415 protein-coding genes and 8 pseudogenes (2 of these 423 running past the window's edge) are annotated in these 455,685 nt (G+C 72.7%); 160 read left to right on the forward strand and 263 right to left on the reverse strand.

The features are described 5' to 3' along the window. Positions 1–467: the 3' portion of a peptidylprolyl isomerase gene (locus tag LTT61_RS06380; protein ID WP_233019006.1), read on the forward strand. The gene continues 229 nt to the left of window position 1, outside the view; only the last 467 of its 696 coding nucleotides appear in the window; its start codon lies beyond the left edge, outside the window; it ends in the stop codon at positions 465–467. A gap of 89 nt (positions 468–556) precedes the next feature. Here LTT61_RS06380 and arc read toward each other — a convergent pair whose 3' ends face one another. Beyond that, complete coding sequence (gene arc / locus LTT61_RS06385; RefSeq protein ID WP_233019007.1) at positions 557–2,317, reverse strand: proteasome ATPase; 1,761 nt, start codon at positions 2,315–2,317, stop codon at positions 557–559. A 209-nt stretch (positions 2,318–2,526) separates the two neighbouring features. Here arc and LTT61_RS06390 point away from each other — a divergent pair, with 209 nt between their 5' ends. Continuing rightward, on the forward strand, positions 2,527–3,030 hold the full coding sequence (locus tag LTT61_RS06390; RefSeq protein ID WP_420094742.1) for a hypothetical protein: 504 nt from the start codon (positions 2,527–2,529) through the stop codon (positions 3,028–3,030). A gap of 130 nt (positions 3,031–3,160) precedes the next feature. On the opposite strand, the gene LTT61_RS06395 is transcribed toward LTT61_RS06390, so the two are convergent. Next, on the reverse strand, positions 3,161–3,994 hold the full coding sequence (locus tag LTT61_RS06395; protein WP_233019009.1) for a tRNA (adenine-N1)-methyltransferase: 834 nt from the start codon (positions 3,992–3,994) through the stop codon (positions 3,161–3,163). A gap of 92 nt (positions 3,995–4,086) precedes the next feature. Here LTT61_RS06395 and LTT61_RS06400 point away from each other — a divergent pair, with 92 nt between their 5' ends. Continuing rightward, positions 4,087–4,974 (forward strand): RecB family exonuclease, encoded by an 888-nt coding sequence (locus LTT61_RS06400; RefSeq protein ID WP_420094793.1) that lies wholly within the window; start codon positions 4,087–4,089, stop codon positions 4,972–4,974. Here LTT61_RS06400 and LTT61_RS06405 read toward each other — a convergent pair. The 10 genes from LTT61_RS06405 to metH form a co-directional block, all read right to left on the reverse strand. Continuing rightward, complete coding sequence (locus LTT61_RS06405) at positions 4,942–6,114, reverse strand: YeiH family protein (RefSeq protein WP_233019011.1); 1,173 nt, start codon at positions 6,112–6,114, stop codon at positions 4,942–4,944. The two genes, LTT61_RS06400 and LTT61_RS06405, sit on opposite strands and share 33 nt — an antisense overlap. Further along, positions 6,114–6,245 carry a hypothetical protein gene (locus LTT61_RS32625; RefSeq protein WP_269821857.1) on the reverse strand — a complete coding sequence of 44 codons (132 nt, stop codon included), beginning with the start codon at positions 6,243–6,245 and terminating at the stop codon, positions 6,114–6,116. The genes LTT61_RS06405 and LTT61_RS32625 overlap by 1 nt, the downstream gene beginning before the upstream one ends. Positions 6,246–6,347: 102 nt before the next feature. Further along, positions 6,348–7,199 carry an ATP phosphoribosyltransferase gene (hisG, locus tag LTT61_RS06410; protein ID WP_233019012.1) on the reverse strand — a complete coding sequence of 284 codons (852 nt, stop codon included), beginning with the start codon at positions 7,197–7,199 and terminating at the stop codon, positions 6,348–6,350. Between the two features lie 64 nt (positions 7,200–7,263). Next, positions 7,264–7,527 carry a phosphoribosyl-ATP diphosphatase gene (locus LTT61_RS06415; RefSeq protein WP_067659283.1) on the reverse strand — a complete coding sequence of 88 codons (264 nt, stop codon included), beginning with the start codon at positions 7,525–7,527 and terminating at the stop codon, positions 7,264–7,266. Between the two features lie 81 nt (positions 7,528–7,608). After that, positions 7,609–9,429 carry a choline/carnitine O-acyltransferase gene (locus tag LTT61_RS06420; RefSeq protein ID WP_233019013.1) on the reverse strand — a complete coding sequence of 607 codons (1,821 nt, stop codon included), beginning with the start codon at positions 9,427–9,429 and terminating at the stop codon, positions 7,609–7,611. Then, positions 9,426–10,253 carry a class I SAM-dependent methyltransferase gene (locus LTT61_RS06425; RefSeq protein WP_233019014.1) on the reverse strand — a complete coding sequence of 276 codons (828 nt, stop codon included), beginning with the start codon at positions 10,251–10,253 and terminating at the stop codon, positions 9,426–9,428. The genes LTT61_RS06420 and LTT61_RS06425 overlap by 4 nt, the downstream gene beginning before the upstream one ends. Before the next feature lie 28 nt (positions 10,254–10,281). After that, positions 10,282–11,145, reverse strand: a complete 864-nt coding sequence (locus LTT61_RS06430; RefSeq protein WP_233019015.1) for an arpA protein — start codon at positions 11,143–11,145, stop codon at positions 10,282–10,284. A 114-nt stretch (positions 11,146–11,259) separates the two neighbouring features. Then, positions 11,260–11,949 carry an HAD family hydrolase gene (locus LTT61_RS06435; RefSeq protein ID WP_233019016.1) on the reverse strand — a complete coding sequence of 230 codons (690 nt, stop codon included), beginning with the start codon at positions 11,947–11,949 and terminating at the stop codon, positions 11,260–11,262. A gap of 62 nt (positions 11,950–12,011) precedes the next feature. Continuing rightward, complete coding sequence (locus LTT61_RS06440) at positions 12,012–14,390, reverse strand: serine/threonine-protein kinase (RefSeq protein WP_233019017.1); 2,379 nt, start codon at positions 14,388–14,390, stop codon at positions 12,012–12,014. Positions 14,391–14,756: 366 nt separating this feature from the next. Next, on the reverse strand, positions 14,757–18,344 hold the full coding sequence (gene metH / locus LTT61_RS06445) for a methionine synthase (protein ID WP_233019018.1): 3,588 nt from the start codon (positions 18,342–18,344) through the stop codon (positions 14,757–14,759). A gap of 100 nt (positions 18,345–18,444) precedes the next feature. Between metH and LTT61_RS06450 the strand changes: the two genes are divergently transcribed. After that, complete coding sequence (locus LTT61_RS06450) at positions 18,445–19,329, forward strand: PAC2 family protein (RefSeq protein WP_233019019.1); 885 nt, start codon at positions 18,445–18,447, stop codon at positions 19,327–19,329. A 49-nt stretch (positions 19,330–19,378) separates the two neighbouring features. On the opposite strand, the gene LTT61_RS06455 is transcribed toward LTT61_RS06450, so the two are convergent. Then, positions 19,379–19,684 (reverse strand): hypothetical protein, encoded by a 306-nt coding sequence (locus LTT61_RS06455; RefSeq protein WP_233019020.1) that lies wholly within the window; start codon positions 19,682–19,684, stop codon positions 19,379–19,381. Positions 19,685–20,036: 352 nt separating this feature from the next. Here LTT61_RS06455 and LTT61_RS06460 point away from each other — a divergent pair, with 352 nt between their 5' ends. Next, positions 20,037–21,176, forward strand: a complete 1,140-nt coding sequence (locus LTT61_RS06460) for an XRE family transcriptional regulator (protein WP_233019021.1) — start codon at positions 20,037–20,039, stop codon at positions 21,174–21,176. Positions 21,177–21,250: 74 nt separating this feature from the next. On the opposite strand, the gene LTT61_RS32800 is transcribed toward LTT61_RS06460, so the two are convergent. Continuing rightward, a complete protein-coding gene (locus tag LTT61_RS32800; RefSeq protein WP_420094794.1) occupies positions 21,251–21,664 on the reverse strand; it encodes a M15 family metallopeptidase in 414 nt (137 codons plus the stop codon). A 223-nt stretch (positions 21,665–21,887) separates the two neighbouring features. Then, on the reverse strand, positions 21,888–23,564 hold the full coding sequence (locus LTT61_RS06470) for a fumarate hydratase (RefSeq protein ID WP_233019022.1): 1,677 nt from the start codon (positions 23,562–23,564) through the stop codon (positions 21,888–21,890). Between the two features lie 165 nt (positions 23,565–23,729). Here LTT61_RS06470 and LTT61_RS06475 point away from each other — a divergent pair, with 165 nt between their 5' ends. Next, complete coding sequence (locus tag LTT61_RS06475) at positions 23,730–24,194, forward strand: MarR family winged helix-turn-helix transcriptional regulator (RefSeq protein WP_233019023.1); 465 nt, start codon at positions 23,730–23,732, stop codon at positions 24,192–24,194. Between the two features lie 52 nt (positions 24,195–24,246). On the opposite strand, the gene LTT61_RS06480 is transcribed toward LTT61_RS06475, so the two are convergent. Beyond that, positions 24,247–24,618 (reverse strand): VOC family protein, encoded by a 372-nt coding sequence (locus LTT61_RS06480; RefSeq protein WP_233019024.1) that lies wholly within the window; start codon positions 24,616–24,618, stop codon positions 24,247–24,249. A gap of 54 nt (positions 24,619–24,672) precedes the next feature. On the opposite strand from LTT61_RS06480, the gene LTT61_RS06485 reads away from it, so the two are divergent. The 3 genes from LTT61_RS06485 to LTT61_RS06495 all read left to right on the forward strand — a co-directional run bounded on the left by LTT61_RS06485 (position 24,673) and on the right by LTT61_RS06495 (position 28,017). Continuing rightward, entirely contained in the window at positions 24,673–25,422 is a 750-nt protein-coding gene (locus LTT61_RS06485; RefSeq protein ID WP_233019025.1) for a helix-turn-helix domain-containing protein, read from the forward strand. 232 nt (positions 25,423–25,654) lie between these two features. Further along, positions 25,655–26,767, forward strand: coding sequence for a ferredoxin reductase (locus LTT61_RS06490; RefSeq protein ID WP_233019026.1), 1,113 nt, complete (start codon positions 25,655–25,657; stop codon positions 26,765–26,767). 8 nt (positions 26,768–26,775) lie between these two features. Next, positions 26,776–28,017 carry a fatty acid desaturase family protein gene (locus tag LTT61_RS06495; RefSeq protein WP_233019027.1) on the forward strand — a complete coding sequence of 414 codons (1,242 nt, stop codon included), beginning with the start codon at positions 26,776–26,778 and terminating at the stop codon, positions 28,015–28,017. Here the strand turns inward: LTT61_RS06495 and mftD are convergent, their stop codons facing one another. Together mftD and mftE are read right to left on the reverse strand one after the other, a co-directional pair. Then, the gene (gene mftD / locus LTT61_RS06500) at positions 28,018–29,229 is read right to left on the reverse strand and encodes a pre-mycofactocin synthase MftD (RefSeq protein ID WP_233019028.1); all 1,212 of its coding nucleotides are present in this window, start codon (positions 29,227–29,229) and stop codon (positions 28,018–28,020) included. Further along, entirely contained in the window at positions 29,226–29,960 is a 735-nt protein-coding gene (mftE, locus tag LTT61_RS06505; RefSeq protein ID WP_420094743.1) for a mycofactocin biosynthesis peptidyl-dipeptidase MftE, read from the reverse strand. The genes mftD and mftE overlap by 4 nt, the downstream gene beginning before the upstream one ends. A gap of 54 nt (positions 29,961–30,014) precedes the next feature. Between mftE and mftR the strand changes: the two genes are divergently transcribed. The 6 genes from mftR to LTT61_RS06535 all read left to right on the forward strand — a co-directional run bounded on the left by mftR (position 30,015) and on the right by LTT61_RS06535 (position 35,389). Next, the gene (gene mftR / locus LTT61_RS06510; RefSeq protein WP_233019029.1) at positions 30,015–30,668 is read left to right on the forward strand and encodes a mycofactocin system transcriptional regulator; all 654 of its coding nucleotides are present in this window, start codon (positions 30,015–30,017) and stop codon (positions 30,666–30,668) included. A 72-nt stretch (positions 30,669–30,740) separates the two neighbouring features. Beyond that, entirely contained in the window at positions 30,741–31,646 is a 906-nt protein-coding gene (locus LTT61_RS06515) for an STAS domain-containing protein (RefSeq protein WP_233019030.1), read from the forward strand. 16 nt (positions 31,647–31,662) lie between these two features. Then, a complete protein-coding gene (locus LTT61_RS06520) occupies positions 31,663–32,049 on the forward strand; it encodes an STAS domain-containing protein (protein ID WP_067659193.1) in 387 nt (128 codons plus the stop codon). Beyond that, positions 32,039–32,452: an ATP-binding protein gene (locus LTT61_RS06525; RefSeq protein WP_233020893.1), complete on the forward strand. Its 414-nt coding sequence runs from the start codon at positions 32,039–32,041 to the stop codon at positions 32,450–32,452. Before LTT61_RS06520 ends, LTT61_RS06525 begins: the two co-directional genes overlap by 11 nt. After that, on the forward strand, positions 32,445–33,077 hold the full coding sequence (locus LTT61_RS06530) for a SpoIIE family protein phosphatase (RefSeq protein WP_233019031.1): 633 nt from the start codon (positions 32,445–32,447) through the stop codon (positions 33,075–33,077). The genes LTT61_RS06525 and LTT61_RS06530 overlap by 8 nt, the downstream gene beginning before the upstream one ends. Further along, entirely contained in the window at positions 33,074–35,389 is a 2,316-nt protein-coding gene (locus tag LTT61_RS06535; RefSeq protein WP_233019032.1) for a SpoIIE family protein phosphatase, read from the forward strand. The genes LTT61_RS06530 and LTT61_RS06535 overlap by 4 nt, the downstream gene beginning before the upstream one ends. Here the strand turns inward: LTT61_RS06535 and LTT61_RS06540 are convergent. From LTT61_RS06540 to LTT61_RS06555, 4 genes are all read right to left on the reverse strand, one after another. Next, positions 35,377–36,198 (reverse strand): TIGR03619 family F420-dependent LLM class oxidoreductase, encoded by an 822-nt coding sequence (locus LTT61_RS06540; RefSeq protein WP_233019033.1) that lies wholly within the window; start codon positions 36,196–36,198, stop codon positions 35,377–35,379. The genes LTT61_RS06535 and LTT61_RS06540 overlap by 13 nt on opposite strands. A 69-nt stretch (positions 36,199–36,267) precedes the next feature. Then, positions 36,268–36,414, reverse strand: coding sequence for a hypothetical protein (locus LTT61_RS06545; protein WP_233019034.1), 147 nt, complete (start codon positions 36,412–36,414; stop codon positions 36,268–36,270). Between the two features lie 103 nt (positions 36,415–36,517). Continuing rightward, entirely contained in the window at positions 36,518–37,336 is an 819-nt protein-coding gene (locus tag LTT61_RS06550; protein WP_233019035.1) for a mycofactocin-coupled SDR family oxidoreductase, read from the reverse strand. 11 nt (positions 37,337–37,347) lie between these two features. Further along, positions 37,348–38,007: a TetR/AcrR family transcriptional regulator gene (locus LTT61_RS06555; RefSeq protein ID WP_233019036.1), complete on the reverse strand. Its 660-nt coding sequence runs from the start codon at positions 38,005–38,007 to the stop codon at positions 37,348–37,350. A 119-nt stretch (positions 38,008–38,126) separates the two neighbouring features. Here LTT61_RS06555 and LTT61_RS06560 point away from each other — a divergent pair, with 119 nt between their 5' ends. The 6 genes from LTT61_RS06560 (at position 38,127) to LTT61_RS06585 (ending at position 54,670) form a co-directional block, all read left to right on the forward strand. After that, on the forward strand, positions 38,127–38,546 hold the full coding sequence (locus LTT61_RS06560) for a DoxX family protein (protein WP_233019037.1): 420 nt from the start codon (positions 38,127–38,129) through the stop codon (positions 38,544–38,546). A 170-nt stretch (positions 38,547–38,716) separates the two neighbouring features. Further along, entirely contained in the window at positions 38,717–39,118 is a 402-nt protein-coding gene (locus LTT61_RS06565) for an AMP-binding protein (protein WP_233019038.1), read from the forward strand. Between the two features lie 42 nt (positions 39,119–39,160). Then, positions 39,161–52,084 (forward strand): non-ribosomal peptide synthetase, encoded by a 12,924-nt coding sequence (locus LTT61_RS06570; protein WP_233019039.1) that lies wholly within the window; start codon positions 39,161–39,163, stop codon positions 52,082–52,084. Further along, a complete protein-coding gene (locus LTT61_RS06575; RefSeq protein ID WP_233019040.1) occupies positions 52,081–53,040 on the forward strand; it encodes an ATP-binding cassette domain-containing protein in 960 nt (319 codons plus the stop codon). Before LTT61_RS06570 ends, LTT61_RS06575 begins: the two co-directional genes overlap by 4 nt. Further along, positions 53,037–53,864 (forward strand): ABC transporter permease, encoded by an 828-nt coding sequence (locus tag LTT61_RS06580; RefSeq protein WP_233019041.1) that lies wholly within the window; start codon positions 53,037–53,039, stop codon positions 53,862–53,864. The genes LTT61_RS06575 and LTT61_RS06580 overlap by 4 nt, the downstream gene beginning before the upstream one ends. Continuing rightward, entirely contained in the window at positions 53,864–54,670 is an 807-nt protein-coding gene (locus LTT61_RS06585) for an ABC transporter permease (protein ID WP_233019042.1), read from the forward strand. Before LTT61_RS06580 ends, LTT61_RS06585 begins: the two co-directional genes overlap by 1 nt. On the opposite strand, the gene LTT61_RS32915 is transcribed toward LTT61_RS06585, so the two are convergent. From LTT61_RS32915 to LTT61_RS06595, 3 genes are all read right to left on the reverse strand, one after another. Next, the gene (locus tag LTT61_RS32915; RefSeq protein ID WP_420094795.1) at positions 54,582–54,908 is read right to left on the reverse strand and encodes a phosphotransferase; all 327 of its coding nucleotides are present in this window, start codon (positions 54,906–54,908) and stop codon (positions 54,582–54,584) included. The two genes, LTT61_RS06585 and LTT61_RS32915, sit on opposite strands and share 89 nt — an antisense overlap. Before the next feature lie 209 nt (positions 54,909–55,117). Next, positions 55,118–55,642 (reverse strand): LppA family lipoprotein, encoded by a 525-nt coding sequence (locus LTT61_RS06590; RefSeq protein ID WP_233019043.1) that lies wholly within the window; start codon positions 55,640–55,642, stop codon positions 55,118–55,120. A gap of 58 nt (positions 55,643–55,700) precedes the next feature. Next, complete coding sequence (locus LTT61_RS06595) at positions 55,701–57,293, reverse strand: alkaline phosphatase D family protein (protein WP_233020894.1); 1,593 nt, start codon at positions 57,291–57,293, stop codon at positions 55,701–55,703. Positions 57,294–57,554: 261 nt separating this feature from the next. Here LTT61_RS06595 and LTT61_RS06600 point away from each other — a divergent pair, with 261 nt between their 5' ends. The 3 genes from LTT61_RS06600 (at position 57,555) to LTT61_RS06610 (ending at position 59,568) form a co-directional block, all read left to right on the forward strand. Beyond that, positions 57,555–58,052 carry a tellurite resistance TerB family protein gene (locus LTT61_RS06600; RefSeq protein ID WP_233019044.1) on the forward strand — a complete coding sequence of 166 codons (498 nt, stop codon included), beginning with the start codon at positions 57,555–57,557 and terminating at the stop codon, positions 58,050–58,052. 116 nt (positions 58,053–58,168) lie between these two features. After that, complete coding sequence (locus tag LTT61_RS06605; protein WP_233019045.1) at positions 58,169–58,993, forward strand: alpha/beta fold hydrolase; 825 nt, start codon at positions 58,169–58,171, stop codon at positions 58,991–58,993. A gap of 170 nt (positions 58,994–59,163) precedes the next feature. Beyond that, a complete protein-coding gene (locus LTT61_RS06610) occupies positions 59,164–59,568 on the forward strand; it encodes a hypothetical protein (protein WP_233019046.1) in 405 nt (134 codons plus the stop codon). Positions 59,569–59,575: 7 nt separating this feature from the next. Here LTT61_RS06610 and LTT61_RS06615 read toward each other — a convergent pair whose 3' ends face one another. From LTT61_RS06615 to LTT61_RS32630, 6 genes are all read right to left on the reverse strand, one after another. Next, on the reverse strand, positions 59,576–59,872 hold the full coding sequence (locus LTT61_RS06615) for an antibiotic biosynthesis monooxygenase family protein (protein WP_233019047.1): 297 nt from the start codon (positions 59,870–59,872) through the stop codon (positions 59,576–59,578). Positions 59,873–59,916: 44 nt separating this feature from the next. Beyond that, entirely contained in the window at positions 59,917–61,167 is a 1,251-nt protein-coding gene (gene efeB, locus LTT61_RS06620) for an iron uptake transporter deferrochelatase/peroxidase subunit (RefSeq protein WP_233019048.1), read from the reverse strand. Next, on the reverse strand, positions 61,151–62,281 hold the full coding sequence (gene efeO / locus LTT61_RS06625; protein ID WP_233019049.1) for an iron uptake system protein EfeO: 1,131 nt from the start codon (positions 62,279–62,281) through the stop codon (positions 61,151–61,153). The genes efeB and efeO overlap by 17 nt, the downstream gene beginning before the upstream one ends. A 17-nt stretch (positions 62,282–62,298) precedes the next feature. After that, on the reverse strand, positions 62,299–63,198 hold the full coding sequence (gene efeU / locus LTT61_RS06630; RefSeq protein ID WP_233019050.1) for an iron uptake transporter permease EfeU: 900 nt from the start codon (positions 63,196–63,198) through the stop codon (positions 62,299–62,301). Positions 63,199–63,338: 140 nt separating this feature from the next. After that, on the reverse strand, positions 63,339–64,202 hold the full coding sequence (locus tag LTT61_RS06635; protein WP_233019051.1) for a DUF5995 family protein: 864 nt from the start codon (positions 64,200–64,202) through the stop codon (positions 63,339–63,341). A 30-nt stretch (positions 64,203–64,232) separates the two neighbouring features. Then, positions 64,233–65,132, reverse strand: coding sequence for an alpha/beta hydrolase family protein (locus tag LTT61_RS32630; protein ID WP_269821858.1), 900 nt, complete (start codon positions 65,130–65,132; stop codon positions 64,233–64,235). Positions 65,133–65,192: 60 nt separating this feature from the next. Here LTT61_RS32630 and LTT61_RS06645 point away from each other — a divergent pair, with 60 nt between their 5' ends. The 6 genes from LTT61_RS06645 to LTT61_RS06670 all read left to right on the forward strand — a co-directional run bounded on the left by LTT61_RS06645 (position 65,193) and on the right by LTT61_RS06670 (position 71,895). Further along, positions 65,193–65,738, forward strand: a complete 546-nt coding sequence (locus tag LTT61_RS06645; protein WP_233019052.1) for a TetR/AcrR family transcriptional regulator — start codon at positions 65,193–65,195, stop codon at positions 65,736–65,738. Between the two features lie 16 nt (positions 65,739–65,754). Next, positions 65,755–66,342, forward strand: coding sequence for a hypothetical protein (locus tag LTT61_RS06650; RefSeq protein ID WP_233019053.1), 588 nt, complete (start codon positions 65,755–65,757; stop codon positions 66,340–66,342). 52 nt (positions 66,343–66,394) lie between these two features. Beyond that, entirely contained in the window at positions 66,395–67,144 is a 750-nt protein-coding gene (locus LTT61_RS06655) for an enoyl-CoA hydratase-related protein (protein WP_233019054.1), read from the forward strand. 124 nt (positions 67,145–67,268) lie between these two features. Continuing rightward, the gene (locus tag LTT61_RS06660; protein ID WP_233019055.1) at positions 67,269–68,504 is read left to right on the forward strand and encodes an ABC transporter substrate-binding protein; all 1,236 of its coding nucleotides are present in this window, start codon (positions 67,269–67,271) and stop codon (positions 68,502–68,504) included. Next, the gene (locus tag LTT61_RS06665; protein ID WP_233019056.1) at positions 68,501–71,197 is read left to right on the forward strand and encodes a branched-chain amino acid ABC transporter permease/ATP-binding protein; all 2,697 of its coding nucleotides are present in this window, start codon (positions 68,501–68,503) and stop codon (positions 71,195–71,197) included. Before LTT61_RS06660 ends, LTT61_RS06665 begins: the two co-directional genes overlap by 4 nt. Next, on the forward strand, positions 71,194–71,895 hold the full coding sequence (locus tag LTT61_RS06670) for an ABC transporter ATP-binding protein (protein ID WP_233019057.1): 702 nt from the start codon (positions 71,194–71,196) through the stop codon (positions 71,893–71,895). Before LTT61_RS06665 ends, LTT61_RS06670 begins: the two co-directional genes overlap by 4 nt. Here the strand turns inward: LTT61_RS06670 and LTT61_RS06675 are convergent. From LTT61_RS06675 to LTT61_RS06685, 3 genes are all read right to left on the reverse strand, one after another. Next, entirely contained in the window at positions 71,877–72,881 is a 1,005-nt protein-coding gene (locus tag LTT61_RS06675; protein ID WP_233019058.1) for an NAD-dependent epimerase/dehydratase family protein, read from the reverse strand. The two genes, LTT61_RS06670 and LTT61_RS06675, sit on opposite strands and share 19 nt — an antisense overlap. A gap of 39 nt (positions 72,882–72,920) precedes the next feature. Further along, positions 72,921–73,493, reverse strand: coding sequence for a TetR/AcrR family transcriptional regulator (locus LTT61_RS06680; RefSeq protein WP_233019059.1), 573 nt, complete (start codon positions 73,491–73,493; stop codon positions 72,921–72,923). Between the two features lie 121 nt (positions 73,494–73,614). Further along, on the reverse strand, positions 73,615–74,457 hold the full coding sequence (locus LTT61_RS06685; protein WP_233019060.1) for an alpha/beta fold hydrolase: 843 nt from the start codon (positions 74,455–74,457) through the stop codon (positions 73,615–73,617). 106 nt (positions 74,458–74,563) lie between these two features. Here LTT61_RS06685 and LTT61_RS06690 point away from each other — a divergent pair, with 106 nt between their 5' ends. Beyond that, a complete protein-coding gene (locus LTT61_RS06690; RefSeq protein WP_233019061.1) occupies positions 74,564–75,736 on the forward strand; it encodes a thiolase family protein in 1,173 nt (390 codons plus the stop codon). A gap of 220 nt (positions 75,737–75,956) precedes the next feature. Here LTT61_RS06690 and LTT61_RS06695 read toward each other — a convergent pair whose 3' ends face one another. Beyond that, positions 75,957–77,042 (reverse strand): dihydrodipicolinate reductase, encoded by a 1,086-nt coding sequence (locus tag LTT61_RS06695; RefSeq protein WP_233019062.1) that lies wholly within the window; start codon positions 77,040–77,042, stop codon positions 75,957–75,959. Beyond that, complete coding sequence (locus LTT61_RS06700) at positions 77,039–78,043, reverse strand: Rieske 2Fe-2S domain-containing protein (RefSeq protein ID WP_233019063.1); 1,005 nt, start codon at positions 78,041–78,043, stop codon at positions 77,039–77,041. Before LTT61_RS06700 ends, LTT61_RS06695 begins: the two co-directional genes overlap by 4 nt. 117 nt (positions 78,044–78,160) lie before the next feature. Here LTT61_RS06700 and LTT61_RS06705 point away from each other — a divergent pair, with 117 nt between their 5' ends. Then, entirely contained in the window at positions 78,161–78,778 is a 618-nt protein-coding gene (locus tag LTT61_RS06705; RefSeq protein WP_233019064.1) for a TetR/AcrR family transcriptional regulator, read from the forward strand. Between the two features lie 30 nt (positions 78,779–78,808). Here LTT61_RS06705 and LTT61_RS06710 read toward each other — a convergent pair whose 3' ends face one another. After that, positions 78,809–79,312, reverse strand: a complete 504-nt coding sequence (locus LTT61_RS06710) for a flavin reductase family protein (protein WP_233019065.1) — start codon at positions 79,310–79,312, stop codon at positions 78,809–78,811. A gap of 125 nt (positions 79,313–79,437) precedes the next feature. On the opposite strand from LTT61_RS06710, the gene LTT61_RS06715 reads away from it, so the two are divergent. Both LTT61_RS06715 and LTT61_RS06720 read left to right on the forward strand, forming a co-directional pair. Next, positions 79,438–81,765 carry an acetyl-CoA acetyltransferase gene (locus LTT61_RS06715; RefSeq protein WP_233019066.1) on the forward strand — a complete coding sequence of 776 codons (2,328 nt, stop codon included), beginning with the start codon at positions 79,438–79,440 and terminating at the stop codon, positions 81,763–81,765. Positions 81,766–81,857: 92 nt separating this feature from the next. Beyond that, entirely contained in the window at positions 81,858–82,262 is a 405-nt protein-coding gene (locus LTT61_RS06720; RefSeq protein WP_420094744.1) for a DUF3052 domain-containing protein, read from the forward strand. A gap of 5 nt (positions 82,263–82,267) precedes the next feature. On the opposite strand, the gene LTT61_RS06725 is transcribed toward LTT61_RS06720, so the two are convergent. The 7 genes from LTT61_RS06725 to LTT61_RS06755 all read right to left on the reverse strand — a co-directional run bounded on the left by LTT61_RS06725 (position 82,268) and on the right by LTT61_RS06755 (position 87,916). Next, the gene (locus LTT61_RS06725; protein WP_233019067.1) at positions 82,268–83,497 is read right to left on the reverse strand and encodes an NAD(P)-binding domain-containing protein; all 1,230 of its coding nucleotides are present in this window, start codon (positions 83,495–83,497) and stop codon (positions 82,268–82,270) included. Then, positions 83,497–84,063 carry an OsmC family protein gene (locus tag LTT61_RS06730; RefSeq protein ID WP_233019068.1) on the reverse strand — a complete coding sequence of 189 codons (567 nt, stop codon included), beginning with the start codon at positions 84,061–84,063 and terminating at the stop codon, positions 83,497–83,499. Before LTT61_RS06730 ends, LTT61_RS06725 begins: the two co-directional genes overlap by 1 nt. Positions 84,064–84,089: 26 nt before the next feature. Continuing rightward, the gene (locus LTT61_RS06735) at positions 84,090–84,665 is read right to left on the reverse strand and encodes a CoA-binding protein (protein WP_233019069.1); all 576 of its coding nucleotides are present in this window, start codon (positions 84,663–84,665) and stop codon (positions 84,090–84,092) included. Then, complete coding sequence (locus LTT61_RS06740) at positions 84,662–85,960, reverse strand: O-acetylhomoserine aminocarboxypropyltransferase/cysteine synthase family protein (protein ID WP_233019070.1); 1,299 nt, start codon at positions 85,958–85,960, stop codon at positions 84,662–84,664. The genes LTT61_RS06735 and LTT61_RS06740 overlap by 4 nt, the downstream gene beginning before the upstream one ends. A 44-nt stretch (positions 85,961–86,004) precedes the next feature. Further along, positions 86,005–86,520, reverse strand: coding sequence for an OsmC family protein (locus LTT61_RS06745; protein WP_233019071.1), 516 nt, complete (start codon positions 86,518–86,520; stop codon positions 86,005–86,007). A 133-nt stretch (positions 86,521–86,653) separates the two neighbouring features. Further along, the gene (locus tag LTT61_RS06750; protein WP_233019072.1) at positions 86,654–87,292 is read right to left on the reverse strand and encodes a carboxymuconolactone decarboxylase family protein; all 639 of its coding nucleotides are present in this window, start codon (positions 87,290–87,292) and stop codon (positions 86,654–86,656) included. A 27-nt stretch (positions 87,293–87,319) separates the two neighbouring features. Further along, entirely contained in the window at positions 87,320–87,916 is a 597-nt protein-coding gene (locus tag LTT61_RS06755; RefSeq protein WP_420094745.1) for a VOC family protein, read from the reverse strand. Positions 87,917–87,940: 24 nt separating this feature from the next. Between LTT61_RS06755 and LTT61_RS06760 the strand changes: the two genes are divergently transcribed. Together LTT61_RS06760 and LTT61_RS06765 are read left to right on the forward strand one after the other, a co-directional pair. Then, positions 87,941–88,567, forward strand: coding sequence for a TetR/AcrR family transcriptional regulator (locus LTT61_RS06760; RefSeq protein WP_233019073.1), 627 nt, complete (start codon positions 87,941–87,943; stop codon positions 88,565–88,567). Further along, on the forward strand, positions 88,564–89,787 hold the full coding sequence (locus LTT61_RS06765; RefSeq protein WP_233019074.1) for a CaiB/BaiF CoA transferase family protein: 1,224 nt from the start codon (positions 88,564–88,566) through the stop codon (positions 89,785–89,787). Before LTT61_RS06760 ends, LTT61_RS06765 begins: the two co-directional genes overlap by 4 nt. A gap of 101 nt (positions 89,788–89,888) precedes the next feature. Here LTT61_RS06765 and LTT61_RS06770 read toward each other — a convergent pair whose 3' ends face one another. From LTT61_RS06770 to LTT61_RS06800, 7 genes are all read right to left on the reverse strand, one after another. Next, positions 89,889–90,722, reverse strand: coding sequence for an ADP-ribosylglycohydrolase family protein (locus LTT61_RS06770; protein WP_233019075.1), 834 nt, complete (start codon positions 90,720–90,722; stop codon positions 89,889–89,891). Positions 90,723–90,746: 24 nt separating this feature from the next. Beyond that, a complete protein-coding gene (locus LTT61_RS06775) occupies positions 90,747–91,910 on the reverse strand; it encodes a SpoIIE family protein phosphatase (RefSeq protein ID WP_233020897.1) in 1,164 nt (387 codons plus the stop codon). 128 nt (positions 91,911–92,038) lie between these two features. Further along, on the reverse strand, positions 92,039–92,176 hold the full coding sequence (locus LTT61_RS06780; RefSeq protein WP_233019076.1) for a hypothetical protein: 138 nt from the start codon (positions 92,174–92,176) through the stop codon (positions 92,039–92,041). A gap of 9 nt (positions 92,177–92,185) precedes the next feature. Next, positions 92,186–92,704: a metallophosphoesterase family protein gene (locus LTT61_RS06785; protein WP_233019077.1), complete on the reverse strand. Its 519-nt coding sequence runs from the start codon at positions 92,702–92,704 to the stop codon at positions 92,186–92,188. A 155-nt stretch (positions 92,705–92,859) separates the two neighbouring features. Then, positions 92,860–93,822, reverse strand: coding sequence for an ABC transporter ATP-binding protein (locus tag LTT61_RS06790; RefSeq protein WP_233019078.1), 963 nt, complete (start codon positions 93,820–93,822; stop codon positions 92,860–92,862). After that, positions 93,822–94,643, reverse strand: coding sequence for an ABC transporter permease (locus LTT61_RS06795; RefSeq protein ID WP_233019079.1), 822 nt, complete (start codon positions 94,641–94,643; stop codon positions 93,822–93,824). Before LTT61_RS06795 ends, LTT61_RS06790 begins: the two co-directional genes overlap by 1 nt. After that, positions 94,636–95,466 (reverse strand): ABC transporter permease, encoded by an 831-nt coding sequence (locus LTT61_RS06800; protein ID WP_233019080.1) that lies wholly within the window; start codon positions 95,464–95,466, stop codon positions 94,636–94,638. The genes LTT61_RS06795 and LTT61_RS06800 overlap by 8 nt, the downstream gene beginning before the upstream one ends. A 271-nt stretch (positions 95,467–95,737) precedes the next feature. On the opposite strand from LTT61_RS06800, the gene LTT61_RS06805 reads away from it, so the two are divergent. Both LTT61_RS06805 and LTT61_RS06810 read left to right on the forward strand, forming a co-directional pair. Further along, positions 95,738–96,373, forward strand: a complete 636-nt coding sequence (locus tag LTT61_RS06805; protein WP_233019081.1) for a TetR/AcrR family transcriptional regulator — start codon at positions 95,738–95,740, stop codon at positions 96,371–96,373. A gap of 181 nt (positions 96,374–96,554) precedes the next feature. Then, the gene (locus LTT61_RS06810) at positions 96,555–97,745 is read left to right on the forward strand and encodes a PucR family transcriptional regulator (protein ID WP_233019082.1); all 1,191 of its coding nucleotides are present in this window, start codon (positions 96,555–96,557) and stop codon (positions 97,743–97,745) included. On the opposite strand, the gene LTT61_RS06815 is transcribed toward LTT61_RS06810, so the two are convergent. Next, a complete protein-coding gene (locus LTT61_RS06815; protein WP_233019083.1) occupies positions 97,730–99,109 on the reverse strand; it encodes an ABC1 kinase family protein in 1,380 nt (459 codons plus the stop codon). The two genes, LTT61_RS06810 and LTT61_RS06815, sit on opposite strands and share 16 nt — an antisense overlap. Before the next feature lie 264 nt (positions 99,110–99,373). On the opposite strand from LTT61_RS06815, the gene LTT61_RS06820 reads away from it, so the two are divergent. Continuing rightward, entirely contained in the window at positions 99,374–100,189 is an 816-nt protein-coding gene (locus LTT61_RS06820) for an RNA polymerase sigma factor SigF (protein ID WP_233019084.1), read from the forward strand. A 1-nt stretch (position 100,190) separates the two neighbouring features. Here the strand turns inward: LTT61_RS06820 and LTT61_RS06825 are convergent, their stop codons facing one another. Beyond that, positions 100,191–100,892, reverse strand: coding sequence for an SDR family NAD(P)-dependent oxidoreductase (locus tag LTT61_RS06825; RefSeq protein WP_233019085.1), 702 nt, complete (start codon positions 100,890–100,892; stop codon positions 100,191–100,193). Between the two features lie 13 nt (positions 100,893–100,905). On the opposite strand from LTT61_RS06825, the gene LTT61_RS06830 reads away from it, so the two are divergent. Further along, a complete protein-coding gene (locus LTT61_RS06830) occupies positions 100,906–101,175 on the forward strand; it encodes a winged helix-turn-helix transcriptional regulator (protein ID WP_233019086.1) in 270 nt (89 codons plus the stop codon). Here the strand turns inward: LTT61_RS06830 and LTT61_RS06835 are convergent. Together LTT61_RS06835 and LTT61_RS06840 are read right to left on the reverse strand one after the other, a co-directional pair. Next, positions 101,168–101,428 (reverse strand): hypothetical protein, encoded by a 261-nt coding sequence (locus tag LTT61_RS06835; RefSeq protein ID WP_233019087.1) that lies wholly within the window; start codon positions 101,426–101,428, stop codon positions 101,168–101,170. The two genes, LTT61_RS06830 and LTT61_RS06835, sit on opposite strands and share 8 nt — an antisense overlap. Positions 101,429–101,639: 211 nt before the next feature. Further along, entirely contained in the window at positions 101,640–102,341 is a 702-nt protein-coding gene (locus LTT61_RS06840) for a TetR/AcrR family transcriptional regulator (RefSeq protein WP_233019088.1), read from the reverse strand. Between the two features lie 93 nt (positions 102,342–102,434). On the opposite strand from LTT61_RS06840, the gene LTT61_RS06845 reads away from it, so the two are divergent. Continuing rightward, a complete protein-coding gene (locus LTT61_RS06845) occupies positions 102,435–103,613 on the forward strand; it encodes an FAD-dependent monooxygenase (RefSeq protein WP_233020898.1) in 1,179 nt (392 codons plus the stop codon). Here the strand turns inward: LTT61_RS06845 and LTT61_RS06850 are convergent. After that, positions 103,586–104,479 carry an alpha/beta fold hydrolase gene (locus LTT61_RS06850; RefSeq protein WP_233019089.1) on the reverse strand — a complete coding sequence of 298 codons (894 nt, stop codon included), beginning with the start codon at positions 104,477–104,479 and terminating at the stop codon, positions 103,586–103,588. The genes LTT61_RS06845 and LTT61_RS06850 overlap by 28 nt on opposite strands. Before the next feature lie 56 nt (positions 104,480–104,535). Between LTT61_RS06850 and LTT61_RS32920 the strand changes: the two are divergent. Continuing rightward, positions 104,536–105,339: pseudogene (locus LTT61_RS32920) on the forward strand (AfsR/SARP family transcriptional regulator); the annotation flags it as partial. A 739-nt stretch (positions 105,340–106,078) separates the two neighbouring features. Further along, positions 106,079–106,600 carry a hypothetical protein gene (locus LTT61_RS06860; RefSeq protein ID WP_233019091.1) on the forward strand — a complete coding sequence of 174 codons (522 nt, stop codon included), beginning with the start codon at positions 106,079–106,081 and terminating at the stop codon, positions 106,598–106,600. On the opposite strand, the gene LTT61_RS06865 is transcribed toward LTT61_RS06860, so the two are convergent. Both LTT61_RS06865 and LTT61_RS06870 read right to left on the reverse strand, forming a co-directional pair. After that, a complete protein-coding gene (locus LTT61_RS06865) occupies positions 106,584–106,808 on the reverse strand; it encodes a hypothetical protein (RefSeq protein ID WP_233019092.1) in 225 nt (74 codons plus the stop codon). The genes LTT61_RS06860 and LTT61_RS06865 overlap by 17 nt on opposite strands. Positions 106,809–106,995: 187 nt before the next feature. After that, complete coding sequence (locus LTT61_RS06870) at positions 106,996–107,526, reverse strand: DinB family protein (RefSeq protein ID WP_233019093.1); 531 nt, start codon at positions 107,524–107,526, stop codon at positions 106,996–106,998. Positions 107,527–107,621: 95 nt separating this feature from the next. Here LTT61_RS06870 and LTT61_RS06875 point away from each other — a divergent pair, with 95 nt between their 5' ends. Continuing rightward, positions 107,622–108,572, forward strand: a complete 951-nt coding sequence (locus LTT61_RS06875) for a helix-turn-helix transcriptional regulator (protein ID WP_233019094.1) — start codon at positions 107,622–107,624, stop codon at positions 108,570–108,572. Positions 108,573–108,575: 3 nt separating this feature from the next. Here the strand turns inward: LTT61_RS06875 and LTT61_RS06880 are convergent, their stop codons facing one another. From LTT61_RS06880 to LTT61_RS06890, 3 genes are all read right to left on the reverse strand, one after another. Beyond that, entirely contained in the window at positions 108,576–109,766 is a 1,191-nt protein-coding gene (locus LTT61_RS06880; protein WP_233019095.1) for a cytochrome P450, read from the reverse strand. Positions 109,767–109,903: 137 nt separating this feature from the next. Next, positions 109,904–111,130, reverse strand: coding sequence for a hypothetical protein (locus tag LTT61_RS06885; protein WP_233019096.1), 1,227 nt, complete (start codon positions 111,128–111,130; stop codon positions 109,904–109,906). Between the two features lie 211 nt (positions 111,131–111,341). Further along, a complete protein-coding gene (locus LTT61_RS06890) occupies positions 111,342–111,836 on the reverse strand; it encodes a hypothetical protein (protein WP_233019097.1) in 495 nt (164 codons plus the stop codon). Between the two features lie 493 nt (positions 111,837–112,329). Between LTT61_RS06890 and LTT61_RS06895 the strand changes: the two genes are divergently transcribed. Next, on the forward strand, positions 112,330–112,623 hold the full coding sequence (locus LTT61_RS06895; protein WP_233019098.1) for a hypothetical protein: 294 nt from the start codon (positions 112,330–112,332) through the stop codon (positions 112,621–112,623). A 44-nt stretch (positions 112,624–112,667) separates the two neighbouring features. Here LTT61_RS06895 and rho read toward each other — a convergent pair. The 3 genes and pseudogenes from rho to LTT61_RS06910 all read right to left on the reverse strand — a co-directional run. Next, positions 112,668–113,762 (reverse strand): annotated as a pseudogene (rho, locus tag LTT61_RS06900) (transcription termination factor Rho); the annotation flags it as partial. Between the two features lie 256 nt (positions 113,763–114,018). Further along, positions 114,019–115,026, reverse strand: a complete 1,008-nt coding sequence (locus LTT61_RS06905; protein WP_233019099.1) for a DUF3349 domain-containing protein — start codon at positions 115,024–115,026, stop codon at positions 114,019–114,021. Positions 115,027–115,083: 57 nt separating this feature from the next. After that, on the reverse strand, positions 115,084–116,589 hold the full coding sequence (locus LTT61_RS06910) for a phytoene desaturase family protein (RefSeq protein WP_233019100.1): 1,506 nt from the start codon (positions 116,587–116,589) through the stop codon (positions 115,084–115,086). Between the two features lie 70 nt (positions 116,590–116,659). Between LTT61_RS06910 and LTT61_RS06915 the strand changes: the two genes are divergently transcribed. Next, the gene (locus tag LTT61_RS06915) at positions 116,660–117,133 is read left to right on the forward strand and encodes a nitroreductase family deazaflavin-dependent oxidoreductase (protein ID WP_233019101.1); all 474 of its coding nucleotides are present in this window, start codon (positions 116,660–116,662) and stop codon (positions 117,131–117,133) included. Positions 117,134–117,137: 4 nt separating this feature from the next. On the opposite strand, the gene LTT61_RS06920 is transcribed toward LTT61_RS06915, so the two are convergent. From LTT61_RS06920 to LTT61_RS06935, 4 genes and pseudogenes are all read right to left on the reverse strand, one after another. Next, positions 117,138–117,791, reverse strand: coding sequence for a transcriptional regulator (locus LTT61_RS06920; protein ID WP_233019102.1), 654 nt, complete (start codon positions 117,789–117,791; stop codon positions 117,138–117,140). A gap of 28 nt (positions 117,792–117,819) precedes the next feature. Next, positions 117,820–118,632, reverse strand: a complete 813-nt coding sequence (locus tag LTT61_RS06925) for a hypothetical protein (protein ID WP_233019103.1) — start codon at positions 118,630–118,632, stop codon at positions 117,820–117,822. Positions 118,633–118,759: 127 nt separating this feature from the next. After that, on the reverse strand, positions 118,760–121,303 hold the full coding sequence (locus LTT61_RS06930) for a tetratricopeptide repeat protein (protein WP_233019104.1): 2,544 nt from the start codon (positions 121,301–121,303) through the stop codon (positions 118,760–118,762). Between the two features lie 394 nt (positions 121,304–121,697). Further along, positions 121,698–121,833 (reverse strand): annotated as a pseudogene (locus tag LTT61_RS06935) (transcriptional regulator); the annotation flags it as partial. A 99-nt stretch (positions 121,834–121,932) separates the two neighbouring features. On the opposite strand from LTT61_RS06935, the pseudogene LTT61_RS06940 reads away from it, so the two are divergent. Then, positions 121,933–122,954 (forward strand): annotated as a pseudogene (locus LTT61_RS06940) (aldo/keto reductase). Here the strand turns inward: LTT61_RS06940 and LTT61_RS06945 are convergent. The 3 genes and pseudogenes from LTT61_RS06945 to LTT61_RS06955 all read right to left on the reverse strand — a co-directional run. After that, positions 122,941–123,192, reverse strand: coding sequence for a hypothetical protein (locus LTT61_RS06945; RefSeq protein WP_233019105.1), 252 nt, complete (start codon positions 123,190–123,192; stop codon positions 122,941–122,943). The pseudogene LTT61_RS06940 and the gene LTT61_RS06945 sit on opposite strands and share 14 nt — an antisense overlap. Before the next feature lie 41 nt (positions 123,193–123,233). Next, on the reverse strand, positions 123,234–124,550 hold the full coding sequence (locus LTT61_RS06950) for a hypothetical protein (protein WP_233019106.1): 1,317 nt from the start codon (positions 124,548–124,550) through the stop codon (positions 123,234–123,236). 146 nt (positions 124,551–124,696) lie between these two features. Continuing rightward, positions 124,697–125,528, reverse strand: a pseudogene (locus LTT61_RS06955) (MFS transporter); the annotation flags it as partial. 118 nt (positions 125,529–125,646) lie between these two features. Here LTT61_RS06955 and LTT61_RS06960 point away from each other — a divergent pair. Next, the gene (locus LTT61_RS06960; protein WP_233019107.1) at positions 125,647–125,790 is read left to right on the forward strand and encodes a hypothetical protein; all 144 of its coding nucleotides are present in this window, start codon (positions 125,647–125,649) and stop codon (positions 125,788–125,790) included. A gap of 503 nt (positions 125,791–126,293) precedes the next feature. Then, on the forward strand, positions 126,294–126,470 hold the full coding sequence (locus tag LTT61_RS06965; protein ID WP_233019108.1) for a hypothetical protein: 177 nt from the start codon (positions 126,294–126,296) through the stop codon (positions 126,468–126,470). 3 nt (positions 126,471–126,473) lie between these two features. Here the strand turns inward: LTT61_RS06965 and LTT61_RS06970 are convergent, their stop codons facing one another. Then, positions 126,474–127,718: a beta-lactamase family protein gene (locus tag LTT61_RS06970; RefSeq protein WP_233019109.1), complete on the reverse strand. Its 1,245-nt coding sequence runs from the start codon at positions 127,716–127,718 to the stop codon at positions 126,474–126,476. 111 nt (positions 127,719–127,829) lie between these two features. Here LTT61_RS06970 and LTT61_RS06975 point away from each other — a divergent pair, with 111 nt between their 5' ends. Beyond that, positions 127,830–129,743 (forward strand): hypothetical protein, encoded by a 1,914-nt coding sequence (locus LTT61_RS06975; protein WP_233019110.1) that lies wholly within the window; start codon positions 127,830–127,832, stop codon positions 129,741–129,743. Here LTT61_RS06975 and LTT61_RS06980 read toward each other — a convergent pair. From LTT61_RS06980 to LTT61_RS06990, 3 genes are read right to left on the reverse strand one after another with little or no spacing between them, the layout of a single operon-like run. Beyond that, positions 129,740–131,287 (reverse strand): acyl-CoA synthetase, encoded by a 1,548-nt coding sequence (locus LTT61_RS06980; RefSeq protein WP_233019111.1) that lies wholly within the window; start codon positions 131,285–131,287, stop codon positions 129,740–129,742. The genes LTT61_RS06975 and LTT61_RS06980 overlap by 4 nt on opposite strands. Further along, entirely contained in the window at positions 131,287–132,420 is a 1,134-nt protein-coding gene (locus LTT61_RS06985) for a DUF5938 domain-containing protein (protein WP_233019112.1), read from the reverse strand. The genes LTT61_RS06980 and LTT61_RS06985 overlap by 1 nt, the downstream gene beginning before the upstream one ends. Before the next feature lie 26 nt (positions 132,421–132,446). Next, complete coding sequence (locus tag LTT61_RS06990; RefSeq protein WP_233019113.1) at positions 132,447–133,241, reverse strand: SDR family NAD(P)-dependent oxidoreductase; 795 nt, start codon at positions 133,239–133,241, stop codon at positions 132,447–132,449. A 128-nt stretch (positions 133,242–133,369) separates the two neighbouring features. Between LTT61_RS06990 and LTT61_RS06995 the strand changes: the two genes are divergently transcribed. Then, complete coding sequence (locus LTT61_RS06995; RefSeq protein ID WP_233019114.1) at positions 133,370–133,975, forward strand: TetR/AcrR family transcriptional regulator; 606 nt, start codon at positions 133,370–133,372, stop codon at positions 133,973–133,975. Between the two features lie 33 nt (positions 133,976–134,008). On the opposite strand, the gene LTT61_RS07000 is transcribed toward LTT61_RS06995, so the two are convergent. The 3 genes from LTT61_RS07000 to LTT61_RS07010 all read right to left on the reverse strand — a co-directional run bounded on the left by LTT61_RS07000 (position 134,009) and on the right by LTT61_RS07010 (position 135,715). Further along, a complete protein-coding gene (locus tag LTT61_RS07000) occupies positions 134,009–134,563 on the reverse strand; it encodes a hypothetical protein (RefSeq protein ID WP_233019115.1) in 555 nt (184 codons plus the stop codon). A 372-nt stretch (positions 134,564–134,935) separates the two neighbouring features. Then, positions 134,936–135,292: a rhodanese-like domain-containing protein gene (locus LTT61_RS07005; protein ID WP_233019116.1), complete on the reverse strand. Its 357-nt coding sequence runs from the start codon at positions 135,290–135,292 to the stop codon at positions 134,936–134,938. Positions 135,293–135,301: 9 nt separating this feature from the next. Then, positions 135,302–135,715 (reverse strand): MarR family winged helix-turn-helix transcriptional regulator, encoded by a 414-nt coding sequence (locus LTT61_RS07010; RefSeq protein WP_233019117.1) that lies wholly within the window; start codon positions 135,713–135,715, stop codon positions 135,302–135,304. A 74-nt stretch (positions 135,716–135,789) separates the two neighbouring features. Between LTT61_RS07010 and LTT61_RS07015 the strand changes: the two genes are divergently transcribed. After that, positions 135,790–136,215: an alpha/beta hydrolase gene (locus LTT61_RS07015; protein WP_233019118.1), complete on the forward strand. Its 426-nt coding sequence runs from the start codon at positions 135,790–135,792 to the stop codon at positions 136,213–136,215. 65 nt (positions 136,216–136,280) lie between these two features. After that, on the forward strand, positions 136,281–137,345 hold the full coding sequence (locus LTT61_RS07020) for a serine hydrolase domain-containing protein (protein WP_233019119.1): 1,065 nt from the start codon (positions 136,281–136,283) through the stop codon (positions 137,343–137,345). Between the two features lie 193 nt (positions 137,346–137,538). Here the strand turns inward: LTT61_RS07020 and LTT61_RS07025 are convergent, their stop codons facing one another. From LTT61_RS07025 to LTT61_RS07035, 3 genes are read right to left on the reverse strand one after another with little or no spacing between them, the layout of a single operon-like run. Next, complete coding sequence (locus LTT61_RS07025) at positions 137,539–138,486, reverse strand: endonuclease/exonuclease/phosphatase family protein (protein ID WP_233019120.1); 948 nt, start codon at positions 138,484–138,486, stop codon at positions 137,539–137,541. Beyond that, positions 138,483–138,764, reverse strand: a complete 282-nt coding sequence (locus tag LTT61_RS07030; RefSeq protein WP_233019121.1) for a hypothetical protein — start codon at positions 138,762–138,764, stop codon at positions 138,483–138,485. Before LTT61_RS07030 ends, LTT61_RS07025 begins: the two co-directional genes overlap by 4 nt. After that, complete coding sequence (locus LTT61_RS07035) at positions 138,761–139,261, reverse strand: nuclear transport factor 2 family protein (protein WP_233019122.1); 501 nt, start codon at positions 139,259–139,261, stop codon at positions 138,761–138,763. Before LTT61_RS07035 ends, LTT61_RS07030 begins: the two co-directional genes overlap by 4 nt. Positions 139,262–139,341: 80 nt before the next feature. Between LTT61_RS07035 and LTT61_RS07040 the strand changes: the two genes are divergently transcribed. Both LTT61_RS07040 and LTT61_RS07045 read left to right on the forward strand, forming a co-directional pair. Next, a complete protein-coding gene (locus LTT61_RS07040) occupies positions 139,342–140,577 on the forward strand; it encodes a cytochrome P450 (RefSeq protein WP_233019123.1) in 1,236 nt (411 codons plus the stop codon). Between the two features lie 13 nt (positions 140,578–140,590). Beyond that, positions 140,591–141,307, forward strand: coding sequence for an NADPH-dependent F420 reductase (locus tag LTT61_RS07045; RefSeq protein ID WP_269821896.1), 717 nt, complete (start codon positions 140,591–140,593; stop codon positions 141,305–141,307). Positions 141,308–141,367: 60 nt separating this feature from the next. Here the strand turns inward: LTT61_RS07045 and LTT61_RS07050 are convergent, their stop codons facing one another. Further along, positions 141,368–142,816: an aldehyde dehydrogenase family protein gene (locus LTT61_RS07050; RefSeq protein ID WP_233019125.1), complete on the reverse strand. Its 1,449-nt coding sequence runs from the start codon at positions 142,814–142,816 to the stop codon at positions 141,368–141,370. A gap of 104 nt (positions 142,817–142,920) precedes the next feature. On the opposite strand from LTT61_RS07050, the gene LTT61_RS07055 reads away from it, so the two are divergent. After that, positions 142,921–143,841, forward strand: a complete 921-nt coding sequence (locus LTT61_RS07055; protein ID WP_233019126.1) for an MBL fold metallo-hydrolase — start codon at positions 142,921–142,923, stop codon at positions 143,839–143,841. A 145-nt stretch (positions 143,842–143,986) separates the two neighbouring features. Here the strand turns inward: LTT61_RS07055 and LTT61_RS07060 are convergent, their stop codons facing one another. Then, a complete protein-coding gene (locus LTT61_RS07060) occupies positions 143,987–144,445 on the reverse strand; it encodes a VOC family protein (protein ID WP_269821859.1) in 459 nt (152 codons plus the stop codon). Positions 144,446–144,516: 71 nt separating this feature from the next. Here LTT61_RS07060 and LTT61_RS07065 point away from each other — a divergent pair, with 71 nt between their 5' ends. Beyond that, entirely contained in the window at positions 144,517–145,176 is a 660-nt protein-coding gene (locus tag LTT61_RS07065; protein ID WP_233019127.1) for a TetR/AcrR family transcriptional regulator, read from the forward strand. Here LTT61_RS07065 and LTT61_RS07070 read toward each other — a convergent pair. Further along, positions 145,173–146,228, reverse strand: coding sequence for a YihY/virulence factor BrkB family protein (locus LTT61_RS07070; RefSeq protein WP_233019128.1), 1,056 nt, complete (start codon positions 146,226–146,228; stop codon positions 145,173–145,175). The genes LTT61_RS07065 and LTT61_RS07070 overlap by 4 nt on opposite strands. 197 nt (positions 146,229–146,425) lie before the next feature. Between LTT61_RS07070 and LTT61_RS07075 the strand changes: the two genes are divergently transcribed. Together LTT61_RS07075 and LTT61_RS07080 are read left to right on the forward strand one after the other, a co-directional pair. Continuing rightward, on the forward strand, positions 146,426–148,573 hold the full coding sequence (locus LTT61_RS07075) for an MMPL family transporter (RefSeq protein WP_233019129.1): 2,148 nt from the start codon (positions 146,426–146,428) through the stop codon (positions 148,571–148,573). Between the two features lie 163 nt (positions 148,574–148,736). After that, positions 148,737–149,648 carry a hypothetical protein gene (locus LTT61_RS07080; protein WP_233019130.1) on the forward strand — a complete coding sequence of 304 codons (912 nt, stop codon included), beginning with the start codon at positions 148,737–148,739 and terminating at the stop codon, positions 149,646–149,648. On the opposite strand, the gene LTT61_RS07085 is transcribed toward LTT61_RS07080, so the two are convergent. Beyond that, positions 149,632–151,053, reverse strand: coding sequence for a phosphatase PAP2 family protein (locus LTT61_RS07085; RefSeq protein WP_233019131.1), 1,422 nt, complete (start codon positions 151,051–151,053; stop codon positions 149,632–149,634). The two genes, LTT61_RS07080 and LTT61_RS07085, sit on opposite strands and share 17 nt — an antisense overlap. Positions 151,054–151,217: 164 nt before the next feature. Between LTT61_RS07085 and LTT61_RS07090 the strand changes: the two genes are divergently transcribed. Next, positions 151,218–151,769, forward strand: coding sequence for an AAA family ATPase (locus LTT61_RS07090; RefSeq protein ID WP_233019132.1), 552 nt, complete (start codon positions 151,218–151,220; stop codon positions 151,767–151,769). Positions 151,770–151,862: 93 nt separating this feature from the next. On the opposite strand, the pseudogene LTT61_RS07095 reads toward LTT61_RS07090, so the two are convergent. Further along, a pseudogene (locus LTT61_RS07095) lies at positions 151,863–152,060 on the reverse strand (aldo/keto reductase); the annotation flags it as partial. Positions 152,061–152,196: 136 nt separating this feature from the next. On the opposite strand from LTT61_RS07095, the gene LTT61_RS07100 reads away from it, so the two are divergent. The 10 genes from LTT61_RS07100 to LTT61_RS07145 are packed head-to-tail and all read left to right on the forward strand — an operon-like array spanning position 152,197 to position 163,602. Then, positions 152,197–153,489 carry an ATP-grasp domain-containing protein gene (locus LTT61_RS07100; protein WP_233019133.1) on the forward strand — a complete coding sequence of 431 codons (1,293 nt, stop codon included), beginning with the start codon at positions 152,197–152,199 and terminating at the stop codon, positions 153,487–153,489. Further along, positions 153,486–154,295, forward strand: coding sequence for a Rossmann-like domain-containing protein (locus LTT61_RS07105; protein ID WP_233019134.1), 810 nt, complete (start codon positions 153,486–153,488; stop codon positions 154,293–154,295). The genes LTT61_RS07100 and LTT61_RS07105 overlap by 4 nt, the downstream gene beginning before the upstream one ends. Next, on the forward strand, positions 154,292–155,425 hold the full coding sequence (locus LTT61_RS07110) for a PLP-dependent cysteine synthase family protein (protein ID WP_332909230.1): 1,134 nt from the start codon (positions 154,292–154,294) through the stop codon (positions 155,423–155,425). The genes LTT61_RS07105 and LTT61_RS07110 overlap by 4 nt, the downstream gene beginning before the upstream one ends. Further along, a complete protein-coding gene (locus tag LTT61_RS07115; protein ID WP_233019135.1) occupies positions 155,422–156,477 on the forward strand; it encodes an enolase C-terminal domain-like protein in 1,056 nt (351 codons plus the stop codon). Before LTT61_RS07110 ends, LTT61_RS07115 begins: the two co-directional genes overlap by 4 nt. Next, complete coding sequence (locus tag LTT61_RS07120; RefSeq protein ID WP_233019136.1) at positions 156,474–157,700, forward strand: MFS transporter; 1,227 nt, start codon at positions 156,474–156,476, stop codon at positions 157,698–157,700. Before LTT61_RS07115 ends, LTT61_RS07120 begins: the two co-directional genes overlap by 4 nt. Positions 157,701–157,747: 47 nt before the next feature. Beyond that, complete coding sequence (locus LTT61_RS07125; protein WP_233019137.1) at positions 157,748–158,641, forward strand: class I SAM-dependent methyltransferase; 894 nt, start codon at positions 157,748–157,750, stop codon at positions 158,639–158,641. Further along, positions 158,641–160,179, forward strand: a complete 1,539-nt coding sequence (locus LTT61_RS07130) for an ABC transporter substrate-binding protein (protein ID WP_233019138.1) — start codon at positions 158,641–158,643, stop codon at positions 160,177–160,179. The genes LTT61_RS07125 and LTT61_RS07130 overlap by 1 nt, the downstream gene beginning before the upstream one ends. Then, positions 160,176–161,120 (forward strand): ABC transporter permease, encoded by a 945-nt coding sequence (locus tag LTT61_RS07135; protein ID WP_233019139.1) that lies wholly within the window; start codon positions 160,176–160,178, stop codon positions 161,118–161,120. Before LTT61_RS07130 ends, LTT61_RS07135 begins: the two co-directional genes overlap by 4 nt. Then, complete coding sequence (locus LTT61_RS07140) at positions 161,117–162,115, forward strand: ABC transporter permease (protein WP_233019140.1); 999 nt, start codon at positions 161,117–161,119, stop codon at positions 162,113–162,115. Before LTT61_RS07135 ends, LTT61_RS07140 begins: the two co-directional genes overlap by 4 nt. Continuing rightward, entirely contained in the window at positions 162,112–163,602 is a 1,491-nt protein-coding gene (locus tag LTT61_RS07145) for an ABC transporter ATP-binding protein (RefSeq protein ID WP_233019141.1), read from the forward strand. Before LTT61_RS07140 ends, LTT61_RS07145 begins: the two co-directional genes overlap by 4 nt. Positions 163,603–163,637: 35 nt before the next feature. Here the strand turns inward: LTT61_RS07145 and LTT61_RS07150 are convergent, their stop codons facing one another. From LTT61_RS07150 to LTT61_RS07165, 4 genes are all read right to left on the reverse strand, one after another. After that, the gene (locus LTT61_RS07150; protein WP_233019142.1) at positions 163,638–164,333 is read right to left on the reverse strand and encodes a hypothetical protein; all 696 of its coding nucleotides are present in this window, start codon (positions 164,331–164,333) and stop codon (positions 163,638–163,640) included. Between the two features lie 80 nt (positions 164,334–164,413). Continuing rightward, positions 164,414–165,463 carry a 4-hydroxy-2-oxovalerate aldolase gene (dmpG, locus tag LTT61_RS07155; RefSeq protein WP_233019143.1) on the reverse strand — a complete coding sequence of 350 codons (1,050 nt, stop codon included), beginning with the start codon at positions 165,461–165,463 and terminating at the stop codon, positions 164,414–164,416. Next, positions 165,460–166,407 carry an acetaldehyde dehydrogenase (acetylating) gene (locus LTT61_RS07160; protein ID WP_233019144.1) on the reverse strand — a complete coding sequence of 316 codons (948 nt, stop codon included), beginning with the start codon at positions 166,405–166,407 and terminating at the stop codon, positions 165,460–165,462. Before LTT61_RS07160 ends, dmpG begins: the two co-directional genes overlap by 4 nt. Further along, positions 166,404–167,213, reverse strand: a complete 810-nt coding sequence (locus LTT61_RS07165) for a 2-keto-4-pentenoate hydratase (RefSeq protein WP_233019145.1) — start codon at positions 167,211–167,213, stop codon at positions 166,404–166,406. The genes LTT61_RS07160 and LTT61_RS07165 overlap by 4 nt, the downstream gene beginning before the upstream one ends. 47 nt (positions 167,214–167,260) lie before the next feature. On the opposite strand from LTT61_RS07165, the gene LTT61_RS07170 reads away from it, so the two are divergent. Further along, positions 167,261–168,013 (forward strand): IclR family transcriptional regulator, encoded by a 753-nt coding sequence (locus LTT61_RS07170; protein WP_233019146.1) that lies wholly within the window; start codon positions 167,261–167,263, stop codon positions 168,011–168,013. 189 nt (positions 168,014–168,202) lie between these two features. Then, on the forward strand, positions 168,203–169,465 hold the full coding sequence (gene nhaA / locus LTT61_RS07175; RefSeq protein WP_233019147.1) for a Na+/H+ antiporter NhaA: 1,263 nt from the start codon (positions 168,203–168,205) through the stop codon (positions 169,463–169,465). 1 nt (position 169,466) lies between these two features. Here nhaA and LTT61_RS07180 read toward each other — a convergent pair whose 3' ends face one another. Next, complete coding sequence (locus LTT61_RS07180; protein WP_233019148.1) at positions 169,467–170,411, reverse strand: DUF389 domain-containing protein; 945 nt, start codon at positions 170,409–170,411, stop codon at positions 169,467–169,469. A gap of 145 nt (positions 170,412–170,556) precedes the next feature. Here LTT61_RS07180 and LTT61_RS07185 point away from each other — a divergent pair, with 145 nt between their 5' ends. Both LTT61_RS07185 and LTT61_RS07190 read left to right on the forward strand, forming a co-directional pair. Further along, complete coding sequence (locus LTT61_RS07185) at positions 170,557–171,135, forward strand: hypothetical protein (protein WP_233019149.1); 579 nt, start codon at positions 170,557–170,559, stop codon at positions 171,133–171,135. A gap of 84 nt (positions 171,136–171,219) precedes the next feature. Then, the gene (locus LTT61_RS07190; protein WP_233019150.1) at positions 171,220–173,142 is read left to right on the forward strand and encodes a nitrate- and nitrite sensing domain-containing protein; all 1,923 of its coding nucleotides are present in this window, start codon (positions 171,220–171,222) and stop codon (positions 173,140–173,142) included. 6 nt (positions 173,143–173,148) lie between these two features. On the opposite strand, the gene ligA is transcribed toward LTT61_RS07190, so the two are convergent. Beyond that, positions 173,149–175,092: an NAD-dependent DNA ligase LigA gene (ligA, locus tag LTT61_RS07195; protein WP_233019151.1), complete on the reverse strand. Its 1,944-nt coding sequence runs from the start codon at positions 175,090–175,092 to the stop codon at positions 173,149–173,151. 114 nt (positions 175,093–175,206) lie between these two features. Here ligA and LTT61_RS07200 point away from each other — a divergent pair, with 114 nt between their 5' ends. After that, positions 175,207–176,334, forward strand: coding sequence for an SGNH/GDSL hydrolase family protein (locus tag LTT61_RS07200; protein WP_233019152.1), 1,128 nt, complete (start codon positions 175,207–175,209; stop codon positions 176,332–176,334). Here LTT61_RS07200 and LTT61_RS07205 read toward each other — a convergent pair whose 3' ends face one another. From LTT61_RS07205 to LTT61_RS07220, 4 genes are all read right to left on the reverse strand, one after another. Next, on the reverse strand, positions 176,335–176,652 hold the full coding sequence (locus tag LTT61_RS07205; RefSeq protein ID WP_233019153.1) for a hypothetical protein: 318 nt from the start codon (positions 176,650–176,652) through the stop codon (positions 176,335–176,337). Further along, entirely contained in the window at positions 176,649–177,311 is a 663-nt protein-coding gene (locus LTT61_RS07210) for a helix-turn-helix domain-containing protein (RefSeq protein ID WP_233019154.1), read from the reverse strand. The genes LTT61_RS07205 and LTT61_RS07210 overlap by 4 nt, the downstream gene beginning before the upstream one ends. A gap of 14 nt (positions 177,312–177,325) precedes the next feature. Continuing rightward, positions 177,326–177,691: a DUF4345 family protein gene (locus LTT61_RS07215; protein WP_233019155.1), complete on the reverse strand. Its 366-nt coding sequence runs from the start codon at positions 177,689–177,691 to the stop codon at positions 177,326–177,328. Positions 177,692–177,775: 84 nt separating this feature from the next. Beyond that, positions 177,776–178,063, reverse strand: coding sequence for a hypothetical protein (locus LTT61_RS07220; RefSeq protein WP_233019156.1), 288 nt, complete (start codon positions 178,061–178,063; stop codon positions 177,776–177,778). Between the two features lie 87 nt (positions 178,064–178,150). Between LTT61_RS07220 and LTT61_RS07225 the strand changes: the two genes are divergently transcribed. Further along, positions 178,151–178,774: a TMEM175 family protein gene (locus tag LTT61_RS07225; protein WP_233019157.1), complete on the forward strand. Its 624-nt coding sequence runs from the start codon at positions 178,151–178,153 to the stop codon at positions 178,772–178,774. A 24-nt stretch (positions 178,775–178,798) separates the two neighbouring features. Here LTT61_RS07225 and LTT61_RS07230 read toward each other — a convergent pair whose 3' ends face one another. The 6 genes from LTT61_RS07230 to LTT61_RS07255 all read right to left on the reverse strand — a co-directional run bounded on the left by LTT61_RS07230 (position 178,799) and on the right by LTT61_RS07255 (position 186,291). Beyond that, entirely contained in the window at positions 178,799–179,257 is a 459-nt protein-coding gene (locus LTT61_RS07230) for a thioredoxin family protein (RefSeq protein WP_332909232.1), read from the reverse strand. 39 nt (positions 179,258–179,296) lie between these two features. Beyond that, positions 179,297–180,637 carry a dipeptidase gene (locus LTT61_RS07235; RefSeq protein ID WP_420094746.1) on the reverse strand — a complete coding sequence of 447 codons (1,341 nt, stop codon included), beginning with the start codon at positions 180,635–180,637 and terminating at the stop codon, positions 179,297–179,299. Between the two features lie 11 nt (positions 180,638–180,648). After that, on the reverse strand, positions 180,649–181,755 hold the full coding sequence (locus LTT61_RS07240; RefSeq protein WP_233020901.1) for a cytochrome P450: 1,107 nt from the start codon (positions 181,753–181,755) through the stop codon (positions 180,649–180,651). 416 nt (positions 181,756–182,171) lie between these two features. Then, on the reverse strand, positions 182,172–183,941 hold the full coding sequence (locus tag LTT61_RS07245; protein WP_233019158.1) for an acyl-CoA dehydrogenase: 1,770 nt from the start codon (positions 183,939–183,941) through the stop codon (positions 182,172–182,174). A gap of 589 nt (positions 183,942–184,530) precedes the next feature. Then, positions 184,531–185,436: an SGNH/GDSL hydrolase family protein gene (locus tag LTT61_RS07250; RefSeq protein WP_233019159.1), complete on the reverse strand. Its 906-nt coding sequence runs from the start codon at positions 185,434–185,436 to the stop codon at positions 184,531–184,533. 327 nt (positions 185,437–185,763) lie between these two features. After that, the gene (locus LTT61_RS07255) at positions 185,764–186,291 is read right to left on the reverse strand and encodes a GNAT family N-acetyltransferase (RefSeq protein WP_233019160.1); all 528 of its coding nucleotides are present in this window, start codon (positions 186,289–186,291) and stop codon (positions 185,764–185,766) included. 290 nt (positions 186,292–186,581) lie between these two features. On the opposite strand from LTT61_RS07255, the gene LTT61_RS07260 reads away from it, so the two are divergent. The 3 genes from LTT61_RS07260 to LTT61_RS07270 all read left to right on the forward strand — a co-directional run bounded on the left by LTT61_RS07260 (position 186,582) and on the right by LTT61_RS07270 (position 188,430). Then, positions 186,582–187,379 carry a pyrimidine reductase family protein gene (locus LTT61_RS07260; RefSeq protein WP_233019161.1) on the forward strand — a complete coding sequence of 266 codons (798 nt, stop codon included), beginning with the start codon at positions 186,582–186,584 and terminating at the stop codon, positions 187,377–187,379. A gap of 10 nt (positions 187,380–187,389) precedes the next feature. After that, positions 187,390–187,953: a hypothetical protein gene (locus LTT61_RS07265; RefSeq protein ID WP_233019162.1), complete on the forward strand. Its 564-nt coding sequence runs from the start codon at positions 187,390–187,392 to the stop codon at positions 187,951–187,953. 144 nt (positions 187,954–188,097) lie between these two features. Beyond that, positions 188,098–188,430, forward strand: coding sequence for an STAS domain-containing protein (locus LTT61_RS07270; protein WP_233019163.1), 333 nt, complete (start codon positions 188,098–188,100; stop codon positions 188,428–188,430). Between the two features lie 51 nt (positions 188,431–188,481). Here the strand turns inward: LTT61_RS07270 and LTT61_RS07275 are convergent, their stop codons facing one another. Continuing rightward, positions 188,482–189,630, reverse strand: a complete 1,149-nt coding sequence (locus tag LTT61_RS07275) for an LLM class F420-dependent oxidoreductase (RefSeq protein ID WP_269821897.1) — start codon at positions 189,628–189,630, stop codon at positions 188,482–188,484. Between LTT61_RS07275 and LTT61_RS07280 the strand changes: the two genes are divergently transcribed. From LTT61_RS07280 to LTT61_RS07295, 4 genes are all read left to right on the forward strand, one after another. Further along, positions 189,622–190,299 (forward strand): cyclodeaminase/cyclohydrolase family protein, encoded by a 678-nt coding sequence (locus LTT61_RS07280; protein ID WP_233019165.1) that lies wholly within the window; start codon positions 189,622–189,624, stop codon positions 190,297–190,299. The two genes, LTT61_RS07275 and LTT61_RS07280, sit on opposite strands and share 9 nt — an antisense overlap. Positions 190,300–190,419: 120 nt before the next feature. Continuing rightward, complete coding sequence (locus LTT61_RS07285; RefSeq protein WP_233019166.1) at positions 190,420–191,172, forward strand: L,D-transpeptidase; 753 nt, start codon at positions 190,420–190,422, stop codon at positions 191,170–191,172. A 70-nt stretch (positions 191,173–191,242) separates the two neighbouring features. After that, positions 191,243–192,205, forward strand: coding sequence for a TIGR03557 family F420-dependent LLM class oxidoreductase (locus LTT61_RS07290; RefSeq protein WP_233019167.1), 963 nt, complete (start codon positions 191,243–191,245; stop codon positions 192,203–192,205). Between the two features lie 109 nt (positions 192,206–192,314). After that, on the forward strand, positions 192,315–193,502 hold the full coding sequence (locus LTT61_RS07295) for a cation:proton antiporter (protein ID WP_233020902.1): 1,188 nt from the start codon (positions 192,315–192,317) through the stop codon (positions 193,500–193,502). Between the two features lie 4 nt (positions 193,503–193,506). Here the strand turns inward: LTT61_RS07295 and LTT61_RS07300 are convergent, their stop codons facing one another. Continuing rightward, positions 193,507–194,358 carry a bifunctional 5,10-methylenetetrahydrofolate dehydrogenase/5,10-methenyltetrahydrofolate cyclohydrolase gene (locus LTT61_RS07300; RefSeq protein WP_233019168.1) on the reverse strand — a complete coding sequence of 284 codons (852 nt, stop codon included), beginning with the start codon at positions 194,356–194,358 and terminating at the stop codon, positions 193,507–193,509. A gap of 164 nt (positions 194,359–194,522) precedes the next feature. Here LTT61_RS07300 and LTT61_RS07305 point away from each other — a divergent pair, with 164 nt between their 5' ends. Next, the gene (locus LTT61_RS07305; protein ID WP_332909234.1) at positions 194,523–195,392 is read left to right on the forward strand and encodes a YdcF family protein; all 870 of its coding nucleotides are present in this window, start codon (positions 194,523–194,525) and stop codon (positions 195,390–195,392) included. A gap of 41 nt (positions 195,393–195,433) precedes the next feature. Continuing rightward, entirely contained in the window at positions 195,434–196,297 is an 864-nt protein-coding gene (locus LTT61_RS07310) for a putative protein N(5)-glutamine methyltransferase (RefSeq protein WP_233019169.1), read from the forward strand. On the opposite strand, the gene LTT61_RS07315 is transcribed toward LTT61_RS07310, so the two are convergent. After that, the gene (locus tag LTT61_RS07315) at positions 196,275–197,108 is read right to left on the reverse strand and encodes an SDR family NAD(P)-dependent oxidoreductase (RefSeq protein ID WP_233019170.1); all 834 of its coding nucleotides are present in this window, start codon (positions 197,106–197,108) and stop codon (positions 196,275–196,277) included. The genes LTT61_RS07310 and LTT61_RS07315 overlap by 23 nt on opposite strands. 11 nt (positions 197,109–197,119) lie before the next feature. After that, a pseudogene (locus LTT61_RS07320) lies at positions 197,120–198,673 on the reverse strand (succinic semialdehyde dehydrogenase); the annotation flags it as partial. 133 nt (positions 198,674–198,806) lie between these two features. Between LTT61_RS07320 and LTT61_RS07325 the strand changes: the two are divergent. After that, positions 198,807–199,499 (forward strand): TetR/AcrR family transcriptional regulator, encoded by a 693-nt coding sequence (locus LTT61_RS07325; RefSeq protein WP_233019172.1) that lies wholly within the window; start codon positions 198,807–198,809, stop codon positions 199,497–199,499. On the opposite strand, the gene recD is transcribed toward LTT61_RS07325, so the two are convergent. From recD to recC, 3 genes are read right to left on the reverse strand one after another with little or no spacing between them, the layout of a single operon-like run. Next, positions 199,496–201,400 carry an exodeoxyribonuclease V subunit alpha gene (recD, locus tag LTT61_RS07330; RefSeq protein ID WP_233019173.1) on the reverse strand — a complete coding sequence of 635 codons (1,905 nt, stop codon included), beginning with the start codon at positions 201,398–201,400 and terminating at the stop codon, positions 199,496–199,498. The genes LTT61_RS07325 and recD overlap by 4 nt on opposite strands. Further along, on the reverse strand, positions 201,397–204,738 hold the full coding sequence (locus LTT61_RS07335) for a UvrD-helicase domain-containing protein (protein ID WP_233019174.1): 3,342 nt from the start codon (positions 204,736–204,738) through the stop codon (positions 201,397–201,399). The genes recD and LTT61_RS07335 overlap by 4 nt, the downstream gene beginning before the upstream one ends. After that, on the reverse strand, positions 204,735–208,085 hold the full coding sequence (recC, locus tag LTT61_RS07340; protein WP_233019175.1) for an exodeoxyribonuclease V subunit gamma: 3,351 nt from the start codon (positions 208,083–208,085) through the stop codon (positions 204,735–204,737). The genes LTT61_RS07335 and recC overlap by 4 nt, the downstream gene beginning before the upstream one ends. 248 nt (positions 208,086–208,333) lie before the next feature. On the opposite strand from recC, the gene LTT61_RS07345 reads away from it, so the two are divergent. From LTT61_RS07345 to LTT61_RS07360, 4 genes are all read left to right on the forward strand, one after another. Next, positions 208,334–208,540, forward strand: coding sequence for a hypothetical protein (locus tag LTT61_RS07345; RefSeq protein WP_233019176.1), 207 nt, complete (start codon positions 208,334–208,336; stop codon positions 208,538–208,540). A 131-nt stretch (positions 208,541–208,671) separates the two neighbouring features. Further along, positions 208,672–209,523, forward strand: coding sequence for a tat pathway signal sequence (locus LTT61_RS07350; RefSeq protein ID WP_233019177.1), 852 nt, complete (start codon positions 208,672–208,674; stop codon positions 209,521–209,523). 166 nt (positions 209,524–209,689) lie between these two features. Next, positions 209,690–211,222, forward strand: a complete 1,533-nt coding sequence (locus tag LTT61_RS07355; protein WP_233019178.1) for an NAD(P)/FAD-dependent oxidoreductase — start codon at positions 209,690–209,692, stop codon at positions 211,220–211,222. A gap of 142 nt (positions 211,223–211,364) precedes the next feature. Further along, positions 211,365–212,144 carry a hypothetical protein gene (locus LTT61_RS07360; protein WP_233019179.1) on the forward strand — a complete coding sequence of 260 codons (780 nt, stop codon included), beginning with the start codon at positions 211,365–211,367 and terminating at the stop codon, positions 212,142–212,144. Positions 212,145–212,318: 174 nt separating this feature from the next. Here the strand turns inward: LTT61_RS07360 and LTT61_RS07365 are convergent, their stop codons facing one another. From LTT61_RS07365 to LTT61_RS07380, 4 genes are read right to left on the reverse strand one after another with little or no spacing between them, the layout of a single operon-like run. Continuing rightward, positions 212,319–213,017, reverse strand: a complete 699-nt coding sequence (locus tag LTT61_RS07365) for an urease accessory protein UreD (protein ID WP_420094747.1) — start codon at positions 213,015–213,017, stop codon at positions 212,319–212,321. Position 213,018: 1 nt separating this feature from the next. Continuing rightward, complete coding sequence (gene ureG, locus LTT61_RS07370; RefSeq protein WP_233019181.1) at positions 213,019–213,729, reverse strand: urease accessory protein UreG; 711 nt, start codon at positions 213,727–213,729, stop codon at positions 213,019–213,021. Positions 213,730–213,741: 12 nt separating this feature from the next. After that, on the reverse strand, positions 213,742–214,371 hold the full coding sequence (locus LTT61_RS07375; RefSeq protein WP_233019182.1) for an urease accessory protein UreF: 630 nt from the start codon (positions 214,369–214,371) through the stop codon (positions 213,742–213,744). A gap of 58 nt (positions 214,372–214,429) precedes the next feature. After that, a complete protein-coding gene (locus LTT61_RS07380) occupies positions 214,430–214,978 on the reverse strand; it encodes a hypothetical protein (RefSeq protein WP_233019183.1) in 549 nt (182 codons plus the stop codon). Positions 214,979–215,138: 160 nt separating this feature from the next. Here LTT61_RS07380 and LTT61_RS07385 point away from each other — a divergent pair, with 160 nt between their 5' ends. Beyond that, on the forward strand, positions 215,139–216,395 hold the full coding sequence (locus LTT61_RS07385; RefSeq protein ID WP_233019184.1) for a helix-turn-helix domain-containing protein: 1,257 nt from the start codon (positions 215,139–215,141) through the stop codon (positions 216,393–216,395). On the opposite strand, the gene LTT61_RS07390 is transcribed toward LTT61_RS07385, so the two are convergent. Then, positions 216,392–217,099: a 2'-5' RNA ligase family protein gene (locus LTT61_RS07390; RefSeq protein ID WP_233019185.1), complete on the reverse strand. Its 708-nt coding sequence runs from the start codon at positions 217,097–217,099 to the stop codon at positions 216,392–216,394. The genes LTT61_RS07385 and LTT61_RS07390 overlap by 4 nt on opposite strands. A gap of 21 nt (positions 217,100–217,120) precedes the next feature. After that, positions 217,121–218,815: an MFS transporter gene (locus LTT61_RS07395; protein ID WP_233019186.1), complete on the reverse strand. Its 1,695-nt coding sequence runs from the start codon at positions 218,813–218,815 to the stop codon at positions 217,121–217,123. Positions 218,816–218,893: 78 nt separating this feature from the next. Here LTT61_RS07395 and LTT61_RS07400 point away from each other — a divergent pair, with 78 nt between their 5' ends. Beyond that, complete coding sequence (locus tag LTT61_RS07400) at positions 218,894–219,565, forward strand: TetR/AcrR family transcriptional regulator (RefSeq protein WP_233019187.1); 672 nt, start codon at positions 218,894–218,896, stop codon at positions 219,563–219,565. A gap of 62 nt (positions 219,566–219,627) precedes the next feature. Continuing rightward, positions 219,628–220,692, forward strand: a complete 1,065-nt coding sequence (locus LTT61_RS07405) for a zinc-binding dehydrogenase (protein ID WP_233019188.1) — start codon at positions 219,628–219,630, stop codon at positions 220,690–220,692. Between the two features lie 99 nt (positions 220,693–220,791). On the opposite strand, the gene LTT61_RS07410 is transcribed toward LTT61_RS07405, so the two are convergent. The 16 genes from LTT61_RS07410 to LTT61_RS07485 form a co-directional block, all read right to left on the reverse strand. Beyond that, positions 220,792–221,460 (reverse strand): O-methyltransferase, encoded by a 669-nt coding sequence (locus LTT61_RS07410; RefSeq protein WP_233019189.1) that lies wholly within the window; start codon positions 221,458–221,460, stop codon positions 220,792–220,794. 23 nt (positions 221,461–221,483) lie between these two features. After that, complete coding sequence (locus tag LTT61_RS07415; RefSeq protein WP_233019190.1) at positions 221,484–223,205, reverse strand: urease subunit alpha; 1,722 nt, start codon at positions 223,203–223,205, stop codon at positions 221,484–221,486. Further along, positions 223,202–223,519, reverse strand: coding sequence for an urease subunit beta (locus LTT61_RS07420; RefSeq protein ID WP_233020904.1), 318 nt, complete (start codon positions 223,517–223,519; stop codon positions 223,202–223,204). The genes LTT61_RS07415 and LTT61_RS07420 overlap by 4 nt, the downstream gene beginning before the upstream one ends. Before the next feature lie 5 nt (positions 223,520–223,524). Further along, a complete protein-coding gene (locus tag LTT61_RS07425) occupies positions 223,525–223,827 on the reverse strand; it encodes an urease subunit gamma (RefSeq protein ID WP_233019191.1) in 303 nt (100 codons plus the stop codon). Positions 223,828–223,897: 70 nt separating this feature from the next. Continuing rightward, positions 223,898–224,281 carry a PaaI family thioesterase gene (locus tag LTT61_RS07430; RefSeq protein ID WP_233020905.1) on the reverse strand — a complete coding sequence of 128 codons (384 nt, stop codon included), beginning with the start codon at positions 224,279–224,281 and terminating at the stop codon, positions 223,898–223,900. Between the two features lie 336 nt (positions 224,282–224,617). After that, complete coding sequence (locus tag LTT61_RS07435; RefSeq protein WP_233019192.1) at positions 224,618–225,655, reverse strand: aldo/keto reductase; 1,038 nt, start codon at positions 225,653–225,655, stop codon at positions 224,618–224,620. Continuing rightward, on the reverse strand, positions 225,652–226,701 hold the full coding sequence (locus LTT61_RS07440) for an aldo/keto reductase (protein WP_233019193.1): 1,050 nt from the start codon (positions 226,699–226,701) through the stop codon (positions 225,652–225,654). Before LTT61_RS07440 ends, LTT61_RS07435 begins: the two co-directional genes overlap by 4 nt. A 3-nt stretch (positions 226,702–226,704) precedes the next feature. Then, positions 226,705–228,042 (reverse strand): NtaA/DmoA family FMN-dependent monooxygenase, encoded by a 1,338-nt coding sequence (locus LTT61_RS07445; protein WP_233019194.1) that lies wholly within the window; start codon positions 228,040–228,042, stop codon positions 226,705–226,707. Positions 228,043–228,044: 2 nt separating this feature from the next. Next, on the reverse strand, positions 228,045–229,403 hold the full coding sequence (locus LTT61_RS07450; protein ID WP_233019195.1) for an LLM class flavin-dependent oxidoreductase: 1,359 nt from the start codon (positions 229,401–229,403) through the stop codon (positions 228,045–228,047). Further along, positions 229,400–230,584 carry an acyl-CoA dehydrogenase family protein gene (locus LTT61_RS07455; protein ID WP_233019196.1) on the reverse strand — a complete coding sequence of 395 codons (1,185 nt, stop codon included), beginning with the start codon at positions 230,582–230,584 and terminating at the stop codon, positions 229,400–229,402. The genes LTT61_RS07450 and LTT61_RS07455 overlap by 4 nt, the downstream gene beginning before the upstream one ends. A 1-nt stretch (position 230,585) precedes the next feature. Then, complete coding sequence (locus LTT61_RS07460; protein WP_233019197.1) at positions 230,586–231,902, reverse strand: NtaA/DmoA family FMN-dependent monooxygenase; 1,317 nt, start codon at positions 231,900–231,902, stop codon at positions 230,586–230,588. Positions 231,903–232,077: 175 nt separating this feature from the next. Further along, entirely contained in the window at positions 232,078–232,983 is a 906-nt protein-coding gene (locus tag LTT61_RS07465; RefSeq protein WP_233019198.1) for a LysR substrate-binding domain-containing protein, read from the reverse strand. 100 nt (positions 232,984–233,083) lie between these two features. Then, complete coding sequence (locus tag LTT61_RS07470; protein ID WP_233019199.1) at positions 233,084–234,847, reverse strand: dipeptide ABC transporter ATP-binding protein; 1,764 nt, start codon at positions 234,845–234,847, stop codon at positions 233,084–233,086. Next, positions 234,844–235,713, reverse strand: coding sequence for an ABC transporter permease (locus LTT61_RS07475; protein WP_233019200.1), 870 nt, complete (start codon positions 235,711–235,713; stop codon positions 234,844–234,846). Before LTT61_RS07475 ends, LTT61_RS07470 begins: the two co-directional genes overlap by 4 nt. A 3-nt stretch (positions 235,714–235,716) precedes the next feature. Further along, a complete protein-coding gene (locus LTT61_RS07480) occupies positions 235,717–236,712 on the reverse strand; it encodes an ABC transporter permease (RefSeq protein WP_233019201.1) in 996 nt (331 codons plus the stop codon). Next, the gene (locus LTT61_RS07485) at positions 236,712–238,367 is read right to left on the reverse strand and encodes an ABC transporter substrate-binding protein (RefSeq protein ID WP_233019202.1); all 1,656 of its coding nucleotides are present in this window, start codon (positions 238,365–238,367) and stop codon (positions 236,712–236,714) included. The genes LTT61_RS07480 and LTT61_RS07485 overlap by 1 nt, the downstream gene beginning before the upstream one ends. A gap of 148 nt (positions 238,368–238,515) precedes the next feature. Between LTT61_RS07485 and LTT61_RS07490 the strand changes: the two genes are divergently transcribed. Beyond that, complete coding sequence (locus LTT61_RS07490) at positions 238,516–239,340, forward strand: NADPH-dependent oxidoreductase (protein WP_233019203.1); 825 nt, start codon at positions 238,516–238,518, stop codon at positions 239,338–239,340. Between the two features lie 145 nt (positions 239,341–239,485). Here LTT61_RS07490 and LTT61_RS07495 read toward each other — a convergent pair whose 3' ends face one another. Beyond that, a complete protein-coding gene (locus tag LTT61_RS07495; protein WP_233019204.1) occupies positions 239,486–240,271 on the reverse strand; it encodes a hypothetical protein in 786 nt (261 codons plus the stop codon). 126 nt (positions 240,272–240,397) lie between these two features. On the opposite strand from LTT61_RS07495, the gene LTT61_RS07500 reads away from it, so the two are divergent. From LTT61_RS07500 to LTT61_RS07550, 11 genes are all read left to right on the forward strand, one after another. Then, positions 240,398–241,438, forward strand: a complete 1,041-nt coding sequence (locus LTT61_RS07500) for a FecCD family ABC transporter permease (RefSeq protein WP_233019205.1) — start codon at positions 240,398–240,400, stop codon at positions 241,436–241,438. Then, positions 241,435–242,553, forward strand: coding sequence for a FecCD family ABC transporter permease (locus LTT61_RS07505; RefSeq protein WP_332909235.1), 1,119 nt, complete (start codon positions 241,435–241,437; stop codon positions 242,551–242,553). The genes LTT61_RS07500 and LTT61_RS07505 overlap by 4 nt, the downstream gene beginning before the upstream one ends. Continuing rightward, positions 242,550–243,401, forward strand: a complete 852-nt coding sequence (locus LTT61_RS07510) for an ABC transporter ATP-binding protein (RefSeq protein ID WP_233019206.1) — start codon at positions 242,550–242,552, stop codon at positions 243,399–243,401. Before LTT61_RS07505 ends, LTT61_RS07510 begins: the two co-directional genes overlap by 4 nt. Positions 243,402–243,479: 78 nt before the next feature. After that, a complete protein-coding gene (locus LTT61_RS07515) occupies positions 243,480–243,896 on the forward strand; it encodes a BlaI/MecI/CopY family transcriptional regulator (RefSeq protein ID WP_233019207.1) in 417 nt (138 codons plus the stop codon). 62 nt (positions 243,897–243,958) lie between these two features. Further along, positions 243,959–244,897 carry a M56 family metallopeptidase gene (locus LTT61_RS07520; RefSeq protein WP_233019208.1) on the forward strand — a complete coding sequence of 313 codons (939 nt, stop codon included), beginning with the start codon at positions 243,959–243,961 and terminating at the stop codon, positions 244,895–244,897. Between the two features lie 261 nt (positions 244,898–245,158). Next, positions 245,159–246,730, forward strand: a complete 1,572-nt coding sequence (locus tag LTT61_RS07525; protein ID WP_233019209.1) for a DEAD/DEAH box helicase — start codon at positions 245,159–245,161, stop codon at positions 246,728–246,730. Positions 246,731–246,884: 154 nt separating this feature from the next. Further along, the gene (locus tag LTT61_RS07530; protein ID WP_233019210.1) at positions 246,885–247,748 is read left to right on the forward strand and encodes a DMT family transporter; all 864 of its coding nucleotides are present in this window, start codon (positions 246,885–246,887) and stop codon (positions 247,746–247,748) included. Between the two features lie 19 nt (positions 247,749–247,767). Beyond that, positions 247,768–249,204, forward strand: coding sequence for a GuaB1 family IMP dehydrogenase-related protein (locus LTT61_RS07535; protein WP_233019211.1), 1,437 nt, complete (start codon positions 247,768–247,770; stop codon positions 249,202–249,204). Positions 249,205–249,509: 305 nt separating this feature from the next. Beyond that, complete coding sequence (locus LTT61_RS07540; RefSeq protein WP_233019212.1) at positions 249,510–250,895, forward strand: hemolysin family protein; 1,386 nt, start codon at positions 249,510–249,512, stop codon at positions 250,893–250,895. Further along, positions 250,888–251,952 carry a hemolysin family protein gene (locus LTT61_RS07545; protein WP_233019213.1) on the forward strand — a complete coding sequence of 355 codons (1,065 nt, stop codon included), beginning with the start codon at positions 250,888–250,890 and terminating at the stop codon, positions 251,950–251,952. The genes LTT61_RS07540 and LTT61_RS07545 overlap by 8 nt, the downstream gene beginning before the upstream one ends. 152 nt (positions 251,953–252,104) lie before the next feature. After that, positions 252,105–252,956: a 3-methyladenine DNA glycosylase gene (locus LTT61_RS07550; RefSeq protein ID WP_233020907.1), complete on the forward strand. Its 852-nt coding sequence runs from the start codon at positions 252,105–252,107 to the stop codon at positions 252,954–252,956. Between the two features lie 5 nt (positions 252,957–252,961). Here the strand turns inward: LTT61_RS07550 and LTT61_RS07555 are convergent, their stop codons facing one another. From LTT61_RS07555 to LTT61_RS07570, 4 genes are read right to left on the reverse strand one after another with little or no spacing between them, the layout of a single operon-like run. Next, on the reverse strand, positions 252,962–253,360 hold the full coding sequence (locus LTT61_RS07555; protein WP_233019214.1) for a HEAT repeat domain-containing protein: 399 nt from the start codon (positions 253,358–253,360) through the stop codon (positions 252,962–252,964). Between the two features lie 23 nt (positions 253,361–253,383). After that, on the reverse strand, positions 253,384–254,658 hold the full coding sequence (locus LTT61_RS07560; protein ID WP_233019215.1) for a polymorphic toxin type 24 domain-containing protein: 1,275 nt from the start codon (positions 254,656–254,658) through the stop codon (positions 253,384–253,386). A 9-nt stretch (positions 254,659–254,667) separates the two neighbouring features. After that, positions 254,668–254,967, reverse strand: coding sequence for a WXG100 family type VII secretion target (locus LTT61_RS07565; protein ID WP_233019216.1), 300 nt, complete (start codon positions 254,965–254,967; stop codon positions 254,668–254,670). Next, positions 254,967–255,269 (reverse strand): WXG100 family type VII secretion target, encoded by a 303-nt coding sequence (locus LTT61_RS07570; protein WP_233019217.1) that lies wholly within the window; start codon positions 255,267–255,269, stop codon positions 254,967–254,969. The genes LTT61_RS07565 and LTT61_RS07570 overlap by 1 nt, the downstream gene beginning before the upstream one ends. 304 nt (positions 255,270–255,573) lie before the next feature. Here LTT61_RS07570 and LTT61_RS07575 point away from each other — a divergent pair, with 304 nt between their 5' ends. Continuing rightward, on the forward strand, positions 255,574–257,118 hold the full coding sequence (locus LTT61_RS07575; protein WP_233019218.1) for an LVIVD repeat-containing protein: 1,545 nt from the start codon (positions 255,574–255,576) through the stop codon (positions 257,116–257,118). Positions 257,119–257,125: 7 nt separating this feature from the next. Here the strand turns inward: LTT61_RS07575 and LTT61_RS07580 are convergent, their stop codons facing one another. The 3 genes from LTT61_RS07580 to LTT61_RS07590 form a co-directional block, all read right to left on the reverse strand. Then, entirely contained in the window at positions 257,126–257,698 is a 573-nt protein-coding gene (locus LTT61_RS07580) for a hypothetical protein (protein ID WP_233019219.1), read from the reverse strand. Between the two features lie 265 nt (positions 257,699–257,963). Beyond that, on the reverse strand, positions 257,964–258,725 hold the full coding sequence (locus tag LTT61_RS07585; RefSeq protein WP_233019220.1) for an NAD(P)H-dependent oxidoreductase: 762 nt from the start codon (positions 258,723–258,725) through the stop codon (positions 257,964–257,966). Between the two features lie 57 nt (positions 258,726–258,782). Beyond that, the gene (locus tag LTT61_RS07590; protein ID WP_233019221.1) at positions 258,783–260,972 is read right to left on the reverse strand and encodes a malate synthase G; all 2,190 of its coding nucleotides are present in this window, start codon (positions 260,970–260,972) and stop codon (positions 258,783–258,785) included. Between the two features lie 149 nt (positions 260,973–261,121). Between LTT61_RS07590 and LTT61_RS07595 the strand changes: the two genes are divergently transcribed. The 4 genes from LTT61_RS07595 to LTT61_RS07610 are packed head-to-tail and all read left to right on the forward strand — an operon-like array spanning position 261,122 to position 264,511. Next, positions 261,122–261,862 carry an SDR family NAD(P)-dependent oxidoreductase gene (locus tag LTT61_RS07595; RefSeq protein ID WP_233019222.1) on the forward strand — a complete coding sequence of 247 codons (741 nt, stop codon included), beginning with the start codon at positions 261,122–261,124 and terminating at the stop codon, positions 261,860–261,862. 50 nt (positions 261,863–261,912) lie between these two features. Then, complete coding sequence (locus tag LTT61_RS07600) at positions 261,913–262,536, forward strand: TetR/AcrR family transcriptional regulator (RefSeq protein ID WP_233019223.1); 624 nt, start codon at positions 261,913–261,915, stop codon at positions 262,534–262,536. Positions 262,537–262,538: 2 nt separating this feature from the next. After that, positions 262,539–263,828, forward strand: a complete 1,290-nt coding sequence (locus LTT61_RS07605) for an acyl-CoA dehydrogenase family protein (protein WP_233019224.1) — start codon at positions 262,539–262,541, stop codon at positions 263,826–263,828. Between the two features lie 2 nt (positions 263,829–263,830). After that, complete coding sequence (locus tag LTT61_RS07610) at positions 263,831–264,511, forward strand: hypothetical protein (RefSeq protein WP_233019225.1); 681 nt, start codon at positions 263,831–263,833, stop codon at positions 264,509–264,511. Position 264,512: 1 nt separating this feature from the next. Here the strand turns inward: LTT61_RS07610 and LTT61_RS07615 are convergent, their stop codons facing one another. Then, on the reverse strand, positions 264,513–266,372 hold the full coding sequence (locus tag LTT61_RS07615) for a tetratricopeptide repeat protein (protein WP_233019226.1): 1,860 nt from the start codon (positions 266,370–266,372) through the stop codon (positions 264,513–264,515). A 234-nt stretch (positions 266,373–266,606) separates the two neighbouring features. Between LTT61_RS07615 and LTT61_RS07620 the strand changes: the two genes are divergently transcribed. Continuing rightward, entirely contained in the window at positions 266,607–268,148 is a 1,542-nt protein-coding gene (locus LTT61_RS07620) for an acyl-CoA synthetase (RefSeq protein WP_233019227.1), read from the forward strand. A 53-nt stretch (positions 268,149–268,201) separates the two neighbouring features. Beyond that, complete coding sequence (locus tag LTT61_RS07625; RefSeq protein ID WP_233019228.1) at positions 268,202–268,816, forward strand: dihydrofolate reductase family protein; 615 nt, start codon at positions 268,202–268,204, stop codon at positions 268,814–268,816. Here the strand turns inward: LTT61_RS07625 and LTT61_RS07630 are convergent. From LTT61_RS07630 to LTT61_RS07645, 4 genes are all read right to left on the reverse strand, one after another. Continuing rightward, positions 268,791–269,507 carry a siderophore-interacting protein gene (locus LTT61_RS07630; RefSeq protein ID WP_233019229.1) on the reverse strand — a complete coding sequence of 239 codons (717 nt, stop codon included), beginning with the start codon at positions 269,505–269,507 and terminating at the stop codon, positions 268,791–268,793. The two genes, LTT61_RS07625 and LTT61_RS07630, sit on opposite strands and share 26 nt — an antisense overlap. 121 nt (positions 269,508–269,628) lie before the next feature. Continuing rightward, positions 269,629–269,970 carry a hypothetical protein gene (locus tag LTT61_RS07635; RefSeq protein WP_233019230.1) on the reverse strand — a complete coding sequence of 114 codons (342 nt, stop codon included), beginning with the start codon at positions 269,968–269,970 and terminating at the stop codon, positions 269,629–269,631. Then, positions 269,967–271,388 (reverse strand): M48 family metalloprotease, encoded by a 1,422-nt coding sequence (locus LTT61_RS07640; protein ID WP_233019231.1) that lies wholly within the window; start codon positions 271,386–271,388, stop codon positions 269,967–269,969. Before LTT61_RS07640 ends, LTT61_RS07635 begins: the two co-directional genes overlap by 4 nt. A 120-nt stretch (positions 271,389–271,508) precedes the next feature. Further along, positions 271,509–272,066, reverse strand: coding sequence for a TetR/AcrR family transcriptional regulator (locus LTT61_RS07645; RefSeq protein WP_233019232.1), 558 nt, complete (start codon positions 272,064–272,066; stop codon positions 271,509–271,511). Positions 272,067–272,151: 85 nt separating this feature from the next. On the opposite strand from LTT61_RS07645, the gene LTT61_RS07650 reads away from it, so the two are divergent. After that, positions 272,152–273,522, forward strand: coding sequence for an FAD-dependent monooxygenase (locus LTT61_RS07650; protein ID WP_233019233.1), 1,371 nt, complete (start codon positions 272,152–272,154; stop codon positions 273,520–273,522). Between the two features lie 112 nt (positions 273,523–273,634). On the opposite strand, the gene LTT61_RS07655 is transcribed toward LTT61_RS07650, so the two are convergent. The 9 genes from LTT61_RS07655 to LTT61_RS07695 form a co-directional block, all read right to left on the reverse strand. Then, a complete protein-coding gene (locus tag LTT61_RS07655) occupies positions 273,635–274,135 on the reverse strand; it encodes a GNAT family N-acetyltransferase (RefSeq protein ID WP_233019234.1) in 501 nt (166 codons plus the stop codon). 63 nt (positions 274,136–274,198) lie between these two features. Further along, on the reverse strand, positions 274,199–274,639 hold the full coding sequence (locus LTT61_RS07660; protein WP_233019235.1) for a DUF4189 domain-containing protein: 441 nt from the start codon (positions 274,637–274,639) through the stop codon (positions 274,199–274,201). Positions 274,640–274,749: 110 nt separating this feature from the next. Beyond that, positions 274,750–275,115 carry a metal-sulfur cluster assembly factor gene (locus tag LTT61_RS07665; RefSeq protein WP_233019236.1) on the reverse strand — a complete coding sequence of 122 codons (366 nt, stop codon included), beginning with the start codon at positions 275,113–275,115 and terminating at the stop codon, positions 274,750–274,752. Continuing rightward, positions 275,112–275,573: a Fe-S cluster assembly sulfur transfer protein SufU gene (gene sufU / locus LTT61_RS07670; RefSeq protein WP_233019237.1), complete on the reverse strand. Its 462-nt coding sequence runs from the start codon at positions 275,571–275,573 to the stop codon at positions 275,112–275,114. The genes LTT61_RS07665 and sufU overlap by 4 nt, the downstream gene beginning before the upstream one ends. 3 nt (positions 275,574–275,576) lie before the next feature. Beyond that, positions 275,577–276,833, reverse strand: a complete 1,257-nt coding sequence (locus tag LTT61_RS07675) for a cysteine desulfurase (RefSeq protein WP_233019238.1) — start codon at positions 276,831–276,833, stop codon at positions 275,577–275,579. A 1-nt stretch (position 276,834) separates the two neighbouring features. Next, the gene (gene sufC, locus LTT61_RS07680) at positions 276,835–277,605 is read right to left on the reverse strand and encodes a Fe-S cluster assembly ATPase SufC (protein WP_233019239.1); all 771 of its coding nucleotides are present in this window, start codon (positions 277,603–277,605) and stop codon (positions 276,835–276,837) included. A gap of 31 nt (positions 277,606–277,636) precedes the next feature. Beyond that, positions 277,637–278,815 carry a Fe-S cluster assembly protein SufD gene (gene sufD / locus LTT61_RS07685; protein ID WP_233019240.1) on the reverse strand — a complete coding sequence of 393 codons (1,179 nt, stop codon included), beginning with the start codon at positions 278,813–278,815 and terminating at the stop codon, positions 277,637–277,639. Beyond that, complete coding sequence (gene sufB, locus LTT61_RS07690) at positions 278,815–280,251, reverse strand: Fe-S cluster assembly protein SufB (protein ID WP_233019241.1); 1,437 nt, start codon at positions 280,249–280,251, stop codon at positions 278,815–278,817. The genes sufD and sufB overlap by 1 nt, the downstream gene beginning before the upstream one ends. Next, positions 280,248–281,027, reverse strand: coding sequence for a helix-turn-helix transcriptional regulator (locus LTT61_RS07695; RefSeq protein WP_420094796.1), 780 nt, complete (start codon positions 281,025–281,027; stop codon positions 280,248–280,250). The genes sufB and LTT61_RS07695 overlap by 4 nt, the downstream gene beginning before the upstream one ends. Positions 281,028–281,279: 252 nt before the next feature. Between LTT61_RS07695 and LTT61_RS07700 the strand changes: the two genes are divergently transcribed. From LTT61_RS07700 to LTT61_RS07730, 7 genes are all read left to right on the forward strand, one after another. After that, entirely contained in the window at positions 281,280–281,702 is a 423-nt protein-coding gene (locus LTT61_RS07700; RefSeq protein WP_233019242.1) for a YciI family protein, read from the forward strand. Beyond that, positions 281,702–282,958 (forward strand): RNA polymerase sigma factor, encoded by a 1,257-nt coding sequence (locus LTT61_RS07705; protein ID WP_233019243.1) that lies wholly within the window; start codon positions 281,702–281,704, stop codon positions 282,956–282,958. The genes LTT61_RS07700 and LTT61_RS07705 overlap by 1 nt, the downstream gene beginning before the upstream one ends. A 49-nt stretch (positions 282,959–283,007) precedes the next feature. After that, complete coding sequence (mptB, locus tag LTT61_RS07710; protein ID WP_420094797.1) at positions 283,008–284,735, forward strand: polyprenol phosphomannose-dependent alpha 1,6 mannosyltransferase MptB; 1,728 nt, start codon at positions 283,008–283,010, stop codon at positions 284,733–284,735. Continuing rightward, positions 284,732–285,664, forward strand: a complete 933-nt coding sequence (locus LTT61_RS07715; RefSeq protein ID WP_233019245.1) for an ABC transporter ATP-binding protein — start codon at positions 284,732–284,734, stop codon at positions 285,662–285,664. Before mptB ends, LTT61_RS07715 begins: the two co-directional genes overlap by 4 nt. Next, complete coding sequence (locus tag LTT61_RS07720) at positions 285,661–286,446, forward strand: ABC transporter permease (RefSeq protein ID WP_233019246.1); 786 nt, start codon at positions 285,661–285,663, stop codon at positions 286,444–286,446. Before LTT61_RS07715 ends, LTT61_RS07720 begins: the two co-directional genes overlap by 4 nt. Positions 286,447–286,487: 41 nt before the next feature. Beyond that, the gene (locus LTT61_RS07725) at positions 286,488–287,456 is read left to right on the forward strand and encodes a COX15/CtaA family protein (protein WP_233019247.1); all 969 of its coding nucleotides are present in this window, start codon (positions 286,488–286,490) and stop codon (positions 287,454–287,456) included. 202 nt (positions 287,457–287,658) lie between these two features. Further along, positions 287,659–288,540 carry a universal stress protein gene (locus tag LTT61_RS07730; RefSeq protein ID WP_233019248.1) on the forward strand — a complete coding sequence of 294 codons (882 nt, stop codon included), beginning with the start codon at positions 287,659–287,661 and terminating at the stop codon, positions 288,538–288,540. Positions 288,541–288,604: 64 nt separating this feature from the next. Here the strand turns inward: LTT61_RS07730 and LTT61_RS07735 are convergent, their stop codons facing one another. Continuing rightward, positions 288,605–288,955: a hypothetical protein gene (locus tag LTT61_RS07735; protein ID WP_233019249.1), complete on the reverse strand. Its 351-nt coding sequence runs from the start codon at positions 288,953–288,955 to the stop codon at positions 288,605–288,607. A gap of 62 nt (positions 288,956–289,017) precedes the next feature. On the opposite strand from LTT61_RS07735, the gene LTT61_RS07740 reads away from it, so the two are divergent. After that, a complete protein-coding gene (locus LTT61_RS07740) occupies positions 289,018–289,983 on the forward strand; it encodes a quinone oxidoreductase family protein (RefSeq protein ID WP_233019250.1) in 966 nt (321 codons plus the stop codon). On the opposite strand, the gene LTT61_RS07745 is transcribed toward LTT61_RS07740, so the two are convergent. Next, the gene (locus tag LTT61_RS07745; RefSeq protein WP_233020909.1) at positions 289,980–290,867 is read right to left on the reverse strand and encodes a heme o synthase; all 888 of its coding nucleotides are present in this window, start codon (positions 290,865–290,867) and stop codon (positions 289,980–289,982) included. The two genes, LTT61_RS07740 and LTT61_RS07745, sit on opposite strands and share 4 nt — an antisense overlap. 261 nt (positions 290,868–291,128) lie before the next feature. On the opposite strand from LTT61_RS07745, the gene tkt reads away from it, so the two are divergent. The 7 genes from tkt to LTT61_RS07780 all read left to right on the forward strand — a co-directional run bounded on the left by tkt (position 291,129) and on the right by LTT61_RS07780 (position 300,533). Next, positions 291,129–293,270 carry a transketolase gene (tkt, locus tag LTT61_RS07750; protein ID WP_233019251.1) on the forward strand — a complete coding sequence of 714 codons (2,142 nt, stop codon included), beginning with the start codon at positions 291,129–291,131 and terminating at the stop codon, positions 293,268–293,270. Between the two features lie 5 nt (positions 293,271–293,275). Further along, entirely contained in the window at positions 293,276–294,412 is a 1,137-nt protein-coding gene (gene tal / locus LTT61_RS07755; protein ID WP_233019252.1) for a transaldolase, read from the forward strand. Between the two features lie 4 nt (positions 294,413–294,416). After that, positions 294,417–295,973 (forward strand): glucose-6-phosphate dehydrogenase, encoded by a 1,557-nt coding sequence (zwf, locus tag LTT61_RS07760; protein WP_233019253.1) that lies wholly within the window; start codon positions 294,417–294,419, stop codon positions 295,971–295,973. After that, positions 295,970–296,881, forward strand: a complete 912-nt coding sequence (gene opcA / locus LTT61_RS07765; protein ID WP_233020910.1) for a glucose-6-phosphate dehydrogenase assembly protein OpcA — start codon at positions 295,970–295,972, stop codon at positions 296,879–296,881. Before zwf ends, opcA begins: the two co-directional genes overlap by 4 nt. Further along, positions 296,871–297,599: a 6-phosphogluconolactonase gene (pgl, locus tag LTT61_RS07770; protein ID WP_233019254.1), complete on the forward strand. Its 729-nt coding sequence runs from the start codon at positions 296,871–296,873 to the stop codon at positions 297,597–297,599. The genes opcA and pgl overlap by 11 nt, the downstream gene beginning before the upstream one ends. 284 nt (positions 297,600–297,883) lie before the next feature. Then, positions 297,884–299,953 (forward strand): thiamine pyrophosphate-dependent enzyme, encoded by a 2,070-nt coding sequence (locus LTT61_RS07775; protein WP_233020911.1) that lies wholly within the window; start codon positions 297,884–297,886, stop codon positions 299,951–299,953. A 97-nt stretch (positions 299,954–300,050) separates the two neighbouring features. Continuing rightward, positions 300,051–300,533, forward strand: coding sequence for a hypothetical protein (locus LTT61_RS07780; protein WP_233019255.1), 483 nt, complete (start codon positions 300,051–300,053; stop codon positions 300,531–300,533). Here the strand turns inward: LTT61_RS07780 and LTT61_RS07785 are convergent. Next, complete coding sequence (locus tag LTT61_RS07785) at positions 300,530–301,486, reverse strand: alpha/beta fold hydrolase (RefSeq protein WP_420094748.1); 957 nt, start codon at positions 301,484–301,486, stop codon at positions 300,530–300,532. The genes LTT61_RS07780 and LTT61_RS07785 overlap by 4 nt on opposite strands. Positions 301,487–301,541: 55 nt before the next feature. On the opposite strand from LTT61_RS07785, the gene LTT61_RS07790 reads away from it, so the two are divergent. Next, the gene (locus tag LTT61_RS07790) at positions 301,542–302,378 is read left to right on the forward strand and encodes an SDR family NAD(P)-dependent oxidoreductase (RefSeq protein ID WP_233019256.1); all 837 of its coding nucleotides are present in this window, start codon (positions 301,542–301,544) and stop codon (positions 302,376–302,378) included. A 6-nt stretch (positions 302,379–302,384) separates the two neighbouring features. Here the strand turns inward: LTT61_RS07790 and secG are convergent, their stop codons facing one another. Together secG and LTT61_RS07800 are read right to left on the reverse strand one after the other, a co-directional pair. Continuing rightward, positions 302,385–302,618, reverse strand: coding sequence for a preprotein translocase subunit SecG (gene secG, locus LTT61_RS07795; RefSeq protein ID WP_067657074.1), 234 nt, complete (start codon positions 302,616–302,618; stop codon positions 302,385–302,387). A gap of 42 nt (positions 302,619–302,660) precedes the next feature. After that, the gene (locus tag LTT61_RS07800) at positions 302,661–304,259 is read right to left on the reverse strand and encodes an MFS transporter (protein ID WP_233019257.1); all 1,599 of its coding nucleotides are present in this window, start codon (positions 304,257–304,259) and stop codon (positions 302,661–302,663) included. 80 nt (positions 304,260–304,339) lie between these two features. Between LTT61_RS07800 and LTT61_RS07805 the strand changes: the two genes are divergently transcribed. Continuing rightward, positions 304,340–305,125: an META domain-containing protein gene (locus tag LTT61_RS07805; protein ID WP_233019258.1), complete on the forward strand. Its 786-nt coding sequence runs from the start codon at positions 304,340–304,342 to the stop codon at positions 305,123–305,125. Positions 305,126–305,176: 51 nt separating this feature from the next. Here LTT61_RS07805 and tpiA read toward each other — a convergent pair whose 3' ends face one another. The 8 genes from tpiA to LTT61_RS07845 form a co-directional block, all read right to left on the reverse strand. Next, a complete protein-coding gene (tpiA, locus tag LTT61_RS07810) occupies positions 305,177–305,962 on the reverse strand; it encodes a triose-phosphate isomerase (protein ID WP_233019259.1) in 786 nt (261 codons plus the stop codon). 1 nt (position 305,963) lies between these two features. Next, positions 305,964–307,217, reverse strand: a complete 1,254-nt coding sequence (locus LTT61_RS07815) for a phosphoglycerate kinase (protein ID WP_233019260.1) — start codon at positions 307,215–307,217, stop codon at positions 305,964–305,966. A gap of 5 nt (positions 307,218–307,222) precedes the next feature. Further along, positions 307,223–308,242: a type I glyceraldehyde-3-phosphate dehydrogenase gene (gene gap / locus LTT61_RS07820; protein ID WP_233019261.1), complete on the reverse strand. Its 1,020-nt coding sequence runs from the start codon at positions 308,240–308,242 to the stop codon at positions 307,223–307,225. 119 nt (positions 308,243–308,361) lie between these two features. Next, entirely contained in the window at positions 308,362–309,345 is a 984-nt protein-coding gene (gene whiA, locus LTT61_RS07825; RefSeq protein ID WP_233019262.1) for a DNA-binding protein WhiA, read from the reverse strand. After that, positions 309,336–310,406, reverse strand: coding sequence for a gluconeogenesis factor YvcK family protein (locus LTT61_RS07830; RefSeq protein WP_269821862.1), 1,071 nt, complete (start codon positions 310,404–310,406; stop codon positions 309,336–309,338). Before LTT61_RS07830 ends, whiA begins: the two co-directional genes overlap by 10 nt. Next, a complete protein-coding gene (rapZ, locus tag LTT61_RS07835; RefSeq protein WP_233019263.1) occupies positions 310,403–311,353 on the reverse strand; it encodes an RNase adapter RapZ in 951 nt (316 codons plus the stop codon). The genes LTT61_RS07830 and rapZ overlap by 4 nt, the downstream gene beginning before the upstream one ends. Before the next feature lie 143 nt (positions 311,354–311,496). Next, a complete protein-coding gene (gene uvrC, locus LTT61_RS07840; protein ID WP_233019264.1) occupies positions 311,497–313,542 on the reverse strand; it encodes an excinuclease ABC subunit UvrC in 2,046 nt (681 codons plus the stop codon). Between the two features lie 48 nt (positions 313,543–313,590). Beyond that, positions 313,591–314,268: an HAD family hydrolase gene (locus LTT61_RS07845; RefSeq protein WP_233020914.1), complete on the reverse strand. Its 678-nt coding sequence runs from the start codon at positions 314,266–314,268 to the stop codon at positions 313,591–313,593. 72 nt (positions 314,269–314,340) lie between these two features. Here LTT61_RS07845 and LTT61_RS07850 point away from each other — a divergent pair, with 72 nt between their 5' ends. Continuing rightward, complete coding sequence (locus LTT61_RS07850; RefSeq protein WP_233019265.1) at positions 314,341–314,760, forward strand: TIGR03618 family F420-dependent PPOX class oxidoreductase; 420 nt, start codon at positions 314,341–314,343, stop codon at positions 314,758–314,760. Positions 314,761–314,830: 70 nt separating this feature from the next. Then, positions 314,831–316,771 carry a gamma-glutamyltransferase gene (gene ggt, locus LTT61_RS07855; protein ID WP_420094749.1) on the forward strand — a complete coding sequence of 647 codons (1,941 nt, stop codon included), beginning with the start codon at positions 314,831–314,833 and terminating at the stop codon, positions 316,769–316,771. Between the two features lie 111 nt (positions 316,772–316,882). Here ggt and LTT61_RS07860 read toward each other — a convergent pair whose 3' ends face one another. The 5 genes from LTT61_RS07860 to rpe form a co-directional block, all read right to left on the reverse strand. After that, complete coding sequence (locus LTT61_RS07860) at positions 316,883–317,359, reverse strand: PH domain-containing protein (protein ID WP_420094750.1); 477 nt, start codon at positions 317,357–317,359, stop codon at positions 316,883–316,885. Between the two features lie 11 nt (positions 317,360–317,370). Continuing rightward, positions 317,371–317,850: a 6,7-dimethyl-8-ribityllumazine synthase gene (gene ribH / locus LTT61_RS07865; protein WP_233019267.1), complete on the reverse strand. Its 480-nt coding sequence runs from the start codon at positions 317,848–317,850 to the stop codon at positions 317,371–317,373. Positions 317,851–317,867: 17 nt separating this feature from the next. Then, on the reverse strand, positions 317,868–319,112 hold the full coding sequence (locus LTT61_RS07870) for a bifunctional 3,4-dihydroxy-2-butanone-4-phosphate synthase/GTP cyclohydrolase II (RefSeq protein ID WP_233019268.1): 1,245 nt from the start codon (positions 319,110–319,112) through the stop codon (positions 317,868–317,870). Positions 319,113–319,202: 90 nt separating this feature from the next. Next, complete coding sequence (locus LTT61_RS07875) at positions 319,203–319,814, reverse strand: riboflavin synthase (RefSeq protein ID WP_233019269.1); 612 nt, start codon at positions 319,812–319,814, stop codon at positions 319,203–319,205. Positions 319,815–319,874: 60 nt separating this feature from the next. After that, entirely contained in the window at positions 319,875–320,540 is a 666-nt protein-coding gene (gene rpe, locus LTT61_RS07880; protein WP_233020916.1) for a ribulose-phosphate 3-epimerase, read from the reverse strand. A gap of 111 nt (positions 320,541–320,651) precedes the next feature. Between rpe and LTT61_RS07885 the strand changes: the two genes are divergently transcribed. After that, positions 320,652–321,074, forward strand: coding sequence for an ATP-binding protein (locus LTT61_RS07885; RefSeq protein WP_233019270.1), 423 nt, complete (start codon positions 320,652–320,654; stop codon positions 321,072–321,074). Between the two features lie 14 nt (positions 321,075–321,088). After that, a complete protein-coding gene (locus LTT61_RS07890) occupies positions 321,089–322,024 on the forward strand; it encodes an RNA polymerase sigma factor SigF (protein WP_233019271.1) in 936 nt (311 codons plus the stop codon). Here the strand turns inward: LTT61_RS07890 and LTT61_RS07895 are convergent, their stop codons facing one another. The 19 genes from LTT61_RS07895 to pyrR all read right to left on the reverse strand — a co-directional run bounded on the left by LTT61_RS07895 (position 322,025) and on the right by pyrR (position 342,825). After that, positions 322,025–322,366: an MmcQ/YjbR family DNA-binding protein gene (locus LTT61_RS07895; RefSeq protein WP_233019272.1), complete on the reverse strand. Its 342-nt coding sequence runs from the start codon at positions 322,364–322,366 to the stop codon at positions 322,025–322,027. 63 nt (positions 322,367–322,429) lie between these two features. After that, entirely contained in the window at positions 322,430–324,007 is a 1,578-nt protein-coding gene (locus LTT61_RS07900; RefSeq protein WP_233019273.1) for an RsmB/NOP family class I SAM-dependent RNA methyltransferase, read from the reverse strand. After that, positions 324,004–324,927 (reverse strand): methionyl-tRNA formyltransferase, encoded by a 924-nt coding sequence (gene fmt, locus LTT61_RS07905; RefSeq protein ID WP_233019274.1) that lies wholly within the window; start codon positions 324,925–324,927, stop codon positions 324,004–324,006. The genes LTT61_RS07900 and fmt overlap by 4 nt, the downstream gene beginning before the upstream one ends. Further along, a complete protein-coding gene (def, locus tag LTT61_RS07910) occupies positions 324,927–325,472 on the reverse strand; it encodes a peptide deformylase (RefSeq protein WP_233019275.1) in 546 nt (181 codons plus the stop codon). The genes fmt and def overlap by 1 nt, the downstream gene beginning before the upstream one ends. 60 nt (positions 325,473–325,532) lie before the next feature. After that, positions 325,533–326,561 (reverse strand): esterase/lipase family protein, encoded by a 1,029-nt coding sequence (locus LTT61_RS07915; RefSeq protein WP_233019276.1) that lies wholly within the window; start codon positions 326,559–326,561, stop codon positions 325,533–325,535. A gap of 198 nt (positions 326,562–326,759) precedes the next feature. Continuing rightward, the gene (locus LTT61_RS07920; RefSeq protein WP_233019277.1) at positions 326,760–327,434 is read right to left on the reverse strand and encodes a PadR family transcriptional regulator; all 675 of its coding nucleotides are present in this window, start codon (positions 327,432–327,434) and stop codon (positions 326,760–326,762) included. A gap of 107 nt (positions 327,435–327,541) precedes the next feature. Further along, entirely contained in the window at positions 327,542–329,605 is a 2,064-nt protein-coding gene (locus tag LTT61_RS07925; RefSeq protein WP_420094751.1) for a primosomal protein N', read from the reverse strand. Between the two features lie 14 nt (positions 329,606–329,619). Next, entirely contained in the window at positions 329,620–330,840 is a 1,221-nt protein-coding gene (metK, locus tag LTT61_RS07930) for a methionine adenosyltransferase (protein ID WP_233019278.1), read from the reverse strand. 210 nt (positions 330,841–331,050) lie between these two features. Further along, positions 331,051–332,268, reverse strand: a complete 1,218-nt coding sequence (gene coaBC / locus LTT61_RS07935) for a bifunctional phosphopantothenoylcysteine decarboxylase/phosphopantothenate--cysteine ligase CoaBC (protein ID WP_233019279.1) — start codon at positions 332,266–332,268, stop codon at positions 331,051–331,053. A 22-nt stretch (positions 332,269–332,290) separates the two neighbouring features. Beyond that, positions 332,291–332,566, reverse strand: coding sequence for a DNA-directed RNA polymerase subunit omega (gene rpoZ, locus LTT61_RS07940; RefSeq protein ID WP_233019280.1), 276 nt, complete (start codon positions 332,564–332,566; stop codon positions 332,291–332,293). A gap of 135 nt (positions 332,567–332,701) precedes the next feature. Beyond that, positions 332,702–333,286: a guanylate kinase gene (gene gmk / locus LTT61_RS07945; protein WP_233019281.1), complete on the reverse strand. Its 585-nt coding sequence runs from the start codon at positions 333,284–333,286 to the stop codon at positions 332,702–332,704. Between the two features lie 8 nt (positions 333,287–333,294). Continuing rightward, positions 333,295–333,615 carry an integration host factor, actinobacterial type gene (gene mihF, locus LTT61_RS07950; protein WP_067657004.1) on the reverse strand — a complete coding sequence of 107 codons (321 nt, stop codon included), beginning with the start codon at positions 333,613–333,615 and terminating at the stop codon, positions 333,295–333,297. A 452-nt stretch (positions 333,616–334,067) separates the two neighbouring features. Further along, positions 334,068–334,886 carry an orotidine-5'-phosphate decarboxylase gene (gene pyrF, locus LTT61_RS07955; RefSeq protein WP_233019282.1) on the reverse strand — a complete coding sequence of 273 codons (819 nt, stop codon included), beginning with the start codon at positions 334,884–334,886 and terminating at the stop codon, positions 334,068–334,070. Continuing rightward, complete coding sequence (carB, locus tag LTT61_RS07960) at positions 334,883–338,251, reverse strand: carbamoyl-phosphate synthase large subunit (RefSeq protein WP_233019283.1); 3,369 nt, start codon at positions 338,249–338,251, stop codon at positions 334,883–334,885. Before carB ends, pyrF begins: the two co-directional genes overlap by 4 nt. Position 338,252: 1 nt before the next feature. Further along, positions 338,253–339,368 carry a glutamine-hydrolyzing carbamoyl-phosphate synthase small subunit gene (carA, locus tag LTT61_RS07965; protein WP_233019284.1) on the reverse strand — a complete coding sequence of 372 codons (1,116 nt, stop codon included), beginning with the start codon at positions 339,366–339,368 and terminating at the stop codon, positions 338,253–338,255. Then, positions 339,365–339,874 (reverse strand): transporter, encoded by a 510-nt coding sequence (locus LTT61_RS07970; RefSeq protein WP_233019285.1) that lies wholly within the window; start codon positions 339,872–339,874, stop codon positions 339,365–339,367. The genes carA and LTT61_RS07970 overlap by 4 nt, the downstream gene beginning before the upstream one ends. Then, positions 339,874–341,178, reverse strand: coding sequence for a dihydroorotase (locus LTT61_RS07975; RefSeq protein WP_233019286.1), 1,305 nt, complete (start codon positions 341,176–341,178; stop codon positions 339,874–339,876). The genes LTT61_RS07970 and LTT61_RS07975 overlap by 1 nt, the downstream gene beginning before the upstream one ends. A 76-nt stretch (positions 341,179–341,254) precedes the next feature. Beyond that, the gene (locus tag LTT61_RS07980) at positions 341,255–342,217 is read right to left on the reverse strand and encodes an aspartate carbamoyltransferase catalytic subunit (protein WP_233019287.1); all 963 of its coding nucleotides are present in this window, start codon (positions 342,215–342,217) and stop codon (positions 341,255–341,257) included. Then, on the reverse strand, positions 342,217–342,825 hold the full coding sequence (pyrR, locus tag LTT61_RS07985; protein WP_233019288.1) for a bifunctional pyr operon transcriptional regulator/uracil phosphoribosyltransferase PyrR: 609 nt from the start codon (positions 342,823–342,825) through the stop codon (positions 342,217–342,219). The genes LTT61_RS07980 and pyrR overlap by 1 nt, the downstream gene beginning before the upstream one ends. Before the next feature lie 169 nt (positions 342,826–342,994). Here pyrR and LTT61_RS07990 point away from each other — a divergent pair, with 169 nt between their 5' ends. Then, complete coding sequence (locus tag LTT61_RS07990) at positions 342,995–343,618, forward strand: alpha-ketoglutarate-dependent dioxygenase AlkB (RefSeq protein ID WP_233019289.1); 624 nt, start codon at positions 342,995–342,997, stop codon at positions 343,616–343,618. Between the two features lie 47 nt (positions 343,619–343,665). After that, positions 343,666–344,409, forward strand: coding sequence for an HD domain-containing protein (locus tag LTT61_RS07995; RefSeq protein ID WP_233019290.1), 744 nt, complete (start codon positions 343,666–343,668; stop codon positions 344,407–344,409). Positions 344,410–344,460: 51 nt separating this feature from the next. Here LTT61_RS07995 and LTT61_RS08000 read toward each other — a convergent pair whose 3' ends face one another. Further along, the gene (locus tag LTT61_RS08000; protein WP_233019291.1) at positions 344,461–345,018 is read right to left on the reverse strand and encodes a DUF4334 domain-containing protein; all 558 of its coding nucleotides are present in this window, start codon (positions 345,016–345,018) and stop codon (positions 344,461–344,463) included. 66 nt (positions 345,019–345,084) lie between these two features. Further along, positions 345,085–350,772: a TIR domain-containing protein gene (locus LTT61_RS08010; RefSeq protein WP_269821863.1), complete on the reverse strand. Its 5,688-nt coding sequence runs from the start codon at positions 350,770–350,772 to the stop codon at positions 345,085–345,087. Between the two features lie 62 nt (positions 350,773–350,834). On the opposite strand from LTT61_RS08010, the gene LTT61_RS08015 reads away from it, so the two are divergent. Further along, a complete protein-coding gene (locus tag LTT61_RS08015) occupies positions 350,835–352,052 on the forward strand; it encodes an SLC13 family permease (RefSeq protein ID WP_233019292.1) in 1,218 nt (405 codons plus the stop codon). 112 nt (positions 352,053–352,164) lie between these two features. On the opposite strand, the gene LTT61_RS08020 is transcribed toward LTT61_RS08015, so the two are convergent. The 6 genes from LTT61_RS08020 to LTT61_RS08045 all read right to left on the reverse strand — a co-directional run bounded on the left by LTT61_RS08020 (position 352,165) and on the right by LTT61_RS08045 (position 357,206). Beyond that, complete coding sequence (locus tag LTT61_RS08020; RefSeq protein ID WP_233019293.1) at positions 352,165–353,073, reverse strand: inositol monophosphatase family protein; 909 nt, start codon at positions 353,071–353,073, stop codon at positions 352,165–352,167. Positions 353,074–353,123: 50 nt separating this feature from the next. After that, positions 353,124–353,816, reverse strand: coding sequence for a hypothetical protein (locus tag LTT61_RS08025; RefSeq protein WP_233019294.1), 693 nt, complete (start codon positions 353,814–353,816; stop codon positions 353,124–353,126). A gap of 29 nt (positions 353,817–353,845) precedes the next feature. Further along, positions 353,846–354,736 (reverse strand): hypothetical protein, encoded by an 891-nt coding sequence (locus LTT61_RS08030; protein ID WP_233019295.1) that lies wholly within the window; start codon positions 354,734–354,736, stop codon positions 353,846–353,848. Positions 354,737–354,901: 165 nt separating this feature from the next. Further along, positions 354,902–355,414, reverse strand: a complete 513-nt coding sequence (nusB, locus tag LTT61_RS08035) for a transcription antitermination factor NusB (RefSeq protein WP_233019296.1) — start codon at positions 355,412–355,414, stop codon at positions 354,902–354,904. Between the two features lie 20 nt (positions 355,415–355,434). Then, a complete protein-coding gene (efp, locus tag LTT61_RS08040; protein WP_233019297.1) occupies positions 355,435–355,998 on the reverse strand; it encodes an elongation factor P in 564 nt (187 codons plus the stop codon). A 50-nt stretch (positions 355,999–356,048) separates the two neighbouring features. After that, positions 356,049–357,206 (reverse strand): M24 family metallopeptidase, encoded by a 1,158-nt coding sequence (locus tag LTT61_RS08045; protein ID WP_233019298.1) that lies wholly within the window; start codon positions 357,204–357,206, stop codon positions 356,049–356,051. A 129-nt stretch (positions 357,207–357,335) separates the two neighbouring features. Between LTT61_RS08045 and LTT61_RS08050 the strand changes: the two genes are divergently transcribed. From LTT61_RS08050 to aroB, 4 genes and pseudogenes are all read left to right on the forward strand, one after another. After that, positions 357,336–357,809 (forward strand): prepilin peptidase, encoded by a 474-nt coding sequence (locus LTT61_RS08050; RefSeq protein WP_233019299.1) that lies wholly within the window; start codon positions 357,336–357,338, stop codon positions 357,807–357,809. Between the two features lie 55 nt (positions 357,810–357,864). Then, positions 357,865–359,073: a chorismate synthase gene (gene aroC / locus LTT61_RS08055; protein ID WP_233019300.1), complete on the forward strand. Its 1,209-nt coding sequence runs from the start codon at positions 357,865–357,867 to the stop codon at positions 359,071–359,073. After that, positions 359,070–359,588, forward strand: a pseudogene (locus tag LTT61_RS08060) (shikimate kinase); the annotation flags it as partial. The gene aroC and the pseudogene LTT61_RS08060, both read left to right, overlap by 4 nt. Positions 359,589–360,187: 599 nt before the next feature. Next, entirely contained in the window at positions 360,188–361,306 is a 1,119-nt protein-coding gene (gene aroB / locus LTT61_RS08065) for a 3-dehydroquinate synthase (protein WP_233019301.1), read from the forward strand. 168 nt (positions 361,307–361,474) lie between these two features. Here the strand turns inward: aroB and LTT61_RS08070 are convergent, their stop codons facing one another. From LTT61_RS08070 to LTT61_RS08100, 7 genes are all read right to left on the reverse strand, one after another. Beyond that, a complete protein-coding gene (locus LTT61_RS08070; RefSeq protein ID WP_233019302.1) occupies positions 361,475–361,930 on the reverse strand; it encodes a B-4DMT family transporter in 456 nt (151 codons plus the stop codon). A gap of 104 nt (positions 361,931–362,034) precedes the next feature. Continuing rightward, positions 362,035–362,886 (reverse strand): shikimate dehydrogenase, encoded by an 852-nt coding sequence (locus LTT61_RS08075; RefSeq protein ID WP_420094752.1) that lies wholly within the window; start codon positions 362,884–362,886, stop codon positions 362,035–362,037. Beyond that, complete coding sequence (locus tag LTT61_RS08080; protein ID WP_233019303.1) at positions 362,876–364,423, reverse strand: endolytic transglycosylase MltG; 1,548 nt, start codon at positions 364,421–364,423, stop codon at positions 362,876–362,878. Before LTT61_RS08080 ends, LTT61_RS08075 begins: the two co-directional genes overlap by 11 nt. Before the next feature lie 29 nt (positions 364,424–364,452). Next, positions 364,453–365,028, reverse strand: a complete 576-nt coding sequence (gene ruvX / locus LTT61_RS08085) for a Holliday junction resolvase RuvX (RefSeq protein WP_233019304.1) — start codon at positions 365,026–365,028, stop codon at positions 364,453–364,455. Continuing rightward, complete coding sequence (alaS, locus tag LTT61_RS08090) at positions 365,028–367,694, reverse strand: alanine--tRNA ligase (RefSeq protein WP_233019305.1); 2,667 nt, start codon at positions 367,692–367,694, stop codon at positions 365,028–365,030. Before alaS ends, ruvX begins: the two co-directional genes overlap by 1 nt. An 11-nt stretch (positions 367,695–367,705) precedes the next feature. After that, positions 367,706–369,097 (reverse strand): replication-associated recombination protein A, encoded by a 1,392-nt coding sequence (locus LTT61_RS08095; protein ID WP_233019306.1) that lies wholly within the window; start codon positions 369,095–369,097, stop codon positions 367,706–367,708. A gap of 49 nt (positions 369,098–369,146) precedes the next feature. Further along, entirely contained in the window at positions 369,147–370,316 is a 1,170-nt protein-coding gene (locus LTT61_RS08100; protein WP_233019307.1) for a phosphotransferase family protein, read from the reverse strand. A 253-nt stretch (positions 370,317–370,569) separates the two neighbouring features. Here LTT61_RS08100 and LTT61_RS08105 point away from each other — a divergent pair, with 253 nt between their 5' ends. Next, positions 370,570–371,427 carry a hypothetical protein gene (locus LTT61_RS08105; protein ID WP_233019308.1) on the forward strand — a complete coding sequence of 286 codons (858 nt, stop codon included), beginning with the start codon at positions 370,570–370,572 and terminating at the stop codon, positions 371,425–371,427. A gap of 45 nt (positions 371,428–371,472) precedes the next feature. Here LTT61_RS08105 and aspS read toward each other — a convergent pair whose 3' ends face one another. Further along, positions 371,473–373,281, reverse strand: coding sequence for an aspartate--tRNA ligase (gene aspS / locus LTT61_RS08110; RefSeq protein ID WP_233019309.1), 1,809 nt, complete (start codon positions 373,279–373,281; stop codon positions 371,473–371,475). Between the two features lie 166 nt (positions 373,282–373,447). Here aspS and LTT61_RS08115 point away from each other — a divergent pair, with 166 nt between their 5' ends. Next, complete coding sequence (locus tag LTT61_RS08115) at positions 373,448–374,368, forward strand: neutral zinc metallopeptidase (RefSeq protein WP_233019310.1); 921 nt, start codon at positions 373,448–373,450, stop codon at positions 374,366–374,368. Positions 374,369–374,422: 54 nt separating this feature from the next. Next, positions 374,423–374,950, forward strand: a complete 528-nt coding sequence (locus LTT61_RS08120) for a hypothetical protein (RefSeq protein WP_233019311.1) — start codon at positions 374,423–374,425, stop codon at positions 374,948–374,950. A 58-nt stretch (positions 374,951–375,008) separates the two neighbouring features. Here LTT61_RS08120 and LTT61_RS08125 read toward each other — a convergent pair whose 3' ends face one another. Together LTT61_RS08125 and LTT61_RS08130 are read right to left on the reverse strand one after the other, a co-directional pair. Next, complete coding sequence (locus LTT61_RS08125) at positions 375,009–376,658, reverse strand: hypothetical protein (RefSeq protein WP_233019312.1); 1,650 nt, start codon at positions 376,656–376,658, stop codon at positions 375,009–375,011. Then, positions 376,655–376,972 (reverse strand): type VII secretion target, encoded by a 318-nt coding sequence (locus tag LTT61_RS08130; RefSeq protein ID WP_233019313.1) that lies wholly within the window; start codon positions 376,970–376,972, stop codon positions 376,655–376,657. Before LTT61_RS08130 ends, LTT61_RS08125 begins: the two co-directional genes overlap by 4 nt. 137 nt (positions 376,973–377,109) lie before the next feature. Between LTT61_RS08130 and LTT61_RS08135 the strand changes: the two genes are divergently transcribed. From LTT61_RS08135 to LTT61_RS08150, 4 genes are all read left to right on the forward strand, one after another. After that, on the forward strand, positions 377,110–378,123 hold the full coding sequence (locus LTT61_RS08135; RefSeq protein WP_233019314.1) for an NAD-dependent epimerase/dehydratase family protein: 1,014 nt from the start codon (positions 377,110–377,112) through the stop codon (positions 378,121–378,123). 21 nt (positions 378,124–378,144) lie between these two features. Beyond that, on the forward strand, positions 378,145–379,158 hold the full coding sequence (locus LTT61_RS08140; RefSeq protein WP_233019315.1) for an Rv2578c family radical SAM protein: 1,014 nt from the start codon (positions 378,145–378,147) through the stop codon (positions 379,156–379,158). Positions 379,159–379,257: 99 nt separating this feature from the next. Further along, positions 379,258–381,195 carry a 2-oxoacid:acceptor oxidoreductase subunit alpha gene (locus LTT61_RS08145; protein ID WP_233019316.1) on the forward strand — a complete coding sequence of 646 codons (1,938 nt, stop codon included), beginning with the start codon at positions 379,258–379,260 and terminating at the stop codon, positions 381,193–381,195. Further along, positions 381,192–382,244 carry a 2-oxoacid:ferredoxin oxidoreductase subunit beta gene (locus LTT61_RS08150; RefSeq protein WP_233019317.1) on the forward strand — a complete coding sequence of 351 codons (1,053 nt, stop codon included), beginning with the start codon at positions 381,192–381,194 and terminating at the stop codon, positions 382,242–382,244. Before LTT61_RS08145 ends, LTT61_RS08150 begins: the two co-directional genes overlap by 4 nt. Positions 382,245–382,272: 28 nt before the next feature. Here the strand turns inward: LTT61_RS08150 and LTT61_RS08155 are convergent, their stop codons facing one another. The 3 genes from LTT61_RS08155 to hisS all read right to left on the reverse strand — a co-directional run bounded on the left by LTT61_RS08155 (position 382,273) and on the right by hisS (position 385,378). Then, complete coding sequence (locus LTT61_RS08155; protein ID WP_233019318.1) at positions 382,273–383,283, reverse strand: malate dehydrogenase; 1,011 nt, start codon at positions 383,281–383,283, stop codon at positions 382,273–382,275. 92 nt (positions 383,284–383,375) lie between these two features. Further along, positions 383,376–384,086 (reverse strand): hypothetical protein, encoded by a 711-nt coding sequence (locus tag LTT61_RS08160; protein WP_233019319.1) that lies wholly within the window; start codon positions 384,084–384,086, stop codon positions 383,376–383,378. Positions 384,087–384,109: 23 nt separating this feature from the next. Next, complete coding sequence (hisS, locus tag LTT61_RS08165) at positions 384,110–385,378, reverse strand: histidine--tRNA ligase (RefSeq protein ID WP_233019320.1); 1,269 nt, start codon at positions 385,376–385,378, stop codon at positions 384,110–384,112. Positions 385,379–385,500: 122 nt separating this feature from the next. Here hisS and LTT61_RS08170 point away from each other — a divergent pair, with 122 nt between their 5' ends. Beyond that, a complete protein-coding gene (locus tag LTT61_RS08170; protein WP_233019321.1) occupies positions 385,501–386,373 on the forward strand; it encodes a peptidylprolyl isomerase in 873 nt (290 codons plus the stop codon). A gap of 232 nt (positions 386,374–386,605) precedes the next feature. Beyond that, a complete protein-coding gene (locus LTT61_RS08175) occupies positions 386,606–387,163 on the forward strand; it encodes a hypothetical protein (RefSeq protein ID WP_233019322.1) in 558 nt (185 codons plus the stop codon). Between the two features lie 37 nt (positions 387,164–387,200). On the opposite strand, the gene LTT61_RS08180 is transcribed toward LTT61_RS08175, so the two are convergent. From LTT61_RS08180 to LTT61_RS08310, 27 genes are all read right to left on the reverse strand, one after another. After that, positions 387,201–387,587, reverse strand: a complete 387-nt coding sequence (locus LTT61_RS08180; protein ID WP_067656873.1) for a DUF4913 domain-containing protein — start codon at positions 387,585–387,587, stop codon at positions 387,201–387,203. Next, positions 387,587–389,431 (reverse strand): type IV secretory system conjugative DNA transfer family protein, encoded by a 1,845-nt coding sequence (locus tag LTT61_RS08185; protein WP_233019323.1) that lies wholly within the window; start codon positions 389,429–389,431, stop codon positions 387,587–387,589. Before LTT61_RS08185 ends, LTT61_RS08180 begins: the two co-directional genes overlap by 1 nt. A 32-nt stretch (positions 389,432–389,463) precedes the next feature. Continuing rightward, positions 389,464–390,060, reverse strand: coding sequence for a hypothetical protein (locus LTT61_RS08190; protein WP_233019324.1), 597 nt, complete (start codon positions 390,058–390,060; stop codon positions 389,464–389,466). After that, entirely contained in the window at positions 390,057–391,745 is a 1,689-nt protein-coding gene (locus LTT61_RS08195) for a peptidoglycan DD-metalloendopeptidase family protein (protein ID WP_233019325.1), read from the reverse strand. The genes LTT61_RS08190 and LTT61_RS08195 overlap by 4 nt, the downstream gene beginning before the upstream one ends. Positions 391,746–391,752: 7 nt before the next feature. Beyond that, the gene (locus tag LTT61_RS08200) at positions 391,753–392,061 is read right to left on the reverse strand and encodes a transposase (RefSeq protein ID WP_233019326.1); all 309 of its coding nucleotides are present in this window, start codon (positions 392,059–392,061) and stop codon (positions 391,753–391,755) included. Between the two features lie 28 nt (positions 392,062–392,089). Beyond that, positions 392,090–394,714 (reverse strand): hypothetical protein, encoded by a 2,625-nt coding sequence (locus LTT61_RS08205; RefSeq protein ID WP_233019327.1) that lies wholly within the window; start codon positions 394,712–394,714, stop codon positions 392,090–392,092. A gap of 7 nt (positions 394,715–394,721) precedes the next feature. Beyond that, the gene (locus LTT61_RS08210) at positions 394,722–396,212 is read right to left on the reverse strand and encodes an SCO6880 family protein (RefSeq protein WP_233019328.1); all 1,491 of its coding nucleotides are present in this window, start codon (positions 396,210–396,212) and stop codon (positions 394,722–394,724) included. Continuing rightward, positions 396,209–397,690, reverse strand: coding sequence for a hypothetical protein (locus LTT61_RS08215; RefSeq protein ID WP_233019329.1), 1,482 nt, complete (start codon positions 397,688–397,690; stop codon positions 396,209–396,211). Before LTT61_RS08215 ends, LTT61_RS08210 begins: the two co-directional genes overlap by 4 nt. Before the next feature lie 28 nt (positions 397,691–397,718). Continuing rightward, a complete protein-coding gene (locus LTT61_RS08220) occupies positions 397,719–398,537 on the reverse strand; it encodes a hypothetical protein (RefSeq protein WP_233019330.1) in 819 nt (272 codons plus the stop codon). A 19-nt stretch (positions 398,538–398,556) separates the two neighbouring features. Beyond that, complete coding sequence (locus LTT61_RS08225; protein ID WP_233019331.1) at positions 398,557–399,180, reverse strand: hypothetical protein; 624 nt, start codon at positions 399,178–399,180, stop codon at positions 398,557–398,559. Between the two features lie 29 nt (positions 399,181–399,209). Next, on the reverse strand, positions 399,210–399,467 hold the full coding sequence (locus tag LTT61_RS08230) for a hypothetical protein (RefSeq protein ID WP_378612749.1): 258 nt from the start codon (positions 399,465–399,467) through the stop codon (positions 399,210–399,212). Next, entirely contained in the window at positions 399,464–399,757 is a 294-nt protein-coding gene (locus LTT61_RS08235) for a hypothetical protein (protein WP_233019332.1), read from the reverse strand. The genes LTT61_RS08230 and LTT61_RS08235 overlap by 4 nt, the downstream gene beginning before the upstream one ends. A 46-nt stretch (positions 399,758–399,803) precedes the next feature. After that, positions 399,804–400,277, reverse strand: coding sequence for a hypothetical protein (locus tag LTT61_RS08240; RefSeq protein ID WP_233019333.1), 474 nt, complete (start codon positions 400,275–400,277; stop codon positions 399,804–399,806). Between the two features lie 179 nt (positions 400,278–400,456). Next, positions 400,457–401,230 (reverse strand): hypothetical protein, encoded by a 774-nt coding sequence (locus LTT61_RS08245; RefSeq protein WP_233019334.1) that lies wholly within the window; start codon positions 401,228–401,230, stop codon positions 400,457–400,459. A 15-nt stretch (positions 401,231–401,245) separates the two neighbouring features. Continuing rightward, a complete protein-coding gene (locus LTT61_RS08250; protein WP_233019335.1) occupies positions 401,246–402,604 on the reverse strand; it encodes a hypothetical protein in 1,359 nt (452 codons plus the stop codon). Between the two features lie 58 nt (positions 402,605–402,662). Further along, a complete protein-coding gene (locus LTT61_RS08255) occupies positions 402,663–404,267 on the reverse strand; it encodes a cutinase family protein (protein ID WP_233019336.1) in 1,605 nt (534 codons plus the stop codon). A 359-nt stretch (positions 404,268–404,626) separates the two neighbouring features. Further along, positions 404,627–407,008 carry a RelA/SpoT family protein gene (locus tag LTT61_RS08260; protein ID WP_233019337.1) on the reverse strand — a complete coding sequence of 794 codons (2,382 nt, stop codon included), beginning with the start codon at positions 407,006–407,008 and terminating at the stop codon, positions 404,627–404,629. A gap of 116 nt (positions 407,009–407,124) precedes the next feature. Continuing rightward, positions 407,125–407,742 carry an NUDIX hydrolase gene (locus LTT61_RS08265; protein WP_233019338.1) on the reverse strand — a complete coding sequence of 206 codons (618 nt, stop codon included), beginning with the start codon at positions 407,740–407,742 and terminating at the stop codon, positions 407,125–407,127. Positions 407,743–407,766: 24 nt separating this feature from the next. Then, complete coding sequence (locus tag LTT61_RS08270) at positions 407,767–409,041, reverse strand: adenylosuccinate synthetase (RefSeq protein WP_233019339.1); 1,275 nt, start codon at positions 409,039–409,041, stop codon at positions 407,767–407,769. Further along, positions 409,038–409,973, reverse strand: coding sequence for a hypothetical protein (locus tag LTT61_RS08275; protein WP_233019340.1), 936 nt, complete (start codon positions 409,971–409,973; stop codon positions 409,038–409,040). Before LTT61_RS08275 ends, LTT61_RS08270 begins: the two co-directional genes overlap by 4 nt. 86 nt (positions 409,974–410,059) lie before the next feature. Continuing rightward, positions 410,060–411,661: an ATP-binding cassette domain-containing protein gene (locus tag LTT61_RS08280; protein ID WP_233019341.1), complete on the reverse strand. Its 1,602-nt coding sequence runs from the start codon at positions 411,659–411,661 to the stop codon at positions 410,060–410,062. A gap of 149 nt (positions 411,662–411,810) precedes the next feature. Next, positions 411,811–412,344 carry an adenine phosphoribosyltransferase gene (locus LTT61_RS08285; protein WP_233019342.1) on the reverse strand — a complete coding sequence of 178 codons (534 nt, stop codon included), beginning with the start codon at positions 412,342–412,344 and terminating at the stop codon, positions 411,811–411,813. A 20-nt stretch (positions 412,345–412,364) separates the two neighbouring features. Next, the gene (locus LTT61_RS08290) at positions 412,365–414,068 is read right to left on the reverse strand and encodes an ABC transporter substrate-binding protein (protein WP_420094753.1); all 1,704 of its coding nucleotides are present in this window, start codon (positions 414,066–414,068) and stop codon (positions 412,365–412,367) included. Between the two features lie 61 nt (positions 414,069–414,129). Next, complete coding sequence (gene secF, locus LTT61_RS08295; protein WP_420094798.1) at positions 414,130–415,374, reverse strand: protein translocase subunit SecF; 1,245 nt, start codon at positions 415,372–415,374, stop codon at positions 414,130–414,132. 5 nt (positions 415,375–415,379) lie between these two features. Next, positions 415,380–417,131, reverse strand: a complete 1,752-nt coding sequence (gene secD / locus LTT61_RS08300; protein WP_233019343.1) for a protein translocase subunit SecD — start codon at positions 417,129–417,131, stop codon at positions 415,380–415,382. A 111-nt stretch (positions 417,132–417,242) separates the two neighbouring features. Further along, positions 417,243–417,638 carry a preprotein translocase subunit YajC gene (gene yajC / locus LTT61_RS08305; RefSeq protein WP_233019344.1) on the reverse strand — a complete coding sequence of 132 codons (396 nt, stop codon included), beginning with the start codon at positions 417,636–417,638 and terminating at the stop codon, positions 417,243–417,245. A gap of 80 nt (positions 417,639–417,718) precedes the next feature. Then, positions 417,719–419,206 carry a flavin-containing monooxygenase gene (locus tag LTT61_RS08310; RefSeq protein WP_233019345.1) on the reverse strand — a complete coding sequence of 496 codons (1,488 nt, stop codon included), beginning with the start codon at positions 419,204–419,206 and terminating at the stop codon, positions 417,719–417,721. Positions 419,207–419,284: 78 nt separating this feature from the next. On the opposite strand from LTT61_RS08310, the gene LTT61_RS08315 reads away from it, so the two are divergent. After that, complete coding sequence (locus LTT61_RS08315) at positions 419,285–419,923, forward strand: TetR/AcrR family transcriptional regulator (RefSeq protein WP_233019346.1); 639 nt, start codon at positions 419,285–419,287, stop codon at positions 419,921–419,923. Positions 419,924–420,029: 106 nt separating this feature from the next. Further along, positions 420,030–420,626: a DivIVA domain-containing protein gene (locus tag LTT61_RS32635; RefSeq protein WP_269821864.1), complete on the forward strand. Its 597-nt coding sequence runs from the start codon at positions 420,030–420,032 to the stop codon at positions 420,624–420,626. On the opposite strand, the gene LTT61_RS08335 is transcribed toward LTT61_RS32635, so the two are convergent. Genes LTT61_RS08335 through ruvC form a run of 4 tightly spaced genes read right to left on the reverse strand, consistent with a single transcriptional unit; the run spans position 420,623 to position 423,424 of the window. Next, on the reverse strand, positions 420,623–421,138 hold the full coding sequence (locus LTT61_RS08335; RefSeq protein WP_233019347.1) for a GtrA family protein: 516 nt from the start codon (positions 421,136–421,138) through the stop codon (positions 420,623–420,625). The two genes, LTT61_RS32635 and LTT61_RS08335, sit on opposite strands and share 4 nt — an antisense overlap. A gap of 34 nt (positions 421,139–421,172) precedes the next feature. Next, entirely contained in the window at positions 421,173–422,258 is a 1,086-nt protein-coding gene (ruvB, locus tag LTT61_RS08340; protein ID WP_233019348.1) for a Holliday junction branch migration DNA helicase RuvB, read from the reverse strand. A gap of 3 nt (positions 422,259–422,261) precedes the next feature. After that, on the reverse strand, positions 422,262–422,858 hold the full coding sequence (gene ruvA, locus LTT61_RS08345; RefSeq protein ID WP_233019349.1) for a Holliday junction branch migration protein RuvA: 597 nt from the start codon (positions 422,856–422,858) through the stop codon (positions 422,262–422,264). Beyond that, entirely contained in the window at positions 422,855–423,424 is a 570-nt protein-coding gene (ruvC, locus tag LTT61_RS08350) for a crossover junction endodeoxyribonuclease RuvC (protein WP_233020922.1), read from the reverse strand. Before ruvC ends, ruvA begins: the two co-directional genes overlap by 4 nt. A 188-nt stretch (positions 423,425–423,612) precedes the next feature. Here ruvC and LTT61_RS08355 point away from each other — a divergent pair, with 188 nt between their 5' ends. Beyond that, complete coding sequence (locus LTT61_RS08355; RefSeq protein WP_233019350.1) at positions 423,613–424,098, forward strand: SRPBCC family protein; 486 nt, start codon at positions 423,613–423,615, stop codon at positions 424,096–424,098. Between the two features lie 3 nt (positions 424,099–424,101). Here LTT61_RS08355 and LTT61_RS08360 read toward each other — a convergent pair whose 3' ends face one another. The 3 genes from LTT61_RS08360 to LTT61_RS08370 are packed head-to-tail and all read right to left on the reverse strand — an operon-like array spanning position 424,102 to position 426,360. Further along, a complete protein-coding gene (locus LTT61_RS08360; RefSeq protein WP_233019351.1) occupies positions 424,102–424,854 on the reverse strand; it encodes a YebC/PmpR family DNA-binding transcriptional regulator in 753 nt (250 codons plus the stop codon). A gap of 43 nt (positions 424,855–424,897) precedes the next feature. After that, the gene (gene pdxT, locus LTT61_RS08365; RefSeq protein WP_233019352.1) at positions 424,898–425,539 is read right to left on the reverse strand and encodes a pyridoxal 5'-phosphate synthase glutaminase subunit PdxT; all 642 of its coding nucleotides are present in this window, start codon (positions 425,537–425,539) and stop codon (positions 424,898–424,900) included. After that, positions 425,536–426,360, reverse strand: a complete 825-nt coding sequence (locus LTT61_RS08370) for an acyl-CoA thioesterase (RefSeq protein WP_233019353.1) — start codon at positions 426,358–426,360, stop codon at positions 425,536–425,538. The genes pdxT and LTT61_RS08370 overlap by 4 nt, the downstream gene beginning before the upstream one ends. Positions 426,361–426,441: 81 nt before the next feature. Here LTT61_RS08370 and LTT61_RS08375 point away from each other — a divergent pair, with 81 nt between their 5' ends. Together LTT61_RS08375 and LTT61_RS08380 are read left to right on the forward strand one after the other, a co-directional pair. Then, positions 426,442–427,056 (forward strand): hypothetical protein, encoded by a 615-nt coding sequence (locus LTT61_RS08375; protein WP_233019354.1) that lies wholly within the window; start codon positions 426,442–426,444, stop codon positions 427,054–427,056. Between the two features lie 30 nt (positions 427,057–427,086). Next, on the forward strand, positions 427,087–427,443 hold the full coding sequence (locus LTT61_RS08380) for a prevent-host-death protein (protein ID WP_233019355.1): 357 nt from the start codon (positions 427,087–427,089) through the stop codon (positions 427,441–427,443). Positions 427,444–427,495: 52 nt separating this feature from the next. On the opposite strand, the gene LTT61_RS08385 is transcribed toward LTT61_RS08380, so the two are convergent. Genes LTT61_RS08385 through LTT61_RS08395 form a run of 3 tightly spaced genes read right to left on the reverse strand, consistent with a single transcriptional unit; the run spans position 427,496 to position 430,144 of the window. Beyond that, positions 427,496–428,509 carry a hypothetical protein gene (locus LTT61_RS08385; protein WP_233019356.1) on the reverse strand — a complete coding sequence of 338 codons (1,014 nt, stop codon included), beginning with the start codon at positions 428,507–428,509 and terminating at the stop codon, positions 427,496–427,498. Positions 428,510–428,555: 46 nt separating this feature from the next. Continuing rightward, entirely contained in the window at positions 428,556–428,879 is a 324-nt protein-coding gene (locus tag LTT61_RS08390) for a 4a-hydroxytetrahydrobiopterin dehydratase (RefSeq protein ID WP_233019357.1), read from the reverse strand. Beyond that, on the reverse strand, positions 428,876–430,144 hold the full coding sequence (locus tag LTT61_RS08395) for a helix-turn-helix domain-containing protein (protein ID WP_233019358.1): 1,269 nt from the start codon (positions 430,142–430,144) through the stop codon (positions 428,876–428,878). The genes LTT61_RS08390 and LTT61_RS08395 overlap by 4 nt, the downstream gene beginning before the upstream one ends. A gap of 442 nt (positions 430,145–430,586) precedes the next feature. On the opposite strand from LTT61_RS08395, the gene LTT61_RS08400 reads away from it, so the two are divergent. Further along, the gene (locus tag LTT61_RS08400; protein ID WP_233019359.1) at positions 430,587–430,772 is read left to right on the forward strand and encodes a hypothetical protein; all 186 of its coding nucleotides are present in this window, start codon (positions 430,587–430,589) and stop codon (positions 430,770–430,772) included. A gap of 63 nt (positions 430,773–430,835) precedes the next feature. On the opposite strand, the gene pdxS is transcribed toward LTT61_RS08400, so the two are convergent. The 10 genes from pdxS to LTT61_RS08450 form a co-directional block, all read right to left on the reverse strand. Then, positions 430,836–431,738, reverse strand: coding sequence for a pyridoxal 5'-phosphate synthase lyase subunit PdxS (pdxS, locus tag LTT61_RS08405; RefSeq protein ID WP_269821865.1), 903 nt, complete (start codon positions 431,736–431,738; stop codon positions 430,836–430,838). 357 nt (positions 431,739–432,095) lie between these two features. Beyond that, positions 432,096–433,139, reverse strand: coding sequence for an NUDIX hydrolase (locus tag LTT61_RS08410; protein ID WP_233020923.1), 1,044 nt, complete (start codon positions 433,137–433,139; stop codon positions 432,096–432,098). After that, the gene (locus LTT61_RS08415; RefSeq protein ID WP_233019361.1) at positions 433,139–434,263 is read right to left on the reverse strand and encodes a glycosyltransferase family 4 protein; all 1,125 of its coding nucleotides are present in this window, start codon (positions 434,261–434,263) and stop codon (positions 433,139–433,141) included. Before LTT61_RS08415 ends, LTT61_RS08410 begins: the two co-directional genes overlap by 1 nt. Further along, a complete protein-coding gene (locus LTT61_RS08420) occupies positions 434,260–435,210 on the reverse strand; it encodes a phosphatidylinositol mannoside acyltransferase (RefSeq protein WP_233019362.1) in 951 nt (316 codons plus the stop codon). Before LTT61_RS08420 ends, LTT61_RS08415 begins: the two co-directional genes overlap by 4 nt. Positions 435,211–435,268: 58 nt before the next feature. Continuing rightward, positions 435,269–435,934 (reverse strand): phosphatidylinositol phosphate synthase, encoded by a 666-nt coding sequence (pgsA, locus tag LTT61_RS08425; RefSeq protein WP_269821866.1) that lies wholly within the window; start codon positions 435,932–435,934, stop codon positions 435,269–435,271. Between the two features lies 1 nt (position 435,935). Next, positions 435,936–436,505 carry an HIT family protein gene (locus tag LTT61_RS08430; RefSeq protein WP_233019364.1) on the reverse strand — a complete coding sequence of 190 codons (570 nt, stop codon included), beginning with the start codon at positions 436,503–436,505 and terminating at the stop codon, positions 435,936–435,938. Between the two features lie 71 nt (positions 436,506–436,576). Then, positions 436,577–438,631: a threonine--tRNA ligase gene (thrS, locus tag LTT61_RS08435; RefSeq protein ID WP_233019365.1), complete on the reverse strand. Its 2,055-nt coding sequence runs from the start codon at positions 438,629–438,631 to the stop codon at positions 436,577–436,579. 158 nt (positions 438,632–438,789) lie between these two features. Further along, on the reverse strand, positions 438,790–439,410 hold the full coding sequence (locus LTT61_RS08440) for a (2Fe-2S)-binding protein (RefSeq protein ID WP_233019366.1): 621 nt from the start codon (positions 439,408–439,410) through the stop codon (positions 438,790–438,792). Next, entirely contained in the window at positions 439,407–439,769 is a 363-nt protein-coding gene (locus tag LTT61_RS08445) for a TIGR02611 family protein (protein WP_233020924.1), read from the reverse strand. The genes LTT61_RS08440 and LTT61_RS08445 overlap by 4 nt, the downstream gene beginning before the upstream one ends. Before the next feature lie 331 nt (positions 439,770–440,100). Further along, positions 440,101–442,308, reverse strand: coding sequence for a solute carrier family 23 protein (locus LTT61_RS08450; protein ID WP_233019367.1), 2,208 nt, complete (start codon positions 442,306–442,308; stop codon positions 440,101–440,103). A 587-nt stretch (positions 442,309–442,895) separates the two neighbouring features. Here LTT61_RS08450 and LTT61_RS08455 point away from each other — a divergent pair. Then, complete coding sequence (locus LTT61_RS08455; protein WP_233019368.1) at positions 442,896–443,243, forward strand: hypothetical protein; 348 nt, start codon at positions 442,896–442,898, stop codon at positions 443,241–443,243. A 10-nt stretch (positions 443,244–443,253) separates the two neighbouring features. Here the strand turns inward: LTT61_RS08455 and LTT61_RS08460 are convergent, their stop codons facing one another. Then, positions 443,254–443,988, reverse strand: a complete 735-nt coding sequence (locus LTT61_RS08460; protein WP_269821867.1) for a MerR family transcriptional regulator — start codon at positions 443,986–443,988, stop codon at positions 443,254–443,256. 300 nt (positions 443,989–444,288) lie between these two features. Here LTT61_RS08460 and LTT61_RS08465 point away from each other — a divergent pair, with 300 nt between their 5' ends. Both LTT61_RS08465 and LTT61_RS08470 read left to right on the forward strand, forming a co-directional pair. Further along, positions 444,289–444,792 (forward strand): hypothetical protein, encoded by a 504-nt coding sequence (locus LTT61_RS08465; protein WP_233019370.1) that lies wholly within the window; start codon positions 444,289–444,291, stop codon positions 444,790–444,792. Between the two features lie 8 nt (positions 444,793–444,800). Further along, the gene (locus LTT61_RS08470) at positions 444,801–445,157 is read left to right on the forward strand and encodes a DUF1707 SHOCT-like domain-containing protein (protein ID WP_233019371.1); all 357 of its coding nucleotides are present in this window, start codon (positions 444,801–444,803) and stop codon (positions 445,155–445,157) included. A gap of 31 nt (positions 445,158–445,188) precedes the next feature. Here LTT61_RS08470 and LTT61_RS08475 read toward each other — a convergent pair whose 3' ends face one another. Then, positions 445,189–447,606 carry a serine/threonine-protein kinase gene (locus tag LTT61_RS08475; RefSeq protein ID WP_233019372.1) on the reverse strand — a complete coding sequence of 806 codons (2,418 nt, stop codon included), beginning with the start codon at positions 447,604–447,606 and terminating at the stop codon, positions 445,189–445,191. Between the two features lie 133 nt (positions 447,607–447,739). Next, a complete protein-coding gene (locus LTT61_RS08480) occupies positions 447,740–449,287 on the reverse strand; it encodes an amino acid permease (RefSeq protein ID WP_233019373.1) in 1,548 nt (515 codons plus the stop codon). Positions 449,288–449,422: 135 nt separating this feature from the next. On the opposite strand from LTT61_RS08480, the gene LTT61_RS08485 reads away from it, so the two are divergent. After that, on the forward strand, positions 449,423–450,460 hold the full coding sequence (locus LTT61_RS08485) for an SPFH domain-containing protein (RefSeq protein WP_233019374.1): 1,038 nt from the start codon (positions 449,423–449,425) through the stop codon (positions 450,458–450,460). Between the two features lie 138 nt (positions 450,461–450,598). Here the strand turns inward: LTT61_RS08485 and LTT61_RS08490 are convergent, their stop codons facing one another. Beyond that, the gene (locus LTT61_RS08490; protein WP_233019375.1) at positions 450,599–455,485 is read right to left on the reverse strand and encodes an NAD-glutamate dehydrogenase; all 4,887 of its coding nucleotides are present in this window, start codon (positions 455,483–455,485) and stop codon (positions 450,599–450,601) included. Between the two features lie 124 nt (positions 455,486–455,609). After that, positions 455,610–455,685 carry the final stretch of a hypothetical protein gene (locus LTT61_RS08495; protein ID WP_233019376.1) on the reverse strand. Its footprint extends 611 nt past the window's final position, so 76 of the gene's 687 nt are visible here — the last part of the coding sequence; the start codon falls outside the window, past its right edge; the stop codon is at positions 455,610–455,612.

Genomic DNA, 455,685 nt, shown 5'->3' on the forward strand with positions numbered 1-455,685 from the left:
CCGCGACGCTGAACACGACCTGCGGCCCACTCACCCTCGAGCTGGACGCCGCCGCCGCGCCGCGCACGGTGAATTCCTTCGCCTTCCTCGCCGCGCAGCAGTACTTCGACCACACCGCCTGCCACCGGCTCACCACCGATGGCATCTTCGTGCTGCAGTGCGGTGACCCGACCGCCTCCGGCACCGGCGGCCCCGGCTACAAGTTCCCGGACGAGAACCTGGCAGGCGCCGTCTACCCGGCGGGCACCGTGGCCATGGCGAATGCCGGGCCCGGCACCAACGGGAGCCAGTTCTTCCTGGTCTACCGCGACTCCCAGCTGCCGCCGAGCTACACCCCGTTCGGCCGCGTCACCGCCGGGCTCGATCTGCTGAACGGCATCGCCGCGGCGGGCGTCATCGGCGGCGGTGGCGACGGTGCCCCCGCCGTCCCGGTCGTGCTGGACAGCGTCACGGTCGCCAAGGTCTGAGCGGCGCGCCGCAGGCGATTCCGCCCCGAACCACGAACGGGCCGCGGCTCCCCCCTTCGGGGAACCGCGGCCCGCTCTGTGACCGGGATCTACAGGTACTGCCCGGTGTTCGACTCGGTGTCGATGGCCCGGCTGGCACTGGCGTTCTTGCCGGTGACGAGCGTGCGGATGTACACGATCCGCTCACCCTTCTTGCCGGAGATCCGCGCCCAGTCGTCCGGATTCGTGGTGTTGGGCAGGTCCTCGTTCTCGGAGAACTCGTCCACGATCGAATCGTAGAGGTGCTGGATGCGCAGCCCGGGGTTGCCGGTGTCGAGCACCGCCTTGATGGCGTACTTCTTGGCGCGGTCGACGATGTTCTGGATCATGGCGCCGGAGTTGAAGTCCTTGAAGTACAGGACCTCCTTGTCCCCGTTGGCGTAGGTGACCTCCAGGAAGCGGTTGTCCTCGCTCTCCGCGTACATCCGGTCGACGACCCGCTCGATCATGGTGCGGATGCAGAGCGTCTTGTCGCCGCCGAACTCGGCGACGTCGTCGGCGTGCAGCGGCAGCGTGTCGGTCAGGTACTTGGAGAAGATGTCCTGCGCGGACTCCGCGTCCGGCCGCTCGATCTTGATCTTCACGTCGAGCCGGCCCGGCCGCAGGATGGCGGGGTCGATCATGTCCTCGCGGTTGGAGGCGCCGATCACGATGACGTTCTCCAGCCCCTCCACGCCGTCGATCTCGCTGAGCAGCTGCGGGACCACGGTGGTCTCCACGTCCGAGGAGACGCCGGAGCCGCGGGTGCGGAAGATCGAGTCCATCTCGTCGAAGAACACGATCACCGGGGTGCCCTCGGATGCCTTCTCGCGCGCCCGCTGGAAGATGATCCGGATGTGCCGCTCGGTCTCGCCGACGAACTTGTTCAGCAGCTCCGGGCCCTTGATGTTGAGGAAGAAGGACCTGGCCTCCTTGGCGTCCTCGCCGCGGGCCTCGGCGATCTTCTTGGCCAGCGAGTTCGCCACCGCCTTGGCGATCAGCGTCTTGCCGCAGCCGGGCGGGCCGTAGAGCAGCACGCCCTTGGGCGGGCGCAGCGCGTACTCGCGGAACAGGTCCTTGTGCAGGAAGGGCAGCTCGACCGCGTCCCTGATCTGCTCGATCTGCCTGCCGAGGCCGCCGATGTCGGTGTAGTCGACGTCCGGCACCTCCTCCAGCACGAGATCCTCGACCTCGGCCTTGGGGACGCGCTCGAAGGCGAACCCGGCCTTGGTGTCGACGAGCAGCGAGTCGCCGGGGCGCAACCTGCGGATCGGGGAGTCCGGGTCGTCCAGGTCGTCGGCCTCGGAGAGCTTGCTGAGCGGGCCGGAGAGCCACACCACCCGCTCCTCGTCGGCGTGCCCGACGACGAGGGCGCGGCGGCCGTCGTCCAGGATCTCGCGGAGCGTGCCGATCTCGCCGATGGCGTCGAAGTTGCCCGCCTCGACGACCGTGAGCGCCTCGTTGAGCCGGACCGTCTGGCCGTACTCGAGCGTGTCGGTGTCGATATTCGGCGAGCAGGTCAGCCGCATCTTCCGGCCGGAGGTGAAGACGTCGACCGTCTGGTCCTCGTAGGCGCCGATCAGGATGCCGTAGCCGCTCGGCGGCTGACCGAGCCGGTCGACCTCCTCGCGGAGCGCGATCAGCTGCTGGCGTGCCTCCTTGAGGGTGTCCATCAGCTTGGTGTTGCGAATCGTGAGCGAATCGATGCGGGCCTCGAACTCGCGCCCGCGCTCCGGCGAATCGGCGAGTTGCCTGCGGAGTGCAGCCGCCTCGGCCCGAACCGCCTCGAGCTCTCTCCAGGCCGCCGAATCCGAATTCTCGATGGGGCTCATGTGCTGCTCCTCCCAGTCCCGGTCTATCAACGCTACCGGGCGCGAACCGTTCTCGCTGTCCGACATGGTTTCGTCGTGATCACATCTCTGCTGCGACCGGCCGCCGATCCACCATGTTAGCCTGCCCTAACAAACCCCGGCGGGTCCTCTCGCCGATAAACCGAAAGGTTGCCGAGATGCTCCTTCCTTCCCGTGCACTGCGTGTGTCCGTGGGTACCGTCGCCGCGGCGGTCGCCGTTACGCTCGGCCTCGTCGGCTGCGGTTCGGACGACTCGTCCGACACCGCCGCATCGAGCACCAGTGCCGTCGCGAGCAGCGCCGCCGCCTCGTCCTCGACGGCGGCCGCGTCCAGCTCGCAGGCGGCGGGCGACACCGCCCAGCCGACCCCGGCGCAGCTCCAGGCCACCCTGGACAAGTTGGCCGATCCGGCCACGCCGACCGCCGACAAGACCGCGGTGGTGGTGGACGGCGAGAAGCGCGCCGCTGCCATCGAGCAGCTGACCCAGGCGCTCGCCGGGTACGGCAAGCTCACCTTCACGGTGTCCGATGTCACTGTGGCCGGCAACACGGCGACCGCGCCGACCGTGATCACCTCGCCCAACGGCGCCGCCCCCGCCATCCCGCTCACCTGGGAGAACGTCGGCGGAAGCTGGAAGCTGTCGGATGCGACGGCGTGCACGCTGCTCGGCTTCGCGCAGATCCCCTGCGCCTGATCCCCGCGCGGGTGCCGGGTACCGGGCTCCGAGCCCGTACCCGGCACCACCCGCACCGCGACCCTGCGTTTCCACGCTGCCATTGTTCCCCGGCAGTCGGCTTCCGACACCGGAATCTCACGGATGCGATTCAGCCCTTCGACGGCCGGCGCTGCGGTTTGGGCGCCACCTGGCCCTCCGCGAGCCTGCGCGCGCTGACCAGGAACGCGGTGTGCCCCTGCATCCGGTGCTCCGGCCGCACCGCGAGCCCGACCACGTGCCAGGGCCGCACCAGCGACTCCCAGGAGCGCGGCTCGGTCCAGCACTGCTGCTCGCGCAGCGCCTCGACCACCTTGGAGAGCTGGGTGACGGTCGCCACATACACGATCAGCACCCCGCCCGGCACGAGCGCGCCGGAGACCGCGGGCAGCGCGTCCCACGGCGCGAGCATGTCCAGCACCACCCGGTCCACCGGTTCGCCGTCGTAGGCCGCCACGTCGGCGATGGTGAGCGACCAGTTCGCCGGCCGTTCGCCGAAGAATCGCTCGACATTGCGCACCGCGTGCTCGGCGTGGTCGTCGCGGATCTCGTAGGAGATCACCTCGCCCTCCGGCCCGACCGCGCGCAGCAGCGAGCAGGTGAGCGCGCCGGAGCCGGCCCCGGCCTCCAGCACCCGCGCGCCGGGGAAGACATCGCCCTCGTGCACGATCTGCGCCGCGTCCTTGGGGTAGATGACGGCGGCGCCGCGCGGCATGGAGAGTACGTAGTCGACCAGCAGCGGGCGCAGGGCCAGGTAGGGGGTGCCGTTGGTGGAGTTCACCACGCTGCCCTCGGGCGCGCCGATCAGGTCGTCGTGGCTGATCGCGCCGCGGTGGGTGTGGAACTCCTTCCCCGGTTCCAGGATCACCGTGTGCAGCCTGCCCTTGGCGTCGGTCAGCTGCACCCGGTCCCCGATGGTGAATGGCCCGGTCCGTCTGGCCGTCATGGATCTCCGTTCGCTGGTCGTTGTCCGGTACCGCCGCACGACCGGTGACGGTCGGCGTGTCGGTACCGCCGGATAGCCTGCCAGGTATGTCGCTGCCCGTGTCCACGCCCCCTGCCGGTCCGCCGCCGGGGCCGCCCGGCCCCGGCCCGGCCGCGCCGAGCGGGCTCGCGCTCTCCCCCTCGCGCGCCGCGGATTTCAAGCAGTGCCCGCTGAAGTACCGCTTCCGCGCGGTGGATCGGCTGCCGGAGGCGCCGTCGCGGCAGGCGGTGCGCGGCACCGTCGTGCACGCGGTGCTGGAGCGGCTCTTCGAACTGCCTGCCGCACAGCGTGTTCCGGATGCGGCCGAGGCGCTGCTGCCCGCGGCGTGGGAGCGGGTGCGCGCCGAGCGGCCGGAGGCGGGCGAGCTGATCTCGGACGCGGAGTTCCCGGTCTTCGCCGAGGAGGTGACGGCGCTGCTGACGAGCTACTACCGGCTGGAGGATCCGACGGCGTTCGACCCGGAATCCTGTGAGCTGCGACTGGAGACCGAGTCGGCGGACGGGGTGCCGCTGCGCGGCTTCGTCGACCGGATCGACGCCGGACCGGACGGCGCGCTGCGGGTGGTGGACTACAAGACCGGCAAGGCGCCGGGGGTCACCCAGGAGACCAGGGCGCTGTTCCAGCTGAAGTTCTACGCGCTCATGATGTTGCGCACCCGCGGCGTCGTCCCGGCCGAGCTGCGGCTGATCTACCTGGCCGACGAGCAGGTGCTCACCTACACCCCCGACGCGGCCGAGCTGGAGCGCTTCGAGCGCACCCTCGCCGCGCTCTGGCGCGCGGTCGCCGAGGCAGTGCGGAGCGGCGATTTCCGGCCGAGCACCGGATGGCTCTGCGCCTACTGCGATTTCAAGCCGCTCTGCCCCGCCTACGGCGGCACCCCGCCGCCGTACCCGGGGCCTCCCGCGGCGTCAGACCTCGAAATCGTGGAACAGCAGGATTGACAGCCCGAGTCCGACAGCGAGATTCACGAGCACGGCGGAGCCGAAGACCAGGACCGGGCGGCGCCCCGCCGCGCGCAGTCCGCGCACCGAGAACTCCAGCCCGATGGAGACGAAGGCGAGGATCAGGAAGTCGGTGCGCAGGTCGTTGACGAGGGTGATCTGCTCCTTGCCGGTCGCCGCGGAGACCTGCTGCAGGTAGATCGTACCGATCACCGAGGCGGCGACGAAGCCGAGCACGAACTTCGGGAACCGCGCCCAGAACTCGCCGAGCGTCGGCCGGGCCGCGCCCTCGGTGCGCTCGATCCGGAGCGTGAAGTAGGCGGTGAGCGCGATCGCGACCAGCCCGATCAGCGCGTTCTGCGTGGTCTTCACGATGGTCGCGATCTGCAGCGCCTCCTCGCCAGCCAGCGCGCCGGAGGCGGCGACCGCGGCGGTGGTGTCGATGTTGCCGCCGATCCAGGCGCCCGCGACCGCGTCGGAGAGCCCGAACACATCGGCCAGCCAGGGCAGCAGGAAGATCGATGGCAGCGCGAAGAGGATGACCAGCGAGGCGGCGTAGGCGATCTGCTCGCGCCTGGCCTGCACCGCGCCCGCCGCCGCGATGGCGGCGCTCACCCCGCAGATGGAGACGGCGGAGGCGAGCAGTGCGCGCAGTTTGTCGTCGATGCCGAGCCGCCCGGCGAACCACCAGGTGAAGCCGAAGACGATGGTGATCAGCAGCAGCGCCTGCAGGATCGCCGGCCCGGCCGCGGTGACGAGGAGCTTCAGGTTGACCGATGCCCCGAGCAGCACCACGCCGGTCTTGATGAAGAACTCGGTGCGGAACCCGGCGGCGAGCCGGTCGCGCAGCCCGAGGCCGCTCAGCACCACATTGCCGAGCAGCCCGAGCGCGATGGCGTACACCGGGAACTCGACCGCCTTGGCGACCCGGGAGAAGGTCCCCTCGGCCGCCCATTTCGGCACGGAGATCTCCAGGTACCTGGTGAGGCCGCCGAGCACCAGCACCACCGCGAGCCCGAGCAGCACGTCCCGCGCCCGCCCCGGCCGCTCCGCACCGGCTATCGCATCCGTCTCGGTTCCCGGCGCGCGCTCCGGCGCCTCGGTTCCGGCCGCGGGGGCCCGCTTCTCCGGATCGCTCATCAGGGCACCAGCCATCCGGGGACGACGCCTGCCAGGATCAGGACGAGCAGGACCAGCCCGACGATGGTGGCGAGCCAGTCCTCGTTCAGCGGGAATCGGCGCTCGGGCTGCTGCGGTGCTGGTGACGACACGGCGGGTCTCCTCGTGCTGGCGGGCAGAGCGCACCGTAGCAACGCCCCGCCCGCCCGCACACCGATTGCCTTTCCGCAGAACGCAATCCTTGACGACCGCGCTCAGAAGGCTCGGCAGGACCTGATGTCGGTCGCGAGGATCGCCTTCGCACCCAGCTCGGCCAGCCGGTCCATGAGGTCGTTGCCCTGCTTGCGCGGCACCAGCGCGCGCACCGCCACCCAGTCGGCGTCGGCCAGCGGGGAGACCGTCGGCGACTCCAGCCCCGGGGTGATCAGCACCGCCTGGTCCAGCAGCTTCTTGGGGCAGTCGTAGTCCAGCATGAGGTACTGCTGTGCGAAGACCACGCCCTGGATCCGGGCGACCAGCTGGTTGCGGGCCCGGTCACCGGTGCCGGAGTCGGCCTGCTCGACCAGCACGCCCTCGGAATCGCAGAGCGACTCGCCGAACGCCACCAGATTGTGCTGGCGCAGCGTCCGGCCGGAGCCGACCACGTCGGCGATCGCGTCGGCGACGCCGAGCTGGATGGAGATCTCCACCGCGCCGTCCAGCCGGATGACCTCGGCGGTCAGCCCGCGTGCGGCCAGGTCGGCCCGGACCAGCTTCGGGTAGGAGGTTGCGATCCGCTTGCCCGCCAGTTGCTCGACCGACCACGGCTGCCCCTGCGGCGCGGCGTAGCGGAAGCTGGAGCGGCCGAAGCCGAGCGCGAGCCGCTCCTTCACCGGCGCGCCGGAGTCCAGGGCGAGGTCGCGGCCGGTGATGCCGAGGTCGAGCTCGCCGGAGCCGACGTAGATGGCGATGTCCTTGGGGCGGAGGAAGAAGAACTCGACCTGGTTGGCCGGGTCCAGCACGGTCAGGTCGCGGGAATCGGTCCGGGTGCGGTATCCGGCCTCGGCGAGGATGGAGGAGGCGGATTCGGACAGCGAGCCCTTGTTGGGTACGGCGACGCGCAGCACGATGGGGTCCTTTCGGGGTGGGGTGAGTGCTCTCGACGGTCGACGGGGTGTCGGCGCGGTGCCGTCACAGATGTCGGTACACGTCGTCCAGCGTCAGCCCGCGGCCCACCATCAGCACCTGTACCCAGTACAGGAGCTGGGAGATCTCCTCGGCGAGGGCGTCGTCGCTCTCGTGCTCGGCGGCGATCCAGACCTCGCCCGCCTCCTCGAGCACCTTCTTGCCCTGGGTGTGCACCCCCGCGTCCAGCGCGGCCACGGTTCCCGAACCCTCGGGGCGGGTGGCGGCGCGGTCCTGCAGCTCGGCGAACAGGGCCTCGAAGTTCTTCACGCGGGTCATTCTTTCAGACCCGGGTGCTCCCCCTCCGTTCCGGTGCCGCGACGGGGAGGCCCGCCGCGGCACCGGCCGAGCTCAGCCCGCGTCGGTCGCCAGCAGTTCGCGCAGGTCCGCGACGGCGGTGCGGAGGTGCTCCGCGAAGGCGTGCATCTCCCCTGCCACCGGCTGCGGGGTGGCGAGGTAGAGCTTCCACCGGTCCGGCAGCAGCACGTAGGCGACGCCGATGCAGCTCGGGCTGGTGGAGCCGAAACCGAACTGGCGGATGTGCACCGACGGCGCCGAGCTGGTGCTCAGGTAGTCGTCGCGCAGGATCCGCCAGCCCGGGCTGGTGTACAGCGGCAGCGGCTCGGTGACCCCGAGCTCGGCGCCCCGGCGGCGCTGGATCCACTCCAGCTCCCACAGGTGCTGCTCGGGCGCGGCCCCGGCCTGGCACTGCCTGGCCCGCTCCACGTGCGCCGCCGCGGCGGCCCGCGCGGCGGCCAGCTTGGCCTCGGTGGAGGCGCCCGCGTCCTCGAAGGCGTCCACGAAGGCGATGATCTCCGGGGTGATCACCCGCATGGCCTCGGTGCGGCCGTTGCGCCACTGCCTGGTCGCGATCGACTCGTAGGTGGCGCCGGTGAAGCCCTTGCTGCGCCGGTGCGCGATCTGGTAGCTGAGCTGCGCGAACGCGTCCGGGCTTATCTTCAGCGCCTTGGCGGCCTCGGTGCCGAAGTCGTCGAAGGAGACGACCTGGGTCGCGTTCGCCGCGGCGTAGTCGGCGAAATCGGCGGCGGCCGCGGCGATGTCGGCGCGCTGCGCGGCGGTCAGGGTGAACTCGATCGGCTCGACCGGCGGCAGCCCCTGCCCGCGCGCCCCCGAGCGCTCCGCGTGCTCGGCGAGCGGGGTGCCGAGCAGGGTGTCGACGAAGGAGAGGACGGTGGTGCCGTCCAGCCCGCAGTGCTCGACGTTGATCCCGGCCTGGCCGTCGGCGAAGACGACGAAGGTGACGGCCTTGTCGAAGTACCGGTTGCCGCTGTCGCCGTGCAGCAGCTGGTCGCTGGCCTGCTGCTCGTCCTGCGGCGCGAAATCCTCCAGCGCGACCACGAACAGCGCCGACTCGATGGTCTCGATGGCCGCGGCGTTGCCCGGGTCGGCCAGCAGCTCGGCCCGGCTCGCGGCCCACTCCGCGCGGGCCTTGGTGGTCAGGTGCCCGATCGCGGTGTCGGTGGCGGCGGCCTTCGCCCCCGCCTTGAGCACCGCGCGCAGCCCGTCGGTGATGTCCTCGGCCGAGTAGGGCGCGCCGTCCGGGCCGACCACGTCGAGCCGGAAGGCGTTGCCGCGGTGGAAGACCAGGATGTGCCGCGCGGTGGCGGGGCCGGGGTACTCCTCGGAGTAGGGCACCCGCACCGAGTCCTGCTCCGCGCCCGGGATCCTGGTCTCGGCGAAGAGGTACTTGTTCTGCCACATGGAGAGCTGCTTGCCGCGCTGGGTGACCGGCGGGATCTCCTCGGCGTCGAGCGCGAGCTTGTAGTCGACGGCGGCGAGCGTGATGGCGGCGGCCCGCTCGGCCTGGTCGGCCGAGGTCGCGGCGGCGAGCGGGGTGTCGTCGCGGAACAGGAAGAAGAAGTTCGCGTTCAGCGCGATCCGGTCGCGGCGGCCCAGGTAGCGGGAGGGCCAGAACAGGTCGAGCCAGCTGCCGACGCCGGGAGTGGCGTCGTACTCGGCGAGCGCGGCGTGCAGGGTGCGGCCGGGGCCGTCCGGGCGCAGCAGGTCGGCCACGGCGGCCTCGGTCGCTGCGCGCTCGTCGTCGGTGAGGAGCGGGGCGCTCCACTCCAGGAACCGGGCGGCGCTGTCGTCCAGGGTCGGCAGCGGCACCCTCGGCAGCTGGTCCTCGGCGGCGAAGGTTCGTGGGCTCACGAGTTGTCCTCGGGGTCGGCGGAGTGTTCCGGTAGCGGTCGGGAGAGGTGAAGGGTCGCATACAGCGACCCGTCGGCCTCGTACCCGGTGGTATCGATGCCCTTGTCCGCCAACGCCTTCAACACCTGCGCCTGCTCGTCGGCGGAGGCGAAGCGCCGCTGTGCGTGGAGTCCGGGCACCTGCTCGGTGCGGTACCCGAGCGCCGCGAGCTCCGCGGCGACGGGACCGTAGTCGAACATGCGCAGCACGAAGTGTGCCATCCACGGCCTGCGGCGCGGATGCGCGGTGGCCACCCGCACCAGCGTCTTCTCGGTGACATAACCGATGCACCCGGTGGAGATCACCAGGTCGGCGCGGGCCAGCACCTCACGCTGGTCCTCGTCCGGATCGGCCGACTCCAGGTCGGCGTGCACCACCTCGTCCAGCAGCCCGGCCTCGGCCGCGTACTCCAGAGCCGGGCGCGACGCGTCGATCCCGAGGAAGCGGGCGTCAACGCCAGGCACCTCGGCCCTCCCCTTGTCGAGCGCGAGCGCGGAATCCCGGTCGGTGGTGCCCGCGTAGCTCTCGGCGAGCTCGGCGAGGCTGGTGCCGAAGCGCAGCAGCGCCGCGTTCACCCCGTAGGAGCAGCCGATGTCGAGCACCGTCGGCACCGCGACCCGGGCCGAGGCCCGATACTCGCGGAGCTGCTGCTGGAAGAAGGGTGCCGCCGAATCGGGGATCGAATAGCCCAGCTCCGACATCCGCCGGTAGTACTCACGGGGATCGGGGCGATCGTAGATGTGGTCGAAGGAGGCTTTCCCGGTCGTGTGCAAGGGTACCGGCACTGTGCGTTCCTCTCGGTCGAGCCAGAAATCAATCGAGTAATCGGTCACCGCGGACGGCGGAGGCCGCCGCGGCGACATGGTCCGGCAGCACCCGGCCGAAAAGCTGCCTGGTCCGTTCCACGGTGCCGATCACACCGGGCCGGTCGGTGTAGGCGAAGATCGCCGAATGCCGCTGCACCGCGCCGGAAACCGGGGAGACGCGGTGCAGGGAGAAGCGCCCCTGGAAGAGCTGCAGATCGCCGGGGCGCAGGTCGAGCCGCTGCACCGGGTACGAGCCGGTGCCGGTGAGCACGGCGCGGACGTCGTCCAGGTTCTCCGCATCGGTGCTGCGGATGTTCGGGCAGAACTCGAAGACGCCGCCCGCCTCGGCGGGCTGGGTGAGCATGCTGACGGTGAACTCGTTGGTGTCGAAGTGCCACGGGTGCGACATGCCGGGCGCCACCACGTTGAGGCAGAGCCCGGCCAGCGGGTCGGCGAACTCGTGCAGCCCGGGCAGCCCGAAGCAGTCGGCGACGAAGCGCTGGAAGACCTCGCTCACGTACAGCCGGTGGATCAGCGCGTCGGCGGGGATCAGATCCCGCGGCACGAAGGCATTGCCGCGCTCGAGCACGATGGCACCCGGATGATCCGGTGGCAGTTCGGAATCGAGCGGGATGTTGTAGGCGTTGACCCGCTCCACCTTGTAGTAGGCGTCCGGCGCGATGGCGGCGCCCTGCGCGCGCAGCGTCTCGACCAGCTCCGGCCGGACGAACTCGCGCAGGACGTGGCAGCCGGTGGCGGCCAGCTCGGTTCTGGCGGCGCCGACCGCGGCGCGCCACCCCTCCCCCCCGGGATCTGCCAGCGAATACCGTGCGGTATCGACGATTTCGTCGAGGACCCCCATCACCGTCATGGCGATATTGTGAGGCAGCGCGCCAGAAACACGCCCGGGATTCGCCGAGCTGGCCGGTGACTACTGTCACACGTCCGACGTGCGGATATTCCTGTTGCCACGCAGTAACTCTCGCTACGGGCGGGCGGCGGGCTCACGTTCGCCGGAGGTGAGCGCGGCGCTCAGATCGGCCATCGAGAGCCCGGTAAGCGATTCCCGGAAAACGAGTCCGGGCGCGGCGGGAACGGCGATCTCGCAGGGCACGACCAGGACCGCGCAGCCTGCGGCGGCGGCCGCGGCGGAACCGGTCGGCGAGTCCTCGATCGCGACGCAGTCGCCGGGGTCGGCGCCGAGGAGTTCGGCGGCGCGCAGGTAGACGTCCGGCTCCGGTTTGCCGTGCGGCACCTCGTCGCCGCAGACGGTGACCGCGAAATTGTCCCGGCCGAGCGTATTCAAGGCGAGTTCGGTCAGTGACCGCTTGGTGTTGGTGACCAGCGCGGCGGGCACCCCGGCCGCGGCGATCATCGCCAGCGCCTCGACCGCGCCCGGCCGCCACGGGATCGGGCCGGTCATGAGCGCGGTGACGCGGCGCTCCAGGAACTCGCCCGCCGCCACCAGCGCAGCGCGGGTCGGCTCGATGCCGAGGCCGGTGAACATGATGCGCAGCGCGTTCGGCCCGGAGGCGCCGATCAGGGCGTGCCTGATCTCGTCGGTCATCTCGCGACCGTGCTCCCTGGCCAGCTCGCGCACCGCGACATCCCACAGCTTCTCGGAGTCGAGCAGGGTGCCGTCCATGTCCCAGAGCACACCCGCCGGTCGGGTCATCGTGGTCCGCCTCTCTCGTGCCGCCGCCGGTCAGCCTATCGGGACGGCCGTACCGGTGCCGGTCAGAGCCCGGAGCCCGCGAGCAGGAAGCGGCCGCCCTCGTTGGCCACCCGGAACCAGCGGCTCTCCGAGCTGGTGCCGCCGCCGGCCAGGGTGTAGGTGAGCGAGGCCACCACGGTGTCCGGGCCGGTCGGGGTGATCGAGCCGACCCGCACCCCGCGGATCGTCGACCAGAACTGCGAGTACGCGCCGAAGCCGCCGGTCTGCGCCTGGTACCCCGGGGAGAGCTGCGCCCACGCGCCGTTGATGTCGCCCGGCAGCATGCCGTAGTAGCCCTGCACGAACTGGGCCTGCTGCTCCGTGGTCGGCGGGCCGTTCTGCGGGGCCGGGGCGTTCGAGGTGGCCGGGGCCGGAGCCTCCGTGGTGGGGGCCGGAGCCTGCGTGGTCACGGCCGATGGGCTCGGGGGCGGGGGCGCCGCCTGCTGGTCGTCGTCGCCGGTGCCGCGGGCGATCAGGGCGATGAGCACGCCCGCCAGGAGGATCACCGCGAGGGCGATCGCGCCCAGCGCGGTCAGCTGCAGCCGCTTGCCCGCCGCCGGGTCGCGGCGGGGCGGGGTGTACTCGAGCGGGGTGACGGGGGTCGGGCGCGCGGCGGCCGCGAAGGCGGCGTAGTCGGGGGTGTAGGGCGAATCGTTCGCTGCTGGTGGGAGCGCGGTGGTGGGGTCGGGGTTCGGGCCGGAGTCGGATGCCGTCCCGGAAGCCGAGGGACCGCTCCCGGCCGCACCCGGTGCGGCCGCACTCGGGCCGGTCCCACTCGGGCCGGTCCCACTCGGGCCAGCCGCACCCGGGCCACCCGCACTCGGGGCGGCTGCGCCCGCGTCGGCGGAGACACCGTCGGACGCAGCGCCAACTGCCGCTGCGGAGCCCGCGAGTACATCGCCGGGCGTGGAGGAGTCGTCGGCGGCACCGGCGCCCGAGGCTGCATCGCCTGCGGACTTTCCCGCCGCACCGGAACCCGAGGCACCGCCCTCGGCGGGGCCCGCTGTCGCGCCGGAATCCGAAGCGGCGCTCACCGCATCGGAATTCGGAGCGGCGCTCCCGGCCGCGCTCGACGCGGCGCTGCTCGCGTCATCGCTCGGCGAGGCGGAGCCGGCCACGCCGGAATCCTCGGCCGCACCTTCACCGTCACCGGAGTTCGGCGCGACGGCGGCACTCGCCACACCGGCCGCGACCGAGCCGTCCCGCTTGCGCAACTCGACCCGCTCGCCGGAGCCCGGCGCGGGCGCGCTCTCCGCCCCCGGCGCACCCCTGGCACCGGCTACCGAACCGCCGGTCGGCCCACTCGGCGGCCCCTGCGGCACCCGGGCAGGCCCGGACCCCGGAGCGACCGGCCCGCTCCCCGGCGTCCCCGGCCCGTACACCCCGGGCGCACCGGCCCTCGGCCCGTAGGCGGGCCGAAACGCGTTCACCCGCGGCCCCGGCGGCGGAGCACTGCGCGGATCGTTCGGCGGCGGCCCCCCGAACCGCCCGGGATCGGGCAGAACGGTGGTCCCACTCGGCCCGGCCAGGACTGCCGTCCGCGGATATCCGCCGGGCGGCAGCACCGAGGTCGGCCCGGCGGGCCGCCCGACGGCGACCCCCTCGAGCACCCCGGCCGCCTCCTGCATGGTCGGCCGCGCCTCGGGCGTCGGCGCGAGCAGATGCATCAGCACCGGCCCGAGTGCCCCGGCGTGCTGCGGCGGCTGCACATGCCCCCGCGCCACGGCGTGCAGCACCGCGAGCGGATTGTCCCCCTCGCCGAACGGCGGGCTCCCGGTCACCGCGGCGTACAGCGTCGACCCGAGCGCGAACACGTCGGAGGCGGGCTCCCCGTCTTCCCCGCGCGCCACCTCGGGTGCCAGGTACGCGGGAGTCCCCGCGAGAAATCCGGTCGCGGTGACGGTCACATCCCCGACCGCCCGCGAGATCCCGAAGTCGGTGATCTTGACCGTGCCGTCATCCCCGACCAGCAGATTCCCCGGCTTCACATCCCGATGCAGAATCCCGGCCCGGTGCGCGGCGGCCAGCGCGGCGGCGGCCTGCGCCCCGATCCGCGCCACCTCCATCGGCGGCAGCGTGCGCCCCCCGGAGATCCGCGCGGCCAGACTCGGCGCGTCCATGAACTCCATGACGAGCCACGGCCGCCCGTCCTCCTCGGCCACGTCGAAGACGGTGATGGCGTTCGGATGGTGCAGCCGGGCGGCGATCCGCCCCTCGCGCATGGCCCGCGCCCGCGCCTCGACCCGCTGCGACGGGGTGAGCTGCGGATCCAGCCGCAGCTGCTTGACCGCGACGGTCCGCTGCAACCGGACGTCGGTCGCCTTCCACACGACGCCCATGGCGCCGGTGCCGATCGGATCGGAGAGCCGATACCGTCCCGCGATCAACCGGTCCGACGTCATCTGATCGTGCTCCTTCCCGCCGAGCAGTACCGCAACTCGGCGCACGCGCTCCGGAGCCCGGCGAAAATCCTACGCCCCGAGCCGCTTCGACTCCGGGCGGGCCGCACGCCACCCGGTGCGGCATACGACGAGCGCTCCGGTGCGCGACGTCCGACAGTGGCATACCCGGAACGGGCCGTTCCATCGGCCGACCTCAGCACGGTACGCCACCGGCGCGCGGGCTCCGCGTCGAGCGCGCGCCGGGCAGCTCCGGGCGCCGCGACGATTCCGTTCCCCGGCACCCGGTTTCACGGGCAGCCGTGCCCGCGCCATGATCCGGTACGAACGCCGGCGCCGTGGTCCGTTTCCGCCGTGAAACCGCTCACACTAGGCGTTGAAGTACTTGGCCTCCGGGTGCAGCAGCACGAACGCGTCGGTGGACTGCTCCGGGTGCAGCTGTAGCTCCTCGGAGAGCCGGACCCCGATCCGCTCCGCCGCGAGCAGGTCGACCAGCTTGGCCCGGTCCTCCAGCTCCGGGCAGGCGCCGTAGCCGAAGGAGAAGCGCGCGCCGCGGTACCCGAGCTTGAAGTACTCCTGCACGTCGTCCGGGTCGGACTCGGCGACCGCGTGCCCCTCCAGCACCAGCTCCTCGCGGACCCGCCGGTGCCAGTACTCGGCCAGCGCCTCGGTGAGCTGCACGCCGATGCCGTGCACCTCGAGGTAGTCGCGGTAGTTGTCGCCGGCGAAGAGCTGGTTGGCGAAGTCGGCGATCGGCTGCCCCATCGTCACCAGCTGGAAGGGGAACACGTCCACCTGCCCGGTCCGCTCCGCGTGCTCGCGGGAGCGGATGAAATCCGCGATGCAGAGGAAGCGGTCGCGCTGCTGGCGCGGGAAGGTGAAGCGGTAGCGCTCGGGGGCGTCCGGGCGCGGCTCGGTCAGCACGATCACGTCGTCGCCGTCGGAGACCGCGGGGAAGTAGCCGTAGACGACCGCCGCGTGCTGCAGCACGCCCTCGGTGCTGAGCCGCTCCAGCCAGGCGCGCAGCCGCGGCCTTCCCTCCGACTCCACCAGCTCCTCGTAGCTCGGCCCCTCGCCGCCGCGCTGGCCGCGCAGCCCCCACTGGCCGAGGAAGAGCGCGCGCTCGTCCAGCAGCCCGGAGTACTCGTGCAGCGCGAGCCCCTTGATCACCCTGGTCCCCCAGAACGGCGGCACCGGCACCGGCAGCTCGGCGGCCACGTCGGAGCGGGCGGGCACCTCGACCGGCACCTCCTTGGCCTTGCGCTCCTCGGCGATCCGCCGGGAGCGCTCGTGCCGCGCCCTGCGCTCGGCCGCCTTCTCGCGTTCGGCGATCGCCTCCGGGCTGTCCGGGTCGGGGCCGCCGCCGCGCTTGCGGGTCATGATGGTGTCCATCAGCCGCAGCCCCTCGAAGGCGTCCCTGGCGTAGTGCACGTCGCCCCGGTAGACGGCGGTGAGGTCGTTCTCCACGTAGGAGCGGGTGAGCGCGGCGCCGCCGAGCAGGACCGGGAACTGGTCGGCCACACCCCTGGTGTTGAGCTCCTCCAGGTTCTCCTTCATGATCACCGTCGACTTCACCAGCAGCCCGGACATCCCGATGACGTCGGCCTTCTTGTCCACGGCGGCGTCGAGGATGGTCGCGATCGGCTGCTTGATGCCGAGGTTGACCACCTCGTAGCCGTTGTTGGAGAGGATGATGTCGACCAGGTTCTTGCCGATGTCGTGCACGTCGCCCTTGACCGTGGCGAGCACGATCCGGCCCTTGCCGCTGTCGTCGGTGGCCTCCATGTGCGGCTCCAGGTAGGCGACCGCGGTCTTCATCACCTCGGCCGACTGCAGCACGAACGGCAGCTGCATCTGCCCGGAGCCGAACAGCTCGCCGACGGTCTTCATCCCGGACAGCAGCGTCTCGTTGACGATCTGCAGCGGCGGCACCTCGCGCATGGCCTCGTCCAGATCCGGCTCCAGGCCGTTCCGGTCGCCGTCCACGATCCGCCGCGCCAGCCGCTCGAAGAGCGGCAGCGCCGCCATCTCCTCCGCCCGCGAGGCGCGCGAGGACGCGGTGGAGACGCCCTCGAACAGCTCCATCAGCGTCTGCAGCGGGTCGTACCCCTCGCGCCGCCGGTCGTAGACCAGGTCGAGCGCGGCCTGGCGCTGATCCTCCTGGATCCGCGCGATGGGCAGGATCTTGGAGGCGTGCACGATCGCCGAATCCAGCCCGGCCTGGACGCACTCGTGCATGAAGACCGAGTTCAGCACCTGCCTGGCGGCGGGGTTGAGCCCGAAGGAGATGTTCGACAGGCCGAGCGTGGTCTGCACCGCGGGGTGCCTGCGCTTGAGCTCGCGGATCGCCTCGATGGTCTCCAGGCCGTCCCTGCGCGACTCCTCCTGCCCGGTGCCGAGGGTGAAGGTCAGGGTGTCGACGATGATGTCGGACTCGTGCAGCCCCCAGTTGGTGGTGATGTCGGTGATCAGCCGCTCGGCGATCTCCACCTTCTTGGCGGCGGTGCGGGCCTGGCCCTCCTCGTCGATGGTCAGCGCGACCACCGCGGCGCCGTGCTCGGCGACCAGCGCCATGGTCTGCTGGAACCGCGACTCCGGCCCGGCGCCGTCCTCGTAGTTCACCGAGTTGACCGCGCAGCGCCCGCCCAGGTGCTCCAGCCCGGCGCGCAGCACCGGGGTCTCGGTGGAGTCGAGCATGATCGGCAGCGTCGAGGCGGTGGCGAGCCTGCCCGCCAGTTCGTTCATGTCGGCGGCGCCGTCCCGGCCGACGTAGTCGACGCAGAGGTCGAGCATGTGCGCGCCGTCGCGGGTCTGGTCCTTGGCGATCTCCAGGCACCGCTGCCAGTCGCCCGCCAGCATGGCGTCGCGGAAGGCCTTGGAGCCGTTGGCATTGGTGCGCTCGCCGATCATCAGGACGCTGGCGTCCTGCTCGAACGGGACCGCGGTGTACATGCTGGAGACGCTCGGCTCCGGCTCCGGGTGCCTGCGCTCCGCGATCGGCGGCAGCGCCCGCTCGACCTCGCGCACCGCCGCGCTCACCTGCCGGATGTGCTCCGGCGTCGTCCCGCAGCAGCCGCCGACCAGCGCCAGCCCGAACTCGCTGACGAAATCGCGCAGCGCGATCGCCAGCTCCTCCGGGGAGAGCGGGTACTCGGCGCCGTGCTTGCCGAGGACCGGGAGCCCGGCGTTCGGCATGACCGAGACCGGCAGCCGCGCGTGCCGGGAGAGGTGCCGCAGGTGCTCGCTCATCTCGGCCGGGCCGGTGGCGCAGTTCAGCCCGATCATGTCGACGCCGAGCGGCTCGATCGCCGTCAGCGCGGCGCCGATCTCGCTGCCGACCAGCATGGTGCCGGTGGTCTCGACGGTGACGTGGGTGATGATCGGGATCCGGCGGCCCGCGCTCGTCATGGCGTGCCTGCTGCCCACCACCGCCGCCTTGACCTGCAGCAGGTCCTGGCAGGTTTCGATGAGGATGGCGTCGGCGCCGCCGTCCAGCATGCCGAGCGCGGCCTCGGTGTAGGCGTCGCGCAGCGCGGCGTAGGGGGCGTGGCCGAGGGTGGGCAGCTTGGTGCCCGGCCCCATCGAGCCGAGCACGTAGCGCGGCGTGCCGTCGGCGCCCGGCCCCATCTCGTCGGCGACCTCGCGGGCCAGCCTGGTGCCGCGCTCGGAGAGATCGCGGATCCGGTCGGCGATGTCGTAGTCGGCGAGGTTGGACAGGTTGCAGCCGAAGGTGTTGGTCTCGACCGCGTCGGCGCCCGCCTCGAAGTAGGCCCGGTGGATGTGGCGCAACACGTCCGGTCTGGTCTCGTTCAGGATCTCGTTACAGCCCTCCAGACCGCGGAAGTCGTCGAGGGTGAGCTCCGCGGCCTGCAGCATGGTGCCCATCGCCCCGTCGCCGATCACGACGCGGCGCGCGAGGGTATCCAGCAGGGTGGTGTCGAACCGGGACGCAGACATGAGACCAGGGTAGTGGGCTGGTCCGACGCCATCGGCCGGACCTCCGGACGCGCCATCACCGGAGGCCGCGTCCCGGCGGGCCACGTCGTAGGCTGACCGGGTGAACCGCAGTGAAACTCCCGATTCGGAACTGCCGACGTTGCGGGATCCGGTGCTCGTCGCGGCCTTCGAGGGCTGGAACGACGCGGGCGATGCCGCCAGCGGCGCGGTGGAGCACCTGGAACTGATCTGGGACGCCGAACCGCTCGCCGAGCTCGACTCCGAGGACTACTACGACTACCAGGTCAACCGGCCGACGGTGCGTCAGGTGGACGGCGTCACCCGGGAGATCCAGTGGCCGTCGACCTCGCTGTCGGTGTGCTCGCCGCCCGGCAGCGACAAGGACATCGTGCTGCTGCGCGGCATCGAGCCGAACATGCGCTGGCGCAGCTTCTGCGCCGATCTGCTGGAGTTCATCGAGCAGCTCGGGGTGCAGACCGTGGTGATTCTCGGCGCGCTGCTCGCCGACACCCCGCACACCAGGCCGGTCCCGGTCACCGGCTCGGCCTACAGCCCCGAGGCCGCCGAGCGCTTCGCCCTGGAGCAGACCCGCTACGAGGGCCCCACCGGCATCACCGGCGTCCTGCAGGACCAGTGCGTGCGGGCGGGCGTCCCCGCCGTCTCGTTCTGGGCCGCGGTCCCGCACTACATCTCGCAGCCGCCCAACCCCAAGGCCACCATCGCCCTGCTGCACCGGGTCGAGGAGGTGCTCGACATCGAGGTGCCGCTCGGCGAGCTGCCCAAGCAGGCCGAGGAGTGGGAGGAGACGGTCAACGAGATGACCGAGGGCGACGAGGAGATCAGCGAGTACGTGCGCTCGCTGGAGGAGCGCGGCGACGCCGCGGTCGACCTCAACGAGGCCATCTCCAAGATCGACGGCGACGCCATCGCGGCCGAGTTCGAGAAGTACCTGCGGCGCCGGGGGCCGGGGAACTTCGGGCTGTGAGGCGCGCCGGCCCCGCCGGGGATGGAGGCGGGGCCGGGCGCCGGGCCGCTCACCCGTCCAGGGTGAGCACGAGTGCGGCGGCATCGCGGGCCAGCCGGGCGATCAGGATCTCGCGCGGGATGGTCTGGCCGCCCAGGTGGTCAAGCGATGGCGTCAGCACGTGGTGCGCGTCGGCGCGCTTGAGCTCGTGGGTGAGCTCCGCGAGCGCCGTGCCGTCGCCGTCACAGGACTCGTGGAAGGTCGCGGCGAAACAGAGGCCGCGGGACCGGGCCAGGTCACGCAGCGCGTGCTCCAGCTCCTCCCCCCGTCCGTCGGCCAGATCGTCCCGCACGTATCCGTAGGTCAACGCTTGCACCGAAACCTCCATTGGACTCGGTATGTCTTCGCGTCCTGCGATCCCCGAGAGCGCCTCCAGGGACCACCCGCCGGTTCCACCCCTGCGCACGTGTATCGGTTGCGGATGCACGTCCATCTGCACTTACAGGAACCTTTGGGCAAACTTCTCGCTCCCCTACAGGATGCCGAACGACATAGTGCGAATGCAGATGTCAACCCGGTGACATCCGGTTGCCCTATCGAGGACGCCGAAGGTTAACTGGTGCGATACTGGCGGCGTGGCCATAGCCGACGATCGACCCGTCTGGGCAGTCCGCATGCGCTCCGAACGCGACGCGAGGGGGTGGTCCCAAGCCGACGCGATCCGGGTGATGCGTGCCAAGTCCGCGCACAATCTGCCGACCGACAGCACGCTGCTGCGCAATTGGCGCAGGTGGGAGGCGGGTGAGTCGAAGCCGGACGACTTCTACGCCCCCATCATCGCAGCGGCCTTCGACTCCGCGGCGGCCTCGTTCTTCCCGAAGGCCAGGCCGAACCGGGACGACGAGCTGCTCTCCGCGACCGGCATGGACACCCTCGAATTCGTCGGCAGGCTGCGGATATCGGATGTCTCCGGCTCCACGCTGGACGCGGTGCGGATCACCGCGGAGCGGCTTTGCTGCGAGTACGCCTACGCCGACCCGATCGAGCTGCACAGCGAGGGCACCGCCTGGCTGCGACGGATCGCCGCCCTGCTCGACGGCAGGCTCACCCTCGCCCAGCACCGGGAAATCCTCTCCCTGGCGGGCTGGGTGGCACTGCTGGTCGGCTGCGTGGAGTACGACCTCGGCAAGCGGGCCTCCGCAGAATCCACCCGGCAAGCGGCGCTGTCGCTCGGCACCGAGTCGGAGAACCCGGAGATCATGGGCTGGGCGGCCGAGATGGCGTCGTGGTTCGCGCTCACCCAGGGCAACTACCGCGGCGCGATCGAGGCCGCGGAGCCGCTCATGGACGCGTGCCGCGGCTACGGGGTCGGGGTGCAGCTGGCCGCGCAGCAGGCCAAGGGCTGGGCCCGGCTCGGCGACCGGGCCAGGGTGGAGACGGCGCTGGAGCGCGGCCGCGCGATCCTCGACCAGCTCGAGCACCCCGCCGACCTGGACAACCACTTCGTGGTCGACCCGCAGAAGTTCGACTTCTACGCCATGGACTGCAGCCGGGTGGTCGGCGACGACCGCGCCGCGCGGGCCTACGCCAAGGAGGTCATCCGGGATTCGTTCCGGGTGGACGGCACCGTCCGCAACCCCATGCGCGCCGCCGAAGCGCACCTGACCCTGGCCGTGCTCGCCGCCCGCGAGCGCGACCTGGAGCGCGCGCTGGCCGAGGCCGAGCTGGCATTCGGGCACGATCGGCGCTCGCTGCCCTCGCTCGGCTGGATCGCCGGGGAGCTGGCGCGCGAGATCACTGATCGTTTTCCCGGGGATCCACGCGGCCAGGACTATCTGGACCAGCTCCGGGCGCTGGCCCGGGTGTAGGGCGGGTCCGGATCTGGAGCCGCGCGGGGTTCAGCGGACGGGCGGCTCCGGCTACGGGGCCGCCGGTGGCGGATTCAGTTCCTGGCGCTCGCGTCCGGGATACGCGCCGGGCACGCCGTACCCGGCGCGGTGGCGAGCTCGAAGTGCCACCACTCGTTGTCGAAGGTGCGGCAGAGCCCCCAGCGGTAGCCGTCGGCCTCCAGCCACTGCGCGCCCTGCTGCGGCCCGACGTCGATCGCGTCCCCGCTGACGTGCGTGGATTCGTCGGGCGGCAGCACCCAGCGCCGCGCCTCCCCCTGGCTGCCGTAGGTGGCTAGGCCGTCGTCCCAGAGCGCCTGCTGCTCGGCCGGGCTGCGGTACCCGGAGGTGATCGAGAGCGGTACGCCCTCGGCGTGCGCCTCGCCCTCGGCCAGCGTGTAGGCCAGGGCGAGCGCCGGGCTCAGCCCCTCGGTGCCGGTGGCCGAGCCGATCCCCTCGCGCTGATCGATCGCCTCCGCCCCGGTGGCCGGTGCGCCGCCCGCGAGCCCCCCGGCGGGAAGCTCCGAGGCAGGGAGCCCCGCGGCGGGAAGCTCCGGCGCGGCGTGGGCAACCGGCGCGGCCAGCGCGAGCCCGGCGGCGAGCAGCGCCGCCGCACCGCTCCTGCGCAGCCCGATTCGAACCCCGGCACCCACCCCGTGCTCCGCTTCGATCATGCCGCGATCGTAGGCGCGCTCAGACCCGCTCGGCGGACCGGGTCCGCACCCGCAGCGCGATCGGCTTCTGCGTCTCCGCGAAGAAGTCGTTCCCCTTGTCGTCGACGACGATGAAGGCCGGGAAGTCCTCGACCTCGATCTTCCACACCGCCTCCATGCCGAGCTCCTGATACTCCAGCACCTCGACCGACTTGATGCAGTCCAGCGCCAGCCGAGCCGCGGGCCCGCCGATCGACCCCAGGTAGAACCCGCCGTGCTCCTTGCACGCCCTGGTCACCTGCGCCGAACGATTCCCCTTGGCCAGCATGACGTGCGAGCCGCCCGCCGCCTGGAACTGGTCCACGTAGGAATCCATCCGGCCCGCGGTGGTCGGCCCGAAGGACCCGGAGGCGTACCCGTCCGGCGTCTTGGCCGGCCCGGCGTAGTACACGGCCATATCCCGCAGGTACTGCGGCATCGGCTCGCCCGCGTCCAGCCGATCCTTGATCTTCGCGTGCGCGATGTCCCGCGCCACCACCAGCGGCCCGCTCAGCGAGAGCCGCGTCTTCACCGGGTACTTCGACAGCTCCGCGCGAATATCCGCCATCGGCCGGTTCAGGTCGATGCGCACCACGTCGCCGCCGAGAATCTCGTCGGTCTGCTCCGGCAGGTACTGCGCGGGCTCCCGCTCGAGCTGCTCCAGGAACACACCCTCCGCGGTGATCTTCGCCAGCGCCTGCCGGTCGGCGGAGCACGACACCGCGAGCGCCACCGGGCAACTCGCCCCGTGCCGCGGCAACCGCACCACCCGCACGTCGTGGCAGAAGTACTTGCCGCCGAACTGCGCCCCGATCCCGAACGACTGGGTGAGCTTGAAGACCTCTTCTTCCAGCTCCAGATCACGGAAGGCGTGCCCGGCCGGCGAGCCCTCGGTCGGCAGCGAGTCCAGGTAGTGCGCGGAGGCGTACTTCGCGGTCTTGAGCGCGAACTCCGCACTGGTGCCGCCGATCACCACGGCCAGGTGATAGGGCGGGCACGCCGCGGTGCCGAGCGACCGGATCTTCTCGTCCAGGAACTCCAGCATCCGCGCGGGGTTCAGCACCGCCTTGGTCTCCTGGTACAGGAAGGACTTGTTCGCCGAGCCACCGCCCTTCGCCATGAACAGGAACTTGTAGGCCGGGTTCGCCGGATCACCCGGCGCCGAGTACAGCTCCACCTGCGCGGGCAGGTTCGACCCGGTGTTCTTCTCGTCCCACATGGTGATCGGCGCCAGCTGCGAGTACCGCAGGTTCAGCTTCGTGTAGGCGTCGAACACACCCCGGCTGATCCACTCGGCATCGTCCGCGCCGGTCAGCACACCCTCGGACTTCTTGCCCATCACGATGGCGGTGCCGGTGTCCTGGCACATGGGCAGAATCCCGCCCGCCGAGATGTTCACGTTCTTGAGCAGATCCAGCGCGACGAACCGGTCGTTGCCGCTCGCCTCCGGATCGTCGATGATCCGCCGCAGTTGCCGCAGATGCGCCGGGCGCAGGTAGTGGCTGATGTCGTGCATCGCCTCCGCGGTCAGCAGCCGCAGCGCCTCGGGCTCGACCTGCAGGAAGGTGCGGCCACCGGCCTCGACGGTGGAGACACCCTCGGTGGTGAGCAACCGGTACGGCGTCTCGTCGGCGCCGATCGGCAGCAGATCGGAATAGCGGAACTCGGGCGCGGTCACGGAACGCACTCCTTCGGGCGAGCTGACTTCGAAGCACCCGGAGCGTAACGACCGCGTTTCGGCCGACCGTTGCTTAGGCTCCCCTATGCAAGCCACCCAACGCCCAGGTTGTACCTTCAACCAGAGCGCGACGACAGCAGACCGGCGAGGATGGGAACACAGGCGGTGACCGACCCACAGTGGCTCGACGACCTGGAGATGCGGGCGTGGCTCGGGTACGTGCGCACCCGGGATCTGGTCGCCGCGGCGGTCGGGCGGGACTCGACCCGGGACTCGAACCTGACCTTCGCCGAGTACTCGGTCATGGCCTATCTCTCGCTCAGCGGGGAGTCGCTGACCTTCGCCGAGCTGGCGGCGAAGCTGGAGTGGTCGCAGAGCCGGCTGTCGCACCAGATCACCCGCATGGAGCGGCGCGGGCTGGTCGCCCGTGAGCCGCTCCCCGACGATGCGCGCCGCACCGCCGCCCGGCTCACCCCCGACGGAATACTGGCCCTGGGTGACGCGGCGCCGATGCACGTCGGGAGCGTGCGGCGGAACATGATCGACGTCCTGGACCGGGATCAGCTGTCCGCCCTCGCCGACATCTACGACACCCTCCTCGCCCATCACCGCCGCTCCGCGAATCCCTGACCCTCCGCACCGGTCCGCGCCGGGAGCAGCAGCCTGCCCGGCGCGACCGACCTCAGCTCGCGCCCGGGTCGAACTGCATGGCGCCGATGGCATTGCCGTTCGGGTCGGCGAAGAAGATCAGATGGCCGACGCCTGCGATGGTGAAGCGCTCCAGGACGATGGTGCCGCCCGCCGCCAGGACGGCGCGGGCGGTGGCGTCCACGTCGTCCACCGCGAAGGTGCACTCCACCCCGCCGGGCTGCCCCTCGATCAGCGAACGGCGCTGCTGTAGCGCGCCGTCGATACCGCCGGCTCCCGTGCGGATCTTGTAGAAGCCGGGCGGGCCCCAGGCGTCGAACTGCCAGCCGAGCACCTTCTCGTAGAAGGTCTTGGTGGCGGGGATGTCGTCCGCGTTGAGCGCGAAATGCGCGAGGTTCGCTGTCATGCGCCGATCGTCGCATCGCCCACCGGCGTCGGACCACGTAATCTTTGCCAGGAAATGTCGGAGAAACGACACGCGGACGAACCGCTGCTGCGCGGGTACGCCGTCACCCACCCCGCCGGCCGCACCGCCCTGCCGGTGCACCCCGGCTGGGATCGGCTGGTCTATACCGCCGCGGGCACGCTCTCGGTGCGGGCGGGCGCGCGGCTGTGGACCGTGCCGCCGCACCGCGCGCTCTGGCTGCCGGACGGGGTCGCCGCCGGCATGCACAATCGCTACCCGGCGGCCGTGCGCGTGCTCTACTTCGCCGTCCGGCTCGGCGCCGCCCGGACCGAGCCGGGCGTCCTCGCGCTCACCGGGTTTCCGCGCGAGCTGCTGCTGCACGTGGTCCGGGTCTGCCCGCTCGACGATGCCGACCGGGGCCGCGCCGCCCTGCTCACCGTGCTGCTCGACCAGTTGCGCGCACTGCCCGCCGCCGACCTCGACCTGGCCGTGCCGCACGACCCGGACACCGGCCGCGCCGCCGACCTGCTGCGCGCCGAGCCGGGGATCGCCGTCGGCGCCGTCGCCAGGACGGTCGGGCTCAGCGTCCGGACGCTGGAGCGCCGCTTCCGCGCCGAGACCGGCATGACGCTCGGCGCCTGGCGGCGCCGTGCGCGCATCCTGGACACCCTGGAGCCGCTGGCCGCCGGGGTGTCGGTGACCAGGGCCGGGGCGGACGCCGGGTACTCGACGCCCTCCGCCTTCGTCGCGGCCTTCACCCGCGAACTGGGCGCACCGCCCAGAGGTTTCCTGCGGAGCGGTTGATCGAAGAAGACTGCACCGAGTGCGGGGTATTCCGCGGGGTACCCCGCCCCGGAGCGACATCCTCGGGATTCCCCGGCCAGAACAAGTCAGCGTACGCATGTACACTGAAAGATGAATATTGGGGCGGCGCATGCGTTCCCGCCCACGGTGGTATACATCAGCCGACTGGACGATTTCCGCACCGCCCGAACAGCTCGGGTGTACGGTCGTACACAGAAGTGAGGGACTACCGATGGACCTGCTGAAGTGGAGTAAACGGCCGGCCGCGGACGTCGACGCGACGAGACCGCCGGTCAATATCGTGCGCGGGCTGGTGGCGCGGGCCACCACGCCGCTGCTCCCCGACGACTACCTGCGCCTGATCAACCCGCTCTGGACCGCGCGCGAACTGCGCGGCAAGGTGGTCGATGTCGTGCGGGAGACCGCCGACTCGGCCACCGTCGTGATCCGGCCGGGCTGGGGTTTCCCGGCGACCTATCGGCCGGGGCAGTACGTCGGCATCGGGTTGCAGATCGGGGGCCGCCTGCACTGGCGCTCCTACTCGCTCACCTCGATCGGCGACACCGGGGACAGGACGCTGTCGATCACGGTCAAGGCGAATCCCGACGGGTTCCTCTCGACCCACCTGGTCGACGGCGTCGAACCCGGCACGATCATCCGGCTGGCCGCGCCGAAGGGCGACTTCCACCTGCCCGAACCGGTGCCGGGGAAGATCCTGTTCGTGACCGCGGGCAGCGGGATCACCCCGGTGATGGCGATGCTCCGGTCGCTCACGGCCCACGGCCAGGCACCCGACATCCGGCACATCCACTCCGCGCCGACCCGCGACGACGTCATCTTCCTGGACGAGATGCAGTCCCGCGCGGACGAGACCGACGGCTACGACCTGACCCTGCAGCTCACCCGCGAGATGGGCAATTTCGACGCCGCGCGGCTCGAGGAGTGGGTGCCGGACTGGCGGGAGCGGGACTGCTGGGCGTGCGGGCCGCCCGCGCTGCTCGACGCCATGGAGGCGGAGTACGAGGCGGGCGGGCTGCGCAACCGCCTGCACACCGAGCGGTTCACGATCGCCCGGACCGACCACGGGGGCGAGGGCGGGACTGTGCACTTCGCCGTCTCCGGCAAGAAGGCCGAGATCGACGGCGCGACAACGCTGCTCGAGGCCGGGGAGAACCTGGGCGTCGCCCTTCCGTTCGGCTGCCGGATGGGCATCTGCCAGACCTGCGTCGTCCCGCTGGCGGGGGGATATGCCCGCGACCTCCGCTCCGGCGAGGAGCGGCGCGAAGGGGAACGAATTCAGACCTGCATCAGCACCGTGTCCGGAGAATGCACGCTCGACCTGTAGGAGGTTCGGTGGCCATCACCGATATCGACGTCTACGCGCACCTGACCGCCGAGGACATCGAGGCGCTCGGCGCCGAACTCGACGCCATCCGCCGCGATATCGAGGAGTCCCGCGGCGAGCGCGACTCCCGGTACATCCACCGCACGATCGCGTTCCAGCGGGCGCTGGCCGCCGGTGGGCGCGCGACGCTCATGTTCAGCAATCGCAGGGCCGCGTGGCTGGCGGGCACCGCCATGCTCTCGGCCGCGAAGATCATCGAGAACATGGAGCTCGGGCACAACGTCATGCACGGGCAGTGGGACTGGATGAACGATCCGGAGATCCACTCCTCGTCCTGGGAGTGGGACACCACCTGCCCCAGCGTGCAGTGGAAGCATTCGCACAATTTCGTGCACCACAAGTACACCAATATCGTCGGAATGGACGACGATGTGGGCTACGGGATCCTGCGCATCACCCGCGACCAGCGGTGGCTGTGGTGGAACGTCGGCAATCCTGTCTACAACTTCCTGCTGGCGACCTTCTTCGAGTGGGGTGTCGCGCTGCACCACCTCGAGGTCGAGAAGATCCGGAAGAAGGAGAAGAGCTGGGGGCAGGTCTTCCGTGACCTGCGCGTCATCGGCACCAAGGTCGGCAAGCAGGCCGCCAAGGACTACCTGATCTTCCCCGCGCTGGCCGGGAAGAACTGGAAGACGACGCTCACCGCCGATGCCACCGCCAATATCGTCCGGAACTACTGGGCGTACATGGTGATCTTCTGCGGCCATTTCCCGGACGGTGCCGAGAAGTTCACGAAGCAGGAATTCGCCGATGAGGACCAGCCGCGCTGGTACCTGCGCCAGATGCTCGGCTCCGCCAACTTCCACGCGGGTCCGCTCATGCGTTTCATGAGTGGCAACCTCAGCCATCAGATCGAGCACCACCTCTTCCCCGATCTCCCCAGCAATCGGTACGAGGAGATCGCGGTGCGGGTGCGCGCCCTCTGCGACAAGTACGACCTCCCCTATACGACCGGGTCGATCGGCCACCAGTACCTGCAGACCTTCCGCACCATCGCCAAACTCTCGGTGCCGAACGGCCTGCTGGCCGCCACCGCCGACGACGCGCCGGAGACGGCCTCCGAACTCCGCTTCGCCATCCGGGAGGGGCTGTCGGACCACTTCGGGGTCGACCCCGACACCGGCCGGCGCCGGGGCCTGCGCACCGCGTTGCGCGAGCTGAACCAGGCCCCGGTCCGGTCGGGAGGGTGATCAGGCCGAGGTAGCGGCGTCCAGGGTGCGGGTGGGGGCGACCGGTGCGCCGAGGTCGCGGACGAAGCCCTGGGGGACGACGATGTCGTCCCGGTCGAGGTCGTGGATGCTGGTCTTGCGCAGCCCGAGCAGGGCGGAGTCGATGCCGCCCTTCAGGATGTCCAGCACGTTCTCGACCCCGGCCTGGCCGTTCGCGGCCAGGCCCCACAGGTAGGCGCGGCCGATCAGCACCGCGCGGGCACCGAGCGCGACGGCTTTGACCACGTCACTGCCGCGGCGGATGCCGCCGTCGAGCAGCACCTCGACGTCGTGCCCGACCGCGTCCGCGATGGCGGGCAGGGCGCGGATGGCGGCGGGGGTGCCGTCCAGGTTGTTGCCGCCGTGGTTGGAGACGGAGATGCCCGCGACCCCGGCATCGACCGCGCGCTGTGCGTCGTCGACCCGGATGACGCCCTTGAGCAGCACCGGCCCGTCCCAGCTCTCGACCACCCAGCGCACGTCCGACCAGTCCGGCGGCGGGGTGCCCATCCACTCGCCGTAGGCGGCGAAGAAGCCGGGGGCCTTGGCGTCGCCGGTGACCAGGTTCGGCACGGTGAGATCGGGCAGGGTGCGCGACTTCAGGTAGGTGGTGAGCCAGCGCGGCTTGACAATGGTGGCGGGGGCGAACTTGAGCATGGTGCGGAAGTCGAGACCCTGCGGGATCTCCGGGCTTCCCCAGTCGCGGCCGTGCGAGAAGGACCAGTCCAGGGTGAGGATCAACCCGACCGCACCGGCCGCCTTCGCCCGCGCCATCCGCAGCAGGATGTCGTCCTTGGACCCGCTCCAGTACAGCTGGAAGAAGGTCGCGGGGTTGGCCGCGATCACCTCTTCGACAGGCTTGCTCGCGAACGAGCTGAGCCCCATCGCGACCCCCCGGGCGGCGGCGGCGCGGGCGACCGCGACCTCGCCGTCGGGGTGCACGGCCTGGACGCCGGTGGGCGAGATCAGCACGGGCATGGAGACGCTCTGCCCGAGCACCGTCGTGGCCTGCGAGCGCTCGCCGATCGGCCCGGCGACGTGCGGGGCGAAGCCGAGTTCGGTGAACGCCTTCTGGTTGTCCTCGATGGTCTGCCCCCGCTCGGAGCCGGCGATCAGCGCGCCGTACACCGGCTTGGGCAACCGCTTCTTCGCTCGCCGCTGGGCCTCGGCCACGGTCTCGAACCAGGGATTCATCGTCGGATCCTTTCCGGGGAGGACACCGGCCACCACTGGCCGGTGCGCTCGATCAGGTCTGTGCCGAGGCGGTCGAGGAGGACCGTTCCCTCGTCGGCGGTGGCGCCGGTCGGGTCGCCGAGTACGCCGTTGGCGCTGACGGCGGCGACGCCGCCCGCCCGCAGCGCGGGGAGCAGGTCGCGCAGTGGCCCGGTCGCCCCCGGCTCGGCGCGGTCGAGCCGCACCCGCGCGGGGTCGAGCGCGAGCTGCAGCGCCGTCTCGCTGCGCCCGGCGTGTGCGTCGCCGGGGTACTGCGGCAGGAAGAACCGCACGTCGCGGCCCTCGCCGCGCAACAGCGCAGCGGCCCGCCGCAGCGGCTCGGCATTGCCGCCGTGCCCGCTGACCAGCAGCACCCGGTCGAGGAAGTCGGTGGCCGAGCGGCACAGCTCGACCAGCACCTGCTCCAGGGCGGCCTGCCCGATGGAGAGCGTGCCGGGGAACCCGGCGTGCTCCCCACTGGACCCGTACGGCAGCGCGGGCGCCACCAGTACATCCGGCCGGGCACTCGCCAGCCGCGTACAGAGAGAAACAGCGAGGTCGGTGTCGGTCGAGAGCGGCAGGTGCGGCCCGTGCTGCTCGGTCGCCCCCAGTGGAACCACGAGGATCGCCGAGCGGCCGGATGCAGCCACGTCAGGCCAGGTGAGCGCGGCCACTTCGGCGCCCGCGCGACCCTGCGATGTGAGTTCGGCCACGACGAGAACATTAACGTCACCGACTGACAAAATCAAGCCTGCGATAATCGCCCGGTGACCGAGCAGGCGAACACCCGCAGCCGCGGCAGGCCGCGCGGCACCAGCCGCCGCCAGCTCGAGCTCATCGCGCTCGAGCTGTTCACCGAGCGCGGCTTCGAGGACACCACGGTGGACCAGATCGCGGCAGCCGCCGGGATCAGCGAGCGCACCTTCTTCCGCTACTTCCCGAGCAAGGGCGAGCTGCTCTGGTACCAGTTCGACGACGAGGTGGCGACGCTGCGCGGCCTCTTCGCGACCGTCGCCGACGACGTCCCGATGATGACGGCGGTGCGCCGGGTGGTGGTCGCGGCCAATGCCTATCGCGCCGAGGACGTCCCGGAGCTGCGCACCAGGATGCATCTGCTGGCAACGGTTCCGGGGCTGGCGGCCACCGCGGGCGCGCACTACGACGCCTGGGAGCGGGCGGTCAGCGAATTCGCGGCACGCAGGCTGGGCGGTGCCCCCGACGAGCTCGTCCCGCTGGCGATCGGGCGGGCGACCCTGGCGACCGCGCGCGCTGCCTTCGACGCCTGGCTCGGCCGCGCCGACGACGACCTCACGGTCTACCTGGATCGGGCGCTGGCGGCGCTCGCCGCCGGCTTCGCGGTGCCCGCCTCGGCTGCCGCCGAGCTACCCGCAGGTTTGGGGGGCGGTCCCGCCGGGGTATGAGTAGGCTCGGTGCCGACCTGTCCGACCGGCAGAACTACCCCGTCCAACCGATGAGAAGGGGCCTGGAATTCCATGTCCGAGGTGTCCATGAGCCTTTCGGCGGATCCGCTCGTAGCGGGGCCGGTCGACAACCTGCTGCCCCAGCTCGTGGAGCACCTGCGGCAGAATCGCACCGCGCTGCGCGAGGAGTGGGCGCGCCGCATCACCGACGCGCAGCTGCTGACCGCGATGACCCCGGAGGAGATCTTCTCCGAAATCACCTCGGTCTACGACAATTACGTGGCCGTGCTGGAGACCGGCAGCGTCGAGGCGCTGCAGGCCTACGCCCGCGACCTGTCCGAGCGCATCATCCCGCGCGGCGTCGAGACCGACGAGGTGCTCGGCATCGTGCTGCTGCTGCGAGATGTGCTGGCCCGCTCGCTGTTCGAGAAGTACCAGTCGGACTTCAACCTGCTCAACCACGTGCTCGACGCCTACGAGCCGGCCGCGAACCGGATCGCGAGCACGGTCGCCATCTCCTTCGTGCAGGAGCGCGAGCGCGTCATCCGGCAGCAGCAGGAGGCGATCCGCGAGCTCTCCACCCCGGTGCTGCAGGTGCGCGAGCAGCTGCTCATCCTGCCGATCATCGGCGTGCTGGACAGCCAGCGCGCGCGCCAGCTCACCGAGCAGCTGCTGCGCGCGATCCGGGCCAATCGCGCCAAGGTGGTGGTCATCGACATCACCGGTGTGCCGAACATCGACTCGACGGTCGCCAACCACCTGGTGCAGACGGTCGACGCCTCCGGGCTGATGGGCGCGAACGTGATCATCACCGGGCTCTCGTCCGATATCGCGCTCACCCTGGTCACCATCGGTCTCGACCTGTCCAAGATGAACGCGGTCGGCGACCTGCAGGGCGGCATCGAGGAGGCGGAGCGGCTGCTCGGCTACGAGGTCACCCGGGTCACGGACCGGCTCATCGAGCGCGACGGCCGCTGAACGGGCTGGCGAGCAGATGCCGGTTCCGATTCTCAAGCAGGGCACCTATCTGATCGCGTCGGTGCAGTCCGCGCTCACCGACGCCGACACCGAACGGCTGCAGGACGACCTGATGCGGCAGGTCAGCAAATACCGCGCGAACGGCATCATCGTCGACGTCACGGCGATCGACATCATGGATTCGTTCGCCGCACGGTCGCTGCGTACCATCGCGCACATGACGCAGCTGCGGGGGGCGGAGACGGTGATCGTCGGGCTGCAACCCGAGGTCGCGTTCGCCATGGTGCAGCTCGGGCTGACCTTCGAGGACATGCACACCGCGCTCGACCTCGAAGAGGGCCTGGCCTGGCTGAACGCCAAGACCTCCCGACGCCACCGAGACGGCCGTGACAGTGGCCGCTGAGAGCCACGTGATCCTGGTCAAGGTGTCGGGTGACATCGTGATCGCGCGTCAGGCAGGCCGCGAGCTCGCGGCCGAGCTCGGCTTCTCGCTCACCGACCGCACGATGATCTCCACCGCCATCTCCGAGATCGCCCGCAACATCACCAGTTACGCGGGCACCGGCGAGATCCGGCTGCTCGTCGACGAGCGCGAGGGCAGGCGCGCGCTCATCGTGCAGGCCGAGGACCAGGGGCCAGGCATCCGCGACATCACCAGGGCGCTGGAGGACGGCTACTCCACCGGCCGCGGCCTCGGGCTCGGGCTGCCCGGCGCGCGCAGGCTCATGGACCGGCTCACGGTCGACTCGGATCCCGGGCAGGGCACCCTCATCGAGATGTGGAAGTGGGTGCCGGAGAATGTTTGACCACGGTTTCGTCGACCGGGTCGAGTGGGCGGTCGCCGGCCGGCCCTACCCCGGCCACGAGACCTCCGGTGACCGCGGCGTCGTGCTCGACGCGGGCGGCGGCCGGGTGCTCTTCGGGGTGCTGGACGGGCTCGGGCACGGCAGCGGCGCCGCCGAGGCGGCGGACCGGGCGGCGCGGGTGCTCGCGGAGAACCGCTCGGAGCCGCTGGACGTGCTGCTGGTGCTGTGCCACCGGGCCATGGCCGACACCAGGGGCGCTGCGGTCTCGCTCGCCTCGTTCGGCGCCGACGAGACGGTGCACTGGCTCGGCGTCGGCAATGTGGAGTCGCGGGTGCTGACCGCGGGCCCGGCCGGGATCGCGGTACGCGCCACCATGCTGCTCACCGCGGGGATCGTCGGCTACCGGCTGCCGCCGACGCTGCAGCCGCAGAGCATTCCGGTGCGCCCGGGCGACCTGCTGCTCATGTACACCGACGGCATCCTCGCCGACTCCGACGGCGCCGTCGACCTGGCCCGCTCCACCGCCGACATCACCGCCGCGATCCTGGAGACCTACGCCAAGGCCACCGACGACGCCCTCGTCCTCGCGGCGCGGCACCGCGGCGCCACCGACCCGGTGGCATGACGATGGACGCCGGGGAGCGCGGCGACGACGCCGGTGCGGTGCTCACCGCCTTCCTCGACGACTACGCGGCGGTGCTGCGCAGGCACCTGGCCGCGCCGGAGCAGGGCGGGCTCGGCGAGGGGTACGAACTCGGCAGGCGCGCCCTGGTCGAGCGGATCAGCCTGCTCGACCTCACCGAGAACCACTTCCGGGTGGCGCAGGCCGCGCAGCGCTCACCGGCGGCGCCGGACCAGCGGATCGCGGAGAACGCGCTGGAGTTCCTGCTGCAGACGCTGGCCGCGCTGGACATCGCCACCCGCGGCTACCTGGACGGCACCAAGGCCTACGAGCAGCAGCGCACCCGCGCCGACGACCTCGCCGGGCGCGACGCTTTCCGCACCGCGCTGGTGGAGTCGCTGCAGGACGGCTTCTTCGTGGCCGAGGCGGACGGCACCGTCGTCGAGGTGAACTCGGCGTTCGGCGCGCTCACCGGCTACGGCCCCGGCGACGTCCCGTTCGCGCTGCCGCACCCGTGGTCGCCGCCGGCCGCACCGCGCTACCCCGACCTCGGCAGCGAGTCGCTGCGCTGGGTGATGCCGATCCAGCACCGGGACGGCCGCAAGGTCTGGCTCGCGGTGAGCACCAGCACGCTGGTGAAGCCGGAGAACGACGAGCGCATCGTCGTCGGCACCATCCGCGACGTCACCGCCGAGCACGACGCGCAGGCCCGCGACCAGGCCGCCTCCCGGCTGGCGACCGCGGTCGGCGCGGCCACCAGCGTGGCCGAGGTGCTCGCCGTCGGGCTGGACGAGCTGCGCCGCACCGCGGGCGCGGCCGAGGCCGTCGTCGCGGTCTGGCCCGCGCGCACCGCGGAGCCGGAGATCTACACCTCCGGCCCGGACCGCCCGGACGAGGACGAGTTCGCCGACGTCCCGGCGCGCGCGGTCCCGGACGGGCCGGACCGGGAGACCAGGGCGCTGCTGGAGCGCGCGCGGCGCCGCGCGCCGCGCTCGCTGCAGGTGCTGCCGGACGGAACGGACAGCGCCGCGGGCATCGTCGCCCCGCTCGGCGAGACCGGGGACGCCGCGCTCTGGCTGCGCTTCGCCGCACCGCGCGCGGTGGCCGCCGCCGACCGCACGCTCTTCTCGCTGCTCATCGGGCACCTGAGCCTGGCGATGCAGCGGGCCCGCAACTTCGACCAGGCCCGCGCCACCTCGCTCACGCTGCAGCGGGCCATGCTCGGCCCGATCGAGCTGCCGCCGCGCTTCTCGGTGCACTACGAGCCGGCGCTGCCGCCGCTGGAGATCGGCGGCGACTGGTACGACGTGGTGCCGCTGCGCGACGGCACCATCGGCGTCGTGGTCGGCGACTGCGTCGGCCGCGGGCTCTCCGCCGCGGTGGTGATGGGCCAGCTGCGCACGGCCGCGCGGGCGCTGCTGCTGCGCGGGGCCGGTCCGGCGCAGCTGCTGGCCGAGCTGGACGCGGTGGCGGCGCGGATCCCCGGCGCCATGTGCACGACGGTCTGCGCGGCGGTGCTCGACCCGGTGCGCGGCGTCGTCCGGTACAGCAGCGCCGGGCACATGCCGCCGATCCTGGCCGACGTCGGCGAGGTCGGGCGGCTGCTCGAGGGCGGGCGCGCGGTGCCGCTGGCCACCTTCGACACGCCGCGCAGGCCGGAGGCGAGCACCGCGCTTCCGCCCGGCGCCACGCTGGTGCTCTTCACCGACGGGCTGGTGGAGCGCAGGGGCGTCGACATCGACGACAGCTTCGCGCAGATCGCCGACGTGCTGGCCGGGACGCCGGGGCGGCTGCCGCGCGAGGTCGCGGACGCGGTGCTGAGCAGGCTGCGCCCGGCCGCCGGGTACGACGACGACGTCGCCATGGTGGTCTACCGGCAGCCGCCCGCGCCGCTGCTGCTCGACGTGCCCGCCGCCGCCGAGCAGCTCACCGTGCTGCGCCGCACGCTCAAGGCGTGGTTCGCCGCCGCCGCGGTGCCGCACGACCTGGCCGCCGACCTGGTGGCCGCCGCCAACGAGGCATGCAGCAACAGCGTCGAGCACGCCTACCTGCACAAGCGCCCGGGCCGGGTGGTGCTGGCGGCCGAGTGCGACACCGAGACCGTCGTCATCGTGGTCCGCGACGACGGCGACTGGAAGCCGCGCGCGGCGGACCCCGGCTACCGCGGCCGCGGCATCGAGATGATGAAGGCGCTCACCGAGGACGTGGAGATCGAGCACACCGGGGAGGGGACGCGGGTGCGCATGTGGGTCACGCTGCCCGCCATCACCTTCCCCACCGCGAACCCGATCCGCAGCGCCGGTCAGCCCGGGTAGCGGGCGGCGAGCTTCGCGAGATCGTCCAGCACGCGCAGCGTCTCGTCCGCGGGCAGGGTCTCCAGCTTCAGGGTCGCGCGGACCGCGCCCGCCTCGGCGTAGGCGTCGAGCACCGCCGGGTCGGCCGGGGCCGGGGTGACCGCGATCGGCAGCCCGCTGTCCAGGAACGGCGCGAGCTGCGCGGCCACCGCCGCCGGGCTGCCGACGCCGTTCGGGATCCAGCCGAAGCCGAGCCGCCGGGCGCGTTTCGCCGCCGCCTCCGCGCCGCCGACGAAGATCGGCGGGTGCGGCCGCTGCACCGGCTTGGGCCACGCCTGGAACGGCGCGAAGTCGAGGTGCTCGCCGTGGAACTCGACCGTCTCCTCGGTCCAGACCCTGGTGAGCACCTGCAGCTGCTCGTCGAGCAGCGTGCCCCGCGTGCGCGGATCGGTGCCGTGGTCGGCCATCTCCTCGCGGTTCCAGCCGACGCCGACGCCGAACACCACCCGGCCGTTCGAGATCCGGTCGAGCGTCGCGACCTCCTTGGCGGTGTGCAGCACATCGCGCTGGATCAGCAGCGTGACCCCGGTGCCGAGCAGCAGCCGCTCGGTGACCGCCGCGATCCCCGCGAAGGCCACGAACGGGTCGAGCGTCCGGTAGTAGACCCGGGGCAGCTCACCGCCGGCCGGGTAGGCCGTCTCCCGGCTCAGCGGGATGTGCGAATGCTCCGCGAGGAACAGCGATTCGAAGCCGCGCTCCTCGAGTGCCTGCCCCAGTTCCAGCGGGCCGATCCCCTCGTCGGTCAGGAAGGTGTTGATTCCGATCCTCATACCGATGCGGAACGGCCGGCCGCGCGGGGAAATTCCGTTTCGCGCGCGCTGCGCGAGACCCTTGCCCGGCTACCGCCCGGGCCGCCCGTCCTCACGGGCGACGGTGCGCTCACCGCTGCTGAAAACCGGCAGCGGGACGGCGGTCTCGGGGGCGGTGCCGGTGGCGACCGCGGCCTCGAGATGACTGAAGAGCGGGGCCTGATCGATATTGCTCACGACGGACTCCTTCGGGCGAAACAAGGCGATCGGGCACAGCATTACCCAACCCGCCGACACTATTCTCCCCGAAAAAGAGGTTTCGTGGTGACGGATTCGCCGGTCAGTAGTGCGCGGCCCCGCCGTCGATGGCGAGCGGGATCGAGGTGATGTACTTCGATTCGTCGCTGACCAGGAAGAGCACGGCGTCGGCGATCTCCTCGGCGGTGGCGGCCCAGCGCGGCAGGAACGGGGTTCCCATGTTCCCGAGCAGCGGATTCGTCTCGCCCGCGGCGGCGATGGCGGCCTGCATGTTGCCCGAGCCCATCGGCGTGTTCACCCCGCCCGGGTGTACCGAGTTGACCCGGATCTCGTGCTTGCCGAGCTCGGCGGCGAAGGCGCGCGCCATGCCGGTGACGGCGTGCTTGCTCGCGGTGTAGTGCACCATGAACGGCTGCATCTTGACCCCGGCGTAGGAGCTGATGAGCGCGATCGAGCCGCCGCGGCCGCCCGCGATCAGGTGCGGGGCGGTGACGGTGACGGTGTTCCAGACGCCGATCACGTTGGTGTCGATGACGTCGCGGAACTCCTGCGGGCTGATGGCGTCCCAGGCGTTCGGGATGCAGATGCCGGCGTTGGCGATCACGATGTCGAGCCTGCCCAGCTCGGCGACCCCGGCGTCGGCGGCGGCGCGCATGGCCTCGATGTCGCGGACGTCGGCGATGCTCGCGACGATCCGCCCGCCCGCCTTCTCGACCAGGCGGACGGTCTCGTCCAGGTCGTCGGGGGTCGGCGAGTCGTAGGGCACGCCGGGCAGCGGGCCCGCGAGGTCGACGGCGATGATGCCCGCCCCCTCCTCGGCGAGGCGCACGGCGTGCGCCCGGCCCTGTCCGCGCGCCGCGCCGGTGATCAGCGCGACCTTGCCTGCTACACGTCCGGTCATGGGTAATCCTCTCAGAGATGGATGAGCGTGGGGTCAGGGGCGAAGCCGCCGGGAGCGGTGACGGGGGCGGCGAGCATGCCCGCCGCGGCGTCGGTGAGGAAGCAGCCGAGCGCACCCCAGTCGGGCTCACGCTCGCCCGCCGCGACCTCGGCCTCGTAGGCGGCGCAGACCTCGAAGACCATGCCGGTGAGCATCCAGCCGCGGCCGTTCAGCACCGGCTGGTCGACGTGGCGCAGCTGCTCCCCGGTGGCGGCCATGATGGCGGCGGTGGCGGTCTTCCCGGCGACCGGGCGCTCCAGCAGCGCGGCGGTGGACGGCGTGGCGCGCACCTGGTTCAGGAAGCGGGCCCGCCAGCAGGGCGCCGGCCGGTCGAGCAGGCCGCGGACGGCGGGCAGCACCAGGCAGCGCAGCAGCTCGACCAGCGTGGGGCCGGGGCCGAGCGCGGCCAGCAGCTCGGCGCGCAGCGGCTCGGACTGCTCGGTGTAGCGGTCCAGCATGGCGGTGATCAGGCCGTCCCGGTCGCCGAAGTGGTAGGCGACCGCGGAGTGGTTGGCATTGCCCGCGCGCTCGGCGATGCGCCGGTTCGACACCTGGTCGATGCCGTCCCGGCCGTAGAGCTCCTCGGCGGCGTCCATGAGCGCGCCGCGGGCCACCGCGCTGTGCCGTGCCATCTCGCTCCGATCGTTCGTCCGCGAGATTAAGTCAGCTGGCGTAATTTGTCGACCATCGCCGTGCGAGCCTCGGCGCGATATTGTCATGCCGAGTGGCTATCAGCGACGGAAGGACCGACATGTACGGCTCACGCGACGCGGCGCTCTTCCTGGCCCGCCTGATCCTCGGCTTCATCTTCGTCATGCACGGCTGGCAGAAGCTGCACACGAACGGAATCTCCAACGTGGAGAAGGGGTTCGATGCCATGGGGATCCCCGCGCCGGGGATCGCCGCGCAATACTCCACCTGGGTCGAGTTCCTCGGCGGGATCTTCCTCATCATCGGCCTGCTGCTGCCGATCGTCTCGCTGCTGCTCATCCTGAACATGCTCGGCGCCATCTGGTACGCGCACCGGGACAGCGGCTTCTGGAACAGCGACGGGGGCTACGAGCTCCCGCTCGCCCTGATCGCCGGGCTGCTCGCGGTCGGGCTCTCGCACGCGGGCCGGGCCGCCGCCGACCACTACATCACCCGCAGGCGCGGGGTCAGGGCCGACTGAGGCGCGGCGGTGGCCGTTCGACGGGCGGCCACCGCCGGATCGCCTCACCAAGGGTGGGGATTCGCAACCCCTCGGAGGTGCGCACACACTCGCTGGGGTCATATCGGGATGGCCGCCGGGGGCGGAGTATTTGAGGTACCCCTCGTACGCTCTATCCGAAGGACCCCCTCATGCCTTCCACCGCACCCAGGCACCCCGCCGACCGGAACACCGTCGTCGTCTCCGGCCCCGACACCGACCTGACCGCCGAAGAGCTGCACCGCTGGTCGAACCGGCTGGCGCGGATGCTGCTCGGGATGGGCGCCAAGGCGGGTGCGGTGATCGCCATCGCGATCGACTCCCCGGTCGAGGCCGCCGTGGCCGAGCGCGCGATCGCCAAGGTGCGCGGGATTCCGCTTCCGGTCGGGGACGGGGCGCTGCCCGCGGGCACCGCGCTCGGGATCACCCATCGGGCGCGCCGGACGCGGCTGACCGACGACGTGCGCTGGCTGATCCTGGACGAGCCCGCCACGCTGCGCCGCTACCTGGTCGGGTCGGACTCCACGATCACCGTGGCCGACCGCTCCGCCTGACCCCGATCGCCGTCCCGCGGTCGCGGGTAGAAGGACGTCTCCATGCAGCAGCTCACTCCCCCGGTCACCCCTGCCCCCGACGGCTCGTTCGAGCTCTCCGCGGCGCAGCTCGGGATCTGGTTCGCGCAGCACATCGCCGGCGCGACGCCCATCTCCATCGCGCAGTACGTCGAGCTCAGCGGCGCCGTCGACGTCGCCGAGCTGGAGCGCGCGGCGCGGCGGGCGGGCCGCGAGTTCGGCACCGGTTACCTGCGCATCGGGGAGGCCGACGGCAGGCCCTACCAGCTGGTCGACCCGACCCTGGACGACAGCCTCGAGCTGCTCGACCTGCGCGCCGAGCCGGATCCGGAGGCGGCGGCGCAGGCATGGATGCGGGCCGAGTACCGGGCGCCGCTCGACCCCGCCACCGACCGGCTGGTGCACGTGGCGGTGCTGCGGCTCGCGGAGGACCGCTGGTACTGGTACTCGCGCATCCACCACCTGGTGCTGGACGGCATGGGCGCGCTGGCCATGGTGCAGCGCACCGGCGAGCTGTACAACGCGGCGGTCGACGGCGTCGAGCCGCCCGCCGCCAAGGCCGACGACCTGCGCACCATCGTCGCCGCGGACCGCGCCTACCGCGAGTCCGGCCGCTTCGCGACCGACCGCGAGTACTGGCTGGAGCACCTGGCCGGGATGGCCGACCCGGTGAGCCTGGCCGGGCGGGTCGCCGCGGTCGACGGCCACCCGGCGCTCGTCTCCGGCGCGCTGCCGGAATCCACCGCCGCGCTGCTGGACTCGGTGGCGGCCGCGGTGAACTCCGGCGTCGCCCCGACCGTGGTCGCCGCCTTCGGCGCCTACCTGGCCGCCATGACCGGCGCGCCGGAGGTGGTGCTCTCGCTGCCGGTCTCGGCGCGCACGACGGCGAGCCTGCGCCGCTCCGGCGGGATGATCGCCAACGTGGTCCCGCTGCGGCTCGCGGTGGGCCCGGCGACCACGGTCGGTGCCCTGATCCGGGCCGCGCAGGGCGAGCTGACCGGCGCGCTGCGCCGCCAGCGCTACCGCCAGGAGGACATCTTCCGCGACCAGGGCCGCGCCATGGACGAGGCGGTCTCCTTCGGCCCGTCGGTGAACCTCATGATGGTGGACACCAGGATCCGGCTCGGCGCCGTGACCGGGCGGCTGCACGTGCTCACCTCCGGGCTGATCGACGACCTCTTCGTGAACCTCTACCCCGGCGTCGGCGGCGAGAGCACGCACATCGACTTCCAGGGCAACGCCAACCTCTACAGCGAAGCCGAGCTGGCCGCGCAGCACCGCCGCTTCCTGCTCTTCCTGCACCGCTTCCTGGCCGCCGGGCCGGATTCTCCGCTCGCCGGGCTCACCGTGCTCACCGATGCCGAGCGCGCGGAGCTGGCGCCGCGACACGGCGCTGCGGGCCCCGCCGTGCGGGCGCTGCCCGAGATCATCGCCGCCGGCATCGATCTCGACCGGAGTGCCGTCGCGCTCACCGGGGACGGGGCCGCGCTCACCTACGCCGAGCTGGATGCCCGCACCGCGCAGCTGGCCCGCGAGCTCGTCGCCCGCGGTGCCGGGCCGGAACGCGCCGTCGCGGTCTCGATCCCGCGCTCGGTCGACTCCGTCCTCGCCACCCTGGCGGTGGCGCGCACGGGTGCCGCCTTCGTCCCGATCGACCCCACCTACCCCGCCGACCGGATCGAGCACATGCTCTCCGACAGCGGCGTGGTCACCGGCGTGACGGTCGCCGCCGGGCTGCCGGGCCGGATCGACTGGCTGGTGCTGGACGATCCCGCCACCGCGGCCCGGATCGCCGGGCAGAGCACCGAGCCGCCCGCCGTCCGGGTGCATCCGGACCAGGCCGCCTACGTGATCTACACGTCGGGTTCGACGGGGCTGCCCAAGGGGGTCGTCGTAACGCACCGCGGCCTGGCCGGGCTGGTCACCGGCTCCGGCGACGGCTTCGGCGTCACCGGTGATTCCGTTGTCGCGCACGCGGTCTCGCCGAGCTTCGACATCTCGGTGGAGGAGATCCTGGTGACGCTGGCGCGCGGCGCCACGCTCGCCGTCGTCCCGCCGTCGGCCTACGCCGGTGCGGAGCTGGCCGCGGTGCTGCGCGGCCACGGCGTGACGCACCTGAACGTCACCCCGACCGTGGTCGGCTCGCTCGACCCCGCCGCGCTGCCCGCGCTGCGCACCGTCGTGGTCGGCGGCGACGCCTGCCCGCCGGAGCTGGTGACCCGCTGGGCCGGCCGCACCCTGCTGAACGGCTACGGCCCCACCGAGACCACGGTCACCGCGACGCTCACCGGGCCGCTCGACCCGGACGCCCCGGTCACCATCGGCACCCCGCAGCCCGGGGTGGCCGCGGTGGTGCTCGACCCCTGGCTGCGCCCGGTGCCCGCGGGCACCACCGGCGAGCTGTACCTGGCCGGGCCGGGGCTGGCGCGCGGCTACCACCGCCGCACCGGGCTCACCGCCGCCCGCTTCGTGGCGAACCCGCACGCCGCGGGCGAGCGCATGTACCGCACCGGCGACCTGGTGCGCTGGACCGACCGCTTCGAGCTGGAGTACCTGGGCCGCAGCGACTTCCAGGTGAAGGTGCGCGGCTTCCGGATCGAGCTGGGCGAGATCGACGCCGCGCTGCACCGGCACCCGGAGGTCGAGTTCGCGCTCACCGTCGGGGCCGAGACCCCGTCCGGGGCGACCGCGCTGGTCTCCTACGTGCTGCCGCGGCCGGGTACCGCGCCGCACCCGGAGGCGCTGAAGGCGGCCGCCGGGGAGTCGCTGCCCTCGTACATGGTGCCGTCGGTGGTGCTGCTGCTGGACCGCGTCCCGCTGACCCCGCTCGGCAAGGTGGACCGGAAGGCGCTGCCCGCACCCGATTTCGGCGCCCGCGCGAGCACCGGCCGGACGCCGTCGACCCCGCGCGAGGAGCTGCTGGCGCGGCTCTTCGCCGAGGTGCTCGGGCTGGAGTCGGTCGGGGTGGACGAGAGCTTCTTCGCGCTCGGCGGCGACAGCATCGTCTCCATCCAGCTGGTGTCGCGGGCCAAGGCCGCCGGGCTCGGCTTCGGCGCCCGCGACGTGTTCGAGCGCAAGACGGTGGCCGCGCTGGCCGCCGTCGCCACCGACGTCACCGCGGTCGCGGTGCGCGAACTGCCCGGCGGCGGAACGGGTCCGGTCGAGCCGACCCCGATCGTGCACGCCATGCTGGACGGCGGCCACTGGCGGCGCTTCGGCCAGGCCGTGCTGATCGGGCTGCCCGCCGGCACCGACCTGGCCCCCGCGCTGCAGACCCTGCTCGACCACCACGACCTGCTGCGCTCGACGCTGCGCCGCGACCCGGACACCGACGGCTGGACCTGGGATGTGGCCGCTCCCGGCGCGGTCGACGCGGGCGACCTGATCGAGACCGTGCCCGGCGGGACCGATCTCGACGCCGCGCTGGACGCCGCCGCCGACCGGCTGGACCCGGAGCACGGCGTCGTTGTCCGGGTGGTCGTCGTCGAGCGGGACGAGCCGCTGGCCTGGCTGGTGCTGCACCACCTGGTCACCGACGGCGTCTCCTGGCGCATCCTGTTCCCCGACCTCGCCACCGCCGCGCTCGGCGGCACGCTCGCCCCGGTCGGCACCTCGTTCCGGCGCTGGGCGCACGGCCAGCGCGAGCACGCCGCCACCAGGGCGGCCGAGCTGCCGGTCTGGCAGCGCATCGCCGCCACCGACGACCCGCCGATCGGCTCCGCGCCCTTCGACCCCGCGCTCGACGTGGTGGGCACGATGGCGCAGGAGCACACCGTCATCGCGCCCGAACTGGCCGACGCCACGCTCGGCGCCACCGCCGAGCGGTTCCACTGCGGCCCCGACGACGTGCTGCTCGCCGCGCTCGCCCTGGCCATCACGCGCTGGCGGGACCGCCGCACGGCGGTCTTCACGCTGGAGGGCCACGGCCGCGCCGAATCGGTCCTGCCCGGCGCCGACATCGCCCGCACGGTCGGCTGGTTCACCACCGTGCACCCGGCCGCCGTCGACCTCACCGGCATCGACCTCGCCGACCCGGGCGCGGCGCTCAAGGCCGTCAAGGAGCAGCTGCGCGCGGTGCCGGACAAGGGCATCGGCTACGGCATGCTGCGCTACCTGAACCCGGAGACCGCGCCCGCGCTCACCGGGCACCCCGAGCCGCAGATCAGCCTGAACTACCTGGGCCGGGCCGAGACCGACGGCAGCGGCCCCTGGCTGCCGCGCCGGTTCGCCGCCACCCAGGACGACCGCGCGCCGCTGGCCGCCGCGCTCGACATCAACGCGGTGCGCACCGCGGCCGGGCTCGAGGTCACCTGGGCCTACGCCGCCCGGCTGCTCACCGCCGCCGAGGTCACCGAGCTGGCCGCGCACTGGGAGTCGGCGCTGCGCGCGCTCGCCGCCGCGGAGACCGGGGGCCGGACGCCGTCCGACTTCCCGCTGCTCGCGCTGGAGCAGCCGCAGATCGAGAGCTGGGAGCGCGAGTACCCGGCGCTCACCGACGCGTGGCCGCTCTCGCCGCTGCAGTACGGGCTGCTCTTCCACGCCGTCTACGACACCGACACCGCCGACGGCTACACCGTGCAGTCGCTGCTCACCCTGGCGGGCACGGTCGACGCGGCCCGGCTGCGCGCCGCCGCGCAGGCGGTGATCGACCGGCACGAGAACCTGCGGGTCGCCTTCGTGGAGACCGCGGACGGGCCGCGGCAGCTCGTCGTCGCCGCCGCCGAGGTGGGCTGGCGCGAGCTGGACCTGCGCGCGGTGGCCGACCCCGAGGCCAGGCAGCGCGAGCTGGATCGGATCGTCGCCGTCGACGCCCGCACCCGCTTCGAGCTGACCCGCCCGCCGCTGGTCCGCTTCACCCTGGTCCGGCTGCCCGGCGACACCTGCCGGCTGATCCTCACCAACCACCACCTGGTGCTCGACGGCTGGTCGACGCCGCTGCTGGTCCGTGAGCTGCTCACCCTCTACGTCACCGCGGGCGACGCCGCCGCGCTCCCGCCCGCGCACTCCTACCGCGAGTTCCTGGCCTGGCTGGCCGAGCGCGACGACGCCGCCTCGCTCGCCGCCTGGACCGCGTCGCTGGCGGGCATCGACACCCCCACCCGGGCGCTGCCGAGCCTGGCCGGGATCGAGACCACCGAGACCGGCGCGGTCACGCTGGAGTTGCCGCGCGCGACCGTCGCCCGCTGGGAGAGTACGGCCCGCGCCGCCGGCGCCACGGTGAACACCCTGGTGCAGGCGGGCTGGGCGCTGCTGCTCGCCATGCTGACCGGCCGCACCGACGTGGTCTTCGGCGGCACCGTCTCCGGGCGCCCGCCGGAGCTGCCCGGAGTCGAGGAGATGATCGGGCTCTTCATCAACACGCTGCCGGTGCGGGTCCGGCTGGACCCGGCGGAGAGCGCGGCCGCGCTGCTGGCCCGGGTGCAGGCCGAGCAGGCGCGGCTGCTGGATCACCAGCACGTCGGGCTGGCCGCCATCCACGAGGCGGTCGGGCTGGCCGAGCTCTTCGACACGCTCACCGTCTTCGAGTCCTACCCGATCGACCGGGCGGCGCTCTCCCAGGCGCTGGACATCGCCGGGATGCGGGTGCTGGACGTGGCGGGCACCGACGCCACCCCCTACCCGCTGAACCTCATGGTGATCCCGCAGCGCGGCGACGACGGCGACACCCTCGAGGTCACGCTCAAGTACCTGACCGGGCACCTCGCCCCCGACGCCGCGCGGCCGCTGCTGGAGCGCTTCGTCCGGCTCACCGACCAGCTCGCCGCCCGCCCGGAGGCCCCGCTCGCCCACCTGCGCACCTGCGCCGACGCCGAACTGGCCGCGCTGGCCCCGGTGCGCGGCCCCGCGGGGGTCCCCCCGCGCACCCTGCCCGAGCTGCTCACCGCGGGCGCCGCGCTCGACCCCGACGCGATCGCGGTGCGCGCGGGCGACCTGAGCATGACCTACCGCGAGCTCGACACCTGGTCCAACCGGTTCGCGCGGATGCTGCTGCGCCGCGGCATCGGCCGCGAGGTGTTCGTGATCCTGGCGCTGACCCGCTCGCTGGAGTCGGTGGTCGCGGTCTGGGCGCTGGCCAAGACCGGTGCCGCCTTCGCCCCGCTGGACCCGAACCACCCGGTGGAGCGGATCGAGCACATGCTCACCGATTCGAAGGCCCCGATCGGCGTCACCGTCACCGCGACCGGCGAGACGCTGCCGAGCACCATCGACTGGCTGCTGCTCGACGACCTGAACACGATCCGCCGGGTCATGACGGTCTCCGCCGACCCGATCACCGACGCCGAGCGCGGCGGCCCGATCTTCCCGGACCAGACCGCCTACCTGATCTACACCTCCGGCTCCACCGGCAAGCCGAAGGCGGTGCTGCTCAGCCACCGCGGCATCGCGAACATCGTCGCGGACCAGCGGGAAAGGCTCGGCCACGACTCCGCGACCAGCGCGCTGCAGGTGGCCTCGCCGAGCTTCGACGCCTCGGTGTACGAGCTGCTCAGCGCGCACGCCTCCGGCGGGCGGCTGGTGGTGGCGCCGCCGGAGGTCTACGGCGGCGCCGCGCTGGCCGAGCTGCTCCGCACCGAGCGGGTGACGCACGCGGTGATCACCCCGTCCGCGCTGGCCACCATGGAGCCGGCCGGGCTGGACGAGCTGCGGGTGCTCGTCGTCGCGGGCGAGGCCGCGACCCCCGAGCTGCTGGAGCGCTGGGCGCCGGGCAGGCGCATGGTGAACGAGTACGGCCCCACCGAGTTCAGCATCTGGGCCACCGGCCCGGCCGAGCTGGTCGCGGGTGAGCGGATCACCATCGGCGGGCCGATCCGCGGTGCCGCGGCGGTGGTGCTCGACAGCTGGCTGCGCCCGGTCCCGGTCGGCGTGCCCGGCGAGCTGTACCTGGCCGGGCCCGCGCTGGCCCGCGGCTACTTCAACCGGTTCGGCATGACCGCGGCGCGGTTCGTCGCCGACCCGTACGGCGCGCCGGGCAGCCGCATGTACCGCACCGGCGACATGGTCCGCTGGACCGAGCGGCACAAGCTGGAGTACCTGGGCCGCAGCGACTTCCAGGTGAAGATCCGCGGGCTGCGGATCGAGCTGGGCGAGATCGACGCGGTGCTCTCCCGCGACGAGCAGGTGGAGTACGCGGTCACCATCGGCCGCGCCGGGCCGGCCGGCGCGACCGTGCTGGTGTCGTACGTGCTGCCCGTCGCTGGCGTCCCGCTCGACGTCGAGCTGCTGCGCGAGCGGGTGGCCGCGGTGCTGCCCGGGTACATGGTGCCCGCGTACGTGGTGGTGCTGGACGCGATCCCGCTCACCCCGGTCGGCAAGCTGGACCGGGCCGCGCTGCCGATCCCGGACTTCACCGACGCCGCCCGCCCGTACCTGGCGCCGCGCACCCCGGTCGAGGAGGCGGTGGCCGCCGTCTTCGCCGAGGTGCTCGAGGCCGAGCGGGTCAGCGCCGACCAGTCCTTCTTCGAGCTGGGCGGCAACTCGCTGAGCGCCACCAAGGTGGTGGCGCGGGTGAACGCGGCGCTCGGCGCGCGGATCGCGCTGCGCGACCTCTTCGACGCCCCGACCGTCGCGCAGCTCGCGGCGCGGGTGGTGCCCGCGCTCGACGCGGGCGGCGGGCGCGCGCTCGCCGCGCGGGTCCGGCCGGACCGGATCCCGCTCTCCCCCGCACAGCAGCGCATGTGGGTGCTGAACCGGATGGATCCGGGCTCGCCCGGCTACAACATCGCGGTCGCGCTGCGGCTCACCGGCGCGCTGGACACCGGCGCGCTGCGCGCCGCCTTCGGTACCGTCGCCGCCAGGCACGAGAGCCTGCGCACCGTCTACCCGCAGGACGCCGACGGCGCCCGCCAGGTGGTGCTCGACGCCGCCGACGCCACCCCCGATGTCGCCGTGCGCGACGTGGCGCCCGCCGCGCTGCGCGCCGAGATCACCGCCGCGGCGGCCGTCGGCTTCGACCTGGTCGAGCAGGTACCGCTGCGCGCCACCGTCTTCCGGCTCGCCCCGCAGACGCACGTGGTGCTGCTGGTCGTGCACCACATCAGCGCCGACGGCGCCTCCATGGCCCCGCTCGCGACCGACCTGGTCACCGCCTACGCCCGGCACACCGCGGGGAGCACCGAGGCGGCGCCGCCGCTGCCGGTGCAGTACGCGGACTTCGCGCTGTGGCACCGGGAGCTGCTCGGCACCGAGTCCGACCCGGATTCGGTGGCGGCGCGGCAGCTCCGGTTCTGGACCGACGCGCTGACCGGCGCACCGGACGTGGTCGAGCTCCCCGCCGACCGCCCGCGACCGGCGGTGCAGTCGCTGCGCAGCGCCGACCTGGAGTTCAGCCTGGACCCGGCGCTGGCGGGGGCGCTGCGCGCCCTGGCGAACGAGCACGGCGCGAGCCTGTTCATGGTGGTGCACGCGGCGCTCGCGGTGCTCACCGCGCGGCTCAGCGGCACCGGCGACGTCGTGATCGGCACCCCGGTGGCCGGCCGCGGCGACCGCGCCCTCGACGACCTGGTCGGCATGTTCGTGAACACCCTCGCCCTGCGCACCCCCGTCGATCCGGCCGCCACCTTCGGCGAGTTCCTCGCCACCGTGCGCGGCGCCGACCTGGATGCCTTCGCGCACGCCGACGTCCCCTTCGAGCGGCTGGTGCAGGTGCTCGACCCGGCCCGCTCGACCGCGCACCACCCGCTCTTCCAGGTCACGCTGAGCCTGCAGAACTACGTGGCGCCGGTGCTGGAGCTGCCCGGCCTCCGGGTCGAGGTCGAGGACTTCGACCGCGGCTCCTCGCAGTTCGACCTCACCGTCGACCTGCGCGAACACGCGGACGGGCTGACCGGCGTGCTCACCTACGCCACCGACCTCTTCGACGAGCCGAGCGCCCGCGCGCTGATCCGGCGCTGGCAGCGCATCCTGAGCGCCGTCACCGCCGCGCCCGGCGTCCGGATCGGCGACATCGACCTGCTCGACGCGGCCGAGCGCAGCGAGCTGGCCACCGTCGCCGGGCCGGAGACCGCGGGAACGGCAACGCTTCCCGCGCTCCTCTCCGGCACCGCCGACCGCTACCCGGACCGCACGGCCGTGATCGCCGACGGCGTGACGCTCAGCTACCGCGAGCTGGCCGAGCGCGGCACCCGGCTGGCCCGGCTGCTGCGCGGCGCGGACACCGACTCGGTGGTGGCGCTCGGGCTGCCGCGCGGCGCCGCGCTGCTCACCGGGGTGTGGGCGGCCGCGCTGGCGGGCGCCGCCTTCCTGCCGGTGGATCCGAAGCACCCCGCCGAGCGGATCGAGCACATGCTCACCGACTCCGGCGCCCGCACCGGCATCACCCTCGCCGCGTACCGGGACCGCCTGCCGGACACCGTCGACTGGCTCGTCCTCGACGACCTCGGTGACCGGCCGAAGGCCGCGCTGCCCGCCGTGCACCCGGACGACCTCGCCTGGCTGATCTACACCTCCGGCTCCACCGGCACCCCCAAGGGCGTCGCGGTCGCGCACCGCGGCATCGCCGACCTGGTCGCCGCGCAGCGCGAGCTGCTCACCCTGGACGAGACCGCCCGGGTGCTGCAGGTGGCCTCGCCGAGCTTCGACGCCTCGATCTTCGAGGCGCTCATGGCCTTCGGCCACGGCGGCGCCGCGGTGGTGTCGCCGCCGGAGGTCTTCGGCGGCGCCGCGCTGGCCGAGCTGATCGCCGCCGAGGCGGTGACTCACCTGGTGATCACGCCGTCGGCGCTGGCCACCATCGACCCGGATACGGTGCCCGGCGTGCGGGTGCTCGCCGTCGCGGGCGAGGCCGTCGGGCCGGAGCTGGTGGCGCGCTGGGCGACCGGGCGCGACCTGGTGAACCTGTACGGCCCGACCGAGAGCACGATCTGGGCGACGGCCTCCGCGCCGCTGGCCGCCGACGAGCCGGTGACCATCGGCTCCCCGATCCGCGGGGCGTCGGTGCTGGTCCTGGACGACCGGCTGCGTCCGGTGCCGGTCGGCGTCGCGGGCGAGCTGTACCTGGCGGGCCCGGCGCTGGCGCGCGGCTACCACGGCCGCCCCGGGCTCAGCGCCGCCCGCTTCGTGGCGCACCCGTTCGCGCCGGGGCAGCGCGCGTACCGCACCGGTGACCTGGTGCGCTGGACCCGCGCCGGAGCCACGCTGCGGCTGGAGTACATCGGCCGCACCGACTTCCAGGTCAAGGTGCGCGGCCAGCGCATCGAGCTCGGTGAGATCGACGCCGTGCTCGGCCGGGTCGACGGCGTGCGGCAGGCGGTGACGCTCGGCGTGCCCGGCCCCGGCGGCACCGCGCTCGCCGCCTACCTCGTGCGCGCCCCCGGCGCCGAGCTGGACACCGCACTGGTGCGCGCCGCCGCGGCGGAGACGCTGCCCGGCTACATGGTGCCCGCGGCCTTCGTCGTCCTCGACGAGCTGCCGCTCACCGCCGTCGGCAAACTGGACCGGAACGCGCTGCCCGCGCCGGAGTTCAGCACCGAGCGCGCGGGGTATCGGGAACCCGCGACGCCGACCGAGCAGATCCTGGCCGAGGTCTACGCCGAGCTGCTCGGGCTGGATCGGGCCGGGGCCGACGACTCGTTCTTCGCGCTCGGCGGCGACAGCATCCTCGCCATCCAGCTGGTGTCGCGGGCCAAGCAGCACGGCGTCACCTGCACGCCGCTGCAGGTCTTCGAGCACCGCACGGTGGCCGCGCTGGCCGCCGCCGCGGACGCGAGCGGCCCCGCGGTGGTGCTGGAGGAGCTGCCCGGCGGCGGGGTCGGCGAGTTCCCGCTGCCGCCGATCGGCCACTACATGCTCGAGCGCGGCGGCGACCACCGCCGCTTCGCGCAGACGGCCGTGCTCGACCTGCCCGCCGGAATCGACCGGGCGGGCATCGTGGCCACGCTCGCCGCGGTGCTCGACCGGCACGACATGCTGCGCGCCCGCCTTGTCACGCACGGCGAGCCGCGGGTGCTGGTCGCCGAGCCCGGCTCGGTTGCGGTGGACGGGCTGCTGCACCGGGTGCGGCACAGCACCACCGACCCGATCGAGCTGCGCGAGCACGCGGCGAGCGAGCTGGACGCGGCGCTGGACCGGCTCGATCCGGCGAACGGCACCGTGCTGCAGTTCGTCTGGCTGGACCCGGAGTCCGGCACCGGCCGGTTGATCATCGTCGCGCACCACCTGGTGATCGACGGCGTCTCCTGGCGCATCCTGATCCCGGACCTGATCGGCGCCTGGGCGCAGGTCTCGGCGGGCGCCACCCCGGTGCTCGCCGAGACCGGCACCTCGGTGCGGCGCTGGGCCACCGCGCTCACCGAGGAGGCGCACAGCGCGCACCGCACCGCCGAGCTCGGGCACTGGCAGGCGGTCGCCGCCACCCCGGACCCGCTGCTCGCCGGCCGCCCGCTCGACCCCGCGATCGACACCACCCGCACCCTGCGGCTGCTCGACCGCGAGGCGACCGCCGAGGTCACCGCCGCGCTGCTCACCACGCTGCCCGGCATCTTCGGCGGTGGCGTGGAGGACGCGCTGCTCGCCACGCTCGCGCTCACCCTGCTGCGGCTGCGCGGCGGCACCGACCCGGTGCTGCTCCGGCTGGAGGGGCACGGCAGGCAGGAGGAGGTGATCCCGGGCGCCGAGCTCTCCCGCACCGTCGGCTGGTTCACCAGCCTCTACCCGGCGCGGCTCGACCTCACCGGGATCGACCTCGCCGATGCGCTCGCCGGCGGCCCGGCCATGGGCGCCGCCATCCGCGCCACCGCGCGGCAGCTGCGTGCCATTCCGGACAAGGGCATCGGTTTCGGGCTGCTGCGCTACCTGAACGCCGAGACCGCCGCGCAGCTCCCGGCCGGGCTGCCCGGCCAGGTCAGCGTCAACTACCTGGGCCGCTACGCCGCGGGCGACATCCCGGCCGGGCTGGACGGGCTCGGCTGGCTGCCCACCGACGCGCTCGGCGAGCTGCCCGCCGGCGAGCACCCGGATGTGCCGCTGCAGTCCGTGATCGACATCAACGCCCTCGTCGTCCGCGACCGGCTGCAGATCACCGTCGGCTACCCCGGCGAGCTGCTGGACGAGCCCTTCGCGGCCCGGCTGGCCGAGCTCTGGCTGGACACCCTGGCCGCGGCCGCCCGCTTCGCCGGCTCCGACGCGGCCCGCGCCTTCACCGAAACCGCATCGGCCCCGGCCGGTTCCGGACTCGGCCTGGACGTGGTGCTGCCCATCCGGACCGGCGGAGCCGAGCCCGCGCTGTTCTGCGTGCACCCCTCCTCCGGCATGGCCTGGACCTACCTCGGCCTCGCCGACCTGCTCGAGCCCGGCCGCCCGATCTACGGGCTGCAGGCGCCGGACCTGAGCGGGCGCGAGCCGTCGGTGCGCTCCATCGAGGAGTTCGCCGACCGCTACGTCCGGGAGATCCGCGCGCTGCAGCCGGAGGGGCCCTACCACCTGCTCGGCTGGTCGTTCGGCGGGCTCATCGCGCACCACGTCGCGACGAAGCTGCGCGCGCAGGGCGCCGAGCTCGGCGTGGTCGCGCTGCTCGACGCCGACACCGCCGATCTCGACGGCGACAGCTTCGAACCGCTCACCCCCGGCGCGTTCGTGAACGCCTTCGGCTCGGTCTTCGGCATCGAGGACGTCCCCGCCGACGCCACCGCGGAGCGGGCCGCCGAGCACATCAGGGAGCGGCTCGGCATCGCGCTGATCGACGCCGGAACGCTGGAGCGGCTGGCCGGCTCGCACAACGCCTCCGCGCACACCAGGACCGGCTACCGGCGCCCGGTGTTCGACGGCGACATCGTCTACGTCTCCGCCACCGTCGACAGCTCGGAGATCTTCGGCGCCGAGAACTGGCGGCCCTACGTCACCGGCGCCATCACCAACCACGACGTCGCGGTCACCCACGACGAACTCACCGCACCGCACGCGCTGGCCATCGTGGCGCGCGTGCTCGATCACCACCTGGGAGGCCAGCGATGACCCACGGCGTCGTCGTCAGCGGAATCGAGAAGTCGTTCGGTTCCGTACGAGCACTGCGCGGCATCGACTTCCACGCCGACCCCGGCGAGGTGCTCGGCATCCTCGGGCCGAACGGCGCGGGCAAGACCACCACCGTCAACATCCTCTCCACCCTGGTCGAGCCGGACCGCGGCCGCGCGCTGGTGGCCGGGCACGACGTGGTCGCCGACCCCGCCGCGGTGCGCCGCTCGATCATGCTCACCGGCCAGTACGCCGCGCTGGACGACATGCTCAGCGGACATCAGAACCTCGTCATGTTCGGCCGGCTCATGGGGCTGCGCAAGCGCGCGGCGCGGCTGCGCGCGGACGAGCTGATCGGCGAGTTCGGCCTCGAGCGCGCCGCCGGTCGGCCGGTCGGCACCTACTCCGGCGGCATGCGCAGGCGGATCGACATCGCCTGCGGGCTGGTGGTGCGGCCGGAGGTGGTGTTCCTGGACGAGCCGACCACCGGGCTCGACCCGCGCAGCAGGCAGGGGGTGTGGGACCTGGTCGCCGGCTTCAAGAAGGCCGGGATCACCACCCTGCTCACCACCCAGTACCTGGAGGAGGCGGACGCGCTCAGCGACCGCATCATCGTCATCGACCAGGGCCGGGTGATCGCCGAGGGCACCGCGGACCAGCTCAAGTCGCGCACCGGCGGCAGCTACTGCGAGATCGTCCCGCTGAGCACCGCCGACCTGCCCGCGATCGCCCGCGCGCTCGGCACGCTGCTGCCCGAGGACCGCTACCCCGGCCCGGACGCCGACCGGATCGCCATCCCGGCCCCGGACGGCGCCAAGACGCTGGCCGAGGCGCTGCGCAGACTGGACGGCGCCGGGGTCGAGCTGGTCGACATCGCGCTCCGCCGCCCCTCGCTCGACGATGTCTTCCTGCAGCTCACCGGCCACCTCGCCACCTCCATCGAGGTGACACCGTGACCGCGGCGACCGGCGCAGCCTGGCTGGCGCGGGCGGGCGCCACGCCGCGCCGCGCACAGCAGTGGTGGGTGCTCACCTCCAGGCTGGTCGCTCCGGCGCTGCGCTCCGGCGAGGTGATCACCTCGGTGCTGGCCCCGGTGACCTTCACCGCAAGCTTCTACATCCCGCTGAAGACCATCATGACCTTCGCGGGCACCGGTTTCAGCAGCTACGCGCAGTACCTGATGCCGCTGGTGATCCTGCAGGCGGCCGCGTTCACCGCGGTCTCGGCGGCCTTCCGGGCCGCCTCCGACGCCGTCTCCGGGCTGAACCGGCGCTGGGGCTCGATGCCGGTTGGCCCGCTGGTGCCCGCGGCGGCGCGCCTGTCCGGCAATGTGTTCCGGCTGGTGGTGGCGATGCTCACCGCGGTGGTGTGCGGGCACGTGATCGGCTTCCGCTTCTACAACGGCGCGGCCGACACCGCCGGTTTCCTGTTGTTCTCGCTGCTCATCGGGGTCGCGCTGTGCCTGGGCGCGGATGTCATCGGCACCGCGTCGCGCAGCCCGGAGGCGACCGCGCAGGCGCTGGTACTGCCCCCGCTGATCTTCGGCATGCTCTCCACCGGACTCGCCCCCGCGGCGCAGTTCCCCGGCTGGGTGCAGCCCTTCGTGCGCAACCAGCCGGTCTCGCAGTGGGCGGCCGCGCTGCGCGCGCTGGCAGGCGACTCGCTGCCGAACGCGGGCGCCGTCACCTGGTCGCTGCTCGCTCCCCCGCTGGCCTGGGCGCTCGGCATCGTGGCGCTCTGCATCCCCCTTTCCGTCCGGCTGAGCCGCAGGAGGGCCTGATGATTCCCACCGCAACCCCGCCGCCCGCCGCCGAGCACTCGCTGCTCGCGTTCGGCGCGCACACCCTGATCCAGACCCAGCGGCTGCTGATGCGCTGGGTCCGCAACCCGGTGTCGCTGCTGGAGACGCTGATCGTCCCGTGCCTGCTGCTGGTCATGCTGGACACCGTGATCGGCGGGCAGATCCGCCGGTTCACCGGCAGCGAGGCGCTGTTCGGCTCGGTGCCGCTGGTCGCCGTCGTCGGCGCGCTCTCCGGCGCGGTGGCGGGCGGCATCCTGCTCGGCCGGGAGCGCGACGCCGGGCTGCTGGCCCGGTTCTGGGTGCTCCCGGTGCATCGCGGCTCCGGGATCGCCTCCCGGATCCTGGCCGAGGGCTGCCGCATCCTGGCGGGCACGGTGGCGATCGTCGCGGTCGGGTACCTGCTCGGCTTCCGGTTCCAGCGCGGGCTGCTGCCTGCGCTGGCCTTCTTCGGCATCCCGGTGCTCTTCGGCCTCGCCTTCGCCACCCTGGTGACCGCGGTCGCGGTCTTCACCGCGAAATCGACGCTGGTGGAGGGGATCACCATCGTCACGTCGCTGATGATGTTCTTCAGCACCGGCTTCGTCCCGCTGGCCGCGTACCCGCAGTGGATCCAGCCGGTGGTGCGCAACCAGCCGCTCTCCACGGCGGTGGACACCATGCGCGCGCTCGCCGAGGGTGGTGCGCTGGCCCGGCCGCTCACGCTGACCGTGGCGTGGTCGCTCGGCGCGATCGTGGTCTTCTCGGTTCCGGCGGCGATCGGGTACCGGCGGGCGAGCAGGCGCTGAGCCTGGGAGGCCGCACGAAGCCCACCCCGCCCGAGTCGGTCCCGGTCACTATGTCGCCCTGGCCGGACATCCGGCCATTGACGATGAGTTCGGCGAGGTCGTAGCCGAACGGGGCCAAAGTCAAGTCGTCGAAGTCGAGGATGGCGACTTGGTCGTCGGCGAGGATGAAGTTGCGGATATCGCTGTCTTTGTACAGGGCGACGGGATGTCGGGCGATGGCGGTCGTCGGGTCAGCAATGCGTTAGCTCAGACTCCCGCAAGGGCCAGACGCTGAGCCGGCAAGGTGGCCGAGGGGATCGGCCCGACGTGCACGGTGCACGAGCGCGCAGAGCAGCCGTCGGCCGCAGCACTGATCCTGGTGCGGGGTTCGAGTCCTGATGCGACCACCGCTCGACGGAGGTCGGGACCTCGAGAGACCAGCGAGGTTAGGACGATGCAACGTCACTCTCACGGCAGTCTGCACCCGGTGTGCGCCGTGATCGTCACAGATCCCGCGTCGGCGTACACCGAGATGCCGGGCCCGCTCTCCCGCGCGCTCTCGAAGGTGACGCTGTAGTTCGGCGGCGTGCCGGTGCCGGGCCGCATGTCGTCGGCGCCGATCGCGGCGGCGAGGTCGCGGGCCTGCTGCTGGAAGCCGAGCCAGCGGTCGGCCGGGATCGTGCCCGCAGCGACGTAGTGCGCCAGCCCGACGTTCAAGCCACCGGTAGGGCCGTACACCCCCGTGCAGCCGCCCTCGACGCGCGGCCGCTCCGGATCCCGGCGCCACTCGAGCCCACCCGCCGCGGCGGTGATCCGCTCGACGGCGTCGAGAAGTGCCCGCTCGGACTCACCGGAGCGCGGCAGCGCCGCGACCTCGGCGGCGGCCGCGTCGAACTCGGCCGGGCCCGGTGGGTCCGCCGGGTAGCCGAGCAGGGTGGCGCACCCGCTCACCGACCACGCCGCCGCGAGCAGGGCGACAAGACGAACCGACATGTTTCCTCCCCGGAACAGTTCACCCGGGTTTTCGCCGATCCGGCACGCGGCGTTTCGCTCAGCCGACCGGCCCCGGCCGCAGCTCGATCCGGCCGGTCGCGCCGACCGCGAGCGAGATGCCGTGCCGGACGCCGGAATTCGGGTCGGCGACGTCGAGCAGGTAGAACCAGTCCAGCTGCGCCTGCCCGGCGTCCACGTGCAGCACGCCGTACCCGTGCGAGGTCAGCTCCAGGTGGCGCAGGTGCCGGTTCACCTCGCACACCGCGTGCTCCGCGGCGACGATGCCACCGCGCGCCGCGGCCCCGGCGATATCGCCCGGGCTCTGCGAGGTCACCGACGGCACGACGAACTCCGCGCCCGCCACCGGCCCGGCCGGGTAGGCCGCCGCGTCGAGCGGGAGGTCGGCGGCCCAGGAGCTGTGGATGTCGCCGGTGAGGAAGAGCACCCCGCCGACCCCGCCGTCGTGCACCGCGCGGAACAGCCGGTTCCGGTCGGCGGTGTAGCCGTCCCACTGGTCGGCGTTGAACGGGATGCCGCCCGCCGGGATCCCGATCGTCCGGGCCAGCCCCTCGGTCACGGCGGGCTCGAGCGGCGGGAAGAGCACCGGCGCGATCATCACCGGGTTGCCGACCAGCTTCCACCGGACCGGTGCGGACTCCAGCCCGCCGATCAGCCAGTCCAGCTGCTCCCGGCCGGTGATGCTGCGCTCGGGTGCGTCGACCTCGCGCCAGCCCGCGCCGGGGCGCACCTGCCGGTCGCGGTAGCTGCGCAGGTCCAGCATCGAGAGCTCGGCCAGCGTGCCGAAGCGCAGCCGCCGGTAGAGCCTGCCGTCGGCGGTGTCGCGGACCGGCATCCACTCCCGGTACGCCTGCCGCGCCGCCGCGCGCCTGGCCGCCCAGTCGCCCTCGGTGGCCGGGTCGTGGTTCTGCGCGCCGCCGGACCAGGCGTCGTTGGCGGTCTCGTGGTCGTCCCAGGTGGCGATGAAGGGCACCGAGCCGTGCAGCAGCGCCAGGTCGGGGTCGGTCTTGTACTGGCCGTGCCGGATCCGGTAGTCGGCGAGCGTGATGATCTCGTGCTCCGGGTCGTGCGCGCGCACCGCGCCGCCGCGGCCGCCGAACTCGCCGCGCTCGTACTCGTACAGGTAGTCGCCGAGGTGCACAACGGCGTCCAGGTCGCCGCGGGCCGCCAGGTGCCGGTAGGCGCCGAAGTACCCGGCCTCCCAGTTCGAGCAGGAGACCACGCCGAAGCGGAGCCGCTCGGGGGTGTCGGCGGCGGCGGGGGCGGTCCTGGTGCGGCCGGTCGGCGACGTGCCGCCGAGCGCGGTGAAGCGGTAGCGGTAGTCGGTGCCGGGGGCGAGGCCGGATGCGTCGATCTTCACGGTGTGGTCGGAAGCCGCTGTCGCCCTCGCGGTTCCGGTGGCGACGATGCTGCCGAAGGAGTCGTCGCGTGCGACCTCCCAGCGGACGGTGACGTCCGGGCCGCGGTTCGAGCCGGGGGTCGCCTCCGGGACCGGGGTCACCCGGGTCCAGAGGAGCACGCCGGTCGGCAGCGGGTCGCCGGAGGCGACGCCGTGCGCGAAGACCTGGGTCTGCGCGGCGGCGCGCGCGGTCCCCGCGAACGCGGCCGCCGCCGCGACCGCACCGCCCTTCATCACGGTCCGGCGGCCGACCGGCGGCCCCTCGATCGGTGCTCCCACGGTTCGCCATCCTCGACGGTCCGGCGTCGAAACGCCACCGGCGTCGGCCCCGGCACCCGCTGTTCACCGAGGCTTCAGCCGGACACCGCGCGTGGGTCCGGTCGCCGGCAGCGAGGGGGCGCCGGGATCGCGGGCGGCGCACCTGCGGATCTGCTACCTTCCGAGTGTTCGCCGGGGCGGGTCGTCGCGCGCCGGCCCCTGTCGCGGGAGTCCGTCATGTCGTTCCTGAACAAGCTGCTGAACAGCGGGTACACCGTCACCCGGCTGATGGACCTGGCGGATAAGGCCCCGCAGTGGCGGTCCCAGCTCATGTCGAAGAAGAACGAGTTCACCAGCGGCGCCTTCCGGGACGCGGCGATGGGGATGTGCGCGCTGGTCGCCGCCGCCGACGGCACCGTCACCGCCGAGGAGCGGGCGCAGGTCGCCGGGCTCATCACCGGGGACTCGGTGCTCGACAACTTCCCGGCCGAGCAGCTGCGCACCCTGTTCGACGGCAACTGCGACCGGCTGGTCCAGGACCCCGCCTTCGGCCGGGCGCACGTGCTGCAGCAGATCACCAAGGTGGCGGGCAAGCCGGAGCAGGCGCGCGCGGTGGTGCAGATCGGCATCCTGATCGCGAACGCCGACGGCACGCTCTCCCCCGCCGAGGTGCACGCCGTGCGCGACGCCTGCGCCGCGCTCGGCATCCCGCCCATGCTAGAGCTGCCCCGCTAGGACCCGATCCGGACTCTCCGCAAACCGCGGGCACACGCGTGGCGAATCTCCGGTATGGCACGCTCGGAGCGGTCCGCGCCCGGTGTCGTGCGCCCCGACGATCGACGGAGGAATCCATGAACGCCCGCCGAACCGCCCGCTTCCGCCGCCGCGCCGCGGGCACCGCCGTCGCCGCGGCGCTTGCCATCGGCCTCGCCGCCGCCCCCGCGCAGGCCGACCCCGCGCCGACGGTGGTGCTGGTGCACGGCGCCTTCGCCGACTCGTCCGGCTGGTCCGACGTGGCCGACCGGCTCACCGCCGAGGGCATCGCCGTGCGCACCTTCGACACCCCGCTACGCGGCATCGCCAACGACTCCGCGAAGCTCACCGAGTTCCTGGCCGGGATCGAGGGCCCGATCGTGCTGGTCGGCCACTCCTACGGCGGCGCCGTCATCACCAATACGCACGACCCGGACGTCACGGCCAATGTTTTCGTCGCCGCCTACGCGCCGCAGCGGAACCAGCTGCTCGCCGAGCTGGTGAACCCGATCGCGCACCCGGGCAGCCTGCTGCTCCCGCCCGCGCTGCTGGTGAAGCCGGTCGCCGACCCGGCGGGGCCCGCCGGGGTGAACCTGGACGCCTTCGTCACCGAGCCGTTCTTCCGCGAGGTCTTCGCCCAGGACGTCACGCCGGCGAAGGCCGCGGAGATGTACCGCAACCAGCGCACCCTCGCCGCCACCGCCAACCTGGAGCGCACCGGCGACCCGTCCTGGGCCGACACCCCGAGCTGGTACCTGGTCTCCAGCGAGGACCGGGTGATCCCGCCCGCACTGCAGCGCGAGACCGCGCAGCAGGTCGCGCCCGGCCGGACCCGCGAGGTCGCCGCCTCGCACGCCTCCTACGTCTCGCAGCCGGACGCGGTCGCCGGCATCGTGCGCGAAGCCGTGCTCGCGGCGGGCTGACCCGGAATTTCCGTCGCCCACGCCCGTGCCCGGGGTGGGACGGCGCGCCTTCGGTCGCTGGGCCCGGCGAGCCGTCGGCCACCTTGTGGTACCACTCGGACTCACACCTCCGTGCACGCTGGTAGCGTGGACGGCCGCGCCGTGCGGCGCGACGAGAGGATGACGAGTTCGTGGAAGCCGTTTCGGCGCCGTGGTCCGAGCCGGGGCTGCCCCGGCGCCGGATCGAGGGGCTGCCGGTCCCGTGGATCACCCCGGTCTGGTGGGGCGCCGCCGACTGGAAGTGCGTCGACACCGACCGCCTGCGCCGCTGCCAGGCCGAGTGGCTCTGCCAGGTCTGCGGCGACCCGCTGCCGGAGCGCGCCTGGGTGGTCGTCGAGGCAGGCGACTGGGTGCTCGGCGACGCGGCCCTGCACCAGACCTGCCTGCGCATCGCCCGCCGCTGGTGCCCGCACCTGGACGGCCTCGGCTGCCCACTGGTCCAGGTCGACCGCACCGGCATCCTGGCCGGGGGCAGGCGGCTGAGCGAGATCGCCGACTACGGCGACGAGGAGCTCCGCTGGACCCTGGCGTCCTGAGCGGAGTTCAGTCCCCCAGCACCGGGCGGAAGTGCTCGACCACCGGGAACGGGTCGTAGAAGTGGTGCAGCAGCGCCTTCCACTCCGCGTACTCCGGCGACCCGCGGAACCCATCGGTGTGCTGCTCGATCGAATCCCACCGCACCAGCAGCAGATACGTGTTCGGCGTCTCCGCGGAGCGGGCCAGTGTCAGCCCGCGGAAGCCGGGGCTGCCCGCGATGAGCGGGCGGGCCCGGGCGAAGGCCGCCTCGAACTCCGCCTCGCGGCCGGGGCGGACGGGCAGCAGGGCATGTTCGGTGATCACCGGTCAACGGTGTCATGTGCTCCCGCTTCCGGGCAGGTCGCGCCTCAGCCCTCGAAGAGCGTCGAGCCCCAGTACCCGTCGGCGCCCGGCCCGGGCGGGCAGGCGAAGACCGCCGAGCCGACGTGCTGGATGTACTCGTTGAGCGCGTCCCGGCGGGCCAGGTTCGCCTGCATCGGTACGAACTGGGCCTGCGGGTCGCGGCAGTAGGCGAGGAAGAACAGCCCGGCGTCCAGGTGCCCGAAGCCGTCCGAGCCGTCGGTGAAGTTGTAGCCGCGGCGCAGGAGCTGGATGCCGCCGAGCTCTTCGGGCGAGGCCAGCCGCACGTGCGCGTCGCGGTCGATGAAGGGGCCGTCGGGGCCTGCCGACTGCAGGTCGAGTTCGTCGAACTCGGCCGAGCGGCCCAGCGGCGCGCCGGTGCCCTTGGTCCGCCCGATCACCCGCTCCTGCTCGTGCAGGCCGGTGCGGTCCCACGGCTCGATCAGCATCCGGATCCGCCTGCTCACCAGGTACGAGCCGCCCGCCAGCCACGGCTGGTCGTCCGCGGGGCCGACCCAGACGAAGCGGTCGACCGCCGCGGTGTCCTCGGCCTTGATGTTGCGGGTCCCGTCCTTGAAGCCGAGCAGATTGCGCGGGGTGGCCTGGCTCGTCGAGGTGGTCGAGGTGCGGCCGAACCCCAGCTGCGACCAGCGCACGCTCACCGCGCCGAACCCGGCCCGCGCCAGGTTGCGCACCGCGTGCACGGCCACCTGTGGATCGTCCGAGCAGGCCTGCACGGCGATGTCGCCGCCGCTGCGCGCGGGGTCGAGCGCGTCGCCGGTGAACTTGGGCAGCTGGGCCAGCGCCGCCGGTTTCCGCGCGCCGAGCCCGAACCGGTCGCGCTCGAAGAGCGAGGGCCCGAACCCGATCGTCAGGGTCAGCCGGGAGGCAGGGAGGCCGAGCGCCTCGCCGGTGTCGGTGGGCGGGGCGTACTCCCCCGCGCCGACCGCGCCGTCCGGGAACGCCTCCCGGCCCGCGGTCATCCGCTCGGCCATGGCGGTCCAGCCGCGCAGCAGCTCGACCAGCTCGGCGCGCGAGGAGGTGTGCACGTCGAAGGCGGCGAAGTGCAGCCGGTCCTGCACCGGGGTCACGATCCCGGCCTGGTGCGGGCCGCGGAACGGCACCGTGTCCGCAACGCCGTCCGAGACCGCCGACACCCGCCCGACGAGCGCACCCGCCCCGGCCGCGGCCACGCCGATCCCGGCGCCGCCGATCAGGCCGCGCCGGGAGAGCCCGCGCCGGTCACTGCCCGGCGACAACGCCTTGCACCTGACTGACCTCGGCCGAGAGCGCGTCGATCCGGCGGGACAGCTCGCCGCGCGCCTGCTCGGAGACCGTCTCGTAGCCGGCGAAGCCGTCGCCCGCGCGGTACTTCGCCAGTTCGGCGTCGAGCTCGGCGAACCGGCGATCCAGCCGGGTGCCGAGCTCGGCGTCGCGCGCGTCGAGCACCGGGCGCACGCTGGCGACCGCCGCCTGCGAGCCGTCCACATTGGCCTGGAAGTCCCAGAGGTCGGTGTGCGAGAAGATGTCCTCCTCACCGGTGATCTTGGTCCGCGCGACCTCGTCGAGCAGCCCCTGCGCCCCGCCGGCCACCTGGATCGGATCCACCGTGAAATCGTTCGCGGTGACCCCGGCGACCAATTCGTCGATATCGGCCAGCAATTGATCGGCGATCTTGTTCGTGTCGGGCTGCGGCCCCTGCGCCCACAGATCCTTCTCCAGCCGGTGGAAACCGGTCCAGGTGTCGCCCGCCGCGAGATCGGCCTCGCGCAGATCGATCCGCGGGTCCAGGTCGTCCGGGAAGCTCTCGGCCACCGGTTCGATCCGCTCGTAGTAGGTGCGGGTCACCGGATACAGCGCCTTCGCCGCAGCGACATCACCCGATTTCACCGCGGCGACGAAGGTCTTCGTGGTCTCCTGCAGCGCTGTGACCTGGCTGACCAGGTACCGCTTGTACCCGGCGGCGGCCTCGGCGAGTTCGCCGGACTCGTCGCGCTGCTGCGCCTCGCCGGTCACGGTGAAGTCGTGCCGGATGCCGTCGCCGACCATGCCCGGCTTGCACGCCGTCTGGTAGGTGCCCGGGTCCGGGACCGCCACGATCAGCTGCCTGGTCAGCCCGGGCCCGATGTTCTCGATCTCACCGATCACCCGGTCACCGGTGCCGTAGACGTAGAACTCGGTGGTCTTGGTTCCGCTGTTGGTGATCCGGAAGCTGACCGTGCCGGTGCTCGCCGAATCGCTCGCCACGGCGCAGCTAGAGTCGTCGGCGGTGACGGCGATCTCGCCCGCCGCGGAGTCGGATTTGGCGGTGCACGCGGTCAGCAGCAGCGGCACCGCCGCCGCGGCGGCGACGGTGATCAGGGAGAGTCGCACGGGGACTTGCCTTTCGGTCACGACGCTGGCGTCGTCTCGGTCGATGGTCGCGGGCGCGCCGGTTCGGCGGGCGCGAGCGGTTTCAGGAACAGCCACAGCACCACGGCCAGGTACGCCAGCCAGGCGATGACCTGCAGCCAGGTGGGGTCGGCGCGGAAGTTGACCAGGCCGGCCGCGACGGTGCCGTACCAGCTCGACATGTCGAACCACGAGGAGATGTCGAAGGCGCGCCGGGCGAGCCCGGGCAGCCAGCCTGCCGTCTGCAGCGCGCGCACGCCGTAGGCCAGGATGCCGGCGGCCACCACGATCAGCAGCACCCCGGTGTAGCGGAAGAACCGGGCCAGGTCGATCCGGACCGCGCCGAGGTAGAGGACAACGGTGAGCACGGCGGCGGCCAGGATGCCGAGCAGCAGCCCGACCAGCGGCCACTGGCTGCCCGCGGCGTTCTCCGCGTACCCCACCATGAGCAGCGCCGTCTCCACGCCCTCCCGGCCGACCGCGAGGAACGCCAGGCTCACCACCGCCGCGGGGCCGACGGCGAGCGCGCGCGTCATCCCCGCGCGCAGCTCGCCGGAGAGCGAGCGCGACGCGGTGCGCATCCAGAGCACCATCCAGGTCACGATCACCACCGCGACCAGCGAGGCGAGCCCGGCGATGAGCTCGGCGGCGAGCCCGCTGACGGTCGAGGTGCCGTAGTGGATCCCGGCGAAGACCGCGGCCACCATCAGCACCGCGGCGCCGACCCCGGCCGCGACCCACTTCAGCGCCTCGCGCCGCCCGGATTTCACCAGGAACGCCACCAGGATCATGATCACGATCCCGGTCTCCAGCCCCTCGCGCAGGCCGATCAGGCCGCTGCCGAACAGCTGGGCGGCCACGGACGGCGCGCCCGCCGCCAGAACACCCTCCACCGCCACTCCCGAAGACTGAACTAAGGCTTACCAAACTCGGCTCAGTGTTGCACATTTCCGGAGTGCCGCAGTGTTGCTACCCAAATTGTCTGAATTCGGCGGGGCAATTCAGCGGCAAATTGGGATTTATCCGGCAATACCGGCTTTCAGAGCCCGCCCAGCCGGGTCAGCACCTCGAAGGCGGCGTCGTCGGCACGCCAGAGCGCATCGATCTCGGCGCGCGCCGCCGGGGCGGTGGCCGGGTCCTGCAGCGCGAGGCCGTTGCCGAAGATCAGGACATTGGCGCCTGCGTCCGCGGCGCGCAGCAGCGCGCCGCTGCCGACACCGGCGCCGAGCACGCGGTCCAGCCCCTCGCCGGCGAAGTAGAAGCGCCAGAGCGGGCCGAGGTCGCCGCCGTAGACCTCGCGCGTGCCGTCCACGATGAGCGAGCCGTGCCGCGCGATGGCGTCCACGATCAGGAAGTGGTCACCGGCGTTCGCCGGGGTCGCGCCGGTGGCGGCGACGGCGTAGGCGAGGTCGACCGCGAGGTGCGCGTTGTACCCGGCCATGGCGACCCGGGCGGCGGAGAGCTCGCACTGCCTGGTCAGCGCGAAGTAGTGCGCCCACTGCGGGTCGACCGGCCCGCCGGTGAGCTCGCCGTGCAGGTTGTCCAGGAAGCGGGAGAGCAGGTCGAGGCTGATCCGGTGCGCCCAGTCCGGGTCGGCGAAGGCGGTCGGGTCGCGCTGCAGCGGCATCACCGCGTGCTGCTCGACGGCGTCCAGCCCGAGCGTGAAGACACCGCGCCGATCCCGGTGCCGCACCAGCGTTTCGCTGATCCGACGATGCCGCTCGACCGCCGTCTCCAGCCGCTCCAGCGGCGACCCCGCCAGCGTCGCGGTGTCCGACCAGGCCACCAGGTCGGCGTGCTCGCCCGCGTCGAACGCCGTGCCGCACACCGCCTCCGGCGCGGCCGCCGCCACCGGCGCGGTGAGGATCGTCGCGCAGAGCGCGGAGAGCACGAGCAGAAGCATCCGGCCGATCATGACAGCGACGCTACCGCCTCACTTGATCGCGAGCGCGCCGAGCGCCGGGTCGGCGAAGGCCGTGCGCGCCCGGTCCCACTCCGGATCGCCCGGGTAGAGGGCGTTGCGCAGGAAGGCGGTGCCGAGGGTCTGGATGGCGCGCACCCGGGCCGGGTCGGCGTCGGTGGTCTCGGCGGCGTCGTAGCCGGGGATGCCGCCGAGGGAGTGCTCGGCGCCGCGCAGCGTGAGCAGGGCGCGGGCGCCGGGGCTGAGGTGGTAGGGGTCGGTGAGCCACTCCGGGCCGCGGGTGCTGAGCGGGCTGGAGTCGGCGTCGCCCGCGACGACCAGGGTGGGTGTGGTCAGGTGGGTGAAGTCCGGGTTGAGCCACGGAAACTTCGCCGCGGCCGCGGGATTCAGGTCGGCGCCGCCGCGGCCCGCGGTGGCGAGGAGCACGCCTGCCCGGACCCGCTCATCGGCCAGGTCCGCCCCCTCGCCGGTAACCGGGTCGAGGACGCGGAGGCCGAGCAGGATGCCCGCTGTCTGGCCGCCGAAGGAGTGCCCGGCGGCGGCGATGCGGGCCGGGTCGAGCCGGCCGGCGAGGCCGGGGACAGCGGCGGCGATGGGCTCGAGATTGTCGAGGATGCGCAGCATGTCCTCGACCCGGTAGCGCCAGAGCAGCGGATCGTCCGGAATCGGGCCGAGGGTGCGTGAATCGCGGAACGTGGGTTGCAGCACCGCGAAACCGGCGGCGGCCCAGTGGTCGGCGAGCGGCCCGTAGGCCCGCCCGGACGACCCGAACCCGTGCGCGAACAGGATGATCGGCAGCGCCGCGCCGTGCGCGGGCGCCGACACCCGGACCCGCAGCGCCGCCCCGCGCCCCGGCGCGGGCAGCAGCACCGGATCCACCGACACCACCGGCGTCGTCTCCACTGCAAGCATCGTTGACCTCCCACGGTTACAATTCCTAGAACGACTGTACAAGGAATTCGAGGAGGCGGCATGGCCGGGCGGCCGATCGACCACCGGCGGCGCGCGGAGCTGCTCGACGCGGCGGTGGACCACGCCGCCGACCGCGGCTTCGCCGAGCTCTCGCTGCGCCCGATGGCCGCCGCGCTCGGCGTCTCCCCCACCACGCTGGTGCACCACTTCGGCAGCAGGGAGCAGCTGCTCGCCGCCGTTCTGGGGCGGCTGCGCGAGCGCGTCGCGCTCACCCCGGGTTCGTACCCGGATCTCGCGACGGCCGCCCGCGCGGTCTGGGAGCACAGCTCGGACCCGGAGCAGCGCAGCGTCTTCCGGCTCTTCTTCGCCGTCTACGGCAGCGCGGTGCAGGCCCCCGGCGCCTACGCCGAGTTCCTCGCGCAGGCGGGCACCGAGCTCACCGCCGCACTGTGCGCGGCCCAGGGTCCGGAGGTCGACCCGGCGGCAGCGGCCCGGCGCGCGACCCTGGTGATCGCGACCCTGCGCGGCCTGCTCCTCGACCTGCTCGGCGGCGGCGATCCGGCCCGGATCCACTCCGCCGCCGCCGATTACCTGGCCGGACTGTGACCGCTACGCTCCGCCGGTGGCGACAACTCGGGAAGACCTCGTCGGCTACATCCAGCGGGACCTCGATGCCGATCTCGCGCGCTGGTTCGGCGACCGGCCGCGCGCCGAACTCGACGAAGCGCAGGTGCGGCCGATCGAGCCGTTCCTGACCCGGCTCGCACCGCGCGACGCCGCCGCGCTGGCCGCCTACGACCGGCGGGCGCGCGCGGGCGCGCTCCCGGACATCCTCGACATCGCCGACTGGTCCTACGGCTTCGACTTCGCGGCCAACGACTGCGGCGTGCTGGACAGCGACCACCGCACCGCGGTGCCCTCCGACGAGGTCTACACCGTCGGCGCGGACGGCGGCGGCAACTACTACACCGTGCTCACCAACGGCCAGGTGGCGGTCTGGTTCCACGAGGAGGAGGTGCTGGAGGGCGGCACCCGCTTCGACGACCTGGACACCTTCGTCTGGTCGCTGGTCCGCTACCACGCGGTCCGCGAAGGGGCGCTCGATCCGGCGGAGGTGATCGCCGACTTCCACGCACTCGGGCAGGACGGCGCGGTGGCACCCGAGGTCGGGCTGCTCGCCTCCATGCGCCCGCGCGCCGGTCGGAGCTGACGGAGCGACGCGGGGCGGACTACTGTCCAGCCTTATGTCCGAGGAAGCGCAGATGACGGTCGAGAGCACCAAGCGGGGCCGGGTCACCGTCATCACGCTGCGCCGCGAGGCCAAGCGCAATGCCATCGACGCGAGCATCACCGAGGGAATCGACAACGCGCTCAACGAGTTCGAGGACGACCCCGGGCAGTGGTGCGCCATCCTCACCGGCGGCGACCGCTTCTTCTCGGCCGGCGCCGACCTCGCCGCCGGCCCCGGCGAGCCGACCCCGCGCGGCGGAATCGCCGGAATCATCACCAGGGAGCGCGGCAAACCGCTGATCGCCGCGGTCGAGGGCTTCGCGCTCGGCGGCGGGCTGGAGCTGGTGCTCTGCTGCGACCTGGTGGTCGCCGCCACCGACGCCAGGTTCGGGCTGCCCGAACCCAAGCGCGGCCTGATGCCCGATTTCGGCGGCGCCTTCCGCATCACCGGGGCGCTGCCGCCCAATGTCGCCAGGGAGCTGCTGCTCACCGGCGACGACATCGACGCCGCCCGCGCCGAGCGCCTCGGCTTCGTCAACCGGCTCACCGAGCCGGGCGCCGCCCTGGCCGGGGCGCTCGAGCTGGCCGAGCGGATCTGCGCCAACGCGCCGCTCGCCGTGCGCGGCGCCCTCCGGATCGCCAACACCGCCGTCGCGGGCGACGAATCCGCACTCTGGGAGCTCTCGCACGCCACCCACGCGGAGCTGCTGCGCTCGGCGGATCTGGGCGAGGGGCTCACCGCCTTCTTCGAGAAGCGCACACCGCGCTGGTCGGGCGAATAATAGCTATTCGACATCACTAGCGGCGACGTAACAGCGGTGCGTCGCGGCCATTGTCGCGGACATGTGACCGTGCTAACGTCCAGACACCTGTCTAGATGTTTGTACAGTCTGCGAGGAACGCCTGATGAACACCGCGATCACCGCCCGCCACCGAACCCGGCACGCACTCCCCGTCCTGCTGATCGCGGCGGGGCTCACCCTGACGGCCTGCGCCGCCGACACCGGCGAATCCGCGCCGAGCGCGCAGCTCGGCAGCACCACCACGCTGCCGGAGAAGCCCGCCTCCGGCGCCCCGATCAAGATCGGGTTCGTGAGCCCGGAGGGCGGCCCGCTCGGCCAGCTCCCGGACGCCAGGATCGCCGCGGAGGCCGCGACGAAGTACGTGAACAGCAATCTCGGCGGGGTCGCGGGCCGCCCGATCGACCTGGTGGTCTGCAAGGAGAAGGAGGATCCGGCCAGCGCCCGCGACTGCGCCAACCAGCTGGCGGGCGCCGGGGTGGTCGCGGTGGTCGCGCCGGTGACCGGGCAGGGCGACGCGCTGGTCCCGGTGATCACCGGCGCTGGCATCCCGTACGTCACCTCGGTCGGGCCGAGCGGCGCGGAGATGACGACGCCGAACTCCTTCGTGCTCACCGGCGGCGTACCCGCGGCCTTCGCGGCGGCGGCCAAGTACTCCGGGTCGCGCGGGTACAAGAAGGTCGTGATCCTGGTGAACGACGCGGGCTCGGTGGTGGCGAGCGTGAAGTCGCTGGCCGAGCCGTCCTTCGGCGGCGCCGGGGTCGGGCTGGAGACGGTGGGCGTCCCGATGGGAACGCCGGACACGACGCCGCAGGTCAGCGCGGCGCTCGGGCAAGACCCGGACGCCATCTTCATCGTCGGCGAGAGCACCCTGTGTACCGCGGTGCTGCGCTCGCTGGACACCCTCGGCTCCGCGGTCGACAAGCTCACCACCTCGACCTGCCTGGACAGGGACGTCGCCGAGGCCACCGGCCCGGCTGTGGAGGGCGCGCGGGTGATCTCCTCGGCCGAGGTGAGCTCGGACGACCCGGACACCGTCACCTTCCGCACGGTGATGGCGCAGTACGCGCCGGGAACCGACATCTACGGCTTCGCCTTCTCCGGCTACCAGGCGCTGCTCGGGCTGGTGCGGGCCATCGAGACCGTGCCGGGCGAGTTCACCCCGGCGGCGGTGAGCGAGGCGCTGCGCACCGCGAAGGCCGTCCCGGTGCCGATCGGCGGCGGGCTGACCTTCACCTGCGACGGGCAGCAGGTATTCGTGCTGAGCTCGGTCTGCGGCCGCGGCGCGATCGTCTCCACCGTGCGCGACGGCAAGCCGAGCGACCCGCAAGTCATCGAGTGAGCGAGCACCTCGCCTTCCTGGCGCTCGGGCTCGGCAACGGCGCGGTCTACGCCGCGCTCGGCATCGCCCTGGTGCTGACCTTCCGCTCCTCCGGCGTGGTCAACTTCGGCACCGGCGCCATCGCGCTCTACATCGCCTACACCTTCGCCTACCTGCGCAAGGGTGAACTGCTGCTGCCGATCCCGGGGCTGCCGAGCTCGGTCTCGCTGGGCGGGCCGCTCGGCGTCGCCCCCGCCGTCGCGATCGCGCTGGTGATCGCGGCGGCGCTGGGCGCGCTGCTCTACGCGCTGGTGTTCCGGCCGCTGCGGCACGCATCGGCGGTGGCGAAAGCGGTTGCCTCACTCGGGGTGATGCTGGTCGTGCAGGATGTGCTGGCGCAGCGGGTCGGCACCAGCCCGGTGGTGGTGAAACCGATCTTCGCGACCGGCAGCATCACGATCGGCGCGTCCCGGGTCCCCACCGACCGGCTGCTGCTGGCCGCGGTGATCGTCGGTATCGCGGTGGCGCTCGGGCTGATCTACCGGTTCACCCGCTTCGGGCTGGCCACCAGGGCGGCAGCCGAGACCGAGCGCGGCGCGGTGCTCGCCGGGCTCTCCCCGGACCGGATCGCGCTCGGCAACTGGGCGATCAGCACCGTGGTCGCCGGGGTCGGCGGGATTCTCATCGCGCCGATCGTTCCGCTGATCCCGCTCTCCTACACGCTGTTCATCGTGGCTGCGCTGGCGGTGGCGTTCGCCGGGAACTTCTCCTCGCTCACCGTCACCGTGCTGGCCGGGCTCGCGGTCGGCGCGCTGCAGGGCGAGGTCACCAATCTCCAGGTCAGCCTGGACTGGTTCCCGAAAACCGGGATGAGCGAGCTGATTCCGCTGGTCCTGGTGCTCGCGGTGCTGCTGCTGCGCGGCACGCCGCTGCCCGGCCGCGGCGCGCTGGTGTACCGCTCGCTGGGGCGCTCGCCGCGGCCACGGCGGGTCGGGCTCGCCGCCGTCGCCTGGGGTGCGGTCGGGGTGCTCGCGGTGTTCACGACGTCGGGGAGCCTGCGCGCGGCGCTCATCGTGAGCTTCGTGCTGGCGATCATCGCGCTCTCCCAGGTGGTGGTCACCGGGCTCGCCGGGCAGGTGTCGCTGGCCCAGCTCACCCTCGCCGGCGTCGCGGCCTTCCTGCTCAGCCGCTTCGCGCACGACCTCGGCATCCCCTTCCCGCTCGCCCCGCTGGCCGCGGCGCTGGTGACCGCCGCGATCGGGGTGCTGTTCGGGCTGCCCGCGCTGCGCACCCGCGGCTTGCCCCTGATGGTGGCCACGCTGACCCTCGCGGTGTTCCTCGATGCCTTCTGGTTCCAGAACTCCGCGGTCAACGGCGGGCTCACCGGGGCGCCGGTCCTCGCGCCCGAGCTCTTCGGGCTGGACCTGGGAATCGGTGCGGGGCAGAGCTATCCGCGCGCCGCCTTCGCCCTGCTCTGCCTCGGCGTGCTGCTCGCGGTCGCCGTCGGCGTGGCGCTGCTGCGGCGCAGCGGGCTCGGCGCCGCCATGCTCGCGGTGCGCGCCAACGAGCGCGCCGCCGCGGCGGCCGGGGTCGACGTGCGCCGCACCAAGCTCACCGCCTTCGGGCTCGGCGCCTTCATCGCCGGGCTCGGTGGCGCCCTGCTCGCCTACCAGCAGACCCTGGCCACCGCGCCGACCTACTCGGTCTTCGCCGGGCTCGGGCTCTTCGCCATCGCCTACGTCACCGGCATCACCTCGGTGACCGGCGCGGTGCTGGCCGGGCTGCTCGGCGCGGGCGGTTTCGCCTTCACCCTGCTCGGCGAGCACCTGGAACTCGGCGCCTACTACGCCTCGATCAGCGGGCTGCTGCTCATCCTGGTGCTGATCTGGTACCCGGAGGGGCTCGCCGGCCGGGTGCACACTCTCGCCGACCGGCTTCCGGCACCACGGCGTCGTGTGCGGACCGCGGTACCGGCGGAGATCGCGCCACGGGATGGACAGCCGCTCACCGCGAGCGGGGTGCGGGTGCGGTACGGCGGGGTGGTCGCGGTGGACGACGTCGCGCTGACCGTGCGCCCGGGCGAGATCGTCGGGCTGATCGGGCCGAACGGCGCGGGCAAGACCACGCTCATCGACGCGCTCAGCGGCTTCGCCGACGCCGCGGGCACGATCGCGCTCGGCGACACCTCGCTGGAGCGGCTCGCCCCGCACCGGCGCAGCCGCACCGGGCTCGGCCGCTCCTTCCAGGGCATCGAGCTCTACGACGACCTGACGGTCAGGGAGAACGTCGCCGTCGGGCTGGCCGCCGCCCGCCGCGGCGACAAGGCGACGCCGGACCCGGTCTTCGCGCTGCTCGGGCTCACCGAGGTGGCCGAGCGGCCGGTGCGCGAGCTGTCGCAGGGGCAACGCCAGCTCGTCGGGGTGGCCCGGGTGCTCGCCGGAGCGCCCGCCGTCGCGCTCCTGGACGAACCCGCCGCCGGCCTCGACACCGAGGAGAGCCGCAGGCTGGGCGACCAGCTGCGCACGGTGCGCGACGCGGGCACCGCGCTGCTGCTCGTCGACCACGACATGGAGCTGGTCTGGACCATCAGCGACCGGGTCCTCGTCCTCGACCTCGGCCGGGTGATCGCCGAGGGCACCCCCGCCGAGGTCCGCGCCGACCCGCGCGTCATCGAGGCCTACCTGGGCCGCCCGACCACGGAGGCGATCTCGTGACCGCCCTGCGCCTGGATACCGTCGCCGCGGGCCACCTCCCCGGCCACCCCTGCGTGCGCGGGATCGACCTGGAGATCGCCGCCGGCGAGGTGGTCGCGCTGCTCGGCCCCAACGGAGCGGGCAAGACCACGCTGCTCGGCGCGCTCGCCGGGCTGCTCCCGCACCGCACCGGCGCCGTCACGCTCGGCGACACCGCGCTGCGGGCCGGGCGGGCCAGGGCGGCGGCCAAGCGCGGACTTGTGCTCGTCCCGGACGACCGCGCCCTGTTCACCGGGCTCACCACCGAACAGAACCTCACCCTGGTCGCCCGGGAGAAGGCGGACGTAGCGCGGATTCTCGGCTACTTCCCCGCCCTCACCGCCCGGCTGCGGGTGCGGGCGGGCCAGCTCTCCGGCGGCGAGCAGCAGATGCTGGCGCTGGGCCGGGCCCTGGTCACCCGGCCGCGGGCGCTGCTCGTCGACGAGCTCTCGATGGGGCTGGCCCCGGCCGTCGCCAAGACGATCCTGCCCACCATCCGGCGGGTGGCGGCGGACGAGGGCATCGCCGTGCTGCTGGTCGAACAGCACCTCGAGCTCGCGCTCGGCGCCTCGGACCGCACCGTCGTCCTGGTGCACGGCCGCACCGCGCTGATCCGCGAATCCGCCGCGCTGCGCGCCGATCCGGCCGCGATCGAGCGGGCCTACCTCGGCGTCGCCTGACGCCGCGGCCGGGTGAAGAAGCGCGCCGCGTCGGCGACGGTCTCCTCGATCGGGCGCGGGGCCCAGCCGAGCTCGCGCACGGCCTTCCCGTGGTCGAGCGGGGTCATGGTGTGCATGAGCCGCATGCTGACCCTGGTCACCCGGACGTCCTTCCCGGTGACGAGGGCGGCGAGCTCGCCGAGCAGCCCGGCGAGCGGGAGCACCGCGCGCGGGACGCCGTAGCGGGCGGGCGGGGCGCCGGTGCAGCTCGCGGCGAGGTCGTGCAGGTCGCGGGTGGCTCGCCAGCCTGCCGAGACGATGTAGCGCTCGCCCGGTTCGCCGCGCTCGGCGGCGCGGACGAGGGCGTCGGCGGCGTCCCGGATGTCGACCACCTCGGCGCCTGCACCGCGCACGTACAGCGGCAGTCTCCCGCGCGCGGCCATGGCGACGAAGCCGCCGTGCGGGGTCGGCAGGTAGTCGCCGGGGCCGTAGGTGTTGGCGACGCACATGGCCACAGCGGGCAGACCGCGCTCGCGGGCGAATTCGAGCACGAGTTCCTCGGCCAGCACCCGGGATCGGACGTAGTCCCCGCCCCGGCGCTGCCAGTTGTGCGGGCCGCTCTCCTCATCGATCGGGGTGCTGCCGATGGGCAGCGTGGCGATGCTCGAGGTGAAGACGAAGCGGCGCGGTCCGGCTGCCGCGGCGACCTCGAGCACGGTGCGCAGCGCTTCGACATTGGTGCGGTACAGGGGTGCGGGGTCGCGCAGCCAGGGGCGGGCGTCGACCACGCAGTAGTACACGACGGCGCAGCCTGCCATCGCCGTGCGCAGCGACTCCGGGTCGGTGATGTCGCCGTGCACGATCTCGGCGTCGACGCCTGCCAGGCCGCGCAGCGAACTCGTCGGGCGGACCAGCGCCCTGACCCGCTCGCCGCGCTCGGCGAGCAGGCGGGTGACGTGCGAGCCGAGGAAACCGCTGGCGCCGACGACGAGGCTCGTGCTGCTCATGCCCTGAAAGTAGACGACTGTCCAGACACCCGTCAATGGTCAGCGGAAGAGCCGGGGCACCGCCGCTTCCAGCTGGTCGGCGACCTCCGGGTAGGAGGCCCCGCCGATGCCGGCGCGCATGATGCCGCCGGTGTAGAGCAGTTCGAGCAGGAAGACGATCTGCGCGTCGCCGTCGGTGCCGACCGCGGCGGCGATCAGGCGGTGGATGTGCCGGCCGATCTCGGTGCGCAGCAGTTCGACGTCGGGGTCGGAGCTGTGCAGGGCGGCGGAGACGGCGTGCCCGAAGGCAGGTTCGTCGGCGGCGACGAGGGCCAGGTAGCGCAGCACTCCGACCACCCGGACCAGCACGTCCGGGGAGTCCGCTCCCTCCGGACCGCCCGCGGTGAGCCTGCGCCAGTAGACCTCGGCGATGAGGTGCTCGCGGGAGGAGAAGTAGGTGTAGGCGGTCGCCCGCGCCACCCCGGCCTCGGCGGCGACCATCGGCAGGGTGAGGTCCGGGTAGCGCACGGTGCGCAGCGTCGCGACGGCGGCGCTCGCCAGCCGCTGCACGGTCTCGGCCCGCTTGCCGGAGAGGCGGCGGCGGGCCGATTCGGCCGGAGCGGGGTCGGACACGCTGTCGAAGGCTACAGCGAGCGCTCCGCTCCCGTTCCCGCCGGGTGGGGCCGGTGCGGCCGCGAACACGCGGCGGGCCGGTCCGGTCCAGCCGCGGGCGGGCGGTAGCGCCGGTGCCGCATCAGCCACCGGGCGGAGGGGCGATGCGTCCCAGGATCGCGGCGGTGACCTCGGCGGGCACCTCCTCGGGGAGCCAGTGGCCGCGGCCGTCGAGGACGAGGAGATCGAGCCCGCCCGGCACGTGCTCCCGGCTCAGCTCGACGCCGGCCCGGGCGACGGCGATGTCCTCGGTGCCCCAGATCAGGGTCGCGGGGACGGTCACCGGGGGAACCGCCGCCCAGTCGGTGCCGATGGCCCGGTACCAGTTCAGCGCGGATTTCATGGCCTCCGGCTGCAACAGCCGCGCGATGTACCGGTCGGCGACCCCCTCCGGCACCGCCGTCCCGAAGCCGAGCCGCAGCCCGGCGGCCCCGTCGGCGGCGAGCACGTCCTCGGAGCCGGGCGCGATCAGGTACTCCAGGTAGCTCGACTTCTCGCGCTGCACCGGGTCGTCCGCGATCGCCGCGGCGAAGGCGGCGGGGTGCGGCACGGAGAGCGCGGTCACCGAGGTCACCCGCTCGGGGTGCTGAGCGGCGACCGCCCAGGCGACGACGGCGCCCCAGTCGTGCCCGACCAGGTGCACGGCCGGGAGCCCGACGGCGTCGCAGAGCGCGACCACGTCGGCGACCAGCTGGCGCAGCCGATACGCCTCGACCCCCGCCGGGCGCGCACCCGGCGAGTACCCGCGCTGGTTCAGGGCCCAGCTGCGCACCCCGTGCCCGGCGAGCGCGTCGCCGATCACGTCCCAGGAGGCCGAGCTCTGCGGGAATCCGTGCAGCAGCACCACCGCCTGCTCCCCGGCGGCGGCGCGCACGTCGACCTCGAACTCGAACCCGCGCAGCCGCAGCCGCTCCGTCGACACCATCAGCGCAGGATAACCGCCCGGATGGACATCAGTATGGACAACCGTCCACACAAGTCCGGAACTTGTTCTATTTTGGGGTCGTCGCCGAGATCGGGAGATGAGAGTGATGGCCGAACCAGTGCTGGTCGGAGCGGTGCGCACCGCGATCGGGCGTGCCTACAAAGGCACCCTGACGGAGACGCCACCGGAGGCGCTCGCGGCGGCGGTGCTGCCCGAGGTGCTGCGCCGCGCCGGGCTCGACCCGGCCGCGGTGGACGACGTCATCCTGGCCGAATCGCACTACGGCGGCGGCGATCTCGCCCGCTACGCCGCGGTCGCCGCCGGGCTGACGGCCGCACCCGGCCAGTCGGTGAACCGGCACTGCGCGGGCAGCCTGACCGCGATCGCCAACGGCGCCGCGCACATCGGCACCGGCATGGAGCGGGTGATCGTCGCGGGCGGCGTGCAGTCGCTGTCGCTGAATCCGGCCATGCGGGTGCGGATCCCGGGCACCGGGGAGTTCCGCGAGGGCTGGCTGCCGCCCTCGCACCCGGAGACCCCGGACGCCCCCGCGCTCGACATGTCGATCACGGTCGGCTGGAACACCGCCCGCAAGGTCGGGATCTCCCGGGCCGAGATGGATGCCTGGGCCGCGCGCTCGCACCACCGGGCCGTCGCGGCCATCGACGACGGCCGGTTCGCCGAGGAGATCGTGGTACTCAAGGTCGAGCGCCCGGACGGCTCGGTGCTCGACTTCGCGGTGGACGAGCACCCGCGCCGCGACACCACCGTGGAGCGGCTCGCCCAGCTGAAGGTGCTGCACCCGGAGATCGAGGGCTTCTCCATCACCGCGGGCAACAGCAGCGGCATCAACGACGCCGCCGCGGCCGTCGCGCTCACCGCCCGCGACTACGCCGAGGCCGAGAACCTGACCGTGCTGGCCCGGGTCCGGGCCTGGGCGAACGCCGCCGTGCCACCGGCCGACACCGGGCTCGGCGCGGTCGCGGTGATCGGCAAGGTGCTCGACCGGGCCGGATTGAAGCCCGCGGATGTCGCGCTGTGGGAGATCAACGAGGCCTTCGCCTCGGTCCCGATCGCCGCCGTCCGCGAGCACGGGCTGGACGAGGAGCTGGTCAACTTCTCCGGCAGCGGATGCAGCCTCGGCCACCCGATCGCCGCCTCCGGCGCCCGGATGATCACCACGCTGATCCACGAACTGCGCCGCCGCGGCGGCGGCATCGGGGTCGCGGCCATGTGCGCGGGCGGCGGCCAGGGTGGCGCCGTCGTGGTCGAGGTCTGAGCCGTGCCGGAGACCCCGATCATCGACGTCGTCCGCGCGATCGAGCGCGAACTCACCTCCCCCGGCGCCCCCTCCGAGACCATCGAGGTCGAGGTCGGCGGGCACCCGGTGCGGACCTATCGGCACGGGGCGAGCGGTCTCGCCGAGCTCCTCGGGGCTGCAGCTCGACGCCGAGCAGGTGCGCGAGCGCGAGCTGCGGCGGCGCTACGCGGCGCGCTGATCAGCTTCGGAAGCGGCCGGCGAAGCCGCGCAGCGGCAGGTCGGCGCTGGTGATGATGCCGGGCCGGGCGGCGACCACCGAGCGGATGGCGTTCAGCGCGGGCAGCCCGGTGACCGTCATCCCGATCTTCGCGAAGGAGGCCGGGTCGGCGAGGTCGACGCCGGGCTTGGGGAAGATCATGTGCTTGCTGTAGATGCTCGGGTCGCCGGTGACCTGGGTGATGTAGCAGCCCTTGATGTCCCAGGACGGGTCGGTGTGCGGGGTCATCTGCCACTCCAGGTGCGACTCCACCCGCGGCACACCGCCCACCAGCCCCCGGTACTTGATGTAGCTGCCGCCGAGCGAGCCCTTCGGCAGCCGGTACCAGCCCAGGTCGACGTCCTTGGTGCAGACCCCGAGCTCGTAGGAGAAGGTCACCTCGTCGAGCTCCAGGTCGAAGGCGTCGGCCATCAGGTACACCGAGTCGGCGAAGACCGCGGTGTACTTGTACAGCGAATCCGGGATGGACGGGTCGTCGGCGGGCAGGCCGTACCCCACCGCCTTCCAGGTGTCCACCGAGTGGTGGCAGGAGACGTCGACCGATTCGGTGACCGTCACGTTCTCGATCTCGGCGACGTCGGCGCTGTGCACGATGCCGAGGATCTGACACAGCCCCGGATTCATGCCGGTGCCGTAGAAGGTGGAGCCGCCGCGCTCGCAGGCGGCCTGGATGACCTCGCTGACCTTCCGGCCGGAGGGGTGCGGGTGGTTCCGGTCGCGGTGGAAGCCGGTGATCCAGTCGGCGGTGGTGACCACGTCGATGCCCGCCTCCAGCACCCGGACGTAGAGCTCCTCGTCCGGGAAGACGCCGTGGAAGGTGAGCACATCGGGTTTCGCGGCGATGATCTCCTCGACCGTGCCGGTGGCGAGCACCCCGATCGGGCCGATGCCGACGATCTCGCCCGCGTCCCGGCCGACCTTCTCCGGCGAATAGCAGTGCAGCCCGACCAATTCCAGGTCGGGGTGCTCGCGGATGCGCCCGATCAGCTCGGTGCCGAGATTGCCGGTGGCGACCTGGAAGACCCGGACCTGGTCGGTGCTGCTCATGGCTGGCCTTTCGAGAGGGATGCGGCGGGGTAGAACTGCTGCGCCCACGCGCGCAGCGCGGTGAAACCGGCGTACTCCTTGCGCGAGAGCGCGGGCGGATCGGAGTAGCGCTGGTGCGCCCAGATCCGCACGTCGGCGGCGAACTGCTCGATCACGAAGTCCGCCATGGTTTTTCCGTAGCGGGAGAGTTCGGGGCGGTCGTCGCCGGGTTTGCGGCCGATCCAGACGGTGAAGCGGACGTCGGAGGTCGATTCGTCCACCGGGGTGACGGCGGGCATGGTGCGGTTGTCCACCATGCCCCAGCTCTTGGTGATCGAGCAGCCGAGCCCGGCGTTGATGGATTCGACCCCGCTGTTCGCGTCGCCGGCGCCGGCATCGGGGTCGAAATCGATGGTGAAGTCGACGTAGGAGACCGGGCCGGAGAAATCGTGCCTGGTGAATTCTGGGACGAACGGCGTCTTGTGCACGAACTTGAAGTGCGCGAAGTCGACTCCGTTCTCCATGATGTACTGCGGGTGCAGCTCCAGCCCCTGCCGGAAGAGCGTCGCGCCGGGCACCGGCGGGTAGTAGTCCGCCGCGGTCTTGCCGTCGCCGAACGCGGTGAAGATGTCGGGGACCTCGAAATGCGGTGCGCGGCCCTCGGTGTCGTACCAGATCCAGACCGCCTCGTTGCGCTCCACGACCGGGTAGCTGCGGATTCGGCGGCCCTTGTTCGGGTGGCTCTCGTAGGGGATGCAGACATTGCGGCCCTCGCGGCTCCACTCCCAGCCGTGGAACGGGCACACCAGGTTCTCGCCGTCGACGTGGCCGCCGTACCCGAGGTGCGCGCCGAGGTGCTCGCAGTAGGCGTCGAAGACGGCGACCCGCCCGGACGCCGAGCGCCAGGCGACCAGTTCACGGCCGAAGTACTTCATCGTGTGCACCGCGCCGACCGCGATCTCGGTGCACCAGGCGACCTGGAACCAGCCCGTCGGCTCCATCGACAGGGGTGGCTTCGCCATCTGGTCCTCCGCGTCCTCGGTGGCTGTGCTGCTCCGATCGTAGAAGTCTCTGCGAAATTATTCAAGAGGGTTCTACGAAACTGGATTTCGCAGGTCAACGGGGGTAATCTCGGAAATATGACCGAAGCGGCGACGGCGGGGCGACGCGCCAACCGGCGCGGCCTCCGCTCCAGGGAGAGCATGCTGGAGGCGGCGATCAGCTCGCTGGCCACCGGCGATCCGGCGGCGGTCTCCGGCAATCGGATCGCCAGGGACATCGGCGCCACCTGGGGCGTGGTCAAGTACCAGTTCGGCGGGATCGACGGGCTCTGGGCGGCGGTGCTGCGGCACACCGCCGATCAGCGCGGCGATCTGCCCGCCGGGCTGGAGCCGGGCGGCACGCTCCGCGATCGGGTGGCCGCCATGATCAACGCGCTCGTCACCGGGTTGCGCAGGCCGGAGTCGCTGGCCATCGAGACGCTGCGCGCCGCGCTCCCCCGCGACCACGCCGAACTCGAGCGCGACTACCCGCTGACCGCCGCCGAACTGGCCTCCTGGAAGCCGAATTGGGAGCGCGCCTGCCAGAACGCCTTCGCCGACCTCGGGCTCGACCCGGTCCGGGTGCGCCGGGTGGCCGCGCTCATCCCGGCGGCCATGCGCGGCATCACCTCCGAGCGCACGCTCGGCACCTACGGCGACCTGGACGACGCGGTGGAGGCGCTGATCGGCGGGATCGTCGCGTACCTGGAGCGGTGAGGTGGGCCTACCCGGAGCGGCGAGGTGGGCTCAGACCGGCTCGGTGCGCAGCTGCCGGAACCGGCTGCCGTGGAAGATGAGCGGCTCCGCGCCGTCTTGGGTGGCGATCCGCTCGATCCGGACCAGCGCGACCTCGTGATCGCCCGCGGGTACCACCGTCTCCAGCGTGCCCTCGATCCAGGCGGCCGAGCCGTCGACGAAGACCGCGCCCGCCTCGCCGCGGTGCACGGTGACGCCCTGGAAGCGGTCACCGGCGCGGGTGCCGAGGCTGCGGGCGGCGGCGCGCTGCTCGGTGCCGAGCAGGCTGAGACCGAGCTTGCCCGAGCTGCGCAGCACCGGCCAGGTGGCCGAGCCGAGCTGGACGCAGAACGAGACGAGCGGCGGGTCGAGCGAGACCGGGACGAAGCTGCTCACCGCCAATCCCACCGGGACGCCGTCGATTTCGGCGCAGACCGCGACCACGCCACTGGGGAAGGCCCCGAAGGCACGGCGCAGGCCGTCCGCGTCGGCCGGGGCACGGAACTGCTGCTGCATGGCCTAAATCTAACATCTGATATATCAGAAGCCAACCCATCGAGCGAAACGGACGCCCGGTCCGCTCCGCTCCGAGCGCGCGAGCGATAATCGGCGTGATCATCTCGCGCAGGAAGGGCAGGGTCGTGCCGGAGAGCCTCCACGAAGCGGTGCCGCCGCGCACCCCCGTGATCGTCGGCGTGGGTCAGGCCGCGGAGCGGCTCGGCGCCGACGGCTACCGCGCGCTCTCCGCCGCCGACCTCGCCGCCGAGGCGGTGCGCGCGGCGCTCACCGACGCCGCCGTGCCCGCGTCCGGCATCGACACCATCGCCGCGGTGCGCGCCTTCGACGTGGCCAGCCCGTACGCCGTGGCCGCGCTCGGCGCCCCGGACAACGTGCCGCGCGCCGTCGCCGCCCGGGTCGGCGCCGACCCGGCGCGCGCCATCCTCGGCCCGACCGGCGGGCAGAGCCCGCAGCAGCTCCTCACCGAGCTGTGCCGGGACATCGCGGCGGGCCGCGGCGAGACCGCGCTGCTCTTCGGCGCGGAGACCATCTCCACCGTGCGGCACCTGGCCGGGCTCCCCCGCGACCAGCACCCCGACTACTCGGAGCGGCACCCGGGCAGCCTGGCGGACCGCGGCTACCGGATCACCGGCCTCACCGCCGCCTGCGCCGCGCAGCACGGGCTGGTGGAGCCGACCGTCGTGTACTCGGCCATGGAGAACGCCAGGCGCACCCGGCTCGGCGCCTCCCGGGCGGCGTACGCCCGCGCCATCGGCGAGCTCTTCGCTCCCTTCACCGCGGTCGCCGCGGCCAACCCGTACGCGGCCGCCCCGGTCGAGCGGGGCGCCGCCGAGCTGGTCACCGTCGACGCGCGCAACCGCGCGATCACCGACGTCTACACCCGCTTCGTGGTGGCGCGGGACCAGGTCAACCAGGCCGCGGCGGTGCTAGTCACCACCACCGAGCACGCCGACCGGCTCGGCATCCCGGCGGAGCAGCGGGTCTACCTGCACGGCTGGGCGGATCTGTCCGAGCGCGGACTGCTGGAGCGCCCGGCGCTGGACCGCAGCCCGGCCGCGGTGGCGGCGGTGCGGCACGCGCTGGACACGGCCGGGATCGGGCTGGACGACGTGGCCGCGCTCGACCTCTACAGCTGCTTCCCGATCGCGGTCTTCAACCTCTGCGACGGGCTCGGGCTGGCCCCGGACAACCCACGCGGGCTCACCGTCACCGGCGGGCTCCCCTTCTTCGGCGGCGCGGGCAACAACTACAGCGCGCACGGCATCGCGGAGATCGTCGCGCGGCTGCGCCGCACACCCGGCGGGTACGGGCTGGTCGCGGCGAACGGCGGCGTGCTCAGCAAGCACTCGGTCGGCGTCTACTCGACCACGCCCGCGCCCTTCCCGGAAGACGGCGCGGCCGGGCTCCAGGCCGAGCTGGACGCCGTGCCCACCGTGCCGGTGGCGCACCGCGCCGACGGCTGGGGCACCGTCGAATCCTGGGTGGTGAGCTACGACAGGGACGGCAGCCCGCGCGGCATCGTGATCGGCCGGCTGGACGACGGCCGCCGCTTCCTCGCGAATACCGCCGACGCGGCCGCCACCGCCCTGCTCACCGATGCCGAGCACCCCGCCGGAGAGCGGGTCTACGTGCGCGCCACCGATGCGGGCAACCGCGTCACCCTGAGCCGCCCCGAGCCGAAACCGGCGGCACCGCCGCGCGATTCGGCGCACCTCACGGTCACCACCGCCGGACACGTCCTGGAGATCGCGCTGAACCGGCCCGAGCTGGACGCCGAGGTGCTGCGCGACCTCGAGCACGCCCTCGCGGCGTACCAGCGCGACCCCGAGCTGTGGGTTGCCATCGTCACCGGCGGTGAGAACTTCGCGCTCGGCGTCGATCCCGCCGCCGCCGGATCGCCGCTGCTCCTGCTGCTGCGGTCGCACCGGGTCTGGACCGGCCGCCCGGCATCGCACGGCGCCAAACCGGTCGTCGCCGCCGTCACCGGCCGCGCCGACGGCGCCGGGCTCGCGCTCGCGCTCGCCTGCGACCTGGTGGTCGCCGACGAGGCCGCGAGCTTCGCCGTCACCGACCCCGCGGTGGGGCTCCCGCCCGCGCTCGGCGTGCTGGAGGCGCTGCCCCGGCTGGCCGGCCCCGCGCTCGCCCGCGACCTGATCCTCACCGGCCGCCGCCTCACCGCCCCCGAGGCGCTGGCCGCCGGGCTGATCGCGCGCACGGCCCCGCACGGCAAGGCGCTCGACGCCGCCCGCGAGGTGGCCGCCGACATCGTCGCCCGCTCCCCCGTCGCGCTGCGCGCCGCGCTCACCTTCCTGCGCGCGGCCGACGAATACCCCGGCGAGACCGATCGGCACGCGGCGGCGCTCGCCGACGTGGTCCTCGCCGCGCACGACCCGTCCGAGGGGTTCGCGGCGTACCGCCAAGGGCGCCAGCCGAACTGGCGCCTCGAATGACCCCGACACTCCGGTGTGACCGGAATCGGGCGGGAACGACCATCGACGGTCTACGGTTCGGATCGACTCCGGAATGAAAGGAACCAAACATCGTGGCGGAGGTTTCCACCAGTCCGGCGGACCGGCTCGGGTTCGAAGCGGGCCAGGTCGTCCTGGAGATCGGGTACGACGACGACGTCGATGACGACCTGCGCCAGGCGATCGAGGCCCTGATCGGGCAGGAGCTGGTCGACGAGGACTACGAGGAACTCGCCGACGGGGTCGTGCTCTGGTACCGCGACGACGACGGCGACCTGACCGACATCCTGGTCGACGCCAACGGCTCGCTCGGCAGCGGCGGCACCCTGTGGCTGCTCACCCCCAAGACCGGGCGCGAAGGCTACGTCCAGCCGAGCGACATCGCCGACGCCGCGCACACGGCGGGCCTGGCCCAGACCAGCTCGGCGACGGTCGCGCCGGAGTGGTCCGGGGCCAAGCTGGTCGCCCCGAAGCGCTAGCAGCGCTAGGACGCCTCGACCGGTCGCGGGTGCGGGTCCGCGCCGCCGAGGTGCTCCGCGAGGTGCGCGGTGAGCTCGGCGGCGTCGGCGTCCGACCCGTCGATGTAGGTGGAGCGCCTGCGCCGCAGCACCGGCAGCCCGGTGACGTAGAGCCCGGGCCAGTCCACCACGCCGCCGTGGTGCCGCAGCCGCCCGCGCGGGTCGAAGGCGGGCACCTCCAGCCAGGAGTGGTCCGGCTTGATGCCGGTCGCCCACACCACCGAGCGGATCTCGCCGCTGGTCAGGTCGAGCAGCAGCGGGGAGTCCGGGACCCTGGTCGGGTCCGGGCGCTCGCCGGTGCCGCCCGCGTGCGCGTCGATGCTGTCCAGTAGGCGGTTCAGCTTCAGGTCGGCCAGCGTCACCACATTGCGCAGGGAACCGGAGAACTGCGCCTTCCCGTCCCTGATCCCGGCCAGCTTGCCGACCAGCCGGATGCCCTGCTCCTGCAGCGCGTTGAAGTCGACCGTGCGGCCGCCGCCGACCAGCTGGAACGAGGCCAGGTTGCGGGCGCGCACGATGTCGTCGATGCGGTCCCAGCGCTCGTCGAGCAGCCCGATCTCGTCCAGCCACCAGAGGATGTCGCGGTCCCGATAGCGCCGCGGCACCCGGACGTGCTCGCCGGTGGCGAGCGTGACCGGGCGGCCGGAGCGGTGGATCTCCTCGGCGATCTGCACGCCGCTGGCGGCGCCGCCGACCACGAGCACACCGCCATCGGGCAACTGTCCCGGGTTCCGGTAGTGCAGTGCGGCAATCGATTCGATGCCGTCCGGGAGCGCGGCGGCGAGCGCGGGCACCGGGGAGACCGTGGCGCCGGAGGCGAGTACGACGCTGCGCGCCGACCAGTCACCCCGGTCGGTGGCGACGGTGAAGCCGGCGTCGGTGGCGCGCACCGCGGTCACCGTGGTCTCGGGCCGAACCGGAGCGGCCGAGGCCGCGGCGTAGCCGGTGACGAAGTCCGCCACCTCGGCGGCGCTCAGGTAGCCGTCGGGGTCGTCGCCGTCGTAGGCGTGGCCGGGCAGCCGGGTCATCCAGTTGGGCGTGAGCAGACGCAGCGAATCCCAGCGCTGGGTGCGCCAGGAGTGCGCCACCCGGCCGCGCTCGAGGACAACGTGGTCGATCGAGCGGGCGGCCAGGTGGCGGCTGATTGCCAGGCCGTTGTGTCCGGCCCCGACCACGACGGTGGTCGTGGCCGGCATCAGGACGCGTTGACCTTGACCTCGACGTTGGTCGGGTTGGTCAGCGCGTCGTAGACCGCCGAGCGCTTCTGCGACTGCGCGACCAGCGCCTGGATGTCGGCGGGCGAGGCATCGGCGTCGATGTTGTAGTCGACGGTGATGTTCGAGAAGCCGTTGCGCACCTCGGGGTCGGCGCCCAGGATGCCGTGCAGGTCGAAGTCGGCGCGCACGGTGGCGACCACCGAGTTCAGCTTGATCTGGCGCTGCTGGGCGACCGAGGCGATGCCCGCGGTCAGGCAGGAGCCGAGCGCTACCAGCACGTACTCGGCCGGGGTGATGCCGTTGTCCTCGGCGGCGAACTGCGGCGGGTGGTCGGCGTCGAAGGTGAACTTCCTGGTGTGCGCCTGCTCGCCGCCGAGGCCGTAGAAGGTCTCCACCTCGGTCTGGCTGTGCGTGCCGCGCACCCAGCTCACCGTCGAGCGCCACTCGAACTTCGCGATCTCCGGCGAGTCGGCCAGCGCGGCGCGGGCGCCGAGCAGGTGCTCGACGTTGACGCCGTTGTCGACGGCGGGGGCGGTTCCGGTCATGGGCGATACCTCCTGAATCGTGCGGACTAGCGAACGGTCTTGCGGGCGGTGATCTGGCCGGTGTCGAAGCCGAGCAGGTGCAGCCCGCCGTGGAAGCGGGCGTGCTCGATCTTCAGGCAGCGGTCCATCACGACGGTCAGCCCGCGAGTTTCGGCGTCGCGGGCGGCGTCCTCGTTCCAGATGCCGAGCTGCACCCAGAGCACCGGGGCCGGGGTGAGCGCGGCGACGTCGTCGACCACGGACGGGATATCGCTCGCCTTCCGGAAAACGCAGACGACATCCGGGGTCTCCGGCAGGTCGGCGAGCGAGCCGAAGATCTCGTGGCCGAGCACGCTGCGCCCGGCCGCGTTCGGGTTGATGAAGTACACCGTGTAGTCGGTGGACTGCACCAGGTAGGTGCCGACGAAGTAGCTCGCCCGTGCCGGGTTCGTGGAGAACCCGACCACCGCGATGCTCTTCGCCCGGCGCAGGATTTTCAGCCGCTCCTTGGCCGAGGGGCCCAGCCAGGTGCGCTCGCTGTGCAGTTGCTTGGCCCGTGGCGAGTCCGCGGGCAGGGAGAGGGTGAGCCCGTTCACCAGATGGGTTTCGACGCTATCGCTCACGCTGTCTTCTCCTTCGCCGCGGCGTGCAGTGCCTGGTCCAGGTCGTGCAGGATATCGTCCACATCTTCCAGCCCGACACTGATCCGCACCAGCCCCGGCGCGACGCCCGCCTCCACCAGCTGCTGCTCGGTGAGCTGCGCGTGCGTGGTCGACGCCGGGTGGATCACCAGCGTCTTGGTGTCACCGATATTCGCCAGATGGCTTGCCAGATCCAAGGATTCGATGAAGGTCCGCCCCGCCTCCCGGCCACCCTCGACGCCGAAGCCGAACACGCTGCCCGGCCCGAGCGGCAGGTACTTGGCGGCACGCTCGTGGTGCGGGTGCCCCGGCAGCCCGGCCCAGTTCACGAAGTCGACCCGGGAGTCCGCTTCCAGCCACTCCGCCACCGCGCGGGCGTTCTCCACGTGGTTCTGCATGCGCAGCGGCAGCGTCTCGACGCCGAGCGCCAGCTGCCAGGCGGCTTGCGGCCCGAGCGAGGGCCCGATGTCGCGCAGCTGCTCGGCGCGCAGCCGGGTGAGGAAGGCGTACTCGCCGAAGTTGCCGTTCCAGGTGAGCCCGCCGTAGTGCGGCACGACCTCGTCGAAGAGCGGGAAGCGCGGATTGTGCCAGTCGAACCGGCCGGACTCCACCACGACGCCGCCGAGCGTGGTGCCGTGCCCGCCGAGGAACTTGGTGGCCGAGTGGATGACGATGTCGGCGCCCCACTCCAGCGGCCGGTTCAGGTACGGCGTGGGAATGGTCGAGTCGACGATCAGCGGCACCCCGGCCGCGTGCGCCACGTCGGCCAGCCTCTCCAGGTCGGCGATGCCACCGGACGGGTTCGCCACCGTCTCGACGAAGATCAGCTTGGTCCGGTCGGTGATCGCGGCGGCATAAGCCGCTGGATCGTCCGAGGCGACGAAGGTGGTCTCGACGCCGAAGCGGCGCAGCGTGTTGTCCAGCTGGGTCAGCGTGCCGCCGTAGAGCTGCGCGCCCGCCACGATGTGGTCGCCCGCGCCGGCCAGCGCGGCGAAGGTGATGAACTCCGCGCCCATCCCGCTCGCGGTGGCGACGGCGCCGAGCCCGCCCTCCAGGCTGGCGATCCGCTCCTCGAAGCTGGCGACCGTCGGGTTCGCCAGCCGGGAGTAGACGTTGCCGTACTTCTGCAGGGCGAACCGGGCGGCCGCGTCGGCGGTGTCGTCGAAGACGAACGCCGCCGACTGGTAGATCGGCAGCGCCCGCGCGCCGCTCACCGCGTCCGGGATGTTCCCCGCGTGAATCGCCCTGGTCCGGAACCCGTATTCACGATCAGCCATGGGCGGCGACCCTACAGCAGCCCGCGGCGCCCTCGGCGTCCTTCTCAGCCAAGCCGCACCTCGAGCGGCACCGAGTTGCGCAGGGTGTGCCCGACCGGCGAACTGGCCTGCACCCTGGCGTGCAGCTCGGCGAGCTGCTCCGGCGTGGCGTCGGCATCGATGGTCACCGTCGCGGTGATCGAATCGAACCCCGCGTGGCCGTCGGCGAGCCCGAGGAAGACGTGCAGGTCGAGATCGCCCCGCAGGTCGATCTTCACATCCCTGAGCTCGATGCCTGCCACCGTCGCATTGGCCGCGTACCCCACCGCCAGGCAGTTGCCGAGCGCCCCGAGCAGCTGCTCCACCGGGTTCGCCGCGGTGTCACCACCGCCGAGCGCGGCGGGCTCGTCCGAGGGGGCGGGCGCGAACTGCCGCACCTTCGACTCCGAGGCGAACGCGCCCTTCCACGCCACGTGCGCAGCCCAGGTTGTCTGCGCCTTCGCCGGATCCTGCTGAATCGCCCGCACGAGGCCGCCGACGGCCTCGATATCGACGTTGTTGAGCACGGTGTTCGCGGTCATCGTCCACTCCCTCGATAGCCAGGCCGTTGCGGTACTTCGCAGTGTCCCGAGGTCGAGGCGGGGATTGAACCCATTGACGCAGCCTGAGCGAAACCTTGACGCGCCCGCGCCGTCTCGGGCAGGCGGCGCTCCGCTACTCCGCCGAGAGATCGGCGGAGAGGTCGCGCGGCTCGACGCCCGCCGGCACCTGATACTCCTCGATCGGCTCCGGCCGGTCGTCGAACTCCAGCCGCAGCGCGCGGCAGATGGTGGCGTGCATGTCGTACATGGCGGTGATGTAGGTGAGCTGCAGGATCTCCGGGTCGCCCAGGTGCTCCCGCAGCACCTCGAATACCCCGTCCGGCACCCGGCCGCCGTCGAGGACCAGCCCGTCGGTGTAGGCGAGCACCGCGCGCTCCAGGGCGGAGTAGGCGGTGCTGACCTGCCAGTGCGGGATCGCGGCGATCTTCTCCTCCGGCATGCCGAGCGCGCGCATCTGCTTGCAGTGCTGGGAGAAGACGAACTGGCTACCCCTGGCGAAGCCGGCCCGGCTCTGGCCCAGCTCGCGCAGCAGCGGGTCGAGCGCGGCGGTGCGGTAGAGCGCGAAGCCGCGCACGGCGTGCCGGAAGACCTCGGGCGACTGGGCGAAGACGGTCCACCAGTCGCCGGGGGTGGCGTGGATGGTGCCGTGGTCGACGGCGGGATCCTTCTCGGGGCCGAACAGGCGGTCGTAGAAGAACAGGATCTTCTCGTCGGTGACTTCGGCGCGGGGCACCTCACGCAGACGGGGCACGGCGATTCCTCTCGGGGGCGGCGGGGGTCAGGACGGGGCCCGGGTGCGGCGGTCGGCGGCGGTGCGCGGCTCGTGCGTCACATCGTCCGCGGTGAAGGTCCTGGTCCAGCAGGCGAATTCGAGCAGCACGCCGTCCGGGTCCTGGAAGTAGAAGGAGCGGACGAAGGTGCCGGGGTGTACGTCGCGGGAGACGCCGCGGGTGCTGTCGTCGTGGTTCAGGATCCGGCTGACCCGGACGCCATCGGCGGGCAGGCGCCGGAAGTACTCGTCGAACCGCTCCGGCGGGACCGCGAAGGCGACGTGGTTCATCGAGCCGACGGCGCTGAGCAGCTCGCCCTCGTCCGGCAGCCCCTTCGGCGCGGCCAGCCCCGGCGCGGCGTCCGGCGCGTCGGCCAGCCAGAAGAAGGCGAGGGTGTTGCCGCCGCCGCAGTCGAAGAAAAAGTGCTGCCCCAGCTCGCCGGGGAGCTCGATGGTCTTGACCAGCGGCATGCCGAGCACGCCGGAGTAGAAGTCGATGGTGCGCCGCATGTCCGCGCAGACCAGGGCGAGGTGGTTGATCCCGCGCAGCTCGTACTTGGCATCGACCGAGGCCATGGCGGTCCCTCCGGTTGACTTGACAGTCATGTCATCTCTGCGGACAGTGTGGGTGTGCCCCAGACGTCTGTCAACACCGCCGAGACGCTGACCCCCCGCGGCCGCCGGACCAGGGACGCGCTGCTCGCCGCCGCCCGCACGGTCTTCGAGACGGTCGGCTTCCCGGAGTGCCGGGTCGAGCTGATCACCACCGAGGCCGAGGTCTCCTACGGCACCTTCTACCGCTATTTCGAGTCCAAGGAGCACATCTTCACGGAGCTCAGCACCCAGCTCTTCGAGGACGTGCACCGCCGCGAGCCCGTCGATCCCGGCCGCTCCCCCGCCGAGCGGCTGATCGCCTCGAACCGCTCCTACTACCGGGCGTACCGGCGCAACGCGAAGATGATGGCGATCGTCGAGCAGGTCGCCACCTTCAACGAGGAGTTCCGCGCGCTGCGGCACGAGCACCGCGGGCAGCTCATCGACCGCTCCGCGCGCGCCATCGCACGCTGGCAGCGGGCGGGGCTGGCCGCGCCGGGGCTGGACCCGGTGCTCGCGGCCCGCGCCATGGCCGCCATGGTCGACCACACCCTCTACCTCTGGCTCGTCCAGGGCGACGACGCCGACGAGGCGGCGCTGCTCGACACCCTCGACCGGATGTGCCTCGGCGCGCTCGGCCTCACCGCGGGTGCCGGGGAGTGAGCGGCGCGCTGGACGGCGTCCGGGTGCTCGAGCTGGGCACGCTGATCGCCGGGCCGTACTGCGGCAGGCTGCTCGGCGACATGGGCGCCGACGTGGTCAAGGTCGAGGCGCCGGACCGCCCCGACCCGCTGCGCGACTGGGGGCAGGCCGCCGGTGGGCACCAGTACTTCTGGTCCGTGCACGCCCGCAACAAGCGCTGCGTGAGCCTCGATCCGCGCACCCCCGCCGGGCGCGAGGTCTTCCTGGAGCTGGTCGGGACCGCCGACGTGGTGGTCGAGAGCTTCCGCCCCGGCACGCTGGAGCGCTGGGGGCTGGGCTGGGACGTGCTGAGCGCGGCCGCACCCGGACTGGTGCTGGCCCGGGTCTCCGGCTACGGCCAGACCGGGCCGTACGCCGCACGTCCGGGGTATGCCTCGGTGGCCGAGGGCATCAGCGGGCTGCGCCACCTGAACGGCTTCCCCGGGCAGCCGCCGCCGCGGCCCGCGCTCTCGCTCGGCGACACCCTCGCCGGGATGTTCGCCTTCCAGGGCGTGCTCGCGGCGCTCTTCGCCCGGACCCGCACCGGGCGCGGGCAGGTCGTCGACGCCGCGCTCACCGAGGCGGCGCTGGCCGTCCAGGAGTCGACGGTGCCGGATTACCACAAGACCGGCCACGTGCGGCAGCCCTCTGGTACCCGGCTGGACCGGATCGCGCCCTCGAACATCTACCGCAGCGCGGACGGGCTCTGGGTGATCATCGCCGCCAACCAGGACACCATCTTCGCCCGGCTGGCCGGCGCGATGGGCCGCCCCGAGCTGGCCGCCGACCCGCGCTACGCCACGCACACCGCGCGCGGCGACCACCAGGACGAGCTCGACGCGCTGATCGCCGCCTGGGCCGGGACGTTTCCCGCCGCCGAGCTGATCGCGCTGCTCACCGAGCACCAGGTGGTCGTCGGGCCGGTCAACACCGTCGCCGAGGTCATGGCCGATCCGCAGTTCGCCGCGCGCGGGCTCTTCGTCGACCACGTCGACCCCTCGGTGCGGCCGGGCGAGCCCGGTTACGACCCGGAGCCGGTCAAGGGCGTCGGGGTGATCCCCCGGCTCAGCGAGACGGCGGGCGGGGTGCGCTGGGGCGGCGCGAGCAGGCCGGGCACGCACACCGACGAGGTGCTCACCGAGCTGCTCGGCTACGACGCCGCCCGGCTCGCCGCGCTGCGCGCCGGGGGCACGATCGCCTGACCGTCGAGATCCGCGAGCTCGGCGCGCGCGATTCCGCGATGCGGCACTCCAGGACCGCGTTCCAGGCCGGGCCGGGGAGGCCGCAACCTCGCCCTGGCGGCTCAGCCGAGCAGCCGGGCGTTCAGCTCGGCGAGGTAGTCGCGGCCGTAGCGGCCGTTCTCCAGCGTCTCGACCAGCACCGGGGGCAGGTCGGGGGTGACCCGGGCCGAGCGGGCGGCGGCGGCCAGCGCGATGGTCGCCACGGTGTCGACGTCGCCGGTGAAGGCGACGCAGCGGCGCAGCAGCTCGCTCGCGGAGGTGCTGCCCGCGAGCGCGGTGAGCGCGGCGGCCACGCTCATCCGCCCCTTGCTGCCGACCTTGCCGCGGTACGGCCGCGCCCAGTCGCCGGGGACGTGCCCGGCGATCCAGGCGCCGATCTCCGGCAGCGGGCCGAGGTCGTTGTGGGTGTAGTGCACGGCGAGCGCGGCGGCCTGCGCGGCGGCGATGCCGTCGGGGGTGTCGTGCGTGACGGCGGCCTGCACGCGGGCGTGGTGCAGCACGTCGGCGACGGTGGGCAGCAGCCCGATCGGGGCGGCGCGCATGGCCGCGCCGCTCTTGTCGCTCTCCGGGCGGATCCGGCGCAGGAAGTCGGCGCCGTCGGCGACGGTGAGCAGGAAGTCGTGGAAGCGGCCCGCGTACCCCTCGCGCGGATCGCGCTGGAAGACGGTGACGAACCGGTCGGCGAGGTTCGCCGGGGTCCACGGCTCGCCCGCGACCATGAGTTCGGCGACGGCCAGCGTCATCTGGGTGTCGTCGGTGTAGGCGCCGGGGCGGATCCCGAGGTGCGTCGGGTGCTGCACGTAGCCGCGCACCGTGTTGTGCGCGGTGACGAACTCCGGCGGGGCGTACTCGAACCCGGCGCCGTACGCATCCCCCACCGCCAGCTCGATCAGCACCGGATCATGGTGGCAGACAACCGGTTATCCGTCGACCGGTTTCCCCGGCAGGTGCAGGGCGAGCAGGGCGGTGTCGTCGGTGACGCCGGCACCGAGCGATTCCAGCAGCCCGACGAGGTCGGCGACGAGCGCGGTCGCGGCGCGCGGGGCGCGGGCAGCGGCGAACTCGAGCAGCGCCTCCTCGCCGAAGAGGCCGGTGCCGGTGCGGGCCTCGATCAGCCCGTCGGTGTAGAGCAGCAGGGTGTCGCCGGGGTGCAGGACCACCCGCGCGGTGCCGACCTCGGCGTCCGGGAGCAGCCCGACCAGCTGGCCGCCGGGGGTGCGCAGGTACTCGGCGGCGCCGCAGGCGCGCAGCAGCAGCGCGGGCGGGTGGCCGCCCGCCGCGAGCGTGACCTCCGCGCGGCCGTCGCGCAGCACGAGGCCGCCGTAGAGCACCGTGCAGAAGCGCGGGTCGCCGGGCTGGTGTGAGTCGAGCAGCACCCGGTTCAGCTTGGTCAGCACCGAGCCGGGGTCCGGGTCGTAGACCGCGGCGGCGCGCAGCGCGTACCTGACCCGCGAGGTCAGCGTGGCGGCGAGCGCGCCCTTGCCGCAGACGTCGCCGAGGAAGAAGCCCCAGCGCGCGTCGGCCAGCGGGAACAGGTCGTAGAAGTCGCCGCCGACCTGGTCGAGCGAGGCGATGTGGTAGTGCGCGGCCACGTCCAGCCCCGGCACCGGCTCCAGCGCCGACGGCAGCAGCGTGCGCTGCAGGATGGCGTTCAGCCGCTGCAGCCGTTCGCGCTCCTGCTCGGCGGCGCGCCGGGCGCGCAGCAGCTCGGCCTCGTAGGCGCGGCGCGAGCTCGCGTCGAAGAGCGTGGTGCGGATGAGCAGCGGCGCGCCGTCCACGCCGGACTTGATCACCGAGGTGGCCAGTACCGGCAGCCGCGCGCCGTCCGCGGCGACCAGCTCCAGCGCGATGCCGCTGACCTCGCCGCGCATCCGGAGCAGCGGCGCGACGTGCGTCTCGTGGTAGAGCCGCCCGCCGACGGTGAGCAGGTCGCCGAAGGCGCGCTTGCCGACCAGCTCGGCGCCGCTGTAGCCGAGCCAGCCGAGCAGGGTGGCGTTGACCTTGGCGATCTGGCCGTCGAGCAGGGTGGAGAGGTAGCCGCACGGCGCGTTCTCGTACAGATCCTCGGCACTGTCCTCGAGCAGGGCGGAGAACTCGCCGGTGCCGTCGTGCTCGTCCCGGCCGACCGCGTCGGCGGCGCGGGTCACGGGTGCCCGGTCCCGGTGCTCATCGGCGCATCCGGTCCGGCCGGGGCCGGACACCGGAGGCGGATTCAGTCCCGCCGCTCTTCCGGATTGTCCGGATCCTGGTTCGGCGGAACCGAGTAGCCGGTCACCTCGACCTCCGGGGTGTCCAGCGTGGTCTGCTCGGTGGGATCGGCGTCGAGTGGGGGGTTCTCCGGTGTACTCACCGCGGCGTACTACCCCGGATTCCGGTCCGTACTCCTCGGTATGGCGTGCAGGGTCACATCACGGAGCGCGCCCGCGCGGATCTCGGCCGTCAGGTAGGTGTGCTCGGGCTGCCGCCTGCGGTCGGTGGGCGAGCCGGGGTTGAGCAGCCGCAGGCCGGTGCTCGCGGTGCTGTCCCAGGGGATGTGGCTGTGGCCGAAGATCAGCACGTCGGTGTCGGGGAAGGCGCGGGCGCAGCGCTTCTCGCGGCCGGTGGCGGCGCCGGTCTCGTGCACGACGGCCAGGCGCAGGCCGTCGAGCTCCGCCCTGGCGATCTCCGGGAGGCGGGCGCGCAGCTCGGGGCCGTCGTTGTTGCCGTACACCGCGATCAGCCGGGCGCTGCGGGCCGCGAGCTCGTCCAGCAGCGCGGCCTCGACCCAGTCGCCCGCGTGCACGACCACGTCGGCGGCCTCGACCGCGCGCCAGAGCACCGGCGGCAGGCCGCGGGCCCGCTTCGGGACGTGCGTGTCGGCCATCGCGAGCAGGCGCATCACCGCACCGTAACGAATCGCGCGGGTGCCGCGCCAGGGCGAGCCGGACCGGCGGCCGTCCTGCCGTCGCCGCGCAGCCGGGATCTCACCGCTCGCCCGCGCCGAGCACATCGGCGCCACGGACACCGTCGGCGACGACGACCGTGCGCTCCCCGTCAGCGCGCGGAGCGGTAGAGCCGCCGCACCACGTCCTCGATCTCCGGCTCCTCGATGGCCAGGTCGCGCACCTCGGCGCGCGCGGAGACGGCGGTGAGCAGCTGCGCCGCGGTGGTCCGCTCGGCGTCGAAGGCGAGCCGCTGACGCATCCCGCCCGCCTCGGTGGCGACCAGGGTGGCGCCGGGGATGTCGGTGAAGTCCGGGGTCGGCGCGGTGAGGTCGACGACCAGCACCCGGCGGGCGCCGACGGTCGCGGCGAGCCCGGTGAGCGTGCCGTCGTAGGCGAGCCTGCCGCGGTCGACGACGAGCACCCGGTCGCAGAGCCGCTCGATATCGCCCATGTCGTGCGTGGTGAGCAGCAGCGTGGTGCCGCGCTCGGCCCGCTCGGCGCGCAGGAACTCGCGCAGCCGCTGCTTGGAGAGCACGTCGAGGCCGATGGTCGGCTCGTCCAGGATGATCAGCTCCGGGGAGTGCAGCAGCGCGGCGGCCACCTCGGCGCGCATCCGCTCGCCCAGCGAGAGCTGGCGCACCGGCGTCGCCAGCGTGTCCGCCATCTCCAGCTGCTCGACCAGGGTGTGCGTGCGCTTGCGGGCGGCGTCCGGGTCGAGCCGGTGCACCGCGGCCAGGATCGAGAACGATTCGCGCAGCGGCAGATCCCACCAGAGCTGGGAGCGCTGCCCGAAGACCACCCCGATCCGGCTCGCCAGCTGCCGCCTGCGCCGCACCGGCTCCAGGCCGCAGGTGCGGACCGTGCCCGAGGTCGGCACCAGGATGCCGGTGAGCATCTTGATGGTGGTGGACTTGCCCGCCCCGTTGGCGCCGATGTAGCCGACCGCGGCGCCGCGCTCGACCCGGAAGCTCATGGCGTGCACCGCGGTCAGCGTCTCGCGCCCGCGCAGCCGGCCGCGGCGCAGCACGAACTGCCTGGTCAGCTCGCTGGTTTCGATGATCGGGGTGTCCATCAGCCGCCGCCTCCCTGGTAGTGCCGAGTTCCGGTGCGCCACAGCGCCAGTCCGAGCAGCCAGGCCCAGAGCGCGGCCCCCGGCGTCAGCCAGCCCAGCCAGGACGGCAGCAGCGCGGGGCCGGGCTCGCCGAGCAGCGCGAGGGTGGGCAGGTAGGCGGTGAAGGCCACCGGGATCGCGAACCCGAACAGCAGCTTCAGCCCGGTCGGGAAGACCGAGGCGGGCAGGGTCGCGGCGTAGGAGCCGCCGTAGGTGAAGCTGTTGGTCAGCTCGGCGCCGTCGATCAGGAAGAACTGGCAGCCCGCCGCGGCGACGAAGAGCCCGGCGAACAGCGCGGTCCCGGAGACGACGGCGAGCAGCAGCAGCGCGACCGCGCTCGCTGACCAGTCGATGTCGTTGCGCAGCAGCCCGATTCCGAGCACGGTGAGCGCGACGGTGGCCCTGGCGAAGCGGCGCAGCGAGATGTCGCCGGTGATCAGCTGGAGCAGCAGTGGCTGCGGGCGCAGGTGGTAGATGTCGAGTTTGCCGAGCCGGATCAGCGTCGGCAGCGTGTCCAGGTGCCCGAAGAGCACCTGGGCCAGCGCGAAGGCGGTGTTGCTCAGCCCGAACAGCAGCAGCGCGGCGTCCAGGTCGAGCCCGCCGAGCACCCGCACGGTGTGGAAGACCACCCAGACCTCGGCGAACTCGGCCAGCCCGACCACGAGCGAGCCGAACAGCTCGCTGGCGAAGGAGAGCCGGTACGAGCGCTGCGCCCGCAGTCGCGAACCCAGCACGGCGACGTAGGGCCTGCTCCAGTGCCCCGCAGGCGCGGCCTCAGCCACCCTGCACCTCCAGCTTGCGCCTGCCCGCCGCCAGCAGCGCCTGCCCGAGCGCCGCCATCGCGAGCACCCAGAACAGCTGCACACCGACGACCGCGAGCGCCGCGGTGCCGGTGACCCGGCCGGAGAGCACGTCGACCGGCGCCTGCAGCACCGAGGGGAAGGGGGTCGCCGCGGCGAGCGCGCCGAGCCAGCCGGGGAAGAGGTGCACCGGGACGAAGAGCCCGGCGAGGAAGGAGCCGAGCACCTGGTGCAGCGTGCGGAGCCCGCGGGTCTCCACCACCCAGAAGCCGATCATGGCGGTGCCGAAGAGCGCCAGCGACGAAATAGCCGTGCCGAGCAGCACACTCACGATTCCGAGCAGGTACGGGGCCGGGGTGTTCGGCAGGTCGAGCCCGCCGTAGACCAGCGCCCCGACCGCGAGGGTGGGCAGCCCGCGCGGCAGCAGGGTGCAGGTGGCCCGGCCGAGGTCGCCGGCGAGGGTGGCGAGCTGGAGGTCGACCGGGCGCAGGAAGTCGACCGCGATGTCGCCGCTGCGCACCCGCTCGCCCAGCTCCAGGCCGGAGTCGGTGAAGAGCACCGCGCCGAGCAGCGCCTGCGACAGCCACACGTAGGCACTGATACTGCCCGCGTCGTACCCGCCGAACGAGCCGGCCGAGCCGATCGCGGCCAGCATGACCGCGCCGCGCAGCAGCCCGAACACGCTGTTGGTGAACATGCCGGCGAAGAGCGCCAGCTTGTACTGCCACTGCCTGCGGAAACCGGCCACCGCGAGCCGCCGGTAGACCATGGCGCCGCCGAGTCCGGGCAGCGCGCGCACAGCCATCGCCCCACCCCTCCCCGACCCGGACACGAAGGAGGCACATTACCCCCGAAACCGGGCCGCGAAAAGGGATTTACGCGGTGACCGAGCGGCTCGCGCGCGCCGTCCGAAGTGGTGGTCGAAGCCGAACCGGCCGGTGCCGATCCCGCGCTCGCCGGAGCTCGGAGCGCACCCGGCGCATGACCGATCCGGCCACCGGACCGGCGAAGGCCGCTCCGCCGCGCCCCGCCCTCGGTAAGATGAGCGACGCTCACTTTCCGGCCGGCGGGAGACGATGGTGCCGACGAAGACGGCCGCGCAGCGGCGACGCCCCACCCAGGACCGGGCCAAGGCGACCAGGGAGCACATCCTGGACACCGCCGCCCGGCTCTTCGGCGAGCGCGGGATCGCGGGCACCTCGACGAACCGGATCGCGGCGGAGGCCGGGGTCAGCATCGGCACCGTCTACCGCTACTTCGCCGACCGCTCGGTGCTGGTCGAGGAGTTGCTGGCGCGGCTGCTGGAGTCGGTGGAGAAGCGCTTTACGCAGCGCATGTTCGACCTCTCCGGGAAGGGCCCCACCGAGGTCTGGGTCGACATCCTGACCGTCATCACCGACGAGCTGGTCGCCCGTGCCGCGCTGGTCCGCGCGCTGGTGGCCGGCGTGCAGTTCTACAGCAGCGGCATCCCGGAGTTCGAGCCGCGGCTGCGGCTGCTGGTGAAGGTGATGCTCATCCAGCTGCTCGGCCCCGGCGACGACCACCGCTACGACGTGATGACGTTCGTGCTGATCAACACCGGTTTCGCGGCGGCGCTGCGGAGCTCGGCGCTGGAGGTGGAGAGCACGGCGCGGCGCGAGGCGATCGACATGACCGGCCGGATGATCGGCGCCTTCCTCGAGTCGGAGAGCGACGCCGTCGGGCAAAAGTGAGCACCTCCCCACTTTTCGGCAGCGCCGATTCCCGCGAGGCTCGCGCCGCGGCCCGTTCCAACTGGTCAGCCCGGGTGCCGGGAGTCCCGCACGGTTATCTGTAAAGCGGAGTAGCAGGTGAGTCGGCGGGCGTCCTACCGTGTTCCACACCACACCCGGTCCGCGACGAGGAGGTCACCCCGTGCCGATCGAGAGCATCGCTCGTCCCGCCCTCGAACGAGATCCGCAGGTCCTGGCGAGGAAGGTCACCGCGCGGCTGCTGGAGAGCGGGGCGCTCGCCGCGGCCGCGGAGAGCACGGAGACCACCACCGTGGTCCGCATGTGTCTCAAATGGGCCATCCAGCGGCTGGAGGGGCTGCCCTCCCCGGAGCGCACCGACCGGCTGGCGACCGCCGCCGCGGGCTGGGCACGGGCGGGCGTGCCGATCGCGACGGTGCTGCACGCGGTGCACGTCGGCTTCGAGTACGGGCTCGACCTGCTCTTCGGCGGGCAGGGCTCGGCCGAGCGCGCGGACATCGTCGCGGGCGCCTTCGTCAGCCTGGAGCTGCTCGGCGTGATCACCGCGACGGTCAGCAAGGCCTACGTCCGGGAGTGCAGGGCGGCCGCGCTGGAGGACCGGACCGCCGCGCACACCCTGACCTCGATGCTGCTCGGCGGCCACCCGACCTCGGCCATGGCGCGGGCCGGCGGTATCCGGCTGGCCGAGCACTACGCGGTGCTCGCGCTCGCCATTCCGCCGCACCCGGACGAGAGCAGGCCGCAGCTGGACGGCCGGGTGGTCGCCAGGCGCACGCTGCGCAGGCTGCAGTCCGGGCTCGCCGATCGCTTCGGCACCGCCGCGCTCTCGCTGCTCTCGGTGGACGGCGGCACCGTGCTGCTCCCCGCCGACCACCCCGCCGCCGCCGAGCTGGACGAGGTGCTGCGCGCGCTGGCACGGGCCGCGCGGGTGCCGCTCACCGCGACGGTGGTCGAATCACCGCCGGACCTGGTCTCCGCCGCGGTGCACGACGCGCACGAGCTGCTCGACATCGTCGAGCAGTCCGGCCGCGGCCCCGGGCTGCACCGCTTCCCCGACCTGGCGCTGCAGTACCAGCTGACCAGGCCCGGGGTGGGCAGGGAGCTGCTCGGCACCCGGCTGCGGCCGCTGCTGGAGTACCCCGACCTGCTGGCGACGCTCCGCGTCCACATCGGCAACGACCTGAGCAGGCGGCGCACCGCGGAGCAGCTGCACATCCACCCGAACACCCTCGACCACCGGCTGCGCCGGGTCGGCGAGATCACCGGGCTCGACCCGTCGGACCCGCGCCAGCTGTGGTACCTGCGCTCGGCGCTCGTGATCTGCGCGGGCGGCCGGGGTCAGCGCCCCGCCTGACCCGCCCGCCAGCGCGCGATCGCGCGGCCGATCTCGGTGGCAGGCGGCTCGTCGTAGAGCCACTCCCTGGCCAGCGTGTGCCAGTTGGCGGTGACGCCGAGCTGGCCGAGCAGCGCGAAGGTGAAGAGGTCGGCGCGCCGGGAGAAGACGTGTTCGGGCGGCAGCAGCTGGTGCCGCATACCGCGGAACTCCGTCGCGCGCGGGTCGATCGCGAGGATCACCGCCCCGGTGGCGATCTCCGGGGTGATGGCGATCGGCTCGTCCACCAGGTGCCAGCCCGCCGCGGCCCAGACGTACTCCAGGCACTCCGCCGCGGTGACCCCGGCCGCCGGGTCGATGATGCCGCGCCCGACCCAGGCCGCGTACAGGTCGGCGGCGCGCTGCTCCCCCGCCGCGCGCAGGCAGGAGCGCTCGAAATCGACGTGCACCGGGTCCATCCGGTCGTAGAGCCCGTAGTCGACGAAGGCCACCCTGCCGTCCTTCGCCAGCAGCACGTTGCCGGGGTGCGGGTCGCCGCAGAACTCGAAGTCGTGGAAGAGCGAGCTGATGTAGAAGCGGTAGATCAGCTCGCCGTACCGGTTCCGCTCCGCGGCAGGCAGCGTGCGCAGATGCTCGAAGGAGTGGCCGTCGACGAGCTCGGTCACCAGCACCCGGGCGGTGCAGTACTCGAGCAGCGCGTCCGGGACGAAGACGAACGGGTGGCCGCGGTAGCGGGTGGCGACCCGGTGCTGGGTGCGCGCCTCGCGCGGGTAGTCGAGTTCGTTGCCGATGCTGCGGGCGACCTCGGCGAGCACGTCGGTGTCGGCGGCGCTCGGCAGCGCCGAACGCCACAGCGCGGAGAACACCTCGAGGTTGCGCAGATCGGCCCGGATCGCCTCCTCGACCCCCGGGTACTGCACCTTCACCGCGACCGCGCGGCCGTCGAGCAGCCTGGCCCGGTAGACCTGGCCGATCGAGGCCGCCGCGATCGGCTCCGCGTCGAACTCGGCGAAGACCCGTGCGAGCGGCCCCAGCTCGTCCTCGAGCACCTCCCGCATGCCGGCGAAGGGCACCGCGGGCACCCGGTCGCGCAGCTCGGCGAGTTTGGTCCGGAAGAGCTCGCGGTGCGACTCCGGCACCAGCTCCAGGTCGAGCACCGAGAGCATCTGGCCCAGCTTCATGGCCGCGCCCTTCAGCCCGCCGAGCACCGTCACCAGCTGCTGCGCCGAGGCCAGCGCGGACCGCTCGGCGAGCACCCGCCGCGCCTGTTCGGTGCGGCCGATCATGGCCAGCCGCACCCCGGCCCCGCGCACGGCCTGCCCGGCGGCCAGCCTGCCCAGCCTGCCGCCCCGGCCCAACCGTGTTCTCGGCACCCGATCGGCCACCGCGGTCACCTCCTCGTGTCCGCCGCCCGAGTTCGGGCGTCCCGGTATTCTCCGCAGCCCGGCCCTCGCTTGTCGACCGGCCACCGACCGGAGCTGCCAGCGCATTCCTATCCGCCGAGCGAAACATCGCGCGCGGCCCGATCCGCGGAGCGAAAAGCGGGTTCGGGGGGCGGTTGACCGCCCGGCCGGGCGGTAGCCGACGGGATGTCGCCACTCTCTACCCGCGAGCCCGCCGGGTGGAGGCAATCGGAAGCGAGGATCTCGATGACACTCGTCGCAGCTCACGAAGGCTCCGCCGCGCGCCGCACCCAGCGGGGCACCGACAGCTACGACGGGATCGAGCCGCTGCTGGAACAGCTCGCCGCCATGGCCGACGACGACCCGGGCCGCCGGGCGCTGCGCGAGCGGATCCTGCGCCGCTGCCTGCCGCTCGCCGACCACATCGCGCGCCGCTTCACCGGCCGCGGCGAGACCTACGACGACCTGCACCAGAGCGCGTCGATCGGGCTGATCCTCGCGGTCGACCGCTTCGACCCCGCCCGCGGCGCCTCGTTCCTCGCCTTCGCGGTGCCGACCATCATGGGCGAGGTGCGCAGGCATTTCCGCGACCGGACCTGGGCGGTCCGGGTGCCGCGGCGGGTCAAGGAGACCCAGCTGGCGCTCGGGCCGGTCATCGAGCGGCTGTGCCAGAAGCACGGCCGGATGCCGACCGCCATCGAGATCGCCGTGGAGATGAACGTCGACCTGCTCGAGGTCACCCAGGCGCTGATGGCCGGTAATGCCTACCGCACCAACTCGCTGGACACCGGCGCGGACGGCGAGGAGGGCTCGGTCGCCGCGCAGATCACCGAGACGCTCGGTGATGTCGACCCCGCGTACGACCTCACCGAGGACGCGCTCGCCGTCGCGCCGCTGCTGCGTGAGCTCTCCGAGCGCGACCGGCGCATCCTGCACCTGCGCTTCTTCGAGAACCGCACGCAGTCCCAGATCGCCAGGGAGCTCGGCGTCTCGCAGATGCACATCTCGCGCATCCTGGCGCGCACCCTCGCCACCCTGCGCGATCGCGCGCTCCGGGACTGAATCAGGCGCCGGGGTGGCGGCCCGGTTCGGCCGGGTAAAACCGCTCGACCTCGTCGCGCTCGGTGTACATGGCCCCGTAGTGCTCGGCGAGTTCGTCCGGGTCGACCACGAATTCGGCGGGCGGCGCGGCCGATTCGGCGATCGCGCTGCCCGCGATGTACCCGGCGACGGCCAGCGTGCCCGCGTACACCCCGGCCCCGGCCAGCTCGCCGTGCAGCGCGTACAGCCAGTTGCGGGCCGCCGCCATCACCGGCCCGACCCCGCTCAGCCCCGGCAGCGGCTCGACGGCGGAGTATCCGTGCGTGAGCAGGAAGGCGCCGTCGCCGCGGGCCCGCCACTCCGGCAGCACCGCGCGCACCACCTCGACCGGGGTGAGCAGCAGCAGCGGAATCAGCGCGGCCAGCGTGCCTGCGTCGAGTTCGGCGGCGGGCGTGAAGCTCTGCCCGCCGCCGATCGGCCCGTACTCGACCACGTCGATCCGGCCGAACCGCGCCCGGACGGCGGCGATCAGCTCCGGCACCGCGGCCGGGTCGGCCAGGTCGGCCGGGAACGGCACCGCCTCGATCGCCCGTGCGGCCAGTTCGTCCGCCAGCGCGGCCAGCGGCTCCGGCCGCCGCGCCACCAGCGCGACCCGGAAACCCGCGCGCCCGAACCGCCGCGCCACCGCGGTACCGAGCCCGCTGCCCGCCCGGGTCGGCGACACCTGGAGCCTGCTGGTGATCGCGGTTCTGGCGGACGGGCCGCGCAGACACTCGGAGCTGCTCTTGGCCGTGACCGGCATCTCGCAGCGCATGCTGACGCGCACGCTGCGCCGGCTGCGCGAGGACGGGCTGCTCACCAGGACCTCGCACCCGGAGGTGCCGCCCCGGGTCGTCTACGAGCTGACCCCGCTCGGCCACGACCTGCTCGGCATCGTCTCGGCGCTGGTCGGCTGGGCGGCCGAGCACCACGCGGAAATCGACCGGAACCGGAGCGCGCTCAGTTGAGCGTGGCCTGCGCCCGGCGCAGGTAGGCGGTGTCGCGGCGCTGCTCCTCGGTGTCCGCGTCGCGCAGCGTGCGGCGGCGGTGCTCGCAGGCGACGGCGCGGAGCAGGGTGTCGAGCTGACGGTGGGTGCGGCCGTGCGGGCAGTGGCCGTCGATGTCGTGCCAGCGATGCCAGGGGTGCTGCCACTGCATCGGCGCGACCACGTACTTGACCGGCAGGTCGCCGATCGAGGGGCCGGGATGTGTGGGGCTCATTCACTCCACCGTAGACCGTGGGTGTGACAGGTAATGCCGGACGACCGCGGATTGAGGTTTGCCGCACTATTGCCCGCCAGCCCGTGCGGTAGCGGTGCGGCGGACTTATGGTCGAGTGCGGCAGGGTTCGGCGGTAACTCCGGACTTGCTATCTCGGATACCGGTTCCGTCGCGAGCCCCGCCATCGGCGGGGGTCGCGGCGGCATCCGCATCAGTGGCCGCGCTGGTCCACCAGGACCGCGAGCCCGTCCAGGATCCGGTCGATCCCGAAGGCGAGCGCGCCGTCTCCGCCCGCGGCCGCGCCCTCCTCGGCGAACGCGGCGACGGTGGCCGGGTAGCGCTCGGCCACGGTCGGCAGCATGGCGGTGAACTGCTCGGCGAGGTCGCGCTCGAACCGCTCGGGGTCGACGCCGACGGTCTGCTGCCCCAGGCTGCGCGCGTGCCCGGTGAGCAGGACGATGCTGTCCAGGCGCTCGGCGGTGGTCAGCCCGGTGCCGGGCAGCGCGGTGAGCGCCGCCTCCATCCAGGCCATCTCGTTAGGCCCGACCGGCCGCGACCCGACCGACACCTCCAGCGCCCACGGATGCGCCCGGAACCGCTCGTAGAGCGTTTCGCACCAGCGGCGCAGCGCGGCCCGCCAGTCGTCGGCGGGCAGCTCCGGCGGCGCGCCGATCCCGGCGTCCAGCATGAGCGCGACCAGCTCGGCCTTGCCGGGGACGTATCGGTACAGCGACATCTTGGTGAAGCCGAGCCGCTCGGCCAGCCGCTGCATGGAGAGCGTGGCCAGGCCGTCGGCATCGGCGAGCGCGATCGCCTCGGCCACGATCCGCTCCGGTGTCAGTGCGGGTTTCGGGCCGCGCGTCGGGCGGCGCTCGACGCCCCAGAGCAGTTCCAGGGCGGTCGGTGCCGGCATGCGCGCTCCCTTGTTGACGGATAACTGTGTCTACCATACGCTGATTCGCGTCCGCCGGATACAGTATCCATGGGACGCAGAATGGAGACCATCATGCGCACCACCACCGTCCTCATCTCGGGTGCGGGCATCGCCGGGCCCGCACTCGCCTACTGGCTGGACCGCTTCGGCTTCCGGGTCACCGTCGTCGAGCGGGCGCCCGCGCTGCGCTCCGGCGGCCAGGCCGTCGACTTCAAGGGCCGCACGCACCGCACCGTGCTGGAGCGGATGGGCGTGTGGGACGAGATCACGCGGGCGCGGACCGGCACCACGGACACCGTCTTCGTGGACGGCACCGGCCGCGAGTTGGCGACGATGCCCGGCGAGTTCACCGGCGGCGACGTCGAGATCCTGCGCGGTGATCTGTCACGGATCCTGTACCGCCGCACCGCCGATCGCTGCGACTACCGCTTCGGCGACGCCGTCTCCGCGCTCACCGAGACCGCCGCCGGGGTGCGCGTGGAGTTCGAGCGCGCCCCCGCCGAGCGCTTCGACCTGGTCCTCGGCGCCGACGGCATCCACTCCCGGGTGCGCGCGCTGGCCTTCGGCCCGGAGGCGGAGTACGTCGAGCACCTCGGCTACTGCTACGCCGTCGCCGGGGCGAGCCCGTGGACCGGCGGTACCGGCGAGCCGGAGCGCATGCGCGCCACCGGCCACAACGCGCCGGGCAGGCTCGCGGTGAGCGGCGGCCCGAAGGCCGAGCAGCTGTACCTCTTCGCCGGGCCCGCACCGGACCACGGGGCCGAACCCGCGGCGCAGCGGCGACTGGTCGCCGACGCCTTCGCCGGGCTCGGCTGGGAGGTGCCGCGCATGCTGGCCGAGCTGCCCGGCTTCGACGACTTCCACCTGGACGCCATCGCCCGGGTCCGGATGCCCGCCGTCGTTCGGGGCCGGGTCGCGCTGGTCGGCGACGCCGGGTACGGCAACACCCTCGGCGGCTTCGGCACCGGCCTCGCCGTCGTCGGCGCCGCCGTGCTCGCCGGCGAGCTGGCCGTCGCCGACGGCGACCACACCGTCGCCCTCCCCCGCTACGACGCGCTGATGAAGCGGTACGCGAAGATCGCGGGCAACAGCAATGCCGGGCGCTTCCTCGCCCCCCGCACCGCGACCGGCATCCGGCTGCGCAACGGGTTCCTCCGCTCCCCGGCGTTCGGGCTCATGACGAAGTACGCGAGCTCCGCCGCCGAGGAGATCGAGCTGCGCGACTACCCCGCCGCGCTCCCCACCCCCTGATCCGCGCCGCGGCGCAGCAGCGCTCTGAGCTCGGCGGCGACCATGGCGGGTTCCTCCTCGGCGATGAAGTGCCCGCAGGAGACGGTGCGGTGGTGCAGGTCCGGTGCCCAGGCACGCCAGAGCGCGGCGGCGTCGTAGCCGAGCTGCGCGCCCCAGTCCTGCTGCAGCACGGTGACCGGCATGGCGAGGGTGCGGCCTGCCGCGAGATCCGCACGATCGTGCTCGACGTCGACGGTGGCCGAGGCTCGGTAGTCGGCGACGATCGAGGGGACGGCGGCGCGGCTCGCTGCCAGGTACTCGGCCCTGACCTCGGCGGGCAGCGCCTCCGGGCGCAGTGTCCAGGCGTCGAGGAAGTGGCCGAAGAAGGCGTCGGCGCTCGCCGCGATCATCGCCTCCGGCAGCCCCTCCCGCTGCGCCATCAGGTACAGGTGGAAGCCGACCGCGCCCGCGGCGCCGCGCAGCGCGTCCCACATGTCGAGGGTGGGCAGCACGTCCAGGCAGGCGAGGTGGGTGACGGTGTCGGGGTGGTCCAGCCCGGCGCGGAAGGCGACGAGGGCGCCGCGGTCGTGGCCGGCCAACGCGAAGCGCGGGTGACCGAGCCGTCTCGCCAGCTCGACGATGTCCGCGGCCATGGTGCGCTTGGCGTAGCCGGTGCGCGGCTTGTCGCTGGCGCCGTAGCCGCGCAGGTCGGGGCAGATCACGGTGTGCTCGGCGGCCAGCTCGGCGGCGACGTGCCGCCACATGAGCCTGGTCTGCGGGAAGCCGTGCAGCAGCACGATCGGGCTGCCGGTGCCGCCGATGGCGGTGGAGAGACACACGCCGTCGGCGACATCGACGTCGTGCGTGCTGAATCCGGAGAAGGTCATGGGACCACCCTGTGGGGTGCGGATGAGCAACCGATGAGCGCCGCTAGGGTGCGGTGATGGAGATCAGCGTGCTCGGTGCGGTGCGCGCGCAGTCCGGCGCAGGTGCCCCGGTAACGCTGGGCGGGCCGCGGCAGCGCGCCCTGCTGGCGCGGCTCGTCATCGCGCATCGTCGGGTGGTGCCGGTCCCGACGCTGATCGAATCGCTCTGGCCCGAGCCTCCCGCGCGTTCCGGCAATGCCATCGCCGCGCCCCCTGGCTTCGCGGCCGATGCGCCGCCACCGCGGCTGCCGGAGAACGGCACCGGTCGGCGCGCGGTGCGACGGAGTACCGGTGACGCGGCGTGGCCCGAGCCGCCCACCGACACCGTCGGCACCGTACGCACCTTCGTCGCCGCGCTGCGGCGCGCGCTTGAGCCTGACCGAGTGCCGCGCACGCCGCCGCGATTGCTTGTCACCGAGGGTCCCGGTTACGCTCTGCGGCTACCGGATTCCGCCGTCGATGCCTGGCGCTTCGCCGCCGCCGTCGACACGCTCGGCGACGCACCGCCCGCCCACATCGCCGCCACCCTCACCGAGGCGCTCGGCTGGTGGCGGGGCCCCGCCTACGCCGAGGCCGGGCAGGCGCCGTGGGCCGTCGCCCCGCGCACCAGCCTCACCGAACTCCGGCTGCACGCGATCGAACGCCTGGCCGAAGCGCGGATCGCACTCGGCGACACCGGCTCCGCCGCGGCCGAACTCGATGCGCACGTCCTGGAGCACCCGTGGCGCGAGGAGGGCTGGCGGCTCCTGGCGCTCGCCCTGTATCGCTCCGGCCGGCAGGCCGACGCGCTCGGCACCGTGCGCCGCGCCCGCACCGTCCTGCGCGACCGGCTCGGCATCGACCCCGGCCCGCGGCTCGCCCGGCTGGAACGGGAGGTGCTGAACCAGGCCGAGCACCTCGACCCGGCCGGTGGCGCGGCCCGCGTCTGGGCCGAGACCACGGCCGCCTACGCGGGTACCGTCTCCGACCGCACCCGCCTCACCTCCACGGTCGGCCTGCTGCGCGACCTCGCCCTCACCGGCGGCCACGGCCTCGAAGCCGCCCAGCGGCACCGCTCCGACGCCGTGGCCGCCGCCGAGGAGCTCGGCGACCCCGAGCTCACCGCCCGGGTGATCGGCGGCTACGACGTCCCCGCGCTCTGGCCCCGCGCGGACGACCCGCCCCGGGCGAGGGCCCTCGTCCGCGCCGCCGAACGCAACCTCGCCGCGTTCCCCGCGGCGCCCGCCCTCCGCTGCCGCCTGCTCGCCACCATCGCGGTGGAGTCCCGCGGCGGCGATGCCACCCCGCGCGCTGCGCACGCGGCACGGGAAGCCGAGCGGCTGGCCCGCGAGCTCAGCGACGCCACCCTGCTCGCGCACGCCTTGAACGGCCGATACATGCAGAGCTTCACCCGCACCGGCCTCGCCTCCGAGCGCGCCGAACTCGGCACCGAACTGCTCGCGCTCGCCGACCGCAACGGCCTGGTCCGCCCCGCCGTCCTCGGCCACCTCATCCGCCTGCAATCCGCCTGCGCTGGACGATCTCGACACCGCGGACCGGCACGCCACCGCCGTCGACACCGTGGCCACCACGCACGACATCCCCCTGGTCACCGTCTTCACCACCTGGTACCGCGCCCTGCGCACCGCCCGCACCGAGCCCTTCGACCGAGCCCGCGCCGCCTACCTCCGAGCCGCCGAGACGCTTCCCGGCTCCGGCATGCCCGGCCTCACCGCCGGCCTGCTCCCCCTCGCTCTCGCCGCCCTGCACCTCCAGCACGACCGCCCCATCGACGACACCGGCCACGGCCCCGCCCAACCCTGGCTCCGCCCCCTCCTGCTCGCCGAATCCGGCGACCACCGAGCTGCCCGAACCGCCCTGCGCACCGTCCCCCCTCCCCCGCCCGACCCGCACGCCGAAGTCCTCTGGTGCGCAACGGCCCGAGCCGCTCTACTGACCTCCGACCTCGCCGCCATCACCAGAGCCCACACCGCCCTCACCTCCGCCGCCGCCGAAATAGCGGGTGCCGCAGGCGGTCTCCTCACCGCAGGCCCGGTCGCCACCTACCTTGCCGTGCTGGAAAGCGCTACTCCCAGGGATTGATCACGGGCACGCCGGTAGCCCGGAACGCCGAATCCCGCGTGGCTACGCTCTTCCCCGCTGCCTTCGCGGTGGCGATGTGGCCGTCGGAGCGGCCGATGGCGTCCCCTCGGCGGCGGGCATTCGCCATGAGCTCGGCATACACCTCGGCGAGGGGAAGCACCCGGGCGGCGAACGGTGGGCGGACCCGCGTCTCGAACCGCTCCCGCATGCGGTCGCGCTCCGCCGGGCGTGGTAGCCGGGCCACAGCGCATCTCGGCCACCGCGATAGATGAAACGAACGGTGTGCGAAACGGACCGGCGTCCACCCGGGCAATCACCCGCGCGTCCGGCGCCTTGCGCACGGCCTTCGAGATGACGGTGGCGTCCAGGACACCGATGTCGAGAACAGCTCGCGCTCAGCCCATGGTCTTCTGACCGTCCAGCGACTCCCGGATGATGTCGGCGTGCCCGGAGTGCTGGTTGGTCTCGGCGACGATGTGCATGAGCACGCGGCGCGCGGACCAGGTGGACTCCTGGAACCAGGGGGCGGCGGGGAGGGGGAGCCGGGCGTTCAGGTCGGCGGTGGCGACGAGGGCGTCGGTGCGGTCGGCGATCTGCTGGTAGGTCGCGAGCGCGTCGGCCAGGGTCTCGTCCGGGAGCAGGCGGAAGTCGGTGTCGCGCTGGGCGAAGTCGGCCTCGGTCATGGCGTCCATGTTCTTCATCGAGGACGGGTCGACGAGGAAGTCGGCCCAGCCGCGCTCGGTGGCGGCGACGTGCTTGATCAGCCCGCCGAGGGTGAGCTCGCTGGCGGTCGGGCGCTCCCGTGCCTGCTCGTCGGTGAGGTTCCGCACGGTGAAGCGCAGGAAGAAGCGGGCCTTGCCGAGCATGGCGAGCAGATCCTCGCGCTCGGCGTCGAGGACGGCGGGGGTGGCGGTGGAGGTGGTCATGTCGGGCCTTTCGGTCGAGTGGTTCCGGCTTCGAGAACTACGGTAGAACCCATTGCGGCCACTTTCCGGCCGCAATTCCGCGCAGAATCGAGAACATGGCCAATACCAGCACCCGAACCCTGCGCTTGCTGTCACTTCTGCAAACGCACCGGTACTGGCCGGGCACCGAGCTGGCCGACCGGCTCGGCGTCTCGCCGCGCACCCTGCGCCGTGATGTCGAGCGGCTGCGCGAACTCGGCTACCCGGTGCAGGCGAACCGCGGCGTCGACGGCGGCTACCAGCTCGCGCCCGGCGCCGCGCTTCCCCCGCTCATGATCGACGACGAGGAGGCGGTCGCCCTGGTCATCGGGTTGCAGACGGCCGCGCACGGCGGCGTGGCGGGCGTCGCCGAGCCTTCGATCCGGGCGCTGGCGAAGGTGATCCAGGTGCTCCCGCCGCGGCTGCGCAAGCGGGTCGACGCGCTGCGCGCCATGACCGTCCCGGCCACCTGGGACGCGGTGGCCGCGGGCCCGGACCCCACCGTGCTCACCGCCCTGGCTGCCGCCTGCCGCGACACCGAACGGCTACGCTTCGGCTACACCGCCGCCGACGGCCGCAGCGCCGACCGGCACACCGAGCCGCACCGCCTGGTCGCGCTGGGCAGGCGCTGGTACCTGGTCGCCTACGACCTGCACCGGCACGACTGGCGCAGCTTCCGGGTGGACCGGCTCACCGAGCCGCGCGGCGACGGCTCCCGCTTCCGCCCGCGCGAGCTGCCCGCCGCCGATGCCGCCGCCTTCGTCCGCGCCGCCGTCGAGAACGTGCCGCGGCCGTACCGGATCGAAGCGCTCGTGCAGACCTCGGCCGAGCAGGTCAGGGCCAGGATCGGCCGCTGGTGCACCGCCGAGGAGATCGACGCGGGCAGCTGCCGGGTGCGGATGACCGCCGACTCGCTGGAGTGGCCGATCATGGGCCTCGGCTCGCTGGACGCGGACTTCACGGTGGTCGAGCCCGCGGAGCTGCGCGACCGGCTACACGCCTGGGGCGAGCGCTTCGGCCGGGTCTGACCGCTACCCGACGACCAGTGGCAGCCGCTCCCAGCCGCGCACGGTGGAGGTGGGCGAGAGCTCGAGCCCGTCCCACTCCACGTCCCAGCTCGGGAAGCGCGCCAGCAGCTCCTCCAGCGCCACCCTCGCCTCCAGCCTGGCCAGCGAGGCGCCGAGGCAGAAGTGCGTGCCGAGGCCGAAGGTGCGCAGGTTGCTGACCTTCCGATGGATGTCGAAGCGGTCCGGCTCGTCCCAGCGCTCGGCGTCCCGGTTGGCCGAGGCGACCAGGATCATCATGGCGCTGCCCGCGGGCACGACCTGCCCGTGCAGCTCGACGTCGGCGGTGACGTAGCGGGCGATGGCGTGCCCGGTCGGCTCGAAGCGCAGCGTCTCCTCGATGGCGTTCGGGATGAGCCGCGGATCGGCGGCGAGCGCGGCGCGCTGCTCCGGGTACCTGGCCAGCAGCGAGCCGAGCCAGCCGAGCAGCCGTGCCGTCGTCTCGTTGCCCGCGCCCGCCACCACCGAGATGTAGGTCACGATCTCCTGCCTGGTCAGCGTGCGGGTGACGCCGGCGGTGTCGACGAACTCGGCCTGCAGCAGCTCGGTCATCAGGTCGTCCGACGGGTGCTCGGCACGCCAGTCGATGTACTCGGCGAAGTGGTCGGCGTTCGGGATCGCCCGCTCGGAGACCTGCATGCGCTGCCCCGGCTCGGTGCGCAGGTTGGCGTCGGCCCGGTCCCGGACCGCCTGCTGGTCCGCCTCCGGGATGCCGAGCAGCATCCCGATGACCCGCATCGGAACCTCGTTCGCGTAGGCGGCCATGAGGTCGAACCGGTCGAGCCCGGCGAGCCGGTCGAGCGCGCGCACGCACATCTCCCGGATCCGCGGCTCCAGCGAGAGGATCCGGCGCGGGGTGAAGACCCGGGCCAGCAGCCCGCGGTGGATGTCGTGCGCGGGCGGGTCCTCCATGAGCAGCGTGCCCGGCGGAATCTCGATGCCCGCCTTGATGATCTCCAGGATCGGCCCGCGGGCGGAGGAGAAGGTCCGCCAGTCCAGCAGCGCCCGGTCCACGTCGTCGTAGCGGCTCACCGCCCAGAAGTCGTGGGTGGCGTTGTAGTACAGCGGCGCCTCGGCGCGCAGCCGCGCGTAGACCGGGTACGGGTCGCGCGCGATGTCGCGGTCGAACGGGTCCCAGTAGACGGGTTCGGTGACCATGGGGGCCGCCTTCGAGTCGAGCGAACCTACGGAAGAATCAAATTACCACTCCGTAAGTACGTCGATCCGTATAACGAGAACAAGATTCTTGCGAACGGCCACCCGCCGCGGGCTGCGACGGGTGGCCGGGATCGCGGTCAGATCCGGTCGAGCAACCAGCCGCACAGCTCCTCGGTGATCTGCGTGTGCGGTTCGCTGGCCGAGGCGAGCACGAAGTCGTCGAAGGCGCTCTCCTCCGGAACCAGCTCGTCGATCGGGGTGTAGAGCTCCGCGTGCGTGTCCAGGTTCCGCACGTCGACCGCGCTCACCGCCGGGACGAAGCAGTGCTCCGGGATCGGGTTCTCCACGCCGAGGCCGAAGATCTTGTTCAGTCCATCGGCGAGGATCCCGAAGCCGGCCAGGGTGCCGCCCGGCGCGCCGTCGATATCCGGCAGGTCGGGGGTGTGCACCTCGTTCTTCTGCACGGTGACCACGCGAAGCGCCGCGGCGAGGTCGTCGCCGCCGGTCGGCGTGGTGCGCAGGTCGGTGCCGAAGATCCCGATGCCCTTGCCGCGCACCGCGGTCCGCCCGGCGCCGATGCCGTTGCCGACGCCGGTGCCGGGGCCGTTGGCGAGCCCGAGCAGCCGCGGCCGGCGCGGCCAGTCGCCGACCCGGCGCAGCTCCTCGAGGAACTGCACGCGCAGCTCGCTCATCACCGGCTTGTCCGACCAGTCCGCGATGTGCCGCCACAGCAGCTGCTGCGCCGCCGGGCTGTTCATCTGGTCCGAGAACCGGCTGTCCAGATCCCGGATGTAGTGCGCGAAGCTCTGCAGCGAGATCGGGATGTTGGCGCCCCGGTGCGGGCTGTCGTAGGAGAAGTAGGTCGCCGTCTGGTGGTCGATCCCCTGCGTCTCCAGCGCGGCCAGCGCGTGCCTGGTGACCAGCCCGCCCATGCTGAACCCGCCCACCACCAGCGGTTCATCGCCCGCCCGCTGGGCGATGGCCCGCATGATCGCGGCCCGCGCGGCGTGGCTGTTGTCCAGGATGGAGGCGCTGCGCTCGGTGAAACCGAGCAGGATCACGTCCCGGCCCCGCTTGCGCAACTCGGAGATCAGCGGGTACCGGCCGTTCTGCTCCAAGCCGGAGTAGCTGAACTTCAGCGTGCTCGGCCCGCTGTTGAAGCCGTCGGCCAGGATCACCGGACGGGTCAGCCCCGCGTGGCCGCGGTCGCCGTAGTAGACCCAGGCGATGCCGTTGGGCAGCTCCCAGGTCTCATCCGGGTCCGGCGGCTCGACGGCGGGGGCCGCCACCGGCCCCGATCCCAGCAGAATGGGGGACGCTGCCCGCAGGGCGGCGGCGACATCACGTTCGTTCGGTTCGCTCAACTTGGCTCCCTCACGTCGCTCTACGGCCGCGCCGACGGCGCGGCCGGGTCGAGTATGGAGCGCACGCGCGGCCGTCCGGCGAGATAACCGCAGATCATCGGGGGTTCACCGGCTCGCCGTCGGCGATGGCCGCTATCCGGAAAACGAAGGTACCGATCGGGGGGCGATCCGCGCGGCGCCCCCGTATTTCCGACCGGAAACAATGCGGAGGTCAGTGAATGATCGGGAAGTCGCTCTCGTGCACCGAGACCACCACCGCCAGATCGGCGAAGGGCGCGGAGCCGCGGGCCATCCGGTGCCCCCACCTGGCCAGGGAGCCGCGCACGCCGTACTTGATCCGGATCCCCTCGCGCACGGTGTTCAGCACCGAGCCCTCGCCGAAGATCAGCGCCTCACCCTGCTGTTCACGTGAGCCGAGCGCCCGCACCCCGCGCCAGTCGCCGGACTGGACGATGACCCGCGGATCGCGAACCAGCTGCTCGACCTCGGGCGACCACGACGACACCCGGAACGCGAGCCTGCCGTCGCCCGCGGGCACCACCAGCCGCTTCCGCGTCTCCCAGCGGCCCGGCAGCACCTCGTGGGTGACCAGGACGGTGCCCGCATCCCACCAGTAGGAACCGGGGTGCCAATCGGCCGGACGGCCGAAGGCCCGCTCCGGCAGGTTCTCCTTTTCCACGCTATCGGCCTCGATCGTCGTCGTCATGGATCCCACCTGCCCCTTGAGTCACACCGGTTTCACCGCGGAACTACCCCGCGAAACTTCCTCGAACCCGGCCACGTTTACCCGCACGGCCGGTGGCTACATCGTCATCGACACCAGACCCCCTGCCGGGGCGAAACCACCGCGGACCGCGCCGAGCGACTCGACACGACCGACCGTTCCGTTCCACCCGCGCCGGCAGGGGTCAGACGGCCGGGGCGCCACCAAGCCTACCCGTGGTGATCGCGCGGCCACCGCCTCCACCCGAGGCGAGTGAGCCCGGTCACCTCACCGGCGCCCCGGCCGCTCCGCCCCGCAGGGGGCGAACCCGCGATCACCCGGCATTTCCCTGCCGTTCATGGTCCAGGCACCGCCCGGACGCCGTTCTTCGGGGCGGCATATTGACGTAACGCGCCATCGGGGGGTCACGATTGAGAGCGTAACAACATTGGTTGACGCGTCTTCGACAGGGGAGAATCTCGTGGAACCGTGGACTGTGACCAGTCCAACCGACGGCGTACTTCGCTTCACCAACGCCACCCATTCCCGCGCGGCGATGATCGCCGTCGAGCCGGTCGGTGACGTCCAGCTCGGGCCGATCGACCCGGGCGACCCCTACACGAGCTTCGTCTCGGAGGGGCGCGCGCCGGGCGAGTACTTCGAGCGCCGGGTGACCAGGCGCACCGGCTCCGGCCCCGCGGGGATCCGGGTGCGCTGGATGATCGCCGGGATCGGCCCGCGCACCTGGGTGCACAGCCTCACCGACCTGCGGGCGCGCACCGTCGGCTGACGGCGCTCGGCTCGGCCGACGGCACTCGGCTCGGCCGACGGCGCTCAGCGCTGCGCGGCGCTGACCCCGGCGAGGAACTCGGCGTTGGTGCCGACCTGGCGCAGCCCGGTCAGCAGCAGCTCCAGCGGTTTGCCGCCCGCGGCCGCGGCGAGTGTGCGGCGCAGTAGCGCGTCGGCGGCGAGCTCACCGGGGGTGAGCAGCAGCTCCTCCCTCCGGGTGCCGGAGCGCGGCAGATCGACGGCGGGGAAGGTGCGCCGCTCGGCGGCGGCGCGGTCGAGCACGAGTTCGGCGTTGCCGGTGCTCTTGCACTCCTCGAAGATCACGGTGTCGGCCAGCGAGCCGGTGTCGACCAGCGTGGTGGCGACGATGGTGAGCGAGCCGCCGTTCTCGATATTGCGGGCAGCGCCGAGGAAGCGTTTCGGCGGCAGCAGGGCGGCGGAGTCGACGCCGCCGGAGAGGATCCGTCCGGAGGCGGGTGCGGCCAGGTTGTAGGCGCGGGCCAGCCGGGTGAGCGAGTCGAGCAGCACGACGACGTCGCGGCCCGCCTCGACCAGCCGCTTGGCCCGCTCGATCGCCAGCTCCGCCATGCCGACCTGCTCGGCCGGGGTGCGGTCGAAGGTCGCGGCGGCGATATCGCCGGGCACCGAGCGGGTGAAGTCGGTGACCTCCTCCGGCCGTTCGCCGACCAGGACGAGCACCAGTTCGCACTCGGGGTGGTTCTTGGCGATGCCGTGCGCGACGGCGCGCAGCACCGAGGTCTTGCCCGCCTTCGGCGGGGCGACGATCAGCGCGCGCTGGCCCTTGCCGATCGGCATGGCCAGGTCGACGACGCGGCCGGTGAGCTCGTGCGGCTCGGTCTCCAGCCGCAGCCGCTGGTCCGGGTGCAGCGGCGTGAGCTCCGCGAAGGCGGGCCGCGCCTTCGCCCGCGCCGGGTCGAGGCCGTTGACGGTCGTCACCCGCAGCAGCGGGTCGCGCTTGCCGCGGGCGCCGGGGCCCGCCACGCCGGTGACGAAATCGCCACGGCGCAGGCCGTTTTCGCGTAGCAGGCGGGGTGCGAGGTAGAGGTCGCCGTCGTCCGGGAGGTAGCCGCGCACCCGCAGGGTGGCGGTACCGCCGGTGATGTCGAGGATGCCGGTGACGGCACGTTCTTCGGTTGTCATGGGAATGTCCTTGCGAGAGTGGGGGTTTCGGAGACGTCCGGGCAAGCGGCCGCAGACGTGCGCAGAACACAGAAGCTGCGCGGAGGCGAGAGGGATTCTCGGAATCTCGGTGCGGGAGCAGTGCTACATCCGCCGGGGAGAAGACGCGGCCAGAGTACGTCCGGCGGCGCTGCCCGGTCAAGGGCCGAACTCGCTGACCCGTGCAACAGCGCCGGTCAGCGCGGTATTCCCGGTTTCAGCGCCGGGTTTCGCCCGGGCGCGCGCCGACCGGAACCCCGGTCACCATGAAGACGGTGCGCCTGCCGACCTCGACGGCATTGTCGGCGAAGCGCTCGTAGTACCGGCCGATCAGCGTGAGGTCGACGGCGGCGGCGACGCCGTGGTCCCACATCGGGCCGAGCACCGTGGCGAGCAGCTCCTCGTGCAGGTCGTCCATGGTGTCGTCCTGGTCGGCGAGCCCGGCCGCGACCTCGGCGTCCCCGGATTCCAGCACCTCGGCGGCGGTGGCGGCGATCGCCGCGGCGGCCGCCCCCATGCGGGCGACGAGCGGGCGCACTGGTTCGGGGACCACGTGCTCCGGGTGCCTGCGCCTGGCCGCGGCCGCGATGTGCGCGGCGAGCGCGGCCATCCGGCGCAGGTGGGTACCGAGCTGGAGGGCGGTGACCACCTGCCGCAGCTCGCCCGCGACCGGGGATTGCAGGGCCAGCAACCTGGCGGCCTCGCGCTCGATCTCCGCGCGCAGCGCGCCCGCCTCGGCGGCGAGGTCGATGGCGGTCTCGGCGCTGCTCAGCTCGGCCTCGACCAGCGCGGTGGTGGCCAGCGCGACGACCGCGCCCGCCCGCAGGCACAGGCCGTGCAGCAGCTCGGCCAGGCCGCGCAGATCGTCGTGGTAGCCGACCCTGGCGTTGTGCTCGGAGGGGCCGCCGGGCAGCACCGGCGGCCGCCAGGTGCCCTCGACCGGCCAGTCCACCGCGTTCAGCCGCTCCCTGACCCGGGCGAGGTCGGATTCCCGCGGCAGCTCCTGGGTGAGCCGGGTGATGGCGACGCCGGCCTCGACCCGGTCGGCGGGCAGCGTGCCCTGCGCGACCAGCCCGGCGACCACCTGCTCCACCTCGTCGTCGCTCAGGCGGCGGCCGAGCAGCGCGAGCAGCGGCACCCGGTCCTGCTCGGGCACGCCGTCCGGATAGCCGGCCCGCAGCCAGTCGACGATCCGGCCGAGCAGCTGCGACCATTCGAAACTCACGCCATCACGCTCCCTGTACTCGCCGCCGCGATGCCCACTCGGGGCGACATCGAAACCCTATCCGCTGTCGCCCGCCCGCGCCGGGCCGACCAGTCCGGCGACGATCCGCGCGGAGAGCAGCACCAGCGGCAGCCCGCCGCCGGGGTGCGCCGAGCCGCCGACCAGGTACAACCCGGGCACCGGCGCGGTGTTGGCCGGGCGGAGGAAGGCCGCGCGCGGGCCGTTGGAGGAGGAGCCGTAGATGCAGCCGCCCGGGGTCGCGGTGCGGCGCTCCAGCTCGGCCGGGTGGATGATCGCCCGGTGCCGGATCTTCCCGCGCACGTCGACGCCGCGCTCGGCCATGAGGTCGAGGATCCGGTCGGCGTAGCGGCCGGCGAGTCCCGGTGTGTCCCAGTCCATGTCGTGCTCCGGGGCGTGCCTGGGCGCGTTCACGAGCACGAACCAGGCGCCGGTGCCCGGCTCGGGCACGATCTCCCGGTCGTCGGGGGCGCTGATGTAGACGGTGGGGCTGCGGACCGGGCGCAGCGGGCCGTTCCTGCCGAAGACCGAGTCGAACTCGTCGTCGTAGTCCTCGGCGAAGAGCACGCAGTGGTGCGCCAGCGGTGGCGGGTCGTCCAGCGCGAGCAGCAGCGCGAAGCCGGAGAGCGACGGGGTCGCGCGGCGCAGCCGGGCTCTCGCGCGCTGAGCTTGCCTGGTGCGCACCAACGTTCCGTACACCTGTCCGGCATCGGCATTGGCGACCACCAGGTCGGCCGCGCGGCTGGTGCCGTCGGCAAGTCGGGCGCCGGTGACCCGGCCGCTCGGGTCGGTGACCAGTTCGGTGACCTCGGTCCCGGTCTCCAGCACGCCGCCCAGCTCGAGCAGGCGGTCCCGCAGCGCCGTGGCGATCCGGCCGAGTCCACCGCTGACATACCAGGAGCCGAAGGCCTGCTCGCTCCACGGCACCGAGGCGAGCGCGGCGGGCGCGCGGCGCGGGTCGGAGCCGGTGTAGGTGGCGTAGCGGTCGAGCAGGAAGCGCAGCCGCGGGTCGTCCAGGTAGCGGCGGCCGAGGCCGCGCAGCGTCTGCCAGGGGGCCACCGTGCGCACCTGGTCCGGGGTGGCGATGCCGCCGATCATGGTGCGCAGCCCCATCGGCGACTCCAGGAACGGCTCGTGCGTGACATCCCAGATCTTCTCGGCGCGCCCGAGTAGTGCCGACCACTGCGCGCCGCGGCCGGGGCCGAGCGCGGCGTCCAGCGCGGCGGGGATGTCGGCGAGTTCGCCCGGCATGTCCAGCTCGGTGCCGTCCGGGAAGCGGTAGCGGGCCGCGATCGGCAGTTTTCGCAGCTCCAGCACGTCGTGCACCGAGCTGCCTGCCGCGGCGAAGGTCTCCTCCAGCACGTGCGGCAGGGTCAGCAGCGAGGGCCCGGTGTCGAAGCGGAACCCGTCCAGCTCCAGCACCCCGAGCTTGCCGCCGATCTCCGCCGACTGCTCCAGCACGGTCACCTCGTGTCCGAGCGCCCGCAGCCGCAGCGCCGCCGCCAGCCCGCCGACGCCCGCGCCGACGACCAGAACCCGGCTCATCCCGCTCCTTCCGACGTACCCGACTCTACGGCGCGCCGTTTCACCCCCGCGCCGGCGGGAAAGCCGGAACATGCCCGTCAACCCGCTCTCGCCGCTTGCCCGCCGGCTCGGACAGCAGCCGTGGGTCATGCGCGCCGCCCCCCTGATCCTGCCCACCGAGCGATTCCTGCGCCGGGTCAGCGGCAACCGGTTCGGCGTGCTCGACCTCGCCGGGCTGCCCACCCTGCGGCTCACCGTGGCCGGCCGCAAGAGCGGGAAGCCGCGCGAGACCTCGCTGCTCTACGTCCCGCACGGCGCGAACTTCCTGATCATCGGCTCCAACTGGGGCAATGCCGAGCACCCGGTGTGGTCGGCCAACCTGCGCGCCGCCGACACCGCGCAGGTGCGGCTGCACGGGCGGAACTTCCCGGTGACCGTCACCGAGCTCGAGGGCGCGGAGCGTGCGCGGGCCTGGGCGGCGGCGCTCGCCTTCTGGCCCGGATACCGGATGGAGGAGCGGCTGGCCGCCGGGCGGCGGTTCCGGATCTTCGAACTGCGGCGCTGATCGTTCAGCCCATCACCTGATCCCCCACCACCGCGAGCAGCCGCAACTGCTCCAGCGCCGCCGACCCGGCAGGTGGGGTCAGCACCACCAGGTGCTGCGCATCGGCGGCCGCCGGCACCTCGCAATCCAGCTTGCGCTGCCTCCGCCGCACCGCCACCTCGTGCCGCGCCCAGAGCTCGGCGAACTCCGGGCTCCGCGCCGGCAACCCGTCGACCAGCTCCCGCATATCGGCGTCGTTCCGCCGGCGCGCCCATGCGGCCCGCAGATCCGCCACCCGGATCCGGCTGTGCTCGTCGCGCTCCCCCGGCGGCACCGGATCACGTGCGCGCGGATCGGTGAACCAGCGCCAGATCCCGCTGGCGGGCAGCCCGGTCAACCCGTCCAGGTCGCCCATGAGCAACCCGGCCAGGTGGTTGCGTGCCAGCACCACCTCGGTGTCGGTGCAGACGGACGCCGCCGCGTCGTGCAGCCGATCCAGGACGTACAGCAGAGCGGGCCGCACATGGCCGGCGACCCCGCCGCGATCCGGCACCGCGTGCCCCGCCAGCCGATAGAGATGATCGGTTTCGTCCTCGGTGAGCCGCAGCGCCCGCACCATCTGCGGCGACGGTTGCGGCCCCCGAGCCTGCTCCAGCCGCCCGTAGTAGTCGACCGACATCCCGGCCGGGGTAGGCCGCTACCTACTCCTATCCGTGTGGTTCTGGGTCGAGGCCGCCTAACCCCCGCCGCCCGATTCGACTCAGAATAAGTGTCACGTAATCAACAACAGCTTGTGTCAGCAATTTGTATTGATCTGCCGTTAGTTCCACAGCGTCACCTATCGAGTACCCGAGATATGGACATTGACTCATGAAATGTCCATCGACTACCCCCGCATTGTGCGCCCATACGTTTCTTATCTGATGCGCACTCTGTAGATCTTTTTTCAATTTCTCGTCGATAGGGCCACCCAGGCCAACTTTATTCAAGGCGTCTTCAAGTTTGCCGATGTGGCCGCTTCCGGGGGGCAGCACACGCTGGTAAATAGTAGAATACAGCTCGTCACCACCTGCGGCTATAACACTGACGGGAAGTGATACCTTCTCGAATGCTTTGCCCTCCAGAACTTCAGGTCGGTACTTCAACGTAGCCTTAAACAAGTCGCCGACGAAGGTCTCAAGAGCTCCCCATATACCTATCAAATGCGTTGCGTGCAGGAGCGGCAACCCTTCCGGCGGCAGGTCCAGCCAGTGTGACTTTTCTTCGATATCGGCAACTAGAGCGTCACAGTGCTCACGGAGAATTTCAGTTACCTCAAGATACTCCTTAGGAGCATCCGAAATATATCCCAGAGTCTTCGACGTCATCTCAGCTAAGACTTTCGCTTTGCTTCCGAGAGCAATCGCATAATACGTTCGATTAAGCATGTCCGCTGAGTTTGTTATGAAATTAATGACATTCTGCCCGAGGTTAGTCAGGTGTTCTATCTCGACTACTCGTTCGGACTTATTAGCTCTCATCTGCTCATTGTGCACCGAAGTAGCTGTCGACTCTCGCAGCGCCACGGCATGCCCTGAACCGCGGGCCGGACCGGATCAGTGTGTAGTGTAGTGCGGTCGGTCGTACGTTTGCTATAGCCTGCCTCCCTCATGGTTCGTCAGGTCTGATGCTCCCGCGATCTGCGGTCCCCCGATCACGCAACCACGTGAGATCTCTGCGGGAGATCAGAGTGTCGGGGTGGTCAGGTCCAAGAATCCGTTCTCGATCAGCGAGTATCTGCTCGTACAGGGAGATTGCCTTGTCGAGTTGTCCGGCGGCTCCTCGTGTGTAGGCGACTCCGTGCGCGTGCGCGAAGTTGTTTCGGTAGAGCAAGGTGTTGGGATGGTCAGGTCCGACGATCCGTTCACAATCCGCGCTTATCCGTTCCCACAGGGTGATCGCGACATCTACTTCTCCGGCTGATTCGCATACGATGGCGATGTTGTTAACCGAAGCGAGGGTATCTGGGTGGTCGCGTCCCATAATCCGTATACGGTCGGTGAGGATCTGTTCGTGAAGGAGAATCACCTTATCGGATTGTCCGGCAACTTCGTACGCGACCGCGACATTGTTACGGTGCGACAAGGTGTCGGGATGGTCAGATCCCAGGATTCTTTCGCTCTCTGCGGCGGTCTGCTCGTACAGCATAATTGCCGCGTCGAGTAGCCCGGCGACTCTGTACGTTTGGCCGAGGTTTCCTCGGGCCGACAGGGTGTTGGGGTGGTCGGAGCCGAGGATGCGCTCAAGATCGGCGAGATTCTGCTCTAACAGTGGAATTGTCTTGTCGAGTTGTCCGGCGGATCGGGTCGTTACCGCCAGATTGTTTCGGGTGATCAGTGTGTGGGGATGATCGGGTCCTTGGATACGTTCGGTATCGGCCAAGTTCTGCTCGAGCAGGGGGATCGCCTTGTCGATTTGGCCAGCGGATTCGTATGCGCTGGCGAGGTTGTTGCGCGAGGTCAGTGTGTAGGGGTGGTCAGGCCCCAGGATCTGCTCACAGTCGAAAAGGGTCTGAACACCGACAGCGACGGCCCTGGTAACACTTGCGGTGTCGATCAGGTGATTCACGGCCCAAAATCGGGCGCGAACAGCGCGCTCATGTGGGCTGATCTGAGCCCGCGCGGGGAGACCGCCGGACCAGACCGCCTCGATCTGATCGACCAAGTCTGCTCCCTGGGCGCGATGTTGCCATGCCTCCTCGGGACCGAACAAATGCGGGCTCAACAAATCCAGTGCGTCGGTGAGGATTTCATCACCGACACCAGCGTCGCGGGCACGTTCAAGCAGGACGCGGGCGGTGAGTCTGTGCGCAAGCACATTGGTTTCGTCGGTCGACCAGGACAGCAAGCTGTACCGCACGCAGTGATCGATCGCGTCATCGACGAGCATCTCAAGGTCCGGATCGGGGTGGTGGAGTAACTCCCGGCGCACCCCAGAGGGGGCCAGCACCGCAAATATCCCTAGTAACCAGCGAACTACGGCGTCGAGCTGGGGATCGCCTGTGGCGGATTCTGCGGCGTTGACTGACAGCATGATGGCTTGATCAGTGGATTGGGGGTGGTCGGCATCCGCTCGCCGGCGCAATGCGGTCGGCAACGGCTGGGACCGCAGCCGCTGTACGTACGCCCAGTAGGACAACGATGGACGAGCTGCGGTGATCGTGGCCGCAGCCGCGGCCAATGCGAGCGGCAGATACCCCAACTCAAGCGCCAGGGTCTTCTCGCCGTCGGGGTCGTCTGCGTTGGCGGTTGCGGCACGCAGGAATTCGTAGGCTTGCTCGGGTGTGTAGCCGGATCCGGTTTCGACGACTACATCTGCCAGCCGCCGCAAGGCGTTGTCGGCGGTGGTGATCACGACGCGCGACCCGCCCCGGGTGGGAGTGACCGTGCGGACCAGATCAGGGTCAGTGGCGTTGTCCAAAATCAGGAGATGCGGGTCAGGATGGTTGTTGAGGTAGTCGCGCAACCGGTGCGCGGACTTGACGGGATCTCCATCTGGGGCGGCAACGCCGAGGTGATCGGCGATCTCAGCCAATCCCGCGTACATGGTCCCGGCCGTCTCGGCGTTCACCCAACCGACTAGATCTGTTCCGTGGTCGAGGACTTCGCGGGCATATGCGGCGGCTAGCTGAGTCTTGCCCGCCCCTCGCATCCCAGTCACCACGACTGCCACTTGGCCCCGTGCCAATCCGTCGCCGAGGGCGGTGAGCTGCTCGCGGTGAATGAAGTGGCCTGGCTCCCGAGGAACCAAACCCACAACCGTCGCCGATCTGTACTGGTTTGCCAGGTTCGATCCGCAGACAGCAGACCGAAGGCTAGCCAGCTCTTCCTCGGCAGGAGGATCGTCCGTCGATCCGATCCGTTTCCAGCCTGAGTACCATGCGTCGAGGTCGAAACGAGCTGGATCCAAGCCGCGATCGGCCCTATCGGCGTATATACGGCACGCGGTCACGAACTGGAATACTGTCGCGGGCTTGGGCACTGCCGCACTAGCTGCGGTAGCGTCCCGGAGTGTGGTCGCGCTCACCGCGCCCGGATGCTCCTTCGCCAGTATCGACGCTAGTTGACGGAAACTCGGTCCACCGACCTGGGTGCGCAGTTCTGTGAGATCGGCGGCCAAGGCTGCACGGGCGCCGGGATCGCTGTGAGTCATCACTACCATCTTCCTTCACAAGCCCCTCATCAGCGTGCCGATCACCGCCCGTTCACCCACATCAGCACGGCCGCTGCGGTAGTCAGAACCAATACGCATACGACGAACCGGCCCAGTGCCGGCCATCCGTCCATTGCCTTGCGTATCGTCTTACCGATCTCGGTCCACATCACTGGTCTCCGTTCGCTTGAAAGGAACGAAACCAGTCCAGCATCGGCAGGCCAGAAGGTCAGCAGGTCTGATCGACACCGATCCGTACCGTGCAGAACCGATCACAGCCGACCGACTACACGCGGTTGCGATGTGGTCAGAGATTGATCGATAGAGGGGAGAGGTGACGTTGTCGTCTCTCGGCCGCGTACGGCTGTTCGAGGAGTGTGTAACCGACATCTCACTCCGGTCGACTGCGCGACCTCCTCGCGCCGCAACCCGCTGGTCCGCCGGCGCGCACCGACCGGGAGCCCGACCTCCTCCGGTTGGATGGCGTCCCGGCGGCGCCGCAGGAATTCGGCGAGCGCAGCACGGTCCATGAAGACAGTCTGGCTCAGCCCGGCCGAGGCGGGGAGGGACCGCGAGTCCCTGTTACCCGCGTCCTGCCACCGCCGCGGCACCCGACGCAGGCTGACCGCATGGACACCAAGACCCTCGGGACTCTGACCACCTCTGCCCTCGGCCTCGGCTGCATGGGCGTGTCCGGCGCGTACGGCGCGGCCGACCGGGGCGAGAGCATCGCCACCGTGCACGCCGCGCTGGATGCCGGGATCACACTGCTCGACACCGGCGACTTCTACGGCACCGGGCACAACGAGTGCTGATCGCCGAGGCGCTGCGCGGGCTGCCGCGCGAGCGGTATCAGCTGAGCGTGAAGTTCGGCCCGTAGGTCGGGCCGGACGGTGCCTTCCTCGGCATCGATACCCGGCCGAACGCGGTCAAGGCGGCGGTCGCGTACTCGCTGCGGCGGCTCGGTACCGATCACATCGACGTCTACCGGCCGGCGCGGCTCGATCCGGCCGTTCCGATCGAGGAGACGGTCGGGGCCGTCGGCGAGTTGGTCGATGCCGGATATGTCCGGCATATCGGGCTCTCCGAGGTCAGGTCGGCGACCATTCGCCGGGCGGCGGCGGTCCGGCCCCTCGCTGATCTGCAGATCGAGTACTCGCTGGCGACGCGGGGTGTCGAGCGCGACATCCTCGCCACCTGCCGGGAGTTCGGCATCGGCGTCACCGCCTACGGCGTGCTGGCCCGGGGACTGATCGGCGGGCACTGGCGGCCGGATTCCGGCGGAAACGGCGATTTCCGCACGCACAGCCCCCGTTTCGGCGCCGAGCACCTGACCCGCAATCTCGCCCTGGTCGAGGCGCTGCGGGCGGTGGCCGACGGGCTCGGCGCCACCGTCGCGCAGAGCGCTATCGCCTGGGTCGCCGCGCGCGGCGGCGATATCGTGCCGCTCATCGGCGCGCGCACCAGGGAGCGGCTCGCCGAGGCGCTGGGGGCGGTGGAGCTGGAACTCGGCGACGAGCAGCTGGCCGCGGTCGAGGCGGCGATTCCGGCCGGGGAGGTGGCCGGGGAGGTGGCCGGGGAGGTGGCCGGGGAGCGGTACCCGGCCCAACACATGGCGGCGCTGGATTCCGAGCACGTCACAGCCGGGTGACGTCGAGCCGGTGCTCGCCTCCTGGCTCCACGAAATAGGCGCCACCGTCACTGTTCTCCGCGAACGCACCGGCGAATGTCGTACCGAGGTAGAGCAGTCCGACCCCCTCGTCGGTGGCGTACCCGGGCGGCAGGGTCCGGTCGTAGCCGCGCAGTTGCGCTGCGGCGTAGAGGTCCGGGTTGGTGCCCTGCGCCGTGGCGAGGAAGCCGGTGAAAGTCCTCTGCTGTCCGGCGGTCATCAGCATCCCATCGATGGAGAGCATCGTAAGTGGACGACCCGTCAGCAACCCGGCTGGAACGGGTAGCAGGTCGGGGTCTGCGGTGCGGGGGCCGGTGCCGGGACCGGCTCGGGGCGGTCGGCCACGGTCTGGACGGGGAGCGGGGTGCTCTCCCGCGGTGCGGCGTCGTCCGCGGCGGCGCATTGGCTGAAGAGCCAGAGGCCGGTGCCGAAGGCGATCAGGGCGAGGATCGCCAGCAGGATCGAGGTGAGCGGGGTGCGCTTGCGGGCTACGGAGTGCAGGGGGGAGCCGGGCGACGGGGGTGGTGGGTCCGCCGGGGAGGGGGCCTGTGGTGTTCCGTCCGGTGAGGGGGAATGCGGCGCGAACGCCGGGCCGGCGTGCGTGTTCGGCGGTGGTTCGGCCGCTGTCGCCACGCTCGGCGCGGGGCCGGTTCCGACGGCCGACGCCGTCGGGGCGGGGTGCGGCGGCATGCCCGGTACCGAAGTATCCGGCGGCGCAGCCGCTGTTCCGAGCGGAGTAGGCACTGCGGTTCGCGATGCGGGAACGGCACCGACGGGCGGCGGCCCCCCGGTTCCCGACGCGGGAACGGCTCCGACGGGCGGCGGCCCCGCGGTTCCCGGCGCGGGAGCGGCTCCCGGCACCGCAGCGGTGCCAGGCGGCGGCCCTGCCGCGGCGGGCACTTGCCCGGGCGCCGGACCAGCGGGAGCGGTATCGGTGTTCCGCGTGAGCACCACGCCGGACGGGGCCCCGGAATTTGTTCCGGCACCGGGGAACCCCATCGCGACGAGTTGCTCGCCGGTGAGCCCGTGCTGCTCCCCCACCAGCACATCGAGCGCCCCGCGAACCCGCTCCGCGGTCCACACCACCGACCGCACCTGCTCGACCGCCGCCAGCCGCTCGTACAGCTGATGCGGATCCTCCGCGAGCAAGACATCGGTCCCCGCGGGCAACCCCTCCCGATCGAGGTTCATCGTGATCGGCACCCCGGCGAACGGCACCACGACGAGCAACCCGAGCACCTCGACCGGCGAATCCTCCCCGCCGAGAACAGCTCCCACCGCCTCGATGGTCTCGGTGAGCCGATCCAGCGGGTTGGTGTCCCGCAACCGCACCTCGATCGGATCGCCGGAGATTCCCGCCATCCGCCACGGCTCCGCGGCCGGGCACTGCATGTCCCCGGTCATCGGCGCGGTCGGCATCTCGATGTCGATCACCAGGCAGGCGCGCGGCGTGAACACCACCAGATCCGCGTCCAGGCCGGTGCCGAGCACCTTCCGGAGCCCGCCCGGCGCGGGTAACCGGCAGCCGGAGACGGCGATCCCGGGTTGTTCCCCGGCCTGCAGCCAGTCGATGATCAATTGCTCTGTGTCGGAGGCATCTCCGCGGCTTCCACGTACGACGAACACCGCAGACCACTCCTTTTCCCACTGCACCGGCCGCTATCCCGCACGACGGCCCGGCTTGCCGGAGCGTTACCCCGGATTCGCCCGGCGAACCGGTCGGGCTACCGCCGCCGGGGCAGCGGGACATCGATCCCCTCCGCCGCCATCCGCGACCGCGTCTTGCGCCGCGTGATCAGCACCCCCGTCACGGCGACGATCCAGATCGGGTACTGCGCGGTCCAGGCGAGCCGGAAGGCGTCGAAGCCGTACCCGCCCGCGTGCTGCAGGACGATGCCCATGGTCTCGACGACGAGCAGGGTGGCGAGGAAGCCGCCGATATTGACGATGCCCTGGGCGGTGCCGAGGCTGCGGTCGGGGTTGAACATGCGGGCGTGGTCGAAGCCGATCATGGAGCCGGGGCCGCCGACCGAGATCACCACCACGAGCAGGGCGAGCAGCCAGAGCGGGGCGGGGCCGGGCAGCGCGAGCACGGCGGTCCAGACGGTGATGTTGGCGCGGATGATGACCAGCACCAGCCGGGAGCGGCGGAACGGGTGCCTGGCGCTGAGCACGCCGAGGATCGGGCCCGCGGACGGCGACGAGCGCCAGCACCGCGAGCAGCACGCCGACGGCGGCGGCGGAGAGGTAGGCGGTGGTCCAGCCTGCGGCGTTCAACACGGCCAGGAACGGGATGGCGGAGAGCACCTGGCCGAGCTGGCCGAGCATGCCGGTGAGCTGGGAGAGCACCGGCACCCGGCGGGCCGGGAACCAGCGCGGCACGAGCCGGAGCACGGAGATGAAGGTGAAGGCGTCGCCCATGCCGACCAGCACCCGTCCGGCAACCGCGAGCGGGAGCAGGTCGGTGAGCGCGAGCAGCCCCTGCCCAGCCGCCATGAGCACTGCCCCCGCGGCGATCATCACGCGCGAGCCGACCCGGTCGAGCAGCAGCCCGGCCCTCCTCGGCTGCCTGCGCGCCCACCGCCGCACCCTGCCGCTGGAGCATCAAGGGGGCTGACCCGGTTGTCCCGCGGGATCGCGTTTGCGCACAGGCGAGAGCGGGATTCCAGCCAGTATGACGAACCCCTTCGACGACCCCAACGAACCCGAGCTCTTCGCCCCGATCGACGCCGACGACAACATCGAGGCGCTGACCGAGGCGATCGTGTTCGACGACGACAACTGGATCCGCAACCTCGGCGTGCCCGGCTCCGGATAAACCGCCCGGAAATGGATTGCGCCGCGGCGCGATTCCGTGTCACCCTTGTTCTCATGATCACGAATACCGGGAAGGCGGTCGCCGCCGCCCTCGGGTGAGCGCCTCGACCCCGTCACGCGCCGCCCCTGGGTGCGGCACCGGTTTTCCACTCCCCGCTCCGGCAATTCCTCCGCTGTGCGTGCTCGGCGCGCCGATTCCGATTCGAGGTGATCCCCCATGGCTCGTAGTCTCTTCGCACTCGCCCGTCGCTCGCGCATGCCGGTGACCGATCACCTCGGACAGCCGTATCGCGAACGGTAGTTCCCCCGAACCTTCCCGATTTCGGCGCGTGACCACCGCGGCCGCCCCTCCGACCTGCGTCCGGACTCTCCGAACGTGGTGCGTGACCAGCGGCGCGAAGCGGACTGCAGGCTGGCCCGCGCCCGGAACCCCCTTGCCCCGTCACGCGGCGGCGGCGCATGATCGGACGGGTCAACCGTCCACACCATCAGCGAGGAACGATCATGCTCAGAACCGTCACCAGGGCAGCCGCCGTCACCGCGATCGCACTGGCCGCCGGGGCGCTCGCCGCGCCTGCCGCGCTCGCGGACGCCCCGCGGGCCGAGCCGGTCGCCGGCTCGGTCTCCGTCTGCATCAACATCCCGGTGCCGCCGCCGGTCAGCATCAATATCTGCCTCTGACCCTCAGAGGTCGAAGATCCGCTCCCCGGCGGGGAGCGGGGCGAAGCGCGCGGAGATCTGCGCGACCAGCCGCCACGGACGGTCCGTGTCGGTCGTGGCCTTGCCATTGGTCAGGACCGCACCGGACAGTCCGCGGGCGGGGTCGCCCCAGCCGTACTGGGTGGTGAGCCCGCTGCGCCCGAAGTGCGTTTCGGTGTGCCGCCCGAACTTGGAGCGGCGCGCCCCCAGCTCGAAACCGGCCCGGCTCACCCGGCCCGCCGCGCCCGGTAGCCACGGTGCGGGTGCTACCGCCGCCCGCACGGTATCCGGCTCCATTATCCGCACGCCGTCGAGTTCGCCTCCGCGCGTGAGGATCTCGTAGAAGCGCGAGAGTTCCTCCGCCGTGGTCACCAGGTTGCCCGACGGCAATTCCGCGGTGAGGAAGCTGCGCACCGCATCCGCGGAGACGGCACCGCTCATTCCCCCGCCGAGCGCTCTCCGCGCCAGGTAGGCCGATGTCCTCGACGGGCGCGGGCCGGTCTTCACGCTCGGCACCACGGCGTCGACCCGCTCCTCCGGCACGCCGAAATTGGTCCAGTGGAAACCGAGCGGGGTCAGCACCCGCTCCGCCAGATGGTCGCGGATGCGCTTGCCGGTGGCGGCGCGCACCACGGCGCGCTGGATCAACCCGCCGGTGAGGGCGTGGTAGACGCGGAAGCGGCGGCGCGGCCACGCCGGTTTCAGGTCGGCGAGCGCGCGCAGTGCGAGCTCCTCGTCCAGCACCAGCTCGGAGCCGCGGTAGGGCGGGGTGATGAACGGGATTCCGGCGGAATGGTTCAGCACGTCGCCGATGGTGATGGCGCCCTTGCCGTTGGCGGCGAAGCCGGGCAGGTACTCGGCGACCGGGTCGTCGGCGGCGAAGGCGCCCTGCTCCATGAGCATGGCGGTGACGGCGGCGGCGACGCCCTTGGCGGTGGAGAAACCGCAGAACGGGGTGCCGGTGGTGAGCAGTACCCGCTCGGCGTCGGGGGCGTCCCGCGGGGCGTTGCCCCAGCCGTGGCCGATGCCGCGGTTCAGCACGACGTGGCCGTTGCGGCGCAGGCAGAGCTGGATGGCGGGGGTGGTGCCGAGGCGGTACCAGTCGCGGACCGACTCCCAGACGGCGTCGATGTCGGCGCGGGTCAGGCCGGCGTCGGCCGGGTCGGCCTCGGGGCCGACGGTGGTCACCGAGTCGAGGTCTCCGGTCACCCGGATCAGCGCGGCAGTCACCCGGCCCAGCCTAGTCACCGTTCCGGCCGATCATCCGGGGGCGGATCGGGTGCGGGGGTGCGGCCGTGCCACGATCGGAGCCGTGCTGCCGCCCGCGTCAGGTCCCGCTCCATGGCTGTGATCGTCGCCGACGCGGCGGCGGGTACCGGCGCCGCCGAGCGGGGCCGCCGGCTGCCGCCGGTGCTGGTGGTCGCGTTGCTGCTGGTCGCCGTGCAGCTCGTGGTGCGGGCGGCGGTGGTCGGGCGGGGGTATTTCTACTGGGACGATCTGATCCTGATCGGGCGGTCCGGGACGTATCCGCTGCTCTCCGGTGAGTTCATCGGGTACGACCACGACGGGCACCTGATGCCGGGCGCCTTCGCCGTCGCGCACGTGCTCACCGATCTCTTTCCGCTGCGGTGGTGGCCCGCCGCGTTGTCGCTGGTGGTGGGCCAGGCGGTGGCGTCGCTGGCTGTTCTGCGCGTGCTGTGGGTGCTGCTGCCGCGCCGGGTGGTGCTCGGACCGCTGATTCTCTACCTGTTCACGCCGCTCACGCTGCCCGCTTTCGCCTGGTGGGCGGCCGGGTTGAACTCGCTGCCGATGCAGGCGGCGCTGGCCTGGGTGGCGGGGGACGCGGTGCGGTTGGTGCGCACCGGGGAGCGGCGGTACGCGGTCTCCGGCGTCGCGGTGACCGCGCTGGGGTTGCTGTTCTTCGAGAAGGCGGTGCTGGTGCCGTTCGTGGCGCTGGTGACGGTGGTGCTGCTACTTCGATCCGAAGGGGTCGGCGGCCGACAACCGCCGGTTCGCGCCGAGGGCGCCTGGCGTGCCGCGCTGCGCGGGGGTGCGCCGCTGTGGCAGGGGTCGGCGGTGGTGCTCGCGGTGTGGGCGGTGGCGTACGTGGTGCTCGTGCGCGATCGGTTCGCCGTGCCGCGCGCGGACATGGTGGTTGAGCTGGCGAACCACGGGGTGTCGTGGGGTCTGCTGCCGACGCTGCTCGGCGGGCCGTGGCGGTGGGAGCGGTGGAACCCGAGCCCACCGTGGGCCGATCCGCCGCTCGCGCTGGTGGTCCTCGCGTGGGTGGCGGTGGCGGCCGCGCTGGTGTGGTCGCTGCGCACGCGGTACCGGACGGGTTGGGTGTGGGTGGCCGCGGCGGGGTACGTGGCGGCGTCGACCGCGGCCATGATCGTCACCCGCTCCGGGGACGAGACGGCCTACGAACTCGCCCGGACGCTCCGGTACCACACCGATTCCGCCGTCGTGATCGCGATCGCCGCGGCCCTGGTGCTTGCCGCGCCCCGCCGACCCGGGGCAACACCGGCCCCCACCGCTTCGCGCACACCGGCAACAACTCCGCCCGCCGGCGACGGCTCGAGCCCACCGGCCAGCACGCCCGGCGAGGCCGTGCGATATCGCATCCTCGCCACCCTGGCTGCCGCGCTCCTCATCGCCGGATCGCTCTGGTCCACCGCCACCTTCACCCGCGCCTGGACCGACAACCCCACCCGCGCCTACCTCACGAACGCCGAAGCCGCGCTCACCGCCCGCCCCGCGGTCCCCCTGCTCGACCAGGCCGTCTCGGTATGGATCCTGCTCCCGGTCGCGCACCCGCACAACATGACCGGCCACGTCTTCGCCGCCCTCCCCGGCCGCGTCGAGATCGGCTCCAGCACAACCGAGCCGAAAATCCTCGACGACTCCGGCCACCTGATCCCGGCCGACCTGTTCGCCGTCCGCTACGCGCTGCCCGGCCCGATCCCCGGCTGCGGCGCCCTGATCACCGAGCGCGCCTTCACCCCGCTCCCCGCCGACGGCCCGCTCATCCCCGCCGAGTGGACGGTCCAGCTCAACTACTTCGCCTCGGGCCGGGGCGCAATCGACATCCGCTTTCCCGGAGCCGATGTCGTCACGGTTCCGGTGGCCGAGGGCCCGGGAACGGTGTACGCGCGGGTGCCGGGCGGCGGCGACGGGCTGGAGGCCCGCTCGACCACCCCCGGCACGACCGTCTGCGTCGGCGGCAGCCCGATCGGCGGCGTCGTCCCGCGCTAACCGGCGCCGGACTCCAGTAGCTGCTGCTTGATCTCGGTCTTCAACACCTTCCCGATCTTGGAGCGCGGCAGATCCGCCCACACCTCCAGCTGCTTGGGCGCCTTCACACTGCCGAGCCGCTCCTTGACGAACGCCGTCAGTTCGGCGGCGGAGACGGTGCTGCCGGGCCGGATGGTGAGCACGGCGGTGACCCGCTCGCCCCACTTGTCGTCCGGCAGCCCGACCACCGCGCAGTCGGCGACCGCGGGGTGCGCCATGAGCGCCTGCTCCACCTCGGTGGAGTAGACGTTGAAGCCGCCGGTGATGACCATGTCCTTGGCCCGGTCGACGATGTAGAGGAAGCCGTCGGCGTCCAGGTAGCCGATGTCGCCGGTGTGGTGCCAGCCGTGCGCCGACGCCTCGGCGGTGGCCTCGGGGTTCTTGTAGTAGCCGCGCATGACGAGCGAGCCGCGGACCACGATCTCGCCGCGTTCGCCGCGCGGGAGCAGGCGGCCGGCCTCGCCCATGATGGCGACGGTGACCAGCGGGGACGGGCGTCCGGCCGAGGAGAGCCGGGCACGGGCGATGGAGCCGCTGCCGTCGAAGTGGTCGTGCGGGGCCATGGTGGAGACCATCATGGGCGCCTCGGTCTGGCCGAAGAGCTGGGCCATGACCGGGCCGATCCGGCGCAGCGCCTCCTCCAGCCGCGCGGTCGACATCGGCGCGGCGCCGTACCAGAAGCACTGCAGCGAGGAGAGGTCCCTGTGCACCAGCGAGGGATGGTCGAGGACCAGGTAGATGAGGGTCGGTGGCAGGAAGGTGTGCGTGATCCGGTGCCGCTCGAGGTGGTCGAGGAACCCGGTGACGTCCGGCGCGCGCATGACCACGATCGAGCCGCCGTGGCAGAGCACCGGGAAGCAGAGCACCCCGGCGGCGTGCGTGAGCGGGGCCAGCGCCAGGTAGCGGGGGCGGGCGCCGTCCACCGGCCAGGGGTAGCTCATGAGCGTGACGGCGGTCATGGCCTCCAGGTTCGCGCCGGTGAGCAGCACCCCCTTCGGCTTGCCGGTGGTGCCGCCGGTGCCCGCGATCATGGCGATGTCGTCGGGGGCGTGCCGGTCGACGGGTTCGCCCGCCGCCGCCAGGAATTCGTCCCAGCCGAGGGTGTCCGGCACGGTGTCGTCCAGGCACACCAGGGTGTGCAGGGCGGGCAGAGCCGACCGGATCTCGGCGACCAGCGGGGCGAAGGAGCCCTGGAAGATCAGCACCGAGCAGTCGGTGAGCGCGAGGAAGTCCCGGTTCTCCGCGGCGGCGTTGCGCGGGTTGATCGGGCACCACACCGCCCCGGCCCGGCTGATGCCGAAGACGCAGGTGAACGCCGTTGGGTCGTTGGCGGAGAGGATGGCGACCTTGTCACCGGGGGCGACCCCGCGCGCCACCAGCGACGCCGCGACCCCGGCGCTGAGGTCGAGCACCTCGGCGTAGGTCGCGGTGGTGCCGTCGCAGACCAGGCAGGGGGCGCCCGGGTCGAGCGACGCCCCCTTGTCCAGGAAGTCGACGAGCCGCATCAGTTCGCCTGGTAGGTCAGCACCGGCTCGGCGACCAGGCCGAAGGCGCGCAGCTGGCCGAGCAGCTCGCGGTGCCCGAACGCCTTGCAGCCGGAGCCGAAACCGGTCCGCTTCGGCGGCTGCTGCAACAGGTAGGAGGCGGCGAACGCCTGGAGCAGCCCGGTCTGCTTGTAGTTCTGGTTGCCGTGGATGACGCAGTGCGCGCGGCCGAGCGGCCCGGATGCGTAGACCGAGTCCAGCGACTTGTTCAGCCGCGGATTCTCCCGTGGCGGCATCACGTTCATCACCTGGGCGGCGGTCGCGGTCAGCACCTCGTCCCTGGCCTCGGGGTCCATGTCCTTGGTGGCCTCCAGCGCCTGCGCGACGATCTGCGGCACGCCGTGCATCAGCGCCGCGTTGAAGACGCCGCCCTGCGCCTTGCAGTTCGCCACCCGGGGATCGTGTTTGTACCAGACCGGGTGCGAGGTGCCGCCCCACGGCAGCGACATGGCCAGCTCGTGCTGCCCGGGCACGACCAGCGGCACCAGCCCCTGGTTCGGGTCGAACTCCACGTAGCTGTTCTGTTGCAGATAGTGCGCCCGCGAGGTGGCGGCGTTCACCAGAATGGTGCGGGTGGAGGCGATGGTCGGGGAGCCGCCCCAGAACACCGCGATGTCGAGCGAGTCGAGACCGGGCTTCTCCAGACACAATTCGGCCGCGATCTCGCCGGTGGTGTACATGTGCGCCAGCCCGGGGGCGAGCAGCAGCCCGGCGGCGGCGAAATCGGCGCCGTACTTCTCGTCACAGGTGATCAGCCAGTCCTGCTCGCCGGTGGTGTCCAGGTAGTGCGTGCCCGCGGCCAGGCAGGCCTCGACCACCTCGGGGCCGAACGAGCTGAACGGGCCGACGGTGTTGCACACCACCGAGGCGCCGCGGAAGAGCTCGGTCAGCGCGGCGACGTCGTGGCTCACCTCGGCGATCTCGTAGTCGGCGGTCTCGATCCCGGCCACATTGGTGTCCAGGGAGCTCTTCAGCTTGCCGCTGTCCCTGCCCGCGGCGAGAAACGGAATCCCGTACTCGCGCAGGTACTCACAGACGAGGCGGCCGGTGTAGCCGGAGGCGCCGTAGACGACGACGGGCTTGGTACTGGTCATGATGGTCTCTCTTCCTGGTCGGGGGGTCACATACCCATGCCGCCGTCGACCGGCAGGCCGGCGCCGTTGACGAAGGCGGCGGAGTCGGAGGCGAGGAAGACCACGGCGTTCGCGATGTCCTCGGTGGCGGCCAGCCGTCCGGACGGGGTCAGCTCGACGACCGCGCCGACCGCCTCCTCCGGCGAGCCGAACAGCCCGAGCCGCGCCACGTCGTTCGCCAGCCCGGCGCCCATCTCGTTGGGTACCAGCCCCGGGTACAGACAGTTCACCCGGACCCCGTAGCCGAGCTTGCCGCTCTCCATGGCCGCGACCCGGGTGAGCCGGTCCACCGCGGACTTGGTCGCGGAGTAGAGCGCGATCGCCGGGAAGGCGATGGTCGCCGCCACCGAGGCGATATTGATGACCGACCCGCCGTTGCCCGCCGCGCCGCCGGGCCGCATGGTGCGGAAGGCGTGCTTGATGCCGAGCGCGGTGCCGAGGACGTTGACCTCGAGCATCTTCCGCACGCCGTCCGGCTCCAGATCGACGAGCAGGCTGCTGACCTCGACCCCGGCATTGTTGACCAGGATGTCCAGCCCGCCGAGCTGCTCGACCGCGGCGGCCGCGGCCGCCTCCCAGGAGGCGTCGTCGGTGACGTCCAGATGCACGAAACCGTGGCCGGTGCCGAGGGTTTCGGCGAGTTTCGCGCCGCGATCGTCCTGGATGTCGGCGATCACGACTCGCGCCCCGGCCTGGGCCAGCGCGTGCGCCATCCCCTCGCCGAGTCCTTGCGCGCCGCCGGTGACGAGGGCGGAACGGCCGGTCAGGTCCATGTGGGTCATCTGCGCTCCTTGATCGGGGTGATGCGGGTCACACGGTTCCACCTTTTCATGACAGTTGTCAAGACTTTCTCGGACAGCCGTCAAGATTCTGCTGGTCGATCGTCAAGAAAGTCGGTTAAACTCACGCCATGCCGCGTGCCAACCCGATCGACAAGCACGACCTGCGCCGCCGCGCGCTCGCGGACTCCGCGCTGCGCACGCTCGGCGAGCTCGGCTATGCCCGGTCGTCGCTGCGCGAGATCGCGAACAACTCGGAGTTCTCGCACGGCGTGGTGCACTACTACTTCCACGACAAGCTGCAGCTCATCGTCTACTGCGTCATGCAGTACAAGCAGACCTGCGTCACCCGCTACGACGGCGTCATCGCCGACGCGACCACGCCCGAGGGGCTGGTCGCCGCCTTCGCCGACAAGCTCGCCGAGACCATCGTGGACGAGGCACCCATGCACCGGCTCTGGTACGACCTGCGCTCGCAGAGCATGTTCGAGGAGAGCCTGCGCGAGGCGGTCGGGCAGATCGACCGGCTGCTGGAGGAGATGATCTGGCACGTCGTCACCCGGTACTCCGCGCTCTCCGGGGTCGCGCCCGCGATGTCGCCGAACACCGCGTACGGGATGCTGGACGGGCTGTTCCAGCAGGCGCTGCTCGGCTACCTGAGCGGGCGGGCGGAGGCGCTGGAGGCGCTGCGGGAGCAGGTCCGCCGGGTCATGCCGCTGGTACTCGCGGCCGCCTGAACGCCGCGAAGCCGGCGCAGGCGGTCGCGATGGTCAGCGCACCAGGCGTAGGCAGGCCCTGGTCCCGCCGGCCAGGCTGTCCAGCCACTGCTGCGCGCCGTCCCAGCCGTCGGCGCGGGCGCACTGCAGCAGCAGCCGCAGGGCGGTGAGGGTGAACTGGCGTTCCCGCGGGCCGAGCGACAGCAACCCGCTCGCACGCTGCTGCCAAAGCGGCGCGCCGTGGTCCGGGTAGGCGATCTGCTCGGCCGCCATCTGCGCGACGACGGCCTCGTGCAGCCCGGCCCGGCGCGGGTCCTCGTCCAGCCAGCGCAGCGCGCCGACGGCCCGGCCCCAGGAGGTCAGCCGGTGCTCGTAGCAGAGCGGGATACTCCGCGAGGCCGGCCGGAGCGGCTCGAAATCGGTTAGCAGCTCGCGCATTCCGGTGGTGGTGACCCCGTCCCACCAGCGCACCGTCATGGTGTCGACGGCACCGCCCCCGTTCGCCGGGCCGGTGCGCATCAGGTGCACCCGGCAGCCGGCCAGCTCGGCCAGCCGCGCGGAGGCCCGCACCAGCTCACCGTCGACGACATCGGCGCATTCCGATCCCACCCGCGTCTCCCTCCACGCATACGGCAAATATGCCGCAACGATACGGTCCGCCGGCCGGGCGCGGTCCCGTTACCGCGGAAATGGCCCCGCCCCCGCCCGGAGAATCCGGGCGGGGGCGGGGGTGGTTATGCGGTCGAGCGCTCAGGAAGAGCCGGTGGAGCCGAAGAGCAGGTCACTCAGTCCGCCGACGACATCGAGCAGCAGTTCCACAAGACCCATGATCTTTCTCCCCATTCTCTTTCGAACGCGACCGGGGTCCTTCCCCGACGCACCCGCGACGTTAATGGGGCTGGGCAGGAGAATCGAGCGAAGTTACAGGTCAGAGGGATTACCGCCGAGAGCCCGCACCGGACCGGGAGGGGCCGGGCAGGTTTACTCCGCCGATTCCTGGCCCCGCCCGGTCAGCGCCCCGCCCGCGGCCCGCCACTGGATCAGCCCGCCGCTCATGTTGACCGCGTCGAAGCCGTTCTCCACCAGCAGGTTGGCCGCGCCCGCCGAGCGCAGCCCGCCGGTGCAGAAGGTGATGAGCAGCCGCTCCTCCGGCAGCTCGGGGCAGCGGTCGAGCAGCACCTCGAGCGGCAGGTGCACCGCGCCGGGGATGTGCGTGCGGCTCCACTCGAACTCGCGCCGGACATCGATGATCAGCGCGCCATCGGCCACCAGTCGCAGCGCCTCCGCCGCGCTCACCGCCGGTGGCCTGCGCAGGTAGTGCCGCAGCCTGGTACTCATTCCTTCAGTCTAACTGAAGGTCATCCGGGCGAGCTCGGCCCGCAGCCCCGCGGTCAGCTCCGGGTGCCGCGCGGCGAACTCGGCATCCAGCCGGGCGACGACCACGGCCGCCCGACCGAGCAGCTCCTCCCCCGCCGCCGTCACCCGCAGCGTCGACGCGGCCCCCGGCTGCGCCGTCCCGTCGTCCACCAGCCCGCTCGCCACGAACCCGCGCACCGCCGTGTGCGCGCTCTGCACGGTGATCCGCGAGCGCCGCGCCAGCTCACTGAACGAGATCCCCGGCGTTCCGCGCACGTGCCCGAGCAGCCCGTACCTGCGGGTGGTCAAGCCGAGCGGTCGCAGCGCCTCGGCGTAGGCCGCGTCGACCACCCTGGCCACGGTCAGCAGGGTGATGGTGGGGCTGAAGGGCGGGCGCTCGGACATGGGAGCAGGGTACCGATCCGCCGACCGCCCGAGCGCGGTGCTCAGCGGCGTTCGCGCCGGAGCGGGGGCAGCGCATGCTGGAGCTGCTGAACCCGATCCCGTACCCGGGCAGCCTGCTGCTTCCGCCCGCGCTGCCGGCCGGGCCGGTGCCCGATCCGACCAGCCCGGCCGGGGTGAACCTGGACGCCTTCGTCACCGAGCCGTTCTTCCGCGAGGTCTTCTGCCAGGACGTCCCGCCCGCGAAGGCGGCGGAGCTGTTCCGGCACCAGAAACCCGCCGCCGTGGTGACCAACCTGGAGCCGACCGACGACCCCTCGTGGGCGACGGTCCCCAGCTGGTACCTGGTCGCCGGGCAGGACCGGGTGCTGCCGCCCGCGCTGCAGCGCGACACCGCGGCGCGGGTGGCGCCCGGCCGCACCCGCGAGGTCGCCGCCTCGCACGCCGCCTACGTCGCGCAGCCGGGCGCGGTCGCCGACATCGTCCGGGCCGCGGCGGGCTGACCCTCCAGGTAAGCAGCCGGAAAACACGGGGCGCAACCAGTTTTGCGGGGTCTAGCGTCCCTGCGATGACCGAGATCCATGGTTCCTGGGACGCCCGCTTCGCCGGGGTCGCCGATGCGCTCGGCGCCGCACTCCGCGCGGACGGGGCGGGCGCCTCGGCCGCCGTCTTCGTCGACGGGGAGCCGGTGCTCGACGCCTGGGGCGGTTTCCGGGACGCGGCGCACACGCTGCCGTGGGAGCGCGACACCATCGTGAACGTCTGGTCCACCACCAAGACCATGGTGGCGCTCTGCGCGCTGATCCTCGCCGACCGCGGCGAACTGGAGCTGGACGCCCCGGTCGCGCGGTACTGGCCGGAGTTCGCCGCGGCGGGCAAGGCCGAGGTCAGGGTGCGGCACCTGCTCGGCCACACCGCCGGGCTGCCGGAGTGGACCGAGCCGGTGACCGCCGCCGAGCTCTACGACGGCCCCGCGGTCACCGCGGCGCTGGCCGCGCAGCCACCCGCCTGGCCGCCGGGCACAGCGGCCGGGTACCACGCCGTCACCTTCGGTTTTTTGGTCGGCGAGGTGATCGCGCGGGTCAGCGGGCGCGGCGTCGGGCAGTTCTTCGCCGAGGAGGTGGCCGGGCCGCTCGGCGCCGACTTCCACATCGGGCTGGCCGCCGAGCACGACCACCGGGTCGCCGAGCTCCTCGCGGACCCGGCCGGAGACCGCCCGGACGGCTTCCCGGTCGGCGTCTCGGACGCGAACACCGCCGCCTGGCGGCGCGCGCAGATCCCGGCGATCGACGGCCACGGCAATGCCCGCTCGATCGCGCTGGTGCAGTCGGCGCTGGCCTGCGGCGGCAGCGTCGGCGGGGTCCGGCTGCTCTCCGAAGCCGGGGCCGAGCGGGTCTTCGAGGAGCAGTTCGCCGGCACCGACCTGGTGCTCGGGCAGCCGATCCGCTGGGGTCTGGGCTACCGGCTGGAGAACCGCACCTGCTCGTGGGGCGGCTGGGGCGGCTCGGTGGTGCTCGCCGACGCCGAGCAGCGGATGACGGTGGCGTACACGATGAATCAGGTGCTCTGGCAGGACGGCTACGACCGCGGGCTGGACGTGGTGTTCGCCGCCTACGCCGGGCTCGCCTCCTGACGAGAACGGCGCCCCGGCCGCTGTGGCCGGGGCGCCGTCCGGGCGCGTTACGCCGCGCTGAGGCTGCTCAGCACGATATTGAGCGTCGCGAGAAGGAGATTCAACACTGTCCGGCTTCTTCCTCGTTCGTTCGGCACGCCGTCTTCGGCGGCCACCGAGAAGCTAACAGAATCGAGTTCGAAATGCGGTCGTTTCAGGAGCTCGGCCGCACCCGCGCGACCAGCGCGCGGTGATCGGCGCCGGGCAGCGCCACCACCGCAACCCCGTGCGCCCGGCCGCCCGCGAGCAGGATGTGGTCGATGCCGATCAGCGGCGGGTACCGGCGGTCGGCCGGGTAGGTGCGCAGGAGTCCGGCGCCGGACTGCTCGGCGGCGTCCCGGAAGCGGCCGGTGAGCCAGCGCCGGAACTGCGCGTGGTCGTGGGTGGCGTTGAAGTCGCCGCCCACCACGGCCGGGCGATCGGCGGGCGCGCGCTCGACGATCGCGCGCAGCCGCTCCAGCTCGTCGGCCCAGACGTCGACGCCGTACACGGGCGGCACGGGGTGCAGGGCGAAGACGCTCACCGGGCCGGCGCCGGGGATCTCGGCGGTCGCCCCGAGCTGGTTGAGCACGAAACCGTCGAACTCGACGGCGCCGGTCAGCGGGTAGCGGCTCCAGATGCCGGTGCCCGTCGCGGTGCGCCCCGGCGAGACGTGGCGGTGCGGCAGCAGCGCGTCCAGTTCGGCGGCGGCGAGGCCGTCGAGCGCGGCGGGGGTGAGCTCGTTCACGGTGAGCAGGTCGACCTCGCGCTCGCGCATCGCGTCGACGAAGGCGGCGGGGTCGGCGCCGTCGAAGAGCAGGTTGGCCTGCGCGACGGTGAACTCGGGGCCGGACCCCGCGACGGATTCGCCGAGGAACAGCGGCGCCTGGATCCAGACCGCCACCCCGGCCACCAGGACGCCGGCCAGCGCACCGATCCAGCTGCGCAGCCCGGCGAAGAGCAGTACGGCGAGCACCGCGCCGAGCAGCAGGTACGGCACCAGCGCGGCCGCCAGCACCGACAGCCGCGCGTCGAACGGGCTGAAGTGCAGCGCCACCCCGGCCGCACCCGCCAGCACCGCCGCCCAGCCCGCCACTTCGGCGCCGATCCGGAGCGCGCTCACGGCCTCGGCACCTCGGTCGCCCAGCGCGCCATGCGCTCGGCGTCGGACTGCTCCCACCACGGCGTGCCGCGCTCGCCGAGCGCCACCTTCGCCGCCTGCACGCCGTCGCGGGCCGCGCGGGCGCCCTCGGTGCGGCGCACCTCGCGCCGCCACGCCATCAGGATCGACTGCAGCTCGGCGCGGCGCTCGTCCGGGATGAGCGGGTCGGTGGCGCGCCAGCGGCGGCCGTCGACCACGATGTAGCGGCCGTCGGGGGTGTGCTCGACCTCCCGGCTCACCCGAAGGCGCCCGGGGTGAGGGTGGCGTCCGGGGCGAGCGGGCGGCGCAGCCGCCACCGCTCGGTGAGGGTGCTCGCCGACATCCGCCAGCCGCCGTCCTCGATCCGGTACTCGTCGGCGTACTCGCCGGTCATCAGCGTCTCGGTGCGATCGAGCAGGTTGATCTGCCGGAACTGCAGCGTCCATCGGCCGGTCGCGGTGGTCGCCGAGGTGAGCGTGATGTCCGGGTGCACGGCGTGGTGCATGTCGAAGATGACGAACTCGCCGTCGACCGTGTGCCCGGCCACCCGCCCGAAGATCGCCGCCATCGGCTCGGCGTCGTCGTAGACGCCGAGCGGGCCGTAGTCGATGCGCGCGCCGGAGCGGACGAAGCAGCCACGGAAGGCCGTGGCGTCCTTGGCGTCGCAGGCCCGCAGGTACCGGTACTCGAGCTGCTTGATCGCCTCGACCCGGTCGAGGTCGCCGAGGCGCCGGGCCAGGTCGTCGGGTGAGGTCATCCCTGCACGGTAGGCGGCCGCCCGGCCACCGCGAAACGGGTTCGTGCGTTAGGGTCCTGGCGACCGGACGCGCGGCAGCGATGCCGCGAATCCCCCTGCGCCTCCCGGAGATCGGCTTGTCGACGACGCCAACGGATTTCGACCGCACCGACGAGCAGCGGGTACCGCTGTGGGCCGACCCGGAGCCCGATTTCGCGCGGCTGCGCGAGAAGTACGGGGCACTGGTCCCGGTCGAGCTCGCGCCCGGCGTCCCGGCGACCCTGGTGATCGGCTACCGGGTCGCGCTCTCCATCCTGAACGATCCCGAGCGCTTCCCGGCCGACCCGCGCGCCTGGGAGCCGACGGTGCCGCCGGAGTGCCCGGTGCTGCCGCAGCTGCGTTGGCAGCCCAATGCCATGCGCAACGCGGGCTTCGAGCACGCCAGGCTGCGCGGAGTACTGGTCGCCGCGCTGGACGAGGTGGATCTGCACGCGGTGCACACCGTGGTCGAGCGCACCGCCGTGCCGCTGATCAACGGCTTCTGCGGCGACGGCGCCGCGGACCTGGTCGCCGGGTACGCGGGGCCGCTGGTCTTCGCGGTGATCAACGCGCTGCTCGGCTGCCCGCCGGAGATCAGCGCCAGGGCCGCCGCCGGGCTGGCGGAGCTGCTCGGCGGCGCCGAGGCCGAGCACGGCTGGCAGGCCTTCCGGGCGGCGCTGGACGACCTGGTGCGGGCCAAGCGCGAGCGGGCGGGCACCGACGTCACCTCGGCGTTGCTCCGGCACGGCAACGCGCTGGACGACGAGGAGCTGCTGCAGCAGATCTACCTGATCTTCGGCGTCGGCACCGAGCCGGTGCAGGCGCTGATCGTCAACGCGCTGCGCCTCGTCCTGACCGATGCCCGCTTCGACGCCACGCTCGGCGGCTCACTCTCCACCCGGGACGCCCTGGACCAGGTGCTCTTCCACGACCCGCCGCCGCCGAACAAGATCTTCAGCTATCCGCGGCAGCCGGTGCTGATCGGCAATACCTGGCTGGCCGCGAACCGGCCCGTCGTGATCAGCCTCACCGGCTGCAACCGGGACCCGGAGATCGCGGGCGACCGCACCGGCAACCGCGCGCACCTGGCGTGGAGCGCGGGCCCGCACGCCTGCCCGGCCCGCTCCCTGGCCTACCTGATCGCGCAGACCGCCGTCGACCAGCTGCTCGACGCGCTGCCCGAGCTCGAGCTCGCGGTGCCGGAGGACGAGCTGCGCAGCCAGACCGGGCCGCTCTACCGGGCGCTCGCCGAGCTCCCGGTCACCTTCCCGCCCGCGGCCCCGCTCCCCCCGCGCTGAACCGCAGGGGAACATTCGGCGCACCCGCCCGGTTGCCCACTCTCGATACCGCACGATCGAGAGGAAACCCATGAAGATCGGCATCATCGGAGCGGGCGCCATCGGCGGCACGCTCACCCGCAGGCTCACCGCGCTCGGGCACGAGGTCGCGGTCGCGAACTCCCGCGATCCGGAGACGCTGGCCGAGCTGGCCGCCGAGACCGGGGCCACCGCGGTCTGGGCGAAGGACGCCGCCGCCGACGCGGAGCTGGTGATCGTCTCGATCCCGCAGAAGGCCGTGCCCGACCTGGCGCCGGGCATCGTCGCGGCGCGCCGCGAGGGCGCCCCGGTCATCGAGACCAACAACTACTACCCGCAGCAGCGCGACGGCCTGATCGAGCGGATCGAGCAGGGCACGACGGAGAGCGACTGGGTGGCCGAGCAGCTGGGCGCGCCGGTGGTCAAGGTCTTCAACACCATCTGGTGGAAGCGGCTGCTGGAGAACGGCGTCCCCGCGGGCACAGCGGGCCGGATCGCGCTGCCGATCGCCGGTGACGACGAGGCGGCCAAGCGGATCGTGAGCGCGCTGGTCGACGAGCTCGGCTTCGACCCGGTCGACGCGGGCACGCTCGCCGAATCCTGGCGCCAGCACCCGGGAACCCCGGTGTACGGCAAGGACTTCGACGCCGAGCAGACGAAGGCCGCGCTCGCGGAGGCGACCGCCGAGCGGAGCGCGGAGTGGCGCGCCTGAACCGGGGCGGCACCCGGGGCCGGACCGGCGTCGAGCGCCCGTCCGGCCCGGGTCAGGTGCTCAGTGGCCGATGTAGACCGACTTGATGTTGAAGTAGGACTCCAGCCCCTTCTTGCCGCGCTCTCCGCCCCAACCGGACTGCTTGTGCCCGCAGATCGGCATGGACGGGTCGGAGGCGAGCGCCGAGTTCACCCAGACCTGGCCCGCGCGCAGCTCGTTCACCACGCGGTGCGCGCGCCCCAGGTTCTCGGTCCAGATGGAGCCCGCCAGCCCGTAGTGGGTGTCGTTCGCGGCGGCGATCACCTCGTCCTCGTCGTCGAACGGGATCACCGAGCCGACCGGGCCGAAGATCTCCTCGCGGATGAGCCGCATGTCCGGGGTGGTGCCGGTGACGATCGTGGCCTCGTAGAAGTAGCCGCGGCGGTCGAGCGGCTTGCCGCCGGTGATCACCTCGGCGCCGCCCGCGACGCCCTCCTTCACGATGGAGTCGACCCGGGTGCGCTGCTTCTCGCTGATCAGCGGCCCGAGCACCGAGTTCGGGTCGTCGCTGCCGCCCATCGGGAGCATCTGCGCGAAGCCGGCCAGCCCCTCGACCACCCGGTCGAAGATGCCGCGCTGCACGTACATGCGCGAGGTGCAGGAGCAGTTCTGCCCGGAGCCGGCCAGCAGCCCCATGGCCGCGCCCATGATCGCCTTGTCCAGGTTCGCGTCGTCGAACATGATCAGCGGTGACTTGCCGCCGAGCTCGAGCGTGAGCCGCTTGAGGTTGCCCGCGGCGGCCTTGACGATCAGCTTGCCGACCTCGGTGGAGCCGGTGAAGGCGATCTTGTCCACGTCCGGGTGCGCGGTCAGCGCGGCGCCGGTGGTCTCGCCGTAGCCGGTGATGACGTTCAGCACGCCGTCCGGCAGCCCGGCCTCGCGGAAGATCTCCTCCAGCTTCAGCGCGCTGAGCGGGGTCTCCTCGGCGGGCTTGAGCACGGCGCTGCACCCCGCGGCCAGCGCGGGCGCGACCTTCAGCATGGCGATGAAGAACGGGCCGTTCCACGGGATGATCAGCCCGACCACGCCGACCGGCTCCAGCTGGGTGAAGGTGTGGTAGTTCTCGAAGGTGCCGAGCAGGCCGTCGGAGACCAGGTTGGCCGACTCGCCGTGGATCTTGCCGACCCAGCCCGCGTAGTACACCAGCATCTCCTGCGAGACCTTGATGATGTGCCGCGCCGCGGTGGCGTTCATGCCGTTGTCCTGCGCCTCCAGCTCGGCGAGCTCGTCGGTGCGGGCCTTGATGATCTCGGCGGCGCGGAACAGCACGTCGGCGCGGTGCGCGGCGGGCAGCTTGCGCCAGACGCCCGATTCGAAGGTCTCCCGCGCCCGCGCCACCGCTTCGTCGACGGCGCGCTGATCCGAATCGGCGACCTCGGCGATCTGCTGCTCGGTGGACGGGTTGTAGACCGGGATGATCCCCGAGCTCGGGCTCTCGACCACGGGTTCGACGTCGACGGTGCTGCTCACAGTTGCTCATCCTCCGCATTGCTGGTTCTGCGCGACTACCGAGGAGAATATCACTCTCACTGGACGGAAATGAAGCTCTTGTCCGACGGCGCTACGGTGACCCGATGCGCGCGAAACTCGGCAGGCCGGAGCTGCGCGGGTACGCCGCCCGCTTCGACGTCCCCGCGGCGGACCCCGGCGCACCGCTCACGGTGACCTGGCTCGGCGTGACCACGCTGCTGATCGACGACGGCGCGGGCGCGCTGCTCACCGACGGTTTCTTCTCCCGGCCGTCGCTGGCGGCGGTGGCGCTGCGCCGCATCGCGCCCGACCCCGGCCGGATCGCGGCCTGCCTGGAGCGGGCCGGGATCCGCGAGCTGGCGGCGGTGCTGCCGGTGCACACCCACTTCGACCACGCGCTGGATTCGGCGGCGGTGGCGGCACGCACCGGGGCGGTGCTGGCCGGCGGCGGCTCGGTGGCCGAGATCGGCCGCGGCGGCGGCCTTCCCGCGGCGCGGATCGTGCTCGCCACCAGCGGCGAGCCGCTGACCTTCGGCGACTTCGACGTGCTCCCGATCGAGTCCGAGCACTGCCCGCCGGACCGCTTCCCCGGCCCGATCACCGCGCCGGTGGTGCCGCCGGTCCGGCTCTCGGCCTACCGCTGCGGCGAGGCGTGGTCGACCTTCGTGCAGCACCGGCCCAGCGGGCGGCGGCTGCTGGTGCAGGGCAGCGCCGGGTTCGTACCGGGGGCGCTGGCCGGCCAGCGCGCGGAGGTGGTCTACCTCGGTGTCGGGCAGCTCGGGCTGCACTCCGAGCGCTACATCACCGAGTACTGGACCGAGACCGTGCGCGCCGTCGGCGCCCGCCGCGTCGTCCTGACCCACTGGGACGACTTCTTCCGCCCGCTCGACCGCCCGCTGCGCGCGCTCCCCTACACCGGCGACGACCTGGACGTCAGCATGCGCGTCCTCACCGGGCTCGCCGCGCGCGACGGCATCCCGCTGCACCTGCCGACGCTGTGGGAGCGCGCCGACCCCTGGGCCTGACCGACGCGAGCGACGGCAGGCCGAGCCGGGCGACGCCGGAGAAGTAGACGATGAGCCGATGCCGGAGGCTCCCGGCCATCCCGCCGGACCGGCACCGGCCTGCAGAGGAACCAGCGCCACCCGCTGATGCTCCGCGCCACGCCGTTCATCGCCGCGCCTGCGCCGTCTCGCGCGGGTTCTCCACCCGCAGCGGCGCGTCGGCGGGCACCTCGGTGTGGTGCTCCCCGGTGTAGAAGCGCACCTCGTGGCCGTCCGGATCGTGCAGCAGCGGCAGGATCCAGCCGATGGTGGCGGGGTGCACCCCGGCGTGCTCCTCCCCCAGCGCGGTCAGCCGCGCGGCGAGTTCCGCGAGCGCGTCCCGATCCGGGACGCCGAGCGCGAAGTAGTCGAAACCGGCCGCCGCGGCGGCTCTTTCGGGATCCCGGCGGAGCGCGAGCATCGGCCCGCCCGCCGGGTGCGCCATGGCGACGCCGGCGAGCGCGCCGCCTTCGACGAACTCCACCGCGACCCGGTAGCCGAGCCGGGATCGGTACCAGGCGATGGAGCGCTCCAGGTCACGGACCGGAAGCTTGAGGTGATGCACGCCGGCGAGGCGAGGCGTCATGGGAACCACTCCTTACAGTGCCGGTGCAATCATGCAGTATGACTGCATTCAGTACAGTTAGACTGCATCTTGTGAGCGGAACAGTCAAGCGGTCCTCACCGCTGCGCGAAGCGCGCAAGGCCGATACCGAGCAGCGCATCATCGAGGCGGCGACCACGCGCTTCCTGGCCGACGGGTACGCGGGCACCACGCTCGCCGCCGTCGCGGCCGAGGCCGGGGTCGGGGAGCGCACCGTGTACGTCCGGTTCGGCAACAAGGCGGAGCTGCTGAAGCGGGTGGTCGACGTGGCCGTCGTCGGCGACACCGAGGCGCGCCCGCTGGCGGGGCGCGCCTGGTACCAGCGGGTCATGGCGGCGCCGACGCTGGCGGAGCGGGTCGCCGCCTACGCCGACGGCGCTGCCGCCATGATGCGGCGGCTCGGACCGGCGGTCGCGGTGGCCCAGCAGGCCGAGCACACCGAACCGCTCATCGCGGACGCCGCCGCGGCGGGCCGTGCGGGCAGCCACGCCGAGGTCGCGGCGGTCTGGACCGCGATGCACGCCGACGGCCTACTGCACCCGGACGCCGACCTCGCGTGGATCATCACCACGGTCGCCACCCTGACCGCCGCCGACACCTACGTGCTCATGACCACGATGCTCGGCACCACCCCGGAGACTTACCGGGACTGGATGTACGACACCTGGATGCACTTCGCGACCAACCCCCGCCCGGCGGCAGAGCCCCGCTAGGAGCGGTGCCGCGACGCCTCCTCGGCCGCCGTGCGCTCGTTGTCGGGAAGCTTGCGGGTGTCCCGCGGCTCGGCGAAGGGCCGCACGTCCTCGGGCAGCCCGCCCGCGATGGCCTTGCCGTGGTCGAGCTCGGCGTTGATCTCCGCGCCGAGCAGCAGCGCGATATTGGTCAGCCAGAGCCAGACCAGGAAGATCACCACGCCGGCCAGCGAGCCGTAGGTCTTGTCGTAGGAGGAGAAGTTGGCGATGTAGAGCGCGAAGGCCACCGAGATGAGGAGCCAGATGAGCACCGCGATCACCCCGCCCGGGCTGACCCACCTGATGCCGCCCTGGCGTGCGTTCGGGCTGGCCCAGAACAGGATCGCCAGCAGCACCGACACCAGCACGAACAGCACCGGCCACTTGGCGATGCTCCACACCGTCACCGCGGTGTCGCCGAGCTTCAGGAACTCGCCGATCTGCGCGGCGACCGGCCCGCTGGCGACCACGATCGCGGTGCACACCACCAGCAGGATCACCGCGACCACGGTGACGCCGAGCCGGATCGGGACGGTCTTCCAGATCGGGCGCCCCTCGCCGATCCCGTAGATCACGTTCGAGGCGCGCATGAAGGCCGCGACGTAGCCCGACGCCGACCACAGCGCCACCGCGAGGCCGAGGATCGCGCCGAGCCCGGCGCTCTGCTTGTTGCTCTGCGCCTGCTCGATCAGGGTGCGCACGAAGTCGGCGCTGGAGCCGGGCGCGAGCTGCTGGGCCTGGTTCACCAGCTCGTCGGCGGCGGCCGGGCCGAGCAGGCCGAGCAGCGAGACCAGGACGATCAGCCCCGGCACGATGGAGAGCACCGCGTAGTAGGTGAGCGCGGCGGCCAGATCGGACAGATTGTCACGCTGGAATTCCTTCGCCGCTCGCTTGACCACCGCGAGCAGCGACGGCTTCGACAGCGCCGCCGGGCTGCGCGGTTCGTCCGGGTCCAGGTCCGGCCGCGCGCCGGTCTCGGTCGCCTGTCCTGCTTCGTTCCGCTGCCGGTCCGGCCCGCCGTGCTCGGTGCTCATACCGGGTCGGTGCCCCGGGCGCACGGCGGTAAACCCGCCGCCGCCCGATATTCGATCGCGCCCCGCCCCCCGGTCTGCCAGCATGGCATCGCCCGTCGTACCCCGCGGCGTCGTAGAGTTGCCACGTCCGCGCGCTCCGCACGAGCGAATCGCGCTCCCGCTCAGCTATTTCCGGATCCGAAAGGGGATCGAGGCCCATGTTCGCACGGCTCGGATCGGTGGTCGTCCACCATCCGCTGAAGGTGATCGGCCTGTGGATACTGCTGGCGGTCGCGGTGGTGACCGCGGCCCCGGCACTGGAATCGACCACCGACCAATCCGCCTTCCTGCCCGCGCATTACGAGTCCATCCGGGCGATGCAGACGCAGCAGGAGGCGTTCCCGGACAGCTCGGCGCCCGCGGCGATCATCGTCTTCGCCAGGCAGGACGGCGCGCCGCTGACCGAGCCGGACGCGGCGGCGGTACTCCGCGTCGGCACCGAACTGCAGGGTGCGAAGATCCCGGACGTCGTCGCCCTCACGCCGGTGCCGCCGTCGGAGAACCGGCTGATCCAGATCATCGCGGTGCAGATGACGAAGGTGACCGACCCGAGCGACCCGACGCAGACCGACGCGGTGCAGGCGCTGCGCGACGCGCTGCGCGAGCGGGTGACCGGCACCGAGCTGCGCGCGGGCATCACCGGCCAGGCCGCGCAGCTCCTTGACCAGCAGGAATCCAGCGAGCGGGGGCTGGCCATCGTCGGCATCGCCACCATCGTGCTGATCCTGGTGCTGCTGCTGGTCATCTTCCGCAGCCCGGTGATCGCGCTGCTCCCGGTGCTCGTGATCGGCGCCGTCTCCAGCATGGTGAACGGGCTGATCGGCGCGGTGGCGAAAGCCTTCGACCTGCAGATCGACGCCTCGATCAGCGCGATCCTGCTGGTCGTGCTCTTCGGCGTCGGCACCGACTACATCCTGTTCCTGATGTTCCGCTACCGCGAGCAGCTGCGTGCGGGCGACGACCCGAAGACCGCCATGGTCAACGCCGTCGCCCGGGTGGGCGAGGCGATCACCTCGGCCGCGGGCGCGGTGATCATCGCCTTCCTCGCGCTGCTGCTCTCCACGCTCGGCATGTTCCGGGCGATGGGGCCCGCGCTGGCGATCGCGGTCGCGGTGGCGCTGGCCGCCGGGCTGACGCTGGTGCCCGCGGTGGTCTCGCTGCTCGGCACCAGGGTGTTCTGGCCGTCGAAGAGCTGGCAGCACGAGCCGACCGGGACCCGGTTCCGCGCGGCCGGCGCCGCGCTCGGTGCCAGGCCCGCGCTCTTCGCCGCGGTCTCCGGCGGGCTGCTGGTGGTGCTCGGCGTCTTCGCGCTCGGCTTCCACCCGACCTTCGACCTCAGCTCCGGCTCCACCTCGGCGGAGTCCGAATCCGTCGTCTACAGCCGGGAATTGGTGAAGGGCATGCCCGCGGGCGTCACCCAGCCCTCGGATGTGCTGCTGCGCTCCGGCGGGGGCGCGCTCACCGCCGAGCAGCTCGGCGCCTACCGCAGCGCGCTGGCCGGGGTGCCAGGGGTCGGGCAGGTGGCCGAGCCGAAGCTCTCCGCCGACCGGTCGATCGCCGACTTCTCGGTCACGCTCTCCGACGCGCCCGAATCCGATGCCGCGCTCGCCACCGTCGAAGGGCCGCTGCGGGAGACCGCGCACGCCGCCGCTCCCCCCGGCGCCACCGCCGCGGTGGGCGGGCTGACCTCGATCTTCGTCGACTTCCAGGACGCCATGGCGCGCGACTACTCGATCGTGTTCCCGGTGGCGGCGGTGCTGATCATGATCGTGCTCGGGCTGCTGCTGCGCAGCCTGGTCGCGCCGTGGTACCTGATGGTCTCGGTGTTCCTCGGCTTCGCGGCGACGCTCGGCGCGACGGTGCTGGTCTTCCAGCACGCGCAGGGCGAGTCCGGGCTGATCTTCACGCTGCCGTTGATCATGTACCTGTTCGTCGTCGCGCTCGGCACCGACTACAACATCCTCATGGTGGCGCGGCTGCGCGAGGAGGCGCGGGCGGGCATCGAGCCGAAACAGGCCGCGGCGCTCGCTGTCCGGCACACCGGGCCGACCATCGCGGCGGCCGGGGTGATCCTCGCGGGCACCTTCGCCTCGATGCTGCTGGCGGGCAATACCGTGCTCGCCCAGATGGGGTTCGCCATCTCGGTCGGGATCGGCATCGCCGCCTTCGTCATGGCGATGTTCTTCACCCCCGCGCTCACCGCGCTCATCGGGCACGCCGCGTGGTGGCCGGGGCACGCTGATCGCGGGCCCGAGGCGAAGCCGGAGGCCACGGCTCCCGAACCCGCGACGCGGCCCGCGGACTGACCCGGACCGGCCGGTGTCGCATGCTGCGATACCGGCCGGTCGTGTCCCCCGTCCGGCCGACATACCCGCGTGGCGCGGCGAAACCCGAGTCGCCGGGAGTTCGCCACGGCTACGCTTCAGCCCCTGGCCGAGCGGGGGCTCGGGAGCGAAGGGGAGGTCTGCCATGAGTACACCGGTGACACTGGAGATTCCGACCGCGTCGCGGGAGGTGGTCACCCCGGAGAAGCTGGCGCCCGACGACCGGGCCGCGTTCGAACAGGGCAAATCGGTTCGCTCGCTGGTCATCATCCGGTTCGTGGCCGGGCTGGTCGGGGTGCTGCTCCCGCTGGCGTTGATCGGGGTCGACTTCGTCTTCCTCGGCGAGAGCTGCGTGCGGGTGCGCGGCTCGCTGAGCGCCTACTACCACTCCGGCGCGCGGGACATCTTCGTGCTCGGGCTGGGGATCGTCGGCTTCCTGCTGGCCGCCTACAAGATCACCCGCGCCACGCTCGGCAATGTGTTCAGCCTGACCGCCGGGCTCGCCATCATCGGAGTGGCGACGCTGCCGACCGGGCGGCCGGGCCCGGTCCCGGCGGGCGAGTGCGGCAGCGGGGGTGCCGAAGCGGCGCTCACCCCGCTGCAGCAGCGCTTCGAGGAGGACGTGGTGGCGACCTGGCACGGCTGCTGCGCCGTGATCGCGTTCCTCGCCTTCGCCGCCATCTGCTTCTACACCGCCTTCCGGGACCGGAAGTACCCCATGCTCCGGCCCGCGCAGGTGCGGGCTCGGCCGCGGTGGCGCAGGCTGGAGGGCGTCTTCGCGGCACTGGACAACCGGATCGGCTGGCAGTTCCATCTGGTGTGCGGGGTGCTCATCCTCGCCGCCATCGGCTTCTTCGCGATCACCGCCGTCGCGGGCATCGACGAACTCCCCGGCGGGTTCGGCCCGACCTGGGTGGTCGAGGTCGCCGGGATCACGATCTTCTCCGCCTCCTGGTTCGCCAAGGGGCTCGACGACTACTTCTGGCGCCGGGAACCCATCTCCCCCTGCGTCACCCGCACGGTGGAGGAGGCCGTCGTCGCTACCGCCGCGCGGTGACCGGCCGGACCACCCACCAGGCCACGCCGAGCCACACCGTGGCGAGCAGCACCGAGCCGAGGACGTCGGCGGGGTGGTGCGCGCCCGCGTAGAGCCGCTGCGCGGCGACGAGTACCGGAACCAGCAGCAGCGCGCCGCCGAGCAGGCGGTACCGCCGGTCGCGGGTCGAAACCCGGACCAGCAGGGCGATCCCGCCGTAGAGCGTGAGCGCGGCGGCGACATGCCCGGAGGGGAAGCTCGCGGTGGGCGGCAGGTCCGGGTTCAGGTGCTCGACCTCCGGCCGCGGCCGGTCGACCACGGCGGCGGTGGTCAGGAAGAGCGTGATCTCGCCGAGCAGCGCGACGGTGAGGAACAGCGCGGGCCGCCACGTGCGGAAGACCGCGACCGACAGCACCGCGACGATCAGGGCCACCGCGATGATGGCGATGGTGTTGCCGACCTCGCCGAAGACGTCGAGCACGGTGGTCACCGCGGCGGTGCGATGCTCGGCCAGCAGCGCGACGATGCCGTGCTCGCCGGTGCTGTCCGCGCCGAGCTCGCGCACCAGCAGCCCGAGCCCGATCAGCGGGGCGAGCAGCAGCACCCAGGCCACCGCGAGCTCGCCGAGCCCGCGCCACGGGTGCGGCAGCGTCGGCGCGTGCCGGGCGGGGACCGGGCGCAGCTCGTCGGCGTCGCCGGGCGGGACGTCGCCGGGCAGCGGGCCGGCATCCGGCTCGCCGGACTCCACCCGCCAGCGGTGGAAGGCGAGCGAGGCGGCGGTCAGCCACAGCACGCCGAGCAGCCAGCCCCCGAGGACGTCGGTCAGGTAGTGCACGCCGAGCCCGATCCTGGTGAGCCCCACCGCGATGACGACGGTCAGCACCGAGGCGATCAGGACGCGGCGGGCGAGCGGGGCGAGGACGGGCGCGAAGACCAGCAGCAGCACGCCGTAGCAGACGGTCGAGCTCATGGCGTGGCCGCTCGGGAAGCTCCAGCCGTCGGTGCGGTAGACCGGCGTCTCCACCACCGGCCGCACCCGGCCGACCAGCGCCTTCACCACCGGATTCAGGATCAGCCCGCCCACGCCGGTCACAACGACGAAGGCAGCGAGCCGCGGCTGCTTGCGCAGCAGCAGCCAGAGCACGCCGACGGCGAGCAGCGCCACCAGCGTGACGGTGGCGCCGAGATCGGTGGCGGCGCTGAGCACCTCGTAGAGCAGGCGGTGCTCGGCCACCTGCGCCACGACGGCGTCGCTGACGCGGCGGTCGGCGTCGAGCAGCGGCTCCCACCCGGCGCCGACCAGCGTGGTGAGCACCGCGAACCCGGCGCCCGCCGCCGCCACCGCGGGCAGCGCGACGGCGCTGCGCAGTGCGTACCGCCCGGTCGCCGCCCGCGTCGTCTCCTCGTCGAGCCGGTCGACGGTCACTGCGGTACCTCCTCGTGCCGAAGCGGCGCGCTTCGTCGTGATCGCATTCCCGGAATTCGCCCGGGCAATCTCCGACCGTAACCGGGGCGTCCCGCTCCCGTTCCCGGCCTCCGGTACCGGCCCGCCTCCACGGCATCGGTGCGCGCCGGGGGCATGATGACCGTATGACGGAGCTGTTGGTGCTGGTGAACGGCCTTCCCGGGTCGGGGAAGTCGACGGTGGGGCGCGCGCTGGCCGCGGAGCTCGGCGCGCAGTTCCTCGCGAAGGACGTCGTCAAGGAGGCGCTCGCCGACTGCGTCGACGACGCGGCCGGGGTGGCCGCGCTCGGCGGGGTCGCGATGGAGGCGGTGTGGGCGCTGGCCCGCGCGGTCCCCGGCACGGTGGTGGTCGACTCGTGGTGGTTCCGCCCGCGCGACCTGCACTTCGCCCGCGCCGGGCTGGATCGCTGCGCCGCCGACCGCGCGGTCGAGGTCTGGTGCGACGTGCCCGCCGAGACGGCGCGCCACCGCTACGCCACCCGCCGCCGCCCCGCCTTCTACCAGGACGAGCAGCGGCTGGCCGAGCACTGGGACACCTGGGCCGCGCACGCCGCGCCGCTCGCCCTCACCCCCACCGTGTGGGTCGACACCGGCGGGCCGGTGGACAGCGTGCGGCTCGCCGAACGGGTGCTCACCGCCGCCGGCCGCACCCCCGCCGGAGCCTTCCCGCCGCGCTGAGGCGGGCGCCTGCCGCGCCGTCGGCGGCCTGCTCGCCGGGGTCCCCGATCACCTGCTGCCGGGCGGTGCGCGGACGCGCCGGGGAGTGCGGCGTCAGGAGGCGTCCAGCCTGCGGGCGCCCGGGTTGGTTTCGCGGTCGATGGCGTTGCCGAACCTGGTGGCGATCACCAGGTCGTCGCGGCGGCCCGCGACGACCCGGCCGAGCAGCAGTTCGCTGTGCTCGGGGCCGTAGACGTCGGCGGTGTCGAAGAAGGTGATGCCCGCGTCGATCATGGCGTCCGCCACCGCCCGTGACCGCTGCTCCTCCCCCCGCGATCTTGCCGGTCCCCGGGGCGCGCAGGTGCGCTCGGAACCGGACTGTGCTAAACATTGTGCGCTTCATGAAAATGATTGTCATTTGCTAAAGGCTTGCGGGAGGACGGTCGGCGTGGGACATCTGCTGGTGATCGAGAGCTGGGTGGGGGCGATGAGCTCGCTGCTGCCGCGGGCGATCCGGGAGTCGGGGCACCGATTCAGCTTCCTGACCCGCGATCTGGGCCACTATCTGCGCAGGACCCCGCCCGGGTACGCCGTGCACCCGCTGCTCGCGGCGGAGAACCTGCTCACCGCCGAGACCAACGACCTCGCCGCGCTCCCCGGCCGGGTCGCCGCGCTGCACGCCGCGCTCGGTTTCGACGGCGTCGTCTCCTCCTGTGACTACTACCTGCCCGCGGTGGCCGCGGTCGCCGAGCACCTCGGGCTGCCCGGCGCCGGGGCCGAGGCCACCGCGCGCGCCTGCCGCAAGGATCTCGCGCGAGCGGCGCTCGCGGCGGCGGGCGTGCCGGGCCCGCGCTTCGCCGTCACCACCGGCTGGCCGGAGACGGCGGCAGCCGCTGCCGGGCTCGGGTATCCGCTGGTGCTCAAACCGGTCGACCTGTGCGCCGGGATGTTCGTGCGCCTGGTCGCGACCGAGGCCGAGCTGCGCGCCGCGCACACGGCCGCCACCGCGGCCGCCGGCAATGCCAGGCAGCAGCCCCGGGTGCGGGCGGTCCTGCTGGAGGAGCTGCTGACCGGGCCGGAGGTGAGCGTGGAGACGGTGACCTCCGGCGCGGGCACCGCGGTGGTCGGGGTGACCGACAAGAGCCTCACCGGTGCGCCGTTCTTCGTCGAGTCCGGGCACATGTTCCCGGCCACGCTGCCGGAGCCGGAGCGGGCGGCCGCCGCCGGGATCGCGGTCGCCGGGGTGGCGGCGCTCGGGCTGCGGCTCGGGGTCGCCCACACCGAGGTCAGGCTGACGCCCGGCGGGCCGCGGCTGGTCGAGGTGAATCCGCGGCCCGCCGGGAACCGGATCACCGAGCTCGTGCGCCGGGTCACCGGGATCGACCTGCCCATGGCACACGCCCGGCTGGCGCTCGGCGAGGAGCCGGAACTCGAACCGGTGGACACCGGCGCGCGGAGCGCCGCGATCGGGCTCATCGTGCCGCCGCGGGCGGGACGGCTCGGTGCGGTCGGGCTGCGCGGTGGCGGTGCGGCTGCCGAGCTGGGCGCGCTCCCGGACGTGGTCGAGGCGGTGCTGCCGGAGCCGGGGACCGTCGCGGGCGAACCGACCAGCAACAACGCCTACCTCGGGCATCTGATGGTGGTGGACCGGGCGGGTGCGGGGGCGCGGCGGCGGGCCGAGGAGCTGCTGGACCGGCTGGAGCTGCGGTACGACGAGTTCACCGGGGCGGTGGCGCCGTGATCCCGGAGAGCCTCTGTCGCATCACCGACCTCACCGAACTCGCCGGACGGGTCCGGGCGGCGGCGCCCGCGGCCGCCGCCGAGCCGGTGACCGTCGCCTTCACCACGCACCAGGGCGCCAGGCACGCGGGGCGGCGCACCGGGTACCGGAACCACGTACTCAGCCTGCGGGTCGGTGCGGCGGTCGGCTCCGCGGCGGTGGCGCCGGGCAGCGTCGCCGACGACGCCGTGCACGCCTGCGTGGGCAGGCAGGCGGGGGCGCTGTTCGAGCACCCGCTGCTTCCGGTGCGGGTGGCCGCGCTGGATGCCGTGCTCGCGGCGGCCTGGCCGCACGCCGGGGAGCCGGTGAGGGTGCCCGGCGGAGATTCGCGGACCAAGTCCGAGGCGCGGGCGGCGGCGGTGGTCGAGCTGCTCGGCGCCGGGGTGCGGACGGTTCTCGTCGTCGGCGTGGTGAATTCGCTGCTGCGCGGGCTGCGGTCGCGGGGTATCGGGTACCGGGCGTGCGACCACACCGGCGGGCACACCGAGTGGGGCGAGCCGATCGGCACCGACGCCGAGGCGGCGCTGCCCGGCTGCGACGCCCTGCTGGTCTCCGGGATGACGCTGGCCAACGGCACCCTCGAGCCGCTGCGCCTGCACGCCGCGGCGCGCGGGCTGCCGCTGGTGGTGTTCGCGCAGACCGGGGCCGCGGTGCTGCGCTGCTTCGTCGGTGCCGGGGTGACCGCGCTCTCCGCCGAGCCGTACCCGTTTTTCTGGCTCGACGGTGGCCCCAGCGTGCTGCACCGCTACCGGCAGGAGGCGGCGTGAGCGAATCAGACCCGATGGTGGAGCGCGACCACACAGGGCCCTCACACAGCGTGAGCATGCCGCCGCGCGAGGTCCCGGTGGCCAATCCGGCGCTGCGGGATCTGCTCGGCGCCACCCCGCTCGCCCGGATCACCACCCCGCTGCCGCACGAGCACCGGGGGTTCTGGGCCAAGCTCGAGTACCTGCGGCCGGGCGGAATGAAGGCGCGCGCCGCCGTCTCCATGCTCACCGCGGCCAGGGCCCGCGGCGAGCTGCTGGCGGGCGCGCCGGTCGTCGAATCGACCAGTGGCACGATGGGATTGGGACTGCTGTACGCCGGGCAGCTGCTCGGCCACCCGGTGGTGCTCGTGGTCGACGACGAGCTGGAGCCCGCCATGCGGGCCCTGCTCACCGCGCACGGCGCCCGGCTGGAGATCGTCACCGCACCGCATCCGGCCGGCGGCTGGCAGCGAGCCAGGCTGGAACGGGTGCACAACGTCCTCGCCACGCTGCCCGGCGCCTGGTACCCGGCGCAGTACGACAACCCGGACAACCCGGCCGGGTACGCGGCGCTCGCCGGCGAGCTGCTCGCCGAGCTGGACGACATCGATGTGCTGGTGTGCAGCGTCGGCACCGGCGGGCACAGCGCGGGGGTGGTGCGCGAACTGCGCAACCACCGGCCCGGAATCCGGCTGGTCGGGGTGGATTCGGTGGGCTCCACGCTCTTCGGGCGGCCGGACCGGCCGCGGCTCATGCGCGGGCTCGGCAGCAGCATCCACCCGCGCAATGTCGACTACGACGCCTTCGACGAGGTGCACTGGCTCGGCCCGGCCGAGGCGGTGGACGCCTGCCGCAGGCTGGCCAGGCACAGCTTCGTCACCGGCGGCTGGAGTACCGGCGCGGTCGCCGCCGTGGCGGCCTGGCTGGCCCGGGTGGACGATCCGGTGTCGGTGGTCGCGGTCTTCCCGGACGGGCCGCACCGGTACCTCGGGACCATCTTCGACGACGAGTTCTGTGCCCGCGCGGGGCTTTTCGCGCCGCGCAGGCCGTACCCGGTCGAGGTGGCCGATCCCGGCTGCGTCGCCGTCTCCGGCTGGACCCGGTGCCGGAATGTCGTCGACCCGCTGGCCGCGAAGCAGGTGCCCGCGTGAGGGTTTCGTGGCGGGTGACCGCGCTCGCGCTCACCACGCCGCTGCGGATCGCGCGCGGGAGTATGGGGGCGCGGGAGGCGGTGGAGGTGTCCCTCACCGATGCCGATGGGGTGCGGGGGTACGGGGAAGTGGTCACCAGCGTGCGGCTGGGGCTGGATGTCGCCGGGATCGCGCGGGCGCTGGAGGATTCCCGGCCCGCGCTGGCCGCGGCCGGGGACGGGGAGCAGGTGCTGGCGGTGCTGGCCGCCGCTCCCCTGCCCGCCGGGGTCAGGGCCGCGCTCGATGCCGCTGCGCACGATCTACTCGGGGTTCGGGCGGGGTGTCCGGTGTACGCCCTGCCTCGGAGCACCTCGGGTGCGGCAGGCGACGCGCCCGATCGCCCGGCGAACACCCTCGCGCCGGTCGCGACCGCGCGCACGATCGGGATCGGCGACCCGCGGGACGCCGCCGATCAGGCGAGACAACTCTGCGAGAACGGATTCCGGGTGCTGAAGGTCAAGGCCGGGGACGCGGCCGACATCGAGCGGCTCACGGCGGTGCGCACCGCCGCGCCGGACTCCACCGTCATCGCCGACGCCAACGGCGCCTGGACCGCCGACCGCGCGGTCCGAATCCTGAATTACCTCCCGTGGCTCGACGCCGTGGAACAACCGGTGGCACCGGGCGCACCGGAGACCCTCGCCTGGGTGAGCGAGCGCAGCTCGGTCCCGGTGATCGCCGACGAGGACGCGGCCACCGCCGCCGACGTGCGCGGCCTGGCGGGCGCGGTCGCCGGCGTGAACGTCAAACTCGCCGAGTGCGGCGGCCTCGATCCCGCCCGCGCCATGCTCGCCGCGGCACGGCACTGCGGGCTGGAGATCATGCTCGGCTGCCTGGTCGCGAGCTCGCTCGGCATCGCCCCCGCCGTACACCTGACCCGGCACGCCCGCTGGGTCGACCTGGACGGCCACCTACTGCTGGCACACGACCCGTGGACCGGCATCGGCGGCCACGACGGCCTCCTGCGCCCGGACCACACCCCCGGCCTCGGCGTACGGCGGGTGGCCCCGTGAGCGGAACCCTGACCTCGTTCCGGACCTTCCCGCTCGCGGTCCGGCTGCTGCTGATCAACCAGTTCGGCGTCAATCTCGGCTTCTACCTGCTGATCCCGTACCTGGCGACCTACCTGACCGACGACATCGGGCTCTCCCTCGCGGTGGTCGGGGTGATTCTCGGCGTGCGCAACCTGGCCCAGCAGGGGCTCTTCCTGCTCGGCGGCACCGCGGCCGACCGGCTCGGCGCGCGCGGCGTGATCATCGCCGGGTGCGGGCTGCGGACCGTCGGGTTCGGGCTCTTCGCGCTCGGCGAGTCGATGCCGGTGCTGCTGGCGGCCGCGGTGCTCAGCGGGCTGGCCGGCGCGCTGTTCAATCCTGCGGTGCGCGCCTACATCGCGGTCGCCACCGACCGCCGCGCCGAGGCATTCGCGCTGTTCAACGTGTTCGCGCAGGCCGGGGCGCTGGCCGGGCCCGCGCTCGGGGCGGTGCTCGTCTTCGTCGACTTCCGGGTGTCGGCGCTGGTCGCGGCGGGCATCTTCGCGCTGCTCACGCTGGCACAGGCCGCGGTGCTGCCGGGCCGCGCGGTGCCGCCGCAGCAGCGCTCGGTGCCCGCGCAGTGGTCAGCGTGCCTGCGCGACCGCCGCTTCCTCGCCTTCACGCTGGCGCTGAGCGGGATGTTCGCGCTGCAGAACCAGCTGTACCTGGTGCTCGCGGTGGCGGCGCAGCGCGCGACCGGGTGGGCGAGCGCGGTGGCGGCGCTGTTCGCGGTCTCCACGGCGGTGACCTTCGCCGGACAGGTGCCGATCACCAGGCGCCTCGGCGCACGCCCCGAGCGGGGCCCGGCGCTCGCGCTCGGCATGGTCGTCATGGGGGCCGGGTTCGCGCTGCTCGGGGCCGCGCCGCTGCTGGGGCTGGTGCCGCCGCTCGCGCTGATTCCGGTGCTGGTGACGACGGTGTTCCTCGCCGTCGGGGTCATGATCGCGCAGCCGTTCGTGTACGAGCTCATTCCCGCCTTCACCACCGAGAGCGACACCGGGACCTACTTCGGCATGTTCTACCTGGTGTCCGGGGTGGTCGCGGCGGTGAGCACCGCCGCCGTCGGTGCGCTCGGCGAGCTCGGGGGCAGACCGACGGGGTGGGTCGCGGCGCTGGTCTGCGCCGGGATCGGCTTCGGCTGCGCCGCCGCGGTGCTGCTGCTGCACCGGTTCGGTGCGCTGCCGCGCGCGGAGGTCACCGCATGAGCCGGCCGGGCCCGGGCCGCGGCCGTGGTGCGCCGGCCGGACCGACGGTGACCGGGTCGGGTCCGCAGCGCGGCACCGGCGGCACGCAGGCGGGAGCGGATCGCGGTGACGGAGCACTTCCCCGCACGCCGGGCGGAGCTGAGGCACGCAACTTCCTCACCGACAATCCGGCGCTCTACGAGGCGAAGTTCCCGGATCACGGCCACCTGGCCGCGCGGTTCGTGCACGAGACCGTGGAACGGTTCGGGGGCGGGCGTGGACTGCTCGACCTCGGCTGCGGGACCGGTCGGGACGCCGGATACCTGGCCGGAATCGGCTACACGGTGACCGGGCTCGACTCCTCCGACGCCATGCTCCGCCACGCCCGGAAAGCGCATCCCGCAGCCACTTTCGTGCACGGCGACCTGCGCGAGTTCCAGCTCGGCGCCCGATTCGACATCATCACCTGCCTGGACAGCGCCCTGCTCTACTGCCACACCAATGCCGAGCTCGCCGGCTTCCTGCGGCACTGCGCCGGGCACCTGGCCCCGAACGGCCTGCTGATCGCCGAGATGCGCAACGGCGCCTTCTTCCTCGGCAGCACCGAACTGCTCGACACCACCAGCACTCGCGCACTCACCCGGGACGGCGCCACCTACCACTCGCACACCACCCTGCGCATCGACCACTCCGCGCAACTCCTGCGCCGCAGCCGAACCTGGACCCTCCCGGACGGCGCCGCGCTGCACCAGGAATCGGCCTGGCGCCTCCTCTTCCCGCAGGAGCTGCGGTACTTCCTCGACGTCGCCGGATTCGACGTCCTCGCCCTCTTCGACGGCCCCGGCCCCCGCACCGACCCGGTGTGGGAACCCGGCGCGGCGCCGTCCGCCGACGCCGCCTCCGGCGATCGGCTGCACCTGGTCGCCCGGCTCCGGGCGGCCGCCCCCGAAGGAGAAGCCTGATGCAGCACCCCACCCTCGACCGGCGCCGGTTCCTCGGAATCGCCGCGGGAACCGGCGCCGTCGCGCTCGCCGCCGCCTGCGGCACCGGTCCCGATCCCGCCGCCGCCCCGCGTGCGGGCGGGCGGCTGCGGGCGGTCTTCGCCGGCGGCGGGGCCCGCGAGGTGCTCGACCCGCACCGGGCCAATCTGTTCGTCGAGGCCGCGCGGGCGAAGGCGCTCTACGACAAGCTCGCCGACCTCGGCTCCGACGTGGCCCCACAGCCGCGGCTGGCCGAACGCTGGGAGCCGGACTCCTCGCTGACCCGCTGGCGGATCACGCTGCGGCAGGCGGTGTTCCACGACGGCCGCCCGCTGCGCGCGGCCGACGTGCTGGCCAGCTACGCCCGCATCCTCGACCCCGCGCAGGCGCTGCGCGCCCGCTCCAGCCTCGCGGTCATCGACCTGGCCGCCAGCCGCGCGGTGGACGACCGCACGGTGGAGTTCGCGCTGCGCCGCCCGTTCGTCGAGTTCCCCAACGTGCTCGCCGCCTTCGGCGCGTACATCGTGCCCGAGGGGCACACCGACTTCGACCGCCCGAACGGCACCGGCCCGTTCGCCTTCCGCGCCTTCGAGCCGGGCCGCAGCACCCTGCTCGCCCGCTTCCCCGACCACTGGGACGGCGCCCCGCACCTGGACGAGCTGGAGTTCCTGCTCGCCAACGAAGAGTCCGCCCGGATCAACGCGCTGCTCGGCGGCCAGGTCGAGTACGCACACGACCTCTCCGCCACCACCGCGCGCAGCCACGAAGCCGGCGGCCGGGTCGCCGTGGTGCGCTCGGCGAACAGCCTGGCGCACGGCTTCGCCATGAAGGTGGACCGGCCGCCGTTCGACCGCCGCGAGCTGCGCGAGGCGCTCTTCCTGCTCGCCGACCGGCAGCAACTGGTGGACAGCGTGCTCTCCGGCGCCGGGCAGGTGGGCAACGACCTGTTCGGCCGCGGCTACCAGTACTACGACGGGGCCATCCCGCAGCGGACCGTCGACATCGATCGGGCACGCGCGCTGGTCAAGGCCGCCGGCGCCGATGGCGCGCGGATCGACCTGCTCACCTCCACCGCCTCCGCGGGCATGGTGGAGGCGGCCACCGTGCTCGCCGACCAGGCCCGCGCGGCCGGGCTCGCGCTGAACGTAGTGCAGGGCAACAAGGACACCTACTGGGCCGACACGCTGAACACCGGCGTGCTCACCAGCTTCCGCTCCGGCACCATGCCGATCGAGACGCACATCGCGCAGCGGCTGCTCGGCGGCGCGAGCAACAATGTGACCAAGTGGAACCGGCCGGAGTTCGACACGCTGTACGACACCGCCGTCGCCACCGCCGACCCGGCCGCCCGCACCGAGGTGTACGCGCGGATGCAGCGGCTGCTGCACAGCGACGGCGGCTACCTGTGGTGGGGGTTCGGGGAGAGCATCGTCGCCACCGCGCGCTCGGTCTCCGGCGTGGCGGCGGCACCCGCCAACACGCTGGACTGGGCGCGCTTCGACAAGGTCTGGATGGCGTGAGCTTCGGCCGGTACGTGGCGCGGCGGCTCGCGCTCGGCGCCACGCAGGTGCTCGCCGTCGTCATCCTGGTGTTCCTGCTGGTGGAGGCGCTGCCGGGGGATGCGGCGGTGACGCTCGCCGGGGACAACCCCGAGCCGGAGCGGATCGCGCGCATCCGCGCCGCCATGGGGCTGGACCGGCCCGCGCCGGAGCGGTACCTGGATTGGCTGGCCGGGCTGCCCCGCGGCGACCTCGGCACCTCGCTCGCCGCCGACCGGCCGGTGCGCGAGTTCCTCGCCGCGGCGGTGCCGCCGACGCTGCTGCTCGCCGGGCTCACCCTGGCGGTGCTGGTCCCGCTGGCGGTGTGGCTCGGGGTGCTCTCCGGGAGCCGGGAGGGCGGGGTCACCGACCGGGTGGTGAGCGGGGTGAGCATCGGGCTGCACGCGGTGCCGGAGTTCGCGCTGGCGCTGCTGCTGGTCGCGGTGTTCGGGGTCGGACTCGGGTGGTTGCCGCCGACCGCCGTCGGGATCGACCCGTTCACCGAGCCGGCCGTCCTCGTCCTGCCCCTGCTGGTCCTGGCCGCGCGGCCGATCTGCTCGGTCGCGCGGTTGGTGCGCGCCGGGACCATCGAGGCGCTGGAGTCCGGGTACGTCCGCCAGCTGGTCCGAATCGGACTGCCCGGGTGGCGAATACGCTACCTGCACGCCCTCCCGAACGCCGTGGCGCCCGCCGTGCAGCAGCTCGCGCGCACCGTCGACTGGCTGCTGGGCGGTGTGATCGTGGTCGAGGCGGTCTTCGTGATCCCCGGCCTCGGAACCGAGCTCATGGACGCGGTCGCCGCGCGAGACCTGCCGGTCGTCCAGGGCCTCGCGGTCCTCTTCGCGACCACGACGGTGCTGGTCAACCTCGTCGCCGACGTGATCGCGTTCCGCTCGGCCCCGCGAACGGCAGGGCTCCGATGAACGCGAACCTCGAATTCCCCGCCGGTAGTCCGGCACCGCTCCCCAGCCCGCCGACCGGCTCCCGCACCGAGCTGCGCGCGCCGGCCCGGCCGCCGACTCCGACCACTGCGCGGACCCCGCCCCAACCGCGCGATCCGGTCGAGCCGGCGAAGCCGAAGCGAGACCGGAACGCACCCCACGCGCGTCGCGCTTCCTGGGCGCGCAGCCTCGCCCCCGTCGCGCGGTACGGCGTCGGTATCGCGCTGCTGGGGGTTCCGCTGCTGCTGGCACTGACCGGCCCCTGGTTTGTCCCGGACGAGCTCACCAGGGGCATCCCGTTCGCGGGCGGCGCCGAGCACCCCCTCGGCACCGACTTCGTCGGCCGCGACGTGTGGCACCAGGTCCTGCTCGGCGGCCGCAGCGTCGTGCTGATCGCGCTCACCGCCACCGCGCTCGCCTACCTGGCCGGCATCCCGATGGCGCTCGCGGCCGCCACCACCCGGCACCGGTGGGTGGACGAGGCACTCATGCGCCCGCTCGACCTGCTGCTCGCAGTCCCCTCCCTGCTCCTGCTCATCCTGGTAGCCGGAATCGCCGACGCCGGAACCGGCATCGTGATCCTCGCGGTAGCACTGGTGAACCTTCCCGACGTGGTTCGGGTGGTCCGCGCCGCAGCGCTGGAGATAGCGGGCCGCCCCGCGGTCGAGGCCCTCCGCCTCCAGGGCGAGAGCCGAACCTACATCGCCGTCCGCTACATCGGCCGCTCGCTGCTGCGCACCCTCGCCGCCGACGTCGGCATCCGGCTCACCGCGGCGCTCTACCTCGTGGCCTCGGCCTCGTTCCTCGGCATCGGAGTCTCCCCGGACGCCGCCGACTGGGCCGTCATGGTCGACCGCAACCGCGCCGGCCTGTTCCTGCAACCCTGGGGAGTCGTCGTGCCCGCCCTGCTCATCGTCGCGCTCACCGTCGGCCTCAACCTGATCTTCGACAACGCGACCGATCGGCGGCACCGATGAACCCGGTCGCCGAGATCACGGCCCTGTCGGTCACGGTCGGTGACCGGGTCCTGCTCGCAGAGGTCGACCTGCGGGTCGGCGCGGGCGAGATCGTCGCGCTGGTCGGCGGCTCCGGCAGCGGCAAGACCACGACCGCGCTCGCCCTGTTCGGCGAGTTCCCACCCGGAGCCGAGCTGCGCGGTTCGGCGCGGGTCGCGGGCCGGGCCGCCTTCGTTCCACAGCATCCGGCGACCGCACTGGATCCGGTGCGCCGCATCGGCTCCGCGCTGCGCGAACTCGCCGGGCACCACGGCAGCAGCGACGCCGCGACCGCGCTGCGCCGCGCACACCTCCCCGGCGACCGTCCTTTCCTGCGCCGCTTCCCACACCAGCTCTCCGGCGGGCAGCAGCAGCGACTGCTCATCGCCCAGGCACTGCTCGGCAACCCGGTGCTGGTGGTGGCCGACGAACCGACCACCGGACAGGACCCGGTGACCAGAGCGGGCATCGTCGACGCACTGCGCGCACTACGCGACGCCGGAATCGCCGTCCTGGTCCTCTGCCACGATCTCGACGTCGTGCGGGCCCTTGCCGACCGGGTGATCGTGCTCGATCAGGGCCGGGTGGTCGAAGAGGGGCCCGTGGCGGCGGTCTTCAGCGCACCGGCGGCGGCGTACACCCGCGCCCTGGTGGCGGCGCAGGACGCACCACCCCCGCGCTCGAAAGTCTCCGGACTCGGTGCGACAACCTCGATCCGGCCCGATCGAGCGCGGCGGGGTGCCGCCCCCGGCCCGTCCGCTCGGGCGCAAGGCTCCTTCGAAGGCGCCTGGCTCGAGATCACCGACCTCGCCGCCCGGCACCACCGCGACACCGTACTGTCCGGCATCATCCTCACCGTGGAGCCGGGCACCTGCCTCGGAGTAGTCGGCCGCTCCGGCAGCGGCAAGACCACCCTTGCCCGCTGCCTGGCCGGTCTGCACACACCCGCCACCGGCGAGATTCGCCTGAACGGCACCCCGCTCCCCCGCACCATCGATGCCCGCGGCCGCACCGGCATCGCCGACGTGCAGTACGTCTTCCAGGACGCGGCGGGCTCCTTCGACCAGCATCGCCCGATCCTGGAGCAGATCGCCAGAACCGCGATCCGCCTGCGCGGCCTGCGCGCGAACGAGGCCCGCGCGGCCGCCGCCGAGCTGCTCGAGCGCCTCGGGCTACCAGCAAGCACCACCGCCCGCCGACCCGCCCACCTCTCCGGTGGCGAACTGCAGCGCGCCGCCCTGGCCCGCGCTCTCCTTGCCCGGCCCCGGCTACTGATCGCCGACGAGATCACCACGGCCCTCGACACCGTCACCAGAGCCGCGATCCTGGACGTGCTGGCAGCGCTCGGCACCACCCGCGTGGTGATCGCCCACGACCTCGCCGTGATCGCCCGCATCGCCGACACCGTCGCGGTCCTGCACGACGGCCGCCTGGTCGAACACGGCCCCGCGGCAGCGGTTCTCGCCTGACCGGGGCCGGCCCGCACGGGACCGGCCCCGCCCCGCTACTTCGCGGGGTACGGCGCGTTGATCGTGCTGAAGTACTGGATCGCCGCACCGATGGCGGCGGGCGCCGTCACCAGGATCTGCCCCGCGACCGTGCCGAGCGCACCGATCGCGAGCACCCCGCCGATGCAGCCGATCGCGGCCGCGGGGACGAACGGCCCGAAGAGCCCGACGATGGTCGCCGAGGCGACCGTCGCCCCGGCGATCCCGCCGAGCACGCAGCCCGCCGCGGCGCCGGTGAGCCCGCCGACCAGGGTGCCGATGGTGGCGCCCATGCCGATGGTGCTGGTCATCCGCGACCACGCCGCCTGTTCCCGGTCGTACTCGCTCTTCCAGGGCGCCCTGTCCTCGTACGGCAGCGCGACCGGCCTGTACACCGCGCGCTCCGGCTCGAGCTGCGGCGTGAGCACCGCGGTCCGGCCGGAGATCTCGGCGGCGATCGGGAACTCGAAATCGTCCAGCCGGAAGGTGAGCGGCGCACCGGCCACCGTGGCGCCCTCCGGCGAGACGATCGTCAGGACGCCGTCCACCACCTCCAGTGCGCCCGAGCCGATCTCGATGATCGAGGCGGTCTCGGTGGCACGGGCCTCGAACGTGACGGCCCCGCCCTGCCCGGGCTCGGCGCCTGCTGTGCCGGGCAGGGCACCGAGCACGGCGAGCGCCAGCGCGGGAGCGGCAAAGGTCCTTCGCAACATGATTCATCCTCATCGATCGAGCGGTACGAGCCCGCTCAGATTATCGACAACGATTATCATTAGGCAATCGGCCCCCGAGATCACCCGTTCCGCTGCGCCGCCAGCAGATCGAGCGCGATATCGGTGATCAGATCCTCCTGGCCGCCGACCAGGCGGCGCTCACCGACGGCGAGCAGGATCTGGCGGGTGTCGAGGCCGTACTGCTTCGCGGCGGCCTCGGCGTGCCGCAGGAAGCTGGAGTAGACCCCGGCGTAGCCGAGCGTCAGGGTCTCCCGGTCGACCTGGACCGGGCGGTCCTGCAGCGGGCGCACGATGTCGTCGGCGGCGTCCTGCAGCGCGAACAGGTCGCAGCCGTGCTTCCAGCCGGAGTGGTCGGCGACCGCGACGAAGGGCTCGATCGGGCAGTTGCCCGCGCCCGCGCCGTGCCCGGCCAGCGAGGCGTCCACCCGGATGACGCCCTCCTCGACCGCGACCACCGAGTTCGCCACCGAGAGCGAGAGGTTCTGGTGCGCGTGGATGCCGATCTGGGTGCCCGGATCCAGGATGTCGCGGTAGGCGCGCACCCGGTCGCGGACCCCGTTCATGGTGAGCCGCCCGCCGGAGTCGGTGACGTAGACGCAGTGCGCGCCGTAGGACTCCATGAGCTTGGCCTGCTTCGCCAGCGCCTCCGGCTCGGCCAGGTGCGACATCATCAGGAAGCCGCTGACGTCCATGCCGAGCTCGCGGGCGGTGCCGATGTGCTGGGCGGAGACGTCGGCCTCGGTGCAGTGCGTCGCCACCCGCACCGAGGTGACGCCCATGGCGAAGGCGCGCTTCAGCTCGGCGACCGTGCCGACGCCGGGCAGCAGCAGGGTGGTCAGCTTCGCCCGGTGCACCACCGCGGCGGCGGCCTCGATCCACTCCCAGTCGGTGTTGCTGCCGGGGCCGTAGGTGAGGCTGTGCCCGGCCAGGCCGTCGCCGTGGGTGACCTCGATGGCGTCGACGCCCGCGGCGTCCAGCGCGGCGGCGACCCGGCCGACGTTCTCCGGGGTGATCCGGTGCCGCATGGCGTGCATGCCGTCGCGCAGCGTGACGTCCTGGATGTAGAGCGCGGCGCCGTCGACGGCGCTGGGGCGGGTGGTCTCGGTCATCGGACTGCCTCCGAAAGCAGGGTGTCGGCGATCTGCTCCGCGACCTGCAGGGCGGCGGAGGTCATGATGTCGAGGTTGCCGGCGTAGGCGGGCAGGTAGTGCGCGGCGCCCTCGACCTCGAGGAAGACCGCGACCTTCCACAGCCCGGGCCCCCGGTCGACGCCGCCGGTCAGCGTGGTGACCGGCTCGGCGTCGTCCAACCGGGTGAACTGCACCTCCTGCTTGAGCCGGTACCCGGGGACGTACTTCGCGACGGCGGCGACGGTGTTCCGCACCGACTCGCGGATCGCGTCCTGGTCGGGGTTCGTCACCAGGGTGAGCACGGTGTCACGCATGATCAGCGGCGGCTCGGCCGGGTTGAGCACGATGATCGCCTTGCCGTGCGCGGCGCCGCCGACCTTCACGATCGCCTCCGAGGTGGTCTCGGTGAACTCGTCGATATTGGCGCGGGTGCCGGGCCCGGCCGACTTCGAGGCGATGGAGGCGACGATCTCGGCGTAGTGCACCTCGGTCACCGCGGCGACGGCGGCAACGATCGGGATGGTGGCCTGCCCGCCGCAGGTCACCATGTTCACGATCGGGGCATCGATGTGCTCGTCCAGGTTCACCGTCGGCACCACGAACGGGCCGACCGCGGCCGGGGTCAGGTCGATGATGCGCTTGCCGTAGGGGCGCAGCGCCTCGACATTGGCCAGGTGCGCCTTGGCCGAGGTGGAGTCGAAGACGATCTGGATCTCGTCGAAGAGCGGGTGCTCGATCAACCCCTGCACGCCGCTGTCCACGGTGGCGACGCCGAGCCTGCGGGCGCGGGCGAGGCCGTCGGACTCGGGGTCGATGCCGACCAGCACGGCGATCTCGACGTGCTCGGCGACGCGGAGCAGTTTGATCATCAGGTCGGTGCCGATATTGCCCGACCCGATGACCGCGGCTTTGATCCGGCTCATGCTTTCCTGCTTTCGGGATTGGTGAAAGTGGCGGTGACGCTGCCGATTCCGGAGAGCTCGGCCCGGTAGGTCGCCCCCGGCGCGACCGGCGCCAGCGGGCCGAGCGCGCCGGAGAGCACGATCTCACCCGCGCGCAGCGGGGAGCCGAACTCGCGGGCGGTGTTCGCCAGCCAGGCCAGCGCCGCCCACGGACTGCCGAGGCAGTCGGTGCCGCGCCCCGCGGAGATCTGCTCGCCGCCGGAGGTCAGCACCATGGTGACCTGCTCCAGGTCGGGGGCGTCGGCGACCGGCAGCGACGCGCCGAGCACGTAGAGCCCGGAGGAGGCGTTGTCGGCGACGGTGTCGGCGAACGCGATATCCCAGTTCGCGACCCGGCTGTCCACGATCTCCAGCGCGGCGTGCACCGTCCGGACGTAGCCGGGGGCCTCGGCGGCGGTGATCGGGCCGGTGATGTCGGCGGCGAGGGTGAAGCCGATCTCGGCCTCGATGCGCGGCTGCAGCAGCCTGCCGAAGTCCACCTCGGCATCGCCGGAGCAGTCGAAGTCGTCGAGCAGCACCCCGAAGTCGGGCTGCTCCACGCCGAGCTGGCGCTGCACCGCGGGCGAGGTCAGCCCGATCTTGCGGCCGACGACGGTGCGGCCGCCCGCGAGCAGCGCCGCGAGGTTGCGCTGCTGGATGGCGTAGGCCGAGGCCAGGTCGTCCGAGGCGATCAGGTCGCGGATGGGGGCGCAGGGAATACCGGTCGCCGCGGCGGCGGCGAGCCGTGCGGCCGCCGCCTCGATCGTCTGGGGTTGCACCGTTGTCATGGTTCGTACGGTAGGCCCGCCGCGCGGCCGTGAATAGGATCTGTCCCATGAAACGGGACAACCTGTCGCTGCTGCAGCGCTCGGCGCTGGTGCTCGACGCCTTCCCCGGCGGCACCGCGCTCTCCCTCGCCGAGGTGGCGGCGCGCACCGGGCTGCCCCGCTCGACCACGCACCGGGTGCTGACCGGGCTGGTCGAGCTGGGCTGGCTGGCCCGCACCGGCGGCGGCTTCGAACTCGGGCTCGGGCTGTTCGAGCTGGGCGAGCGGGTCGGGCTCAAGTACCGGCTGCGCTCGGCGGCGCTGCCGTTCATGCAGGATCTCTACGCGGTGACCGGGCAGACGGTGCACCTGGCGATCCGGGACGGGCTGGACGCGGTGTATGTGGAGAAGATCCACGGCCACGCCGCGCTGCCGCTGCCCTCGCAGATCGGCGGCAGGCTCCCGCTCACCTGCACCGCGGTCGGCAAGGCGCTGCTGGCTCCGGAGCGGCCGGAGGTGCGGGCCGCCGCGCTGGCCGCACCCGCGCGCAGCTACACCGGCAACTCGATCACCGACCCGGCGCGGCTGGCACGGGAGCTGGACGCGGTGCGGCGCACCGGCGTCGCCGTCGAGCGCGAGGAGTCCACGCTCGGCTGCTGCTGCCTGGCCGCGCCGGTGCTGCAGGCCGGGCAGCCGGTGGCCGCGCTCTCGGTCTCGGTGCCGACCGGCGACTTCGCCCCCGAGCTGCTCGCCCCCGCGGTCCGCACCGCCGCGCTCGCGCTCGGCCGGGTGCTCTCCAAGGGGGCCGCGACCGAGCTCTGAGCTCCGCCCGCCGGAGCCGACCGCCGCGCTCGTCCGAAGGCTCGGCACTCCGGCGGCTGCCCGCCGGGCCGGGAGAGCCCGCATTTGCCCGCGGTCAGCCGGTCCGGCAGAGTAACCACCGGTGCGCCGGGAAGTCTGGTCGGCACCCGGCCCGGCTGTGGGCCGGGTTCTTCGTCGAAGGGACCCGTCATGCCGAGCCTGCTCCGCCCCGGTTCCTGGGCCGAGGCCCAGCGGCTGGCCGCGATCCTGCGCACCGAGACCGCGGGCGGGCTGCTGCTGATCGGGGCCGCGCTCGTCGGCCTGGTCTGGGCGAACAGCCCGTGGTGGCACGGGTACGAATCGCTGCGCGACCTCCAGGTCGGCCCGGCGGCGCTGCACCTCGACCTGAGCCTGCACGCCTGGGCCGCCGACGGCCTGCTCGCGATCTTCTTCTTCGTGGTCGGGCTCGAACTGAAGCGCGAGTTCGTCGCCGGTGACCTGCGCGATCCGCGCCGGGCGGCGCTGCCCATCCTCGCCGCGGTCGGCGGGATGATCGTGCCGGCGCTGATCTTCGTAGCGGTCACCGTCCGCACCGGCGGCGACGCGCTCGCGGGCTGGGCGGTGCCGACCGCCACCGACATCGCCTTCGCCCTCGCGGTGCTCGCCCTGCTCGGCGCCCACCTGCCCGCCGCGCTGCGCACCTTCCTGCTCACCCTCGCGGTGGTCGACGACCTGCTCGCCGTCACCGTGATCGCCGTCTTCTACACCGACGACCTGCGGCTCGGCTACCTCGCCGCCGCCGCGGTCCCGCTGGCGGTGTTCCTGGTCGCGGCCAGGCGGCGCCTGCCGGGATGGCTGCTGCCGGTACCCGCCGTGCTCACCTGGTGGCTGGTGCACCAGTCCGGCGTGCATGCCACGGTGGCCGGGGTGCTGCTCGGACTGGCGGTGCCGGTGCTCGCCGCGAACTCCGACGGCCCCGGCCCGGCCGAGCGGCTCGAGCACCGCGTCCGCCCGCTCTCGGCCGGCTTCGCCGTCCCGGTGTTCGCGTTCTTCGCCGCGGGCGTGCACCTGGGCGGCGCGAGCGCCTTCGGCGCGGCGCTGCGCGACCCGATCACCGTCGGGGTGGTCGCCGGGCTGGTGCTCGGCAAGGTGGTCGGCATCGTGCTGACCAGCTACCTGCTCGCCACCTTCACCCGCTCCCGCCTCGACGACGACCTCGCCTGGGTGGACGTGCTCGGCGTCGGGCTGCTGGCGGGCATCGGCTTCACCGTCTCCCTGCTCATCGCCGACCTCGCCTACGACGATCCGCTCGCCACCGACCACGCCAGCATCGGGGTCTTCCTCGCCACCGGCACCGCCGCGATCCTGGCCGCCCTCGTGCTGACCGCCCGCAACCGCGCCTACCGCCGGATCGCCGAACGCGAGCGGCGCGACGACGACAACGACGGCATCCCGGACATCTACCAGCCCTGAGTCAGCGTCCGGGCAGCAGCCGGGACAGCCGCCAGCGCCCATCCCCCTCCTGCGGCCCCAGGTAGAGCACCGCGACCCCGGCCACCACGATCCCGGCCAGGTTGAGTGCCAGCTGCCCGATCGACATGAGCGCCGCGTGCCACTCGCCGATCGTGCTCGCGACCACCGCGAACCCGGCCGCGGGCACCGTCGTCACCGAGATGAAGACGCCGACCAGCGCCGCCGACTTCGCGGTGCAGAGCGCCAGCATCCCGGCCGCGCCCGCGAGCACCGCGACCACCAGCGAGAACGGCCCGACCCGGTAGATGAAGTCGACGTTCTGCGACGCCTCGAATCCGGTCAGCGTGATCCAGCCGAACTGCTCCCAGCACAGCGTCGCCGCCAGCGTGATCGCCATCGCCAGCGGGAAACCGGCCAGCAGCGCCAGCGCCGAGCGCCGCACCAGCGCCCGATCCCGGCGCACGACGCCGACCGCGAACGCGGCGAGCGGGCCGAACTCGGGGCCGACCACCATGGCGCCGACGATGGTGACCGACGAATCGGTGGCGACCCCGACCGCCGCCAGCAGGCAGGCGATGGTCAGGAAGGCGAGGAACGAGGCGCTCAGCGTCGACTCCTCGTGCGTGCGGGCCAGCAGCTCCTCCCACACCACCGCGTCGGTCGGCTCACCGGGCGCCGCCTCGCCCGCGCGATCGGCGGCGTCGGAGAGCACCGTCTCGATCGGCTCCAGCGTGATGGCGCCGGCCTCCGCCAGCCCGAGCCGCTCGAGTCCGGCGAGCACGGTGTTCGCCGCCTCGCGCGCCACGTCGGCCTGGATCAGATCGCCCTCCGGCGCCAGCGCGGCGCCGGGCAGCAGCGACAGGTGGGTGACGCCGGGATCGGCGCGCAGCGCCGCCAGCACGTCGGGGGTCGAGCCGGGCGGACTGATGATGCGCAGGTGCAGCACGACGGGGCTCCCTCCGGTTCCGCCCCACGTGGGCTCCGCAGAATCTACCGGTGTGCCGCCCCGGCCGCACCCGCCGTAACGTGCCGCGCGCCACACGCGACATGTTTGCCGAGAGTGTGCTGAATCGGGCCGGGCGAGCGGAGGCATGGTGGACGGCGACGGTGCCGGACGGACGGGCGATCCACCCGCGGCACGCTGGGCCGAGCGGCTCGCGGAGTTCGCCTGCTGCCGGGTCCGCACCCGTCGGGACGGCCCGCACGACGGCAGCGGCGCGATCACGGTGACCACGCTGGTCTGGTCCGACGGCCCGACCGTCACCCAGATGCGCGCGCTGATCGCCGAATTCGGCGCGCTGGAGCCACGGCTCACCGGCACCGCGCTCGGCTTCGAGCACCGGCACACCGCCCGCGGCCGCGCGCTCGGCGTCCTGGCCTGGCTCGACCGCGACCCGGCGCGGGTGCGGCTGCCCGCGGCGATCGTCGCCCAGCTGGCCGCCGAGCAGATCGGCTACCCGGAGGCGGCGGCCGCGCTCTGGCAGGTTCGTGCCACGGGTTTGCTCGACCTCGGTTCGCCGGTCGGCGAGTTCACCCTGCCCGCACTGCGGCTGCTCCAGCAGTCCGCCCGGGCCGACGGCTGGCCCGCCGCGCTGCACTGGCTGGACGGGCAGGCCGAGGAGCCGGGCACCCGGCACACCGTGGTGCACCGACCGCACCGGAGGTGGTAACTCCACTTTCGCTGGCGAAAATCGTTGTGGCAGAACAGAAGAATCACCGTTCCATAACGCGGAATTCTGGTTAGGCTGCGGTCCGTGAAAATACCGAGACTCGGTGTCCGCGCCCGAGTCCTCGCCGTCGCGCTGGTTCCGAGCGTGGCGGTGCTGCTCGTCGGGAGCGGCACCGTGGCCTCCCTGGTGTCCGAGGCCGATTTCGCCGCCGAGTGGGCGACGCAGATGCAGCAGACGCTGCCGCAGACGGTGGAGGTGATCGGCGCGATCCAGGGCGAGCGGCTGGTCACCATGGCGCACCTCGCCGGCGACCGGGCCGCGACCACCCGGCTGGCCGCGGCGCGCGCCGCGATGGACACCGCCATCCGCAAGGCCTTCGAGGTGCAGGCGGCGATCGACACCATCGACCGGGACGCCATGATGCAGAACGACGCCTTCGACCAGCTCACCGGGGTGCTGGTGACGGTGCGGGCGGGCGCGGACGCGGGCGCGCTCCCGCTCGAGGACGCCTACCGCTTCTACAACGGCATCCTGGACACCATCCTCGACGGCACCGCCAACGCCCGCAACGCCACCCCGGACGCCGAGGTCGCGGTGCAGATCGCCGACGGCATCCGGCTGCTGCAGGCCGCCGAGAGCATGTCCCGCGGCAACGCCCTCGGCTACGCGCTGGACACCGCCGCCACCGCGAACACCGCGAACGCGGCCGAGCTCACCAGGCGGACCGGGTACTACCGCACCGAACTCGCCGCCTTCACCCACGATATCGACGAGCGCGACCGGACCAGGACCACCGAGCTCATGGCGACCCCGGCCTGGCAGGTGCTGGAGGCCACCGAGCGGGCCGTGCTCACCCGCGCCGCGCTGCGCGCCACCGAGGCGGGCAGCCTGCCCGCGCTGCCGGTGACCCCGCAGGAGTGGCAGGTCGCCGCCGCGGAGGTGAGCGAGCGCATCCTGAACCTCTGGGTCGAGCAGAGCCACGACACGCAGGCGCTCGCCACCGAGAACGCCGATGCCACCGAGCGCAATTCGCAGCTCGCCGCGGCGGCGATGCTCACCGTCTCGCTGCTCGCGCTCGGCGTCTCGCTGCTGCTCGCGAACCGGATCCTGCGCAGGTTGCGGCGGCTGCGCGCGGAGACCCTGGAGCTGGCCGACCACCGGCTGCCCGAGGTCATGCAGCAGCTCGGCGCCGACCGCACCGTCGACCCGGCGACGGTGGCCCCCCGGCTGGATTTCGGCACCGACGAGATCGGCCAGGTCGCCTCGGCCTTCGAGCGCGCCGCCGCCGCGGCCATGCGGGCGGCGGTGGCCGAGCGCCGCACCCGCGAGGGCGTGCGCACGGTCTTCCTGCACATGGCGCGGCGCAGCCAGGTGGTGGTGCACCGGCAGCTGGAGCTGCTCGACGAGGCCGAGCGCGCGCAGGAGGACCCGGAGCTGCTCGGCACCCTGTTCAAGCTGGACCACCTCGCCACCAGGGAGCGCCGCAACGCGGAGAACCTGATCGTGCTCGGCGGCGGGCAGGTCGGGCGGCGCTGGCGGCACGCGGTGGCGCTGATCGACCTGGTGCGCTCGGCGGTCGGCGAGACGCTGGACTACTCCCGGGTCCGGGTGACCCGGCTGCCCGAGCTGCACATCATCGGCGGCGCGGTCGCCGACCTGGTGCACCTGCTCGCCGAGCTGACCGACAACGCCGTGACCTTCTCCCCGCCGCAATCGCGGGTGGAGATCTCCGGCACCGCGGACAGCCGCGGCGTGCTGCTGGTGATCGAGGACCAGGGCACCGGCATGATGCCCGCCGACATCGTCCGGGTGAACGCCACCCTGGCGAACCCGCCGGACTTCGGCACCGCGGGCGATTCCCGGCTCGGGCTCTTCGTGGTGGCCCGGCTCGCCGCCAGGCACGACATCGAGATCGAGCTGGGCGAATCGGTCTACGGCGGCATCCGCGCCACCGTGCTGCTCCCGGCCCGGCTCGCCGTCTCGGAGCCGGTCCCGATGCGGGGCTGACCCGGGTCAGACCACCTTGGCCGCGATCAGCAGGTCCCAGATCGCACCCTGGTCGACCACCTCGACGCCGAGCTTCTCGGCCTTGGCCAGCTTGCTGTCGCCGACCCCGGCGCCGGTGATGAGCATGTCGGTGCTCGCCGAGACCGAGGAGGCGGCGGTCGCTCCGGCCTTCTCGCAGAGCCGCTGGAAGGTCGGGCGGGCCACCTTCTCCCCCGAGCGCGGGTCGGCGATGGCGCCGGTGACGACCACGGTCTTGCCCGCCAGCGGCGCGCCCGCGGCGACCACCGGCGGCAGATCCTCGGACCGCACATCCAGATTCACGCCCCGCTCGCGGAGCCGTTCGAGCTCGGGGCGCAGCCGGGTCAGGTGCTCGACCAGCGAGGCGGCCACCTTCGGGCCGATGTCCTCCACCGCGACCAGCCGCTCCTCGCCCGCGTCGGCGACCTCCTCCAGCGACCCGAACCCCGAGCGGGCCAGCCGGGCCGCGGTGCCGTCCGAGGCCATCGGAATGGCGAGCCCGATCAGCGCCCGGCGCAACCCGACCTGGCGGCTGCGGTCGATCGACTCGATCATCCGGGTCGCGGAGACCTCACCCACCCGGTCGAATTCGAGCAGCCGCTCCTTCGTGAGCGTGTAGAAGTCCGACGGGTTCTCCAGGATCCCCGCCTCGGCCAGCCGCTCGATCCACTTCTGCCCGATGGCATCGATATCGGCCGACGCGCGCGAGGCCCAGTGGATCAACCGGCGCACCGTCTGCGCCGGGCAGGCGGCATTGGTACAGAACAGCTCCCGGCTGTTGCCCTGCTCGACCACCGGCTGCGCACACGAGGGGCAGACGGTCGGAACCTCGATGTCAATCTCCTCGCCGGTCCGCTTGGATGCGTCCAGAACCCCGGCCACGAACGGGATCACGTCCCCGGCACGACGAACCAGCACGGTGTCGCCGACCTTGATGTCACGGGCCCGGATCACCTCCTGGTTGGCCAGCGTCGCCTTGGTCACCGTGGTCCCGCCGACGAACACCGGCTCCAGCCACGCCACCGGGACGATCTTGCCGGTCTTGCCGACATCCCAGATCACCTCGTTGAGCAGCGTCGTCTTCTCCTCGGCGGCGAACTTGAACGCCAGCGCGCCGCGCGGGGAGTTCGACCGGGTCCCGGCGGCGGCGTAGGCGGCGCGATCGGCCAGCCGCAGCACGGCCCCGTCCAGGTCGTAGTCGAGGTCGTTGCGGCGCTGCTCGATCGCGGTGATCGCCGCCTGCGCGGCATCGGCGTCGTCACACAGCCGCATGGCCGCGCCGGCCACGCCGATCGCGGCGAGCCCCTCCCCCAGGTCGGAGGCGGCCCCGCCCTCGGAGGTGTCGAGGTCGAACCCGAAGAACTGCAGCCTGCGCTCGGCCACCGTGGCCGGATCCTTGGCGCGCAGCGTGCCCGCGGCGGCATTGCGCGGATTGATCAGGGGTTTGTCCGGGTGCGCGGTGTTGTAGGCGAGGAACGTGGAGCGCAGCATGACCGCCTCCCCGCGCACCTCGACCAGCCCCGGCACCTCGATCCGCTCCGGCACCCCGTCCACCAGCGCCCGGACCAGCGGCGTCACATCGTCACCGGTCGTGCCGTCGCCGCGGGTGACCGCGCGCAGCAGCGCGCCGTCGGAGTAGACCAGCGCCAGCGAGAGCCCGTCCAGCTTGGGCATCACCGCCACCGGCTGGCCGGGGAAGCGGTCGAAGAAGGCCGCGACCTGCTCGGGCTTGGTCGCCTTCTCCAGCGAGAGCATCGGCCGCGAGTGCCGGACCGGGGCGTGCAGCACCGCGGGCGCGCCGACCTGCTCCAGCGGGTTCGGCTCCGGCGCCAGCTCCGGATGCTCGGCGATCAGCGCGCGCAGCTCGTCCTCGACGACGTCGTACTCGGCGTCGGCGACCAGCGGCGAGCCCCGATAGTAGGCATCGCGCATCGCGACGATGCGATCGGCGAGCTCTTGGATACGTTCCCCGGCTTCCACGCCCCCGAACCTACCCAGCGGCACCGACAAAAGATGCCCCGACCACGCCGGGCAGAATGCGACGGCGTGCGACCCACTCCGATCACCGCCGACCTCGTGCGCGGCGCCGCCGAACTGGAATCGACCCCGCGCGGGCTCCGGCCGCACCGGCTGCCCGGCTGGGCCCGCCGCCAGTTTCCCGACCCCTACCTGGGGCAGATGCAGGCGCAGACCGCCGGGGTGCGGCTGCTCCTCCGGACCGCGGCCACCGCGCTCACGCTCACCACGCACCCGTCCCGGCTCTCCTACCGGGGACTACCCCGCCCGCGCGGCCGGATCGACGTGGTCGTCGACGGCGCGGTGCTGCTGCGCGACGAGCTGACCGGCGGCGACCACACCGAGCTCGACCCCGCGACCGGAGCCGCGACCCCGCATCGGGGCCCGTCGCACACCACCGCGGTGACCGGGCTGCCCGGCCGGGCGGCGACGGTGGAGATCTGGCTCCCGCACAACGAGTCGGTCGAGCTGGTCGCCCTGCACGCCGACGCGCCGATCACCGCGGACCCCGAGCCGGGCAGGCGCTGGATCCACTACGGCAGCTCGATCAGCCAGGGCTCGAACGCCTCCGGGCCGACCGATGTCTGGACGGCGATCGCCGCGCGGGCGGCCGGGGTGCAGCTGCGCAACCTCGGCTTCGGCGGGAACGCGCTCGTCGACCCGTTCGTCGCCCGCACCGTCCGGGACGCACCCGCCGAGCTGATCAGCGTGAAACTCGGCATCAACGTGGTGAACGCGGACGCCATGCGGCTGCGCGCCTTCGTGCCCGCCGTGCACGGCTTCCTCGACACCGTCCGGGACGGGCACCCCGGCACCCCGCTGCTGCTGATCTCCCCGCTGTACTGCGGGATCCACGAGAACACGCCCGGACCCGGCGCCTTCGACCCGGCGAGCATCGCCACCGGGACGCCGCGCTTCATCGCCACCGGCGACCCGGACGACGTCCCGCGCGGCCGGCTCACCCTGACCGTGGTCCGCGCGGCGCTGGCCGAGATCGCCGCGCAGCGCGCCGACCCGAATCTGCACCACCTCGACGGCACCGCCCTCTACGGCCCCGCGGACGCCGAAACCCATCCGCTGCCGGACGGGCTGCACCCCGACACCGCCGCGCACCGGATCATCGGCACCCGCTTCGCGGAGTACCTCGGCCGGTTCTGATCAGGAGGGGTTGATCCAGGAGCCGATCGGGGTCGGCGGCAGCGCGCGCACGGCGCCCATGAGCGGGCCACACCAGAAGCTGGACGACATGCAGACGAAGGCTCCCGTCTTGTCGTAGTTCCAGGCGTCGCCGTGCCAGCCCCAGGTGAGGCCGTCCTGCGACGGACTCATCGGACACTCCTGCGGCGCCGCCCCGACGCACGGCCCCTCGACGTTCCAGGGACCGACCGGGTAGGCCGACGCCGCGGGCGCCAGCAACGCACCGGCACACGCGATACCCGCGCCGGCGACCAGGGTGGCGAGAATGGGACGTTTCATGCTGGGCTCCCTCTGAGCGGCGATGTGACCGGTTCCGCCCAGTGCGTCGGGGTAACGCTTCGCATCGTTACCGCCGGTCGCTCGCCGACGATCACGATTTGGGTGCCCGCCGCGAGCAGCGTGGAGGCGGTGAGCCCGAACAGCACACGGAAACTGTCGCTGAAATGGCTGGGTGAGGCGAAGCCCGCATCCGCCGCGGCCCGGGTCAGGTCGTTGCCCACCGCGAGGCCGCGCCCGGCCCGCAGCATTCGCGCCCAGAGCCGGTAGCGGCGGAAACTGGTGCCGGTCTGCGCGGCGAAGAGGTGCAGGAAGCGCGAGGTCGAGAGCCCGGCCGCGGCCGCGAATCCTGCCGCGCCCGGGCTCTCCGAGGGGTCGGCGAGCAATGCCAGCAACACTTCGGCGATCCTCGGGTCGCCGGGCGTGCCCGCGATCCGGTAGTCGAAGAACATCCGCCCCGCCCCCGCCTCGATCCGGTGCACCGTGCGGGGCGGGATGCGGGCCCCGCGCACCCGGCGCCGGACCCCGGCCACGGTCAGATGAAAGGGCGCGTCCACCCCGACGGCGTAGCAGGGGACGGCGGTGCTGTGCGCGTCCAACCGCAGCGCGGGGCCGAGGTAGGCCGCCCGCCCCGGCCACAGCCAGATCGTGGACGCCGTCATCCCGCCATCATCGCCTACGCGACCGCGCACAGGGCGGCACCGGACACCAGCTCGACCAGCAGGTAGAAGTACACCGGGTAGAACGACACCCCCGGGTCGAGCAGCCGGGAGAGCAGTCGCCCGCCCGCCATCCCGAGCAGCGCGATCCCGGCCGCGAGCACTGCCCCGGTGTGCGCTCCCCCGGCCCCGGTGGCGGCCCACGCCAGCACCCCGGCCAGCGCGATGCCGAAGCCGCCGTAGACGGCGCGCACCTCCGACGCGGCCGCCGGGGTGGTGGCACGCATGCCGAACGGCGCGACGATCCGGTCCGGCGCGGCGAGCGCGGCCAGCCCCATCAGCACGAAACCCGTTGCCGCCAGGGCCAGTACGGAGATTCTCATAACGCCGGTCCCGGCGGGTGATGTGTCGTCACCCGGCCATCGTCGCGGGCGAGCAGCGCCGCCGCTTCCGGAAACGTGCCGCGCTCAGCTGCTGCCGAACCAGCCGGGGCCGAAGTAGTCGCTCGGGGTCGGCCGGTTCGGCTCGTACCGCGGCTGCTCCTGCGGCCGGTCGCGCCGCTCGTGCGGATAGCACCTCTCCCCGGGCAGCGTTGGACCGTCCCAGACGTGGCAGTCGAAGGGCGCGCCGACCTCCACCCGCCGATCGGGGGCGGCAACCGCGGGCGCGGCGAGGGCGACGAGCGGGATCGCGGCGCAGACGCCTGCGAGCGCGAGGCGGGCGAGCAAGGGACGGTTCTCGGTTCGGCCGGGCACGGTGGATCCTTTCACTGCGGGGTGAAGCACCCTCCACCCTGCTCCCTGCGGCGCCCGAAAGCCAGGCCGCCGGGCTAGAGTCCGATCGTGGCGGAACCGGCAGGGCAGCGTCGTACCGAGCGCGGCCTCGAGCGGCTGATCTTCTTCAGCGACGCGGTGGTGGCCATCGCGATCACCCTGATCGTGCTACCGCTGGTGGACAGCGCCCGCGACGTGGGCGAGGGCAGCACCGCGGAGTTCCTCTCCGACAACAGCTACGCCCTGTGGGCGGCGGGCATCAGCTTCGTGGTGATCAGCTCCTTCTGGCGCGACCACCACAGCCTCTACGAACGGGCCACCGGCTACACCCCGATCCTGGTCCGGGTGAACCTGATGTGGCTGGCGGGGATCGTGTTCCTGCCGGTGGTCACCGTGCTCGACGTCTACTCCCACACCCGCGACCGGACCACCCTCGGCCTCTACGTCGGCACGATCGTCGTGGTCATGGCGCTGCTGCGCTGCCAGGAGCTGATCCTGCACCGCGCCGGGCTGCTCGCCGACGACGGCGGGCCGACCGCCCCGGCCGCGCAGTGGGCAGCGGTCGGCGCCGGGCTCGCAGCGCTGGCCCTGGTCCTGGCATTTCCGGTCGTCGGGCTGTGGTCGCTTCTCCTGCTCCTCCTCGCGATCCCGGTCCGCCGCTGGTCGCACCGGCACGACGATCGCTCGGCATGATCGGTGCCCGGACGATCCCGTGAGCTACCTGGCGCGCAGCCCGGGCCAGCCGTAGGGGGTCGGCCCGGCGGCGAGGCCGGCCAGCTTGGCGGCGACGGGCGCCGCGGGAACGACCGCCTGAAACGGTTCGGCGATGCCCATTTCCCGCCGGAAAGCATCCATGTCCAGCCACATCACCCGCTGCACCACGTCTTCGAGCTGGGCGGCGGTGTGGAAGCCAGGGTTCGCGTAGACCAGCAGCCCCTCCCGGTAGGCGTGCAGCGTCGGCAACCCGGTGACCTGCGCGGCGGCGGCCAGCCCGGATTCGGCCTCGGTGTCGACGGTGGCGTGCACGATGTCGCGGTGCAGGTTCGACGATTCCTCGAAGACCGGCGCGAACCGGGTGCACCAACCGCACCAGGACGCCCAGTAGTCGACCAGGACGATGCCTCCGCCGGACACCGCCCGCTCGAAACTCCGCTGTGTGAAAGCCTGCGTGGGCATACCGGAAATCCTGCCACGGATTCCGGGCGGGGAACGCGCTCAGGCGAAGCCGGTCAGGAAGAGCGCCTCGGCGAGCGCGGTGCGGCGCAGCTCCTCCGGGTCGACGCTCTCGTCCACGGCGTGGATCCGGCACAGCGGCTCCTCGACGCCGAGCAGCGCGATCTCGGCGCGCGGCACCACCTCGGCCAGCACCGTGCAGAGCGGGATCGAGCCGCCCTGCCCGGAGTGCACCACCTCGGCGCCGTAGGCGGTGCGCAGCGCGGCGGTGAGGGCGCGGTAGCCGGGGCCGTCGGTGGCGGCGGCGAAGGGCGCGCCGATCGCCTGCGCCTCGACCGCCACCTCGACCTGCCAGGGGATGTGCGCGCGCAGGTGGGCGGCGAGCGCGTCGTAAGTGCCGCGCGGGTCGAGCCCGGGCGGGACCCGCAGGTTCAGCAGCGCGGCCGCCTCCGGGATCACCGCGGCCACGGCGTCGGCGGTGCCGGGGGCGTCGATGCCGATCACGGTGACCGCCGGGCGCGCCCACACCATGTCGGCGGGGGTGCCGGTGCCGAGCAGCTCGGTGCCGGGCAGCGCGGTGGCGTCGGCGCGGAAGACCTCCCGCGGGTAGGGCGCACCGGTCCAGCGCTGGTCGGCGGGGACGCCGTCGATGGTGGTGTCGCCCGCGGCGTCGCGCAGCGAGGCCAGTCCGTGCAGCAGCGCGGCCATGGCGTCCGGCGCCGCGCCGCCGAACTGCCCGGAGTGCACCGCCGAGCCGAGCGCCCGCACGGTGACCTTCGCGTTCACCACGCCGCGCAGGCTGGTGGTGAGCGTCGGGGTGCCGACGGCGACGTTGCCGGTGTCGCCGATGACGATCATGTCGGCATCGAAGAGCTCGGGGCGCTGCCTGGCGAGGTCGTCCAGCCCGGCGCCGCCCGCCTCCTCCGACCCCTCGACCACGATCCGCACCGCGCAGCCGGTGGCCCCGGCGGCGCGCAGCGCGGTCAGGTGCGCGACCAGGTTGCCCTTGCAGTCCGCCGCGCCGCGGCCGTACCAGCGGCCTGCCCGCTCGGTGAGCTCGAACGGCGGCGAACTCCAGCGCTGGACCGGCCCGGCGGGCTGCACGTCGTGGTGGCTGTACAGCAGCACCGTGCGCGCGCCGGGGGTGGCGCCGGGGCGGTACCCGACCACCGCCCGGCTGCCGTCCGAGGTCTCGACCACCTCGACCTCGAAGCCGAGCTCGGCGCAGGCCGTCGCGCTCCACTCGGCCGCGGCCCGGCACGCCGCCGCGCTGCCCGGCTCGAGGTGCACCGAGCGGTGCGCCACGAGTTCGGCCAGATCGGCACGGGCCCGCGTCATCAGTGCGGCGACGCGGGCGCTCAGCTGGGTATCCACGGCCTCCACCGTAGGCGCTGCTACAGCACGGGCAGCGGATGCGAGGGCGGGAAGACCACCGGCAGCGCGGCCAGCGCGCGGTGGAACGGGCCGGGGCGCCAGACCAGCTCGCCCGGCGGCACGGCCAGCTCCACCTCGGGCAGCGTGTCGAGGAGCTGATCGATGACGTCCTGCGCGAGCAGCAGCCCGTACGGCCGCGCCTGCGCGGGGCAGGCGTGGTCGCCGCTGCTGAAGGCCAGGTTCCAGCCGTTGCCCTCGAACTCGCCGGTGTTCATCTCCGGGTCGGTGTTGCAGGCGGCCATGCTGATGATCACCGGCTCGTTGGCCTGCAGCCAGACGCCCTCGACCTGGATCGGCTGGCGCGGGTAGGTGATGCAGTAGTTCGCCATCGGCGGGTCGGTGGCGAGCCGCTCCTCGAGCGCGGCCCTGGTGGAGAGCGGAACCCGGCCGTCGGAGCTGGTGAAGCGCGGGTCGGTGAGCATGAGCAGCAGGGTGTTGGCGATCAGGTTCACCGGCGGCTCGACGCCGGCGGCGAAGAACAGCACCAGCTGGTGCACCATCTCCTCGTCGGTGAGCCCGGCGGGGTGCTGGAGCAGCCGCGTGGTGATGTCGTCGCCCGGGTGCGCGCGCTTGAGCGCGGTCAGGTCGAGCAGCGCGTTGCCCATGATGGTGTTCACCGTCTCGGTGTCGACGCCGTCGAACATGGCGGCGCTGGCGCTGGCCACCTGCTCGCCGATCTCCGGCGGGCAGCCGAGCATCTGGCACAGCACCGAGAAGACCAGCGGCAGCGCGTACTGGTTCAGCAGATCGGCGCTGCCCTCCTTGCAGAAGGTGTTGACGATCGGGACGGCGGAGGTCTCCACGATCGAGCGCAGCGAGTTCAGGTCGATCCCGGCCAGCGCGACGTTGATGGCATCGCGGTAGCGGGCGTGCTCGGCGCCGCTGGTGCGGATGGCGTTCGGCCGGTACTCGATCATCGGCATGATCGGGATGTCCTGCGGCGCGGTCTTCTGCCAGACGCTCGGGTCGGCCGGAAAATGGTGTGCGTCACCGAGAATGCGCACCGCGGTGCTATACTTGATCACCAGGGTGGCGGGCACGCCGGGCCACATCTCGACCGGCACCAGTGGTCCATAATTGTTTCTGCGCATCTGGCGATACGCCTCATGGGGGTCGGCCGCGAATTCCTGGGTGTAGATCGGGATCCGGGGGCCGATGGACTCGATCGACCGCTTCGGGCTGATGGTTGTAGCGGTGGCACCCTGGAGCGGGTGATGCGGATGCACGTAATCTCCTCGATCTCGGGTTGCGACAGGGTAGCATCGGCGGCGCCGATCGGCGCCGCGAAGCTGTCCCGCGGCATGACCCAGACTCTAAGTGCGCGTTGAACTTTGCGCAGCACACTGTAGACGGCGGCCGCACCGGGGAATGCCGCGGCGGTGCGCGGAATCCCCCGGCGGGCGTGACCGTATCCGTCCGGAGTCACGGGTGTCGCACCCGGGACCGTCCGCCCGGGCGCCCTACGGCACCCGGGCCGGGGGGATCACCCCCGGTTCGGGTCGGTGCAGCGCTCGTCCCAGGCGGCGGGCAGATCATCGGACAGCACCGGAGCACCGAGGATCGCGTCGTCGAAGCCGAAGGCGTCGAGCAGCGCGGGCAGGTGGCCGGCGAGTTCGTCGATGGCCCTTGCCAGCTCGCGCTTGGTCACCGCCGCCGCGGCGGGGTCGAGCAGCCCGCGGGTCAGGTACCAGGCGGCGTGCCGGTCCAGGTAATCGAGCGCGAAGACGTCCCGCACGGCCACGATCTCCGGGTGCGTGGCGTGGCCGTGCAGCAGCCCCAGTGCCTCCTCGGCGCAGTACGCCTCGGCCAGGTCGAGTGCCTGCGGGATCACCGCGAGCCGATCGGCCAGCGCCGGGGTCGACAGGTGCTCCTGCGCCTCCGCCACGATCGTCAGGGTGCGCGCGTTCAGTGCCCGCTCCCGGTCGGCGGCGTCCGCCGGGTCGTAGAGCACCGGCTCCGGCGGCGTCTTGCCCGCCAGCTGCCTGGCCAGCACCCGCCCCGCCACCGAGCCGAGCACGGCGCAGTCGCCCTCGCCGGTGATCGCGGCGTGGCAGACCCCGAGGTAGTCGGCGACCCGGTTGGCGCTGAACATGCCCTGCGCGCCCATCTTGATCCGCGCGTGCGTCACCGTCTCCAGCGCGTGCAGCTGGATGAACGGCTTGGCCAGCATGACCGAGACCACGGTGTCCCGGTGCGTCAGATCGCTGTCGGCGAGCGAGGTCTTGACCGCGTTGCCGTAGATGGTCCGGACCACGGTGCCCGCCAGGTCGGTGAGCAGCGTGTCCCGCACGTGCGGGATGTCGATCATCAGCGGGACGTCCTGCGGGGTCAGCGGGACCAGCCGCTTGCCCGCGTAGCTCAGCGCGATGTAGAGCGCGGAGCGGGCCGAGGCGTTCAGGCAGGACGAGAGCGCCAGCCTGCCGACGGTCAGCTGGCTGATCGCGGAGGGGAAGCCGCGCTTGCGGCTGGTCTCGTCGCGCCAGGTGAGCACGCCCGCGTCGTCGATCGTGGCGAGGTCGTTGCTCAGCCAGGCGCTGCGGTCGACCCGGAGGCCGTCGAAGCTGATCACCGAGTTGTCCATGATCACCAGCGGCTGGTGGTCGAGCTGGGTGATCGTGACGCCGGGCGCCGGGTCGCCGTTGGCGTCGCGCAGCCGCGCGGCGAACAGGTGCACGCCCTGGTCGACGCCTGCCGCGTCGATGAAGCGCGCGCCGACCACGCAGACCCGGGACACCGGGATCCCCACGCTCGGCATGAACTTCCGGTCCCGCGGCGTCGGGGTGTTGATGACGAAGCCGTCGCCGTCCCACGTGGCGGTGGTCTGCATGAACCCGATGTTCGAGCCGCAGCCGTACTCGGTCAGCAGCATCACGCCGATCGCCGAGGCATCGTCGAGATCCTGCAGGTACGGCGCCGCCGTCTCCGCGTCGGTCAGCGTCGCGAGGCTGCCCGAGGCCAGGTTGTAATGCCCCGAGATCAGCGGGATCAGATCGGTCGCCAGTACTGCCGCCCAATCGAATACCGCGAACAGCTCGGGCAGCTCGGTCGCCACCGCCTTGGTGCTGCCGATCTCCTTGACCAGGTAGCGCAGCTGGGCGTACGCGTTCTCGCGCCGCTGCTCCTGGCTCTGCTTGTCCGTGACCAGATAGTCCGGACTGCTCAGAATCTCCTGTAACCGCCGATGGAATTCCGGACTTCCGTGCCGGAGAAAATCGGACAGCGTTCCACGCTCATCAGACCCCTGCTCAACCATTGACTTGCTCCTACCCTTTTCCGACCCCCGGCCCCACCGCCGGAGTGACGTTCAGGCCATCGCCGCCGCCTCACGGCTCGACGAGGCCGACCGGTGCCGCAACAGCGCACCGGAGGAGCGAAAGATGGTTCTCCCGGACGATTTCGCGGGATCACACACCTTCCCCCCGGAACCGCCCGCGCGCATCGAGAAGAGTCGCGGGCGTGTAGCAGAGGATTCCCCGGGCCACGGCGGAAAAGCTGGGCGGCAATGCCCCCCGCTCCGCTCGGTTCGGGCCGGTGGCGCCGTTCTCGATTGACCGAACCGGTCTTCGAGCGCGCCTACCTGGGGAGTCGCCGGTGCTGCAACGTTCGATTTGAGCGACCGGGACACATGACCAATTGTGCCACAGCAACTCTCGCCCGTCAGCGCGAACCGATGGCTGTGCCGTAGCTACCGATTAGCCCCGGGCCCGGTCACGGCGCTGTACCCCGTATTGTTTCCGAATGGTAGCCACGCAGCCGATGCTGTGCCCCGCCCGCTCCCCCTGTTGCCGAGCGGTCGCCTCGGCCGACATCGAATCGTAAAAGATCTTCGGCGGAGCGCGAAATCAGCGCCCGTAGCGCTCGTGCAGCGCGGAGGCGAGCACCGCGTCGCCGTGCGCGGAGGGGTGGAACGGGAGCCCGACCGGGTCGGCCCGCGGATCGAGCACGCCGTTCAGCCACGGCTCGGCCGAGCACAGCCCGTGTTCGGCGGTGAGCGCCCGGGTGTCGAGGAAGTCGATACCGAGCTGCTCGGCGGCCGCCCGCTGCGCGGCGTCGATCCGGTCCAGGTACTCGATCAGCCCGCCGCCGCGCGGCTGGACGAAGGCCCCCGCGCCGAGGATGTTCAGGCACACCGCGTCCTGGCCGGGCGGGAAGAGCTCCGGGTACCCGACCAGCACGATCCGGGCGTTCGGCGCGTAGTAGCGCAGGTACCGCACGACGTCGGCGATCCGGGCCGCGTAGGCCGGGCCGGTGACCGCGCGGAAGTCGGTGATCCGGCCCGCGGCCGCGGCATCCCGGTCGCAGCCGTCGGCCAGGTTGAAGACGCACGGGATGAGCGAGGTCCAGAGTGTGGCCGGGTGCTCGGTGCCCCAGTCGTCGTTGAGCCCGAACTGGATCGCCACCATGCGGGTGCGCGGGCCGAAGCCGCCCGCCCGGTCGGCGTCGAGCGTCTCGCGCACCAGCGAGTAGCCGCGGTCCGATTCGATGGCCGCGCCGGAGCAGGAGCGGTCGACGAAGTCCGGAGTGTTCGCCGTGCCCGTCAGCCGGCTCAGCTGGTTGGGCCAGGAGGTCTCGCCGCGCAGGCACTCCTTCGCGTCGGCTTCCCAGCGGAAGCCGTTGGCGGCGAACGAGTCACCGAGCACCACCAGCGCGCTGCCGTCACCGCCCGCCGCGGCCACCGGCGCCGCCGGGACGAGCGCGGCGACAGCCAGCGCCAGCGCTCCCGCCCAGCGAGCCGCTCTCCCGATCACGCTCGGTACCCGGCTCGCGGCTCGATCGGTGTGCGCAGCGCCTGCCCGGCCGCGCTCCCGGCGGGCACCGTCGCCCCGCAGGCGACGACCGCGAAACCCATCCGCATCGGTTCTCCGTTCCTCCGCCGTGCGCACGAGCCACACGAACCGATGCCACCCTGTCGCACGGCGCGACGATCGCCGAGACCCCAATTTTCTGGGAGCGGAACGGGTTCGGGCGCGGTCGGCCGGGCGCGGTCATGGCAGGCAGCTCGGCCCCGGCCCGCGCGAACTCCGCGGCGTTCGGGTACGGGCCGGGCGACCGCGGGCCCCTCGGCGACGTTCGCGCTAACAACTCGGTCGAGGTGCTGCAAGACCCTCATCGAGGTGCAGGGCCATCAGCACGGCGTCCCAGAGCGCGCCGTCGCGGCGGCGGTAGTGGCGGCGCAGCCGCCCCTCCACCTCGAATCCGGCGCGCCGGTACAGCGCGATCGCGGGCTCGTTGTGCGGCCACACCTGCAGCGTCACCTTGTGCGCGCCTTGCTCGCGAGCCCAGGCGACGACCCGGTCGAGCAGCGCGGCGCCGATGCCGTACCCGCGGTGCCCGGCGGCGACCATCATCCCGAAGGTGGTGACGCCCGGCGTGCTCACGTACGTGAAGGCCGTGCCCGCGAGGACGCCGTCGGCGTCGGCGACGAACACGCCCTTGCCCTCCGCGATCGCCGCCCGGGTGGCCGCGGCCGCCGCGACCTCGTCCACCGGCGGTTCGGCGCCGATCCAGCGCCCCTCGGCCGCGACCGCGGCGCGCAGTGCCGCCATCGCCTCGGCGTCGGCCGGAGTGGCGGGGCGCACCGCCCCGTGCCGCGACGTACTCACCCGGCGATCCGTGCGGCCGAGCCGTCGAGCACGGTCGCGCGGTACATCGCGGTGGCCGCGATGTCGAGGCGTTCGCCGATGCTGCGCATGTTCAGCCCGTCCAGCCCCTCGTCGAGCAGCGCGATGGTCGCGCGGATGATCTGGTCGCGCCCGAGGGTATCCCGTCATCGCCGCCGTCGACCTCGCCGCAGCGGCAGCCTTCGAGCATCCGATCGGGCGGCACTGCTGTGGCGCAACCGCCTCGGCCGCGCCCGAAACCTCGCCTTCGCCGAGACCCGTAGGCTCGGGAGATGGCTGTGCGGCGCCTGGAATACCCGGCTCTCGACCCCGTCCTCGACGACCGCGCGCTGCGCGAGCTCTACACCTATCCCCCGGCGCTCACCCGGCCGTACGTCCGGGTGAACTTCGTGAGCAGCATCGACGGCGCGGTGACCGACGGCGGCACCGTCGCCACCCTGACCACCCCCGCCGACAAGGCGCTCTTCTTCGCGCTGCGCGCCGTCGCGGACGCGGTGCTGGTCGGCGCGGGCACCGTGCGCGCGGAGAACTACGGCCCGGCCGGTGGTGACGGGGAGGTGCGGCGGTGGCGTACCGAGCACGGGCTGGCACCGATCCCGCCGGTGGTCGTAGTCTCCGCCTCGGCCCGGATCGAGCCGGACTCCCGGCTGGTCACCGCCGCGTCGATCGCGCCGGTGCTCGTCACCGCCGCCGCTGCCGACCCCGAGCGAGTGACCGCACTGGAACAGGCCGGGGTCCGGGTCGTCCGATGCACCGGCCCGTCGGTGACCAGCGCCGAACTGCTCGCCGCGCTCGCCGATCTCGGGCTGCGCCGGGTGCTCTGCGAAGGCGGGCCGACCCTGCTCGGCCAGTTGCTCGACGACGACGCGGTGGACGAACTGTGCGTCACCACCTCGCCGCTCGCCGTCGGCGGAGCGGCGAGCCGGATCGCGCACTCGCCCACCGCCGCCGGGCGGCCCATGCGCCGCGGGCTCACGCTCGCGGACGACGACGGCACCCTGCTGGTGCAGTGGATCCGCGACCGCGGCCGATCGGCACCCCGGGCACGTCCCGCACAGTCCGCCCCGTGATGATGTGGCGGTGAATGTGGATGACATCGGCACCCGGACCCGCGAGTTGGCGACCCGATTGGGGATCCAGCCCCCGCAGGTCCAGGAGGGGCCGGTTCCGGCGTGGATAGCCGAAGGCGTCCGCGCCGTGCCGCAGCCCGACCGGACGCTGCTCGTGGTCGGGCCCGGGTTCGGCGAACTCGCCCCGGCCGAGCGGGACGCCGGGCTGGCCAGCGCGATGGTGGTCGCGGAGCTGTACCGGCGCGGCAAGTGGAAGCCGCTCGCCGCGGCCGCCGTGCTCACCGTGGCCGTCGGCGTACTGGCCTTTCTCCTCGTCAGCCCGAAGTGGCTGGTCATCCCGATCGTCGTGGTGCTGTTCCCGATCGGCTTCGTGCTCGCGCAGGCCCTCTGGTTGCGCGGCGTCGCCTACGGCCACGATCGCAGGCTCGCGGAGGTCTTCGGCCGCGACACCCCGGAGCTGCTGCTCGAGCTGAATGCCCGCAACGAGCACGAGATCCGCGGCGTGCTGCGCGCCTACCTCGCCGTGTCGAACCCCGCGCGGAGCCGCCGCCGCGCGCGCCTGCGATCCGTCTGAGCCCGGCCCGGCCGACGCTCGATCCGTCCCGGCGGCGCTGCGGGGAGCCGCGCGAACACACTGCGGTTGCGTTTTCGCCCGAGATTGTGTGTCGTGGGAACCATGACCAGCACATCGGGAGACGCTTACCCCCTCACGGACACGATGACCACCACGGTCTCCGCGCGCGAGGGCGCGACGGTGCTCTCGGTGGCGGGCGAGGTGGATCTGGCGACGGCGCCCGCGCTGGAGAACGCGATCGACGCGATCCTCGGGCAGAAGCCCGCGTCGCTGATCATCGATCTGACCGAGGTCAGCTTCCTGGCCTCGGCGGGGATGGCGACGCTGGTGGCCGCGCATCAGCGGGCCGGGGAGTCGACGGCGATCGCGGTGGTGGCGGACGGCCCGGCGACGAGCAGGCAGCTCAAGATGACCAGCCTGGATCAGGTGTTCTCGCTGTACGCCACGCTGGACGAGGCGGTGGCGGGACGCCGCTGAGCATCGGCACGTGGTTCGGCCCCGCCCGGGAAGGGCGGGGCCGAACCGCGTTCAGACGATGTCGCGGAGCTCTTCGATGAGCTGCACCCGCTCGGCGGAGCTGCCCGCCAGCGGGACCACGTTGAGCACGGTGACGCCTGCCTCGCGGAAGGCGGCGACGCGCTCCTTCACGAAGCCGGCCGGGCCGATCAGGGAGACGTCGCGGACCAGGTCGTCGGGGACGGCCTTGGCGGCCTCCTCCTTCTTCCCGGCGAGGTACAGCTCCTGGATGCGGTCGGCTTCGGCGCCGTAGCCGTAGCGGGTGGCGAGGGTGTGGTAGAAGTTCTTGCCGCGCGCGCCCATGCCGCCGATGTACAGCGCGAGGTGCGGTTTGACGAACTCGAGCAGCGGAGTCACGTTCTCGCCGATGGCGAGCGCGGGGCCGGCGTAGACCTCGAGGTCGCCGAGCGCGGGGTCGCGCTTGGCCTGCCCGGCGGCGAGTGCGTCGCCCCAGACGTCCTTCGCCTTCTCGGGCAGGAAGAAGATGGGCTGCCAGCCCTCGGCGAGCTCGGCGGCGAGCTCGACGTTCTTCGGGCCGAGCGCGGCGAGCAGCACCGGGATGCGTTCGCGCACCGGGTGGTTGATCAGCTTGAGCGGCTTGCCGAGGCCGGTGCCCTCGCCCGCGGGCAGCGGGATGCGGTAGTACTTGCCGTCGTACTCCAGCCGCTCGCGGCGCCACACCTTGCGGCAGATCTCGATGAGCTCGCGGGTGCGGCCGATCGGCGCGTCGTACGGCAGGCCGTGGAAACCCTCGATGACCTGCGGCCCGGAGGCGCCGAGGCCGAGCACGAAGCGGCCGTCGGAGACGAAGTCGAGGCCGGCCGCGGTCATCGCGGTGAGGCTGGGGGTGCGGGTGTAGATCTGCAGGATGCCGGAGGCGAGCTGCACCCGCTCGGTGCGGGCGGCCAGGAAGCCGAGCGCGCTCACCGCGTCGAAGGAGTACGCCTCGGGCACGAACACGATGTCGAGCCCCGCGCGCTCGAGGTCGGCCACCTCGGCGGCGACCTCCTTGAAACCGCCCGAATAGTTGATCCCCAATCCGATCCGCATGGGGTCAACATATCCCCGGCTACGGCCGGGCCGAGCACCGGTGCGGCCTGCGCGGCCGGATAGCGTGTAGCGGCCAGCTCCCGCCCCCGAAAGGTGCCGCCCGTGTCGCAGTCAACCGCGCCAAGCCCGCAGCCCGGAACCGAAGCCGGATTCGGCGCCGTCACCGTCGCCGCGTACCTGGAGCAGCTCGGCGCCAAGGTGCCCGCGCCCGGCGGTGGCGCGGTCGCGGCGCTGCACGCGGCACAGGGCGCGGCGCTGGTCGCCATGGTCGCGCGCTACACCACCAGGGCGAAGGACGCCGAGCACCGGCCGGAGATCGACCGGATCATCGCCGCCGCGGACGCCGCCCGGGAGCGCGCGCTCGCCCTCGCCGACGCCGACGCGGCCGCCTTCACCGCGGTGGGCGCCGCCTACAAGCTGCCGAAGGAGTCCGCGGCGGAGCAGGCGGCCAAGCAGGCGGCGATCACCGCGTCGCTGCTCGGCGCGGCCCGGGTGCCCGCCGACGTGGTCGATGCCGCCGACGAGGTGCTCACGCTCGCGGCCGACCTGCTGCCCATCGGCAACCCGAACGTGGTCACCGATATCGGGGCCGCCGCGGACGCCGCGCGGGCCGCCGCGACGAGCTCGCGGCTGAACATCGAGATCAACCTGGTGTCGCTGCGCGGCGCGGCCGCAGATAACGATCTGGCCGACTTCGCCGCCGCGCTGGCCCGCGTCGAGGAGATCACCGCGCGGGCGGATGCCCTGCACACGGACGTCGTGCGCGCTCTGCGCGGCTGAAACCGACCGTGTCTCAACCGGGTTACCCCGGATCGAGGGCGCACGCTCGGCTGGACCGCGAAGATCATGACGGCCTAGGCTGAACACCTACTTACCACACCCGGTTCGAAGGTGGTTGTCATGAGGAGCGCGTGTCGGCCTCTATTCCTGCTCGCCGCGGTGGTCGCGCTGGCGGTGACCGGCGCGGGCTCCGCGTTCGGCAGCATCGCGCCCGCCCCGGCGACGCCCGCGATCGTCGCGATCAGCCCGTCCGACGGCACGGCGGTCGGGATCTATCCCCCGGTCACCGTGCGCTACGCGGCGCCGGTCACCGATCGCGCGGCGGCCGAGCGGGCCCTGACCGTGCTCGCCCCCGAGGCGGTGCCCGGCCACGTGACCTGGCGCGGCGCCACCGAGATGACCTGGCTGCCGGAGTCCTACCTGCCCGCCCGGACCAGGGTGCAGGTCTTCGCGGCCGGTTGGCGCACCGAGTTCGAGACCAACGCCGGCTTCAGCGCCGAGGGTGACATCTCCGCGCACACCTTCACGGTGAGCATCGGCGGCGTCCCGGTGCGCACCATGCCCGCCTCGTACGGCAAGCCCGGCTGGGAGACCCCGGCGGGCACCTTCCCGATCCTGGAGAAGTTCCGCCGGGTGACCTTCGATTCGCGCACCATCGGCATTCCGCTCAGCTCGGCGGAGGGCTACCTCATCCAGGGCGAGTACGCGGAGCGGCTCACCTGGGGCGGGGTCTTCGTGCACTCGGCGCCGTGGTCGGTGGAGTCGCAGGGGTCGGCGAACGTCAGCCACGGCTGCGTGAACCTGGCCCCGGACGACGCCGCCTGGTTCTACGAGAACGCCGGGATCGGCGACCCGGTGCAGCTGCACTGGTAGTTTTCGCCGCCGCCGCCCGGGTACGCGCCGCCCGACGGCCGGGGCGGGCCCGGCCGCGGGCGGAGGTGTCATGCGGATCGGGTACAAGCTGGTCGCGGAGGCGTACGGGCCGAAGGAGCTGATCAGGCAGGCGGTCGCGGCCGAGCGGGCCGGGTTCGACTTCGTCGAGATCAGCGATCACTTCCATCCGTGGCTGGACAACCAGGGGCACTCCCCGTTCGCCTGGACGGTGCTCGGCGCCATCGCCGCGCGCACCGAGCGGGCCGGGCTGGTCACCGGGGTCACCTGCCCGATCATCCGCTACCACCCGGCGATCGTGGCCCAGGCCGCGGCGACGCTGGCGCTGGTCAGCGACGGCCGCTTCAGCTTCGGCGTCGGCTCCGGCGAGCGGCTGAACGAGCACGTGGTCGGACGTGAGTTCCCGCCGGTGCAGACCAGGCACGCCATGTTCCGCGAGGCGCTGGAGATCATCCGGCTGCTCTGGCAGGGCGGGTACCGCAGCTACGACGGCAGGTACCTGCAGCTCTCCGACGCCAGGATCTTCGACCTGCCGGACGAGCTGCCGCCGCTGGTGGTCGCCGCAGGCGGCCCCGAGGCGGCGCGGCTGGCCGCCGAGCTCGGCGACGGCCTCTTCGCCACCGACCCGGACGCCGAGCTGGTGCGCGCCTTCGCCGAGGCAGGCGGCTCCGGCCCGCACTACGCCGAGGTGCCGCTGGCCTGGGCCCCCGACGAGGACACCGCCGCCCGGGCCGCGCTGGAGACCGCGCGCTGGGCGGTGACCGGCTGGAAGGTCATGAGCGAGCTGCCCAACCCGGTGAACTTCGCCGCCGCCACCGAGACCGTCCGGGTGGAGGACATCAAGCAGAACTTCACCTGCGGCAGCGACCCGGCGCGCGTCGTCGAGGCGGCCCGGCCCTTCGCCGAGGCCGGCTTCGACCACCTGGTGCTGCTGAACGCGGGCCCGGACCCGGACGGTTTCCTCGATTTCTACGCGAGCGAGCTGGACCGCCCGCTGCGCGCGCTCGGGGGGTGAAAGCGGCCGCCCGCTACCGTTTTCGGGGCCGGGCGATCTTGGTCGAGCACACTCGAGTAAAGTGCAGGTAATGAGGTGCGACACGGGGTGGGACGGCTGACCGGTGGTTATCGAGGAGACCGCGCTGGCCTTGATCCAGCTCGGAGCGGTGTTCTTCGGTCTCGGTGTGCTCGGCCGGGTGGCGGCGCGGGTCGGGATGTCCCCGATTCCGCTGTACCTGATCGGCGGACTGGTGTTCGGCTCCGGCGGGCTGGTGCAGCTGCACGAGGTCGACGAATTCATCCATCTCGCCAGTGAGATCGGCGTCGTCCTGCTCCTGCTGCTGCTCGGGCTGGAGTACACCGCCGCCGAGCTGGTCACCGGGATGCGGAAATCCTGGCCGGCGGGGCTGCTCGACCTGGCGCTGAACGCGACGCCGGGCGTGATCGTCGCCTTCCTGCTCGGGCTCGGGCCGGTCGGGGCGATCGCCATGGCCGGCGTCACCTACATCTCCTCCTCCGGGATCGTGGCCAAGGTGCTCGGTGATCTCGGCAGGCTCGGCAACCGGGAGACGCCGACCATCCTCTCGATCCTGGTGTTCGAGGATCTGGCGATGGCGGCGTACCTGCCGGTGCTCACCGCGGTGCTGGCCGGGGTGGGGCTGATCGCCGGGCTGTGGACGCTCGGCATCGCGCTCGCGGCGGTGACGGTGGTGCTGGTGGTGGCGCTGCGCTACGGCCGCTACGTCTCCGCGCTGGTGGCCAGCGACGATCGAGAGATCTTCCTGCTCAAGGTGCTGGGGGCGGCGCTGCTGGTGGCCGGGCTGGCCTCGGCGGTGCAGGTGTCGGCGGCGGTCGGGGCGTTCCTGCTCGGGATCGCCATCTCGGACTCCACCGCGCACACCGCGACCAAGATCCTGGAGCCGCTGCGCGATCTCTTCGCCGCGATGTTCTTCGTGCTCTTCGGGTTGAACACCGACCCGCGCAGCATCCCGCCGGTGCTGGCCTGGGCGCTGCTGCTCGCGGTGGTGACCACGGCGACCAAGATCGCCACCGGGTGGTGGGCGGCCGGGCGTGCCGGTGCCGGGGAGATGGGGCGGGCGCGCGCCGGGGTGGCGCTGGTGGCGCGCGGCGAGTTCTCCATCGTGATCGCCGGGCTGGCGGTGGCGGCGGGGGCGCTGCCCGACTCGTTCACCGCGCTCGCCACCACCTACGTGCTGCTCATGGCGATCATCGGGCCGGTGGCGGCGCGGATCGTCGAGCCGGTCATGCGGATGCTGCGCGGGCGGCCGCGCGCGCCCGAGCGCGTCCGGGAGTAGCGGCTCAGCCGCGGGCCCGCTCGGCCGCTCGGACCACGTGGCGCATGAGGAGCGCGGTGGTGACCGGGCCGACGCCGCCGGGGACCGGGCTCAACGCGGCGGCGCGGCCGCGCACGCTGTCGGCGTCGACGTCGCCGACGATGCTGCCGTCCGGCCCCTCGTTGGTGCCGACGTCGATGACGACGGCGCCCTCCCGGACGTGCTCGGCGCGGATGAGCCCGGCCCGGCCCGCGGCGGCGACCACGATGTCGGCGGCCGAGGTGACGGCGGCGAGGTCGGCGGTGCGCGAGTGCGCGACGGTGACGGTGGCGTTCTCCGCGAGCAGCAGCTGGGCCAGCGGCTTGCCGACCACGTTGGAGCGGCCGACCACCGCGACGTGCCGACCGGTCAGCTCGATGCCGTGCCGCTTCAGCAGCACAACGACCGCCTCGGCGGTGGCGGGGGCGAAGACGGGGGTGTTGGCGGCGAGCAGGCCGAGCGAGAGCGGGGAGACGCCGTCGACGTCCTTGTCCGCGCCGATGGCGGAGGCGACGTCCTCGAGCTTCACGCCGGCGGGCAGCGGGGTCTGCAGCATGATGGCGTCGACGGCGGGGTCGGCGGTGCGGGCGGCGAGTTCGGCGCGCAGCGTGGCGATGTCGGCGTCGGTGCCGAGGTCGACGGTGTCGCACTCGATGCCGCGGTTGGTGGCGGACTTGCGCAGCGAGTTCACGTACCAGGCGCTGGCCGGATCGGCGTTCGCGACCACCAGCGCCAGGCGCGGGGCCCGGCCGCCGGCGGCGAGCGCGGCGGCCAGCTCGGTGGTCTCGGCGTTCAGGGCGGCGGCGGCTTCCTTGCCGGTCAGCGATGCGGTCTCCACGGGGTCAACCCTATCGGGGCGGTTTCGGAGCACCGCTCCGGTGTCACTCTTGCGGCCCGAATCGCCGCAGTACGGCTCGATCACACCGGCAACATCAGCCCCAGCCGTATCGTGGTCGCTGCTCCTACAGCACAGCCGGCTGCCCTTCGCGAAAGGTCTGACCTGTGGCGACTCCCCGAATCCGAAGACTTCTGCTCGCGGCGCTGACCGCGCTCGCGCTGACCGGGGCGGTCGCCGCGCCCGCGGCGGCCGATCCCGACCCGGACGCCCTCTACAACTCCGCGCAGCGGCACTTCGCCGCCGGTGACGACGCCGCGGGCCGCGCCGACCTGCGCGCGCTCGTCGGCGCCGCGCCGGACGACACCGAGGCGATCGCGCTGCAGGCGGTCTGGTCGCACTACGCGGGCGACCGGATCGGGGTGGACGACGCCTTCCGCAGGCTCGCCGCGCTCGACCCGGCCCGCGCGAACGGCACCCGCCGGGTGCTGGACGCGATCGGTGCAGCCGTCGGCACGCTGCCCAACCCGCTGCCCGCCCTGATCGGGCCGCAGACCGGCATCGTCGTGCTCGGTTACGGCCTGCTGCCGGACGGCGCGCTGCGCCCGGAGCTGGTGCACCGGCTGAACGCCGCGTGGGTGCAGGCGATCGCCGCGCCCTTCTCCCGGGTTGTCGTCACCGGCGGCAACCCGCAGAACGGCGTCGCCGAGGCCGACGCCATGGCGGGCTGGCTGATCGGGCGCGGGATCCCGGCGGGCCGGATCATCGTGGAGAACCGGGCCGGCTCGACCGTGCAGAACGCGCTGTTCAGCACCGACCTGCTGCGCAATGCCGGGCTGACCAGCGCCGTCGTGGTGACCTCGCCGAACCACATCCGCCGGGCGGTCGCCGATTTCATCGTCGCCGGGACCGCGGTCATCGGGGCGATGGTGTCGCTGGAGCAGCTGGTGTCGAACCTACCGCCGCCGAGCCGAGCCGGGCAGCGCGGAATCTACCTGGACGCCACCCGCACCTTCCGGCTCGCCGCCAGCCGCTGAAAAGGGTGGACGGGGCGCGCGGCGGCGCGCAGGATGGCGCGGTGCCCGTGCTCCCCCGCCCCGCCCCGGATCGTGCCGACGTCGCCGGGATCGTGGCGCGGTTACGGGCGGCGGGGTGCGTCTTCGCCGAGGACGAGGCGCGGCTGCTGCTCGAGGCGAGCGGCGAGCTGGAGGCGCTGGTGGTGCGGCGGGTCGGCGGGGAGCCGCTGGAGCAGATTCTCGGCTGGGCCGAGTTCCGCGGGTTACGGGTCGGAGTGGCGCCCGGGGTGTTCGTGCCGCGGGCGCGGACGGCCGAGCTCGTGGACGCGGCGCTTCCGCTGCTCCGAGCGGCGGGTGCGCGGCCGGTGCCCGCGGTGCCTGGCGAGGCAGCCGGTCTGCCGGTGGACCGGGCCGCGCCGGTGCTGGTCGACCTGTGCTGCGGTACCGGGGCGCTCGGGCTCGCCTGCGCGCGGGAGGTCGCGGTGCGGTTGGTGGCGGCGGACATCGAGCCCGCCGCCGTCGCCTGCGCGCGGCGCAATCTCGGATCCGCCGGCGAGGTGTACGAGGGCGATCTCTTCGACGCCCTGCCGGACTCGCTGCGCGGCACGATCGCCGTCCTGCTGGCGAACGTGCCGTACGTGCCGAGCGAGGCCGTCGCCACCCTCCCGCCCGAGGCCCGCGAGCACGAGCCGCGCCGCGCGCTGGACGGCGGCGCGGACGGGCTCGACGTACTCCGCCGGGTGGCGGCGGGCGCGCCCGAGTGGCTCGCCCCCGGCGGTCACGTCCTCATGGAAACCAGCGCCGCACAGGCCGATTCGGCACTGGAGGCGCTGGCGGCGAACAACCTGGCCGGCCGGCTCGCCGAATCCGGCGAGCACGGCACGACCGTACTGATCGGGGCGCTCAGCTCTCCTTGCGACCGGTGAAGTGGTCCATCGAGCGGTACACGCCGACGGTGTTCAGGAAGAGGTCGCGGGCCCGGATCGGGAGCAACCCGGAGAGCGCCTTGTTGAACCGCGAGGTCCAGGGCAGCACGAGCACCGGTGTCCCGGCCTTCATCTGCGTCCACGAGGTCGCCACCACCACGTCCTGCTTGAGGATCGGGGTGAACCAGAAGCCCTTGGCGCCGTCGAACATGCCGGTGTCGATGTAGGTCGGGCAGACCGTGGTGATCTTCACGTGCTCGTGCCCGGCCTGCTCCAGCTCGATGCGCACCGAGTCGGACCAGCCGATCGCGGCCCACTTGGAGGCGGCGTAGACGCTCATCCGCGGGTTGGCGACCAGCCCGGCCGACGAGGCGATGTTCAGTACCCGGGACGGCGACTTCGACGCCACCATGGCGGGCAGGAACTCCAGCGTGATCCACATCGGCGCCAGCGAGTTGATCGCCATCGTCTTCTCGATGTCGGCGCGGTTCGTGGTCTCCCAGAAGTACTGGTTGCCGCGCACGATGCCGGCATTGTTGACCAGGATGTCGATATCGCCGACCTCGGCGCGCACCGCGGCCGCGGCCTCGGTGATCGCCTCCTGCGACGACACGTCGACCACGTTGTAGTGCACGGTGCCGCCCAGCTCGGTCAGCTCGGCCGCGGTCTCCTTGAGCGCGGCCTCGTTGATGTCCCAGAGCACCACCGCGGCGGCGCGCTCGCGCACCGCCGTGGTGGCGAAGAGCTTGCCGAGCCCCATGGCGGCGCCGGTGACCAGCACCGTGCGCCCGGCGACCGATTCCAGCTTCATCGCTGCGTTCCTCACTTCTGTCGCAGGGTCTTCATGACGCCGAAGTAGAGCGTCATGGTCTTGGCCCACAGCTCCTCGGACATGCCGGGCAGCGGGGCGATCGGCAGCACCCGCTGCTGCGCGATGGTCTGGGTGTCGAGGTACTTGAGCAGCCCCTCGGGGCCGTGCCTGCGGCCGGTGCCGGAGATGCCGAGCCCGCCGGAGGGGGCGTCCGAGCTGCCCCAGGCGGCGATGAAGCCCTCGTTGACGTTCACCGAGCCGGCGTTGATCCGGGCCGCGACGGCCCGGCCGCGGGCCGCGTCCCTGGTCCAGACGCTGGCGTTCAGGCCGTAGGCGGTGTCGTTGGCGGCGGCCACCGCGGCGTCGTCGTCGGCCACCCGGTAGACCGAGACCACCGGGCCGAAGGTCTCCTCGCGGTAGACCGTCATCTCCTCGGTGACGTCGGCGAGCACCGTCGGCTCGTAGAAGTACGGGCCCAGGTCGGGCCGGTGCTTGCCGCCGGCGAGCACGGTCGCGCCCTTGGCGACGGCGTCGTCCACGTGCTGCTGCACGGTGTCGAGCTGGCGCTGGAAGGTGAGCGAGCCCATCCCGGCGCTGTAGTCCAGCGCGCCGCCGAGCTCGATGTTCTTCGTGTGCGCGGTGAACTCCGCGACGAAGCGGTCGTACACGCTGTCGTGCACGTAGATCCGCTCCATGGACTCGCAGAGCTGGCCCGCCGAGGCGAAGCAGGCGCGGATCGCGATCTTCGCGGCCCGCGGCACGTCGGCATCGGCGAGCACCAGCAGCGGGTTCTTGCCGCCGAGCTCCAGCGAGTAGCCGATCAGCCGCTCGCCCGCCTGCTGCGCGATGGTGCGGCCGGTGGCGCTGGAGCCGGTGTAGTCGACGTAGTCGGCGCGGGCGATCACCTCGCCGCCGATGTCGCGGCCGCGGCCGAGCACGGCCTGCCAGAGCCCGCGCGGCAGCCCGGCGCGCTCGGCGGCGTCGATGGCCCAGAGCGCGGTGAGCGCGGTCTGGTTGTCCGGCCGCGCGACCACGGCATTGCCCGCGACCAGGGCGGGCAGCGCGTCGGAGACGGCGAGCGCGAGCGGGTAGTTCCACGGCGAGATGACCGCGACGACGCCCTTCGGCCGCTGCCTGACATCGACCCGGGTGAGCACGGGGAGCACGCCGCGCGGACGCCGGGTGGAGAGCAGCTTGCTCGCCACCGATGCGTAGTACCTGGCGTTCACCGCGACATCGCCGACCTCGTCGAAGGCGTGCGCGCGGGCCTTGCCGGTCTCGGTCTGCACGATGTCGAGGATGGTCTCCTGCTCGCCGAGCACGATGTCGTGCAGCCTGCGCAGCACGGCGACCCGCTCGCGCACCGGCCGCGCGGCCCACTGCGCCTGCGCGGCGCGGGCGGTGGTGAAGGCGCGCTCGATGTCGTCGGTGGAGGACTGCGGCAGGTCGGCGATCTTGGCACCGGTGGCGGGGGCGAACACCTCGACCGACGGCGCGCCGCCCGCGGTCGCCCGCTCCAGCAGCGGCTTGACCAGGTCGGCGGGGAGGGCGGCAGGCGTCATGGGCGGCTCTTCCGTGGTGCTCGGGGTGGTGGTCGATGGGCGCTCATTAAATGAACACTGCTGTTAGAGTAATGGCCGTGCGACCCCCGGTGTCAAGCCTCACGTCCCGTGCCACATGCGGCGATGGCGAGAAACTGTGACCGATCACAACACCGAGCGCCCGGCCCGCCGGGGTCGCCCCCCGCAGACGCCGGAGCAGGCAGACGAGGTGCGCGCCCGGATCGTGGCGGCCACCGCGGCGGTGTTCACCGGGACCGGTTCGCGCGGGCTCAGTGTCGCGCAGATCATCGACCGGGCCGGGCTGGCGCGCCCGACCTTCTACCGCTATTTCGCGAACGCCGCCGAGCCGCTGCACGCGCTGCTCACCGTCTCCAACCAGGAGCTGGTCGGCGGGATCCGCACCGCGCTCGGCTCCGCCACCGCGCCGCTGCACGGCGTCGAGCTCGGCATCCGGCTGATCGACGCCTACCTGGCCTGGGCGCGCGGCCACGGCACCATGCTGCGGCCGCTCTTCGCCGAGCTGCACGACCCCGGCTCGCCGGTCTCGGCCTACCGCGAGGAGGCGCTGGATGACATCCGCGGCATCATCCGGGAGACCTTCCGCGTGCTCGACCGCCCGGTGCCGACCCCGCTGGACCTGGATGCCGCGCTGCACCTCTGCGAGTACGTGGTCTACCGGGTCTCGGCGGCCAGCGCCCCCGGCTCCGAGCCGGAGCCCGCGGTGGTGGGCGAGGCGCGGCTGACCATGATCCGGGTGCTGCTCACCACGCTCGGCACCCGCGCCGACCTGGAGTATGCGCAGACCGTCCCCGGGCTGCTGCGCGACTAACCGGGCCGGGAGAGGCCGCTGGCGCGGAGCACGCGGCGGTCGATGCCCGCGCGGATGGCGGCCTCGGTGCCGATCACCCGGACGCGGCCGCGCGCCCTGGTGATCGCGGTGTAGAGCAGCTCCCTGGTGAGCAGGGTGGATTCGGGTTCGGGGAGGACCACCGAGACGGTGCCGTACTGGCTGCCCTGGCTGCGGTGGATGGTCATGGCGAAGACCGAGACGACGGCGGAGAAGCGGGTGGGGTGCACCAGGTACGGGGTGCTGCCGCGGTGCAGGGCGGCGCGCAGGGTGCCGTCCGGGAGGCGGACGATGACGCCGGTGTCGCCGTTGTAGATCCTGGCCTCGTGGTCGTTGGCGGTGACCAGCAGGGGTTGGCCGGGGTACCAGAGGTGCTGCTGCGGGTCGGCGGTGGCGCCGCCGGCCGCGGCCCACTCGGCGGCGAGGCGGTCCCAGCGCTCGACGCCGAACGGGCCCTGGCGGTGCGCGCAGAGGAGGCGGTGCGATTCCAGCGCGGCGAGCGCCTTCTCGGCGTCGCCGTCGATGGCGGCGGCGGTGACGGCGCGGGCGGCGGTGACCACGTCCGCGCGGACGGCGGCGATGTCGTCGGGGGCGCGCAGTTCGACGTCGTCGGCGCCGGAGGCGAGGAGCTCCAGCGCGGTGTCCGCGTCGCCCGCGCGCACGGCGACGGCGAGTGCGGCGATGGTGCCGCCGAAGCGGCGGCCCCGGGTCAGGCGGACGATGCCGCCGGCGAGGCGCGCACGTTCGCGCGGGGTCAGCGCCTCGGTGGCGGAGACGCCGCCGGTCGACCCGGCCTCCGCGGGCGGAGCGGCGCCGATGATCTCGGCGAGGACCGGGTTCCCGTCCCCGCGGATCGGGCCCGCGACGAGGTCGGCGAGGACGGCGCCCGCGTCGACGGAGGCGAGCTGGTCCGGGTCGCCGACCAGGACCAGGCGGGTGTCCGGGCGCAGCGCGGCGAGCAGGCTGCTCATCAGGGTGGAGGAGACCATGGAGGTCTCGTCCACCACGATCACGTCGTAGGGCAGCCGGTTGAACTCGTGGTGCTTGAAGCGGGTGGCGCGGCCGCGCTGCCAGCCGAGCAGCCGGTGCAGGGTGGCCGCGGTGAGCTCGGGCAGCCCGATCTCGGCGGCCTGCTCGCGCACCGCCTCCTGCAGCCGGGCCGCGGCCTTGCCGGTGGGCGCGGCCAGCGCGATCCGCAGCGCGGGCAGCTTGGGGCGGGCGGCCCGCTCGGCCGCCAGCAGGGCGAGGACGCGGGCGATGGTGTGCGTCTTGCCGGTGCCGGGCCCGCCCGCGACCACGGTGGTCCAGCGGGTGGCCGCGACCGCGGCGGCGAGCCGCTGCCGGTCGGTGGAGCCCGCGGTCGCGGCGCCGAAGAGCCGGTCGAGTTCCCCGCGTACCAGCGCGGGGTCGACCTCGGGGTGGCCTGCGGCGCGCTCGGTGAGCACGCGGCGGATGATCTGCTCCTGCTTGTGGTATCGGTCCAGGTAGAGCAGCGGGCCGCCCTCCGGGCCGCCCTCGAGCAGGTAGAGCGGGCGCAGCGGCCCGGCGGAGCCGCCGCGGACCAGCGGGCTGGTGCGCAGCGCGGCGACCAGCGCCGCCGGGTCGGGCCATGGCAGCGCGGCCGGGTCGAGCCCGGGGGCGGGCTCGCGGGTCTCGTCGGCGTCGACGCCGATCTCCGCGATCCGGTCCAGCTCCAGGCAGACCGAGCCGGAGCGCACCGCGCGCACCGCGAGCGCCGCGGCGAGCAGCACCTCCTCGCGGTCCTCCCGGCCGAGCCGGGCCAGCCGGGTGGCCACGTGCACGTCGGCCGAGGCGAGCACCCCGGCCTCGTTGAAGAGCCGGAGCAGCCCGGTGCCGCGCTGCGCGATCTGGATCGAGGTCACGCCGCCACCCCCGCCAGCAGGTCGGAGAGCTCGGTGACCAGCGCGGCGGGCGGCGCCCACTCGAAAACGCCCGCGCCGCCGGGGGTTTGCGGGCCGATCATGCCGCGCACGAACAGGTACCTGACCCCGCCGAGGTGCCGCTCCGGGTCGTACCCGGGCAGCCGCCAGCGCAGGAAGCGGTGCAGCGCGACGGCGTAGAGCACCGCCTGCAGCGGGTAGTGCGAGCGGATCATCTCGGCGGCCATCCGCTCCCCGGTGTAGTGCGCGACGGTGAGGTCGCCGAGCCCGAGCCGGTTGGTCTTGTAGTCGACCACGACGAAGCGCGGGCCGGGCAGCCGGAGCACCGCGTCGATGCTGCCGGTCAGGTAGCCACGCAGTGCGCCGCCGTCCAGCTGCGCCAGCTGCGCCGGGTACCCGGCGAGGACGTCGTCGGCGGGCAGGTGCTTCGCCAGCAGCGCGGCGATCCGGGGCAGCGAGGCGGCGGCCGCGGCCGGGCGCTCGCCACCGGCCAGCGGCAGCTCGAAGTCGAGCTCGTTCAGCCGGTCGGAGGCCGGGATCTCGGCCAGGGTGTGGCCGAGCCCGAGCGGGGTGTGCAGGACGGCGAGCAGCGCGTCGGCCAGTACCTCGGGGTCGGCGGCGGAGGCCGCGGCGTGCACGGCGGTCGCGCAGCGGGCGCGCACCTCGGCGGCGAGATCGGCGGCGTCGGTGTCGACCAGCTCGAGCACGCCGTGCACCAGGGTGCCGAACTCGGCGCCGTAGGGCAGCGAGTTCATCGGCGATGGCGCGGCGGCGGGGGCCGCGGCGGCGAAGGGGTCGTCCGGGTCGATGACCGGGGTTCCGGCGGGTTCGTCCGGGTGGGCGCGGTCGTCCTCCGGTTCGGTCTCGGCCGCGGCGGCCGCCTCGTGCGCGCCCGCGGTGAGCGCGGAGTACGAGGTGCGGCGCCACTGGTGGTCGAGGGTTCGGTCGAAGGGGGCGGCGGCGAGCGCGCCGGTGTGCGGCTCGACCCGGATGCGGCGCGGCTCGGCGGCGGCGGCGCCGTCCGGGGCGGAGACCGCGATGGCGCCGTCGGCGGGGGCCGCCCACGCGGTGAGCGCGGCCAGCGCGGCGGCGTCGGCGGGGACGGGGGCGCGGGCGGGCACCTCGGCGCCGCGGTCGGGGCGGCCGAGCGTCATCCGGTGCAGCGGGGCGGAGTCGGTGCCCCAGGCGGGGGCCCACCAGGCGACGACCTGGCACATGGCACGGGTCAGCGCGACGTAGAGCAGCCGCAGCTCCTCCCCCGACTCCTCCGCCTCGGCCCTGCGCTTGGCCTCGGCGGCGCCGGGGACGTCGGGGCCGCCGACATCGAGCACCCGGGTCCGGCCGTCGTGGTAGAGCTGGGTCGCCGGCTTCGGGTTGCGCGCGCTGTCCCAGGCGAAGGGCAGGTAGACGATCGGGAACTCCAGCCCCTTGCTGGCGTGCACGGTGGCGATCTGCACCGCGGCGGAGTCGCGGTCCAGCCTGCGGCTGCGGTCGGCGACGCTGCCGGAGGCGGGGTCGCGCACCCGGTCGCCGAGCCAGCGGGTGAGCGCGGTGAGGCCGAGCCCGTCGGTGAGCGCGACCTGGTCCAGCAGCTGGGCGAGGTGCCGCAGGTCGGTGAGCTCGCGCTCGCCGTTGCGCACCGCGAGCAGCCGGGGCGCGAGCTCGGTCGCGGCGGCGAGCCGCTCGAAGACCGCCGCGAAGCCGGCCCTGGCGAAGAGCCGCCCGGCCTCGCGCAGCAGCGTGCTGATCCGCCCGGTCAGCTCGGGGCCGCCGCGGTCGAGCTCGGCCGCGTCCACCCCGAGCAGCGGGGTGCAGGCGGCGAGGCGCACCCGGTCCGAGCGGTGTGGCTGCTCGAGGGCGCGTAGCACCCAGAGCCAGTGCGTGGCCGACGGGGTGCCGAAGACGCTGGTGCCGCCCGCCAGCACGGAGGCGACCCCGACCTGGTCCAGCGCGGCGCGCACCACCTCGATCTGCGACCGGGTGCGCACCAGCACCGCGATGTCGCCGGGGCCGAGGTCGCGCAGCACCCCGGTCCGGTCCCGGAGCCGGACCCCGGACTCCAGCAGCCCGACCACGTCGTCGGCGAGGTCGGCCGCTGCTCGCTCCCGCACCCGGCCGATCTGCGGAAACCCCGACGAGCCGAGCGGCCCGGCGCCGGTGCGCGGCAGGCAGCGCAGCCGCAGCGGCACGATCCGCTCGTCCGGGCCGGTGAGCCTGCTCCACTCCCTGGTCGGCTCGACCGCGGCGACGGTGATCGCCGGGTGCCCGAGCGCGGCGCCGCCGTGCAGGTGCGCCAGCGCGCGCAGCAGCCCGGCGTCGCTGCGCCGGTTCTGCGTCAGCTCGTGCCTGGCGTCGGCGACCGCGACGGCGTCCAGGTAGCTGAGCACCTCGGCGCCGCGGAAGGCGTAGATGGCCTGCTTGGGGTCGCCGACCAGCACCAGCGTCGATGCGCCGTGGAAGGCGAGCCGGAGGATCTCCCACTGCAGCGGGTCGGTGTCCTGGAACTCGTCCACCAGCGCCACCGGGAAGCGCTCGCGAACCCTGGCCCGCGCGGCCGGGCCGTGCAGCGGGTCGGCCAGCACCTCGTGCAGCACCACGAGCAGGTCGTCGAAGTCGCGCAGCCCGAGCAGCCGCTTGCGGCGCTCGGTCTCGGCGCGCACGGCGGTGGCGAAGGCGACCCGCTCGCCCGCCTCGCCGTCGCCCTCCGGGGCGAGCGCGGCGTGCCGGTCGTGCACCGCGGCCAGGGCCAGCGCGCGGGCGGCCTTCAGCGGGAAGGGCGGCGCGGTGCGGGCGTAGCGGGCGAGGTAGAGGTCGTCGGCGACGGTCTGCACCACCTCGTCCACGTTCTCCACCAGCCTGCTGCCCGGGTCGTCGTCTCCGGCCAGGCCGAGTTCGTCCAGCATGCGCTGGCAGAAGCTGTGCGTGGTGGCGATGGTGCCGGCGTCGAACTCGGCGAGCGCGGCCAGCAGCCGCTGCCTGCGCAGCGCGGGCTCGGCGGCGGCGAGCGCGCGCACCAGCTCGTCGTCGTGCGCGGCCGCCCGCTCCGGCTCGGCGAGTGCGGCGGCGACCGCGACGAACCGGTCGCGGGTGCGTTCGCGCAGCTCCTGGGTCGCGGCCCGGCTGAAGGTGACCAGCAGCAGGTCGGCGATATCGATCCCGGCCTCGGCGACGTAGCGCACCGCGAGCCCGACGATGGCGTGCGTCTTCCCGGTGCCCGCGCTGGCCTCCAGCACCGTGGTTCCGGTCGGCAGGGGCCCGGCGGGGTCGAAGGCGTCGGCTACCGGCTCGGCCGTTGTGGTCCCGGTCGCGGCCCGGCTCACGGCCTGCCCTGCTGCTCGGCGCGGAGCAGCGGCTCCCAGAGCCGCCTGGCCAGGGCGCCGAACCGGGTCGGCTCGCCCGCGCCGCCGCCCTGCGGGGCGGGCGCGGCGAGCAGCGACGCCAGCGTAACCCGCTCGCCCCAGACGTAGCGCAGGTGCCGATCCCGGTTGTCGCCGTAGTCGCCGTCGAACTCCTGCAGGGCGGCGTATTCGGCGTCCTCCCTGCGGTTTCCGAGCATCCGGCTCTGCGCGTAGGCGGCGGTGGCGGTCGGCGCGATCGGGAGCGGCTCGCTGAGCCCGGCATCGCGCATGGCGACAAGGGTGCGCAGGACGCCGAGCGCGGCCGGCGGCTCAGGGGCGGTCAGCTCGCTGCGCCAGGCGGGGGTGCGGAACCGCCCGCGCCCGATGGTGAGCGCCTGCCAGGAGCGGTCCTCGGTGCAGCTCAGCGCGAGCAGCGGCACCCAGGCCGCGATCCGGTGCTTGGCCGCGACCCGGGAGAAGGTGGTGCGCACCAGCCGGTCGCCGTGCACCTCGGGCACGGTGCCGGTGAGCCTGCGGCCGTTGCCGAGGTCGAGCGCGATGTCCACCGCGCGGGCGGGGATCTCGTAGTGCGGCTGCGCGGTGCGCACCAGGGTCTCGACGGTGCGCTCCACCTCGTCCAGCACGGCGGCGCCGAAGGCGAAGGGCGGCAGGCCGCCGCGGCGCCACTCCGCGGCCCGGAGGGTCTCCGGGTCGGCGCCGGTGAGCCGGGCGGCGAGCAGCCGCTCGCCCAGATCCCACTTGGCCAGGCCGTCCAGCTCAACCGGGAGCCGGTCGTCGATCTCCTCCTCGTGGTCGGGCACGCGCAGCCCGAGCCGCTGGCCGAGGAAGGCGCGCACCGGGTGCTCGACGAAGGCGATCAGCTCGGCCAGCTCGACGTCGCCCGGCTCCGGCGGGGGCAGCGGGTCGGCCAGGAAGGCGGGGCGCGGGCGCGGGGGTCGCGCGGCGGCCTCGGCGCCGGCCAGCGCGACGGGGTCGAAGCCGAAGGGATGCTCCGGCGCGAAGTTCCTCCGGTCGAAGCTCTGCAGCGGGTGCCGGACGACGACCCGGTCCGCGCCTGCGCCGGTGTGCGCGCGCAGGGCGTCGAGCAGCTCGGCCACCGGCACCGCGGGCGGGCGGTGCGCGCCGGTCACCGGGTCGGCGCCGGTGTAGCAGACCAGTAGCCGCTCCTGCGCGGCGAGCACCGCGTCCAGCAGCAGCTGGCGGTCCTCGCCGCGCGGCTCGCGCTCGCCGACCTGCGGGTCGCGGGCCAGCACGTCGTCGCCGTCGACGCCGCCCGCGCGCGGGAAGACCTCGTCGTCGAGGCCGAGCAGCACCACCACCCGGTGCGGCACCGAGCGCATCGGCACCAGGGTGCAGACGGTGAGCTCGCCGGTGCGGAAGTTGGCCCTGGTCGGCGCGGTGCCGAGCCGGCCGGCGAGCACGGTGGCGACGTCGGCGAGGCGCAGCACCACCTCGCCCGCGTGCTCGGTGGCGGCGGCGAGCTCGGTCCGCGCCTCGGTGCGCTGCCAGGCCAGCTGCTCGGGGACGTCGCAGAGCAGGTCGAGCGCGCGGATCAGCACCGCGCTCCACTCCGGGGCCGGGCGCGGGCCGCGCAGGTCGCGCAGGCAGACCGCGAGCCGGTCGACGAACTCGGCGAAGCGCCCGGCCAGGTCGACGTCGTTGCTGTCCACGTCGTCCAGCGGGAGCGCGAGGTCGAGCCAGTCGCCGTCGGTCTCGGCCGCGGTGACGCCGAGCAGGATCCGGTCGACCGCGCTGTTCAGCGTGTTCTGCGCGAAATCGGCGAGGCCGAAGGCCTGGCGCTGGCGCAGGCCGATGCCCCAGCGGGCGCCGGAATCGGCGGCCCAGCCGCGCAGCCGCTCCAGTTCGTCGTCGTCGAAACCGCAGCGGCGGCGGACGGTCTCGGCCGCGGCCAGATCGAGCACCTGGGTCACCGTGACCCGGCCGTCGGCCAGCTCCAGCAGCGTCGCCACCACGGTGAGCAGCGGGTTGGTGACGGCGCGGCCGCGGTCGGCCAGCCGGACCCGGAGCCGGTGCCCGGGGTGCGCGTGCTCGTCCGCGGCGTCGGCGCTGCCCCGCGAGCCGAAGGCGGCGCGCACCAGCGGGGCGAAGGTCTCGACGTCCGGGCACATGACCAGGACGTCGCGCGGCTCCAGGGTTGGGTCGGCGGCGAAGAGGCCGAAGAGGGCGTCGCGGAGCACCTCGACCTGGCGGTCCCGGCCGTGGCAGAGGTGGATGCGGACGGTGCCGTCGTCCGCGAGGGACGGGTCGGGGGCCGGGGGCCAGGTGTCCTCGCGGACGGCGGCCTGAACGGCGGCCAGCAGGGTGTGCGGTGCTCCGGCCGAGGGCGCTCCGGGCCCGGACCGGCCGGTGCCCGGCGGGGCGGGCGGGTGGTACTCGTCGATGATCTCCGCGTCGCAACCGGCCAGCCGCTGCTGGAGTTCGCGGACGTCGCGGCCGAGGCCGGCGAGCAGGGGGTTGCGGACCGCGCGGACGCTGGTGTCGGCGCTGCGGAGCAGGGCGGGCGGGCGGGTGGCGATGCGGTCCCAGAGCGCGGGGCTCGGGTGGGTGAGCCACAGGTGCAGCTCGCGGTGGGCGGCGAGGGCGGCCAGGACCGCGCGCTGGTCGGCGGGGAGCCGGGTCGGGCCGAAGAGCGAGAGGCGATGCGGCAGTGCGGTGCTCGCCGGATCGGCGCGCAGCCGGGCGCAGACCTCGGCCAGCCGCTCGGCCGGGCCTGGCACCCCCGTGGCCGCGCGCAGCTCCCGCCACAGCGCGGGCTGCCAGCCCAGGTCGGCGGGGAGCGGGCGCCCGGCGCCGTCGGTGTCCGCGCCCGCCGCCCAGGCGAGGATCAGCTCCGGCCGCTGCGCCGCGTAGCTCTCGAAGAGCGCCGCCAGCCCGACCGCGGTGGCGTAGCGCCGCCCCGCCCGGTGCTCCGCGCCGAGATGCCTGGTCAGCACGGCTGCCCAGGGCGCACCGAGCACCCCGTCCAGCACCCGGAGCAGCGCCCAGACCACCCGGTCCCGCTCCCACGGATCGTCCGCGGCCGCGACACCGCTCGCCGCCGCCAGGCACTCCGCGACCAGCGCCGCGGGCGAGGGGAAGCGGATCGCGGCGGCGATCCCGTCCGCGGCGCCCGGCCCCGAGGTGCCGAGCACGCCGGAGAGCCGCTGGGTCAGCCAGCGCTCGATCCCCTTGGCGGGCACCGCCACCACCTCGGCGGTGAACGGGTCGGCGGGCGGGGTCGCCAGCTGCCGCGCCAGCGCGTCGGCCAGGGTGTCGGCGCGCTCGGCACGATGGATGTGCAGCGGCATGCCACCCCCTCGACGATCGTGCGTTTCCGCAACGGTTATACGCCCGGCGGTTGCCCATGGCCTCGGCGACCCGCTGGGATCCGCCGAGCCCGTCCGCGCTACGTGATCTGCACCACAACCCCGGCGCGTCGGGTGCGGTGTCGCGAGGCCGGGGTAGCCCCCTGTGCCACAGTGCTGCGTCGAGGGGGGAACGGCACCGTCCGGGGGGATGCACAGGGCTTGTATCTCGAAAGGCTGGTCTCGCGCTCATGGTTGCGCTGGTAACTCCCCTGCTTCCGAAGGGCGGCTTCACCGTTCGCCGCGTCGGCGAGCACTGGGAGTTGGTGAATTCACGGCACTTCGGGCGCGGCGTCGTGCTGCACGCGTGGCCGCGAAATCGGCACGGCGAGGCCTTCGAGCACTGCTACCGGCTGAACGGCCGGACGGTCGAGGAATTACGCGCCGCGTTCCGCTGAAACGCAGGGGCACAACGGATTACGGCCGGGTACCGGCCGGTAGCCGGATCGGGACGTGCATTCGCGTCGGCGATGTGCCATCGTGGGCAACCGTGCGTCATCAGTTGGCCGCCACCCGGTCTGTTCCCCGCGTGGCCGCATCCGTCTGTGCCCTCGCCGCGGCGGCGATCGTCGTCTCCAGCGGTACCGTTTCCCTGTCCGCCGCGCAGGCCGCGCCCGGCATCCCGATGCTGGAACAGGCGAATCTCGCCGGTTTCGACGCCGACCTGAGCAGCCGGATCGCCAAGGCCGACGCCTACCTGGCCGGCCGCCCCGGCAGCACCGGCTACGTGGTGCGCGACCGCGTGACCGGCGGCGTCTACGCCAACGAGCACGCCGAGAACTCGGTGTGGACCGCCTCCACCATCAAACTGGCCATCGCGGCCGACCTGCTGAACCGCGCCAGGGTCGGCGCCATCCAGCTGTCGCCGGAGGATCGCGGGCTGCTGGAGTCCATGCTCGCCACCTCCAACGACCACGCCACCGACGTGCTGTGGACCAAGTACGCCGGCATCGACCGGATGGCGTTCAACAACGCGTTCCGGGCGAACGGCATGAACACCCTGGTGCCGCAGCCCACCGAGACCGCGCTCTTCCCGGACTGGTCGTTCCAGAAGTGCACCGCCGCCGACCTGGACCGGCTGCTGGACAACATCTTCACCCAGATGCACCCGGACGACCGGGGCTACCTGTTCGACCGGATGCGCTCCGTCGACTCCAACCAGCACTGGGGCGTCTGGGGCGCGGGCGACCGGATGCGCCCCGGCCTGAAGAACGGCTGGTCCGCCGAGCAGGGCGGCTGGGTGGTCAACTCGGTCGGCTTCGCGGGCCCCGGCGAGCGCTACACCCTCGCGATCATGACCGCGATGGGCGACGAGGGCGGCTACACCGAGGGCGCCGCCACCGACACCGAGGTCGCGAAGATCCTCTTCTCCGGTCGCTGACCCCGGCCTTTCCCGGCGCACCTCCCGTGCCGCGGCACCCATCGGTGCCGCGGCACGCGCGTTCTCCCGGCACGCCGCGACTCGCCGTGACGCTCGCGCACCGGCCGACTACGGTAGGCGTGTCCGCAACACTGGGGTACGCCCCCGTCTGTCGAGGAGCACGACGATGAGCACTGAGCCCGTGGAGACGCATCGGCACCGGGTGGTGGTGATCGGTTCCGGGTTCGGCGGCCTGTTCGGCGCCAAGCACCTCAAGCGCGCCGACGTGGACGTCACCCTGATCTCGAAGACATCGACCCACCTCTTCCAGCCGCTGCTCTACCAGGTGGCGACCGGCATCCTCTCGGTCGGCGAGATCGCCCCCGCCACCCGGCTGGTGCTGCGCAAGCAGAAGAACGTGCAGGTGCTGCTCGGCGATGTCACCGACATCGACCTCGAGCACCGGACCGTCAGCTCGCGGCTGCTCAACCAGAACACCCGGACCTCGTTCGACAGCCTGATCGTCGCCACCGGGGCGCAGCAGTCCTACTTCGGCAACGACCGGTTCGCCACCTACGCCCCCGGCATGAAGACCATCGACGACGCGCTCGAGCTACGCGGCCGCATCCTCGGCGCCTTCGAGAGCGCCGAGCTGGCCACCACGCAGGAGCTGCGCGACCGGCTGCTCACCTTCGTCGTGGTCGGCGCGGGCCCGACCGGCGTCGAGCTGGCCGGGCAGATCGCCGAGCTGGCCGACCGCACGCTCGAGGGCACCTTCAAGAACATCGACCCGCGCGACGCCAGGGTCATCCTGCTGGAGGGCGCGGGCGCGGTGCTCGGCCCGATGGGCGAGAAGCTGGGCAACAAGGCCCGCCGCCGGCTGGAGAACATGGGCGTCGAGGTGCAGCTCAACGCCATGGTCACCGATATCGACGCCAACGGCGTCACGGTGAAGGACAAGGACGGCACGGTCCGCCGGATCGAATCGTCCTGCAAGGTCTGGTCCGCGGGCGTGCAGGCCAGCCCGCTCGGGAAGATGCTGGCCGAGCGCTCCGACGGCACCGAGACCGACCGGGCCGGGCGGGTCGTGGTCGAGCCGGACCTCACCATCAAGGGCCACCCGAACGTCTTCGTCGTCGGCGACCTGATGTCGGTGCCGGGGGTCCCCGGCCAGGCGCAGGGCGCGATCCAGGGCGCGACCTACGCCGCCAAGCAGATCAAGGCCGGGCTGAACGGGCAGCAGCCCGCCGAGCGCAAACCCTTCAAGTACCTGAACAAGGGCAGCATGGCCACCGTCTCGCGGTTCAGCGCGGTGTGCCAGGTGGGCAAGCTGGAGTTCGGCGGCTTCATCGCCTGGCTGGCCTGGCTCGCGCTGCATCTCTACTACCTGATCGGGTACCGGAGCCGGATCGTCACGGTGATCCAGTGGTTCGTCACCTTCTCCGGCCGCAGCCGCGGGCAGATGGCCGCGACCGAGCAGTGGGTGATGGCGCGGCTCGCGCTGGAGGCGGTGAACGCCGACGAGGAGGAGGCGGACGAACTCGCCGCCGCGCTCGGCGCCCCGCCCGGAGATCGGCAGGGCCACGTCGGCAGCCAGGTTCCGCTGGACGCGGCGCTCGCGGAGTCGACCACCACCGAGGACATCGCGGATGGCTCGGCCGTCGAACCGGCCGGTGGCGAGCGGCCGGGGAAGCAGGAGAGCAGCCACCCCGCCGTGTGACCCATCCGACAGCGCACCCAGATCCGAATGAGAACGTCGGGATTTGTCGTTCCAGCCGGATGAAAGGTGACGTATGGCCATCGTGGGGGCACAACCGGGGAGACACCGGGCGCCCAACGCACAGCGGCAGAAGATCGGATCGATGGTCGCGCTGGGCGCGTTGCCGCTGGTCGTGGCGCTCGTCGGCGCCGGAACCGCGAACGCCGACCCCGGCTCGCCCGACCCGGTGACCCAGCCCGAGCAGCGCACCGCGGCCGATCCGCTGGCCGCGCTGTTCGCCGGGCAGCCCGCGGAGATCGCGCTGCCGGAGCTCTCCGCTCCCCTGCGCGAGCTGACCGGTGGGGCCGCTCCGGTCGCCGTGCCTTTCGCGGTGCCGGTCGACGCGCCGCTCTACCGGGCGCTGCCTGACCAGGGCTACCTGGCGCCCGCCGGGGCACTGCACGCCCCGATCCCGGTCGAGGCGGTGGCGCCGATCGCGCCGCCGGAGGGCAAGATCCGGATCGGCGACATCATCATCGACACCCCCGGATTCCTCGCGCCGGACCAGGTGTTCGCGGTGAACGACGGGGCCGCGCAGGCCGAGGCGCAGCTCGCGACCTTCTACGATTCGATTGGCATGGAGCGCAGCCGGTCGGACAAGATGGCGGCGCAGACGCTCAGCTCGGCCGCGATCGGGGCGACCGTCGCCACCAACCTGTCGATGCCGATCACCTCGGCGTCGGTGATCGTCGGCGCCGGTGCCGGGCTGCTCGCCGGGGTGCCGTTCCTGCCGATCGGGCTGCTCATCGGCCCCATCCTCGGCGGGGCGATCGGCGGTGCCGTGATCGCGGTGCCCGCCGCCGCGCTCGGCGGGGCGATCGGTGCCGCCGTCGGTGCCGGGATCGGGTACGGAACGCCGGGGTTCGGAGCGCCGGTTCAGTAGTTCGCAGGAGCGGTGCGCTGAGGGTTTTCGGCGCACCGCGCGTCGCGGCGGTGGCCGGGTTCGTGCCGGTCGTCGCCGCATCGTGCGTTGTGGCGGCCGGGTGGTCGCGGCGGTGGCGGTGCGCCCCGAATCCGCGCGCTCGGCGACTCGCTGGAGCTGCGGGGCGGCGCGTGTTCAGGCGCGGGCCGCGACTGCGGTCCGCGATGTTTCCGTCCGGCCGGGCCGGACGATCCCGACCTCGGTGTAGAGACTGCCGCCCGCGGCGAGCGGGAGGCGGGCGGCGGTCAGACCGACGGTTTCGGCGGGGCGCTCGTCCGGGTAGAGCAGCACGCTCTCCAGCGTGCGCGCCGCACTCAGCGCGTCGTCGGTACCGCTCCCCGACCCCAGCTCCAGCCGATGCCGCAGCAACGGAACGGATTCCGCCCCGTCGATGTCGGCGATCACCTCGCCGGTCCAGTGCCCGTCGTCCTCCCCGGCCCGCCCGATCCGCACCCGCTCCCTGACCCGCACCGCGGCATCCGGCGCCAGCCGCAGCTCGGTCACCGTGCGGTGCCGCGCCCCGCCCGCGACGATCGTCGGCTCGGTGTCCAGGTCCAGCTCGGCCCCGGCCCCGACCGTGAGCCGCCAGCGCGCGGTCGAATCCGGCGTCCCGCGCGCGGGCAGCGCGATCATGGCCGCCACCGAGCGCACCCGCAGCCGCGCGCCGGGCAGCACCTCGATGCTCAGCTCCAGGTGGTCGCCGCCGAGCGGCACCGCGGCGGTGCCGATGAGGTGCACCGTCTCCGGCCCGGTCTGCCGCGCCGCGATCCCGCCCTCGGCCTCGATCCGCGGCGAGATCCCTGGCGCCGCGAGCACGCGCAGGACGGTACGCACCTCAGTGCGCCGCCGACCCGGCGACCGCGTCCCGCTCCCGCACCACGCCCAGCTGCTCGCGCACCCAGGCGAGCACCGGCGTCGCCGCCGGGTCCGCGGTGAGCGAGATCAGCGCCGTCGGCCGCCCCTCCCGCACCTTCGCCGCGTCGCGCTCCATCACCCCGAGGTCGGCCCCGACCAGCGGCGCCAGATCGGTCTTGTTCACGACCAGCAGATCCGAGAAGGTGACGCCCGGCCCGCCCTTGCGCGGCACCTTGTCCCCGCCCGCCACGTCCACCACGAAGATCTGCACGTCGATCAGCCCCGAGGAGAAGGTCGCCGTCAGATTGTCACCGCCGGACTCCACCAGGATCAGATCCAGCGGCGGATTCGCGGCCACCAGGTCGTCGATGGCGTCGAGGTTGGCGGTGATGTCGTCGCGGATCGCGGTGTGCGGGCAGCCGCCGGTCTGCACCGCGGTGATCCGCTCGTCCGGAAGCACCGCGTGCCTGCGCAGGAAGTCGGCGTCCTCGGTGGTGTAGATGTCGTTGGTCAGCACGGCCAGCGAGAGCTCGTCCCGCAGCTGCCTGCACAGCGCCGCGACCAGCGCCGTCTTCCCCGACCCCACCGGACCGCCGATCCCCACCCGCAGCGCCTCGCCCGGGACGCGCTCCCGCTTCGGGCGGTCATGGGTGTGGTCGTGCGGTTCACCGTCGATGAGGTGCGGGGGCATTCGGTCGTCCTTTCAGCTGGCGAACAGGGGCATTTCGCGGCGCGGATGGCGTTCCGCCAGCGCGTCCTGCAGCGGGTCCGAGAGTGCGGCGAGCCCTTTCGCCGCTTCCTCCGCGGTCGCGTCGCAGAGGTGCGTGAGGCGGAACGTGGTGGCCGCTATCGCTGCCGGATCCAGCGCCAGGAGCCGCTGAGCGGCCGTGGCCGCGCCGGTGAGCGTCGTATAGACGACGACATTCGCGATCTCCCGCGGGGTGGTCTCGTACTCACGGCCGACCAGGCCGAACACGGTCGACAGGTGCGGACGCGGGGCCAGCTCCGCCCAGGCCGGGCCGGGGCGGAGTTTGCTCGCCAGCCGGAGCAGGCCGCGTCCCTGAGCTCGGGAAGCGTCCCGCGCCGCGGGCGACGGCGTCCTGGCATCGGCCTCGAGTTCGGCCCGCGCCGGAGTGAGTGTTCCGGCGCAGACCGCGGCCGCGAGCGACGCGGTGACCAGGGCTGTGGTCCGGATGCGCCGAGCCAAGTACTGCTCGACCGTGCCCGCGTCGCGGAGCAGGCCGGAGCTGACGGCCTCCTCGACCCCGCCGGAGTGCACGTGCCCGCCGATCGGCAGCCGGGAGTCGGCCAGCGCGAGCAGGGTCGAGAGCATGTGCTGATCCTAGGGGCGCGGGGCCCGTCCTGCCTGCTGCGTCGCAGCACAATGCGCGTCACCACCATGACTCAGGCCCGCGAAAGGCCGCAGGCAGCTCGATCCGGAGTGCCCTGATCTCAGCGAGGAGATCGGCGTAGCCCTCCTGGATCCGTGCCAGGTGCAGCGCCGCATCGTGCAGGTGTTCGGCGCTGCCGCCGCGTCGCAACGTCGCGTGGGCATGCGCATAGGTGCGTGCGAGGTGACTGATCACTTCGCCCAGCGAGTGGGTGTGACGACGTGCGGCGACGGGGCGGGGAAGGTGGAGAATCGACCACTCGTCGATCCGACCGATCAAGCCCTGGATGTGTCGCCGGGTGACGGCGTTGTCGAAATCCTGCGGCCGGCGCGTTTCCGATACCGATGCCGTGAGCAGGGTGGCGTGCAGATCGGACAGTTCCCGTGACCATTCGATCAGTGGGGAGCCGCCGTCCAAGTGGCCCGCGAAGGCCAGGAACAGTTGCCGTGCCTCCAGCAGTCCCTCGGCAGCACGCTCAGTGTCCTGTCTCTGTGCTTCGCTGTGATTGTGGCGGCCGAGCGGCGGCGGCTCGGCTACGTTCGCCTGCATGGCTGGCTCCTCGTCTGGAGATCGGGTGACCACCCGGTGAATCGGCTCCGGTGCGGTCCTTCCACCCTGGCCGTGCTCCGTCGAGGATCGAAGCCACGTGAGTACCACGGAACATCTACGCTCGTCGCAGAGACGAACATCGAACACGGGGGCGGCTCCGATGATCGTTACCAAGTGGACCGGCATCGAGGTTCGCGCACTCCGCACCGCGGCGCTGCGCTTCACTCAGCTGGAGTTCGCCGAGACCCTCGGGTTCACCGTGGGAGCGGTACGCAAATGGGAGGGACGACGCGAAACCATAGAGCTGGCAGGTAGATTCGCGGCGGCGATGGACACTGTCCTGGGTCGCCTCACTGATTCCGAACGAACCCGATTCCGGGCAGCACTGTCCGGCTCGGTGAATTCCGTTTACGGCGTCGCGTCGGAACCGTTCGAGCCGTTGGCGGTCATCGCCGCGCGAACGCGTGATCTCGCGGAATTGGATACGGACTGCGAATTCCTCGAGCTCCTGTCGCTCACCCTCGGTGATGTCATCGAGCGATACGAATCGGTGGGGCCGCTGCGTTCGGCTCCGGTCGTCATGGAGGCGCGTCGGCAGATCGAGGTCATGCTCGGGCAGCGTCGTCATCCCGCTCAGCTCGAGCGCCTCTACGCTATCGCCGCCCGCCTATCCGGGGTCCTCGGATACATGGCAGTGAATCGGGGCCGGTTCGGGCACGCGCGCCTGTACTGCCGGGAAGCCTTCGCACTGGCCGGCCTGCATGAGGACACCGATCTGCAGGCTTGGGTAAAGGGTACCGAGAGTTTGTGCGCCTACTACCAGCGCGATTTCCCGGCCGCGGTTCGCGCGGCCTACGAAGGACTCGATCTGGCCGAGGGCGGAGCGCAGTCCATCCGTCTGTACTCCAACGGGCTCGCTCGGGCGCTCGGCAAAGTCGGCGACCGCGAAGGCGTCGCCGCCGCCATCGATGCGGCCACCGTAGTAGCAGCCCGATTCGATACCGGCTCAGCACTGACTCCCGCGCTGGACTTCGCGCCCTACGGGGAGGCGCGCCTCATGGCGAACGCAGCCACGGCGTTCCTGTCCGCCGGTGATCACGCCCGCGCCCTCGACTACGGTCGCCGAGTGGAGGAACGGGTAAACGGCTCCGATTCTGTGTGGAGTCGCTCGCTGGTGCGCATCGACATGGCCGCGGCGCTGGCCTCCGGAAAGCAACGCGATGTCGATCGGGCGGTGGCCCTCGGCATCGAAGCGCTCGCAGCATCCCACGATCGCCCGATCCGCTCCGTGTGGCAGCGGGCCCATGAACTCGGCGAAATTATCGGATCGATTCGCGCGCGTGCTTCCGGCGACTATCTCGACACCTTGCGCGAGTGGGACACCACAGCACGAGAGTTCGCCGCATCACCGAGCTAGAAGCCGAGGGCCACGATTGCCCGATCTGTCCACCGGTAGCGTTTGCCATCTCTACGTAGCTGCACCAATCTCACCTCGGTTACCTCCGCGGAGACCGGCGGGAAGTGGCGGAGCGCCGCCACATCCTCGATGAGGCGGGTCGCCGATTGTGGGGTGTTGATGTATCCGATGCCGATGTGCGGCCGAAATTGCGAGGTCTGCGTGATTCCGGCGGAGGAGCACACGGCAGCGGTCGCTTCGCGGAGAGCGCTGTGCAGTGCGAGCAGATCGTCCCACGGGGCGACCGAGAAACGCAGTGCGCTGCGCGATCCGGTGAGTGGGCCGATCTCGAGGTGGAACGGTCGTATCCCGCGGAGGCGGCCGCGTGCCACGGCGGTGATGGCCGAGAGTTGCGCGCTCGAGAGGAAGTCGGACTTGCCGATGCCGAGCAGAGTCAGATGTAGCCCGTCGAGGGGTACGGGGTCGATGCCGTCGCGGTCGAGTTCCTTCTGGCACCGGGTGGCGAGGGCGACCAAAGTGGGATCGGCGAAGGTCAGGTACCAGTAGAAACCGGTCTGCCCCGGTGCCCACGGCTTCAGTGTCCAGTGGTCGGCTACCTGCTCGAGCTGGCGGAAGGCGGCCCAGTCGTTGTCCCGAATGGCTTCGGCGTCCGACGTCGAATGCGGTCGCAGCGGGGGAAATGGACGCTTCGGCGTGGCGGTCATCGGTCGCAATACTACGGCCGACTACACCCTGCCGGAGACGACCTCCGACGCAGTCGCTCGCTTGCGCGGGCCGAAGAACCAGGTGGCTGCCGCCATGAGCACCAGGAGCAGGGCGCCGACGGTGGTGGCGGTGTGCATGCCGGTGACGAAGGACTCCTGGACCGTGGCTACCCGGCCCGCGTCCGACCCCGCCTCGCGCAGCTCGTCACCGAGCGTGCCGGACGTCCCGCTGGAGGCACGGAACACCGCGGTGGCGAGGGAGCCGAGCAGGGCCAGGCCCAGGGCGTTGCCGAGTTCGAAGCTGGTTTCCGAGGTGGCCGCGGCGGAGCCGGCGCGCTCGGGCGGGACCGAGGAGACCGAGACATCCGAGACCAACGTGAAGGCAATGCCGTAGCCGACGCCGGCCAGGGCGGAGCCGGCGACGTACCACCAGACGCCCCCGTCGACCCCGACGCCGAGCAGCATCAGGTTGCCGACCGCCGAGGCGAGCAGGGCCACAACGAAGGCGAGCCGGGTGCCGAGGGCGCGGCCGATGCCGGAGCCGCCGATGGAGAAGACGAAGACGGCGACGGCCATGGGGATGCCGAGCCAGGCGGCGGCGAGCGGGTCGCGGCCGGTGATGGACTGCAGGTAGACGCTGGCGAGGTAGCTCAGGGCGGCGAGCGACATCATGCCGGTGAGGCTGGCGCCGATGGCGAGCGAGAAGGTCCGGTTGGCGAAGAGCCGCAGGTCGAGCAGGGGGTCGTCGAGGAGGCGCTGCCTGCGGACGAACAGGACCAGCAGGAGCACGCCGAGCGCGAAGGCGATCAGGGCCTCGGCGTCGACGCCCTCGGCTGCGGCGTGCTTCACGCCGTACACCGCGGGCAGGATGCCGCCGATGGCGAGCGAGAAGGTCCGGTTGGCGAAGAGCCGCAGGTCGAGCAGGGGGTCGTCGAGGAGGCGCTGCCTGCGGACGAACAGGACCAGCAGGAGCACGCCGAGCGCGAAGGCGATCAGGGCCTCGGCGTCGACGCCCTCGGCTGCGGCGTGCTTCACGCCGTACACCGCGGGCAGGATGCCGCCGATGGAGAGCGCGACGCTGCGCAGGTCGAGCCGGCCGCGCTCGGGGGCGCGGTGCTCGGGGAGCAGGAACGGGCCTGCCACCAGGAGTACCAGGAGCACGGGGGTGTTGACCAGGAAGACCGAACCCCACCAGAAGTGGTGCAGCAGGAAGCCGCCGACCACGGGGCCGACCGCCGAGCCGCCCGCGAAGAACGCCGTCCACACGCCGATGGCGACGCCGCGCTGCCGCGCCTCGGGGAAGATCACCGAGATCAGCGCCAGACTCGAGGGCAGCAGCGTCGCGCCGCCGATCCCCATCAGGGCGCGGGCCGCGATGAGCATCTCCGGGCCGGTGGCGAAGGCGGCGAGGATCGAGCCGATACCGAAGACGGCGGAGCCGGCGAGCAGGATGTTGCGCCTACCGATGCGGTCGCCCAGGTTGCCCATGGTGATGAGCAACCCGGCCAGCAGGAAGCCGTAGATGTCCAGGATCCACAGCTGCTGGGCGGCGGACGGCGCCAGGTCGGCGGAGAGCGTCGGCATGGCGAGGAACAGGACCGAGATGTCCATGGACACCAGCAGCACCGGCAGCAGCAGCACCGACATGCCGAGCCAGGCGCGGCGCGGGCCGGGACCGGCCGCAGTCGCCGTCACCGCATCGTCCACGGACGTCATCGTCGGTCGCCTCCTCGTGCTCGTCGTCTGCCGGTGCAACAGCGCGTACACCGTACGCATTCCGGGTACAGTGTACGCATGGCCGAAACCAAACTGTCCAGGGCCTCGATCGTGGATACCGCGATCACCGTCGCCGACACCGAGGGGCTGGACGGGCTCTCCATGCGGCGGATCGCCGATCGGCTCGGCGTCGGGGCGATGTCGCTGTACCGGCACGTGGCGAACAAGGACGAGCTGCTCGCCGCGATGACCGACGAGGTGTCGCGGCGCAACCCCTACCCCGCGCCCCCGGCGGGCGAGCGGTGGAGCTGGCGGGAGCGGGTGCACATCGCCGCCGACGTGGATCGCGCGCTCTACCAGCGGCATCCGTGGGTGTTGCTGGCGTTCGCCATGCCGCGGTACAGCTTCGGGCCGTACAGCCTGCGATGTCTGGCCTGGCTGGTGGAGGGGTTCGGTGAGCTCGGGGTGGATACCGCGGAGGCAACCAGGATGGCGTTCTCGGTGTGGAACTACATCTCCGGTTGCACGCTGCCGCTGGTCAGCGAGGTGCTGGTGCGCCGGAGCGGCGAGCGCGACGGCGCGGGCAACCCGCTGCACGCGCTGCTCACCGGGCAGCCCGCGGCGGACATCCCGGACCCGCTCGGCGGGCTCGCCGGGTGCGGGCTCGACGCCCTCGACAACGACCTGGTGCTGCGCAGCGGGCTGGACGCGCTCTGCGACGGTTTCGCCGCGCTGCACGCGCGGGCTTGACCTCGACCTCGCTCGAGGTTGCAGGGTGGAGCGGAATCCGTTCGACGACAGGAGCTCCGCCCGTGCGCGCCATCCGACTGCACGCCTTCGGCCCCGCCGAGAATCTGCGCCTCGACCGGGTCCCGGATCCGGAGCCCGGCCCCGGGCAGGTGCGGATCGCGGTCGCCGCGGCCGGGGTGCACCTGCTCGACACCGTGCTGCGGCAGGGGAAACCGGGGCCGATGCCCGCGCCGGAGCTGCCGACGATCCCCGGCCGCGAGGTGGCGGGGACCGTCGACGCGCTCGGCGCTGGGGTCGACCCGGACTGGCTGGGCGCCCCCGTCGTGGCGCACCTCGGCATGGCGCCCGGCGGGTACGCCGAACTGGCGGTGGTCGCGGCGGATCGGCTCCATCGGCTACCGGGGTTCCGGGCGAAGCCACCGCGCGACGCCGATCCCGTGACAGAGCTATCGCACGGCGGCGAAGTCGCGACAGAGCAGCGGCCCGAAAGCGCCGATCCGGCCGAGGCGGTCGCGCTGATCGGCACGGGCCGGACCGCCGTCGGCATTTTGCAGTTCGCCACGCTCGCCCCGGGCACGGTCGTCCTGGTGACCTCGGCGGCGGGCGGGCTCGGCGTGCTGCTGGTGCAGGCGGCGAAGGCGGCGGGCGCCGAGGTGGTCGGGGTCGCGGGCGGTGCCGCGAAGGTGGAGCTGGTGCGCTCGCTCGGCGCCGACCACGCGGTGGACTACCTGGACGACCGGTGGGCCGATGTGGTTCGGGCCCGGCTCGGAAAGCCGGTGGACGTGCTGTTCGACGCGGTGGGCGGCCCGGTCGCCCGCGCCGCGCTGGAACTCCTCGGCCCAGGCGGAGCCCACGTGGTCTACGGCTGGTCCGCCGAACCCGATGCGGCCGGCCCGCCGGTCCTGCTCCCGCCCGGCGGCGACCGCACCTCGACCGTGGTGCTCGGCCCCGCCATGCTCGCCCCGGTCGGCGGCGACATCCGAGTCCTGGAAACCCGCGCCATCGACGCCTGGCGCGAAGGCCGCTGGAAGCCGCTCGTCCACCGCTTCCCGCTGGCCGACGCGGCACAGGCGCACCGGGCGCTGGAAACCCGCGGCACCACCGGCAAGGTCGTCCTGATCCCCTGAGCAGCCGACGGCCGGACGGGCTCGGGCGGAAGGCCACGGATACCGCACGCCCTCGTGCGCGCGCCGGCCGCGGCGCTTCCGCTCGCGCGCGGCCTGCGCTCAGCCCCCGTTCACCACGGCGTAGGCGAACCCGTCCCACCCCTTCGCCCCCACCGTCTGCACGATGGTCGCGTCCAGCGACGGCTCCGCGGCGAGCAGCTCGACCAGCTCCCGCCCCGCCTGCACGGCGGGATCATCGGAGTGCTCGTCGGCGAGCCCCCCGTTGCGCACCACATTGTCGACCACGATCGCCGACCCCGGCCGCGTCAACCGCAGCGCCCAGAGCACATAGTTCGAGTTGTTCACCTTGTCCGCGTCGATGAACACGAAGTCGAACGGCTCGGAATCCTCGTCGGCCAGCCCGGGCAGGTTGTCCAGCGCGGCGCCGACCCGGATGTCGACCCGGTCGGCGACCCCGGCCCGCTCCAGGTTCTCCCGCGCCACCGCGGCATGCTTCGGCTCGAACTCGAAAGTGACCACCCGCCCCGATGGCCCGACCGCCCGGGCCAGCCACAGCGTGCTGTACCCGCCGAGCGTGCCGATCTCCAGCACCCGCCGCGCCCCCGCGGTGCGCGCGAGCAGGTGCAGGAACTTGGCCTGCGGCGGCGACACATCGATGGCGGGCAGCCCGGCGGCGGCGTTGGCGTCGAGCGCTGCCGCCCCCGCCCGGTCCCCCACCAGGCTGTCCACGATGTAGCGGTCCACCTCGGCCCATTGCGACGACGTCATGGGGGTCAGTCTGCCACCGCGGCTCAGAACAGGAAGTAGCGCTGTGCCATCGGCAGTTCGGTGGCCGGTTCCTCGGCCCAGACCTCGCCGTCGATGCGCACGGTGAAGGTGTCCGGCTCGACCTCGATGTGCGGCATGGCGTCGTTGAGCGGCATGTCGGCCTTGCCGCGGCGGCGCACGTCGGCGGTGGGGACGAGCCTGCGCCGCACGTCGATCTTCCCCGCGAGCCCGGCGGTGATGGCGTGCTCGCTGACGAAGTGCAGCGAGGTGGCGGCGGCGACCGGCGGTGCCGCGCCGAACATGGGGCGCGGCAGCACCGGCTGCGGGGTCGGGATGGAGGCGTTGGCGTCACCCATGGCGGCCCAGGCGATCGCGCCGCCCTTGAGCACGGCGTGCGGCCGCACGCCGAAGAAGGCGGGCTCCCAGAGCACCAGGTCGGCCAGCTTGCCCACCTCGACCGAGCCGACCTCGTGGTCGAGGCCGTGCGCGACGGCCGGGCAGATCGTGTACTTGGCGATGTAGCGGCGCACCCGCAAGTTGTCGGCGGCGCCGTCGCCGGGCAGCGCGCCGCGGCGGCGCTTCATGACGTGCGCGGTCTGCCAGGTGCGCATGACCACCTCGCCGATCCGCCCCATGGCCTGCGAGTCGCTGCCGATCATGGAGATGGCGCCGAGGTCGTGCAGCAGGTCCTCGGCGGCGATGGTGGACGGCCGGATCCGGCTCTCCGCGAAGGCCAGGTCCTCCGGGATGGACGGGCTCAGGTGGTGGCACACCATGAGCATGTCCAGGTGTTCGTCCAGGGTGTTGACGGTGTGCGGGCGGGTGGGGTTGGTGGAGCTTGGCAGCACGTTCGGGTGCGAGGCGACGGTGATGATGTCCGGCGCGTGCCCGCCGCCCGCGCCCTCGGTGTGGTAGGCGTGGATGCCGCGCCCGGCGATGGCGGCCAGCGTGTCCTCGACGAACCCGGCCTCGTTCAGGGTGTCCGAGTGCAGCGCGACCTGCGCCCCCGAGGCGTCGGCGACGCGCAGGCAGGCGTCGATGGCGGCCGGGGTGGAGCCCCAGTCCTCGTGCAGCTTGAAGCCGGCCGCCCCGGCGCGCAGCTGCTCCCACATGGCCTCGGCGCTCACCGTGTTGCCCTTGCCGAGCAGCACGACGTTCACCGGCCAGGAGTCGGTGGCCTCCAGCATCCGGGCCAGGTGCCAGGCGCCCGGGGTGACGGTGGTGGCCTTGCTGCCCTCGGCCGGGCCGGTGCCGCCGCCGATCAGCGTGGTGATGCCGCCGCCGAGCGCCTCCGGCAGCAGCTGCGGACAGATGAAGTGGACGTGGCAGTCGATGGCGCCCGCGGTGAGGATGCGGCCGTTGCCCGCGATGATCTCGGTGCTCGGCCCGACCACCAGGTCCGGGTGCACGCCGCTCATGGTGTCCGGGTTGCCCGCCTTGCCGAGCGCGACGATCCGGCCGTCCGTGATCCCGACGTCGGCCTTGACGATGCCCCAGTGGTCCACCACGACGACACCGGTGATCACGGTGTCCGGCGCGCCGTCGGCGCGGGTGGCGCGCGACTGCCCCATGGACTCGCGCAGCACCTTGCCGCCGCCGAAGACCGCCTCGTCGCCGGCCCGGCCGGGGCCGCCGCTCAGGTCGTCGGTGATCTCGATGAGCAGGTCGGTGTCGGCGAGCCGGATGCGGTCGCCGGTGGTGGGGCCGAAGAGCTGCGCGTAGCGCTCGCGGCTGAGTTCGCTCATCGGGGGCCGTCCAGGGGTCCGGGGGGATTCAGGCCGATGCCGTACACCTCGCGGGTGCCGCCGAGCGGAACCAGCGAGACCCGCTGCGGCAGCCCGGGTTCGAAGCGGACGGCGGTGCCGGCCGGGATGTCGAGGCGGTGCCCGTGCGCGGCTGCGCGGTCGAACTCCAGCGCGGCGTTGGCCTGCGGGAAGTGCACGTGGCTGCCGACCTGGACCGGGCGGTCGCCCGCGTTCAGCACGGAGAGCTCGATGCGCGGGGCGCCTGCGTTCAGCTCGATGCTGCCGTCGGCGCAGAAGTACTCGCCGGGGATCACGCCGCTCATCCGATCGGCCGGTGCACGGTGACCAGCTTGGTGCCGTCCGGGAAGGTGGCCTCCACCTGGACGTCGTGGATCATCTCCGGCACGCCGTCCATGACGTCGGCGCGGCCGAGCACGGTGCGGCCCGAGGACATCAGCTCGGCGACGGTGCGGCCGTCGCGGGCGCCCTCCAGCACGTGGTCGGAGATCAGCGCGATCGCCTCCGGGTGGTTGAGCCGGAGCCCGCGGGCCTGCCTGCGGCGGGCCAGCTCGGCCGCGTAGCTCAGCAGCAGCCGCTCCTGCTCGTGCGGCGACAGACGCATCGGGGCTCCTGACCGGTCGGGTGCGTGAACGGTCATTCTGGCACGGCCGAACCCCGGCCGCCCGGCAAGCTCAGCCGGCCAGGTTCTGCAGCCTGACCTGCCCGCGCGCGACCACCCGGTCCTGCTCGTCGGTGATCACCACCACCCACAGCTGCTGCGAGCGGCCGCGGTGAATCGGCGTCGCCTCGCCGCGCAGCAGCCCCTCGCGCACCGCGCGCAGGAAGTCGGTGTTGTTGTTCACCCCGACGACGGTGCCGCGCTCCCCGAACCAGACCCCGCCCGCGACGCTGGCGAGCGTCTCCACCACGGTGCAGTAGACGCCGCCGTTCTGGATCCCGGCCGGCTGGTGCAGGTTCGGGGTGACGCTCCACTCGGCGCGCACCCGGTCCGGCGTGATCTCGGTGTAGCGCAAGCCGATGAAGTCGGTGAAGTACCCCCTGTCGGCCTCGTTCATCGCCTCCGGGGTCAGGTCGGCCAGGGAGAAGCCGGTGTCAGATGCGCTCATGGGTCCACCTTTACACCACCGCCGGACCGCGCCGAACGAAGGTCTTGCAGACTTAGGTAAGCCTGCCCTATAGTCATAACCGGCGCTCGGATCGAGTGCAGAAGGATCCGGTGAGTCCCGAGGGCTGCGGTGACCCCGATCCGGTGCGGCGGGCTTCGTTTCGACGAAGCCCGCCGCCCCCTTCTTCTCAGAAGTGGCCGGCCACCGGCAGCGGCTCCCCGTTCACCCGCAGATTCCCCAGCGCCCGCGCCTTGTACGCGGCCGGGTTGTGCGAGAAGAGCGTGCTCACGCGGCGCTCCGGCGCAGCGCGGGGTCGGCGAGCGCGGGGGCGATGATGCCGGTGTCGCGCTCGTGGAAAATGGTTCCCGGCGCGACGATCTCGTCGATCCGGTCCAGGATGTCGTCGCTCAGCACCGTGTCCGCGGCGGCCAGGTAGCCGTCCAGGTGCTCGCCGGTGCGCGGGCCGATGATTGTGGCGCTGATGTCCGGGTGCGCCAGCACGAAGCCGACCGCCAGCTGCACCAGCGTCAGCCCGGCCTCCTCGGCCAGCGCCGCGAGCGCGTCCGCGGCGGCGAGCTTGGCGGCATTGGCCGGGTTGTCCACGTCGAAGCGGCCGGGGATGAGGTCGGCGCGGTGCGAGTCCGGCTGCGCCGCGCCGACCCGGTACTTCCCGGAGAGCCAGCCCGCGGCGAGCGGGCCGTAGGAGAGCACGCCGAGCCCGTACTTCCCGGCGATCGGCAGCGTCTCCCGCTCGATCCCGCGCACCAGCAGCGAGTACGGAACCTGTTCCGAGGCCGGGCGGTTCAGCTTGCGCCGGTCCGCGATCCACTGCGCCTCGAGCAGCTCGCCCGGCGAGTACACCGAGGTGCCGTAGTAGCGGATCTTGCCCGCGCGCACCAGGTCGTCCAGGGCGCCGACGGTCTCCTCGAGATCGGTCACCCGTTCCGGGCGGTGCACCTGGTAGAGGTCGATGTGGTCGGTGTGCAACCGGCGCAGGCTCTCCTCGACCGCGCGGGCGATCCAGCGCCGGGAGTTGCCGCGGTGCGTGGGGTCCTCGTCGACGGCGTTGTGGAACTTGGTGGCCAGCACGATGTCGTCGCGGCGGCCCCGCAGCGCCTTGCCGACGATGACCTCGGACTCGCCGCGCGAGTAGGTGTCGGCGGTGTCCACGATGTTGATCCCGGCGTCCAGCGCGCGGTGGATGATCGCGATGGAGTCCTCGTGGCTGTTGTTGCCGCGCGGGCCGAAGTTCATGGTGCCCAGTGCGTACGGGCTGACCTCGACGCCGGTGCGGCCGAGGGTGCGGAGGTCGTTCAGGCTCATCGGCGGGCTCCCATGGTGCTGCGGGTGCCGCGACGGGTCACCGCATCGGTGAGCGAGGGCGGCAGGTAGCCCTCGTCGGCGGGGCTGAGGGTGGTGCCGGGGGCGACGATGGCGTCGATCCGGTCGAGCAGCTCAACGTCGAGCCGGACGTCGACAGCGCCGAGCTGGCCGAGCAGGTGCTCCTCGGTGCGCGGGCCGATGATCACGCTGCTCACCGCCGGGTGCTGCAGCACGAAGGCGAGCGCCAGGTGCACCAGGGTGAGCCCGGCGTCGTCGGCGAGCTTGGCCAGCTCCTCGGCGGCGGCGCGCTTGCGCTGGTTGGCGACGAGCTCCGGGTCGTGCCGGTGCGGCTGGCGGTGCAGCCGGGTCGAATCCGGCGCGGTCTCACCCGCTCGATAGCGCCCGGAGAGCCAGCCGCCTGCCAGCGGGCTCCAGGTGAGCACGCCGAGGCCGTACTTCTGCGCGATCGGCAACGTGCCCTTCTCCGCGCCCCGGGCCAGGATGGAGTACGGCGGCTGCTCGCTCACCGGGGCGTGCAGGTTGCGGTCCTGCGCCACCCACTGCGCCTCGACCAGCTGGTGCGGCTCGAAGGTCGTCGTCCCGGAGTAGCGGATCTTGCCCGCGCGCACCAGGTCGTCGAGGGCGCGCAGCGTCTCCTCCAGCGGCACCGCCGGGTCGGGGCGGTGCACCTGGTAGAGGTCGAGGTGGTCGGTCCGCAACCGGCGCAGGCTGTCCTCCACGGCACGGATGATCCAGCGCCTGGAGTTGCCCCTGGTGTTCGGGTCGGTGCCGATCTGGCCGTGGAACTTGCTGGCCAGCACCACCTCGTCCCGGCGGCCGAGCAGCGCCTTTCCGACGATCTCCTCGTTCTCGCCCTGCGAGTAGACGTCGGCGGTGTCGACGACGTTGATGCCGGAATCGAGTGCCCTGTGCACGATCCGGATCGCCTCGTCGTGGTCCTTGTTCGCCCAGGCGCCGAAGTTCATGGCGCCGAGTGTGAGCGGGCTGACCAGCACTCCGGTGCGGCCGAGGTAGCGGTGGGTCATGGATCACCTTCCGATCGGGGAAACGGTCCGGTACGAGTTCGCGGGCACCGGCAGGCCGAGGTGCTCGCGGAGCGTGGCGCCCTCGTAGCCGCGCCGGAAGAGGCCGCGGCGGCGCAGCTCGGGCACCACCTCGTCGACGAAGTCGGCCAGCGAGGCGGGGAGGACGGCGGGGATGACGGTGAAGCCGTCGATGCCGCCGTTGCGGAACCACAGCTCGATGTGGTCGGCGACGGTCTTCGGGGTGCCGATCACCACGCGGTGCCCGCCGAGGACGTGGGTGAGCAGTTCGCGCACGGTGTATCCGGTCTCGGCGGCGTAGCGGGTGAGCGCGGTGAAGAAGCCCTCCGGGCCGACCCTGGTCGCGGGCAGCACGGTGTAGCGCTCGGGGAGCGGGGCGTCCAGCTCGAGCTCGGCATCCGGGTAGCCGAGCCACTGGGCCAGCGTGCGCACCGGCGTGCTGTCCGGGTGCAGCCGGTTCTGCAGCGCGTCGAAGCGGCCGCGCGCCTCGGCCTCGGTGGAGCCGACGACCGGGACCAGCCCGGGCAGGATCCGGAGCGCCTCCGGGGTACGGCCGTGCGCGGCGGCCGCGGCGCGCAGCTCGGCGCTGAACTCGCGCACACCGGAGAGGCTCAGCTGGCTGGTGTAGATCACCTCGGCGTGCGCGGCGGCGAAGGCGCGGCCCTGCGGGGAGGCGCCCGCCTGCACCAGCACCGGGCGGCCCTGGGGTGAGCGGACGACGTTCAGCGGGCCCGCCACGGAGTAGAACTCGCCGACGTGGTTCAGCGCGTGCACCTTCGCCGGGTCGGCGAAGACGCCGGATTCCTGGTCGCCGACGACCGCGTCCTCCTCCCAGCTGTCCCACAGCCCGGTGACGACGCCGAGGTACTCCGCCGCGCGGCGGTACCGCTCGTCGCGGTCCGGCAGTTCGCGGAGCCCGAAGTTGGCGGCGGCGCGCGGCTCGAAGGTGGTGACGGCGTTCCAGCCCGCCCGGCCGTGGCTCGCGTGGTCCAGCGAGAGGATGCGGCGGGCCAGGTTGTACGGGCGATTCAGGGTGGTGCTCGCGGTGGGGACCAGGCCGATGCGCTCGGTGCTCACCGCGAGCGCGGCGGTGACCAGCACGGGGTCCAGGGTGGCGGCCGGGCCGCGGGCGATGCCGGGCTGCTGCACCGGGATGTCCGGGAGCAGCAGGCCGTCGAGCGCGCCGCGCTCGGCGACCTCCGCGACCCGCCGGTAGTGCGCGAGGTCGATGAAGGCGTCCGGGGCGAGCGCCGGGTCCAGCCAGGCGGCCGGGTGGTAGCCGGCGCTGCCGACGTTCACGAAGAACGAGAGGGTGCGTGCCATGGTCAGGCCGCTCCTTCCGCGGCGGCCGCCGCGATCGCGCCGGGCCGCACGTACTCGGGTTTCGGCAGGCCGAGGTGGTCGCGGAGGGTGGTGCCGGTGTACTCGCGGCGGAAGACTCCGCGCCGGCGCAGGATCGGGACGACCCCGTCCACGAAGTCGTCGAAACCGCCGGGCAGCACGTCCGGCATGAGGTTGAACCCGTCGGCGATCCCGCGATCCACCCAGTCCACGATGGCGTCCGCCACCTGCTCCGGCGTGCCGGTGACGATCCGGTGCCCGGCCCCGCCCCCGAGCCGGTGCAGCAGCTGCCGCACGGTCAGGCTCTCCCGCCGCGCCAACCCGAGCGCGATCCGGTAGAAGGTCTGCGACCCCCCGGCCTCGTCCGGGTCCGCGAGCAGGTGCCAGGGCAGCGGTGCCTCCGGGACCAGCGCCTCGCGGTCGACCCCGAGCTGCTCGGCGAGCCGGTTCAGCGCGTACTCCGGCGGCACCAGCTCGGCGAGCAGCTGCCTGCGCCGCTCCGCCTCCGCCTCGGTGGAGCCGATCACGGTGGAGAGCCCGGGCAGGATCAGCACGTGCTCGGGCCGCCTGCCGTACGCGGCGGCCCGCGCCTTGACGTCGCGGTAGTACTCCCCCGCCTCGTCCGCGGTCTGCGCGGCGGTGAAGATCACCTCGCCGATCCGCGCGGCCAGCGCGCGGCCGTCGCTGGAGGCGCCCGCCTGCACGACCACCGGCTCGCCCTGCGGGCTGCGCGGGACGTTCAGCGGCCCGGCCACGTCGAGGAACTCCCCGGTGTGCTGCACCGGGTGGATCCGAGCCGGGTCGGCGAAGCGATGCGCGGCCTTGTCGCCGATCAGCGCGTCCGGCTCCCAGCTGTTCCAGAGCGCCCGCACCACCTCCACGAACTCCGCCGCGCGCCGATACCGCTCGGCGTGCGCGGGCTCGGCGTCCAGCCCGAAGTTGCGCGCCGGGCCCGCCCCCGCGGTGGTCACCACGTTCCAGCCGCCGCGCCCGCCGCTGAGCAGGTCGAGCGTGGCGAAGCGCCGCGCGACGTCGTACGGGTCGTTGTAGCTGGAGGAGAGCGTGGCGATCAGCCCGACCCGCTCGGTCGCGGCCGCCACAGCGGCCAGGATCACCGACGGCTCCAGCCCGTTGAACGGCCGGTAGCGCAGGTCGTCCCTGATCCCGGGGCCGTCGGCGAGGAAGATCGCGTCGAAGGTGGCCTCCTCGGCGCGCTTCGCGATCCGCAGGTAGTGCTCCAGCCCGAGGCTCGCCGCCGGCTCGGCGCCGGGGAACCGCCAGGAGCCGCCGAAGACGCCCGCGTTCAGGATGTTGACGTTGAGGTGGACCTCGCGGTGGCTCACGACAGCTCCTCCGGCCTGCCGAGCGCGATGGCGTCGCGGCCGAGCTGGGCGAGCACCGCATCGCTCTGCGGGGTGTGGATGCGCCCGACCATGGCGTCCCGGTGGTGCCGCTCCAGCGGGTTCCGCCGGTCGAGGCCGGGGTTGCCGGTCAGGTCGAGCGCCGACTCGGTGACCCGGATGGCGGTCGCGGTGGCGACGTGCTTGGCCAGCCCGAACAGCGGCGACCGCTCCCCCGCGACCAGCGCCGCCACGCCCTGCCGGAGCAGCGCCCGGCTGGTCTGGATGGCGGCCTCGATCTCGCCGACCCGGTCGTGGAAGCGCGGGACGGTGGCCAGCGGGGCGCCGAGCGCGGTCGGCACCCTGGTGTGCAGGTAGCGCACCAGCCAGTCCCTGGTGGCGATGGCGACGCCGTTGTAGTTCGCGGCGAGCAGCAGCGGCAGCGCCTGCCTGCCCGGCCGCGGCAGCGGCCTGCCCTTCGGGTCGCGCAGGTCGACTAAGCGAGCGTGCGGCACGACGGTGCCGGAGAACAGCACCGACTGGGTGTCGGAGGCGCGCAGCCCGAGGTGGTTCCAGGTCGGCAGCACCTCCCAGTCCCGCGCCGAGCGGTCCAGCAGGAAGGTGGCGATCTTCGGCTCCGGCTCGGCGGTGCTGGCGGTGACGGTGAACCAGCTCAGCCCGGAGATGCCGGTGGCGTACGCCTTCTCGCCGTCGATCCGCCAGTCGCCGGAGGCCAGCCGGGTCGCGGTGGTGGCGGGCAGCCCGCCGCGGGAGAGGCTGCCCAGCTCGCGCTCCACGTTGACGCCGTTGATCAGGGTGCCGTCGGTGGCGGCGCTGCGCAGCACCTGCTCGGCGAGCGCGCGCGGCCACGGGTTGTCCGGGTGCCGCAGCGCCAGGTGGTTGACGTAGTTCCACTGCAGGATCAGCCCGACCGACGGGTCGGCGGCGCCGATCCGCTCGATCACCTCGACCGCCTCGGCGATCCCCTTCCCCAGCCCGCCCAGCTCCACCGGGACGGTCAACGCCAGCACGCCGGTGGGGCGGAGCAGCTCGAAGGCGGCGGCCGGGAAGCGGCCGGCGGCGTCGTGCCCGGGGGCCAGCTCGGCGATCCGGGCCAGCGCGGCGGCGAAGGCGGCCTCGTCCAGGCCGTGCGGGGTCGCGACATCGATGATCGCGGTGCTCATCTCACACTCCGGCGGTTGTCGTCTCGGGCGCGGGCAACCCGAGGTTGCCGCGCAGGGTCTCGTGCGCGTACTCGCCGCGGTAGACGCCGATCCGCACCAGCTCCGGCACCACGTGCTCGACGAAGGCGGGGAAATCGGCGCCGACGTCGCCGGGCATGACGGTGAAGCCGTCGGTGGCGCCGGACTCGAACCACTCCGCGATCCCGGCCGCCACCTGCTCCGGCGTGCCGACCACCAGCCGGTGCCCGGCCCCACCGGCGAAGCGGTGCACCAGCTCCAGCGCGGTGTGCGGCCGCTGCCGCAGCAGCGCCAGCGTGCCCGCGCCGAACCCGGCCGAGCGCGCCGCCGCCTCGCCGACGGTCTCCGGGGTGAGCACGGTCTCCGGCTCCAGCGAGCCCGCGGGCAGCCCGAGCTGGGCGGCGAGCTGCTCCAGCGCGGGCCGCACCGGAATGGTCTGCCGCAGCTCGGCTTCGCGCTCCTTCGCCTCGGCCTCGGTGCCGCCGATCACCACCACCAGCCCGGTGGAGACCCGGATCGACTCCGGGTCGCGCCCGGCGTCGGCGGCGTGGCCGCGGAGTTCGGTGCGCAGCGCGCGGGCCAGCTCGGGGATCTGCGCGGCGGCGAAGACCAGGTCGGCGGTGCGCCCGGCGAGCCGCTTGCCGCCGGGCGAGGCGCCCGCCTGCACCACCAGCGGCCTGCCCTGCGGCGAGCGCGGCAGCGGCAGCGCGCCCGCCACCGCGAAGAATTCGCCGCGGTGCGCGGGCGGGTGGATGCGCTCGGGGGCGGCGAAGCTGCCCGCGGGGTCGCCGAGCAGGGCGTCCGGCTCCCAGCCGTCCCACAGTGCCGTCACCACCTCGACGAACTCCGCCGCCCGCCGGTAGCGCAGCTCCTTGTCCGGGTGCTCGTCGAAGCCGAAGTTGGCGGCCGCGGCGGCCTGCTGCGTCGTCACCACGTTCCAGCCCGCCCGGCCGCCGGTCAGGTGGTCGAGGCTGAGGTAGCGCCTGGCCAGCGACCAGGGCTGCTCGAAGGTGGTGGAGGCGGTGGCGATCACGCCGATGTGCGTGGTGCTCGCTGCGGCGTCGGCCAGCATGACCACCGGGTCGAGGCCGAGCCCGGGCGCGTTGGCGATATCGGGGGCGATCGCCGGGCTGTCGCCGACGAAGACGGCGTGCAGCGCGGCGGACTCGGCGAGCTGGATGAGCCGGCGGAAGTGCTCGGCGTCCACGAAGGCGCGCGGGTCGTTGCCCGGCAGCCGCCAGGCGCCGCGGAAGTGGCCTGGCGTCAGCAGCGAGATGTTCACGTGCAGTGATCGAGTCATGGGCTTCCGTCTGGTCGGCGGGTACGGAGACGAGTGCCGCCAGTATCGGAAGTCATCCGTTCCACGAACAAGGCAGCGGCTCTACGACAATCGTTCAGTTTTTCTCGACCGAGTTGCGAATGGGCACAACGGAATTCCCGTTCTGCCCGGGGCAGGCGGGTCGGGCGGCGAGGGGTCAGGAGGCGAGCCGGCTCGGCATCGCCACCGTGCGCAGGGTGCGGATGGCGGCGGCCACCGCGGGCCGCTCGGCCGAGGCCTGCCGGTAGGTGACCCCGATCCGGCGGGTGCTCTCCACGATCGGGCAGGCGACCAGCGAGCGATGCTCGGGAGACACCGACATCTCCGGCACGATCGCCACCCCGAGGCCGTGCGCCACCATCTCCGCCATGGCGGTGAAGCTGCCGCTGCGATGCTGGATCCGGGGCGCGAAACCGGCCTCCCGGCAGGCGAACATCACCGACGCGATCGAGGGCGCGCCGTCCCGCGCGGCGATCCAGTCCGCGTCCCGCACCGCGCCGAGACCGTGCTTGCGGGCCTGTTCGCGCAGGCCGGTGGGGGCGAGCAGGACCAGCGGGTCGCTGTAGAGGAACTCCGAGGTGAGCCCGAGCGGCAGGTCCTTGGTCCCGAACGAGTAGGCGTAGGTGATGGCCAGATCGACCTCCTGGCGCCGCACCGCGGGCACCGACTCGACCGGCATGAGATCCACCACCCGGACCTTGAGCCCCGGGTACTCGGCCATCAGCCGGGCCGCCGCGGGCAGCGCGAGCCGGGTCTGCGCGGTGCGGAAGGTGGCCAGGGTGAGCACCCCGGTCACCTTCTCCGCGGTGGCGGCCACCGCCGACTCGGCCTCCTCCAGCGCCGCGATGATCCGCGACGTGTGGTCGACCAGCACCCGGCCCGCGTAGGTCAGCCGGAGCACCCGGCCCTCGCGGCGGGTGAGCACGGTTCCCACCTCGTCCTCCAGGATCCGGAGCTGCTGCGAGACCGCGGAGGTGGTGATCCCGTGCAGCTCCGAAACCGCCGTCATAGTGGCGCGCTCGGAGAGGTCGCGCAGCAGGATCAGCCGCCGGATGTCGTACATGGAACCCTCGTTTCGCTGGCGTCGGAATTCAGTCTCCGGTCCGGCGACGGTTCAGAAAATCCTTACGATCAGGGCGATTCTGTGCAGCCCGGCTCCAGGGTCAGACCGCGATCGGCACCGCCCGCTCCCCGGGCACCGCCGCCAGCAGGGTGCGGGTGTACTCCTGCTCGGGGCGCTCGAAGACCCCGGCCACGGCGCCGGACTCCACCACCCGGCCCGCGCGCAGCACCGAGACGTCGTCGGCGATCAGCCGGACCACGCCGAGGTCGTGCGTGATGAACAGGTACGTGAGCCCCTGCGCCGCCTGCAGCTCGACCAGCAGCCGCAGGATCTGCGCCTGCACCGAGACGTCGAGCGCGGAGACCGCCTCGTCCAGGACCAGCAGCCGCGGCCCGGCCGCCAGCGCGCGGGCCAGCGCGACCCGCTGCCGCTGGCCGCCGGAGAGCTCGGCCGGGCGGCGCCGCAGGTGCTCGGGCGCCAGTGCGACGGCGTCGAGCAGCTCGGCGGCGCGCTCGCGGCGGCGGCGCCGGTCGGACTCGATGCCGAACGCCTGCAGCGGCTCCGACACGATGCGCTCGACGGTGTAGCCGGGGTCGAGCGAGCCGAACGGATTCTGGTGCACGAACTGGATCTCCCGGCGCAGCTCGCGCGGGCGGCGCCGGGCGAGCCCGGCCCGGCCGGTGATCGGCACCGGGGCGCCGTCGAAGCGCAGTTCGCCGGAGTCGGCGGTGCCGTGGCCGACCACGATCCTGGCCACGGTGGACTTGCCCGCGCCGGACTCGCCCACCAGGGCGTGCGTCGATCCGGCCCGCACGCTCAGCGCCACCTCGTCCACCGCCCGGAGCGCGCCGAACGCTTTCGCCAGGTTTCGGGCCTCCAGCAGCGCGCGGGAGTCCCGCTCCGCCGCAGTGACCTTCGTGAGCGGCGGCGCGGTGTGACCGCCGTCCGCTGTCCGGCGGCCCGGCCGCACGATGACGGCCGGCTCGGCCCCGGTGCGCCCGGCCCCGGCAGGCTCGAGCCGGTCGGTCCGGCCCGGCCCCTGCGGCTCCAACCGCCCGCGGTGCGCCGCGGGGGCGGCGGCGATGAGGGCGCGGGTGTACTCCTCGCGCGGCGCGGCGAGGATCTCGCGCACCGGCCCCTCCTCGACCACCCGCCCGCGCTGCATGACGATGAGCCGGTCCGAGCGCTCCGCGGCGACGCCGAGATCGTGCGTCACCAGCAGCACGCCCAACCCGAGCTCGCCGCGCAGCGCCGAGAGGTGGTCCAGGATCCGCTTCTGCACCGTGACGTCGAGCGCCGAGGTCGGCTCGTCGGCGACGAGCAGCTTCGGGTCGTTGGCCAGCGCGATCGCGATCAGCACCCGCTGCTTCATCCCGCCGGAGAGTTCGTGCTGGTAGCGCGGGTAGATCTGCTCCGGCTCGCGCAGCCCGGCCAGCTCCAGCTTGGCCAGCGCGATCCGCCGTGCCTCGGCGGCGCTCACCTTCCGGTGCAGCCGGATCGCCTCGGCCACCTGCACCCCGACCCGCTTGACCGGGTTCAGCGAGGTCCCCGGATCCTGCGGCACGAACCCGGCGAACGGCCCGCGCAGCGTGCTCAGCCTGCGATCACCCCAGCCGGAGATCTCCGCTCCGCCGAGTTCGAGTGCCCGCGCCCGCACGGTGGCGGTGCCGGGGAGCAGCCGCAGCGCGGCGTGCACGGTCGTGCTCTTGCCCGACCCGGATTCACCGACCACGGAGACGAATTCGCCCGGCCGCACGGTGAGCGAGACCCCGCTCACCGCGCGCACCGGCGCACCGCGACCGGGGGTCGCGTACTCCACCGCCAGGTCCGCGACGCGCAGCAGGGGCTGATCATGGACTGTCACTTCTGCTCTCCCAACGAACGGCCGATCCGGTTGGTGGACAACACGACCACCGCGATGAGCACCCCGGGCAGGATCGAGATCCACGGGTAGGTGGCGAGGTAGTCGCGGCCCTCGGCCACCGCGAGCCCCCACTCCGGCTGCGGTGGCGGGGCGCCGTAGCCGAGGAAACCGAGCGCCGCGACGGCGAGCACCGCCGACCCGCACTCCAGCGCGGCCAGCGCCAGCACCGGGGAGAGCGAGTTCGGCAGCACGTGCCGGAACACCACCCGGCCGAACCCGGCGCCGGAGCCGTAGGCGGCCTCCACGAAGTCGGTGTCGGTCACCTTGAGCACCGCCGAGCGCATCACCCTGGCGAACGCGGCCACCGCCGAGATGCCGACGGCCATCGCGATATTGACGGTGCCGTAGCCGAGCGCGGTGACCACGGTCATGGCGAGCAGCAGCCCGGGGATGGCGAGCAGGATGTCGACGAAGCGCATGACGATCGCGTCCACCCGGCCCCCGACGAAGCCGCTGAACAGCCCGACCAGCGCACCGAGCACGAAGCCGATGGCGACCGCGAGCAGCGTCGCGCTCACCGTGGTCCCGGTGCCGTGGATGGCGCGGGCCAGCAGGTCGCGGCCGAGCCGGTCGGTGCCGAACGGGTGCGCGAGGCTCGGCCCGAGGAAGCTGGCGTCGGAGTCGCCCTCGTTCGGGTCGTGCGCGGTGAACCAGGAGGGCGCGACGGCCCAGGCCAGCACCACCAGCACGATCAGCCAGGCCAGCGCGAGGCCGGGCGCGGCCACCGCGGCGCGCGCCGCCCGGCGCACCGCGCCCGGGATCCGCGGCGGCGCGAAGGCCGGGGCGGGAAGGTCGGATACCGCCATCGTTCAGTCCTCCCTGTCGGCCGCGGTCGCGGCCTTCTCCGCCGGGGCGGCGCCGACCGCGAAGCGGGCCCGCAGCCGCGGGTCCAGCACCGGGTAGATCAGGTCGACCGCCAGGTTCACCAGCACGAAGACCAGCGCGGCGAAGACCACCACCGCCTGCACCAGCGGGACGTCCTGGGTGCGCACCGCGGTCTCGGTGAGCCGGCCGAGCCCGGAGCGGGAGAACACGGTCTCCACGATCACGGTGCCCGCCAGCAGGTTCCCGAAGGTCACCCCGGCGATGGTGAGCGCGGGCAGGCCGGCATTGATCAGCACGTCCCTGGTGAGCACCCGCCAGCGGGTGCTTCCCTTGGCCACCGCCACCGTCACGTACCCGGCGCGCAGCCCCTCCTCCAGGTTGTTCACCAGCAGCTGCGCGATCGGCGCCGCGACCGGGACGGCCAGCGTCACCGCGGGCAGGATCAGGGTGTCCAGCCCGCCGTTGCCGATCGGCGGGAACCAGCCCAGCTGGAACGAGAAGACCTGCAGCAGCGCCAGCCCGACCAGGAACACCGGCACCGAGACACCGGCCGCGGGCAGCGTGGTGATGAAGTTCGCCAGCCGCCTGCTCCGGGTCGATGCCGCGGTGAGCGCGATCGCGAAGGCGAGCAGCACCGCCAGCAGCAGCGCGAGCCCGGAGAGCACCGCGGTCTGCGGCAGCACCGAGAGCAGCAGCGGCCAGACCGGCTCGCCGCTGCGGGTGGAGACCCCGAAGTCGCCCTGCGCGGCGTCGAGCAGCCTGGTCAGGTACTGGCCGGCGAGGTGCCCGTCGAGGCCGTAGTACTCGCGCGCGTTCGCCTTGTCCGCCGCGGAGATCATCTCGCTCTCGTTCGGGTCGAAGAGCAGGTCGACCGCGTCGTAGGGCAGGACGTAGAGCAGCACGAAGGTCACCGTGTAGGCGCCCCACACCACGAACACCGCCTGCGCGACCTTCGCCGCCAGGTACCTGAGCACGGCCACTACCCCTGCTCGATCCAGGTGTCGTAGAAGACGTTGCGCGACTGCGCCTCGTATCCCACGCTGTGCACCTCCGGGGCCGCCGCTGTCACCTGGGCCGGGTTGTACACCGGGACGGTGAGCACCTGCTCCTCCAGCAGGAAGCGCTGCGCCGCCTCGGCGGCTCTGTCCCGCGCGTCCCGGTCCAGGGTGCCGCTGAGCGCGCTCAGCACCTCGATCGCCTTCGCGTGCGCGGGGTTGTCCGGGCCGAGCTTGGCGGCGTTGTTGTACTGCGGCGAGTAGGTCTGCTCCAGCACCGCGATGTCGCCGCGGCTGGTGTTGAAGGCCTGCACGTTCCACTTCTGCTGCTGGGTCGCGGCGGCGGTGTAGTCCGGGATCGGCAGCACGTTCAGCCGCAGGTCGATGCCGATCTTGCGCAGGTCCTGCTGGATCAGCTCGTAGGCGGGCTTGTTGTTCACCAGGTTGTTGATGCCGAGGAGCTGCAGCTCCAGCCGCTTGCCGTCCTTGACCCGGATGCCGTCGTCGCCCTTGCGCCAGCCGGCGTCGTCCAGGATCTGCTCGGCCCGCGTGCGGTCCTGCTTCAGCTGCGCGGAGAAGTCGGTGTAACCGGGCACCCGCTCGGAGACGACCGAGCTGGAGAGCGCGTAGCTCGGGGTGAGCACCGTCTTGGCCAGCGCGTCCCGGTTCCAGCCGAGCTTGATCGCCTGCCGGACGGCGAGCTCGTTGGTCGGGAAGAGGTCGGTCTTGAGGTCGAGCGCGATGTCGCGGCCGGGGATGAGCTGCGGCACGATCCGGTAGCCCTCGTTCGCCAGCGGTGCCTCGTCGGTGTTGTTCACGTCGAGGATGGCGTCCACCTGGCCGGCGCGCAGCGCGCCGGTGCGCACCCCCGCCTCCGGGATGACGGCGATCTCGACGGTGTCCAGGTACGCCTCGCCGTTGTGCTTGCGGCTCGCGGGCGCCCAGTTGTACCCGGGGCGCTTCTTCAGCACGGTGCGCTGCTGGTAGATGTGCTCGGAGACGGTGAACGGGCCGGTGGTGACGATGTTCTGCGCCAGCGCCCGCTGCTCCCTCGGCAGTTGCAGCGTCGAGTGGCCGACGATGCCGGAGAAGTAGTGCGAGAGCGCCTGGAGGAAGCCCGCGCTCGGCCGGTCGAAGATCACCTTGGCGGTGTACGGGTCGACGACCTCGGTGTTGACGTAGCCCACCCAGTACGCCGTCACCGGGACGACGCCGAGCTCCCTGTTGCCGCGCCCGAGCAGGTCGAAGTTCTCCTTCACCGAGGTGGCGTCGAACTTGCTGCCGTCGTTGAAGGTGACGTCGTCGCGCAGCCTGAAGGTGAACTGCTTCAGGGTGGGATCGATCTCCCAGGAGCGGGCGAGCCACGGCTCGATCTCGCCGGTCTCCGGGTTCTGGTAGGTCAGCTTGTCCGCGGTGTTGCTGGTGATCAGCGACTCCGGGTAGGAGCTGCCGGAGTGCGGGTCCAGGTTGGCCGGTGCGTCGAGCACCGCGAAGCGCAAGGTGCCGCCCGGCACCGGGGTGCCGCCGTCGTCGCCGGCGGCGACCCTGGTGCCCGAGGCCGCGCAGCCGCTGAGCGCGGCGGCGACGAGCGCGACGGCGGCGAGCAGCGTGCCCGCTCGCCGGAATCTGTGGGATGACATGGATGCGATGGTGCACAGCGGAAATCCGGCAAACAACCAAGCTGTTCTTCCGGATTCTTTCAGTTCCGCTGCACGATCCGTACCGGGCGTTCTGCTCAGGCTGCGGCCAATCGCTGACCGGGCGCGTTCCGGGCGCGACGATGTCGGGATGACCCAGATCGCGTCCCCGGATCAGGTGGTGGCCGAGCGCTACCGCGACCCAGCGGCCGGTGCGCCGCCGGAGTGGAACCCGGTGCTCCAGGTGCTGCACGAGCACCGCTCGGTGCGCCGCTACCTGCCCGACCCGGTGCCGGAGGACGTGCTCCGCCTGCTGGTCTCGGCCGCGCAGTCCGCGCCGACCTCCTCCAACCTGCAGGTGTGGAGCGTGGTCGCGGTGCGCGACCCGGAGCGCAAGGCGCGGCTGGCCCGGCTCGCCGGGGACCAGGAGCAGATCCGGCAGGCGCCGCTGCTGCTGGTCTGGACCGCCGACCTGGCGCGCTTGCGCGGGCTCGCCGCCGCCCGCGAGGTCCCGCTCGACGGCGCGGACTACCTGGAGTCCAGCTACGTCGCGTTCCTCGACGCCGCGCTGGCCGCACAGAACGCGCTGGTCGCCGCGGAATCGCTGGGGCTGGGAACGGTGTACATCGGGGCCATCCGGAACCACCCGGAGGAAGTGGCCGCCGAACTCGCGCTGCCCCCGGGCGTCTTCGCGGTGGTCGGGCTCGTGGTCGGCACCCCCGACCCGGGCGAGGGGGCCAGGGTCAAGCCGCGGCTGCCGCAGGCCGCGGTGCTGCACAGCGAGACCTACGAGCCGGCCGGGCAGAACGAGCGGATCGCCGAGTACGAGGGCCGGATCGCCGAGTTCTACGCCGAGCAGAACCTGGCGCACTCCTGGGTCGAGCGCGTCCTCACCCGGCTCGGTTCGGTCGCCGCGCTCAAGGGCCGGGACCGGCTGCGCGACCAGCTCGCGGCGCAGGGGTTTCCGCTGTACTGAGCGGCGCGTCCGCCCGCGCGGGCCGCGCACACACGGGGCACGCCCGCCACGGGCGGCCCGGGCTGTAGGCCGGCGCGGGCCGCGCACACCCGGGGCACGCCCGCGACAGGCTGCCCCGGGGCCTCCCCCCGCGCAGGCCCGCGCGTCAGCGCACCAGGCAGCCGATGCTGCGGCGCAGCGGAAGTCCTCGCCCCTCGAGCGCGTGCAGGAAACCGTGCCCCCGGCGCGCACCAAGCGCGGCGTCGGTCCCGGCCAGCGCCGGGACGTACGTCGCCGCCCCGGTGATGGACTCGCCCACCAGCGCCCAGAACCGCCGCGACGTCAGCCCGGCGCAGTCGCTCAGCGCATCCAGCACCAGCTCGAGCGCCGGCTCGCAGCGATGCGCCAGCCACAGGAACATGGCCTCCTCGCAGGGCAGCGCGATCGCCCCGGACTCGCGGGCGATCCGATCCCCGTCCAGCACCCGGATGGTGGTGTCGGAGATGCCCGCCCAGTCGATCCCGCCGTCGTTGTCGGTGTGGATCCAGAGGTTCTCCAGCCCGGGATCCCAGGCCCGTCCATCGGCGACCAGCGCCGCCGTCACCCGCCCCACCACCGCGTGGATCAGCGCCGTCGCCACCACCTCGGCGGCCACCTCGCTGCTCACCATCTCCGCGGCGTGCCGCCGGTACATGACCTCGATCCGCCCCTCCCGCAGCCCGTCGGTCAGCCGCCACCACCGCCGCTTGCCCTGATCGGCCATGGCGGCGACGGCGTAGACCCGCGGGTGCTCCGGCTGCAGCGCGCGCAGCCGGCTGCCGACCCGGGCGAACGCCTGCTCGGGCCGGCGCGGGCTGCCGGGGTGCCATTGCTCGAATCCGATCTCGCCGCGCCGGACAGCCGCATTCCGAAGACCGTCGGACAGGCAACGGTCGGACATGATCTCGGTCATCGGACCTCCTCGGCGCGAGCCCGGTGCGAACGGGGCTCCGGTAACGGTGTGTAGCTCAAAGATAGGTTAGGCTTACCAGACTTGTCGGTAGTTGCACCACCGTTGACGCAGGAGAGAATTTTTGCCGTGACCGGACTCCCCTCGCTCACACGGCGCCGCCGCACCGGCCTGCTGGTCCTGCTCGCCCTGCTCGCGGTCGCCGCGGTGGCCGGCATCGCGGTCGGCACCCGCTTCCTCGACCCGCTCACCGTGTACCGCGCGGTCCGGGACGCGCTCAGCTGCGCCGGGGGCCCGTTCAGCTGCCCGGCCGGCTCCACCGAGGCCGAGATCGTGCGCGGCCTTCGCTTCCCGCGCACGGTGCTCGCGCTCTTCGCCGGCTGCGCGCTCGGCGTCGCGGGCGCCCTGGTCCAGGGCTACACCCGCAACCCGCTGGCCGACGCCGGGCTGCTCGGGCTGAACGCGGGCGCCGCCTTCCTGGCCGCGCTCGCCGTCTACCTCTTCGCCTTCACCGCGCCGGAGCAGTACATCTGGTTCGCCTTCGCGGGCGCGCTGCTGGCCGGGCTCGCGGTCTTCGCCGTCTCGTCGGCGGGCGGGGCGAGCCCACTCACCCTGATCCTGGCAGGCGCGGCCATGACCGCCTTCCTGCAGGCCATGACGAATGCCGTTGTCCTGCTGGACGCCACCGCGCTGGATACCTACCGCTTCTGGGTGGTCGGCACCGTGGCCGGGCGGGACGCCGAGGTCTTCTGGCAGGTCGTCCCGTTCCTGCTGTTCGGGCTGGTCCTGGCCGCGGTCGCCGCGCCGGGGCTGAACCTGCTCAGCCTCGGCGACGACGTCGCGCGCGGCCTCGGCGTGAACGTCACCAGGAATCGCGCGCTCGGCTTCGCCGCGGTGGTGGTGCTCTGCGGCGCGGCCACCGCCGCGGTCGGGCCGATCTCGTTCCTCGGCCTGGTGGTCCCGCACCTGGCGCGGGTCTTCACCGGGCCGGACTACCGGCTGCTGCTGCCCTGGTCCGGGCTGCTCGGCGCGCTGGTGCTGCTCACCGCCGACATCCTCGGCCGGGTGGTGGCCAGGCCGGGCGAGCTGCAGGTCGGCGTGATGCTGGCCGCGGTCGGCGCGCCCTTCTTCGTCCTGCTGGTCCGCCGCCGGAAGCTGGTGAGCCTGTGAGCGTCTCGGCCCCGCACGACCCGAAGCTGGCGAAGGAGAACCTGCGCGCGGTGCGCAGGCCGCTGCGCACCGCGCGCTTCTCCACCGTCCTCCGGCCCGCCCTGCTGCTCACCGTGCTGGCGCTGAGCGCACTGCTGCTCGTGCTCTTCTGCGTCGACATCGCGGTCGGCGAGACCACGCTGCCGCTGCGCCGGGTGCTCGACGTGCTGGCCGGCGGCGGCACCCGCTCGCAGCGCTTCATCGTGCTCGACTCCCGGCTGCCGCGCGCGCTCACCGCGGTGGTGGTCGGCGCCGCGCTCGGGCTCGCGGGCGCGCTCACCCAGTCGATCCTGCACAACCCGCTGGCCAGCCCGGACATCCTCGGCATCACCTCCGGCGCCGGGCTCGGCGCGGTCGCCGTCGTGGTCGGCACCGGCGGCGCGACCGGCGGGCTGCTCGCCACGCTCGGCACCCCGCTGGCCGCGCTGGCCGGTGGGCTGCTCACCGCCGTCGCCATCTACCTGCTCGCCTGGGGCCGCAGCGCCTCCGGCGAGCGCGGCGCCACCGGGCTGCGGCTGGTGCTGATCGGCATCGGCGTCAACGCCTTCCTGCTCTCGGCGATCAGCTACCTGCTGACCCGCGCCGACCTGGAGCAGGCGACCAGGGCCCAGCTCTGGCTCACCGGCTCGGTGAGCAACACCGACACCGGCAAGCTCGTCCCGGTCGCGGTCGTCACCGCCGTGCTGCTCGTGGTCGCGGCCTGCTCCGCCCGCACCCTCGCTGCGCTGCGGATGGACGCCGAGACCACCCGCGGCCTCGGCGTCCGGATCCAGGCGCAGCAGGCGCTGCTGATCGGCATGGCGGTGCTGGCCGCGGCGATGGCGACCGCGGTGGCCGGGCCGATCGGCTTCGTCGCGCTGGCCGCGCCGCAGCTGGCCCGCAGGCTGCTGCGCACCCCGGGCGAGCCGGTGGTCGCGTCGGCGCTGCTCGGCGCGATCCTGGTGGTCGGCTCGGACATCGTCGCCCGCACCCTGATCCCGGTCGACCTGCCGGTCGGCATCGTGACGGCGGCGCTGGGCGGGCCGTTCCTGCTGTTGTTGCTCGTGCGGATGAATCGGAAGGCCACCGTCTCATGACCAGCGCTGAACACCACCTCACCGCGGAGGCGGTCACCCTCGGGTACGGCGATCGGGTGATCGTCGACGGGCTGAACCTGGAGATCGCGCCCGGCGTCGTCACCACGGTGATCGGGCCGAACGGCTGCGGCAAGTCGACGCTGCTGCGCTCGCTCGGCCGGCTGCTCCGGCCCAGCGCCGGGCAGGTCGTGCTGGACGGCAAGGCCATCTCGGCCATGCGCACGAAGGACGTCGCGCGGATCGTCGGCATGCTGCCGCAGACCCCGATCGCCCCCGAGGGGCTCACCGTCGCCGACCTGGTGGCGCGCGGGCGGCACCCGCACCAGTCCTGGATCCAGCAGTGGTCGGCGGGCGACGAGGACGCGGTCGCCACCGCGCTGGCCCAGACCGGCATCGCCGACCTGGCCGACCGCCCGCTGGACGAGCTCTCCGGCGGCCAGCGCCAGCGCGCCTGGATCTCCATGGCGCTGGCCCAGGGCACCGACATCCTGCTGCTCGACGAGCCGACCACCTACCTCGACCTCGCGCACTCGCTCGAGGTGCTCGACCTGGTCGACCGGCTGCACGACGACTTCGGCCGCACCGTCGTCATGGTGCTGCACGACCTGAACCTCGCCATCCGCTACAGCGACCGGCTGGTGGTGATGGCCGACGGCCGGATCGTGGCGCAGGGCGCCCCGGCCGCGATCGTCACCCCCGAGCTGCTGCGCGAGGTGTTCCGGCTGGAGGCGACGGTGCTGGACGACCCGATGTCGGGGCGGCCGCTGGTCGTCCCGATCGGCGCCAGGCACGTGCACGGCAAGCCGGGCGCCGACGCTCCGGCGAAGACCGACGCGTACCCCGGGTGATCGATCCCACACCAGTTATTCCTTGGTTACGACGCCCTGTAGTACGCCTTCGTGTCGTTGAGTCCCTAGAATCGAGGGATGGCAGGTCTGGGTGAACTCGAAAAAGCGGTCATGGACCAGTTGTGGTCGGCCGACGAACCGCAGACGGTGCGGCAGGTGCACGAAGCCTTGGCCGCGCGTCGCGAACTCGCCTACACCACCGTGATGACGGTGCTGCAGCGGCTCGCGAAGAAGAACCTGGTCGTGCAGCGCCGGGACGACCGGGCGCACCGGTACGCCCCGGTGCACACCAGGGACGAGCTCGTGGCCAGCCTCATGGTCGACGCGCTGCAGCAGGCCGACGCCGCGGGCAGCCGCGCCGCCGCCCTGGTGCACTTCGTCGAGCAGGTCGGGCCGGACGAGGCGGACGCGCTGCGCGAGGCGCTGGCCAAGCTCGAAGCCGCCGACCTGCCGAAGGCCGAAACCGGGAACGACAGCGCGCCGTCCCCGCAGTAGGCTCGACACCGGCCTCACAATGCCGTGAGCGTCCTGGTCCCACAACGCAGTGAGCTGAGTCGATGAACGCAACCGCGCCGGTCTTCGCCGGTCTCGCCTTGCTTCTCGCCGGACCGGCCCCCGCCCTGCTCAGCCGGGCGAGCTGGCCCTACCGCGCGCCGCGGGCAGCCCTCGTGCTCTGGCAGGCCATCGCGCTCGCCGCGGTGCTCAGCGCCTTCGGCTCCGGGCTCGCCATCGCGAGCGAGCTGCTCGTCCCCGGCCCGGACGGCAGGCCCACCACCTCGCCCACCCGCGAGATCGACGCGCTCGGGTTCCCGCTCTGGGTCGCCTACATCACCGTCTTCGCGCTCACCCTGCTGGTCGGGGCGCGGCTCATCTGGGCCGCCGTCCGGGTCGGCGTGCACACCAGGCGCAGGCGGTCGCGGCACCGCATGCTGGTCGACCTGCTCGACCAGAGCGGCGACACCCGCAGGGCCGCCGACATCCGGGTGCTGGCCGCCACCGAGCCGATCGCCTACTGCCTGCCCGGGCTGCGGCAGCGGGTGGTGCTCAGCGAGGGCACGCTGACCAACCTGGACGACCCGGAGATCACCGCCATCGTCAGCCACGAGCGCTCGCACCTGCGGGCCAGGCACGACCTGGTGCTCGAGGCGTTCACCGCCGTGCACGAGGCGTTCCCCCTCGTGGTGCGCAGCAAGGCCGCGCTCGGGTCGGTGAAGCTGCTCATCGAGCTGCTCGCCGACGACTCCGCGGTCAAGGTCACCGGTCCGACGCCGCTGGCCCGCGCCCTTGTCGCCTGCGCCAAATCCACCGCGCCGCAGGGCGCGCTCGCCGCGGGCGGCCCGACCACGCTGATCCGGATCCAGCGGCTCGCGGGCCCCGGCGGCGATCCGCGGATCGCGCTCGCCGCCTACCTCGGCTCGGCCGCCATTCTCGTGGTCCCCACGCTCGCCGTGGCGGTGCCCTGGCTGGTGGAGCTGAGCCGGATCTTCCGGAGCTGAGCGAGACTCGTACCACTCGGTTCGGCTTTTCCGACCATGATCGCCTATCCTGAGGGTTCCGGCCTGTCGCCGGGCTCGGACGCGATGCTTTTCCGCTACCGGCCCCGGACGCGCGAGCGAGCCGGGCCAGGGCCGCCGGATGGCGGTATTCCCTGCGGGCGGACCATTCCGCGATTTCTCGCGCCGGCCCGACGGGTGCGCAGCAGCACCCCCCGCATCACGCGACGACACCGCCGCGTGCTCTTTCGTGAAAGGTTCTTCGTGACCTCCCCTTCCCCTGCCGTGCCCACCTTCGCCGAGCTCGGCCTCCCGGCCGTGCTCGTGCAGGCGTTGCGGCGCGCGGGTTTCGACTCCCCGTTCCCGATCCAGACCGCCGCCATCCCGGATGTGCTCGCGGGCCGGGACGTGCTCGGCCGCGGGCCGACCGGCTCCGGCAAGACCCTCGCCTTCGGGCTGCCGATGCTGGTGCGGCTCAGTGGATCTCCCGCCAAGCCGGGCCGCCCGCGCGGCCTCGTCCTCGCCCCGACCCGTGAGCTGGCCGCGCAGATCGAGCGCGCGCTGGAGGAGCCCGCGCTCGCCCTCGGGCTGCGCGTCGCCTCCGTGGTCGGCGGCGCGCCGATCGGCAGGCAGTCCGCCCGGCTCGCCCGCGGCGTCGACCTGCTGGTCGCGACCCCCGGCCGGCTCGCCGACCTGATCAACCAGGGCGCGGCGAACCTCTCCGACGTGGCCGTCACCACCCTGGACGAGGCCGACCACATGGCCGACCTCGGCTTCCTGCCGCAGGTCACCAAGCTGCTGGACAAGACCCCGAAGAACGGGCAGCGGCTGCTCTTCTCCGCCACCCTCGACCGCGGCGTCGACAAGCTGGTGCAGCGCTACCTGACCGACCCGGTCACGCACTCCACCGCGCCCGCCGAGGCCGCCGTCTCCACCATGTCGCACCACCTGCTGGTGACCACCAAGGCGGACAAGCGGCAGGTGCTCGCCGAGATCGCCTCCCGCGAGGGGCTCACCATCCTGTTCGTGCGCACCAAGCACGGCGCCGACCGGCTGGCCAAGCAGCTGCGCGCCTCCGGCGTCGCGGCGGGCGCGCTGCACGGCGGCAAGGCGCAGAACAACCGGGTCCGCACCCTGGCGGCCTTCGCCGACGGCTCGGTCCCGGTGCTGGTCACCACCGACCTGGCGGCCCGCGGCATCCACGTGGACGGCATCTCGCTCGTCGTGCACGCCGACCCGCCCATCGAGCACAAGGCCTACCTGCACCGCGCCGGGCGCACCGCGCGCGCCGGTGAGGTCGGGGTCGTCGTCACGATCGCCATGGAGGAGGAGCGCTCCGACACGATCGCCATGACCCGCAAGGCCGGGCTCGACCTGAAGCCGACGCCGGTGCGGCCGGGCGACGCGACGCTGATCCGGATCACCGATGCCCGCACCCCGAGCGGCATCCCGCTGCCGACCCCGGGAGTGCCCGCGCAGCAGCAGGTTTCGGCCGACGACGCCACCAGGGCGCCGCGGCGGCGCAATCGCGGTGGTGGCGGCGGCGGTGGTGCTCGCCAGGGTGAGGCCGCGCGCGGTCAGCGCTCCGGCGCCCCCCGCCGCGAGCGCGCCGCCGGTGGCGAGCAGGCCGCACGGCCGAGCACGGGCGGCGCACGGCAGGGCCAGCGCTCCGCCGGGGCGCAGGCCGAGCCGGGCACCCGCTCCGGCGGCAGCCGCACGGCGGGCGCCCGCACGCACGCCGGTGGCTCGCGCGGCGGCGACACCCGGACCACCCCCCGCACCGGCGACCACGGTGGCGGCCGTCGCCGCGCCAGCCGGAGCGTCGGCGCCCCGTAGGCGTTAGCGCCGCGGCTCGCGGGCAGGGCTCCGGCTGCCGCCCGCGCTGCACGCGACACGCCCGGACCTTCCGACACGCCGTGAAGGTCCGGGCACCGCGGCGGTTCCCCGTCGCACCGTGCGGCCGACCGCAATTACCGGGCAAACTATCCGGATGACCGGACACCCGGCGGCCGCCGTCGCCTGCGCCCTCCTCGCCGCCCTGCTGTTCGCGGTGGCCGCGGTGACGCAGCAGCGCTCGGCCGCCGCCGTCCCCGACGACCAGCCGCTCGTCTCCAGCCTGCTGCGCAACCCGCGCTGGCTCGCCGCGACCATCGGCGACGCGGGCGGCTACGCCCTCCAGGTGGTCGCGCTGACGCTCGGCGCCGTGCTCCTGGTGCAGCCGATCCTGGTCAGCGCGCTGATCTTCGCGCTCCCGCTCGCCGCCCGGCTGGACCGCCGCCGGATCGACACCGGCTCGATGGTGGCCGCCGCCGCGCTCACCGTCGCGCTGGCGAGCTTCCTGATCATCGGCAAGCCGACCGACGCCGACGACATCGCCCCGACCAGGAACTGGCTGCTCCCCAGCATCGTCCTGCTGGCGCTGATCGCGCTCGCCGTGGTCTCCGCCCTCGCCGCGGGAACCACCCCCGCCGCCCGCGCCCTGCTGCTCGGCACCGCGTCCGGCTCGCTCTACGGCTTCGCCGTCGCGCTCACCGACTCGACGATGGCCGGGCTGCGCCACGGCATCCCGCACATCCTCACCGGCTGGCAGCTGTACGCCCTGATCGCGGCCGGGCTGCTCGGGGTCTATCTCCAGCAGCGCGCCTTCCAGGCGGGGCCGCTCTCCGCCTCGCTGCCCGCGCTCACCATCGCCGAGCCCCTGGTCGCGGTGGTCTTCAGCCTCACCGTGCTCGGCGAACGGCTGCGCGCGGGCCCGGTCGCGCTCGGCGTCTGCGCGATCGCGGTGGTGGTCATGCTGGTGACCACGCTGATCCTCTCCCGCTCGCAGGCCGCGGCCGTCCCGGACCCGGCCTGAACTCGGTACCATCGGACGAGTGCAGTTCCTTCCCGGTCAGAAGCCGCCCTACGACCTGACCTACGACGACGTCTTCCTGGTCCCGAACCGGACCGACGTGGCGTCCCGGTTCGACGTCGACCTCGCGACGGCCGACGGCTCCGGCACCACCATCCCGCTGGTCGTGGCGAACATGACCGCCGTTGCCGGGCGCCGCATGGCCGAGACGGTCGCGCGCCGCGGCGGCATCGTGGTGCTGCCGCAGGACCTGCCGCTCGCCGCCGCCGCGGACACCATCGCCTTCGTCAAGAGCCGCTCGCTCACCGCCGACACCCCCGTCAGCCTGGATCCCGACCACTCGATCTCCGAGGCGATCGCGCTCATCCACAAGCGCGCGCACGGCGCCGTCGTCGTGGTGGACGGGGGCCGCCCGGTCGGCGTCGTCACCGAGGCGGCCTGCGCCGACGTGGACCGCTTCGCCCGGCTGCGCGAGGTGGCCGCCACCGACTTCGTGCAGGTTCCGGTGGAGACTTCGCCGCGCGCCGTCTTCGACGCGCTGGAGGCCGCGCACGCCGAGCTCGCGGTGCTCACCGCGCCGGACGGCACCCTGGCAGGCATCCTCACCCGCACCGGCGCGGTCCGGGCCGGGATCTACGCCCCCGCGGTCGACGCCCGCGGCGCGCTCCGGGTGGCCGCGGCCGTCGGCATCAACGGCGACGTCGCGGCCAAGGCCAAGGCGCTCGTCGACGCAGGCGCCGACCTGCTCGTCATCGACACCGCGCACGGCCACCAGGCCAAGATGCTCGAGACCCTGCGCGCCGTCGCCGATCTCGGCCTCGGCGTGCCGCTGGTGGCAGGCAACGTGGTCTCCGCCCAGGGCACGAGGGATCTGGCCGCGGCCGGCGCCGACATCGTGAAGGTCGGGGTCGGCCCCGGCGCCATGTGCACCACGCGGATGATGACCGGCGTCGGCCGCCCGCAGTTCTCCGCAGTGGCCGAGTGCTCCGCCGCCGCACGGGAACTCGGGGTGCACGTGTGGGCCGACGGCGGCGTGCGGCACCCGCGCGACGTCGCGCTCGCGCTCGCCGCCGGTGCGGCCAACGTGATGATCGGCTCCTGGTTCGCCGGCACCTACGAATCCCCCGGCGACCTGCGGATCGACCGCGACGGCAATGCCTACAAGGAGAGCTTCGGCATGGCCTCCAAGCGCGCCGTCGCCGCCCGCACCGCCGCGGACAGCGCCTTCGACCGGGCCCGCAAGGGGCTCTTCGAGGAGGGCATCTCCAGCTCCCGGATGCGGCTCGACCCCGAGCGCCCCGGCGTCGAGGACCTGATCGACCACATCTGCTCCGGCGTGCGCAGCGCCTGCACCTACGCGGGCGCCCGCTCGCTCGCCGAGCTGCACGAGCGCGCGGTGCTCGGCGTGCAGTCGGCGGCCGGTTTCGCGGAGGGCCGCCCGCTGCCGAGCGGCTGGTGACACTGCCGGGGGCGGCACCTGACACTGCCGGGGGCGGCACCTGACACAGCCGGGGGCGGCACCGGAGGCGAGGGTGCGCGCCCGGTAGCATGACCACCGTCGGCCAAGGTCCGTCCGGCGCCGATGCCACCCCGGCCGTTCCCGGCGGCGCGGCCGGGCCGCCCGGCCGCCGGTTCGCCGAAGACCGCGCCACCCGCTTCCGAAAGGATCCGCTTGTCACCCGCGTCCGAGGGCGCCACTCAGGAGGGCTCCTCTACCGAGCCGGGTGATATCCCCGGCTTCCCGATCGCTCGCGCCCCGGGGCGGTGGTGACCGTGCTCGGCATTCTGCTCACCGTGCTCAGCCTGCTCGGCTTCGTCGCGCTGACCGCGGGCACCGCGCTCTTCGTCGCCGCCGAGTTCTCGCTGACCGCGCTGGAGCGCAGCACCGTCGAGGCGCACGCGCGCACCGGCGACCGCCGCTCCCGGATGGTGCGCAACGCGCACCGCACGCTCTCCTTCCAGCTCTCCGGCGCCCAGCTCGGCATCACCATCACCACGCTGATCACCGGCTACATCGCCGAGCCGGTGCTGGCCCGGCTGCTGCACCCGATCTTCACCGCGGTCGGCGCCTCGGAAGCGGCCGCCTCCGGCATCGCGCTGGCGCTGGCCCTGGTCCTGGCCACCTCGCTCTCCATGATCTACGGCGAGCTGGTGCCGAAGAACATCGCCATCGCCGTTCCGCTCGCCACCGCGCGCGCCACCGCCGGGCCGATGATCGCCTTCTCCGTGGTCTTCTCCTGGATGATCCACTTCCTCAACAACACCGCCAACCTGGTGGTCCGCCGCCTCGGCATCGAGCCCGCCGAGGAGCTCCGCTCGGCCCGCTCCCCCGAGGAGCTCGGCTCGCTGGTGCGCACCTCCGCGCTGCGCGGCGCACTGGACCAGCGCACCGCCCAGATCATCGAGCGCTCGCTGCGGTTCGGCAGCCGCAGCGCCGAGGATCTGATGACCCCGCGGGTCAAGGTGGAGTCGCTGGACCGCGACGACACCATCGCCGACCTGCTCGCCGCCGCCGCCCGGACCGGCTACTCCCGCTTCCCCATCGTCGACGGCGACCTGGACAACACCATCGGCGTCGTGCACGTCAAGCAGGCGTTCAGCCATCCCGCCGCGACCAGGCACACCGTCAAACTGCGGCTGCTGGCCCGCCCGGTCCCGGTGGTCCCGGACAGCCTCGACGGCGACGAGGTGCTCGACCGGGTGCGCGCGCACGGCATGCAGGTCGCGCTGGTCGAGGACGAGTACGGCGGCACCGCCGGCATCGTGACCATGGAGGATCTGATCGAGGAGATCCTCGGCGACGTCAGGGACGAGCACGACGAGGAGGAGCGCGAGATCCGCAAGGTCGCCGACGGCTGGGACTGCTCCGGGCTGCTCCGGGTCGACGAGATCTTCCACGCCACCGGCTACCAGGCCCCCGACGGCGAGTACGAGACGCTGGGCGGGCTGGTCCTCGCGGTGCTGGGCCGGATCCCCGCCGCGGGCGACCGGGTGGTGCTGCCGCCCCCGCCGCACGGCTTCGGCTCCGACGGTCACGACGGCGGCTGGATCGCCAGGGTGGAGCGCATGGACGGCAGGCGCATCGACCGGATCCGGCTGCTGCCGGTGCCCGCCGACGAACTGGTGATCGGGGAGCGCGACCATGGGTGACCTCTTCGGCGTCGCGCTCACCGTGGTGCTGCTCGCGGGCAACGCCTTCTTCGTCGGCGCGGAGTTCGCGCTCATCTCGGCCCGCCGGGACCGGCTGGAGGCGCTCGTCGCGCAGGGAAAGCGCAACGCGGAGACCGTGATCCGGGCCGCCGCGAACCTCTCCATCATGCTGGCCGCCGCCCAGCTCGGCATCACCATCTGCTCGATCCTGCTCGGCCGGGTCGGCGAACCCGCCGTAGCGCACCTGCTGGAGCGGCCGTTCGAGCTGGCCGGGCTGCCCGAGGGGCTGCTGCACCCGGTGTCGTTCGCGCTCGCGCTCGCCATCGTGGTGGTGCTGCATATCCTCTTCGGCGAGATGATCCCGAAGAACATCGCGCTGGCGGGCCCGGAGCGGGTCGCGCTGCTGCTCGTCCCCGCGCACCTGATGTGGTTGCGCATCGCCAAGCCGCTGATCGCCTTCTACAACCTCTGTGCCAACCTCTCGCTGCGGCTGCTGCGCGTCGAGCCGAAGGACGAGCTGGAAGGCACCGTCTCCAGCGAGGAGCTCGCCGAGATGATCGGCGAGTCCCGCTCCGAGGGGCTGCTCGACGAGGACGAACACCGCCGCCTCACCCAGGCGCTCGGCAACTCGGAGCGGATCGTCCGCGAGGTCATGGTGCCGCTCGCCGACACCCGCACCGTCCCGCTGCGCGGCGACGGGACCACGCTCGGCGACATCGAGGCCGCGGTGGCCGAGACCGGGTTCTCGCGGTACCCCGTGCGCGCCCGCGAAGGGTCGCTGATGGGGTACCTGCACATCAAGGACGTGCTGGACAAGGTGGTCGACCAGCAGGCGGGGCCGGAGACGGTCATCCCGCGCACCGACATCCGGCCGCTGCCGACGGTCAGCGCCGGGACCACGCTGTTCGAGGCGCTGGCCCGCTTGCGGCGGACCAACAGCCACCTCGGGCGGGTGGTGGACAGCAGGGGGACGACCGTCGGGATCGTGGCGCTGGAGGATCTGGTCGAGGAGTTCGTCGGGACGGTGCGGGACACGACGCACCGGGTCGCGGAGTGAGCTCCGCTCCGCCGGGAGACCCCGCGCCCGCCGGTGCCGGACGGCTCGCCGCGGCCGATCTCGCCGTCGCGGAGTTCCGCGGCACGCCTCGCGGGGTCGCAGGCCGCGTCGCGTCGGACGCCGGGCCGGCGAGCGCCGCGGACTCCGCTCCGGTGCCGCTCCCCCGCGCCGCATGGCGCGAACTGGCCGCCGCGCACCGCGACCGCATCGAGGACCTCGTCGGCCCCTACCTGCGCCGCCGCGCCGCAGGCGCCAAGCACCCGGTGCTCGACTTCCTCTTCACCTACTACGGCCACAAACCGGGCCGGCTCCGCCGCTGGCACCCCGGCTTCGGCACCGCGCTCGCGGACTCCCCCGAGTACGCCGAAGTCCGCGGCTATCACGAGCTCGCCCCCGGCACCCACACCGCCGCCCCCGCCTTCCTGGCCCGCCGCTCCGACACCGTCCGCTTCGTCGCCGACCTGCTCCGCGCCACCGCGGCCCGCCCACCCCGGCTCTCCTGCTTCGGCCTGCACGAATGGGCCATGGTGTACCGCACCGACGAGGTACGGCACGACGTCCCGCTCCGTCTGGGACGCACCGGCACCGACCGGGTCGTCGAAACCCTCGACCTCCGCTGCACCCATTACGACGCCTACCGCTTCTTCACCCCCGACGCGGTAGGCCGCAACGAACGCCCCCTCACCCGCGAACAGCAGGTCGCCCGCGAACAACCCGGCTGCCTGCACGCGGGCATGGACCTCTACAAGTGGGCCTTCAAACTCACCCCCCTCCTCCCCTCCACCCTGCTTCTCGACTGCTTCCAACTCGCCTGCACCGCAAGGGAACTCGACATGCGAGCCAGCCCTTACGACCTCTCGTCCTACGGCTACACCCCCGTCCCCATCGAAACACCCTCCGGCCGAGCCGACTACGTCCGCGCCCAATCCGACCTGGCCCGCCGCGCCCTTCCCCTCCGCCACACCCTTCTCCAGCACTGCGAACGGCTACTCACGATCCGCTGATCGGATCAGGCCGGAAACTCCGCTCCGAAGAGCTGTTCCAGCTGCTCGAGGCCGGACCGCCCGTCCGCGGTCAGAGTGGCCAGCATCCCCCGAACCGTTCCCAGGACCGGCAGCTCCTCGAAGATCTGCAGTTCCCTGAGTCGGTAGGCGATGTAATCCGCATCCCCGTCCTCGGCGCGCCGCCCGAGCTCCTCGAGCACCGCCGCGAGACCAGCCCTTCCGCCGAATCGGGCCAACGCCTCCGCCGCCTCCTGCTGCACAGCGATATTGTCGTCGTTCAGCAGCGCCGTCAGGGCGACCAGCGCATCCGTCGCTGGGAGCAGCGCGCCGAGCGCCTGCGCCGCATCACGACGGACGGCCCAATCGGGCGAATTCAGTTCCTCGCGTGCTGGATACGGCGTCATCGGCTTCCTTCGTCGCGGAGGGGTCACGGTATCTCGTCGGGGCGTGCGGGGCGTACTTCTTTGCTCTCGCGGACGTAGATGCGGCCGTTCGGCGCCTGGTCGTGCACCATCTCGACGACATGCGGTGTCGGCACGGCACCGTGCGGCCGCCCTGTCAGATCCACCCGCTTGATGCCCCGGCCGTTCTCATCGAACTCCACGTAGTTGATGATATTGCCCGAGGGATCCCGCTTCACGATATACCCGCTGGGTGGACCGTTATCGATAGTGATATTGCCTTTGGTGATGTACGGCGAGTCGTTCAGTTTCTCGCGAAGCGTCGCTCCACTCGCGGTGCCCGGATCACGCCCGCCATCGACTGCGATCGCCCGCCGATCCTTGATCTCGTCGGTCGCTGACCGCGCAGGCCGAAAATCGGATGGCAGCGCCGATAGGTAGGAGGTTCTCCGCATCTCGGCGAAATCGGATACAGCGCTGGTCAGGCTCGCACGCAGGAGGTCTCGGGAAAGCCCGATGGCCGCCGACGCACCGAAGCGTAATTCGAGGGCGCTCGGCGAGGGGAAGTATTCGAAACTCGCCATCGCCCCTGCCATCTGTTCGATCGCCACCCGCGGGAGTTTCCGCTCGCGGAGGGCAGTCACTTCCGTGTGCTGTTCGCTGATGAAGGTCGAGAGCACCGCGCACTCAGCGAAGACCTCTATGACAGCGGTCCGGAGGTCCGCCAGGTCTTCAAGAATTCCCGGCGCATCCTCCGCATCGACAGCGGCGAATTCGACGCCGAGCCGCTCCAAGTCGATGGTCACCTCCTGCGCCCGCTCGTGCAGTTTCTCCCACGCGTCCTTCGCGTTCTGCATGTCATCGGTGTCGCCATCGGGAGCGACGACCTGCAGCCCGATATTGTCGATGAGCCCCTGACCACTGCCGAACTCCGTAATCAGCGCGCCGATGTCCACCGTTCCAGCGCGCTCGGGCGGTGCCATGGCAGGTTGCTCCGGGACAGCCGGTTTCGGAGCGGGAGCCGCGTTGTACTCGCCGATGGCGTGATTGAAACCGACCTGGTTCAGGAGCACCGCGTAGTTGTCGAGAGCCGGTAGCAGCGAGTCGTACACCATTCGGAAGACACCCTGTGCCCACGGATCGTATTTCCCGCACCAATCACGCCCGACCTCATCGGTACCACCCGCCTGTTCGGCGGCACGCAATGCCCGAGCCGTATGGGCGAAGTAACCGTCGATATCGTTCGCGGTTTTCAGGCACGACCGGGCAGCGGCGTAGTAGATCGCCGGATCGCCTTCCACCTCCCGCGCCTACCGACCGCGCCCGACCATCTTGCTGTTCGCGATACCTACCTCCGTGTAAGCGGTGCGCGCCTCCTCCGCGTCACGGCGCAAGGTTTCGACGGCAGCCGAGACCGCAGCGACCCCCGCCGCCCAGTCACGATGCGCCTCCTCGAAGGCGATTCCCGCTGCCCCCGACCACGTCGCCGAGAGCGTCCGGACGCGCCGATCCAGCTCATCGAGCTGCTGAACGAGAAATTCCTGATAGGCGGTCAATTTCGACGTGAGAGCCTCGAGATCGCGTAAATCCACCGAATACCCGTCGGCCATCAGATATCCAGGAAGGTGAACTCGCCGGCGCTGCCACTTTCCTGCGCGCGGAACGTATCGGCGGTGGCGCCGAGTTTACCGGCGAGTTCGAACAGCTCGTCCCAGACCGACCGCGCGGAATCCCGCATCTCGCGCCATCCAGCGGAGTAGGATTCCGCTGATTTGCCCTTCCACGAGAGCAGCAAGGCTTCGACCTCGCTGTTGAGGACGTCGGCGCTGGAACGAAGGCCGGTCGCGACTTCGTAGGCAAATCGCCCGACAGCAAGTACCTCGTCCGGAACCACCGCTATTTCTTCACTCATCGCTCCCCCTCTGAGTTCGTGTGAGCACAGCATACGGTCCACTCGGCTCCGCCGTCGGCGCCCGGCGGCCCAGGTGATGGAGCCATCCCGGTCAACACCGGATCGTTCGGATTGTCGAAGATCAGCAACGGATCCGACACCGCACGTTCCGGAACAATCAGTAACTCGACGCAGGTACTTCGGCACTGCGTCGGGGAGTGCACAGAGAGGCGGCACCTTGGACACGACCGAGCCGATTCCGCCCCCGAACGAATACCCCCGCCGTACCATCCAACTGTCTGAGATGGACGAAAGGGGTGCAACGATGCACCGAGCCAAGATCCTGCTCGCGACCCTGGTCATCGCGATCTTGACCACGCCCGGCGTGGTCTCGGCGCAACCCGATTTCCCCACCCAGCTCAGAGAGTTCCTCGACGTCGGAACGGTATCCGTCCCCCGTGCGGAGTGTGGCCCAGACGATCTTCCGGAACCCGGCCTGCAGGGCGACGTCCCGGCCCAGGACCGGGACTCCGGGCGCAGCACCCTCGGCTACCGCTGCCACATGTCCCTGGCGGGCAGCTGGGCGGGCCGCGGCGCGGGCATCACCTCGACCAGCTTCGAGCACTGCGCCTACCTGGGCAGCTTCTTCCCCGGCGCGCTGCTCGGCGAGACCAGGGGCGTGCAGGTGCTCGACGTCTCCGACCCGGCGAACCCGCGCCCGACGGTCACGCTCACCGAACCGGCCATGATGGCGGGCACCTGGGAGTCGCTGAAGGTGAACGTCGAGCGGAAACTGCTGGTGGGCACCGGTGTACCGCTGCTGATCGGCGCGGGCTTCCTCTCGGTCTACGACATCTCGGACTGCGCGCACCCGCGGCTGCTCAACCCCGGCCCCGGCACCGATCCACTGCAACCACTGCCGATCACCACGCACGAGGGCGGGTTCTCGCCGGACGGCAACACCTACTGGTCGTCGGGGATCGTGCCCGGCCTGCTCAGCGCCGTCGACCTGACCGACCCGACCCGACCGCGGGTGATCTGGCAGGGCGTCGCCGGAATGGAGGCGCACGGCTTGGGCGTCAGCCCGGACGGTAACCGGCTCTACCTCTCCGCGCTCGGTGGTTTCACCGTGCTCGACGTCTCCGCGATCCAGCGGCGCGACCCGAATCCGCAGGTCCCGCACCTGGGCCGGGTGTTCTGGACCGACGGCTGGGCCACCCAGCACAGCATCCCGGTGACCTACGACGATCACCCGTACCTGTTCACGGTGGACGAGGGCGGCTCCGGCGGGGTCAAGCTCGTCGATGTCGCCGACGCCGCCGCGCCGGACGTGGTCGGCAAGATCAAGCTGGAGATCAACCTGCCGCAGCACCTGGACAGCAATATCGGGTCGTCCATGGGCGGTTCGGTCTTCGCGTACGAGTCGCACTACTGCACCGCCGACCGGCCGGCGAATCCGACGGCGCTGGCCTGCGGCTGGATCTCCTCCGGCATCCGCGTCTTCGATGTGCGCGACCCGTGGCACATCCGCGAGATCGCCTACTACAACCCACCCGCGCGCACCGGCCGGAACCTGAGCCTGTGGAACTCCCCGCACGCGCTCGCCTCGCTCACCGGCATACCGTTCATGAGCGGCCCCTCGGCGCTGCGCGCCGTCCTGGACGGCCAGTTCTCCGCGGCCGACGCGCTCACCCCGCGCACCGGGCGGCTACTCTTCGGCGACGTCTCCACCGACTGGTGCCTCTCCCCGCCGGAGTGGCGCGGCAACCAGCTCTACGTGTCCTGTTCGGACAACGGCTTCCAGGTGCTGAACCTGGACGGCGACGTCTACACGCCGCCGCCGGACCAGCGCTCGACCGTCGGCTCCTGAGTGCGGCTCAGCCGACCTCGGTGAATTTGTACCAGCCGTTGTACCACGAGCTGTACTCGATGGCAGGCGTGCCCGCCACCTCGGCACCAGCGCTCGGCTGCCCGTCGGGGAACCAGGCGAACCCGTGCGACTCCTGCGACTCGGCGTCCAGGTAGAAGAAGCAGCCGCCCTGCTTCGGCCCGACGAAGCGGAAGGTGTAGACGCCGAGCCGGGTGCGGTCCGGCCCCGGGGCCTCGCAAGACTCGGCGCGCCCCTCGAGCGTGTTCGCCGACACCCGCCACCCGGCGCGCTCCGGCACGTTCTGCCACACCGCGACCCCGAGCACCGCGATGACCAGCAGCGATCCCAGCGCGCCGAGCGGCGAGCGGTAGCGGACGATGCTGACCAGCCAGGTGACCAGCGCGAGGAACCCGAGCACGCCGAGCGCGCCGAAGAGCGCGGTCCGGACCGGGAGCGTCCCCTCGGCGCCGAGCTGCCAGAAGAGCAGCGCGCCGACCACGATCACGGCGAAGAGCAGCAGGAATGTCCAGACCCGGAACCAGGTGGGGCGGCGACGCCGCTGGGTCGCAACCGAATTCATGTCCGTCACCCTAGAGGGTATGGCCGGTTCCGGAGACACGAAACCCCCGGGTCCGGTCGCCGCCGCAGCGGTGGTGGCGGCCGGAGCCGGGGGTCGGATCGCGAGGCGGATGCCTCAGCCGGACATCACACCGGGGGGAACCCCGCCGAGCCGGTCGCGGCCCAGTTCCAGAACTCCGCGGCCCGGTTGGCCAGCAGCGCGAAGATGTCGAGAACAACGCTTCCCATAAGCTTTCCTCCAAACGATCGGATAATGCGGCACCAGCCTAGCGACCGCGGACATGCAGCCCGAAACCCCCGGTACCGGAAACCTCGCGTCCCGGCGCCAGCCGCAGCGCTCGGTCGTAGTCCCCGCCCGCCTGCCTGCGGTACCGGATCGGCTCGGTCCGCTCCAGCTCGGAGAGCCGCCCGCGCAGCTGTCCGGCCAGCTCGGCGAAGCGCTCGTCGTCCACCCGGATGGTGCCGTGCGCGACGAAGGGCGGCAGCACATCCATCCCCGGGTAGTACAGAATGCCGTGCTGGATGGGGAAGAGCAGCTCGTCGATCGGGCCGTTGATGCCGCGTTCGGAGTACGCCGGCTCGCGCCCGCCCACCGCGACCACCAGCATGCCGCGCTTCCCGGCCAGGACGCCGTCGCCATAGCGGGGAATCGCGGTGCCGCCCGCGCCATAGGCGAAGCCACAGGTGAAGACCCGGTCCACCCAGCCCTTCAGAATGGCGGGCAGGGAGAACCACCAGAGCGGGAAGTGCAGCAGCACGGCGTCGGCCCAGAGCAGCTTCTCCTGCTCGGCGCGAATATCGGCGGCCAGTGTGCCGGTTGCGTAAGCCTCGCCGGAGGCGAGCATGAAGTTGTGCTCGGTCACCTCGCCGAAATCGGCGGCATCGGCGCTCGCCTTCCAGCCTGCGGCGTAGAGGTCGCTCACGACCACCTCGTGACCGTCGGCGCGGAGCTGTTCCACGGCAACGTCTTTCAGTGCTCCGGTGAGCGAATCGGGTTCGGGATGGGCGTACACGATCAGAACCTTCATGCCCCGGACAACGCGAATGCCCCCGGCCGGATTCCGGCCGGGGGCGTTCGCCGAGAACTAGCTGCCGTTCTTGGCCGCCAGCGCCTTCGCCTCGCGGCGGCGCCGGTGCAGGATCGGCTCGGTGTACCCGTTGGGCTGCTTCGTCCCCTCGAGGATGAGCTCCTTGGCCGCCTGGAAGGCGACGCTACCGGCGAAATCGGGGGCCAGCGGGCGGTAGGTGGGGTCGTTCGCATTCTGCCGGTCCACGACCGGGGCCATCCGCTCCAGGCTGGCGACGACCTCGTCCTCGGTGACGATGCCGTGCCGCAGCCAGTTCGCCATGAGCTGGCTGGAGATGCGCAGGGTGGCGCGGTCCTCCATCAGCGCGACGTCCTTGATGTCGGGCACCTTGGAGCAGCCGACGCCGTGGTCGATCCAACGCACCACGTAGCCGAGGATGGACTGCGAGTTGTTGTCCAGCTCCTGGCGCTTCTCCTCGTCGCTCCAGTTCGGCTCGGCGGCCAGCGGGATCTGCAGGATCTGGTCGACGTCGGCGCGGCGGCCGCCCTTGACCAGCTCCTTCTGCCTGGCGAGCACATCCACCAGGTGGTAGTGGGTGGCGTGCAGGGTGGCGGCGGTGGGCGAGGGCACCCAGGCGGTGTTGGCGCCCGCCTTCGGGTGGCCGATCTTCTGCGCCAGCATGTCGCGCATGAGGTCCGGCATGGCCCACATGCCCTTGCCGATCTGCGCGCGGCCGCGCAGCCCGACGGCGAGGCCGGTGTCGACGTTCCAGTCCTCGTAGGACAGGATCCACTGCTGCGTCTTCATATCAGCCTTGCGGACCATCGGCCCGGCCTCCATGGAGGTGTGGATCTCGTCGCCGGTGCGGTCGAGGAAGCCGGTGTTGATGAAGACCACGCGGGCGGCGGCGGCCTGGATGGCGGCCTTGAGGTTCACCGTGGTGCGGCGCTCCTCGTCCATGATGCCGACCTTGAGGGTGTTGCGCTCCAGGCCGAGCACGTCCTCGATCGCGGCGAAGAGGTCGTTGGTGAAGGCGACCTCGTCCGGGCCGTGCATCTTCGGCTTCACGATGTAGACCGAGCCGGTGCGGCTGTTCTTCAGCGCGGCGTCGGCGCGCAGCGCGTGCTTGGCGATGAGCGAGGTGATCAGGCCGTCCAGGATGCCCTCTGGCACCTCGTTGCCCTCAGGGTCGAGGATGGCGTCGGAGGTCATGAGGTGGCCGACATTGCGCACGAAGAGCAGCGAGCGGCCGTGCAGGGTGAGCTCGGAGCCGTCCAGCGCGGTGTAGACGCGGTCCGGGTTCATGGTGCGGGTGAAGCTCTTGCCGCCCTTGCTGACCTCTTCGGCGAGATCGCCCTTCATCAGGCCGAGCCAGTTGTGGTAGCAGAGCACCTTGTCCTCGGCGTCGACCGCGGCGACCGAATCCTCGAAGTCCATGATCGTGGTGACCGCCGACTCCAGCACCACGTCCTTGATCCCCGCGGTGTCGGTGCTGCCGACCGGCGACTCCGGGTCGATCTGGATCTCGATGTGCAGGCCGTTGTGGATCAGCAGGATCGAGGTCGGCGCCTCCGGGGTGCCGAGGTAGCCGACCAGCTGCGAGGCGTCGGCCAGGCCGATCTCGGTGCCGTCCTCCAGCCCGACCTCGAGCTCACCGTCCACGATCTTGTACGAGGTGGAGCCGATGTGCGAGCCGGTGATCAGGGTGACCGAGTCGTCCAGGAAGTTGCGCGCCCACTCGATCACCTTGTCGCCGCGGACCCGGTTGTAGCCGGAGCCCTTCTCGGCGCCGCCCGTCTCCGGGATGGCGTCGGTGCCGTAGAGCGCGTCGTAGAGCGAGCCCCAGCGGGCGTTCGCGGCATTGATCGCGAAGCGCGCGTTGCTCACCGGCACCACCAGCTGCGGGCCCGCGGTGACGGCGATCTCGTCGTCCACGTTCGCGGTGGTCGCCTCGAAATCGGCGGGCTCGGGGCGCAGGTACCCGATCTCGGTGAGGAACTGCTTGTAGGCGGCCCTGTCGTAGTGCGCACCGGGGTGCTCGCTGTGCCAGGCGTCCAGCTTGCCCTGGATCTCGTCCCGCTCGGCCAGCAGCGCGCGGTTGCGCGGCGCGAACTCGGTGATCACCCGCTCGGCGCCGGCCCAGAACGCGGCGGAATCCACGCCGGTTCCCGGCAGGGCCTCGTTCTCGATGAACGCGTGGAGAACGCCTGCCACCTGGAGTCCGCCGACCTGAACCCGCTCTGTCATCTACTGCCTCGCTTCCGAGAAGGCCGATGGAAAAGTCGCTGTCATGTTACCCGTCGGTAAAGCCGCGCCGGGGTCACGCCCCCCTGATACTAGTCAGCGCCGGATCAATGTACTGATCGGAACATTAGAGGTGAGCGGAGAGGTCGGCGATGACATTGGACGGCAGGGTCGCACTGGTCACCGGTGGCGGTCGCGGGCTCGGTGCGGAGATGGCGCTCGCCTTCGCGGCGGCGGGGGCGGATGTGGTGGTCGCCGGGCGGCGGATCGAGTCCTGCGCCGCGGTGGCTGAGCGGATTCGCGCGGAGCACGGGCGGCGCGCGCTGCCGGTGGCCTGCAACGTGAGCCACTGGGAGCAGTGCGACGCGCTGGTCGAGGCGGCGTACGGCGAGTTCGGGCGGGTGGACGTGCTGGTCAACAACGCGGGCTCCGCGCCGCTCTACCCGAGCCTGGCCGAGGTGCCCGAGGCGCTGTTCGACAAGGTGATCGCGGTGAACCTCAAGGGGCCGTTCCGGCTCGGCGCGCTGGTCGGCGCGCGGATGGCAGCGGCGGGCGGGGGCTCGATCATCAATATCTCCTCCATCGAGGCGACGAATCCGGAGCCGCACGCGGTGCCCTACGCCGCCGCCAAGGCCGGGCTGGAGGCGCTCTCCGGTGGGCTGGCGCGGACCTACGGGCCCGCGGTGCGGGTCAATACGATCCGCTGCGGGCCGTTCGACACCGATATCGCCGATGCCTGGCCGGACGAGTTGCGGGCCGAGCTGGAGCGGCGCAGCACGCTCGGGCGGGTCGGGAAGCCGGCGGAGATCGTCGGCGCGGCGCTGTATCTCGCGGGCGAGGCGTCGGGTTTCGTCACCGGCGCGGTCCTGGCGCTGGACGGCGGGTGGCGGTGAGGGCGCCCGCCGGGGCGAGCGGTGCCGGTGTCCCGCGCGATCCCGATCCCGTGCCGCGGCGGCGGGGGCGCCCGCCCGCGACCGAGTCGACCGCGATCGAGACTCGGCGGCGCATCCTGCAGGTGGCGGCGGAGCTGTTCGCGCGCAACGGCTTCCACGGCACGGGGGTTGCCGAGATCGGCGCCGCGGCGGGGGTGCAGCGCGGCGCGCTCTACTACCACATCGGCTCCAAGGAGGAGCTGCTGTGGCACATCCTGCGCGACTACACCACGCTCATGCTCACCGCGGCCGAGCGGATCCGCGACCGCGGCGACGACCCGGTCACAACGCTGCGCGCGCTCATCGGCTCGCACGTCGAGCTGATCGTGGCGCACCGCCGCCCGGTCGCGGTGCAGCTCCGCGACGTCACCGCGCTCACCGGCGACCGCGCCACCGACCTGCAGGAGCTGCGCGACCGGCTGCAGCGCTGCTGGCAGGCCGTGCTCGACGCCGGGTACGCGGCGGGCGCGCTGCGCACCGCCGACCACGTCGTCACCAACAGCATGCTCGGCATGCTGAACACCGTCTCCTCCTGGTACCGCCCGCACGGGCCGCACACCCCCGCCGCGATCGCCGAGATCCTGGCGGGAACCCTGCTCGACGGCCTCGTCGTCGGCGACAGCACGAAAGGTTGACCATGGCGTGGGATTTCGAGACCGATCCGGAGTACGGGGCGGAGCTGGAGTGGGCGGCGGAGTTCGTCCGCACCGAGGTCGAGCCGCTCGACCTGCTCTACCCGAATCCCTACGACCGCACCGACACCGAGGCCATGGCGCTGCTGCGGCCGCTGCAGGAGCGGGTCAGGGAGCGCGGCCTGTGGGCCTGCCACCTCGGCCCCGAACTCGGCGGCCCCGGCTTCGGCCAGCTGAAGCTGGCGCTGCTCAACGAGGTGCTCGGCACCTCGGTCTGGGCGCCGTCGGTCTTCGGCTGCCAGGCGCCGGACTCGGGCAACGCCGAGATCCTCGCGCACTACGGCACGCCGGAGCAGAAGGAGCGCTGGCTGCGGCCGCTGCTGGCCGGAGAGATCGGCTCCTGCTACGTCATGACCGAGCCCACCGGCGGCGCCGACCCCGCGCTCTTCACCGCGCGCGCGGTGCGCGACGGTGACGAGTGGGTGATCGACGGCGAGAAATGGTTCAACTCCAATGCCGAGTTCGCCGCCTTCCACATCGTCATGGTGGTGACCGATCCGGCGGCGGGCGCGTACCGCGGCATGTCCATGTTCATCGTGCCCGCGGGCACGCCGGGGCTGGAGATCGTGAAGAACTTCCACGTGCGCGGGTTCAGCGAGCACGAGGGGCACCTGCGCTTCACCGGCGTCCGGGTGCCCGCCGACCACCTGCTCGGCGCGCAGGGGCAGGGGTTCGTCGTCGCGCAGACCCGGCTCGGCGGCGGGCGGGTGCACCACGCCATGCGCACGGTCGCGCTGGTACGGCGGGCCTTCGACATGATGTGTGAGCGCGCGGTCTCCCGGCAGGTGCGCTCCGGCGCGCTCGGTTCGCTGCAGATGACGCAGGAGAAGATCGCGGACAGCTGGATCGAGATGGAGCAGTTCCGGCTGCTGGTGCTGCGCACGGCGTGGCGCATCGACCGCGAGCGGGACTACCTGAAGGTGCGCAAGGACATCGCCGCCATCAAGGTCGCCATGCCCAAGGTCATGCACGACATCGCGCAGCGCGCGCTGCACCTGCACGGCGCCATCGGCGTCAGCGACGACCTGCCCTTCGTCGACATGCTCAGCTACGCCGAGGTCATGGGGCTGGCCGACGGCCCGACCGAGGTGCACAAGATCACACTGGCCCGCGAGGTGCTGAAGACCTACGCGCCCGGCGACCCGGTGTACCCCTCCGGCTACCGCCCCGCCCTGCGCGAGCGGGCCCGCGACCTGGTCGCGCGGCGGCTGGAGCACGCGGTGGGCAATCTGTAGCGGTGCACGCATCGTTGAACCCGGCCCCGCGTGAGCGGATGGCAGCCGCGCGGCGCCGGGCCCCCGCTCCCCCGCTGCAGGCCGCCGTCCTGGTGGCCGCGGTCCTGGCCGCCGCGCTCGCCGCGCACGGCGCCACCGTCGTCGGCGACCGGCCGATCTGGATCACGGCGCTGCTCGCCGGGATCTGGATCATCTTCCCCGCACTGCTGCTGACCAGCGTGTGGCGGATGCACGCCGCCGTCGGCGCGAAGCCGGGGCGGGTGCTCGGGCCGCTCGAGCTCGGCGCCGCCGCCGCGTCCGCCGCGGCGCTGGTGCTGCTGGTCGACGGTTCGCCGTTCGCGGCGCTGCCCGCCGCCGTCGGCGCGGTCGCCGGTGGCGCGGCGCTCCTCGTCCACCTGCGCGGCCGCAGGCGCCGGGAGCGGCGCAGTGCGCTCCGCGCCACCGGAAGGGAGGTCGAGGCGGTGATCACCGACGACGGGCTCGGCCGGTTCCGGCCCACCCCGAACCCGAAGCTCACCCGGATCACCGTCGAGTACGGGGACCGGATACTCACGCTGCCCGCGCAGCAGGTTCCGGCGCGGCCGCTCGCCGTCGGCGACCGGGTCCGGCTGTGGGTGGATCCGGCCGATCCGGAGCGGTGGACCGCGGCGGCGGACAACGGGGTCTCGCGGCTGCTCGACTGAGTCAGCAGACGGGGAGCGGATCGCGGAGGTCGGGGCTGCCGCCGTACCGGGCCGTCATCAGTTCGGCGTAGCTCTGCAGCGCCCGGCGGCCGTCCGGCATCAGGAGCGGCGGGGGTGGGGCCATCGGGAGGGTCGCACTCGCGATCAGCGCGCCGACACCGCGCACCGGTTCGGCGCTGTCCGCCTGCGGTACGGCGGTGCCGGACAGCGGCGACCAGGGCGCGAGGCCATCGAGATCGATCGCGAACTGCTCGTCCCCGGTTCCGCTCGGTGACGTGTACACGCCGGCGTTGATGGTGCTCTCGACCAGATCGGCGACCAACTGCGCGTCGCCGGCGGCATCGGCCATGGCGAAGAGCCGCGCCGTCGCGTCCCGCAGCGTGCCGTTCCAGGACGAACGGAGGGCCGCGCGGTCGAACTGGAAACGCGTCCCGTCCAGGTACAGCACGGCCGGGATCATGGCGCGCAGCGCCGCGTCGAGCAGTTCGGCTCGCTCCGGCGCGTCGGTCGGCATCGCCCTTGCGCGGAAGAACATGGCCGTCGCGCGGCCCGCGTCGATCCTGGCCACCCGGTCGGGCAGGTCGAGCGCAGCCAGCAGTTCCGCCGCTCGCTCGAATTGCTCTTCGGCCTCGGCGAATCGCTCGGCCGGCACGTAGATGAATCCCAGGTTCGCCACGCATGCCGCGAAGCGATCGGCGATGCCGAGCCGTTCGTAGATCTCCAGCGCGGCGCGTACGGCCGCTTCGGCTTCGTCGAACCGCCGCAGTGACGTGAAGGCACTGGCGAGTGCGACCGAGCAATCGGCGATGTGATTCTCGTTGCCGAGTTTCCGCTCGAGTTCACGGGCGGGGAGCAGCACCTTCTCGGCGTCCTCGAAACGCTTGATCTCGGTGTAGAGGTAGCCGAGGTTGACGAGGCAGCCCGAGCTGTACTGATCCAGACCGAGCTCGGCCGACTGCTCCCGCATTCGCAGGAACCAGTCCTCGGACTCCGGATACCGCCCGCTGAAGAGATACAGGGTACCCAGGCTGATGCCGACGAGGAGCGCTTGTGCGCGGTCACCGATGTGGAGTAGCGCTTCCCGGCTCTCGAGCAGGGCTCGCTCGGCGATCTCGTACTGCCCGAGCAGCATATGGGCCTGCCCAAGATTGGCTGTGCACATCGCTGTCTCGTGCGCCAGGTTCAGTGTGCGAAAGGTCTGCATGGCGTTGGTCAGCACACGTACCGCGATCAGTGGACGTCCGGTCGCCATATAGGAACCCGAGAGTGCGAGCGAACAGGTGGCGACCCGGCTCTCGTCACCGTTCGTGATATGCCGCTGAATGCAGCCGAGGAGCAGCTCCTCGCCTTCCTCGTAACGGCCCTGCGAAATGTAGGCGTGGGACAAGCTTTGTTCGATATCGGTGACCACGGAGGCAGAGTCGCTCTCCCCCGACGCGGAATGGAACCGTTTGGCGAGCATCAGGACTTCTTCGGCCTCGACATAGCGACCCATCGTCCAGTAGAGGCCGCCCAGGTTGTAGTTGCAGAGCGCGACCGCGACGTCGTTTCCGAGGGTGGCGAAAGCACCGCGAAGCGCGGTGATCCCTTGCTCGGCCTGCGCGAAACGACCGGTCTCCCGATATACCGCGCAGAGCCCCTGCATGGCATGGCCGGCGTGCTCGACCATGTGCAGCCGGATGAAGCCCTCGAATGTCGCCATGAACGCACGCTCGGCCTCGGCGAACTGTCCGGCCGAAGCCCGCGCGGCCGCCTCCCCGCCTCGGCAGCCGACCGCCACCGCCTCCTGACCCGCCGCGCGGTACAGCTCGCTCGCCATCGCGAACTCCGCCGCGGCATCTCGATGGCGATGCTCGGCCATGAGACTCGAACCCCGCGCCTTGTGCTGGCTCGCCCGGTGTAGATCCGCCGTGCCCATCGCCACCTCCGAACCGTCGTTCCACTCCGCCGACCGGAGCGTAGGAGCAGCCAGGAGCACTGCCAATCCACCGTTCGGAGGACAGCGCGGAAGATCCGCGTAACTCTCGGAACACCGGTTCACTTTCGGCTACTGTCCGGAAGTGAAGCACCCTCTCCGCTCGCCCTGAGGAGCCGCATGTACCCCGGCGCACACGTCGACCGCTTTCCGGACAAGGCCGCGGTGGTGGTGGCCGAAACCGGGGAGACGCTCACCTATCGGCAGCTGGAGGAGAATTCGGTGCGGCTCGCGCGGCACCTGCACGAGGCCGGGCTGCGCCGCGGCGACCACCTCGCGCTGCTCTCCGGGAACGACCCGAAGGTGTACGAGGTCTATTGGGCCGCGCTGCGATCCGGGCTTTACATCACGGCGGTGAACCGGCACCTGTCGGCGCCCGAGATCGCCTACATCGTGAACGACTGCGGGGCACGGGCGCTGATCGTCTCGGCGGAGCCGGCCGAGGTCGCGGCGGAGGTGCTGGCGCAGACGCCCGCGGTGGAGCTGCGGCTGGCGTTCGGCGGGGAGGTCGCGGGGTTCGGGTCGTACGAGCGGGCGCTGGCGGCCGCCTCGGCGGAGCCGCGCGCGGACGAGCCGCGCGGCGCGGACATGCTGTACTCGTCCGGCACGACGGGGCGGCCGAAGGGCATCCGGCAGCCGCTGCCTGAGCGCCAGGTCGGGGACGCCCCCGGCGACACCTACACCGCCATCTTCGGCCCGCTGTACGGCTTCGACAGCGACACCGTCTACCTCTCCCCCGCCCCGCTCTACCACGCGGCGCCGCTGCGCTTCGGCGGCGTGGTGCACGCGCTCGGCGGGACGCTGGTCATCATGCGGAGGTTCGATCCCGAGCAGGCGCTGGCCGCGATCGAGCGGTTCCGGGTGACGCACAGCCAGTGGGTGCCGACCATGTTCGTGCGCATGCTCAAGCTGGACGCGGCGATCCGCGGCCGGTACGACGTGTCGAGCCTGAAGGTCGCGGTGCACGCGGCGGCGCCGTGCCCGGTCGAGGTCAAGCGGGCGATGATCGAGTGGTGGGGCCCGATCCTGTTCGAGTACTACAGCTCCACCGAGGCCAACGGCGCCACCTTCATCGATAGCGAGCAGTGGCTGCGCAAGCCGGGGTCGGTGGGCACCGCCGGGCTCGGCACCATCCGGATCTGCGGCGCCGACGGTGCCGAGCTACCGGTCGGCGAGATCGGCACCGTCTACTTCGAGCGCGACGAGCTGCCCTTCGCCTACCACAACGACCCGGCCAAGACCGCCGAGGCGGTGCACCCCGCGCACCCGGCCTGGACCACCACCGGCGACATCGGCTACCTGGACGAGGACGGTTACCTCTTCCTCACCGACCGCAAGGCGTTCATGATCATCTCCGGTGGCGTGAACATCTACCCGCAGGAGGTGGAGGACGCGCTCGCGCTGCACCCGAAGGTGCTCGACGTGGCGGTGATCGGGGTGCCGGACGAGGAGATGGGCGAATCGGTGCTCGCGGTCGTGCAGCCCGCGCCGGGCGCCGAGCCCGGCCCCGAGCTCGCCGACGAGCTGCGCGGTTACCTGCGGGAGCGGATCGCGCACTACAAGGTGCCGCGCACCGTCGACTTCTCCGACGATCTGCCGCGCACGCCCACCGGGAAGCTGGTCAAGGGGAAGTTACGTGCCCGGTATGTGACCGGCCGATGAATCTGCGCTCCCCGGTCCGTCGGTACCGACAACCGGATCGAGGAGGAATCGCCGTGACGACCGTGATCGCCGACATCACCATGTCCCTGGACGGCTACGTGACCGGAGCGGGCGCGGGCCCCGGCCGCGGACTCGGCGATGCCGAGGAGCTGCACGCCTGGGTGAGCGAGCGGGACGAGGTGGACAGCGACGTCCTGCGCGACGCCACCGCCATCAGCGGCGCGGTGATCATGGGCCGCGGCCTCTACGACGTGGTCGACGGCCCCGGCGGCTGGACGGCCGACATGGGTTACGGCGCGCAGGAGGCGGCCACGCCGCCGTTCTTCGTGGTCACGCGCGCGGCCCCGGCCGAGAGCAGGCTGGTGCGGGAACTCGGCCTGCGGGTCACCTTCACGGACTCGCTGCCGTCGGCGATCGACCGGGCCGCGACGATCGCCGGGGACGGCGCGGTGGTGCTCATGGGCGGCGGTGAGCTGATCGGCCGCGCGCTGGAGGCCGGCCTGGTGGACGAACTACGACTGCACCTGGCTCCCCTGGTGCTCGGCGCCGGCACCCCGCTCTTCCGGCCGGGCACCCGCCGCCACTACCGGCAGCGGGAGGTCCGGCCCTCCCGCAATGCCTGCCACCTCGTCTACGAGCGGATCACTTCCAGTACGCCTGGAACTTGATCGACTCCTTGCTCAGCCCGTGCTTGGTCTTGAGCGTCTTGACGATCGAGCGCGTGGTGCGGCCGTCGCACGCGACCCAGCCGAAGGTGCCCTGCTTCAGGGCGATCCCCTCGGCGGCCTCGCGCAGCAGCCTGCCGTCGTCCACCCGCTGCACCCAGGTGACCTCGTGCTGCGGGCTTGCCTGCACCGGGAGCGTCGGGTCGGACTCGTACTGCCACTCCAGCCACACCCGCGCGGGCGTGTCGCCGAGCGCGCGCAACAGCGAGTTCACGGCGGGCAGCGAGGCGGTGTCGCCGAAGATCACGAACTCGGCGGGCACCGGGTCCGGGATCGCGAAGTTGGAGGCCCCGATATTCTTCATCGCCGACGCCTCGATCACCTCCCCCACCTGCGCGTTCTCCGCCCACACCGAGGCCGGGCCGTGGTGCAGCGCGAACTCGACGCCGAAGGTGTCGTTCTCGGCGTCCTGGTCGACCAGGGTGTAGCCGCGCTGGCGGTAGTTGCCCTTGCCGTCGTCGAACCAGATCCGGATCCACTGGGTCGGATGCACCGGATAGTCGGCGAGCAGGCCGCCCGCGGTGAACCCGACCCGGATGTACTTGTCGGTGATGGCGCGGACCGAAGTGACGGTCAGCTTGTAGTTGTCCGCACGGTAGGCCTTCATCATGAGGCCTTCTAGACCCTTGCTCATAAAGTCAGGTTAGCCTAACCATTGGTGTTCGGAGAACACCTCTGCCGCACCAGATCGAATGCGCGCCCGGCCGGAGCCGCGAGCATGGCGTCGCGGCTCCGCGCGGGCCCTTTACACCGAGTCAAGCGCTGTCGCGGGTCCGGCAGAACTCGGTTAGACCGCGCCGGAGGATGATCGCGGCGATCGTCAGTGCCAGGATCCGGTCATCGCCGAGCGGCAGCGCCGACGCCACGGCCGTCACGTCGGCGGTGAAGTCACCGGTGAGCCCGGCGACGATCTGCGTATCGCAGACCGCTTCCCGGAATCTGTCAATCCGCTCCTCGAACCACCGCATCCCGAACCGGCGATGCTGGTCGTCGTCCACCACGCCCGCCCCGAGCCCCTGCCCGAGCAGCTGCGCACCGAGCGCGGCGTACAGCTCCTCGTCGTCACTCTCGGCGAGCAGTTCCAGGATGTCGATCACGAGGCAGCCTTTCCGAGTGCGGGTTCGAGGATGCTGGCGAGCATCATGCCGAGCGAGTACTTCACGAATTGGTAGTCGCTCGAGCGGGAAGTGCCGTCGTCCGGCACCGGGTCCGCGGCGAAGGCCGCCCCGCGCGTGATGGCCCGCAGAAGCTCGTGGAAGGACAGCGTGCGGGCCTGGTCGAGTAGTCCGTCGATGCGCCGGACGCCCCACGACTCCAATGCCCCCCGCGGTTCACCTCGGCTCAGTAGCTCGACACCGCCGAGCAGCGCGTCGAAGTCCACTCGCGCCAGTTCGGCCGTGATCGGGCTGTTCCGATCGTCGCGCAGATCCCGCAGAGTCGCGGCCGCGCGGGTTGCGTCCGCGCCGAGCCACAGGTCGTATCCGCGGACCATCCGGTATTCGTAGCCCGGGTTCACCGTGGTGTCGAAGGCGGGCGAGGAATGCAGCAGATCCCAGCAGCGCTGATCCAACGGATTCGTCATCGCGACCCCGATCTGCGTCATCCTCGTCAATCCGTGCCCCAGTGCGGCCAGCACCGTCGGGTCGACACCGTCGCGCTCGGTCAGCGCGGCAATTCTGGCCGCGAGGCTCGGATGGGTCTCCGGAGCTCGGATGAACAGTGGCTCCGAGCCGATCGTGATCGCCGAGAGAGCGACCGCAGCGCTGTGCGCAGCCAGCGTCGCGGCATCGCGCCCGCCCAACGCTCGAATCATCAGCTCCAGCCCGAACGCGTCGGCCTCGAATTCGACCCGGTGTGACTCGTCGCGGCTGCGCCGCCCTTCATGCGCGGTGTGCCCGAGAACGACGTGGCCGAGTTCGTGCGCGATGATGAACATCAGGGCGAAGACCGCCGGGGAACCGTCGTCCGCCCGCACGCGATCGGTGAGCCGCACCGGGGAAGCCACCTGCGACGATGCGCCTTCGACACGTTGGCACAGGATGGTGTAGCGAATACTCGCGGCACCAGCCAGGATCGTATCGTCCACTTTCGGCAACCGATCCCGGTGAGCGGCGAACAACCGGCGGCCGAGGGAGATCAGCCGGAAGCGGCTGTGCGTCGCGGACCATGCCAGCAGCAGATCCTTCAGGAGTCCGAGCATGGACAGCTGCGCGTCCGATATCCGAATAACATGAGAGCCATCGGCTTTGCTCAGGGACACCGCCTCGACCGACGTCTGATCGACCATGATCGCCACGGTCCGCTCGGCCTCCACACGGGCCGAACCGTCCAGGTGCTCGGTCAGGTGGGCCAGAATCTCCCGCAGGATGGCGTCGAAGAAGCCCTGCGGCGAACCGTGTTCAGCGAAAACCGTCTCGGCGTGTGCGAGAACGTCTCGTCCGCGCGGATGCTTCTGCAAGCGATCCAGGGCGCGCCGCCGCTCCGAGAACAGATCTCGGCGCATCTTCTCGGCCATCGTTGCGCTGGAATCGTCCGGCTGATCGTGCACAACTCCCCTGACACCCGCGAACATATCTGCCCCGACCGTAGGCGCGGATCGAAGCGCCCGCCGTCGTCCGTTCGGCCGACAGGTGCGTCAGCCGCGTAACACCGCGCGCACGGCGGTGGCGGCGATGTCGCCGTCGGCGAGCCCGCTGCGCGGGATCAGGACGTGCGAGAGCACGATGCGGACGATGATCTCGGCGGCCTGCTCCGGCGGCACCGCGAGCTCGGCGGCGTCCGGGCGGGCGCCGACGATCGGGGTGACGAAGGCGCTCACCGTCTCGACCAGGGTGCCTGCCGAATCCCCGTGCGCGATGGCGGCATCGAGCAGCCAGCGGGGTTCGTGGTCGCGGACCCGGCGGATCACCGGGTGGCCGCGCAGGTGGGTGAGGGCGAAGCGGACGGCGGCGTGCACGACGTCCGGGAGCGGAGCGAAGAGGTCGACCTCGCGGTAGCCGAGCGCGATCATCGCCGCGACCTCGGCGCGGGCGACGGCGCCGATCATGCCGTTCTTGTCGCCGAACTCGCGGTACGCCGTCGCGCGGGAGACGCCCGCGCGCTGCGCGACGGCGGCGAGGGTGAGCGCGTCGAGACCGATCTCGCCCATCATCTCCAGGGCGGTCCGCTCCAGGAGCTCGGCATTCCGGGTCACGCGGCCATTATGCCCGGGCCTTGCCACCCCACCATATGAGACTCTATGGTCGATCGGTCTCAGTTCGGCGATCCGGAGGTCCGGCATGCACGCGATCGTGCTCGGTGCGGGAATGGGCGGGCTGCTGGCCGCGCGGGTGCTCTCCGAGCACTACGACCGGGTGACGGTGCTGGAGCGCGACCACCTGCCGGACGAGCCGCGGGCGCGGCGCGGCGTTCCGCAGGGCAGGCACGTGCACGGGCTGCTCCCGCGCGGCGCGGCGCTGCTGGAGGAGTTCTTCCCCGGGCTGCGCGCGGAGCTGGTGGCCGCGGGCGCGGTGGAGTGCGCGGCGCTGGAGCAGGTGCGGTTCGCGGTGGCGGGGCATCGGCTGGCCCGCACGGCGACCGGGCACGTGGCGCTGCAGGCGAGCAGGCCGCACCTGGAGCATCACGTGCGGGCGCGGGTGGCGGCGCTGCCGGGGGTGGCGATCAGGGACGGGGTCGCGGCGCTCGACCTCTCGCACGATCCGCGGCGCGGGCGGGTCACCGGGGTGCTGGTGCGGGACAGCGAAGGCGATCGCAGGCTGGACGCCGATCTGGTGGTGGCCTCCATGGGGCGCGGCAGCGCGGTGAACTCCTGGCTGGAGCGGTTCGGGTACGCGCCGCCCGCCGAGGAGGGCACGCCGATCGAGATCGTCTACACCAGCGCGTTCGCCCGGCTGCCTGCCGGGGCGCTGGCCGGGGAGCTGAGCATCACCGCCGGGGTGCGGACGGCGCCGCCGCGGGCGCTGGCGATCTTCGCGGTGGAGGGCGGGCGGCACATCGTGACGCTGATCGGGTTCGGCGGCGAGAAGCCGCCGGTCGACACCGCCGGGTTCGCCTCCTACGCGGCGCATTTCGCGCCGGAGGACGTCGTGGACGCGCTGGCCGGGGCCGAGTACCCCGATCCGTCGGCCTCGTTCCGGTACCGGGCGAACCTGCGCCGCCGGTACGAGCGGCTGCCGTCCTTCCCGGACGGGCTGCTGGTCACCGGCGACACGCTGTGCAGCTTCAGCCCGGTGTACGGGCAGGGGATGACGGTGGCGGCGATCCAGATGGCGGTGTTGCGCACGGTGCTCGGCGGCGGCACCCGCGATCTGGCGCGCCGCTTCTACCGGGCGGTGCGGCCGGAGATCGACCACGCCTGGCAGCTCACGGTCGCGGCCGACGGGGCCATGCCGCACGTGACGCCGGAGGGGCCGGTGGCGCGGGCCGCGGTCGCGGCGCTGGATCCCATCCTGGTGGCGGCGGAGCGGGATCCGCGGGTCGCCGCGGCGCTCTTCCAGGTGATCGGGCTGGTCGAGCGGCCGTCCTCGCTGCTCACGCCGGAGCTGCTCGCCCGGATCGGCGCCGCCAACGCCGGCGCCCTGCTGGAGTCGGCGCTGCGCACCGCGGGCGGCGGGATCACCCGCGCGCTCACCGCGCGGGCGCCGACCTGACCGCGGGCGCGCGGCCCGACCGCAGGCGCGCGGCCCGACCACGGGCGACCGCCCGACCGCTGGCGACGGTCGAGACGGCGCCACCTACCCGCCCGCCGAAGCTGCGCGGACGTCAGATGGCCTGGAGGTACCAGTCCACCCGATCGTCCCCGTCGGTGGCGCTGTGGCTGTAGCGGAACCGGGCCCGGCGCGCGACCGCGACCGAGGAGGTGTGCTCCGGGTCCACCCGGATCACCGCCTCCTCGACGGTGCCGAGCGCGGCCAGGTACCGGCAGCCGAGGATGACGGCCCGGGTGGCGAGGCCGCGCCCGCGGCGCTCGGGGTACACGCCGTACTCGATACTGGCCTGCCCCTTGTCCAGGTAGGGCCGCGCGAGCCGGATGTCGAGCAGCCCGATGAGCTCGGCCGTGGGGAACTCGGTGACGGCGAAGAGCCGGGCCGGGCCGTCGGTCTCCCAGGCCACGGCGCTGTCGGCGAAGCGCTCGGTCGCCGGCCCCTCGGCGCCGAGGTCCGGCCAGAGCCGGATCAGCGCGGAGTCCGCTCCGGCGAGGTGGGCCGGGACGTCGGCCACCGCGATCGGACGCAGGGCGATCACACCATCGGAAACCAGCACGGAACCATGATCGGCAGCGGAGCGACGTTCAAGCAAACCGACCCCCCTTCCGGGCGGGTCGGGTCAGAGCGCGTTGCGGGTGCAGGCGGAGGTGGTGAGCACCGCCGGGCGCGGTGTCGAGCTGCCGAGATCGGGGAAGGGCGGGGCGGTTTCGCCGAGCCCGGCGATGGCGGCGGACTCCGCCTCGGGCCGGGAGGGCGCCGCGGCCCAGCCGAACCGCCCGTCCGCGCCGCGCGCGACAGCGGCGCAGCCGTCGGCGTACTGCAGCACGATCCGGCAGTCGTAGACGCCGCAGTCCTTGATCGCCTCGGCGTCGGCGGCGACCCAGCTCCGGTGGTCGGTGGTGATGGCGACCACCCCGGTGGACTCGGAGAGCGAGATCGTGCCGTAGTAGAGCCCCTTCGGCGGTACCGCGGCGACCGGGGCGGAGACCCCGGCGCCGAGCAGCGCCGCCGTCGTGGCGACGACTCCGGCGACCGACCGGGACAGCTGCGGCAGGGACACGGGACGAACCTCCAGCTCAGCCCCTCACCGACGAGGGGCACCGCGAGAATCATCCTCGCGGTGCTCCCGGTTGTCCAGCGGCGGAATTTCCTGCCGCACAGAACCTTCGGTCAGACGGTGAAGCCGAGCGCGCGCAGCTGCTCGCGGCCGTCGTCGGTGATCTTGTCCGGCCCCCACGGCGGAATCCAGACCCAGTTGATCTTCAGATCCTCGACCAGCCCGCTGCGCACGAGCGCGTTGCGCGCCTGGTCCTCGATCACGTCGGTGAGCGGGCAGGCGGCGGAGGTCAGCGTCATGTCCAGCACGGCGACGTCCTCCTCCACCGTGAAGCCGTAGACCAGCCCGAGGTCGACGACATTGATGCCGAGTTCGGGGTCGACGACGTCGCGCATCGCCTCCTCGAGGTCCTCCAGCAGCTTGGCGTCCTCGGCCGAGAGCTCGGCCTCCGGCGCGGTGGTCTCGGGTGTCTCCGTCATGGCCCGCTTCCCTTCGATCGCTGATCCTCGATGCGCACCACCGCGTCCTTGAACGCCATCCAGCCCAGCAGTGCGCACTTGACCCGGGCGGGGTACTTGGCGACCCCGGCGAAGGCGATGCCGTCGCCGATCACGTCCTCGTCGCCCTCGACGGTGCCACGGCTGGAGATCATCTCGCTGAACGAGTCGACCACCTTCATCGCCTGCTGCACCGGCAGCCCGATCACCTGGTCGGTGAGGACCGAGGTGCTGGCCTGGCTGATCGAGCAGCCCTGGCCGTCGTAGGAGACGTCGGCGATCTCGCCCGCGTCGTCGATGGCGACCCGGAGCGTCACCTCGTCACCGCAGGTCGGGTTGACGTGGTGCACCTCGGCGCCGTACGGCTCGCGCAGCCCGCGGTGGTGCGGGTGCTTGTAGTGGTCCAGGATCACTTCCTGGTACATCTGCTCCATGCGCATGATCTAGGCAACCCCGAAGAACTCGCGAGCCTTCCGCACCGCCGCCACCAGCGCGTCCACCTCGTCCAGGGTGTTGTAGACCGCGAAGGAGGCGCGGGCCGTCGCCGCGACGCCGAAGCGCCGGTGCAGCGGCCAGGCGCAGTGGTGCCCGACCCGGATGGCGACGCCCTGATCGTCCAGGATCTGCCCGACGTCGTGCGCGTGGATCCCGTCCACCACGAACGCGACCGCGCCGCCGCGCTCCACGTTCTCGGCGGGCCCGACGATCCGCACGCCATCGATTCCGGAGAGCCCGGCCAGCGCGGCGTCGACCAGCGCGTGCTCGTGCGCGGCGACGATGTCCATGCCGATCGCCTCCAGGTATCGCACGGCCGCGCCGAGCCCGACCACCTGCGAGGTCATCGGCACCCCGGCCTCGAAGCGCTGCGGCGGCGGGGCGTAGGTGCTGCGCTCCATGGTCACGGTCTCGATCATCGAGCCGCCGGTGATGAAGGGCGGGGTCTCCTCGAGCAGCGCGCGGCGCCCGAAGAGCACGCCGACGCCGGAGGGGCCGAGCATCTTGTGCCCGGAGAAGGCGGCGTAGTCCACGCCGAGCGCGCGGAAGTCGACCGGCGCGTGCGGCACCGACTGGCAGGCGTCGAGCACCACGAGCGCACCGACGGCCTTCGCGCGCCGCACCAGCTCCTCGACCGGCGCCACGGCGCCGGTGACGTTGGACTGGTGGGTGAAGGCGACCACCTTGGTGGCGGGCGACAGCACCAGCGAATCCAGGTCGATCCGGCCGTCCTCGGTCACCCCGTACCACTTCAGCGTGGCACCCGTGCGGCGCGCGAGCTCCTGCCACGGCACGAGGTTCGCGTGGTGCTCCAGCTCGGTCACGACGATCTCGTCGCCCGGCCCGAGGTGGTACGGGAAGCGGTCGTCGGCGAAGGCGTAGGTGACCAGGTTCAGCGACTCGGTCGCGTTCTTGGTGAACACGATCTCGCCCGCGTCGACGCCGACGAAGCGCGCGATGTCGGCGCGCGCGCCCTCGTAGGCGTCGGTGGCCTCCTCGGCCAGCTGGTGCGCGCCCCGGTGCACCGCCGAGTTCCTGGTGACGAGGAACTCGCGCTCGGCGTCGAGTACCGCCACCGGGCGCTGCGACGTGGCCCCGGAATCCAGGTACACCAGCGGTTTGCCGTCGCGCACCGTGCGGCTCAGGATCGGGAAGTCGGCCCGGATCCGAGCCACATCGAGAACGCGCTCGGGTGCTGCGGTCATATCAGGCTCCGGCGGTCGCGGTCTGAGTGAAGCGGACGTAGCCGTTCGCGTCCAGCTCGTCGGCGAGCTCGGCGCCGCCCTCGGCGACGATCCGGCCGCCGACGAAGACGTGCACGAACTCCGGCTGGATGTAGCGCAGGATGCGGGTGTAGTGCGTGATCAGCAGGACCCCGCCGTTCTCCTGCTGCTGGTAGCGGTTGACGCCGTCGGAGACGATGCGCAGCGCGTCCACGTCGAGGCCGGAGTCGGTCTCGTCCAGGATGGCGATCTTCGGCTTCAGCAGCCCGAGCTGCAGGATCTCGTGCCGCTTCTTCTCGCCGCCGGAGAAGCCCTCGTTCACGCTGCGCTCGGCGAAGGCGGCGTCGATCTCCAGCTCGTTCATCGACTCCTTCACCTCCTTGACCCAGTGCCGCAGCTTCGGCGCCTCGCCGCGGACGGCGGTGACGGCGGTGCGCAGAAAGTTCGAGGTGGAGACGCCGGGTACCTCGACCGGGTACTGCATGGCGAGGAAGAGCCCGGCGCGGGCGCGCTCGTCCACCGACATGGCGAGCAGGTCCTCGCCGTCGAGGGTGATCGAGCCGGAGGTCACGGTGTACCTGGGGTGACCGGCGATGGCGTAGGAGAGGGTGGACTTGCCGGAGCCGTTCGGGCCCATGATGGCGTGCGTCTCACCGGACTTCACGGTGAGGTTCACGCCCTTGAGGATCTCCTTGGTCTCGCCCTCGGGGGTCGTGATCGCGGCGTGCAGGTCCTTGATTTCCAGGGTGGTCATCGAATGTCCTTCGGGGCTGTGGATTCGGGTGTCAGGCGCCGATGGCGGCGAGCTCGGCCTCGATGGCCGCCTCCAGCCGCTCCCGCACCTCGGGGACCGCGATCTTCTGGATGATCTCGTGGAAGAAGCCGCGGACCACCAGGCGGCGGGCGACATCCTCCGGGATGCCGCGGGCGCGCAGGTAGAAGAGCTGCTCGTCGTCGAAGCGGCCGGTGGCCGAGGCATGCCCGGCGCCGACGATCTCGCCGGTCTCGATCTCCAGGTTCGGCACCGAGTCGGCGCGCGCGCCGTCGGTGAGCACCAGGTTGCGGTTCAGCTCGAAGGTGTCGGTGCCCTCGGCCGCGGCGCGGATGAGCACGTCGCCGACCCACACGGTGCGGGCATCGCCCTTCGGCGAGTCCGGATCACCCTGCAGCGCACCCTTGTACATCACGTTCGACTTGCAGTTCGGCACCGAGTGATCGATGAGCAGCCGCTGCTCGAAGTGCTGGCCCGCGTCGGCGAAGTACAGCCCGAGCAGCTCGGCGTCGCCCCCGGGGCCCGCGTAGCGCACGGTGCCGGTGAGCCGCACCAGCTCGCCGCCGAGGGTGACGGCGGTGTGCCGGAGCGTGGCGTCCCGGCCGAGCAGCGCGTGGTGCGCGGTGACGTGCACGGCGTCGTCGGCCCAGTCCTGCACCGCGACCACGGTGAGCCGGGCGCTGTCGCCGAGCACGAATTCCACGTTCTCCGCGTAGGTTCCGCTGCCGCGCAGGTCGATGACGACGGTGACGGCGGCGAAGTTGCCGAGCCGCACCTGGAGGTGGCCGTACGCGGTACGGCCCGCACCGGGGCCGGTGATCGTCACGGTGACGGGGTCGGCGACCTCGACCTCCGCGCCGACCGAGACCACGGTGGCCTGCTCGAAGCCCGAGTACGCCTGCGCGGCGACGCGATCGGCGGGAGTGCCCGCCGCGCCGAGGCGGGCGTCGTCGCGGCCGACGGTCTCGATGGTGACGCCGTCGACCGGGGTCACCTCGACCGTCGCGCTGCCGTCCCTGGTCGCGGTGCCGTCGTGCAGCCCGCGCAACCGGCGCACCGGGGTGAACCGCCACGCCTCGTCGCGCCCGGAGGGCACCTCGAACGCGTTGACATCGAACGAGGTGAAGACCTCGCCCTTGTTGATCGCGGGTACCCGCGCCTCGGCCGCCGCGGCCACGTTATCGACAGCCATCAGCCGACCGCCCCTTCCATCTGCAGCTCGATCAGCCGGTTCAGCTCCAGCGCGTACTCCATGGGGAGCTCCCTGGCGATCGGCTCGACGAAGCCGCGCACCACCATCGCCATCGCCTCGTCCTCGGTGAGGCCGCGGCTCATCAGGTAGAACAGCTGGTCGTCGGAGACCTTGGAGACGGTCGCCTCGTGGCCCATGGTGACGTCGTCCTCGCGGATGTCGACGTAGGGGTAGGTGTCCGAGCGGCTCACCGTGTCGACGAGCAGCGCGTCGCACTTCACCGTGGACTTCGAGCCGTAGGCGCCCTTGTTCACCTGGACCAAGCCGCGGTACGAGGCCCGCCCGCCGCCGCGCGCCACCGACTTCGAGATGATGTTCGACGAGGTGTGCGGCGCCAGGTGCAGCATCTTCGCGCCGGTGTCCTGGTGCTGGCCCTCGCCGGCGAAGGCGATGGAGAGCACCTCGCCCCTGGCGTGCTCGCCGGTCATCCAGACCGCCGGGTACTTCATGGTGACCTTCGAACCGATATTGCCGTCGACCCACTCCATGGTCGCGCCCGCCTCCGCCTTGGCCCGCTTGGTGACCAGGTTGTAGACGTTGTTCGACCAGTTCTGGATGGTGGTGTAGCGGCAGCGGCCGCCCTTCTTCACCACGATCTCGACCACCGCGGAGTGCAGCGAGTCGGACTTGTAGATCGGCGCGGTGCAGCCCTCGACGTAGTGCACGTAGGCGCCCTCGTCGACGATGATCAGGGTGCGCTCGAACTGCCCCATGTTCTCGGTGTTGATCCGGAAGTAGGCCTGCAGCGGGATGTCCACCTGCACGCCGGGCGGCACGTAGATGAAGGAGCCGCCGGACCACACCGCGGTGTTCAGCGCGGAGAACTTGTTGTCGCCCGCCGGGATGACCGAGCCGAAGTACTCCTGGAAGATCTCCGGGTGCTCGCGCAGGCCGCTGTCGGTGTCGAGGAAGATGACGCCCTGCTGCTCCAGGTCCTCGCGGATCTGGTGGTAGACCACCTCGGACTCGTACTGCGCGGCGACGCCGGAGACGAGCCGCTGCTTCTCCGCCTCCGGGATGCCGAGCCGGTCGTAGGTGTTCTTGATGTCCTCCGGCAGGTCCTCCCAGGAGGCGGCCTGCTTCTCGGTGGAGCGCACGAAGTACTTGATGTTGTCGAAGTCGATGCCGTCGAGGTTGGAGCCCCAGTTCGGCATGGGCTTGCGGTCGAAGATGCGCAGCGCCTTGAGGCGCACGTCGAGCATCCACTCCGGCTCGCTCTTCTTGTCCGAGATGTCGCGTACGACGGCCTCGGACAGGCCGCGCTGCGCGGCAGCGCCCGCCGCGTCCGAATCGGACCAGCCGTAGCCGTAGGTCCCCAGGGACGCAATGGTCTCTTCCTGGGATAGCGGCTGAACCGGATCGGTGGTCGTCGTCATTCGGCACTCCTTCCGGAGTTCTCGGTAGTGACCGCCGCGGGCTGTGCAGCGGTGGCTTTCGGTGCGCGTACGAAGAGCGGGACGTGCGTGGTGCAGGCGCAGTCGCCGTTGGCGATGGTCGCCAGACGCTGCACGTGGGTGCCGAGCAGCTCACGGAAGGCCGTCAGCTCGGCCTCGCACAGCTCGGGGAACTCCTCGGCGACGTGCGCGACCGGGCAGTGGTGCTGACAGATCTGAACACCGGCGCCGACCTTCCTTGTCGTCGCCGCGAAACCGGCGCCCGCGAAGGCGCCCGCGATCTCGTCGGCCTTCTCCGCGATCTCACCGGCATCGCGCCGGTCGTCGGGGGCCAGCGGCTCGACCTCGCCGACGATGGCCTCGACCCGATCGCGCGCGAAATCCTGGATGGCCTGCTGGCCGCCGAGCGTACGCAGCCTGCGCATGGCGGCCCCGGCCAGGTCGTCGTAGGCGTGCCCCATCCGGCCGCGGCCTGCGGCGGTGAGCTGGAACTGCTTGGCCGGGCGGCCGCGGCCGCGCTGCTGCCAGGGCGCCGAGCGGCCTGCCCTGGCCTGACCGGACTCGATCAGCGCGTCCAGGTGCCTGCGCACGCCCGCGGGGGTGAGGCCGAGCCTGCTGCCGACGGCGGTGGCCGTGATCGGCCCCTCCTCCAGCAGCAGCTGCACGATGGCGGCCCTGGTCTGCCCCTCGACCGGGACAGCGGCGGGCGCGGCGCCGGCCGGGCGGCCGGTTCCGTCGTCCTCGTTCCGCAAATCCACGGTTTTCACAACACAAGTGTGGCGGAATTACTTCCCGAAATCTAATAAGGGTGCCCTGAGCTGCCGCATCGCCGCTTCGAGCGGAGCTGCCGTTAGGGTGGGGATTCGCCCGATTCGCCCGCTTTTCGAGCTCCGAGATGCGACGAACGCCACATCACCAAAATATTTCGCGGTCCGTGTCGATCTCCCCGGCTGCCGTTCGACGCTGTGGGTGAGAGGGTCGAACCACGATCCCGACAGAGAGGCAGAACCGTGAAGTACATGCTGATCATGCGGACCACCGACGAGGCGCTCGCCGCATCCGCCGAGGTGGATTTCGAGCAGATCATCGCCGAGATGGGCGCCTTCAACGAGTCCATGATCAAGGCCGGGGTGCTGGCGGGCGGCGACGGCCTGACCGACGCCGCCGAAGGTCTCGTCGTGGAGTTCACCGGCGCGGAGACGCTGGTCACCGACGGCCCGTACGGCGAGACCAAGGAGCTGTTCAACGGCTTCTGGATCCTCGACGTCGCCTCCGCCGACGAGGCCGTCGAGTGGGCGCGCAAGGCGCCGCTCGGCAAGGGCAACAAGCTCGAGGTGCGCCGGATCGCGGGCGTCGAGGACTTCCCGGCCGACAACGAGTGGATCGAGAAGGAGAAGGTCTGGCGGGCAGAGGCCGAGGCCAAGAACTCCTGATGACCGGAGCACTCGAGGGCCGGGTCGCCGCGGTGTGGCGGATGGAATCCGCGCGCATCGTGGCGGCCCTGGCCCGCTCGCTCGGTGACTTCGGCATCGCCGAGGACGCCGCCCAGGAGGCGCTCGCCGACGCGCTCGTCCAGTGGCCGGAGCGCGGCGTGCCGGACAACCCCGGCGCCTGGCTCACCACCGTCGCCCGGCGCAGAGCGATCGACGTGCTGCGCCGCGCCGACCGGCACGACGACCGGCTCACCGTGCTCGGCGCCGAGCTGCGCGAGGGCGAGCCGGACGAGGAGCACTGGACCGGCCCTCCGTGGGATCCGGACCGGATCGACGACGACATCCTCGGGCTGATCTTCATCTCCTGCCACCCGGTGCTGGCCGCGCAGGCGCAGGTGGCGCTGACGCTGCGCGTGGTCGGCGGCCTCACCGGCGAGGAGATCGCCCGCGCGTGCCTGATCTCCACCCCCGCCGTGCAGCAGCGCATCGTGCGCGCCAAGAAGACCCTGGCCGCGGCGAAGGTCCCCTTCGAGCTGCCGCCGCGCAGCGAGTTCGGCCGGCGCCTGACCGGCGTCCTCGCCGTCCTCTACCTCATGTTCAACGAGGGCTACGCCGCGAGCCGCGGCACCGACTGGATGCGCCCCGAACTGAGCCGCGAGGCGCTACGCCTGGCCCGGGTGCTGGCCGAGCTGGTCCCCGACGAGCCGGAGACACACGGCCTGGTCGCCCTCATGGAGCTGACCGCGGCCCGCTTCCCGGCCCGCCTCGACCGCAACGGCGACCCCGTCCTGCTCGCCGACCAGGACCGCGGCCGCTGGGAGCGCGACCGGATCACCCGCGGCCGAGCCGCGCTCGCCAGGGGCGACGCCCTCCGCCACGGCCGTGGCCCGTACGCGCTGCAGGCGGGTATCGCCGAGTGCCACGCCGTCGCCGCATCGGTGGAGGACACCGACTGGGAGCGCATAGTCCTGCTCTACGAGGCGCTCGGCCGCATCGCCCCGAACCCGGTCGTCGAACTCAACCGCGCCGCCGCCGTCGCCATGGCCACCGGCCCCACCGCGGCGCTGCGCATCCTGGACGCCCTCGACGCGGGCGGCAAGCTCGACCGCTACCACCTCCTCCCTGCCACCCGCGGTGAGCTGCTGGCCCGGCTGGGCCGCTCGACCGAGGCACGGGCCGCCCTGGAATCGGCCGCCGCCATGACCGGCAACGCCCGCGAACGCGAGGTACTGCTGCGCCGCGCCTCGGAAGTGTGACCCGCGCACCCGAATCGACCCGACGCGAAGCCGAAGCCGTTGAAAAATCATCCCGAGCACGCCGCCGGAACGCGCCGATCCGCCGACTAGGCTGACCGCCGTGGCGGTACTAACGGGCGCGCGGCGTCGGATTGTGGCATTCGGACGCCGGGCGCTCGGGCTCGACGTGCCCGCCGATCACACCATCGCGGTGCTGCACACCGATGAGAAGGAAGTCCCCGGGCTCGACCGCACAGAGCTACGCCAGCTCGACCGCATCCGCCTGCTCGGCGCCACCGGCACCGTGCTCATGGCGATCGCCGCGCTCGGCATCGGCGCCCAGCCGGTCCACCAGAACCCCGTCTCCGGGGTCCGGGTACTCGGCATCTTCGCCCGCGCGCACACCGGCTCGCTCGCCATGTGCATGGTCGGCTCGGCCATCGTGGTCCTGGCCTGGCTGCTGCTCGGCCGCTTCGCCATCGGCAGCCTCGGCGGCTCACCGCGACACCGCGTCTCCCGCTCGCAGCTGGACCGCACGCTGCTGCTCTGGATCCTGCCGCTGAGCGTGGCCCCGCCGCTGTTCAGCAACGACGTCTACTCCTACCTCGCGCAGAGCGAGATCGCCGGGCGCGGGATCGACCCGTACTCGGAGGGACCGGTCGCCGGGCTCGGCATCGACAACGTGCTCACCAACAACGTCCCGACCATCTGGCGCGACACCCCGGCGCCGTACGGTCCGCTCTTCCTCTGGGTCGGGCGCGGCATCGCCGAGCTGACCGGGGAGAACATCATCGCCGGGGTGTGGGCGCACCGCGCGCTGGCACTGGCCGGGGTGGCGCTCATCGTGTGGGCGCTGCCGCGGCTCTCGGTGCGCTGCGGGGTGGCGCCGGTGAGCGCGCTCTGGCTCGGCGCCTGCAACCCGCTGGTCCTGTTCCACCTGGTCGGTGGGGTGCACAACGACGCGCTGATGCTCGGGCTGATGCTGGCCGGGATGGAGTTCTGCCTGCGCGCCATCGAGGACTCGCCGATCTTCGACGCCCGCACCTATGCCCTGCTGACCGGCGGGGTGGTGACGATCACGCTCTCCTCCACCATCAAGTTCACCTCGATCATCGCGCTCGGCTTCGTCGGCATGGCGCTGGCCAGGCGCTGGGGCCCGGGGCCGTGGTCGGTGCTGCGGGCCGCGCTGCTGCTCGCCCTGGTCGCGGGGGTGACGACGGTGGCGATCAGCGCCGTGAGCGGGCTCGGCTTCGGCTGGCTCTACACCCTGAACACGGCGAGCGCGGTGCGCAGCTGGATGTCGCTGCCGACCGCGCTCGGCGTGATCACCGGGTTCGGCGGCGTGCTGCTCGGGCTCGGCGACCACACCACCGCGCTGCTCAGCATCACCAGGCCGATCGCCGCGCTCGGCGCCGCCTTCATCGCGCTGCGCATGCTGGTGGCGACCAATACCGGGCGGCTGCACCCGGTCGGCGCGCTCGGTGTCGCGCTCGGCGCCATCGTGCTGCTCTTCCCGGTGGTGCAGCCCTGGTACCTGCTCTGGGCCATCGTGCCGCTGGCAGCCTGGGCCACCCGGGCCGCCTTCCGCGGCCCGGCGGTGGTGGTTCCGGCGATCGTGAGCGTGATCGCCATGCCGCGCGGCGCGGAGTTCGAGGTGTTCCAGATCGTGGGCGCGGCCGTCGCCGGGGTGATCGTCGTCGTGCTGTTCGTGGTGCTCACCAAAAACCAGCTGCCCTGGCGCCGGACGGGGGTGTCGGCTCCGTCACAGCCGGCGGATGCCTACGGTGTGACATCGTGACCGCTGCCTCCGATCTCGCGCTCCGCGTCGACGGCGTCGTCAAGCGCTACGGCGAGACCGTCGCGGTCGACGGGCTGACCTTCGACGTGCGGCGGGCGGAGGTGCTGGCGCTGCTCGGGCCGAACGGCGCGGGCAAGACCAGCACGGTGGAGATCTGCGAGGGCTTCCTGCGCCCGGACGCGGGCAGCGTGCGGGTGCTCGGCCTGGACCCGATCGCCGACTCCGAGGCGCTGCGGCCGCGGATCGGCGTCATGCTGCAGGGCGGCGGCGCCTACCCGGGTTCCAGGGCGGGCGAGATGCTGGAGCTGATCGCCGCCTACTCGGCGAACCCGCTCGACCCGGAGTGGCTGCTCGGCACGCTCGGGCTGCGCGAGCACCGCCGCACCCCCTACCGCAGGCTCTCCGGCGGGCAGCAGCAGCGGCTGGCGCTGGCCTGCGCGCTGGTCGGGCGGCCGGAGCTGGTCTTCCTGGACGAACCGACCGCGGGGCTGGACGCCCAGGCCAGGCTGATCGTCTGGGAGCTGGTGGCCGCGCTGCGCCGGGACGGCGTGACCGTCGTGCTCACCACGCACCTGATGGACGAGGCCGAGCAGCTGGCCGATCGGCTGGTCATCATCGACCGCGGCCGGATCGTCGCGCAGGGCACGCCCGCCGAGGTCACCGCGCACGGCGCCGCGGGCCAGCTGCGCTTCGCCGCGCCCCCGAAGCTCGACCTCGAGCTGCTGGCCAGGGCGCTGCCGGAGGGCTTCGCGCCGCGCGAGACCGCGCCCGGCGCCTACCTCATCGAAGGCGAGATCGACCCGCAGGTGCTTGCCACCGTGACGGCCTGGTGCGCGCGGCAGAACGTGCTCGCCACCGATATCCGGATCGACCAGCGCCGCCTCGAGGACGTCTTCCTCGAACTCACCGGACGGGAGCTGCGCGGATGAGCGCCGACTCGGAGAACCGGTTCGCGCCGGGCACCTTCGCCCCCGGCCCGCGCCCGGCGGGCCGGGCCGCCATGCTCGCCGCGCAGACCCGGCTGGAGCTGGTGCTGCTGCTGCGCAACGGCGAGCAGCTGCTGCTCACCATGTTCATCCCGATCACCCTGCTGGTCGGGCTCACGCTGCTGCCCTTCGGCGACCTCGGCACCGAGCGGGTGGACACCATCGTGCCCGCCGTGATGATGGTCGCGGTGATGTCGACCGCGTTCACCGGGCAGGCCATCGCGGTCGGCTTCGACCGGCGCTACGGCGCGCTCAAGCGGCTCGGCGCGACGGCGCTGCCGCGCTGGGGCATCATCGCGGGCAAGAGCGGCGCGGTGGTGCTCGTGGTGATCGTGCAGGCGCTGCTGCTCGGTGCGATCGGGCTGGCGCTCGGCTGGCGGCCGGAGCCGGGCGGGCTGCTGCTCGGTGCCGTGGTGATCGCGCTCGGCACCGCCACCTTCGCCGCGCTCGGGCTGCTGCTCGGCGGCACGCTGCGCGCGGAGATCGTGCTGGCGCTGGCCAATATCCTCTGGTTCGTCATGCTCGGCATCGCCAGCGTGCACTTCGCCGCCGGATCGGTGCCGGATGCCGTGCACACCCTGGTCCGGCTGGTGCCCTCCGGTGCGCTCGCGGTGGCGCTGGAGGAGGCCATGCGCGGGGCGGTGGATTGGCTCGGGCTGGTCGTGCTCGCGGTGTGGGGGCTGGTCGGCGGGGTGGCCGCGGTGCGCTGGTTCCGGTTCCAGTAGCCCTCAACGACGCGGTGTAGTACGCGCGCTACCATCGTCGCGTGGTGTACCGCGCCTTCCTGCGAATCGTCGACCGGCTCCCGCTCCCCTCGCTGCGCGCGCAGCGGCTGATCGCGTTCGCGGTGATCCTCACCCAGGCCGGGATCTCGGTGACCGGGGCGGTGGTCCGGGTCACCGCCTCCGGGCTCGGCTGCCCGACCTGGCCGCAGTGCTTCCCCGGCAGCTTCACCCCGGTCGGGGTCTCCGAGGTGCCGGTGGTGCACCAGGCGGTGGAGTTCGGCAACCGGCTGCTCACCTTCGCGGTGACGCTGTGCGCGGCGCTGGTCGTGCTCGCGGTGGTCAGGGCGCGGCGCAGGCGTTCGGTGCTGGTGTACGCCTGGCTGATGCCGGGCGGCACCGTGCTGCAGGCGATCATCGGCGGAATCACCGTGCGCACCGGGCTGCTCTGGTGGACCGTCGCCGTGCACCTGCTGGTCTCCATGGTGATGGTGTGGCTCGCCACGGTGCTGTACGCCGAGATCGGCGAGCCGGACGACGGGGTCCGGGTGGCGCAGGCGCCGCGACCGCTGCGCCTGCTGACCATCCTGAGCGGGGTCGCGCTGGCCGGGGTGCTGATCGCGGGCACGCTGGTGACCGGGGCCGGGCCGCACGCGGGCGACAAGAGCATCGAGCGGCCGGTGGAGCGGTTGCAGGTGGAGATCGTGACGCTGGTGCACCTGCACGCGCAGCTGCTCGTCGGGTACCTGGCGCTGCTGGTCGGGCTCGGCTTCGGGCTGTACGCGGTGGGGATCACCCGCGCGGTGCGGACCCGGCTCTTCGTGCTGATCGGGCTGGTCTGCGCACAGGCGCTGGTCGGGCTGGTGCAGTACCTCACCGAGGTGCCCGCCGCGCTGGTCGCCGTGCACGTCGGCGGCGCCGCCGCCTGTACCGCCGCGACCGCCGCGCTCTGGGCCGCGCTGCACCGCCGCGAGCGGGTCCCGGCGGAGCACCCCGCGCCCGCCGCCGCCTGACGAGCGGGCTCCCGGCGACCATCGGGCGGCCTCGGCGGCACCGCCGCGACCTGCGCGGGGCCGGTCGGCGGCCGAGGGCGGGCAACCACTCGGCGCACCAGGGACTTTCGGCCCTGCTTCGGGGTCCCTCGGCCCGATGACGCCGGGACCGCGCGCTGCCAAGGTGGAGCGACCGGTTCGCGCGTCCCTGGGGAGGACAACAATGCAGGTGGCTCAGCAGTCGATCGTCGTCGGGATCGACGGCACCGCACCGGCGCTCGCGGCGGCCCGCTGGGCCGCGGCGCTGGCGGCCGGGCGCGGGGCGCCGCTGATCCTGGTGAGCGTCATCGCGGTACCCGACACCAGGATCGTCGCGCCGCGCTGGGCCGACGCCGACCTGCGCGACCTACTCCGCGCCGAGGGCCGCCGCGCGGTGCGGCAGGCCGCCGCCGTCGTGCAGGCCGACCGCCCCGGCGTCGAGCCCACCCAGCTGGTGCTCGACGGCGACCCGGCGGCCGAACTGCTGGTCGCGGCGGAATCCGCGCGGCTGCTCGTGGTCGCGGCGGGCGGCGCGAGCCCGCTGCGCACCCTGCTGCTCGGCTCGACCGCGCTGCGGGTGGCGGACAAGGCGCTGTGCCCGGTCGCGGTCTGGCGCGGCGACCCCGACGCCCCGCTGCCCGGCCGCGGCCCGGTGCTGGCCGGGGTGGACGGCAGCCCCTGCGGCGACATCGCCCTGGAGCACGCCTTCGACCTGGCCTCGCTGCTCGGCACCGACCTGGTCGCGCTGCACGCCTGGAACGACCCCGACCTGCTGCGCTGGTCGGCCGCGCCGGAGGACGAGCGGGCGCTCGCCGAGCGCGAGACCGAGCTGCTCGGCGAGCGGTTGGCCGGCTGGCCGGAGAAGTACCCGGACGTGGCCGTCACCCGCGTGGTCAGGAAGTCGCCCGCGGCCTCCGCGCTGCTCGCCGAGGCCGAGACGGCGAGCCTGGTCGTCGCCGGAACGCACGGCCGGAATCGCCTGGTGCGCACCATGATCGGCTCCACCAGCCAGAACCTGCTGCACCACGCCCCCTGCCCGGTCGTGCTGTGCCGCCTGCCCGCCTAGCCGGGCCGCGCGGGCTCAGCCCGTTCGAGGGTCGGCTGGACGCCTGGCCCGGGGCCGCGCGCGCTCAGCGCTCGTTGCGCGCCTTGGGAAATGTGGTCTGCTTCGCGACCCAGCCCGCCATCTTGGCGTAGTGCCCGCGCCGCGGGGTGGCCGCGGAGCTGAGCTCGCGGTTCCACTCCTCGCTGGCGGTCAGCCCGTCGACCCGCTCCACCAGGGCCTCGGCGACGGCGCGGCTGCCGACGACCCGGTCGCCGAGCACCCCGTCGCCGCCGACCAGCGTCACCCGGACCCCCTCGGTCCCCAGCGACTGCAGCACCGCGGTGGCCGAACCCCCGTGCTCGGCGACGAACGCCTGCACCGACTTGACGATCTCGCCGGGCACCTTCGCCTCGACCTCGGTCGCTTGCGCACTCATGGACCGCATCTTACCCGCGGGTAGCGCGGTGTCGATCGTCAGCGGGTGTAGAACTGGAACACATGCGTGCCATCCAGGTAACCGAGATCGGCGGCCCCGAGGTCCTGCGGAGTGCCGACCTCCCCGACCCGAAGCCGGGCCCAGGCGATCTGCTGGTGCGGACGGCGGCGATCGGGGTCAACTTCATCGACACCTACATCCGCACCGGCCGCTACCCCGTCGAGCTGCCGTACGTGCCGGGCGCCGAGGGCACCGGCGAGGTCGTCGCGGTCGGTGGTGACGTCACCGAGTTCGCCGAGGGCGACATCGTGGCCTGGGCCGACGCGCCCGGCAGCTACGCCGAGCTGACCGTGGTCCCCGCCGCGAAGGCGATCGGCGTCCCGGCCGGGGTCGATCCGGCGGTGGCGGCATCCGCGCTGCTGCAGGGGATGACGGCGCACTACCTGCTGAACTCGGTCTCCGCGCCGAAGGTGGGCGAGACCGTGCTGGTGCACGCCGGTGCGGGCGGCGTCGGGCTGATCCTGACCCAGCTCGCCGCGGCCCGCGGCGTCCGGGTGATCAGCACCGTCTCCACCGACGAGAAGGAGGCGCTGGCCCGCGAGGCCGGCGCGACCGACGTGCTGCGCTACGGTGCGGACCTGGCCGAGCGGGTGCGCGGGCTGACCGGCGGCGAGGGCGTGGCCGCGGTGTACGACGGCGTCGGCGCGGACACCTTCGAGGCGAGCCTGGCCGCGCTGCGGATCCGCGGCACGCTGGCGCTCTTCGGCGCGGCGAGCGGCCCGGTCCCCCCGTTCGACCTGCAGCGGCTGAACCCGGCCGGCTCGCTCTTCGTCACCCGCCCGACGCTGGCGCACTACACCCGCGACCGCAACGAGCTGATGTGGCGCGCGGGCGACGTGCTGGAGGCGATCGCCGACGGCTCGCTCGCGGTCCGGGTCGGCGCGAGCTACCCGCTGGCCGAGGCCGAGCGCGCGCACCGCGACCTGGAGGGCCGCCGGACCACCGGCTCGATCGTGCTGACGCCCTAGAAGAGGCTGCCGATGGTGTCCCAGCCGAGCACCGAGTCCACCGCGAGCCCGCAGAAGACCACCGCGAGGTAGTTGTTCGACTGCAGGAAGAGCCGCAGCGGCTTCACCGACTCGCCGCGCCGCACCCCGGCGTAGAGCTGGTGCGCCATGAGCAGGAACCAGGCCCCGGCCACCAGCGCCACCGCCGCGTAGATCACGCCGGTGGCCGGGGCCAGCGCCAGCGTGGTGAGCACGGTGAGCCAGGTGTAGATGACGATCTGCTTGGTGACGACCCGCTCGGTGGCGACCACCGGCAGCATCGGCACCCCGGCCGCGCGGTAGTCCTCCTTGTAGCGCATGGCCAGCGCCCAGGTGTGCGGCGGCGTCCAGAAGAAGATCACGCCGAAGAGCGCGACCGCGGGCCAGCCGATGCCGCCGGTGACCGCGGACCAGCCGACCAGCGCCGGCATGCACCCGGCCGCGCCGCCCCACACCACGTTCTGCGAGGTGCGCCGCTTGAGCCCGAGCGTGTAGACGAAGACGTAGAACAGGATCGTCGCCACCACCAGCGCGCCGCTGAGCAGGTTGGCCTGCCACCAGAGCCAGGCGAACGAGCCGATGCCGAGCAGCACGCCGAAGACGAAGGCGTTCCTGGTCGGCACCGCGTCCCTGGCCAGCGGCCGCTTGGCGGTGCGCTTCATGACCTTGTCGATATCGGCGTCCGCCACGCAGTTCAGCGTGTTGGCGCTGGCCGCGCCCATCCAGCCGCCGAACAGCGTGACCAGGATGAGCCGGATGTCGACGGTGCCGCGATCGGCGAGCAGCATGGTCGGGATCGTCGCGACCAGCAGCAGCTCGATGACCCGCGGCTTGGTCAGCGCGATGTAGGCGAGCACCCGGCGCATCGCGCGCGAGGGGAAACCGCTTCCGGAGAACCGGTCGACCAGCGCGGTGCCGGAGGAGCCGTGCGCACCAAGGTCGTCCTGTCGTGGATCGATCGGCACTGTTTCTCCTCGCACGCTGTGCATCGCCTCCGGTCGGCTACTACTACAGAGGATGGTAGACCCTCGACACCCCAGGGTTGTCGGGGGCGGTGGGGCCGGGCACCTCTAGGGTGGGCAGCACACCCCGCCCGTCGACGAAACCAGTACAGGAGAACCTCCGTCGTGTCAGTGACAGACGACATCCGCGCGCTCACTCAGCCGAATCACCCGGACGACTGGACGGACCTGGACACCAAGGCCGTCGACACCGTCCGCGTCCTCGCCGCCGACGCGGTGCAGAACGCGGGCAACGGCCACCCGGGCACCGCCATGAGCCTGGCGCCGCTCGCCTACACCCTCTTCCAGCGCACCCTGCGGCACGATCCGGCCGACCCCGAGTGGGTGGGGCGCGATCGCTTCGTGCTGTCCTGCGGGCACTCCAGCCTGACCCTCTACATCCAGCTCTACCTGGCCGGGTTCGGCCTGGAGCTGGAGGACCTGAAGAACCTGCGCAAGTGGGGCTCGCTCACCCCTGGCCACCCGGAGTACCGGCACACCAAGGGTGTCGAGATCACCACCGGCCCGCTGGGGCAGGGGCTGGCCTCCGCCGTCGGCATGGCCATGGCCGCCCGCCGCGAGCGCGGCCTGTTCGACCCGGACGCCCCCGCGGGCGAGAGCCCGTTCGACCACCACATCTACGTGATCGCCTCGGACGGCGACATGGAGGAGGGCGTCACCGCGGAGGCGTCGTCGCTCGCGGGCACCCAGCAGCTCGGCAACCTGACGCTGATCTACGACGACAACAAGATCTCCATCGAGGACGACACCACCATCGCCTTCACCGAGGATGTCGCGAAGCGCTACGAGGCGTACGGCTGGCACGTGCAGGAGGTGAACGGCGGGGAGGACGTCGTCGCCATCGAGGCCGCGCTGGCGGCGGCGAAGGCGGAGCTCGGCCGTCCCTCGATCATCGTGCTGCGCACCATCATCGGCTTCCCCGCCCCGACCAAGCAGAACACCGGCGCCTCGCACGGCGCGGCGCTCGGCGCGGACGAGGTCGCCGGCACCAAGCGCGCGCTCGGCTTCGACCCGGAGCAGAGCTTCGAGGTGGCCCCGGAGGTCATCGCGCACACCCGCAAGGCCGCCGAGCGCGGCGCGCGGGCGCACGCCGACTGGACCGTCGCGTTCGACGCCTGGGCGCAGCGGCTGCCCGAGGCCAAGAAGCTCTTCGACCGGCTCTTCAACGGCGAGCTGCCCGACGGCTGGGCCGACGGCCTGCCCACCTGGGAGCCGGACGCCAAGGGGATCGCCACCCGCAAGGCCTCGGCCAAGGTGCTCGCCGCGCTCGGCCCGGTGCTGCCGGAGCTCTGGGGTGGCTCGGCCGACCTGGCGGAATCCAACAACACCACCATCCCGGACTCGGCCAGCTTCGGCCCCGAGGAGATCTCCACCGGGATGTGGAAGGCCGACCCGTACGGCCGCACGCTGCACTTCGGCGTCCGCGAGCACGCCATGGGCGCGATCCTGAACGGCATCGTGCTGCACGGCCCGACCCGCCCGTACGGCGGCACCTTCCTGGTGTTCAGCGACTACATGCGCCCGGCGGTGCGGCTGGCCGCGATCATGCGGGCGCCGACCACCTACGTGTGGACGCACGACTCCATCGGCCTCGGCGAGGACGGCCCGACGCACCAGCCGATCGAGCACCTCGCGGTGCTGCGCGCCATCCCCGGGCTGAACGTGGTGCGCCCCGGCGACGCCAACGAGACCGCCTACGCCTGGCGCTCGGTGCTGGAGAAGCACAGCGGCAAGCACAACTCGCCGTTCGTCTCGCACGAGCGGGCCGGGCTCGGCGGCCCCGCAGCACTGGCGCTGACCAGGCAGGACCTGCCGATCCAGGAGGGCACCAGCTACGCGGGTGTGAGCAAGGGCGGGTACATCCTCGCCGAGGCCTCCGGCGGCACCCCGCAGGTGATCCTGATCGCCACCGGCTCCGAGCTCCAGCTCGCCGTCACCGCCCGCACTACGCTGGAGGGGCAGGGCATCGCGACCCGCGTGGTCTCGATGCCGTGTGTGGAGTGGTTCGACGCGCAGGACAAGGCCTACCGTGACGAGGTGCTGCCCCCCGGCGCCACCGCACGGGTGGTCGTCGAGGCGGGCATCGCGATGCCGTGGCACCGGTTCGCCGGCGACGCGGGCGAGATCGTGTCGATCGAGCACTTCGGCGCCTCCGCCGACTACCAGACCCTGTTCCGCGAATTCGGTTTCACCACCGAGGCCGTCGTCGACGCCGCTCACCGCACGCTCGAGAACGTGAAGGGATAGCGCTCATGGCACAGAACCAGAATCTCACCGCGCTGAGCGAGGCGGGTGTCTCGGTCTGGCTCGACGACCTCTCCCGGGACCGCATCCGCTCCGGCAACCTGGCCGAGCTGATCGAGACCCGCGGCGTGGTCGGCGTGACGACCAACCCGACCATCTTCCAGCAGGCGCTCAGCAAGGGCGACGCCTACAACGACCAGGTGCGCGAGCTCACCGAGCAGCGCGCCGACGCGGATTCCGCCATCCGCACCATCACCACCGACGACGTGCGCTCGGCGTGCGACGTCTTCGCCCCGGTCTTCGAGGCCTCGGGCGGGGTGGACGGCCGGGTCTCCATCGAGGTCGACCCGCGGCTGGCCTTCGACGCGGACAAGACCGCCGCGCAGGCCGTCGAGCTGTGGAAGATCGTGGACCGGCCCAACCTGTTCATCAAGATCCCGGCCACCGAGGCGGGGCTGCCCGCCATCACCGCGACGATCGGCGAGGGCATCAGCGTCAACGTGACGCTGATCTTCTCGGTGCAGCGGTACCGCGCCGTGATGGGCGCCTACCTGGACGGCCTGCGCCGGGCCCGCACCGCCGGGCACGACCTGGCGAAGATCCACTCGGTCGCCTCGTTCTTCGTGTCCCGGGTGGACAGCGAGATCGACAAGCGGCTGGACGCGATCGGCACCGACGAGGCGCTGGCGCTGCGCGGCCAGGCCGCCGTCGCCAACGCGCGGCTGGCCTACGCCGAGTACGAGTCGGTGTTCAACGGCGGCAGCCACGGCTCCACCTACGACCAGCTGGCCTCGGCAGGCGCGAACCGGCAGCGGCCGCTCTGGGCCTCCACCGGCGTCAAGAACAAGGACTACCCGGACACCCTCTACGTCACCGAGCTGGTGGCGCCGAACACCGTGAACACGCTGCCCGAGGCCACCCTGCAGGCGGTCGCGGACCACGGCGAGATCCGCGGCGACACGGTGAGCGGCACCGCCGCGGAGGCGGCGCAGGTCTTCGACCGGCTCTCCGCCGTCGGCATCGACCTGGACGACGTCTTCGTCACGCTGGAGCGCGAGGGCGTGGACAAGTTCGAGAAGTCGTGGGAAGAGCTGCTCTCCGCGACCGCCGCCGAGCTCGGCGCGGCGGAGCACGGGGACCGCTGACCCGATGGCCGGCACAGTGCACGAGTGGACGAACCCGCTGCGTGACGAGCGGGACAAGCGCGTACCCCGGATCGCGGGGCCGTGCAGCATGGTGATCTTCGGCGTGACCGGGGATCTCTCCCGGAAGAAGCTGATGCCGGCCATCTACGACCTGGCGAACCGGGGGCTGCTACCCCCCGGCTTCGCCCTGGTCGGGTTCGCCAGGCGCGACTACGCCGACGAGGATTTCGCCCAGGTGGTGCTGGAGGCGGTCAAGGCGCACGCCCGCACCCCGTTCCGGCAGGAGGTCTGGGACCACCTCGCCGAGGGCATCCGGTTCGTGCAGGGCACCTTCGAGGAGGACGCCGCCTTCGCCCAGCTCGCCGATACCCTCGCCACGCTGGACAAGGACCGCGGCACCGGCGGCAACCACGCCTTCTACCTCTCCATCCCGCCGAACATGTTCCCGGTGGTGCTGGACAAGCTCTCCGCGCACGACCTGGCGCAGCCGCAGAAGGTCGACGCCGAGGGCCGCAAGCCCTGGCGCCGAGTGGTGATCGAGAAGCCCTTCGGGCACGACTCGGAGAGCGCCGTCGAGCTGAACGCCCTGGTGAACCGGGTCTTCCCGGAGGAGACGGTCTTCCGGATCGACCACTACCTGGGCAAGGAGACGGTGCAGAACCTGCTGGCGCTGCGCTTCGCCAACCAGCTCTTCGACCCGATCTGGAACGCCAACTACGTCGACCACGTCCAGATCACCATGGCCGAGGACATCGGGCTCGGCGGCCGGGCCGGGTACTACGACGGCATCGGCGCGGCCCGCGACGTCATCCAGAACCACCTGCTGCAACTGCTCGCGCTCACCGCCATGGAGGAGCCGATCAGCTTCCAGCCGCGGCAGCTGCAGACCGAGAAGATCAAGGTGCTCTCGGCGACCAAGCTGGTCGAGCCGCTGGACGCGACCACCGCGCGCGGTCAGTACGCCGAGGGCTGGCAGGGCGGCGAGCACGTGGTCGGGCTGCTCGACGAGGAGGGCTTCGACCCGGAATCGCGCACCGAGACCTACGCCGCCATCACGCTGGAGGTGGATACCCGCCGCTGGGCGGGCGTCCCGTTCTACCTGCGCACCGGCAAGCGGCTCGGGCGGCGGGTCACCGAGATCGCGGTGGTCTTCAAGCGCGCCCCGCACCTGCCCTTCGACCAGACCATGACCGAGGAGCTCGGGCAGAACGCGCTGGTCATCCGGGTGCAGCCGGACGAGGGGATCACCATGCGGTTCGGCTCGAAGGTGCCGGGCTCCAGCATGGAGGTGCGCGACGTGAACATGGACTTCAGCTACGGCTCCGCCTTCACCGAGTCCTCCCCCGAGGCGTACGAGCGGCTCATCCTGGACGTGCTGCTCGGCGAGCCCTCGCTCTTCCCGGTGAACGCGGAGGTCGAACTGTCCTGGCGCATCCTCGATCCGGTGATCGAGCACTGGGCGGCGCGGGGCAGACCGGAACCGTACGAGTCGGGCACCTGGGGCCCGGCCTCGGCGGACGAGATGCTGGCCCGCACCGGCCGGGAATGGCGGCGACCGTGATCATCGACATGCCGGAGACCACCACCGGCGACGTGACCAAGCGGCTGGTGAAGCTGCGCGAATCCAACGGCGTGATCACCCAGGGCCGGGTGCTCACCCTGGTGGTCTGCACCCTGGACAGCTCCGAGGCCGAGGACGCCATCGACGCCGCCAACGACGCCAGCCGGGAGCACCCCTGCCGGGTCGTCGTGCTGGCCCGCGGCGACCGCGAGGCGCCGACCAAGCTGGACGCGCAGATCCGGGTCGGCGGCGACGCCGGGGCCGCCGAGGTGATCGTGCTGCGGCTGCAGGGCGACCTGGTGAACCACGAGAGCAGCGTGGTGATCCCGTTCCTGCTGCCGGACACCCCCGTGGTGGCCTGGTGGCCGCGCGGCGCGCCGGATTTCCCGGCCAAGGATTCGGTCGGGCGGCTCGCCACCAGGCGGATCACCGACGCCACCTTCGCCCCCGACCCGCTGGAGGCGATCAAGCGGCGGCGCGCCTCCTACGCCAGCGGCGACACCGACCTGGCCTGGAGCCGGATCACCTACTGGCGTGCGCTGCTCGCCGCCGAGATGGACGAGCCGCCGCACGAGCCGGTGGATTCCGTGGTGGTCTCGGGGCTGCGCGCGGAGCCTGCGCTGGACATGCTGGCGGGCTGGCTCGCCGCCAAGCTCGGCTGCCCGGTGCAGCGCAGGACCGGTGACCTGCGGGTCGAGGTGCGCCGCCCGACCGCGTCGATCACCATCGCGCGGCCGCAGACCGGGGTGACCGCGACGCTCACCCGCACCGGCGACCCGGATCAGCGGATCGCGCTGGCCCGCAGGGAGACCAGGGACTGCCTGGCCGAGGAGCTGCGCAGGCTGGACCCGGACGAGATCTACGCCGAGGCGCTGGCCGGCATCGAGAGGGTGAGCTATGACGGATAGCGTGCAGGTCGAGCTCGACGGCGACGCGCTGGTCGCGGCCGCCGCCGAGCACTTCGTGCGGATCGTGGTGGCGGCGCAGCGCGAGCGTGGCTCGGCGTCGGTGGTGCTCACCGGCGGCGGCACCGGGATCGGGCTGCTGAAGCTGGTGCGCGAGTCGCCCGGGGAGATCGACTGGTCCCGGCTCGACGTCTTCTGGGGCGACGAGCGGTTCGTGCCCGCCGGTGATCCGGAGCGCAACGAGCTGCAGGCGCGGGAGGCGCTGCTGGACCACGTGCCGGTGAACCGTGCGCGGGTGCACCCGGTGGCGACCTCGGACGGCGAGTACCGGGACCCGGTCGAGGCCGCCGCCGAGTACGCGGCCGCGGTGCACGCGCACCTCGCCGAGCACGGCGCCTTCGACCTGCACCTGCTCGGGATGGGCGGGGAGGGGCACATCAACTCGCTCTTCCCGCACACCGACGCCGTGCGCGAGCAGCACGACCTGGTCGTCGCGGTCACGGCGTCGCCCAAGCCGCCGCCGGTCCGGGTCACCCTCACCCTCCCCGCCATCCGCCGGGCGCGGCACGTCGTCCTCGTCGTCGGCGGCGCCGCCAAGGCGGATGCCGTAGCCGCTGCCCGCGCCGGTGCCGAGCCGGACGAAATCCCCGCCGCGGGCGCGATCGGCGGCGAATCCACCCTCTGGTTGCTGGATCGGGACGCCGCCGCGAAGCTCGCCTGATCTCCGTGCCGACCCCGGCCGACCGGCTCCGCGGCGAACTCACCGTGGTGGTGGGGGAAGTGGGTGCCGCGCACCCACCACACCCGCCCGGTGGAAGTGGTGTTACTCCGGTCCAGGCGCACCCTGGCGATGCCACCTCGCACGCCGCGCCGGGTGGCCCGGCCCAGCCCGGCCACGCCCCGACCGCGCGCACCGCGGCGGCGCAGCCCGGCGACGGGCATCCGTCGTCGGGCGGGGAGCGTTGGTCGGCTGTCGGCGAGGGACCTTCGGCGAACTCCGGCCCGTTGCGGGCAGAACACGGCCCCGATACGGGCGGTGCGCTGACCGCACTGTTCGAGTCGCAGCTGACGAGCAGGCACCTCGACTTCGCGGCCCGGGAGCTGGGTGCGGCGAAGCGGGGGTACTACAGCATCAGCTCAGCGGGCCACGAGGGGAACGCGGCGCTGGCGGAGGCGACGCGGCCGACCGATCCGGCGCTGCTGCACTACCGCTCGGGTGCGTTCTACGTGCACCGCTGCCGGCAGCTGCCCGGTCTCGACCCGATCAGCGACGTCCTGCTCGGCGTGGTCGCGGCCGAGGCGGAGCCGATGGCGGGCGGCAGGCACAAGGTCTTCGGCCGAGCGGAAGCCTCGATCATTCCGCAGACCTCGACCATCGCCTCGCACCTGCCGCGAGCGGTCGGGATCGCCTTCGCCCTGAACCGCCCGGGCGCACGACCCGAGTGGCCCACCGACTCGGTGGTCCTGTGCACCTTCGGCGACGCCTCCGCCAACCACTCCACCGCGACCGGCGCGATCAACACCGCGATCCACACCGCCCACCAGGGCATTCCCATGCCGATCCTCTTCGTCTGCGAGGACAACGGCATCGGCCTGAGCGTCCCGACCCCGCCCGGCTGGATCAGCACCGCCTATGCCACCCGCCCCGGCCTGCGCTGGTTCGAAGCCGACGGCACCGACCTCCCCGCCGCCGTCGCCACCGCGCGCGCCGCCACCGACTGGGTGCGTGAGCACCGCGCACCCGCCTTCCTCCGGCTGCGCACGACGAGGCTGCTCGGCCACGCCGGCTCCGACGTGGAGTCCGCCTACCGCTCCCCCGCCGAGATCGCCGCCGACGCCGCCCGCGACCCGCTCCTCGCTACCGCCCGGCTGCTGGCCGCCCGCGGCGTCGACGTCCTCGCCCTGCACGACCGCGTGCACGCCGCCGTCACCGAAGCAGTTACCGCCGCGCTCGCCGAACCGGGGCTGACCTCGGCGGCCGAGGTCATCGCCCCGCTCGCCCCCGCCCGCCCGGACGCGGTCCGCGCGGCCGTCGAGCGGCTGCGCCGCCCACCGGGCGAGCCACCCGCCCCGCTCACCCTCGCGGCAGCGATCAACCACACCCTCGCCGAGGCACTCACCACCGACCCCGCCGTCCTGGTGTTCGGCGAGGACGTCGCCCGCAAGGGCGGCGTCTACGGCGTCACCAAGAACCTGCGCACCCGCTTCGGCCCGCGCCGCGTCTTCGACACCCTGCTGGACGAGCAGAGCATCCTCGGCACCGCACTCGGCGCGGCCCTGGCCGGTTTCCTCCCGGTCCCGGAGATCCAATACCTGGCCTACCTGCACAACGCCATCGACCAGCTGCGCGGTGAGGCCGCCACGCTCCCGTTCTTCTCGCGGGGCCGCTACCGCAACGGAATGGTCGTGCGGATCGCCGGCTACGGCTACCAGAAGGGGTTCGGCGGCCACTTCCACAACGACAACGCGGTGGCCGCGCTGCGCGACATCCCCGGGGTGGTCCTCGCCTCCCCCGCCCGCGCCGACGACGCCGCCGCGCTCCTGCGCACCTGCCTGGCAGCGGCCCGGGTGGACGGCCGCGTCTGCGTCTTCCTCGAGCCCATCGCGCTCTACCACACCCGTGACCTGTATGAACCCGGCGACGAGGGCTGGGCGGGCACCCTTGGCACCGAGCACGTACCGATCGGCGGCGCGCGCGAGTACGGCGCGGGAACCGACCTCACCCTGGTCTGCTTCGCCAACACCGTCCCGATGTGCCTGCGGGTCGCCCGCCACCTCGCCGCCGATGGCATCGCGACCCGGGTGCTCGACCTGCGCTGGCTCACCCCGCTCCCGGAGGCCGACCTGCTGCGCGCCGCCCGCGCCACCGGCCGGGTGCTGGTCGCCGACGAGACCAGGCGCAGCGGCGGCGTCTCCGAGTCGGTGCTCACCGCGCTGGTCGACGCCGGCTTCGACGGCCGGATGGCGCGGGTCACCAGCGCCGACAGCTTCGTCCCGCTCGGCCCCGCCGCCGCGCACGTCCTGCTGGACGAGGACACGATCGAGCGCGCGGCACGCGACCTGCTGCGCCGCTAGGCGACGCGCCGTGATCGACAACCCGGAATGCGATTCGGCGGCCACCTCCCGGCAATACAGTTGGGGGAACTCCACGACCGGCGAAAGGGACCCCGACATGGCAGCCGCATCGGCAGACACCGCGAACTCGGTACTCGGCGAGGTCCGGCCCGAGCACGGCGTCCCCGCGCGCGACCTGGTGGAGCTGCACTACCAGCGCTCGTTCGCGCAGCCGGTGCTCGCCGTCTGGGCGGCCATCACCGAGCCGCAGCGGGTCGCGGCCTGGCTCGGCAGCATCGAGGACGGGCAGCTGACCCCGTTCGACGGCCCGGTCGACGGCCCGATCGCGGTCCGGGTCGAGCACCGCGAGGCGCCGCACGCGCTGACCGTGCTGCTCGACGGCTCCGCGCTGGAGGTCAGGCTGCGGCACGTCGGCGTGGTCACCACCGTCGAGCTGAGCCGCAGGCACGTGGGGCAGCAGGAGGCGCGCGAGCTCGGCCCGCGCTGGCAGTTCCTGCTGGACCGGCTCCGCGCGCACCTGGAGGAGCGCGAGCTCCCGCGCTGGGAGCCGTACGCCGCGCTCGCCGACGAGTACCGCTAGAGCTCGGCCAGGTAGTCCAGCAGCAGCGCGTTCACCTCGTCGGTGCGCTCCAGCTGCACCAGGTGCCCGGCCCCGCTGACCTCGTCCATCCGGCGCAGCCCCGGCACGTGCTCGCGCATGGTGCCGAACGGGTCGCGCCCGCTGAACCCCTCGATATCGGGGTCCCGGTCCCCGTAGAGGAAGTAGGTGGGCACGGTGATCGGCTTCCCGGCGAACTCCTCGGTGAGCGCCCAGTTCCGGTCCAGCGCGCGGTACCAGCCGAGCCCGCCGGTGAAGCCGGTGCGGGTGAACTCGGCGGCGAGGGTGTCCAGCTCCTCGGTGGCGAGCCAGCTCCAGGGCAGCGGCGGCGCCTCGGGCAGGACGTCGAGGTAGCCGGTGTTCTCCGGCGGGAAGCGCCAGGTGTCGAAGTAGTGGTAGTCGGCGCTGAGCGCGAAGTACACCCGGGCGAGGAAGTCGCGGGGCGCGCTGTTCAGCTCGGCGTCGGCGGGGCCCTCGCGCTGGAAGTAGTCCAGGTGCAGGAAGTGTTTGCGGGCGGCCCGCGCCCAGAGTTCGCTCGGCGGCTTCGGCGGCCGGGGCTGGAAGACGTTGTTCAGCACGATCAGGCCGCTGATCCGCTCCGGCGCCCGCCAGGCCAGCTCCCAGACCAGCGCGGCGCCGAAATCGAGGCCGGCGAAGACCGCGCGCTCGGCGCCGATGTCGTCCAGCAGCGCCAGCAGGTCCCCGATCACCTCGCGGTTCGCGCAGCCGGACGGCGGGCACGGGGTGCCGCCCGCGCCGCGCAGGTCGGGGGCGAGCGCGTGGTAGCCGGCCGCCGCCAGCGCGCTCAGCTGCCGGTGCCAGATGTAGCCGGTGTGCGGGAAGCCGTGGCAGAAGATCACCGGCGGGCCGGAGCCGGCCTCGGTGACCCGCATGGTGACCTCGCCGGCCGTGAACTCCCGTCGGGTGAGCGCCAACGCCCACTCCCCTCTACTAGAACGTGTTCTCATTCGACGGTAGTGTGCTGCAACCATGAGCGGAACACCCGACTTCATCGCAGTGGTCACCGGCGCGAGCCGTGGCATCGGCAAGGGCGTGGCACTGGAGCTGGGCGCGGCGGGCGCGACCGTCTACCTGACCGGGCGCGGCGGCGGCAAGGGCAGGCTCCCCGGCACGTTGGCGGAGACCGCGGCGGAGATCGACGCGCTGGGCGGCACCGGGGTCCCGGTGGTCTGCGACCACCGGGACGACGAGGCGGTGGCCGGGCTCTTCGAGCGGGTCCGCGCCGTGCACGGCAGGCTCGATGTGCTGGTCAACAACGTCTACAACTCCCCCGCCGCGGCCAGGCACCTGGGCAAGCCGTTCTGGGAGGTGCCGCCCGCGGCCTGGGACGAGACCTTCGACGTCGGGGTGCGCTCGCACTACGCGGCCGCGCACTACGCCGCCGACCTGCTGCGGGCCGCGCGCGGGCTGATCGCGCAGATCTCCTCGCCCGGCTCGATCCGGTACCTGCACAACGCCGTCTACGGGGTCGGCAAGACGGCGGTGGACCGGCTCACCGCCGACCTGGCGCACGACCTCACCAGCACCGGGGTGACGGTGGTGTCGCTGTGGCCCGGCATCGTCGACACCGAACTGCTGCAACTGATTCCGGCCGACGACCGCGGCAGGCGGCTGGTGACGCTGCCCGGCGAGCCGACGGTGGATCTGGCGGAGGCGGAGACGCCGCGGTTCGCGGGCCGCGCCGTCGCGGCGCTGGCGAAGGATCCGGCGCGCGCCGAACTCACCGGGAAGGCGTGGCGGGTGGCCGATCTGGCCGACCGCTACGGCTTCACCGACGTGGACGGGCGGGTGCCGCGCACCGGGTGAGCGCGGTCAGGAGAACTTGATCTCCAGGCCGATGCCGAGAATGGCGATGAGCCAGATGATCCCGGTGAAGATGGTGATGCGGTCGAGGTTCTTCTCGGCGACGGTCGAGCCGGAGAGACTCGACTGCATGCCGCCACCGAACAGGCTGGACAGGCCCCCACCCTTGGCGCGGTGCAGCAGCACCAGCAGCACCAGCAGCACGCTGGTGACGATCAGGAGGATATCCAGGAACATCCGCATGCCCGTCAGTCTATGGGAGCGCGCGGCATGCTCCGCACCGGGTCAGCGTGGTTCGACCGCGACCAGGTGGGTGATCTGTTCGTCGCCGGTCGCGAAGCGCCTGACCTCGCGCTCGCGCAGCCGGTCCTGCGCGGTCAGCCGGACCTGGTGCTGGTGCATGTGCTCGGCCCAGGAGCGCACCACGAACGCCTCCACGTAGCGGTCGAGCACGCCGACGTCGCGGTAGAGCCGCCACTCCATGGCGCCGGTGCGCTGCCGGGAGCGGCCGACGAAGGCCATCGCGGCGAGGAATTCGGCACGGTCGCCTGGGTCGACGTCGTAGCTGCTCAGCACCAGGACCGGGCCGTCCTCCGGCTCCGGCTCGACCACCAGCTGCGGCTCCGGCCAGAAGCTGGCCGGGGTGAGGTCGAGCGCCTCCGGGTCGTGCCGGATCGGCAGCCACAGCGTGCTGATCGCGCACAGCCCGAGCAGCGCCGCCACCACCAGCAGCGTCGCGACCACGCCGATCGCCCCGGCGATCAGCCCCCACACCAGCGAGCCGATGGCCTGCCCGCCCATGAACACCAGCATGTAGACGGCGAGCCCGCGGGCCCGCACCCAGGCCGGGAGCAGCAGCTGCATGGTGGCGTTCAGCGTGGACATGGCGAGCAGCCAGGCCAGGCCGCCGAAGACCAGCAGCACCAGGATCGGCCAGAGCACCGGGAGCACCGCGACCCCGGCCGTCGCGATCCCGAACAGCACGGCGGCGACCGCGAGCCGGGCGGTCGGGTCGAGCCGGCGGCGCAGCCTGCCAAGCCCGACCGCGCCGGCGACCGCGCCCAGCCCGAGCGCGCCGAGCATCAGGCCGTAGCCGGAGGAGGAGAGCCCGAGCTGGTCCGCCGCCACGATCGGGAGCAGCGCCCAGAGCGCGCTGGCCGGGGCGACGAAGAGCAGCGAGCGCATGAGCACGCGGCGGATCGCCGGGGCGGCGCGGATGAAGCGGGTGCCCGCGTGCAGCGCGGCCAGCGGGCGCTCGCTCGGCAGTTGCCGGTCGGTGCGCGGGCGGCGCCACAGGAAGAGCACGCCGACGATGCCGACGAAGGAGGCGGCGTTCAGCGCGAACACCAGGGTCGGGCCGGAGGCGGCGACCAGCACGCCGGCCACCGCGGGGCCGACCGCGCGGCCGATGTTCACGCTCATGCTGCCCAGCGCCGCCGCCGACGGGATCTGCTCGCGCGGCACCAGCTCCGGCTGGATCGCCTGCCAGGCGGGCGCCGTCATGGCCTGGCCGCAGCCGAGCAGGAAGAGCAGGGTGAGCAGCACGCCAGGGCTGGTATGGCCGGTCGCGGTGGCGACGGCGAGCACCGCGGCAAGCAGCGCCATCGCCGACTGCGCCGCGAGCAGCAGGTTGCGCCGGTCCAGCAGGTCGGCCAGGACGCCGGAGGGGATGGAGAGCAGCATCACCGGCAGCGTGATCGCGGTCTGCACCAGCGAGACCAGGGTGGCCGCGTTCGGCTCGGAGACCAGCAGCCACTGGGCGCCCACCGTCTGCATCCAGGTGCCCAGATTCGACACCAGCTGCGCGATCCACAGCGCGCGGTACAGCGGGGAGCGCAGCGGTGCCCAGGTGGACACCGGCGCGGTGGCATCAGCGGTCGTCACTGGGACGACAATAACCAGCAACGCGCGGTCCACACCCCGCCGACGGCTGTAGAGATCATCACCGTGCGACAATCACCCGCATGCCGGCCACCTTGCTGCGTTTCGGCGCGGTTGTGCTGTTCGCCCTGTGTGCGGCCGTCGCCTGTGCCGACGACGGCGGCTCCGGGTCCCCCTCCCCCGACAACACGCCGATGGGCCGCACCTTCCTGTCCACCACCGTCGACGGCGCCCCGATCCCCGGCGGTGGTCCGCTGACGCTGCGGTTCGCCGACGGCCGCGTCTCGGCGAACGCCGGGTGCAACACCACCACCGGCCCGGTGACCTTCGACGGCGACGTGCTGCGGGTGGGCGAACTCGCAGGCACGCTCATGGGCTGCCCCGGCGACCGCGCCGACGCCGACCAGTGGGTGGCGCGACTGCTGAACGCCACCCCGACCTGGCAGCTCACCGACGGCACGCTGATCCTGCGCGCCGAGGGCCAGACCGTCGAGCTGCTGGACAAGAAGATCGCGCAGCCGGACCGGCCGGTGCACGACACCGTCTGGACGGTGACCGAGCTGCTCACCCCGGAGTCGCGGATCCGCGCGGAGGCGATCGACCAGGCCGCCCCGACCCTGCGCATCGCCCCGGACGGCGCGGTCACCGGCTCGGCCGGCTGCAACCAGCTCACCGGCACCGCGGAGGTGGGCGCGGGCTCGGCCACCTTCCGGGTGGCGACCACCAGGATGCTCTGCCCGCCCGCGGTGATGGAGATCGAGCAGTCGGTGCTGCGCGCCCTCGACGGCCACGTCACGCTCAGCGCCGACGCCGACCTGCTCACCCTGCGCAACGACAACGGCAGCGGGCTCACCCTGCGCGCCGGCTAGACGCGCGACGGCCCGGTCCGCCGAGACGAACCGGGCCGCACGAATCTCCGCTCAGAGCAGCGGACCGCCCGCGGCGATCGCCGAGAGCTGGGCGAACTCGTCGCCCTTGAGCGAGGCGCCACCAACGAGCGCGCCGTCAACGTCGGGCTGCGAGACCAGCTCGCCGACGTTCTTGGCGTTCACCGAGCCGCCGTACAGGATGCGCACCTGCCCGGCGACCTCCGGCGAGGCCAGGGTGTTCAGCTCGGCGCGGATGGCGCCGCACACCTCCTGCGCGTCGGCCGGGGTGGCGACCTTGCCGGTGCCGATCGCCCACACCGGTTCGTAGGCGATCACCACCCGCGCGATCTCCGCGGCCGTCAGCCCCTTCAGCGAGCCGCGCAGTTGCTCCAGGTTGTACTCGACGTGGGTCCGCGCCTCGCGCACGCCGAGCCCCTCGCCGATGCAGACGATCGGGGTGATCCCGTGCTTCAGCGCCTGCTTGGCCTTGGCGAGCACGGTGGCGTCGTCCTCGCTGTGGTACTGCCGCCGCTCCGAGTGCCCGACCACCGCGTACGCGCAGCCCAGCTTGGCGAGCATGGCACCGCTGATCTCGCCGGTGTAGGCGCCCGAGTCGTGCGTCGACACGTCCTGGGCGCCGTAGGTGACGAGCAGCTTGTCGCCCTCGACCAGGTTCTGCACGCTGCGGATGTCGGTGAACGGCGGGATGACCGCCACGTCCACCCGGTCGAAGTACTTCTCCGGCAGGGCGAAGGCGATCTTCTGCACCAGGCCGATGGCCTCGAGGTGGTTGAGGTTCATCTTCCAGTTGCCCGCGATCAGCGGTTTGCGCGCCATGTCACGCCTCCTCGTCGAGCGCCGGGCCATCGTCCAGGACGGAGATACCGGGGAGTTCCTTGCCCTCCAGGTACTCCAGCGAGGCACCGCCGCCGGTGGAGATGTGCGAGAAGCCGTCCTCGGGCAGCCCGAGCGCGCGCACAGCCGCGGCCGAGTCGCCGCCGCCGACGACGGTGAAGGCGCCCTTGCCGGTGGCGGTGCGGATCGCCTCGGCCACCCCGCGGGTGCCCGCCTCGAACGCCGCGAACTCGAACACGCCCATCGGGCCGTTCCAGAAGATCGTCCGCGCCTCGGTGAGCAGCGCCGCGAAGCGCCGCGCCGACTCGGGGCCGATGTCGAGGCCGCTCCACCCGTCCGGGATCTGCTCCGCCGGAACGACCTTCGTCTCGGCGTCGGCCGCGAAGCGGTCCGCCACCACGATGTCGCGCGGCAGGTGGATCACGTCGGCGTACCGATCGAGCAGCTCCCTGCAGGTCTCGATCATCTCCTCCTGGAGCAGCGAGGAGCCGACCGAAAAGCCCTGTGCGGCGAGGAAGGTGAAGCACATGCCGCCGCCGATGACCAGGGTGTCCACCTTGGGGGCGAGCGCCTCGATCACGGCCAGCTTGTCCGAGACCTTGGAGCCGCCGAGCACCACCGCGTAGGGGCGGTCGGCGCCGTCGGTGGAGCCCTCGCCGGTGAGCCTGCGCAGCACATCGACCTCGGCGGCGACCAGGGTGCCGGCGTAGTGCGGAAGCAGCTTGGCCACGTCGTAGACCGACGCCTGCTCGCGGTGCACGACGCCGAAGCCGTCGGAGACGAACGCGCCGTCCGCGCCGACCAGCTCGACCAGCGCGGCCGCCAGCCTGCCGCGCTCGGCGGCGTCCTTGCTGGTCTCGCGCTTGTCGAAGCGGATGTTCTCCAGCAGCAGCACGTCGCCGTCGGTGAGCCCCTCGGAGCGCGCCAGCGCGTCTTGGCCGACGACGTCACCGGCGAGCTGGACGTTGCGGCCCAGCTCCTCGGCGAGCTTCGCGGCGACCGGCGCCAGCGAGAGCGCCGGGTCGGGCTCGCCCTTCGGCCGGCCGAGGTGCGCGGTGACGACGACCTTGGCACCCGCCTCGACCAGCGCCTTCAGCGTCGGCACGGAGGCGGTGATCCGGCCGGGATCGGTGATCTGGCCGTCCGCGCCGAGCGGAACGTTGAGGTCGGAGCGCACCAGCACGCCCCTGCCCTCGACGCCGTCGGCGAGGAGGTCCTGCAGTGTCCTGACAGCCATGCGGGTCAGAGCGACTTGCCGACGAGGCCGATGAGGTCGGCGAGGCGGTTGGAGTAGCCCCACTCGTTGTCGTACCAGGAGACGACCTTGATCTGGTCGTCGATCGCCTTGGTGAGCGGCGCGTCGAAGATCGAGGAGTGCGGGTCGGTGACGATGTCGCTGGAGACGATCGGGTCGGTGTTGTACTTCAGGATGCCCTTGAGCCTGCCCTCGGCGGCTTCCTTCAGCGCGGCGTTGACCTCGTCCACCGAGGCGGGCTTGGCCAGCTGGGCGGTCAGGTCGGTGACCGAGCCGGTCGGGACCGGGACGCGCAGCGCGTAGCCGTCGAGCTTGCCCTGCAGCTCGGGCAGGACCAGGCCGATGGCCTTCGCGGCGCCGGTGCCGGTGGGCACGATGTTCAGCGCGGCGGCGCGGGCGCGGCGCAGGTCGCTGTGCGGCGCGTCCTGCAGGTTCTGGTCCTGCGTGTAGGCGTGGATGGTGGTCATCAGGCCCTTGACGATGCCGAACTCGTCGTGCAGCACCTTGGCCAGCGGGCCGAGGCAGTTGGTGGTGCAGGAGGCGTTGGAGATGATGTTCTGGCTGCCGTCGTACTTGTCGTCGTTGACGCCGAGCACGATGGTGATGTCCTCGCCCTTGGCCGGGGCCGAGATGATGACCTTCTTGGCGCCCGCCGCCAGGTGGCCCTTGGCCTTGGTGGCATCGGTGAAGATGCCGGTGGACTCGACCACCACGTCCACGCCGAGGTCGCCCCACGGCAGCGCCGCCGGGCCCTCCTTGATCGCGAGCGCCTTGATCCGCTGGTCACCGACGACGATGGTGTCCTCGCCGTCGAGCGAGACGTCCTTCGGCAGCCTGCCGAGGATCGAGTCGTACTTCAGCAGCGTGGCCAGGGTCGCGTTGTCGGTGAGGTCGTTGACCGCGACGATCTCGATGTCGGTGGTACCGAGCGCCTTCTGCGCCTCCACCGCACGGAAGAAGTTACGTCCGATACGGCCGAAGCCGTTGATGCCTACCCGGACAGTCACGTTATCGCTCCTCAGCTTTCAGGCGGATACTCCGATGCCCTACTCACCCTAGTGCCCGGCCGTTATCTCACCGACATGCACCTGGGCACGGTGCGCAGGTCACACCCGACCGGCGGCGGTCACGCGTCGTCGAGCAGCTCCGCCGTGACCGCCGACTCGGTGTCCGGGATGCCGAGCTCCTTGGCCCGCCGGTCCGCCATCGAGAGCAGCCGGCGAATCCGGCCCGCCACCGCGTCCTTGGTCATCGGCGGCTCGGCGAGCTGGCCGAGCTCCTCCAGCGACGCCTGGCGGTGCTGCACCCGGAGTTTCCCGGCCGCGGCGAGATGGTCGGGCACCTCGTCGGCGAGGATCTCCAGCGCCCGCTCCACCCTGGCCGCCGCGGCCACCGCGGCGCGCGCCGAGCGGCGCAGGTTGGCGTCGTCGAAGTTGGCCAGCCGGTTGGCGGTGGCCCGCACCTCGCGCCGCATCCGGCGCTCCTCCCAGGTGAGCCTGGTGTCCTGCGCGCCCATCCTGGTGAGCAGCGCGCCGATCGCCTCGCCGTCGCGGACGACCACCCGGTCGGTGCCGCGCACCTCGCGGGCCTTGGCCCCGATGCCGAGCCGTCGCGCGGCGCCGACCAGCGCCAACGCCGCCTCCGGCCCCGGGCAGCTGACCTCGAGCGCCGACGAGCGCCCCGGCTCGGTGAGCGAGCCGTGCGCGAGGAACGCCCCGCGCCAGGCGGCCTCCGCGTCCCCGATGCTGCCGCCGACCACCTGCGCGGGCAGCCCGCGCACCGGGCGGCCGCGCACGTCGAGCAGCCCGGTCTGCCTCGCCAGCGCCTCGCCCTCCTTGGAGACCCGGACCACGTAGCGGCTGGTCTTGCGCAGCCCGCCCGCGCCGAGCACGTGCACATCGGAGCCGTAGCCGTACAGCTCGAAGATCTCCCGGCGCAGCCTGCGCGCGATCGAGCCCATGTCGACCTCGGCCTCGACGATCACCCGGCCGCCGACGATGTGCAGCCCGCCCGCGAACCGGAGCAGCGCCGAGAGCTCCGCCTTCCTCGCACTCACCTGCGCCACGCTGAGCCGGCTCAGCTCGTCCTTCACCTCGGCTGTCATCGCCACGAGACGCGCTCCTTTCCACCCAACCCGGTCCGCACATCCGCGCCCATGTGCCGCCCCTCGACTCGAAGCCCTGCCAGTTGCGACCGAGGTTGCCTGATCAGTTGATCCAGTGCGGCGGCGAGCTTTCCGGGGTGATGCCGGTCGGTCCCCGCCTCGGCGACATCGGAGAAGGTTACCCGGGCGCGCAATTGCCCGGCGGCCCTGGCCAGGTGTTCGCGCTCGCGCCCCGCCGGAACCGAGCCGGAGTCGACGAGGATGTCGTCGACCCCGAAATCCGGTGCGTGCTGCGACAATACGTGCAGGTGGCGCTCGGCGGAGAAGCCGGCGGTCTCGCCCGGCTCGGCGGCGAGGTTGAGCACGAGCACCTTGCGCGCCCTGGTGTGCAGCAGCGCCTCGTGCAGCTGCGGGACCAGCACGTGCGGGATGACGCTGGTGAACCAGGAGCCGGGGCCGAGCACCACGACGTCGGCGTGTTCGACGGCCGCGACGGCGGCGGGCGCGGCGGGCGGGTCGGAGGGGATGAGCCGCACCCGGCGCACCGTGCCGGGGGTGGTGGCCACCGCGACCTGGCCGCGGATGCAGCGGCTGACCCGCGGGTCGGCCTCCAGGCCGGCGACGTCGGCCTCGATGTCGAGCGCGATCGGCGCCATCGGCAGCACCCGGCCGACGACGCCGAGCAGCCGGGCCGCCTCGTCCAGCGCGGCCACCGGGTCGCCGAGCACCTCGGTGAGCCCGGCCAGGATCAGGTTGCCGACCGAGTGCCCGGCCAGCGCGCCGGTGCCGCCGAAGCGGTGCTGCACCACCCTGGTCAGCGTGGAGCCCGCGTCCGCGGCGAGCGCGGCCAGCGCCATCCGCAGGTCGCCGGGGGGCAGCATGCCGAGCTCGGAGCGCAGCCTGCCGGAGGAGCCGCCGTCGTCGGCGACGGTGACCACCGCGGTCACCCGGTCGGTCAGCCTGCGCACCGCGGAGAGCGTCGCGAACAGGCCGTGCCCGCCGCCGAGCGCGGCCACCGCGAGGTCACCGGGGGCCTGGCCGCCTCCCGGATCGCCGCCCGCCGTCACTCGCGCCCCAGATCCCGATGGACCACGCGCACCGTGTCGACCGCGCCGGACTCCTCCGCGCTGCTGGTCAGCGCGGCGAGCGCCTCCGCGATCGCCACGCTCCGATGCCTGCCTCCGGTACAGCCGACTGCGACCGTCATGTATCGCTTCCCCTCCTGGCGGTAGCCGTTCGCGGTGAGGTTCACCAGGTGGTGGCAGGTGCGCAGGTAGTCGTCCGCGCCCGGCCGCCCGAGTACGTAGTCGCGCACCATCCGCTCCTGGCCGGTGTGCTCGCGCAGCTCGGGAATCCAGTGCGGATTCGGCAGGAAGCGCACGTCGAGCACCATGTCGGCGTCGAGCGGGACGCCGTGTTTGAAGCCGAAGGACTGCACCGTGAGCTGCAGCGCCGCCGGCGTGCCTCCGCCGTACGCCTCCTCCAGCTTGCGGTGCAGCTGGTGGATGGAGAGCTCGGTGGTGTCGATGACCAGGTCGGCGGCGTCGCGCACGCCCGCCAGCCGGAGCCGCTCGGCGGCGATGCCCGCCGAGAGCGTGCCGTCGGCGCTCTCGCTCTGCAGCGGGTGCCTGCGCCTGGCGAAGCCGAACCGGCGGATCAGGACGTCGTCCGACGCCTCCAGGAAGAGCACGCCGGTGGGGACGCCGAGCGCGTGCAGCGGCTCGGTGACGACGCCGAGGTCGCCGGTGAAGAACCGGCTGCGCACATCCATCACCAGCGCCAGCTTGCGGATCGGCGGCTCGGCCGAGGCACCGAGCTCGACCATCCGGCCGATCAGCTCGGGCGGCAGATTGTCGGTGACGTACCAGCCCAGGTCCTCGAGGACCCGGGCCGCGGTGCCGCGGCCCGCGCCGGAGAGCCCGGTCACCACCACGACCTCGACCTGCGGACGGGTGGCGCCGGAGCCGCGCTGCGGCACCGGGTTCTCGGCATTGGTGTTGTCGACGCGTGTCATGTCCTACCGGTTCGTGTCCGACGCGACCTGCGCGAGGTCGGGTTCGCTTGGCCTCTCCGATCCGCCCGGGCCGCATCCGGCCAGGGGCACAGGGACAACGTACGCGAAACCGGGCACGCATTCCCGCCCGCCGCGCACGGCCGTCACCGCGCGTCCTGCTCGTTCAGCACCGCGAGCACCGCCTTCGCGGTGGCGACGCCGATGCCGGGCACCTCGGTGATCTGCTCCACCGTCGCCTCCCTGAGCTTGGCCACCGAGCCGAAATGGGTGACCAGGGCGGTGCGCCTGGCGTCGCCGAGGCCGCGGATCGAGTCCAGCGCCGACGCCGTCATCCGCCGGGAGCGCTTGCTCCGGTGATAGGTGATGGCGAAGCGGTGTGCCTCGTCACGCACCCGCTGCAGCAGGAACAGCGCCTCGCTGTTGCGCGGCAGGATCACCGGGTCCGGCTCGCCCGGCACCCAGACCTCCTCCAGCCGCTTCGCCAGCCCGATCACCGCGACGTCGGTGATGCCCATGTCGTCGAGGACCTCGGCGGCGGCCGCCACCTGCGGAGCGCCGCCGTCGACGACGTAGAGGTTGGGCGGGTAGGCGAAGCGGCGCGGGCGGCCGGTGGCCGGGTCGATCCCCGGCCGCGAGGTGGGCGCCTCGTCCCGGTCCGGCGCGTCGGCGTCGGGCACGTCGGCGTCGGGCACGGGCTCGCCCTCCAGCTCCGCGGCCGCCTCCTCGCGGTCCTTGCGCAGCCGGTGGAAGCGGCGGCGGGTGACCTCGGCGATGCTGCCGACGTCGTCCGAGCGGCCGTCGCCCGCGGCCTCCCTGATCGCGAAGTGCCGGTACTCGGACTTGCGCGCCAGCCCGTCCTCGAACACCACCAGCGAGGCCACCACGTCGGTGCCCTGCACGTGGCTGATGTCGACGCACTCGATGCGCAGCGGCGCGGAGTCGAGCTCCAGCGCGTCCTGGATGTCCTGCAGCGCGGCGGAGCGGGAGGTGAGGTCGCCCGCGCGCTTGAGCTTGTGCTGGGCCAGCGCCTCGGCCGCGTTCCGCCGCACCGTCTCGGCCAGCGCCTTCTTGTCGCCGCGCTGCGGCACCCGCACCCGCACCTGGCCACCGCGCAGCGCGCCGAGCCACTCCTGCACCTCGTCCACGTCGGTGGGCAGCTCGGGGACGAGCACCTCGCGCGGCACCGCCGAGCCGGACTGCCCGTCCGGGGTCTGCCCGGCGACGGCGGCCTCCTCGCCGTAGAACTGGGTGAGGAACTGCTCGACGAGGGCGGCCAGCTCGCCGCCGGTCCCCGCGACGTCCACCGCGTCACCGGACTTGTCCACCACCCAGCCGCGCTGGCCGCGCACCCGGCCGTCGCGCACGTGGAAGATCTGCACCGCGACCTCGAGTTCGTCGGTGGCGAAGGCGATCACGTCCGCGTCGGTGCCGGTGCCGAGCACCACCGCCTGCTTCTCCATGGCCCGGCGCAGCGCCCGCACGTCGTCGCGGAGCCGGGCGGCCAGCTCGAAGTCCAGGTCGTCGGAGGCGTCGTGCATGCGGCGCTCCAGCTGCTTGACCATCTTGTCGGTGCGGCCGGCGAGGAAGTCGCAGAAGTCGTCGACGATGTCGCGGTGCTGACCCGGGGTGACCCGGCCGACGCAGGGCGCCGAGCACTTGTCGATGTAGCCGAGCAGGCAGGGGCGGCCGATCTGGTTGTGCCGCTTGAAGACACCGTTCGAGCAGGTGCGCGCGGGGAAGACCCGGAGCAGCAGGTCGAGCGTTTCCCGGATCGCCCAGGCGTGCGCGTACGGGCCGAAGTAGCGGACGCCCCTGCGGCGCGCGCCGCGGTAGACGAAGAGCCGGGGGAACTCCTCGTCCAGCGTCACCGCGAGCACCGGATAGGACTTGTCGTCCCGGTACCTGACGTTGAAGCGCGGGTCGAACTCCTTGATCCAGTTGTACTCCAGCTGCAGCGCCTCCACCTCGGTGGAGACGACGGTCCACTCCACGCTCGCGGCGGTGGTGACCATCTGCCGCGTCCGCGGGTGCAGCGACGCGATGTCGGCGAAGTACGAGTTGAGCCGGGAGCGCAGGCTCTTGGCCTTGCCGACGTAGACGACCCGGCCGTGGACGTCACGGAACTTGTAGACGCCGGGTTCCACCGGAATGGTGCCCGGCGCGGGCCGGTACGTCGCGGGATCTGCCACGGAACCAGCCTATCGACGGCCTCCGACACCGGCGATCGGCGCGTGGCCTCAGCGCGGTGCGGCGATGCCGTGCGCGGCGAGCGCGCCGAGCAGGGCGTCCGGCCGCTCGGCCGTCGGCAGCGGCGGCACCTCGGCGAAGGCGCAGCCGAGCGCCGTGGCGCCGCCGTCGGCCTCCGCGCTGTCGCCCACCATGAGCGCGCGCTCCGGGGCGGCGCCGAGCGCTTCTAGCGCGGCCTCGAAAATGGCGTGCTCCGGCTTCACCGAGCCGACCTCGTAGGAGAGCGTGAAGGCGCGCACCAGCCGGTCCCAGCCCCGCGCGGCGAAGGCGGGGCGCAGGTCGAAGGCGATATTGCTGACCACCGCGACCGGAATGTCACGCGCGGCGAGCAGTTCGAGCGCGGCGCCGGTGTCGGGGTACGGCTCCCACTCGGCCGGGTCGATCAGCCGCTCGTAGAGCCGGGTCGCCTGCTCGGCGTCGGGCACGCCGCTGGCGAGCAGCACCTTCAGGTACGCCTCGCGGTGCAGCGCCGGGTCCAGGTCGCGGTGCGCCCAGGCGTGTTTACCCGCCTCGTCCAGGTCGACGGTGCGGCCGACCGGCGCGGTCATCCGGCGCATGATCTCCGCCGTCTCGTGCACGGCGAACCGCCCGCCGTCCGGGCGGACCAGGTCCGCGTACCAGGATTCGTCCTCCTCCAGCCGGAACAGCGTGCCGGAGAAGTCGATCATCACCGCCTCGATCGCCACCCGCCCGAGGGTACCGACGGGAATGATCTCGCGCGCTCCGCGTTGAGGCAGGGCATGCGACTTCCCGAATCCGCGCGCGCCCTGATCGGCGCCGGCGCGGACGCCACCCTGGTGACCCTGAACCCCGACGGCAGCCCGCAGGTCAGCGTGGTCTGGGTGGCCTTCCGCGCCGGCGATGACGGCGACGAACTGCTCACCGCCCATCTCGGCGAGTACCGGAAGGTGCGCAATGTCCGCGCCGACGGCCGGGTCGCGCTGACAATTCTGGCCACGGAATCCGGGCCGTTCATGCGGCCCTACCTCGCGGTCACCGGCACCGCAGAGGTCGAGGAGGGCGGCGCCCCCGAGCTGCTCCGTGAGCTGGCCGCCACGCTCGCCCCCACCGCGGGCTTCCCGCCCGCCGACGCCCCGCCCGGGCTGATCACCCGGATCCGGATCGACCGGATCGGCGGCATCGGCCCCTGGACCGAGTGACCGGGCGGCCACCCTCCCGATAGCGGGAAGATGCCGGCGGGGACGGCAGCCCCGGCATTACAGTTCGAGCATGAGGCGCATGTGGGGAACCTGGTCCGGCGCCACGGCGGCGCTGCTGCTGACGGTGGGGCTGGCCGCCGGGTGTTCGTCCGGCGACGACGCCGCGGGCGGCACCTGCGTGGCGGGCCCGAACGGGACGCCGGTGACGGCGGCGGCGCCGGCCGGTGGCGGCGGCGACATCGCCACCAACCCGGAGATCGCGAGCGGCTACCGCTCCGGAATGAGCACGGTGCGGACGTCGAGCTACGCCGTCTCGACCGCCAACCCGGTCGCCACCGAGGCCGCCTGCGAGGTGCTGCGCGACGGCGGCACCGCGGCCGACGCCCTGGTCGCGGCGCAGGCGGTGCTCGGGCTGGTGGAGCCGCAGGCCTCCGGGATCGGCGGCGGCGCCTTCCTGCTCTACTACGACAAGGCCGGCGATACCCTGCGGGCCTACGACGGCAGGGAGACGGCGCCCGCGGCGGCGACCGAGAACTACCTGCGCTGGGTCAGCGACACCGAGCGCACCGAGCCCGCCCCGGACGCCAGGGCCAGCGGCCGCTCGATCGGCGTGCCAGGGGTACTGCGCATGCTGGACCGGGTACACGACGCGCACGGCAGCACCGGCTGGCGCGAGCTCTTCGGCCCGGCGATCACGCTGGCCGACAGCGGCTTCCCGATCAGCGCCCGGCTGGCCGGGCAGATCGCCGAGTCGGCGCCGCAGCTGGCCAGGGACGACAACGCCCGCGGCTACTTCCTGGAGCCGGACGGCACGCCGAAGCGCGAGGGGACGGTGCTCACCAACCCCGCCTACAGCAAGACGCTGAACACCGTCGCCACCGACGGCGCCGACGCCTTCTACACCGGCGCGCTGGCGGCGAACCTGGTCGACGCGGCGCGGGCGGGCACCGGCGGCCGCACCCCGAGCCTGATCAGCACCGGGGACCTGGCGAATTACACAGCGGCCGAGCGCGACCCGCTCTGCACGGAGTACCGCGGGCACCGGATCTGCGGCATGCCCGCGCCGTCCTCCGGCGGGATCGCGGTGGCCGCCACGCTCGGCATCCTGTCGAACTTCGACCTCGCGGCGCTCGGCCCGGAGAACATCGACGCGAACGGCGGCAAGCCGCGCGCCGCGGCGGTGCACCTGATCTCGGAGGCCGAGCGGCTCGCCTACGCCGACCGCAACAAGTACGTGGCGGACACCGACTTCGTTCCGCTGCCCGGCAATTCGCCGCAGACGCTGCTGAACCCGGAGTACCTGAAGCAGCGCGCGGGGCTGATCGATCCGGGCCGCAGCATGGGCACCGCGCAGCCGGGCGACTTCGGGCCGGTGCCGCCCGGCACCGGGCCGCAGCCGCCCGAGCACGGCACCAGCCACATCTCGGTCGTCGACCGCGACGGCAACGCCGCCGCCATGACCACGACGGTGGAGTCGGCGTTCGGCTCGTTCCACATGGTCGACGGCTACCTGCTGAACAACCAGCTCACCGACTTCGCCGCGGACCCGCTCGGCACCGACGGGGCGCCGGTGGCGAACCGGCTCGAGCCCGGCAAGCGGCCGCGCAGCTCGATGAGCCCGACCCTGGTCTTCGGCTCGGACGGGTCGGGCGCGCTGGGCGACCTGGAGCTGGTCACCGGCTCGCCCGGCGGCTCGGTGATCATCCAGTTCGTGGTGAAGACGCTGGTCGGCCTGCTGGACTGGGGGCTCGATCCGCAGCAGGCGGTCTCCGCGGTGTCGTTCGGCGCGGGCAACACCCCGAGTACCGGGGTCGGCGGCGAGCACCCGGCGATCGACACCGCCGAGGACGGGAACCGCGACCCGCTGGTGATCCGGCTGCGCGAGCTCGGGCACCAGGTGTCGGTGGCGCCGCAGAGCAGCGGGCTGAGCGCCATCGTGGTGGACGGCGACGGGCTGACCGGCGGCGCCGATCCGCGCCGCGAAGGCGTGGTCCTCGGCGACACCCGCTGATCCGGGCCGCCGCCCGGTCCCCCTCGGACCCTCCGGCACCGAACGGCCGACGAGCACGTCCGGTCGGTCCCACGGGCGGGGAGCACGTCCGGTCGGTTCCGGGTGCGGGGATCAGGCGCCGGTGTATTCAGCGCCCAGCTCGCGGATGCGGTCGAGCGCGTCGACCGCGTGCTGCCCGTCGTTGGCGCGCACCGCGAGCATCGGCACGTACTCGTCGTGCACGAGTTCCAGGCGGGCCCACGCCTTGCGGTCCGGGAAGGAGACGCCGCGGACGTGCTCCCAGCCGAACCGGCTGTCGCCGAGCACGTTCCGCACCGTGACACCGCTCGGCCCGACCCGCACCCGCGGCCGGGTGAGCAGCAGCGCGGTGAGCGCGGCGAGCACGCCGATGGCGATCATCGCGAGCTGATCGATCAGCCGGAAGTTCACGCCGGTGAAGGCATTGCGCATGCCGACACCCGCGATGACGAACAGGATCAGCAGGACGACCGCGACGATCCGCGCGGTGCGCACCGCCTTCCGCGGCCGCACCTCGAAATCCCAGGCCGGCTCGGGCGCCGCCGCGGCGGCCCTGCGACGGATCCGCACCACCGGCACGGCTACGCCGATCCGCGCAGCGTGCGCAGGGTGAGCGCGGCGTCGAGCGCGGCGGCGGCGGCCTGCTCGCCCTTGTTCTCCGCGGAGCCGGGCAGCCCGGCGCGGTCCAGCGCCTGCTCCTCGGTGTTCGTGGTGAGCACGCCGTTCGCCACCGGGGTGCCCGCGTCCAGCGAGACCCGGGTGAGCCCGGCGGTCACCGCGTCGCAGACGTACTCGAAGTGCGGGGTGCCGCCGCGGATGACGACGCCGAGCGCGACCACCGCGTCGTGCGTGCGGGCCAGCTCCTGCGCCACCACCGGCAGCTCCATCGCGCCCGCGCAGCGGACGACCGTCACCTGCCGCACCCCGGCCTCCTTCGCCACCCGCTCGGCATTCGCCACCAGGGTGTCGCAGATGGTCGTGTGCCAGCGCGAGGCCACGATGCCGAGCCGGAGGTCGGCGGAGTCGGACAGCTCGAAGCTCGGTACGCCGGTGCCACTCATTGTTCCGGGGGTCCTTCCTAGTGCGCGGTCTCGCCGAGATCCAGGTCGTCCAGCCCGACCAGGTCGTGGCCCATGCGGTCGCGCTTGGTGCGCAGGTACCGCAGGTTCTCGGCGTTCGGCCGCACCGTCATCGGCACCCGCTCGCTCACGGTCAGGCCGTAGCCGTCCAGCCCGACCCGCTTGGCGGGGTTGTTGGTGAGCAGCCGCATGGACCGGACCCCGAGGTCGACCAGGATCTGCGCGCCGATGCCGTAGTCCCGCGCGTCGGCGGGCAGCCCGAGCTCGATATTGGCGTCGACGGTGTCGCGGCCGGAGTCCTGCAGCTGGTAGGCCTGCAGCTTGTGCATGAGCCCGATGCCGCGGCCCTCGTGGCCGCGCATGTAGAGCACGACGCCACGGCCCTCGGTGGCGACCAGCTCCAGCGCGGCATCCAGCTGCGGACCGCAGTCGCAGCGCAGCGAGCCGAAGACGTCACCGGTGAGGCACTCCGAGTGCACCCGCACCAGCACGTCGTCGCCGCCGCCGATGTCGCCGCGGACCAGCGCGACGTGCTCGACCTCGTCGTAGATGCTCTGGTAGCCGACCGCCTGGAACTGGCCGTGCGCGGTCGGGATGCGCGCCTCGGCGATCCGGACGACCTGCTGCTCGTGCCTGCGCCGCCAGGCGATCATCTCGGCGATGGAGATCAGCGCGAGGTCGTGGTCGTCGGCGAAGACGCGCAGCTCCTCGGTGCGGGCCATGTGGCCCTCGTCCTTCTGGGAGACGATCTCGCAGATCACGCCCGCCGGGCGCAGCCCGGCCATCCGGGCCAGGTCGACCGCGGCCTCGGTGTGCCCGGGGCGGCGCAGCACGCCGCCCTCCTTGGCACGCAGCGGGACCACGTGGCCGGGCCTGGTCAGGTCGTCGGCCTTGGCGTTCGGGTCGGCGAGCAGCCGGATGGTGGTGGCGCGGTCGGCGCCGGATATGCCGGTGGTGATGCCGTCGCGGGCGTCGACCGAGACGGTGTAGGCGGTGCCGTGCTTGTCCTGGTTCATCGCGTACATCGGCGGCAGCCCGAGGCGGTCGCAGTCCTCGCCGGTCAGCGGGACGCAGATGTAGCCCGAGGTGTAGCGGATCATGAACGCGACCAGCTCGGGCGTCGCCTTCTCCGCGGCGAAGATGAGGTCACCCTCGTTCTCGCGGTCCTCGTCGTCGACGACGACGACGGCCTTGCCCGCCGCCATGTCGGCGACAGCCCGCTCGATAGTGTCGAACCTGGTCACGTCTTTGCGCTCCATCGTGTTCGCCCCACCGGGGGGCACTTTGCCTCACCACACTACGGCCTGCGCGGGGAGGCGTTCCGCGCCGCCCGCTCAGCCGCGCTGCTGCAACCGCTCCACGTACTTGGCGATGACGTCGACCTCGAGGTTGACGGTGGTCCCGGGGGGCGCGGAGCCGAGCGTGGTGAGCGCGAGCGTGGTCGGGATGAGCGAGACCTCGAACCAGTCGCCGTCGGCGGCCGAGCCGCCGAGCCCGGAGACGGTGAGCGAGGTGCCGTCGACGGTGATCGAGCCCTTCTCCACCACGTACTTCGCGATCTCGGCGGGCAGCGAGACCCGCACGACCTCCCAGTTCTCCGACGGGGTGCGGGCGAGCACGGCGCCGGTGCCGTCCACGTGGCCCTGCACCAGGTGCCCGCCGAGCCTGCTGTTCAGCGCGGCGGCGCGCTCCAGATTCACCCGGGAGCCGATGTCGAGCGCCCCGATGCTGGACCGGTTCAGCGTCTCGGCCATCACGTCGACGGTGAAGGAGTCGCCGACGACCACGTCGTCGACGACGGTCAGGCAGACGCCGTTCACCGCGATCGAATCGCCGTGCGCGGCGTCCGAGGTCACCAGCTTGCCGCGGATGGTCAGCCGCGCGGCGTCGGTGAGCCGCTCGACCGCGACGATCTCGCCGAGCTCCTCCACGATCCCTGTGAACATGTGTCTCCCTCCGGGTCTACCGGTGCGAACATCCCGCACCGGGTCGCGCATTCCCGCCGTTCAGCCCGCGGTGGCGGCCGCCGCCGCGGCCGCGCGGGCGCGCAGCGCGGCCACCGTGGCGGCCGGATCCGCGGTGCCGTAGACCGCCGACCCCGCGACGAAGCAGTCCACCCCCGCCTCGGCGGCGGCCTCGATGGTGTCGGCGTTGATGCCGCCGTCGATCTCCACCAGCAGCCGCAGCTCGCCGGAGTCGACCAGCCGGCGCACCGCCTTCGCCTTGGCGAGCACCTCGGGGATGAACGACTGGCCGCCGAAGCCCGGCTCGACGCTCATCACCAGCAGCGTGTCGAAATCGCGCAGGATCTCCAGGTACGGCTCGATCGGGGTGCCCGGCTTGACCGAGAGCCCGGCCTTGGCGCCTGCCGCGCGGATGTCCCTGGCGACGGCGACCGGGTCGTCGGTGGCCTCGGCGTGGAAGGTGACGTTGTGCGCCCCCGCCTCCGCGTACGGCGGCGCCCAGCGGCCCGGGTCCTCGATCATCAGGTGGCAGTCGAGCGGGATGTCGGTGGCCTTGAGCAGGCTCTGTACGATCGGCAGGCCGAGCGTCAGGTTCGGCACGAAATGCGCGTCCATCACGTCCACGTGCAGCCAGTCCGCGCCTGCCACCGCCCTGGTCTCGGCGGCCAGGTTGGCGAAATCGGCGGAGAGGATGGACGGGGCGATCATCGGCCGGTCGGGGCGGGCGAAGGTGGGAGTGGACACAGCGCGGAGTGTATCGGCCGCGCGCCGCGCAGGTCCGCGCGGTTGTGCCGCCCCGCGGGTGGGTAATCTCTGGGCGTGATCAACATTTCGGCGGAGAAGGGGATTTACAGCACCCCGGTGGAGATCAGGGTGGCGGCCGCGGTCTCGCAGCTGCCCATCGTGCGCGGGCTCGCCGAAACATTGGTGCTGCTCAGCGAATTCACGCTGGACGAGGTAGCCGACGTCCGGCTCGCGGTGGACGAGGTGTGCTCGAACCTGATCGAGGTCGCGGCGCCGGACAGCTATCTGAACTGCCGCTTCGTGGTCGGCGAGACCGACCTGCTCGTGCACGTGAGCGGGCTGGCGGCGACCGAGGGGCTACCCGATCAGCGCAGCTTCGGCTGGCACGTACTGCGCACCCTCGCCGACTCCGTCGAGGCCCACCAGGCCCCGTACGACGCGACCGCCGCCGGCTACCCGACCTGGGTCGAGTTCCGCCGGGCCCGGGCCGAGGCGTGACGGACGGACGGCCCGTGTTCGAGCCACAGCGCGACGCGGCCGGTGCGGAGGCCGGGCCGGACGCGAGCACGCTGCGGCAGCCCGAACCGGAACCGGCCGCGGCGGCTGCGGGCGAGGCCGCCGTCGACGATCCGGAGGAGGACGCGCTCGGCGGCGAGGACGACGCGGTCGCGGAGTACGGCGCCAAGGGCTCGGTCCCCGGCTACGACGACGTCGCCGCGCTCTTCGGCGACCTGGCCCGCACCGAGCCGGGCACCGCGCGGCACGCCGCGGTGCGCGAGGAGCTGATCAACCGCTGCATCCCGCTCGCCGACCACATCGCGCGCAAGTTCAGCGGCCGCGGCGAGCCGTTCGACGACCTCACCCAGGTGGCGCGGGTCGGGCTGGTGCACGCGGTGGACCGGTTCGACGTCGGCCGCGGCTCCAACTTCCTCTCCTTCGCGGTGCCGACCATCATGGGCGAGGTCAGGCGCTATTTCCGGGACCACACCTGGGCCATGCGGGTGCCGCGCCGGGTCAAGGAGACGCACCTGCGGATCGGCGCGGCGATCGACTCGCTCTCGCAGCGGCTCGGCCGCTCCCCCACCGTCAAGGAGATCGCCGCCGAGCTCGGCGTCGACCCGGACGAGGTCACCCAGGCGGTGATCGCGGGCAACGCCTACCAGCCCAGCTCCATCGACGCCGCCTCGCTCGGCCGCGATACCGAGGCCTCGCTGCTCGACACGCTGGGCGAGGAGGAGTCGCAGTTCGACCGGGTCGAGGAGTACGTGGCGATCCGGCCGCTGCTCGCCGGGCTGCCGGAGCGCGAGCGGCGCATCCTCACCATGCGGTTCTTCGAGTCCATGACGCAGACCCAGATCGCGCAGCGGATGGGGATCTCGCAGATGCACGTCTCCCGGATCCTGGCCAAGACGCTGGCCCGGCTGCGCGAGCAGACCACCCGCGAGTAGCTACTCTGCCCGCTGCTCGCGCAGCTTCGCCGGGGCCGCCTGCCACCACGCGCCGTCGACCAGCTCGGCGAGCTGCGCGCGGTCGACCCGGTCCAGGTCGACCAGGATGCTCGCGTAGCCGTCGTAGTGCGGGGTGGTGAAGAAGGCCGGGTCGCCCGAGGCGAGCAGCGCCTCCTTCTCCGCCATCGGGCAGCGCAGCATGACCGCGCCCTCCGCCTCGGTGCGCAGCCGCGCGAAACCCTTGCCGCCCACCTTCAGCGACGGGGTGCGGTACCAGGTGCTCTCTTCGACGCCGGGCAGCTCACGGCCGAGCGCGACGACGTCATCCCAGGTGCAGGCCATGCCGTCCAGTCTGCGCGCCGCGCCGCCGCCCGGCTTGGACGAATGGAACGGCGGCGCGGCGGCTCAGGCGGGTTTGCGCAGGGCGGCCAGGAACATGGCGTCGGTGCCGTGCCGGTGCGGCCAGAGCTGGGCGGACGGGCCGTCGCCCGCGTCGGTGACGCCGGGGAGCAGCGCGGGGGTGTCCAGTTCGAGCGCGCCGGTGCGGCGCACCAGGTCGCCTGCCACGGCCGTGGTCTCGGCCAGGTGCGGGGAGCAGGTCGAGTAGAGCACGACGCCGCCGGGGCGGAGCAGGTCGTAGGCGGCGGCGAGGAGTTCGCGCTGCAGGGCGGTGAGCTCGGCGAGGTCCTCCGGGCGGCGGCGCCAGCGCGCCTCGGGGCGGCGGCGCAGCGCGCCGAGACCGGTGCACGGGGCGTCGACCAGGATGCGGTCGTAGCCGGGCTCGAGGCCGCTGTCCCTGCCGTCCACGACGTGCACCCGGACCGGGAGGTCCCTGGTGGCGCGGCGGACCAGTTCGGCGCGGTGCTCGGAGTGCTCCACCGCGTCCACGGTGTAGCCGTCGATGGCGGCGAGCGAGCCGAGCAGGTTCGCCTTGCCGCCGGGGCCCGCGCACAGGTCGAGCCAGCGGCCGGTGTCGGGGCCGTCGAGCTCGGCGCGGGTGAGCGCGAGCGCCACCAGCTGGCTGCCCTCGTCCTGCACCGCGGCCATGCCGGCCCGGATCGGCTCCAGGTCGCCCGGGTCGCCGCCCTCGTCCAGGTAGACCGCGTACGGCGACCAGCGGCCCTCGGTGCCGCCGGTGACCAGGGCCAGCTCCTCGGCGGTGATGTCGCCGGGGCGGGCGACCAGGTGCACCGCGGGGCGGGCGTCGTCCGCCTCGAGCGCGGCGGCCAGCTCGCCCGCGCGGGCGCCGAGCGCGTCGGCGAAGGACTGGGCGATCCAGAGCGGGTGCGCGTGCTCGAACGCGAGGTGGGCCACCGGGTCGGCCGGGGCCAGCTCCTCGACCCACTCCGCCAGCGTGCGGTTCGCGGCCTTGCGCAGGACCGCGTTCACGAAGCCGGCTTTGCCCTGGCCGTGCTCGGCGCGGACCAGGGCGACCGAGGTGTCCACCGCGGCGTGCGCGCCGATCCTGGTGCGCAGGAGTTGGTAGGTGCCGAGGCGGAGGACGTCGAGGAGGTCGCCGTCGATCTCCGCGATCGGGCGGGCGGCCGCTGCCTCGATCACCGCGTCCAGCTGGCCGCGGGCGCGGCTGGTGCCGTAGGCGAGCTCCGTCGCGAGCGCGGCGTCGCGGCCGGAGAGCTTGTAGCGGCGGAGGAGCGCCGGGAGGGCGAGGTTCGCGTAGGCGTCGCGTTCGCGCACATCGCGCAGCAGATCCCTGGCCGCGAGCCGCGCCCCGTCTTCCGGTGCACCGGAGCGCTTCCCACTCGGGCGGACGCCTGCCTGCCCCTTACCCGGCCGCCGGTCGTCGCCGCGGCCGCGCTTGGCATCGGCCCCCGCTTTCGGGCGGCGCGCGTCGCCCGTCCGGTCCCGCTCCGGGGCGCGCCTGCCGTTCGCGTCCGGACGGTCGTCGGCACCTCGGCCGCCCACCCGGCCCCTGCGGCGATCGTCACCGGCATTCGCGCCGGTGCGGCGCGCATCGCTGTTCATTCGACCACCGTTCCGGTGCCGAGCCGCGCGCCGCGGGCCCAGTCGATGGCTGGCATCATGCGTTTGCCCGGTGGCTGCACCTGGCCGAGGCGGACGGCGGTGGTGGCGGTGCCGATGTAGACCCCGTCCTTGCGCACCTCGACGGAGCCGACCGGCAGCTCGTCCTCGACCAGCTCGACCGGGCCGAGTTTGAGCCGGGCCGAGTCGACGAGGGTCCAGGCGCCGGGGGCCGGGGTGACGGCGCGGATCCGGCGGCCGACGTTCAGCGCGGGCTGATCCCAGCGCACCCGCCCCGCCTCCGGCGCGAGCTTCGGCGCGTAGGAGACCCCGTCCGTGCTCTGCGGCACCGCCTGCAGCGTCCCGTCCTCGACCCCGTCGAGCGTGGTGGCGAGCAGGTGCGCCCCGCTGTGCGAGAGCTTCTCCAGCAGCGTGCCCGCGGTGTCGGTGACCTCGATCTTCTCGGTGATCACGCCGAACACCGGCCCGGTGTCGAGCCCGGCCTCGATGCGGAAGGTGGAGGCGCCGGTGATCTCGTCGCCCGCGTCGACGGCGGCCTGCACCGGGGCCGCCCCGCGCCAGGCGGGCAGCAGCGAGAAGTGCAGGTTGATCCAGCCGTGCGGTGGAATGCCGAGGATCCGCTCCGGCAGCAGCGCACCGTAGGCGACCACCGGGCAGCAGTCCGGCGCCAGCTCGGTGAGCTGTTCGACGAACTCCGGCTCCCCCGGCCTGCCCGGGGTGAAGACCGGGATCCCGTGCTCGTCGGCGAGCAGCGCCACCGGCGACCTGCTCACCTTTCGCCCGCGCCCGGCCACGGCATCGGGCCTGGTGAGAACCCCGATCACGGTGTGCCGCGGCGACTCGAGCAGCGTGCGCAGCGCCGGAACGGCGGGGTCGGGGGTCCCCGCGAAGAGCACCCGCATCAGCGACCGCCCCCCGTGCCGAGCCCGCGCGACTCGCGCACCGTGATCCCCGCGCCGAACCAGTCCGACTCGCGGATGGTGCGCATGGCCTCCTTGCGCGAAGCCGGATCCAGCCGGTCCAGGAAGAGCACCCCGTCCAGGTGGTCGGTCTCGTGCTGCACGCACCGGGCGAGCAGCCCGTCCGCCTCGAAGGAGACCGGAGCGCCGGTGGCGTCGACTCCGGTGGCCCGCAGCCGCAGCGCGCGGCGCACGTCGTAGCGCACGCCGGGAATGGAGAGGCAGCCCTCCGGGCCGACCTGCTCCTCCTCGCCGAGCACCTCGTAGCTCGGGTTCACCAGGTGCCCGGCCGCGTCGCCGGTGTCGTAGACGAAGACCCGCAGCCCGACCCCGATCTGCGGCGCGGCCATCCCGACCCCGCCGTCGTCGTGCATGGTGTCGGTGAGATCGTCCACCAGCCTGCGCAATTCGGCGTCGAAGGCCGCCACCTCGGCGGCGCGCGAGCGCAGGATCGGGTCGCCGAACAGGCGAACGGGCTGGACGGTCACGGCGGACTCCCGGGAAGACGGAACAACGGTCGTCCCATTCTAGAGAGCCCGCCCGGACGGTCAGGAGTTGCCCGCGATCACCACCTGCGGAATGCCGGTGCCGAGCGGGACCGGTGCGCACACCGGCTCCGGCGCGTGCTCCGGATCGAGCACGCCGATCAGCAGCTCCTGCACGAACGGGTCGTAGACCATGTGGAAATGCCCGGTCAGGTCGGCCGCGCAGAGATCCTGCAGCGCGATGTTGCGCGCGTTCGGGCCGTGCAGGGCGATATTGCCGAACGGCTGGATCATCTCGTCCACCCGGCTGCCGACGGTGATGTACTCCGGGCCGGGCACGGTGTCGCCGCCCGCGTTGAGCTCGGTCATCACCGGCGAGCCCTGCGCCTGCTGCACGGCGGCCAGCGAGGTGACCCGCTCGAAGACCTGCAGCACGCCGGGGATGGCCTGCGCGATCGGCACCAGCCCGTACATGACCCCGCCGTAGCTGGGCGAGGCCAGCCCCACCCAGCGACCGACGTTCGGCGCGCCGCCGAGCTTGTTGGTGTAATAGCGGGTCACGTTGGCGCCCTGCGAGAAGCCGACCAGGTCGACCTGTGCGGCGCCGGTGGCGGCGAGCACCTGGTCGACGAAGAGGGCGAGCTGCCGCCCGCTGGCGGGCAGATCCTCGGTGCCGTAGCTCAGCGCCCCCGGCGCGCCGCCGTAGTTCAGGGCGAAGACGCAGAAGCCCGCGGCGGCGAGCCGCGGTGCGATGGCCGAGTAGTCCGAGTAGGCGGAGGAGTCGGTGCCGTGCGCCAGGATCACCGGGCGCGGCCGCTCGGCATCCGGCGTGCAGCCGAAATCGTTGGTGCCGGTGGGCACGACGCGCGGATGCTGCTTCTGGTACCAGGCAGCGGCCAGGTGGTCCGGCTGCGGCGGGCCCTGTTCGGTCGGCACCTCGGCCGCCCGGAAGTCGCTCGGCTGCGCCGACGCCGACCACGGATACATCCCCGCTGCGGTGCCGACCACCGCGCTCGCGACCACCGCCAGAACCGCGGCCCCGCGCCGCAGTTGTGACAATCCCCTACCCCACACCCAAGACGGTTGTTCCATACAACAATCTTCGCGCTCCCCAGCGCTTTTCGCGGCCCGAGCCGCGTGCTTTCACACCTTCGTTACCGCGCGGTCGCCGCACCGTTGCGCAGCGGCCGGGACGCCGGTCGGGGACGGTTTGTCATGCCCCGAATTCCGGTGCCCGAGGCGGGGCCGGAGCCCGGGCATGCCCGGGCGTGTCCGGCCCCGCGCCCGAGGTCACTTCTCGCTCTCGGCCACTCCGGGCTCGTCGTCCTCGGCGAGGATGCGGTACAGGCTGCGGCGGGCCTCGGTGAGCACCTCGGCCGCCTTCGCCGCCTGCGCGGGGGTGCCCGCGGCGGCGACCTGGCCGACGGCGCCCATGAGCGCCCCGATCAGCTCGCGCAGATCCCGCGCGTGCGGCCCGACATCGCCCGCGACGTCCGCCCAGGGGTCGCCGAGCTCGTCCCGGTGCTCCTCGACGTAGGCCACGCCCTCCTCGGAGAGCTTCGCGGTCTTGCGGCCGGAGACCTTCTCGATGACGATCAGCCCCTCGTCCTCCAGCTGCGCCAGCGCCGGGTAGATGGAGCCGGGGCTCGGCCGCCAGACATCCTCGGAGCGCTCGCGGATCCGCTGGATCAGCTCGTAGCCGTGCATGGGCCGCTCGGTGAGCAGCAGCAGGACCGCGGCGCGCACGTCGCCGCGCCTGCCGCGCCCGCCCCTGCCGCGGCCACGGCCGAGACCGGGGCCGAAGCCGGGGCCGAAACCGCCGGGACCGCCGGGACCGAAGCCGGGGCCGAACTCCGGTCCGGGACCGAAGCCGTGCCTGCCGCCGCGGCGGAAGTGCCCGCGGCCCCGCTCGAACGGGGGGCGGGGGCCACGCGGGCCGAATTCTCCGTGCAGTGGGTGTTCCATGATTGCCTCCTCAGGCTCTCGTGTTCGTTTCACAGTATCGACGATATATCGACAATAGATCGAACGCAAGAACTCCGGGAGTTGTTCCCGGTGTTCGGAGGCGGGTGTCAGCCGATGTCGACGGGGTCGATCTGGACGCGCAGCGGGGCGTCCGAGCGCTGCGTGCTGCGCACGGCCTGGCCGGCGGTGAGGGCGCGGGCGAGCGCGGCGCCGTCGGAGCGCGGGACGCGGAGCAGGATGCGCTCGACCGGAGCGCTGCTGTCCGCGGCGAAGGGCGGGCGGGCGCTCTCCGGCAGCGGGACCGGGCCGAGCACCTGCACCCCGTCGGGAAGCGTTGTCGCGGCGAGGAAGTCGGCCACCGACCCGCCGGTGCCGTCGACGGCGGCGAGCCGGACGGCGGGCGGGAAGCCGACCTCGGCGCGCGCCGCCAGCTCGGCGCGCGCGTGCCCGACCGGGTCCCAGCGCACCAGCGCCTGCACCGTCGGCACCCCCGGGTCGGCCATCACGATCACCCGGCCGTGCGGCCGGACCAGCGCGGCCGCCGCGGTCCAGCGGCGCAGCGTGTCCTCGGTGGCGCGCAGGTCGGCGCGGGTGAGCAGGGCCCAGCCGTCGAGCAGCAGCCCGACGCCGTAGCCGCCGCGCACCCGCGGCTCGGCGCCCACGGTGGCGACGACGACCTGCGGCCCCGGCTCGACGGTGTCCAGCACCGTTCCGCCGCCGGAGCCGCGGATCGGCACGTCGGGGAAGGCGCGGCCGAGCTCCTCCGCGGTGCGCGCCGCGCCGATCACCACGGCGCGCAGCGCGCGCGAGGCACAGACCGGGCAGCGGAAGGCCGCCTCGGTGATGCCGCACCACCGGCAGGCCGGGCTGTGCGCGCCGTCGCCCGCGTGCTCGGGCAGCGCGAGCGGGCCGTTGCAGCGGCGGCAGCGGGCCGGGTTGCGGCAGCGCGCGCAGGCCAGCGCCGGGACGTAGCCGCGGCGCGGGACCTGCACCAGCACCGGCGCGCCCTCCTTCAGCGCGGCGCGGGCCGCGGCGAAGGCGACGCCGGGGATGCGGACGGCCCTGGCCACCGGGTCGCGCTCCAGGGCGATGTCGGTGTCGCCGGGCGCGCTGATGTGCGGGGCGTGCTCGCGGACGACGGCGCGGGCGGCCACCAGGTCGTGCGCCCAGCCGGAGTCGACGACGGCCTGGATCTCCGCGGTGCGGGCGAAGCCGGCGGCGACGAAGGCGGCGCCGGTCTCGTGCACGCGGAGCATGGCGACCTCGCGGGCGTGCGGGTAGGGGGCGCGGGGTTCGGCGAAGGTGTCGTCGCCGTCGTCCCAGATGGCGATCAGGCCGAGGTCGCGGACCGGGGCGAAGACGGCGCTCCGCGTGCCGACCACGATCGTCGCGGTGCCGCGGAGCGCCGCCAGCCAGCGGCGGTATCTGGCCGAGGGGCCGAGTCCCGCGGACAACCCGACCACTCGGTCGCCGACCAGGTCTTCGCACTCCGCCAGGACTCGGTCGAGGTCGCGTTGGTCGGGGACGAGGATGAGGCTGCCGTGGCCGGTGGCATCGGTGGTGGCGGCCAGCTCCGCCAGGCGGCGCGGCCAGTCCTCGCCCGGGAGGGCCTGCCAGGCGGCGCGGGGGCCGCGTTGTTCGCGCAGGGCGGTGTGGAACGCCCGGCCGTGGGTGTAGTGCGACCACGCCGCTTCGTCGATCGGCGGGTTCGGCCGCGCGGCGGCCGGGTCGCCTTCGGCGGAGCCGGGTTGCGCGGCCGCCGGTTTTCCCTCGGTGCGCGCGTGCCGGGGCGGGATGGCCAGGCGGAGGACGTCGGCGCGGGTGCCCGCGTAGCGCGCGGCGACGGCGCGGATCAAACGGTCGATCTCGGGGGTGAGGACCTGCTCGGGCGAGACGACGCGCTCGAGCGGGCGCAGGGTTCCCTCGTGCGCGCTGCGGTCGAGGCGGGCCAGCAGGTAGCCGTCGACGAGGCGGCCGGCGAAGCGGATCCGCACCCGGACGCCCGGCTGCGCGACCGCGTCGTACTCGGGCGGAATCAGGTAATCGAAGTCGCGGTCCAGGTGGGCGGGGGTGAGCAGGGGCAGCACCCGCGCGACCGGGCCCGCACCGGGGCTCCCCGGCCGCGGACCGTCCGCCGTGGCGGCGGCACGGTCCGCGTCGGGTTCGTCCACTCCGCTCGGCGGGCCTACAGCCCGGCGGCGGCGCGCAGCTTGTCCGCGCGGTCGGTGTGCTCCCAGGGCAGGTCGATGTCGGTGCGGCCGAAGTGGCCGTACGCGGCGGTCTGCGCGTAGATCGGGCGCAGCAGGTCCAGGTCGCGGATGATGGCGCCCGGACGCAGGTCGAAGGTCTCGTTGATCGCCGCGGTGATCTTCGCCGGGTCGGTCTTCTCGGTGCCGAAGGTCTCCACGAAGAGCCCGACCGGGGCGGCCTTGCCGATGGCGTAGGCGACCTGGACCTCGATCTTGTCGGCCAGCCCGGCCGCGACGACGTTCTTCGCGACCCAGCGCATGGCGTACGCGGCCGAGCGGTCCACCTTCGACGGGTCCTTGCCGGAGAAGGCGCCGCCGCCGTGCCTGGCGAAGCCGCCGTAGGTGTCGACGATGATCTTCCGGCCGGTCAGCCCGGCATCGCCCATCGGGCCGCCGAGCACGAAGCGGCCGGTGGGGTTGACCAGCAGCCGGACATTCGAGATGTCCAGGGTGGGCAGCGCCAGGTCGGCGAGCACGGCGTCGACGACCTTCTCCCGGATATCCGGCGCGAGCAGGTTGTCCAGGTCGATATCGGCGGCGTGCTGGGTGGAGACCACCACGGTGTCCAGCCGGACCGCGCGGTCACCCTCGTACTCGATGGTGACCTGGGTCTTGCCGTCGGGGCGCAGGTAGGGCAGCACGCCGGTCTTGCGGACCTCGGTGAGCCTGCGGGAGAGCCGGTGCGCCAGCGCGATCGGCAGCGGGAGCAGCTCGGGGGTGTCGGTGTTCGCGTAGCCGAACATCAGCCCCTGGTCGCCCGCGCCCTGCCTGGCGATCTCGTCCTCGGTCGTCTCGCTGCCGCCGGTGCGGACCTCGTGCGAGGTGTCGACGCCCTGCGCGATCTCCGGCGACTGCGCGCCGATGGCGATGTTCACGCCGCACGAGTTGCCGTCGAAACCCTTTGCGGAGGAATCGTACCCGATCTCCAGGACCTTCTCCCGGACGATCTTCGGGATGTCCGCGTACGCGGAGGTGGTCACCTCGCCTGCCACGTGCACCTGGCCGGTGGTGACCATGGTCTCCACCGCGACCCGGCTGCGCGGATCCTCGGTGAGCAGCGCGTCGAGGATGGAATCGCTGATGGCGTCACAGATTTTGTCCGGATGACCCTCGGTGACGGACTCACTGGTGAACAGGCGGCTGCCAGACGTCGGCACAGTTGTTCCCTTCCCCTCACGGGTTGCTCGGTCGGTCTGCGACAGTAGCGGTGTCCCGCCGGAGCGCAAGCCTTCTACTCAGACTATTCCAAAGGTGCGACACCGCGAGGACGCCCGGCCCCGCTCCGGCACCCCTCCAGCGGAGGCGGGGGCGGCCCGGAAATCTCCCGGAGTTCCGGTGCCGCGCCCGCAGTCGTTCCGGTGCGGAGATCAGCGGAGCAGCGGGCCGAGCGCGTCGAGCACCCGGCTGGCCAGCAGCGCCTTCGAGCCGTGGTCCAGCGACTGTTCGGTACCGTCGGCGCCGAGCAGCCAGCCGTCGTTGGTGTCGACCTCGAAGGCCTTACCCTCGCCGACGGCGTTCACAACAAGAAGATCGCAGCCCTTGCGCGCGAGCTTGGCGCGGGCGTGGGTGAGCACGTCGCCGTGCTCGTCACCGGTCTCGGCGGCGAAGCCGACGATGACGGTGCCCGGGAGCTGGCCGTCGCCGCGGGACTGCACCAGCCCGGCCAGGATGTCCTCGTTCTTGGTCAGCGGGATGACGTCCGGCTCGCCCGCGCCCTTCTTGATCTTCGTGGTGGCGACGCTGGTCGGCCGGAAGTCGGCGACCGCGGCGGCCATGATCACCGCGTCGGCGCCGACCGAGTGCTTCTCCACGGCGGTCTTCAGCTGGTCGGCGGTGGTGATGTGCACCAGGTCGACGGCGGCGGGCGGGGCCATCTCGATGGTGTTGCCCGCGATCAGCGTGACCAGGGCGCCGCGCTGCGCGGCGACCCGGGCCAGGGCGTAGCCCTGCTTGCCGGAGCTGCGGTTGCCGAGGAACCGCACCGGGTCGAGCGGCTCCCTTGTCCCGCCCGCCGTGATCACCACGCGGCGGCCCTCCAGGTCGCGCGGGACGGCGTCGGTGCGCTCGAGCAGCAGTGTGGCGAGGCCGAAGATCTCCTCCGGCTCGGGCAGCCTGCCCGGGCCGGTGTCGGTGCCGGTGAGCCGACCGGCGGCGGGCTCCATCACGACGGCGCCGCGGCTGCGCAGCGTCGCCACGTTCGCGACGGTGGCCGGGTGCTGCCACATCTCGGTGTGCATGGCGGGCGCGAACAGCACCGGACATCGGGCGGTGAGCAGGGTCGCGGTGAGCAGGTCGTCGGCGCGACCGGAGGCGGTGCGCGCCATCAGGTCGGCGGTGGCGGGGGCGATCACCACCAGCTCGGCCTCCTGGCCGAGCCGCACGTGCGGCACCTCGGGCACGTCGGCGAAGACACCGGTGTGCACCGGGTTGCCGGACAGCGCCTCGAAGGTGGCCTTCCCGACGAACTGCAGCGCCGCTTCGGTGGGGATGACCCGCACCGAATGGCCGGTCTCGGTGAACCGCCGGACGAGTGCGCAGGCCTTGTAGGCCGCGATCCCCCCGCCGACGCCGACGACGATCCGCATGGTTACTCCGCTCCCGCCGGGTTCACTCGCCTTCGGAGTGCTCGAGCAGGTCCGAGTGGATCTCGCGCATGGCCACGGAGAGCGGCTTCTCCTGCAGGCCGGGCTCGACCAGCGGGCCGACGTACTCGAGGATGCCGTCACCGAGCTGGTTGTAGTAGTCGTTGATCTGACGCGCACGCTTCGCCGCGTAGATGACCAGCGCGTACTTCGACGAGGTGCGCTCGAGCAGCTCGTCGATCGGGGGGTTGGTCAGGCCGATCGGGGTGTCGTAGGCGGGCACGGCGGTGGTGTCGGTCACTCGGGAGACTCCTGCGTTCTCGGTGGGCGGAAAGGTCCGGTTCGCGAGAACCGGACGGAGATGAGCGGCGGGTCGGCGGGCCACCGGGGTTCTCGCGCCGTACGGCGCGAGAACCGGGTCACCGACCGGCTCGGGTCACGAGCTGGAATTCGTGCTGACGAACAACGATACCAACTGCTCACAGGCACTGGTCAGATCGTCGTTCACGATCACGATGTCGAACTCGTCACAAGCGGCGAGTTCGATCCGCGCGGTTTCGAGCCTGCGCTCGATCACCTCGGGGGATTCCGTCCCGCGCGACCGGAGCCGGGAGACGAGTACGTCCCAGCTCGGCGGGGCGAGGAAGACCAGCAGTGCGTCCGGAATGGCCCGGCGCACCGAGCGGGCGCCCTCCAGGTCGACCTCGACCAGGACCGGTCGGCCGGCGGCCAGTGCGTCCCGCACCGGCCCGGCCGGGGTGCCCGAACGTTGGAGCCCGCCGTGGATGTCCGCCCATTCGAGGAGGTCGCCCGCCGCGATCATCGCGTCGAACTCCGCCCTGGCGACGAACCGGTAGTCGCGCCCGTCGAGCTCACCGGGCCTGGGGGCCCGGGTCGTCGCCGAGACGCTGAACACCAGCTCCGGCAGCTGCTCCCGCACGCAACGTACGACCGTCGACTTCCCGACGGCCGAGGGGCCGACCAGTACTACCAGCCGACCCTTCCGCGTGTGTCCGACCACCCTCGTCGTCAGGCGTCGAAGTCGAAGCGAGCGAGCAGCGCCTTGCGCTGCCGGTCGCCGAGACCCCTGAGCCTGCGGGTGGGGGCGATCTCGAGCTCGCTCATGATCTCCGCCGCCTTGACCTTGCCGACCTTCGGCAGGGCCTCCAGCAGCGCCGACACCTTCATCTTGCCGAGAATCTCATCGTTCTCGGCGTCCGCGAGGACCTTCTTCAGGTCGGTCCCACCACGCTTCAGGCGCTCCTTGAGCTCTGCCCGAGCGCGGCGAGCGGCAGCCGCCTTCTCCAGAGCAGCGGCGCGCTGCTCATCGGTCAGCTGGGGAAGGGCCACGGTTCCTCCGTCTCATCGTTCATTGCAACAACGACTGCCGGTAACCCGACAGTCTCAGCGACCGTACCCACGACGCCCGCCGATTGCGAACCCGCCCCCCAGGTCAGCGCATGATTCCGCGGGTCCGCAGAGGGACGCGGGAGAGTTTCGCGCGTTGCTCACCGAGGGTACGCCGCCACCGCTGTGACCTCGCGGAACCCGCGCCGACCTGGGACTTTGGTGCGATGTCCGGAATTTGCGTGGAAGTAGCGATGCCCGGAGCGCGATGGCTGCCGACCGGCACCCGCGCGACCTGCAATTTTCTCGAAAATCTCGGCGTGTCCAGCAAAGACCTTCGGCGTGTCGCGGATTTTTTCCCGATTGAGAACTTTGTACCCGGCCCTGGAAAAAGTCGTGCCCGAGCGCGGAGAAATCCGCGCTCGGGCAGCGAGGGGGCCGGTACCCCCTGTGATTCAGCCGAGGAAGGCGAAGGCGTCCTGCAGCTCGCTCAGGCGAGCGCGGAGCGCCCGCGGGGACGGCCCGGCGCGCAGCAGTTCCCGGGAGACCGCGGGGACCACAGCGGGCAGCACGGCGGCAGGCAGCAGCGCGCGCACCGACTCCGGGCCGCCGCCCTGGGCGCCGATGCCGGGCATCAGGATCGGGCCGTTCAGCGCGCCCAGCTCGGGCGCCCGCTCGAGGGTGGCGCCGACGACAACGCCGACCGACCCCGCCGCGGCGCACGCGTTGCGCGCCGCCGCCTCGTCCACCACGACCTGCGCGACCGTCCGCTCCCCCGCCAGCGCCCGCTGCACCTGCGGCCCCTCCGGGTTGGAGGTGGCGGCGAGCACGAACACGCCGCGGCCGTTCATCGCGGCCAGCTCCAGGGCCGGCTCCAGCGAGCCGAAGCCGAGGTAGGGCGAGACGGTCACCGCGTCGCTGCCGAGCGGGCCGTCGGCCAGCCAGGCGTGCGCGTAGGCGTCCATGGTGGAGCCGATGTCACCGCGCTTGGCGTCGGCGAGCACCAGCGTGCCCGCCGCCCTGAGCTCGGCGACGGCGCGCTCCAGCACCGCGAGCCCGGCCGAGCCGTAGGTCTCGAAGAAGGCGACCTGCGGCTTCACCAGCGCGACGTTCCCGCGGTATCCCTCGACGCAGATCTCGGTGAAGGCGGCGAGCCCGGCCGGGTCCGCCGTCAGCCCCCACTCCGCGAGCAGCCCGGGGTGCGGATCGATGCCCGCGCACACCGGGCCGTATTTGCGCTGTGCCTGCCGGAGCCGCTCGCCGAACGCCGTCATCCGCGCAGCGCCGAGTGCAGTTCCTGCAGCGAGCGCACCCCGATGCCGCCGTTGATGACGGCCTCGATGCCCTGCACCGCGGCGGCGGCGCCCTGCACGGTGGTGATGCACGGGATGTTCACCCCGACCGCCGCGCTGCGGATCTCGTAGCCGTCCACGCGCGGCCCGGAGTTGCCGTACGGGGTGTTGAACACCATGTCGACCTCGCCGTCCCGGATCAGGTCGACGATCGACGGGCCCGGATCGGCGGCGTCGGCGGTGTGCTCCGAGTGCTTGCGCACCCGGTCGCAGGGAATGCCGTTGCGGCGCAGCATCTCCGCGGTGCCCTCGGTGGCCAGGATGCGAAACTTCAGGTCGTGCAGCCGCTTGACCGGGAAGACCATGGCCCGCTTGTCCCGGTTGGCGATCGAGACGAAGACCGTGCCCGAGGTCGGCAGCGAGCCGTAGGCGGCGGCCTGGCTCTTGGCGAAGGCGGTGCCGAAGTCGGCGTCGATCCCCATCACCTCGCCGGTGGACTTCATCTCCGGCGAGAGCAGCGAGTCGACCCCGCTGCCGTCGGCGCGGCGGAAGCGGTTGAACGGGAGCACCGCCTCCTTCACCGCGACCGGCGCGTCCAGCGGGACGTGCCCGCCGTCGCCGTCGGGGGGAAGCATGCCCTCCTTGCGCAGCCCGGCGATCGTGGCGCCCATGGCGATCCTGGCCGCCGCCTTGGCCAGCGGCACCGCGGTGGCCTTGGAGACGAAGGGCACCGTGCGGCTGGCGCGCGGGTTCGCCTCCAGCACGTAGAGCACGTCGTCCTTGAGCGCGTACTGCACGTTCAGCAGCCCGCGCACGCCGATGCCCTTGGCCAGCGCGATCGTCGAGCGCCGCACGGCCTCGATGTCGCTGCGGCCGAGCGTGATCGGCGGCAGCGCGCAGGCCGAGTCGCCGGAGTGGATCCCGGCCTCCTCGATGTGCTCCATGACGCCGCCGAGGTAGACCTCCTCGCCGTCGCAGAGCGCGTCGACGTCGATCTCGATGGCGTCTTCCAGGAAGCGGTCGACCAGCACCGGGTGGTCCGGGTTCAGCTCGGTGGCGCGGGTGATGTACCCCTCGAGCGCCTGCTCGTCGTAGACGATCTCCATGCCGCGCCCGCCGAGCACGTAGGAGGGGCGGACCAGCACCGGGTAGCCGATCTCCGCCGCGATCCGCTTGGCCTGCTCGACGGTGGTGGCGGTGCCGTACTTGGGCGCGGGCAGCCCGGCCGCGACCAGCACGTCGCCGAACTCGCCGCGGTCCTCGGCCAGGTCGATGGCGGCGGCGCTGGTGCCGACCACCGGGACGCCAGCGTCGGTGAGGCGCTGCGCCAGCCCGAGCGGGGTCTGCCCGCCGAGCTGCACGATCACCCCGGCCACGGTGCCGGAGGCGGCCTCGGAGGCGTACACCTCGAGTACGTCCTCGAAGGTGAGCGGCTCGAAGTAGAGCCGGTCGGCGGTGTCGTAGTCGGTGGAGACGGTCTCCGGGTTGCAGTTGACCATCACCGTCTCGTACCCGGCGGCCGAGAGCGTCTGCGCGGCGTGCACGCAGGAGTAGTCGAACTCGATGCCCTGGCCGATCCGGTTCGGGCCGGAGCCCAGGATGATGACCTTCTCCCGCTCGCGCTGCGGCGCCACCTCGGACTCCGCGGCGGGGTCGAGCTCGTAGGTGGAGTAGTGGTACGGCGTCTTCGCCTCGAACTCGGCGGCGCAGGTGTCGACGGTCTTGAAGACCGGGCGCACGCCGAGCCGGTGCCGCAGCACCCGGACGCCGGTCTCGCCTGCCAGCTCGGGGCGCAGCGCGGCCAGCTGGCCGTCGGAGAGGCCGTAGTGCTTGGCCCGGCGCAGCAGCGGCTCGTCCAGCACCGGGGCGTCGAGCAGCTCGGCGCGCAGCTCGACCAGCCCGGCCACCTCGGCGACGAACCACGGGTCGATCCCGGACGCCGCGGCCACCTCCTCGATGCCCGCGCCGAACCGCAGCGCCCGCTCGACCTGGTAGATCCGGCCCTCGGTCGGCACCCGCAGGTCGGCCAGGATCTCCTCGACCGCGGCGCGGTCCCGATCCGCCTGATTCGCGGCTCCGATTCCCTCACCGGCGGCGGCCCAGCGGCCGTCCTCGGTGGTCCAGAAGCCGGCGGCCTTGGTCTCCAGCGAGCGCAGCACCTTGCCGAGCGCCTCGCTGAAGTTGCGGCCCAGCGACATCGCCTCGCCCACCGACTTCATCGTGGTGGTGAGCGTCGGGTCGGCGCCGGGGAACTTCTCGAAGGCGAAGCGCGGCGCCTTGACCACCACGTAGTCCAGCGTCGGCTCGAAGCAGGCAGGCGTCTCGCCGGTGATGTCGTTGACGATCTCGTCCAGGGTGTAGCCGATGGCCAGCTTGGCGGCGATCTTGGCGATCGGGAAGCCGGTCGCCTTGGAGGCCAGCGCCGACGACCGGGAGACCCGCGGGTTCATCTCGATCACGATGAGCCTGCCGTCGGCCGGGTTCACCGCGAACTGGATATTGCAGCCGCCGGTGTCGACGCCGACCTCGCGCAGGATGGCGATGCCGAGGTCGCGCAGCTTCTGGTACTCGCGGTCGGTGAGCGTCATGGCCGGGGCGACGGTCATCGAGTCGCCGGTGTGCACGCCCATCGGGTCGACGTTCTCGATCGAGCAGACCACGACGACGTTGTCCCTGCCGTCGCGCATGAGCTCGAGCTCGAACTCCTTCCAGCCGAGGATGGACTCCTCGATCAGGACGTTCGCGGTGGGCGAGGCGGCGAGCCCGCCGCCGGCGATGCGGTCGAGGTCGGCGTGGTCGTAGGCCATGCCGGAGCCGAGCCCGCCCATGGTGAACGACGGCCGGACCACGACCGGGAAGCCGAGCTCGGCGACGGTGTCGCGGACCTCGTCCATGGTGTAGCAGACCCGGGAGCGGGCGCTCTCGCCGCCGACCTTCGCGACGATGTCCTTGAACTTCTGCCGGTCCTCACCGCGCTGGATGGCGTCGAAGTCGGCGCCGATCAGCTCGACGTCGTACTTCGCCAGCACCCCGCCCTCGTGCAGCGCGACCGCGGTGTTCAGCGCGGTCTGCCCGCCGAGGGTGGCCAGGATGGCGTCCGGGCGCTCCTTGGCGATGACCTTCTCGACGAACTCGGCGGTGATCGGCTCCACGTAGGTGGCGTCGGCGAACTCGGGGTCGGTCATGATGGTCGCCGGGTTGGAGTTCACCAGCGAGACGCGCAGCCCCTCGGCGCGCAGCACCCGGCACGCCTGGGTCCCGGAGTAGTCGAACTCGCAGGCCTGGCCGATGACGATCGGGCCGGAGCCGATGACCAGGATGTGCCGCAGATCCTCGCGACGAGGCATATCAGGCTCCTTCCAGGAGACCGGAGAACCGATCGAAGAGATACGCGGCGTCGTGCGGGCCCGCGGCGGCCTCGGGGTGGTACTGCACCGAGAAGGCGCGGCCGTTCACCAGCCGGACGCCCTCGACCGCGCCGTCGTTGGCGCAGACGTGGCTGACCTCGGCGCGGCCGAACGGGGTGTCGAACTGCTCGCCGCGCTCCCCCTCCAGCGCGAAGCCGTGGTTCTGCGCGGTGATCGAGACGCGCCCGGTCTCGTGCTCGAGCACCGGGATGTTGATGCCGCGGTGCCCGAACTTCATCTTGTAGGTGCCGCGGCCGAGGGCCCGGCCGAGGATCTGGTTGCCGAAGCAGATGCCGAAGAGCGGGAGCCCGCGCTCCAGCACACCCTGCGTGAGCGCGACCGCGCCGTCCTGGGTGGCCGGGTCGCCGGGGCCGTTGGAGAGGAAGACCCCGTCCGGGCTCAGCTCCAGGATGTGCTCCAGCGAGGTGGTCGCCGGGACCACGTGCACCCGGATGCCGCGCTCGGCGAACATCCGCGGGGTGTTGGTCTTGATGCCGAGGTCGACCGCGACCACGGTGTGCCTGTGCCCGCCCACCGGCTCGATGGTGTAGACGGCGTCGGTGCTGACCTCGTCGGCCAGGTCGGCGCCGAGCATCGAGTCCTGGCCGGTGACCCTCGCCACCAGCTCGTCGGCGCCCGCGAGCGCCGGGCCGGAGAAGATGCCCGCCTTCATCGAGCCGCGCGTGCGCAGGTGCCTGACCAGCGCGCGGGTGTCGATGCCCGCGATGCCGACGACATCCTGCTTCGCCAGCTCCTCCGGGAGCGTGGTGGTGGCGCGCCAGTTGGAGGCGCGGCGCGCCGGGTCGCGCACGGCGTAGCCTGCGACCCAGATCTTCCCGGACTCGTCGTCCTCGTCGTTCCAGCCGGTGTTGCCGATCTGCGGGGCGGTCGCCACCACGATCTGGCGGTGGTAGCTGGGGTCGGTGAGGGTCTCCTGGTACCCGGTCATGGCGGTGCAGAAGACCGCCTCGCCGAGCGTCTGGCCGACGGCGCCGTAGGCGGTGCCGCGGAAAATCCGGCCGTCCTCCAGCACCAGCGCCGCTTGCTGTCCTGTCATCCCTCGTCGTCTCCTGTCGTCGGCCGGGACGGGGCTGCCGTCCAGGCCGGATACACGGTCTTGTCGTCGCCGCGGAACCCGGTGTCGATCTCGGTGCCGGTCGGCAGCGTCCAGCGCACCACCAGCACACCGCCCTCGGTCATCACCTTGCCCGCGTGGCCGCGCTCGGTGCGCACCACGCTGATCGACTCCTGCGGCATCCAGATGGCGGGCGCGCCCGAGCGCTCCAGCAGGATCCCGCGCTCGAAGCGGGTGAGTTCGGCGGTGGCGCGGAAGCCCAGGTCGCCGACGGCGATCCGGTCCTGCCAGCTGGGTGCGATGGTGCTGCCCAGATAGAGCCCGGTGGTCGGCTCCAGCAGCTGGGCGCCGAGCTCGGCCGGGACCGGAGGCAGCTCGCCGATCCGCTCGGCCTGCCGCTTCGCCCGGTTCTGCCAGCCGCGATACATCAGGTAGAGGCCGAGCAGGAAGAAGATCAGCAGCCCGGCGACCCAGAGTATGCGTTCCATCAGAAGCCTCCCCCTCGCACCGCGACCGCGCCGTCGCGGGCGGTGATCCGGCCGCGCAGCACCGTGGCCGTGACCCGCGCGCGGAACGTCATCTCCTCGAACGGGGTGTTCTGCGCGATGCTGGCGAGCTCCCGGCCGCGCACGGTCCACTCGGCGTCCGGGTCGACCAGGGTCAGGTTGGCCGGTTCGCCGACGGCGATCGGGCGGCCCTGGTCGTCCAGCCCGACGATCCGGGCCGGGTTCTCGCTCAGCACCCGCGCGACCCCGCGCCAGTCCAGCAGCCCGGGGGCCACCATGGTCTGCGCGACGATGGCGAGCGCGGTCTCCAGGCCGAGCATGCCGGGGCGGGCGGCGGCGAACTCGCAGCACTTGTCCTGCTCGGCGTGCGGCGCGTGGTCGGTGGCGACGCAGTCGATCACGCCGTCGGCGAGCGCCTGGCGCAGCGCGGCGGCGTCCGACGCCTCGCGCAGCGGCGGGTTCACCTTGTTCACCGCGTCGTAGGTCTCCAGCCGGGAGTCGTCGAGCAGCAGGTGGTGCGGGGTGACCTCGGCGGTGATCGCGATGCCCTGCGCCTTGGCCCATTTCAGCAGCTCGACGGTGCCCGCGGTGGAGGCGTGGCAGATGTGCACGCGGGCGTCGGCGTCCCTGGCGAGCAGGGCGTCGCGCGCGACGATCGACTCCTCGGCGGCGCGCGGCCAGCCGGCCAGGCCGAGCCGGGCCGCGTTCGGCCCCTCGTGCGCGACCGCGCCGACGGTGAGCCGCGGCTCCTCCGCGTGCTGCGCGATGAGCACGCCGAGCGAATGCGCGTACTCCAGCGCGCGGCGCATGATCAGCGGGTCGGCGACGCAGTGGCCGTCGTCGGAGAAGACCCGGACCCCGGCCTCGCCCGCCGCCATGGTGCCCATCTCGGCGAGCCGCTCGCCCTTCAGCCCGACCGTGACCGCGCCGACCGGGTGCACGTCGACCAGCCCGACCTCGCGGCCGCGCCGGAAGACGTGGTCGGTGACGACCACCGAGTCGGCCACCGGGTCGGTGTTGGCCATGGCGAAGACCGCCGTGTAGCCGCCGAGCGCCGCCGCGGCGGAGCCGGTCTCGATGGTCTCGGTGTCCTCGCGGCCGGGTTCGCGCAGGTGCGTGTGCAGGTCGACGAAGCCGGGGAGCAGCACCTGGCCGTGCGCGGCCACGATCTCCGCGTCGCCCGCGTCCAGCTCGGCCCCGATCTCCCTGATCTCGCCGTCCACGATCAGCACGTCGACCGGCGCACCCTCGCCGTAGGGACGCGCTCCCCGAATCAGCAACCCCATCACGCTCCACCCTTTCCCGGCCTGAGCGAGGGCCCTCCGTGGCTACGCTCCGCTACCGCCTCCGGGCCTGACTCGCTCACGCCGACACCGCCTCGTGGGTTCCGACCAGCAGCCGGAACAGCACCGCCATCCGCATGTGCACTCCGTTCGTCACCTGTTGCAGGATCGCGGCCCGGTTCGAGTCGGCCACCGGCGAGGCGATCTCCATCCCGCGCAGCATGGGCCCCGGGTGCAGCACCACCGCGGCCTCGTCGAGCAGCGCCATCCGGCGCTCGGAGAGGCCGTACCTGACCGCGTACTCGCGCGCCGACGGGAAGAAGCCGCCGTTCATCCGCTCCGCCTGCACCCGCAGCATGAGCACCGCGTCCGCGCCGGGCAGCTCCGCGTCCAGCGCGTGCGAGACGCGCGCGGGCCAGGACTCCACCCCGACCGGGAGCAGTGTGCGCGGCGCGACCAGCACCACCTCGGCGCCGAGCGTCCGCAGCAGCAGCACGTTCGAGCGGGCCACCCGGCTGTGCAGGATGTCGCCGACGATCAGCACCCGCCTGCCCTCGATGTCGCCGAGCCGCTGGCGCAGGGTGAGCGCGTCCAGCAGCGCCTGGGTCGGGTGCTGGTGGGTGCCGTCACCGGCGTTCACCACCGCTGGCCCGCCCTGCCTGCCCTCGGCCACCGCCCAGGCATCCAGCCAGCGCGCGATCTGGTGTGCGGCGCCGGAGGCCGGATGCCGGACCACCAGCGCGTCCGCGCCCGCCGCGTGCAGCGTCAGCGCGGTGTCGCGCAGCGACTCGCCCTTGGCGACCGACGAGCTGCTCGCGCTGACATTGATCACGTCGGCACTCATCCACTTGCCCGCGACCTCGAAGGAGACCCTGGTGCGGGTGGAGTTCTCGTAGAACACGGTCATCACGGTGCGGCCGCGCAGCGTCGGCAGCTTGCGCACCTCGCGGCCGAGCAGCGCCTGCTCGAACCGCTCGGCCTCGTCGAGCAGCTCGGTGGCGGTCGCCCGGTCCAGGTCGGCGACCGTCAGCAGGTGTCGCATCAGGCCTCCTCCTCGTGCCGCAGGTGCACGCCGTCGCGGGCGTCGTGTTCGGTGAGCAGCACGGAGATGTCCTCGGAGCGGTTGGTCGGCACGTTCTTGCCCACGTAGTCGGCGCGGATCGGCAGCTCCCGGTGGCCGCGGTCGATCAGCACCGCGAGCTGAACGGCGCGCGGGCGGCCGAGGTCGCGCAGCCCGTCCAGCGCGGAGCGCACGGTGCGGCCGGAGAAGAGCACGTCGTCGACGAGCACGACCAGCGCGTCGTCGATGCCGCCGTCCGGCACCGAGGTGCGCTCCAGCGGCCGGTGCGGCCGGGAGCGCAGATCGTCCCGGTAGAGCGTGATGTCGAGGGAGCCGAGCGCGGGGCGGACGCCGCTGAACTCCTCGATCCGATCGGTGAGCCGGGCCGCGAGCGTGGTGCCGCGGGTCGGGATACCGATCAGGACGACGCGCGGAGCATCCGGCTCGCCGGAGTCCAGCGCGGTCTTCTCGATGATCTGATGCGCCATGCGGGCGACGGTGCGCCCCACATCGGCGGCCGAGAGCAGCTCGCGAGCGCCTGCGAGCCGATCGGCGGAGTGCCGCTCGGAGGTGTCGTCGGGCACGGCCATGCCGACCTCCTTCCCCGCCTCACCGGACGGTCCGTTAAAGGATGTCTTACCGGGAAAGCAGCCTAGCAGCGCAGCGAAGGTGCCCTTCACCAGCGGTATCGCGATGTGAGGTCGGCCACGCCGCCGGCCGTTCTAGCACAGATGTTCGAATAGCTGTAGAGTCGCCCGCATGCACGCCTGGCAGGGTTCGCTCTTCGACCAGTCGCCCGCGGCCGGGCTCGGCGAGCTCTCCGCGCTGCACCGCACCGAGCTGGGGCAGGGCGCCTGGGTCGACCTGCTGCCCGGCTGGCTCACCGGCGCCGCCGCGCTCTTCGACCGGCTGGCCGCCGAGGTGCCGTGGCGGGCCGAGCGCCGCCCGATGTACGACCGGGTGGTCGACGTGCCGCGGCTGCTCTGCTTCTACGGCGAGCAGGACCCTCTGCCCGACCCGATCCTCGCGACCGCGCGGGAGGCGCTCTCCGCGCACTACGGCCCCGAGCTCGGTGAGCCGTTCCGCACCGCCGGGCTCTGCTGGTACCGCGACGGCGGGGACAGCGTGGCCTGGCACGGCGACACCATCGGCCGCGGCGCCACGCACGACACCATGGTCTCCATCGTCTCGCTCGGCGCGCCGCGGGCCCTGCTGCTGCGCCCGCGCGGCGGCGGCGCGAGCCGGCGCTACCACCTCGGCCACGGCGACCTGCTGGTGATGGGCGGCTCCTGCCAGCGCACCTGGGAGCACGCGGTGCCGAAGACCAGGCGGCCGGCCGGGCCGCGGATCAGCGTGCAGTTCCGGCCGCGCGGGGTGCGCTGAGCGGCGCTCGCTCGGCCGTGCCCGGCCCGCCGGGATAGATTGCTCCCATGGGCACACCGGAGGCGGGGGTACTCGCCGTGATGCCGCTGCACACCATCAGCGAGGTCTACGGCGAGGACGGTCTCCGCGGACGGCTGCTCGGCGAGGTGGCCGAGCTGCCGGAGCGGGAGCGCGTCCTCGCCGCGCTCGAGCTCGCCGCCGAGCTGCACCGCGATGACCGCTACGGGCGCGAGCCCTACCTGAGCCACCTGCTGCGGGTGTCGATCCGGATCGTCAGCCACTACGAGGTGCGCGACGCCGACCCGGTGATCGCCGGGCTGCTGCACGACTCGGTCGAGGACCACGCCCCCGAACTGGCTGCGCTGCACGGGGATTCGGGCGTCGACGCGCGCACCGCCGCGCTCGCGGTGCTCACCGGGCGGTTCGGCGAGCGGGTCGCGGAGATCGTCGCCGCGGTCACCAATTCGGAGCGCGACCCAGCGGACAGGGCCGATGTCGCCGAGCGGCACCGCCGCTACCGCGAGCACATCACGGCCAGCCTGGACAGCTCCCCCTGGGGCCGGGTGGTGAAGCTCTCCGACTTCACCGACAACGGGGTCGGCATCCTCTACGCCACCGGCCCGGTCATGCCCCGGCTCGCCCGCAAGTACGCGCCGCTCACCGACGTCTACCGGGAGCTGGTCCGGCGCGCCGACACCCCGCTCGCCGAGCACGTCAAGGAGCACATCCTGGGCCAGCTCGACCTCGCCGACGAGCGCTTCGCCGCCATCCTCGCCGACGAACCGAGCTGACCCCCGGCCCCGCGCGAGCGGCGGGCGGCCGCTCCCGGCACGACGCCGGGCTCAGCGGCGCAGGACGAAGAAGTACGGCTCCGCGAGGTCGCGCATGTCCATGATGCCGAGCAGGGTGTGCTCGTCGACCCGCCGGAAGTGGTCGATGATCGGCAGGTGGTCGTAGATCATGGCGACGCTCACCGCGCCGCGGTACTCGATGTCGCGCAGCCGCGCGGTGTACTTGCGGGTGCGCAGCGCGATCCCGAGCACCGGGAGGGCCTTGTTGATCAGCCGGACCCCGGAGAGCGGCACCTTGTCGGTGAGGGTCAGCGGAACGCGGCGCGGGTCGACCGGGAAGACGGCGCCGGTGGAGTCGGAGAAGAGCAGCGGGTGGACTTGCTCGGGGCCGTCGAACTGCTTGCCGTACCAGCCGGAGGCGACGAGCACGCCGGCGAAGGGGTGCCCGGTGTCGAGCTCCTCGCCCTGCCAGCGGCCCAGCGTGACCTCGTCGGTGCGGGCGGCGGGCAGGCCGTCGAAGAGCGCCCACGCCTGCTCGGGGGTGGCGCCGGACTGCTGCAGCAGCGCCAGCTCGGCCGCTGCGGTGGCAGCGCTGTCGATCGCGACCATGTCGGTGTTCTCTCCTCGTGTCGGGGCCCGTGCAACGATCAGAGTATCTGTCTCTCAGGGTATCGGTCAGAACGGCTCGTCCGGCGCCAGCCTGCGGATCTCCGGGAGCTGGGCGTCCAGCTCCCCGGTCTCGAACCGGGTGGTGCCGACGACGTGCCAGAACTGCCCCGCCGTGTCGCCGGAGACCTTGTACCTGCCGTCCGGCGCCAGCGCGGCCCAGCCCTCGGGCAGGCCGAGCAGCGCCGCCCTGATCCGCGGCTCCGCGATGTCGGCGAGGTCCCAGAGCAGCACGGTGCCGTCGTCGCCGCCACCGGCGAGCAGCTTGCCGGCGGGGTCGAAGGTGATCGACCAGACGCGGCGGCGGTGTCCCTCCAGCGTGTGCAGGTGCCTGCCGGTGGCGATGTCCCAGAGCCGCACCACCAGGTCGTCCCCCGCGGTGGCGAGCAGCCCGGTGACCGGGTCGGCAGCGGCGGTCCAGAGCCGGTCGCTGTGCCTGGTCAGCTCGTGCCGGAGCGCGCCGGTGCGGAGGTCCCAGATCCGCGCGGTGGTGTCCCAGGAGGCGCTGATCACCGAATCGCCGTGGAAGGCGACGGCGTACACCCGGTCGGTGTGGCCGCTCAGGGTGCGCACCAGCGCGCCGGAGTGCACGTCCCACACGCGGACGAGGGAGTCGTCGCAGCCGGTGGCCATGAGCGTCCCGGTGGCGTCGAAGGCGATGGAGCGCACCCGGCCGCGGTGCTCCCGGCACACCAGGTACTGAGCGCCGGTGGTGCGCCGCCAGAGCACGACGGTGTCGTCGTCGTTGGCGGTCGCCAGCAGCGCGCCGGTCGGGTCGAAGGCGCTGGCCCAGATCGGCGCGGCGTCGACGCCCAGGTGCCGCTCGTAGAGCCCGGTGCCCAGGTCGAGCATGCTGAGCCTGCCGTCGTTGCCGACGGTGGCCAGGGTCTGCGGCCTGCCCGGCACGAAGGCCGCCGACTCGTAGGTGACCAGGCGATCCTCGCTGCCGACGAGCCGGCGCCCCGCGCTTCCGGTCACCGGGTCCCAGAGCTGCACGCTGCCGTCGTTGCCGCAGGCGGCGAGCAGGCTGCTGTCGGCGTTGAAGGCGACGGTGCGGATGCTGCGGCCGTGCCCGGCGAGGGTGTGCCTGCAGTGGCCCGTGCCCGGGTCCCACAGCCTGGCGGTGAACTGGTCGTCGGTGACGGCCAGCTGGCCGCCGCCGGGCCGGAAGGCGAACGGCCAGACCGACCCGGTGTGCGCGGTGAGCCGGTGCCCGGTGACCGCGGTGTCGGCATCGCGCACGCAGACGACGCCGGCGCTGTCGGCGGAGGCGAGCAGGTCGCCGGCCTGATCGAAGGCGACCCAGTAGAGCGCGGCGGCATGGTCGGTGGCGGTGTGCGCGAGCTCGCCGGTCGCGGTGTCCCACAGCCGGATCACGCCGTCGGTGTCGCCGGAGGCGAGCAGCGGGCGGGCCGGGTGGAAGGCGAGGGTGTAGACGGCGCCGGTGTGCCCGGGCAGCTCGCGCAGCCCGGTCTCGGAACTCCACAGCGCCAGCGCGCCGCGGGCGCCGCCGACCGCGAGCACGGTGCCGGTTGGGTCGAAGGCGAGCCGATACACCGCCCCGGTCGCCGCGGTGAATCGGTGCAGCTCGGCACCGGTCCCGACGTCCCGGACCAGAACCGTGCCGTCCCGGTATCCGGCGGCCAGCCTGGTGCCGTGCACGGCGAGGGTGTAGATCAGCTCGCCCGCCCCCGCGGGCTCGGTCTCGTGCCGCAGTTCCCCCTCCGGCAGCGACCAGACCCGCAGCACGCCGTCCGCGTCACCGGTGGCGAGCACCCCGTCGCCCGCCACCACCGGCCAGGCCCATTCACGATGGCCGCGCAGAATGTTCCTGCTCTCCCCCGTGCCCGGGTCCCAGAGCCCGACATTGCCGTCCCCGGAGCCGCTGATCAGCAGCGATCCCGCGAAGAGCACGGCGAAGGTACGGGCCCGGTGCCCCAGCAGGGTGCGCAGCGGGCGGCCGGTGTCGGCGTCGTAGAGGTGCACGCCGCCGTCGTCGCTGCCGATGGCGATGGTGCCGCCGTCCGGGCTGTAGGCGATCGGCTGCGGCAGCCTGCCGTGCCTGGCGTGGAAGCCGTGCCGGACGCCGAGCGCGGCAGGCGCGAACTCGGTGACCGCCCGGCCGCCGGGCAGCACCGCCGCGCCGAGCCGGTCCAGCCCGTCCGGGGCGCCGGTCACCGCGAGCAGCGCGGTGCGCAGCCAGCGCGCCCCCGCGGTGCGCGCGCCGGTCAGGTCGGTGCGGGTGAGCCGGGCCCGGCTCAGGTCGGCCGCGGTGAGATCGGCGCCGGTCAGGTCGGCCTCGTCCAGCCGCGCCCCGACCAGCCCGGCATCGCGCAGCACGGCACCGCGCAGGTCGGTGCCGACCAGCCGGGCGCCGGTCAGGTCGGCGCCGGTGAGGTCGACCTCGCGCAGGTCGCGGTAGGAGAGATCCTCCCCGGCGAGCACGGCGCCGCGCAGGTCGGCCGAGCGCGAGGTGCGCAGCCGGGTGGTCACCCGGATGGCGTTGGTGCGCAGCACCTCGGCGGCGTCCGGCTCGGCGAGCACCAGCTCGGCCCACTCGCGCAGCGAGCGCACGTCGGTGAGGTCGCAGAGGAAGTCCACCGAGAGCGGGGAGAGCAGCGCCTGCGCCAGCTGCGGCGGGGTGCGGTCGCCGCCGCGGAACCGGTCCGCGATGTGATCCGCCACCAGCCACTCCGCCACCGAGGCGTGGATGAAGCCGAAGAGGTCCTCCTCGGTGCGCACCAGCAGGCTGCCGGAGCCGATGGCGTGCGCCGACTGCGGGATGGAGAGCCGCTGCGGCCCGACCAGCTCCACCAGCTCCCGCGCGACGTCGGTGAGCTCGGCGCGGCGCAGGTACGGCTCGCCGGTCTCCCAGACCCGCAGCGCGAACGCGGTGACCGCCTGCCACATCTCGGTCACCCGCAGACCGGGCTGGGCCCCGGGGCCGCCGCTCGCCCGCTCCGCCTCGTGGGACAGCCAGAATTCGAGGATCTCCCGGTACAGCCCGGCCGCGCCGACCGCCTGCCGAGCCCCGGCCGCCGCACGGAGCCGGCGGTCGTCCAGATCGGCGATGAAGCTGAGCATGCGCGGGTTGCGGGCCAGGCCGAGCAGCTCCTCGATCCCGGTGAGCAGCCGCATCCGCGCCTCGGCGCGCGCGGTGTCGCCGCCGTACCGGTTGGCCAGGAATGCCTGGATCTGCGGCGGGCCGAACTCCTCGATGCCGAAGATGCGCCGCTCCCGCAGCGCCCCGACCCGCTCGCCGAGCGCGGTCAGCACCTGCGCCCGCGAGGCGAAGTGCTGGGTGCGCGCGGCGACCACGATCTTGGCCTTGCCCTCGGCCGCGCGCAGCAGCGTCTCCAGGTGGTCGGCGGCGAACTCGTAGCTGATCCGGTTCACCAGCTCGTCGAAGCCGTCGAAGAGCAGCACCACCCGGCCCTCGGCGAGCATGTAGCGCAGCGCCTTCAGGTCGATCCGATCCTCGCCGTGGCCGGCCAGGTGCGCGGCGACGAGGGCGTCCACCGAGTGCGTCTTGTCCAGGTGCCGCAGCTCGACCAGGATCGGCACCAGCGCGGGCATGGTCTCGGTGATCCGGCGGGCCAGTTCGCGCAGCGCGAAGGTCTTGCCGCGCCCGAAATCGCCGAGGACGAGCACGAACCGGCCCTGGTCGGCGGCGACCACCCGGAGCAGCTCGGCGACGAGGTCGTCCTCGATCCGCTGGTCGCCGTGGTCGAGCACGCGGAAGCGCTGCGGCACGTACAGCTCCGGCGGGTAGCGCTGGTCGGTGCGCAGCCGGGCGGCCTGCCCGGCCAGGTAGTCGTCCAGGTCGAGCAGCCCCTGGAACTCGCTGAAGCTGCGCACCCGCAGCCCGTACCCGGCGGCCTCCTCGCGCAGCGAGCGCGGCGGCGGCGCGCCGCGGTACACCAGCTCGGAGCCGAACCCGGGCTCGTGCGCGAGCACCGCGTCGACCACCTCGCGGGTCACCTCGCCGACGTGCACGGCGACCCGCGACTGCACGGTCACCCCCTCCGCGTCCCTGGTGACCAGCAGGTGCGGCGGCACCGCGGCCACCCGGCGCACGGTGGCGCCCTGGTGCCTGGCCTCGACCACCTCGGCCACCCTGGCCAGCAGCCGGTCGTGCGGGTCGAGCGCCGGGTCGTCGGTGGCCGGGTCCGGCGCCGCCGGGAGCGCGGCCGTGTCGGCGGCCGCGGTGAGTGCCGCGGCGGCCCGGCTGAACTCGACCGGGACCAGCGCGGCGGGCTCGGTGGCGCCCGCGGGGTAGCGGGCGATGCCGTCCGCGGTGATGTGCAGGATCTCCGCGGCGCCCGGCGCGGCGGCGGGCAGCACCGGGAGCACGCCGTCCAGCCGGTCGGCGAGCACCCCGCCCGGGCCGGGGCCGTGCAGCAGCAGGTTGAGCCGGCTGCCGAGCAGCCTGCTCAGCACCGGAACGTCGTGCAGCAGCGCGGGGTCGCGCGGATCGCCGCCGGGGCCGGGCAGCGGGTCGTGCCGCACCAGCCCGATCCGCAGCCAGCCGTCGTTCTCGAAGGCGCGCAGCCGCTCCGCGAACCAGGCGGCCTGCACCTCGCCGAGCAGGCCGTGGTCGTCCTCGGGCAGGTGGGTGGCGGCCATGGTGGAGTCCAGCCCGGCCACCACCACCCGCAGCGCCGGGATCGGGAACAGCGTCCACGGCTGCCCCACGTCGAAGACCAGGTGCTCCAGCCCCTGGTACAGCTCGCCGAAGAGCCGGGTGAACTGCTCCAGCTTCGGGAAGTACGGCGGCTGCGGGGTGCGGTCGCGGGCCTCGCAGTTCAGGAAGTAGGCGTGGCAGGCGGCCTTGGAGACGTCGTGGTTGCCGGGCACCACCGCGATCCGGTCCGGCTCAAGGCCGAGCAGCACCCGCAGCCCGGTGAGGAAGGCGAGTGCCTCGTCCGCCTCCTTGGGCTTGCCCGCCTCGGTGAGATCGCCGGAGACCACGAGCAGCTCCGGCGCGGGCACCCCCGCGTCCACCGCGTGCGTGACGTTCGCCCAGATCCGGGACTGCAGGTCCCGCGCGGTGCCCGGTTCGCTGCCGAGCAGGCCGCGGCCGAAGCGCGGGCCCGCGATGTGCAGCACGCTCACGCCCGGCTGCCGCGGCACCGTGCCCGGCGCGCCGGGGAAGCCCGGCTCGGCCACCGGGACGTGCCGGTTGGCGCGCTCGGCGGCGGCCGCGGCGGCCCGCTCGAGATCGGGGAAGTGCCGGTCGTCGTAGCGCCCGACGGGAAACCCGGGCGCGGCGGCTGGCTTGTTCCGCCCGGCCAGCACCTGCCGCACCCGGTCGAAGAGCACCGCGCGGGCCCGCTCGGCATCGGCAACGCCGAGCAGATCGATCCAGGTGAGCGTGGCGAGCAGCCCCTCCGGCGCGCACTCCCCGATCCGGACCGGGATGAGCTTGCCCGGGTCGGTGCGCATGGCGGCCTGCCACTCCATGGTCCCGTACCGGGAGGCCAGGTAGTTCTCCGAGAGCAGCGCCAGCATCACCGACGAATCCCGCACCCCGCGGTCCATGAAGTCGATGAAATTGGTGCCCGGCACGAAGTCCCATGCCTGGATGAGCGTGCTGTATCCGGCCGACTCCAGCTGCCAGGCCAGCCAGGTCGCCCAGCGCTCGTCCGCCGGTGAATAGCTGACGAAGAAGTCCCGTGCCCGCCCCTGATCCGTCACACCCGACAGTATGGCCCACCCGATGGACATGTCCCGCAGGCGATTACTGCCATGATGGGGTCGTGCCCGAGCCGGTCGACACCCCCTCGCCACGCCGCACCTCCACGCTGGATCGCCTGCGGATCGGGCTGCTGGTGGCCGGCGTGCTCTGCGTCGCCACCGGGCTGCTGCCGCGCGCCGAGGCGGTGGCGAACATGCGCCGGATCGGCCCGCTGCTGCTCTTCCTCGGCAGCGTCATCGTGCTGGCCGAGCTGACCAGGCGGGCCAAGGTCTTCGACGTCATCGCGCACCGGCTCGCCATCGCGGGCCGCGGCCGCTACCCCGCGCTCTTCGCGCTCTGCGTGGTGTTCGCGGCCGGCACCACCATCCTGCTGAACCTGGACACCACCGCGGTGCTGCTCACCCCGGTCATGCTGGCGCTGGCCGGCCCGGCCCGGATCCCGCCGCTGCCGCTGGCCATGACCACGCTCTGGCTGGCCAACACCGCCAGCCTGCTGCTCCCGGTGTCGAACCTGACCAACCTGCTCGCCGCCGAACGGATCGACCTGAGCGCCACCGAGTTCGCCGCCGTCATGGCGCTGCCGCAGCTGGCCTCGATCGCGGCGACGGCGCTCTGCCTGTGGTGGTTCTACTGGCGGCGGGCGCACCGCGACGCCGACACCTACCTGCCGCCGGAGCCGATCCGGCTCGACGGGCCGCGCGACCGCGCTCTGCTCGTCGCGACCTCCGCCGCGTGCGTGCTCTTCGTCGCGGCGATCCCGCTGCTCGGCGAGCAGATCGGGATCGCGGCAGTACTGGCGGCGGCGCTGGCGGTGGCCGCCTTCGCGGTCTGGGACCGCGCCGCGCTGCGCTGGTCGCTGCTGCCGTGGCGGCTGCTGGTCTTCGTGGTGGGGCTGTTCCTGGTGGTGCCGACGCTGAGCCGGTTCGGCCTCGGCGAGCTGATGGGCGCGCTGATCGGCGTCGATCCCGGTGCGGCAGGCGCTTTCCGGGCCGCGGCGGCCGGTGCCGGGCTGTCCAATATCGCCAACAACCTGCCCGCCTACACCGCGGGCGAGGCGGTGATTCCGGTGGAGAACCGGACCCAGCTGCTCGCGCTGCTGATCGGCACCAATGTGGCCCCGATCGTGACGCCGTGGGGCTCGCTGGCGACGCTGCTGTGCCTGGAGTTCTGCCGGGCGCACGGGGTTTCGGTGCCGATGCGCCGGTTCGTGCGCACCGGGCTGGTGCTGGCGGTGCTCGCCACCGGCGGCGCGGTCACCGCCCTCGTACTGACCGCCTGACGGTCCCGCCCGGGCACGGTCACCGTTCTTGTGCCAACCGCCTGCCGGTCCCGCCCGAGCACGTCGCCGCTCTCGTGCCGACGGCCCGGCCCTGGCACGGTCGCCGGGCTGCTCAGCCGGGCAACCCGCTCACCCGGACCCCGGCCGCCGACTCCACCAGCCCGGCCAGTGCGGGCAGCACCTCGGGGCGGGCCGCGACGAAATCGATCGCACCCCCGGCCGGGGTGATGTGCTCGGTGAGCGGCGCGCCGTCGAAGCCGACGATCCGCACCCCCGCCTCGCGCGCGATGAGCGTGCCCGCGGGCAGATCGATCTGGCCCGCGCCGTAGCCGACGAAGCCGTCGATGTCGCCGCGGCTCAGCATGATCCAGCAGAGCAGCGGCGACCAGAGCTGGATCAACCTGCGGGAACCGGCCTCCAGCGTGAGCCGTAGGGCCCGCGCGGCGGGATCGGTGCGCCGGATCGGGTAACCCTGCAGCCAGGCCAGCACCGGGCCGGAGCCGGCCGCCGGAGCGGAGCCGCAGCGCAGCCTGCCGTCCGGGCCGTGCGCCCCGCGCCCGCGGATCGCCGACCAGGTGTGCCCCGCCACCGGTTCGTGCACGACGCCGAGCACCGGGGACCCGCGGTGGCAGAGCGCGATGCCGACGGTGCAGACCGGCAGCCCGATCGCGATGTTGTTGGTGCCGTCCAGCGGGTCGACCACCCAGGTCCAGTCGTCGTCGAAGCCCTCGAGCAGCCCGGATTCCTCGGCGAGCACGCGGTGACCGGGGAAGGCGCCGCGGATGCGATCCAGGATGATCCGCTCGGCGCGCAGGTCCAGCTCGGTCACCAGATCGCCGCCCGCGTCCTTGACGCTGATGCCGAGCGCGCCGTGCAGCCCGCCCCGGATCACCGCGCCCGCCTCCTCGGCGGCCGCGATCGCCACCCGGGCGGCGGCCTGTGTGACCGCGCTCACCGTCGGCGCGGCGAGGCCGCCCGCCCGGATCAGGCCGGGTGCGGTCGCCGCCTCACGTGTTCGCATGGGGCTGCCTCCGCTCGCCCGGCCGGGTCCGCTCGACCGTCGCACCAGTGTCATTCATCGGGCCTCCGGTCGCTGGTGGCGTCGTCGCGCAGCCGGGCCAGAACGAGTCCGGCCACCCGACGGGTCTCCTCGGGGGTGCACACGGTCCGGTGCACCCGGTGGTCGTGGACGTGCGGCGGGGCGAGCGACAGGTCCGGTCTGCCGTGCCGATCCCGGCCCAGCGCGACCGTGGCGGCCTCGCCGCCCACCTCCGATACATGGAATACACCGTAGGGCAGTTCGTACACGTCGCCGCGCCGGAAGAACTCCCGCGACCTGCGGCGATACGAAACCATGCGGTCCGTGCCGCGCACCTGGTCGCCGTCGCGTCCGCTGTGGATTTCGTAGAGCCGGTGGGTCGGCGCAACACCGCCCGCGTCGATTTCCACCACTTCGTTACCGACCTCGCCGTAGAGCACCGTGCTCACCAGGTCCCAGCTGTGCGCGTGGATCGCCGACGTGGTCGAGGAGGAGCGCACCCCCTCGGTCCACACGTGCAGGCAGACCCCGTGCCCGGCCTCCCGGAACACCGGGAAGCAGACGAAGCCGAGCGGGTGCCGCACCGCGTGCGCGGGCCGGTCCCCGGTGAGCAGCGCGGCCAGGTAGCAGGCGGCCCAGGTCCGCACGGCATGCGGGCGGCCGCCATCCAGCAGCCGCCGCAGCAGGCGGTAGTCGGAATCGGAGTGCGGGGCGATGCTCTTCATGCGGGGCTCACGGGGTCAGCGGGTGTCGATCAGTAGGGATTCCTCGGTTGCAGCGCGCGGCGCACGATGTCGGCGACATCGCGATCGGTGAAGGTGGCCGGCAGTGGCAACGCGAGCGCGTCGAAGAGCCTGCGCACCTGGTCCACCGAGGGCTCGTCGGCCAGCGGCACGGTGTCCGCCCGGCTCAGCTCCACCTCCCGCGCCTGCTTGAAGCTGGCCACCAGCTCCCGGCTGAGGTCGCGGTAGTAGGGCTTGTCCCGCTCGAACATGAGCGCGGGCGAGTTGGTGCTCTCCTGGGTGACGATCACGCAACTGGAGGAGAGATCCCAGCGGAACGTCGACATCACCTTGGACAGCCCGACTCCGATGGTGAGGAAGGTGAAGCGCTGCCGGTACCAGCAGGCCGCGAGCACGGTGGCGAAGGCCTCGCGCCGGGTGCGGTCGGTGGTCCACGCCTCGCCGGTGCGGTCGCCCTCCGGGGTCAGCGAGGTACGGAACTGGGCGTAGATCTTGCAGAGCTGCTCGTCCAAGGGGTCGAGGATCTCCAGCTGCATGCGCAGTGGCCGCTGCTCCCGCCTGGCGTTCTCCACGCAGGAGCGCAGCGTGACGGCGCGGATGTAGGTTCCGGTGCCGCCCTTGAAGATCCACTGCTCGGTGCCGCCGCGGGCCAGCGTGTGCGCGTGCCCGATGGCCGAGCCGTACAGCAGCTGCACCGACGACGCGTCCCTGAGCGCCTGCGCGGACAGGTGCCGGTCGCGCAGCAGCGTGCCCGCGAGCAGGCCGAGCACCAGCAGCACGATGGCATTGACGCTGTCCACGTCGATCAGATCCAGCACCGCCAGGATGCCGACGATGAACGCGAGGACCAGCGCCACGAGCCCGTCGATGTTGTTGCGCAGCCACGCCAGCGCGCGCGTCATCGGAACTCCCCTCCACGTGTGCGTCCAGCATACGGGTGCGGTGCGCACGGCAGACCCGAACCGGGACCGATTGCCTCACAGGGGTGTTGAGGGATGAACGAAGAGCAGCGACTGCCCGCTCGGCGGCAGAGCCGCCGCGGCGCCGGAGTCCGGCGCCGCGCGCGGTCAGTTCGCGGTGTCCCCGCCGCGCGGGGCGCGGGTGGCGGCCGCAGCGGCGCGCACCTGCTCCGCCACCAGCACCACCTTGCCGAGCACGCCGTTCACGAAGCCGGGCGAGTCGTCGGTGGAGAGCTCCTTGGCCAGCTCGACGGCCTCGTCCACCGCGACCACCGGCGGCACATCCGGGGCGTGGAACAGCTCCCACACCGCGATCCGCAGGATGGCCCGGTCCACGGCGGGCAGCCGGGAGAGCGCCCAGTCCTGCAGGTAGGACTCGATCGTGTTGTCCACCCGGTCGAGGTCGTCGGCGACGCCGTCGACCAGGGTCCGGGTATAGGGGTGGACCGGCGCGACCGTCTGGTCCCGGCCTGCCAGGTCGACCCGCTCGTCGGCGAGCACGGCCGGGTCGACATCCCGGGCCTCGGCCTCGAAGAGCAGGTCCACTGCCCGGCGGCGGGCTTTGTGCCGGGCGCCGAGCTTCTTGTACGCGGGCTTCTTGTCCGCGGGCTGATCCGCCACGTCTCGGGTCGCCGGGGTCGTCAGGCGTTGACCCGGCCGAGGTAGCTGCCGTCGCGCGAGTCGATACGCAGCTTGTCGCCGGTGTTGATGAACAGGGGCACCTGCACCTCGGCATCGGTCTCCAGGGTGGCGGGCTTGGTGCCGCCGGTGGAGCGATCGCCCTGCAGGCCGATGTCGGTGTGCTTCACCACGAGCTCGACGGTGACCGGAAGCTCGACGAAGAGCGCCTCACCCTCGTGCGTGGCGACCTGCACCTGCATGTTCTCCAGCAGGAAGCGGGCGCCGGGGCCGACGGTGGACTCGCCGATCGAGAGCTGATCGAAGGTCTCGCCGTCCATGAAGATGTAGTCCGAGCCGTCGTGGTAGAGGTAGGTCATGTCCCGCCGGTCGACCGTGGCGGTCTCCACCTTGACGCCCGCGTTGAAGGTCTTGTCGACCACCTTGCCGGACAGCACGTTCTTCAGCTTGGTGCGCACGAAGGCGGGGCCCTTGCCCGGCTTGACGTGCTGGAATTCGGTGATCTGCTGAAGTTGACCGTCGATCTTCAGCACCAGGCCGTTCTTGAAGTCGCTGGTGTCCGCCACTGTGCTCGGGTCTCCTCGTTGTCTGCGTATGGGGGTTCGCGGCGACCGGGTCAGCCGACCTCGGTCAGGTCCTTGCCGGTGCGGGTGAGCAGTTCCGGGCCCTCTTCGCGCACCACGAGCGTGTCCTCGATCCGGACTCCGCCGCGGCCGGGAAAGTACACACCTGGTTCGACGGTCACCGCCACGCCGGACAAGAGTGTACCGGTTGCCGTTTTCGCGATACCCGGCGCTTCGTGGATGCGCAGCCCGACCCCGTGCCCGAGGCCGTGCACGAAGAACTCGCCGTGCCCGGCCGCCTCGATCACCGTGCGCGCGGCGGCGTCCACGTCACCGGTCCTGGCGCCGGGGCGCAGCGCCTCCCGGCCCGCCCGCTGCGACTCGCGCACGAGCTCGTAGACCTCGCGCTGCCACGCCGCGGCGGGGCCGAGAACGAAGGTCCTGGTCATGTCGGAGTGGTAGCCGTCGACGATCGCGCCGAAATCGATCTTCACGAAGTCACCGGCGGCGAGCACCGCCCCGGTGGGCCGGTGGTGCGGCACCGCGGAGTTGGCGCCCGCGGCGACGATGGTCTCGAAGGCGACCCCGGCGGCGCCGTGCTCGAACATCGCCCACTCCAGATCCCTGGCCACCTCGCGCTCGGTGCGGCCCGGCCGCAGCCCGCCGCGCTCGAGCAGGGTGGCGAGCCCGGCGTCGCCCGCCGCGCAGGCGGCGGCGAGCCGATCCACCTCGTAGCCGTCCTTGACCATCCGCAGCTGCTCGACCAGCCCCGGCACCGCCACCAGCTCCAGCCCGGTGCGCTGCTCCGCCAGCGCGCGGTGCTGGTCGACGGTCATCACGTGGCTCTCGTAGCCGATCCGGCCCAGCTGCCACTCCCCTGCCAGCTCCACGATCCGCGGCGCGCAGGCGCGGGCGATCTCGGCGCGCAGATCGGGCACCTGCTCGGCCACCTGGCTGCGGTATCTGCCGTCGGTGCAGAGCACCGTGCGCTCCTCGGAGCCCCGCATATCCCACGAGTGCACGAGAAGCACGGCATTGGAGCCGGTGAAGCCGCTGAGATAGCGGATGTTCACGAGATCGGTGACGAGCAGGGCGTCGACGCCGTTCTCCACCAGCAGGCTGCGCAGCGCGGCGCGGCGTGCGGCGTGATCGGGAACGAGCGGGGCACCGGTGGGCGACCCGGGGGGCTGTGGCGCTGGATCATCGGGCATGGCGTCGAAACTACTCCGCCGGGCCGCTCCGGCTACCGGGGAAAGGCCGAGTTGTGCACAGCTGCGGAGTTGTCCACAGGCACGGGATCGGCGGTTCCCGGCGGCGGTCCGCCCCGGCACGCTGAACGCATGTCCGCTTCCCTCGCCCTCCCGCTCTTCGCCGCCTGGTGCGCTCTCGCCGCCCTCGTCGATCTGCGCACCCACCGGCTGCCCGACCGGCTCACCGCGGCCGGTGCGCTCGCCGTGCTCGGCTATGCCGCGGGCACCGGGCTATTCCTTCCCGCGCTGCTCGGCGCGGTGCTGCTCGCCGGGGTCTATCTGGCGGCGCACCTGGTCGCACCCGCCGGAATCGGCGCGGGCGACGTGAAGCTCGCGGTCGCGCTCGGTGCGGCGGCGGCCTGCGCCGGCGCGCGGGCCTGGGTGTGGGCGGCACTGCTCGCCCCGCTCGGCACCGCCGTCGCCGGGTTGGTGCTACTCGCCCTTCGACATCGGCGCGGGCTGCCGGTACGGGGGCAACCCGTCCCGCACGGCCCGGCCATGTGCGCCGCGACCCTGTTCGCCGTCGCCACGCCGATGGCGGTCGGCCAGGGCGGCCCGTCGTGACCGGCGCGCCGGGCCGTGTGCCCGGGCACCCCGCCCGACATGGGAGGATGAACCCGTGTTGCGCTGGATAACTGCCGGAGAATCCCACGGTCCCGCTCTCGTCGCCCTCCTCGACGGGATGGTCGCCGGCGTCGAGGTGACGTCGGAGGAGATCTCCGCACAGCTCGCCCGCCGCAGGCTCGGGTACGGGCGCGGCGCCCGGATGAAGTTCGAGGCCGACAAGGTCACCGTGGTCGGCGGCGTGCGGCACGGCCGCACCATGGGCGGCCCGATCGCCATCGAGATCGCCAATACCGAGTGGCCCAAGTGGACGACGGTGATGTCCGCCGACCCGGTCGACGCGGCCGAGCTCGCCGAGCTGGCCCGCAACGCCCCGCTGACCAGGCCGCGCCCCGGCCACGCCGATTTCTCCGGCATGCTCAAGTACGGCTTCGACGACGCCCGCAATGTGCTGGAGCGGGCGAGTGCCAGGGAGACCGCGGCCAGGGTGGCCGCGGGCACCGTCGCCCGCAACTTCCTGCGTCAGACCTTCGGGGTCGAGGTGATCTCGCACGTGATCTCGATCGGCACCGCCCGCAGCACCGCCGAGCACCTGCCCGGCCCCGATGATCTGGACGCCGTCGACGCCAGCCCGGTGCGCGCCTTCGACGCCGACGCCGAGGCCGCGATGATCGCGGAGATCGAGGCGGCCAAGAAGGACGGCGACACCCTCGGCGGCGTGGTCGAGGTGATCGTGACCGGGCTGCCGATCGGGCTAGGCTCCTTCACCAGCGGCGAGAACCGGCTGGACGCCAGGCTCGCGGCCGCGCTCATGGGTATCCAGGCGATCAAGGGCGTCGAGGTCGGAGACGGTTTCGAGACCGCGCGGCGGCGCGGAAGCGAGGCGCACGACGAGATGCGGCCCGGTCCGGACGGCATCCTGCGTTCGACCAACCGGGCCGGTGGGCTCGAGGGCGGGATGACCAACGGCGAGCCGCTGCGCGTGCGCGCCGCGATGAAGCCGATCTCGACGGTGCCGCGCGCGCTCGCCACCGTCGACATGTCGACCGGTGACGAGGCCGTCGCCATCCACCAGCGCTCCGACGTGTGCGCGGTGCCCGCCGCCGGCGTTGTCGCCGAGAGCATGGTGGCGCTGGTCGTCGCACAGGCGGCGCTGGAGAAGTTCGGCGGCGATTCGCTCGCCGAGACCACCGACAACGTCACGCGCTACCTGGAGCGGCTGGAGGCCCGTCCACACGTGCCCGCGGGCAGCCGCTCACGATGACCGCGCCGACCGGCCCCCACGCCCCGCGCGTGGTGCTGGTCGGACCGCCCGGCGCAGGCAAGTCGACCATCGGCAGGAAGCTGGCCAGGGAGCTCGGCGTCCCGCTGTACGACACCGACGCCGGGATCGAGGAGGAGACCGGGCGGACAATCCCGGAGATCTTCGCCGCCGACGGCGAGCCGGAGTTCCGCCGGATCGAGGAGCGGGTGGTGCGCCGCGCCGTGCTCGACGAGCTCGGCGTGGTCTCGCTCGGCGGGGGTGCCGTGCTCTCCGAGAGCACGAGGGCGCTGCTGCGCGAACGCACGGTGGTGTACCTGGAGATCAGCGTCGCCGAGGGGCTGCGCCGGACCGGGGCGAGCACCGGGCGGCCGCTGCTCAACGGCGCCGATCCCGGGGCCAAGTACCGGGAGCTCATGCGCATCCGGCGCCCGCTCTACCGCGAGGTCTCCAGCATCAGGGTGCGCACCGACGGGCGCAGCCCCGGCCGCGTGGTGCGGGCCATCCTGGCCGAGCTCGGCGTCGAGACCGACGCACCCGAGGCCGCCGCGCCCGCCGCCGCGCCCATCCCCGCGCACGGCGGCAGCCGTTCGCGGGCGCGCCGCCGGGCGCGGGCCCGCGCCGCCGGGCGGAAGGGGCAGGAGCCCGCCGTGCGCGGTGAGGCCGACCGCGCCGCGAAAGCGGCGGGCAGCACCAGGACCCCTCCGGAACGCACGGCCACCGAGCGCATCTCGGGCGACCGAGTCGCCGCGGAGGGCACCGCGGCCCGCGCGCCCCGGCGTCGGCGCCGCAAACGTCGGGTCACCGCCACCGGGCGCCGTCCGGAGGTCACCGCCGATGGCGGCAGCACGACCGGAGCCGACGCGCCGGGCGACTCCGGCACGGCCGGGCAAGCGGGAGCCGCCGGAAATTTTGATGCCGCTCACACCCGAGGCACCGGGAACCGGAGCTCGGCTCGGGCCGGGGATGCCGGAGAGTCGTCTTCCGGGGGATCCGCCGACCCGGCCGCCACCGGCGCATCGTCCGCCGAGGGCGGCGGGCGGGCGCGGCGCGGCAGGGCCCGGCGCGCCCGCGGGCGCAACCGCCTTCAGACCACACGCACAGATTCGGAGCACACGTGACAGAGCCGATCCGTCTCCAGGTCCGCACCGCCGACCCGTACGAGGTGATCGTCGGCCGCGGGCTGCTCGGCGAACTCGTCGAGTCCGTCACCGCGGGCGGCGGCGTCCGCTCGGTGGCGATCTTCCACCAGCCGCCGCTGGCCGAGACCGCGGAGGCGGTGCGCGCCGCGATCGCCGAGAGCGGGGTGGACGCGCACCGGATCGAGATCCCGGACGCCGAGGCGGGCAAGGACCTCGCGGTGGCCGGGTTCTGCTGGGAGGTGCTCGGCCGGATCGGGCTGACCCGCAACGACGTCGTGGTCAGCCTGGGTGGCGGCGCCGCCACCGACCTGGCCGGTTTCGTCGCCGCCACCTGGATGCGCGGGGTGCGCATCGTGCACGTGCCGACGACGCTGCTGGCCATGGTGGACGCCGCGGTCGGCGGGAAGACCGGCATCAACACCGAGGCGGGCAAGAACCTGGTCGGCAGCTTCCACGAGCCCGCCGCCGTCCTGGTCGACCTGGTGACGCTGGAGACGGTGCCGCGCAACGAGATCGTGGCCGGGATGGCCGAGATCGTGAAGACCGGGTTCATCGCCGACCCGGTGATCCTCGACCTCATCGAGGCCGACCCGCAGGCCGCGCTCGACCCCACCGGCGACGTGCTGCCCGAGTTGATCCGCCGCTCCATCCAGGTGAAGGCGGACGTGGTCGGCACCGACCTCAGGGAGGCCGGGCTGCGGGAGATCCTGAACTACGGCCACACCCTCGGCCACGCCATCGAGCGCCGCGAGCGCTACCGCTGGCGGCACGGTGCCGCCGTCTCGGTCGGGCTGGTCTTCGCCGCCGAATTGGGCAGGCTGGCCGGGCGCCTCGACGATGCCACCGCCGACCGGCACCGCAGCATCCTGGCCGCGCTCGGGCTGCCCACCGGGTACGACGCGGACGCGCTGCCGCAGCTGCTGGAGCACATGCAGACCGACAAGAAGACCCGCTCCGGGGTACTGCGCTTCGTGGTACTGGACGGTCTGGCCAAGCCGGGCCGCCTCGAGGGGCCGGACCCGGCGCTGCTCGCCGCCGCCTACTCGGTGGTCGCCAAGCAGCCCACGCCGAACAACGGCGCCGTCCTGCTCTGACGCCGAAGGGGGGCGGCCCCTCCCGGGACCGCCCCCTCGAGAACGCCGCCTGCCCCCGCCGAGCCCGGCCGAGGGCGCCCGGCGCGCTCTCGGCCGGGCGCGGAGCATGCGTGCACGGCCTGCGACCGGGCGCGGATTATGCGTGCACGGCCTGCGGCTGGGCCGGAGCTATGCGTTCGCGGCCTGCGGCTGGGCGCCGGCCTTGCGGCTACCACCGGCCCGGCGACCGATCGCGCCGCCGATCAGCGCGGGCACGAAGATCAGCAGCACGATGAACGCCGCCCCCGCGGTCAGCTCGAAGAGCAGCCCGTTGTCCCCGAGGTCGAAGCGGGGCAGCAGGTCAAGGATCCAGGACACCAGGCCGCTGCCGATCCCACCGGCCAGCGCGGCCCGCAGCCAGCGCATGGTCAGGTCGGCGCCCTCGCCGCCGCGCTCGACGCGCGCGCGGTCGGCCCTGCCGTCCAGCACACCCCAGGCGACGACCGCCGCCAGCAGCACCACCAGGCAGAGCAGCCGCAGCACCCCGCCGTGGGTGGGCCAGTTCACCATCGCGAAGCCGAGCACGGCCCGCAGGAACACCACCAGCGCACCGAGGACCACCGCGCGCAGCACCCATGTGTTCATGTCCACCTACCGTTCATGCCCATCACCATAACCAAGGCACCGTACCGCTCCTGCGGAAATGCCGGGGTCGCCCGGTCCGGGGTGTCCGAGACGGGCGGAACCGGTCAGCCCGCGAGCGTCGCGGCGAGCGCGGCGCGCATGGCCGCGCGCGGCGCCCGCTGCCCCGTGAACTGCTCGACCTGACCGAAGGCCTGGTTGAGCAGCATCTCCAGCCCGCTCACCACGGTGTGCCCCGCGGCCGAGACGGCGCTCGCCAGCGGGGTCGGCCACGGGTGGTAGAGCGCGTCGAGCACGACCGGCGCCCGAGCCACCGCGGCCGCGACCGCGCCGGCCGCGTCGGCGGGCACGGTGCTGATCACGACGTCGGCGGCGCCACAGCGCTCGCGCAGCACGTCGAGCCGGAAGCCGGTGTACGCGGCGCGCAGCCCGAGCCGCCCCGCCAACTCCAGCGCACCGGCGGCCCGGCCCGCGTCCCTGGCCACCACGGTCACCTCGGAGGCACCGAGATCGCGGAGAGCGAGCAGAGCGGGGCGGGCGGTCCCACCGGCGCCGAGCACCACGGCCCGCGCCACCGCCGACACCCCGGCCTCGCGCAACGCCCCGGCGACCCCGTCGACGTCGGTGCAGTCGGCCCGCCACCCGGCCGCGGTCCGCACCAGGGTGTTCGCGGAGCCGACCAGCACGGCACGATCCGTGCGCGAATCGGCGACGGCCAGCGCCGCCTCCTTGCCCGGCATGGTCACCGAGAGCCCGGCCCACTCCGGGCCGAGCCCGGCGACCAGCCCGGGCAGCGCGGCCGCGTCGCACTCGATCCGCTCGTAACTCCAGTCCAGCCCGAGCGCGCGGTAGGCGGCCAGGTGCAGCTGCGGCGAGCGCGAGTGCGCGATCGGACTGCCGAGCACGGCGGCCCGCCGCACGCTTCCGGCCGCGGGGACACGGCCGCCGTCAGCGCCCACTGTCGAGGATCCCGCTCTCCAGGGCGCGGTCGATATTGCGCAGGTGCTCCGCGTAGGACTCGGTGAAGAGCGTGGTGCCCCGCTGGTCGATGGTCACGAAGTAGAGCCACACACCGGGCGTCGGGTTCTCCATCGCCTTCAGCGCCTCCAGCGAGGGCGAGGAGATCGGGGTGGCCGGCAACCCGGGCATGGCGTAAGTGTTCCACGGGGTCTTCGTGGCCCGGTCCGTGTCGGTGGTGGCCACCTCGGTCTTGTCCAGCGCGTAGTTCACCGTCGAGTCGAACTGCAGCGGCTGGTCCACCTTGAGGCGGTTCACGATCACCCTGGCCACCTTGCCCATGTCCTGGGGCAGCGCCTCGCGCTCCACCAGCGAGGCCGCGATCAGCGTCTCGTAGGGGGTGAGCTGGTTGGTGGCGCCGGATTGCAGCAGCCCGGAGGCCTCGTAGCTGCGCGCGCTCGTACTCACCAGCTGCGCCAGGATCTGCTCCGGGGTGCCGCTGGGGTCGAAGTCGAGGGAGCCCGCCATGATCAGCCCCTCCAGCTGGCGCTGCCGGTCCGGGACCTCGCGGACCGCCTCCCGCGCCCACTCCGGGACGCCGAGCGCGGCCAGGTCGGCGGAGGCACCCGCGGCGTCGAGCTGCTCGTAGGTCACGCACTTCGGCGTGGTGCCGACGCAGCTGGCCGCGGCGATCTTGGTGTAGATGCCCTCCTTGCGGGCGGTGGTGTTCACATCGTGCTGATCGTGCAGCTGCCTGCCCTCGGAGATCACCACGTTGCCGACCCGGCTCTCGCCGCCGACCAGCTCGGCGACGGCCGCCGCGGCGGGGCTGCGGCTGGGAATGGCGTAGAAGCCGGGCTGCACACCGCTCATCGCGGAGTTCTGCACGGCCGCTTCGTAGAAGGCGGCGCTGCTGGCGACCACACCCTTGTCGTACATGGAGGCGGCGATCTGGGTCGCGGTGTCGCCGGACTTCACCTCGACCACCACCGGGTCGCCCGCGGGGCCGGCGAAATCCTCGGCCGGGGTGTAACCGCCGATCAGCTTGCTCCCGACGTAGCCGACCGCGGCCACCACCAGCACCGCGAAGAGCGCGCCGATCAACCAGAAGTTGCGCCTGCGGCGCTTGCGCTCCTCGGCCTTGCGGGAGGCGATCCGGGAGGACTTGCGACCGGAGCGGCCGGGCCCGCGCCGCGCGCGCGTCCCCGTCTCCTCGTCGTCGCGGCGCTGCCTGGACTCGCCCGCGGGGCGCGGCTTGCGCGGGCCGCGGCGCGGCGGCTCCTCGTCCGGGTAGTGCTCGGGGTCGGCGTGGCCGGGCGGGTCGTCCGGGTAGACCCCGTCGCCGGGGTAGGCGCCCGCCTGGTACGGCTCGTCGGGGTAGCCGCCGGGTAGCTGGTCGTCGTAGCGCGGGATGACCCTGGTCTCGTCGTCGTAGCCGTCCCACTCGGGTTCGGCGGCCGCGGGGGCCCTGCGCTTGTAGCGGCGCTCGGCCTCCTTCTGGCGGTAGCGCTCCTCGGCCCGTGCCCAGCGCTCAGACATGCCGGGACGCCTCCCCCCGGCTCGGGCGGTCAGACATGCGGCGGCACCTCTCCCTCGGGTACCACCGTGCGTTCGACCGACTTCACCACCGAGCTCCGTTCGTCCAACCAACCCTGCAGGATCGCCACCGCCGCCGCCTGGTCGATCACCCGTCGGCTGCCGCGTGCGCGAACCCCGCTGTCCCGCAATGCACGTGCAGCTGACACGGTAGTCAACCGTTCGTCGGAGAGTCGGACGGGAACCGGTTGGACCGCTTCCCGCAACCGATCCGCGAACGCGATGGCCACGGCGGCCGATGCGCCGTTCTCCCCCCGCAATGTCCGGGGCAGCCCGACGATCACCTCGACCGCTTCATACTCCCGCACAATCTCGGCTAACCGTGCGATATCCGGCGCCGTGGCGGAATCCGAACCCCGCCCCTTCGCCCGCGCCACGGTCTCCACCGGGGTCGCGAGGATGCCGTCCGGATCGCTGGAGGCCACGCCGACGCGCACGCTGCCGACGTCGATGCCGACCCGCCTGCCGCGACCGGGGTCGCTGTTCGGATCCGGCCGGTCGGCGGGGCGGGCGCCCGCCTGCGGCCCGTGCCGTTGGGAATCAGCCATCAGCCGGCGAGTTCACCCACCCGGCCGCGCACGGCGGCGAGACCTGCCTCGATGCCCGACGGGTCGGAGCCGGAGCCCTGCGCCATCTCCGGCTTGCCGCCGCCTCGGCCCGCGATGCCCGGACCGAAGGCGGCCACCAGGTCACCGGCCTTGATACCGAGTTCCTGGGCGGGCTTGTTCACCGCTACCACGAACGGCACCTTGCCGTCGGCGTTGCCGAGCAGCACCACCACGCCGGGCTCGCTGCCGAGCCTGCCCTTGATGTCGGTGGCCAGGGTGCGCAGGTCGCCGCCGCCGATGCCCGCCGGCGCCGCAGCCGCGACCAGCAGCACCGAGCCGACCCGCTCCGCCCGCTCGGCGAAGGTGGACGCGCTCGCCAGCACGGCGGCGGTGCGGTTGCGCTCCAGCTCCTTCTCCGCGACCTTGAGCCGCTCCACGAGCTGCTCGACCCGGGCGGGCACCTCCTCGGACGGCACCTTGAGCGAGGAGGCGACGCCGGCCAGCAGCGCCCGCTCCTTGGCCAGGTACCGGTACGAGTCCAGCCCGACGAAGGCCTCGACGCGGCGCACACCGGAGCCGACCGAGGCCTCGCCGAGCAGCGTGATCGGGCCGATCTGCGAGGAGTGCTGCACGTGCGTGCCGCCGCAGAGCTCCATCGAGAACGGGCCGCCGATCTCGACGACGCGCACCTCGGAGCCGTAGTTCTCGCCGAAGAGCGCGAGCGCGCCCATCCGCTTGGCCTCGGTCAGGTCGGTGACGAAGGTGTTCACCGGGAAGTCGGCGCCGACCCCGTCGTTGGAGACCGCCTCGATGTCGGCGCGCTGCTGCTCGGAGAGCTGGCCCTGCCAGTTGAAGTCGAAGCGCAGGTAGCCCGGCTTGTTCAGGGAGCCGGCCTGCACCGCGTTCGGGCCGAGCACCTGGCGCAGCGCGGCGTGCACCATGTGCGTGCCGGAGTGGCCCTGGGTGGCGCCGCGGCGCCAGGCCGGGTCGGCCTGGGCCAGCACGACGTCGCCCTCGGTGACGGCGCCCTGCTCGACCGTCCCCTTGTGCACCCACAGCTTCTTGGCGATCTTCTGCACATCGTCGACGCGCAGCCGGAGCCCGGTGGCGGTGATGCTGCCGCGGTCGGCGATCTGCCCGCCGGACTCCGCGTAGAGCGGGCTGCGATCCAGGATCACCTCGACCTGCTGCCCCTCGGAGGCGACCGGTACCCGGACCCCGTCGGCCAGCAGCGCGAGCACGGTGGCCTCGGAGGCCAGCTCGGCGAAGCCGGTGAACTCGGTGGCGCCGCGATCGATCAGCTCCTTGTAGACGCTGAGGTCGGCGTGCGCGTGCTTGCGGGCGGCCGCGTCGTCCTTGGCGCGCTGCCGCTGCTCGGCCATGAGCGAGCGGAAGCCCGCCTCGTCCACGCTGAGCCCGGCCTCGGCGGCCATCTCCAGGGTGAGGTCGATCGGGAAGCCGTAGGTGTCGTGCAGGGTGAACGCCTCGGAGCCGGGAATCGTGCTGCTGCCCTTCGCCTTCACCTCGGTGACGGCGGTGTCGAACAGGATGGAGCCGGTGCTCAGGGTCTTGAGGAAGGCGGTCTCCTCGCCGACGGCGACGGTCTCGAGCCGGCGGAAGTCGGTGCCGAGCTCCGGGTACGAGGGCGCCATGAGCTCGGAGACGACGGTGATCAGCTCGGCCATCACCGGCTTCTCGGCGCCGAGCAGCCGGGCCGAGCGCACGATCCGGCGCAGCAGCCTGCGCAGCACGTAGCCGCGGCCGTCGTTGCCCGGGTTCACCCCGTCCGAGATGAGCATGGCGGAGCTGCGCGCGTGGTCGGCGATCACCCGGAAGCGCACGTCGTCGCCGGGGTCGGCGCCGTAGCCGCGGCCGGTGAGCTGCTCGGCCTTGGCGATGATCGGGCGCAGCAGGTCGGTCTCGTAGACGTTCTCGACGCCCTGCAGCAGCATGGCGATCCGCTCGACGCCCATGCCGGTGTCGATGTTCTTCTTCGGCAGCGTGCCGATCGGCGGGTGGCCCTGCTTGGGGCTCCGGTCACCGCGGATGTCCTGCATGAAGACGAGGTTCCAGATCTCGATGTAGCGATCCTCGTCGGCGACCGGGCCGCCGTCGCGGCCGTAGGCGGGGCCGCGGTCGTAGTAGATCTCCGAGCACGGGCCGCCGGGGCCGGGCACCCCCATGTCCCAGTAGTTGTCCTTGCCGTCGCGGAACTGGATCCGCTCGGCCGGGATCCCGGCGACCCGCTGCCAGATCTCGGCGGCCTCGGGGTCGGACTCGTAGGCGGTGACCCAGATCCGCTCCGGGTCGAAGCCGTAGCCGCCCTGCTCCTGCGACTTCGTGATCAGCTCCCAGGCGAAGCCGATGGCCTGCTCCTTGAAGTAGTCGCCGAAGGAGAAGTTGCCCGCCATCTGGAAGAAGGTGTTGTGCCGCGTGGTGACGCCGACCTCTTCGATGTCCCCGGTGCGGACGCACTTCTGGACGCTGGTCGCGCGCGGGTAGGGCGGCTCCTCCTGCCCCAGGAAGTACGGCTTGAACTGCACCATTCCCGCGTTCACGAACAGCAGGTTGGGGTCCGCCAGGATCAGCGAGGCGCTGGGCACCTCGGTGTGTCCGGCACGGACGAAATGGTCCAGGAAGCGCCGTCGGATGTCGTGGGTCTGCACGGAAGTCCAGCCTACCGGCCCGGTTCATCCGATTTTCCGCTGCCCGGCCCGGTGCGCAGCCCGCGCACGATCCGGCGCAGTTTTCCGACCCTGGCGGCGACCTCGCGCTCGGCGCCGTGCTCGGTCGGCGCGTAGTAGTCGACGCCGACCAGCTCGTCCGGCGGGTACTGCTGCGCGAGCACCCCGCCGGGGTGGTCGTGCGGGTAGCGGTACCCCTGCGCGTTGCCGAGCCCGGCGGCGCCGGCGTAGTGCCCGTCGCGCAGGTGCGGCGGCACCGAACCGGCCTTGCCCGCCCCGACGTCGGCGAGCGCCGCGCCGATCGCCGCGACCACCGCCCCGGATTTCGGCGCGGTCGCCAGGTGGATGGTGGCCTGGGCCAGCGCCAGCTTGGCCTCCGGCATGCCGATCAGCTGCACGGCCTGCGCGGCGGCGATCGCGGTCTGCAGCGCGGTGGGGTCGGCCATGCCGACGTCCTCGCTGGCGTGCACGACGAGCCTGCGCGCGATGAACCGCGGGTCCTCGCCCGCGCTGATCATCCGGGCCAGGTAGTGCAGCGCGGCGTCCACGTCGGAGCCGCGGATGGACTTGATGAACGCGCTGATCACGTCGTAGTGCTGGTCGCCCGCGCGGTCGTAGCGCACGGCGGCCTCGTCCACGCTGGCCTCGACCAGCGCCAGGTCGACGGTGCCCCCGGTGGCCGACGAGGTCGCCGCCTCCAGCGCGGTGAGCGCGCGCCTGGCATCGCCCGCCGCGATCCGCACCAGGTGCTCCATGGCCTCGTTGGTGACGGTGTAGGCGCCGTCGAGGCCGCGCGGGTCGGCGAGCGCGCGCCGCAGCACCGCGCGGATGTCGTCCGGGGTGAGCGGGCGCAGCTGCAGCACCAGCGAGCGGGAGAGCAGCGGCGAGACGACGGAGAAGGAGGGGTTCTCGGTGGTGGCGCCGACCAGCAGCACGATCCGATTCTCCACGGCGGCGAGCAGCGCGTCCTGCTGGGGCCGGGAGAAGCGGTGCACCTCGTCGATGAAGAGCACGGTCTGCTCGCCCGCGGTGAGCCTGCGCCTGGCCAGCTCGATGACGCCGCGCACCTCCTTGACCCCGGCCGACAGCGCGGAGAGCGCCTCGAAGCGGCGGCCGGTCGCGGTGGAGACCAGCGAGGCGAGCGTGGTCTTCCCGGTCCCGGGCGGGCCGTAGAGCAGCACCGATGCCGCACCGGAGCCCTCGACCAGGCGGCGCAGCGGGGAGCCGGGGCCGAGCAGGTGCTGCTGGCCGACCACCTCGTCCAGCGTCTCCGGACGCATCCGGACGGCGAGCGGAACCAGCTTGCCCGCACCGCGGAATTCGACGGCGGCGAATTCCGGCTCGGCGGCCGCCGATCCGGGCACGTCGAACAGCCCCTCGCTCATGGGTTCGACCGTACCGGCCGGGTCTGACGCGGCTCCGCGAGCCGAGCGGTCAGACCGACCAGCGCTCCTCCAGCGTCGCGGAGACCCGCTCGGCGAAATCGCCGACGTGGTCGTCACCGATGCAGCGGGCGTCCTCGGCCAGCGCGGCCCACCGGTTGATCAGCGCCTCCGAGCGCGGCACCGAGAGGCCGTGCTGGCGGGCGGCGGCGATCCGCAGGTGGTCGACGGGCAGGAACCAGTAGGTGCTCAGCCACACCCAGATGAGCCTGGCCTCCAGGATCCGCTCGGCCAGCATCGCGTCGTCGGCGAGCGCGGGCCAGACCCCGACCACCTCGGAGCGCCAGGCCTCGATCATCTGCTGCCCCCGCTTGCGGGAGAGCTCGATGTCGCAGAGGCAGCCGGGGAAGGAGACCAGCGCGTACGCGACATCCAGCGAGGCGTCCCGGAAGCCGCCCCACTCGTAGTCGAGGAACCGCGCGCCCTCCTCGTTCAGGATGACGTTGTCCGGGCACAGGTCCGAGGGGCTGAAGGCGCGGAAGCGGCCTGCGCTGAAGAGCCGATTGCCGCGCACGATGCGCTCGGCGATCTCACCGGGCACGTCGACGCCGAGCTCGCGCTCTAGCATGCCGGGCACCTCGGAGACGGCGGCCTGCGCCTGCTGGGCGATGCCGTCCATCCGGTGCACCACGTCGACCCGGCGCAGCAGCGCGACGAAATCGGCCTCCCGGCCGACGGTCGCGGCGTGCATCCGGCCGAGCGCCTGCGCGTACGCCATCAGGCTGTTGTGCGTGGCGGTCTGGGTGCCCGCGCGCAGCACGTGGGTCATCTTGGCGTTCTCGCCGAGGTCGCTGAGGATCAGCAGCCGGGCGGGCAGGTCGTAGGCGACCAGGTAGGCGCCGGGGCGGTGCTCCCGGCTGAGCGCGGTGGTGAACTGGTAGGAGACGGCCTCGCGCAGGAAGGCGGAGTCGCCGCCTGCGACCCCGGGCACCACACTGCCCGGCACGCCGGGCGCACCGGAGCCGTTCACCTGCTTGACGATCAGCGTGCGCGGTAGCGAGAACGCGTTCTCCGCGACGCGGACCCGCAGAACCGTGGTTCTGCCGCTCCCGCCGAGTTCGGTCGGGTCACTCAGCTTCACCGGAGCACCCATTCGCTTCGTGAGCAAATGTTGCGCTGCGGCCACGACTTCGGCGGCGCGTTCGGCCAATAGTGCGGTCATCGTCTCTCAAAGTACTCGCATCGGGTCACTTTCAGCGAGCGGTTCGACAACCTTTCCGCGTCGCCCGGCGTGTCCCGCGCGGTGACCGCGCGACACGCGCCGCCGTGCTTGACATCGCCCGCGCGAGTCGGGTTGTCACGATCTGGACCGCGGTGTGGCACACCATGATCCGACCTTCGGCGTGGGCACGCCATCTCCGCGTAGGCTTGGCGTTCCGCCGCCACCGCCCCCGTGTCGAAAGGGTCTCCGGACGATGACCGACAGTTACGGCCAGCCCGGCTCGCAGCCTCAGGGTACCGGGCCGAAGCACTCCGCGCCGCAACCCGCGCCCCCCGGTTACGATCCCGGACCGGACGGTCCGGGTTACGGGGGTCCGGCATACGGCCCGCAAGGCACCGGGCCGGACCCCACCGAGCAGATGTACAGCGGCTCCGGCGCCAGCGCCTACCCGGACGACCGGCCGCAGTACGGCTACGAGAACCGCGCGCCGGAGGCGCTCGACGTCGGCCGGGCGATCAGCTACGGCTGGGAGAAGTTCCGCGCCGACATGCCGACCTGGATCGCGATCTCGGCGCTCGGCGTCCTGCTCTACCTGGTGTTCGTGCTCGTGGTCCGGGTCTTCGAGCCGACCTCGCTCTTCGCCGTGCTGCTGCTGTTCCTGGTGCTGATCGTCGGCGTCTGGGTGCTGCAGGCGGCCATGATCCGCGGCGCGCTCTACGAATGCGACGGGCACCGGCCCACTTTCGGGGCGTTCTTCCAGTACCTGAACACCGGCAACGTGGTGCTCACCGCGCTGCTCGCCTTCACCCTGACCCTGCTGGCCTCGGCGTTCTGCCTGCTGCCCGGGATCGTGGTCGGCGTGCTGTGCATGTTCTCGCTGCACTTCGTGATCGACCAGGACCTCGGGCCGTTCGCCGCGCTGCGGGCCAGCGCGGGGCTGGTGGTCGGCAACCTCTGGCCGGTCGTGCTGCTGACGCTGGCCGTGCTGGTGATCACCGTCCTCGGGCTGCTCGCCTGCGGGCTCGGGCTGCTGCTGGCGTTCCCGATCGCCACCCTCGCCGTGACCTACGCGTTCCGCACCCTGACCGGCGGCGCGCTCTCGCCGGTCTGACCGCCCCGTCCGGGCGGCGGTCCGGCGACCGCCGCCCGGGTTCACTCAGCCCTGCTGCGCGGCAGCGGCGACGCCGTTGCCCTTCGCCTTGTCCTTCTCCGGCTTGGCGTCCAGCCCGGCCTCCCTGCGCTGCTGCGGGGTGATCGGGGCGGGCGCGTCGGTGAGCGGGTCGACGCCGTTGCCGGTCTTCGGGAAGGCGATGACCTCGCGGATCGAGTCGAGCCCGGCCAGCAGCGCGACGATCCGGTCCCAGCCGAAGGCGATGCCACCGTGCGGCGGGGCGCCGAAGGCGAAGGCGTCGAGCAGGAAGCCGAACTTCTCCCGCGCCTCCTCCGGCTCGATGCCCATCACCGCGAAGACCCGCTCCTGCACGTCGCGGCGGTGGATGCGGATGCTGCCGCCGCCGATCTCGTTGCCGTTGCAGACGATGTCGTAGGCGTAGGCGAGCGCCGCGCCCGGGTCGGTGTCGAAGGTCTCCAGCGACTCCGGCTTCGGCGAGGTGAAGGCGTGGTGCACGGCGGTCCAGGCCGAGTGCCCGAGCGCGACGTCGCCGCCCGCGGTGGCGTCGGCGGCCGGCTCGAAGAGCGGGGCGTCCACGATCCAGACGAAGGACCAGGCGTTCTCGTCGATCAGCCCGACCTTGCGCGCGATCTCGCCGCGCGCCGCGCCGAGCAGCGCGCGCTGCGCCTTGGCTGGCCCGGCCGCGAAGAAGACGCAGTCGCCGGGCGCCGCGCCGACGTGCGCGGCCAGCCCGGCCCGCTCCTCCGCGCTGAGGTTCTTGGCCACCGGCCCGCCCAGCTCGCCGTCCGCGCCGACCAGCACGTAGGCCAGCCCCTTGGCGCCGCGCTGCTTGGCCCACTCCTGCCAGGCGTCCAGCTGCCGCCGCGGCTGGCTCGCGCCGCCCGGCATGACGACCGCGCCGACGTACGGCGCCTGGAACACCCGGAACGGGGTGTTCGCGAAGTACTCGGCGCACTCGGTGATCTCGACGCCGAAGCGCAGGTCCGGCTTGTCCGAGCCGTAGCGCCGCATGGCCTCGGCATAGGTCATGTGCGGGATCGGGGTCGGGATCTCGTAGCCGATCAGCTTCCACAGCGCGGCCAGGATCTCCTCGGCGAGCAGGATCACGTCCTCCTGCCGGACGAAGCTCATCTCCAGGTCGAGCTGGGTGAACTCGGGCTGCCGGTCGGCGCGGAAATCCTCGTCCCGGTAGCAGCGCGCGATCTGGTAGTAGCGCTCGATCCCGCCGACCATGAGCAGCTGCTTGAAGAGCTGCGGGCTCTGCGGCAGCGCGTAGAAGCTGCCCGGCTGCAACCGCGCGGGCACCAGGAAGTCGCGCGCGCCCTCGGGCGTGGAGCGGGTCAGCGTCGGCGTCTCGACCTCGATGAACTCGTGCCCCGCCAGCACCGAGCGGGCGGCGGCGTTGGCCTTCGAGCGCAGCCGGATCGCGTGCGCGGGAGTGTCCCGCCGCAGGTCGAGGTAGCGGTACCTGAGCCGGGTTTCCTCGCCGGGCTGCTCGTCCAGCTGGAACGGCAGCGGGGCGCTCTCGTTCAGCACCTCCAGCTCGGTGACGTCGATCTCGATCGCGCCGGTCGGCAGCTCCGGGTTCTCGTTGCCGTCCGGCCGCTGCGCCACCGCGCCGGTGATCCGCACGCAGTACTCGGCGCGCAGCCGGTGCGCCTGCCCGGCGGCCTCACCCTGCCGGAACACCGCCTGCACCACCCCGGAGGCATCGCGCAGATCGATGAAGATCACGCCGCCGTGGTCCCGCCGCCGGGCCACCCATCCGGTGAGGGTGACGGTCTGGCCGGCGTGCTCGCTTCGCAGCGAGCCGGCCAAGTGGGTGCGCAGCACGGGGTTCCTTTCGACGGGGTCCGGGCACCGGTAGGGCGTGACCAGTGCGGTAGCCATCGTAGTGAGACCCGCCGAGCGAGGGGAAACCGATATCCGTCCACCCCGACCGGGTATAGCCGTGCCAAGCTGTACCGGCGCGCGGGCAGTTCGAACAGAAAGCGACGACATGACCTTCAACGAGGGCCTGCAGATCGACCCGAATCGAGCCTCCAGCGGCGGGCCGGGGCGGGGCGGCAAGATCGCGCTCGGCGGTGGCGCGGGCGGCATCATCCTGGTGGTGCTGGCGCTGCTGCTCGGCGGCGATCCCGGCTCGATCCTCGGCCAGTTCACCGGCGCGGGCGGCACCGAGGGGCAGAGCGCCACCGAGGGCACCCCGGAGCACTGCAAGACCGGCGCGGACGCGAACCGCTACGTGGACTGCCGGGTGGTGCTCACCGCACAGAGCCTGGACGCGGTCTGGACCGAGCAGCTGCCCGCGCAGGCGAGGGTGCAGTACGAGCAGCCCAAGCTGACGCTCTTCACCGGCGCGGTGAGCACCGGCTGCGGCAACGCCACCAGCGAGGTCGGCCCGTTCTACTGCCCCGCCGACAACAACGCCTACTTCGACACCTCGTTCTTCCAGGAGCTGGTGGACCGGTTCGGCTCCAGCGGCGGCCCGCTGGCCCAGGAGTACGTCGTCGCGCACGAGGTCGGGCACCACATCCAGACCCAGCTCGGCGATATCGCCAGGGCGCAGAACGACCCGCAGGGCGCCGAGTCCGGCGCGGTGCGCACCGAGCTGCAGGCCGACTGCTACGCCGGGCTCTGGGCGCACTACGCCGACAAGACCCCGGCGCCGGGCAGCGACACCCCGTTCCTGAAGCCGCTCACCGAGACCGATATCAAGGACGCGCTCTCCGCGGCGGCGGCCGTCGGCGACGACCGGATCCAGCGGGCCTCGCAGGGCCGGGTGAATCCGGAGGCGTGGACGCACGGCTCCTCGGACCAGCGGCAGAAGTGGTTCCTCACCGGGTACCGAACCGGCCAGTTGGCTGCGTGCGACACCTATTCGGCGCGAAACCTGGACAACCCCCCTGCCCTGCGCTGACCATCGTCTGCGGCCGGGAACCCTCCCGAAGCCGTTCCGAGAGAAGGACACACGATGCGACGAGCACTGCTGCTGCCGGTGCTGCTGATCTCCGCCCTGCTCGGCGGGGCGGGCACGGCACACGCCGAGCCCGCGACGCCGAGCGCAACGCCACCCTCCGCCACCATCCCGCTGCTCACCCTGACCGCCATCCCGAACGGCTGGCAGACCAGGGTGGACCTGCGCCCCGAGCTGCAGGTGTACGCCGACGGCCGCGCGGTGCGGGTGCCGGACGCCATCGCCACGGACCGCGGGCCGGACGCCGCGCCGCACGAGGTCGAGGGAACGGTCCCGGCGGACGTCCTGAAGGCGGCGGTGAGCGAGACGGCGGAGCTGGCGGAGCTGGACCTCGGGCTGCCGTCCGTCTCCGACCAGGGCTCGCGCATCATCGACGTGATGCCGGAGCGAGACGCCGAAGCGGTGCACGCCATCGTCTACGCCCCCGGCTTCACCGACGGGCTGAACGACGACCAGAAGAAGGCGCGGGACCGCTTCGACCGGCTCTACCGGAAGGTGCTCGACGCCTTCCAGGAGAAGCGCTGAGCTGATCCGGGGCGGGCGCCCGCCCGCCCCGGAGGCTCAGAACCGGTCCCGGGCCGGGTCAGAACTGGTCCTGGTCGTAGTCGGTGCCGAACAGCTCGTCGGTGTGCGTCGCCCCGATCACCTCGGGCGTCGACTCCCCGAGCGGGCCGGTGAGGTCGTCGTTGCCGGTCCGGCTCTGGTACGGCTGCACGTTCCGGCCGTGCTCGTCGTCGCCGCGCTGCCCCGCGCCAGCCGCGCCGCCCGCACCGCCCATGAAGCCGGACGAGCCCGAAGTGGAGGTCGCCGTCGTGCTCGGCACGCCCGTGGCCAGCGGGGTTCCGGACACGCCAGGCACCCCGCGCATCGGCGAGACGACCGCGTTCGGCATCGGGGTCGCCGCCTTCGGCGTCACGGTGCTGCTCGGCGTCCCCGGGCTGTATCCGGGGGTGCCGGAGCGGGTCGGCGAGCCGGGCACGATGCCGGGCGTGCCGGGGGTGCCAGGGGTGCCGCTCGGCGTCACCGAGGCCGGGGTGGTCGAGGCGGGCGTCGTACCGGGCAGGGTCGGGGTGTCCAGCCCGGCGGCGGTGGTCGCCGACTCCACCCCGTCCTTGGCCTGCGACATGATCGGCTCGGCGATGTTCTGCATCACCGCCTGCGCCACCTCCTGCGGCGCGGGCCCGCCGCCGGGCGCGATCAGCTGGTTGACCGCGGCCGTGAGCTCGGCCGTCTTGCCCGCCAGGTCGCCGCGGGTGGCGTTGGCCACCGCCACCGCCTGGCCCAGGTGCTCGGTGGCGGTCGCCATCAGCGTCGCCTGCGCGGGCGGGGTCACGATCACCGGGGCGAGCGCGACCGCCTGGCCGGCGAGCGAGGAGGCGATGCCGAGCAGCTGCGCGTTGCCCTGCTGCACGGCGGACGCGGCGCGCTGGGTGATCTCGGAGATGTCGATCCCGCGCTGGCTGGTCTCGGTGCCCTGGTTCTGCGCCTGCTGCCCCACCACCTGCGCGTTGCGCGCGGCCTGGCCCTGCCACAGCTGGTCGACGGTCGTGAGACTGCCCTTGGCCACCTGCATCGCGGTGTCGATGACCTTGGAGGAGGCGCTGAGGATGGCGGTCGGGTCGAGCGCGCCGAGCACGCCGGTGCCGAAGCTGCCGAGCAGATCCAGGATCGGCTTCATGAGCAGGTCGACGCCGGGCAGCGCGGGCAGCGCGAGCCCGTTGAGCAGCGCGCCGACCGGGTCGGCGGGCAGCGCGGGCAGCGCCGCGGCGGGGGCGCCGGTGTCGCCGCCGCCGAGCAGCCCGCTGTCCCGCGCGGCCTGCTGCACGCCGCTCGCGACCGGCGCCACCGCCGCGCCGAGCGCCGAACTCGCCTGCTGCGCCAGCTGATTCGCGCCGTCCAGCGCCCCAGCGGCGGTGCCGAGCATGGCGTCGGCCCCGCTCGCGACCTCGGGCGGCAGCCCGGCGAGCACGTCCTGCGCGCCGTCGCCGGTGCCCTGCCCGGAGAGCCCGGACAGCCCGCCAGGCAGCGCCGAGGTGACGCCCGGCTCGTCCGAGATCCGCTGCGAGAGCACGAATTCGGGCGCCTCGACGGGCTCGAGGTCGGCGGGCAGCTGCGGCAGCACCACGTCCTGGATCGCGTAGCGCGACGGGTCGATGGTGGCGGTGAGCGCCTCGTGCGCGTACTGCTCCGGCTCCGCGGCCGGGCCGATCACGCCGGTGTCCAGCGGCCTCACTGCGCGCCCCCGATCGCGCCGAGCCCGGCCGCGCTGGCGATCTCCTGGCCGTCGAAGGCGGCCGCCGCGTTGAACGCGGAGTTCGAGAGTTTGCCGACCTTCCCCGAGAGGTCGTTGATATCGCGGGCCTGCAGCACCTGCGCGGCCGCGAACATGACCAGGTAGTCGGCCCCGATCAGGCCGAAGACCGGTGTCAGCGCAGACACATTGGCCACCGCGTCGAAATTCCCCGCCCCGGCGATCTGTGCCGCCGCCCCGGCATTCGTCGCGGCGAAATCCCGCACCCCGTCGGTGTCCACCGAGAGATCGGTCATCCGAGTTGCCCCCCAACATCGTCGTACACGTTCGTCGGCTCAATATAACGCAGAGCCCTGCGCCGATTCAGCCTGCCGAAGGCCCGAAAAAAGTAGAACGTGTTGCAATTTAGAACAAGTTCTATATTGTCGTCGCCATGAAGGTCGCAGTGACCGGCGCCGCGGGATACCTCGGCTCCAACCTCCTCCCCCTGCTCACCGACCGCGATCACCAGGTGATCGCCGTCGACCGTGCCGTTCCCGCCGAGCCCGCCGCCGACGGCGTCACCTGGGTGGGCGCCGACGTGCTGAACCCGGACGCCGTGCGCGCCGCGATCGACGGCGCCGAGGTCGTCTACCACCTGGTCGCGGTGATCACCCTGGCCGACCGGAACGATCTGGCCTGGCGGGTGAACACCAGGGGCGTCCGGGTGGTCGCCGAGGCCGCGCTCGCGACCGGCGCGCGGCGGCTGGTGCATGCCAGCTCCATCCACGCCTACGACCAGTACGGGTGCGGCGGCCGGATCGACGAGAGCTCGGGGCGCTCCACCGACCCGGGCCTGCCGGTCTACGACCGCTCCAAGTGGGCGGGCGAGCAGGAGTTGCGCGCGGTGATCGAGCGGGGGCTGGACGCGGTGCTCTGCAACCCGACCGGCGTCTACGGCCCCGCGGACAACGGCACGCCGCTCTCCCGGATCAACCGGACGCTGCGCGACGCCGCCCGCGGCCGGATCCCGGCCATGATCGACGGCGCCTTCGACCTGGTCGACGTGCGCGATGTCGCGCACGGGCTGATCCTGGCGGGCGAGCGCGGCCGCACCGGAGAGAACTACCTGCTCGGCGGCGAGATGGTCCGGATGCCGGAGCTGTGCCGGACCGCCGCGCGCGCGGGCGGCACCCGCGGGCCGCGCTTCACCATCCCGGCCCGCCCGATCGAGCGGGCGATCCCGCTGCTGGCCCCGCTCGGCAAGCTGCTCAAGACCGACGTCGTCTCGAAGGCCGCGCTCGGCGCGCTGGTCTCCGCCCCCGAGGTCGATCACAGCAGGGCAAGCACGGAACTCGGATATCAGCCGCGGCCGATGACCGAAACAGTCTCCGACCTGGTGCGCTTCTTCGCCGACGGCACCCTCCCGCCTCGTCAGGCCCCCGCGGACACGCTTGACACCGCCTAGAACGGGTGTTCGACTGATGGCGTGCGGTGGCAGGGGCAGTCCCTCGACGCGGACGACGGCGCGCTACCCGGGCTGAGCCGGGCCGACTTCGTCCGCACCGTCCGCACGCCGGAATTCGAGGGGATCACCTTCCACGAGGTGCTCTGCAAGAGCGCGCTCAACGAGGTTCCGGAGAGCTCGAAGCTGCCGTTCCGCTGGACGGTGAACCCCATCCGGGGCTGCTCGCACGCCTGCCGCTACTGCTTCGCCCGCCCGACGCACGAGTACCTCGAGCTGGACGCGGGCGCGGATTTCGATTCCCAGCTGGTGGTGAAGACCAACGTGGCGGCGGTGCTCCGGCGCGAGCTGCGCCGCAAGTCCTGGCGCCGCGAGCCGGTGGCGCTCGGCACCAATACCGACCCCTATCAGCGCGCCGAGGGCCGGTACCGGCTGATGCCGGGCATCATCCGGGCGCTCGCCGCCTCCGGCACGCCGTTCTCGGTGCTCACCAAGGGCACCCTGCTGCGCCGGGACCTGCCGCTGCTCGCCTCGGCTGCGGGCGAGGTGCCGGTGCGGATCGCGGTCTCGCTCTCGATGCTCGACCCGGAGCTGCACCGCGGCCTGGAGCCGGGCACCCCGGCGCCGAAGGCGCGGCTCGAGCTGATCGCCGCGCTGGCCGACGCCGGGTTCGCGGTGAACGTCATGGTGGCGCCGGTGATTCCGTACCTCACCGACGGCAGCGAGCAGCTGGACGCGCTGTTCGGCGCGCTGGCGCGGGCCGGGGCGGAGTCGGCGACCGCCTTCCCCATGCACCTGCGCGGCAGCACCAGGGGCTGGTTCCTGGGGTGGGTGGCCGAGCACCACCCGGCGCTGCTGCGCCGCTACCGGCAGCTGTACGGGCGCGGCGCCACGGTCTCGCCGGAGTACGCGAGCTGGCTGCGCGGGCGGGTCGACCCGCTGCGCGAGCGGCACGGGCTGGCGCGCGACAGCACCGCCGGCACACCGGTGCAGCGGCCCGAGCCGGGGCCCGACCCGCAGCTCGCGCTCTTCGGCTGAGCCGGTACCCGCGAGTACGCCGGACGGCGCCGCCCCGCGGGAGTACCTTGGCGGTTGCGCCCCGAGCACCACTCGACGACGAGGACGGTGAGGCAGGCAGTGACTGTGCCCCCCGAGCATCCGGCGGAGGCCCGCGGGCCGACCCAGCTGGACCGCGTCGTCATCCGCTTCGCCGGTGATTCCGGCGACGGCATGCAGCTCACCGGGGATCGCTTCACGCACGAGGCGGCGGCCTTCGGCAACGACCTCGCCACCCAGCCCAGCTTCCCGGCCGAGATCAGGGCGCCACAGGGCACGCTGCCAGGGGTGTCGTCGTTCCAGATCCAGATCGCCGACCACGACATCCTCAGCGCGGGCGACCAGCCCGACGTGCTGGTCGCCATGAACCCGGCCGCGCTCGCCGCCAACCTGGCCGAGCTGCCGCGCGGCGGCACCGTCATCGTGGACACCGACGAATTCACCCGGCGCAACCTGGCCAAGGCCGGGTACGCCGAGAGCCCCCTCGACGACGGCACTCTCGGCGACCTGGTCGTGCACCGGGTGCCGATGACCGCGCTCACCGCGGGCGCCACCGAGGCAGCGGGCGCGGGCAAGAAGGACGGCAAGCGGGCGCGCAACATGTTCGCGCTCGGGCTGCTCTCCTGGATGTACGGCCGCCCGATCGGCGGCACCGAGCGCTTCCTGCGGGAGAAGTTCGCGCAGCGGCCGGAGATCGCGGAGGCGAACCTGCTCGCCTTCCGGGCCGGGTTCGCCTACGGCGAGACCACGGAGAGCTTCGCCACCACCTTCCATATCGCCCCGGCCGCGCTCCCCGCGGGCACCTACCGGCAGATCACCGGGAACACCGCGCTCGCCTACGGCATCGTGACCGCGGGCAGGCTGGCCGGGATCCCGGTGTTCCTCGGCAGCTACCCGATCACCCCGGCCTCGGACATCCTGCACGAACTGAGCAGGCACAAGGCGTTCGGCGTCACCACCTTCCAGGCCGAGGACGAGATCGCGGGAATCGGCGCGGCGCTCGGGGCCGCGCTCGGCGGCGCGCTCGGGGTCACCAGCACCTCCGGCCCCGGGCTCGCGCTGAAGAGCGAGACGATCGGGCTGGCGGTGATGACCGAGGTCCCGCTGGTCGTGATCGACGTGCAGCGCGGCGGCCCCTCCACCGGGCTGCCCACCAAGACCGAGCAGGCCGACCTGCTGCAGGCGCTGCACGGCCGCAACGGGGAGTCGCCGGTGCCGGTGCTGGCCCCGCGCTCCCCCGCCGACTGCTTCGGCACCGCGATCGAGGCGGCCCGGATCGCGCTCACCTACCGCACCCCGGTGCTGCTGCTCTCCGACGGCGCCATCGCGAACGGCTCGGAGCCGTGGGCGATCCCGCGCGTCGCCGAGCTGGAGCCGATCGACCCCGGCTTCGCCGCAGCCGAGCCCGGGCGCGAGTTCCTGCCCTACGCCCGCGACCCGGAGACGCTGGCCCGCCCGTACGCGGTGCCGGGGACCCCGGGGCTGGCGCACCGGATCGGCGGGCTGGAGAAGGCCGACGGCACCGGCGACATCTCCTACGACCCGGCCAACCACGACCTCATGGTCCGGCTGCGCCGGGCCAAGATCGACGGCATCGCGGTGCCCGACCTGGAGGTGGACGACCCGGACGGCGCCGCCGAGGTGCTGCTGATCGGCTGGGGCAGCTCGTACGGCCCGATCGGCGAGGCCTGCCGGCGGGCCCGCCGCCGCGGCCGCGCGGTCGCGCACGCGCAGCTGCGCCACCTCAACCCGTTCCCGGCGAACCTCGGCGCGGTGCTCGGCCGGTACCGCACGGTGGTGGCGCCGGAGCTGAACGGCGGGCAGCTGGCGCTGCTGCTGCGCGCCCGCTACCTGGTGGACGTGGTGCCGTGGACGAGGACCACCGGCACCGCCTTCCCCACCGCGGAGCTGACCGGGGTGATCGACGCCGCGCTGGACGGCTCGATCCGGGACCTGGAGCGGGACAAGGACGTCGCCGCCCGCGCGCGGGCGACCTACCGGACCGGGGGCGACCGATGACGACCACCGGCGGGCACACCGGGCTCGCGCACGTGCCGCTGGCGCTGACCCCGCAGCAGGCGAAGGACTACGCCACCGACCAGGAGGTGCGGTGGTGCCCCGGCTGCGGCGACTACGTCATCCTGGCGACGGTGCGCGGCTTCCTCGCCGAGCTCGGGCTGCGCCGGGAGAACCTGATGTTCGTCTCCGGGATCGGCTGCTCCAGCCGCTTCCCGTACTACCTGGACGCCTACGGCATCCACTCCATCCACGGCAGGGCGCCCGCCATCGCCACCGGGCTCGCGGTGACCAGGCCGGAGCTCTCGGTGTGGGTGGTGACCGGCGACGGCGACGCGCTCTCGATCGGCGGCAACCACCTGATCCACGCGCTGCGGCGCAATGTGAACCTGACGATCCTGCTGTTCAACAATCGGATCTACGGGCTCACCAAGGGCCAGTACTCGCCGACCTCGGAGCCGGGGACGGTCACCAGGTCGACGCCGCTCGGCTCGGTGGACCACCCCTTCGACACGCTGGCGCTCGCGCTCGGCGCGGACGCGAGTTTCGTCGGCCGGGCGCTGGATTCGGATCGGGCCGGGCTCACCGAGGTGCTGCGGGCGGCGGCCGCGCACCGGGGCGCCGCCTTCGTGGAGATCCTGCAGGACTGCCCGATCTTCAACGACGGCTCGTTCGACGCGCTGCGCCGCGAAGAGGCGCCGCGGCGCCTGATCCCGCTCCGGCACGGCGAGCCGCTGCGCTTCGGCGCCGAGCGCGAATTCGCCGTCGTGCGCTCGGGTTTCGGGCTCGCGGTGGCGCGGGCGGACGAGGTGGGCGACGTCGAGGTCGTCGTGCACGACGCGCACAGCGCCGACCCGGGGTACGCGCACGCCCTTGCCCGGCTCGGCGACCAGCGGCTGAACCACGTCGTCACCGGGGTGCTGCGCGACGTCACGCGGCCGACCTACGACGACGGGGTGCGGGCCCAGCTCGCCGCCGCCGGAGAGCCGGGCGATCTGCAGACCCTGCTGGACGGCCCCGAGACCTGGAGCGTCGGCCCGGCCGCGCACTGACCGCCGTTCGGCCGGGGACCGGGACCGATCAATCCTTCTTGGCGAAGCCGAGGTCGACCACCGCGGAGCGCTCCTGCGCGAGTTCGGCGACGCTGCGGTCGATCCTGGCCCGGGAGAAGTCGTCGATCTCCAGGTCGGGCACGATCCGGTACTCGCCGTCGGCGCAGGTCACCGGGAAGGAGCTGATCAGCCCCTCCGGCACGCCGTAGGAGCCGTCCGACGGCACCGCCATGGAGGTCCAGTCGCCCGGCGCGGTGCCGAGCACCCAGTCGTGGATGTGGTCGATGGCGGCGCTCGCCGCGCTGGCCGCGGAGGAGGCGCCGCGCGCCTCGATGATCGCGGTCCCGCGCTGCTGCACGGTCGGGATGAAGTCGCGCTCGACCCAGGCCGGGTCGGCGATCACCGCGCGGGCGTCCCGGCCGCCGATGGTGGCGTGCGTGATGTCCGGGTACTGGGTGGCGGAGTGGTTGCCCCAGACCGCGACGCGGGCGATCCCGGCGGCGGGCACCCCGGTCCTGCGGGCCAGCTGGGCGAGCGCGCGGTTGTGGTCGAGGCGGGTCATGGCGGTGAAGCGCGCGGCGGGAACGTCGGGGGCGTTGCTCGCGGCGATGAAGGCGTTGGTGTTGGCCGGGTTGCCGACCACGAGCACCTTGACGTCGTCCGCGGCGACGGCGTTGATCGCGGCGCCCTGCTCGGTGAAGATCGGGCCGTTGGCGGCGAGCAGGTCGCCGCGCTCCATGCCCGCGGTGCGCGGCCGCGCGCCGACCAGCAGCGCGATGTTCGCCCCGGCGAAGCCGGTCCACGGGTCGTCGCTGATGTCGACCGACTCCAGCAGCGGGAAGGCGCCGTCCTCCAGCTCCATCGCGACGCCGGCGAGCGAGGCGACCGCCGCCGGGATCTCCAGCAGCCGCAGCCGCACCGGCGTCCGCGCGCCGAGCATGGCGCCGGAGGCGATCCGGAAGAGCAGCCCGTAGGCGATCTGGCCCGCGCCGCCGGTGACGGCGACGGTCACCGGAGCGGTGCGATCGGTGCTGGTCACGACGGGGCTCTCCTGTTCAGCGGGGTACACGGACGCTCCAACCCTACTGAGGCTCACTGCCGCGGGCCGCCGAAGGTGAGCGAGCAGACAGCTCAGACCAGGCCGGCGATCTCCCGGTCGCTGAGCACCACGGCGCGCCGGTGCCCGGCGTCCAGCGCCGCCCGCACCGCGCGGTAGAGCGGGCGCTGCTCCAGCGGGGCGTCGCGCGCCTCGGCGCGCAGCTGCGCCACCAGCACCGAGGAGAGCGCCAGCGCCGCCGCCAGCGGGGCGGCGGCGAGCGCGTCGGCGAGGCCGCGCAGCCCGAGCAGCGGCAGCTCCCGGCCGCGCGCCTCGCCCGCCTCGGCGCCGGGGCCGCCGGTGTAGAGCGCGAGCGGAACGGTGATCGCCGGACCGCCCGCGGTGACCCGCAGCGCGACCCGGCTGATCCGGCCGGGCAGCACCAGCACCGCGACCTCGGTGGCCGCCGCCGCGTCCACCCGCCGCTCGCCGAGCAGCGTGCGGGCGTGGATCACCCCGCCCGCCAGCCACATCCGGCGACGGCGCAGCGCCGCGACGGTGAGCACGGTCGGCGCCGCGATCACCAGGAACACCGCCAGCGCCGGCGCCGGGCCGAGCAGCACCGCGGCCAGCAGCGCCGCGACCAGCCCGATGCCCGCCGCGACCGCGGCGAGCCTGCGCAGCATCGGGGCGTACGCCTCGGGCTCGACCAGATCCAGCCCCACCGGGGGCCGGGCCGGGGCGGGCGCGGGCTTCGGGGCCGCGTCGTCGGGGGCGGCGTCCTCGGGGGCGGCGTCCTCGTTCATCCGGGGCTCTCTCCTTTTCCGGCTCAGCCGAGCCGATCCCGCAGCACGCCGGCCACCTCGGCCAGCGGCACCTGCCGCTGCTCCCCGTCGGCCAGGTTCTTCACCCCGATCGTGCCATCGGCGAGGTCGCGATCGCCGAGGACGAGCGCGAACCGCGCGCCGGAGCGGTCGGCGGCCTTCATGGCGCCCTTCACGCCGCGCCCGCCGTAGGCGAGGTCGACCCGGATCCCGGCCCCGCGCAGCTCCCCGGCCAGCACCACGAGCCGCTGCTTGGCGGCGTCGCCGAGCGGCACCCCGTAGACGTCGCAGCGGGCCGGGTTGCCCACCTCCCTCCCCTCCGCGCGCAGCGCCAGCACCGTGCGGTCGACGCCGAGGCCGAAGCCGATCCCGGAGAGCTCCAACCCGCCGAGCTGCGCCATCAGCCCGCCGTAGCGGCCGCCGCCGCCGATGCCGGACTGCGCGCCGAGGCCGTCGTGCACGAACTCGAAGGTGGTCTTGGTGTAGTAGTCCAGGCCGCGGACCATGCGCGGGTTCACCACGTACGGCACGCCGAGCGCGTCCAGGTGGCCGAGCACCTGCTCGAAGTGCGCCTTGGCCGATTCGGACAGGTGGTCGAGCATGAGCGGGGCGTTCGCGGTCAGCTCGCGGACCTCGGGGCGCTTGTCGTCGAGCACGCGCAGCGGGTTCAGCCGGGCGCGGCGCTTCGTCTCCTCGTCCAGCGGCAGCCGGAGCAGGAACTCCTGCAGCAGCTCGCGGTAGCGCGGGCGGCAGGTGTCGTCGCCGAGCGAGGTGAGCTCGAGCCGGAAGCCGGTGAGGCCGAGGCCGCGGAACCCGGCGTCGGCGACGGCGATCACCTCGGCGTCCAGCGCCGGGTCGTCCACCCCGATCGCCTCCACCCCGACCTGCTGCAGCTGGCGGTACCGCCCGGCCTGCGGCTGCTCGTAGCGGAAGAAGGGGCCCGCGTAGCAGAGCTTGACCGGGAGCTGGCCGCGGTCGAGGCCGTGCTCGATCACCGCGCGCATGACGCCGGCGGTGCCCTCCGGGCGCAGCGTGACGCTGCGCTCGCCGCGGTCGGCGAAGGTGTACATCTCCTTGCTGACCACGTCGGTGGACTCGCCGACGCCGCGCGCGAAGAGCCCGGTGTCCTCGAAGATCGGCAGCTCCACGTGCCCGTATCCGGCCAGCCGGGCTGCCCCGACCAGCCCGTCGCGCACGGCGACGAACTCGGCCGAAGCGGGGGGCAGGTAGTCCGGGACTCCCTTGGGCGCGGAGAAGCTGCTGGTCTTGGTCACGGTCGTCCAGTTTCCTCCACCCGGTGCCGCCGAGTCCAACCGGTTCCGCACAGGCGGGAGCCGTCTCAGGAAGGGATGGCACACTCGTATGCCGGAAGTCACGGAAACGGGAGGATCTGCCAGTGCCGAGCAACGAACAGCGCCGGGCCGCGGCGAAGCGGAAGCTGGAACGCCAGCTGGCCAACCGGGCGGAGCGGGCGCGCAAGCGCAGGCGGCTGACGATCGCGGGGTCGGTACTCGGAGTCGTGATCGTCGCCGCGGCCGGCGTCGGCGTCTACTTCCTCACCAGGGGCGACGACAGCACCGCCGACCAGGCCGACGCCTCGCTCTCCAGCACCCCGGTCGCCGGCGAGCTGCCCGCCGCCAAGCCGAAGGCCGCGACCGTCGACTGCGCCTACCGCGACAGCGTCAAGCCCGCGGACAAGCCGGTGCAGAAGCCGAGCAAGACCACCGGCATCCCCACCACCGGCGCCGACGCCACGCTGAGCATGAGCATCGACACCAACCAGGGTCCGATCGGCGTCACCCTGGACAACGCGGCCTCGCCGTGCACCGTCAACAGCTTCGCCAGCCTGGCGAGCCAGGGCTTCTACGACGGCACCGACTGCCACCGCCTCACCGCGGGCGAGGGGCTGAAGGTGCTGCAGTGCGGCGACCCCACCGGCACCGGAAGCGGCGGCCCCGGTTACGAGTACGACAACGAGTACCCGACCGACCAGTACGACCAGATGGATCCCGCCGCGGGCGAAGCCGTCCCGTACAAGCGCGGCGTACTCGCCATGGCCAACGCGGGGCCGGGCACGAACGGCAGCCAGTTCTTCCTGGTCTACGGCGATTCCCAGCTCCCGCCGCAGTACACGATCTTCGGGCAGGTCGACGACGCGAGCATGCCGACGCTGGACCGGATCGCCGCGATCGGCACGAACGACGCCGGTGGCCCCGGCGACGGCGCGCCGAACCAGCCCATCACGCTGAACACCGTCCAGATCGACTGAGACCACCCGGTACCGGCTGTCGCTTTTGCGGAGATCGATGGCGGGGAACGCGCCGATGGCGCGCACATTCGTGGGCGAATCCTGTAACCTCGACTGAGGAGCATTCTCGGTCGCGGGACCTGAAGGGAGTTCCGCCGGTAGCGATTTGCCTACCGAGTGGTCCCTCACAGGTCCCGCGACGTTCGTCTGGTGCACCACCACATCAGATAACTGCGGCATCGGGGAGCCAGCCATGGCCGAGGAACTGGACGATATCGGCAAAGAGACCGCCGCGGTGATGCGGACCATGTTGCAGATCGCGACGCTGGTCGCGCTCCGCACCAGGGAGCGCGGTCAGAAGGAAGCCGAAGCCCGCGTCAAGGTCACCGAAGCCAGGATGAAGGAGGCCAGGGAGCTCCAGGTCCGCGAGGCCAGGGAATCCAAGGCCAAGGATCCGCGCAATGTCGAGCTGAGCCGGTTGATGGATCGGGCGCCGACGCCGGCCAAGGGGCTCTCGCTGGAGAAGGACCGGCTCTCCGCCGAGCGCGACTCCGTCGGCATGGCCGCGGCCGAGTCCGCCATCGCGGCGACACCGACGATCCGCTACGACTCCGCCGAGCGGCGCAGCGCCATCGCGCAGCACCTCGAACGGCTCGGCGTGGCACCGGAACTCGCCGCGGTGCGGATGCTGGTCGAGATGGGCCACGGCGCCCCGCCGGAGGAGGCGGTGCGCACCCGCCCGGACGCACCCTCGGTGCAGCGCGGCGGGCGCGAACAGGATCCGCGCGGCCTCCAGCGCACCCGCAACTGAACCCGGTCGCCGGGCGGCGCGCCGCCCGGCGACGGCATCAGATCCGGTACTCGCCCAGCGTGGGATCGGCGAAGACGCCCTGCTGCGGCGATTTCACCGGCAGCGGATTGAGCATGTCCTTGTGCCCGTTGCGCACACTGCAGTACTTGAACGGCCCGCGCGGGTCGAAGAGCTTCGCCATGTGCGGATCGGCGTGGTCGAGGAACCACACGCTCATCCCGGTCGCGCCGTCCAGCCGGTAGTGCTCCCAGGCGCGCCACAGCGCGTCCAGCCGGGCCCACGCCTCGGCGTGCTTGAACCACTCCGGGCACCAGACGGTGTCGCCCAGATCGGTCACCTGGCGCCGGTACACGACACTCAGGTAGTTCTCCACGAATTCGACCACGGTCGCGTGGACCATGGGCTGCTGCTGCTGCGGTTCCATCACAGCGGCCGCACCTCCTCGATCTGCCCCTGATCCTCACCGGCGATCTTCTTGTCGAACGACGGCGAACCGTAGAGGTCGGTGATCTCCGTCTTGCGCTGCGGATCGTGCCGCGAGATGGAGTTCTTCACCTCGGCAGCGTACTCGCTCTCCCACCACGGCACGGTTCGAACGAGTACCGGCGGCGCGCCGGAGGCGAAGACGATGATCCGGCCGCGCGGCAGCTGGGCCAGCGCCTGCACACTGAACGTGGTGGACGAACCCAGCGAGCGGGAGAAGCTCTTGCCGCCACTGGATTCCGAGACCGACTGCGAGATGGCGTCGTGCGAGCCGATCGCCTCGGAGCGTTCGCGCAGGAAGTTGGTGTCGTCAACCCCGCTTCCGAGCACCTTGATGTTCGCGGCCGCCCAGAGCGCGTTCATCCCGGCCTCGCCCCAGCAGCGCACGCCCTGCGCCCAGGACTGCAGCACCGTCATGACGACGATGCCGCGCGAGCCGAAGTGGCTGTACTGCTTGGGCAGATCCTTCCAGCGCACCACGTTCGCGGCCTCGTCGAGCACCGCGAGCAGCGGGACCGGCAGCCTGCCGCCGCGCGACTTCGACGCCTTGCGCATCGCCACGTCGATCACCGCCTCGGTGAGCGCGCTCACCAGCGGCGACGCGGAGCCGCGGCCCTCGAGCGAGAGGCTGTAGAGGGTGCCGTTGCCCTCCAGGAAGGCCAGCTCGTCGAATTCGCGCCGGTCGTCGCCGCGCGACACCCACGGGTGCACATTGGAGAGCTTGAGGCAGCGCACCATCTTCTTGGCGGTGCCGAAGATGCCGCTCTGCGTGCGCGGGTCGGCGTTGTACTGGGACGACAGGCCGGAGGCGGTGAAGTGGTGCCTGGCCCGGCGCAGCAGCTCGATGGGCTCGGTGTCGAGCGGGTTGGTGACCCACTCCCAGATCTGGGTGATCGCCCGCGGGCCGTTCTCGTCACCGACCGCGGCGGCGAGGAAGAGCCCGGCGAGCAGATCCTCGGCCTCCGGGTCGAAGAAGGCGTCGCCCTTGGCGTCCTCGCCGTCATCGCCGTCGGCGAAGTGCCCGGCCAGCCGGGCGGCGCGCATCTCGCAGCCCTCGTGCGCGGCGTCGATCCACTTCAGCGGATCCCAGAACCAGGTCGGCTCCTCCCCCGCCACGCCCTGCGGGTCGAAGACGAAGGTGCGGCTGCCCTTGGCCTCCCGGACGTCGCGCGTCGCGTCGACGACATCGCGCTTGTTCGAGGTGGCCAGCACCGGGCCGATGGCGGTGAGGATGGCCGGGATCACCCGGGAGGTGGACTTGCCCTGCCGCGGCCCCCAGATGTCCAGGTGCAGATCCTCGTACGAGCCGTAGAGCATGACGCCGTCGGCGACCCCGATGCCGATCGGCACGCCCGGGCTGTGGCCCGGCTCCAGCCGGGTGCCGAGCTGCTCGGCCTTGGCCCGCACCCCCGCCTCGGTGAGCGCGGCGATGGCGCCGCCGTTGCCCATCTTGTCGGCCTTGTCGTCCACCCCGAGCCGCCCGACCGCCGCCTTCTTCGCCCGGCGCTTGCGCAGCACAACGAAGGCGATCACCAGCGCGATCACCAGCAGGATGAGCGCGGTCGTCGCCGGCGGCCAGCGGAGCCGGGGTTCCTTCGCCCCGATCAGCTGGAGCACGATGTCGATCGGGTTGAACGGCATCTCCTGCGGCGGCGACACGAACCAGTTGCCGAGGTGCAGAGCGAGATACACCGTGCCGAAGACCGCGAAGCCCGCGTAGACGGCGTACAGCCCGAGGTCGGGCCCGACCTCGGCCGGGTCCTGGACCACGTTCTTCTTAGCCATGCGCTCCTCCGGACTCTGTGATGAAACGGGGGTCAGCGGAAACCGTCGAGCCGCCAGCCGTCGGCGGTGCGCACCACGGTGGCGATCACGGTGGCCGGCGGCAGCTGCTCCTGCCTGCCGTTCCGGTACTCGACGGTCTGCTCGATTCCGATCTTGAACTGTTGCACGTTCGGGTCCGCCGCCGCGGGCGGGCGCTCCCCGGAGGCGAAGGTGAAGGCCCGCACCGTTGCTCCCGCGGCGGCCCACTCCCCCCACTGCAGGGTCGGCTTCGGCCCGTCGGCGGCGGGGGCCTCCGCGGTGCGGATCAGGCTGGGGCCGAGGAACTTCCTGGCCCGCGCGAGCGAATCGCCCGGCGCCTCGGCGGCCGGGTTCCAGGTGTAGATCTCGCGCAGCGCCGCGACCGCGACACCGTCCGGGGTGACCGGGTCCGGCGCCGGGGCGGCCTCGAGCAGCCGCGTGGTCGAAGTCGCCCGGCTCGCCGCGCCGGGCGCGGACGAATCCGGTTCCCGGCCGCCGCAGGCCGCGAGCAGCACCGCGATGCCCGCCATCAGCACCACCACCAGCGTCGCGCGTGAATTCCCCTTGCCCATCCAGGGTAACGCGTCCGCGCACCTCGGCCGAGTATTCACAGCACCCTCCTCGCCCTGGCATCGCCGGGCACCGGCACCTCGGTGACGCCGCCGCCCTGACCGTTCGCCCCCGGTACCGCCTGCAGCATGCTGCCGTTCCCGGCGTACACCCCGACCTGCGCGGGGCCGCGCGAGCCGAAGCCGCTGAACACCAGGTCGCCGGGGGCGGCCTTGGCGAGCGGCACCTCGGAGCCCGCCTCCCACTGCTGTTCGGCGGTGCGCGGCAGCGTCACCGTGCCGGTGGAGGCCGCGAAGACCGCGGCCGCGGTCAGCCCGGGCCCGTCCAGCCCGCCGCTGCTCGGGCCCTGCGGCCCGCCGCCGCCCCAGACGTACGGGGTGCCGAGCCATTCCCGCGCGGCGGCGAGCACCTGTGCGGTGCCGCCGCCCTCCTCCGGGGTGAAGCGGCCGTTCGAGCCGGGATCACGGTACTCCGGCTCCATCGTGAGGATATTGCGCACGTAGGGCGCGGTTTCCGAGAGGTGCGCGGCGTACTGGTTCGGCATGCCGCCGGAGGCGAGCACCGCGCCCTCGCCCGCGTTGTAGGCGGCCAGCGTGAGCGGGACGACGTCGCCGCGCACCCGGCCCTCCGCGATCCAGCCGTTGATCTTGCCCGCGATGGCGCACATGTAGCGGCCCTGGCCGATGATGGCGTCGCCGTCGTCCCACACGCTGGCGGTGCCGTTGCCGTCGGCGTCGATGACGTAGGGCTGGCCGTCGTCCGGGTTGGTCGAGGCGGCGGTGCCAGGCAGGAACTGCGCCAGCCCCTGCGCGCCCGCGGGCGAGGTCAGCCCGCGCCGAAAGCCGGACTCCTGCCTGGCCTGCGCGGCCAGCAGCGACGGGGTGATCTCCGGGCAGAGCGAGCCCGCCCTGCGGTACCAGATCTCCAGCTCGGCCGGGACCTTGCCGTCGGCCAGCGCGCCGCCCGCGCTGCCGAAGCCGCGGCTGCATCGCGGGTCGGCCGAGTAGGCCCGCGCGCCACCGACATCCGGGGTCGGCGCGCCGTCCAGCCAGGGCATCGGGTCGATCTGCCTGCCCCCGGTGAAGCGGCCGCCCGGCACCACCTCGAAATGCAGGTGCGGGCCGCTGGACTCGCCGTTCGAGCCGACCGCGCCGATGGGCTGGCCCGCGCGCACGGTCTCGCCGACCGCGACCCCGACGCCGCTGTCCCACATGTGGCCGTAGACCGCGGAGTAGCCGCGGCCGTTGGTGTCCACCGAGTCGACGACGATCCAGTTGCCGAAGCCGGAGGCGGGGCCCGCGGCGACCACCCGGCCGTCGGCGACCGAGTAGATGGGGGTGCCGTCGGTGGCGGCGAAGTCGACGCCGCGGTGCCCGCCGCCGCGGGTGCCGAAGGTATCGGAGACCGAGTAGGTGCCGGTGGCCAGCGGCAGCGTGCGGCGCAGCGGGCCCGCGCCCGCGGCGAGCGAGGGGGTCCCGGTGGCGGACGGGTTCGCCGCGGGAACATTCTCGGCGTTCGCCGCGCCGGTGCCGTCCGGGGCGGCGGTGGCGCCCGCGCGCGGGTCGCCGGGGGCGTACCCGCCGAGCGGCGGGAGCACCGAGGCGGAGCCGAGCACGCTCGCGTCCGCGCACGGGTCCTCGGCGGCGGGCAGCACGATCACCAGGACGATCGTGATGAGCCCGATGACGCTGCCCAGTGCGAAGTAGAGGATGCTGCGCGCGTTCACCGAGGGCTCACGTGCGGCGCCGGGACTCGTTCAGGGTGTCGGCGAGGGTCCGGTTCATCTCGGCGGCGGCGGCGAGCTGCTGCTGCAGCAGCGCCACCTTGCGGCGCAGCGCCGCCGCGTCCATCCGCTCCAGGCTCGGCCCCTCGGCGGCCCGCACCCAGTTGCGCACCGAGTTGGTGTGCACGCCGATCTGATCGGCCACCACCCGGCACGCCTCCGACTCGCTGCTCAGCGTGCTCGCCAGCGCGAGCACCTGCTGCACCGCCGCCTGCCGCACCTCGGGTGAGACCCGGCGGTACGACCGGTGCGGCATCATCGGCCGCACCTCGCATCCACCGCGGTACTCACGCCGCGCTCCCGGAATCACCACGCCGGGTGGACTCGGTGAACTCGCTGAACCGCTGGTTGGTCTCGTGGATTCCGCTCTCCTTCTCGGAGAGCGTGAACTCCATGTGGAACGGGATGCCCGGCCTGCGGTCCTCGCCGATCTTGAGCAGGAACTTGCCGGTGCCGGGCGGCGACGGCCGCTGCTGCCCCGGTTTGAGCGCCTCGCCGGTGAGCGCCTGCGGCGCCGACCAGCTGGTCACCATCTCCTGCTCGGCCGCGGTGAACGGCACCGTGCTGTCCAGCCGGTGCAGCTCCTCGGCGGGCAGCGCGCCGAAGATCTTGGCGCGCGCACGTTCCAGGAAGCCGAGCGCCTTGGCGATGGCCGCGTCGGAGCCGAGCGCCTGCAGGTCCTTGATGGTGTGGCTGATCATGATCAGCGCGGTCGCGATGGTGCGCTGCAACCGGGTCAGCTCGTCCACCCGGTCGACCATGAAGTCACCGAGGCCGAGCACCTGCCACAGCTCGTCCATGACCACCTGGAAGTAGCGCTGCGGGCCGAGCCCGGCGTCGGCGAGCACGTGCGCCGCCTCGACCGAGGCGAAGCCGTCCGCCCAGCAGGCGAGCATGACCGCGGCCTTGAGCTTCTTGTCGCCGGTGGGGATGTGCGAGACGTCGATCGCCACCGCCACCGCGGAGGTGTCGATCGGCACCGAGGTCTGGCCGTTGAAGATCGCGCCGAACGGGCCCTGGGTGAGCGCGCGCAGCGAGCGCCGCAGGTTCTTGATCGCGACCTGGTACTCGGCCTCGTCGTCGGCGCCCGCGTCGAGCATGAGCTCCTCGCCGCCGTCCACGATCACCTCGAGCAGGTTCTCCATGATCGGCGGGCTGTCCGGGGTGTAGCCGCTGCCCGGGCGGTACAGGACGCGCAGCGCGGTGGAGATCAGCGTCTCCTCGTAGTCGCGCACCCTGGCCCCGCGGACCAGCTCGACCAGCCCGGCGATCAGCGTGACCTGCCTGGCGCGCAGATCCTGCAGCACCTGCAGCTGGAGCTCCGGCATCTCGTCCAGCAGCGGCACCACCGAGCCGAGCACCCCCGCGGCCAGCGGGTTCAGCTGGCCGTGGCCGTAGCCGAGGTCGATCACCTGGCCGCCGACCATCTCCACCATCTTGCGGTAGTCCGGTTTGACGTCGGCCAGGATGAGCGGGGTGATGCCCTGGGCGATGCCGCCGAGCACGATCCGGCGCACCAGCGAGGACTTGCCGAAGCCGTTCAGCCCGAGCACGAACAGGCTCGGCGCGGTGATGAAGCTGCCGCGCAGGAACCAGTTCATCGGGTCGAAGCAGACCGGGGCGCCGGTGTGCAGGTGCGAGCCGAGCGGGGTGCCGATCAGCGGCGCGCCCGCGCCGACCGACCACGGCCAGAGCCCGGCCACCTGGGCGGTGGTGGCGCGGTACTCGACCGGGCGGCCGACCACGTTCATCCGGCCGCCGCCGGGGCCCGCGTAGCCGCGGTCGGTGAGCTGCGCGGTGGCGCGGTCGAAGCCGTCCTCGTGCGACTGCTCGGTGCGGGCGGCGGCGTTGCGGCGGCGGGCGTCGTCGGTGGTGATCCGGAACTGCGCCCAGACCGCGCGCAGGCCGTTCTGTTCGCGGGCGATCGCCTCCAGCTGGGTGCGGGTGGCGTCGTCCAGGACCGAGGGGCCCTGCTGCTTGCGCTTGTCGGCGCGGGCCTTGGCGCGGCGGGCGGCCGGGTCGGCGTTGCCCATGGCGCGGTCGGCGGTGTAGTCCGGCTTCTGGTCGCGGCGGTCGCGGCCGGGTTGCCGCTCCTTGCGCAGGTTCGCCGGGCGGGGGCGGCGCGGAGCGGGCGGCTCCGGCTGGCGGCGCGGGGCGACGTCGTCCGGGGAGCGCCTGGCCACCTCGCCCTCGGCGCGGCGCGGTGCGGAGCCGCGCCGCGCCTCGGCGGCGGCGCGCGCGGATTCCGCCGCGCGGCGGCCGTTCTCGACCGGATCCCGGCCGGATTCCGGCGCCCGGCGCGCGCCCTCGGCCGGCGGGCGGCGCACGGTATCGCCGTCCACCGCCGCACGGCGCGGGTCGGCGGCCGGGCGTCGGCCGGTGTCGCCATCGATGGCGGCGCGGCGCGCCTCCGCCGCCGGGCGGCCCGATTCGGGTGCCCGCCGCTCGGCGGCGGGTCGGCGACCGGTGTCGCCGGCGGCGGCCGCGCGCCGCGCGTGGGCGGACGAGCGACCCGATTCCGGCGCCCGCCGGGGATCCTCGGCGCTCGGGGGGCGTTCGGCGTCGTTCGCCGCGCGCCGCCCCTCGCCCGATTCCGGTGCCCGGCGGGCACTCTCGGCCGCCGGGCGGCGGCGCTCGGGTGCGCGGCGGGGTTCGGGCCTGCCGTCCCCCGCCGGCGCCTCCGGATCGCGCTCCCGCGGTGGGGCGTCCGGCGCGCGGCGCCCGCGCGGGCGCCCCGCACTGTCCGGCGGCTCCAGGGTCGGCGGCAGCGGCCTGCGCCGGGGCGGCTCGGCTAGCGCCGGGTCCGGCCACTGTTCGTGGTCGGCGCGGTTCTCGCGCGAGTCGCGCCGCGAGCCGCGGCGCGCCGGAGCGCTCTCCCGGTCCCGGACCGGTGGTTCGTAGTCACGTGCCATGGATCGCTCACCCCGCCAATGCCTTCGGAATGGTCGCGTGCTCCGGCAGGATGACACCGCACCCGAGGGAAGCCGCGAAAGCCGCCGCCTGGTACCGGTAGCACCGCCGGATCTTCAACCGCGCCTGTGTGGACAGGTCGCGGGTAATCGCCTCGATGCGCGGCAGATCTCCGCGCATCGGTTCGGTGATGGTCACGAGCGCGCCGAACCGCGTAACGCCGTGACCACGTGCCTGTTCCTCTCGCGCCTGCTGGGTGGCGCCCACCCGCAGGGTTGCCGCGGCCGACACGACGCCGCGTTCGCTCTGCTGCGCCACCAGCGCGTTCTTGAAGTCGTCGTCGACGATCTCGGCGGCGTCCGCGGCCGAGTGCGGCCGGTACACGATGGCGATCCGCTTGCGCGGCACCTCCGGGTTCGGCGCCAGCAGGCGCTGCAGCACCCGCTCGTCGACGGCGCCCTCGGGGGCGGCGTCCATCTCCCAGGTGACCGAGCGGCCGCCGTCGTGCAGCAGGTGGTCCCATTTCTCGTCGTGCGAGACCGGCCCGGCGTCGGCCCAGTCCAGGCCGTGCCCGCCGGGCTCGCCCGCGGCGACCTCGAGGTCGGCCTGCGCGGCCGGGTCGTAGCTGCGCCGGATGAAGGCGATGACCTCCTCGGCCGCCATCGGCTGCGCGCGCACCCCCGCCTCGGCGAGCGCGGCGCAGATGCCGGGCAGCCTGCGCCCGATCTCCACCGCCTCCTCGGCCGGGTTCTTGCGCCGCTCGGCGGTGGTGGCCTTGAAGGTGATCGCGACCCGGGGCAGCAGCTGCACCCGCTCCTGCGGCAGCTCGGTGGCGAGCTCGTACATCACCTGCTGCGCCAGGTCCGGCGCGTCCGGGCGGGTGATGGTGGAGACCTCGGTGAGCAGCCGGTTGCCGGTCTCCGGCACGGTGTCGATCACCGGGACGACGGCGATGATGTCGCTGGTCTGGCCGACCGAGGCGAGGAAGGTGCCCCAGGCCGAGACCCAGCGGTCGATGACCGGCTGGTCCACCGCCTCGTGCCCCTGCGGCCAGGCCCGCAGCACCACCGTGTACTGCGCGAACTGCGGCAGGTGGATCATGCCGAAGCTGTAGCCGCCCGCGTCGATGCCCTCGTAGAGCTTGGAGGGCGCGAGCAGCCCTGGCAGCCGGGTGACGCCGCCGGGGATCCGGGAGAACCGGCCGCCGCGGTAGACGTGCTCGCCGCGATTGCGCGACCGCATCCAGTTGAACATCATAATTCCCGTCTCGTACCCGGAGCGCCCCCCGGACCGCCACACCAGCGGAACCATCACGACGACACCGACGCCGCCGACGATCACCCCCCATTGGAAGCCGCCGACCATCGCGCAGATCAGCGCGGTGATCACGACGACGAAACCGATGACGGTCTCCTCCCAGCGCAGGCCGAACAGACCTGCGCTGCGGGGCTTCTGCCAGAGGCCGTAGGACCGGCGCTCGTAGGTGTCGGTGCTCGTCATCGCGGAATGGTGCTCCTTCCGAGATCGGGCGACCGGTTGGCCCAGCGGTCACCTGCCATGTCGCCCATGGCCTGATCCGCCCGGTTCAACCCCGAGGTGGCGGCGCGCGCGGACGCGACCCGGCCCGCCACCCGGGATGCCCCGGAGGCTACCCCGCCCGCCCCCGCCGGCCCGGAGGCGCGCGCAGCGGGCGGGGCCGCGGCAGCGCCCGCGCCGCCGCCACCACCGCGCGGCGGGGTCGGGCGCGGCGACGGCCGCATCCCGCCCGCGCCACCCGGCGGGCGCGGCCCGGTACCGCTGCCGCTGACGTAGCCGGCCCGGCCGGGCGCGGCGGCGGTGCGGGTGCCGACCGCCTTGGTGCCCATGGCACCGAGCGCGGCCGCCGCGACCAGCGTGCCGCCGGTCGCGGTGAGGCCGGAGCCGCCGCTGCCGACGATGGCGACCGCGGGGGTCACCAGCCGCATCAGCGCGGGCAGCACGAAGGCGACCGAGCAGAGCAGCACGATGGCGACCAGCATGCGCTGCGCCTCCTCGCCCTCCGGCAGCCCGCCGGTGGGGGTGAGGCCGTCCACGTGCCCGGCGGTGGTGAAGGCGATCATGTAGACGATGGCGGCCACCGGTTTGTAGAGCATGAAGGCGATGATCCAGCCGACCAGTTTCTGGTAGGAGGACTTGCCGAGGTCCATCCCGGACGACGCCGCGGCCAGCGGAAGTACCCCCGCCGCGATGATCAGCAGCCCCTGCCTGACGATGGCGAGCACGATCTGCGCCAGCGCGCCGAGCAGCCCGACGATCGCGATGATCAGCACCAGCCCCGGCGAGAACGCCTGCAGCTTGCTGGTCTTCACCATCAGCTCGGCCATGTCCTTGGCGTTGCCGTTCGTGGCGTCCTGGATGAGCCAGTCCGCGAAACGATCCGACGCCTGGGTGCCCGCCACGATCACCGCGCCGAGCATCCAGGAGCTGAACACCACCCGGGCGAACATCCGGAAGGACTCGGCCGCCTCGCTCACGGCGGCCCCGCGTCTGGCCGCGGCCAGCCGCGCGCCGGAGAGGATCACCGAGGCGATGAGCAACAATATCTGGATCTGGTACGTGTACTCGTTGATCTTGGTGAAGAGCGACCCGGAGTCGCTCGCCGCCTCGTTCGGCACCCGCATCCAGAAGGTCAGCGACAGCACGATGGCCTCGCCGAGGCCGTTCATCAGCGAGTCGACCACCTTGCCGAAGGTGGAGTCCCACGCCTTGTCCTTGACGGCGGTCGCGGCATCGACCGGATGCGAGGCGGCATTGCCCGCCTTGCAGACCGCCGATGCCGCGTCCCCCAGCGAGACGCCGGGAATGCCGACGCTGTCGAGGGTGTCGTGCAGCTCGTTGCACGCCTCGTCGAAGCCGTAGGTCTGGCCGTAGGCGATCATCGGCGTCGCCATCGTCACCGTGAAGACGACCGCGAGAATCGTGATTATCCGCCGTAGCATGGCATCCACCCCTCGATGTAGTGCCTGGTCACCATCGGGTCCACCCCTCGAGCGTCTCGAGATACTCGGTCTGCGAGTTGGTCGACGAGGTCGGCTTGAGCCGCCAGTCGCCCGCGTCCCACACCACCACGAGCCGGACGGCGGCCCACAGCTGCTTGCCGTCGACGACCGGGCCGCGGGCGGCGAGCCGCACGATGGCCAGGTCGTCGGCGTAGTCGTCGATCTTGAAGGCGTCCGGGGCCACCAGGTACCTGGTGACCTTCTCCGGCTGCTGCTCCGGCAGTTTGTCCGCGGCCAGCGCGTTCTCGTACGCGGAGAGCTGCTGCGGCGAGACCCGCACCTGGGTGACGTACAGGTCGCGGTTGGCCGGGCGCGCGTTCAGCCGGTAGGTGATCTGCGCGGCGGCCAGCGCGGCGCCCTGCGGGGTGTGCGCGTAGCCGACCGCGAGGCCGTTCTCGATCCGCGCCGGGCCGTCCGAGGTGGAGAACGGCACCGAGGCGCCGTAGACCCGCTGCCAGCCCTGCGGCGCGGTGGTCCCGATCGGGGCGGCGGTGAGCCAGGCCGGGTCGCCCGGCCTGCGCTGCTTGGTCGCGTCCTGCGGCAGCGGCTGCCCCGCGGAGTTGTTCGGGATGTCGACCCGGCGACCGAGGAAATCCGCCTCCGGGGAGGCGAAACCGGTTCCCGTTCCGGTGTTCCCGGCCGGTGGCAGCGCGACGGTGGCGTCGGCGTCGCCCCGGTTCAGGTAGACGACGAAGCCGACGATCAGGATCAGCGCCAGCACCGCGCCGGAGGCGACGACGCCGAAGGAGACGCGGTCGCGCGGCGGCGCGGAATCCTTGCCGCTCACGGCACCTCCCCCCGCCCGCTCACTTCGGGGCCTCCAGCTTCACGATCTCCGCGGGCACCTGATCCACCGCGTCCACCGGCCGCACGGTCGACTCCGGGTCGGGCAGCCGCAGCCGCCAGTCCTCGTCGAACCACTCGACGGTGGTGTGCGTGACGGCGCGCGAGGAGTCCGAGTACTCGGTGTAGACGTCGACCGTGGAGCGCTCGTCGGTGTAGCCGGTCACCCGGTACCCCAGCACCCGCGGCGCGTACTCGGCGGCGGCCGGGCCGGTGATCGAGAGCTGCACCCGGTTGATCGCCCACTCGTCGCGCGCGGGGCCGGGCACGACCTCCCGGTTCACCACCTGCGACCACTGCCCGTCCGGCGCGATGGAGAGCCGGACGGTGTGCACGATGGCGGCCACCGCCGCGCCGGGCGGCGAGTGGTCGAAGCCGGTCGCCGCGCCGTCCGCGCCGGAGCGCGGCCCCTGGTCGGCGTGCGGCAGCGCGACGCCCTGGAAGGACTGCCAGCGCACATTGCTCGGGGCGGCGTTCAGGTCGGGGCCGGACGCACCGGCACCATCGCCGCCGCCGCAGGCGGTGGTCGCGGCGAGCAGCAGCGCGATGCCGACCGCGCCCGCACCGGGTCTCTGGATTCGATTCATGATGCTGGAGCTCCCCCTGACCGTCGGCGTCACGCAGGCAGGAACGCGAGTGCGATGCCGGAGGCGGTACTGGCCACGATCGCGCCGAGCAGGCTCATGAGCACGCCGAAGGAGGCGTCGTTCACGGCCAGATCGGATTTGAAGGCCATCCAGAGCCGCCCCGCGGACAGGATCATCCAGGCCAGGCAGACCAGCAGCACGAACCAGAGCAGCCAGTTCAGCAGCTGCATCAGCGGCTCGAGCACGTCGGCAGGCATCTGTTTGTAGGCGAGCACGGCCGACCTCACGTCCCGATGACGGCGTTCATGATGGTGCCCGCGCTGGTCGCGACGACGCCGCCGATCATGGCGCCCGCCACCATCTTCGGCGACTCCAGCCCGCCGCCGGTCCACCGCTCCCAGGCGAACTTGCCACCCGCGTAGATGATCGCGACGATTCCGGCGAGCAGCACGAACCAGGTGAGGTAGCGGACCAGCTGGAGGATCTTCTCGGATCCGGGCGGCGCCTCCGGTGTCGGGTTGCCGACCTGGGCAAGGACAATGCCCGCGTCCTGTACGGCCAAGAGCAGCGCGCTCATCCGGATACCTTTCTCGAAGCGGAGATGACGTGGTTCGACACGGCGTTCACTCCTCGAACATCCGCTCGTCGGCGTCGTAGCTGGATTCGCGCAGGGCGGAGCGGGCCGCCGCGACGATCTCGGAGCCGAGCCGGTGGATCTCCGGCGGCACCTCGTCGAGCGGATCGATCCGGCGCTTGCGCGGCAGCTGCACGTCTCCCGGCGTCCACACCGGCAGTTTCTCCGGCTCCACCAGGGTCCACTCCTCGACCCACGGCACCTGCCAGAGCTGGCCGGCGAGTGAGCCGACCACGTCGCGGTACCTGCGGATCTCGGCGGGCAGCCTGCCGGGGCGGGCGGCGACGGTGACCAGGCCGAGCACATCCGCGCGCCCGGCGTAGCCGGAGAGGTGCTGGCGGAGCAGATCGTGCGCACGGGTCAGCCCCGGGATGGTCTCCCTGGCGACGAGGACGACGAACGGCGATTCACGCTCGAAGACGCCGGGCCAGCGGCGGCTCGAATCCGCCACTGGCGCAAGCACATGCGCGAGCGTACTGGCTCCGGCGCCCCCGTGTACACCCAGCACCCAGACCAGCGGCGCACGCCCGATTCCGGGCACCGGACGCTGCCAGATGGGAGCACGCCGGGACTCCGGCGGCGCGATCACGCCCGCCGTTCCCGGCTCCGGAGCGGAGCGGCGCGGAAGTTTCATGGCCGCAGTCATGATGCCACGCTGCGCAGTAGCTCGTCGTAGGCCGCCCGGGTGGTCTCGGCCAGCTCGCCGTGCTGCACCAGCTCGCCGCGGGCCAGGTGCGGGTCGTACGGGATCTCGCGGATCTCGTGCACCCAGCCGGCCAGGTGCTCGCGCAGGTGCTCGGCCACCCGGGAGTCCGAGTCCGGGAGCTGGTGCGAGACCACGATGGTGGTGTCGCCGACGATGCCGCCGCCCGGCCCCTCGTCGGCGGCGCCGAACTGGTCGTCCAGCCACTCCAGCGTCACCCGCAGCCGGTTGGCGGCGTCGGTGCGCGACGGGATCGCCAGGACCAGCGCGATCTCGGCGTCGTCGAGCAGCGGGCGCAGCTGGCGCGCGGCGATCGGGCTGCCGCCGTCGTAGACCGCGGTGAAGCCGGCCTGCGAAACCGCCCGGGCCACGGTCAGATACGTCGCGCGGCGGCGCAGCGGGGCCTCGTCCCGCCAGAGCAGCCCGATCCCGGAGGAGGCCCGGGACAGGCACTCCTTGAGCGGGGCGGGCTCGTCGTCGCCGCGGCCGTAGAGCCACGACTGCAGGCTGATCGGGTGCAGGTGTTCGTCGGCGCCGCGCAGCGCCAGGTCGCCACCCGCGGCGGTGGCGTCGACCGCCACCGTCGGGGTGCCGCCCGCGGCCCGCGCACCCGCGAGCCCGAGCACCGTCGTCGTCGTGCCCGCGCCGCCACAGCCCCCGACCACCAGGATCGGTCGCTGCCGGTCGGCCCGGGAACTCCAGTCCTCTCCCATCGCTACTGCTCTCCTCTACCCGGCCGCGATGCCCGTGATCAGGGTGCGGCCGCCGATCTCCGCGGTGGTGACCGTCTGCCTGCTGTAGGACGCGGGGACTCCACCCGGCCGCTGTTCGGTGACCTCGACCGAATACCGATTGTCGCCCACCCCGGTGATCCGCACGCAGTGCGTGGTTCCGGCCGGGATGGAGTCGATTCCGCGCTGGATCACCTCGGCAGGCGAGACCGCGGCCTGCGGCGCGACCAGCTGCCGCGCGGAGGCGCCGCTGCGGTCCACGTAGTACGCGTACTGGAAGGCGAGGATGGCGTCCGGCCCGGACATCGCCCCGCCCCGGCCCGCGCCGCGCACCTCGGTCGGGGTGCGGCCGGCCGGACACTCGGCGGCCGGGCCGCCCGCGCTGCTGAACTGCATGGCCGAGGGGACGACCGGGGCCGAGCCGGTGCGGTCGGCGCCCGAGCCGAGCAGGTAGACCACGCCGAAGGCGGCCAGTACCAGCAGCAGCACCGCGACGCCGAGCACGACGAAGGCGCGGCGGCGCTTGCCCTCCGTCGGCGGGGCCTGCTCGCGCACCGCGAGCGGGCCGGGCAGGGTGCGCACCGTGCCGTCGTCGTCCCGGCCGGGCGCGGCCGCCGGGGGCGGGCCCGCGCCGACCCAGTCCGACCAGCCGCCGACGAATTCGCTGCGCTGCGCGGTGACGTCGCTGGGCACGTAGTTGTCGAAGCGGTCGTCGCCCTGCCACTGCTCGCGCTCGCCGCGGTGCGCGTCGATCGGGGTGACGGTGTCGCCGCCGAGGTCGGCGTCGGCGAACAGGTCGGCGTCGTCCAGCGGGTCCGGCGGTTGCGGGCGCAGCCGCGGGGTGGCGGCGGCTTCGGCGGCCGCCGCCTCCTCGGCCTCGCGCTCCCAGGGGAACTTGAGTTCGTCGTCGATCTCGTCCAGCGGGGTGGTCGCGGAGGTGCCGGAATCGACCTGGAGCACCTCGGCATCGATCACCGGGGGTGGTGGTGCCACCGGCTCCACATTCTCGGGCTCACTGCCCGCGGCCGGGATGACCACGGATTCCGCCGGGGCTTCGACGAGCACGGGCTCGACGACCTCCGGCTCGACGACCTCCGCCACGATCGGCGGCTCCTGCGCGCGCTCGGCCCCCTTGTCCAGCGCGATCGGCGGCCGCTCCGCGTCCGCGGCGGGTTGCTCCGGGTTCGTCCGACGCCCCTCGACGGCGTCGGCCGGGTCTACCGAGAGGAGCGGTGTGCCCGGCGGCGCGGCGTCGGGGTCGGGATCGGGGGCTGCCGGATGCTCCGGCGCGGCGGCCGCGGCCTCCGGCTCCAGCGCCCCGTACCATCGCGACAGTTGTTTGTACGACTTCAACATTCCCCCATTCCCGCTGATCGGGGCGCGTGCTGCGGCATCAATCGGCCCTTCTCGGCGTTCAGTTCCTGGAGAACGGATAGGCGTTGCCTGCGGAATCGGGTCGGTCGGCGGGGGGCGCCGACGGCACCGAGCCTCCGGAGGAGGCGCCGTCGACTCCACTCCCGAAGGGGAATTGTCCCGTACCCGACGGAGCCGGTGTCGGAGACGCGCCGGAGCTGCCGTCGAAGAATCCGGTCGGCACCTTCGGGGCCGCTCCGGACGGCTTCCCGCCGCTGCCGATGGTCGCGTGGATGTCGTGCGCCGTCGCCGCGAGCCAGTCGGCCACGAACTGGGTCGGCGCGTCGCCGGTGGCCGAGACGGCGGCATTGCCGTAGGCGCCGTGCCGCTGCACCGTGTCCCAGTAGCGGACCCAGGTGGTGATGTTCAGCAGCTCGCTGTTGTCGGTGATGTTCTGCACCACCGCCTCGAAGGCCTGGGTCACCAGGCGGGAGACCGTGGTCGGCGGAATCAGCTGCGGGATCGCGCCGAGCAGCTTGGTGCCGAGCAGGAGCAGCGCGGCGGGCGGGTTGCTCAGCGCGGCCGTCGCGAGTTCGGCGATCGCGGTCGGGTTGAGTACCGTCTTCACCACGGTGACCACCGCGTTCAGCCCGATCATGCCGACCTTGAGCACGGCCTTGAAGGCGCCGTTCAGATCGAGCGGGGTGCGCGGGTCGGAGGCGTCGGCCAGCCGCTGCGAGATCGACTGCTTCGGCGCGATCGAGAGATTCGCGAGCGAGGTACCGGAGACGTCCTCGTTCACCACCCTGGTGGCGGTCTTGATCGAGGTGAAGGCCAGCGCCTGCGAGATGGAGACCAGCGAGGCGATCGGGTCGCCGCCGCTCAGCTTGGCCTGGCCGGCGATATTGGCCACCGCCTTGAGGATCGGCGCGCCCTCGGGGGCGTCACACGCGAGATCGCCTGCGGCACAGAAGCTCGCGACCCGGCCGGTGAGCGAGCCGAAGTTGGCCGCCCGGTCCCGCTCGGGGCCGATGCCGCCGCCGGTGGCAGGCGCCTGCGGCAGCGCGGCGATGCTCGCGATCTCGTCACCGGAGACGCCGGGGGCGGCGTCCGGGGCGGCCTTGCCCGGTGCGCCGGGGAAGAGCGGGGCGCCCGGATTGCGGGTGGGGTCACCGAAGAGCGCGACGGCCGCGACCTTGTCGGCGGCCAGCACGCCGTGCCCCTGCCCGACCTCCTGCGCGAACATCGAGGCGACGTGCGCGCCCTGCGAGTACCCGACGATCGCGAAACGGGTCTCACCGCAGCGGTCGGCGACCTGCTTGGCCATGGTGCGCAGCCGGACCAGCCCGCCGGTGATGGACTCCGAGTACGGGGCCTGCTGGCCGCCGACGGCGCCGCCGAAACCCGCCTCGTACGGCACATAGGCGCGGTCGACCAGCCCCGGATCGCTCGCCTTGGCCAGCAGCGGCCGGAAGACGGTGGAGAGCATGCCGGTGTCGGTGGTCGGCGCGGCGTCCGGCGAGGACTCACCGGTGCCCTGGATCCCGAGCGCGTACAGCGCGGGACACGACGCGATCTCCAGCTCCGTGGAGGGCCCGGCAGGTGGCTGCGCGGCGGCGGTGCCCGTGGTCGCGGTCGCCACAGCGACGGCGAACGCGACGAGCATTCCCGAGATTCTTCCCGTGTACGTTGCCATAGCGGTTCGCAATCAGTCCGTATCGCCGAGCCAACAGGACGCTTCGAAACGCAATAGACCGTAACAGATTCCGGCTATGACTGCGGGCGCGGCGGAAACATTCCGCAGGACACCGTGGTGTCCACGACACATCGACGGCAATCGCTCGGCGGCACACCGCAAGTTTCCGATTTCCACGCGTGGCGCCGGGTACGCCGCGCGGCAGGGAACGGCCGCGGGGAGGAAGTTACCACCGTCACGGCCGTTATGGGGCGAATTGCGGGCAAACAGATCGGTGTTCGTGTCGCGCCGCAAGATCGAACCACTGCCCCAGCACTGCCTGTGCCGGATTACGCCGCCGAGGTCACCCGGTAGACGTCGTAGACGCCCTCCACGTTGCGGACGACGTTGAGGACGTGGCCGAGGTGCTTGGGGTCGCCCATCTCGAAGGTGAACTTGCTGATGGCGACTCGGTCGCCGTGGGTGGTGACGGAGGCCGAGAGGATATTGACCTTCTCGTCGGCGAGGACCTTGGTGACGTCGGAGAGGAGCCGGGTGCGGTCCAGTGCCTCGATCTGGATGGCCACCAGGAAGACCGAGGATGGCGAGGGCGCCCACTCCACCGCGATGATGCGTTCCTGCTGGTCCTGCAGGGATTCGGCGTTGGTGCAGTCGGTTCGGTGCACGCTGACCGAGCCGCCCCTGGTCACGAAGCCGAGGATGGCGTCGCCGGGGACGGGGGTGCAGCACTTGGCGAGCTTGGCGACCGTGTTCGTCGCACCGGGGATGAGGACGCCCGCGTCGCCGGTGACGCGCTGCCTGGCCGGGGTGCTGGAAGGGGTGGAGCGCTCGGCGAGCTCGTTCTCCACGTCGCCGATGCCGCCGAGCTGGGCCATCAGCCGCTGCACGACGTGCTGGGCCGAGACCTGGTGCTCGCCCACCGCGGTGTAGAGCGCGGAGACGTCGTCGTAGTGCAGCTCCTTGGCCAGCGAGGCCATGGCGTCGGCGCTCATCAGCCGCTGCAGCGGCAGCCCGGAGCGCTTGACCTCCTTGGAGATTTGCTCCTTGCCGGTCTCCAGCGCCTCCTCGCGGCGCTCCTTGGCGAACCACTGCCGGATCTTGGCCTTGGCGCGCGGCGAGACGACGAAGTTCTGCCAATCCCGGCTCGGCCCCGCGTTCTGCGCCTTCGAGGTGAAGATCTCGACGACCTCACCGTTCTCCAGCTGCCGCTCCAGCGCGACCAGCCTGCCGTTCACCCTGGCGCCGATGCACTTGTGCCCGACCTCGGTGTGCACCGCGTAGGCGAAATCGATCGGGGTCGACTTCTGCGGCAGCGTGATCACGTCGCCCTTGGGGGTGAAGACGAAGATCTCCGGCGACTTCAGGTCGAAGCGCAGCGACTCGAGGAACTCGGCCGGGTCCGCGGCCTCGCGCTGCCAATCCAGCAGCTGGCGCATCCAGGACATCTCGTCGACCTCGGTGGAGTCGACGGTGTGCTTGCCCTTGGTCTCCTTGTACCGCCAGTGCGCGGCGATGCCGAACTCGGCGGTCCGGTGCATCTCGTGCGTGCGGATCTGCACCTCGAGTGGCTTGCCGTCCGGGCCGACCACGGTGGTGTGCAGCGACTGGTAGACGCCGTAGCGCGGCTGCGCGATGTAGTCCTTGAACCGGCCCGCCATCGGCTGCCACAGCGAGTGCACCACGCCGACCGCGGCATAGCAGTCGCGGATCTCCTCGCACAGGATGCGGATGCCGACCAGGTCGTGGATGTCGTCGAAGTCCTTACCCTTGACGATCATCTTCTGGTAGATCGACCAGTAGTGCTTCGGCCTGCCCTCGACCACCGCGTTGATCCGGGAATCGGTCAGGTTGTTCACGATCAGCGCGCGCACCCGGGCCAGGTAGGTGTCGCGCGAGGGGGCACGGTCGGCGACCAGGCGGACGATCTCGTCGTACTTCTTCGGGTGCAGGATCGCGAAGGCGAGGTCCTCCAGCTCCCACTTGACCGTGGCCATGCCGAGCCGGTGCGCCAGCGGGGCGATCACCTCGAGCGTCTCGCGCGCCTTCTTCGCCTGCTTCTCCGGCGGAAGGAAGCGCATGGTGCGCATGTTGTGCAGCCGGTCGGCGACCTTGATCACCAGCACCCGGGGGTCGCGGGCCATGGCGATGATCATCTTGCGGATGGTCTCGGCCTCGGCGGCCGCGCCCAGGTTCACCTTGTCCAGCTTGGTGACGCCGTCCACCAGGTGCGCGACCTCGCGGCCGAAGTCGGCGGTGAGCTGCTCCACCGAGTAGCCGGTGTCCTCCACCGTGTCGTGCAGCAGCGCCGCGGTCAGCGTGACGGTGTCCATGCCGAGCTCGGCCAGGATGTTCGCCACCGCGAGCGGGTGCGTGATGTACGGGTCGCCGGACTTGCGGAACTGGTGCTTGTGCCGCTCGTCGGCCACGTCGAAGGCGCGCTGCAGCAGAACCAGGTCGCCCTTGGGGTACAGCTCGCGGTGCACCGTCGCCAGCGGCTCCAGCACCGGCTTCACCGCCGCGATGCCGCGCTGCCCGGTCATCCGCCGAGCCAGCCGGGCCCGAACCCGCCGCGAAGCGGAGGTGGGCACCGCGGCGGAACCGCTGCGCGGGGGCGTGGAAGACGCCTCGGAGGTCGCGGCGGCCTGCTCGGGCTCGGGGCGGGGTTCGTCCGCCGCGTTCCCGGCGTTCACCTCGTCCAGATGCTGAGTCATGCCGCCACCTCTCTGATCACCCCGGTTTCCCGAGGAATTACCCACTTTAGTCCGGTGTTGGATGGCTCGCCTCCGGCTCGCGGGTTCGCGGCCCTGGGAGGTTCGCATCCGGTGGGTCAGGTGTCGAAGGCCCAGACTGCGGCGGGGCGACCCGTGGCCTTCACTCTGCGCCGCTCTTCTGTGCGGGTCAACCCGGGGACGCTCGCGAGGGTCCGGTTCAGGTTGGCGGGGTCCGGCCGGGTGCCGTGCACGGAGGTGGCGAGTTCGACGGCGCGGGTGGCGGGGAACTGGGGGCCGAGGAGGGCGCGGGTGAAGGCGGGGTCTTTCCAGAGCAGGCCGGTGAGGAGGGTGCGGGCGGTGCCGACGATGGCGTTGTGGTCGAAGGCGAGCGGCGGGACGCTGTCGAAGGAGACCCAGTCGGCGGGGCTGTCGTGCGGGCTGAGCACCGCCCACATGGCGATGGAGAGGGTGGGACCGCGCGGGTCGCGGCTGGGTTCGTCGAAGGTGACCAGCTGCCCGATGGCGGCGATGGCGGGTTCGGGGGCGCCGAGTTTGGTGACGAGGGCGCGGTGCGCGGCGGCGACCAGGCGTTCGCCGCGGCCGAGCAGGACGCCGGGCAGCGCGAGCTCACCGGCGAAGGGCGCGTGCCCGCGCGGCGCGACCCCGAGCCGGATGCCTGCGTCCTCCCCCCAGAACCGCAGCGTCACCACATCCACCGATACGACCGACTGCATGGGGGTATTTTCGCGCGGCCGCGATCAGGCCGCGCGAGTGGCAGGGGTGGGGCGGCGATCGGACCGATCCGGGCCGTTACCGGTGAGCAACACGGGGGTACCCAGCTCGCGCTCCAGGTAGGCCGGGATGTCGGCGGGAAGATCGGCCAATTCGGGTGTGGCGGAACGCAGGAGCGCGGTCAGGGACTCCTGGTGGGACAGGTCGCGGCCGGGCCCGACGGGCAGGCGGCGGAGCGGGCCGCCTGGGGTGCGGTAGGCCGTCGCGACGCGGAGCGGGCCGGGGACGTCGAGGTGGTTGACGACCAGCCCGTCGACCCCGCCGCACACCTCGAGCGCGTAGCGCAGCAGCACCAGATCGAGGTGCCCGCGGCGGAACGCGCCCTGGTAGGGGCCGGTGCCGTTGTGCGGCTCGGGGAGGTCGAGCGCCGCGTCCTCGGTGGGGAACGGGCCGTCCCCGTGCCGGGTCTGGTAGCTCCTGGTGACGCCGAGCACGGTGCCGGTGGCGCCGATGCCTGCCAGCAGCGCGCGGGCATTGCTCGGCTCGACCGTCGACCAGGTGGTGTGCGGGTGGAACCCGCGCCACTCGTCGAGCAGCACCCCCTGCGCGCCCTCGAAGACCAGCGGCCCGCGCCGGGCCAGCCGGGCGAGCTCGCCGTCGCCGACGATGCGGACGGCGGCGGCGAACTCCCGGTACATGCCGACCAGCTCGTCCACCGGCTCGTAGCCGAAGCCGCTGCCGTCGAGCAGCGGCGCGTAGTGCGCGGCCAGCGCGGTGAGCAGCGTCCGCAGCCGGTCCGGGTGCGCGCAGTCGGCGACCGTCGGGGCCGCGTGTTCCAGTGCGTAGGAGGCGGTCTCGCCGATCCCGCGCCCGCAGGAGCCGTGCCTGCCCGCGCCGCGGGCCCGCTCCCGCGCCCGGTTCGCGGCGATGTGGATCGGGGTGGTGAGCAGCGCCCTGCCGTCGACGGCGAGCAGCCCGAGCGGGTCCGGCACGCCGAGCACCGCGAGCGCCTCGGCCTCGGCGGCGAGCGCGATCGGCTCCACCAGCACGTGCCGGGAGAGCAGCGTCGGCACCCCGGCGAGGGTGCCCGACCCGAACTGCGCGAAGGTGTGCGTGCGCGCGCCGGCGACGACGGTGTGCGCGGCCTGCGCCCCGCCGTTGAACCGGACGACGGCGGCGGGGCCGAGCCCCGCCGCCGGGGAGCACAGCCAGTCGACCGTCGCCCCCTTGCCCGCGTCCCCGAAGCCGAGGTCGACCACGATCACGTGCGCACCGGGGACGGCGCCGCCGCGTCGGTTCACGCCGTCCGCTTCCCGGGCAGCGCCTTCCGCTCCCCCAGCGTGCGGGCGACCGCGTCGGCCCCGGTGGCGCCGACATCGCGCAGGTCGGCGAGGCCGGTGGCGAGGTCGACCCGGTCCTCGCCGAGCCCGATGGTGAGCGCGATGAGCTCGCAGACCGCGGCCGGGTCGTCCAGCTTCAGGAAGTTCTGCCCGAGCAGCCCGCGCCAGTGCTCCGCGATCTCCGGATCGTGGAAGTAGCTGGACTGGTCGGGCAGGATGAAGTAGACGTGCCAGCGCTCGGCCAGCTCCCGGTAGATCGACTGCACCGAGACGTCCTGCCGCACGCTGTCGCCGATCACGGCGCGGATGTGCCTGCTCGCCAGCCGCGGCTTGTTCAGCTCGTCGCCGATCAGGAACAGGTAGCCGCGCTTGCCGCGCTTGTCCCAGGCGTCGGTGGTGACGTGGGTGGCCATGAAGTAGGCGGCGAGCTCGTAGCTCTCCGACTTCTGGCCGCCGCCACCGCCCTCCAGCAGGATCGAGCGCAGCTGCTCGTCCATCCGGTTGTCCGACTCGAACTGGCCGACCTGCAGCGGCACCCGGTCGCTGTCGGCGTCGCCGATGGCGCCGAAGAGCAGCTGCGGGTCGTCGGCGTAGCCGCGGCTGCGCAGCAGGCCGTGCAGCAGCCCCAGCTTGTTCTGCATGATCCGCGGCACCCGGCCCATCGAACCGGTGACGTCGAAGAGCACCGCGATCGGCAGCGCGGTGCCGTGCTCGTCGGAGTCGCGGCATTCGCGCGCCCGCACCCCGAACGGCTCCAGGCTCGGGTGCGCCCGCCAGCTGTCGTAGGGCCGGTCGCGCACCTCGGCGGTGTAGCCGAAGTCGTCCTCGCCGCGCCGGGCGCGGAAGGTGGCCGCCGCCCGGTAGGCGGTGTCGTCCCAGTGTCCGTATCCCATGTCCGTCTCCTCCCGTGAAGTAGTTTTAGTGTAGGTGACCAAATCTATTCCGACAAGGTCGCCGACGATTCGGCGACCCGGCGAGGTCAGGAGAGCGGCAGCTCCTCGACCTCGGTGCCGGTGCAGCGCAGCACGCGGGTGAGGCCGAGCTCGGCGAGGAAGCGCTCGTCGTGGCTGACCACCACCAGCGCGCCCCGGTAGCCGGTCAGCGCCTGGGTGAGGTGCCCGAGGCTGGGCAGGTCCAGGTTGTTGGTCGGCTCGTCGAGCAGCAGCAGCCGGGGTGCGGGGTCGGCGAGCAGCACGGTGGCGAGCGCGGCGCGCAGCCGCTCGCCGCCGGAGAGCGTGCCGGCCGCGGCGTCGGCGGCGGCGCCGCGGAAGAGGAAGCGGGCGAGCTGGGCCCGCACCTCCTGCGCCTCCGCGTGCGGCGCGGCGGCCGCCACGTTCTCGAAGACCGAGCGGGTGTCGTCGAGGACGTCGAGCCGCTGCGGCAGCAGCTTCCACGGCACCTTCGGCCCGGATTCGGCGATCCGGCGCAGCAGCGTGGTCTTGCCGACCCCGTTGCGACCGGTCACCGCGATCCGCTCGGGGCCGTGCACCCGCAGGTCGACCGAGACACCCCCGGGCAGCGCGGCACCGGTCAGCTCGACCACCTCCTGCCCGGGGTGCACCAGCGTGCGCGGCAGCTCGATCCGGACCTCGCGGTCGTCACGCACCGCCTCCTCGGCGCCGCGCAGCTGCTCGCGCGCGGTGTCCAGCCTGTCCAGGTGGGTAGTGCGCAGCTTGCCCGCGGAGACCTGCTGGCTCCGCTTCTTCTCGTTGGCGATGATCTTCGGCGCCCGCTTGGTCTCGGCGAGCATGCGGCCGTACCGCACCCGGCGGTCCAGCTTGATCCGGGTCTCGATCAGCTCCCGGCGCTGCCGCCGCAGGTCGCCGCGGGCATCCCGGACCGCGGCGAGCGCGGCCTCCTGCTCGGCCGCGACGATCCGCTCGTACTCGCCGAAGCCGCCGCCGAAGAGCCGCAGCCCGCCCCGGTAGAGCTCGGCGGTGACGTCCATGCCGTCGAGCAGCTCCCGGTCGTGGCTGACCACCAGCGCGATGCCGGTGAACTGGCCGAGCACGTCGGCGAGGCGCTGCCTGGCGACGCCGTCCAGGTTGTTGGTCGGCTCGTCGAGCAGCAGCACGGCGGGCTCGGTGAGCAGCTCGGCGACCAGGCCGAGCAGCACCGTCTCGCCGCCGGAGATCGTGCCGACGGTGCGGTCGAGCGCGGCCGGGCCGTCGGCGACGTGGCCGAGGCCGAGCCGGGCGAGCAGCGCCACCGCGCGCTCCTCGACGTCCCAGCCCGCGCCGACGGTGTCGAAGTCGGCGGGCGTTCCCCCGCCGGCCTCGATCCGGTGCAGCGCGGCGCGCACGGCATCGATGCCGAGCACTCGGTCGACCCGGAGGCCGGTGCCGAGGCCGATATCCTGGCGCAGATAGCCGAGCGGGCCGGGGCGGGTGATCGAGCCGCGGCCGGGGGTGAGCTCACCCGCGACGAGCCGCAGCAGTGTGGACTTCCCGGCGCCGTTGGCGCCGACCACCCCGATCCGGCCAGGGGCGAGGGTCGCGGTCAGCCCGTCGAAGACGGGGGTGCCGTCGGGCCAGGTGAAGGCGACGTCCGACAGGGACAGCGAAGACGAAGGAGTGGGCACGGTTGCTCCCGAGGTGACTGCGACGGAACGCGGCGCGCGAGATACGGGCCGCCCGGGCGAGACCTCAGATCAGCAACAGCCGCTCCGTTTCGTCGGGAACAAGACGATTCAGGGTAACCCCGGCACCACCGCCGGGGTCAACTCCTTTTTCAGACGGTGACGATGGCGGTGACCGGGTAGTCGCCCTGCCTGCCCCGCCCGGCGAGGAAGCCGATCTCCAGCACGACGGCGGCCGCGACCACCTCGGCGCCCGCCTCGGCGAAGAGCTCCGCCGCCGCGGCGAGCGTGCCGCCGGTGGCGAGCACGTCGTCGAGCAGCAGCACCCGCCTGCCGCGCAGCCGCACGCCGTCGGCCGGGATCTCCAGCGCGGCGGTGCCGTACTCCAGGGTGTACTCGCGGGAGACCACCGGCGGCGGCAGCTTGCCGCCCTTGCGGACGGCGAGCACCCCGGTGCCGAGGCTCGCCGCGACACCGGCGCCGAGCAGGAAGCCGCGCGCGTCCACCCCGGCGATCAGGTCGGCGTCCGGGGCGCAGGCGGCGAGGCCGTCGAGTACCGCGCGGAAGCCGGCGGCGTCCGCGAAGACCGGGGTGAGGTCGGCGAATCGGACTCCGGGCGTGGGGAAGTCGTCGTGCCAGCGGGTGAGCCGGTGCACCGCGTCGGCGGCCCTCGTGTGGGCGCTCATCGGGGTCCCCTCCGATTCGGTCACCGGGTCAGCCGCCAGCGGTCCATGTTCCAGCCGGTGCCGCCCTGGGTCGGCCCGGCGACGCCGTTGCGCAGCCCGGTGCCGAAGGCGATCAGCCGGGGCGTGGCGAAGAGCGGGATGCTGGGCAGCTCGGACCAGAGCAGGTTCTCCGCCTCGGTGAGCAGCCCGAGCTGGCTGGCGGAGGCGTCGTCGGCGGCGAGCTGGTCGGTGATGGCGTCGAAGCGGCCGTTGCCGAACCGCCCGACGTTGGAGCCGTTCCCGGTGCGCAGCGCCGACATGGCGGCCACCTCGGTGCTCGCCCCGGACGGGCCGGTGGCGGCGGCGGTGCCGCCGAGCACGGCGTCCACCGCGCCCTCGGCCAGCCGGGTGGGCTGGAAATCGGGGGCGCCCGCGTCGACGACGGTGATGCCCGCGGCGCGGCAGGAGTCGGCGATGGCCCTGACGGTGGCGGCGCGGCGGGCGTCCGGGGTCCGGTAGCCGATCCGCACGGTCAGCTCGCCCGCCTTCACGTTCGGGTCGACCGTCGCGTACTTCTGCGCGGCGCCGGTGGCGGCCTCGTAGAACAGCGAATCCTGCTGCACGATGTGGGCGTTCAGCATGGCCGAGCCGATCCCGCGCTCCGGCCGCTCGGGCACCGAGCCGATGGTGTCGAAGAGCGCCTTGCGCGGCACGCAGGCGGCCAGCGCGCGGCGCGGCTGCACCCCGGCGAAGACCCCGCCGGTGCTCAGCACGAGCTGCTCGGCACCGCGGCCGGGGACGGTGCTGGCGGAGAAGCCGTCCAGCGGCAGCTCCGGCACCGAGCCCGCGCCGATGTCGATCACCCCGACGGCGTTGTCGCCGATCTTGGCGGAGAGGTCGGTTCCCTTGGGCCACACCACGATCCGGCCGGTCTCCGGCTTCGCGCCCCACCAGCGCTCGTTGGCGACGAGCACCAGCCCCTCGCTCTCGCTGTAGGAGCCGACGCGGTAGGGGCCGGCCGAGGGGAAGCGGCTCGCGTCCAGCGCGCCCGGCGTCATGGTCCAGCCGGTGTTCCAGAAGTCGGCGAGCTTGCCGAGCGCGACCAGCTCGCCGGTGCGCACCGCGCCGATCAGGTTGCTCACCCCGGTGGCCTGGGTGGCGACGTGCGCGGGCATCAGCTCACCGGCGGCGAAGAGCGTGCGCCACGGCACGTAGCGGCGGCCGGGGCGGAAGACGACGGTGGCGTCCTTGGAGCCGGGCTCGCAGTCGATCCGCTCGATGTCCTCGTACCCGGCGGTGCTCGCGCTGTCGAAGAGCGGCGCGCCGCCGGAGGTGAACCGGCCGCTGCGCGCGGCCCAGGTGAAGACCAGGTCGTCGCAGGAGGTGGCGATGCCGTCGGAGTAGACGCCGTCCGGGCTGAGCCGGTACTGGATGGTCTGCGCCTCCCCCGGCACCTCCTTGGCGGTGCCGACGTCGGTGTCGGCCACCTGCTGGCCGTCCGGGCCGGTGTAGAAGAACCCGGTGAGCACCCGGCCGAAGACGGCGGGCGAGCCGCTGGCCCACCCCACCGTCGTCCCGCCGTTGTAGCTGCTGATCACCGCGTCGGTGGCATAGCCGATGGAGGGCACCTGGCTCTCGCTGGAGCACCCGGCGCCGAGCCCGGCCGCGACGATAGCGGCGGTGAGCGCGGCGACCACGCGCCGCGCTCGGATCCCGGGCCGGTGCCCGCGGCGTGGAAGTCGCAACGTCGAAACCCCTTCGCTCCCGAACGATGTCACCGGGGCACCAGTGGCCCCGCCACTGCTGCTACCGGCGGTTGCGCTTCCCGCTGGGACGCGAACCCGCCCGCGGGCCCTGGCCCGCGCCGCTGCGGGCCCGCCGGGGCTCCGCCTCCTGGGCACTGCGTGCGGTCGCGGTGCCCGCGCGCCGCTCGGCGGCGGCGCCGACCCGCTCCGCGGCCGCCGCGGACCGCTTGGCCTGCACCTTCCTGGTGTGCGCGGCCACCGGACCCCACCGCTCCTTGAGCGAGACCAGCAGCGGCGTCGCGAAGAAGATGGAGGAGTAGGTGCCGACGACCAGCCCGACCAGCTGCACCAGCGCCAGGTCCTTGAGGGTGCCGACGCCGAGCAGCCAGACCGCGATCACCATCAGCCCGATGATCGGCAGCATGCCGATCAGCGCGGTGTTGATCGAGCGCATGAGCGTCTGGTTGAGCGCCAGGTTGGCCTGCTCGCCGTAGGTGCGGCGGTTCAGGTGCAGGATGCCCCTGGTGTTCTCCTCGACCTTGTCGAACACCACCACCGAGTCGTAGAGCGAGAAGCCGAGGATGGTCAGGATGCCGATCACGGTGGCCGGGGTGACCTCGAAGCCGACCAGCGAGTAGACGCCCGCGGTCACCGCCACGTCGAAGACCAGCGCCGCGAGCGCGGCCAGCGCCATGTCCCGCTCGAAGCGGATGGCGATGTAGATCGAGACGACCACCAGGAACACCGCGAGCGCGATCAGCGCCTTGCGGGTGATCTGGCCGCCCCAGGTCTCGCTGACGTCGGAGACGCTGATCGAGGCCCGGCTCGGGCTGCCGTCGGAGTCCTGCGGCTGGAACCGCTCGTAGATCGCGGCGCTCAGCCGGTCGACCTGGGTCGCGTCCAGCGCCTCGGAGCGGATCAGCACGGTGGCCGAGCCGCCCGTGCCGACGGTCTGCACCGACTCCGGATCGAAGCCGAGCGCGCCGGAGTAGGTCTGCTCGACCTGCTCGGTGGTGGCCGACCCGGCCGGGAACTGGATCTGCGAGCCACCCTCGAAATCGATGCCGAAGTTGAACCCGCGGATCGCCATGCTGGCCAGCGCGATCAGCACGATCACCGCGGTGATCGTGTACCAGCGGCGCCGGTTGCCGATCACGTCGATGGCGCCGGTTCCGGTGTAGAGCCTGCTGAAGAAGCCGCGCGCGTGCGCCCGCTGCACGGGCGTGAAGACGTCCGTGACCTCGGTGGCGTTGGTGCCGTTCTCCAGCGAGTAGCCGCTCGCGCGGTCGGTGTCGTTGTTCGTCACGGTGCTCACGCCTTCCCGAGTGCGGGGCGGGCCGCGGAGCGTTCCCGCGCGACCTGCTGCATCGCGCCGAGGCCGTTGACCGCGGGCTTGGACCAGAACGCGGTGCGCGAGGCGAGCAGCACCAGCGGCGCCGTCACCAGGAACACCACCACCACGTCCAGGATGGTGGTCAGCCCGAGCGTGAAGGCGAAGCCGCGCACCTGGCCCGCGGCGAGGATGTAGAGCACCGCGGCGGCGAGGAAGCTGACCGCGTTGCCGGAGAGGATCGTGCGCTTGGCCCGCTGCCAGCCGCGCGGCACCGCCGAGCGGAAGCTGCGCCCCTCCCTGATCTCGTCCTTGATCCGCTCGAAGAAGACGACGAACGAGTCGGCGGTCATGCCGATGCCGATGATCAGACCGGCGACGCCCGCCAGGTCGAGGGTGAACCCGATCCAGCGGCCGAGCAGCACCATGATGCCGTAGACCGCGAAGCCGGAGGCGATCAGCGAGAGCGCGGTGAGCAGCCCGAGCATCCGGTAGTAGGCGAAGCAGTAGAGCAGCACGACCGCGAGCCCGATCGCACCGGCGAGCAGCCCCGCGCGCAGCGAGGCGAGGCCGAGCGTCGCGGAGACGGTCTGCGCCTCCGAGGTCTCGAAGGAGAGCGGGAGCGAGCCGTACTTCAGCGTGTTGGCCAGCTCCTTGGCGGAGGCCGCGGTGAAGTTGCCGGAGATCTGGGTGCGGCCGCCCTGCTGCGGGCCCTGCTGCACCACCGGCGCCGAGACCACCTGCGAGTCGAGCACGAAGGCGACCCGCTTCTGCACGTACTCGCCGGTGAGCGCGGCCCACTCGTCGCTGCCGCCGGACTTGAACTCCAGGTAGACCTCGTGCCGCGCCTGCTGCTGGTTCAGCCCGGAGCTGGCGTCGGCGATGTCCTGGCCGTCGATCCGGCTCTTGTCCAGCAGGTAGACCTCGGTGCCGTCGCTCGCGCAGGCGACCAGCGGCAGGTTCGGGTCGTCGTTGCCGCGCAGCGGGTCGGGCTTCGTGCAGTCGAGCGTGGCGAGCGCCAGCTGCTGCACGGCCTGGTCGGTGCTCTGCCTGGTGGCCTTGGCCTCGGCGATCTCGGCGCGAGCCTGCTCGGCCGCGGTCAGGTTGCCCGGATCGGGCTCAGGGGTCGGGGTCTGATCGGCGGGTGGCGCGGGTGCCGGTTCGCCCGGCGGGGCCTGCTCGCTCGGCGGCGCGGGCTCCGGCGGCACCTGGGCCGGGAAGAGCCGCGGCTGCGGGGCAGGCGCGATCTCGGGGGCGGGTGCGGGAGCCGCCCCGTCCGGAGCGGGCGCGGGGGCGGCACCTTCGGGAGCGGGCGCGGGCGCGGCCGGGGTCTGCGCGGTGTTGCGGCCCGCGGCCGGGACCGCGGTCAGCACCGGGCGCACGTAGAGCTTGGCCGTGGTGGCCAGGGTACGGGCCTGCTGGCCGTCCTCACCCGGGACGGTGATCACGATCGTGTCGCCGTCGATCACCACCTCCGAGCCGGAGACGCCGAGGCCGTTCACCCGGTTCTCGATGATGGACTGCGCCTGCTTCAGGCTGTCCTGGCTCGGCCTGCTGCCGTCCGGCGTGCGCGCCGTCAACGTGACCCGCGTGCCTCCCTGCAGGTCGATGCCGAGTTTCGGGGTGGGGGACTTGTCCCCGGTGAAGAAAACCAGCGCGTAGATCAGAGCGAGCAGGGCAACGAAGAGGCCGAGCAGTCGCCATGGATGCGCCGATCCCTGTGACGGAGGCACAGTGGGTCATCTCCTAGAGCGGAAGTCGAGTGGAACCGGCGCGCCTACCGGGCGTGCCGAGACATCCGCGCCGGGTACCGGCGCGGACTGCGGTAATCGCGGCGAGCGCGGTCAGTCCTTGGTCAACCGGGTCTCGGTCTGGGCGGGCGTCTCCTCGGCGCTCGCCGGCGCTGCGGCCTCGGTCTCGTCGGCGACGGCCGGGGCGGTGATGCCCGGCTCCTCGGTGACCACCACTTCCTCGGCGACCACCTCGTCCTCGGTGCGGACCTCGCGGACGGCCTGGCGCAGCCAGGTCGTCACGACCTCCTCGGCGATCTCGAGATCGACGGTCGTCTCGTCGACCTCGACCACGGTGCCGTACAGCCCCGAGGTGGTGGTCACCCGATCCCCGATCTTCAGGTCGTTCTGCATCGCCGAGACCTTCTCGGCCTCACGCTTCTGGCGGCGGACGCCGAGAAACATCGGCACGAGCAGAGCGACCAGCAGCAGCGGAAACAGCAGTTCCATCGTCGACGTCAGTTCCTGGTTCGTGGGTGGGGTGGACAGGTACCCACACAGTCTGCCAGTTGGCGGAACCGGCCCCGCACTCAGGCGGGCGCGCCACCGTAGACGTAGTCGTCCAGCGGGAAACGCACGGCCTCCCAGTGCGCGTTCAGCGTGCTGGTCGGGCGCAGCAGCGCGGCCTCGCCGTGCGGGTCGAAGTAGTAGCTGCGGGCCGACCCGCAGTCGCCGCCGTAGAAGACCGAGGTGCCGAGCCGCTCGGTCACCCGGTCCAGGAATTCGGCGTTCGCGCGCTCGGTGACCTCGAAGGTGGCCGCGCCGCGCCTGGCCAGCTCGCCGAGCAGCCTGCCCATGTGCTTCATCTGCGCCTCGACGGTGGTGAAGTACGAGAGCCCGCTGTAGGAGTACGGGCTGTTCAGGCTGAGGAAGTTGGGGAAGCGCGGCACGGTGATGCCCTCGTAGGTCTGGAAGCGGCTCGCCCGCCACCAGGCGCCGAGGTCGACGCCGTCCCGGCCGAGCACCGTGATGGCCGGGAAGTTGGCCTGCCACAGGTCGAAGCCGGTGGCGAGCACCAGGGTGTCCAGCGCGACCTCGGAGCCGTCGGCGAGCGCGATGCCGCCGGGGGTCACCTCGGCGATGCTTCCGGTCTCCAGCCGCACGTGCGGGGAGTTGAAGACCCGGAAGTAGCGGTTGGAGAAGGTCGGGCGCTTGCAGCCGAAGTCGTAGCCGGGCGTGAGCGCGCGCCTGGTCTCCGGGTTACGTACCGAGGTGCGCAGGTGCGCCTTCGCCAGCAGCCCGGCGCCCCGGTTCAGCACCTTGGCCCTGGTGAACTCCAGTACGCCCGCCACCATGATCGCCTCCAGCACGGCGGTGTTGGCCAGCCGCGCGGCCCGCTGCGCCACCGGCAGCGCGGCGAAGAGCCGCTGCACCGCGGCCGGGATCGGGGTGTCGACCTTGGGCACGACCCAGATCGGGGTGCGCTGGAAGACGGTGAGCTCGGCGGCGACGTCGGCGAGCTCCGGGACCAGCTGCACCGCGGTGGCGCCGGTGCCGATGACGCCGACCCGCTGCCCGGTCAGGTCGAGGCCGTCCGGCCAGGCGGTGGTGTGCACGATCCGCCCGGTGAAGCCGTCGATGCCGGGGAAGGGCGGGGTGTAGGGCTGGGAGAGGAAACCGGTGGCGGTGATCAGGAAGCGCGCGGTCAGCTCGCCGGTGCCGGTGGTGACCACCCAGTGCTGCTGATCGGCGTCCCAGCGGGCCTGCTCGACGGCGGTGCCGAAGCGCATCCGGCGGCGCAGCCCGTACCGCTGGGCCACGTGCTGCGCGTAGCGGCGCAGCTCCTCCCCCGGCGCGAAGAGCCGGGACCAGTACGGATTCGGCTCGAAGGAGTACGAGTAGGTGACCGAGGCGATGTCGACCGCGAGCCCCGGGTACCGGTTCACGTGCCAGGTGCCGCCGAGGTCGGTTTCGCGCTCCAGGATCACGTAGTCGCTCAGCCCGAGCCGATCGAGCTGGATGGCGGCGCCCATCCCGCCGAACCCCGCACCGACCACGATCGCGTCGTACCGCGCCATCGCCACACCTTCCTTCGTGACCCGTCCGTCACGGAATGACATGTCATTCCGCTCTGCGCCGACCGTATCATCGGCGGGGTGACGAAGCCATCGACGCGGGCCGACCGCCGCAAGGCGGAGCTGCGCCGCGACATCATCGACACCGCGTTCGTCTGCTTCGCCGAGAAGGGCTACCACGCGACCGGGATCGCCGACATCGCCACCGAGCTCGGCATCGGGCACGGCACCTTCTACCGCTACTTCAGCAACAAGCGGGAGATCATCGACCACGTCATCGACGATCTCGCCGCGCGCATCGTCACGGCGCTGGCCACCGAGAACTCCCCGGACGCGGCCGCGACGCTGGACGACTACCGGGCCCAGATCGAGCGGATCGGCGCCGCGCTGACCGTGATCCTGGTGCAGGACCGCCGGGTGGCGCAGCTGCTGCTCTTCCACGCCACCGGGATCGACGACGAGCTCACCGCCCGGCTGTACGGCCTGCTCGACACCGCCGACGCGCTCACCGCCGGCTACCTCGAGCACGGCGTCGACCGGGGTTACCTGCGCGCCGACCTGGACACCGCGAACACCGCGAGGGCGGTCACCGGGATGCTGCTCGCGGCCGTGCTGCACGGGCTGCGCGACCCGGAGGGCGACGTGCGCGCGCTCGCCGAGGCGATCCGGCGGCTGCTGGTGGACGGCGTCCGCCGGGAAGGCGCGGGCGACCCCGGCTGAACCAGCGTGCGGGAGCGGCCGCCTCGGTATCGTGTTCCGGGGTCCACCACTCTCGCGGGGGTTTCACACGTTGTTCGGAATGAACCGGTCGGTCAGGAAGTCGCAGGTGTTGGCAGGACGTGCCCCCGCTCCGCCGCGGATGACCCCGGACGAGGTCGGCCGCGCGCACTTCGACCGGCCTCCGCTCGGCCAGCGCGGCTACCACGCCGACCGCGTCGACGAGTTCCTGAAGTCGGTGGCCGCCACCCTGGCGGGCGCGGGCGCGCTCACCGCCGACGACGTGCGCCGGGTGACCTTCCCGGTCCCGCGCTTCGGCGGCCGCGGCTACCAGACCGACCAGGTCGACGAGTACCTGGACCGGATCCGGCTGGAGCTGGAGTCCAGGCAGAACGGCGGGCCCCCGGCGCCGGAGCAGCGCGCGCACGGCAACGGCGGCACCGCCATCCTCACCCCGGACGACGTGCACCGGGTGCGGTTCACCGGCGCCGTGCTCGACCGCCGCGGCTACGACGAGGAGGAGGTGGACGCCTTCCTCGACCTGGTCGCCACCACCCTCGCGCACACCGGGCCGGGCACCCTGACCGCCGCCGACGTGCGCGAGGTGCGGTTCACCGGCGCCCGGCTCGGCGCCCGCGGCTACAGCCGCGAGGAGGTCGACGCCTTCCTCGACCTGGTGGTCACCGCGCTGGAGCAGCGCAGCTAGCGCTCCCCCGCGCGCAGCCCCGGCTCCTGCAGTTCGTCCGGGAAGACGAAGCGGCGGAACGCCCAGAACCGGAAGGCCATGGCCAGCAGCACCCCGAGGAGCTGCCCGCTGACGAAGTTCGCCACCGCCTGGGTGACCGGCCCGACGAAGGGAACCCGCAGGTCGAGCACGTAGAGCGAGATCGCCTGCGGGATCAGGGTGACGCCGATGCCGAGCGCGCTGACCGCGAAGAAGAGCGCGGCCTCGTGGTGCCGCTGCCTGCCGCCCCTGGTCCGGAAGGACCACTCGCGGTTCAGGATGTAGGAGGCGATCGTCGCGATCAGCACCCCGAGCAGCCGCGCGGTGAGCGGCTTGTCGCCGAGCACGGTGAGCTTGAGGGCGTAGACAACGCCGGTGTCGATGAACCATGTGATCGCGCCGACGACAGCGAATTTCAGCAGCTCGCGGTGGCGGATCACGGTGCTGCGGTGCGGCTCCGGGATGCGACCGAGCACGGACTGGACGACCGTCATTCGACCGACTCTAACCGCGCGCGCCGAGCGCCGCTCAGTCGAAGAGGTCCAGCGTCTGCTGGGTTTCGTGCGCGCGCACCTCGAGCGAGCCGTTGAACGCGCCCGCGGGCGGCACCAGGCCGAGGTGCTCCCAGGCCGCGGTGGTCGCGACCCGGCCGCGCGGGGTGCGGGCGACCAGCCCGGCGCGGACCAGGAACGGCTCGCACACCTCCTCGACGGTGGCCGCCTCCTCCCCCACCGCGACGGCCAGCGTGGAGACGCCGACCGGGCCGCCGTTGAAGCCGCGCACCAGCGCGCCGAGCACCGCGCGGTCCAGCCGGTCCAGGCCGAGGCCGTCCACGTCGTACACCTCGAGCGCGGCCCGGGCGATCGCCAGCGTGACGTGGCCGTCGGCGCGCACCTCGGCGTAGTCGCGCACCCGGCGCAGCAGCCGGTTGGCGATCCGCGGCGTGCCCCTGGAGCGGCCGGCGATCTCGGCGGCGGCGTCCGGGTCGATGACGACGCCGAGGATCCGCGCCGAGCGCACCAGGATGCGCAGCAGCTCGTCGGGGTCGTAGAAGTCCATGTGGCCGGTGAAGCCGAAGCGGTCGCGCAGCGGCCCGGTCAGCGAGCCGGAGCGGGTGGTGGCGCCGACCAGGGTGAAGGGCGCGATGTCGAGCGGGATGGAGGTGGCGCCGGGGCCCTTGCCGACCACGACGTCCACCCGGAAGTCCTCCATCGCGAGGTACAGCATCTCCTCGGCCGGGCGGGCGATGCGGTGGATCTCGTCGATGAAGAGCACGTCACCGTCGACCAGGTTGCTCAGCATGGCGGCGAGATCGCCCGCCCGCTCCAGCGCGGGGCCGGAGGTGACCCGCAGCGCGGTGCCGAGCTCGCCGGCGATGATCATGGCCATGCTGGTCTTGCCGAGCCCGGGCGGGCCGGAGAGCAGCACGTGGTCCGGGGTTCCGCCGCGCTGCTTGGCGCCGCGCAGCACCAGCGCCAGCTGCTCCCTGACCCGGGGCTGGCCGATGAACTCGTCCAGCGAGCGCGGCCGCAGCCCGGCCTCCAGCTCGCCGTCCGAGGGCTGCTCGACCGCGGCGACCGGGGAGTCGTCGTCGGCGAAATCGGTGTCGTCCATCGGCTACCGGTTCCTGCCGAGCAGCGAGAGCGCGGCGCGCAGCACCGCCGAGGTACCGGCGCCCGGCTGCTCGGCGAGCACGGTGTCGACCGCCGGCTCGGCCTGCCTGGCCGGGAAGCCGAGGCCGGTGAGCGCCTCGATCACCTGGTCGCGCACCGGGCCGGCCGCGACGGCCGCGAGGCCGCCGGACTGCACCGGGACGGCGTCGACCTTGTCCCTGAGCTCGACGATCATCCGCTCGGCGCCACGCTTGCCGATGCCGGGCACCCGGGTGAGCGTGGTCAAATTGCCCTCGGCGAGCGCCTTGCGCAGCGCCTCCGGCTCCAGCACCGCGAGCACCGCCATGGCCAGCCGCGGGCCGACCCCGTTCACCGTCTGCAGCAGGCCGAAGAGCTCGCGCGCTTCGGTGTCGGCGAAGCCGAACAGCGTCATGGAGTCCTCGCGGACGATCATGGCGGTGTAGAGCCTGGCCTGCTCGCCGCGGGTGAGCCCGGCGAGCGTGGCCGGGGTGGCGCTGAGCCGGTAGCCGACGCCCGCGGCCTCGATGACCACGTGGTCGAGCGCGATCTCCAGTACCTCGCCGCGCACCGACGCGATCACGGCCGCACCGCCTTCCGTTGCTCGGCCAGTCTCGCCTTGTATTTGCGCTGCGCCTCGGCGGCGGCCTGCTCGGCCTTCGCCATCCGGTCCAGCAGGGGTGCCCGCCAGCAGTGGCAGATCGCCAGCGCCAGCGCGTCCGCGGCGTCGGCCGGTTTCGGTGCGACCTGGAGCCCGAGTATCCGGGTGACCATGGCGGTGACCTGGGCCTTGTCCGCGGCGCCGTTGCCGGTGACCGCGGCCTTGACCTCGCTCGGGGTGTGGAAGGCGACCGGGATGCCGCGGCGCGCGGCGGCCAGCGCGATCACCCCGCCCGCCTGCGCGGTGGCCATGGCGGTGCGCACGTTGTGCTGGGCGAAGACCCGCTCGACCGCGACCGCCTCCGGGAGGTGGGTGTCCATCCACCGCTCGGCGGCGTCGGCGACCAGCAGCAGCCGGTTGGCCAGGTCGAGCTCGGGCGGGGTGCGCACCACGTCCACATCCAGCGCGGTGACGGTGCGGCCGCGGCCGCTCTGCACCATGCTGAGCCCGCACCGGGTGAGCCCGGGATCGACGCCCATCACCCGCACCGACGCTTCCTCCCTCTGGGCGAACAATTGTTCGAGAGTTTAGCTCACACGGCCGGTTCCGCCGCCGGGCGACACGGTAGCAAGGGTTGCTCGTGCGGGGCCGCGCCCCGCGCGTGGCCGCGCGAAATCTGTCGGACCCGAGGGGCACAATGCGAGCGAAACCGACCCGCTCCGAACGGAGGAACACCGTGGCTCCCGAACCCAGCGGCACCCTGCACCGCACCGCCACCGGCCGTGATCTGGTACTCACCCGGCGATACGCCGCGCCGGCCGAAGAGATCTGGCGCGACCTCACCGAGTCCGAGCGCACCGCGCGGTGGTTCGGCCCGTGGGAGGGCGAGCCGGGCGGCGCGATCCGCGTGCGGATGGTGTTCGAGGAGGGCGAGCCGTGGATGGACATGCACATCGAGACCTGTGAGCCGCCCCGGCGCCTGGAGCTGCGCGCGGTCGACGAGGCGGGCTCCTGGCACCTCGAGGTCGTACTCACCGCCACCGCCGACGGCACCGAGCTGGCGCTGATCCACCACCTGGACGAGGGCGCCGACCCGGGCATGGTCGGCCCCGGCTGGGAGTACTACCTGGACCTGCTCGGGGCGGCCCGCTCCGGTGCGGACCGCCCCGACTTCGGCGACTACTTCCCCGCGCAGCAGGAGTACTTCCAGCGCCTGGGGTGAGGCTCAGTCGTCGAGCGAGGCGAGCACCTCGTCGGAGATGTCGGCGTTGGTGTAGACGTTCTGCACGTCGTCGCTGTCCTCCAGCGCGTCCACCAGCTTGATCACCTTGCGCGCACCGTCGGCGTCGACCGCGACCGAGACCGAGGGCTGGAAGCCGGACTCGGCGGAGTCGTAGTCGATGCCGCCCGCCTGCAGCGCGGTGCGCACGGCGATCAGATCGCCGGGCTCGCTGATCACCTCGAACGCCTCACCGAGGTCGTTGACCTCCTCGGCGCCCGCGTCCAGCACGGCGGTGAGCACGTCGTCCTCGGAGAGGTCGTTCTTCTCCAGGATCACGACGCCCTTGCGGTGGAAGAGGTACGCCACCGACCCCGGGTCGGCCATGTTCCCGCCGTTGCGGGTCATGGCGACGCGAACCTCGCCCGCGGCGCGGTTGCGGTTGTCGGTGAGGCACTCGATGAGCACCGCGACCCCGTTCGGCCCGTACCCCTCGTACATGATGGTCTGCCAGTCGGCGCCGCCTGCTTCCTCGCCGCCGCCGCGCTTGCGCGCCCGCTCGATGTTGTCGTTCGGAACCGACGCCTTCTTCGCCTTCTGGATGGCGTCGAACAACGTCGGATTGCCTTCGGGGTCACCGCCACCCTGCCGCGCCGCCACCTCGATGTTCTTGATCAGCTTCGCGAAGAGCTTGCCTCGCTTGGCATCGATCGCGGCCTTCTTGTGCTTGGTGGTGGCCCATTTGGAGTGGCCGCTCATTCCCTACTTCCTTCGAGTCGGTGGCACGTTCGACGTGTGTACGTTACTCGCCCGGTTCGGCCGGGGTCGCCGCGCTCGCTCCGGCCCGGCGCACCAGGTCCACGAAGAGTTCGTGCACCCGCAGGTCACCGGTCACCTCGGGGTGGAAGGAGGTCGCCACGACGGCCCCCTGCCTGACCGCGACGATCCGTCCCGCGGCCGGGCCGTGCGGCACGGTGGCGAGCACCTCGACGCCCTCGCCTGCCCGCTCCACCCAGGGCGCCCGGATGAAGACGGCACGCATCGGCCCGTCGTCGAGCCCGGCGAAGTCGAGATCGGCCTCGAACGAGTCGACCTGGCGGCCGAAAGCATTACGGCGCACCGTCATATCGATGCCGTGCAGGTGCTCGGCGTCGGCCCTGGTGTCGAGCACCTCGGAGGCGAGCAGGATCATTCCGGCGCAGGAGCCGAAGGCGGGCATTCCGGCGCGCAGCCGGGTGCGCAGCGGCTCGAGCAGCTCGAAGGTCCGCAGCAGCTTGGAGATGGTGGTGGACTCGCCGCCGGGCAGGATCAGGCCGTCCACCGCGGCGAGTTCGGAGGCCCGGCGGACCAGGGTCGGGGTGGCGCCGCACTTCTCCAGCGCGACGATGTGCTCGCGGACGTCGCCCTGCAGGGCGAGCACGCCGACGAGGGGCCGCTCGGTCACTGCTTGTCCCTGAGGGTGCGGATCAGCCCCTCCTGCACCACGGCGGCGACCAGCCTGCCCTCCCGGTCGAAGATCTTGCCACCGGTGAGCGCGCGGCCGAACCCCGCCGAGGGCGAGGACTGGTCGTAGAGCAGCCAGTCGTCGGCGCGGAACGGGCGCAGGAACCACATGGCGTGGTCCAGCGAGGCGCCCTGGGTGGGCTCGTCCGGGTGCGTCACCTTGGAGGAGCCGAGCAGCGTCATGTCGCTCATGTAGGCGAGGGTGCAGACGTGCAGCAGCGGGTCGTCCGAGAGCGGATGCCGGTAGCGGAACCACACCTGCTGCGGCGAGACCACCCCGGGCCGGGCCGTGACCCGGTCCCGCGGCACGATCCGGATGTCCCAGTGCTCCCACTCGCGCATGAGCCACAGGCTCTCCTCGCTGAGCGTGGTCGAGACGTCGGGCAGCTCGTCCGGGGTCGGCACGTCGGACATCACGTCCTGATGCGCCGGGCCCTGGTCGCCGGTGTGGAACGAGGCCGACATGGTGAAGATGGCCTGCCCCTCCTGGATCGCGGTGACCCGGCGGGTGCAGAACGAGCGGCCGTCCCTGATCCGCTCGACCTGGTAGACCGTCGGCTGATCCGGCGTGCCCGGCCGCAGGAAATACCCGTGCAGCGAGTGCACCTGATAGCGCGGCTCCACCGTGCGCACCGCCGACACCAGCGCCTGCCCGGCCACCTGACCGCCGAAGGTACGCGGCAACTGCGTCTTGACCGAGGCGCCGCGGAAGATGTCCCGCTCGATCCGCTCGATCTCCAGTGCCTCTTCGATTGTCGCCATGAGCTGAGAGTATCCCGGCCGGTCGGTGGGGTCGGCGGCACCCGGCGGACCTGCCGCGCAGCCGTTTGCTGAGATGGAGCCGTGCCGACCTATCAACCGCTGAGCCCCGGCGAGCTCGTCGCCCGGATCGCCGAGCGGGTGCTCAGCCGCGCCGAGCGCACCGTCGTCGCGGTGGACGGTGCCGACGCGGCCGATCCGGAATCCCTTGCCGCCGCCCTGGTCTCCCGGCTCCGCGACGCCGGTCGGGACGCCGCACCGGTGCCCCTGCACGGCTACGTGCGCCCCGCCTCGCTGCGACTCGAGTACGGCCGCGACGACACCGACTCCTACCGGTACAGCTGGTTCGACTACGCCGCCCTCGACCGCGAGGTCCTCCGCGCCCTCCGCGAACGTGGCCGCTGGCTCCCCGCGCTCTGGGACGAAGCCGCCGACCGCTCCGCCCGCGCCGCCCTCCGCTCCGCCTCCGACGGCACGGTCCTGGTCGTGGCCGGTCCCATGCTGCTCGGCCGCGGTTTCACCTTCGATGCCACGGTCCGGCTCGAGCTGAGCGAGCCCGCCCTCCGCCGCCGCACGCCCGACGATCAGCGCTGGACCGTGCCCGCGCTGCTCGCACACGCCGAGGAGTACCCGGAGGAGCCCGACTTCGCGGTCCGCTGGGACCACCCGAGCAGGCCCGCACTCCGCATCTCGGCCTGATCCGACGTGCGCCGGGCATAGCGTGGGGCCATGCACATCGCAGCGGACCCATCCTCGGCCACTCGGCGCGACGGCGAGGCAGAGGACTGTGCTCGCCTGCCTGCGTTCGCTGCGCAGCTCATCACCGTCGCCCTCGATGACCCCGGTTCGCTCATCGAGCACATGTCCAACACATTCCCGTGGCTGCTCGCACTGTCGCCGACGGACCGGGAGTCCTGCGTGCGGAACCTCATCGACGCCGCGCGCGCATCGTTCCCGACCGGCCGGCCGCATCCGGCAATCGCCGAGCTGACCTCCTGGAAGGAGACCGCAACGGCTGTCGCCGCCGGGCTCGGCAACACCGACCTCCACTGGATAGACGAAGACACGCCGGTGCGGCGTCCTTGATCACGGCGGCAGCCGAGACAAGCGAATGGCCCCCGACCACGCGCTGATGGACTCACAGCGTGCCGGCGAGATACTCCTCGAGTTCCCGGACCACGGGTGCGCCCGGCGCAACAGCCTCGAGAGTGCGTCGCGTTCTCCTGGCCTCCGACGCGAGGCGCAGCGAGCCGTAGGCCGTCGCAACAGTGCTCGTTGCGCGGGTGATCCGCGCGGATTCCTCGATCTCTCCCGCATGCGCGAGTGCTGCGGCGAGTCCGATATCCGCAAATCCTCGGGAGAGGGCATAAGCCGGATCGATCAGCTCGACGCACCGCCGAGCTGCGCTGACGGCAGGTCTGCGGTCACCCAGTCCGACCAGGCATTCCGAGCGAAAGCCGTGGTGGATCGCCGCGTCGAAGACGTACGTCGGCAGGGTGGGCTCGGCGTTGTCGATGAGGTCGTCGGCTTCGGCGAGCGCGCTGCGGCATTCCCGCGCCTCACCGCGTTCGGCGTGCGCCTCGGCGGCCATATCCAGGGCATAGGCGGTGAGCAGCCGATCCTGCGCCCGAGTGGCCCACCAGCGGGCGGCCGCGGCGTGATCGACGCCGAGTCCGGGACGGCCGTCGCGGGTGGCCGCCAGGGAGGCGTTGCACAGCACGAGCGCGGTCAACGCCGGATCGGCGGCATCGTCCGCCGCTGACCGGGCGACTTCGTAGTGGGCCATCGCCGCCCGCATGTCACCGGCGTCGTACGCCTGCCAGCCGATCACCCGTGCCAGCGACGCCCGCACGGCATACAGCCGGGATCGAAGCGCGGCCGGACAGTCCGGGAGCAGGGTTTCGACCAGCTCGGCTTGGCCGCGCCGAATCGCTGCCACCGCGCGGGGACCGAAAGACTCGTACTGCTGCGCGGTGACCTCGGTGACGGCTTCGAGCTGTTCGATGGCGGCTCGATCGACCCTGCCGCCCAGGGCGTATCCGAGGCGACTTCGTGCTGCGTCATCGAGCCCGGCCAGCACGGCGGCGGCGGGCAGGGTCCCGGCGGCGCCGAGGAAGGCCAGCAGTTCACGTCGGTTCATGTCGATCCGCACCTCACAGGGATTCATCCGGTATCGCCCGGATAGCGGAGCACGCCGGCTAGGAATCGTCGGCTGGTTCCGCACCGGCGGCGGCGGCGATTCGGTCGATATGCCGGGCGAGGTCGAAGTCCCGTTCGGTCAGAACATGTCCGGCATCGTGGGTGGTGCTCCGGAATTCGATTCTCTGCCAGGTGATGGTGATGTCGGGGTGGTGGCTCACCTCACGCGCCTTCGCTGCGACGTATACCGCGAGGTGAACGCACTCGTGATAAGTGTGCGTGAAGGTCCGGGTGATCTCATCGCCCTCGCGTTTCCAGCCGGGCACGGTCGTGAGCGCCTCGGCGACCTGATCATCATCGAGCGGAACGGGCGGGGTGCTCATGTGACAGATTCTATGATGGTGCGCAGTTCGCGGCCTGCCGAGGAATCCGACCAGCCAGCGGCTTGGCTGCCGACGATCTCGAGCTCGCGGCGAAGCCGGGCAGAACCCGTCGAGGTGTAGGCATCGGCAGCCTGGGCGGCGGCTCGGACGGCTCGATCGGGGTCGGGCACTCTCGCCAGCGCAGCGGACTGCCGCGCTCGGAATACGGCGTTGTCTCGGCGGGCGCGATCCGGCATGGAATCCATGACCTCATCCCAGAGACCGACCGCAGCAACGGCGTCTCGCTCGGCGCCGGTGCGTCCGTAGCAGGTTGCTCGCTGCACGTGGACGTAGTGCGGGGTTCGCCGGCAGGCATTGCCCCAGGGGGCTGGGTCATCGACTTGCGGGATGAGAGCGTCGAGCTTGTCCAGCAATCGGTCCGCTTCGGCTCGCTCACCGCGCATGGCGTGACCGTGTGCTTCGTGCTGCAGCGCCAGGATCCGGCACTTCGGAGACAGGCTGGAGCTGACTGCTTGCGCGGCCTGCGCGTACTCCACCACCATGGCGCCGTCGTCGCTGTCCAGCGCCAGCATCGCCATGTTCGACAAGGCGTAGGAAATGATCCGGGGCCGTCCGCTGCGGTGCGCGAGTGCCAAGGTGGTGTGCCGCCACTGCAGCGAACTGCTGAGGTTGCCCGCGTCCTGGTAGAGCCATCCGAGCAGAGCCGCGTAGGAGGCCCCGATTTCGAGCAGGTCGCAGCGGGTGCTCACGTCTCCTTCGCGCGCCATCGCAATGACGAGCTCGGTCTGCGCCTGCACCGTGGGGATGAGGTGAATCGGCCCCAAGACAGCATCAGCGGTGTAATGCCCCGCGAGCTGAATGCGGAAATAGTCCACCATTTCGGGGGGCAAATCGGCTTTTTCCCGTACATCGAAGTGCGCTTTGAAGGCCAGCCCCGCCGCAGAGCCGGTCATCACCTGCAGAAATGTCTTCCGTTGCACTGGGTCCTCCCCTCCGCCCCCGGGGGAACTCGCCCCTACGGGAGACGAATCGAGCGAAAGTAGCTTCCAGAAGCGTTCGGTGACGGTACCTCCGGCCTCCTGGAGTTTGCGGTCCATTCTTGCCGCGTAGGGGGCGCTCAGGGCGATGGTTTCCTTGCGCTTCTCCCACTTGCGCACCGATTCCACCGACACCCCCGTGTGCGCGGCGAATGCCTCTTGCCGCATGCCCAGCGCCTGTCGCAGGACGCTGACTTCTCGTCCGGTCCACTTTCCGATCGCACCCATCAGCTACCCCCTTCGCCGGCTCGACCCGGACATCCGACCTGTTCAGCGACGACAACCCGCGATGCGTACCCGACGGGTACCACCTCGGTACCTGTCACGGCATCGGCGCGCGCGAGACCGTTGAACGATCACGTCTTCCCCCACGCGCTCGGAGCCTCTCGGTGAAATCGTCTCCACCAGTTCCCCTACGGCACGCCGCATCGGCGAACGGTCCCCCTGCTCGCAACGATGCTTCGTTGTTTCACGACCACGATAGGCCAAGGAGAGGGGCGGTAGACGAGCGATGGCTGGATTGCGGATTCGATCCCGATCATCTGACACCACAGGCTGCCGCGCTGATACTCCACCTTCATCAACACAGCCCCGCCCGCGAGTGCCTGCCGGGAATCGCGGCGCTGGCCTGCCTATCCGAACCGGCCGCCGGAGATGAATGGGAGTAGCCGTGGACAGGCACATACGGATCGAGTACGCGGCCGGGGCGACCTTCGACTACCGCGTCAGCGCCACCGCGGCCGAGCTGCTCGAGAGCAGCCTCCGCGACTGGGCGCCGGACGCCGAGATCACCATCGACGATCAGATCACCGACGAGCTGGCCATGATCCCCTGCGCAACCCTGTGGGAGCCGTGATGCTGAAACGACTGCCGCCCGGCACCTTTCGGTACCGGGCGGCAGATCGTTGTGCGGAGAAGATCACCAACCGCGCTCGGCGAGGCGGTGGGGCTCGGGGATCTCCTCGACGTTGATGCCGACCATCGCCTCGCCCAACCCGCGCGACACCTTGGCCAGCACGTCCGGATCGTCGTAGAAGGTGGTCGCCTTGACGATCGCCTCGGCGCGCTGAGCGGGGTTGCCGGACTTGAAGATTCCGGAGCCCACGAACACGCCTTCGGCGCCGAGCTGCATCATCATGGCGGCGTCGGCGGGGGTGGCGATGCCGCCCGCGGTGAAGAGCACGACCGGGAGCTTGCCGGTCTCGGCGACCTCGCGGACCAGCTCGTAGGGCGCCTGAAGCTCCTTGGCGGCGACGAAGAGCTCGTCTTCGGGCAGGGAGGAGAGGCGGCGGAGCTCCTGGCGGATCTTGCGCATGTGGGTGGTGGCGTTGGAGACGTCACCGGTTCCGGCCTCGCCCTTGGAGCGGATCATGGCCGCGCCCTCGGTGATCCGGCGCAGCGCCTCGCCGAGGTTGGTGGCGCCGCAGACGAAGGGGATGGTGAACTTCCACTTGTCGATGTGGTTGGCGTAGTCGGCGGGGGTGAGCACCTCGGACTCGTCGATGTAGTCGACGCCGAGGCTCTGCAGGATCTGCGCCTCCACGAAGTGGCCGATCCTGGCCTTGGCCATCACCGGGATGGAGACGGCGGCGATGATGCCCTCGACCATGTCGGGGTCGCTCATCCGGGAGACGCCGCCCTGCGCGCGGATGTCGGCGGGGACCCGCTCCAGCGCCATCACCGCGACGGCGCCCGCGTCCTCGGCGATCTTCGCCTGGTCGGGGGTGACGACATCCATGATCACCCCGCCCTTGAGCATCTCGGCCATGCCGCGCTTGACGCGGGCGGTACCGGTGGTCGGGGTGGGTTCGGGGGTGGTCACGGCAAACTCCTGGGTCATGTGCGCCAATCGATCGGGGGGACGCTCCCGATTCTAGGCGTGCCAGGCAGGCCACTTGATAGCCAGTCCGGCACCACTGGTCTGGTACCGGACCGACACTTACAGCAACCCCGCCGCGATCGTGACGACCGTTACAGCGGAGCGACGACCAGCAGTTCGGCCCAGTACGTCGCGGCGGCCGGGCCGATCAGCGGCGTCAGGAAATCGAACAGCAGATACGACATGTGCTACCTCCACCTCTGCGCGCCCCCGAATGACGCGCGTCCGTTCAGGGGTACCCGACCCCGGGAGCCGAGCACCCCACTGCCCCTCGATTGTGCAGCAGATCACAGGAATGTTTCAGCGGATCGAGCGCACCTCTGGCTCGTCCCCGCCGTCGGCGACGGCCGATGCCTCGGCGAGCAACTCGTCCAACTGGTACGGGTAGACGACCTCGCCGGAGCGGTCCAGTGCCACGATGTCGTCGGGGGCACACCACTTGTTGCCGGAGATCGAGCGGCGCTCGACGAAGGTGGGCGAGGCCGGGTTCGGCTCGAATGCGGGCACCCGGAGCACGAAGAAGAGCTCCTCGGCGCGGATGAGTTCGCCGTCGAACGGGAAGACCGCGACCCGGCGCCAGATCGGGCCGCGCAGCGCGGCGGGGTCGGCGACCTGCCCGGTCTCCTCGTGCAGCTCGCGCACGGCGGCCTGGCGCAGCGTCTCCCCCGGCTCGACGCTGCCGCCGATGGTGAACCAGAACGCGGTCTCCGGGGTCTTCGGGTCGGAGCCGCGCATGAGCAGCACCCGGCCGGAGTGGTCGAGCAGCACCACCCGGGCGGAGGTGCGGCTGGTGTCGACGGCGAGCCCCGTCGACGCGGCCGGCGTGGTGCGCTCGGGGATCTCGAAGTAGGTGGGCGGCGGCGCGGTGCCGCCGAGGTGCAGCCAGCGCACGGGCCGCCTGGTGCGCAGCGCGAGGGTGTCGCGCACGGCGTCGTTGTGGAAGCGGCGGGCGATCAGCACCCTGGCCTCGGCGTCGGCCAGCTCGGAGATGAGCTGCGGGCGCAGGTGCTCGATGTCGATGGCGGCGAGCGCGGCGCCGAGCCGGTTCTCCGCCACCTCCCGCTCGGCGCGCTCGGCGCGCTCGGCGCGGCCCGCCAGCGCGGTGAGCCTGCGCGCCTGCTCGGTGCGGGCCGGGTCGGAGACCGGGCCGGCGATGGCGAGCGCCACCGCCCGCGCGACCACCGCCCGCCGCGCCAGCGCGGATTCCAGTGCGGCCCAGGACTGGTCGTTGCGCACGTGCAGCCGGTCCAGCCGATTGGCGGTGGCGTAGGCCCAGAGCGCCAGCGCGGCCAGGGCGGCCCCGATGATGGCGAGGACCAGGACCGTGGTGGCGGAGAAGGTGATCATCCGGCGGCCCGCACACCCTCGTCGCCGACGGTGACGGTCTCGTACACCCGCAGGATCTGCTCGGCCACCACCGGCCAGTCGTACTCGCCGACCACCCTGGTCGCGGTCCGCACGAGCTCGTCGCGGCGACCGGCGTCGGCGAGCAGGCCGCCGAGCGCGGCGCCGAGCGCGGCGGCGTCGCCGATCGGGACGAGCACGCCTGCCGCGCCGTCGCGCAGCACCCGGCGGAAGGCGTCCAGCTCGCTGGCGACCACCGCGGTGCCCGCCGCCATGGCCTCGATCAGGATGATGCCGAAGCTCTCGCCGCCCAGGTTCGGCGCCACGTAGACGTCGGCGCTGCGCATGGCGGCGGCCTTCTCGGCGTCCGAGACCTGGCCGAGGCAGTGCAGCCGGTCGGCGTGCGGCCCGGCCTCGCGGCGCAGCCGCTCCTCGTCACCGCGCCCGACCACCAGGATCCGCACGTCGGGGTGCCGGGCCACCAGGGCGGGGAGCGCGGCGAGCAGCACGGCCATGCCCTTGCGCGGCTCGTCGTAGCGGCCGAGGAAGAGCACGGTGCCGCCGGGGCGCGGGTAGCCGGGCAGCATCGGCGCGCGGGCGAAGGCCTGCACGTCGACCCCGTTCGGGATCTCCACCGCGTCCGAGCCGAGCGCCTCCACCTGCCAGCGCCGAGCCAGCTCGGAGACGGCGATGCGGCCGGTGATCTTCTCGTGGTAGGGCCGCAGCACGCCCTGGAAAGTACTGAGGACCAGCGATTTCGTGGTGGAGGTGTGGAAGGTGGCGACGATCGGCCCCTCGGCGATCTTCAGCGCGAGCATGGAGAGGCTCGGCGCGTTCGGCTCGTGGATGTGCAGCACGTCGAAGTCGCCGGTCTCGATCCAGCGCCGGATCCGGGCGTAGGCCATCGGGCCGAAGGCGAGCCGGGCGACCGAGCCGTTGTACGGGATGGCGACGGCGCGGCCGGCCGAGACCACGAAGTCCGGCAGCTCGGTCTCGTCGGCGGCGGGGGCGAGCACGCTCACCCGGTGGCCGCGCTCGATCAGCACCCTGGCCAGCTCGACGACGTGCGCCTGCACGCCGCCGGGGACGTCGAACGAGTACGGGCAGACCATCCCGATCCTCATTCGCCCGCCTCGACGTGTCGCTCGTCCGCCCGCGCGGCCTCGATCAGCGCGCGCCTGCGGTCGGAGAGGTCGCCCTCCCAGAGTGGCTGCAGCATGTGCCAGTCGGCGGGGTGCTCGGCGATGCCGGTGGCGAAGGAGTCGGCGAGGGCCTGGGTGGCGGCGGCGACGCCTGCCCGGGTGTCGATGGCGGCGCCGACGCGCAGCCCCCATGCCTCGGTGCCGTCCTCGGTCTCGCGGAACCAGAGGTGCACCGGGAGCAGCGCGGCGCCGGTCTCGACGGCGAGCGCGGCGGGGCCGCCCGGCATCCAGGTGCGCTCGCCGAAGAAGGTGACCGGGACGCCGCGGCCGGTGAGGTCGCGCTCGCCGAGCAGGCAGACGATGCCGTTGGCCCGCAGGCGGGCGGCGAGGGTGCGGAACGGGGGCTCTTCGCCGCCGGTGAGCGGGAAGATCTCGAAGCCGAGGCTCTCCCGGTACGCCACGAACCGCTCGAAGAGGGATTCCGGTTTCAGCCGCTCCATGACGGTGGAGAGGCCGCCGTAGTTCTGCACCAGCCAGACTCCGGCCATGTCCCAGTTGCCGGAGTGCGGGAGGACCAGCAGCAGGCCCTTGCCGCGGGCCAGCGCGGCGTCGATGTTCTCGCGGCCGGCGACCGGGAGCAGCGGGGAGCGGCCGAGTGCGGCGTGGTCCATGGTCGGGAGCCGGAATGCCTCGCGCCAGTAGCGGGCGTAGGAGCGGAGGGAGTCACGGATCAGCGTGTCCGGGACCGCGTCGGGGGCGACGCCGAGGACGCGGGCGAGGTTGCGGCGCAGCTGGTCCGGGCCGCCGTTGCGGGCGCCGCGGTCGGCGCCGATGCGAAAGGCGCTGCGCGCCACGCCCTCCGGCAGGGCCCGGACGACACGCCAGCCCGCGGCGTAGCCGAGCGCGGCTGCCCGCTCCCCGAAACTCATGCGACGACCCCGGCGCGGTGCCGATCCGTGCGCACGGCGCACGCGGCGCGGCGCGCGCTCATCCGGCTTCCGGCGCGGGTGCGGCGGGCGGGAGCAGGTCGCGGGCGCCGGGTGAGTTGCGCACCGCGAGCACCCGCTGGAACACCGTGACGATGCTGAGCACGGCGAGGATCCACATGGCGACGTGCACCGCCCACGTGAGCCACTCGATGCCCCAGTACCCGGCCATCCCGGTGAGCCCGGCGCCGACCAGCACGATGATCAGCCGGTCCGGCCGCTCGATCAGCCCGCCGTCGGCGGAGAGCCCGCTCGCCTCGGCGCGCGCCTTGGCGTAGGAGATGACCTGCGAGGTCACCAGCACCACGAGCGTCGCGGCGAACAGCAGCCTGCTGTTCTCGTGGAACACCGCCCACCAGGCCAGCCCGCCGAAGATGGCGCCGTCGGCGACCCGGTCGCAGGTGGCGTCGAGCACCGCCCCGTACCTGGTGCCGCCGCCGCGCGCCCTGGCCATGGCGCCGTCCAGCATGTCGAACATGACGAACAGCCAGATCACGATGGTGCCCCAGAACAGGTGCCCGGCCGGGAAGAGCGTGACCGCCGCCGCGATGGTGGCCGCGGTGCCGATCAGCGTCACCGCGTCCGGGGTGAGCCCGGTGGTCACCAGGGCGCGGCCGAGCGGTGCGGTGGCCTTGGCGAAGGTCGCGCGGCCGAAGAAGCTCAGCACCTCACTCGACATCCTTCGCGGCGGGCTCGGGGTTCTTCCAGGCGTCGGCGAGCAGCGCCCTGGTGTCGCGCAGCAGCTGCGGCATGACCTTGGCGCCGCCGATGACGGTGATGAAGTTGGCGTCGCCGCCCCAGCGCGGGACGACGTGCTGGTGCAGGTGGTCGGCGAGCGAACCGCCCGCGACTCCGCCCAGGTTCAGCCCGACGTTGAAGCCGTGCGGGGAGGAGACCCGCTTCATCGTGCGGATCGCCTCCTGGGTGAAGGCCATGAGCTCGGCGGCCTCCGCGTCGGTGAGGTCCTCCAGCTTGGCGACCCTGCGGTACGGCACCACCATGAGGTGGCCGGGGTTGTACGGGTACAGGTTGAGCACCGCGTAGACGAGTTCGCCGCGCGCGATGACCAAGCCGTCCTCGTCGGTCATCAGCGGGATGTCGGTGAAGGGGTGGCCCGTGGAGCCCACCTTCGGCTCCGCCGTGGCGGCCTCGGCGATGTAGGACATGCGGTACGGGGTCCACAGCCGCTGGAGCCGATCCGGCTCCCCCGCCCCCCGGACCACGAACTCCTCCCTCATGCCCTGCCCATCCGGCCTGAGCGAGGGTCCTCCGTGGCTACGCTCCGCTCCCGCCTCCGGGCCTGACCCGCTCATGCCCCTGCCTTCCGGACCTCGAACCCGTCCGCACTCGGCGACGCGTTCTCGCGCGCGGCGATCCAGGCGAGGATGGTGGCGACGGCGTCGTCCACCGGGACCCCGTTCACCTGGCTGCCGTCGCGGAAGCGGAAGCTCACCGCGCCCGCGGTGACGTCGCGCTCGCCCGCCAGCAGCATGAACGGCACCTTCTGCGCGGTGTGGTTGAAGATCTTCTTCTGCATCCGGTCGTCGGTGCGGTCCACCTGGGCCCTGATCCCGGCGTCGCGCAGCCGCTCGACCACCCCGTCCAGGTGCTCGGCGAAGGCGTCCGCCACCGGGATGCCGACCACCTGCACCGGCGCCAGCCAGGCCGGGAAGGCGCCGGCGTAGTGCTCGGTGAGCACGCCGAAGAACCGCTCGATCGAGCCGAAGAGCGCGCGGTGGATCATCACCGGCCGCTGCTTGCTGCCGTCGGCCGCGGTGTACTCCAGCTGGAACCGCTCGGGCAGGTTGAAGTCGAGCTGGATGGTCGACATCTGCCAGGTGCGGCCCAGCGCGTCCTTCGCCTGCACCGAGATCTTCGGGCCGTAGAAGGCGGCGCCGCCCGGGTCGGGCACCAGGTCGAGCCCGGAGGCCGCGGCGACCTTGGCGAGCGTCTCGGTGGCCTCCTCCCAGATCTCGTCCGAGCCGACGAACTTCACCGGGTCCTTGGTGGAGAGCTCCAGGTAGAAGTCGTCCAGGCCGTAGTCGGCGAGCAGCCCGAGCACGAACTGCAGCGTGCTGGTCAGCTCGGCGTGCATCTGCTCCTTGGTGCAGTAGATGTGCGCGTCGTCCTGGGTCATGCCGCGGACCCGGGTGAGGCCGTGGATCACGCCGGACTTCTCGTACCGGTACACCGACCCGAACTCGAAGAGCCGCAGCGGGAGCTCGCGGTACGAGCGGCCGCGGGAGCGGAAGATCAGGTTGTGCATCGGGCAGTTCATCGGCTTGACGTAGTAGTCCTGGCCGGGCTTGCGGACGGTGCCGTCCTCGTTGTACTCCGCGTCCAGCTGCATGGGCGGGAACATGCCGTCGCGGTACCAGTCCAGGTGGCCGGAGACCTCGAACAGGTGCCCCTTGGTGACGTGCGGGGTGTTCACGAACTCGTACCCGGCCGCGATGTGCCGGGCCCGCGAGTACTCCTCCAGCTCCTTGCGGATGATGCCGCCCCTGGGGTGGAAGACCGGCAGCCCGGAGCCGAGCTCGTCCGGGAAGCTGAAGAGGTCGAGCTCGAGCCCGAGCTTGCGGTGGTCGCGCCGCTCGGCCTCGGCCAGCAGGTGCAGGTGCTGCTCCAGCGCCTCCGGCGATTCCCACGCGGTGCCGTAGACGCGCTGCAACCCCTCGCGGCTCTGGTCGCCGCGCCAGTACGCGGCGGAGCTGCGGGTGAGCTTGAAGGCCGGGATGAACTTGGTGGTCGGGATGTGCGGGCCGCGGCAGAGGTCGCCCCAGAGCCGCTCGCCGGAGCGCGGGTCCAGGTTGTCGTAGATGGTGAGTTCCTTGCCGCCGACCTCCATCACCTCGGGGTCGTCGATGCCGGACTTGTCGGAGATCAGCTCCAGCTTGAACGGCTCGTTCGCCAGCTCGACCCTGGCCTCCTCGACGTCGACCACGCGGCGGGCGAAGCGCTGGGCGCCCTTCACGATCTTCTTCATCCGGGATTCCAGCTTGGCCAGATCCTCCGGGGTGAACGGCCGGTCGACCCGGAAGTCGTAGTAGAAGCCGTCCTTGATCGGCGGGCCGATGCCGAGCTTGGCCTCGGGGAACTCCTGCTGCACCGCCTGGGCCAGCACGTGCGCGGCGGAGTGCCGGATCACGCTGCGGCCCGCCTCGGTGTTCGCGGCGATCGCCTCGACCTCGACGTCGGCCTCGGGGGCCCAGGAGAGATCCTTGAGCCCCTCGGCGTCGCGCACCACCACGATGGTGTCCGGGCCCTTGGTCGGCAGCCCCGCCTCACGCACCGCGGCACCCGCCGTCGTCCCGGCAGGCACCCGGACGTGGGTGGCAGGACTGATCGGGGCTGAGATGGTCACGGCTGAGCTCTCCTCGGCGTCGTCGGGCACGGGCTTTCCCGCCTCGGGGGGCGGATCCCGCGTCGATGCCGGGCACCCGTGTGCTCCGGCGCTGCCATGCTATCGGCACCGCCGGGCGGATGCGCCGACGGACACCGCCGCCGTGGGTTCGCCGGGAGTCAGTTCCCGGTGGTCAGTGCCGTCAGCAGCTGCTCGCGCTCGGCGGCGGGGCGCTTGGGGCAGCTGGTGCACATGGCGCAGCCGGGGGCTTCGAAGACCAGGCAGCAGGAGATCCGCTTGACGAAGGTGCGGCCCGCGACCTCCTGGAAGCGGGGTTTCGGCAGCTTGCCGCCGACGTCGTGCGCCAGCGCGGGGGCGATCGCGGGGGTGCCGGCATCGATGGCCCGGTTGCCGATGGCGTCGGCGACCACCGCCCAGAGTGCGGGGATGCCCGCACCCGATGCCTGGGCGACGGTGGCGATGACCGAGGCCAGGCTGGCGCGCAGCGCGTGGGCGGCCGCGCGGGGGTCCGGCGCGGGATCGTCGGCGAGCGAGATCGTCTCGATGCCGCCGTCGGCGCGCACCGGGCAGCTGATCCGGTCCAGCTCGACCGTTGGCACCGCCGACCGCGCGGCATAGGCCCCGACCACGGGCTGCACCAGGGCCGAGGCGACCATGCACCACCACAGCGTGCCCGCGGCGCGGCAGGAGTCGGTGCCCCAGTTCCTGCCCATCTCCGCGATCCGCGCGGTGACCCACGCGGGGTCGCGCAGCGCGGCGCCGCCGACCGTCTCCGTCACTTCAGGGGACTGCGCAACCATGGCCATTCCACTCCGATCCAGCCGCCGACCAGCGAGAACGTATTCAGCACCCACAGCGTCGCGACGACGAGAAGGAAGGTACCGAGCGCCGCGAGCGCGCGCACCAGCGGGCCGCGCGCCGAGAACCATGCCATGAATTGCCGGTACCGCCCGCGAAGCCACCGCAGGACACGCTGGGCCCAGGCGAATTCGCTGGCCAGGATGCCGAGCCCGGCGAAGACGAGGGCCCAGCCCGGCCCCGGGTAGGGAATCGCGACGATGCCGATCGCGAGCACCGCGACCCCGGCCAGCGCGACCAGGATCCGGTAGCCGAACTCGACCCCGCGGCGCTCCGCGATCCGGCGCCGCCAGGCGTACTTGTGCTCGCGCCCGGCGCGCGCCTCGGGGGATTCGTCGGGCGGCGCGGGGGTTCCGGCGCGCTCCGCGGGGGTTCCGGCGGGCGGCGCTGGCGCGACGGGGTCCGGCTCGATGGTCACCAGCCCAGCGTACGAGCCGTCCGGGCGCGGCAGCGCGAACGCGCCCATTCGGCGGGCCGACCACCGCGGCTCGCCCGCTCAGCGGGCCGGGCCGCCACAGCCCGCCGACTCGGCGGGCCGGTCACAGCGGCGAACCCATTCGGCGGGCCGGACGACCCCGGCCCGCCCGGACGGCCCCGGGCGGGCCGCGGTGTCACACCGGTTCGAGCACGCGCCGCTGCCCGCGCTCGTCGATCTGCGCGATCCCGTCCACGGTCACCTCGACCACCCGCGCGCTGGCGATGTCGAAGAACAGCCCGGTGACCGTGGCGCCGTGTTCGCGCACGGCCGGGTGCGCGCGCAGCGTCTCCAGCTGCACGGCCACGTTCACCATGCTGAGCTGGTCGACCTCGCCGAAGCCTGCCGCGCGGGCGGCGAGCGCGACCGGGTGGCCGCGCCGGAACCGCTCCAGGCTGGGCGCGGCGTGCGCCAGCCAGGCGTCGATCTCCGGCCCGGCCGCCGCGCCGGAGTGCAGCGCCTTCATGGCCCCGCAGGACGAGTGGCCGCAGACCACGACGCTGCGCACGTCCAGCTCGGCCAGCGCGAAGAGCAGCGCCGCCTGCACCGACGGGTCGCCGGAGACCGGGACCAGATTGCCGACGTTGCGCACGGTGAACAGGTCACCGGGGCCGCTGTTGGTGATGACGTTCGGCACGATCCGGGAGTCGGCGCAGGTGAGGAAGAAGGAATCCGGGTCCTGCCGGTCGCGCAGCTCGTCCAGGTGCGGCCGCACCACGTGCGCGTGGCTGCGGTGGTAGGCCGCGACCCCCGCGGTCACCCTGTCGCCCTGTACCTCCTCGCTGCGCCACGGCCCGAGGAGGTCGTCCCAGATGGCGCGGCCCATGCCGCGGGCGGGCGGCCCCGCGGTGGCGTCGGCCATCCGCGCGCTGCCGATCTCGACGAAGTGCACCGAGCCGCCGCCGTTCTCCTGCTGGCGCACCCACTCCTCCAGCGCCTCGAAGGCGGCGTGGTCGAGGAAGTCGACGGTCATCTCCACCGTGACGTCGGCGCCGGCGGGCACCTTGCCCAGCTCGCCGGTGAGCCGCGGCAGCGCCAGGAAGGTGCAGGAGCCGTCGATCCGCACCACCCACTGCTCGGAGCCGGGCACCCGCTCGGCGTGCACGTGGATCCGGACCACCCGCCAGAGCAGCAGCGCGAAGGCGAGCGCGAGCCCGATGAGTACCCCCTCCAACAGGTTCAGGAAGACGACGCCGAGGATGGTGGAGGCGTAGATCAGCAGGTCGCCGGTGCGCTTGGCGAGCTTGATGTGCGCGAGCTTGACCAGCTGGATGCCGATCACGATGAGCAGCCCGGCCAGCGCGGCGAGCGGGATCTGCTGCACCAGCGAGGCGAGCACGACCGAGAAGACGAGCAGCCAGACGCCGTGCAGGATCGCCGAGGCCCGGCTGCGCGCGCCCGCGGCGACGTTGGTCGCGCTGCGCACGATGACACCGGTCACCGGCAGCCCGCCCGCCAGGCCGGAGAGCACGTTCGCCGCGCCCTGGCCGATCAGCTCGCGGTCGAAGTCGGTGCGCTTGCCGTCGTGCATCTTGTCGATGGCGACCGCGGAGAGCAGGCTCTCCACGCTGGCGATCAGCGCGATGGTGAGCACCATGAGCGCGACCGCCGCCCAGCCGCCGTCCGGGATCCGCGGCAGCGCGACGGCGTCGAAGAGCGAGCCGTTGAGCACGATCCGCTCGACGTCGGTGGGCAGTACCAGGGAGAGCACGGTGGCGACCAGGACGGCCACCAGCGGTCCCGGCACGGCCGCGAGCCGCTTCGGCGCCCGGCGCCAGCCGATCATGATCGCGACCACGACCAGCCCGATGGCGGCGTCCCAGGCGTGCAGGTGCACGATCTGCTGCGGCAGCTGGGTGATGTTGCGCCAGGCGCTGCTCTGCGAGGCGCCGCCGAGCAGCACGTGCACCTGCTGCAGCGCGATGGTCAGGCCGATGCCTGCCAGCATGGCGTGCACGACCACCGGCGCCACCGCGAGCGCGGCGCGCGCCACCCGGCTCAGCCCGAAGACGATCTGCAGCACACCGGCGGCGACCACGATGAAACAGGTGGTGCGCCAGCCGAATTGGTTGATCGACTCGGCGACCACCACGGTCAGCCCGGCCGCGGGGCCGCTGACCTGCAGCACCGCCCCGCCGAGGAGCCCGGCCACGATGCCGCCGATGACCGCGGCGATGAGCCCGGCCTCCACCGGCGCGCCGGAGGCGACCGCGATGCCGAGCGAGAGCGGGAGCGCGACGAGGAACACCACGATGGAGGCGGGAACATCTTGGCGCAGAACGGAATTCATCCGCTCCCGCAGCGCGGGGCGGCCGGGTGGAGCCAGGTCGTTCTCGATTGCCATGTCTTCTCCTTCGCCGACCCGGGCACAGCCGGGGTCGGTTGACGATCACGAAATCCGACAGGGAGCACAGACCGCGAACCGGCAGTCGCGGTGGGGCGCTGCCCCGGCGCTGCTGCGGGCCGGGGTGCAATGAAAAGCAAGGGTATTGGTAATGACTTAGCAAAGCCTGAGAACTCCGCTGCCGGGCGGATTGCTACGCAGCCGTTCTGAAACCCTTGCGCTTCAACATTTCTCGCCCGTCGGGCGGAGACGCGGGGCGACGTCGGTGTCGGTGAACATATTTCTCCTTCGCCGGGGCCGGACCCCGGTTCATCGGCGGAACATGTGCGGCATCGAACGCGCCGCGCGGGAGCGCGGCGCCCTTGGTACGTGACCGTGACGCTGAGGTCGCCTCAATAGTAAAGATCAACCAAAGCATGTGGAAAGTCCCAGGTCGGACGAATGGCGCACACAATCAACCTGTGACCGTCCACATGGTGTGATGCTTCCCAGCAGTGGGAACGGCAGTCCATGCGTTGGCACGTCTTCAACGTACCGTTAGATAACGGCGCACTACAGAGTGTGCACTTATTCGAACGGAGTTCCCGATGACCACCAGTTCGACCACCCGCCGCATTCTCGCCACCCTCGCGCTGACCGGCACCGTCGCCGGCGTCATCGCGGGCGCGGCAGGCACCGCAGGCGCCGCACCGCGGGATTCGCGCTACGGCCGGGACGACACCGGCTGGGACCACATCGACCCGAGGGGCTACCACCACGACTCGGACGACCCGCGCTCGCGGGCCGAGACCAGGGACAACCGCAGGGCCTACTACGCCGACAACTACCCCGGGCAGTCGGTGAACTCCGGCAGCGGCGGCGACAACACCACCTGGTCCCGCTCGGACAACGAGGACGGCTGGACGGTCTGCAAGCCGCAGGCCCGCTACTGCTAGGGGGCGCGGCTCAGGCGCCGGGCAGCGCCTCGTTGAGCTCGGTGTCCTGGGCCAGGTAGCGCGCGGTGTACCGGTTCACCAGCTCGGCGGCGAGCCGGCCCGGCGCGGTCCTGGTGACCTCGGCCCGCTCGGCGAGCTCGGCGACGTCGGCGGCGGTGCGCCCCGATTCCAGGAACGGCTGCCAGGCGGTGCGCTGGAAGAGCTCGACGAAGCGGCGCGAGACGCGCTCGCAATCGCCGCGCAACCGGTCCAGCTCGTCGAGCACGTCGGCGACCGGGACACCGGCGGCGCCGAGCTGCTCGGCGACGGCGATGAGCTGCGGGTCGGCGATCCGGTAGGTGGTGGCGTCCACCGGCTCGTACAGCCCGGCGGCGACCACCCTGGTCAGCCCGTTCGGCACCGCGCGGTACCGCTCGTCGAGGTCGGTGGCGGCGATGGTCTCGCCGGTGCCCGCCGTGGCGCCCTCCAGCTCCTCGGCATCGGAGACCCCGAGCACGTCGCCGAGGTCGTCGCCGCGATCCCACGCCTCCAGCAGCTCTCGGATCCCGTTGAGCTTGATTCCGCGATCCAGCAATCGGCTGATGGTGCGAATTCGGTTCAGGTGCTCCCGGCTGTAGAAACCGGTGCGCCCCTTCACCTGCGGCGGGGGGAGCACGCCGCGCTCGTGGTACACGCGCACGCTGCGAACCGTCGTGTCAGCCGCACGCGCCAGCTCATCGATCGTGTACTCAACACCCGCAGACATGCACTAAGGAAACCATATCCGGCGTGCCTGGCACGGCCCGCCGCGCGTCGCCCCGCCGGGGCGCGGCGCCGGGTTCGTGACACCGCACAACGCCGCGGGCGCCCGGCCGGACATCGCGACCCGTACCCGGTGACCCGGCACGGAACGGGAGGTCTTCCGGCCCTGCGCAAGTCCCGGGCAACCGCAGCGGCGCCCGCGATTCCCAGGATCGGGAAGACGCGGCGCTCGACAGCACAGTTCACCCATGGATAACGTCTCGTTATATAGCGGCAGTATTGCGCCGCGGGAGTGGAGGCTTCGATGTTCACGAGGTTCGCGGCACGGGCGATGGCCGCGTGCGTCGCGGTGGCCGCGGGTGCGATCGGCACCGGGCTCGGCGGCGGTGCGGCGCAGGCCGACGAGGGCATCGCCTGTCTCTGGGCGGGCGTCTCGCACCCCTACCTGTCCGAGGTGGTGGCCGGCGGCTGGAGCTTCGAGTGCGGCTGGGACGGGCTCAGCTCGCACTGGTTCCGCGGCGGGCGGACCGGCGCGCCGAGCACGGTGCCGAATCCGGGCGCGGGCTCGGCGCCGTCCGGCTCGTTCAGCGGCGGCGCGCTGCAGCCGGGGACCGCCTACACCGACTACTGCGTCGGCAGCCAGCTGATCGAGGGCGCCGAGGACGTCTACCAGGTGGTCTGGGGCGCGAGCGGCCCGCCGTTCTGGAAGGCGGCCGGCCCGATCGCGCAGTGGCGCTTCGACACCGGGACCGGGCCGCAGCCCTCCTGGCGCTCCTCCAGCCTGTGCTACGACGGCATGCTGATCTGAGCCGGGCCGTGGCCGCATCCGATTCGCGCGCGGGCGACGCCGACCGCGAGCGCGCGCTGCGCGAGCTCGTCGAGCACCTGGGCTCCGGCAGGCTGAGCCTGCCGGAGTTCGAGGTGCGCAGCGCGGCGGTGCTGGCGGCGGAGAGCAGGGTGGAGCTGGCCGCGTCCTTCGCCGACCTGCCCGCCGGGGTGCCGCCGGGGCCGCCCGGACCGGCGCCGCGCCCCGGGGTGCGGCGGGCGGTGCTCGCCACCGCGCTCACCTGCCTGGCGCTGCTGCTGACCGCACTCACCGGTCAGTGGGCCTGGCTGCTCGGGCTACTCGCCGTCCCGCTGCTGCTCCGCCCGGTACTCGCGCGGCCGGGCTAGACCTTCCAGCGCCGCAACGACCGCCGCCGGGCTAGAACCGGGTCCGGGGCCGGACGTAGTTCGCCAGGTCGACGAGGCGGTACCGGTGCAGCCGCTGCGGGGCGCCGCGGGCGAGCGCGCGCAGCGCCGTCTCCAGCCCCGCGCGCAGCCCGGGGCGGGTGAACGGGGTACCGAGGATGGTGCTGTCCGCCCGCACCGCGCGCGGCTGGGCGTCCAGCGACTGCAGCGCGGCGCCGAGCACGACGATCCGCAGCTGCAGCGCGCGCGGCTCGTCCGGCGCGGCCTCCAGCCTGGCCGCCGCCTCGGCCAGATCGGCCTCGGTGATCTCGGCGGCCGGGCGCGAGACCAGCAGCAGGCACCCGGTGAGCCGGGCGATGCCGTGGTAGCGCGAGGCATCGGGCACCTGGTCCAGGATCTCGACGGCCTCCGGCACCCGCTGCTCGGCGCCGAGCAGCCTGGCCAGCCCGAAGGCCGCGCTCACCGCGCCGCGGTCGGTGCGCCACACGGTGCGGTAGTACTCGATCGCCGCCGCGCTCCAGCGCTCCCCCGCCTCGGGCTCGCCCAGTGCCAGCTCGGCGGTGGCGGCCAGCGCGAGCTGCGGCGCCAGCTCCCCGGGGACCATGGTGTGCACCCGGTCGAAGTGCTCGTACGCGGTGCGGTGCTCGCCGTCGAGCAGCGCGGCGATCGCGCTGTACCACTCGATCCGCCAGTCGCCGCCGTACCGCGGCCGCAGCTCGGCGAGGCGCGCGCGGGCCTGCCCGACGTCGCCGAGGTCGAGGTGCGCGCGGACGACGGTGAGCGTGCCCTCCAGCTCGAAGGTCGCCGGCTCCGGGATGGTGCCGGCGACGATCCGGTCGGCGGCGCGGCGCAGCGAGTCCAGCGCGTGGATCGGGTCGGCGTGCGGCAGCGTGGAGAGCAGCTCGGCGCTCGGGTCCTCGCTGTCGACCAGCGGCACCGGCAGCGCGGCGACCACGCTCGGGGCGTCCAGGGTCGGCAGCCGGTGCCTGCCGTCGGCCATGCCGTCGGTCTGGCCGATCAGGGTCTCGATGCCGAAGGCGCCGCGCATCGAGCCGAACTCGGCCGACGACTGCGGGTGCTCCAGCTCGGTGTCGGTGGCGAGCACCATCCGGAGCACCCCGGCGAGCTGGCAGTGCAGCGCGTAGGCCGAGGGGAAGCGGCGCGCCGGGTCCGGGTCGGTGGCGCGGACGAGGAGCCTGCGCAGCGCCGGGTAGCGGCCGAGCAGCGGCACCTCGGCGGCGTCCGGGATGCCGGTGCGGTAGTGGCCGTGCTCGTCCTTGGGCAGCTCCAGCACCAGCGCGGCCAGCGTGCGGCCGACGGTGTGGATGTCGGAGGCGACGGTCGGGCCGGTCTCGGTGACCTCGGGGGCCTGGTAGCCGGGGGTGCCGTAGATGCTGCCGTAGGACTCGACGGCGGCCACCGCGCCCAGGTCGATCAGCTTGACCTCGTCCGCGCTGACCATGATGTTGTCCGGCTTCAGGTCGTTGTAGGCGAGCCCGGAGGAGTGCAGGTAGTCGAGCGCGGGCAGGATCTCCATCAGGTAGGCGATCGCGTCGGCGACCGGGAGCCGCTCCGGCGCGGCCAGGTCGAGCAGCGTCTTCAGGGAGCGGCCGCCGACGTACTCCATGACGATGTAGCCGTCCGGGGTCTCCCGGACCGAGCGGTGCTTCACGAAGTTGTAGATCTTGACGATGCTCGGGTACGCCACCTCGGAGAGGAACTGCCGCTCGGCGAGCGCGACCACGTGCGCCTCGAAGTCGAGCGGGTTCTGCAGCCCCTTGAGCACCACCCAGCGGTCGCTCACGTTCCGGTCGATGGCGAGGTAGATCCAGCCGAGGCCGCCGTGCGCGAGGCAGCCCTGCACCTCGTACTGCCCGGCCACCATCTCCCCCGCGGCCAGCGCGGGGCGGAAGTTGAACGGCGAGCGGCAGCGGGCGCACTCCCCCGCCACCGGACCCGGCTCGCCGCCGGTGCCGCGGCCCACCGGATGCTGGCACTTCCAGCAGTGCCGCTTGTGCTCGGCCACCTCCGGGTTCGGCAGCACCGCGCCGCGCGGGTCGAGCGGGCTCACCTGGGGCATGGAGACCAGGCCGGCGCCGAGCCTGCGGGTGCCGGGACGCGATCGCGCGCTGCCGCCGGAGCCGGGCTGGGTGCCGGCGCCGAGCGCCGCGAAAAGGGCTGCGGCGGTGTCCATCTGTTCGGCACCGGAGTCCGGCTCGGTGCCGGGCTCCGCTCCGGTTCCCGGGTCCGGCTCGGTGCCGCGCTCGGCCGTGCGGTCGGCGACGGCGGTACCGCCCGGCCGCGCCCCCGCGTTCGGGGCGCGCCTGGTCGCCCACGGGTGCCTGGCGCGCCGGGGCAGCTCGGTGCCCCTGATCCGCCTGCTCGACCACGGGTGCGGCAGGGGGCGGTCGGCGTCGGGCTGCTCCGGCATGCGAACCTCTCGGACCCACTCGTTCGGCGCCCCATTGTGATCCACCACCTTTCGTTTCGGGCAACCTCGTATTCCCAGCACTGGGAACAGAACTCCACCCCGGGCGGGTGGCCCGGGGTGGAGTGGAAGGCGGTCAGTCGCGGTCGTCGGCCGCATCGGATTTGCCGAGCACCACCGCGGGGCCGCCGCTGCCCGGCGGCCGCTCGGCCACCACCGGGAAGGCCCCGGTGTGCCCGACCCGCGCCGTCGCGATCGCCAGCACCCGCTTGCGGGCGAGGAACCAGCCGCCGACGAAGAGCGGGAACACCACCAGCAGGGTCGCGATCACCGCGCCGCGCTGCACCGCGTCGTCGCTGAAGAGCATCAGCAGCACCACCGTGGCCAGGAAGACCAGGGTCGCGTAGCTGGTGTACGGCGCGCCGAAGAGCCGGAACTTGGGCCGCTCGATCCGCCCCTCCTTGGCCCACCTGTACAGCTTGAGCTGGCAGAGGATGATCGCGCTCCACGCGGCGATGGTGCCGAGCGCCGACATGTTGAGCACGATCTCGAACGCCTGCTCCGGGACCAGGGCGTTGAGCCCGACGCCGAAGAGCGCGATCGCGCCGGTCGCAAGGATGCCGACGTAGGGCACGCCGCCCTTCGACATCCGGGCGGCGATCCCGGGGGCGCTGCCGCTCATCGACATCGAGCGCAGGATCCGGCCGGTCGAGTACAGCCCGGCGTTCAGGCTGGAGAAGGCGGCGGTGAGCACCACCAGGTTCATCGCCGAGCCCGCGCCGTCGACGCCGATCTTGGAGAAGAAGGTGACGAACGGGCTCTCCCCGGAGCGGAACGCGGTGTAGGGCAGCAGCAGCGCGAGCAGCACCAGCGAGCCGACGTAGAACAGCGCGATCCGGGCGATCACCGAGTTGATCGCGCGCGGCATGACCTTCTCCGGGTGCTCCGTCTCGCCCGCCGCGGTGCCGACCAGCTCGACCGCCGCGTAGGCGAAGACGACGCCGGTGGTGACCAGGACCAGCGGCATCAATCCGCTCGGGAACAACCCGCCGTTGTCGGCCATGACGCTCAGCCCCGTCGGCACGCCGTCGATCTCGGTGCGCCGGGCGAGGAAGACGGTGCCGATCACCAGGAACGAGACCAGCGCGACCACCTTGATGATCGAGGCCCAGAACTCCAGCTCACCGAACCAGCGCACCGAGACCATGTTGATGGCGACCACCGCGGCCAGCGCGACGAACGCGATCACCCACTGCGGCACGACCTCGAACTTGCTCCAGAAGTGCACGTAGGTGGCGATGGCGGTGATGTCGACGATGCCGGTCATGCACCAGTGGAAGAAGTACATCCAGCCGACCGCGAAGGCCAGCTTCTCGCCGTAGAACTCGCGGGCGTAGGAGACGAAGGAGCCGGAGGACGGGCGGTGCAGCACCAGCTCGCCGAGCGCCCGCAGGATGAAGAAGACGAAGACGCCGCAGATGGCGTAGACGAGGAAGAGCCCGGGGCCCGCGTGCGCCAGCCTGCCTCCCGCGCCGAGGAAGAGGCCGGTGCCGATGGCGCCGCCGATGGCGATCATCTGGATCTGCCGCGGGCGGAGCGCCTTGTGGTAGCCGGCGTCCTCCTCGAGCGGCGCGTCCGCCGCGGGGCCGGGGCTCTGCGCTTCGGGTGCGCGAACTGTAGTCATGCCGATGCCTTTCGCGTGACGGCGATCATATCGGTGATTAATGTACCGCCAAACAGCGGCACGTTCAATAGCGGTTCTCTAATTGGAGTGCCGCTATAGTGAAACGTGGGGAGCCGACTCGACGGAGGAGCGCGCATGGCCTGGTTGGCACGGGAGTTCATCGCGGTTCCCGAGAACCGCAAGAACCAGCTGGTCTACAAGTGGCCGGACGTCACCATCCGGCGCTACTCGCGCGCCATCGTGAACGCCGACGAGCTGGCGCTCGTCGTGCGCTCCGGGCAGGTGCTCGCCACGCTCGGCCCGGGCAGGCACCGGATCGACGCGGTCGAGCTCCCGGTGCTCGGCGCGCTGCTCGACGGCGTCACCGGGGGCAACCTCTACCGCGCGGAGCTGTACTTCGTCGCGGCCCGCGAGGTCACCGGGCTGCGCTTCGGCGGCAGGCTGGCCGACGTCCGCGACCCGGTGAGCGAGCAGGTGGTGACGCTGCGCGCCTTCGGCGAGTTCGCGCTCGCGGTCCGCGATCCGGCGGTGCTGATCACCGCGCTGACCGGGACCACCGACCTCACCGACCCGGCCGCGGTGACCTCGTGGGCGGCCGAGCTGCTGCTCAAGTCCATGAAGGTGGCCGTCGCGCGCGGGGTCTCCGGCGGGCAGTGGCCGGTGCTCGGGCTCTCCGAGCAGCTGCGGCCGATCGAGGCGGCGGTGCTGCGGGAGACCAATCTCGCGCTCTACGAGTACGGGCTGCGGATCCCGCGGATGGGCAACTTCGACATCACCCTCGCTCCCGAGGACGCCGAGCGGCTGAAGCGGCTCGCCAAGGACATCACCTACATCCGGCTGGCCGGCGACTTCCAGCGGTACGCCGCGGGTGAGCTCGCGCTCGGCGCCGGGCAGGGGCTGGCGCACGGGGGCGGAGGTGGCGCCGAGGGTGGATTGCTCGGCGCGGCACTGGGTTTGGCGGCGCTGCAGCAGCCCCGGGTCGTTCCACCCGCGATGCCGGAGCCCGCCGTGGGGTGCGGCGGGTGCGGGGCGGCGGCCCCGGCGGGCGCCCGGTTCTGCCCCGGGTGCGGCGCCCGGCTCGCCGCCGCGCCGCGGCACTGCCCCGGCTGCGGGGCCGAGGCCGCCCCCGGCGCGCGCTTCTGCGCCGCCTGCGGCGCCGGACTGCCCGGCTGAGCGGTTCGGTCGCCGCCCGACCGGTGGCTCGGCAGCCGCCGGCCGCCGCGCCGACCGGGCGCGCCGCTTCCTCGAGGCCGCACCCGGCGGTGCGCCGCGAGCCTCGGCGGGTGCCGGAGCCGCGGAGCACGCGCCGGTTCACCCGGATCGGGAGGCGTTCCCGGACTCGCCGCCGACCAGCCCGCGCACCTGCCGCGCCGCCACCGACAGGGTGGCGATGTCGTGGTCGTCGGCGGCGAAGATCTCGCGCAGCGCCGCGCCGGCACGTGCCAGCCTGGCCCGGTTGATCGACTCCCAGTAGGCGATCTTGGCGGCGACGCCGTCCTGCGGGCCGGTGGCGGCGAGTACGTCCCTGGTGAGCAGCCGCCAGGATTCGTAGAGGTCGTCGCGGACCGCGAGCCGGGCCAGGGTGTGCCAGCGGTCGCCGCGGGCGAGCCTGCCGACCGCGGTCAGCAGCCGCTCGATGGCGAAGTGCTCGTTCAGCGCGTACATCAGCGCGGTCACCTCCGCGGGGTCGCGCTCGGCGATCTCGGCGACGTCGACGGCGTCGAGCAGCGGGCACAGCTGGATCAGCCGGTACACCTCCGCGGCGACGCCCGCGGGCGCGCCGTGCTCGACCGCCCACCGCGAGCGCGCGGCGAGGTCGGCGGCGAGGTAGCCGGTGAGCAGGGCGGGCACCGCGTCGGCGAGCACCCGGACCCGGTCCCAGTAGCGGGCGATCTCGGCCCCGATCGCGATCGGCTGCGGCCGGTTGGCCAGCAGCCACCGCGATCCCCGGTCCAGGGTGCGCTCGGCCTCCAGCTCGAGCTGGTCGCGGACCGCGGTCGGCATCGGCGTGCTGCGGATCCGCTCGCGCAGCACCGGCAGGTCGAAGATGGCCGAGGCGACGGTGAACGCGCGGACGGCGTCCTCGGTGGTCGCGCCCGCCTCCTCGGCGAGCCGGAAGGCGTAGGTGATGCCGCCGTTGTCGACCATGTCGTTGACCACGACGGTGGCGACGATCCGCCTGCGCAGCGGATGCCGCGAGATGGCGGCGCCGAAGCGCTCACGCAGCGGGGCCGGGAAGTAGCCGGGCAGCACCCCGGCGAAGGCGGGGCCGTCGAGCAGCTCGCCGTCGAGCAGTTCGGCCTTGAGCGCGAGCTTGACGTGCGCCATGAGGTTCGCGAGCTCGGGTGAGGAGAGGCCGCGGCCGTCGGCGCCCCTGCGGTCGAGCTCGGCGTCGGTGGGCAGCGCCGCCAGGCGGCGGTCGAGCCCGTGCCCGGCCTCCAGGGCGCCGATCAGCCGCCGGTGCACGCCGAGCATGGCGGGCGCGTCCGCGCGGGAGATGCCGAGCCGGATGTTCTGCGCGATGTTGTTGCGCAGCACCAGCTCCGCGACCTCCTCGGTCATCGAGGCGAGCAGCGGGTCGCGGTCGGCGGCGGCGAGCTCGCCCGCCGAGACCGCCGCGTCCAGCAGCACCTTGATGTTGACCTCGTGGTCGGAGCAGTCGACGCCGGCCGCGTTGTCCAGCGCGTCGGTGTTCATCCGGCCGCCCGCGCGGCAGAACTCGATCCGGCCCAGCGCGGTCACCCCGAGGTTGCCGCCCTCGCCGATCACCTTGACCCGCAGCCGGTCCGCGTCCACCCGCACGGCGTCGTTGCCCTTGTCGCCGACCTCGGCGTCGGATTCGGTGCTCGCCTTGACGTAGGTGCCGATGCCGCCGTTCCAGAGCAGGTCGACCGGGGCCTGCAGCGCCGCCCTGATCATCTCCGCCGGCGCGAGCGCGGTCACCTCGCGGGCGATGCCGAGCGCCGCGCGCACCTCGGGGGTGACCGGGATCGACTTGGCGGTGCGGTCGTGGACGCCGCCGCCGGGCGAGATGAGCGCGGTGTCGTAGTCGGCCCAGGAGGAGCGCGGCAGCGCGAACAGCCGGGCGCGCTCGGCGTGCGAGCGCGCGGCGTCCGGGGCCGGGTCGAGGAAGATGTGCCGGTGGTCGAAGGCGGCCACCAGCCGGATGTGCTCGGAGAGCAGCATGCCGTTGCCGAAGACGTCGCCGCTCATGTCGCCGACGCCGACCACGGTGAAGTCCTGGGTGCGCACGTCGACGTCCAGCTCGTGGAAGTGGCGTTCGACGCTGGTCCAGGCGCCGCGGGCGGTGATCCCCATGGCCTTGTGGTCGTACCCGGCCGAGCCGCCGGAGGCGAAGGCGTCGCCCAGCCAGAAGCCGTACTCCCCGGCCACCCCGTTGGCGATGTCGGAGAAGGTCGCGGTGCCCTTGTCCGCGGCGACCACCAGGTAGCTGTCGTCGCCGTCGCGGCGCACGACGCGGGTGGGCGGGCGGGTCTCGCCGGTGGCCCGGTCGACGTTGTCGGTGAGGTCGAGCAGCCCGGCGATGAAGGTGCGGTAGCAGGCGATGCCCTCGGCGAGCGCGGCCTTCCGGTCGGCCGCCGGGTCGCCGGTGGGCGCGGGCGGGCGCTTCACCACGAAGCCGCCCTTGGCGCCGACCGGGACGATCACCGCGTTCTTCACCGCCTGCGCCTTCACCAGCCCGAGGATCTCGGTGCGGAAGTCCTCCAGCCGGTCCGACCAGCGCAGCCCGCCGCGCGCCACCGAACCGAAGCGCAGGTGCACGCCCTCGACCCGCGGCGAGTAGACGAAGATCTCGTACTTCGGCCGCGGCTCGGGCAGCTCGGCGATGGCGGGCGGATCCAGCTTGCAGGAGAGGTACTCCGGCGGCCTGCCCGCGGCGTCGCGGCGGTAGTGGTTGGTGCGCAGCGTCGCCTCGATCAGCCCGTGCACGGCGCGCAGGATGCGGTCCGCGTCCAACCCGGTGACCTCGTCGATCGCGGCCCGCAGCCGGGCGGCGAGCGCCGCCGCGCGCACCCCGCGGGTCGGCTCGGGTGCGTCCGGGTCGAAGCGGGCGGCGAACAGCTCCGCGCAGGCGGCGGCGATGGCCGGGTGCCCGAGCAGCACCCGGGTGATGTGGTCGAAGGTGTACGGGAACCCGGCCTGCCGCAGGTACTTCGCGTACGCCCGGAGCATGGCGACCTGCCGCCAGTGCAGCCCCGCGCGCAGCACCAGCTCGTTGAGGCCGTCGACCTCGGCGTACCCGAACCACATGGCCTCGACCGCGTCGGGGAAGCCGCGGCCGACGCCGGTGCGGGGCCCCGCGCCGATATCGCCCGCGCCGAGCCCGGCCTCCAGCTCCGGGTCGAGCGCACCGCGCAGCAGCGCGGCGGGCACCCGCAGCCCGAAGTCGAGGATCCAGCGATCCGCCGCATTCGCGCGCCGCACCCGGTGCGGGCGCTCGTCGACGACCTCGACGCCGAGGCTGTGCAGCACCGGAAGCACCCGGCTGAGCGAGACGCCGGCGCCGGTCAGGTAGAGCGTGAACCGCCACTCCCCCGACGGCGCGCCCGCGTCGCGGGCGAGGCGGGTGTCGATCTCGCCGTCGCGCAGCCGCTCCAGCCTGCGCAGGTCGGCCAGCGCGCGGTCCGGGCCGTGCTCGTCCCGGTAGCTCGGCGGGAAGGCGTCGGCGTACGCGTCGAGCAGCGCGGGGGTGATGTCGGGTGCCGCCGCGGCGGCGCCGCGCAGCCGGTCTGCCCAGGTCAGGGTGGCGTCCTGGAGCAGTTGCTGGACGCGGGCGCGGCCGTCGTCGGAGAGGTCGGCGGGTGTGGCGCCCGCGGCGCGGTGCACGGTGAAGTACAGGACGGCCAGCTCGGACTCGGTGGCCCTGGCGGAGTAGGTGATCCGCTCGCCGCCGTACTCGGCGCGCAGCACCTCGGTCATCCGCCGCCGCACCTCGGCGGAGTAGCGGTCGCGCGGGAGGTAGACCAGGCAGTAGAGGGCGTCGCTGCGCACGTCGCGGCGGACGAAGAGCCGCAGCTGCCTGCGCAGCCCGAGCGTCATCACGTCGGTGACGGTCTCGTAGAGCCTGCGCGCGTCGGTGGAGAACAGCTCCGCGCGCGGGAACGACTGCATCAGCTCCAGCATGGTCTGCCCGGAGAACGAGTCCAGCGCCAGCCCGGAGCGCGCGATGGCCTGCAGCGCCCGGCGGGAGACGACCGGGATGTCCAGGATGTTCTCGTGCAGCCCGGTGACGGCGAAGGTGCCGACGAAGACGTGCTCGCCCTGCACCATGCGCACGGTCTCGCCCGGCACGACGGCCCGGCTCCGCTCGCCCGCGCCGTAGTCGGCGACGCTCACGAAGTAGAGGTCGCGCGAGCCGGGCAGCAGCGATTCGACGGTGCCGTTGGACATGCGCAGCACCGAGCGCTTCGGCCCGAGCAGCGGGACCGTCAGCGCCACCGACGCGTCGTTGCGCAGCACGCCGAGCCCGGTGCCCGGCACCTGCCACGCCTCGTCCGCGGTGGGGTTCGCGCGGCGGATCCGGTAGTAGCCGTAGCCGAGCACGGTGAAGTGGCCACCGCCCATCCAGCGCAGCAGCTCGGCGCACTCGGCGATCTCCGGGTCGTCGGCGCGCGCGGCGGCCCGGTCCAGGCTGCCCGCCACCTCGCCGAGCGTGCCGAGCATGGCGGGCCGGTGCTCGGCGACCCGGCGCAGGTCGTGCAGCAGCGGCGGCAGCGCCGCGGCGATCCGGTCGGCGGTCTCGGCGGTGAGGTCGGGCGCGAGCTGCACGTGGATCCAGGACTCGGCGAGCCCGGCGAGCGGCTCGCCGTCCGGGACCGCGACCCCGGTAAGGGCGCCGCCGTCGTCCCTGGTCACTGCGAAGACCGGGTGGATCACCTCGGTCACGGTGGCGCCGAGCCTGCGCAGCGCGGCGGTGACCGAGTCGACCAGCATCGGCATGTCGTCGTTGACGATCTGCACCGCCGCGCCGAGCCCGCCCGCGTCCCCCGGCCGGTACACCCGGGTGGCCGCCGAGCCCGGCGCGCGCACCGCGGCCAGCTCGCGGTGGCGGCGGAAGATCTGCTCGGCCCGGCCGGAGCCCGCCGCGGCGGCGCCCGGCGGGAGCCAGCGGAAGTACGCCGCCTCCGGGTCGTCCCCGAGCTGCCGCGGATTCGTGAACTGAGTGGTTGCCACCATCGACCTGTCGCCTTCCCGAGCGGGATTCGTCCGCGCCGCACCCGTTCGGCTATCCCTTACTCCTGAACGAACGAGCCGTTATCTAGCGGCACGTTGAACAGTGTAACAAGAGGGGAGCGCCGCGTCACGGCATCAGCAGGCCGGCCCGGTTCAGGAAGGTCCGCGCGGCGGCGGAGCCGGTGAAAGCGCTGGTCTCCAGC

It is taken from the genome of Nocardia asteroides (assembly GCF_021183625.1).
Taxonomy (GTDB): Bacteria; Actinomycetota; Actinomycetes; order Mycobacteriales; family Mycobacteriaceae; genus Nocardia; species Nocardia asteroides_A.

What these genes read in the sequence shown, in the direction of transcription:
- LTT61_RS07570 (WP_233019217.1), bottom strand. Translation starts at nt 255,269, where the DNA reads ATGAGTGAAGAAATAGCGGTGGTTCCGGACGAGGTACTTGCTGTCGGG.
- LTT61_RS07410 (WP_233019189.1), bottom strand. Translation starts at nt 221,460, where the DNA reads ATGACGTCGTCGCAATGGGCCGAGGTGGACCGCTACATCGTGGACAGC.
- LTT61_RS07850 (WP_233019265.1), top strand. Translation starts at nt 314,341, where the DNA reads ATGCGACTTCCCGAATCCGCGCGCGCCCTGATCGGCGCCGGCGCGGAC.
- LTT61_RS08275 (WP_233019340.1), bottom strand. Translation starts at nt 409,973, where the DNA reads ATGGGATACGGACACTGGGACGACACCGCCTACCGGGCGGCGGCCACC.
- LTT61_RS08395 (WP_233019358.1), bottom strand. Translation starts at nt 430,144, where the DNA reads ATGGGTGCGATCGGAAAGTGGACCGGACGAGAAGTCAGCGTCCTGCGA.
- LTT61_RS07900 (WP_233019273.1), bottom strand. Translation starts at nt 324,007, where the DNA reads ATGAACAGCGATGCGCGCCGCACCGGCGCGAATGCCGGTGACGATCGC.
- LTT61_RS07075 (WP_233019129.1), top strand. Translation starts at nt 146,426, where the DNA reads ATGTTCGCACGGCTCGGATCGGTGGTCGTCCACCATCCGCTGAAGGTG.
- LTT61_RS06975 (WP_233019110.1), top strand. Translation starts at nt 127,830, where the DNA reads ATGGCTGTGATCGTCGCCGACGCGGCGGCGGGTACCGGCGCCGCCGAG.
- LTT61_RS08450 (WP_233019367.1), bottom strand. Translation starts at nt 442,308, where the DNA reads ATGGCAATCGAGAACGACCTGGCTCCACCCGGCCGCCCCGCGCTGCGG.
- LTT61_RS06605 (WP_233019045.1), top strand. Translation starts at nt 58,169, where the DNA reads ATGAACGCCCGCCGAACCGCCCGCTTCCGCCGCCGCGCCGCGGGCACC.
- LTT61_RS07585 (WP_233019220.1), bottom strand. Translation starts at nt 258,725, where the DNA reads ATGAAGGTTCTGATCGTGTACGCCCATCCCGAACCCGATTCGCTCACC.
- sufD (WP_233019240.1), bottom strand. Translation starts at nt 278,815, where the DNA reads ATGGCTGTCGATAACGTGGCCGCGGCGGCCGAGGCGCGGGTACCCGCG.
- LTT61_RS07595 (WP_233019222.1), top strand. Translation starts at nt 261,122, where the DNA reads ATGACATTGGACGGCAGGGTCGCACTGGTCACCGGTGGCGGTCGCGGG.
- LTT61_RS07260 (WP_233019161.1), top strand. Translation starts at nt 186,582, where the DNA reads ATGGCTGTGCGGCGCCTGGAATACCCGGCTCTCGACCCCGTCCTCGAC.
- LTT61_RS06845 (WP_233020898.1), top strand. Translation starts at nt 102,435, where the DNA reads ATGCGCACCACCACCGTCCTCATCTCGGGTGCGGGCATCGCCGGGCCC.
- LTT61_RS07380 (WP_233019183.1), bottom strand. Translation starts at nt 214,978, where the DNA reads ATGCAGGCGAACGTAGCCGAGCCGCCGCCGCTCGGCCGCCACAATCAC.
- LTT61_RS06405 (WP_233019011.1), bottom strand. Translation starts at nt 6,114, where the DNA reads ATGAGCGATCCGGAGAAGCGGGCCCCCGCGGCCGGAACCGAGGCGCCG.
- LTT61_RS06645 (WP_233019052.1), top strand. Translation starts at nt 65,193, where the DNA reads ATGGCCGGGCGGCCGATCGACCACCGGCGGCGCGCGGAGCTGCTCGAC.
- LTT61_RS06740 (WP_233019070.1), bottom strand. Translation starts at nt 85,960, where the DNA reads ATGGCTGATCGTGAATACGGGTTCCGGACCAGGGCGATTCACGCGGGG.
- ribH (WP_233019267.1), bottom strand. Translation starts at nt 317,850, where the DNA reads ATGAGTGGCACCGGCGTACCGAGCTTCGAGCTGTCCGACTCCGCCGAC.
- LTT61_RS06435 (WP_233019016.1), bottom strand. Translation starts at nt 11,949, where the DNA reads ATGACCCGACCGGCGGGTGTGCTCTGGGACATGGACGGCACCCTGCTC.
- LTT61_RS06655 (WP_233019054.1), top strand. Translation starts at nt 66,395, where the DNA reads ATGACGGTCGAGAGCACCAAGCGGGGCCGGGTCACCGTCATCACGCTG.
- coaBC (WP_233019279.1), bottom strand. Translation starts at nt 332,268, where the DNA reads ATGCGGATCGTCGTCGGCGTCGGCGGGGGGATCGCGGCCTACAAGGCC.
- LTT61_RS08210 (WP_233019328.1), bottom strand. Translation starts at nt 396,212, where the DNA reads ATGACGAGCACCGACACCTACGAGCGCCGGTCCTACGGCCTCTGGCAG.
- LTT61_RS07375 (WP_233019182.1), bottom strand. Translation starts at nt 214,371, where the DNA reads ATGCTCTCGACCCTGCTCGCGCTGGCCGACTCCCGGCTGCCGATCGGC.
- LTT61_RS07675 (WP_233019238.1), bottom strand. Translation starts at nt 276,833, where the DNA reads ATGACCGCAGCACCCGAGCGCGTTCTCGATGTGGCTCGGATCCGGGCC.
- LTT61_RS08135 (WP_233019314.1), top strand. Translation starts at nt 377,110, where the DNA reads ATGAAGGTCGCAGTGACCGGCGCCGCGGGATACCTCGGCTCCAACCTC.
- LTT61_RS07215 (WP_233019155.1), bottom strand. Translation starts at nt 177,691, where the DNA reads ATGAGAATCTCCGTACTGGCCCTGGCGGCAACGGGTTTCGTGCTGATG.
- LTT61_RS06925 (WP_233019103.1), bottom strand. Translation starts at nt 118,632, where the DNA reads ATGAGAGCTAATAAGTCCGAACGAGTAGTCGAGATAGAACACCTGACT.
- metH (WP_233019018.1), bottom strand. Translation starts at nt 18,344, where the DNA reads ATGTCTGCGTCCCGGTTCGACACCACCCTGCTGGATACCCTCGCGCGC.
- LTT61_RS07465 (WP_233019198.1), bottom strand. Translation starts at nt 232,983, where the DNA reads ATGTACGACATCCGGCGGCTGATCCTGCTGCGCGACCTCTCCGAGCGC.
- LTT61_RS08080 (WP_233019303.1), bottom strand. Translation starts at nt 364,423, where the DNA reads ATGTCTGAGCGCTGGGCACGGGCCGAGGAGCGCTACCGCCAGAAGGAG.
- LTT61_RS07290 (WP_233019167.1), top strand. Translation starts at nt 191,243, where the DNA reads ATGCGGATCGGGTACAAGCTGGTCGCGGAGGCGTACGGGCCGAAGGAG.
- LTT61_RS07035 (WP_233019122.1), bottom strand. Translation starts at nt 139,261, where the DNA reads ATGACCTCACCCGACGACCTGGCCCGGCGCCTCGGCGACCTCGACCGG.
- LTT61_RS07315 (WP_233019170.1), bottom strand. Translation starts at nt 197,108, where the DNA reads ATGAAGCTGGAATCGGTCGCCGGGCGCACGGTGCTGGTCACCGGCGCC.
- LTT61_RS08415 (WP_233019361.1), bottom strand. Translation starts at nt 434,263, where the DNA reads ATGAGGATCGGGATGGTCTGCCCGTACTCGTTCGACGTCCCCGGCGGC.
- LTT61_RS07620 (WP_233019227.1), top strand. Translation starts at nt 266,607, where the DNA reads ATGTACCCCGGCGCACACGTCGACCGCTTTCCGGACAAGGCCGCGGTG.
- LTT61_RS07440 (WP_233019193.1), bottom strand. Translation starts at nt 226,701, where the DNA reads ATGACCCACCGCTACCTCGGCCGCACCGGAGTGCTGGTCAGCCCGCTC.
- LTT61_RS07845 (WP_233020914.1), bottom strand. Translation starts at nt 314,268, where the DNA reads ATGATCGACTTCTCCGGCACGCTGTTCCGGCTGGAGGAGGACGAATCC.
- LTT61_RS06440 (WP_233019017.1), bottom strand. Translation starts at nt 14,390, where the DNA reads ATGACGTCGGACCGGTTGATCGCGGGACGGTATCGGCTCTCCGATCCG.
- LTT61_RS08020 (WP_233019293.1), bottom strand. Translation starts at nt 353,073, where the DNA reads ATGCGAACACGTGAGGCGGCGACCGCACCCGGCCTGATCCGGGCGGGC.
- LTT61_RS32630 (WP_269821858.1), bottom strand. Translation starts at nt 65,132, where the DNA reads ATGCTTGCAGTGGAGACGACGCCGGTGGTGTCGGTGGATCCGGTGCTG.
- LTT61_RS07455 (WP_233019196.1), bottom strand. Translation starts at nt 230,584, where the DNA reads ATGAGCACCGCGATCATCGATGTCGCGACCCCGCACGGCCTGGACGAG.
- LTT61_RS07205 (WP_233019153.1), bottom strand. Translation starts at nt 176,652, where the DNA reads ATGAAACGTCCCATTCTCGCCACCCTGGTCGCCGGCGCGGGTATCGCG.
- LTT61_RS06875 (WP_233019094.1), top strand. Translation starts at nt 107,622, where the DNA reads ATGGCCAATACCAGCACCCGAACCCTGCGCTTGCTGTCACTTCTGCAA.
- LTT61_RS07780 (WP_233019255.1), top strand. Translation starts at nt 300,051, where the DNA reads ATGGCAGCCGCATCGGCAGACACCGCGAACTCGGTACTCGGCGAGGTC.
- LTT61_RS08185 (WP_233019323.1), bottom strand. Translation starts at nt 389,431, where the DNA reads ATGGCTAAGAAGAACGTGGTCCAGGACCCGGCCGAGGTCGGGCCCGAC.
- LTT61_RS06555 (WP_233019036.1), bottom strand. Translation starts at nt 38,007, where the DNA reads ATGGCACGGCACAGCGCGGTGGCCCGCGGCGCGCTCATGGACGCCGCC.
- LTT61_RS06490 (WP_233019026.1), top strand. Translation starts at nt 25,655, where the DNA reads ATGGACCTGCTGAAGTGGAGTAAACGGCCGGCCGCGGACGTCGACGCG.
- LTT61_RS07640 (WP_233019231.1), bottom strand. Translation starts at nt 271,388, where the DNA reads ATGGCCGAGAAGATGCGCCGAGATCTGTTCTCGGAGCGGCGGCGCGCC.
- LTT61_RS06755 (WP_420094745.1), bottom strand. Translation starts at nt 87,916, where the DNA reads ATGACTGTCAAGTCAACCGGAGGGACCGCCATGGCCTCGGTCGATGCC.
- LTT61_RS06725 (WP_233019067.1), bottom strand. Translation starts at nt 83,497, where the DNA reads ATGCCGGCCACGACCACCGTCGTGGTCGGGGCCGGACACAACGGCCTG.
- LTT61_RS08095 (WP_233019306.1), bottom strand. Translation starts at nt 369,097, where the DNA reads ATGAGCGAGGGGCTGTTCGACGTGCCCGGATCGGCGGCCGCCGAGCCG.
- rapZ (WP_233019263.1), bottom strand. Translation starts at nt 311,353, where the DNA reads ATGACACGCGTCGACAACACCAATGCCGAGAACCCGGTGCCGCAGCGC.
- LTT61_RS08485 (WP_233019374.1), top strand. Translation starts at nt 449,423, where the DNA reads ATGGCCTGGTTGGCACGGGAGTTCATCGCGGTTCCCGAGAACCGCAAG.
- LTT61_RS07490 (WP_233019203.1), top strand. Translation starts at nt 238,516, where the DNA reads ATGACCCAGATCGCGTCCCCGGATCAGGTGGTGGCCGAGCGCTACCGC.
- LTT61_RS07185 (WP_233019149.1), top strand. Translation starts at nt 170,557, where the DNA reads ATGGTGGACGGCGACGGTGCCGGACGGACGGGCGATCCACCCGCGGCA.
- LTT61_RS07515 (WP_233019207.1), top strand. Translation starts at nt 243,480, where the DNA reads ATGGCAGGTCTGGGTGAACTCGAAAAAGCGGTCATGGACCAGTTGTGG.
- LTT61_RS08160 (WP_233019319.1), bottom strand. Translation starts at nt 384,086, where the DNA reads ATGAACGAGGACGCCGCCCCCGAGGACGCCGCCCCCGACGACGCGGCC.
- LTT61_RS07080 (WP_233019130.1), top strand. Translation starts at nt 148,737, where the DNA reads ATGAGTACACCGGTGACACTGGAGATTCCGACCGCGTCGCGGGAGGTG.
- LTT61_RS07435 (WP_233019192.1), bottom strand. Translation starts at nt 225,655, where the DNA reads ATGAGCCTGAACGACCTCCGCACCCTCGGCCGCACCGGCGTCGAGGTC.
- LTT61_RS07745 (WP_233020909.1), bottom strand. Translation starts at nt 290,867, where the DNA reads ATGCGCCGGGTGCTCGCCTACATCGCGCTGACCAAGCCGCGGGTCATC.
- LTT61_RS06395 (WP_233019009.1), bottom strand. Translation starts at nt 3,994, where the DNA reads ATGACGGCCAGACGGACCGGGCCATTCACCATCGGGGACCGGGTGCAG.
- LTT61_RS07530 (WP_233019210.1), top strand. Translation starts at nt 246,885, where the DNA reads ATGACCGGACACCCGGCGGCCGCCGTCGCCTGCGCCCTCCTCGCCGCC.
- LTT61_RS07390 (WP_233019185.1), bottom strand. Translation starts at nt 217,099, where the DNA reads ATGACCGCCACGCCGAAGCGTCCATTTCCCCCGCTGCGACCGCATTCG.
- LTT61_RS07740 (WP_233019250.1), top strand. Translation starts at nt 289,018, where the DNA reads ATGCGTGCCATCCAGGTAACCGAGATCGGCGGCCCCGAGGTCCTGCGG.
- LTT61_RS08175 (WP_233019322.1), top strand. Translation starts at nt 386,606, where the DNA reads ATGGCCGAGGAACTGGACGATATCGGCAAAGAGACCGCCGCGGTGATG.
- tpiA (WP_233019259.1), bottom strand. Translation starts at nt 305,962, where the DNA reads ATGGCGCGCAAACCGCTGATCGCGGGCAACTGGAAGATGAACCTCAAC.
- LTT61_RS07980 (WP_233019287.1), bottom strand. Translation starts at nt 342,217, where the DNA reads ATGCGACACCTGCTGACGGTCGCCGACCTGGACCGGGCGACCGCCACC.
- LTT61_RS07650 (WP_233019233.1), top strand. Translation starts at nt 272,152, where the DNA reads ATGCACGCGATCGTGCTCGGTGCGGGAATGGGCGGGCTGCTGGCCGCG.
- LTT61_RS06870 (WP_233019093.1), bottom strand. Translation starts at nt 107,526, where the DNA reads ATGACCACCTCCACCGCCACCCCCGCCGTCCTCGACGCCGAGCGCGAG.
- LTT61_RS07705 (WP_233019243.1), top strand. Translation starts at nt 281,702, where the DNA reads ATGACCGGAGCACTCGAGGGCCGGGTCGCCGCGGTGTGGCGGATGGAA.
- LTT61_RS06575 (WP_233019040.1), top strand. Translation starts at nt 52,081, where the DNA reads ATGACCCACGGCGTCGTCGTCAGCGGAATCGAGAAGTCGTTCGGTTCC.
- ruvB (WP_233019348.1), bottom strand. Translation starts at nt 422,258, where the DNA reads ATGGACGACACCGATTTCGCCGACGACGACTCCCCGGTCGCCGCGGTC.
- LTT61_RS07510 (WP_233019206.1), top strand. Translation starts at nt 242,550, where the DNA reads ATGACCAGCGCTGAACACCACCTCACCGCGGAGGCGGTCACCCTCGGG.
- LTT61_RS08200 (WP_233019326.1), bottom strand. Translation starts at nt 392,061, where the DNA reads ATGATGCCGCACCGGTCGTACCGCCGGGTCTCACCCGAGGTGCGGCAG.
- LTT61_RS06910 (WP_233019100.1), bottom strand. Translation starts at nt 116,589, where the DNA reads ATGAGCCGGGTTCTGGTCGTCGGCGCGGGCGTCGGCGGGCTGGCGGCG.
- nhaA (WP_233019147.1), top strand. Translation starts at nt 168,203, where the DNA reads ATGCCGAGCCTGCTCCGCCCCGGTTCCTGGGCCGAGGCCCAGCGGCTG.
- fmt (WP_233019274.1), bottom strand. Translation starts at nt 324,927, where the DNA reads ATGCGGGTGCTCTTCGCGGGGACCCCCGACCCCGCCGTTCCGGCGCTG.
- sufC (WP_233019239.1), bottom strand. Translation starts at nt 277,605, where the DNA reads ATGACCACCCTGGAAATCAAGGACCTGCACGCCGCGATCACGACCCCC.
- LTT61_RS07165 (WP_233019145.1), bottom strand. Translation starts at nt 167,213, where the DNA reads ATGACAACGGTGCAACCCCAGACGATCGAGGCGGCGGCCGCACGGCTC.
- LTT61_RS06570 (WP_233019039.1), top strand. Translation starts at nt 39,161, where the DNA reads ATGCAGCAGCTCACTCCCCCGGTCACCCCTGCCCCCGACGGCTCGTTC.
- LTT61_RS07140 (WP_233019140.1), top strand. Translation starts at nt 161,117, where the DNA reads ATGAACGCGAACCTCGAATTCCCCGCCGGTAGTCCGGCACCGCTCCCC.
- LTT61_RS07230 (WP_332909232.1), bottom strand. Translation starts at nt 179,257, where the DNA reads ATGCCCACGCAGGCTTTCACACAGCGGAGTTTCGAGCGGGCGGTGTCC.
- arc (WP_233019007.1), bottom strand. Translation starts at nt 2,317, where the DNA reads ATGAGCCCCATCGAGAATTCGGATTCGGCGGCCTGGAGAGAGCTCGAG.
- LTT61_RS07895 (WP_233019272.1), bottom strand. Translation starts at nt 322,366, where the DNA reads ATGGCCTGCACCTGGGATGACGTCGTCGCGCTCGGCCGTGAGCTGCCC.
- LTT61_RS07790 (WP_233019256.1), top strand. Translation starts at nt 301,542, where the DNA reads ATGAGCGGAACACCCGACTTCATCGCAGTGGTCACCGGCGCGAGCCGT.
- LTT61_RS08070 (WP_233019302.1), bottom strand. Translation starts at nt 361,930, where the DNA reads ATGAACACATGGGTGCTGCGCGCGGTGGTCCTCGGTGCGCTGGTGGTG.
- LTT61_RS07590 (WP_233019221.1), bottom strand. Translation starts at nt 260,972, where the DNA reads ATGACAGAGCGGGTTCAGGTCGGCGGACTCCAGGTGGCAGGCGTTCTC.
- LTT61_RS06985 (WP_233019112.1), bottom strand. Translation starts at nt 132,420, where the DNA reads ATGACCAGTACCAAGCCCGTCGTCGTCTACGGCGCCTCCGGCTACACC.
- LTT61_RS07920 (WP_233019277.1), bottom strand. Translation starts at nt 327,434, where the DNA reads ATGGAACACCCACTGCACGGAGAATTCGGCCCGCGTGGCCCCCGCCCC.
- rpe (WP_233020916.1), bottom strand. Translation starts at nt 320,540, where the DNA reads ATGATCGCCCCGTCCATCCTCTCCGCCGATTTCGCCAACCTGGCCGCC.
- LTT61_RS08120 (WP_233019311.1), top strand. Translation starts at nt 374,423, where the DNA reads ATGCGACGAGCACTGCTGCTGCCGGTGCTGCTGATCTCCGCCCTGCTC.
- tal (WP_233019252.1), top strand. Translation starts at nt 293,276, where the DNA reads ATGGCACAGAACCAGAATCTCACCGCGCTGAGCGAGGCGGGTGTCTCG.
- LTT61_RS07130 (WP_233019138.1), top strand. Translation starts at nt 158,641, where the DNA reads ATGCAGCACCCCACCCTCGACCGGCGCCGGTTCCTCGGAATCGCCGCG.
- LTT61_RS07970 (WP_233019285.1), bottom strand. Translation starts at nt 339,874, where the DNA reads ATGGAACGCATACTCTGGGTCGCCGGGCTGCTGATCTTCTTCCTGCTC.
- LTT61_RS06805 (WP_233019081.1), top strand. Translation starts at nt 95,738, where the DNA reads ATGGTGCCGACGAAGACGGCCGCGCAGCGGCGACGCCCCACCCAGGAC.
- LTT61_RS08370 (WP_233019353.1), bottom strand. Translation starts at nt 426,360, where the DNA reads ATGGCGACAATCGAAGAGGCACTGGAGATCGAGCGGATCGAGCGGGAC.
- LTT61_RS06675 (WP_233019058.1), bottom strand. Translation starts at nt 72,881, where the DNA reads ATGAGCAGCACGAGCCTCGTCGTCGGCGCCAGCGGTTTCCTCGGCTCG.
- LTT61_RS07475 (WP_233019200.1), bottom strand. Translation starts at nt 235,713, where the DNA reads ATGGCGGTATCCGACCTTCCCGCCCCGGCCTTCGCGCCGCCGCGGATC.
- LTT61_RS07150 (WP_233019142.1), bottom strand. Translation starts at nt 164,333, where the DNA reads ATGTTGCGAAGGACCTTTGCCGCTCCCGCGCTGGCGCTCGCCGTGCTC.
- LTT61_RS06520 (WP_067659193.1), top strand. Translation starts at nt 31,663, where the DNA reads ATGCCGGTTCCGATTCTCAAGCAGGGCACCTATCTGATCGCGTCGGTG.
- pyrR (WP_233019288.1), bottom strand. Translation starts at nt 342,825, where the DNA reads ATGGCCGTGCCCGACGACACCTCCGAGCGGCACTCCGCCGATCGGCTC.
- LTT61_RS06635 (WP_233019051.1), bottom strand. Translation starts at nt 64,202, where the DNA reads ATGCTTCTGCTCGTGCTCTCCGCGCTCTGCGCGACGATCCTCACCGCG.
- LTT61_RS07565 (WP_233019216.1), bottom strand. Translation starts at nt 254,967, where the DNA reads ATGGCCGACGGGTATTCGGTGGATTTACGCGATCTCGAGGCTCTCACG.
- LTT61_RS08310 (WP_233019345.1), bottom strand. Translation starts at nt 419,206, where the DNA reads ATGGCGCGGTACGACGCGATCGTGGTCGGTGCGGGGTTCGGCGGGATG.
- recC (WP_233019175.1), bottom strand. Translation starts at nt 208,085, where the DNA reads ATGCCGCTGCACATCCATCGTGCCGAGCGCGCCGACACCCTGGCCGAC.
- LTT61_RS08100 (WP_233019307.1), bottom strand. Translation starts at nt 370,316, where the DNA reads ATGACCGCACTATTGGCCGAACGCGCCGCCGAAGTCGTGGCCGCAGCG.
- LTT61_RS06565 (WP_233019038.1), top strand. Translation starts at nt 38,717, where the DNA reads ATGCCTTCCACCGCACCCAGGCACCCCGCCGACCGGAACACCGTCGTC.
- LTT61_RS07415 (WP_233019190.1), bottom strand. Translation starts at nt 223,205, where the DNA reads ATGAGCGAACTCAGCCGCGAGCGCTACGCGCAGCTCTTCGGCCCCACC.
- LTT61_RS06695 (WP_233019062.1), bottom strand. Translation starts at nt 77,042, where the DNA reads ATGAGCAGCACCGACCAGGTCCGGGTCTTCCAGGTCGCCACCGGCAAT.
- LTT61_RS06800 (WP_233019080.1), bottom strand. Translation starts at nt 95,466, where the DNA reads ATGGCTGTGCGCGCGCTGCCCGGACTCGGCGGCGCCATGGTCTACCGG.
- LTT61_RS07430 (WP_233020905.1), bottom strand. Translation starts at nt 224,281, where the DNA reads ATGAACGAGGCCGACAGGGGGTACTTCACCGACTTCATCGGCTTGCGC.
- LTT61_RS08455 (WP_233019368.1), top strand. Translation starts at nt 442,896, where the DNA reads ATGACCACCAGTTCGACCACCCGCCGCATTCTCGCCACCCTCGCGCTG.
- LTT61_RS07485 (WP_233019202.1), bottom strand. Translation starts at nt 238,367, where the DNA reads ATGTCATCCCACAGATTCCGGCGAGCGGGCACGCTGCTCGCCGCCGTC.
- LTT61_RS06480 (WP_233019024.1), bottom strand. Translation starts at nt 24,618, where the DNA reads ATGACAGCGAACCTCGCGCATTTCGCGCTCAACGCGGACGACATCCCC.
- LTT61_RS06995 (WP_233019114.1), top strand. Translation starts at nt 133,370, where the DNA reads ATGCCGCGTGCCAACCCGATCGACAAGCACGACCTGCGCCGCCGCGCG.
- LTT61_RS08255 (WP_233019336.1), bottom strand. Translation starts at nt 404,267, where the DNA reads ATGCTCGTCGCGTTCGCCGTCGCTGTGGCGACCGCGACCACGGGCACC.
- LTT61_RS08235 (WP_233019332.1), bottom strand. Translation starts at nt 399,757, where the DNA reads ATGAGCGCGCTGCTCTTGGCCGTACAGGACGCGGGCATTGTCCTTGCC.
- LTT61_RS07055 (WP_233019126.1), top strand. Translation starts at nt 142,921, where the DNA reads ATGCGCGCGAAACTCGGCAGGCCGGAGCTGCGCGGGTACGCCGCCCGC.
- LTT61_RS07090 (WP_233019132.1), top strand. Translation starts at nt 151,218, where the DNA reads ATGACGGAGCTGTTGGTGCTGGTGAACGGCCTTCCCGGGTCGGGGAAG.
- ruvX (WP_233019304.1), bottom strand. Translation starts at nt 365,028, where the DNA reads ATGGCTGATTCCCAACGGCACGGGCCGCAGGCGGGCGCCCGCCCCGCC.
- LTT61_RS06550 (WP_233019035.1), bottom strand. Translation starts at nt 37,336, where the DNA reads ATGACCGGACGTGTAGCAGGCAAGGTCGCGCTGATCACCGGCGCGGCG.
- LTT61_RS06460 (WP_233019021.1), top strand. Translation starts at nt 20,037, where the DNA reads ATGCGTGCCAAGTCCGCGCACAATCTGCCGACCGACAGCACGCTGCTG.
- LTT61_RS08225 (WP_233019331.1), bottom strand. Translation starts at nt 399,180, where the DNA reads ATGAATCGAATCCAGAGACCCGGTGCGGGCGCGGTCGGCATCGCGCTG.
- LTT61_RS06790 (WP_233019078.1), bottom strand. Translation starts at nt 93,822, where the DNA reads ATGGACACCCCGATCATCGAAACCAGCGAGCTGACCAGGCAGTTCGTG.
- LTT61_RS06600 (WP_233019044.1), top strand. Translation starts at nt 57,555, where the DNA reads ATGTCGTTCCTGAACAAGCTGCTGAACAGCGGGTACACCGTCACCCGG.
- carA (WP_233019284.1), bottom strand. Translation starts at nt 339,368, where the DNA reads ATGACAGGACAGCAAGCGGCGCTGGTGCTGGAGGACGGCCGGATTTTC.
- LTT61_RS06705 (WP_233019064.1), top strand. Translation starts at nt 78,161, where the DNA reads ATGACCGAAGCGGCGACGGCGGGGCGACGCGCCAACCGGCGCGGCCTC.
- LTT61_RS07575 (WP_233019218.1), top strand. Translation starts at nt 255,574, where the DNA reads ATGCACCGAGCCAAGATCCTGCTCGCGACCCTGGTCATCGCGATCTTG.
- LTT61_RS07605 (WP_233019224.1), top strand. Translation starts at nt 262,539, where the DNA reads ATGGCGTGGGATTTCGAGACCGATCCGGAGTACGGGGCGGAGCTGGAG.
- LTT61_RS07005 (WP_233019116.1), bottom strand. Translation starts at nt 135,292, where the DNA reads ATGAGTACCAGGCTGCGGCACTACCTGCGCAGGCCACCGGCGGTGAGC.
- LTT61_RS06535 (WP_233019032.1), top strand. Translation starts at nt 33,074, where the DNA reads ATGACGATGGACGCCGGGGAGCGCGGCGACGACGCCGGTGCGGTGCTC.
- LTT61_RS07395 (WP_233019186.1), bottom strand. Translation starts at nt 218,815, where the DNA reads ATGACGTCCGTGGACGATGCGGTGACGGCGACTGCGGCCGGTCCCGGC.
- LTT61_RS06530 (WP_233019031.1), top strand. Translation starts at nt 32,445, where the DNA reads ATGTTTGACCACGGTTTCGTCGACCGGGTCGAGTGGGCGGTCGCCGGC.
- secG (WP_067657074.1), bottom strand. Translation starts at nt 302,618, where the DNA reads ATGCGGATGTTCCTGGATATCCTCCTGATCGTCACCAGCGTGCTGCTG.
- LTT61_RS08045 (WP_233019298.1), bottom strand. Translation starts at nt 357,206, where the DNA reads ATGCCCGATGATCCAGCGCCACAGCCCCCCGGGTCGCCCACCGGTGCC.
- LTT61_RS07495 (WP_233019204.1), bottom strand. Translation starts at nt 240,271, where the DNA reads ATGACCGAGATCATGTCCGACCGTTGCCTGTCCGACGGTCTTCGGAAT.
- LTT61_RS07460 (WP_233019197.1), bottom strand. Translation starts at nt 231,902, where the DNA reads ATGACTCGATCACTGCACGTGAACATCTCGCTGCTGACGCCAGGCCAC.
- LTT61_RS06730 (WP_233019068.1), bottom strand. Translation starts at nt 84,063, where the DNA reads ATGACCGGAACCGCCCCCGCCGTCGACAACGGCGTCAACGTCGAGCAC.
- LTT61_RS08420 (WP_233019362.1), bottom strand. Translation starts at nt 435,210, where the DNA reads ATGAGTTTCGGGGAGCGGGCAGCCGCGCTCGGCTACGCCGCGGGCTGG.
- LTT61_RS06660 (WP_233019055.1), top strand. Translation starts at nt 67,269, where the DNA reads ATGAACACCGCGATCACCGCCCGCCACCGAACCCGGCACGCACTCCCC.
- sufB (WP_233019241.1), bottom strand. Translation starts at nt 280,251, where the DNA reads ATGACGACGACCACCGATCCGGTTCAGCCGCTATCCCAGGAAGAGACC.
- LTT61_RS08000 (WP_233019291.1), bottom strand. Translation starts at nt 345,018, where the DNA reads ATGGTCGCGATCGACAGCGCTGCCACCGCAGCGGCCGAGCTGGCGCTG.
- yajC (WP_233019344.1), bottom strand. Translation starts at nt 417,638, where the DNA reads ATGGAACTGCTGTTTCCGCTGCTGCTGGTCGCTCTGCTCGTGCCGATG.
- LTT61_RS06690 (WP_233019061.1), top strand. Translation starts at nt 74,564, where the DNA reads ATGGCCGAACCAGTGCTGGTCGGAGCGGTGCGCACCGCGATCGGGCGT.
- LTT61_RS07070 (WP_233019128.1), bottom strand. Translation starts at nt 146,228, where the DNA reads ATGAGCACCGAGCACGGCGGGCCGGACCGGCAGCGGAACGAAGCAGGA.
- LTT61_RS08150 (WP_233019317.1), top strand. Translation starts at nt 381,192, where the DNA reads ATGACGACCACCGGCGGGCACACCGGGCTCGCGCACGTGCCGCTGGCG.
- LTT61_RS06850 (WP_233019089.1), bottom strand. Translation starts at nt 104,479, where the DNA reads ATGACCTTCTCCGGATTCAGCACGCACGACGTCGATGTCGCCGACGGC.
- LTT61_RS08430 (WP_233019364.1), bottom strand. Translation starts at nt 436,505, where the DNA reads ATGAGGGAGGAGTTCGTGGTCCGGGGGGCGGGGGAGCCGGATCGGCTC.
- LTT61_RS06880 (WP_233019095.1), bottom strand. Translation starts at nt 109,766, where the DNA reads ATGGTCACCGAACCCGTCTACTGGGACCCGTTCGACCGCGACATCGCG.
- LTT61_RS07630 (WP_233019229.1), bottom strand. Translation starts at nt 269,507, where the DNA reads ATGAGCAAGGGTCTAGAAGGCCTCATGATGAAGGCCTACCGTGCGGAC.
- LTT61_RS06710 (WP_233019065.1), bottom strand. Translation starts at nt 79,312, where the DNA reads ATGCAGCAGCAGTTCCGTGCCCCGGCCGACGCGGACGGCCTGCGCCGT.
- LTT61_RS06865 (WP_233019092.1), bottom strand. Translation starts at nt 106,808, where the DNA reads ATGCGGGAGCGGTTCGAGACGCGGGTCCGCCCACCGTTCGCCGCCCGG.
- LTT61_RS08245 (WP_233019334.1), bottom strand. Translation starts at nt 401,230, where the DNA reads ATGGGAGAGGACTGGAGTTCCCGGGCCGACCGGCAGCGACCGATCCTG.
- LTT61_RS07805 (WP_233019258.1), top strand. Translation starts at nt 304,340, where the DNA reads ATGCCGGCCACCTTGCTGCGTTTCGGCGCGGTTGTGCTGTTCGCCCTG.
- LTT61_RS06990 (WP_233019113.1), bottom strand. Translation starts at nt 133,241, where the DNA reads ATGACCCACATGGACCTGACCGGCCGTTCCGCCCTCGTCACCGGCGGC.
- pyrF (WP_233019282.1), bottom strand. Translation starts at nt 334,886, where the DNA reads ATGACGGCGTTCGGCGAGCGGCTCCGGCAGGCACAGCGCAAATACGGC.
- sufU (WP_233019237.1), bottom strand. Translation starts at nt 275,573, where the DNA reads ATGCGCATGGAGCAGATGTACCAGGAAGTGATCCTGGACCACTACAAG.
- LTT61_RS07975 (WP_233019286.1), bottom strand. Translation starts at nt 341,178, where the DNA reads ATGGGGTTGCTGATTCGGGGAGCGCGTCCCTACGGCGAGGGTGCGCCG.
- LTT61_RS08180 (WP_067656873.1), bottom strand. Translation starts at nt 387,587, where the DNA reads ATGGAACCGCAGCAGCAGCAGCCCATGGTCCACGCGACCGTGGTCGAA.
- LTT61_RS07360 (WP_233019179.1), top strand. Translation starts at nt 211,365, where the DNA reads ATGGTCGCGCTGGGCGCGTTGCCGCTGGTCGTGGCGCTCGTCGGCGCC.
- LTT61_RS08260 (WP_233019337.1), bottom strand. Translation starts at nt 407,008, where the DNA reads ATGACTCAGCATCTGGACGAGGTGAACGCCGGGAACGCGGCGGACGAA.
- LTT61_RS08115 (WP_233019310.1), top strand. Translation starts at nt 373,448, where the DNA reads ATGACCTTCAACGAGGGCCTGCAGATCGACCCGAATCGAGCCTCCAGC.
- LTT61_RS08215 (WP_233019329.1), bottom strand. Translation starts at nt 397,690, where the DNA reads ATGCTACGGCGGATAATCACGATTCTCGCGGTCGTCTTCACGGTGACG.
- LTT61_RS08480 (WP_233019373.1), bottom strand. Translation starts at nt 449,287, where the DNA reads ATGACTACAGTTCGCGCACCCGAAGCGCAGAGCCCCGGCCCCGCGGCG.
- ureG (WP_233019181.1), bottom strand. Translation starts at nt 213,729, where the DNA reads ATGCCCCCGCACCTCATCGACGGTGAACCGCACGACCACACCCATGAC.
- LTT61_RS06700 (WP_233019063.1), bottom strand. Translation starts at nt 78,043, where the DNA reads ATGGCGAAGCCACCCCTGTCGATGGAGCCGACGGGCTGGTTCCAGGTC.
- LTT61_RS07555 (WP_233019214.1), bottom strand. Translation starts at nt 253,360, where the DNA reads ATGACGCCGTATCCAGCACGCGAGGAACTGAATTCGCCCGATTGGGCC.
- LTT61_RS06515 (WP_233019030.1), top strand. Translation starts at nt 30,741, where the DNA reads ATGTCCGAGGTGTCCATGAGCCTTTCGGCGGATCCGCTCGTAGCGGGG.
- LTT61_RS07730 (WP_233019248.1), top strand. Translation starts at nt 287,659, where the DNA reads ATGCAGGTGGCTCAGCAGTCGATCGTCGTCGGGATCGACGGCACCGCA.
- LTT61_RS07270 (WP_233019163.1), top strand. Translation starts at nt 188,098, where the DNA reads ATGACCACCACGGTCTCCGCGCGCGAGGGCGCGACGGTGCTCTCGGTG.
- LTT61_RS07245 (WP_233019158.1), bottom strand. Translation starts at nt 183,941, where the DNA reads ATGGTTGAGCAGGGGTCTGATGAGCGTGGAACGCTGTCCGATTTTCTC.
- LTT61_RS08380 (WP_233019355.1), top strand. Translation starts at nt 427,087, where the DNA reads ATGCACATCGCAGCGGACCCATCCTCGGCCACTCGGCGCGACGGCGAG.
- LTT61_RS07400 (WP_233019187.1), top strand. Translation starts at nt 218,894, where the DNA reads ATGGCCGAAACCAAACTGTCCAGGGCCTCGATCGTGGATACCGCGATC.
- LTT61_RS08250 (WP_233019335.1), bottom strand. Translation starts at nt 402,604, where the DNA reads ATGTTGAAGTCGTACAAACAACTGTCGCGATGGTACGGGGCGCTGGAG.
- LTT61_RS06485 (WP_233019025.1), top strand. Translation starts at nt 24,673, where the DNA reads ATGTCGGAGAAACGACACGCGGACGAACCGCTGCTGCGCGGGTACGCC.
- LTT61_RS07915 (WP_233019276.1), bottom strand. Translation starts at nt 326,561, where the DNA reads ATGGAACAACCGTCTTGGGTGTGGGGTAGGGGATTGTCACAACTGCGG.
- LTT61_RS06840 (WP_233019088.1), bottom strand. Translation starts at nt 102,341, where the DNA reads ATGCCGGCACCGACCGCCCTGGAACTGCTCTGGGGCGTCGAGCGCCGC.
- zwf (WP_233019253.1), top strand. Translation starts at nt 294,417, where the DNA reads ATGGCCGGCACAGTGCACGAGTGGACGAACCCGCTGCGTGACGAGCGG.
- LTT61_RS06585 (WP_233019042.1), top strand. Translation starts at nt 53,864, where the DNA reads ATGATTCCCACCGCAACCCCGCCGCCCGCCGCCGAGCACTCGCTGCTC.
- LTT61_RS06540 (WP_233019033.1), bottom strand. Translation starts at nt 36,198, where the DNA reads ATGAGGATCGGAATCAACACCTTCCTGACCGACGAGGGGATCGGCCCG.
- LTT61_RS06945 (WP_233019105.1), bottom strand. Translation starts at nt 123,192, where the DNA reads ATGACCGCCGGACAGCAGAGGACTTTCACCGGCTTCCTCGCCACGGCG.
- LTT61_RS06920 (WP_233019102.1), bottom strand. Translation starts at nt 117,791, where the DNA reads ATGTCGGTCGACTACTACGGGCGGCTGGAGCAGGCTCGGGGGCCGCAA.
- LTT61_RS07815 (WP_233019260.1), bottom strand. Translation starts at nt 307,217, where the DNA reads ATGGCTGTCAGGACACTGCAGGACCTCCTCGCCGACGGCGTCGAGGGC.
- LTT61_RS07285 (WP_233019166.1), top strand. Translation starts at nt 190,420, where the DNA reads ATGAGGAGCGCGTGTCGGCCTCTATTCCTGCTCGCCGCGGTGGTCGCG.
- LTT61_RS07580 (WP_233019219.1), bottom strand. Translation starts at nt 257,698, where the DNA reads ATGAATTCGGTTGCGACCCAGCGGCGTCGCCGCCCCACCTGGTTCCGG.
- LTT61_RS06590 (WP_233019043.1), bottom strand. Translation starts at nt 55,642, where the DNA reads ATGTCGGTTCGTCTTGTCGCCCTGCTCGCGGCGGCGTGGTCGGTGAGC.
- LTT61_RS07425 (WP_233019191.1), bottom strand. Translation starts at nt 223,827, where the DNA reads ATGCGTCTGTCGCCGCACGAGCAGGAGCGGCTGCTGCTGAGCTACGCG.
- LTT61_RS08490 (WP_233019375.1), bottom strand. Translation starts at nt 455,485, where the DNA reads ATGGTGGCAACCACTCAGTTCACGAATCCGCGGCAGCTCGGGGACGAC.
- LTT61_RS07060 (WP_269821859.1), bottom strand. Translation starts at nt 144,445, where the DNA reads ATGACGCCTCGCCTCGCCGGCGTGCATCACCTCAAGCTTCCGGTCCGT.
- LTT61_RS07720 (WP_233019246.1), top strand. Translation starts at nt 285,661, where the DNA reads ATGAGCGCCGACTCGGAGAACCGGTTCGCGCCGGGCACCTTCGCCCCC.
- LTT61_RS08105 (WP_233019308.1), top strand. Translation starts at nt 370,570, where the DNA reads ATGACCGACAGTTACGGCCAGCCCGGCTCGCAGCCTCAGGGTACCGGG.
- LTT61_RS07015 (WP_233019118.1), top strand. Translation starts at nt 135,790, where the DNA reads ATGCTGGAGCTGCTGAACCCGATCCCGTACCCGGGCAGCCTGCTGCTT.
- LTT61_RS07735 (WP_233019249.1), bottom strand. Translation starts at nt 288,955, where the DNA reads ATGAGTGCGCAAGCGACCGAGGTCGAGGCGAAGGTGCCCGGCGAGATC.
- LTT61_RS07355 (WP_233019178.1), top strand. Translation starts at nt 209,690, where the DNA reads ATGAGCACTGAGCCCGTGGAGACGCATCGGCACCGGGTGGTGGTGATC.
- LTT61_RS07615 (WP_233019226.1), bottom strand. Translation starts at nt 266,372, where the DNA reads ATGGCCGAGCATCGCCATCGAGATGCCGCGGCGGAGTTCGCGATGGCG.
- LTT61_RS07145 (WP_233019141.1), top strand. Translation starts at nt 162,112, where the DNA reads ATGAACCCGGTCGCCGAGATCACGGCCCTGTCGGTCACGGTCGGTGAC.
- LTT61_RS06960 (WP_233019107.1), top strand. Translation starts at nt 125,647, where the DNA reads ATGACGAACCCCTTCGACGACCCCAACGAACCCGAGCTCTTCGCCCCG.
- LTT61_RS06685 (WP_233019060.1), bottom strand. Translation starts at nt 74,457, where the DNA reads ATGGTGTCGACGGAGCGGCTGCGGCTGCGCGGGTTCGAGTTCGAGGTC.
- LTT61_RS08475 (WP_233019372.1), bottom strand. Translation starts at nt 447,606, where the DNA reads ATGCCGGAGCAGCCCGACGCCGACCGCCCCCTGCCGCACCCGTGGTCG.
- LTT61_RS07385 (WP_233019184.1), top strand. Translation starts at nt 215,139, where the DNA reads ATGATCGTTACCAAGTGGACCGGCATCGAGGTTCGCGCACTCCGCACC.
- LTT61_RS08205 (WP_233019327.1), bottom strand. Translation starts at nt 394,714, where the DNA reads ATGGCACGTGACTACGAACCACCGGTCCGGGACCGGGAGAGCGCTCCG.
- LTT61_RS07445 (WP_233019194.1), bottom strand. Translation starts at nt 228,042, where the DNA reads ATGGCACGCACCCTCTCGTTCTTCGTGAACGTCGGCAGCGCCGGCTAC.
- LTT61_RS06595 (WP_233020894.1), bottom strand. Translation starts at nt 57,293, where the DNA reads ATGAAGGGCGGTGCGGTCGCGGCGGCGGCCGCGTTCGCGGGGACCGCG.
- LTT61_RS08025 (WP_233019294.1), bottom strand. Translation starts at nt 353,816, where the DNA reads ATGAAGAGCATCGCCCCGCACTCCGATTCCGACTACCGCCTGCTGCGG.
- LTT61_RS07665 (WP_233019236.1), bottom strand. Translation starts at nt 275,115, where the DNA reads ATGACGGAGACACCCGAGACCACCGCGCCGGAGGCCGAGCTCTCGGCC.
- LTT61_RS08390 (WP_233019357.1), bottom strand. Translation starts at nt 428,879, where the DNA reads ATGAGCACCCCGCCCGTTCCGCTCGATGATGATCAGGTCGCCGAGGCG.
- LTT61_RS06430 (WP_233019015.1), bottom strand. Translation starts at nt 11,145, where the DNA reads ATGACGGTGATGGGGGTCCTCGACGAAATCGTCGATACCGCACGGTAT.
- LTT61_RS08460 (WP_269821867.1), bottom strand. Translation starts at nt 443,988, where the DNA reads ATGTCTGCGGGTGTTGAGTACACGATCGATGAGCTGGCGCGTGCGGCT.
- LTT61_RS08360 (WP_233019351.1), bottom strand. Translation starts at nt 424,854, where the DNA reads ATGAGCGGCCACTCCAAATGGGCCACCACCAAGCACAAGAAGGCCGCG.
- LTT61_RS07010 (WP_233019117.1), bottom strand. Translation starts at nt 135,715, where the DNA reads ATGTCCGAGCGCCCGCCCTTCAGCCCCACCATCACCCTGCTGACCGTG.
- LTT61_RS07040 (WP_233019123.1), top strand. Translation starts at nt 139,342, where the DNA reads ATGCCGCGAATCCCCCTGCGCCTCCCGGAGATCGGCTTGTCGACGACG.
- LTT61_RS07020 (WP_233019119.1), top strand. Translation starts at nt 136,281, where the DNA reads ATGACCGAGATCCATGGTTCCTGGGACGCCCGCTTCGCCGGGGTCGCC.
- LTT61_RS08285 (WP_233019342.1), bottom strand. Translation starts at nt 412,344, where the DNA reads ATGAGCGCCCACACGAGGGCCGCCGACGCGGTGCACCGGCTCACCCGC.
- ggt (WP_420094749.1), top strand. Translation starts at nt 314,831, where the DNA reads ATGAGGCGCATGTGGGGAACCTGGTCCGGCGCCACGGCGGCGCTGCTG.
- LTT61_RS08265 (WP_233019338.1), bottom strand. Translation starts at nt 407,742, where the DNA reads ATGCAGTCGGTCGTATCGGTGGATGTGGTGACGCTGCGGTTCTGGGGG.
- mftD (WP_233019028.1), bottom strand. Translation starts at nt 29,229, where the DNA reads ATGAATCCCTGGTTCGAGACCGTGGCCGAGGCCCAGCGGCGAGCGAAG.
- LTT61_RS07160 (WP_233019144.1), bottom strand. Translation starts at nt 166,407, where the DNA reads ATGAGCCGGATCAAAGCCGCGGTCATCGGGTCGGGCAATATCGGCACC.
- LTT61_RS07210 (WP_233019154.1), bottom strand. Translation starts at nt 177,311, where the DNA reads ATGACGGCGTCCACGATCTGGCTGTGGCCGGGGCGGGCGGCCTACCTC.
- pgl (WP_233019254.1), top strand. Translation starts at nt 296,871, where the DNA reads ATGACGGATAGCGTGCAGGTCGAGCTCGACGGCGACGCGCTGGTCGCG.
- LTT61_RS07545 (WP_233019213.1), top strand. Translation starts at nt 250,888, where the DNA reads ATGGGTGACCTCTTCGGCGTCGCGCTCACCGTGGTGCTGCTCGCGGGC.
- LTT61_RS06835 (WP_233019087.1), bottom strand. Translation starts at nt 101,428, where the DNA reads ATGAGCCCCACACATCCCGGCCCCTCGATCGGCGACCTGCCGGTCAAG.
- LTT61_RS08030 (WP_233019295.1), bottom strand. Translation starts at nt 354,736, where the DNA reads ATGACGCGCGCGCTGGCGTGGCTGCGCAACAACATCGACGGGCTCGTG.
- LTT61_RS06745 (WP_233019071.1), bottom strand. Translation starts at nt 86,520, where the DNA reads ATGACCGCGAACACCGTGCTCAACAACGTCGATATCGAGGCCGTCGGC.
- LTT61_RS06820 (WP_233019084.1), top strand. Translation starts at nt 99,374, where the DNA reads ATGACACTCGTCGCAGCTCACGAAGGCTCCGCCGCGCGCCGCACCCAG.
- LTT61_RS07995 (WP_233019290.1), top strand. Translation starts at nt 343,666, where the DNA reads ATGGGCACACCGGAGGCGGGGGTACTCGCCGTGATGCCGCTGCACACC.
- LTT61_RS06560 (WP_233019037.1), top strand. Translation starts at nt 38,127, where the DNA reads ATGTACGGCTCACGCGACGCGGCGCTCTTCCTGGCCCGCCTGATCCTC.
- carB (WP_233019283.1), bottom strand. Translation starts at nt 338,251, where the DNA reads ATGCCTCGTCGCGAGGATCTGCGGCACATCCTGGTCATCGGCTCCGGC.
- LTT61_RS06915 (WP_233019101.1), top strand. Translation starts at nt 116,660, where the DNA reads ATGCCCGTCAACCCGCTCTCGCCGCTTGCCCGCCGGCTCGGACAGCAG.
- dmpG (WP_233019143.1), bottom strand. Translation starts at nt 165,463, where the DNA reads ATGACCGAGACCACCCGCCCCAGCGCCGTCGACGGCGCCGCGCTCTAC.
- LTT61_RS07170 (WP_233019146.1), top strand. Translation starts at nt 167,261, where the DNA reads ATGAAACGGGACAACCTGTCGCTGCTGCAGCGCTCGGCGCTGGTGCTC.
- LTT61_RS07520 (WP_233019208.1), top strand. Translation starts at nt 243,959, where the DNA reads ATGAACGCAACCGCGCCGGTCTTCGCCGGTCTCGCCTTGCTTCTCGCC.
- ligA (WP_233019151.1), bottom strand. Translation starts at nt 175,092, where the DNA reads ATGCGCGATGCCTACTATCGGGGCTCGCCGCTGGTCGCCGACGCCGAG.
- LTT61_RS06965 (WP_233019108.1), top strand. Translation starts at nt 126,294, where the DNA reads ATGCTCAGAACCGTCACCAGGGCAGCCGCCGTCACCGCGATCGCACTG.
- LTT61_RS07875 (WP_233019269.1), bottom strand. Translation starts at nt 319,814, where the DNA reads ATGTTCACAGGGATCGTGGAGGAGCTCGGCGAGATCGTCGCGGTCGAG.
- LTT61_RS07345 (WP_233019176.1), top strand. Translation starts at nt 208,334, where the DNA reads ATGGTTGCGCTGGTAACTCCCCTGCTTCCGAAGGGCGGCTTCACCGTT.
- LTT61_RS06930 (WP_233019104.1), bottom strand. Translation starts at nt 121,303, where the DNA reads ATGACTCACAGCGATCCCGGCGCCCGTGCAGCCTTGGCCGCCGATCTC.
- LTT61_RS08130 (WP_233019313.1), bottom strand. Translation starts at nt 376,972, where the DNA reads ATGACCGATCTCTCGGTGGACACCGACGGGGTGCGGGATTTCGCCGCG.
- LTT61_RS08465 (WP_233019370.1), top strand. Translation starts at nt 444,289, where the DNA reads ATGTTCACGAGGTTCGCGGCACGGGCGATGGCCGCGTGCGTCGCGGTG.
- LTT61_RS08050 (WP_233019299.1), top strand. Translation starts at nt 357,336, where the DNA reads ATGTCCGCTTCCCTCGCCCTCCCGCTCTTCGCCGCCTGGTGCGCTCTC.
- LTT61_RS07990 (WP_233019289.1), top strand. Translation starts at nt 342,995, where the DNA reads ATGCACGCCTGGCAGGGTTCGCTCTTCGACCAGTCGCCCGCGGCCGGG.
- LTT61_RS08335 (WP_233019347.1), bottom strand. Translation starts at nt 421,138, where the DNA reads ATGACGGTCGTCCAGTCCGTGCTCGGTCGCATCCCGGAGCCGCACCGC.
- LTT61_RS06890 (WP_233019097.1), bottom strand. Translation starts at nt 111,836, where the DNA reads ATGACGACGACGATCGAGGCCGATAGCGTGGAAAAGGAGAACCTGCCG.
- LTT61_RS06785 (WP_233019077.1), bottom strand. Translation starts at nt 92,704, where the DNA reads ATGCGCCTGCTCGCGATGGCCGACACGCACGTCCCGAAGCGGGCCCGC.
- LTT61_RS06980 (WP_233019111.1), bottom strand. Translation starts at nt 131,287, where the DNA reads ATGCGGCTCGTCGACTTCCTGGACAAGGGGGCGTCGCTCGACCCGGGC.